Origin of the sequence: Burkholderia cepacia GG4 (assembly GCF_000292915.1) — a bacterium.
GTDB classification, from domain to species: Bacteria; Pseudomonadota; Gammaproteobacteria; order Burkholderiales; family Burkholderiaceae; genus Burkholderia; species Burkholderia cepacia_D.
Genome location: NC_018514.1, coordinates 1,889,868 through 2,346,285, shown reverse-complemented (window position 1 = coordinate 2,346,285; position 456,418 = coordinate 1,889,868). Strand labels below are relative to the sequence as shown.

At 67.1% G+C, this 456,418-nt stretch carries 417 protein-coding genes, 1 tRNA gene, 15 pseudogenes and 2 riboswitches (1 of these 435 running past the window's edge); of the genes and pseudogenes, 245 read left to right on the top strand and 188 right to left on the bottom strand.

Annotated elements, in window-relative coordinates; genetic code table 11:
* Together GEM_RS26155 and GEM_RS26150 are read left to right on the top strand one after the other, a co-directional pair.
* Positions 1–1,331: the 3' portion of a DUF3138 family protein gene (locus tag GEM_RS26155; protein WP_014900433.1), read on the top strand. It extends 253 nt beyond the left edge of the window; only the last 1,331 of its 1,584 coding nucleotides appear in the window; the start codon falls outside the window, past its left edge; the stop codon is at positions 1,329–1,331.
* Positions 1,332–1,418: 87 nt separating this feature from the next.
* Entirely contained in the window at positions 1,419–2,495 is a 1,077-nt protein-coding gene (locus tag GEM_RS26150) for a C45 family autoproteolytic acyltransferase/hydolase (RefSeq protein ID WP_014900432.1), read from the top strand.
* Positions 2,496–2,552: 57 nt separating this feature from the next.
* Here GEM_RS26150 and GEM_RS26145 read toward each other — a convergent pair whose 3' ends face one another.
* From GEM_RS26145 to GEM_RS26130, 4 genes are all read right to left on the bottom strand, one after another.
* Positions 2,553–3,956: an MFS transporter gene (locus tag GEM_RS26145; protein ID WP_014900431.1), complete on the bottom strand. Its 1,404-nt coding sequence runs from the start codon at positions 3,954–3,956 to the stop codon at positions 2,553–2,555.
* A 195-nt stretch (positions 3,957–4,151) separates the two neighbouring features.
* Positions 4,152–5,012: an XAC2610-related protein gene (locus GEM_RS26140; protein ID WP_014900430.1), complete on the bottom strand. Its 861-nt coding sequence runs from the start codon at positions 5,010–5,012 to the stop codon at positions 4,152–4,154.
* Positions 5,013–5,061: 49 nt separating this feature from the next.
* Positions 5,062–5,430 (bottom strand): hypothetical protein, encoded by a 369-nt coding sequence (locus tag GEM_RS26135; RefSeq protein WP_014900429.1) that lies wholly within the window; start codon positions 5,428–5,430, stop codon positions 5,062–5,064.
* 27 nt (positions 5,431–5,457) lie between these two features.
* Positions 5,458–5,814, bottom strand: a complete 357-nt coding sequence (locus tag GEM_RS26130) for a winged helix-turn-helix transcriptional regulator (RefSeq protein ID WP_041490836.1) — start codon at positions 5,812–5,814, stop codon at positions 5,458–5,460.
* A 135-nt stretch (positions 5,815–5,949) separates the two neighbouring features.
* Between GEM_RS26130 and gstA the strand changes: the two genes are divergently transcribed.
* The 6 genes from gstA (at position 5,950) to GEM_RS26100 (ending at position 13,526) form a co-directional block, all read left to right on the top strand.
* Positions 5,950–6,582 (top strand): glutathione transferase GstA, encoded by a 633-nt coding sequence (gene gstA, locus GEM_RS26125; protein ID WP_014900427.1) that lies wholly within the window; start codon positions 5,950–5,952, stop codon positions 6,580–6,582.
* 85 nt (positions 6,583–6,667) lie between these two features.
* Positions 6,668–7,048: a hypothetical protein gene (locus GEM_RS26120; RefSeq protein WP_014900426.1), complete on the top strand. Its 381-nt coding sequence runs from the start codon at positions 6,668–6,670 to the stop codon at positions 7,046–7,048.
* Between the two features lie 91 nt (positions 7,049–7,139).
* Positions 7,140–8,432 carry a TolC family protein gene (locus tag GEM_RS26115; RefSeq protein ID WP_014900425.1) on the top strand — a complete coding sequence of 431 codons (1,293 nt, stop codon included), beginning with the start codon at positions 7,140–7,142 and terminating at the stop codon, positions 8,430–8,432.
* 11 nt (positions 8,433–8,443) lie between these two features.
* Complete coding sequence (locus GEM_RS26110; protein WP_014900424.1) at positions 8,444–9,958, top strand: efflux RND transporter periplasmic adaptor subunit; 1,515 nt, start codon at positions 8,444–8,446, stop codon at positions 9,956–9,958.
* Positions 9,955–13,161, top strand: a complete 3,207-nt coding sequence (locus tag GEM_RS26105; protein ID WP_014900423.1) for an efflux RND transporter permease subunit — start codon at positions 9,955–9,957, stop codon at positions 13,159–13,161. The genes GEM_RS26110 and GEM_RS26105 overlap by 4 nt, the downstream gene beginning before the upstream one ends.
* Positions 13,158–13,526, top strand: coding sequence for a copper-binding protein (locus GEM_RS26100; protein ID WP_014900422.1), 369 nt, complete (start codon positions 13,158–13,160; stop codon positions 13,524–13,526). The genes GEM_RS26105 and GEM_RS26100 overlap by 4 nt, the downstream gene beginning before the upstream one ends.
* Positions 13,527–13,641: 115 nt before the next feature.
* Here the strand turns inward: GEM_RS26100 and GEM_RS26095 are convergent, their stop codons facing one another.
* The 3 genes from GEM_RS26095 to GEM_RS26085 all read right to left on the bottom strand — a co-directional run bounded on the left by GEM_RS26095 (position 13,642) and on the right by GEM_RS26085 (position 17,120).
* The gene (locus tag GEM_RS26095; protein ID WP_014900421.1) at positions 13,642–14,652 is read right to left on the bottom strand and encodes a sodium:calcium antiporter; all 1,011 of its coding nucleotides are present in this window, start codon (positions 14,650–14,652) and stop codon (positions 13,642–13,644) included.
* A gap of 112 nt (positions 14,653–14,764) precedes the next feature.
* Positions 14,765–14,901, bottom strand: a riboswitch (yybP-ykoY riboswitch).
* Positions 14,902–15,036: 135 nt separating this feature from the next.
* Positions 15,037–16,452, bottom strand: a complete 1,416-nt coding sequence (locus tag GEM_RS26090; RefSeq protein WP_014900420.1) for a heavy metal sensor histidine kinase — start codon at positions 16,450–16,452, stop codon at positions 15,037–15,039.
* Complete coding sequence (locus GEM_RS26085; RefSeq protein ID WP_014900419.1) at positions 16,449–17,120, bottom strand: heavy metal response regulator transcription factor; 672 nt, start codon at positions 17,118–17,120, stop codon at positions 16,449–16,451. Before GEM_RS26085 ends, GEM_RS26090 begins: the two co-directional genes overlap by 4 nt.
* A 267-nt stretch (positions 17,121–17,387) precedes the next feature.
* Between GEM_RS26085 and GEM_RS26080 the strand changes: the two genes are divergently transcribed.
* The 8 genes from GEM_RS26080 to GEM_RS26045 all read left to right on the top strand — a co-directional run bounded on the left by GEM_RS26080 (position 17,388) and on the right by GEM_RS26045 (position 24,796).
* Positions 17,388–17,774, top strand: a complete 387-nt coding sequence (locus GEM_RS26080) for a hypothetical protein (RefSeq protein WP_014900418.1) — start codon at positions 17,388–17,390, stop codon at positions 17,772–17,774.
* An 87-nt stretch (positions 17,775–17,861) separates the two neighbouring features.
* Positions 17,862–18,155 carry a hypothetical protein gene (locus GEM_RS26075; protein ID WP_014900417.1) on the top strand — a complete coding sequence of 98 codons (294 nt, stop codon included), beginning with the start codon at positions 17,862–17,864 and terminating at the stop codon, positions 18,153–18,155.
* Entirely contained in the window at positions 18,152–19,738 is a 1,587-nt protein-coding gene (locus GEM_RS26070) for a TolC family protein (RefSeq protein ID WP_014900416.1), read from the top strand. Before GEM_RS26075 ends, GEM_RS26070 begins: the two co-directional genes overlap by 4 nt.
* Position 19,739: 1 nt before the next feature.
* Positions 19,740–21,035: a multicopper oxidase family protein gene (locus GEM_RS26065; RefSeq protein ID WP_014900415.1), complete on the top strand. Its 1,296-nt coding sequence runs from the start codon at positions 19,740–19,742 to the stop codon at positions 21,033–21,035.
* Between the two features lie 72 nt (positions 21,036–21,107).
* A complete protein-coding gene (locus tag GEM_RS26060; RefSeq protein WP_014900414.1) occupies positions 21,108–21,455 on the top strand; it encodes a copper-binding protein in 348 nt (115 codons plus the stop codon).
* A 14-nt stretch (positions 21,456–21,469) separates the two neighbouring features.
* Entirely contained in the window at positions 21,470–21,856 is a 387-nt protein-coding gene (gene copC, locus GEM_RS26055) for a copper homeostasis periplasmic binding protein CopC (protein ID WP_014900413.1), read from the top strand.
* Positions 21,853–22,794, top strand: a complete 942-nt coding sequence (locus tag GEM_RS26050) for a CopD family protein (RefSeq protein ID WP_014900412.1) — start codon at positions 21,853–21,855, stop codon at positions 22,792–22,794. Before copC ends, GEM_RS26050 begins: the two co-directional genes overlap by 4 nt.
* Positions 22,795–22,984: 190 nt before the next feature.
* Complete coding sequence (locus GEM_RS26045) at positions 22,985–24,796, top strand: ExeM/NucH family extracellular endonuclease (RefSeq protein WP_014900411.1); 1,812 nt, start codon at positions 22,985–22,987, stop codon at positions 24,794–24,796.
* A 101-nt stretch (positions 24,797–24,897) separates the two neighbouring features.
* Here GEM_RS26045 and GEM_RS32375 read toward each other — a convergent pair whose 3' ends face one another.
* Entirely contained in the window at positions 24,898–25,023 is a 126-nt protein-coding gene (locus GEM_RS32375; protein ID WP_272148409.1) for a hypothetical protein, read from the bottom strand.
* A gap of 591 nt (positions 25,024–25,614) precedes the next feature.
* Between GEM_RS32375 and GEM_RS26040 the strand changes: the two genes are divergently transcribed.
* Positions 25,615–27,465, top strand: coding sequence for a S10 family serine carboxypeptidase-like protein (locus tag GEM_RS26040; protein WP_014900410.1), 1,851 nt, complete (start codon positions 25,615–25,617; stop codon positions 27,463–27,465).
* Positions 27,466–27,547: 82 nt separating this feature from the next.
* Positions 27,548–27,937: a 2-oxoglutarate dehydrogenase gene (locus GEM_RS26035; RefSeq protein WP_272148408.1), complete on the top strand. Its 390-nt coding sequence runs from the start codon at positions 27,548–27,550 to the stop codon at positions 27,935–27,937.
* 164 nt (positions 27,938–28,101) lie between these two features.
* Here GEM_RS26035 and GEM_RS26030 read toward each other — a convergent pair whose 3' ends face one another.
* On the bottom strand, positions 28,102–29,106 hold the full coding sequence (locus GEM_RS26030) for a helix-turn-helix domain-containing protein (protein ID WP_039320580.1): 1,005 nt from the start codon (positions 29,104–29,106) through the stop codon (positions 28,102–28,104).
* 255 nt (positions 29,107–29,361) lie between these two features.
* Between GEM_RS26030 and GEM_RS26025 the strand changes: the two genes are divergently transcribed.
* The 3 genes from GEM_RS26025 (at position 29,362) to glyA (ending at position 33,004) form a co-directional block, all read left to right on the top strand.
* Entirely contained in the window at positions 29,362–30,609 is a 1,248-nt protein-coding gene (locus tag GEM_RS26025; protein ID WP_014900407.1) for a D-arabinono-1,4-lactone oxidase, read from the top strand.
* A gap of 34 nt (positions 30,610–30,643) precedes the next feature.
* Positions 30,644–31,423: an SDR family NAD(P)-dependent oxidoreductase gene (locus GEM_RS26020; RefSeq protein WP_014900406.1), complete on the top strand. Its 780-nt coding sequence runs from the start codon at positions 30,644–30,646 to the stop codon at positions 31,421–31,423.
* 333 nt (positions 31,424–31,756) lie between these two features.
* The gene (glyA, locus tag GEM_RS26015; protein ID WP_014900405.1) at positions 31,757–33,004 is read left to right on the top strand and encodes a serine hydroxymethyltransferase; all 1,248 of its coding nucleotides are present in this window, start codon (positions 31,757–31,759) and stop codon (positions 33,002–33,004) included.
* Between the two features lie 122 nt (positions 33,005–33,126).
* On the opposite strand, the gene GEM_RS26010 is transcribed toward glyA, so the two are convergent.
* Positions 33,127–34,659, bottom strand: coding sequence for an amino acid permease (locus GEM_RS26010; RefSeq protein ID WP_014900404.1), 1,533 nt, complete (start codon positions 34,657–34,659; stop codon positions 33,127–33,129).
* Positions 34,660–34,965: 306 nt separating this feature from the next.
* Complete coding sequence (locus tag GEM_RS26005) at positions 34,966–35,976, bottom strand: GlxA family transcriptional regulator (RefSeq protein WP_014900403.1); 1,011 nt, start codon at positions 35,974–35,976, stop codon at positions 34,966–34,968.
* Between the two features lie 88 nt (positions 35,977–36,064).
* On the opposite strand from GEM_RS26005, the gene GEM_RS26000 reads away from it, so the two are divergent.
* Together GEM_RS26000 and GEM_RS25995 are read left to right on the top strand one after the other, a co-directional pair.
* Positions 36,065–37,180, top strand: coding sequence for a DJ-1/PfpI family protein (locus GEM_RS26000; protein WP_014900402.1), 1,116 nt, complete (start codon positions 36,065–36,067; stop codon positions 37,178–37,180).
* Between the two features lie 24 nt (positions 37,181–37,204).
* Positions 37,205–37,843: pseudogene (locus GEM_RS25995) on the top strand (substrate binding domain-containing protein); the annotation flags it as partial.
* Between the two features lie 108 nt (positions 37,844–37,951).
* Here the strand turns inward: GEM_RS25995 and GEM_RS25990 are convergent.
* Both GEM_RS25990 and GEM_RS30610 read right to left on the bottom strand, forming a co-directional pair.
* Positions 37,952–39,436, bottom strand: a complete 1,485-nt coding sequence (locus GEM_RS25990) for an aminotransferase class V-fold PLP-dependent enzyme (RefSeq protein WP_014900400.1) — start codon at positions 39,434–39,436, stop codon at positions 37,952–37,954.
* A 172-nt stretch (positions 39,437–39,608) separates the two neighbouring features.
* Positions 39,609–39,914 (bottom strand): PAAR domain-containing protein, encoded by a 306-nt coding sequence (locus GEM_RS30610; RefSeq protein ID WP_014900399.1) that lies wholly within the window; start codon positions 39,912–39,914, stop codon positions 39,609–39,611.
* Between the two features lie 473 nt (positions 39,915–40,387).
* On the opposite strand from GEM_RS30610, the gene GEM_RS25985 reads away from it, so the two are divergent.
* The 10 genes from GEM_RS25985 to GEM_RS25945 all read left to right on the top strand — a co-directional run bounded on the left by GEM_RS25985 (position 40,388) and on the right by GEM_RS25945 (position 49,843).
* Positions 40,388–41,638 carry an MFS transporter gene (locus GEM_RS25985; RefSeq protein WP_014900398.1) on the top strand — a complete coding sequence of 417 codons (1,251 nt, stop codon included), beginning with the start codon at positions 40,388–40,390 and terminating at the stop codon, positions 41,636–41,638.
* A 138-nt stretch (positions 41,639–41,776) separates the two neighbouring features.
* On the top strand, positions 41,777–42,706 hold the full coding sequence (locus GEM_RS25980; protein ID WP_014900397.1) for a LysR family transcriptional regulator: 930 nt from the start codon (positions 41,777–41,779) through the stop codon (positions 42,704–42,706).
* 114 nt (positions 42,707–42,820) lie between these two features.
* Entirely contained in the window at positions 42,821–43,315 is a 495-nt protein-coding gene (locus GEM_RS25975) for a hypothetical protein (RefSeq protein WP_014900396.1), read from the top strand.
* Positions 43,316–43,357: 42 nt separating this feature from the next.
* A complete protein-coding gene (locus tag GEM_RS25970; protein WP_014900395.1) occupies positions 43,358–44,377 on the top strand; it encodes a hypothetical protein in 1,020 nt (339 codons plus the stop codon).
* 32 nt (positions 44,378–44,409) lie between these two features.
* Positions 44,410–45,876 (top strand): aldehyde dehydrogenase family protein, encoded by a 1,467-nt coding sequence (locus GEM_RS25965; protein ID WP_014900394.1) that lies wholly within the window; start codon positions 44,410–44,412, stop codon positions 45,874–45,876.
* Positions 45,877–45,883: 7 nt separating this feature from the next.
* Entirely contained in the window at positions 45,884–46,951 is a 1,068-nt protein-coding gene (locus GEM_RS25960; RefSeq protein ID WP_014900393.1) for a maleylacetate reductase, read from the top strand.
* 28 nt (positions 46,952–46,979) lie between these two features.
* Entirely contained in the window at positions 46,980–47,852 is an 873-nt protein-coding gene (locus tag GEM_RS25955) for an intradiol ring-cleavage dioxygenase (RefSeq protein ID WP_014900392.1), read from the top strand.
* Between the two features lie 5 nt (positions 47,853–47,857).
* Positions 47,858–48,169 (top strand): YciI family protein, encoded by a 312-nt coding sequence (locus tag GEM_RS25950; protein ID WP_014900391.1) that lies wholly within the window; start codon positions 47,858–47,860, stop codon positions 48,167–48,169.
* Positions 48,170–48,172: 3 nt separating this feature from the next.
* Positions 48,173–48,508, top strand: coding sequence for a Rieske (2Fe-2S) protein (locus GEM_RS30605; RefSeq protein WP_014900390.1), 336 nt, complete (start codon positions 48,173–48,175; stop codon positions 48,506–48,508).
* Between the two features lie 246 nt (positions 48,509–48,754).
* The gene (locus GEM_RS25945; protein WP_014900389.1) at positions 48,755–49,843 is read left to right on the top strand and encodes a porin; all 1,089 of its coding nucleotides are present in this window, start codon (positions 48,755–48,757) and stop codon (positions 49,841–49,843) included.
* A gap of 45 nt (positions 49,844–49,888) precedes the next feature.
* On the opposite strand, the gene GEM_RS25940 is transcribed toward GEM_RS25945, so the two are convergent.
* On the bottom strand, positions 49,889–50,548 hold the full coding sequence (locus GEM_RS25940; RefSeq protein WP_014900388.1) for a glutathione S-transferase family protein: 660 nt from the start codon (positions 50,546–50,548) through the stop codon (positions 49,889–49,891).
* A 120-nt stretch (positions 50,549–50,668) separates the two neighbouring features.
* Between GEM_RS25940 and GEM_RS25935 the strand changes: the two genes are divergently transcribed.
* Both GEM_RS25935 and GEM_RS25930 read left to right on the top strand, forming a co-directional pair.
* Positions 50,669–51,484 carry a DUF6597 domain-containing transcriptional factor gene (locus GEM_RS25935; protein WP_014900387.1) on the top strand — a complete coding sequence of 272 codons (816 nt, stop codon included), beginning with the start codon at positions 50,669–50,671 and terminating at the stop codon, positions 51,482–51,484.
* Positions 51,485–51,634: 150 nt separating this feature from the next.
* Complete coding sequence (locus GEM_RS25930; RefSeq protein WP_014900386.1) at positions 51,635–52,447, top strand: hypothetical protein; 813 nt, start codon at positions 51,635–51,637, stop codon at positions 52,445–52,447.
* A 226-nt stretch (positions 52,448–52,673) separates the two neighbouring features.
* On the opposite strand, the gene GEM_RS25925 is transcribed toward GEM_RS25930, so the two are convergent.
* The 4 genes from GEM_RS25925 to GEM_RS32035 all read right to left on the bottom strand — a co-directional run bounded on the left by GEM_RS25925 (position 52,674) and on the right by GEM_RS32035 (position 55,656).
* Positions 52,674–53,798, bottom strand: a complete 1,125-nt coding sequence (locus GEM_RS25925; RefSeq protein ID WP_014900385.1) for a hypothetical protein — start codon at positions 53,796–53,798, stop codon at positions 52,674–52,676.
* A gap of 522 nt (positions 53,799–54,320) precedes the next feature.
* A complete protein-coding gene (locus tag GEM_RS25920; RefSeq protein WP_014900384.1) occupies positions 54,321–54,869 on the bottom strand; it encodes a hypothetical protein in 549 nt (182 codons plus the stop codon).
* A gap of 4 nt (positions 54,870–54,873) precedes the next feature.
* Positions 54,874–55,407, bottom strand: a complete 534-nt coding sequence (locus GEM_RS25915) for a hypothetical protein (RefSeq protein ID WP_014900383.1) — start codon at positions 55,405–55,407, stop codon at positions 54,874–54,876.
* Positions 55,408–55,479: 72 nt separating this feature from the next.
* Positions 55,480–55,656, bottom strand: a complete 177-nt coding sequence (locus GEM_RS32035; RefSeq protein ID WP_014900382.1) for a hypothetical protein — start codon at positions 55,654–55,656, stop codon at positions 55,480–55,482.
* A 535-nt stretch (positions 55,657–56,191) separates the two neighbouring features.
* On the opposite strand from GEM_RS32035, the gene GEM_RS25905 reads away from it, so the two are divergent.
* Genes GEM_RS25905 through GEM_RS30600 form a run of 3 tightly spaced genes read left to right on the top strand, consistent with a single transcriptional unit; the run spans position 56,192 to position 58,655 of the window.
* Complete coding sequence (locus tag GEM_RS25905) at positions 56,192–57,394, top strand: hypothetical protein (protein WP_014900381.1); 1,203 nt, start codon at positions 56,192–56,194, stop codon at positions 57,392–57,394.
* An 11-nt stretch (positions 57,395–57,405) separates the two neighbouring features.
* Positions 57,406–58,374: a DUF6708 domain-containing protein gene (locus tag GEM_RS25900; RefSeq protein WP_014900380.1), complete on the top strand. Its 969-nt coding sequence runs from the start codon at positions 57,406–57,408 to the stop codon at positions 58,372–58,374.
* Positions 58,371–58,655 carry a PAAR domain-containing protein gene (locus GEM_RS30600; RefSeq protein ID WP_014900379.1) on the top strand — a complete coding sequence of 95 codons (285 nt, stop codon included), beginning with the start codon at positions 58,371–58,373 and terminating at the stop codon, positions 58,653–58,655. Before GEM_RS25900 ends, GEM_RS30600 begins: the two co-directional genes overlap by 4 nt.
* A gap of 469 nt (positions 58,656–59,124) precedes the next feature.
* Here the strand turns inward: GEM_RS30600 and GEM_RS31580 are convergent.
* Positions 59,125–59,220: pseudogene (locus GEM_RS31580) on the bottom strand (H-NS family nucleoid-associated regulatory protein); the annotation flags it as partial.
* A 120-nt stretch (positions 59,221–59,340) separates the two neighbouring features.
* Entirely contained in the window at positions 59,341–61,170 is a 1,830-nt protein-coding gene (gene glmS, locus GEM_RS25895) for a glutamine--fructose-6-phosphate transaminase (isomerizing) (RefSeq protein ID WP_014900378.1), read from the bottom strand.
* A 156-nt stretch (positions 61,171–61,326) separates the two neighbouring features.
* Between glmS (GEM_RS25895) and GEM_RS25890 the strand changes: the two genes are divergently transcribed.
* Positions 61,327–61,818 (top strand): Lrp/AsnC family transcriptional regulator, encoded by a 492-nt coding sequence (locus GEM_RS25890; RefSeq protein ID WP_014900377.1) that lies wholly within the window; start codon positions 61,327–61,329, stop codon positions 61,816–61,818.
* Positions 61,819–61,837: 19 nt separating this feature from the next.
* On the opposite strand, the gene panB is transcribed toward GEM_RS25890, so the two are convergent.
* Positions 61,838–62,689: a 3-methyl-2-oxobutanoate hydroxymethyltransferase gene (gene panB, locus GEM_RS25885; protein ID WP_014900376.1), complete on the bottom strand. Its 852-nt coding sequence runs from the start codon at positions 62,687–62,689 to the stop codon at positions 61,838–61,840.
* A 77-nt stretch (positions 62,690–62,766) separates the two neighbouring features.
* Here panB and GEM_RS25880 point away from each other — a divergent pair, with 77 nt between their 5' ends.
* Positions 62,767–63,585, top strand: a complete 819-nt coding sequence (locus GEM_RS25880; protein WP_014900375.1) for an AraC family transcriptional regulator — start codon at positions 62,767–62,769, stop codon at positions 63,583–63,585.
* A 28-nt stretch (positions 63,586–63,613) separates the two neighbouring features.
* On the opposite strand, the gene GEM_RS25875 is transcribed toward GEM_RS25880, so the two are convergent.
* Complete coding sequence (locus GEM_RS25875; RefSeq protein WP_014900374.1) at positions 63,614–64,153, bottom strand: methylated-DNA--[protein]-cysteine S-methyltransferase; 540 nt, start codon at positions 64,151–64,153, stop codon at positions 63,614–63,616.
* Positions 64,150–65,616, bottom strand: coding sequence for a DNA-3-methyladenine glycosylase 2 family protein (locus tag GEM_RS25870; RefSeq protein WP_014900373.1), 1,467 nt, complete (start codon positions 65,614–65,616; stop codon positions 64,150–64,152). The genes GEM_RS25875 and GEM_RS25870 overlap by 4 nt, the downstream gene beginning before the upstream one ends.
* Before the next feature lie 342 nt (positions 65,617–65,958).
* Here GEM_RS25870 and GEM_RS25865 point away from each other — a divergent pair, with 342 nt between their 5' ends.
* Positions 65,959–67,251: an MFS transporter gene (locus tag GEM_RS25865; RefSeq protein ID WP_014900372.1), complete on the top strand. Its 1,293-nt coding sequence runs from the start codon at positions 65,959–65,961 to the stop codon at positions 67,249–67,251.
* A gap of 91 nt (positions 67,252–67,342) precedes the next feature.
* Here GEM_RS25865 and GEM_RS25860 read toward each other — a convergent pair whose 3' ends face one another.
* Complete coding sequence (locus GEM_RS25860) at positions 67,343–68,446, bottom strand: LacI family DNA-binding transcriptional regulator (RefSeq protein WP_014900371.1); 1,104 nt, start codon at positions 68,444–68,446, stop codon at positions 67,343–67,345.
* A 93-nt stretch (positions 68,447–68,539) separates the two neighbouring features.
* Between GEM_RS25860 and GEM_RS25855 the strand changes: the two genes are divergently transcribed.
* Positions 68,540–69,376, top strand: coding sequence for an NAD-dependent epimerase/dehydratase family protein (locus GEM_RS25855; protein ID WP_014900370.1), 837 nt, complete (start codon positions 68,540–68,542; stop codon positions 69,374–69,376).
* 131 nt (positions 69,377–69,507) lie between these two features.
* Here the strand turns inward: GEM_RS25855 and GEM_RS25850 are convergent, their stop codons facing one another.
* Positions 69,508–69,831 (bottom strand): hypothetical protein, encoded by a 324-nt coding sequence (locus GEM_RS25850; RefSeq protein ID WP_014900369.1) that lies wholly within the window; start codon positions 69,829–69,831, stop codon positions 69,508–69,510.
* 602 nt (positions 69,832–70,433) lie between these two features.
* On the opposite strand from GEM_RS25850, the gene GEM_RS25845 reads away from it, so the two are divergent.
* Positions 70,434–71,066 carry a LysE family translocator gene (locus GEM_RS25845; protein ID WP_014900368.1) on the top strand — a complete coding sequence of 211 codons (633 nt, stop codon included), beginning with the start codon at positions 70,434–70,436 and terminating at the stop codon, positions 71,064–71,066.
* 75 nt (positions 71,067–71,141) lie between these two features.
* Here GEM_RS25845 and GEM_RS25840 read toward each other — a convergent pair whose 3' ends face one another.
* Complete coding sequence (locus GEM_RS25840) at positions 71,142–72,770, bottom strand: NADP-dependent glyceraldehyde-3-phosphate dehydrogenase (RefSeq protein ID WP_014900367.1); 1,629 nt, start codon at positions 72,768–72,770, stop codon at positions 71,142–71,144.
* Positions 72,771–73,230: 460 nt separating this feature from the next.
* Complete coding sequence (locus tag GEM_RS25835; RefSeq protein WP_014900366.1) at positions 73,231–74,175, bottom strand: LysR family transcriptional regulator; 945 nt, start codon at positions 74,173–74,175, stop codon at positions 73,231–73,233.
* A 226-nt stretch (positions 74,176–74,401) separates the two neighbouring features.
* Between GEM_RS25835 and GEM_RS25830 the strand changes: the two genes are divergently transcribed.
* From GEM_RS25830 to GEM_RS25810, 5 genes and pseudogenes are all read left to right on the top strand, one after another.
* The gene (locus tag GEM_RS25830; RefSeq protein WP_014900365.1) at positions 74,402–75,430 is read left to right on the top strand and encodes a DUF1338 domain-containing protein; all 1,029 of its coding nucleotides are present in this window, start codon (positions 74,402–74,404) and stop codon (positions 75,428–75,430) included.
* A 163-nt stretch (positions 75,431–75,593) separates the two neighbouring features.
* Positions 75,594–75,932, top strand: a pseudogene (locus GEM_RS25825) (response regulator transcription factor); the annotation flags it as partial.
* A 165-nt stretch (positions 75,933–76,097) separates the two neighbouring features.
* Complete coding sequence (locus GEM_RS25820) at positions 76,098–76,268, top strand: CsbD family protein (RefSeq protein ID WP_014900363.1); 171 nt, start codon at positions 76,098–76,100, stop codon at positions 76,266–76,268.
* A 415-nt stretch (positions 76,269–76,683) separates the two neighbouring features.
* Positions 76,684–77,835, top strand: coding sequence for a branched-chain amino acid ABC transporter substrate-binding protein (locus GEM_RS25815; protein WP_014900362.1), 1,152 nt, complete (start codon positions 76,684–76,686; stop codon positions 77,833–77,835).
* Positions 77,836–78,029: 194 nt separating this feature from the next.
* Positions 78,030–79,202, top strand: a complete 1,173-nt coding sequence (locus tag GEM_RS25810; RefSeq protein WP_014900361.1) for an NAD(P)/FAD-dependent oxidoreductase — start codon at positions 78,030–78,032, stop codon at positions 79,200–79,202.
* A 118-nt stretch (positions 79,203–79,320) separates the two neighbouring features.
* Here the strand turns inward: GEM_RS25810 and GEM_RS25805 are convergent, their stop codons facing one another.
* From GEM_RS25805 to GEM_RS25790, 4 genes are read right to left on the bottom strand one after another with little or no spacing between them, the layout of a single operon-like run.
* Positions 79,321–79,893, bottom strand: coding sequence for a PAS and helix-turn-helix domain-containing protein (locus tag GEM_RS25805; protein ID WP_014900360.1), 573 nt, complete (start codon positions 79,891–79,893; stop codon positions 79,321–79,323).
* 35 nt (positions 79,894–79,928) lie between these two features.
* A complete protein-coding gene (locus GEM_RS25800) occupies positions 79,929–80,501 on the bottom strand; it encodes a DUF5943 domain-containing protein (RefSeq protein ID WP_014900359.1) in 573 nt (190 codons plus the stop codon).
* A 25-nt stretch (positions 80,502–80,526) separates the two neighbouring features.
* Complete coding sequence (locus GEM_RS25795; protein ID WP_014900358.1) at positions 80,527–81,498, bottom strand: dipeptidase; 972 nt, start codon at positions 81,496–81,498, stop codon at positions 80,527–80,529.
* Between the two features lie 55 nt (positions 81,499–81,553).
* Entirely contained in the window at positions 81,554–82,900 is a 1,347-nt protein-coding gene (locus GEM_RS25790; RefSeq protein ID WP_014900357.1) for an MFS transporter, read from the bottom strand.
* Between the two features lie 314 nt (positions 82,901–83,214).
* Between GEM_RS25790 and GEM_RS32030 the strand changes: the two are divergent.
* The 23 genes and pseudogenes from GEM_RS32030 to GEM_RS25680 all read left to right on the top strand — a co-directional run.
* A pseudogene (locus GEM_RS32030) lies at positions 83,215–83,382 on the top strand (IS5/IS1182 family transposase); the annotation flags it as partial.
* A gap of 253 nt (positions 83,383–83,635) precedes the next feature.
* Positions 83,636–83,953, top strand: a complete 318-nt coding sequence (locus tag GEM_RS25785; RefSeq protein WP_014900355.1) for a winged helix-turn-helix transcriptional regulator — start codon at positions 83,636–83,638, stop codon at positions 83,951–83,953.
* A gap of 96 nt (positions 83,954–84,049) precedes the next feature.
* Positions 84,050–84,631, top strand: coding sequence for an ester cyclase (locus GEM_RS25780; protein ID WP_014900354.1), 582 nt, complete (start codon positions 84,050–84,052; stop codon positions 84,629–84,631).
* 521 nt (positions 84,632–85,152) lie between these two features.
* Entirely contained in the window at positions 85,153–86,598 is a 1,446-nt protein-coding gene (locus GEM_RS25775) for a DEAD/DEAH box helicase (protein ID WP_014900353.1), read from the top strand.
* 173 nt (positions 86,599–86,771) lie between these two features.
* Positions 86,772–86,963 (top strand): hypothetical protein, encoded by a 192-nt coding sequence (locus GEM_RS25770; protein WP_014900352.1) that lies wholly within the window; start codon positions 86,772–86,774, stop codon positions 86,961–86,963.
* A gap of 786 nt (positions 86,964–87,749) precedes the next feature.
* Positions 87,750–88,010, top strand: coding sequence for a helix-turn-helix domain-containing protein (locus GEM_RS25765; RefSeq protein WP_014900351.1), 261 nt, complete (start codon positions 87,750–87,752; stop codon positions 88,008–88,010).
* Positions 88,011–88,014: 4 nt separating this feature from the next.
* Positions 88,015–88,601: pseudogene (locus GEM_RS30590) on the top strand (HipA N-terminal domain-containing protein); the annotation flags it as partial.
* A gap of 156 nt (positions 88,602–88,757) precedes the next feature.
* Positions 88,758–89,957, top strand: coding sequence for a PLP-dependent aminotransferase family protein (locus tag GEM_RS25755; protein WP_014900349.1), 1,200 nt, complete (start codon positions 88,758–88,760; stop codon positions 89,955–89,957).
* A gap of 10 nt (positions 89,958–89,967) precedes the next feature.
* Positions 89,968–90,156, top strand: a complete 189-nt coding sequence (locus GEM_RS25750; protein ID WP_014900348.1) for a hypothetical protein — start codon at positions 89,968–89,970, stop codon at positions 90,154–90,156.
* Between the two features lie 106 nt (positions 90,157–90,262).
* Positions 90,263–90,859, top strand: a complete 597-nt coding sequence (locus tag GEM_RS25745) for a pyridoxamine 5'-phosphate oxidase family protein (RefSeq protein WP_014900347.1) — start codon at positions 90,263–90,265, stop codon at positions 90,857–90,859.
* Positions 90,860–91,029: 170 nt separating this feature from the next.
* A pseudogene (locus GEM_RS25740) lies at positions 91,030–91,269 on the top strand (epoxide hydrolase N-terminal domain-containing protein); the annotation flags it as partial.
* A pseudogene (locus tag GEM_RS25735) lies at positions 91,257–91,619 on the top strand (hypothetical protein); the annotation flags it as partial. The pseudogenes GEM_RS25740 and GEM_RS25735, both read left to right, overlap by 13 nt.
* Positions 91,620–91,875: 256 nt before the next feature.
* Positions 91,876–92,919, top strand: coding sequence for an alpha/beta fold hydrolase (locus GEM_RS25730; RefSeq protein ID WP_014900344.1), 1,044 nt, complete (start codon positions 91,876–91,878; stop codon positions 92,917–92,919).
* The gene (locus GEM_RS25725) at positions 92,919–93,455 is read left to right on the top strand and encodes a cytochrome P460 family protein (RefSeq protein ID WP_014900343.1); all 537 of its coding nucleotides are present in this window, start codon (positions 92,919–92,921) and stop codon (positions 93,453–93,455) included. The genes GEM_RS25730 and GEM_RS25725 overlap by 1 nt, the downstream gene beginning before the upstream one ends.
* A gap of 279 nt (positions 93,456–93,734) precedes the next feature.
* Positions 93,735–94,091 carry a DUF4148 domain-containing protein gene (locus GEM_RS25720; protein ID WP_014900342.1) on the top strand — a complete coding sequence of 119 codons (357 nt, stop codon included), beginning with the start codon at positions 93,735–93,737 and terminating at the stop codon, positions 94,089–94,091.
* A gap of 82 nt (positions 94,092–94,173) precedes the next feature.
* Positions 94,174–94,965, top strand: coding sequence for an alpha/beta fold hydrolase (locus GEM_RS25715; RefSeq protein WP_014900341.1), 792 nt, complete (start codon positions 94,174–94,176; stop codon positions 94,963–94,965).
* A gap of 17 nt (positions 94,966–94,982) precedes the next feature.
* Positions 94,983–95,276, top strand: a complete 294-nt coding sequence (locus GEM_RS32550; protein WP_420358935.1) for an amidase family protein — start codon at positions 94,983–94,985, stop codon at positions 95,274–95,276.
* Positions 95,261–95,590, top strand: a pseudogene (locus tag GEM_RS32545) (amidase); the annotation flags it as partial. The gene GEM_RS32550 and the pseudogene GEM_RS32545, both read left to right, overlap by 16 nt.
* Before the next feature lie 418 nt (positions 95,591–96,008).
* On the top strand, positions 96,009–96,479 hold the full coding sequence (locus GEM_RS25700; protein ID WP_014900340.1) for a rhodanese-like domain-containing protein: 471 nt from the start codon (positions 96,009–96,011) through the stop codon (positions 96,477–96,479).
* A 28-nt stretch (positions 96,480–96,507) separates the two neighbouring features.
* The gene (epsC, locus tag GEM_RS25695; protein WP_014900339.1) at positions 96,508–97,467 is read left to right on the top strand and encodes a serine O-acetyltransferase EpsC; all 960 of its coding nucleotides are present in this window, start codon (positions 96,508–96,510) and stop codon (positions 97,465–97,467) included.
* A complete protein-coding gene (locus GEM_RS25690; RefSeq protein WP_014900338.1) occupies positions 97,464–97,685 on the top strand; it encodes a helix-turn-helix domain-containing protein in 222 nt (73 codons plus the stop codon). The genes epsC and GEM_RS25690 overlap by 4 nt, the downstream gene beginning before the upstream one ends.
* 135 nt (positions 97,686–97,820) lie before the next feature.
* A complete protein-coding gene (locus tag GEM_RS25685; protein WP_014900337.1) occupies positions 97,821–98,753 on the top strand; it encodes a family 2A encapsulin nanocompartment shell protein in 933 nt (310 codons plus the stop codon).
* A complete protein-coding gene (locus GEM_RS25680) occupies positions 98,728–100,740 on the top strand; it encodes a family 2A encapsulin nanocompartment cargo protein cysteine desulfurase (protein ID WP_014900336.1) in 2,013 nt (670 codons plus the stop codon). Before GEM_RS25685 ends, GEM_RS25680 begins: the two co-directional genes overlap by 26 nt.
* Positions 100,741–100,896: 156 nt before the next feature.
* Here GEM_RS25680 and GEM_RS25675 read toward each other — a convergent pair whose 3' ends face one another.
* On the bottom strand, positions 100,897–101,781 hold the full coding sequence (locus GEM_RS25675; protein ID WP_014900335.1) for a patatin-like phospholipase family protein: 885 nt from the start codon (positions 101,779–101,781) through the stop codon (positions 100,897–100,899).
* Between the two features lie 191 nt (positions 101,782–101,972).
* Positions 101,973–102,587, bottom strand: a complete 615-nt coding sequence (locus GEM_RS25670; protein ID WP_014900334.1) for a LysE family translocator — start codon at positions 102,585–102,587, stop codon at positions 101,973–101,975.
* A gap of 225 nt (positions 102,588–102,812) precedes the next feature.
* Between GEM_RS25670 and GEM_RS25665 the strand changes: the two genes are divergently transcribed.
* A complete protein-coding gene (locus GEM_RS25665) occupies positions 102,813–103,961 on the top strand; it encodes a porin (RefSeq protein ID WP_014900333.1) in 1,149 nt (382 codons plus the stop codon).
* 111 nt (positions 103,962–104,072) lie between these two features.
* Here the strand turns inward: GEM_RS25665 and groL are convergent, their stop codons facing one another.
* Together groL and GEM_RS25655 are read right to left on the bottom strand one after the other, a co-directional pair.
* Entirely contained in the window at positions 104,073–105,713 is a 1,641-nt protein-coding gene (gene groL, locus GEM_RS25660; protein ID WP_014900332.1) for a chaperonin GroEL, read from the bottom strand.
* A gap of 12 nt (positions 105,714–105,725) precedes the next feature.
* Positions 105,726–106,016 (bottom strand): co-chaperone GroES, encoded by a 291-nt coding sequence (locus tag GEM_RS25655; RefSeq protein WP_011356207.1) that lies wholly within the window; start codon positions 106,014–106,016, stop codon positions 105,726–105,728.
* Between the two features lie 130 nt (positions 106,017–106,146).
* Here GEM_RS25655 and GEM_RS25650 point away from each other — a divergent pair, with 130 nt between their 5' ends.
* From GEM_RS25650 to GEM_RS25635, 4 genes and pseudogenes are all read left to right on the top strand, one after another.
* The gene (locus GEM_RS25650; protein ID WP_014900331.1) at positions 106,147–107,109 is read left to right on the top strand and encodes a DMT family transporter; all 963 of its coding nucleotides are present in this window, start codon (positions 106,147–106,149) and stop codon (positions 107,107–107,109) included.
* Positions 107,110–107,283: 174 nt separating this feature from the next.
* Complete coding sequence (locus GEM_RS25645) at positions 107,284–108,591, top strand: MFS transporter (protein ID WP_014900330.1); 1,308 nt, start codon at positions 107,284–107,286, stop codon at positions 108,589–108,591.
* 10 nt (positions 108,592–108,601) lie between these two features.
* Positions 108,602–108,781: pseudogene (locus GEM_RS32360) on the top strand (flagellin N-methylase); the annotation flags it as partial.
* Positions 108,782–108,846: 65 nt separating this feature from the next.
* On the top strand, positions 108,847–109,173 hold the full coding sequence (locus GEM_RS25635) for an antibiotic biosynthesis monooxygenase family protein (protein ID WP_014900329.1): 327 nt from the start codon (positions 108,847–108,849) through the stop codon (positions 109,171–109,173).
* A 56-nt stretch (positions 109,174–109,229) separates the two neighbouring features.
* On the opposite strand, the gene GEM_RS25630 is transcribed toward GEM_RS25635, so the two are convergent.
* Complete coding sequence (locus tag GEM_RS25630; protein ID WP_014900328.1) at positions 109,230–110,162, bottom strand: LysR family transcriptional regulator; 933 nt, start codon at positions 110,160–110,162, stop codon at positions 109,230–109,232.
* A gap of 205 nt (positions 110,163–110,367) precedes the next feature.
* Between GEM_RS25630 and GEM_RS25625 the strand changes: the two genes are divergently transcribed.
* The 4 genes from GEM_RS25625 (at position 110,368) to pdeR (ending at position 119,055) form a co-directional block, all read left to right on the top strand.
* The gene (locus GEM_RS25625) at positions 110,368–111,141 is read left to right on the top strand and encodes a putative hydro-lyase (protein WP_014900327.1); all 774 of its coding nucleotides are present in this window, start codon (positions 110,368–110,370) and stop codon (positions 111,139–111,141) included.
* Between the two features lie 189 nt (positions 111,142–111,330).
* A complete protein-coding gene (locus GEM_RS25620; RefSeq protein WP_014900326.1) occupies positions 111,331–112,635 on the top strand; it encodes an MFS transporter in 1,305 nt (434 codons plus the stop codon).
* 113 nt (positions 112,636–112,748) lie between these two features.
* A complete protein-coding gene (locus tag GEM_RS25615; RefSeq protein WP_014900325.1) occupies positions 112,749–116,387 on the top strand; it encodes a hydantoinase B/oxoprolinase family protein in 3,639 nt (1,212 codons plus the stop codon).
* Between the two features lie 664 nt (positions 116,388–117,051).
* On the top strand, positions 117,052–119,055 hold the full coding sequence (pdeR, locus tag GEM_RS25610; RefSeq protein WP_014900324.1) for a cyclic di-GMP phosphodiesterase: 2,004 nt from the start codon (positions 117,052–117,054) through the stop codon (positions 119,053–119,055).
* Between the two features lie 51 nt (positions 119,056–119,106).
* Here the strand turns inward: pdeR and GEM_RS25605 are convergent, their stop codons facing one another.
* Complete coding sequence (locus GEM_RS25605; protein ID WP_014900323.1) at positions 119,107–119,970, bottom strand: crotonase/enoyl-CoA hydratase family protein; 864 nt, start codon at positions 119,968–119,970, stop codon at positions 119,107–119,109.
* A gap of 463 nt (positions 119,971–120,433) precedes the next feature.
* Here GEM_RS25605 and GEM_RS25600 point away from each other — a divergent pair, with 463 nt between their 5' ends.
* The 3 genes from GEM_RS25600 to GEM_RS25590 all read left to right on the top strand — a co-directional run bounded on the left by GEM_RS25600 (position 120,434) and on the right by GEM_RS25590 (position 123,430).
* Complete coding sequence (locus GEM_RS25600) at positions 120,434–122,404, top strand: APC family permease (RefSeq protein WP_014900322.1); 1,971 nt, start codon at positions 120,434–120,436, stop codon at positions 122,402–122,404.
* Positions 122,405–122,433: 29 nt separating this feature from the next.
* Entirely contained in the window at positions 122,434–122,826 is a 393-nt protein-coding gene (locus GEM_RS32020; protein ID WP_272148406.1) for a DUF3617 family protein, read from the top strand.
* 283 nt (positions 122,827–123,109) lie between these two features.
* Entirely contained in the window at positions 123,110–123,430 is a 321-nt protein-coding gene (locus tag GEM_RS25590; RefSeq protein ID WP_014900320.1) for a DUF1840 domain-containing protein, read from the top strand.
* A 123-nt stretch (positions 123,431–123,553) separates the two neighbouring features.
* Here GEM_RS25590 and GEM_RS32015 read toward each other — a convergent pair whose 3' ends face one another.
* From GEM_RS32015 to GEM_RS25580, 3 genes are read right to left on the bottom strand one after another with little or no spacing between them, the layout of a single operon-like run.
* Entirely contained in the window at positions 123,554–123,724 is a 171-nt protein-coding gene (locus GEM_RS32015) for a hypothetical protein (RefSeq protein WP_014900319.1), read from the bottom strand.
* A 53-nt stretch (positions 123,725–123,777) separates the two neighbouring features.
* On the bottom strand, positions 123,778–124,053 hold the full coding sequence (locus GEM_RS25585) for a hypothetical protein (RefSeq protein WP_014900318.1): 276 nt from the start codon (positions 124,051–124,053) through the stop codon (positions 123,778–123,780).
* A 46-nt stretch (positions 124,054–124,099) separates the two neighbouring features.
* A complete protein-coding gene (locus tag GEM_RS25580; protein ID WP_014900317.1) occupies positions 124,100–124,285 on the bottom strand; it encodes a hypothetical protein in 186 nt (61 codons plus the stop codon).
* Between the two features lie 351 nt (positions 124,286–124,636).
* On the opposite strand from GEM_RS25580, the gene GEM_RS25575 reads away from it, so the two are divergent.
* Both GEM_RS25575 and GEM_RS32010 read left to right on the top strand, forming a co-directional pair.
* Positions 124,637–126,529, top strand: a complete 1,893-nt coding sequence (locus GEM_RS25575; protein ID WP_014900316.1) for a DUF3857 domain-containing transglutaminase family protein — start codon at positions 124,637–124,639, stop codon at positions 126,527–126,529.
* A gap of 56 nt (positions 126,530–126,585) precedes the next feature.
* The gene (locus GEM_RS32010; protein ID WP_014900315.1) at positions 126,586–126,753 is read left to right on the top strand and encodes a hypothetical protein; all 168 of its coding nucleotides are present in this window, start codon (positions 126,586–126,588) and stop codon (positions 126,751–126,753) included.
* 58 nt (positions 126,754–126,811) lie between these two features.
* Here the strand turns inward: GEM_RS32010 and GEM_RS25570 are convergent, their stop codons facing one another.
* The gene (locus GEM_RS25570; RefSeq protein ID WP_014900314.1) at positions 126,812–127,846 is read right to left on the bottom strand and encodes an AraC family transcriptional regulator; all 1,035 of its coding nucleotides are present in this window, start codon (positions 127,844–127,846) and stop codon (positions 126,812–126,814) included.
* Between the two features lie 70 nt (positions 127,847–127,916).
* Here GEM_RS25570 and GEM_RS25565 point away from each other — a divergent pair, with 70 nt between their 5' ends.
* Complete coding sequence (locus GEM_RS25565) at positions 127,917–129,128, top strand: MFS transporter (protein ID WP_014900313.1); 1,212 nt, start codon at positions 127,917–127,919, stop codon at positions 129,126–129,128.
* A gap of 76 nt (positions 129,129–129,204) precedes the next feature.
* Here GEM_RS25565 and GEM_RS25560 read toward each other — a convergent pair whose 3' ends face one another.
* The gene (locus tag GEM_RS25560) at positions 129,205–129,672 is read right to left on the bottom strand and encodes a MarR family winged helix-turn-helix transcriptional regulator (RefSeq protein ID WP_014900312.1); all 468 of its coding nucleotides are present in this window, start codon (positions 129,670–129,672) and stop codon (positions 129,205–129,207) included.
* Positions 129,673–129,754: 82 nt separating this feature from the next.
* Here GEM_RS25560 and GEM_RS25555 point away from each other — a divergent pair, with 82 nt between their 5' ends.
* Together GEM_RS25555 and GEM_RS25550 are read left to right on the top strand one after the other, a co-directional pair.
* Complete coding sequence (locus GEM_RS25555) at positions 129,755–130,123, top strand: hypothetical protein (protein WP_014900311.1); 369 nt, start codon at positions 129,755–129,757, stop codon at positions 130,121–130,123.
* 93 nt (positions 130,124–130,216) lie between these two features.
* A complete protein-coding gene (locus GEM_RS25550) occupies positions 130,217–130,834 on the top strand; it encodes a glutathione S-transferase family protein (RefSeq protein WP_014900310.1) in 618 nt (205 codons plus the stop codon).
* 58 nt (positions 130,835–130,892) lie between these two features.
* Here the strand turns inward: GEM_RS25550 and GEM_RS25545 are convergent, their stop codons facing one another.
* The 5 genes from GEM_RS25545 to GEM_RS25525 all read right to left on the bottom strand — a co-directional run bounded on the left by GEM_RS25545 (position 130,893) and on the right by GEM_RS25525 (position 135,502).
* Positions 130,893–131,615 carry an HAD-IA family hydrolase gene (locus GEM_RS25545; protein WP_041490828.1) on the bottom strand — a complete coding sequence of 241 codons (723 nt, stop codon included), beginning with the start codon at positions 131,613–131,615 and terminating at the stop codon, positions 130,893–130,895.
* A gap of 29 nt (positions 131,616–131,644) precedes the next feature.
* The gene (locus GEM_RS25540) at positions 131,645–132,616 is read right to left on the bottom strand and encodes an ornithine cyclodeaminase family protein (RefSeq protein WP_014900308.1); all 972 of its coding nucleotides are present in this window, start codon (positions 132,614–132,616) and stop codon (positions 131,645–131,647) included.
* Positions 132,617–132,775: 159 nt separating this feature from the next.
* Entirely contained in the window at positions 132,776–133,906 is a 1,131-nt protein-coding gene (locus GEM_RS25535; protein ID WP_014900307.1) for a DSD1 family PLP-dependent enzyme, read from the bottom strand.
* A 111-nt stretch (positions 133,907–134,017) separates the two neighbouring features.
* Entirely contained in the window at positions 134,018–134,944 is a 927-nt protein-coding gene (locus tag GEM_RS25530) for a LysR family transcriptional regulator (RefSeq protein ID WP_085963802.1), read from the bottom strand.
* A 210-nt stretch (positions 134,945–135,154) separates the two neighbouring features.
* Complete coding sequence (locus GEM_RS25525; protein WP_014900305.1) at positions 135,155–135,502, bottom strand: FAD-dependent oxidoreductase; 348 nt, start codon at positions 135,500–135,502, stop codon at positions 135,155–135,157.
* Between GEM_RS25525 and GEM_RS25520 the strand changes: the two are divergent.
* From GEM_RS25520 to GEM_RS25505, 4 genes and pseudogenes are all read left to right on the top strand, one after another.
* Positions 135,422–135,622, top strand: a pseudogene (locus tag GEM_RS25520) (transcriptional regulator); the annotation flags it as partial. The gene GEM_RS25525 and the pseudogene GEM_RS25520 sit on opposite strands and share 81 nt — an antisense overlap.
* A gap of 259 nt (positions 135,623–135,881) precedes the next feature.
* Positions 135,882–136,484 carry a DUF2760 domain-containing protein gene (locus GEM_RS25515; protein ID WP_014900304.1) on the top strand — a complete coding sequence of 201 codons (603 nt, stop codon included), beginning with the start codon at positions 135,882–135,884 and terminating at the stop codon, positions 136,482–136,484.
* The gene (locus GEM_RS25510) at positions 136,481–138,322 is read left to right on the top strand and encodes an Hsp70 family protein (RefSeq protein WP_014900303.1); all 1,842 of its coding nucleotides are present in this window, start codon (positions 136,481–136,483) and stop codon (positions 138,320–138,322) included. The genes GEM_RS25515 and GEM_RS25510 overlap by 4 nt, the downstream gene beginning before the upstream one ends.
* 5 nt (positions 138,323–138,327) lie before the next feature.
* Positions 138,328–141,081 (top strand): Hsp70 family protein, encoded by a 2,754-nt coding sequence (locus GEM_RS25505; RefSeq protein ID WP_014900302.1) that lies wholly within the window; start codon positions 138,328–138,330, stop codon positions 141,079–141,081.
* Between the two features lie 131 nt (positions 141,082–141,212).
* Here the strand turns inward: GEM_RS25505 and ctlX are convergent, their stop codons facing one another.
* Both ctlX and GEM_RS25495 read right to left on the bottom strand, forming a co-directional pair.
* Entirely contained in the window at positions 141,213–142,157 is a 945-nt protein-coding gene (ctlX, locus tag GEM_RS25500) for a citrulline utilization hydrolase CtlX (protein WP_014900301.1), read from the bottom strand.
* Positions 142,158–142,215: 58 nt separating this feature from the next.
* Positions 142,216–143,295, bottom strand: coding sequence for an ornithine cyclodeaminase (locus GEM_RS25495; RefSeq protein WP_014900300.1), 1,080 nt, complete (start codon positions 143,293–143,295; stop codon positions 142,216–142,218).
* A gap of 296 nt (positions 143,296–143,591) precedes the next feature.
* Here GEM_RS25495 and GEM_RS25490 point away from each other — a divergent pair, with 296 nt between their 5' ends.
* Together GEM_RS25490 and GEM_RS25485 are read left to right on the top strand one after the other, a co-directional pair.
* Positions 143,592–144,023: an Lrp/AsnC family transcriptional regulator gene (locus tag GEM_RS25490; protein ID WP_006479718.1), complete on the top strand. Its 432-nt coding sequence runs from the start codon at positions 143,592–143,594 to the stop codon at positions 144,021–144,023.
* Positions 144,024–144,100: 77 nt separating this feature from the next.
* Complete coding sequence (locus GEM_RS25485; RefSeq protein ID WP_014900299.1) at positions 144,101–144,556, top strand: hypothetical protein; 456 nt, start codon at positions 144,101–144,103, stop codon at positions 144,554–144,556.
* A 53-nt stretch (positions 144,557–144,609) separates the two neighbouring features.
* On the opposite strand, the gene GEM_RS25480 is transcribed toward GEM_RS25485, so the two are convergent.
* Both GEM_RS25480 and GEM_RS25475 read right to left on the bottom strand, forming a co-directional pair.
* Positions 144,610–146,031 carry a sensor histidine kinase gene (locus GEM_RS25480; RefSeq protein WP_014900298.1) on the bottom strand — a complete coding sequence of 474 codons (1,422 nt, stop codon included), beginning with the start codon at positions 146,029–146,031 and terminating at the stop codon, positions 144,610–144,612.
* Entirely contained in the window at positions 146,018–146,683 is a 666-nt protein-coding gene (locus GEM_RS25475) for a response regulator transcription factor (protein ID WP_014900297.1), read from the bottom strand. The genes GEM_RS25480 and GEM_RS25475 overlap by 14 nt, the downstream gene beginning before the upstream one ends.
* A gap of 237 nt (positions 146,684–146,920) precedes the next feature.
* Here GEM_RS25475 and GEM_RS25470 point away from each other — a divergent pair, with 237 nt between their 5' ends.
* From GEM_RS25470 to GEM_RS25455, 4 genes are all read left to right on the top strand, one after another.
* On the top strand, positions 146,921–147,946 hold the full coding sequence (locus tag GEM_RS25470) for an ABC transporter substrate-binding protein (RefSeq protein ID WP_014900295.1): 1,026 nt from the start codon (positions 146,921–146,923) through the stop codon (positions 147,944–147,946).
* A 113-nt stretch (positions 147,947–148,059) separates the two neighbouring features.
* On the top strand, positions 148,060–149,370 hold the full coding sequence (locus GEM_RS25465; RefSeq protein WP_014900294.1) for an MFS transporter: 1,311 nt from the start codon (positions 148,060–148,062) through the stop codon (positions 149,368–149,370).
* A 96-nt stretch (positions 149,371–149,466) separates the two neighbouring features.
* Positions 149,467–149,742, top strand: a complete 276-nt coding sequence (locus GEM_RS25460) for a YlcI/YnfO family protein (RefSeq protein WP_014900293.1) — start codon at positions 149,467–149,469, stop codon at positions 149,740–149,742.
* Complete coding sequence (locus GEM_RS25455) at positions 149,739–150,038, top strand: type II toxin-antitoxin system RelE/ParE family toxin (RefSeq protein WP_041490826.1); 300 nt, start codon at positions 149,739–149,741, stop codon at positions 150,036–150,038. The genes GEM_RS25460 and GEM_RS25455 overlap by 4 nt, the downstream gene beginning before the upstream one ends.
* 39 nt (positions 150,039–150,077) lie before the next feature.
* Here the strand turns inward: GEM_RS25455 and GEM_RS25450 are convergent, their stop codons facing one another.
* Complete coding sequence (locus tag GEM_RS25450; RefSeq protein WP_014900291.1) at positions 150,078–151,883, bottom strand: sensor histidine kinase; 1,806 nt, start codon at positions 151,881–151,883, stop codon at positions 150,078–150,080.
* Positions 151,880–152,527, bottom strand: coding sequence for a response regulator transcription factor (locus GEM_RS25445; protein WP_014900290.1), 648 nt, complete (start codon positions 152,525–152,527; stop codon positions 151,880–151,882). The genes GEM_RS25450 and GEM_RS25445 overlap by 4 nt, the downstream gene beginning before the upstream one ends.
* A gap of 306 nt (positions 152,528–152,833) precedes the next feature.
* Here GEM_RS25445 and GEM_RS25440 point away from each other — a divergent pair, with 306 nt between their 5' ends.
* Both GEM_RS25440 and GEM_RS25435 read left to right on the top strand, forming a co-directional pair.
* The gene (locus tag GEM_RS25440) at positions 152,834–153,286 is read left to right on the top strand and encodes a hypothetical protein (RefSeq protein ID WP_014900289.1); all 453 of its coding nucleotides are present in this window, start codon (positions 152,834–152,836) and stop codon (positions 153,284–153,286) included.
* Between the two features lie 102 nt (positions 153,287–153,388).
* Positions 153,389–155,407 carry an LssY C-terminal domain-containing protein gene (locus tag GEM_RS25435; protein WP_014900288.1) on the top strand — a complete coding sequence of 673 codons (2,019 nt, stop codon included), beginning with the start codon at positions 153,389–153,391 and terminating at the stop codon, positions 155,405–155,407.
* Between the two features lie 121 nt (positions 155,408–155,528).
* Here GEM_RS25435 and GEM_RS25430 read toward each other — a convergent pair whose 3' ends face one another.
* From GEM_RS25430 to GEM_RS25415, 4 genes are all read right to left on the bottom strand, one after another.
* A complete protein-coding gene (locus tag GEM_RS25430) occupies positions 155,529–156,083 on the bottom strand; it encodes a protein-tyrosine-phosphatase (protein WP_014900287.1) in 555 nt (184 codons plus the stop codon).
* A 217-nt stretch (positions 156,084–156,300) separates the two neighbouring features.
* On the bottom strand, positions 156,301–158,769 hold the full coding sequence (locus tag GEM_RS25425; protein ID WP_014900286.1) for an alpha/beta hydrolase fold domain-containing protein: 2,469 nt from the start codon (positions 158,767–158,769) through the stop codon (positions 156,301–156,303).
* Positions 158,756–160,483, bottom strand: a complete 1,728-nt coding sequence (locus tag GEM_RS25420; protein ID WP_014900285.1) for a GMC family oxidoreductase — start codon at positions 160,481–160,483, stop codon at positions 158,756–158,758. The genes GEM_RS25425 and GEM_RS25420 overlap by 14 nt, the downstream gene beginning before the upstream one ends.
* 26 nt (positions 160,484–160,509) lie before the next feature.
* Positions 160,510–161,931: a coniferyl aldehyde dehydrogenase gene (locus tag GEM_RS25415; protein WP_014900284.1), complete on the bottom strand. Its 1,422-nt coding sequence runs from the start codon at positions 161,929–161,931 to the stop codon at positions 160,510–160,512.
* Between the two features lie 144 nt (positions 161,932–162,075).
* Here GEM_RS25415 and GEM_RS25410 point away from each other — a divergent pair, with 144 nt between their 5' ends.
* Both GEM_RS25410 and GEM_RS25405 read left to right on the top strand, forming a co-directional pair.
* Positions 162,076–163,122 carry an AraC family transcriptional regulator gene (locus tag GEM_RS25410; protein WP_014900283.1) on the top strand — a complete coding sequence of 349 codons (1,047 nt, stop codon included), beginning with the start codon at positions 162,076–162,078 and terminating at the stop codon, positions 163,120–163,122.
* A gap of 58 nt (positions 163,123–163,180) precedes the next feature.
* Positions 163,181–163,690, top strand: a complete 510-nt coding sequence (locus GEM_RS25405) for a GNAT family N-acetyltransferase (RefSeq protein ID WP_014900282.1) — start codon at positions 163,181–163,183, stop codon at positions 163,688–163,690.
* A 93-nt stretch (positions 163,691–163,783) separates the two neighbouring features.
* Here GEM_RS25405 and GEM_RS25400 read toward each other — a convergent pair whose 3' ends face one another.
* Positions 163,784–164,239, bottom strand: a complete 456-nt coding sequence (locus GEM_RS25400) for an Lrp/AsnC family transcriptional regulator (protein WP_014900281.1) — start codon at positions 164,237–164,239, stop codon at positions 163,784–163,786.
* A gap of 117 nt (positions 164,240–164,356) precedes the next feature.
* On the opposite strand from GEM_RS25400, the gene GEM_RS25395 reads away from it, so the two are divergent.
* Both GEM_RS25395 and GEM_RS30570 read left to right on the top strand, forming a co-directional pair.
* Positions 164,357–164,902, top strand: a complete 546-nt coding sequence (locus GEM_RS25395; protein ID WP_014900280.1) for an RBBP9/YdeN family alpha/beta hydrolase — start codon at positions 164,357–164,359, stop codon at positions 164,900–164,902.
* A 246-nt stretch (positions 164,903–165,148) separates the two neighbouring features.
* A pseudogene (locus GEM_RS30570) lies at positions 165,149–165,433 on the top strand (YbfB/YjiJ family MFS transporter); the annotation flags it as partial.
* 25 nt (positions 165,434–165,458) lie between these two features.
* Here GEM_RS30570 and GEM_RS25385 read toward each other — a convergent pair.
* The 8 genes from GEM_RS25385 to GEM_RS30565 form a co-directional block, all read right to left on the bottom strand.
* The gene (locus tag GEM_RS25385) at positions 165,459–166,505 is read right to left on the bottom strand and encodes an ABC transporter substrate-binding protein (protein WP_014900278.1); all 1,047 of its coding nucleotides are present in this window, start codon (positions 166,503–166,505) and stop codon (positions 165,459–165,461) included.
* A complete protein-coding gene (locus GEM_RS25380; protein WP_014900277.1) occupies positions 166,502–167,653 on the bottom strand; it encodes an NAD(P)/FAD-dependent oxidoreductase in 1,152 nt (383 codons plus the stop codon). Before GEM_RS25380 ends, GEM_RS25385 begins: the two co-directional genes overlap by 4 nt.
* A complete protein-coding gene (locus GEM_RS25375; RefSeq protein WP_014900276.1) occupies positions 167,646–169,091 on the bottom strand; it encodes an NAD(P)/FAD-dependent oxidoreductase in 1,446 nt (481 codons plus the stop codon). Before GEM_RS25375 ends, GEM_RS25380 begins: the two co-directional genes overlap by 8 nt.
* Positions 169,088–169,435: a (2Fe-2S)-binding protein gene (locus tag GEM_RS25370; protein WP_014900275.1), complete on the bottom strand. Its 348-nt coding sequence runs from the start codon at positions 169,433–169,435 to the stop codon at positions 169,088–169,090. Before GEM_RS25370 ends, GEM_RS25375 begins: the two co-directional genes overlap by 4 nt.
* Positions 169,435–170,229, bottom strand: a complete 795-nt coding sequence (locus GEM_RS25365) for an ABC transporter permease (protein ID WP_014900274.1) — start codon at positions 170,227–170,229, stop codon at positions 169,435–169,437. Before GEM_RS25365 ends, GEM_RS25370 begins: the two co-directional genes overlap by 1 nt.
* Positions 170,226–171,209, bottom strand: a complete 984-nt coding sequence (locus GEM_RS25360) for an ABC transporter permease (protein ID WP_014900273.1) — start codon at positions 171,207–171,209, stop codon at positions 170,226–170,228. The genes GEM_RS25365 and GEM_RS25360 overlap by 4 nt, the downstream gene beginning before the upstream one ends.
* Positions 171,210–172,292 carry an ABC transporter ATP-binding protein gene (locus GEM_RS25355; protein WP_014900272.1) on the bottom strand — a complete coding sequence of 361 codons (1,083 nt, stop codon included), beginning with the start codon at positions 172,290–172,292 and terminating at the stop codon, positions 171,210–171,212.
* A gap of 92 nt (positions 172,293–172,384) precedes the next feature.
* The gene (locus GEM_RS30565; protein WP_187293259.1) at positions 172,385–172,588 is read right to left on the bottom strand and encodes a hypothetical protein; all 204 of its coding nucleotides are present in this window, start codon (positions 172,586–172,588) and stop codon (positions 172,385–172,387) included.
* On the opposite strand from GEM_RS30565, the gene GEM_RS25350 reads away from it, so the two are divergent.
* The 5 genes from GEM_RS25350 to GEM_RS25330 all read left to right on the top strand — a co-directional run bounded on the left by GEM_RS25350 (position 172,587) and on the right by GEM_RS25330 (position 178,209).
* Positions 172,587–173,486 (top strand): IclR family transcriptional regulator, encoded by a 900-nt coding sequence (locus GEM_RS25350; protein WP_014900271.1) that lies wholly within the window; start codon positions 172,587–172,589, stop codon positions 173,484–173,486. The two genes, GEM_RS30565 and GEM_RS25350, sit on opposite strands and share 2 nt — an antisense overlap.
* Positions 173,487–173,778: 292 nt before the next feature.
* The gene (locus GEM_RS25345; RefSeq protein ID WP_014900270.1) at positions 173,779–174,906 is read left to right on the top strand and encodes a porin; all 1,128 of its coding nucleotides are present in this window, start codon (positions 173,779–173,781) and stop codon (positions 174,904–174,906) included.
* Positions 174,907–174,945: 39 nt separating this feature from the next.
* A complete protein-coding gene (locus GEM_RS25340; RefSeq protein WP_014900269.1) occupies positions 174,946–175,158 on the top strand; it encodes a DUF3311 domain-containing protein in 213 nt (70 codons plus the stop codon).
* On the top strand, positions 175,155–176,633 hold the full coding sequence (locus GEM_RS25335) for a sodium:solute symporter family protein (RefSeq protein WP_014900268.1): 1,479 nt from the start codon (positions 175,155–175,157) through the stop codon (positions 176,631–176,633). Before GEM_RS25340 ends, GEM_RS25335 begins: the two co-directional genes overlap by 4 nt.
* A 103-nt stretch (positions 176,634–176,736) precedes the next feature.
* On the top strand, positions 176,737–178,209 hold the full coding sequence (locus tag GEM_RS25330) for an amidohydrolase family protein (protein ID WP_014900267.1): 1,473 nt from the start codon (positions 176,737–176,739) through the stop codon (positions 178,207–178,209).
* A 50-nt stretch (positions 178,210–178,259) separates the two neighbouring features.
* Here the strand turns inward: GEM_RS25330 and GEM_RS25325 are convergent, their stop codons facing one another.
* Both GEM_RS25325 and GEM_RS25320 read right to left on the bottom strand, forming a co-directional pair.
* Entirely contained in the window at positions 178,260–178,592 is a 333-nt protein-coding gene (locus GEM_RS25325) for a putative quinol monooxygenase (protein ID WP_014900266.1), read from the bottom strand.
* Between the two features lie 250 nt (positions 178,593–178,842).
* Positions 178,843–179,478, bottom strand: coding sequence for a GNAT family N-acetyltransferase (locus GEM_RS25320; RefSeq protein ID WP_272148405.1), 636 nt, complete (start codon positions 179,476–179,478; stop codon positions 178,843–178,845).
* 35 nt (positions 179,479–179,513) lie between these two features.
* On the opposite strand from GEM_RS25320, the gene GEM_RS25315 reads away from it, so the two are divergent.
* Positions 179,514–179,897, top strand: coding sequence for a hypothetical protein (locus GEM_RS25315; RefSeq protein WP_014900264.1), 384 nt, complete (start codon positions 179,514–179,516; stop codon positions 179,895–179,897).
* A gap of 109 nt (positions 179,898–180,006) precedes the next feature.
* Here the strand turns inward: GEM_RS25315 and GEM_RS25310 are convergent, their stop codons facing one another.
* The 6 genes from GEM_RS25310 to GEM_RS25285 form a co-directional block, all read right to left on the bottom strand.
* Positions 180,007–181,566 carry a methyl-accepting chemotaxis protein gene (locus GEM_RS25310; RefSeq protein WP_014900263.1) on the bottom strand — a complete coding sequence of 520 codons (1,560 nt, stop codon included), beginning with the start codon at positions 181,564–181,566 and terminating at the stop codon, positions 180,007–180,009.
* 267 nt (positions 181,567–181,833) lie between these two features.
* Positions 181,834–182,244: a VOC family protein gene (locus GEM_RS25305; protein WP_014900262.1), complete on the bottom strand. Its 411-nt coding sequence runs from the start codon at positions 182,242–182,244 to the stop codon at positions 181,834–181,836.
* Between the two features lie 22 nt (positions 182,245–182,266).
* Positions 182,267–182,824, bottom strand: a complete 558-nt coding sequence (locus tag GEM_RS25300; protein ID WP_014900261.1) for a hypothetical protein — start codon at positions 182,822–182,824, stop codon at positions 182,267–182,269.
* 125 nt (positions 182,825–182,949) lie between these two features.
* Positions 182,950–183,720: an ABC transporter substrate-binding protein gene (locus GEM_RS25295; protein ID WP_014900260.1), complete on the bottom strand. Its 771-nt coding sequence runs from the start codon at positions 183,718–183,720 to the stop codon at positions 182,950–182,952.
* A 142-nt stretch (positions 183,721–183,862) separates the two neighbouring features.
* Positions 183,863–185,092 carry a cyanate transporter gene (locus tag GEM_RS25290; protein ID WP_014900259.1) on the bottom strand — a complete coding sequence of 410 codons (1,230 nt, stop codon included), beginning with the start codon at positions 185,090–185,092 and terminating at the stop codon, positions 183,863–183,865.
* A 334-nt stretch (positions 185,093–185,426) separates the two neighbouring features.
* Positions 185,427–186,416: a zinc-dependent alcohol dehydrogenase family protein gene (locus GEM_RS25285; RefSeq protein WP_014900258.1), complete on the bottom strand. Its 990-nt coding sequence runs from the start codon at positions 186,414–186,416 to the stop codon at positions 185,427–185,429.
* Here GEM_RS25285 and GEM_RS32005 point away from each other — a divergent pair.
* The gene (locus GEM_RS32005; RefSeq protein WP_187293258.1) at positions 186,415–186,558 is read left to right on the top strand and encodes a hypothetical protein; all 144 of its coding nucleotides are present in this window, start codon (positions 186,415–186,417) and stop codon (positions 186,556–186,558) included. The two genes, GEM_RS25285 and GEM_RS32005, sit on opposite strands and share 2 nt — an antisense overlap.
* Here GEM_RS32005 and GEM_RS25280 read toward each other — a convergent pair.
* The 3 genes from GEM_RS25280 to GEM_RS25270 all read right to left on the bottom strand — a co-directional run bounded on the left by GEM_RS25280 (position 186,546) and on the right by GEM_RS25270 (position 190,162).
* Positions 186,546–187,448, bottom strand: coding sequence for a LysR family transcriptional regulator (locus GEM_RS25280; protein WP_014900257.1), 903 nt, complete (start codon positions 187,446–187,448; stop codon positions 186,546–186,548). The two genes, GEM_RS32005 and GEM_RS25280, sit on opposite strands and share 13 nt — an antisense overlap.
* Before the next feature lie 115 nt (positions 187,449–187,563).
* Positions 187,564–188,940 (bottom strand): FAD-containing oxidoreductase, encoded by a 1,377-nt coding sequence (locus GEM_RS25275; protein WP_014900256.1) that lies wholly within the window; start codon positions 188,938–188,940, stop codon positions 187,564–187,566.
* Positions 188,941–189,202: 262 nt separating this feature from the next.
* Positions 189,203–190,162 carry a LysR family transcriptional regulator gene (locus GEM_RS25270; protein ID WP_014900255.1) on the bottom strand — a complete coding sequence of 320 codons (960 nt, stop codon included), beginning with the start codon at positions 190,160–190,162 and terminating at the stop codon, positions 189,203–189,205.
* A 129-nt stretch (positions 190,163–190,291) separates the two neighbouring features.
* On the opposite strand from GEM_RS25270, the gene GEM_RS25265 reads away from it, so the two are divergent.
* Both GEM_RS25265 and dctA read left to right on the top strand, forming a co-directional pair.
* Positions 190,292–191,458, top strand: coding sequence for a mandelate racemase/muconate lactonizing enzyme family protein (locus tag GEM_RS25265; protein WP_014900254.1), 1,167 nt, complete (start codon positions 190,292–190,294; stop codon positions 191,456–191,458).
* 163 nt (positions 191,459–191,621) lie between these two features.
* Positions 191,622–192,989, top strand: coding sequence for a C4-dicarboxylate transporter DctA (gene dctA / locus GEM_RS25260; RefSeq protein ID WP_014900253.1), 1,368 nt, complete (start codon positions 191,622–191,624; stop codon positions 192,987–192,989).
* Between the two features lie 66 nt (positions 192,990–193,055).
* On the opposite strand, the gene GEM_RS25255 is transcribed toward dctA, so the two are convergent.
* On the bottom strand, positions 193,056–193,574 hold the full coding sequence (locus GEM_RS25255) for a hypothetical protein (RefSeq protein WP_051138020.1): 519 nt from the start codon (positions 193,572–193,574) through the stop codon (positions 193,056–193,058).
* 193 nt (positions 193,575–193,767) lie between these two features.
* Between GEM_RS25255 and GEM_RS25250 the strand changes: the two genes are divergently transcribed.
* On the top strand, positions 193,768–194,406 hold the full coding sequence (locus tag GEM_RS25250) for a LysE family translocator (protein WP_014900251.1): 639 nt from the start codon (positions 193,768–193,770) through the stop codon (positions 194,404–194,406).
* Between the two features lie 116 nt (positions 194,407–194,522).
* Here GEM_RS25250 and GEM_RS25245 read toward each other — a convergent pair whose 3' ends face one another.
* Positions 194,523–195,734 (bottom strand): hypothetical protein, encoded by a 1,212-nt coding sequence (locus GEM_RS25245; RefSeq protein WP_014900250.1) that lies wholly within the window; start codon positions 195,732–195,734, stop codon positions 194,523–194,525.
* A 438-nt stretch (positions 195,735–196,172) separates the two neighbouring features.
* Here GEM_RS25245 and GEM_RS25240 point away from each other — a divergent pair, with 438 nt between their 5' ends.
* From GEM_RS25240 to GEM_RS25225, 4 genes are read left to right on the top strand one after another with little or no spacing between them, the layout of a single operon-like run.
* A complete protein-coding gene (locus GEM_RS25240; RefSeq protein WP_014900249.1) occupies positions 196,173–196,916 on the top strand; it encodes a DUF3348 domain-containing protein in 744 nt (247 codons plus the stop codon).
* A gap of 10 nt (positions 196,917–196,926) precedes the next feature.
* Positions 196,927–199,734, top strand: coding sequence for a DUF802 domain-containing protein (locus GEM_RS25235; protein WP_014900248.1), 2,808 nt, complete (start codon positions 196,927–196,929; stop codon positions 199,732–199,734).
* A gap of 3 nt (positions 199,735–199,737) precedes the next feature.
* The gene (locus tag GEM_RS25230) at positions 199,738–200,382 is read left to right on the top strand and encodes an OmpA family protein (protein WP_014900247.1); all 645 of its coding nucleotides are present in this window, start codon (positions 199,738–199,740) and stop codon (positions 200,380–200,382) included.
* The gene (locus GEM_RS25225) at positions 200,379–201,014 is read left to right on the top strand and encodes a DUF2894 domain-containing protein (protein WP_014900246.1); all 636 of its coding nucleotides are present in this window, start codon (positions 200,379–200,381) and stop codon (positions 201,012–201,014) included. The genes GEM_RS25230 and GEM_RS25225 overlap by 4 nt, the downstream gene beginning before the upstream one ends.
* Before the next feature lie 29 nt (positions 201,015–201,043).
* On the opposite strand, the gene GEM_RS25220 is transcribed toward GEM_RS25225, so the two are convergent.
* The 4 genes and pseudogenes from GEM_RS25220 to GEM_RS30560 all read right to left on the bottom strand — a co-directional run bounded on the left by GEM_RS25220 (position 201,044) and on the right by GEM_RS30560 (position 205,913).
* Positions 201,044–201,616: an NADPH-dependent FMN reductase gene (locus tag GEM_RS25220; protein ID WP_014900245.1), complete on the bottom strand. Its 573-nt coding sequence runs from the start codon at positions 201,614–201,616 to the stop codon at positions 201,044–201,046.
* Between the two features lie 54 nt (positions 201,617–201,670).
* A pseudogene (locus GEM_RS32355) lies at positions 201,671–202,033 on the bottom strand (histone acetyltransferase); the annotation flags it as partial.
* Positions 202,034–202,586: 553 nt separating this feature from the next.
* The gene (locus tag GEM_RS25205; RefSeq protein WP_014900243.1) at positions 202,587–203,870 is read right to left on the bottom strand and encodes an isoprenylcysteine carboxylmethyltransferase family protein; all 1,284 of its coding nucleotides are present in this window, start codon (positions 203,868–203,870) and stop codon (positions 202,587–202,589) included.
* Between the two features lie 120 nt (positions 203,871–203,990).
* Positions 203,991–205,913, bottom strand: a complete 1,923-nt coding sequence (locus tag GEM_RS30560) for a collagen-like triple helix repeat-containing protein (RefSeq protein ID WP_014900242.1) — start codon at positions 205,911–205,913, stop codon at positions 203,991–203,993.
* A gap of 391 nt (positions 205,914–206,304) precedes the next feature.
* On the opposite strand from GEM_RS30560, the gene GEM_RS25195 reads away from it, so the two are divergent.
* Positions 206,305–206,703, top strand: a complete 399-nt coding sequence (locus tag GEM_RS25195) for a carboxymuconolactone decarboxylase family protein (protein ID WP_014900241.1) — start codon at positions 206,305–206,307, stop codon at positions 206,701–206,703.
* A gap of 234 nt (positions 206,704–206,937) precedes the next feature.
* On the opposite strand, the gene GEM_RS25190 is transcribed toward GEM_RS25195, so the two are convergent.
* From GEM_RS25190 to GEM_RS25180, 3 genes are read right to left on the bottom strand one after another with little or no spacing between them, the layout of a single operon-like run.
* Positions 206,938–207,924, bottom strand: a complete 987-nt coding sequence (locus GEM_RS25190) for an alpha/beta fold hydrolase (RefSeq protein WP_014900240.1) — start codon at positions 207,922–207,924, stop codon at positions 206,938–206,940.
* Between the two features lie 7 nt (positions 207,925–207,931).
* Positions 207,932–209,530 carry a flavin-containing monooxygenase gene (locus GEM_RS25185; RefSeq protein ID WP_014900239.1) on the bottom strand — a complete coding sequence of 533 codons (1,599 nt, stop codon included), beginning with the start codon at positions 209,528–209,530 and terminating at the stop codon, positions 207,932–207,934.
* Positions 209,527–210,453 carry an SDR family NAD(P)-dependent oxidoreductase gene (locus tag GEM_RS25180; protein ID WP_014900238.1) on the bottom strand — a complete coding sequence of 309 codons (927 nt, stop codon included), beginning with the start codon at positions 210,451–210,453 and terminating at the stop codon, positions 209,527–209,529. Before GEM_RS25180 ends, GEM_RS25185 begins: the two co-directional genes overlap by 4 nt.
* Before the next feature lie 89 nt (positions 210,454–210,542).
* On the opposite strand from GEM_RS25180, the gene GEM_RS25175 reads away from it, so the two are divergent.
* Complete coding sequence (locus GEM_RS25175) at positions 210,543–211,199, top strand: TetR/AcrR family transcriptional regulator (RefSeq protein ID WP_014900237.1); 657 nt, start codon at positions 210,543–210,545, stop codon at positions 211,197–211,199.
* 91 nt (positions 211,200–211,290) lie between these two features.
* Here the strand turns inward: GEM_RS25175 and GEM_RS25170 are convergent, their stop codons facing one another.
* The gene (locus GEM_RS25170) at positions 211,291–212,244 is read right to left on the bottom strand and encodes a LysR family transcriptional regulator (RefSeq protein ID WP_014900236.1); all 954 of its coding nucleotides are present in this window, start codon (positions 212,242–212,244) and stop codon (positions 211,291–211,293) included.
* A gap of 126 nt (positions 212,245–212,370) precedes the next feature.
* Here GEM_RS25170 and GEM_RS25165 point away from each other — a divergent pair, with 126 nt between their 5' ends.
* The 3 genes from GEM_RS25165 (at position 212,371) to GEM_RS25155 (ending at position 215,649) form a co-directional block, all read left to right on the top strand.
* Positions 212,371–213,015: a glutathione S-transferase family protein gene (locus GEM_RS25165; RefSeq protein ID WP_014900235.1), complete on the top strand. Its 645-nt coding sequence runs from the start codon at positions 212,371–212,373 to the stop codon at positions 213,013–213,015.
* A 39-nt stretch (positions 213,016–213,054) separates the two neighbouring features.
* The gene (locus GEM_RS25160; protein WP_014900234.1) at positions 213,055–215,313 is read left to right on the top strand and encodes a pyridoxamine 5'-phosphate oxidase family protein; all 2,259 of its coding nucleotides are present in this window, start codon (positions 213,055–213,057) and stop codon (positions 215,311–215,313) included.
* Between the two features lie 132 nt (positions 215,314–215,445).
* Complete coding sequence (locus tag GEM_RS25155) at positions 215,446–215,649, top strand: DUF2970 domain-containing protein (RefSeq protein ID WP_014900233.1); 204 nt, start codon at positions 215,446–215,448, stop codon at positions 215,647–215,649.
* A gap of 49 nt (positions 215,650–215,698) precedes the next feature.
* Here the strand turns inward: GEM_RS25155 and GEM_RS25150 are convergent, their stop codons facing one another.
* From GEM_RS25150 to GEM_RS25120, 7 genes are all read right to left on the bottom strand, one after another.
* The gene (locus GEM_RS25150; RefSeq protein WP_014900232.1) at positions 215,699–216,838 is read right to left on the bottom strand and encodes a porin; all 1,140 of its coding nucleotides are present in this window, start codon (positions 216,836–216,838) and stop codon (positions 215,699–215,701) included.
* Between the two features lie 329 nt (positions 216,839–217,167).
* Positions 217,168–218,484, bottom strand: coding sequence for an NAD(P)/FAD-dependent oxidoreductase (locus GEM_RS25145; RefSeq protein WP_014900231.1), 1,317 nt, complete (start codon positions 218,482–218,484; stop codon positions 217,168–217,170).
* Positions 218,481–219,173 carry a S8 family serine peptidase gene (locus tag GEM_RS25140; RefSeq protein WP_014900230.1) on the bottom strand — a complete coding sequence of 231 codons (693 nt, stop codon included), beginning with the start codon at positions 219,171–219,173 and terminating at the stop codon, positions 218,481–218,483. The genes GEM_RS25145 and GEM_RS25140 overlap by 4 nt, the downstream gene beginning before the upstream one ends.
* Positions 219,166–220,893: an ABC transporter ATP-binding protein gene (locus tag GEM_RS25135; protein WP_014900229.1), complete on the bottom strand. Its 1,728-nt coding sequence runs from the start codon at positions 220,891–220,893 to the stop codon at positions 219,166–219,168. Before GEM_RS25135 ends, GEM_RS25140 begins: the two co-directional genes overlap by 8 nt.
* A gap of 49 nt (positions 220,894–220,942) precedes the next feature.
* Positions 220,943–222,862, bottom strand: coding sequence for a sigma-54-dependent Fis family transcriptional regulator (locus tag GEM_RS25130; protein ID WP_014900228.1), 1,920 nt, complete (start codon positions 222,860–222,862; stop codon positions 220,943–220,945).
* A 245-nt stretch (positions 222,863–223,107) separates the two neighbouring features.
* A complete protein-coding gene (locus GEM_RS25125; RefSeq protein ID WP_014900227.1) occupies positions 223,108–223,428 on the bottom strand; it encodes a high-potential iron-sulfur protein in 321 nt (106 codons plus the stop codon).
* Positions 223,429–223,547: 119 nt separating this feature from the next.
* Positions 223,548–225,041, bottom strand: a complete 1,494-nt coding sequence (locus tag GEM_RS25120; protein WP_014900226.1) for an aldehyde dehydrogenase family protein — start codon at positions 225,039–225,041, stop codon at positions 223,548–223,550.
* Positions 225,042–225,484: 443 nt separating this feature from the next.
* On the opposite strand from GEM_RS25120, the gene peaA reads away from it, so the two are divergent.
* From peaA to GEM_RS32000, 9 genes are all read left to right on the top strand, one after another.
* The gene (gene peaA, locus GEM_RS25115; RefSeq protein ID WP_014900225.1) at positions 225,485–227,092 is read left to right on the top strand and encodes a quinohemoprotein amine dehydrogenase subunit alpha; all 1,608 of its coding nucleotides are present in this window, start codon (positions 225,485–225,487) and stop codon (positions 227,090–227,092) included.
* Positions 227,093–227,163: 71 nt separating this feature from the next.
* Complete coding sequence (peaB, locus tag GEM_RS25110; RefSeq protein ID WP_014900224.1) at positions 227,164–228,594, top strand: quinohemoprotein amine dehydrogenase maturation protein; 1,431 nt, start codon at positions 227,164–227,166, stop codon at positions 228,592–228,594.
* 1 nt (position 228,595) lies between these two features.
* Positions 228,596–228,919, top strand: a complete 324-nt coding sequence (gene qhpC, locus GEM_RS25105; protein WP_014900223.1) for a quinohemoprotein amine dehydrogenase subunit gamma — start codon at positions 228,596–228,598, stop codon at positions 228,917–228,919.
* Positions 228,920–228,947: 28 nt separating this feature from the next.
* A complete protein-coding gene (peaD, locus tag GEM_RS25100) occupies positions 228,948–230,066 on the top strand; it encodes a quinohemoprotein amine dehydrogenase subunit beta (RefSeq protein WP_014900222.1) in 1,119 nt (372 codons plus the stop codon).
* Between the two features lie 45 nt (positions 230,067–230,111).
* Entirely contained in the window at positions 230,112–231,830 is a 1,719-nt protein-coding gene (locus GEM_RS25095; RefSeq protein ID WP_014900221.1) for an AMP-binding protein, read from the top strand.
* A 492-nt stretch (positions 231,831–232,322) separates the two neighbouring features.
* On the top strand, positions 232,323–234,557 hold the full coding sequence (locus GEM_RS25090; protein WP_014900219.1) for a TonB-dependent siderophore receptor: 2,235 nt from the start codon (positions 232,323–232,325) through the stop codon (positions 234,555–234,557).
* 59 nt (positions 234,558–234,616) lie between these two features.
* Positions 234,617–235,228 (top strand): nicotinamide riboside transporter PnuC, encoded by a 612-nt coding sequence (gene pnuC / locus GEM_RS25085; RefSeq protein ID WP_014900218.1) that lies wholly within the window; start codon positions 234,617–234,619, stop codon positions 235,226–235,228.
* 35 nt (positions 235,229–235,263) lie between these two features.
* Positions 235,264–236,454, top strand: a complete 1,191-nt coding sequence (locus GEM_RS25080; protein WP_014900217.1) for a phosphotransferase enzyme family protein — start codon at positions 235,264–235,266, stop codon at positions 236,452–236,454.
* 45 nt (positions 236,455–236,499) lie between these two features.
* Positions 236,500–236,754 (top strand): hypothetical protein, encoded by a 255-nt coding sequence (locus GEM_RS32000; protein WP_187293257.1) that lies wholly within the window; start codon positions 236,500–236,502, stop codon positions 236,752–236,754.
* A gap of 36 nt (positions 236,755–236,790) precedes the next feature.
* Here GEM_RS32000 and GEM_RS25075 read toward each other — a convergent pair whose 3' ends face one another.
* The gene (locus GEM_RS25075) at positions 236,791–238,086 is read right to left on the bottom strand and encodes an O-acetylhomoserine aminocarboxypropyltransferase/cysteine synthase family protein (RefSeq protein ID WP_014900216.1); all 1,296 of its coding nucleotides are present in this window, start codon (positions 238,084–238,086) and stop codon (positions 236,791–236,793) included.
* A 132-nt stretch (positions 238,087–238,218) separates the two neighbouring features.
* On the opposite strand from GEM_RS25075, the gene GEM_RS25070 reads away from it, so the two are divergent.
* Entirely contained in the window at positions 238,219–238,887 is a 669-nt protein-coding gene (locus GEM_RS25070; protein ID WP_014900215.1) for an O-methyltransferase, read from the top strand.
* A gap of 15 nt (positions 238,888–238,902) precedes the next feature.
* Here the strand turns inward: GEM_RS25070 and GEM_RS25065 are convergent, their stop codons facing one another.
* The 4 genes from GEM_RS25065 to GEM_RS31560 form a co-directional block, all read right to left on the bottom strand.
* Positions 238,903–240,057, bottom strand: coding sequence for a DUF1176 domain-containing protein (locus GEM_RS25065; RefSeq protein ID WP_014900214.1), 1,155 nt, complete (start codon positions 240,055–240,057; stop codon positions 238,903–238,905).
* Positions 240,058–240,276: 219 nt separating this feature from the next.
* Positions 240,277–241,500, bottom strand: coding sequence for an RtcB family protein (locus tag GEM_RS25060; protein WP_041490822.1), 1,224 nt, complete (start codon positions 241,498–241,500; stop codon positions 240,277–240,279).
* Positions 241,501–241,560: 60 nt separating this feature from the next.
* A complete protein-coding gene (locus GEM_RS25055) occupies positions 241,561–242,700 on the bottom strand; it encodes a slipin family protein (RefSeq protein ID WP_014900212.1) in 1,140 nt (379 codons plus the stop codon).
* A gap of 257 nt (positions 242,701–242,957) precedes the next feature.
* Positions 242,958–243,030, bottom strand: a tRNA-Cys gene (locus GEM_RS31560).
* A gap of 338 nt (positions 243,031–243,368) precedes the next feature.
* Between GEM_RS31560 and rtcR the strand changes: the two genes are divergently transcribed.
* Positions 243,369–244,985: an RNA repair transcriptional activator RtcR gene (gene rtcR / locus GEM_RS25050; RefSeq protein ID WP_014900211.1), complete on the top strand. Its 1,617-nt coding sequence runs from the start codon at positions 243,369–243,371 to the stop codon at positions 244,983–244,985.
* A 34-nt stretch (positions 244,986–245,019) separates the two neighbouring features.
* Here rtcR and GEM_RS25045 read toward each other — a convergent pair whose 3' ends face one another.
* Positions 245,020–245,646 carry a LysE family translocator gene (locus GEM_RS25045; protein WP_014900210.1) on the bottom strand — a complete coding sequence of 209 codons (627 nt, stop codon included), beginning with the start codon at positions 245,644–245,646 and terminating at the stop codon, positions 245,020–245,022.
* 130 nt (positions 245,647–245,776) lie between these two features.
* Positions 245,777–246,685 carry a LysR substrate-binding domain-containing protein gene (locus GEM_RS25040; RefSeq protein WP_014900209.1) on the bottom strand — a complete coding sequence of 303 codons (909 nt, stop codon included), beginning with the start codon at positions 246,683–246,685 and terminating at the stop codon, positions 245,777–245,779.
* Positions 246,686–246,793: 108 nt separating this feature from the next.
* Between GEM_RS25040 and GEM_RS25035 the strand changes: the two genes are divergently transcribed.
* The gene (locus GEM_RS25035; protein ID WP_014900208.1) at positions 246,794–247,876 is read left to right on the top strand and encodes a tartrate dehydrogenase; all 1,083 of its coding nucleotides are present in this window, start codon (positions 246,794–246,796) and stop codon (positions 247,874–247,876) included.
* 195 nt (positions 247,877–248,071) lie between these two features.
* Positions 248,072–249,382: an MFS transporter gene (locus GEM_RS25030; protein ID WP_014900207.1), complete on the top strand. Its 1,311-nt coding sequence runs from the start codon at positions 248,072–248,074 to the stop codon at positions 249,380–249,382.
* Between the two features lie 69 nt (positions 249,383–249,451).
* On the opposite strand, the gene GEM_RS25025 is transcribed toward GEM_RS25030, so the two are convergent.
* From GEM_RS25025 to GEM_RS25005, 5 genes are all read right to left on the bottom strand, one after another.
* Positions 249,452–249,769 carry a hypothetical protein gene (locus GEM_RS25025; RefSeq protein ID WP_041490821.1) on the bottom strand — a complete coding sequence of 106 codons (318 nt, stop codon included), beginning with the start codon at positions 249,767–249,769 and terminating at the stop codon, positions 249,452–249,454.
* A gap of 76 nt (positions 249,770–249,845) precedes the next feature.
* On the bottom strand, positions 249,846–250,343 hold the full coding sequence (locus GEM_RS25020) for a shikimate kinase (protein ID WP_014900205.1): 498 nt from the start codon (positions 250,341–250,343) through the stop codon (positions 249,846–249,848).
* A gap of 230 nt (positions 250,344–250,573) precedes the next feature.
* On the bottom strand, positions 250,574–251,911 hold the full coding sequence (gene argG / locus GEM_RS25015) for an argininosuccinate synthase (protein ID WP_014900204.1): 1,338 nt from the start codon (positions 251,909–251,911) through the stop codon (positions 250,574–250,576).
* 329 nt (positions 251,912–252,240) lie between these two features.
* The gene (locus tag GEM_RS25010) at positions 252,241–253,311 is read right to left on the bottom strand and encodes an FUSC family protein (RefSeq protein WP_014900203.1); all 1,071 of its coding nucleotides are present in this window, start codon (positions 253,309–253,311) and stop codon (positions 252,241–252,243) included.
* 138 nt (positions 253,312–253,449) lie between these two features.
* A complete protein-coding gene (locus GEM_RS25005) occupies positions 253,450–254,982 on the bottom strand; it encodes a sensor domain-containing diguanylate cyclase (RefSeq protein ID WP_014900202.1) in 1,533 nt (510 codons plus the stop codon).
* A 575-nt stretch (positions 254,983–255,557) separates the two neighbouring features.
* Here GEM_RS25005 and GEM_RS25000 point away from each other — a divergent pair.
* The 4 genes from GEM_RS25000 (at position 255,558) to GEM_RS24985 (ending at position 259,990) form a co-directional block, all read left to right on the top strand.
* On the top strand, positions 255,558–257,093 hold the full coding sequence (locus tag GEM_RS25000) for an amino acid permease (RefSeq protein WP_014900201.1): 1,536 nt from the start codon (positions 255,558–255,560) through the stop codon (positions 257,091–257,093).
* A gap of 499 nt (positions 257,094–257,592) precedes the next feature.
* Positions 257,593–257,838 (top strand): DUF3717 domain-containing protein, encoded by a 246-nt coding sequence (locus GEM_RS24995; protein WP_014900200.1) that lies wholly within the window; start codon positions 257,593–257,595, stop codon positions 257,836–257,838.
* A 235-nt stretch (positions 257,839–258,073) separates the two neighbouring features.
* Entirely contained in the window at positions 258,074–258,991 is a 918-nt protein-coding gene (locus GEM_RS24990; protein ID WP_014900199.1) for a LysR family transcriptional regulator, read from the top strand.
* 111 nt (positions 258,992–259,102) lie between these two features.
* Positions 259,103–259,990: an alpha/beta fold hydrolase gene (locus tag GEM_RS24985; protein WP_014900198.1), complete on the top strand. Its 888-nt coding sequence runs from the start codon at positions 259,103–259,105 to the stop codon at positions 259,988–259,990.
* 43 nt (positions 259,991–260,033) lie between these two features.
* On the opposite strand, the gene GEM_RS24980 is transcribed toward GEM_RS24985, so the two are convergent.
* On the bottom strand, positions 260,034–260,387 hold the full coding sequence (locus tag GEM_RS24980; RefSeq protein WP_014900197.1) for a hypothetical protein: 354 nt from the start codon (positions 260,385–260,387) through the stop codon (positions 260,034–260,036).
* Between the two features lie 179 nt (positions 260,388–260,566).
* Positions 260,567–261,022 carry a hypothetical protein gene (locus GEM_RS24975; RefSeq protein ID WP_014900196.1) on the bottom strand — a complete coding sequence of 152 codons (456 nt, stop codon included), beginning with the start codon at positions 261,020–261,022 and terminating at the stop codon, positions 260,567–260,569.
* A gap of 100 nt (positions 261,023–261,122) precedes the next feature.
* On the opposite strand from GEM_RS24975, the gene GEM_RS31995 reads away from it, so the two are divergent.
* On the top strand, positions 261,123–261,272 hold the full coding sequence (locus GEM_RS31995; protein ID WP_014900195.1) for a hypothetical protein: 150 nt from the start codon (positions 261,123–261,125) through the stop codon (positions 261,270–261,272).
* A 26-nt stretch (positions 261,273–261,298) separates the two neighbouring features.
* Here the strand turns inward: GEM_RS31995 and GEM_RS24970 are convergent, their stop codons facing one another.
* A complete protein-coding gene (locus tag GEM_RS24970; RefSeq protein ID WP_041490820.1) occupies positions 261,299–261,919 on the bottom strand; it encodes a TetR/AcrR family transcriptional regulator in 621 nt (206 codons plus the stop codon).
* 95 nt (positions 261,920–262,014) lie between these two features.
* Here GEM_RS24970 and GEM_RS24965 point away from each other — a divergent pair, with 95 nt between their 5' ends.
* The gene (locus GEM_RS24965; protein WP_014900193.1) at positions 262,015–263,256 is read left to right on the top strand and encodes a glycosyltransferase; all 1,242 of its coding nucleotides are present in this window, start codon (positions 262,015–262,017) and stop codon (positions 263,254–263,256) included.
* A gap of 15 nt (positions 263,257–263,271) precedes the next feature.
* On the opposite strand, the gene hutC is transcribed toward GEM_RS24965, so the two are convergent.
* The 3 genes from hutC to GEM_RS24950 all read right to left on the bottom strand — a co-directional run bounded on the left by hutC (position 263,272) and on the right by GEM_RS24950 (position 265,726).
* Positions 263,272–263,967, bottom strand: coding sequence for a histidine utilization repressor (gene hutC, locus GEM_RS24960; protein ID WP_014900192.1), 696 nt, complete (start codon positions 263,965–263,967; stop codon positions 263,272–263,274).
* Between the two features lie 182 nt (positions 263,968–264,149).
* A complete protein-coding gene (locus tag GEM_RS24955; protein WP_014900191.1) occupies positions 264,150–265,277 on the bottom strand; it encodes a porin in 1,128 nt (375 codons plus the stop codon).
* 134 nt (positions 265,278–265,411) lie between these two features.
* Entirely contained in the window at positions 265,412–265,726 is a 315-nt protein-coding gene (locus GEM_RS24950) for a hypothetical protein (protein WP_014900190.1), read from the bottom strand.
* Positions 265,727–266,063: 337 nt separating this feature from the next.
* Here GEM_RS24950 and kdpF point away from each other — a divergent pair, with 337 nt between their 5' ends.
* Positions 266,064–266,144, top strand: a complete 81-nt coding sequence (gene kdpF / locus GEM_RS32540; RefSeq protein WP_063623159.1) for a K(+)-transporting ATPase subunit F — start codon at positions 266,064–266,066, stop codon at positions 266,142–266,144.
* On the opposite strand, the gene GEM_RS31990 is transcribed toward kdpF, so the two are convergent.
* Positions 266,114–266,284, bottom strand: a complete 171-nt coding sequence (locus tag GEM_RS31990; protein ID WP_175845364.1) for a hypothetical protein — start codon at positions 266,282–266,284, stop codon at positions 266,114–266,116. The genes kdpF and GEM_RS31990 overlap by 31 nt on opposite strands.
* Here GEM_RS31990 and kdpA point away from each other — a divergent pair.
* The 12 genes from kdpA (at position 266,283) to GEM_RS24895 (ending at position 278,183) form a co-directional block, all read left to right on the top strand.
* Positions 266,283–267,986: a potassium-transporting ATPase subunit KdpA gene (gene kdpA, locus GEM_RS24945; RefSeq protein WP_014900188.1), complete on the top strand. Its 1,704-nt coding sequence runs from the start codon at positions 266,283–266,285 to the stop codon at positions 267,984–267,986. The two genes, GEM_RS31990 and kdpA, sit on opposite strands and share 2 nt — an antisense overlap.
* A 10-nt stretch (positions 267,987–267,996) precedes the next feature.
* Positions 267,997–268,695 (top strand): potassium-transporting ATPase subunit KdpC, encoded by a 699-nt coding sequence (gene kdpC / locus GEM_RS24940; RefSeq protein WP_014900187.1) that lies wholly within the window; start codon positions 267,997–267,999, stop codon positions 268,693–268,695.
* 59 nt (positions 268,696–268,754) lie between these two features.
* On the top strand, positions 268,755–270,803 hold the full coding sequence (kdpB, locus tag GEM_RS24935; RefSeq protein ID WP_051138018.1) for a potassium-transporting ATPase subunit KdpB: 2,049 nt from the start codon (positions 268,755–268,757) through the stop codon (positions 270,801–270,803).
* An 80-nt stretch (positions 270,804–270,883) separates the two neighbouring features.
* Positions 270,884–272,569, top strand: a complete 1,686-nt coding sequence (locus GEM_RS24930) for a DUF4118 domain-containing protein (protein ID WP_014900185.1) — start codon at positions 270,884–270,886, stop codon at positions 272,567–272,569.
* The gene (locus GEM_RS24925; RefSeq protein ID WP_014900184.1) at positions 272,566–273,288 is read left to right on the top strand and encodes a response regulator; all 723 of its coding nucleotides are present in this window, start codon (positions 272,566–272,568) and stop codon (positions 273,286–273,288) included. The genes GEM_RS24930 and GEM_RS24925 overlap by 4 nt, the downstream gene beginning before the upstream one ends.
* Positions 273,289–273,569: 281 nt before the next feature.
* A complete protein-coding gene (locus tag GEM_RS24920; RefSeq protein ID WP_014900183.1) occupies positions 273,570–274,343 on the top strand; it encodes an ABC transporter substrate-binding protein in 774 nt (257 codons plus the stop codon).
* Between the two features lie 175 nt (positions 274,344–274,518).
* Positions 274,519–275,208, top strand: a complete 690-nt coding sequence (locus tag GEM_RS24915; RefSeq protein WP_014900182.1) for an ABC transporter permease — start codon at positions 274,519–274,521, stop codon at positions 275,206–275,208.
* Positions 275,205–275,918 (top strand): ABC transporter permease, encoded by a 714-nt coding sequence (locus tag GEM_RS24910; protein ID WP_014900181.1) that lies wholly within the window; start codon positions 275,205–275,207, stop codon positions 275,916–275,918. The genes GEM_RS24915 and GEM_RS24910 overlap by 4 nt, the downstream gene beginning before the upstream one ends.
* Positions 275,919–275,951: 33 nt before the next feature.
* Positions 275,952–276,719 (top strand): ABC transporter ATP-binding protein, encoded by a 768-nt coding sequence (locus GEM_RS24905; RefSeq protein ID WP_014900180.1) that lies wholly within the window; start codon positions 275,952–275,954, stop codon positions 276,717–276,719.
* Positions 276,720–276,789: 70 nt separating this feature from the next.
* Positions 276,790–277,224, top strand: a complete 435-nt coding sequence (locus GEM_RS24900) for a cupin domain-containing protein (protein ID WP_014900179.1) — start codon at positions 276,790–276,792, stop codon at positions 277,222–277,224.
* A 285-nt stretch (positions 277,225–277,509) separates the two neighbouring features.
* On the top strand, positions 277,510–277,647 hold the full coding sequence (locus GEM_RS31985) for an HHHH-motif protein (RefSeq protein ID WP_014900178.1): 138 nt from the start codon (positions 277,510–277,512) through the stop codon (positions 277,645–277,647).
* 68 nt (positions 277,648–277,715) lie between these two features.
* Complete coding sequence (locus GEM_RS24895) at positions 277,716–278,183, top strand: DUF3761 domain-containing protein (protein WP_014900177.1); 468 nt, start codon at positions 277,716–277,718, stop codon at positions 278,181–278,183.
* A 123-nt stretch (positions 278,184–278,306) separates the two neighbouring features.
* Here GEM_RS24895 and GEM_RS24890 read toward each other — a convergent pair whose 3' ends face one another.
* Positions 278,307–279,665, bottom strand: coding sequence for a polyhydroxyalkanoate depolymerase (locus tag GEM_RS24890; RefSeq protein ID WP_014900176.1), 1,359 nt, complete (start codon positions 279,663–279,665; stop codon positions 278,307–278,309).
* A 300-nt stretch (positions 279,666–279,965) separates the two neighbouring features.
* Here GEM_RS24890 and GEM_RS24880 point away from each other — a divergent pair, with 300 nt between their 5' ends.
* Positions 279,966–280,628, top strand: a complete 663-nt coding sequence (locus GEM_RS24880) for a glutathione S-transferase family protein (RefSeq protein WP_014900175.1) — start codon at positions 279,966–279,968, stop codon at positions 280,626–280,628.
* Positions 280,629–280,664: 36 nt separating this feature from the next.
* Here the strand turns inward: GEM_RS24880 and GEM_RS24875 are convergent, their stop codons facing one another.
* The 3 genes from GEM_RS24875 to GEM_RS24865 all read right to left on the bottom strand — a co-directional run bounded on the left by GEM_RS24875 (position 280,665) and on the right by GEM_RS24865 (position 283,673).
* The gene (locus GEM_RS24875; protein WP_014900174.1) at positions 280,665–281,606 is read right to left on the bottom strand and encodes a hypothetical protein; all 942 of its coding nucleotides are present in this window, start codon (positions 281,604–281,606) and stop codon (positions 280,665–280,667) included.
* 105 nt (positions 281,607–281,711) lie between these two features.
* Positions 281,712–283,355 (bottom strand): DUF2334 domain-containing protein, encoded by a 1,644-nt coding sequence (locus GEM_RS24870; protein WP_014900173.1) that lies wholly within the window; start codon positions 283,353–283,355, stop codon positions 281,712–281,714.
* A 12-nt stretch (positions 283,356–283,367) separates the two neighbouring features.
* Positions 283,368–283,673: a hypothetical protein gene (locus GEM_RS24865; RefSeq protein WP_272148402.1), complete on the bottom strand. Its 306-nt coding sequence runs from the start codon at positions 283,671–283,673 to the stop codon at positions 283,368–283,370.
* Between the two features lie 954 nt (positions 283,674–284,627).
* Here GEM_RS24865 and GEM_RS24855 point away from each other — a divergent pair.
* Positions 284,628–286,586, top strand: a complete 1,959-nt coding sequence (locus GEM_RS24855; protein WP_014900171.1) for a glycosyl transferase family protein — start codon at positions 284,628–284,630, stop codon at positions 286,584–286,586.
* Positions 286,583–288,277: an NfrA family protein gene (locus tag GEM_RS24850; RefSeq protein ID WP_014900170.1), complete on the top strand. Its 1,695-nt coding sequence runs from the start codon at positions 286,583–286,585 to the stop codon at positions 288,275–288,277. The genes GEM_RS24855 and GEM_RS24850 overlap by 4 nt, the downstream gene beginning before the upstream one ends.
* A gap of 40 nt (positions 288,278–288,317) precedes the next feature.
* On the opposite strand, the gene GEM_RS24845 is transcribed toward GEM_RS24850, so the two are convergent.
* Positions 288,318–289,220, bottom strand: coding sequence for a hypothetical protein (locus GEM_RS24845; RefSeq protein ID WP_187293256.1), 903 nt, complete (start codon positions 289,218–289,220; stop codon positions 288,318–288,320).
* A 738-nt stretch (positions 289,221–289,958) separates the two neighbouring features.
* Between GEM_RS24845 and GEM_RS24840 the strand changes: the two genes are divergently transcribed.
* The 5 genes from GEM_RS24840 (at position 289,959) to GEM_RS24820 (ending at position 295,590) form a co-directional block, all read left to right on the top strand.
* The gene (locus GEM_RS24840; RefSeq protein ID WP_041491011.1) at positions 289,959–291,200 is read left to right on the top strand and encodes a Crp/Fnr family transcriptional regulator; all 1,242 of its coding nucleotides are present in this window, start codon (positions 289,959–289,961) and stop codon (positions 291,198–291,200) included.
* Positions 291,201–291,223: 23 nt separating this feature from the next.
* The gene (locus tag GEM_RS24835; RefSeq protein ID WP_014900167.1) at positions 291,224–291,988 is read left to right on the top strand and encodes a flagellar motor protein; all 765 of its coding nucleotides are present in this window, start codon (positions 291,224–291,226) and stop codon (positions 291,986–291,988) included.
* An 18-nt stretch (positions 291,989–292,006) separates the two neighbouring features.
* The gene (locus GEM_RS24830; RefSeq protein ID WP_014900166.1) at positions 292,007–292,687 is read left to right on the top strand and encodes an OmpA/MotB family protein; all 681 of its coding nucleotides are present in this window, start codon (positions 292,007–292,009) and stop codon (positions 292,685–292,687) included.
* Between the two features lie 149 nt (positions 292,688–292,836).
* Positions 292,837–294,699, top strand: a complete 1,863-nt coding sequence (locus tag GEM_RS24825) for a methyl-accepting chemotaxis protein (protein WP_014900165.1) — start codon at positions 292,837–292,839, stop codon at positions 294,697–294,699.
* Positions 294,700–294,801: 102 nt separating this feature from the next.
* Complete coding sequence (locus GEM_RS24820; RefSeq protein ID WP_014900164.1) at positions 294,802–295,590, top strand: hypothetical protein; 789 nt, start codon at positions 294,802–294,804, stop codon at positions 295,588–295,590.
* Positions 295,591–295,711: 121 nt separating this feature from the next.
* On the opposite strand, the gene wecB is transcribed toward GEM_RS24820, so the two are convergent.
* Positions 295,712–296,929: a non-hydrolyzing UDP-N-acetylglucosamine 2-epimerase gene (gene wecB / locus GEM_RS24815; RefSeq protein WP_014900163.1), complete on the bottom strand. Its 1,218-nt coding sequence runs from the start codon at positions 296,927–296,929 to the stop codon at positions 295,712–295,714.
* A 1,276-nt stretch (positions 296,930–298,205) separates the two neighbouring features.
* Between wecB and GEM_RS31980 the strand changes: the two genes are divergently transcribed.
* Genes GEM_RS31980 through glmS (GEM_RS24805) form a run of 3 tightly spaced genes read left to right on the top strand, consistent with a single transcriptional unit; the run spans position 298,206 to position 301,332 of the window.
* Complete coding sequence (locus GEM_RS31980) at positions 298,206–298,379, top strand: hypothetical protein (protein WP_014900162.1); 174 nt, start codon at positions 298,206–298,208, stop codon at positions 298,377–298,379.
* Positions 298,379–299,467, top strand: a complete 1,089-nt coding sequence (locus GEM_RS24810) for a hypothetical protein (protein WP_041491010.1) — start codon at positions 298,379–298,381, stop codon at positions 299,465–299,467. Before GEM_RS31980 ends, GEM_RS24810 begins: the two co-directional genes overlap by 1 nt.
* 47 nt (positions 299,468–299,514) lie before the next feature.
* Complete coding sequence (gene glmS / locus GEM_RS24805; RefSeq protein WP_014900160.1) at positions 299,515–301,332, top strand: glutamine--fructose-6-phosphate transaminase (isomerizing); 1,818 nt, start codon at positions 299,515–299,517, stop codon at positions 301,330–301,332.
* A 64-nt stretch (positions 301,333–301,396) separates the two neighbouring features.
* Here the strand turns inward: glmS (GEM_RS24805) and GEM_RS24800 are convergent, their stop codons facing one another.
* The 3 genes from GEM_RS24800 to GEM_RS24790 all read right to left on the bottom strand — a co-directional run bounded on the left by GEM_RS24800 (position 301,397) and on the right by GEM_RS24790 (position 305,003).
* Positions 301,397–302,638, bottom strand: coding sequence for a metal-dependent hydrolase family protein (locus GEM_RS24800; RefSeq protein ID WP_014900159.1), 1,242 nt, complete (start codon positions 302,636–302,638; stop codon positions 301,397–301,399).
* A 13-nt stretch (positions 302,639–302,651) separates the two neighbouring features.
* Entirely contained in the window at positions 302,652–303,968 is a 1,317-nt protein-coding gene (locus GEM_RS24795) for an MFS transporter (RefSeq protein WP_014900158.1), read from the bottom strand.
* 123 nt (positions 303,969–304,091) lie between these two features.
* Positions 304,092–305,003: a LysR substrate-binding domain-containing protein gene (locus tag GEM_RS24790; protein WP_041491009.1), complete on the bottom strand. Its 912-nt coding sequence runs from the start codon at positions 305,001–305,003 to the stop codon at positions 304,092–304,094.
* A gap of 191 nt (positions 305,004–305,194) precedes the next feature.
* Here GEM_RS24790 and GEM_RS24785 point away from each other — a divergent pair, with 191 nt between their 5' ends.
* Both GEM_RS24785 and yfcF read left to right on the top strand, forming a co-directional pair.
* Positions 305,195–305,605 carry a TIGR02594 family protein gene (locus GEM_RS24785; RefSeq protein ID WP_041491008.1) on the top strand — a complete coding sequence of 137 codons (411 nt, stop codon included), beginning with the start codon at positions 305,195–305,197 and terminating at the stop codon, positions 305,603–305,605.
* A 113-nt stretch (positions 305,606–305,718) separates the two neighbouring features.
* Positions 305,719–306,351, top strand: a complete 633-nt coding sequence (gene yfcF / locus GEM_RS24780) for a glutathione transferase (protein WP_014900155.1) — start codon at positions 305,719–305,721, stop codon at positions 306,349–306,351.
* A gap of 108 nt (positions 306,352–306,459) precedes the next feature.
* Here yfcF and GEM_RS24775 read toward each other — a convergent pair whose 3' ends face one another.
* The 5 genes from GEM_RS24775 to GEM_RS24755 all read right to left on the bottom strand — a co-directional run bounded on the left by GEM_RS24775 (position 306,460) and on the right by GEM_RS24755 (position 312,138).
* The gene (locus tag GEM_RS24775; RefSeq protein WP_014900154.1) at positions 306,460–307,914 is read right to left on the bottom strand and encodes an efflux transporter outer membrane subunit; all 1,455 of its coding nucleotides are present in this window, start codon (positions 307,912–307,914) and stop codon (positions 306,460–306,462) included.
* A 16-nt stretch (positions 307,915–307,930) separates the two neighbouring features.
* Entirely contained in the window at positions 307,931–309,505 is a 1,575-nt protein-coding gene (locus tag GEM_RS24770) for a DHA2 family efflux MFS transporter permease subunit (protein ID WP_014900153.1), read from the bottom strand.
* 13 nt (positions 309,506–309,518) lie between these two features.
* Positions 309,519–310,610 carry an HlyD family secretion protein gene (locus GEM_RS24765; protein WP_014900152.1) on the bottom strand — a complete coding sequence of 364 codons (1,092 nt, stop codon included), beginning with the start codon at positions 310,608–310,610 and terminating at the stop codon, positions 309,519–309,521.
* Between the two features lie 68 nt (positions 310,611–310,678).
* Entirely contained in the window at positions 310,679–311,110 is a 432-nt protein-coding gene (locus GEM_RS24760; protein ID WP_014900151.1) for a MarR family winged helix-turn-helix transcriptional regulator, read from the bottom strand.
* A 107-nt stretch (positions 311,111–311,217) separates the two neighbouring features.
* On the bottom strand, positions 311,218–312,138 hold the full coding sequence (locus GEM_RS24755; RefSeq protein ID WP_014900150.1) for a LysR family transcriptional regulator: 921 nt from the start codon (positions 312,136–312,138) through the stop codon (positions 311,218–311,220).
* A gap of 111 nt (positions 312,139–312,249) precedes the next feature.
* Between GEM_RS24755 and GEM_RS24750 the strand changes: the two genes are divergently transcribed.
* The 3 genes from GEM_RS24750 to GEM_RS24740 all read left to right on the top strand — a co-directional run bounded on the left by GEM_RS24750 (position 312,250) and on the right by GEM_RS24740 (position 314,435).
* Positions 312,250–312,678: a MarR family winged helix-turn-helix transcriptional regulator gene (locus GEM_RS24750; RefSeq protein ID WP_014900149.1), complete on the top strand. Its 429-nt coding sequence runs from the start codon at positions 312,250–312,252 to the stop codon at positions 312,676–312,678.
* Between the two features lie 67 nt (positions 312,679–312,745).
* Complete coding sequence (locus tag GEM_RS24745) at positions 312,746–313,993, top strand: aconitase X (protein WP_014900148.1); 1,248 nt, start codon at positions 312,746–312,748, stop codon at positions 313,991–313,993.
* Positions 313,986–314,435, top strand: coding sequence for an aconitase X swivel domain-containing protein (locus GEM_RS24740; RefSeq protein ID WP_014900147.1), 450 nt, complete (start codon positions 313,986–313,988; stop codon positions 314,433–314,435). Before GEM_RS24745 ends, GEM_RS24740 begins: the two co-directional genes overlap by 8 nt.
* Before the next feature lie 20 nt (positions 314,436–314,455).
* On the opposite strand, the gene GEM_RS32350 is transcribed toward GEM_RS24740, so the two are convergent.
* The 3 genes and pseudogenes from GEM_RS32350 to GEM_RS24725 all read right to left on the bottom strand — a co-directional run bounded on the left by GEM_RS32350 (position 314,456) and on the right by GEM_RS24725 (position 316,792).
* Entirely contained in the window at positions 314,456–315,058 is a 603-nt protein-coding gene (locus tag GEM_RS32350; protein ID WP_014900146.1) for a hypothetical protein, read from the bottom strand.
* Positions 315,055–315,600: a hypothetical protein gene (locus GEM_RS24730; RefSeq protein ID WP_014900145.1), complete on the bottom strand. Its 546-nt coding sequence runs from the start codon at positions 315,598–315,600 to the stop codon at positions 315,055–315,057. The genes GEM_RS32350 and GEM_RS24730 overlap by 4 nt, the downstream gene beginning before the upstream one ends.
* Positions 315,601–315,710: 110 nt before the next feature.
* A pseudogene (locus tag GEM_RS24725) lies at positions 315,711–316,792 on the bottom strand (AraC family transcriptional regulator ligand-binding domain-containing protein).
* Between the two features lie 76 nt (positions 316,793–316,868).
* Between GEM_RS24725 and GEM_RS24720 the strand changes: the two are divergent.
* A complete protein-coding gene (locus GEM_RS24720; protein WP_014900143.1) occupies positions 316,869–318,902 on the top strand; it encodes an NADPH-dependent 2,4-dienoyl-CoA reductase in 2,034 nt (677 codons plus the stop codon).
* A gap of 191 nt (positions 318,903–319,093) precedes the next feature.
* On the opposite strand, the gene GEM_RS24715 is transcribed toward GEM_RS24720, so the two are convergent.
* Both GEM_RS24715 and GEM_RS24710 read right to left on the bottom strand, forming a co-directional pair.
* On the bottom strand, positions 319,094–319,498 hold the full coding sequence (locus tag GEM_RS24715; protein ID WP_014900142.1) for a DUF2471 family protein: 405 nt from the start codon (positions 319,496–319,498) through the stop codon (positions 319,094–319,096).
* A gap of 188 nt (positions 319,499–319,686) precedes the next feature.
* The gene (locus GEM_RS24710) at positions 319,687–320,580 is read right to left on the bottom strand and encodes a LysR family transcriptional regulator (protein WP_014900141.1); all 894 of its coding nucleotides are present in this window, start codon (positions 320,578–320,580) and stop codon (positions 319,687–319,689) included.
* A gap of 86 nt (positions 320,581–320,666) precedes the next feature.
* Between GEM_RS24710 and GEM_RS24705 the strand changes: the two genes are divergently transcribed.
* Positions 320,667–321,452: an NAD(P)H-dependent oxidoreductase gene (locus GEM_RS24705; RefSeq protein WP_014900140.1), complete on the top strand. Its 786-nt coding sequence runs from the start codon at positions 320,667–320,669 to the stop codon at positions 321,450–321,452.
* A 139-nt stretch (positions 321,453–321,591) separates the two neighbouring features.
* Here the strand turns inward: GEM_RS24705 and catC are convergent, their stop codons facing one another.
* Genes catC through GEM_RS24690 form a run of 3 tightly spaced genes read right to left on the bottom strand, consistent with a single transcriptional unit; the run spans position 321,592 to position 323,993 of the window.
* On the bottom strand, positions 321,592–321,882 hold the full coding sequence (catC, locus tag GEM_RS24700; RefSeq protein ID WP_014900139.1) for a muconolactone Delta-isomerase: 291 nt from the start codon (positions 321,880–321,882) through the stop codon (positions 321,592–321,594).
* 43 nt (positions 321,883–321,925) lie between these two features.
* Positions 321,926–322,828, bottom strand: a complete 903-nt coding sequence (gene catA, locus GEM_RS24695; RefSeq protein ID WP_014900138.1) for a catechol 1,2-dioxygenase — start codon at positions 322,826–322,828, stop codon at positions 321,926–321,928.
* A gap of 31 nt (positions 322,829–322,859) precedes the next feature.
* The gene (locus GEM_RS24690; RefSeq protein ID WP_014900137.1) at positions 322,860–323,993 is read right to left on the bottom strand and encodes a muconate/chloromuconate family cycloisomerase; all 1,134 of its coding nucleotides are present in this window, start codon (positions 323,991–323,993) and stop codon (positions 322,860–322,862) included.
* 91 nt (positions 323,994–324,084) lie between these two features.
* Between GEM_RS24690 and GEM_RS24685 the strand changes: the two genes are divergently transcribed.
* Entirely contained in the window at positions 324,085–324,975 is an 891-nt protein-coding gene (locus GEM_RS24685; protein ID WP_014900136.1) for a LysR family transcriptional regulator, read from the top strand.
* A 152-nt stretch (positions 324,976–325,127) separates the two neighbouring features.
* On the opposite strand, the gene andR is transcribed toward GEM_RS24685, so the two are convergent.
* Positions 325,128–326,087: an anthranilate 1,2-dioxygenase regulatory protein AndR gene (gene andR / locus GEM_RS24680; RefSeq protein WP_014900135.1), complete on the bottom strand. Its 960-nt coding sequence runs from the start codon at positions 326,085–326,087 to the stop codon at positions 325,128–325,130.
* A 212-nt stretch (positions 326,088–326,299) separates the two neighbouring features.
* On the opposite strand from andR, the gene andAc reads away from it, so the two are divergent.
* The 5 genes from andAc (at position 326,300) to GEM_RS24655 (ending at position 331,065) form a co-directional block, all read left to right on the top strand.
* Positions 326,300–327,571, top strand: coding sequence for an anthranilate 1,2-dioxygenase large subunit AndAc (andAc, locus tag GEM_RS24675; RefSeq protein ID WP_014900134.1), 1,272 nt, complete (start codon positions 326,300–326,302; stop codon positions 327,569–327,571).
* 14 nt (positions 327,572–327,585) lie between these two features.
* Entirely contained in the window at positions 327,586–328,062 is a 477-nt protein-coding gene (andAd, locus tag GEM_RS24670) for an anthranilate 1,2-dioxygenase small subunit AndAd (protein WP_014900133.1), read from the top strand.
* A gap of 16 nt (positions 328,063–328,078) precedes the next feature.
* Entirely contained in the window at positions 328,079–328,405 is a 327-nt protein-coding gene (gene andAb, locus GEM_RS24665; protein ID WP_014900132.1) for an anthranilate 1,2-dioxygenase ferredoxin subunit AndAb, read from the top strand.
* Positions 328,395–329,615 carry an anthranilate 1,2-dioxygenase system ferredoxin--NAD(+) reductase gene (gene andAa / locus GEM_RS24660; protein WP_014900131.1) on the top strand — a complete coding sequence of 407 codons (1,221 nt, stop codon included), beginning with the start codon at positions 328,395–328,397 and terminating at the stop codon, positions 329,613–329,615. Before andAb ends, andAa begins: the two co-directional genes overlap by 11 nt.
* A gap of 163 nt (positions 329,616–329,778) precedes the next feature.
* Positions 329,779–331,065 carry a DUF445 domain-containing protein gene (locus GEM_RS24655; RefSeq protein ID WP_014900130.1) on the top strand — a complete coding sequence of 429 codons (1,287 nt, stop codon included), beginning with the start codon at positions 329,779–329,781 and terminating at the stop codon, positions 331,063–331,065.
* 48 nt (positions 331,066–331,113) lie between these two features.
* Here the strand turns inward: GEM_RS24655 and GEM_RS24650 are convergent, their stop codons facing one another.
* Both GEM_RS24650 and GEM_RS24645 read right to left on the bottom strand, forming a co-directional pair.
* Complete coding sequence (locus GEM_RS24650) at positions 331,114–331,413, bottom strand: addiction module antidote protein (RefSeq protein WP_006750245.1); 300 nt, start codon at positions 331,411–331,413, stop codon at positions 331,114–331,116.
* A gap of 3 nt (positions 331,414–331,416) precedes the next feature.
* Positions 331,417–331,734, bottom strand: coding sequence for a type II toxin-antitoxin system RelE/ParE family toxin (locus tag GEM_RS24645; RefSeq protein ID WP_272148401.1), 318 nt, complete (start codon positions 331,732–331,734; stop codon positions 331,417–331,419).
* A gap of 376 nt (positions 331,735–332,110) precedes the next feature.
* Between GEM_RS24645 and GEM_RS24640 the strand changes: the two genes are divergently transcribed.
* The 11 genes from GEM_RS24640 (at position 332,111) to GEM_RS24590 (ending at position 347,968) form a co-directional block, all read left to right on the top strand.
* On the top strand, positions 332,111–333,751 hold the full coding sequence (locus GEM_RS24640; RefSeq protein WP_014900128.1) for an acetolactate synthase large subunit: 1,641 nt from the start codon (positions 332,111–332,113) through the stop codon (positions 333,749–333,751).
* A gap of 28 nt (positions 333,752–333,779) precedes the next feature.
* The gene (locus GEM_RS24635; RefSeq protein ID WP_014900127.1) at positions 333,780–335,213 is read left to right on the top strand and encodes an aldehyde dehydrogenase family protein; all 1,434 of its coding nucleotides are present in this window, start codon (positions 333,780–333,782) and stop codon (positions 335,211–335,213) included.
* A 241-nt stretch (positions 335,214–335,454) separates the two neighbouring features.
* Positions 335,455–337,038, top strand: a complete 1,584-nt coding sequence (locus GEM_RS24630; RefSeq protein WP_014900126.1) for a Na+/H+ antiporter — start codon at positions 335,455–335,457, stop codon at positions 337,036–337,038.
* A 507-nt stretch (positions 337,039–337,545) separates the two neighbouring features.
* Positions 337,546–338,679, top strand: coding sequence for a hybrid sensor histidine kinase/response regulator (locus GEM_RS24625; RefSeq protein WP_014900125.1), 1,134 nt, complete (start codon positions 337,546–337,548; stop codon positions 338,677–338,679).
* Between the two features lie 123 nt (positions 338,680–338,802).
* Positions 338,803–340,479 (top strand): methyl-accepting chemotaxis protein, encoded by a 1,677-nt coding sequence (locus GEM_RS24620; protein ID WP_014900124.1) that lies wholly within the window; start codon positions 338,803–338,805, stop codon positions 340,477–340,479.
* Complete coding sequence (locus GEM_RS24615) at positions 340,476–340,988, top strand: chemotaxis protein CheW (RefSeq protein ID WP_014900123.1); 513 nt, start codon at positions 340,476–340,478, stop codon at positions 340,986–340,988. Before GEM_RS24620 ends, GEM_RS24615 begins: the two co-directional genes overlap by 4 nt.
* Positions 340,985–342,400: a CheR family methyltransferase gene (locus GEM_RS24610; RefSeq protein ID WP_014900122.1), complete on the top strand. Its 1,416-nt coding sequence runs from the start codon at positions 340,985–340,987 to the stop codon at positions 342,398–342,400. Before GEM_RS24615 ends, GEM_RS24610 begins: the two co-directional genes overlap by 4 nt.
* A 45-nt stretch (positions 342,401–342,445) precedes the next feature.
* Complete coding sequence (locus tag GEM_RS24605; protein WP_014900121.1) at positions 342,446–343,159, top strand: chemotaxis protein CheW; 714 nt, start codon at positions 342,446–342,448, stop codon at positions 343,157–343,159.
* Positions 343,156–345,465, top strand: coding sequence for a hybrid sensor histidine kinase/response regulator (locus GEM_RS24600; RefSeq protein WP_014900120.1), 2,310 nt, complete (start codon positions 343,156–343,158; stop codon positions 345,463–345,465). Before GEM_RS24605 ends, GEM_RS24600 begins: the two co-directional genes overlap by 4 nt.
* The gene (locus GEM_RS24595) at positions 345,462–346,481 is read left to right on the top strand and encodes a chemotaxis response regulator protein-glutamate methylesterase (RefSeq protein ID WP_014900119.1); all 1,020 of its coding nucleotides are present in this window, start codon (positions 345,462–345,464) and stop codon (positions 346,479–346,481) included. The genes GEM_RS24600 and GEM_RS24595 overlap by 4 nt, the downstream gene beginning before the upstream one ends.
* Positions 346,482–346,540: 59 nt before the next feature.
* Positions 346,541–346,646, top strand: a riboswitch (Fluoride riboswitch).
* Positions 346,647–346,726: 80 nt separating this feature from the next.
* A complete protein-coding gene (locus tag GEM_RS24590) occupies positions 346,727–347,968 on the top strand; it encodes a voltage-gated chloride channel family protein (RefSeq protein ID WP_014900118.1) in 1,242 nt (413 codons plus the stop codon).
* A gap of 94 nt (positions 347,969–348,062) precedes the next feature.
* Here GEM_RS24590 and GEM_RS24585 read toward each other — a convergent pair whose 3' ends face one another.
* The 3 genes from GEM_RS24585 to GEM_RS24575 form a co-directional block, all read right to left on the bottom strand.
* Positions 348,063–348,776, bottom strand: a complete 714-nt coding sequence (locus GEM_RS24585) for a riboflavin synthase (protein ID WP_014900117.1) — start codon at positions 348,774–348,776, stop codon at positions 348,063–348,065.
* Between the two features lie 124 nt (positions 348,777–348,900).
* Entirely contained in the window at positions 348,901–349,704 is an 804-nt protein-coding gene (locus tag GEM_RS24580; protein ID WP_014900116.1) for an SDR family NAD(P)-dependent oxidoreductase, read from the bottom strand.
* Between the two features lie 284 nt (positions 349,705–349,988).
* On the bottom strand, positions 349,989–350,762 hold the full coding sequence (locus GEM_RS24575) for a GntR family transcriptional regulator (protein WP_014900115.1): 774 nt from the start codon (positions 350,760–350,762) through the stop codon (positions 349,989–349,991).
* 228 nt (positions 350,763–350,990) lie between these two features.
* On the opposite strand from GEM_RS24575, the gene GEM_RS24570 reads away from it, so the two are divergent.
* From GEM_RS24570 to GEM_RS24530, 9 genes are all read left to right on the top strand, one after another.
* Positions 350,991–352,487 carry a class I adenylate-forming enzyme family protein gene (locus GEM_RS24570; protein ID WP_014900114.1) on the top strand — a complete coding sequence of 499 codons (1,497 nt, stop codon included), beginning with the start codon at positions 350,991–350,993 and terminating at the stop codon, positions 352,485–352,487.
* The gene (locus GEM_RS24565; protein WP_014900113.1) at positions 352,487–353,245 is read left to right on the top strand and encodes a citryl-CoA lyase; all 759 of its coding nucleotides are present in this window, start codon (positions 352,487–352,489) and stop codon (positions 353,243–353,245) included. The genes GEM_RS24570 and GEM_RS24565 overlap by 1 nt, the downstream gene beginning before the upstream one ends.
* Positions 353,246–353,309: 64 nt before the next feature.
* Positions 353,310–354,269 (top strand): VOC family protein, encoded by a 960-nt coding sequence (locus tag GEM_RS24560; protein ID WP_014900112.1) that lies wholly within the window; start codon positions 353,310–353,312, stop codon positions 354,267–354,269.
* 62 nt (positions 354,270–354,331) lie between these two features.
* The gene (locus GEM_RS24555) at positions 354,332–354,967 is read left to right on the top strand and encodes an alpha/beta hydrolase (protein ID WP_014900111.1); all 636 of its coding nucleotides are present in this window, start codon (positions 354,332–354,334) and stop codon (positions 354,965–354,967) included.
* A gap of 42 nt (positions 354,968–355,009) precedes the next feature.
* Positions 355,010–356,068: a maleylacetate reductase gene (locus GEM_RS24550; protein WP_014900110.1), complete on the top strand. Its 1,059-nt coding sequence runs from the start codon at positions 355,010–355,012 to the stop codon at positions 356,066–356,068.
* 39 nt (positions 356,069–356,107) lie between these two features.
* Positions 356,108–356,818, top strand: coding sequence for an NIPSNAP family protein (locus tag GEM_RS24545; protein WP_014900109.1), 711 nt, complete (start codon positions 356,108–356,110; stop codon positions 356,816–356,818).
* 258 nt (positions 356,819–357,076) lie between these two features.
* Positions 357,077–357,526: a nuclear transport factor 2 family protein gene (locus tag GEM_RS24540; RefSeq protein WP_014900108.1), complete on the top strand. Its 450-nt coding sequence runs from the start codon at positions 357,077–357,079 to the stop codon at positions 357,524–357,526.
* Between the two features lie 164 nt (positions 357,527–357,690).
* Complete coding sequence (locus GEM_RS24535) at positions 357,691–358,770, top strand: porin (RefSeq protein WP_014900107.1); 1,080 nt, start codon at positions 357,691–357,693, stop codon at positions 358,768–358,770.
* A gap of 65 nt (positions 358,771–358,835) precedes the next feature.
* Positions 358,836–359,189 carry a BON domain-containing protein gene (locus GEM_RS24530; RefSeq protein ID WP_014900106.1) on the top strand — a complete coding sequence of 118 codons (354 nt, stop codon included), beginning with the start codon at positions 358,836–358,838 and terminating at the stop codon, positions 359,187–359,189.
* Between the two features lie 95 nt (positions 359,190–359,284).
* Here GEM_RS24530 and GEM_RS24525 read toward each other — a convergent pair whose 3' ends face one another.
* The 6 genes from GEM_RS24525 to GEM_RS24505 form a co-directional block, all read right to left on the bottom strand.
* On the bottom strand, positions 359,285–359,965 hold the full coding sequence (locus GEM_RS24525; protein ID WP_014900105.1) for a hydrolase: 681 nt from the start codon (positions 359,963–359,965) through the stop codon (positions 359,285–359,287).
* Positions 359,966–360,069: 104 nt separating this feature from the next.
* Entirely contained in the window at positions 360,070–360,273 is a 204-nt protein-coding gene (locus GEM_RS24520; protein ID WP_014900104.1) for a hypothetical protein, read from the bottom strand.
* Between the two features lie 3 nt (positions 360,274–360,276).
* The gene (locus GEM_RS24515; RefSeq protein WP_014900103.1) at positions 360,277–361,269 is read right to left on the bottom strand and encodes a cytochrome d ubiquinol oxidase subunit II; all 993 of its coding nucleotides are present in this window, start codon (positions 361,267–361,269) and stop codon (positions 360,277–360,279) included.
* Complete coding sequence (locus GEM_RS24510; protein WP_014900102.1) at positions 361,266–362,669, bottom strand: cytochrome ubiquinol oxidase subunit I; 1,404 nt, start codon at positions 362,667–362,669, stop codon at positions 361,266–361,268. The genes GEM_RS24515 and GEM_RS24510 overlap by 4 nt, the downstream gene beginning before the upstream one ends.
* Before the next feature lie 44 nt (positions 362,670–362,713).
* The gene (locus GEM_RS31975) at positions 362,714–362,887 is read right to left on the bottom strand and encodes a hypothetical protein (protein ID WP_187293255.1); all 174 of its coding nucleotides are present in this window, start codon (positions 362,885–362,887) and stop codon (positions 362,714–362,716) included.
* 143 nt (positions 362,888–363,030) lie between these two features.
* A complete protein-coding gene (locus tag GEM_RS24505; protein WP_014900100.1) occupies positions 363,031–363,993 on the bottom strand; it encodes a LysR family transcriptional regulator in 963 nt (320 codons plus the stop codon).
* 228 nt (positions 363,994–364,221) lie between these two features.
* Here GEM_RS24505 and GEM_RS24500 point away from each other — a divergent pair, with 228 nt between their 5' ends.
* Positions 364,222–365,124, top strand: coding sequence for a LysR family transcriptional regulator (locus tag GEM_RS24500; RefSeq protein ID WP_014900099.1), 903 nt, complete (start codon positions 364,222–364,224; stop codon positions 365,122–365,124).
* Positions 365,125–365,159: 35 nt separating this feature from the next.
* Here the strand turns inward: GEM_RS24500 and GEM_RS24495 are convergent, their stop codons facing one another.
* A complete protein-coding gene (locus tag GEM_RS24495; protein WP_014900098.1) occupies positions 365,160–366,131 on the bottom strand; it encodes a LysR substrate-binding domain-containing protein in 972 nt (323 codons plus the stop codon).
* 384 nt (positions 366,132–366,515) lie between these two features.
* Entirely contained in the window at positions 366,516–368,393 is a 1,878-nt protein-coding gene (locus tag GEM_RS24490; protein ID WP_014900097.1) for an ABC transporter ATP-binding protein, read from the bottom strand.
* 488 nt (positions 368,394–368,881) lie between these two features.
* On the opposite strand from GEM_RS24490, the gene GEM_RS24485 reads away from it, so the two are divergent.
* Complete coding sequence (locus GEM_RS24485; RefSeq protein WP_014900096.1) at positions 368,882–369,763, top strand: Dyp-type peroxidase; 882 nt, start codon at positions 368,882–368,884, stop codon at positions 369,761–369,763.
* 126 nt (positions 369,764–369,889) lie between these two features.
* Here the strand turns inward: GEM_RS24485 and GEM_RS24480 are convergent, their stop codons facing one another.
* Complete coding sequence (locus tag GEM_RS24480) at positions 369,890–370,291, bottom strand: OsmC family protein (RefSeq protein WP_014900095.1); 402 nt, start codon at positions 370,289–370,291, stop codon at positions 369,890–369,892.
* A gap of 118 nt (positions 370,292–370,409) precedes the next feature.
* Positions 370,410–371,330: a LysR family transcriptional regulator gene (locus GEM_RS24475; RefSeq protein ID WP_014900094.1), complete on the bottom strand. Its 921-nt coding sequence runs from the start codon at positions 371,328–371,330 to the stop codon at positions 370,410–370,412.
* 497 nt (positions 371,331–371,827) lie between these two features.
* Between GEM_RS24475 and GEM_RS24470 the strand changes: the two genes are divergently transcribed.
* The 6 genes from GEM_RS24470 to GEM_RS24445 all read left to right on the top strand — a co-directional run bounded on the left by GEM_RS24470 (position 371,828) and on the right by GEM_RS24445 (position 377,766).
* Positions 371,828–372,889 carry a helix-turn-helix domain-containing protein gene (locus GEM_RS24470; protein ID WP_014900093.1) on the top strand — a complete coding sequence of 354 codons (1,062 nt, stop codon included), beginning with the start codon at positions 371,828–371,830 and terminating at the stop codon, positions 372,887–372,889.
* Positions 372,838–374,154, top strand: coding sequence for an Nramp family divalent metal transporter (locus GEM_RS24465; protein ID WP_014900092.1), 1,317 nt, complete (start codon positions 372,838–372,840; stop codon positions 374,152–374,154). The genes GEM_RS24470 and GEM_RS24465 overlap by 52 nt, the downstream gene beginning before the upstream one ends.
* Before the next feature lie 81 nt (positions 374,155–374,235).
* Entirely contained in the window at positions 374,236–374,823 is a 588-nt protein-coding gene (locus GEM_RS24460) for a phosphatase PAP2 family protein (RefSeq protein ID WP_014900091.1), read from the top strand.
* A gap of 434 nt (positions 374,824–375,257) precedes the next feature.
* The gene (locus tag GEM_RS24455; RefSeq protein ID WP_014900090.1) at positions 375,258–376,046 is read left to right on the top strand and encodes an SDR family oxidoreductase; all 789 of its coding nucleotides are present in this window, start codon (positions 375,258–375,260) and stop codon (positions 376,044–376,046) included.
* A 34-nt stretch (positions 376,047–376,080) separates the two neighbouring features.
* Positions 376,081–377,097, top strand: a complete 1,017-nt coding sequence (locus GEM_RS24450; protein ID WP_014900089.1) for an NADP-dependent oxidoreductase — start codon at positions 376,081–376,083, stop codon at positions 377,095–377,097.
* Positions 377,098–377,262: 165 nt separating this feature from the next.
* Positions 377,263–377,766, top strand: a complete 504-nt coding sequence (locus GEM_RS24445) for a thioesterase (protein ID WP_187293282.1) — start codon at positions 377,263–377,265, stop codon at positions 377,764–377,766.
* A gap of 9 nt (positions 377,767–377,775) precedes the next feature.
* Here GEM_RS24445 and GEM_RS24440 read toward each other — a convergent pair whose 3' ends face one another.
* From GEM_RS24440 to GEM_RS24425, 4 genes are all read right to left on the bottom strand, one after another.
* Complete coding sequence (locus GEM_RS24440) at positions 377,776–378,828, bottom strand: AI-2E family transporter (protein ID WP_014900087.1); 1,053 nt, start codon at positions 378,826–378,828, stop codon at positions 377,776–377,778.
* A gap of 230 nt (positions 378,829–379,058) precedes the next feature.
* Entirely contained in the window at positions 379,059–379,643 is a 585-nt protein-coding gene (locus GEM_RS24435; protein WP_014900086.1) for a YSC84-related protein, read from the bottom strand.
* Between the two features lie 64 nt (positions 379,644–379,707).
* Positions 379,708–380,094, bottom strand: a complete 387-nt coding sequence (locus GEM_RS24430) for a DUF883 family protein (protein WP_014900085.1) — start codon at positions 380,092–380,094, stop codon at positions 379,708–379,710.
* A gap of 326 nt (positions 380,095–380,420) precedes the next feature.
* Positions 380,421–382,223 carry an ExeM/NucH family extracellular endonuclease gene (locus GEM_RS24425; protein WP_014900084.1) on the bottom strand — a complete coding sequence of 601 codons (1,803 nt, stop codon included), beginning with the start codon at positions 382,221–382,223 and terminating at the stop codon, positions 380,421–380,423.
* A gap of 207 nt (positions 382,224–382,430) precedes the next feature.
* Here GEM_RS24425 and GEM_RS24420 point away from each other — a divergent pair, with 207 nt between their 5' ends.
* The 8 genes from GEM_RS24420 to GEM_RS24385 all read left to right on the top strand — a co-directional run bounded on the left by GEM_RS24420 (position 382,431) and on the right by GEM_RS24385 (position 389,538).
* Positions 382,431–382,784 carry a YciI family protein gene (locus GEM_RS24420; protein ID WP_014900083.1) on the top strand — a complete coding sequence of 118 codons (354 nt, stop codon included), beginning with the start codon at positions 382,431–382,433 and terminating at the stop codon, positions 382,782–382,784.
* Between the two features lie 125 nt (positions 382,785–382,909).
* Entirely contained in the window at positions 382,910–383,332 is a 423-nt protein-coding gene (locus GEM_RS24415; protein ID WP_014900082.1) for a YciI family protein, read from the top strand.
* Positions 383,333–383,357: 25 nt separating this feature from the next.
* Entirely contained in the window at positions 383,358–383,774 is a 417-nt protein-coding gene (locus GEM_RS24410) for a VOC family protein (protein ID WP_014900081.1), read from the top strand.
* Positions 383,771–385,039 carry an RNA polymerase sigma factor gene (locus GEM_RS24405; RefSeq protein ID WP_041490815.1) on the top strand — a complete coding sequence of 423 codons (1,269 nt, stop codon included), beginning with the start codon at positions 383,771–383,773 and terminating at the stop codon, positions 385,037–385,039. Before GEM_RS24410 ends, GEM_RS24405 begins: the two co-directional genes overlap by 4 nt.
* A 285-nt stretch (positions 385,040–385,324) precedes the next feature.
* On the top strand, positions 385,325–385,747 hold the full coding sequence (locus GEM_RS24400; RefSeq protein ID WP_014900079.1) for a rubrerythrin family protein: 423 nt from the start codon (positions 385,325–385,327) through the stop codon (positions 385,745–385,747).
* A 122-nt stretch (positions 385,748–385,869) separates the two neighbouring features.
* Positions 385,870–387,207 carry a heterodisulfide reductase-related iron-sulfur binding cluster gene (locus tag GEM_RS24395; protein WP_014900078.1) on the top strand — a complete coding sequence of 446 codons (1,338 nt, stop codon included), beginning with the start codon at positions 385,870–385,872 and terminating at the stop codon, positions 387,205–387,207.
* A 44-nt stretch (positions 387,208–387,251) separates the two neighbouring features.
* Entirely contained in the window at positions 387,252–387,833 is a 582-nt protein-coding gene (locus tag GEM_RS24390; RefSeq protein ID WP_014900077.1) for a DUF3501 family protein, read from the top strand.
* A 757-nt stretch (positions 387,834–388,590) separates the two neighbouring features.
* Positions 388,591–389,538: a transposase gene (locus GEM_RS24385; RefSeq protein WP_014900076.1), complete on the top strand. Its 948-nt coding sequence runs from the start codon at positions 388,591–388,593 to the stop codon at positions 389,536–389,538.
* Between the two features lie 120 nt (positions 389,539–389,658).
* Here GEM_RS24385 and GEM_RS24380 read toward each other — a convergent pair whose 3' ends face one another.
* The gene (locus GEM_RS24380) at positions 389,659–391,185 is read right to left on the bottom strand and encodes a mannose-1-phosphate guanylyltransferase/mannose-6-phosphate isomerase (protein WP_014900075.1); all 1,527 of its coding nucleotides are present in this window, start codon (positions 391,183–391,185) and stop codon (positions 389,659–389,661) included.
* A 439-nt stretch (positions 391,186–391,624) separates the two neighbouring features.
* Between GEM_RS24380 and GEM_RS24375 the strand changes: the two genes are divergently transcribed.
* The 10 genes from GEM_RS24375 to GEM_RS24330 all read left to right on the top strand — a co-directional run bounded on the left by GEM_RS24375 (position 391,625) and on the right by GEM_RS24330 (position 404,529).
* Complete coding sequence (locus tag GEM_RS24375; RefSeq protein ID WP_014900074.1) at positions 391,625–392,998, top strand: undecaprenyl-phosphate glucose phosphotransferase; 1,374 nt, start codon at positions 391,625–391,627, stop codon at positions 392,996–392,998.
* Positions 392,999–393,158: 160 nt separating this feature from the next.
* Positions 393,159–394,571 carry a UDP-glucose dehydrogenase family protein gene (locus tag GEM_RS24370; RefSeq protein WP_014900073.1) on the top strand — a complete coding sequence of 471 codons (1,413 nt, stop codon included), beginning with the start codon at positions 393,159–393,161 and terminating at the stop codon, positions 394,569–394,571.
* Positions 394,572–394,611: 40 nt separating this feature from the next.
* A complete protein-coding gene (locus GEM_RS24365) occupies positions 394,612–395,055 on the top strand; it encodes a low molecular weight protein-tyrosine-phosphatase (RefSeq protein WP_014900072.1) in 444 nt (147 codons plus the stop codon).
* Entirely contained in the window at positions 395,049–396,227 is a 1,179-nt protein-coding gene (locus tag GEM_RS24360) for a polysaccharide biosynthesis/export family protein (RefSeq protein ID WP_041490814.1), read from the top strand. The genes GEM_RS24365 and GEM_RS24360 overlap by 7 nt, the downstream gene beginning before the upstream one ends.
* A 50-nt stretch (positions 396,228–396,277) precedes the next feature.
* Complete coding sequence (locus GEM_RS24355; RefSeq protein ID WP_014900070.1) at positions 396,278–398,503, top strand: polysaccharide biosynthesis tyrosine autokinase; 2,226 nt, start codon at positions 396,278–396,280, stop codon at positions 398,501–398,503.
* 62 nt (positions 398,504–398,565) lie between these two features.
* Positions 398,566–399,525 carry a glycosyltransferase family 2 protein gene (locus GEM_RS24350; protein WP_014900069.1) on the top strand — a complete coding sequence of 320 codons (960 nt, stop codon included), beginning with the start codon at positions 398,566–398,568 and terminating at the stop codon, positions 399,523–399,525.
* A gap of 43 nt (positions 399,526–399,568) precedes the next feature.
* The gene (locus GEM_RS24345; protein ID WP_014900068.1) at positions 399,569–400,705 is read left to right on the top strand and encodes a glycosyltransferase family 4 protein; all 1,137 of its coding nucleotides are present in this window, start codon (positions 399,569–399,571) and stop codon (positions 400,703–400,705) included.
* Between the two features lie 10 nt (positions 400,706–400,715).
* On the top strand, positions 400,716–402,182 hold the full coding sequence (locus GEM_RS24340) for an O-antigen ligase family protein (protein WP_014900067.1): 1,467 nt from the start codon (positions 400,716–400,718) through the stop codon (positions 402,180–402,182).
* On the top strand, positions 402,179–403,363 hold the full coding sequence (locus tag GEM_RS24335; protein ID WP_014900066.1) for a glycosyltransferase family 4 protein: 1,185 nt from the start codon (positions 402,179–402,181) through the stop codon (positions 403,361–403,363). Before GEM_RS24340 ends, GEM_RS24335 begins: the two co-directional genes overlap by 4 nt.
* The gene (locus tag GEM_RS24330) at positions 403,363–404,529 is read left to right on the top strand and encodes a glycosyltransferase family 4 protein (protein ID WP_014900065.1); all 1,167 of its coding nucleotides are present in this window, start codon (positions 403,363–403,365) and stop codon (positions 404,527–404,529) included. Before GEM_RS24335 ends, GEM_RS24330 begins: the two co-directional genes overlap by 1 nt.
* Before the next feature lie 164 nt (positions 404,530–404,693).
* Here GEM_RS24330 and GEM_RS24325 read toward each other — a convergent pair whose 3' ends face one another.
* Positions 404,694–405,929 carry an MFS transporter gene (locus GEM_RS24325; RefSeq protein WP_014900064.1) on the bottom strand — a complete coding sequence of 412 codons (1,236 nt, stop codon included), beginning with the start codon at positions 405,927–405,929 and terminating at the stop codon, positions 404,694–404,696.
* A 150-nt stretch (positions 405,930–406,079) separates the two neighbouring features.
* Between GEM_RS24325 and GEM_RS24320 the strand changes: the two genes are divergently transcribed.
* Entirely contained in the window at positions 406,080–406,550 is a 471-nt protein-coding gene (locus GEM_RS24320) for a winged helix-turn-helix transcriptional regulator (protein ID WP_014900063.1), read from the top strand.
* 70 nt (positions 406,551–406,620) lie between these two features.
* Here GEM_RS24320 and GEM_RS24315 read toward each other — a convergent pair whose 3' ends face one another.
* From GEM_RS24315 to GEM_RS24305, 3 genes are all read right to left on the bottom strand, one after another.
* Positions 406,621–408,075, bottom strand: a complete 1,455-nt coding sequence (locus GEM_RS24315) for an MFS transporter (protein WP_014900062.1) — start codon at positions 408,073–408,075, stop codon at positions 406,621–406,623.
* Between the two features lie 178 nt (positions 408,076–408,253).
* Entirely contained in the window at positions 408,254–409,021 is a 768-nt protein-coding gene (locus GEM_RS24310) for an AraC family transcriptional regulator (RefSeq protein WP_014900061.1), read from the bottom strand.
* A gap of 26 nt (positions 409,022–409,047) precedes the next feature.
* Positions 409,048–409,389 (bottom strand): FKBP-type peptidyl-prolyl cis-trans isomerase, encoded by a 342-nt coding sequence (locus GEM_RS24305; RefSeq protein ID WP_014900060.1) that lies wholly within the window; start codon positions 409,387–409,389, stop codon positions 409,048–409,050.
* A gap of 580 nt (positions 409,390–409,969) precedes the next feature.
* On the opposite strand from GEM_RS24305, the gene GEM_RS24300 reads away from it, so the two are divergent.
* On the top strand, positions 409,970–410,887 hold the full coding sequence (locus tag GEM_RS24300) for a metal-dependent hydrolase (RefSeq protein ID WP_014900059.1): 918 nt from the start codon (positions 409,970–409,972) through the stop codon (positions 410,885–410,887).
* A gap of 438 nt (positions 410,888–411,325) precedes the next feature.
* Positions 411,326–412,798 (top strand): sigma-54 dependent transcriptional regulator, encoded by a 1,473-nt coding sequence (locus GEM_RS24295; RefSeq protein WP_014900058.1) that lies wholly within the window; start codon positions 411,326–411,328, stop codon positions 412,796–412,798.
* Between the two features lie 970 nt (positions 412,799–413,768).
* Here GEM_RS24295 and GEM_RS24290 read toward each other — a convergent pair.
* Positions 413,769–414,551 (bottom strand): ABC transporter substrate-binding protein, encoded by a 783-nt coding sequence (locus GEM_RS24290; protein WP_014900056.1) that lies wholly within the window; start codon positions 414,549–414,551, stop codon positions 413,769–413,771.
* Between the two features lie 234 nt (positions 414,552–414,785).
* Here GEM_RS24290 and GEM_RS24285 point away from each other — a divergent pair, with 234 nt between their 5' ends.
* Together GEM_RS24285 and GEM_RS24280 are read left to right on the top strand one after the other, a co-directional pair.
* Entirely contained in the window at positions 414,786–415,205 is a 420-nt protein-coding gene (locus GEM_RS24285) for an MbcA/ParS/Xre antitoxin family protein (RefSeq protein WP_014900055.1), read from the top strand.
* 2 nt (positions 415,206–415,207) lie between these two features.
* Positions 415,208–415,903, top strand: a complete 696-nt coding sequence (locus GEM_RS24280) for an RES family NAD+ phosphorylase (protein WP_014900054.1) — start codon at positions 415,208–415,210, stop codon at positions 415,901–415,903.
* Between the two features lie 52 nt (positions 415,904–415,955).
* Here the strand turns inward: GEM_RS24280 and GEM_RS24275 are convergent, their stop codons facing one another.
* Entirely contained in the window at positions 415,956–416,681 is a 726-nt protein-coding gene (locus GEM_RS24275; RefSeq protein ID WP_014900053.1) for a metallophosphoesterase, read from the bottom strand.
* 136 nt (positions 416,682–416,817) lie between these two features.
* Here GEM_RS24275 and GEM_RS24270 point away from each other — a divergent pair, with 136 nt between their 5' ends.
* Positions 416,818–417,471, top strand: coding sequence for a DUF1345 domain-containing protein (locus GEM_RS24270; RefSeq protein WP_014900052.1), 654 nt, complete (start codon positions 416,818–416,820; stop codon positions 417,469–417,471).
* A 6-nt stretch (positions 417,472–417,477) separates the two neighbouring features.
* Here GEM_RS24270 and GEM_RS24265 read toward each other — a convergent pair whose 3' ends face one another.
* Both GEM_RS24265 and GEM_RS24260 read right to left on the bottom strand, forming a co-directional pair.
* Positions 417,478–418,146: a glutathione S-transferase gene (locus tag GEM_RS24265; RefSeq protein ID WP_014900051.1), complete on the bottom strand. Its 669-nt coding sequence runs from the start codon at positions 418,144–418,146 to the stop codon at positions 417,478–417,480.
* A gap of 253 nt (positions 418,147–418,399) precedes the next feature.
* Positions 418,400–419,113 carry a class I SAM-dependent methyltransferase gene (locus GEM_RS24260; RefSeq protein ID WP_014900050.1) on the bottom strand — a complete coding sequence of 238 codons (714 nt, stop codon included), beginning with the start codon at positions 419,111–419,113 and terminating at the stop codon, positions 418,400–418,402.
* Between the two features lie 306 nt (positions 419,114–419,419).
* Here GEM_RS24260 and GEM_RS24255 point away from each other — a divergent pair, with 306 nt between their 5' ends.
* The gene (locus GEM_RS24255; protein WP_014900049.1) at positions 419,420–421,066 is read left to right on the top strand and encodes a DUF3459 domain-containing protein; all 1,647 of its coding nucleotides are present in this window, start codon (positions 419,420–419,422) and stop codon (positions 421,064–421,066) included.
* Positions 421,067–421,111: 45 nt separating this feature from the next.
* Here the strand turns inward: GEM_RS24255 and GEM_RS24250 are convergent, their stop codons facing one another.
* From GEM_RS24250 to GEM_RS30515, 7 genes and pseudogenes are all read right to left on the bottom strand, one after another.
* A complete protein-coding gene (locus GEM_RS24250; protein ID WP_014900048.1) occupies positions 421,112–421,696 on the bottom strand; it encodes a thiamine phosphate synthase in 585 nt (194 codons plus the stop codon).
* Between the two features lie 22 nt (positions 421,697–421,718).
* Positions 421,719–423,062 (bottom strand): hemolysin family protein, encoded by a 1,344-nt coding sequence (locus GEM_RS24245; protein ID WP_014900047.1) that lies wholly within the window; start codon positions 423,060–423,062, stop codon positions 421,719–421,721.
* A 76-nt stretch (positions 423,063–423,138) separates the two neighbouring features.
* A complete protein-coding gene (locus tag GEM_RS24240) occupies positions 423,139–423,918 on the bottom strand; it encodes a sensor histidine kinase (RefSeq protein WP_014900046.1) in 780 nt (259 codons plus the stop codon).
* Between the two features lie 67 nt (positions 423,919–423,985).
* Positions 423,986–424,909 (bottom strand): DMT family transporter, encoded by a 924-nt coding sequence (locus GEM_RS24235; RefSeq protein WP_014900045.1) that lies wholly within the window; start codon positions 424,907–424,909, stop codon positions 423,986–423,988.
* A 41-nt stretch (positions 424,910–424,950) separates the two neighbouring features.
* Positions 424,951–425,445 carry a F0F1 ATP synthase subunit gamma gene (locus GEM_RS24230; RefSeq protein ID WP_014900044.1) on the bottom strand — a complete coding sequence of 165 codons (495 nt, stop codon included), beginning with the start codon at positions 425,443–425,445 and terminating at the stop codon, positions 424,951–424,953.
* A 69-nt stretch (positions 425,446–425,514) separates the two neighbouring features.
* Positions 425,515–425,813 (bottom strand): annotated as a pseudogene (locus GEM_RS24225) (F0F1 ATP synthase subunit alpha); the annotation flags it as partial.
* A 16-nt stretch (positions 425,814–425,829) separates the two neighbouring features.
* Positions 425,830–425,931, bottom strand: a pseudogene (locus GEM_RS30515) (LysR family transcriptional regulator); the annotation flags it as partial.
* Between the two features lie 109 nt (positions 425,932–426,040).
* On the opposite strand from GEM_RS30515, the gene GEM_RS24220 reads away from it, so the two are divergent.
* The 3 genes from GEM_RS24220 to GEM_RS24210 all read left to right on the top strand — a co-directional run bounded on the left by GEM_RS24220 (position 426,041) and on the right by GEM_RS24210 (position 429,073).
* Entirely contained in the window at positions 426,041–426,424 is a 384-nt protein-coding gene (locus GEM_RS24220; protein WP_014900042.1) for a tautomerase family protein, read from the top strand.
* Positions 426,425–426,550: 126 nt separating this feature from the next.
* Positions 426,551–428,179 (top strand): CHAD domain-containing protein, encoded by a 1,629-nt coding sequence (locus tag GEM_RS24215; protein ID WP_014900041.1) that lies wholly within the window; start codon positions 426,551–426,553, stop codon positions 428,177–428,179.
* Positions 428,180–428,227: 48 nt separating this feature from the next.
* A complete protein-coding gene (locus GEM_RS24210; RefSeq protein WP_014900040.1) occupies positions 428,228–429,073 on the top strand; it encodes a TOBE domain-containing protein in 846 nt (281 codons plus the stop codon).
* A gap of 159 nt (positions 429,074–429,232) precedes the next feature.
* Here the strand turns inward: GEM_RS24210 and GEM_RS24205 are convergent, their stop codons facing one another.
* The 4 genes from GEM_RS24205 to GEM_RS24190 form a co-directional block, all read right to left on the bottom strand.
* Entirely contained in the window at positions 429,233–429,934 is a 702-nt protein-coding gene (locus GEM_RS24205) for a sulfate/molybdate ABC transporter ATP-binding protein (RefSeq protein WP_014900039.1), read from the bottom strand.
* Between the two features lie 106 nt (positions 429,935–430,040).
* A complete protein-coding gene (modB, locus tag GEM_RS24200) occupies positions 430,041–430,718 on the bottom strand; it encodes a molybdate ABC transporter permease subunit (protein WP_014900038.1) in 678 nt (225 codons plus the stop codon).
* A 10-nt stretch (positions 430,719–430,728) separates the two neighbouring features.
* Entirely contained in the window at positions 430,729–431,526 is a 798-nt protein-coding gene (modA, locus tag GEM_RS24195) for a molybdate ABC transporter substrate-binding protein (RefSeq protein ID WP_014900037.1), read from the bottom strand.
* Between the two features lie 136 nt (positions 431,527–431,662).
* Positions 431,663–432,361, bottom strand: coding sequence for a phosphatase PAP2 family protein (locus GEM_RS24190; protein WP_014900036.1), 699 nt, complete (start codon positions 432,359–432,361; stop codon positions 431,663–431,665).
* A gap of 247 nt (positions 432,362–432,608) precedes the next feature.
* Here GEM_RS24190 and GEM_RS24185 point away from each other — a divergent pair, with 247 nt between their 5' ends.
* A complete protein-coding gene (locus GEM_RS24185) occupies positions 432,609–433,718 on the top strand; it encodes a PHB depolymerase family esterase (RefSeq protein ID WP_014900035.1) in 1,110 nt (369 codons plus the stop codon).
* 81 nt (positions 433,719–433,799) lie between these two features.
* Positions 433,800–433,976 carry a DUF3563 family protein gene (locus GEM_RS30510; protein WP_014900034.1) on the top strand — a complete coding sequence of 59 codons (177 nt, stop codon included), beginning with the start codon at positions 433,800–433,802 and terminating at the stop codon, positions 433,974–433,976.
* A gap of 108 nt (positions 433,977–434,084) precedes the next feature.
* Here GEM_RS30510 and GEM_RS24180 read toward each other — a convergent pair whose 3' ends face one another.
* From GEM_RS24180 to GEM_RS24160, 5 genes are all read right to left on the bottom strand, one after another.
* Positions 434,085–434,504 (bottom strand): organic hydroperoxide resistance protein, encoded by a 420-nt coding sequence (locus GEM_RS24180; protein WP_014900033.1) that lies wholly within the window; start codon positions 434,502–434,504, stop codon positions 434,085–434,087.
* Between the two features lie 157 nt (positions 434,505–434,661).
* Positions 434,662–435,114 (bottom strand): MarR family winged helix-turn-helix transcriptional regulator, encoded by a 453-nt coding sequence (locus tag GEM_RS24175; protein ID WP_014900032.1) that lies wholly within the window; start codon positions 435,112–435,114, stop codon positions 434,662–434,664.
* Between the two features lie 223 nt (positions 435,115–435,337).
* Entirely contained in the window at positions 435,338–436,147 is an 810-nt protein-coding gene (locus GEM_RS24170) for a BPSS1780 family membrane protein (protein WP_014900031.1), read from the bottom strand.
* Entirely contained in the window at positions 436,138–437,136 is a 999-nt protein-coding gene (locus tag GEM_RS24165) for a homoserine kinase (protein WP_014900030.1), read from the bottom strand. The genes GEM_RS24170 and GEM_RS24165 overlap by 10 nt, the downstream gene beginning before the upstream one ends.
* A 107-nt stretch (positions 437,137–437,243) precedes the next feature.
* A complete protein-coding gene (locus tag GEM_RS24160) occupies positions 437,244–437,639 on the bottom strand; it encodes a hypothetical protein (protein ID WP_014900029.1) in 396 nt (131 codons plus the stop codon).
* 129 nt (positions 437,640–437,768) lie between these two features.
* Here GEM_RS24160 and GEM_RS24155 point away from each other — a divergent pair, with 129 nt between their 5' ends.
* Complete coding sequence (locus tag GEM_RS24155; protein ID WP_014900028.1) at positions 437,769–439,295, top strand: AMP nucleosidase; 1,527 nt, start codon at positions 437,769–437,771, stop codon at positions 439,293–439,295.
* Between the two features lie 120 nt (positions 439,296–439,415).
* Here GEM_RS24155 and GEM_RS24150 read toward each other — a convergent pair whose 3' ends face one another.
* The 5 genes from GEM_RS24150 to GEM_RS24135 form a co-directional block, all read right to left on the bottom strand.
* On the bottom strand, positions 439,416–439,979 hold the full coding sequence (locus GEM_RS24150) for a tautomerase family protein (RefSeq protein ID WP_014900027.1): 564 nt from the start codon (positions 439,977–439,979) through the stop codon (positions 439,416–439,418).
* 148 nt (positions 439,980–440,127) lie between these two features.
* Complete coding sequence (locus GEM_RS24145; RefSeq protein WP_014900026.1) at positions 440,128–441,120, bottom strand: GlxA family transcriptional regulator; 993 nt, start codon at positions 441,118–441,120, stop codon at positions 440,128–440,130.
* Positions 441,121–441,295: 175 nt separating this feature from the next.
* Positions 441,296–441,685 carry a hypothetical protein gene (locus tag GEM_RS31970; protein ID WP_187293254.1) on the bottom strand — a complete coding sequence of 130 codons (390 nt, stop codon included), beginning with the start codon at positions 441,683–441,685 and terminating at the stop codon, positions 441,296–441,298.
* The gene (locus GEM_RS24140) at positions 441,621–441,899 is read right to left on the bottom strand and encodes a hypothetical protein (protein ID WP_014900025.1); all 279 of its coding nucleotides are present in this window, start codon (positions 441,897–441,899) and stop codon (positions 441,621–441,623) included. The genes GEM_RS31970 and GEM_RS24140 overlap by 65 nt, the downstream gene beginning before the upstream one ends.
* A 394-nt stretch (positions 441,900–442,293) precedes the next feature.
* Entirely contained in the window at positions 442,294–443,052 is a 759-nt protein-coding gene (locus GEM_RS24135) for a TIGR00730 family Rossman fold protein (protein WP_014900024.1), read from the bottom strand.
* A gap of 1 nt (position 443,053) precedes the next feature.
* Here GEM_RS24135 and polA point away from each other — a divergent pair, with 1 nt between their 5' ends.
* The 3 genes from polA (at position 443,054) to GEM_RS24120 (ending at position 448,675) form a co-directional block, all read left to right on the top strand.
* Positions 443,054–445,807: a DNA polymerase I gene (gene polA / locus GEM_RS24130; protein ID WP_014900023.1), complete on the top strand. Its 2,754-nt coding sequence runs from the start codon at positions 443,054–443,056 to the stop codon at positions 445,805–445,807.
* Positions 445,808–446,086: 279 nt separating this feature from the next.
* Complete coding sequence (locus tag GEM_RS24125) at positions 446,087–447,421, top strand: NAD(P)/FAD-dependent oxidoreductase (protein ID WP_014900022.1); 1,335 nt, start codon at positions 446,087–446,089, stop codon at positions 447,419–447,421.
* Positions 447,422–447,799: 378 nt separating this feature from the next.
* Positions 447,800–448,675: a dienelactone hydrolase family protein gene (locus GEM_RS24120; protein WP_014900021.1), complete on the top strand. Its 876-nt coding sequence runs from the start codon at positions 447,800–447,802 to the stop codon at positions 448,673–448,675.
* 51 nt (positions 448,676–448,726) lie between these two features.
* Here the strand turns inward: GEM_RS24120 and GEM_RS24115 are convergent, their stop codons facing one another.
* Both GEM_RS24115 and GEM_RS24110 read right to left on the bottom strand, forming a co-directional pair.
* Positions 448,727–449,596 (bottom strand): sulfurtransferase, encoded by an 870-nt coding sequence (locus GEM_RS24115; protein ID WP_014900020.1) that lies wholly within the window; start codon positions 449,594–449,596, stop codon positions 448,727–448,729.
* A gap of 118 nt (positions 449,597–449,714) precedes the next feature.
* The gene (locus GEM_RS24110) at positions 449,715–450,821 is read right to left on the bottom strand and encodes an aromatic ring-hydroxylating oxygenase subunit alpha (RefSeq protein WP_014900019.1); all 1,107 of its coding nucleotides are present in this window, start codon (positions 450,819–450,821) and stop codon (positions 449,715–449,717) included.
* A 270-nt stretch (positions 450,822–451,091) separates the two neighbouring features.
* Here GEM_RS24110 and GEM_RS24105 point away from each other — a divergent pair, with 270 nt between their 5' ends.
* The 4 genes from GEM_RS24105 (at position 451,092) to folE2 (ending at position 455,215) form a co-directional block, all read left to right on the top strand.
* The gene (locus GEM_RS24105; protein ID WP_014900018.1) at positions 451,092–451,385 is read left to right on the top strand and encodes an exodeoxyribonuclease VII small subunit; all 294 of its coding nucleotides are present in this window, start codon (positions 451,092–451,094) and stop codon (positions 451,383–451,385) included.
* Complete coding sequence (locus tag GEM_RS24100; protein WP_014900017.1) at positions 451,382–452,266, top strand: polyprenyl synthetase family protein; 885 nt, start codon at positions 451,382–451,384, stop codon at positions 452,264–452,266. Before GEM_RS24105 ends, GEM_RS24100 begins: the two co-directional genes overlap by 4 nt.
* An 80-nt stretch (positions 452,267–452,346) precedes the next feature.
* Positions 452,347–454,251: a 1-deoxy-D-xylulose-5-phosphate synthase gene (gene dxs, locus GEM_RS24095; RefSeq protein WP_014900016.1), complete on the top strand. Its 1,905-nt coding sequence runs from the start codon at positions 452,347–452,349 to the stop codon at positions 454,249–454,251.
* A gap of 154 nt (positions 454,252–454,405) precedes the next feature.
* Positions 454,406–455,215, top strand: a complete 810-nt coding sequence (folE2, locus tag GEM_RS24090) for a GTP cyclohydrolase FolE2 (RefSeq protein ID WP_014900015.1) — start codon at positions 454,406–454,408, stop codon at positions 455,213–455,215.
* A 100-nt stretch (positions 455,216–455,315) separates the two neighbouring features.
* On the opposite strand, the gene tsaD is transcribed toward folE2, so the two are convergent.
* Entirely contained in the window at positions 455,316–456,356 is a 1,041-nt protein-coding gene (tsaD, locus tag GEM_RS24085; RefSeq protein ID WP_014900014.1) for a tRNA (adenosine(37)-N6)-threonylcarbamoyltransferase complex transferase subunit TsaD, read from the bottom strand.
* Between the last annotated feature and the right edge of the window lie 62 nt (positions 456,357–456,418).

Sequence of the window (456,418 nt, the reverse complement as noted above, 5' to 3'; positions counted from 1 at the left end):
CGCCGGCAGCCGATTCCGCACCGGCATTCACGAACGACGACCTGCAGCAGATGCGCGAACAGATCGCAAACGCGTCGCTGAAGGTCGACTCGCTGCAGGAAGCCGCGACGACCGGCCCGCTCGCGGGCCTGAGCATCACCGGCTACGTCGATCCCGTGTACCTGTTCAATCGCGCGCAGCGCACGTCGGGTTTCCAGTTCCTGAATCACGACCCGGGCGCGTACGACTACTACAACAGCACGATCGGCGACGTCTACCTCGACATCAAGAAGACCTTCGGTGTCGGTCCGATGGCGCCGTCGGCGGAGGTCGTGATCCAGCCGAACCGCGGCTTCGGCAATGTGTTCAGCAATTCGCACGGCGGCGTCGGCAACAACATCGTCACGCAGGCCGTGGTGACGGTGCCGCTCAGCACGACGCGCACCTTCGAGATCGGGATGATGCCGAGCCTCGCGGGCTACGAGGTGCAGCCGTCGAACCAGATGCTCACGCTCACGCACGGGATGCTGTACGACTTCAGCGAACCGGGCAACCTGATCGGCATCGGGCTGAAGGGTTCCAACGCGGCGATGACGCGTTTCTGGCAGGTCGTGATCGGCAACGAGGTGCTGCGCACCGCCGGCGCGATCGCGAACGCGGCGAACAACACGACGAAGACCAACTGGACGCCGACGATCACCGCGCGCTTCGACAACGCGACGTCGACCGCCTTCGACTTCGGCATCTCCGGGATGCTCGGCCGGCAGTCGCTGTTCTCGCCGTGCGCGGTGGCGGGCGGCTACGGCTACCAGTGCAACGGCTCGTCGCCCACTGGCCTCTACAAGTACGTGGAAGCCGACATGACCTATACGCACGACAAGACGCAGGTCAACGCGCAGGTCGACTACGGCGAGCTGCAGAAGGGCGCATGGAACGGCGGCACCGCGCGCTGGTACGGGATGTCGTTGCTGGGCCATACGAAGTGGACGCAGGCGTGGGTCGGCCGCATGGGCGCGACGCTGCGCTTCGACTACCTGAACAACACGTCGAACGGCGGCGGCGGCACGAACATCCAGTACGGGCTCGCGGGCGGCAACCCGTCGGTGAACGGCACGAGCGGCTTCGGCATCGATCCGTCGTGCTTCCAGGGTTCGGCGACGAACGGTACCGAATGCAAGGGCGCGCAGCGCTACGCGATCACGGCCGACCTGTTGTTCTATCCGACGCAGCAAATCACCGTGAAGCTCGAATACCGCCACGACGCGGCGAACCATCCGGTGTTCCTGAAGAGCAACGGCACCTACGCGCGCAGCAACGACCTCGCCGGGATGCAGTTCATCTATTCGTTCTGACCGCTGGCGCGTGCCGGTTTTTTCGTACAACGCAACATGTTCCGGGCCGCGCGGGCCCGGAGCCGATTCAACACAGGAGGTTTGATCTTGAAGCTGCACACATTCGCGACCGACATCACCGATCCGCGCGAGCGGGGCCGCCTGATCGGCGCGCGCTTCGCGCCGGCGATCCGCGAGACGGTCGCGCTTTATCTCGCGTTCTTCCCGAAGCTCGGCATCGATCCTCAGCGCGCGCGGGAGATCGGCGAAGCGAGCCTGGCCGCGCTCGACGCATGGTGCCCGCGCCTGGCCGCAGAAGTCGAGGCGATCGCCGACGGCGCCGACCTGCCACGCTGGCAGCTCGCGTGCCTGAACGCGCGCACCGAGATTCTCGCGACCGCGCCGGCGTCGGCCGAGGGAGAATGCTCGACAACCGTCTACGCGCCGGCCGGCCCGCATGCGCCACGCACGCTGCAAACGTGGGACTGGCACGACAGCCTCGCGCCGCAGGGGCTGCTGATGCAGTTCGCGACGTCGCAGGGTCGCACCGTCAAGCTGTTCACCGAATTCGGGATGCTCGCGAAGCTTGGTGTGAACAGCGCGGGGCTCGGGCTGCATTTCAACATCCTGCATCACGCGAGCGACAACGACAGCGCGGGCGTGCCCGTGCATGTGATCGCGCGGCGCCTGCTCGAGGATGCGACGACGGTGCAGGAGGCGATCGAACTCGCACGCACCGCGCGCGTGAGCGCATCGACGGTGCTGACCGTGTTCACGCGGCACGATGCGAACCCGCGCGCGGCGAGTATCGAATTGAGCCCGTCGGGTGTCGGTGTGGTCGTGCCGCGCCCGGACGGCTGGCTGCTGCATACGAACCACTTCCTCGATCGCGCGTTGAGCAGCGGCGAATGCATGCCCGACAGCTCGACCACGCGCGAACGCTTTGCGCACCTGAACGAGGTTGTGAACGGGATGACGAGCGCCGATGTGCGCGAACGTGCGGCGGCAATGTGCGGTGCGGCCGGCGACGCGGCCGTCGTGTGTTTCCACCCGGACCTGTCGATGCCCGACACCGAGCGCTGGGAAACGCTGCTGACCGTCGGCATCGATACCGACGCGTGTGCGCTCGACTACGTGGCCGGCAATCCGCACGATCTCGCGCGTGACGGGTTCATGCGGTTCTGACGCGGCACGCGGGCAGCGGTAAGGCAGGGCGGCACGCGTGTGCCGCCCGCGTGACGTTCATGCGTCGATGCGCTCGACCTTGCCGACGAGCAACCCGTACGACAGGCTGCCAGCGAGCGCCATTGCGGCGATGTAGGTGATTGCGCGCGAGAAATCCGCGCCGTCGACCAGCAGCCCGATCACGATCGGCGTCGCGATTGCGGACAGGTTGCCGATCAGGTTGAACACGCCGCCCGTGAGGCCGAGCAGCCGCGCCGGCGCGAGCCCCGACACGAGCGACCACGTGATCGACGCGAAGCCGTTGCCGAAGAACGCGATCGTCATGAACGCGATCACCCAGCCCGTGGACGTCACGTAGTTCGCGCCGATGATGCAGGTCGAGATCAGCAGCCCCGAGATGATCGGCAGCTTGCGCGCGAAGCCTTGCGACGCGCCGCGGCGCATCAGCCAGTCCGACAGCACGCCCGAGCACAGCACGCCGACGAACGCGGCGAGGAATGGCAGCGACGCAAGGAAGCCCGACTTGATGAAGTCCATCCCGCGATACTTGACGAGGTAGGTCGGGAACCACGTCAGGAAAAACCACAGCGTCGAGTTTAGCGCGAACTGGCCGAGGTAGATGCCCCACAGCTTGCGCCGGCCCAGCACGACGCCCAGGTCGCGCCACGTCGAAGGCGCGCGTTCGCTGCGCGCTGCGATGCGATCTTCGAGATCGACGAGACCGCCGCCGTCGCGAATCAGTGCGATCTCGCCGGCGTTGACGCCGTGAAACGTGCGCGGCTCGCGATACACCGCATACCAGACCGCAGCCCACGCGATGCCGGCGAGGCCCGTTGCAACGAACACCATGTGCCAGCCGAGATGCACCTGCAGCCACGCGAGCACGGGCGTGAGGAACGCGAGGCCGACGAACTGCCCCGACGTATAGCCGCCGATCGCGCTGGCGCGCTCGCGGGTCGGGAACCACGTCGTGACCACGCGGTTGTTGATCGGATAGGCCGGCGCTTCGAGCGCACCCACCGCGAGACGCAGCACGACCAGCCCGACGAACGAACCGGCGAACCCGAGCAGCAGTGTCGCGGCCGACCACAGCGCGAGCGCGCCCGCATACAGCACGCGCGGCGACACCTTGTCGACGAGCCAGCCGCCCGGAATCTGCATCAGCGCGTAGGTCCAGCCGAACGCGGAGAACACGAGGCCTGCGCGCACGGGATCGATGTTCAGTTCCTTGAACAGCGCGGGCGCGGCGATCGACAGGTTGCTGCGGTCGAGGTAGTTGATCACGACCGTGACGAACAGCAGGATCAGGATCAGCAGGCGCTTGCGGCTCGGCGGCGCGGTGGACGGGACGGCCGCGGCTGGGCGGGCGGCGGTATCGGCTGCGGTGGCGGCTGCGGTGGCGGCGCGCGCGAGCGGCTGCTCCGGCGGGTTGGCGTGCGTGCGTGACGCGGAATGGGCCACGGTTGTCTCCTGTGTTCTGTGCCGGCCGGCACCCGCATGGCGGGGCGGCCGTATCCAATGGCATTGGGCGAACGTTAGGGCCGTGGAGCAACGCGCGTCAACATTTGAACAGGTATCCCTATTAATGGGACGTTGCGCGCTCAGTATGTGGGAAAGCGCGGCGATAGCGTGATGACGCACACGCCGCAGCGTGGATCAGCCGCCGCTCGCTTCCTTCGCACTGACCCAGCCCTGCGCGGTACCGCCGCGCGGATTGCGATACAGCACCTTCAGCCACAGGAAGTCGGCGCTGGCATCGAGCAGTTCAAGCGTATCGCCCGCGACGACATAGCGTCGCGTCGGCGCATCGTTCATCGTGTCGTGCAGCGGCAGACGCGCCGGGCGCACCTTGAACTCAACCTTGCCGCCGCCGTACGCGTCTGGGCGGCGCGACAAGCGCTTGCCGTGCTCGTCATAGGTCAGCAGCATCGACGACGGGCCCGAATCGCCGTCGAACAGGTCGCGCAGATCGTCGGGAATCGCTTCGCTCGACTGATAGAGATACATACGGCCATTGCCGTCGAAGCGGTATGCGTCGGTGTACCAGATCGGCCCGCCCCGGCACGAACTGTACAGCGTGCGTTCCTTTGGCTTCGCCTGGACGTTGACCAGGTCGTCGCAGTTGCCGTGCGGCAAGTTGGCCGCCGGTATTTTCAGCGGCTCGAACCGTTGATGCGCAGCGTCGTACAGGAAGATGCCATAGCGCTCGTTGACCATCCCGAGCAGTGCGTATGCGGCGAGGTCGCGGTGGCCGTCGAAGTTGTAGTCGTCGGAAGCGAGCCGGTAGTGACCTTCCTCGTCGGACACACCGACGTCGAGCGTCTGCGTTGTTCCGCTCGGCAGGAAACGGATCGTGATGCGCGAGCCATCGGCGTGTTCGACGCGGGCCGTGACGGTGTCGTCGACCTTGAACGTGAGCAGCGGCTTGGCCGCATGCGCGGCCGCAATCGATGTGCAGCACGCGATCAGCAGCGCGCCGCGGCGGAGAAGCGGTTGGAGTCGCGAGGCGCGTGTCATGAGCGGCGTTCGAGCGCGTGGGGTGGGATGGCGTGTCGGGATGGCCGGCTTACGCGCTGGCGCTGTCGTCGCGATACCCGCTCTTGCCGTCGAAGATTTCCTTCAGCGCGGTGCGCAACGCGACCGGATCGTGTTCGCCGGGCGCGAGATGGATCACGTAATGCGTATTGCCGTCGAGACGCGCGGCGGTGCGCGCATCGAGTTCGACGTCGATCGTGTCGCCCGTCAGGCGCACCGACAGGTCGTTCACATGCGCGGTGAGCTGGTCGAGCACCATCACCTCGATCGTCGTTTCCTCCGGATAGCGCAGCAACGAGAAGCAGTAGTTCTGCTCCGCGTCGTGGCAATAGATGTTCGCGCAGCTTTCATCGTCGTCGATGTCGGACGTGGCCGCGCCGACGGTGGCATGTAGTTCCATGGTGTTTCTCTCGATGTGGGTGTGGGGTTATCGGGGCAGGGCGGGTTCCATTTCGACTTCGCATTGCGCATCGCGTGCCTTCAGCCACAGCCCGAATTCGCGCATGACTTCGACGACGGGCCGCAGCCGGTCGCCGTCCGCGGTCAGATCGTACTCGACGCGCACCGGGACTTCCGGATACACGGTGCGCCTTACGAAGCCGGCGTCCTCGAGTGCACGCAAGTCGAGCGTCAGCATTCGCTGCGAGATGCCCGGCATGTCGCGACGCAGGTCGCTGAAGCGCTTCGGCCCGTCGAGCAGATACGACACCAGCAGCAGCCGCCAGCGGCCGCCGAGCAGGCGCATCGCTTCTTCCACGGAACATCCTGTCGCACTCGTTTTCATGCTGCTGACCCTGGTCGGTAACTTTTTTGTGACTACGGCACAAACGACTGCCTTCTTCTCAGCGCCGCGCCGATGCGAGATATTAGCGCCCGCGTCGCGGCGAATCGATATCGGAACATCCAACCCAGGAAACGCATGAAGCTCTACCACGCTCCCGGCAGCTGTTCGCAGGCGATCCACATCGTGCTGCGCGAGGCGGACCTCGACGCGCAGATCGTCACGGTCGACGCGCGCAAGCATCGGATCGACGACGGCCGCGACTACTACGACGTCAACGAACTCGGCTACGTGCCGCTGCTCGAACTCGACGACGGCACGACGCTGCGCGAAGGGCCGGTGATCGCGCAGTATCTCGCGGACCAGCGCCCGGAAGCGCGGCTCGCGCCCGCGCACGGCACGCTCGCCCGCTACCGGCTGATGGAATGGCTGAACTTCCTCGGCACGGAAATCCACAAGGGCTTCATTCCGCTGCTGTATGCGGTGCAGGCGGGGAAATACGTCGACCCGGTGCGGCAGAAGCTCGACCGCCGCTTCGCGTGGATCGACCGGCAGCTCGACGGCAACCCGTACGTGACGGGCAACACGTTCACGATCGCCGACGCGTACCTGTTCGCGCTGACGGGCTGGGGCAAGGCCGACTGGATGCGCTCGGTGTACCACGCGGACATCGACCTGAGCCAGTACACGAACCTGCGCGCGTGGTACGAGCGAGTGCGGGCCCGGCAGGCCGTGCAGCAGGTGCTGGCTGCGGACGGCCTGGCGCGCTAGCGCGTTGGGGGGGCGGTCCCGGAGACGGTACGAAGCCGTACATGTCGCCCGCCATACCGCAAACCGCCGCGCTATAATCGCCGCCATGAAACTGTTTCGGACCTTCATCCTGCTGCTGCTTTGCGCGGTGCTGCCCATCAGCGGGCTGGCAGCCAGCGGCCTGACCGGTGAATGTCCGATGCAGCATACGATGTCGATGGGGGCGGATACGGGCATGAGCATGTCCGCCGACATGAGCGGCTGCGATGCGATGAAAGCGTCGCCCACCGGCACCACGAAGGCCAAAGCCAGCGGCATGGCCTGCAAGGTAACGGCCCAGTGTCAGTTCGGCAGTCTCTATCACCCGGCCGCCCGCGCCGACGTCAGCCGTCCCGCTGCATTCGCCAGCACGATCGTCTTCCACTACACGCAGTCCGTCCCGGCCCGCGACCCGAGCGGGTTGTGGCGCCCTCCACGCATCAGCTAATCCCGATCTGACCGGTTCACCGCCCACGCGGTGAGGTTCGTCCTGTGCGCAGGACGTGGAATCCCTTTGGGTTCCGACTTGGGGTTACACCATGTCATTCGATTTCAGCACGCCGCGAACGCGGCGTGCGTGTCGGCGCGCGCCCGTGCTGTGGGCCGCGCTGCTGGCGGCGGGCGCCGTCCACGCGCAGCAGTCGCCCGTCACGCTGGACACCGCGCTGCAGTCCGCCACCGATCGTTCCGCGTCGATGCAGGCCGTGCAGGCGTCGGTACGGGCGCGTTCCGAAGCGGCCGTCAGGGCCGGCCAGTTGCCGGACCCGATGCTCAAGGCCGGCATCGACAACCTGCCGGTCAACGGCGGGCAGCGCTTCACCGTCGGCCAGGACTTCATGACGATGCGCCGCATCGGCATCGAGCAGGAATGGGTGTCCGCCGGCAAGCGGCGGCTGCGCTCGGCGCTGGCCGACGAGCAGGTCGGCCGCGAGCGCGCGGACTATCTCGTGCAGCTTGCCGCGGTGCGCCTGCGGACCGCGACGGCCTGGCTCGACGCCGTCTACGCGAAGCAGGCGCTTGCGCTTCGACAGGCGCTGCTCGATCACATGAAACATGAGCTCGACGCGACGCAGGCGTCGTATCGCGGCGCGAAGGCGAGCGCGGGCGAGGTCGTCCAGGCGCGCGCGATGCTGGCACAAACGCAGGATCAGGTGCTCGACGCGCAGCAGGCGTATCGCACCGCGCTCATCGCGCTCGGCCGCTGGACGGCCGCACCGGTTGCGGACGTGACGGGTACGCCGCCTGCGCCCGAATCCTTCGTCGCGTCGCTGCCGCCGGACGAACTGCGCGTGTCGCAACCGGCGCTCGTTGCCGCCGCGGACGACATCGCGGTCGCGGAAGCCGACACCGCGGTGGCGAACAGCGAACGCAGCCCGAACTGGACGTGGGAAATCGCGTACCAGCAGCGCGGCGGCGCGTATTCGAACATGGTGTCCGTCGGCGTCACGATCCCGTTGCCGCTGAACCGCAAGAACCTGCAGAACCGCGACGTCGCCGAGAAAGCCGCGCTCGCGACGAAAGCGCGCCTGATGTACGAGGACACGCTGCGTCAGGTGCAGGCCGATATCCGCACGCAGTCCGAGACGCTGGCCAGCGGGCGCGAACGCATCGCGAGCCTGCGCGCATCGCTGCTGCCCGCCGCGGATCAGCGCGTGCAGCTCGCCACGGCCGCCTACCGGGCCGGCACCGGTTCGCTCGCCGACACCTTTGCCGCCCGGCGCGCGCAACTGGACGCGCAGTTGCAGGTGCTCGATCTCAGCCGCGACGTATCGCGGACCTGGGCACAGCTCGAATATCAGGTCGTGCCGTCGACGCTGGCCGCCGCGCAGTAAAGGAGAACTTCATGACGAAGCAATCATTGGCACGTGCGGCGCTGCTGGCGTTCGCCGGTGCGGCGCTGCTCGGCGCGGGCTATGTCGCGGGCATGCACCATGCCGCGGGCGGCGCGGGAACGGCTGCCGTCGCGTCGGCGGTCACGCGCGATCCGCAGGCAGGACGCAAGGTGCTGTACTGGCACGACCCGATGGTACCGAACCAGCACTTCGACCAACTGGGGAAATCGCCGTTCATGGACATGCAGCTGCAGCCCGTCTATGCGGACGAAGGCGGCGACGCACCCGGCATCCGGATCGATCCGGGCCTGCAGCAAAGCCTCGGCATACGCTATGCGACCGTGCGCCGGCAGCAGACGGCGGACGGATTCGATGCGGTGGGCACCACGCAGTTCGACGAATCGCGCGCGGACGTCGTGCAGTCGCGCGTCACCGGCTACATCGACCGGCTTTACGCACGCGCGCCGCTGCAGCGCATCCAGAAGGGCGCGCCGATCGCATCGCTGTTCGTGCCGGAGTGGCTCGCGCCGCAGGAGGAATATCTCGCGCTCAAGCGCGGCGGGATGGATGGCAGCCTGCTCGATGCGTCGCGCGCGAGGATGCGCGCGCTGTCGATTCCCGACGGGATCATCGCAACGCTCGATCGCACCGGCCGCGCCCAGACGCACGTCGTGCTGAGCGCGCCGGAAAGCGGCGTCGTCAGCGAGTTGAACGTGCGGGATGGCGCGATGGTCGCGCCGGGGCAGACGCTCGCGAAGATCGCAGGGCTGGCGACGCTCTGGCTCATCGTCGAGGTGCCGGAAGCGCTCGCGCTGAACGTGCAGCCGGGGATGTCGGTCGATGCGACGTTCGCAGGCGATCCGGCGCGGCACTTCACCGGGCGCATCCGTGAAGTACTGCCCGGCATCAGCACGGGCAGCCGCACGTTGCAGGCACGCGTGGAGATCGACAATGCGGCGCTCAAGCTCACGCCCGGCATGCTGATGCGCGTGCACGTCGCCGCGCAGAAGACCGTGTCGCGCCTGCTGGTGCCGGCCGAAGCGGTGATCGCGACCGGCAAGCGCTCGATCGTCGTCGTGAAGACCCGCGACGGCCGGCTCCAGCCGGTGTCGGTGACGGTGGGCAACGACGTCGGCAGCGATACGGAAGTGCTCGACGGGTTGAACGAAGGCGATACGGTCGTCGCATCGGGGCAGTTCCTGATCGATTCGGAAGCGAGCCTGAAAAGCGTGCTGCCGCGGCTGGAACGCGCGGCCGGCGCAAGCGCGGCGCAAGCGCCAGCCGCTGCGGCCGCGCCGGTGTATGAAACCACCGGCAAGGTCGAGAAGGTGACCGACGACGACATCACGTTCTCGCATCAACCGGTGCCGGCGCTCGGCTGGGGCGCGATGACAATGGCGTTCGGCAAGCCGTCGGCGCATGCGTTCCCGAACGTGAAGGCCGGCCAGACCGTGCGTTTCGCATTCGTGCAGGGCGACGACGGCTACCGGCTGACGAAGGTCGAGCCGCAGGGAGGCGCACGATGATCGCGCACGTGATTCGCTGGTCCGTCCGCAACCGCTTCCTGGTGCTGCTCGCCACCGTGCTGATCGCGGCGTGGGGCGTCCATTCGCTGCGACAGACGCCGCTCGACGCGTTGCCCGATCTGTCGGACACGCAGGTGATCGTGAAGGCGTCGTATCCGGGCAAGGCGCCGCAGGTCGTCGAGGACCAGGTCACCTATCCGTTGACGACGACGCTGCTCGGCGTACCGGGCGCGAAAACCGTGCGCGCGTATTCGTCGTTCGGCGACGCGTTCGTCTACGTGCTGTTCGACGACCATACCGATCCGTACTGGGCGCGTTCGCGCGTGCTCGAATACCTGAGCCAGGTGCAGAGCCGGCTGCCGGCCGGCGCGACCGTGTCGCTCGGGCCCGATGCGACCGGCGTCGGCTGGGTGTACGAGTATGCGCTCGTCGATCGCACCGGCCGTCACGATCTCGGGCAACTGCGCGCGCTCAACGACTGGTTCCTGAAGTTCGAACTGAAGGCCGTGCCGGACGTGTCGGAAGTCGCGAGCATCGGCGGGATGGTGCGCCAGTACCAGGTCGTGCTCGATCCGGACAAGCTGCGCGCCTACGGCATCACTCAGGCGGCGGTCGCGGATGCGCTGCGTCAGGCCAACCAGGCATCCGGCGGCTCGGTCGTCGAGCTGGCCGAGTCGGAGTACATGGTGCGTTCATCCGGCTACCTGCGCACGCTCGACGACTTCCGCCATGTCGTGCTGCGCACCGATGACGCAGGCACGCCGGTGCTGCTCGGCGACGTCGCGCGCATCCAGGTCGGCCCGGCGATGCGGCGCGGGATCGCGGAGCTGAACGGGCAGGGTGAAGTGACGGGCGGTGTCGTCGTGATGCGATCGGGCAAGAACGCGCTGACGACGATCGACGCGGTGAAGGCGAAGCTCGCCGACCTGACGCGTTCGCTGCCACCCGGCGTCGACATCGTCACGACCTACGACCGCTCGCAATTGATCGAGCGCGCGGTGGACAACCTCCGGGACAAGCTGATCGAGGAGTTCGTGATCGTCGGGATCGTCTGCGCGGTGTTCCTGTTCCATCTGCGCAGCGCGTTCGTCGCGATCCTGTCGCTGCCGCTCGGCGTGCTGGCCGCCTTCATCGTGATGCGCTACCAGGGCGTGAACGCGAACCTGATGTCGCTGGGTGGCATCGCGATCGCGATCGGCGCGATGATCGACGCGGCGATCGTGATGATCGAAAACGCGCACAAGCATTTGGAGGCATATGGCCACGCGCATCCCGGCGAGCCGATCACGGCCGCGCGCCGCTGGGAGCTGGTGGCGACCTCTGCCGCGGAAGTGGGCCCGGCACTGTTCTTCTCGCTGCTGATCATCACGCTGTCGTTCATTCCGGTGTTTTCGCTGGAAGGGCAGGAGGGCAAGCTGTTCGCGCCACTGGCGTTCACGAAGACCTACACGATCGCCGCGGCCGCCGGGTTGTCGGTGACGCTGGTGCCGGTGCTGATGGGCTATCTCGTGCGCGGGCGCATTCCGCACGAGCACGCGAACCCGATCAACCGCGTGCTGATCCGCCTGTACCGGCCGCTGCTCGAAGCGACGCTGCGGCGCCCGTGGGTCGCGATCGGTGTTGCCGTCGCCGCGCTCGTGCTGACCGCCGTGCCGGTGTCGCGCCTCGGTGGCGAATTCATGCCGCCGCTCGACGAAGGCGACCTGTTGTACATGCCGACTGCGCTACCAGGCATTTCGGCCGACAAGGCGAGCGAGCTGCTGCAGCAGACCGACCGGCTGATCAAGTCCGTGCCCGAGGTCGACACGGTGTTCGGCAAGTCGGGGCGCGCGGATACGGCGACCGATCCCGCGCCGCTCGAGATGTTCGAAACGACGATCCGCTTCAAGCCGCGCAGCGCATGGCGGCCCGGCATGACGCCCGAGAAGCTCGTCGACGAACTCGATCGCACGGTGCAGGTGCCGGGCCTGTCGAACGTGTGGGTGCCGCCGATCCGCAACCGGCTCGACATGCTGTCCACCGGCATCAAGACACCGGTCGGCGTGAAGATTTCCGGGCCGGACCTGGCAGGCATCGATGCGATCGCAACGCAGGTCGAGGCAGCCGTGAAGCATGTGCCGGGCGTGACGTCCGCGCTCGCGGAACGGCTGAACGGCGGACGCTACATCGACGTTGACATCGACCGGCTCGCGGCCGCGCGCTACGGCCTGTCGGTGGCCGATATCCAGTCGATCGTATCGTCGGCGGTCGGCGGCGAGGACGTCGGCGAGGTGATCGCGGGGCGCGAGCGGTTCCCGATCAACATCCGCTATCCGCGCGAGATCCGCGATTCGCTCGAGAACTTGCGGCAACTGCCGGTCGTTACCGCGCGCAGCGCGCAGATCCGCCTCGGTGACGTCGCGCGCATCGCGATCGCCGACGGGCCGCCGATGATCCGTAGCGAGAACGCGCGGCTGTCCGGCTATGTGTACGTCGACCTGCGCGGCACCGATCTGCGCACGGCGGTCCGTGCAATGCAGCAGGCCGTCGCGCAACAGGTCGCGTTGCCGCCCGGCTATTCGATCGCGTGGTCGGGGCAGTTCGAGTATCTCGAACGCGCGGCGGCGCAGTTGCGCACCGTCGTGCCGGTGACGCTCGTCGTGATCTTCGTGCTGCTGTTCCTCACGTTCGGCTCGGCGGCCGATGCGCTGCTGCTGATGTCGACGGTGCCGTTCGCGCTGGTCGGCGGCTTCTGGCTCGTCTGGGCGCTCGGCCACGCGGTGTCGGTCGCGACGTCGGTGGGCTTCATCGCGCTGGCGGGCGTGGCGGCCGAGTTCGGCGTCGTGATGCTCCTGTACCTGACGGGCGCGCTGCAGCGCCACCTCGACGCCGGCGACGTGCTGACCGATGCGGTGCTGCTCGACGCGATTCGCGAAGGCGCGGTGCTGCGCGTGCGGCCGAAGGCGATGACCGTCGCCGTCGTGCTGGCCGGCCTCGTGCCGATCATGGTCGGACACGGCGCCGGCTCCGAAGTGATGCAGCGTATCGCCGCGCCGATGGTCGGCGGCATGGTCACCGCGCCGCTGCTGTCGATGTTCGTCATTCCCGCCGCATGGCTTCTGCTTCAGCGCCGTCGTGCGCGCAGCGCGAGCCGTCAGCGGCATTCCGATGCAGTTCCTCACGGCATCAACGTGCCGTCCACCCCAACTGGAGAATCCCAATGAAGATGAATCAACTGATTGCCACCGCCGCCGCCGTTTTCGCGACCGGCGCGTTTGCCGTGCCCGCGCTTGCCGCGGGCGAGATGTCGGGCATGGACATGTCCGGCATGAAGATGTCGTCGGGCGGCGCGGCCGAGTCGAACACGGCGCTGACCGATGCCGAAGTGAAGAAGGTCGATGCCGCGAGCGGCAAGATCACGATCAAGCACGGCGCGCTCGGGAACGTCGGGATGCCGCCGATGACGATGGCGTTCAAGGCGAAGGACGCGGCCATGCTCGCCGAGGTTCATACGGGCGACAAGGTGAAGGTCCAGGTCGAGAACGTCAACGGCACGCTGACGATCGTCAAGCTTGTGAAGGCGTCGTAAGCGCGGGGATGCGGGCGGCGTGGCCGCCCGCGTCGAGCGCAGTGAAGCGCGCCGCGGCTGCCGCAGCCGCGTTCGGGCGCGTGCGCCTGTCAGACGACGCGCCCGATTGGCACACTCAGCGTGTCAGCGTCACGAGCAGATAGCCGACGTAACAGGCTCCGTTTGCCAGCAATGCCCAGATCGCGAGCCCGTGCGCGCGGGCATTGACGCGCAGCCAAGCCGCCGCCGCGAGCGTGATGATCACGCCGGTCAGCACCTCGGGGCGCGGCTCCCACGGCGTCAGCATGATGCCGATCGCCGGCAGCAGCGTGCCCTGGAACACCATCGCGCCGGTGATGTTACCGAACGCGAGCGTGTCCTTCTGGCGGCGGATCCACAGCACGCTGTTGACCTTCTCCGGCAATTCGGTCGCGATCGGCACGATGATCAGCGACAGCAGCAGCGCGGAGATGCCGAGCAGGTGCGACACGCCTTCGACGCCATGAATGAAGCCCTTCGCCCCGCCGACGAGCAGCGCGACGCCGAGCGCGAGTTGCAGTGCGATGGTCGCCAGGTTGGTCGGCAGCCCGACGCGCGACAGGAACATCGCATGCGGCGCCTCGGTGCCGTGCCCGGCATCGACGAGCTGCGTCGACGCGCGGAACGTCATCACGACATACATCACGTAGATGCCGACCAGCATCGCGGCAAGCAGCGCACGGACCGCCCACACATGATGCGGAACGAACATCGCGATGGTGGCGAGCGCGAATGCGGCGAGGAAGTAGTTCAGGTCGCGCACGAAGCCGGTCCGCTCGGGCGTGATGGTGCCGCCCAGTCCGCGCGAGCGGATCACGGCGAGCGTCATCAGGAAGGTGGTCAGCGTCGCGAGCATCAGCGGCGCGCCGAGAATCGCGCCGACGCCGATTTCCTCGTTCACGGCTGCATTCGACGTGCCGCCCGCGAGTGCGAGCAGCGGCACCATCGTCTCGGGCAGTGCGGTGCCGACGGCCGCGAACAGCGAGCCCGTGACGCCTTCGGAAATCTTCAGACGTTCGCCGAGATGTTCGAGCGCATTGGTGAAAAGTTCGGCGGCGACCAGGATGACGATCAGCATGAACGCCAGTTCGACGAGCATCAACGTCATGCGGCACCTCCGCAGGCAGGCATGCGGACAGTGGCGAAACGCGAGGGGGAAGCTGGGAGGAACATGGGGACTCCGTGGTCGGACGTTGACGAACCATGACGCATCTGCCGACGTCCGACCAGGAACGACGCGATGCGTCGATGGTCTCGCCAGACCGATTCGGCCGAACGCGCCACGGCCGCAGGCCGAGTGTGTTGACGCGTTCGCTTTCCGGGGATGGAAAGCAGGCTACTCCCCAAAGACGAAGGGCAGTCTAGCCGAGCCGGCAGCTTTCGGCAAGCTTGTGCGGTGATACCCGTTCATTCGGGAAAGTAAGCCGCCGTACTACGGATGCAGGTGCAGCACCGGGAAGCAATCGGTGTGCACGGGCGTGTCATTCGCGTGTCACGAAGCGCGGACGGGGAAGTACAGCGCGAACGTCGTGCGTCCGTCGCGGCTCACGACCTCGACCTTGCCGCGGTGCAGTTCGACGATCGACTTGACGATCGCGAGCCCGAGCCCCGCGTTGCGCGCCGCGCCGTGCCGCGACGAATCGATCCGGTAGAAGCGCTCGAAGATCCGGTCGATCTGTTCGGGCGGAATCGCAACGCCGCGATTCGTGACCTCGACGACCGCGTAGCCTGCCTGGATCGATATGGCCAGCTCGATCGTCGATCCGGCTTCCGCGTGTTCGAGCGCGTTCGACGCGAGGTTGCTGACGGCGCGCCGGAACAGCGTCGCGTCCGCGACGACCGGCGCTTCGCCGTGCACGTCGAGGCGCACGCCGGCCTCGTCGGCCAGCGCCTGGAAATACGACGCGAGCCGGCGCAGTTCGTTGCCGGCGTCGAGTTCGGCCGTCTTCAGGTGCTGCCGCGCATTGTCCGTGCGCGCGAGAAACAGCATGTTCTCGATCATCCGCTGCAGCCGTTCGCATTCCTCGATGTTCGAATCGATCAGCGCTTCGTATTCTTCGGTGGTGCGGGCGCGCGACAGCGTGACCTGCGACGAGCTGATCACGTTCGCGAGCGGCGTGCGCATGTCGTGCGCCAGATCGGACGAGAACTGCGACAGCCGCACGAACGCGCGCTCGAGCCGGTCGAGCATCCGGTTGACCGACGTGACGAGCTCGCGCAGCTCGACCGGACCGCCGCGCGCGTCGAGCCGCGCGTTCAGGTTGTGCGCCTCGATGCGCGACGTCTGCCGGCCGAGGCTTTCGACCGGACGCAGGCCGCGCGACGCGACCGCGTAGCCGAGCGCGCCGACCAGCAGTGCGCCGAGCGCGGCCGCGAGCCAGATGTCGACGCGATAGCTCTCCAGCAGCGACTCGCGATCGGTCGCCGTGCGGGCCAGTGCGACCTGGATGCTTTCGCCCGACGGCAGCGTGGCGCGCGCACGGACGCAGCGCGACGTGCCGATGCCCGGCGGCGCGCAGGTGAACGGGCTGGCGGCCGCACCCGATGCGCCGGCCGGCTGCGGCCGCGCGATCACCGACGCGAGCGTGTTGCCGGCTTCGTCGGTGTGTTCGACGAGCGGGCGGTTCGCGCCGTCGTAGATGCCGAGATAGACGCCGGGATGCGACAGCAGCACTTCATGGAACACGGCCGGATCGGCGCGCAATGCAGCCGTCGAGCCGCTCGCCTGCGCGAGCTGCAGGAACTGGTTGAGCTTGCCTGCGATCTCGATGTCGTCGCGCCGGGTCAGCTCGGCGGACAGCGAGCGATACAGGTACGCGCCGGTCAGCGCGAACACCAGCGCGGCGACGACGGCGAACGCGAGCGTCAGGCGCCGGAGCAGCGAATACGGCGCGGGGCCGCCGCTCACGAGCGATCCTCGAGCACGTAGCCCATCCCGCGAATCGTGTGGATCAGCTTCTTCTCATAGGCGTTGTCGATCTTCGCGCGCAGGCGCTTGATCGCCGCATCGACGACGTTCGTGTCGCTGTCGAAATTCATGTCCCAGATCTGCGACGTGATGAAGGTGCGCGTGAGCACCTCGCCCTCGCGTTCCGCGAGCAGTTGCAGCAGCGCGAACTCCTGCGCGGTCAGGTCGATGCGGTTGTCGGCACGCCGCACGCGGCGCTTGATCAGGTCGACTTCGAGATCGGCGACATGCAGGATCTCGCGCGCATTGCGCGGCGCGCGCCGCAACAGCGAGCGGATGCGGGCGAGGAATTCCGCATACGCGAACGGCTTGAGCAGGTAGTCGTCGGCGCCCAGTTCGAGCCCCGTGACCTTGTCTTCGATCGCCTCGCGGGCCGTGAGCAGCAGCACCGGCGTCTGCTTCTGCGCGCGCAGCCGCCGCAGCACCTCGAAGCCGTCCAGTTCCGGCAGCATCACGTCGAGCACGACGAGATCGAAATCCTCGTGCAGTGCGAGGAACAGCCCGTCCCGGCCGTTCTCGGCCACGTCGACCGTGTAGCTCGCCTCCGTCAGCCCCTTGCGGAGGTACGACGCCATCTTGGGTTCGTCTTCGACTATCAGTATCCGCATGGTGGAGCAGGCCGTTCGTGATTCCAGCCGGTCAGTGTAACGCGTGAGCTTACGGCGTCGCGCGTGCGCGCAAGATGACCGGCGGATGACGGAATTGTCATGAAGCCGGCTTGCGATGCAGCGCCCGCGTTTGATGAAAATCCGGTCATGTTTCGGCCATCTCGTCGTCACGGCGGCGGCGATAAGCTGCAGCCGTCTTGTATCCGGAGCGCGCCGTCGCGGTGATGCTCCCGTTCATCCGCTCGTTGCCTGCCTGATTCCGCATCCATGTCGTACTGGCGCAAATTCATCCTCGTCGTGCTGCTGGCGCTGTGCCTGCCGATCCAGTCGTTCGCGACCGTGTCGATGCAGTGCGCGGGCGCGGTTGCTGCCGTGCCGCATGCGGCGGATGGGGCGAGCGCCGATGACTCGGCTGCGTCGCATGCGAAGCAGCGCGCGCACGGCGAACAGCATGAGCACGACAACCACGCACGGCATGCGACGTCTTGTTCCGTTTGCGGCTCCTGCTGTTTCGGCACGGGCATGGCGGAGGTGCCCGCGGTGTCCGTTGCTTCGGACATCGGCATCGCGATCGTCTCTTTCGCGCCGTCGTCCGTCGTCGTGTCGTTCCTGACCGGCGGCATCGACCGGCCGCCGCGCCGGATTCCCGTCTAGTCCCTGCCCGCGGCCGACCGGCCGCGCTCCGCAAACCGTGCTGGCGACGCTCGATGTCCGCCGCACGACTCACGACGAGAAACATCCATGCGATTGATTACTGCGGCGCTGCTTGGCGCGGCGGCCCTCATGCCGTCGCTCGCGCCCGCGCAAACCGCCTTTCCCGATCCGGCCGATGCCGCCGCGCCGGTGCCGGACGTCACCGTGACGTCCGCGTTCGACGGCTACGCGCCGTATCGCGACGACGCAGGACCGGGCTGGAAACAACTGAACCGGGACGTGCTGGAGCGACCCGCGAAGGGGCGCACGACCGGGCACCCGAAGCCGGTGAACCCGGCGGGCGGCGCAGCCCATTCGATGCACGGAGGGGCTGCGCAATGACGAGCCTGGCGATATCACCGCGCTTCGGCGCGACCGTACTCGTGCTGGCATTCCTCGCCGGCTGCACGACGTTCTCGAAGGACGGCGGTTTCGATGCCGTGTCGTCCGTCGCATCGGAACGGATCGGGAAAGACGCCGTCATCGTCAGGACCGGTGCCGATCGCGAAGCCGTCGACAAGCGGACGAAGGAATTGCTCGCGAAGCCGCTGTCGATGGACGACGCGGTGCAGCTCGCGCTGCTGAACAACCGCGGGCTGCAGGCGTCGTACGCAGAACTCGGCCTGTCGGAAGCGGACCTCGTGCAGGCCGGCCGGCTGCCGAATCCGCGCTTCTCGTTCAGCCGCACGCGGGCCGGCGACGGCGAGCTGAGCCTCGGCCGCACGTTTTCGGCCAACGTGTTCGCGCTGCTGACGCTGCCGCTCGCGACGAACATCGAACGGCGTCGCTTCGAGCAGACCAGGCTCGAAACGGCCGACGCGATGCTGAAGGTCGCGGCCGACGCGCGCCGTGCGTATGTCGAAGCCGTCGCCGCCGAGCAGGCCGCGAATTATGCGCAACAGGTGCGTGACGCCGCGAGCGCGGCGGCCGAACTCGCGCAGCGCATGCGGCAGGCCGGCAACTTCAGCCGGCTCGATTACGCCCGCGAACAGGCGTTTCATGCGGACGCGGTCGCGCAGCAGGCGAAGGCGCAGCAGCAGGCCGTGGCGGCGCGCGAAAAGCTCACGCGGGCGATGGGACTGTGGGGCGCACGCGCGCAGTACGCGCTGCCCGAGCGCTTGCCCGACCTGCCGAAGGCACGCCCCGATCTGCCCGATCTCGAACGCTATGCGATGAGCCACCGCCTCGACATCCAGGCCGCGAAGCTGCAGACGCAGGGCGTCGCAGCGTCGCTCGGGCTCAGCAAGGCCACGCGCTTCGTCAACGCGGTCGATCTCGGCTACGTGAACAACTATGAGACCGACAAGGGTCACGAGCACGGCTACGAGATCAGCGTCGAGATTCCGCTGTTCGACTGGGGCGGCGCGAAGGTCGCGCGGGCCGAGGCCGTCTACATGCAGTCGGCGAACCGGCTCGCGCAGACGGCCATCGACGCGCGCTCGGAAGTGCGCGAATCGTACGCGGCATACACGACGAGCTACGACGTCGCGAAGCACTATCGCGACGAAGTCGTGCCGCTGCGCAAGACGATCTCGGACGAGCTGCTGTTGCGCTACAACGGGATGCTCGCGAGCGTGTTCGAGCTGCTGGCCGATGCGCGCGAACAGGTCGGCGCGGTCAACGGCTACATCGATGCGCTGAAGGATTACTGGCTCGCGGAAACCGACTTGCAGATGGCGGTCGGCGGCCGGCTGCCGAGCTCGCAGGCAGCGCAGCCAGCGCAGCCGACGCAGCCGACGCAGCCGACGCAGCCGACGCAGCCGACGCAGCCGACGCAGCCAACGCAGCCAACGCAGCCAACGCAGCCAACGCAGCCGACGCCGCGTGCGGCCGCTCCCGCCGCCTCCACGCCCGCCGCTGCGCCGCAGCCGGCTTCCTCTCCCGTGGCGCAAGCGGCGCCCGCAACGCATCCTGAAGGTCATTGACATGGTGTCCCGTCGACAATTTCTCAGCGGCTCGGGCGCCGCGCTGCTCGGTGCGGCGATGGTCAGCAAGGCCGGTGCCGCGTCGCTGCCCGAAGCGCCCACGATGGCGAAAGCCGGCACGCAGCCGCCGATCGTGCCGCCCAACGGCCGCCCGTACACGCCCGTCGCGACGCTGAACGGCTGGACGCTGCCGTGGCGGATGAAGAACGGCTGGAAGGAGTTCCACCTGACGGCCGAGCCCGTCGTGCGCGAGATGGCGCCAGGCATGAACGCGAACCTGTGGGGCTACAACGGCCAGTCGCCGGGCCCGACGATCGAGGCCGTCGAAGGCGACAAGGTCCGCATCTTCGTGACCAACCGGCTGCCCGAGCACACGACGATCCACTGGCACGGGCTGCGGCTGCCCAACGGGATGGACGGCGTCGGCGGCCTCACCCAGCCGCATATCCCGCCCGGCAAGACCTTCGTCTACGAGTTCCAGCTGGAGGCGCACGGCACGTTCATGTATCACCCGCACGGCGACGAGATGGTGCAGATGGCGATGGGGATGATGGGCATGTTCATCGTGCACCCGAAGGATCGCGCGACGATGCCGGTCGATCGCGACTTCGTGTTCCTGCTCGCCGCCTACGACATCGATCCGGGCAGCTACACGCCGCGCGTGAACGAGATGACGGACTTCAACATGTGGACGTTCAACTCGCGCGTGTTCCCGGGCATCGATCCGCTGCCGGTGCGCGCGGGCGATCGCGTGCGGATTCGTTTCGGCAACCTGACGATGACGAACCATCCGATCCACCTGCACGGCTACAGCTTCGAGGTCGCTGGCACCGACGGCGGCTGGATTCCGCCGGCGGCGCGCTGGCCCGAGGTGACGGCCGACGTGGCGGTCGGCCAGATGCGCGCGATCGAGTTCACTGCCGATCGCCCCGGCGACTGGGCGTTCCATTGCCACAAGTCGCATCACACGATGAATGCGATGGGCCACCAGGTGCCGAACCTGATCGGTGTGCCGCAGAAGGATCTCGCGAAGCGCATCGGCAAGCTCGTGCCCGACTACATGGCGATGGGCAGCACCGGCGGTGCGATGGGCGGCATGGAGATGCCGCTGCCCGACAACACGCTGCCGATGATGACGGGCACCGGCCCGTTCGGGCCGCTGGAAATGGGCGGCATGTTCACGGTGCTGAAGGTCCGGCAGGGGCTCGGTCGCAACGACTATCGCGATCCGGGCTGGTTCAGGCATCCGAAGGGCACCGTCGCGTACGAATACACCGGCGAATTGCCGGACGGCTGAGCAGCAGCACGCGGCGGCCGTGCCGATGCGGCCGCCGGTTTCATTTCACTCACTCTGGATGGAGCAGGCACGATGAAGAAGGGACTGGTTTCGATTGCAACGGGTTGCGCGCTGGTGTTTTCCGGCGCGTCGTACGCGGCCGGCGACATGGCCGGCATGGACATGGGCGGCAACGCGAAGCAGGGCGCCGACGCGACGCGCGGGATGTCGCACGGCGAGATCCGCAAGGTCGACACGGCCGCGGGCAAGCTGACGATCAAGCATGGCCCGCTGGACAACCTCGGGATGGATGCGATGACGATGGTGTTCAAGGTGAAGGATCCGGCGATGCTGTCGCAGGTCAAGGCGGGCGACAAGATCGATTTCGTCGCCGAGGACGTCGGCGGCGCGTTGACCGTCGTCGCGCTGCGCAAGCCGTGATGCGGGACATGAACATGCACACGACGATCGCGAAGATCACGCGGCTCGCCGGCTGCGTCGCGGCCGGCGCGCTGATCGCCGCCGCGCCGGTGGCGGCATCGGCGCACGGCAAGCTGGAAAGCGCGACGCCCGCGACCGGCAGCACGGTCGACACCGCGCCCGACACGTTGCGGCTCGCCTTCAACGAAGATCTCGAACCGACGTTCAGTTCGGTGAAGGTATCGGACGCGAGCGGCAAGCCCGTCGCGCACGACAAGGCGAAAGTCGATCCGTCCGCGCCGCGCGTGATGACCGTCGCGCTGCCAAAGCTCGTGCCGGGCGCGTACACCGTGCAGTGGGCGGCGATGACGGCCGACGCGCATCGCACCAAGGGCACCTACACGTTCAAGGTGAAAGAGTGAACGAAGGCATCGTCGGCCTGCTGCGGCTGGTGGCGGTGGCGATCCAGAACGCCGGGTTCGCGGTGATCGTCGGCACGCTGCTCGGCAGCCACTGGCTCGCGCGCGGCGCGTCGGCGTGGCAGCGCGACACCGCACGGCGGCTCGTCGCGACGCTGCGCGCTGCGTCCGTCGTGTCGCTGCTCGCGAGCATCACGGCGTTCTGGGCGCACTGCGCGCTGATGAGTGAAGTATCGCTGCTCGAAGCGGGGCCGGCCGTCCGCGCGATGCTCGCGGGCACCGGGTTCGGTCATGCGTGGCTGGCCGGCGCGGTGTTCACGGTCGTCATCGTGCTGCTGTCGTTCCTGCGGCGCGCGAGCGATGCGCGTGTTCCGTTCGCGATGTGGGGCGCGCTCGCGTGCGTCGCGCTGGCACGCAGCAACGGCGGACATCCGGTCGATGCGGGGCTGTTCAGCATGCCGGTGTGGGTCGACTGGCTGCATCTGCTCGCGATCAGCGCGTGGGTCGGCCTCGTATTCGTGACGGCGTTCGGCGTGATGCCGCGCCTCGCCGGCCTGCCCGCGAGCGAACGCACGACCGGCGCGTCGTTCGTGCAGTCGCTTTCCGATGCGTCGACGGTTGCGCTGGTCGTGCTGTTCGCAACCGGCACCTACAACGGGTGGCGCGGCGTCGCGACACCGGCCAACCTGCTCGCGTCGACCTACGGGCAGCTTCTGCTGCTCAAGCTCGCGCTCGTGCTGATCGCGGCGGCACTCGGCGGACACAACCGCTTCTTCGGGATGCCGACGCTGCTGGCCGCGCTGAAGGATCCGGGCGCCGCGATGCCGGTGAGCGCGTTGCGCGGGTTCGGCGCGGTGCTGCGAATCGAGGCGGTCGTGCTGGCCGGCGTGCTGATGGTGGCGGCGGTGCTCGTGTCGAGCGCGTTGCCGGGGACGGTTTAGCGTCACCGGTTGCCGGCCACGGCCGTAGCGGGAAATCGTCGCGAACAGCGTGGGTGTTCGTCAGACGATTTCCCGGTTTCGGACGCCGCAGCGTGATAACGAAAATTACAACATGCTGTCCGCGCATTACCAAAAACTGTCACCAAGCGCCGCTAAGCTTTCGCCACCCTCACAACCGGGATTCCCCGTCATGCGCTCGACAATCCGCCTGTTTGCCCCGCTATTGCTGCTGCCCACGCTTGCTGCACCGGTCTTCGCCGCCACCGCCGCCCCCGTCAGCCCGAACTGCGGCGGCAGCACGACGCCGATCGCCGACATCCAGGGGCCGGGCGCGCCGTCGCCGCTGGCCGGCCAGAACGTGTCGATCGAAGCGGTCGTCACCGCTGATTTCGGCGGCACGGACGGCTTCGGCGGCTTCTTCGTCCAGCAGGCCGACGCGCAGCGCCGCAACCAGCCGGGTGTGTCGGAAGGGCTGTTCGTCTATGCACCGAAAGCGCGTGCGAAGGCCGGCGATCTCGTGCACGTGACGGGCAAGGTCGAGGAGAAATACGGCCAGACCCAGCTCACGCTGTCGGGCGCGATCGCGGTGTGCGCGAACGGCCAGACGGTCACGCCGGCGACGCTCACGCTGCCGGTCGACAACCCGGGCACGTTCGCCGCGTATGAAGGGATGCTGGTGCGCCTGCCGCAGACGCTGAACGTCACCGACAACTACGAGCTCGGCCGCTACGGCAGCGTGATGCTCAGCAACGGCCGCCTGCGCACGCCGACGAGCGTGGTGCCGCCGTCGCAGGCGCAGACGCAGATCGATGCGAACGCACGTAACCGGCTGGTCCTCGACGACGGCTCGAACAAGCAGAACCCGGCGACGGTGCCGTATCCGGCGCCGCAACTCTCCGCCGCGAACACGCTGCGCGCGGGCTACACCGTGCGCGACGTCGAAGGCGTGCTCGAGGTGCGTTACGGCGCATGGCGCGTGCAGCCGCTGCCCGGCGCGGCCGCGCCGGCGTTCGATACGCGTTCGAACCCGCGCACCAACGCACCGGCACGCGATCCGAAATCGAACCTGCGCGTCGCGTCGTTCAACGTCCTCAACTACTTCAACGGCAACGGTCTCGGCGGCGGCTTCGACGACCCGAACAACCGCGGCGCGAAGACCTACCCGGAATTCCAGCGTCAGGAAGCGAAGATCGTCAGCGCGCTGAAGGCGCTGAACGCCGACGTGATCGGCCTGATGGAAATCCAGAACAACGGCTACGGCGAACTGAGCGCGGTGCGCCAGCTCGCGGCGAAGCTCGGCAGCAACTGGCGCGTCGTCGATCCGGGCACGTCGCGCCTGGGCGGCGACGCGATCACGGTCGCGATGATCTACGACAGCCGCGCGGTCGAACCCGTCGGCCGCGCGTCGACGCTCGCGATCGACGACAAGAACCGCCAGCCGCTCGCGCAATCGTTCCGTCGGATCGGCGGCAACCAGGCGCTGACGATCGCGGTCAACCATCTGAAGTCGAAGAACTGCCCTGATGCGGCGAATGACGATCTCGACCAGGGCGACGGCCAGGGCTGCTGGAACCCGACGCGCACGCGCGCGGCGGCGAAGCTGGCCGACTGGCTGGCCGGCACGCCGACGGGCGTCGCGGGGCAGGGCGTGCTGCTGATCGGCGATTTCAACAGCTACACGTATGAAGATCCGATCCGCCTGCTCGAATCGCGCGGCTACCGCAACCTCGTGTCGCGCTGGATCGGCGCCAACGCGTACAGCTACGTGTACAACGGCGAAGCCGGCTATCTCGATCACGCGCTCGCGTCGCTGCCGCTCGCGTCGCACGTGAAGGCCGTGCACGAATGGCACATCAACGCGGACGAGCCGCTCGCGCTGCAGTACACGCTCGCGTACAAGTCGGCCGAGCAGCAGAAGACCTTCTACGCGCCGGATGCGTATCGTTCATCGGACCACGATCCGGTGCTGATCGATATCGCGCTGCCGGGCGGCGGGCACTGATCGCCGGTCGACCGTCTGAAGCAACGCGTGCGGCGATGCCGCACGTCGTCGCGTGAGCAGTGGCGCTGCCGCTCGCTCACGCGGCGTCTCTCCCCTCGGCATCACGTGCCCGATCCGCGATCGATTGCAGCGATGCGATCCGGAATGCGCGGCGCGAATGATCGCTTCTTCATTGCGAATGCCCGCGTATTGCGCATCAATGCCGTCCGAATGTCGGGCGGATTCATTTCGATATCGGGTAAATAATTCCGTCGCGCGCTCGATGAATTAATGAAATCGGTATTTTGTGGGTGGCGCCGGCGGTTATTCAATGATTCGCGCCAATCGATGCGGCATAATTAAAATGAAAGAAAAATCATGTCGATTGGAAGGGCTTCCGTACGCGGCATCCAATGCCCGGCGAGCGTTGCGGGACATGCGAAAAAGGCGCGGCATTCCAGGAAAAAGTGATTCGTACGGCGCGCTCAATTCGAACAATCGTTTTTCTTTCAAATTCCAGACACTGACCCCCGTTCGCATCATAAGAGATTTTTTAATATCAGAATGATCTTTGACAACGCGCCGCAGCACCGCCTATTTTTGTGATGTCGTAAATTTTGGTCATACAAAAGTCGTCACAACTGCAAGGGGGCGGCGTTCCCGCATCATTCTCCGCCAGCAGTTTGCTGTGTCTGTATCAAGTTCAGTCTCTCGAAGAAGTCCAATCCCGAAGCGCCGTCTGCCAACCGTGCAATGCGAGTGGCGGGTCCGCCTGCGCGTTTTTCGCCGGTGGTGGCGGCCTGTGTGAAGCGGTATCCGACCCAACACAAAGGACCGAGATGAAACCAGACAGGAGCAGTACCGGCAGCCGCCGCGACCGTCGCGGCCGGCTGGCCGGGCTTGGCGTATTGACCGTCGTGACGCTGGCGCTGGCTGGCTGCGGCGGCGACGATTCGTCGTCGGTCGGCGCGTCGAGCCTCGCGCAGGCCACCGCCAGCCAGCAGGCCAGCGCACAACAGGCGGCCGGCAATCAGACGCCGGCGGCGAACCAGCCTTACGTCGACTCCGTTGCCTATTCGATGAACGCAACCGACGGCCTCGCGGCGACGCAAGTCTCGGAGAAGGCGGCGGTGATGCATTACCAGTGGAAGTCCGGCGGCACGACGGTCAACTACACGACGACCACCGGCCACCTGACCGCGCAGGACGCGAACGGCAATGCGGAAGCGTCGATGTCGTATGTCGCGTATACCGCGCCGAGCACGAACGGCAAGCCGCGCCCCGTCACGTTCGTCTATAACGGCGGCCCCGGCTCGTCGTCGATCTGGCTGCGGCTCGGCTCGTTCGCGCCGACGCGCGTCGCTACTCCCGACCCGCTGTTCGGCACCAACTGGCCGAACTATCCGCTCGTCGACAATGCCGAAAGCCTGATCGACACGACCGACCTCGTGTTCATCGACCCGCCGGGCACCGGGCTGTCGGAAGCCGTCTTGCCGAACACCAACCAGAAGTACTGGGGTTCCGATGCGGACGTGAACATCATGCGCGACTTCATCCAGCGCTACCTGAACGTGAACAGCCGCGGCACGTCGCCGATCTACCTGTACGGCGAATCGTACGGCACGCCGCGTACCGACATGCTCGCGCTGGCGCTCGAATCGGCCGGCGTGCACCTGACGGGGATCGTGCTGCAGTCGGCGATCCTGAACTACTTCGCGGATGCAGTGGAAGCGGTGGCGATCACGCAGTCGACCGAAGGGCTGCTGCTCGAAACCGATACCGTGGCCGGCTATCTGCCCGGCTATGCGGCGGTCGCGGCGTACTTCAACCAGGTGTCGCCGGCGCCAGTCAATCCCGATCTGTATGCACTGCAGACCGAGTTGTTCACGACGCTGATCTACAAGCAGCTGCAGCAGTACTCGCAGTCGTGGGTGCTGAGCCAGCTTGGCATTCCGGATGCGCTGGGCACGCCGGTGTTCCCGAGCGATGCGACGCTGAAGCTGTGGTCGCTGCCGTCGAGCCTGACGACGCAGGCGCTGCGCGGGTATTTCAACGCGAATCCGTTCGGCACGAGCCTGCTGCCGGGAACGACGATCGGCCGCTACGACGGACGCGTATCGCTGCCGAACGCCGATCCGCGCCTGCAGGCGGACGGCGACCCGTCGGACATCCTGATCTCGCAGCCGTTCACGAACGCGCTCGCGACGCAGATGCCCGACTACCTCGGCTATACCGCGCCGAACGCGACCTACCTGCCGCTGAACGACAACATCATCCAGGTGTGGGACTTCTCGCACGACGGCCAGCCGATGCCCGACACGATCCCCGATCTGCTCGGCGCACTGCAGCTCAATCCGAAGCTCCACGTGCTCGCGGAAAACGGCCTGCACGACCTGGCGACGCCGTTCTTCAACACCGAAAAGCAGCTCGCGCGCCTGCAGACGGTGAAGGGCCTGAATCCGAAGCTGCAGGTGAACTTCTTCCAGGGCGGGCACATGACGTATCTGGATGACGTGGCCCGTCCGCAGATGAAGCGCGACCTGAAGATCTTCTACCAGGGCAAGCGGATTCCGACCGCGCTGACGCTGCGCACGCTGCCGCCGCCTTGGCCGGACGAAAACCCGGCCGGCACGCCGACCGGCAGCGTGCCGGGCGCGACGGCCGCGACGACGCTGGCGGCGGCACCGTAAACGACGGACTCCTTGTCAAAGGAACCCTCTGTTCATCCATTGAATGCGAGTGATCATGTCCCTAATCAATTCGATGCGACGCATGTCTCCGTTGATCGTCCTCGGCGCCGTGATGAGCAGCGCCTACGCACTGCCGCCGCAGGCGGTGGCGCCGGTGAAGCTGCCGCATGGCGGGCACGGCGTCGACGGTCCGTTCTTTCCTTCGACCCGCGTGGCGCCGGTGCTGCCGTCGACCGGCGCGACGCTGCAGCAGCAGGCGCAGAAGCGCGTCGACGCGAGGCTCGGCGGCAATACGGTGCTGAGCGACGGCGCGGCCGTGACGAAGGCGCAGGCGCAGAGCAGCGGGCTCGGTTTTGTCGCGAAGCACTTCGACGAGATCGATGCGAAGCACGCCGGTCGCGTGACGATGAGCGATGTGCGGCAGTTCATCCAGCAGCGGCAGGTGCAGGCGCAGCAGGAACAGCAGGAGTGATGGCGTAGCGCGGTCGTGTCCAGGCGGGCGGCCGGTGCCGGTTGGGTGCCGGCCGTCCGGCCTCGGCGACCTGCTTTCGATATGCCGCGGCGCGTGTTCTGCCGCGGCTTTCTTCATGGAAGCTCAGCACGCATGCGGGCAACACGTACGCATGCGAACCACGCTCAGTTTCCCCGGTGCGCGTAGCGCCTCGCCGTCGCCGACGGCAACTCGCCGAACATCGTGCGGTAGTCCTGCGCAAAACTGCTCAGGTGCCAGAAGCCCCATTGCGTTGCGGCCGAGGTCACGGATTCGCCGAGCCGAAGCGCGCGGCGAACGTGATTCAGTCGAACGGCGCGCAGGTAGGCAATTGGATTCAGATTGAGCGTGTCGTTGAACGCGTATTGCGCGGTCCGCCGGCTGATGCCGAGCTGCACGCACAGTTCGGCGATCGACAGCGGACAGGTCGACGCATCCTGCAGCCGCTCCTGCACCGCGTTGACCAGCGACCAGTACTTCGTCGGGCGCGTCGCGAGCGCGTCCGCGTCGGGCGCAGGCACCGTCATCGCTTCGGAAATCGCATACAGGACGGTCCGCTCCAGCAGTTCGATCCGGTCCTGCGTCGTCACATCCTCGATCGGCGCGCATTTCGCGGCCGCGGCCATGGTGTTGCGCAACAGGACGCGAAGACGGTCCGCGACATGGGTTTCCATCGGGATCAGCGGCGCGAAGGTGCGGGCCCGAAGCGACGCGGCCAGCGTGCGCATCGCCTCCGTCGACAGCTTGTCCGGCTCGATCTCGACGTTCACGAGCACGTGCCGGTCGGGCGAGTAGAACTCGAATACGGGCTGGCTCGAAAACACGTGCAGGCTGTCGCGCCCGCTCTTGCCGCCGCACATGCGTGCCAGGCCTTCCAGCTCCAGCGGCACGGCCACCGCGATGCGATCCGCCGGCACCGCGCCTTGCTGCAGGATCACCTTGTCGAGATCTTCGACCAGCAGCCGGATGCCGCCCAGCGACACGATGGATGACGAGCCGTGAAACAGGCCGCCCGAGATCTGCGTGTAGTTCAGGTCCCAGCCGTCGAAGATCCGCGCCTGCTCTTCCACATCGGTGAACGCGCAGAACGCCACCGTTCGCGCAAACAACGGGGTGCCAGAGAAATCGCTCGGATCGGCAGACGGCGTCATCGGGTCGGGAGGGGGCGGGCGGATCGATTCATTGTAGCCGCTGCACCAGGCGGTCAAAAAGCCCCGGCAGGCTTTTTCCCGGTGGAAACCCTCGCTTGCCGAAATCCGATAGTGAAACGCCGGCAGGCGCAATACCTTTGGCATGAATGCATCGCAACGCATCGCGCCGGCGCCGGGAGCCTCCCGCTTCGTTGCCGGCCGAACCGAACACGGCTGCCGGCGCAGGGCCGCAGGCGCACCTCTGGAGAGACATCGATGGAGCTTCCACGTGGCGGATTCTGGCGGAACTGGGTCGGGAATCAGTCGTGCGTCGCCGCGCACATGGCATCGCCGACCAGCGAGGCGGAGATTGCCGAACTCGTGCATGCGGCGACGAGCCAGGGCAAGAACGTCCGATGCTCGGGATCGGGACATTCGTTCACGTCGGTCGTCGCGACGAGTGGCCTGCTGCTGTCGCTGAAGGATTACCAGGGCATCGTCGCGGTCGACGAGCGGCAGCAGCGCGTGACGGTGAAGGCCGGCACCCGGATCAATGCGGTGACCCGTCATCTCAAGGAAATCGGCTTCTCGCTCGTCAACCAGGGCGACATCGATTCGCAGGCCATTGCCGGTGCACTGGCGACCGGCACGCATGGCACGGGGACGACGCTGAGCAACCTGTCGTCGCAGGTCGTCGGGATGCGGATCGTCCGCCCGGACGGCTCGATCATGGACGTGAGCGACCAGCGGGACCTCGACCTGCTGCACGCGACGCAGGTGAATATCGGCATGTTCGGCGTGGTCTCGGAGCTGACGCTGCAGGTAACCGACGCGTTCTGGCTGCACGACCGCGTGTGGCGCGAGGACTTCGAAGCGCTGATGGAAAAGTACGACGACCTCGCGGCGAAGCACCGGCATTTCGGTTTCTTCTGGTGCCCGACGTCGGAAAGCCGCGACCTGTACTGCCTGCCCGACACCACCAGGGTGTCGAACTCGAAGAAGGACTACGACGTGTGCGAGATCAAGGTGATGGACCTCACCGACGAGCGCACGTTCTACGAAGGCGAGCACGAGAAGATCGCGTACAGCTCCGAGGTCTACGCGATCCACTACGTCGCGAACTTCCACGAACTCGAGTATGCGGTGCCCGCGGAACACGGCAAGGAAGCGCTGCGCCGCGTGCGCGACCTGATCCTCACGAAGCATCGCGACTGCATCTTCCCGGTCGAATACCGGTTCACGAAGGGCGATCCGGCGTGGATCAGCCCGTTCAACCAGCAGGACAGCGTGACCATCTCGTGTTCGGGCGGTCCGAACGGCGTCGACTACTGGCCGTTCCTGAAGGATGTCGACGACATCCTGCGCGACTACGGCTCGCGTCCGCACTGGGGCAAGCTGCATTTCACGAACCGCGACGACGTGGATCGCTGGTTCCCGAAGGCCGAAGCGTTCCGCGAACTACGCCGCAGCGTGGACCCCGAAGGCTATTTCCTCAACGATCATCTTCGGACGCTGTTCAGCTGAGTGGTCCGAACGAACCAGACTGGAGAACGACGTTATGAATGCCAAGATTGACGGACGACTGGCCGGCAAGGTCGCCATCGTGAGCGGCGGCGCCGGCGGATGCGGTGGCGCCGCGTCCGAACTGTTCGCCGCGCAAGGCGCGAAGGTCGCGATCATCGACCGCGACGGCGATGCGGCCGAAACGCTCGCGGCGCGGCTGCGCGATGCCGGCTTGCAGGCGATCGGCCTCGGCGCCGACGTGTCGAAGCAGGCGGACGTGCAGAACGCGGTCGATGCGGCCCGCAAGCAGTACGGCAATGCGGACATCCTGTTCAATCATGCGGGCACGCTGATCGTCAAACCGTTCCTCGACATCGAGGAGGCGGAATGGGACTGGCTGATGGGCGTGAACGTGAAGAGCATGTTCCTGATGACGAAGGCGGTGCTGCCGCAGATGCTGGAGAAAGGGCGCGGCAGCATCGTCTGCACGTCGTCGATCTCGGCCGTCTGCGCGACGCCGGGCGAAGTGCTGTATGACGCGACCAAGGGTGCGTGCCACATGTTCGCGCGCGCGATCGCCGTCGAGTACCGCGACCGCGGCATCCGCTGCAACGCGCTGGCGCCCGGGTTCATCCGCACGCCGCACGGGATGCGCGAGCTGAAGGATCTGCAGGCGATGGGCGTGGACGCGACCGAAGCAGCCATCGCGGTGCAGCAAGGCCGGCTGTGCGAGCCTTCGGAGGTGGCCGCCGCCGCGCTGTTCCTCGCGTCCGACGAATCGAGCTTCGTCAACGGCACCCACCTGTTCGTCGACAACTGTTTTTCCGCTGTTTAGGCCCCGATATCCCGCCGATATCCGCAAGAAGCCGAAGGGCAGGCACGACCTCTCCAGGAACGGCAGTTCTGTCGAAGGTTCCGCAGCGATGCGGGCCTTCGATTTTTTTTGGCCGGTTCGCTGCGCGATGCGTCCTAGCGGATTGTCGTAATCCTTCTATCTGAACCCATTTGCGTCTGCTGGAATGGCGATGCCGAATAACCGTTCAGCCGGCATCGCGGGGCGGCGTGGTTGTCGACGTCATCGAGCGCCGGTCCGGCGCTCGACTTCGCGCGGGTCCGGGCCATTCCGGCATACCGGGGTCATTCCATCACTCTCTTTTGATCAATCATCATGTTCAATCGCACCACCAGCACCGTCGCCAACGTCGATCCGGAACTCTGGACTGCCATTCAGGACGAGAACCGCCGCCAGGAAGACCACATCGAGCTGATCGCGTCGGAAAACTACACGAGCCCGGCCGTGATGGCCGCGCAAGGCTCGCAGCTCACGAACAAGTATGCGGAAGGTTATCCGGGCAAGCGCTACTACGGCGGCTGTGAATATGTCGACGTGGTCGAGCAACTGGCGATCGACCGTGTGAAGCAGCTGTTCGGCGCGGAAGCCGCGAACGTGCAGCCGAACTCGGGTTCGCAGGCGAACCAGGGCGTGTTCTTCGCAATGCTCAAGCCGGGCGACACGATCATGGGGCTGAGCCTCGCGCACGGCGGTCACCTGACGCACGGCTCGCCGGTCAACATGTCGGGCAAGTGGTTCAACGTCGTCAGCTACGGCCTGAACGAGCAGGAAGACATCGATTACGAAGCAGCCGAGAAGCTGGCGCACGAGCACAAGCCGAAGCTGATCGTCGCAGGCGCGTCGGCGTTCGCGCTGAAGATCGACTTCGAGCGTCTGGCGAAGATCGCGAAGTCGGTCGGCGCATACCTGATGGTCGACATGGCGCACTACGCGGGCCTGATCGCAGCGGGCGTGTATCCGAACCCGGTGCCGCACGCGGACTTCGTGACGACGACCACGCACAAGAGCCTGCGCGGCCCGCGCGGCGGCGTGATCCTGATGAAGTCGGAGTACGAGAAGCCGATCAACTCGGCGATCTTCCCGGGCATCCAGGGCGGCCCGCTGATGCATGTGATCGCGGCGAAGGCCGTGGCGTTCAAGGAAGCGCTGTCGCCGGAGTTCAAGGCGTATCAGGAGAAGGTGGTCGAGAACGCGCGCGTGCTGGCTGAAACGCTGGTCAAGCGCGGCCTGCGGATCGTGTCGGGCCGTACGGAAAGCCACGTGATGCTGGTCGACCTGCGCGCGAAGAAGATCACAGGCAAGGCAGCGGAAGCGGCACTGGGCGCGGCGCACATCACCGTGAACAAGAACGCGATCCCGAACGATCCGGAGAAGCCGTTCGTGACGAGCGGCATCCGTCTGGGTTCGCCGGCGATGACGACGCGCGGTTTCGGTCCGGCGGAAGCGGAGAAGGTCGGCAACCTGATCGCCGACGTGCTGGAAGCACCGGAAGATGCGGCGACGATCGAGCGCGTGCGCGGGCTGGTCGCGGAGTTGACCAAGCGTTTCCCGGTTTACGGCTAAGACACTGCATTCGGGTTCAACTGCCGACGCGGTTGAACCTCGTCTGGTTCGAAGCGATGAAAAAAATCCGGCTCGCAAACCGCGAGCCGGATTTTTTGCGCTGTGTGCGAGCAGGTGTCGCTTCACACCGTCGGATCGACGTTCGCCTCGAGTTCGCGAATCCGCTCGTCGTTGCGCGTGTCCTTGAGCACCGGCGGCCCGGCGAAGGAGTGGCGCACGCCGAAGCCGTACCAGATCACCATCAGCACGGCCACGAACGCGACGAGCACGTAGAGCACCTTCTCGTTCGGCGGCTGGATGCCGACGTACGCGAGCACGCAGGCGCCGATCAGCGCGAGCAACGCGCACGGTTTCGACCAGATGCCCAGCTGGAACGGGCCCTTTTCGGTCCACGTGCGTCCTTCGGCGAACATCCCCGAGCCGATCGGCATCGCATACGAGATGAACAGGAACACGGCGCTGCCCGCGCTCAGTACCGAGAACGCGTCGCCGTACAACGTGACGACGATCGCGAGCACCGCACACGTCCAGATCGCGGGGCCGGGCGTCCGGTGATGCTGATTCACGCTGCGCAACAGCTTCGACGCCGGCAGCCCGCCGTCGCGCGCAAACGCATACATCATGCGCGACGTCGACATGATCGCGGCGAGGCCGCACACGTAGTTGATGAAGAACATCGCGAGCTCGAGGCAGACGCGCAAGGTCTTCGGGATCGGTGCGAGGATGGCTTCGAAGAAGCCGGTGCCCTGTTTCATCGCGGCGGTCAGGTCCGGCATGACCAGCACGAACGCGCACACCATCACGTAGCCGAACACCGCGGACCAGAACACCGACCCGATGATGCCGCGCGGTACGTTCTTCGCCGCGTCGTGCGTCTCTTCCGACGTGTGGGCGGATGCGTCGAAGCCCGTGATCGTGTAGGTCACCAGCAGCAGGCCGGACAGGAACGCGAGCGGTGTGCTCTGTTTCGGCCATGCGCCGCCGTCGACGCCCGTGAAGTTGGTGACGGTGACCAGCCGATGCAGGTCGAACGCGACCGGCGAGTAGACCAGCAGCGACACGACCAGCGCGATCGTCACGACGAAGATCAGATAGCCCGACAGGTCGGTGATCTTGCTGGCGATCTTGATGCCGCGTGCGTTCAGGATCGCCTGCGAGAGGGTGATGATCGTGATGAACGCCGTCTGATGCCACCAGGTCAGGCTGTCGGGACTGACGCCGAACATCGGTGCGATCAGGGTTTTGAAGAACGGATCGTAGGTACCGAAATTGATCGCGGCGATCACGAAGATCAGGCCGATCAGATTGAGCCACGCCGTCATCCACCCCCATTTCTTTCCGCCGAGGATCGCGCCCCAGTGGTAGAGGCCGCCCGCCGTCGGAAACGCGGACGCGATTTGCGACATCGACACCGCGACGATCAGCGCGAACAGCGAGCCGAGCGGCCAGCCCAGGCCGATCGATGCGCCGCCGGCGGCGGAAAACGCCAGTTGAAACGCCGTGATGCCGCCCGACAGAATGCAGATCACCGAAAACGACACGGCGAAGTTCGAGAAACCGCTCATGCGTCTCGACAGTTCCTGCGCGTAGCCCATCTTGTGGAGGAGGCTTACGTCACTGTCGGTGCCTGAATCAGGCTGGATTTTTGCATCCATATTCGCTCCGTCACGTATGTCCTGCATGGCAGGACCGTCATCGCTGCCCGGGCCATGTGATGCGGCCCGCTCCTGGAAGTCGTCGGTGGCACGCGATGACATGCGTCGATGGCAGTCGCGTTCCGGTCCGATACGAGAACGGTATGAAGCCAAATCTCGCGGCGATATCGGATTTCGGCAATCCAGTGAAACTCCGGAGGCGTGCACCGTTCGGGGGCATCGCATGCCGGCTTGTATTTTTGTAAGAAATCCCGATGAGTCAGGGATGACTCGTGCTTGCCGAAATGCGATAGCCGGCGAAAGGGCCTACTCCGGCTGCTGCTTGCCGTGCCTCTGCCCGAAGCGCGCCCGATAGTCGCGCGGCGATATCCCGACCCGCTTCGCGAACGCACGCTGCAACGCATCCACGCTGCCGAATCCCGACCGTTCCGCGACCCGTTCGAGCGTCCAGTCGGCCCGCTCCAGCAGCGCCTTCGCGCGCTCGACGCGTGCTGCCAGCACGAACTGCGCAGGTGAGAGCCCGGTCTCCTTGACGAAGTTGCGCGCGAACGTCCGCTCGCTCATGTGCAGGCGTGCGGCCAGCGCGGCGACGCCGAGTTCGCCGGTCGGATCGCCGGCGATCTCGGTGAGCAGCGCGCGCATGCGCGGCGTCGCGCTTGCCTGGATGCCGAGTCCGACGCTGAACTGCGTTTGTCCGCCGGGACGGTGCATGAAGAGCACGAGTTCGCGTGCGACCGCGAGCGCGGTCGGCGCGCCGCAGTCTGCCTCGACGAGTGCGAGACACAGGTCGATGCCCGCCGTCACGCCGGCCGACGTATGGAACGGCGGGTCGCTCACGTAGATCGCATCCGGCTCGACGTGCACGTCAGGGCACAGCGCTTGCAGCATCGCGCACTGGTTCCAGTGCGTGGTCGCGCGTTTGCCGTTCAACCATCCGCCCGCGGCGAGGACGAACGCGCCCGTGCAGATGCTGGCGATGCGCCGCGTGTCGGCGATTCGCGTGTGCAGCCATGGCAGCACGCCGGCCTCGGATGCCGCGTGGCGCAGCGCCGCTTCGCTGCCGCCGGCGACAATGATCGTGTCGATGGACTCGGGCAACGCGGCGAGTGCGGTCGGACCGGCGAGGCGCAGGCCCGCATGCGTGACGATGTCGTGTCCGTGTTGCGACGCGAGCGTGAGCCGATAGGGAACGACGTGCTCGGGCAGGTGGCGGTTCGCGACCGCGAACACCTCCATCGGGCCCGTGATGTCGAGTGACTGGACGCCTTCGAAGCCGACGACGACGATGTCGCGTGCCGAACCGGTTGACTGGGACATGGCAGAAAGTGCGGTGGAGTTGTCCTTGTGACCGCGAGCATGATCCTTGTAATTTTCCGGACGTGCAATTGATTGACGCGGGTGAGCGATGCGGGAATGGAACAGAAACGGCGTGACGCGCGCGATGGTGGCGCTGGTCGTGTGCGCGGTGTTGGGCGTGTGCGGATCGGGGTGGTCGGGGCCGGCGGTCGCGGACGATACACGAACGGTCACGCAAACGCTGACCGTGAACGCCCCGAAGGCGGGCCGCACGCGGCCGCTCGTCGCGATCGTCGCGGACAACGCGGGAACGGAGACGACCGATTTCATCGTCCCGTATGCGATCCTGAAGACATCCGGCGTGGTCGACGTCGTGGCCGTATCGGCCGTCGCCGGCGCGGTCGAACTGATGCCCGCGCTGCGGATGCTGGCCGATGCCACGTTCGACCGGTTCGACGCAACCGAGCCGTCGGGAGCCGACGTCGTGATCGTGCCCGCGCTGCATCGTGCCGACCGGCCGGCGGTGCTGGCGTGGTTGCGCAAGCAGGCCGCGGCCGGCGCAACGATGGTGGCGATCTGCGATGGCGCGGAGGTGCTCGCGAACGCCGGGTTGTTGCGGCATCGCACCGCGACCGCGCACTGGTATTCGCGCGACGGGTTGCGTCGCCGGTTTACCGATACGGCGTGGGTCGACGATCGCCGCTACGTGATGGACGGCAACGTGATGACGACGACCGGCGTGTCGGCGTCGATTCCCGCGTCGCTTGCCTTGGTGAATGCGCTTGCCGGGCCGGCGGCGGCGCGCGAAACGGCGCGGGACATCGGTGCGGATGGATGGAGCGATGTTCACGACGGTAGCCGGTTCGCGTTGAGCGCACGTGCCGTGGCGACCGCGCTGGCGAATCGCGTTGCGTTCTGGCGGCATCGGACCTTCGATCTGCCGGTGGCGAGCGGGTTCGACGAACTCCCGGTTGCACTCACCGCCGATGCGTGGGCGCGGACGTGGCGCAGCGATGTTGTCGCAACGGCGGATGCGCACGTGATCGAATCGAAGCACGGGCTGCGGTTGTTGACGCAGCCGGCCGATGCGCGGCATGCGCGCGTGACGATTCCCGACGGGCGGCGTGGCGAAGCGGTGCTTCCCGGTGTGCTTGGAGACGTCGCGGCACGCTACGGCGACGCGACGTCAGGCTGGGTGGCGCTGCAACTGGAGTATGCGAAGTAGCGGCTGCAGGGCTTACGCGTCGCGCGACGCCGATTGCAACCGGTGCTGCCCGGATTGCTGGCCCGGTATCCGGGATTGTCCGTGGAGGCCGATTTCGACGACCGGATCGTCGACCTCGTGCGCGATGGCTACGATATCGTCATCCGCGGCGGCAACATTCACGACTCGGCGCTGGTGTCGCGCCCGATCTTCCGCATGAATACCGTGCTGGTTGCATCGCCGGGCTATCTGGCCGCACACGGCGTGCCGCGCACGCCTGACGCACTCGGCGCGCATCGGCTGATCGCGCGCCGGTTTCTCGGCGGAGAGATCGCAACGTGGGGATTCAGGGCACGCGGCGACAGTATCGTCACGCTCGATCCAGGCGAGGCGGCGCCGCTGACGTTCTCGGCACCGGAGGCGGTGCTTCAGGCTGCATGCGACGGTCTGGGCATCGCGCAAGTCGGCGTGCATCTCGCGTGGACGCATCTGCGTGCCGGCGCGTTGAAGGTGGTGCTGCGTCGCCAGCATTTGCCGGGCGACTACGAGATGGCGATGCAGTATCCGCATCGTGCGTTGAAGGCGCCGCGCGTCCAGGCGACGGTCGACTATCTGCTCGACGCGTTTGCCGCGAACGAGAGCCTGCATGTGCCGCTGAAGGCGCTGGATGCGTACGGCGCGTGATGACCGCGGAGGGGGGCGCTTGAGGGTGTCGCCACCCGCGCGGCTTCGTGTCGAGACGTCGACTTCAGGAGCGAACGCGGGTGGTACGTTGTGACGTGCGGCTTGCGCTCAGACCGTCGCGGTGCGCCGCGCCGTCAGCCGATTCCACAGCATGCCGGCACGGCTCCCGCTTCGACAATACGCGAGCACCGGCTTCGGCAGCGCATCGACCAGCGCGCCGAACGCATCGACTTCCGCATCGCCGATCCGATCGCGTTCGACCGGCAGATAGTGCGCGTCGAGGCCGAGTTCGCGCGCAGCGGCAGCAATGGCCTCGAACGCCGGTTGATCGGCGCTTTCGCCGTCCGGCCGGTTGCAGATCACCGCGCGAAAGCCTGCGTTGCGGATCGCCTTCAGGTCCGCCGGCGTGATTTGGCGCGACGCGGTGAACCCCGTCGCCACCGCGGCCCGGCATTGCTCGAGCGCGCGCGCAAAACACGCGATCGCGAAATCGACGTCCTGCTCCGTCGTGTAGCGGCCGAAGCTGATGCGCACCGTGCGGCCCGCGGCTTCCGCATCGAGGCCGATCGCGGTCAGCACGTGCGACGGCGCGCCGCTGGTCGAGTTGCACGCGGAGGTCGACGACACGGCGAGCGCATCGCCGAGCATGAACGGGAAGAAGCCCGGCGCGTTCACCGTGAGGCTCAGCGTATGCGGGATGCGGCGTGCCGCTGCCGCGTTGTGCGTGATGTCGCCGAGCGCGAGCAGCGCGTCCTTCAGGCGTGCGCTGAGTGCCGCGATCCGCACGGCTTCGCGCTCGAGTTTTTCGGCGGCGAGTTCGCAGGCGGTGCCCATCCCGACGATCTGATGCGTCGCGAGCGTGCCCGAGCGCAGGCCGCGTTCGTGTCCGCCGCCGTGAATCTGCGGCGCGATGCGGTCGGCGATGTCGCGGCGGACGAACAGTGCGCCGATGCCTTTCGGACCATAGACCTTGTGTGCGGACATCGACAGCAGGTCGATGCCGAGCGCGCGCACGTCGATCGGCGTCTTGCCGAGCGCCTGCGCGGCGTCGACGTGCAGCAGCGCGCCAGCCGCGTGCACGATGCGCGAGATCGCGCCGATGTCGGTCAGCGTGCCGAGTTCGTTGTTGACGAGCATCAGCGACACGAGGCCCGTATCGGGGCCGATCGCCGCTGCAACCGCGTCGACGGTGATTTCGCCGTCGGCGGTGGGTGACAGGTAGGTCGCCGTCATCCCGCGCTTCGACAGGTTCGCCATCGTGTCGAGGATGGCCTTGTGTTCGAGGCGGCTCGTGATCAGGTGGCGCTTGTCGGTCGCGGTCTCCGCATAGCCCTTCAGCGCGAGGTTGTTCGATTCGGTGGCGCCCGACGTCCAGACGATCTCGTCAGCGTCCGCGCCGATCAGCGCGGCGACCTGCTCGCGTGCGTGCTCGACTTTTTCCCTCGCCAGCCGGCCGGCGGCGTGCGAGCTCGACGCGGGATTGCCGAAGATGCCGTCGGCACCGAGGCAGGCCGTCATCGCTTCGATCACGCGGGGGTCCGCCGGGGTGGTGGCTGCGTAGTCGAGGTAGTGCAGCGGAGTGGTATCGCTCATGTCCGTCTCTGGCTCTTTCGCTTCGGAATGGGAGAAATGATACGTGGGCGGGAGGGGAAAAAGGATCCAAAGTTGGCTGGGAATGTAGCTTGATGTGGAATAACGTTTTATTTATTTCTGCTATGAGGGAAATTACTTCCACATGGTCTGGCCCGGCATGGCGGTGGATTGGTCATACGGATGCCCGCATGGCCGCGGGCACGCACGCCAGCGCAACATTCAGCGCAGCGCGGTGGGTCGGAATTGAAGACATCAGCGTCGCGCCGCATGACGTCTCGTGACCGTCGAACGCGGCGGCTTCCCCTTCAACGATGAATGCAGCGTCACCTGCGGCAATCGTGCAGGCGCCGTGGATCGGACACGAACAAGCGTTGCCGAAGCGGGCGGCCGCGCGCCCCATGACCGTGCTGATTTCGGCTCCGGACTCGACCCGGCCGCCGTGGGTATGTCTGTCGCCTACCCGGATAATTCCTCGCATAGGACTCGTCCTCTGAATGATTCGCGCGGAGGTCGCGTCTTGCACGCAACATGCCGCAGCGCCGGTTTGCATCACCACGAATACCGCTGACGTTGCCGAGTCATCTGCATGAAGCGCGCAAATGGCGCCCTGCACCGGCGCCCATGATGTCTATGAGGGATTCCCCCGTAACCCGCGAATGAGTGCCACTTCGACGCTGCACCCGTTCGCGCAGCGCTTCTCCATCGACACTTCCCGCCTTTCACGCCCGATTATTTGCGTTTCGCGAATGGCGCGTTCGCCGGTTGTTCCATACCCGATCCGCAGCCGCGCACCTATCTTTCGGGCGTCGGCTGATTGAATTCGACGCCTGCAACCGCAAAGGCGGCCGCCACTTCCTCGCGACTCAGGTCGCGTCGCACACAAAGACATCGGATCTGGCGCATGCACGGACGCTCCGGCGCGTGCAGGCGGACCAATCCACGGAGACGGAAATGAAAGCAAACGAGTGGGATACCTCCTATGAGTGGAAGGCGGTGACGCTGCTGGCGCTCGGCTTCGGGCTGGTCGGCCTCGACCGCTGGCTCATCGCACCGCTGTTCCCTTCGATCATGAAGGACTTGCACCTGACCGCGCAGGATGTCGGCAACTGCATCGGCGTGCTCGGCCTGTCGTGGGGCATCTTCGCGGCGCTGATGGGCGGCATCTCCGACAAGGTCGGCCGCCGCAAGGTGCTGATCCCGGCCATCGTCGCGTTTTCGCTGCTGTCGGGCTTCTCGGGGCTCGCGGGCGGCCTGCTCGGCCTGATCGCGATCCGCGGGCTGATGGGCGTCGCGGAGGGCTCGTTCTGCCCGACGAGCTTCGCAGCGACCGCCGACGCGTCGCATCCGCGGCGGCGCGGCCTGAACCTCGGGCTGCAGCAAAGCGGCTTCGCGCTGTTCGGGCTGGCGCTGTCGCCGATCATCGCGACCCAGCTGCTCAGCTTCGTGTCGTGGCGCTGGGTGTTTGCGCTCGTGGCGATTCCCGGGCTGATCCTCGGCGCGATCATGTTCTTCGTGATTCGCGAACCGAAGCGCACGCAGGAGGTCGTGTCGGAACACGCGCCGGCTTCGCTCGGCCATGTGCTCAAGAGCCGCAACATCCTCGTCGCGATGGCCGCGCTGTGCTGCGCGATGACCGGCGTATTCGTGCTCGGCGCGCTGCTGCCGCTGTACCTGACGGATTACCTGGCGCTCGGTACGCAGAAGATGGGCCTGGTGGTGTCGGCAATCGGCTTCGGCGGCTTTCTCGGGCAGTTCGGCTTGCCGGGCCTGTCCGACCTGGTGGGACGCCGCCTCGCGAGTATCGTGGGCTTCGTCGGCACGGCGGTGATGCTCTACATTTTCCGCGGCCTCGGCCCGCAGCCGATCGCACTGTTCGTTGTCCTGTTCGTCGCGTCGTTCTTCACGCTCGGCCTGGTGTCGCTTCTGTCGGGCCCGGTGGCGACCGAAGCCGCACCCGTCGGCCTCGTGTCGACCTCGATCGGCGTGGTGGTCGGCGTCGGCGAGATCTTCGGCGGCGGCATCGCACCGGCGATGGGCGGCTATGTCGCCGCGCACTTCGGGATCCAGAACATCCTGTGGCTGCCGATGTGTGCGGTCATGCTGGGCATCGTGGTCAGCATGCTGCTGCGGGAAACCGCGCCGGCCGTGCTGCAGCGCCGGGTGGGCATGCAGCCGGAGCTCACGGCGGGCAAGCAGCCGTAACGTGCCGCCCGGTCGTACCCGCGCCCGGCGGCCGGTGAGATTGACACCTATCAGGTGACAGTGTGACGCGTTCTGCGTGACCCAACCGGCCGGCAGGTGCGGTTAGACTGCCAGTTTCGCATTCAGGATGGGCGCGGTATGGACCGGTTTCTGAGCATCGAGGCATTCGTCAGAGTCGCCGAGGCGAGCAGTTTCGCGGAAGCCGCTCGGCAACTTGGCGTGACCAGTTCGGTCGTGACGAACCGCATCCAGCAACTGGAGAAGTTCGTCAACGCGCCCTTGTTCCATCGCAGCACGCGCCACGTGCGCTTGTCGGAAGTCGGCGAGACGTTCTACCGCGAGTGCGCCGAGGTGGTAGGGCGCGTCAACGAGCTGACCGACCAGATGCGCGAGCTGCGCGCGACACCGACCGGGCGGCTGCGGATCCAGATGCTGCCCGGCTTCGCGCTCGATCACTTCGGCGTGCCGCTCGCCGAATTCAATCGCCGCTATCCGGGCATCCAGCTCGACATCATCGTCAATGACCGTGTCGTGGACCCTGTCGAAGAAGGGTTCGACATCGCGTTCCAGATCTTCCCGCCGATTTCCGAGTCGCTGATCGAGCGGCGGCTGTTCGTGGTGCGGCGCCTCTTCTGCGCGTCGCCCGCGTACCTCGAGGCGCATGGTGCGCCACAACATCCACGCGAATTGCTGCAGCACACCACGGCCTTGTATTCGGGCTATCCGTCGCGTAACCGCTGGACCATGACGCGCGGCGATGAAGTCGTCGAAATGGAGCTGCCGGGCATGATCCGCTCGAACTCCGTGCACCTGCTGCGCGAGTACGCGCTGACCGGCGGCGGCGTCGTGTGCCTGCCCACGCTGGTCGCGAGCGAAGCGCTCGTCGCGGGCCGGCTGGTGCCGATCCTGACCGAGTTCCAGCTTGCGCCGCTGAGCTTCGCGGCGGTGTATCCCGCAACGCAGCGACAGGCGTTGAAAGTAAAGGCCCTGGTCGAATTCCTCGTCGAATACATCGGCGAAGAGTCGCCGTGGGACCTTCCGCTGCTGGAGCGCGGCTGGGTCCGTTGAGCGGGGCGATTATTCGCGAAACGCAAATGCCGTAGTCGCGGTCCGTTGCCTTGTTGAGGGGCCCCCGTGCCCCTAAAGTTGAATCCAACAAGCGGTTCAACTCAGGAGACAGCAATGACCGACACGGCATTCCACACCGTCTTTGGCTCGCTCGACGGCTACACGAAGGGCGAGATCGAAATCACCAGCGGCAGCGCGCAGCACTACGCCTTCTCGAACGTCTTCGAGGTGGCAGCGAAGTCGGCCCCCTACGAAAAAGTCGTCGCCGGCAAGAACCTCGAATACGTGATCGAAGTGCTGCGGACCGACGGCCAGTCGCCGTGGTTCGCATGCGCCCACGACGAGTTCGCGATCCAGATGGACGGCGAAGTCCGCATCGAATTCATCAAGCTCGACAACCCGCCGACCACCGGTCGCGGCACCGTGAGCGCTGGCCTGGAGCCGGTGGGCCGCGAGATGGGTTACGTCGTCCTGCGCAAGGGGCACCAGGCGCTGTTGCCGGCCGGCTGCGCGTATCGCTTCGCCGCCAGCAAGCCGGGCGTCGCGCTCGTGCAGACCGTGCTCGGCGAACTGTCCGTCGAGAAGTGGGCCGACATCTGCCTGCACTGATCCATCCGACCGCCCCCATTCGAATATTCCAGGAGACACGTTATGGCCACCCTCGAGACCCTCGATCTTTCCGCAGGCTTTGCCGCCGATCTGGTGCAAGCCACGGAAGCCGATGCCGTCACCGGTTACCGCCGCTTCCAGCTCGGCGAGTTCGCGTTCCAGCGCGACGAGTACTTCGTGAAAATCAGCTGGCCGGCAAAAGGCCAGACGCGCACGCATGCGATGCCCGCGGACGCCTTCCTGCGCGCGATGATGCGCGACGTGGCGTGGGGCTTCTTCTACGGCTGGGTGAATTTCGATCACGTGTTCGGCACGCGCAATCACTACGGCAAGGTCGACATGTATGCGGGCACCTTCAACGGCATCCTGAAGGAAGCCGGCGTCGACTACACCGAGACCTTCGAAACGCCGCTCATCATGGCGACCTTCAAGGCGATGCTGCATGACTGGACCAACGAAGGATTCGATCCGTTCGCGGCGCCCGAGGAAACCGGCACGGCGTTCGGCCGCAAGCACGGCGAGAACGGCTCGGCGATCGAACGCACGCGCATCGCGACGCGCCGCATGCCGGGCCTCGAAGGCGACTCGCCGCTGCGCGACGAGCTGCCGGTCAACCGCGCGTTCCTCGACGTCGGCCAGGACGAGCCGGAAGTGCATGTGAAGCCGGGCTTCGAAGGCGAACTGCACGCGTTCAACCTGTTCAAGTACCTGTCCCGCTCGGACGTCACGTGGAATCCGTCCGTCACCTCCGTGTGCGGGCGCAGCCTGTTCTGCCCGACCACCGAGGAATTCATCCTGCCGGTGTTCCATGGCAACGACCGCGTCGAATGGTTCCTGCAGCTGTCGGACGAAATCGTGTGGGACATCGGCGACAAGAACACCGGTGCGCCGCGCGCGCGCATCACGATGCGGGCCGGCGACATTTGCGCGATGCCCGCCGACATCCGGCATCAGGGCTACTCGACGAAGCGCTCGATGCTGCTGGTCTGGGAAAACGCGACGCCGAACCTTCCGCAACGATACGAGAGCGGCGAGCTTGCGCCGTATCCGATCGCGTTCTAAGCAGCGCTTCCGCAAAAATTCGAGGACGATTCATGCAAACCCAACTCTTCATCGACGGGCGCTTCGTTGACGCCGTCGACCGCGGCACGATCGACGTGCTCAATCCGCACGACGGCTCGCTGATCACCAAAATTGCCGCCGCCACCGCGGCGGATGTGGATCTCGCCGTCGAAGCCGCCGCCCGCGCGTTCCCGACATGGTCGGCCATGCCGGCGGCCGAGCGCGGCCGGCTGCTGCTGCGCCTCGCCGATGCCATCGAGGCCAACGCGGAGGAACTCGCGCAGCTCGAATCGCTGGACACCGGTCACCCGATCCGCGATTCGCGTGCGCTCGACGTGCCGCGCACGGCAGGCTGCTTCCGCTACTTCGGCGGCATGGCCGACAAGCTGCAGGGCTCGGTGATTCCCGTCGAAACCGGCTTCCTGAACTATGTGCAGCGCGCGCCGATCGGCGTCGTCGGCCAGATCGTGCCGTGGAATTTCCCGCTGATGTTCACGAGCTGGAAGATGGGCCCGGCGCTGGCCGCGGGCAACACGGTCGTGCTCAAGCCGTCGGAAATCACGCCGCTGTCGACGTTGCGCATCGTCGAGCTGATGGCCGAGGTCGGGTTCCCGGCGGGTGTCGTCAATATCGTCCCCGGTTACGGGCATACGGCCGGCCAGCGGCTCGCCGAACACCCCGGCGTCGGCAAGATCGCGTTCACGGGTTCGACGGCGACGGGCCGCCGGATCGTCGAGGCCTCGCAGGGCAACCTGAAGCGCGTGCAGCTGGAACTGGGCGGCAAGGGCGCGAACATCGTCTTCGACGATGCGAACCTCGATGCGGCCATCAACGGTGCCGCATGGGCGATCTTTCACAACCAGGGGCAGGCGTGCATCGCGGGTTCGCGTCTCGTGCTGCACGAACGCATCGCGGATGAGTTCCTCGAGCGCTTCGTGTCGCTGGCTTCGTCGATTCGCGTCGGCAATCCGCTGGACCCGGACACCGAGATGGGCCCGCTGACGTCGAAGCAGCACCTCGATCGCGTGCTGTCGTTCGTCGACGTCGCGCGCGAGCAGGGTGGCCGCGTGCTCGCGGGCGGCAGCGCGCCGCAGGAGCCGGCGCTGGCCAACGGCTACTACGTGCGCCCGACCATCATCGAGGCGAAGAGCGCGGCCGACCGGGTTGCGCAGGAGGAAGTGTTCGGGCCGTTCGTCACCGTGCTGCGCTTCAGCAGCGACGAGGAAGCGCTGGCGATCGCCAACGCGACCGAATACGGGCTCGGCAGCGGCCTTTGGACCAACGACCTGTCCCGCGCGCACAGGATGGCGTCCAAAATCGACGCAGGCATGTGCTGGATCAACTGCTACAAGCGCGTCAATCCGGGCAGCCCGTTCGGCGGCATCGGGAAGTCGGGCTACGGCCGCGAGATGGGTTTCGAGGCGATGCACGACTACACGGAAGCGCGCTCGGTGTGGGTCAACGTCGACGGCAAGGTGCCGCCGCATTTCAAGCGCTGAGGCCGCAATGGAGCGCTTCGTCTATCAGGGAACCCCTTCCCGCGTGGTGTTCGAATGGGGGGCGCTCGAACGCTTGCCGGACGAGCTGTCCACGCTCGGCGTGCAGCGGGCGCTGATTCTGTCGACACCCGAGCAGCAGCCGCTCGCCGAACGTGTCAGAAGCGTGCTCGGCGAGCGTGCGGCCGGCGTGTGTGCGCAGGCCGTGATGCACGTGCCGGTCGAAGTTGCACGTGGCGCGCGCGAGATGGCCGCCGAGCTGGGCGCGGACTGCTGTATCGCGATCGGCGGCGGCTCGACGATCGGGCTCGGCAAGGCGATCGCGCTCGAGTCGTCGCTGCCGATTCTCGCCGTGCCGACCACTTACGCAGGCTCGGAGATGACGCCGATTTTCGGCCTCACGGAAGGCCGGCTGAAGCGCACCGGGCGCGATGCCCGCGTGCTGCCGCGCACGGTGCTCTATGACCCGTCCCTGACGCTTTCGCTGCCGCCGGGGATTTCGGCGGCTTCCGGTGTCAATGCGATGGCGCATGCGGTCGAAGCGCTTTATGCGGAAGATGCGAACCCGGTGATCAGCCTGATGGCGGAAGAATCGATTCGTGCGCTCGGCGAGGCGCTGCCCGCCATCGTCCGCACGCCCGACGATCGCGAGATGCGCAGCCGCGCGCTGTATGGCGCATGGCTCGCCGGCACTTGTCTGGGCGCGGTCGGCATGGCGTTGCACCACAAGCTCTGTCATACCCTGGGCGGCACCTTCAATCTGCCGCACGCGCAGACGCACGCCGCGATGTTGCCGCATACCGCACACTACAACCATGCCGCGGCGCCCGACGCGCTGCGACGGGTTGCGCGGGCGCTGGGCGGTACCGACGCGGCCGATGCCGGCCCGCTGTTGTTCCGGTTGAATCAGCAGCTCGGCTTGTCGGTGGCGCTCGCCGACATCGGGATGCCGGAAGCGGGCCTCGACGAGGCCGCCGACCTCGCCTGCCGGAACCCTTACGCGAATCCGCGCCCGATCGAGCGCACGGCCATTCGTGAACTGTTGCAGCATGCGTGGGAAGGGCGCGAGCCGCATTGAGCGGCCGAATGCATCAAAGGAGACGAACGTGACGAATGGTCATCATGACGGTGACACCCGGCTGACCGAGCAGGTCGTTGCCAGCTTCGACGGTACGCCGGATCCGCGCTTGCGCGTGCTGATGCAGAGCCTCGTGCGGCATCTGCATGCGTTTGTCCGCGAAACGGAGTTGACCGAGGCCGAGTGGATGGCGGCGATTCGCTTCCTGACCGAAACCGGGCAGATGTGCGACAACGTGGTGCGGCAGGAATTCATCCTGTTGTCGGACACGCTGGGCGTGTCGATGCTGGTCGATGCGATCAATCATCGCTTCGCCACCGGCGCGACGGAAACGACCGTATTCGGCCCGTTCTACATCGAGGGCATGCCCGACCGCGCGTATGGCGAGAACATGGCGTTCACGCCCGGCACGCCGGTCATCGTGCATGGTCGCGTGCTCACCACCGACGGCGCGCCGGTGCAGGGCGCCGTGCTCGACGTGTGGCAGACCGCGGACAACGGCATGTATTCCGGGCAGGACCAGGAACAGCCGCATGGCAATCTGCGCGGCCGCTACCGGACCGATGCCGAAGGCCGCTATGCGATCACGACGATTCTGCCGGTCAGCTATCCGATTCCGACCGACGGCCCGGTCGGGACGATGCTCGATGCCACCGGCCGCCATCCGTGGCGGCCCGCGCATCTGCACTTCATGATCGACGCGCCGGGCTACCGCAAGCTCGTCACGCATCTGTTCGACGAGGAGGGCGCGTATCTGAAATCGGATGCCGTCTTCGGCGTGAAGCCGTCGCTGATGGTCGCCTATCGCCCGCGCGCGGCAGATGACGAACTCGCGCGTCGGGTCGGACTGAGCGGCCCGTATCGCGAAGCGACATATGACTTCGTGCTCGACCGGAGTTGATCGACATGGCTCAATTTTTCGCGGTGTTTGCTACGGACCAGCCCGGGATGCGCGACGTGCGCGACCGCGTGCGGTCGACTCATCGGAACTACCTGCGTTCCGCCGCGCAGCACGGCGTGTATGTGCGGCTCGGCGGGCCGACACTCGACCCGCAGGGCGATGCGATGAACGGCACCCTGCTCGTCATCGAGGCCGACGATATCGATGCCGTGATGCAGTTCGTCGGCAACGATCCGTATGTGAAGGAAGGGTTGTTCTCGCGGGTGGAAGTTCGTCCGTGGGACTGGAGCCTCGGCAACCCCGAGCGGAGAGTGTGAGTCATGGGTGCCACGCAACTCTGTCGCTTCTCGGATGTGCCCGACGGCGGGGCATGGGTCGTCGATGAAGCGTGTATCGGACGGCCCGTCATCGTCGTGCGGCGCGGCGAGCAGGTGTGGGCGTATGTCAATCGTTGCCCGCATTTCTCGGTTCCGCTCGATTTCGAGCCGGGCAATGTGTCTTGCTATCGGTCCCAGGTGCTGATGTGTGCGCATCACAGCGCGCTGTTCCGGTTCGATGATGGTGTGTGTATCGACGGGCCGTGTTCGGGTGCCGGGCTGGAAGCCGTCGCGGTCGAGGTGGATTCGACGGCTTGGGTGATTTGTCGAGGTGCCTGATCCGGACGGTGCGGTCGACCAAGGGTATTCGGGTCATGCGGTAATCGTTTCAGGTTGGATGCAATCGAGAATGAGCGGAGTTCGATCCGCTCCATTAAATCAGTAAAACTAATTAAGGCGTCGTTTTTGCGACCCGGATGAAAGCGAAGCCGGGCTGGGGAAGTCGTTGTTTCACGAAGCATCGGGCGAGTACCCGCGAGACAGTGGGCGCCCGGTTCGCATTGACAGAAAAAAGACGGAGACACAATGAAACTCAGGTTTGGAGTTGTCGCGATGCTTGCCATCGCGCAGGGTGCGTACGCACAGAGCAGCGTGACCATGTTCGGTCTGATCGACAGCGGTATCTCGTATGTCAGCAACGAGGGCGGAGGGAAGAACGTCAAGTTCGACGACGGCATCTTCACCCCGAACCTGTTCGGCTTCCGCGGCACGGAAGACCTCGGCGGCGGATATCACGCGACGTTCGCGCTCGTGAACCAGTTCTCGATGGCGAACGGCGCCATCATCGGGACCGGAATCTTCGGGCGCAATGCATACGTGGGCATCGAGAGCGACCGGTTCGGCAGCGTCAGGCTGGGGAATCAATACGACTTCATGGTGGATTCCCTGTTTGCGAAGGGGAATGCGATTTCGATGGATCTCTCGGGGCTGTACGGATTCCGGAATGGTCCGTTTCAGCGGCTTGCGCTTCCGGGTAACCCGACCGGCGCGTTCGACTGGGACCGCACGGCAGGCAGCAAGCCGGTTGCGAATTCGGTCAAATACAGTTCGCCGACGATCGCGGGGTTTTCCGGTGGTGTGATGTATGCGTTCGGCGGCGTGGCCGGTTCCGTCGGCGCGGACAATACCGTGAGTGCCGGGTTGAACTATGAAGTCGGCGCGTTCGGGATCGGCGCGGCCTATACGAACGAGAAGTACGGTCCGGCGCCCGGTACGCCGTCGACCAGTGTGCGCAACTGGGGCGTCGGGATGCACTATGACTTCGGTGCGGTGACTGCGAAGGCGTTGCTGACTACCGTGCGCAATTCGTTCAACGACGCCGCCGTGTGGATGGCCGAAGCCGGTGGCGTGTGGCGGATCAGGCCGGACGTCTTTCTCGGCGCGAAGTACATGTACATGAAGGGCAACGAGGCCGTGAACGACAACCATGCGCATCAGGTCAGCGTCGCGCTGCAATACCTGTTGACGAAGCGGACGATGGTTTATGTGTCCGCGGATTATCAACGCGCGAACAGCGGCGCGAACGCGCAGATCAACGGTGTGCTCGATCCGAATGGGGCGTCGAGTTCAGCGAGTCAGGCGGTGGCGCGGGTCGGGGTGCATACGATGTTTTGACCGGGAGGCGGGCTGAACTTGCGTCAAGGTCCGCCCTGCACCGGACTACTTGGCAACTGCGGCTGCCGCTTTGGCCTTGTCCTGTTCCGCCGCCAGCGCCGCATCTGCCGCCTGCGCGCGCTGGATGGCCGGGCGAGCAAGCACGCGGTCGATATAGGCGCGAATGCGCGGCGTCTCGGGTACCAGCTTGAACATCGTGGTCCAGTTCAGCGCCGAGCCCCACAGCACATCGACCGCCGTAAAGCGCTCGCCCAGCAGGTAGGGCCCCTTCGCCAGTTGTGCATCGATCGCGTTGATGACGGCATCGAAGTCGCCGTAGGGCGACGTGGAATAGGCCGCGGGCGGGCGATTCATCGAGCGGTCGACGATGGCCGGCTCCAGGCACGAACCATAGAACGTCATCCAGCGCAGATACGGTCCACGCAGCGAATCGCCCGGCGCCGGCGACAGGCCGGCCTCCGGATACAGTTCCGCCGCGTACATGTAGACGGCAGCCTGCTCGGTGACGATCACGTCGCCGTGGCGCAGTGCGGGAACCTTGCCCATCGGGTTGATGGCGAGGTAGTCGGGTTCATGGTGTTTCCCGGCGGAGAGCTCGAACGCGTGCAGTTCATAGTCGGCGCTCAGTTCCTCGAGCAGCATCCGCGCGCCGGCCGATCGGCTGCGCGGAGAGTGGTACAGGGTCAGGTGACGGTCTTGCGGCATCGCGGGCTCCGGAGTGCGTTCGGGACAGGTATTCCAATGTAGGACGGTCGCGGGGCGCCGTCTTGGAAAAATCCGCTGCGGCGGTGCATCATTGCGCAGTCACCTCAACGGTTTGTCACCATGGCCGACTTGCGTAACGTGACCGACACGCCCAAAGGCGTCGTCGGCCCGAAAGCCATCAATCAGCGCTTCCGCCTGAATCGTTATCACCCGTGTGCCGAACTGGCCGGGGTGCTGGATCACCACTGGATCGTCGAATGGGATCTGCGCGACCAGTCGCCGTATGTGCAGCGCACGCTGCCGTATCCGTGCGTGAATCTGGTGTTCGATCGGCGGCAGACGGGGATCTTCGGTGTGGTGTCGGGCGCGTTCGAGACGACGTTGGCTGGGGCGGGGCGGGTGATCGGTTTGCGGTTCCGGCCGGGGGCGTTTCGCGCGTTCTTCGGCAAGCCGGTGCATTTGTCGACGGACAAGGTGCTGCCGGTGTCGACGCTGCTCGACTGCGGCGATGCTGAAGCCGAAGACGCGGTGCTCGGTGCCGCGGATGACGCCGGGATGGTGGCGGCGGCGGAGACGCTGCTGTTGCGGGTGCGGCCGCCGGCCGATCCGCAGGTCGAGCGCATTCATGCCATTTTGCAAATGCTCCAGGAGGACATCGGTCTCACGCAGGTGCGTGATCTGGCCGAACGTGCGGGGTTGAGCGAGCGCACGCTGCAGCAGCTCTTTTCCGACTATGTGGGGGTGACGCCGAAGTGGGTGATTTGTCGCTACCGCCTGCATGAGGCTGCCGACAAGCTCGCTGGCGGCGAGCCGGTCGATCTCGCGGAACTGGCTCAGGCGCTCGGGTATTTCGATCAGGCGCATTTCACGCGCGATTTCCGCAAGCTGGTGGGGAAGGCGCCGGCGGAGTATCGGCGGGCGGATCGGCAGGGCTGAGGTTGCGGATTCCTGATGGGCGTCGGCTCTATATGGGGTGTCGCATGGCGTGCCGGCCATCGGTGAATTTCAAACAGCGGGTGCGTTGCCGATCATTCCGCCCTATAGTGCTTGTCGTTGACCGATCTGCAAGCAAATCAGGAGTTCGTCGTGTTTCACCGGAAATCCAAGTTGGCTCGTTCGAACTTCGTGTGCGTCGTCGCCCTGACGATGATGCTGGCGCCAGTCGCGACGCATGCAGAGGCGGAGGCTGTCGACGGCACGACGCGCATCGCGTCCGCTGTCACTCACGACACGTCACCCGCACGACCGATTGTCGGCGACGACCCGGTTGCCATTCGGGATGTCCTGAAGAAGCAGCACATCAGCACCGTCTCGCCTTCCTTGAGCGACCGGGTTCGCGGCCTGGTCTCCAGCGCGGCCGACCGGCATGTGCCGAATCCCGACCTGGCGGCCGTCGATCTGGATCGTGATGTGACGTTCGTGGTGCCGGTGCGGTACGGGCTGAGGTACCGATCACAGCGGCACCTGTTGACGCTGGACGTCGACCTGTTCGACGCAGAGCGCGACGACCGGACGGGCATCCTGCTCAGAAAGGTCATCACGGGGCCACGAGGGCGCGGGCTCGTGATTGCACCCGAAGCGAAGGCGAAGGGGTACATCCAGCAGGTCGACATCATCGAACTCGAACCCGGGCAAGGCAAAAAGACCACGGTTCGTAGCCGCATGCGGGTTTCGCCCGCCGTGTACGCCCAAACGCATGGCGACTTCGCACTCGTTTTTTCCGGGCGCCTGGTTCGGCCTTACCTGACCGAACAAAACGAGCATGTCGATCCGAGCATTGATGAGCCGACGGACATTACGACCAGAATCTCTACTTTGCACATGGATATTCATGCCATCTCGCTGGTAAGTCCGTCGAGTGGTGTCGTGCTGTCGAAGAAGCTGCGGTTGTCGAAGTAGGATTTTTCTTGTACGAGGCGATGGTCGGACTTTCTCGTCGAAAACGGGCGATCTTAAGTCGCAGGATTAGATGCATTTAAGTGCAAATGCTCCTGATAGAAACGCTAAGACATTCGCCTCGCGTTCGGACAGCGTTGCGTGCAGCACCTCAAGCTTTTGCCAAGCGCTGGAAAATCTCGGCCGTTACCTTGATATCCGGTTGCCACGCGCAACGCACCAGGAAAATTCAGTCTTCGTTGTATTTAAGGGTTGCAGGGTCACTGTTTCTGAAGATTGGATACCACGGCTGCAGCAGCGGGCCGCCGGCGGAGTTGGACTTGACGATGATGTCGCACGGCACAGGTGTTGTCGTTGCCGTCGTACTGCAACGCCACACCTGACCAGTCGTCGTAGAGTCGCCGCCAGTGATGGGGATATACAGCGTGTTGTGCGGCCCGAGAACAATTGCCTGTGCAAAGGCTCTGGCTCCGGGAGGCGTCGATAACGGAATTTCCGTGATGCGGGTTCCAGTCTTGCCGTCGAGTTCGAGGATTCTATCGCTATCGTTCGGGTTTGCACGGAAGCTCGTGACCCACAAGTGGCCTGCGTTGTCGAAGACCAGACCCTCAGGACGATGGAGGTTCGGAACGGTGGCATTGGAGGCGAACACGTCAACGAATTTGCCATTGGCGGCATTGAAACGCAGGATGTATCCGGTCACCGGGTTGAAGAGCGGGTCGGTCGGGGTGTCGAGGCAACCCGATGCCGAGACGTACAAGAGACCGTCGGGGCCAAATACAACGCCGCGCGGATGGAACACATCGGTGAACACCTGAGGGTTCGGCGTGAGACTGCCTACAAACGCGCCATTATTGTTATATTCCTTTACATTGCCGGCCGCGCACCCGTTCCCCCCGACGATATCCGCCACGTAATATTGATTACCTGGCCCTCCGCGCACGATGCCGCGCGGCGCAAACGGTGCGTGTCGGTCGCTCGAGGCGACAAGCTTGCCAACAAATGTGCCTCTGTCGTCAAAGCGCAGAATCTCGCCGGATGCGGTGGCGTTCAAATTCTGGTTGACGACCACGAGTTGCCCATCCGTAAAAATCATCCCCCTGGGCCCGTCCAGCCCGGCAGCCGCAGGGGCAACAAATGAGTCAAGATAGGCTCCGCTTGCATTGAACTGCTTGACGGAATTGTCCCCCGCGTCGCCGATGAACAGTGACTGCGCTCGCGCCGAGGGGCCTACCGAAAACGCACTGAGTACCACCGCTGACAGCAAGATGGCGCGCGATACCGAACGATACGTTGAACGAAATGTTGTTCGAAAGGAACCACTGCGCGAAGAAACACCAGAGCATGCAAACATTTGATACCTCCATTTGGTGTTAACCACTTCGGGTGGACAACAAGGCAATACAAGACCAAGTTCGCTACGTAAAGTGTCCTATCCTCCGTTTGCAGGCGTAGACGAAGCCGAATTGTTGACAGCTGCCCCGTCGGTACCTGCGTTGACACCGCCGCGTGCAGTCAATATCGTTGCGACCCATATGACGAATGCTGTTGCTTGAGATGCTCTCTTAAAAAATGAGACTCAATCCTTCATGGCGTGCTCCCAATGAGCAGAAGGGAAACATTGATGAGTTATTCCGCGCCCGAAGAAAGCGCATGGTTGCCCGCGAGGAGTCGGCTGCTTGCAAGAAACGCGCGGGGGGCGTGGCAAGGTCGTCGCGCGTCGAGAAAAGAGATTTCATGATGGCCTCCTCAGAGGCAGTGCGTGTTGCGCATCGGGCAAGTGGCTTTCACGAGGCCTTCAGGATCCGGGATCCCAATGCCTTGTCGACTATGAGCATCTTCTGCGCGGCCTGTTGGTTGTCGTCGACTGTTCTGCCTATTCCAGCCAGTACACACCCTCGAACTTGCTCTCGTTGTAGCCTTTTGAAGGTTCAGCGACCGAGGACTGCTGCAACGTACCCCGAATGCCTTGGAACTTCCCGGTGCCGCCAGTCAGCACGATATTGACCATCGCGGTGCGCCGCCCGCCCGACTGTCCCACCGACGCGCGAGTCGTCCCTTCCAACCGGCCAAATACGTTGTCGCCATTGGCAAGGATAAACACCACGTAGCCTGACACCCGGCCGTCATTGTCAACCAGGTCGGTTGCCGCACGCGTGACGAAGTCCCTGATCCGGACGCCGGCAAATGCAGGCGGGTCGTTGGGGAAGGTTCGATGGTTTTCGAAGATTCGAATCTGGTGGCCGGGCATGTCGCCAATGTCGAGGGCGTGTTGTTGCGTGTATTTGGTATTGGCGGCCGGCACCGAAAAGGAAATCGTGTTCTTCTGCGGGGCCTGCGCCCATCCGCCGGTCGCACCCACCATCCCGGCGGTGGCTACAACCGCCACAACAGCCCTTGCACGAGTCAAAGTTAAGCGCTTCATCGCGTCACTCCTGCATCCAGTACGTGCCTTCGGCTTTCGTCTCGTTGATGTCCTTCGAGGGCTGCACGATGGTCGAGTTGTGCAACAGACCGCGAAGTGTTTTGAATTTTCCGGTGCCGCCGGTAAGGATGGTATTTCCCACGACGGTCAGTCGGTCACCCGCGTATTGTCCAGTCCCCTCGTACCGCCCAAAAATCTTGTCTCCATTGGCGAGCGTGTACACCACGTATGCGACGACGGGACCATCCGGCAGTTCCGCTTCGCCGGTTGTCGTCTGCTCCTTGACCGGCACCCCGGAAAACGCTGCCGTGTCTTTGGGAAAGGTTCGATGCAGCTGGAATACCCGCATGCGGTGGCCCGGCACATCGCCGACATCAATTTCGTGCTTGTCCGTGTACTTGCTATTCCCGGCGGAAACCTGATAGGAAATCGGGCTCTTCTGCTGGGCTTGGGCTGGATGCGCGCCAAGCATCATCGCGCCGACGACCGTCGCTACAAGCAGGGGCGCACGCGAGTGGGCCACGAGGGTTGTTTTCATGGCTAACCTCCGTATGAATAAGCTGCCAACGAGTAGTAGTCGTTGACGGCCTTTGCGAGAAAGTCGGCTCCGCTACTGAAGCTGGAACGGGTCGGTTGGAACAACCGGGTCCACTGGATACGCGACCGACGTCGTGGTGCCGCCAGTCGGGTCAGTCGGGTAGCTGACCCGCGTGACGCCGGTCGTTGCGTTGAGCACGTCGTGGCTCGCCGCGAGGAAACTGAACAGAAGATGCCTTTTCTTGTTCATGAACCACTCCTTCAAGGAGGCTCCAAGGTCAATCGTCGGGACCGGCGCCCGATGTGGGCTGAATGTTTTCAAAACGAAAGCGGCGTCACGCGTGATTCGTTTGCGTGACCTCTAAACTGCCGTCATCGCTCCACCTGGGGCTTAACGCAGGCGAGCGTCGACACACGTAAGCTCCCCCGCGCATTAGAAATGCGAAGAGATAAACGCGTGCGGGCACCGCATGGGTGCGCCTGGGAGCTACTGACGGATGAGGGGATATGCGTGTCGTAAGCAAGTGTCCATTGTCGCGGGTTCGTCTTGGTTCACTACTGCACTTTCCCCGGACACCACTAACGCTCACGGTGAGGTGAGTAACAAGCTACATCTTGTTGGCAAAGAAAGCGTAGAACAGAGATTGGCGAATTGCAACCCGTAACCAATTTGAAATAAACTTATCATTGTCTAATCCGGCTACTGGCGGGCGACCTTCGTACGAAGATAGTGTTCTTTTAAAGAAATCGTTGGCCAAAAAATCGGTCAGCAGCTCCACTAAAGCATGGAAGTTTTTAATTCAGCCGCCGCTCCCCTTGCTGGGTCCAAGACACCTGGCTGTTTGAAGCGCGGATATCCGTACATCGAACTGAGAGAGTTCGTTGCGAAGCTCATTGAGTCGTACAGCAAGATAGAGCTGGTAGAAGAGTCGAAGGATATGGGCATCAAGGTTGCCGTTGCGAAGGCGCTGGCGTGGCTGCTACATGAGACAGGTGGGCCCATGGCTGAGGCAGTCAGCGCGGGCGTAGATACGGCCGCGGCGAAAGTGCTATATGCGACTCTGTGCATGCGGACGAAACAGTTGTTCGAGTTTAAGGCAGTATATGGCTCGGTGAATCAGTGGGTGAACTACATCGCGCGTCAGATGCAGGAGATGATGCCGGGCCGACAGAAAATCAGCGTGCAGGATCTGAAAAAGCAACTTCAGGACAAGGCCACCGTAGGCGGAGGCGCGGACCCGGAAATTAAGGCGAAGCAGTTCGTGCCAGTCGAAAGCCCGGTGACAGAGGCCGCTGCCTCGGCAAGCGTCAAGGCCAAACCCGGCTTCGAGAAGTTGGCCAGCGCGACGCTGACGCCCGACGTGGTCGAGACGATTTACATGCCAAAATTCCGGCTCATGGCGAAGGGAGAACCTGGGTTTGCGGGCATCGGGGCAATATTCAGCGCAATCAATCTTCGTTTTGCTCGGGAAGAATTGAAGAAGTCGAACCGGTTCAATCAAACGGAAGCCGGCGTCAAGTTCGACAACGCAATTGGTGGGCTCGTGGCGGGCGTTGCGCAATATGGTTCGTCTGCGCTGGAGCAGTTGCAGAAGGCGGGCGTAAAACTATCCGAAGGCATGGCCAAGGTCGGGCGATTCCTGGGAATCGTTGCTCGGTTCGGCGGGGCTGTTGTCGGGTTGGTATCGGCGGCTATCGACGCATACCACGCCTACGATGAACTCGAGCACGGAAATATCCTTATGTTTGCGCTCTACACTACGTCGGCACTTATCGGAGGGGCCTTGGTCGTTGCTGCATTTTTAGGAAGTGTTTTGACCTTGCCGTTGCTCCTTCTCGCTGCTCTTATCGGCGTGTTGATTAACTATTTCAAGAGTCGAGAAGTGGACGATTGGCTAGAGCAATGCTATTTCGGTATCAAGGCGACTAGCGAAAGATTTGAACGCCTGGAAGAGGACCGCAAGGCGTTCACAGCAATTTTTTCTTGAATGGAGCCAGTATGGCTTTCGACGGACACTCCCGGTACAAGCTCAATCGACCGGTAACGGATACGGAGTCATCGGCACAGCTGCACATCAACAAACCGTGCACTGACAGGGCGAAGAGCGCGGGTACGGTCTTCAAAGTAACCGATACCTACCTGGAGGTATGTGATGGCCTTTATCGTGAAAAGGGCTGGGGGTTACTGGCGTTTTCTACCGCTGGGCTCCTCTTCTTCTGCCTTGTCGCGATGTTTATGTGGATAGCGACACACATGCCAATCGCTGTTCGGGAAAAAGGACAGGGGGGTATTGTTTACTTCCTGCTGGCCATTTTCACATTAGCTGGCATTGGCGGGCTCGCAGTAACAGTGCGAGCGCTTCTCGTCGATTGCTTTAATTACACTCGCAAGCCGATACGGTTTAACCGCTTGGACCGCACGATATACGCTTTTCGTCACAACGGGCCAGGTGGCGTCTTCTCCGTTCCATGGGATAGCGCGTTTTTGTACATTGAGCGCAAGCCCAAAGCTGGTCTCGCGGCAACAGCACCTCGTATGGTCCGTTGCCTTGTGCTTAACGACAAGGGGTTGGTTATCGGCACGTTCTCCATCGGAAAGTACGTAGAGCTGGCATTTGACGAAAACAGCCCGACTGGACAGCAGGCGCTGGAAGAGCTTTACCAAGACTTTGAATACTATCGGCGTTTTATGGAGGGGGGGCCATCTGCGGTACCTCCGGTAACCGAATTCCTCACTACAGAAGTCTCGCTCCGAAATTCTCTAAAGTTGCAGTTTGATGGTGCATCAGACCTGTTGAGGCCGGGGAATCCGGTTATGTTTTTGGTGACGGTTATTGCTGCACTGCCGACATTCATCCTTGCGGTTGCCTACTACATCGCACAACGGACCTGTCGCGAACCAGTGTGGCCCGAGGAAGTTGAGCGGGCGTGCAACGCTGCGATGCCTTCGAACGGGATTACAGCATGAGCCGACAGTTCATTCGTCAGAGCGATAAGACCGACCGCGACGGGGTTGTGGTTGATGGTATCGCTGGGACGTCGTTGCAAGGCCAACCTTTCGCTTATCTTGGCGCCCCCGTTCAGTGCCCCGCCTGTGGCACGACGGGTGTCATCATAAGCGACGGCTCACCACGCACGATGACGATGATGGGTAAGCAGGTCGCATTGGAGAACGATTTGTGCCAATGCAAATGTGAGCCACTGCCGAAGCTGGTGGCGTCGCAGACTCTTGGCTCAATAAAGACATGACACTCCGACGTTTCGGATGAACGCGGAACTATTTTCGGCTACTGGGCTACTGGGCTACTGGGCTACTGGGCTACTGGGCTACTGGGCTACTGGGCTATTGAGGCCGTTGCCCTTATTGACCGCCTAGAGCTGAATGACTCTTCGTTGGGCGAGCACATTGTCGACCGGAAGGACTCGGTAGATTTCGCGGGGACGATTGCGGAACCTGCCACTGCATCGCCCATAGTCATCGCCCCGCAGACGGCGCACACGGGTCAGGTCTGCCCGGAACGGCATCTGGAAAGCCACGTTCCTGGCGTGCTGGTTCAACAGAGTGAGCGCGCGCCGGAAGTTTTCGCACCAGGCAGCAGCGGCACTCATCGTCTATAGTCAGCGTTCTGGGAGTTTGCGTGCGAGGCCTGATTCATGGTGAATTCTCGAAGCCGCGCGCATAAATTGTGACGCGCACGGCGTTGCCCAGCTTGTTGCCTTACTGCGCAATGAGAAAGCGGTCGCGATTCTTTGCGTCGCGAATCCAGAGCGGAGCGCGGCCACGCCCCGACCACGTCTCGCCAGTCTTCGGGTTCTCGCTACAGGCTGTAAGAAATTCATCGCAATAACGACGTGTGCGTTTTTGCCCAATGTAGGCATACGCGCGGCACAACAGGCCACGCGCGTTCAGAGTCAATTTCGGGCACTGGTGTCATCACTCCACCGTAACCGACTTAGCCAGATTCCTCGGCTTATCAATATCCGTCCCCCTTGCCAACGCCGCGTGATAAGCCAGCAACTGCATCGGCACCGTATGCAAGATCGGCGAAAGCGGCCCGTAGTACTCGTTAAGTCGAATCACCTCGATCCCTTCACTCGGCACCAACCCACAGTCCACATCCGCGAACACGAAAAGCCTGCCATTCCGCGCACTGACCTCGTGCATGTTCGACCGGAGCTTTTCCAAAAGCGCATCATTCGGCGCCACCGCAATCACTGGCATTTCATGACTAACCAACGCCAGCGGCCCATGCTTCAACTCCCCGGCGGGATAAGCCTCCGCATGGATATAAGAAATCTCCTTCATCTTCAGCGCTCCTTCGAGCGCGATCGGATAATGCATTCCGCGTCCGAGAAACAGCATGTTGTCGCGTCGCGCGAGCAGTTCCGACCAGCCCATGATCTGTGGCTCCAGCGCGAGCACCTTCGACATCGCATCGGGCAGATGCCGCAGCGCGCGCAGATGCTCTTTCTCCTCGTCGTCACTCAACCGTCCGCGCACCTGCGCCAGTGACAACGTCAGCAAGAACAACGCCACGAGCTGCGTCGTAAAAGCCTTCGTCGAAGCCACCCCGATCTCGATCCCTGCACGCGTGACGAACTGCAGCGCGCATTCGTGCATCAGCGCACTCGTCGCGACGTTGCAGATCGCGAGCGTATGCATCATCCCGCGCTGCTTCGCGACATGCACCGCTCCGAGCACGTCAGCCGTCTCTCCGCTCTGCGACACCGCAACGACCAGCGTACGCGGATTCGCCACGCTGTCGCGATAGCGATACTCGCTCGCAATTTCCACGCTCGCCGGCAGCTTCGCGATGCTCTCGATCCAGTACTTCGCGGTCAGCGCCGCGTGATAACTGCCGCCGCACGCGAGCAACAACACCGAATCGACCTCGTTGAACACGCGCCACGCACCGTCGCCGAACAGCTCCGGCATGATCGACTCGACATCGAGCAGCGTATCGGCCACCGCCTGCGGCTGCTCGAAGATTTCCTTCTGCATGTAGTAGCGATACGAGCCGAGATCAGCCGCACCGCTATGCGCGGCGACCCGCTGCACCGCACGCTCGACGCGCTGGCCGGCCGCATCGACGATCCAGTAGCGATGCAGCTGGATATCAGCGACATCACCGTTCTCGAGGTAAGCGATGCGATCGGTGATGCCCGACAACGCGATCGCATCCGACGCGAGAAAATTCTCTCCCTCGCCGACACCGACGACGAGCGGCATCCCGTCGCGCGCACCGACGATCCGGTGCGGCTCGTCGCGGCACATCACCGCGATCGCGTAGCTGCCGCGCAATCGCGCGACCGCGCGGCGCACCGCGTCGAACAGGTCGCCGTCGTACAGATGGTCGATCAGATGCGCGATTGCCTCGCTGTCGGTCTGGCTCGCGAACACGTAGCCATGCGCCTGCAGCTCCGCGCGCAGTTGATCGCAGTTCTCGATGATGCCGTTGTGCGACAGCGCGACACGCGCGTTGTCGTCACTGGGCGAGAAGTGCGGATGCGCGTTGAGCGTGACGGGCGCGCCGTGAGTCGCCCAGCGCGTATGCGCGATGCCGGTGTAGCCCGACAGCGCCTGCGCGGCGATCTCGCGCTGCAGGTTGGCGACGCGGTCGACGCTGCGCGCGCGTGCCAGCGCGCGGTCGCGATAGACCACGACGCCGCACGAGTCGTAGCCGCGGTATTCGAGCCGCTTCAGCCCGTCGACGAGGTTCGGCAGGATGTCCCGCTGGGCGACCGCCCCGACAATTCCACACATATCGCGCTCCGTAAATGTCCTGTCTGGACCCGTGACAGCGATGGTAGAGGTGCACGAATGGAATTAAATTTCAAAATACGTCGACAAATGAAACGAACAGGCGATCTGGTACCATGTTGAAATTAAATTGCACGCCCTGACCGGAAGGAGCCGCCAATGGCCGGCATCACGCTCGACGATCTCGACCTGCGCATCCTCGCGATCCTGCAGGAGGACGCGTCGGTGTCGAACCTGCAACTGGCCGAGCGCGCGCTGTCGTCGCCGCCGACCTGCATGCGTCGCGTGCGGCGGCTGACGGAGGCGGGCGTGATCCGCCGCCAGGTCGCGGTGCTCGATCCGGCAGCGATCGGCACGGCCGTCACGGCGCTGATCGAGATCAGCCTCGACAGGCAGACGGCCGAAGACTACGACGCGTTCGAAGCCTACGTGTGTGCGGAGCCGGCGGTCACGCAGTGCTACCGCGTGTCGCCGGGGCCGGATTTCGTGGTGGTGGCCGACCTGGCCGACGTCGCCGAATACGACGAGTTCGCGCGGCGGCTGTTCACCGGTGCATCGAACGTCCGCAACGTGCGGACGTTCTTCTCGACGCATCGCGCGAAGTTCGAGGCGAACGCGCGGGTCGCGCATGCGATGCGCAAGCGCGCGTGATCGCGTCGTCAACCCGACTTCAAGCCGCGGCCGCGTCCGTCAGTTGCAGCGGCTTGCCATACCCGAAGCAATGCGCGGGCTCGGGAAACGCGCACTGACGCACGTCGTGCGCGTATTGGCGGATCGCGTCGCGCATCACGGCATTCGCATCGGCGTAACGCTTCACGAAACGCGGCGTGTACGAGTCGAATGCGCCGATCATGTCCTCGGTCACGAGCACCTGCCCGTCGCAGGCCGGCGATGCGCCGATGCCGATCGTCGGGATCGCCAGCGTTGCTGTTACATGTCGCGCGAGCGCTTCGGCGGTGCCCTCGATGACGACACTGAACGCGCCGGCCTGCTCGGCGGCGCAGGAGGCGTCGAACACCTGCCCGGCCGAGCGCGGGTCCATTCCTTGCGCGCGGAAGCCGCCGGTCGCGTTCGCCTGTTGCGGCATGAGGCCGACATGCGCCATCACCGGAATGCCGCGATCGGTCAGGAAGCGGATCGTATCGGCCATCTCGCTGCCGCCTTCGAGCTTCACGCCTTGCGCGCCGGTTTCGGCGAGCAGGCGCGCGGCGGAGCGATAGGCTTGCGCGGGCGATTCCTGGTACGTCGAGAACGGCAGGTCGACGACGACGCAGGCTTGCGCGGCACCGCGCACCACGGCCGCGCCGTGTGCAATCATCATGTCGAGCGTGACGCGCAGCGTATCGGGCATCCCGTACAGCACCATGCCGACGGAGTCGCCGACGATGATCACGTCGGCCACCTCGTCGACCAGCTTCGCCATCGGCGCGGAATACGCGGTCAGCGACACGAGGCTGCCGATGCCCTTCGTCGAACGGATTGCGGTGACGGTCTTGCGGGTGCTGCGGGTATGAGCGCTCATGAACGGAAGCCGTGTGAAAGAAGAGCCGTCACGGTAGCATCGCGCTCGTTCGTGCAATGACCTTCGGAGGACGTCTTATGTTGCTGGCGGGACAACCGGCCGACCCTTACGCGGTGCCGCCGATGGCGCGCCTGCCGAGGCCGCTGTTCGTGCGCGCGTTCGAGATTCCCGGCAACGTGAGCGTCGATGCGCACCGTCATCCGTGGGCCCAGCTGATGTATGCGACGAGCGGCGTGCTCGAGGTATCGACGCCGTTCGGCCAGCATCTGCTGCCGCCGCACTATGCGATGTGGATTCCGCCGAACGTGCCGCATGCCGTGACGACCCGCGATTGCGTCGCGTTCCACAGCCTCTATCTCGACGAAGCGATCGCGCGCGACGACGCGCACGACGATTGCACGATCCTCTGCATGACGCCGCTGCTGCGCGAGCTGGTGATTGCCACCGGCGAGCTGCCGGTGAACTACGACGAGACCGGGCCGGACGGTGCGCTCGTCTGCCTGATCGCCGACCGGATCGCGCGCATGCGGCCGGCACCGCTGACGGTGCCGCTGCCGCGCGATGCGCGCCTGCTGAAGATCGCACGTGGGTTGCACGCGTCGCCGGGCGATACGCGGAGTCTCGACGAATGGGGCCATCAGGTCGGCGCGACGCGGCGCACGCTGTCGCGGCTGTTTCGGCAGGATACCGGGCTGTCGTTCACCGAATGGCGGCAGGCCGTGCGGCTGCTGGCGTCGTTGCCGTTGCTCGACGCGGGCGAGCCGATCGGCATGGTCGCCGCGCAACTCGGCTATGACTCGACGTCGTCCTTCATCGCGCTGTTCCAGGCGAAATTCCGCATGACGCCCGGTGCGTATGCGAAGCGTGAGGCGCGCCGGCCGGTGCTGGCCGATTGAAGCGGCCGCGCGCGCCGCTCACTAAGATTCAGAACGCGAGCGACTGTTGCATCGGATCACGCTCGCCGCGCGCGAACCCGGCACCTTCGAGCGACAACAGCGCGCGTTTCCGTTCAATGCCGCCCGCATAACCGGTCAGGCTGCCCGACGCGCCGATCACGCGATGGCACGGCACCATGATCGACACCGGGTTGCGGCCGACCGCGCCGCCGACGGCACGCGCGGCGCTCATCGGCAACCCGACGCGCTCGGTGATGTCGCCATACGACACGAGCTTGCCGAACGGAATCGCGAGCAGTTCCTTCCACACGCTGCGTTGAAACGCGGTGCCGCGCAGATGAATCGGCACGGAAAAAGTCTCACGCGTGCCGGTGAAATATTCGGCGACTTCTTCCGCGACCTTGCGCGCGAGCGGCGACGCGCTGCTTGCGCCTCCATTCGCGTCGGGTGCGATCGCAAGCGACGGATAGTATTTCTGCCCGACGAAGAACAGGCCCGTCAGCGCATCGTCCTCGATACGGATGGCGATGTCGCCCAGCGGGCTCGGAATCAGATGAGCGGGAGTCATCGCGAAGCTTCTCCATGAAGGCGCCACACATGCAGTGCGGCATACGCGCGCCACGGCGCCCAGTGCGCCGCTTTCGGCGCGGATGATGCGATGCGCGGACGCTCGGCGGCGGCGCGCGGCGCAAGCCACGCGTCGTCGGCGGGGAACGCGTTCGGCCAGGCCATCGCACGCATCGCGACGTACTGCACCGCGCGCTCGTCGAAGCCGGGCAGCGCACGCAACGCGGTGAGCGTCGCATCGAGCGGCGCCATCGGTTCGAGCGCAAGCGTGCCGCCGGCGACTGCGCGGGCCAGCGACACGATCGCCCGCGCCGCAGCACGCGCGACACCGATTGCTTCGAGGGCCGCCGGCGGCGCACCAGCCAGCGTCGCTGCTGAAGGTAGGGCATGCGTGAGGCCCGGCGGCGCGTTGTCCAGCGGCGTGCCGAAGCGTTCGGCCACGCGCGCCAGCACCGCGCCTGCCGGCGTCGCCGCGAGGTGTTCACCCGCGATCGCACGGATCGCGATCTCGAGCCCGTCTAACGCGCCGGGCACGCGCAGGCCGGGCGAGCCGTCCGCGAGTTCGCCGAGATGCGCGTCGATCACGTCGGGCCGGCTGTCGAGATCGAACAGCCGCCGTACGCGCGCGAGCACGGCCGGCACGACGGGCGTCAGTGCGGGCGACACGGTGAGCGCGAGCGCGAACCGCTGCGGCACGTGCGCGACGGACAGCCAGCCCGTCACATGACCGTTGCCGTTTGGCAGCGCGACGACGCGCGCATAGCCGTGCGCGTCGATCTGCTCGATGCCGTCGATCTGCCGCTGCGCGAGAAATTGCATCAGCTCGGGCCACGCGAACGGCGGCCGGTAAGGCAGCGGGAACGTCATGTCGCCGCCGGCGGATGTGCCCGCACCCTTGCGCAAGCGCAGCGGATTGAGGCCGTAGCGTTGCCGGAACAAATCGTTGAAGCGCCGCACGCTGCCGAACCCGGCGGTCGACGCGACGACGGCCACCGGCAGCGCGGTATCGGTCAGGAGCCGCTTGGCCATCAGCAGCCGGTGCGTCTGCGCGAACTCGACCGGCGACACGCCGAACTGCGCGGCGAAGATCCGGCGCAGATGGCGCTCGGTCACGCCGACCCGCTGCGCGAGCGCATCAACGGAGCGCTCGTTCAGGAACCCGTCCTCGATCAGCGTGGCGGCCGCGTCGGCGAGATTGCCGGACAAATCGAGCAGCCCGTGGCCGGGCGCGAGTTCGGGGCGGCAGCGCATGCACGGACGAAAGCCGGCTTTCTCGGCGGCCGCGGCGGTCGGGTAATAACTGCAGTTCTGCGCTTTCGGCGGCTTCACCGGGCAGACGGGGCGGCAATACACGCCCGTCGTCGACACGCCGACGAAGAACCAGCCGTCGAAGCGGCGGTTCCGCGAAAGCAGGGCGTCGTAGCAGGTGTCGGGATCGAGGCGCATGCGACGACTGTAAACCATCCGCGCCGCCGGTTCTGGCTGGAATCGGACCTGTGTATCGGCGCGCGGGCCTGCGTCCCGGCCCCGTTTCGCGTGCACGAAAATCCCGGAAAAACGGTTAATGCCATGCCGCGAAACAGTCGTCTCTTTTTGCGTGGCCAAATTTGAGATGACTCATCGAAATCCCCGACTGACACGGCACCGCACCACCGCCTATCCTTTGAAAAACGTTTTCCAGAACTCGGCGGGAAAGCGGCAGCGCCACGAAAGGGGCGGGCCGCGACCCGCTCCGGCGCCCGTCGCCGGTCACGGACACGCAATATCCAGCGGCGCGACGGGCGCGACCGCGAATCGGAGACACTCATGCAATCTGCCGTCGTCGGCGCGGTGCGCGCCGCCGCCAGCCGCTACCGCTGGACCGTCTGTGCGCTGCTGTTCTTTGCGACCGTGATCAACTACATGGATCGGCAGATCCTCGGGCTGCTCGCGCCGATGCTCCAGCACGACATCGGCTGGACCCAGGTGCAGTACGGCCGCATCGTGATGGCGTTTTCCGCGTTCTACGCGATCGGCCTGCTCGGCTTCGGGCGCATCGTCGACTGGCTCGGCACGCGCATCTCGTATGCCGTCGCGATGCTGGTGTGGAGCATCGCGGCAATGCTGCACGCGGTGGTCGGTTCGGTGATGGGCTTCGCGGCCGTGCGCGCGCTGCTCGGGATCGGCGAGGGCGGCAACTTCCCGGCCGCGATCAAGACGACGGCCGAATGGTTTCCGCGCCGTGAACGCGCGCTCGCCACCGGCATCTTCAATTCGGGCGCGAACATCGGCGCGGTGTTCGCACCGGCGATCATCCCGGCGATCGCGGTGGCCTACGGGTGGCGCGCGGCGTTCGTGATCATCGGCGCGATCGGCATCGTGTGGCTCGCAGTGTGGCTGGTGATGTATCGCACGGCCGACACACGCGCGCTCGCCGCGGAATACGACGAGCCGCGCGACGAAGCCGAAGCGCTCGACGCGGCGAACGCGGATGCCGGCGCGCCGCGCTGGGGCGAACTGATCCGCAAGCGCGAGACGTGGGCATTCCTGGTCGGCAAGTTCCTGACCGACCCGGTGTGGTGGTTCTACCTGTTCTGGCTGCCGAAGTGGCTCAACGAGTCGCGCGGGATGGACATGCAGCATATCGGCATGCCGCTCGTGTGTATCTACGCGCTGACGACGGTCGGCAGCATCGGCGGCGGCTGGCTGTCGTCGACGTTGCTGCGCGCGGGCTGGAGCGTGAACGGCGCGCGCAAGACGGCGATGCTGATCTGCGCATGCTGCGTGCTGCCGATCGCGTTCGTGTCGCAGGTGCAGAGCCTGTGGGTCGCGGTGCTGATCGTCGGCCTCGCCGCCGCCGCGCACCAGGGCTGGTCGGCGAACCTGTTCACGACGGCGTCGGATCTGTTCCCGCGTCGCGCGGTCGCGTCGGTGGTCGGCATCGGCGGGATGGCCGGCTCGATCGGCGGCGTGCTGTTCTCGGAAGTGATCGGCCAGGTGCTGCAACGCACCGGCCACTACTGGGTGCTGTTCGCGATCGGCGCGCTGGCCTACCTGCTCGCGCTGGCGGTCATGCACATGCTCACGCCGAAGATGAAGCCCGCGAAGCTCGACGCGTGATCGCGTGTCGGCAAGCGAACGCGCCGCCCGGAGGCGGCGCGTTTTTATGGGTGATGCGGACAAGCGGTGCCGGTGGGACTTGGCGCGTGCTTCAACCAACCGCGGCCGTCGACGCGCGCATGATCAGCCGCGGCTCGAACGTCGAATAGCTCGCATCGGTGCGCCCGGCGAGTGCGTCGATCAGCTTCTGCATCGCGAGCTCGCCCATGTTCTCGCTCTGGATGTCGATGGTGGTCAGCGCGGGCGCCGCGTATGCGCCGTACGGCACGTTGTCGACGCCGGCGACAGACACGTCCTGCGGCAGCCGGAACCCGAGCGACGCGGCTTCCTTCATGAAGCCGAGCGCGATCAGGTCGTTGTAGCAGATCACGGCCTGCGGGCGCTGCGGCCCGAGCATCACGCGTGAGCACGCGCGCTCGCCGGCTGCTGCGGTCGGCGCATGCGCGTCGTGCACGTCGAGCGTGAGCCCCGCTTCGGCGAGACAGTCGCGCGCGCCCTGGATCCGTTCGTCGTTCACGCGCGCGGGCCCGAAGCCGAGGTACGCGATGCGCGTATGGCCGAGATTGATCAGATGGCGCGCGAGCATGTAGGTGGCGAGCCGGTTGTCGATGCCGACGCTCGGAATCGGCAGGCCGGGGCTGCGTCGCAGCAGCACCAGCGGCTTGTGCAGGTCGAGCATCCAGCCGGCTTCCTCGTCGGGCATCCGCGTGCTGACGATCAGCCCGTCGACGCGCTGCGCGAGCGCCTCGATCAGCGAGCGTTCGCGCGCTTGATTCTCTTCAGTATCGACGAGCAGCAGCGTGTAGTCGTGCTGGAGCGCGATGCGGTTCGCGCCTTTGACGACGTTCGTGAAATACGGGTTGCTGATGTCGAGGATCACCACGCCGATGGTGCGGGTGCGCCCGGTGATCATCGAGCGCGCGAGCGGATTCGAACGGTAGCCGAGCCGCTCGATCGCTTCCTTGAGCCGTGCCTCGACGGTCGGCGAAAAGCGCTGCGTGCCGTTCACGTACTTGGACACCGTCGCGACCGACACGCCGGCTTCCGCGGCCACGTCGCGGATCGTCGGGGAAACTTTTTTCATCGGGAGGGTAACGTTTTCGTTCGATTGTGCCGGATTGTGGCAGAAAAAGCCGGCGTCCGGCCACCGACCGATATCGGGAAAGTGCGGATGGCTGCGCACGGGTTCGGCCATTGACGTTTTGCGTGGGTCCCGCGTATAGTTGGAAAACGTTTTCCGGCCCGGACCCGTTCCGGGCACATTCCAGGACAGATTCAAGGAGACTCGATGAACGCCTCATCCACCGGCGCACGCAAGCCGTTCGGGCGCCTGCTGCTGACCGGCGCGGCCGGCAACCTCGGCCGCCAGGTGCGCGGCGCGCTGGCGAACTGGGCCGACGTCGTGCGCGTCAGCGACATCGCGGCGCTGGACGATGCCGAAGCGCATGAAGAAACCCGTGTCGTCGACCTGGCCGACCGGCCGGCGGTGATGGACCTCGTCGACGGCGTAGACGCGATCGTCCACCTCGGCGGCATTTCGGTCGACGCGCCGTTCGACGATCTCGTCGATGCGAACATCACCGGCACGTACAACCTGTACGAAGCCGCGCGCAAGCACGGCGTGAAGCGCATCGTGTTCGCGAGCTCGAACCATGCGATCGGTTTCCATCCGGTCACGGAAGTGCTCGACGCCGATTCGCCGATGCGTCCGGACAGCCTGTACGGCGTGACGAAATGCTTCGGCGAGTCGCTTTCGCGGTATTACTTCGACCGCTTCGGGATCGAGACGGTGTGCTTGCGGATCGGCTCGTCGTTCGAGGTGCCGAAGAACCCGCGCATGCTCGTGACGTTCCTCAGCTACCGCGACTTCATCGAGCTCGTGCGCTGCTCGCTGCTGACGAACCGCGTCGGTCACGCGATCGTCTATGGCGTGTCGGACAACCCGGTGAAGTGGTGGGACAACACGAAGGCCGGCTTCCTCGGCTTCCGGCCGCGCGACAGCTCCGAGCAGTTCGCGGAGCTGTTCCCGGTGACGGCGCCGACCGCCGAGTACGACGATCCCGCGCAGCGGTATCAGGGCGGCGGATTCGTCGTTGGCGAGCCGATGGAGCGCAAGGCGACGTAAGGGCGCAAGTGCCGGGGGCGTCGCGGATCAGCGCAGGATGTCGGTCGCCTTGTGCCGGTCATGCGACGCCGTTATCGAACCTTCCCCGCACCGGCGGCCGCCCGTCGCCGAAGCCGGTACGTCGCACCGGCTCACACCGGATACGCATCGTCGACTTTCAGGTTCGCGAGCCGGAACAGCGTGCGCAGCGTTTGCGGATGAATGTCGCGGCGCGCGGCGAGCGACGTCAGCATGAAATCGAGCACCTTCGCGTAGCGGAGCAGCACGAGGCAGCGCGCGAGATCCGCGCTGCCGTTGCGCATGTCCTCGGCGAGATGGACCATCTGCGTGGACAGCGCGCGCGCCATCTCGAGTTCCATCTGCTGTTTTTCAGTCCAGTCGGGCAGCGGTTGTTCGAGCACTTTCGCGAGAAAGAGCTGGAACGCCGTGTCGGACGAGTTGGGCAGCGCATCCATGAATGGCCTCGTTGCTTCGCGAATCGTTCGGACGGATCCGGCGGATGCGTCCGAGCAGGGTTCAGGACCACGTCGATCGGCGGCGCGGTTTTCACGTCTAACGGAATGCAGGTTCCGTACCAGTGCCGCGATCCGATTGTTGAGGAATGTTGACGCGTGCCGCGGCGCAGGCCATCGCGTCCCGCCGGTACTGGTTTGCACGGAAAGTCGAAGCGGGCGTCCATACGTGTCCGTCGGTGACGGTCGCGTGCGCGACAGGGGCCGGACCGATGAAATGCTTCAGCGATGTAACGTAACGCCGGGCTAAAGCCGGCTTCGTGTTGCCGTCGAGGAGCCGCGTGAAGGGCTGCGCGTGCGTGCTTCGTCGGCGTCCGTCCCGCGCCGGACGCCGGCTCGCGGTGATCTCCGCTGCGCGGCGGAGCGCTGCAATGGATGCGCCGGATGTTTCAGATTCGAAACGTTTTTGCGCGCGGCGATCCGGGTGAGGGCGCGACGTACGTCACCGCGTTACCCAACTGGCCCAGTGAGTACGCCGCCAACTGTCCATGGGCAGATGTCGGGCATTTGCCAACAATCTGCGCATCATCCCCGCGAGGTTCGACATGAGCGTCCACGCCTTCTTCTCGGCCAACCTGCTGCTGGCCTATACAGCCTATTTTGTCGGTACGGCCAGCCCCGGCCCGAGCAATCTCGCGATCATGTCGGTCGCCGCGAACCATGGCCGCAAGGCGGCGCTCGTGTTTGCGCTCGGCGTGATTTCGGGGTCGATGTTCTGGGCGACGGTGGCCGCGCTCGGCGTGTCGGCGGCGTTGCTCGCGTGGTCGAAGCTGCTGGTCGCGATCAAGCTGTTCGGCGGCGTGTACCTGCTGTGGCTTGCGTACAAGTCGGGCCGCACCGCGTGGTCGGCCAGGCCGGCCGCTGCGCTGCAGGCGGCACCCGATCAGAAGCTGTCGCGCTTCTACGCGCGTGGCGCGATGCTGCACCTGACGAATCCGAAAGCCATCCTGGTGTGGGTGTCGATCGTCGCGCTGTCGTCGAACGGCGCGGGCGCGTCGCACGGCGCCGTGGTGCCGGGCTGCATCGTGATTGGTTGCCTGGTGTTCGGCGGCTATGCGCTGGTGTTCTCGACGGACGGCGCACGGCGGCTGTACGTGCGCGGCCGGCGCGCAATGGAAGCGTGTCTCGCGGTGGTGCTCGGCGTGGCGGGGATCCGCTTGCTCGCGTCGAACGTATGAACGTGCCACGCGTGCTCGTTCAGACCAACCGCCGCACGCACGCGCGGCGGTTGGTTCGTCGCATCGCCATCCGCTTCAGAAAATGAAGCCCGTGTTGATGAACTTCGAGTAGTGATCCGACACGATCGAGTCGAGCAGCTGCTTGCTGCCGTCGGTCTGCTTCGCCGCGACCATCGAGCGGATCGAGAACGCGCGCAGCGCGTCGGTCACCGACAGCGTGCCTTCCGCCGAGTCCTTGCGTCCCGCGAACGGGAACACGTCCGGCCCGCGCTGGCACTGGCAGTTGATGTTCACGCGGCACACCTGGTTCACGAGCGGATCGACGAGCGCGCCGATCTGCGCCGGATCGGAGCCGAAGATGCTGACCTGCTGGCCGTGCTCGGACGTCGTCACGTAATCGAGCGCGGTTTCGACATCGTCGAACGGCGCGACCGGAATGATCGGCCCGAACTGCTCCTCGCGATACAGCTTCATCCCTTCGGACACCGGATACACGACGGCCGGGTAGAACAGCGTCTTGCTGAACTCGCCGCCCGACTGGTTGACGACCTGCGCGCCCTTGGCCTTCGCGTCGTCGATCGCGTCGGTCATGTACGCGGTGCGATGCATGCCCGGCAGCGGCGTGATGCTGACGCCCTTCTCCCACGGCATGCCGATCTTCAACTGTTCGAGCGCGGCGGTGAAGCGCTTCAGGAATTCGTCGACGATCGAGCGATGCACGAGCAGCATCTTCAGCGCGGTGCAGCGCTGGCCGTTGAACGACAGCGCGCCGAGCAGGCACTCCTTCACGGTGAGATCGAGATCGGCGTCGGGCAGCACGATCGCCGCGTTCTTCGCGTCGAGGCCGAGGATCGCGCGCAGCCGGTGCGACTTCGGGTGCTGCTTCTTCAGGTGATCGGCGACCTTGCTCGAGCCGATCAGCGCGAGCACGTTGATCTTGCCCGACGCGAGCATGTGCGGCACGACCACCGCGCCCGGCGCGTAGATGGTGTTGATCACGCCCTTCGGGAACGCGTCGCGGAACGCCTCGAGCAGCGGTTCGAACAGCAGCGTGCCGTACTGCGGCGGCTTGAACACCACGGTGTTGCCCATCAGCAGCGCGGGGATCAGCGTCGCGAAGGTCTCGTTCAGCGGATAATTGTACGGCCCCATGCACAGCACGACGCCGAGCGGCGTGCGGCGGATCTGGCCGATCGTGCCTTCCGCGATCACGAAGCGCGAGTTCGCGTTGTCGAGCTCCTTCAGCGCGTCGATCGTCTGCGTCATGTACGTGACGGTGCGGTCGAACTCCTTCTGCGAATCGGCGAGGCTCTTGCCGATCTCCCACATGATCAGGTTCACGACCAGCTCGCGCTGCGCGACCATCCGCTTGATGAAGTCCTGCATGCACGCGATGCGCTGCTCGACCTTCATCGTCGGCCACTCGCCGCGGCCCGAGTCGTACGCGCGCACCGCGGCGTCGAGCGCCGCGTCGCTTTCCGTCTCGCCCATCACCGGATAGCTGCCGATCTCCATCTGTGCGACGCTGCCGTCCGGCTGGCGCACGCACACGGGCGACAGCACGGTCTTGGTCGCGCCGTCCCACGGGCGCAATGCGCCGTCGACGAGCGACACGCGCTGGTGGATCGGCGCCGCGAGGCGGAACTCGGCGGGGATGTCTTGATAGGCGGGAAACAGCTGCTGCAGGGAAGCGGAATCAGGCATGACGGTCTCGTTTGACAGGTGTCCGGGAAGGACGGGCGATGCGGAATCCTGAGCTGAATGATCCTCGATCCTGAATCGGCATCATGACGCGCGGACGACGAAGCGTCACGCGAAAGGCTGGCCGAAACGCGGAATGGAACCAGTTCCATTTAAAAGGAACACCGCGCCGATTGCAAGATTTGCCGAACGCTGTTGTGTAATGCGTAAGGATTTTGAAGGATTGTTTCCGAATGCCGGGAATCAGCCGGTCAGGCTATGCGCAAACGTTTCACTTTGGCCGGTTTGGGCGGATAATGGTCTCGCGCGGCGAAGAAAAAATTGCCCCGGAACCTGAGAGAAAACACACGCAGTGAAGAAATGTGAGAAGGTCCGCCGCGCTGCCGAAGCGAGGTCGGCTGCCCGGAGCGCCGGGTCGGGGTTGCCCGCCCGGCGCGCACCGGCCTGCCGCGCTACGCCGCACTCACTCGACGTCTTCGTCATCCTCGTCGTCAAACTCTTCGTCCCGCCCCGGCGCCGCATAGGCGCTTGCCTGCTCCAGCAACCACGCACGAAACGATTCAAGCGGCTTGCTGTGGCTGAACTCCGTCGGATACACGAGGTAGTACGCTGAATCGCCGACCGTCGCCGCGTCGCACGGCACGATCAGGCCGAGCTGGTGCAACTGTTCCTCGACGAAGAACTTCGGCACCAGCGCGATCCCGAGCCCGGCCGTGGCCGCGCTGATCAGCATCGTATGCAACTCGTAACGCACGCCCTGCATCGTGCGGATGTCCTCGACGCCGTGCGTCTCGAACCATTGCGCCCAGGCGCCAGGGCGCGTGGTGGAGTGCAGCAGCGGATACGCGAGCAGATCCTCCACGCGTTCGACCGGCCCGTCGAGCAGCGCGGGCGAGCAGATCGGCACGACTTCCTCGCCGAACAGGTAGTCGGACGACGTGCCGGGCCAGGTCGGCTTGCCGTAGTGGATCGCGGCCTCGAAGTGGGTGTCCTCGAACGAGAACAGGTCGGTACGGCTGCCCATGTTCACGCGCACGTCCGGCGTGCGGTCGTAGAAGCTCTTGATGCGCGGGATCAGCCAGTGCGACGCGAAGGTCGGCAGCACCGCGAGCTCCAGGTAGCCGCCGCCGCTGCCGTGCGCGATGATCGACAGCGTGTCGCGGTCGAGCGCCTCCAGCGCGCGCCGCACCTGCGTGCCGTACAGCTTGCCGGCGCGCGTCAGCACGACGCGTTGCTTCACGCGCGCGAACAGCCGCACGCCGAGGCTCGCCTCCAGCGTCGCGATCTGCCGCGATACCGCGCTTTCGGTCAGGAACAGCTCCTTCGCCGCGTGCGTGAAGCTCTCGTGGCGCGCCGCGGCTTCGAAAGCCACGAGCGCACCCATGTTGGGGATCTTGAATTTGCGCATGATGCTCGTTTTGTCTGACGAACGGACCCGCCCGAGGCGGGCCGGCGGACGAGTGCGGGGACTGCGAATAATTCCAAAAACTCATCACATATCAATTTAATCTCGCTTTACGCCCCACCGCAACCCTTTGAATAATGCATCCCACGCAAGGCCAGGCGCCCGTTGGGCGGCCGGCCACCTGAGTTGCCGGCACGTTTGCCGGCGGTCCCCCGAGACGAGAATCCTGATGCGCAATCCGAATATCGAGAGCTTGCTGACGAAGCTGCTGGGACAGGCGAAGACCGACGCCCTGTTCGCGACCCTGAACATGCCGGCCATCCTCGACGAGTGGGAAGCCGACGTCGTCACGCGTGCCGAAATCGCGCAGGCGATGAACATGGCGCTGTTCGAAGGGCTGCTTGAACGTTCGGCGAACGGCCGCGCGTACACGGCCGACGCGATCGAAAACGGCGGCTCGGTCTACTTCGACCACGGCGCGCTGCGCACCGTGCGCTGGCCGCACACGGGCGCGCTGCCGCCGGGCGAAGCCGCGTTCACGCGCATCCTGCGTCCGCTCGGCTTCCGCCTGAACGGCCGTTATCCGCTCGACAAGCTCGGCATGACCGGCCGCGCGTATGCGCATGAAGATGCACCGGACGAAATCGCGCAGTTCTTCGTCAGCGAACTGCATCCGGAGCGTTTCTCGAAGGAATTCCAGCAGGCCGTGACGAACGTCGTCAGCTCGTCGCGCGATCCGCTGTCGCCGGCGGCCGTCGCGCTGCTGTGGGAGATCGAGCGTGAAGGCTGGCTGTCGCTCGACGCCGCGCACGCGCTGCTGCCCGAGATTGTCGGCGCATTCGCGCGCCAGCACGACCTGCCGAACGAACTCGACTACGAGACGCTGCTGCTCGAATCGGCCGAGATGGCGTGGATCGCGACCGAAGGCAACGCGTTCAACCATGCGACCGATCGCGTGATCGACGTGTTCAAGCTGTCCGACGACGAGAAGGCGAAGGGCCGGCCGATGAAGCCGGAAGTCGAGCGTTCGCGCTCGGGCCGCGTGTTCCAGACCGCGTATCGCGCGGACATCGTCGAGCGCGAGTTCCGCACGCGCGACGGCGGCACGGTGAAGCGCAACGTGCCGGGCTCGTTCTATGAGTTCATCACGCGTCGTCGCACGTTCGACCAGGCGGCGCGCCGCTGGGTGACGGACCTGCGTTTCGACGCGGGCAACGCGCAGGGCATCTTCAAGATGACGGCGAACGCAGCGAAGTAAGCGCAACGCACGATGACGGACGGGCCGGCGGCTGATCACAGCCGCCGGCCCGTTTTCGCTGGATGGGCGCCGCGCTCGTCAGAGCAGGTGCGTGACCAGATAGAACAGCACCAGCGCGCCGACCGGTGCGCCGAGCAGCCGGGCGATCAGATATTTGCCCATGTCGTGGTTCAGCCGCACGCTGATCGAGAAGCTCGCGAACGTGCGGCGCGCGAATGTGCCGGATGCGGCCGCGCAGTTGTCGGACCTCACCGCGCGCGAGCGCGACGTGCTCGATCTGCAGTGTCACGGCCTCGCCGACAAGGAGATCGCCGGCCGACTCGGGCTCGCGCCGAACACAGTGCGCAATCACGGCGCGTCGATCTACGCGAAGCTCGACGTGCACAGCCGCGGCGAGGCGATCGTATGAGCCCGCGAGCGCGGGATCGTCGGCGCGGCCGAAGCCAACGGCGCGCGCGGCGACAAAGGGGCCGGGACGGGCGGTGCGAACGGCAAGGATTGACGCCGGGCGTCGGGCCAGCGGTGCGAATGCACCATTCAGGCTGGCGCATCCGTATCCGCATCCGCATCTGCCGCGCGCGGTGTGCGGCTGCGATCCTGTCCACTCGGCGGTGCGGCCCATGCTGCCGTGCCGTCGACTCTCCCCAACTCATCGCAGGAGACGACCATGAAGAGGAATCGCATCGAAGGCAAGCTCAAGCAAGTGAAGGGTTCGGTCAAGGAAGCGCTCGGCAAGTTGACGGGCGACCGCGAGACGGAAGCGGAAGGCCTGGCGGAACAGCAGGCCGGCGAGGCCGCTGATGCGGTGCGCAAGCAGAAGGAAACCGATCGGCACTGACCGAATCGCGCGATGCGCCATGCATCGTCGTCCGTTGACCAAGTGATGATGCGCCATCGGCATTACCCGGCGCGGCCTTGGTGCAAAGGCACTGGCGCGCATCCCGCGTGACGTTTCCGTTCCCGGCCCGCCGTCGCGCGGGCCACGCACTGTCCGCAGCGTCGGAACTTGATGATAAATCCTCACAACATAGTTCCGATAATTCGTTTGCTGCACGGGTATTGGCTACCCACAATCGGTTCACCTCTTTCGCGCTGGCAGGTTCTCCGGAGACGGAACCGCGGCGATCGACCGACCGGCTGGCGACGCGCGTTGCGCGACGTCCCGGCGGCAGACGGATCCACCGGCACGCGGGAGGTCGCCGACGCGCGATAGTCGCGCGTCGCATCCCGACCCACAGATGAAGGATTGGCCGATGACGTTCCGCATTCGTTCGCTTTCCGGCGTTGCACTGACTGCTGCGCTCTTCGCGTTCCAGACGGGCGCGGCCCATGCGCAGGAGACGATCATCAAGGTCGGCGTGGCCGTGCCGCTGACCGGCAGCGGTGCCGCGTACGGCAAGGACATCGAGAACGGCGTGCGCATGGCCGTCGACGAGGCGAACGCCGCGCACACGACGATCGGCGGCAAGCCGGTCAAGTTCGTCGTCGCGTCGCAGGACGACCAGAGCGATCCGCGCGTGGGCGTGCAGGCCGCGCAGCAACTGACCGATGCGCAGGTGGCCGTCGTGATCGGCCATTTCAATTCGGGCACGACGTTGCCCGCATCGAAGATCTATGCGAAGGCCGGCATTCCGATGATCACGCCGTCGGCCACCAATCCCGACATCACGCGCGCCGGCCTCGGCACCGTGTATCGCGTGATCGCCACCGACACGCAGAACGCCGGCAATGCCGGTGCGTACGCGGCGAGCGTGACGAAGGCGAAGCGCATCGCGATCATCGACGACCGCACCGCGTTCGGCCAGGGCGAAGCCGACGAATTCGAGAAGGCCGCGAAGGCGAACGGCGGCACGATCGTCGCGCGCGAATTCACGAACGACAAGGCAGTCGACTTCAGCGCGCAGCTCACGAAGATCAAGAGCACCAACGCCGACCTGGTGTTCTTCGGCGGCCTCGACGCGCAGTCCGCGATGCTGGTCAAGCGCATGCGCCAGCTCGGCATCCGCGCGCAGTTTCTGGCCGGCGGCGGCGTGATGAACGCGAACTTCATCAAGCTCGCGGGCAATGCGGCCGAAGGCGCGGCCGTGTGGGAATACGGGCAGCCGCTGTCGCGGCTCGCGAAGGGCAAGCAGTTCGAAACGAAATTCAAGCAGAAGTACGGCGTCGACATGCTCGCGTATGCGCCGTTCGCGTACGACGCGACCTGGATCGCGATCAATGCGATGCAGAAGGCGAACTCGACGAAGCCGGCCGATTTCAACGGCGCGCTGAAGGGCACGCGCTACGACGGCATCACGGGCACGATCGCGTTCACTAGCACCGGCGACCTGAAGAACCCGAGCTCGACGCTGTATGAAGTGAAGAACGCCGCGTGGCAGCCCGTCACCACGCAATCGACGGACTGAACACCTGCACGCGCGCGGACTTTCGCGGCGACGCCGGACGTGCTGAAATACCCGCAACGATCGGATGCGATCGCGGCGCATGTCGGGGCGATTCACCGGGTGGTCCGCACGCACGGCGCCGCGCTCGACGCGGCACGAACAACCTTCGGGCGCGGCCGGCTGGCAGCGCCCATTACGAGTAACCGGAGTCAGTCGTGAGTTCTCAAGTCGTCATCGTCGGCGGTGGTGTGATCGGCAGCTCGATCGCCTATTTCCTGCGCGCTACCGATCCGACGGTGTCCGTGACCGTCATCGAACGCGATCCCACCTATGCGAAGTCGTCGTCGGCGCTGTCGGCCGCGTCGATTCGCCAGCAGTTCTCGACGCCGCTGTCGATCGAGATGTCGCTGTTCGGTATCGAGTTCCTGCGCAATATCGGCGAGCGGCTCGAGGTCGACGGCAACCGGCCGTCGATCGACCTGCATGAAGGCGGCTACCTGTTTCTCGCGACGCCGGCAGGCGACGCGACGCTGCGGGAGAACCATGCGCTGCAGACGAAGCTCGGTGCCGATATCCGCTTGATGGATCGCGATGCACTGCGCGCGAAGTTTCCCTGGCTGAATGTCGACGATCTCGTGTCGGGCGCTTACGGTGTGAGCGGAGAAGGGTGGTTCGACGGCTACGGGCTCGTGCAGGCGTTGCGCAAGAAGGCGCAGGCGCTGGGGGCGCGGTATGTGCCGGCCGACGTGACCGGCGTGGTTCGCGACGGTCGCAAGATCACGCATGTCGTGACGGGCGACGGCGAGCGTCATGCATGCGACACGCTCGTCAATGCGGCCGGCGCGTGGGCGCGCACGCTGTCGTCGATGATGGGCATCGACATTCCCGTGTATGCGCGGCGTCGCAGCATCTTCAACGTGTCGTCGCCGGCGAAGCTCACCGATTGCCCGCTGCTGATCGATCCGACGGGCGTGTATTTTCGGCCGGAAGGGCGCACGTATATCTGCGGGACGTCGCCGAGCCCCGATCGCGATCCCGACGATCTGCCGCTCGACGAGGTCGATCACGACCTGTTCGATGAAGTGATCTGGCCGACGCTCGCGAATCGCGTGCCGGAGTTCGAGGCGCTGCGCGTGGAGAACTGCTGGTCCGGGTACTACGAGTACAACGTGTTCGACCATAACGCGATCATCGGGCATCACCCGGAACTCGATAACGTCGTGTTCGCGAACGGGTATAGCGGGCACGGGCTGCAGCAAGGACCCGCGACGGGGCGCGGGGTGAGTGAACTGATTTTGGGTGGGCGGTATGAATCGCTCGACCTGTCGTCGCTCGGCTGGGAGCGTGTGCTGGAAAACCGGCCGATCGTCGAAAAGAACGTCGTGTAGCGCGGCGTGTCCGCCCGGTGTGGGGTGGGCGGGATTCTCCTAGTGTCTCAATCTGATTGGCCCGGCTTTGCCGGGCTTTTTTTGTCCGGAGCGGGGACGCCGCTCTTGCGCGCGCGGCTCAGGCCAGCAGGCAGGCGATGAGATCGTGTGTCGTTCGGACTTCGTACTTTCTCAACAAGCTCGCGCGATGGATGTCGACCGTGCGCGGACTGATGCTCAGCTCCTTGCCGATCTCCTTGCTGGTCAGGCCGTGAACCAGAAACGCCGCGACGTCGCGCTCGCGTTCGGTCAACGTGCTGGTGACGTCCGGATGCTTTGCGTCTCCCGACAGGTCGGTGAAGGTCCAGATAGCCAGCTCGAAGGGCCGCTTCGGGTTGTATCCGAAGCCGCAGACGGTGACCCAGAAATGGCTGCCGTCGATGCGCCGCATGATGCGGTCGTCGCTGAACCCCGCATGTTTCGCGAGCAGCGGCGCGAGGCGACGGCCGGTCGTCGCGAAGTCCTTCTGCTGTGGATAGAGCTTCGCGAACGACTGGTCGATGATGTCGTCGCGTGTCGCCCTGAACAGTTGCAGGGCTTTGTCGTTGCAGTCGATCATGACGCGCTCCCTGGCCACGATGGCCGCGACCGGCAGATGCCTGAAGAGATCTTCGTAGTCGAGACTGGACATCGTGTCGGTCATGTTCGGCATCTTGTCGACAGGTCCGAACCGGGTTCGGACCAGGGCTATCGGGCAGGTTCACTCCTGTCTGATTGTAGCGCCTGCAGAAATTGTCCCCCGACATGAAAGACGCAGCAATCGTGTCCCTCGCCTGCACACCGGGCTTCCGCCGAATGCGCACGCGGGCCTTTGCTAGCTGCGTCGGCCGCGGTGTCGTTGACCCAGTCCATCGCACCGGCGAACCAGCCCGCGAACATGTAGCAAAGCTTTCCATGCTTGCCGGGCTGTGCCAGTACGAACGACGAGTGATGCAGGTGGATGCGCGCATGCGACGTCGACGGATCGGCTTCGGCGATGCTGAACCTGCCCCAGCCACGCTGCGACAGGCGCTTCAGATAATGCTCGAACACGGCCATGCCGCTGATACCGTGTTTCTCGGCTTCCTTGTCGCACCAGTGATAGGCCGACTTGTAGCCTGCGCGGTAAAGAATCGACGCGTAGGCTTCGCGGCCGAGCGCTGCTTCGACAGCCACATGGTTGTTCGTGAAGAAGTGACGCGGAACGTACAGCATCGGCAGTGCGTCGGTGATCCAGACACCGGTGTCCGGATCGACGTCGATGGGCAATTGGGGCTGCATGGCGGGTACGGGTTCGATGAACGACTCAACCGTTCCAGACTTCGCCGAATACCCGCAGCCAGTTCTCGCCCATCACCTTCTTGATGCGCGACTCGCTCCAGCCGGCGCGTTGCATCGCGGCCGTGAGGTTCGGGAATTCGCCGATCGTGCGAATGCCTTCAGGATTGACGACCTTGCCGAAGTCCGTCAGGCGACGATAGCGGCCCTTGTCATGCGTGATCCAGTCGAAGAACTCGGTGCTGTAGCCCTGCGTGAAGTCCGTGCCGATCCCGACCTTGTCTTCGCCGATCACGTCGATCACGTATTCGATCGCTTCGAGATAATCGTCGATGGTCGCGTCGGCGCCGCGTCGAAGGAACGGCATGAACATCGTGACGCCTACGAAGCCGTTTGCTTCCGCGATCTCGCGCAATTGATCGTCCGTCTTGTTGCGCGGATGCTCTTTCAAGCCGGACGGGCAGCAGTGCGAGTAAGTGACCGGCTTCTTCGAACAGGCGATGGCATCGGACGAAGTCTTCGCGCCGACGTGCGACAGGTCCACCATGATGCCGACCCGGTTCATCTCCTGAATCACTTCGCGGCCATATCCGGACAACCCGCCGTCCGGTTCGTAGGAACCCGTGCCGACCAGGTTCTGCGTGTTGTAGCAGAGCTGCACGACATTGACGCCGAGCTCCTTGAACACTTCGATATAGCCGAGGTTGTCCTCGAACGCATAGGCATTCTGAAAGCCGAAGATGATGCCGGTCTTGTTTTCCTTCTTTGCGCGCAGGATGTCGTCCGTCGTGCGCACCAGCGTGAGAATTTCACTGTACTCGCGGATTTGCTGCTTCATTTCCGCGATGTTGTCGATCGTCTTCTGGAAGTCCTCCCACACGGAGACAGTGCAGTTGACGGCCGTGACGCCGCCTTTGCGCATGTCTTCGAACACCGATCGCTCGAATTTCGAAATGTTCAGGCCATCGATGATGATGCTGGAATCGTGAAGGCTGGTCATGGCGTCTCTCTACGCGTTGATTTTTGTGGGCAGGATGCAGAAGGCGGACAGGTGCTCAAATGGCACGTTCGACGCCGCGCTTGGCGGACTGCGTGGTTTTCCCGGTCGCCGGACCTGCGTCTTCGAGCGCCGTCTTCGACGTTTCCGGCAGCGACAGGCCGCCGATCATCGCGAAGATCGACACGGCGATCAGGTAGTACGCAGGCGACAGGTTGGTGCCGGTCGCGGAGATCAGCCACGTGGCGACGAGCGGTGCGGTACCGCCGAAGATCGTGTACGCGAGGTTGTACGTGATCGCCGACGCGGTATAGCGGGTTTTCGTCGCGAACACTTCCGACATGAGCGGTGCCGTCACCACGCCCGAGAGCACCGCGCCGATCGCCAGAAGCGCGACGCCGATCAGCGATTGCGACAACACGCCCGAGCCGCCCAGCGAGAAGGCCGGATAAACCGACAGGATGATGAAGACGCCGGTGGTGGCGATCGTTGCGCGGCGGCCGACGAGGTCGGAGAAGAAGCCGGCGAGCGGACACAACGCCGCCGCGAAGAGGAGGGCGAGGACCGTCACGAGGAGCGACGTGCCGCGCGACAGGTGCCCGGCGACTTGAAGGTACGTCGCGAAATAGGTTGTGAACGTGTAGAAGGACAGCGCCGTCACGGACACGAAGGCACCGAGCTTCAGGATATTCCACGACTGCGAGTGCAGGGTTTCCATCAGCGGGGCATGCGCAACGTCGTGCTTGCCTTCGAGTGCCTGGAACGCGGGCGTTTCGTTCAGGTTGACACGCAAGTAGACACCGATGAGGCCGACCGGCGCCGCGATCAGGAACGGCACGCGCCAGCCCCATTCGATCATCGCCTGCGACGACAGCGACGACTCGAGCAGGTAGGCCACTACCGCCGCGCAAGCGAACGACGAGAAGGTCGACACCGGCACGAAGCTGCCGAAGAATGCGCGGCGGCGGCGCGGTGCATGTTCCATCACGTAAGCGCATGCGCCCGCGTATTCACCGCCCGCGGAAAAGCCCTGGACGCAGCGAATGACCGTGAGAAGCAACGGTGCCCAGTATCCGATGCTCGCGTAGGTCGGGAGCAGGCCGATCAACGTGGTCGAGCCGGCCATCATCAGGATCGTGAGTGCGAGCGTTCGCTTGCGTCCGATGCGGTCGCCGATCACGCCGAAGATGAGGCCGCCCAGCGGGCGGAAGGCGAAGGCCACCGCGAAGACTGCGAATGTCTTCAGGAGTCCGACGGTAGGGTCGCCGCTGGGGAAGAATTCTCGCGTCAGGATGGTGGCGAGAAAGCCGTATGCGGCGAAATCGAACCATTCGACGAAATTGCCGATTGACGCTGCGGCGATCACGCGGCGTAGCGTTTGGGTGTCGACGTCCTGGGTGGTCATGGTCGTGTCCTCTTTATGCTTGCGTTTCGTTGCGTAGCAAAACCATGGTAGGGACGCCAATTACCTAGGTCCATACGTGTCAATTACCTAGGTAATCGGGGGCGGGGTGGCGTGTGAGACGGTCGAATGCACCGAGTGCGAAGGGCGGTGCATGTCGGCGGGGCGTTGCCGTTTGCGCGCGGTGGCGCGGGGCGTTCAAGCGGCGGCCGGCGGGTGAATCGGTCAAACAGGCGTTTATAACCGTTGGGCTGGAGGATTCTCTGTGGCGTTGATGGCGTGTCCCTGGGGCCAGCAATGACAGCACAGTCCGCTGTCATCGGCGTTCGCTTTCGGCGCATGCGATGTATCGCCTGAACATGCTCACGGGTAACCGCCTCCGGGAGCGTCGCGTCTACGCGCCGGCGACCGAGGCCGCGGTTCGCGTGGGCGTGCTCAACCGCATGGCCGACCTCGGTCGTCCGCAATTCGTTCGAATCGCCTGAAATCATGACCATGGTGATATTTCGTTTTCACGTTCGATTCATGCAACCACGCCGAATCGAGGCAGGATCATCGCGATGGCCCGGCGGACCGAAGCGGGACTGGCGGTTTTTGGGCCTCTTGTCGACGCCAGGAAAAATCACTCCGCCGGCTCAAAGTGAAGCCAACGCCGTCGGCTGAAAGCCGGTGCGATGAGGTGAGTTACCACCAGGTAACTCCTTTGCTACGTTGCCCGAATCACTCATACTGACATCCATGCCTGAGAACACACCCACCATATGCGCTGCCGAAGTGATTCTCCGTATGCTGCGCGGGCGTTGGGCGCCGTCGCTGCTGATGGTGATCGCAGATCAGGGCCCCATTCACTTTCTTGCAATTTTCCGGGCACTCCCCGGCATTTCCAGAAAGGTACTGACGGATCAACTCCGGTTTCTCGTGCGAGCCGGCGTCATCGCCAGATCGACTTCCGAAACGCAACCGCAAGTCATTTATGCGCTGACGGAACGGGGTCGGGAATTGAAGCGTGCGGTCGATCAGTTCAACGAACTTGCAATTCGTTGGGACAGTCTCTGAGCGGCACGCTTTTGTACGTAGCAGATGAATGACGTTGTTGTATTAAACGCTTCGCGCCGAGGTATGCGCTTCCCATATATGAATAAGAGAAACGTCATGACGAATAAGCTCAAATTCGCTGTTGCCGCCACACTGATGGTGACCGGGCTGATGAACGCCCCGGCGAATGCCGCAGAAGAGAACGCCTGGCCTCCGACGCGAGCCGATCAGATCGCACCGTTCATCAAGAGCATGCCGCAGACGTTGTCCCGGAACCTGAAAACGTTCGATGATCTGGACTTCCGTGTCTACACGAACCAGCAGTGGCAGGATCTTCACAAGAGCCATGCCGCGGACATCGTCGTTCACTATCCGGATGGCCACACCACCAAGGGAATTCCGGATCACATCAAGGAACTGGAGTTCATGTGGACGTTCGCGCCCGATAATCGCATCACCGAACATCCGATTCGGTTCGGGACGGCCGATGCCACATGGACCGCCGTCGCAGGATTTCTGGACGGCACGTTCACCAAACCCATGGCGCTGCCGGATGGAACCGTGATCCCGCCGACGGGAAAGACTTACCACCTGCCGATGGCAACGCTTGGTCACTGGAACAAGCAGGGCACCATGGACGAAGAGTATCTGTATTGGGATAACGCGACGCTGATGAAACAACTGGGCGTCACGAAGTAGTTCCGCGCACACGCCTCGCCTGGCAAAGCGAGGCGTGCCGCGCTGCAGATGGAGCGCGCCATCAATGCCATCGAGGACGAACTGGCTCGCGTCCCCAAGGGCCGCATCGATCCAGTGTGTTCAGCGCCAGTGGCAACGTCTGCGTGACGCAGATAACCCTGTCCGCCGGACTGAACGAGCAAGCCGACGTTCCGGGGCGCGATGAGGTTGAGCGGCTGTTCTCACATCAAGCCGCCATCGCGACGACCCGACCAGCAACGTCCGGAGCGCCGCGCTGTGGCACTGCTCTTTCTCGCCCGTGGTGATCGTTTCGGATACGCCATCCTTATCAATCCAACACGGTGAAGCAAGACCATCGAGCGATCAACCGTATCGTACGACCCATGCCAGGATTCAGGCGCTGTCGTTGCGCCTGCATCATTTCAGGCGGTATCGAACGCATGCGCACGGTGACGGCAGGGCAGATCGGCGCAACCAGGCGGTAACCGCTAGAATTGCGGTTTTTAGCCCGGAACGCGTCAATGTCTTTTGCCTCGCTTGGCCTGATCGAACCCTTGCTGCGCAATCTGCAGGACCTCAATTACCAGGTGCCTACGCCGGTGCAGGCGAAGGCGATTCCCGCCGTGCTCGGCGGCAAGGACGTGATGGCTGCGGCACAAACCGGCACGGGCAAAACGGCGGGTTTTGCGCTGCCGCTGTTGCAACGGCTGGTGCAACACGGCCCGGCGGTGTCCAGCAACCGCGCGCGCGTGCTGGTGCTGGTGCCCACGCGTGAACTGGCTGAACAAGTGCTGCAAAGCTTTATCGAATACGGCAAAGGCCTCGACCTGCGATTCCTGGCCGCCTACGGCGGTGTGAGTATCAACCCGCAGATGATGAAGTTGCGCAAAGGCGTGGATGTGCTCGTTGCCACGCCCGGCCGTTTGCTGGATCTCAACCGCCAGAACGCAGTGCAGTTTGACCAAGTGCAGACGCTGGTGCTGGATGAAGCCGACCGGATGCTCGATCTGGGCTTTGCGCGCGAACTCGACGCCGTCTTTGCCGCCTTGCCCGTCCAGCGCCAGACCCTGCTGTTCTCTGCCACGTTTACCGACGATATCCGCGCCATGGCGGCGGGCATTCTGCGCGGCCCGGTCAATATCAGCGTCAGCCCGCCCAATGCCACGGCCAGCAAGATCAAGCAGTGGGTGGTGCCGGTGGACAAGCGGAACAAGCCTGACCTCTTCATGCACCTGGTGGCCGAGAACAACTGGGAGCACGCGCTGGTGTTCGTCAAAACCCGCAATGGCGTGGATTACCTGGCGGCGATGTTGAATGACGCGGGCTATGCGGTCGACACCATCCACGGCGACAAACCGCAACCCGCGCGCCTGCGTGCGCTGGAGCGCTTCAAGACGGGCGAAGTCAATATGCTGGTCGCCACCGATGTGGCTGCGCGCGGGCTGGATATCGACGACCTGCCGCTGGTGATCAACGTTGATCTGCCGATCGTGGCGCAAGACTATGTGCACCGTATTGGCCGTACTGGCCGCGCAGGCGCCAGCGGTGTGGCGGTGTCGCTGGTGTGTGCCGATGAAGCACCGCAACTGGCCGCGATCGAAGCGCTGATCCGGCAAACGCTGCGCCGTGAAGAAGAGCCGGGTTTTGAAGCTGAACACCGCGTGCCGGAAACCAGCGCGACGGGGCAGATCATCAAGAAGCCCAAGAAGCCGAAGAAGCCCAAAGTGCCGCAAGCCGGGGCGGGCGCCATGCCCGTGTCCGGCAAAAAAACGCGGCCGCAAGGTGGCGACAGCAAACGAAAGCCTGTGGCGCCGCGCGCTGGGGCTGCGGGTAAGGGGGCGGGCGTGTCCAGCGGCAGCCCGTTCAGCGTGCAAAAGCCGCGTAGCAAACCCGCCAGCAAGGCGGCGGCGGGTTCAGGCAAGCCGGCCGGCAAACCTGCTGGTGGCCGCGGCAAACGCCAACCCTGATCCGTGGGGACGACTCACGCCAGCCATCGAACCGGCTGGCGGTTCGGGGTTCGCCGGGCGGCAACGGCGTGGCTTCGACGTGCATCAGGTCAGCGGGTAACCGGCTGCCGGGGTTGCATACGGAATCGTGGAAGCTAGACTGAAAGTTCCCCTTGCAAACCACGGAGGGAGACATGACGACGACCATCTATGTCGTGAAGACCGGCCAGCAGTTCCTCTGCACCGGCGAGGACGGCGACATCGGCATGGCACCGGAGATTCAGGAGGCCATGTCCTTTCTGTCGTATGAAGAAGCGAAAAAGGCGGCGAACGAGAACGCCGACCCCGGATTCGAAATCCTGGCCGTCGAAATTACCACCCGCTGACGTGGCGTCCGCTGCCGGGCGCCCGGTGCGCCGTTGTCGCACCGCCCGGCAAACGGCCGTTCGACCCGTGTGATGAAAGTCGCAAGATCGGCCGTTTGCAGCACAGTCGACGTCGGGATCGACCGCGTTGCGTTCGTCCGGAATTTCCGTGCACGTCCATTCTCTTCATACTCGCGCAATCCGACGGAGCCGTATGTGTTTCTGTTCCTATAATAAGATGGTTTATTAAAAACTGTAATCAAAACGACATGTCTTCAATTATAAGGATTTCAGTGTCTTTTAATTGCTAAAAGAACTTGGCGTCGCCTGGTAATCCCGCAAGCGCACGTCTATGTTCGATCAATAACAAAAATGCCTGCTCGCTAGGGTGTGGCTGCGTTGTGTCCCGGGGACAGTCGGTAGTTAACGAAGGAAGGCGGCCACCATGGACACTTGCTTCACGCGCACGGTCTAGACACCCTACGTCTCCATCATCAAGCATCCGCTTAACTGTACGGCCATATCGAGCGCCGGGTGACGTCACGTTGATCGCAATACCCGGTGCCTCCGAACGCTCCTCCACCGTTGCATCAGGCTTCTTCGCTGCGGCGACGTGGACGGCAAAGCAGCGATCGCAGTGCGTGGTCTGCGTTGCCGCTGCAGCAGAGTTGGTAGCCCTAGGGCTACAGAATGTCCCATTTCTCCGAAATTTGTGTCCCTGGGGCTACATGTGTGTGCGTGGTAATTTGTATCCCTTGGGCTACAATAATCCCGGGCTCCCCCATTTTTGATGCCTCGAGGCTACAAATGACCACACTGTCCGATGTCGGAGAGATGCTGAAAGAGGCGCGCAGCACGGCCGGGCTTTCCCAGAGAGAGCTTGCGGAGCGCGCCGGCATCGCGCGCACGACGCTTGCCCGCATGGAAACGCTCGCGCGAGGCGACATGAGCGTATCTGCGCTCGTGCGTCTGCTCGAGGCGGCCGGCTACGATCTGCGACTGGTTCAGCGCGGACATCAGCGCACGTTGGACGACGTTCTGGCCGAACAGCGCCAGACGGGGGGCTAACGACATGCGCCTGCACGTCCATGTCAAAGGCAAGCTCGTCGCTCATCTCGATCGTCAGGCGGATGATTACGCGTTGCGCTATACCGAAAACGCGACCGCCGCCGATTTTGCCAGCCTGACGATGCCCGTTCGCGAAGACGCTTGGGTGTGGCCTCGCGATTTGCATCCCTTCTTCCGCCAGAACTTGCCGGAGGGTTTTCTCCTTCAGGTGATTCGTGAGGAGTTCGGTCCTTATCTCGACGGAACGGGCCTTTCGCTTCTGGCTGTTATCCGAGGCTCGGGCATCGGCGCGTGACCGTCTCATCCGAAGGTGGCGCGCCAGGCGGTGAGCTCGAACCGCTCGATCTCAAGCGCCTGCTACACGAAGACATCACGACCGCTCACTTCGCGGAACTGGTGCGGTACTACGCTCGCGCGGCGATTTCCGGGGCCGTGCCCAAGTTTCTGGCGCCTGAATCCTCATCGTTTCAGACGCCGGTGGGCAAGCAGACGCTGCGCACGAGCCGGCACATCATCAAGGCTCCGACGAGCAAACGAATGCACTCGACCCGCGCAATCGAAAAGCCATCCGCCACCACCCCAATTAATGACCAAACCGCAAGACCTAGTGCATAGATATCGTTTGCCGCAGCGTTAATGACTATCGACAATCGTGGCTCGAATTCCCCGCCGTCGCGCCAGAAGCACCGCGGCGGGGCGGCACCTGTCGGCTATCCCGGCCGTCCGTGCCATCCAGCTCACGACGACATGTACGCGTTCACGCCCTCATTCCAAAACCCTGCCGGATCGCCGATCCGCGAGCTGTTCAAATACCTCTCCGAACCGGGGATGATTTCCTTCGCGGGCGGCTACCCGGCCAGCGAGCTGTTCGACGTCGACGGCCTGAACACCGCCGCCGAACGCGCGTACGCGCAGCCGGTCCGCTGCCTGCAATACGGCCCGACCGACGGCCTCGCCGAACTGAAGCAGCAACTGATCGCATTGATGGCGCGCCGCAGCGTGACGTGCACGCCGGCCGAACTGCTCGTCACGACCGGCTCGCAGCAGGGCCTCGACCTGCTGCTGCGCGTGATGGTTGCCCCGGGCGACGTCGTGCTGACCGAACAACCGGCTTACCCGGCAACGCTGTCGGCGATGCGACTGCAACAGGCGCGTATCGTCACGATCCCCGTCGACGGCGCAGGCCTCGACGTCGACCGCTTGGCATCGCAGCTCGCATCCGGCGCGATCGCGCAGCCGAAGCTGCTGTACACGGTCCCGACCTTCGCGAACCCGACCGGCGCGACGCTCACGCGTGAACGCCGCTTGAAACTGTTGCGTCTCGCGGTGCAATACCGTTTCCTGATCGTCGAGGACGATCCCTACGGTGACCTGCGTTTCGCGGGCGAACCGGTGCCGTCGATGCTCGCACTCGCCCGTGAAGTCGAAGGCGCACGCGACTGGATCGTGCACTTTGCGAGCCTGTCGAAAATCGTCGCGCCGGGGCTGCGCGTGGGCTGGACGATCGCGCCGGCCGAGATCGCGCGGCGCTGCGTAATCGCGAAGCAGACGGTCGATCTGTGCAGCACGCCGTGGACGCAAGCCGCCGCCGCCGAATATCTCGCCGACGGCGCACTCGAACGCCATCTGCCGCGCATCACGGCCGCTTACAAGGGCAAATGCGACGCGATGTGCGACGCGCTGCGCGACGGATTCGGCGATGCGATCACGTTCCATCGTCCCGAAGGCGGGATGTTCGTGTGGGCGCGGATCGGCGCGGTGTCGTCGGACGCGCTGCTGCAGCAGGCGATCGCGAACAAGGTCGTGTTCGTGCCGGGCAAGGCATTCTTCGCGGACAACGTCGACGCCGCATCGCTGCGCCTGTCGTTCGCCGCGCCCGACGTCGATGCGATCCGGGAAGGCGTGGCGCGCCTCGTGCGCGCGTATGGTGCGGCGCTGGCCGCGTGAGGAGACACCTATGAACATCATCATCAACGACACCGCATGGATGGACGAAGCGCCGGGCATGGCCGATATCCGTCCGGTCGAGCACAAGTCGTCGCAGATCAGCGCGGGGCCGCAGTACGTCGCCGACGTGCTCGGCCGCTTCGGCGCGGATTCGACCGACACGAGCGACGCCGCACCGGTCGTACTCGGCTACAACTGAACCACGTGGCGGCGGACTCGCAACGAAAGCCGCGAAAGCACCGCGAGCACCGCCGCCGAAACAGTTAAGCTAGCGCGATCGAATCCCGCACGCTCGCCGCGCCATCATGTCCGATCCCGCCTCCGAATCGCTCGAGCAAACATACGATCATCTCTGGTCCTGCCTCGAGTCCGGCGTCAGCACCCAGCGCTCGCCGTTCACGATGCTTCAGGCCGCGACGCTCGGCGTCGACGGCGCGCCGAAGGTGCGCACGATCGTGTTGCGGCAAGTGAGCCGCGCCGATCGTCAGCTGTCGTTCCATACCGACGTGCGTTCGGAGAAAGTCGCGGAGCTGCGCCGCGATCCGCGCATCGCGATCGTCGCGAACGATCTCGATGCGCTCGTGCAGATTCGTGCGGAAGGCGTCGCATCGATCTGCGACGATGAAGCGCAGCGTCGCGCGATCTGGCAATCGAGCCGTCCGCATACGCTGCTGCTGTATCGCGCACCGTTGCGTCCGGGCACGCCGATCGAGTCGCCTGAAGACGCGAACGTCGCGACGAGCCAAAGCGCCGCCGCCACCGACGACGGTTATCAAAATTTCTGCCTGCTCCACGTCACGGTGACGCGCATCGACTGGCTCGAGCTCGCGCGCAGCGGCCATCGCCGTGCGGTGTTCGACCTGAACGACGACGGCTACGAAGGCCGCTGGATCGCGCCCTGACGGCGACGGCCGCAGCACGGCGACAAACGCATACAAACGAGACACATCCGGGATAAATCACACCTTTCAAATGGGCAACGCCGCATAACCTGCGCGCGCCCGAATGAAAGAACGCGCGACAGGGCGCGCGGCATGTTCACTTTCCACCTCACGAAAGGAGATGCCGAACGATGTCTTCCACACCGTTTTCCCCGATGCGTCGCCACCTGCTGGCCACTTCCGTCGTCGCCGGTGTTACCGCGATGCTGTCCACCGCGCTTCACGCGGCAACCGGCGACAACGGCATACGGCCGTTCACCGCACACATTCCCGATGAAGCGCTGGTCGACCTGCGCCGCCGAATCGCCGCGACGCGCTGGCCGGGCCGCGAGACCGTCGCCGACGAATCGCAGGGTGTGCGGCTTGCGCGCAGATCCACAACCTGCATACGCTGATGAGCTGGCTCGAGTTTCTCGGCTACGGGCTGCTGTCGATCCTGCTGGCCGGGCTGATCGCGTATCTGCTCGCGATGCACCACGCGCACCGCGCGGTGTCGTTCGTCGCGCGCAAGCTGAGCCACGAGGCGATCATCGCGACCTTCGCGGGGCTGATCGTCGTGATCGGCGTGTGGGAAGGGCAGCTGCTGGGGCTCGCGGTGATCGTCACGGTCGGCCTGTTCGGCGGCATGCTGTCGCGGCTGTTCGCGTTCAACACGGGCGTGCAGTTCATGGGGTATTACGTCGCGGTGCTCAGCGTGCCCGCGATCGTCAAGCTGCTCTGACGCATCGGCACACGGGGCCGCGTGTGCCGCACGGCTCCCGAGACGCATCGTTTCGCGTGCGATTTTGAATCGCCGTGTGTCGCGATCGAACCCAGATACGTTGCGATACAAAGCATCCGGATGGTTCGGATATAAAACCGGTGAAGCAATTCACGCGGTGGCGCAGTGCCATGCACCGCCGGCGTGAACGGCGATACCGAAGTGTCCGCACGTGCCGCGGGCCCCTTCCTTAGCGATCGACAATGGAGAACGAGTCATGCCTGATACCGTGAACACCCGCCGCCGCCTGATCCTGGGTACGACGCTCGCCAGCCTGACCCTGGCCGACCTCGGGTTCGGCGCGTTGGCGCACGCGCAGTCGGCGCCTGCCGCAGCGACGGCGAAAGGCGCGGCTGGCGTCGCGTCGCTGGGCAAGATCCACCAGATCGACGCCGGCGTGCTCAACGTCGGGTATGCGGACCTCGGGCCGAAGAACGGCCCCGTCGTGTTCCTGCTGCACGGCTGGCCGTACGACATCTACAGCTACGCGGAAGTTGCGCCGCTGCTGACGGCGGCCGGCTACCGCGTGATCGTGCCGTACCTGCGCGGCTACGGGTCGACCACGTTCCGCTCGGCCGACACGGTGCGCAATGGCCAGCAGGCGGTGACGGCCGTCGACATCGTCGCGCTGATGGATGCGCTGAAGATCGACCGAGCGGTGTTCGGCGGCTACGACTGGGGCGCGCGCACGGCCGACATCATCGCGGCGCTGTGGCCGCAGCGCGTGAAGGCGCTGGTGTCGGTGAGCGGCTACCTGATCGGCAGCCAGGAGGCGAACCGCAAGCCGCTGCCGCCGCAGGCCGAATTCCAGTGGTGGTATCAGTTCTACTTCACGACCGAGCGCGGCGCGCTCGGCTACGCGGAGAATCGCGATGCGTTCAACAAGCTGATCTGGCAGCTTGCGTCGCCGAAGTGGCAGTTCTCCGACGAGACCTACGCGCGCAGTGCCGCGTCGTTCCAGAACCCCGATCACGTGGCCGTCGTGATCCACAACTATCGCTGGCGCCTCGGGCTCGCGAAGGGCGAAGCGCAGTACGACGACATCGAGCGGCGTCTCGCGGCCGGTCCGGCGATCACCGTGCCGACGATCACGATGGAAGGCGACGCGAACGGCGCGCCGCATCCGCAGCCGGCCGCATACGCGAAGAAGTTCACGGGCAAGTACCAGCACCGGACGATCACCGGCGGCATCGGCCACAACCTGCCGCAGGAAGCGCCGCAGGCGTTCGCCGATGCGATCCTGCAAGTGGAGCATCTGTGATGCGGGCACCCGCTGGCGTGTTGCATCTCGGCGCGCGCCGTGCGCTCGGCGCGGGCGTGCTGCTGGCCGGCGTGCTGTCGGCGAGCGGCCCGGCCGCGTTTGCCGAGCAGCCGAAGCCGGCCGCGTCGCCGATCTACGGGGTCACGATTCCGCCCGGCTACCGGAAGTGGGAAATGGTCGCGCCGGCCGAGGAAGCGGCGCCGCTCGACGAACTGCGCGTGGTGCTCGGCAACCCCGTCGCGATCCGAGCGCTCGAACAGTCGACGCTGCCGTTTCCGGACGGCACGATCCTCGTGAAACTCGCGTACAAGCGCAAGCAGTCCGACGAGTTCGCACCGGCGACGGTGCCCGGCCAGGCGACAACCGTGCAGGTGATGGTGAAGGATTCGCGTCGCTATGCGTCGACGGGCGGCTGGGGTTTCGGGCGCTTCATCAGCGGCGTGCCGGCCGATATCGGTCAGCATCAGACGTGCTTTGCGTGTCACCAGGCGCGCGTGAAGAATCACGACTATGTGTTCACGCGGTTGGCGCCTTGATGTGACTTGACGCGATCGGTTTGACGAAGAGGCGTGCCACGTGAGGCACGCCTTTTTTGTGCGGCGGGAGGCAGGGCGAGCGGTACGTTGTTGTGCGGGTTTGTATTGCACTGTATCTGGAGCCGTTGCGGAAACATCGGATTGCACAACACCCCTGTTTCGGAAACATGCCGGATACGTGGGCGGGTTCTACTGTCGACATGCAGCAAACGTTCGGTGCCAGACGTTCGCATCGGATACCAAGTGATCGATACCCAACTTCCTCTCAGGAGAACGCTCATGAAAGCCGCTCGAATCCTCGCAGTTGCAGTGCTCGCTTCCCTCCCCGCATTGTCGTTTGCCGATACCGGCCACGGCCTCACGCGTGCCGACGTGCGCGCCGAGCTCGTCCGCCTCGAGAAGGCCGGCTACAACCCGGCCGGCAGCGAAGCACATTACCCGGACGATATCGCCGCCGCACAGAGCGCCGTCGCCGCCGCGGAGCAGGTCGCGCGTTCGGACCAGAACGGCCCGTCGAAGTCGCAGGACGACAACGTGGCCAAAGCGTCGACGCCGGCCGGCCGCTACGCCGCAGCCGACCCGCGTGCCGCACGGAATTCACGCACGGCTGCCGACGATCTGTACGCGCATTCGTGATCGGTTGCCGCGCCTGCCGGACGCAGGCGCAGTCGCATCAGCAACACTTGATATGAACAACACGACAGAAAGGAGCATGACGATGGTCGGTTTGACGAAACGGGTTCTGGTGTCCGCGGCGGTGATCGGCGGGCTGTTCGGTGCGGTCGCGGCGCAGGCAGCGCCGAAGGACGACCTGAAGGGCACGAACGTCGTGCTCGTGCATGGCGCGTTCGCCGACGGGTCGAGCTGGAATCGCGTGATTCCGCTGCTCGAAGCGCGCGGTCTGCATGTCGTATCGGTGCAGAACCCGCTGAGCTCGCTCGCCGACGACGCGGCAGCGACGAAGCGCGCGATCGACGAGCAGAAGGGGCCCGTCGTGCTGGTCGGCCACTCGTGGGCCGGTGTCGTGATCAGCGACGCGGGCAACAACGACAAGGTCAAGTCGCTCGTCTACGTCGCCGCGTTCGCGCCCGACAACGGCCAGTCGATTGCCGACGTCACGCAGGGGCTGCCGGCACCGGCGTGGGCCGGCGAACTACGCAAGGACGCCGGTGGCTTCGCGACGCTGTCGGACAAGGCGATCGCGCAGGATTTCGCGCCGGACCTGCCGCCCGTGCAGCAGCGCGTCGTCGCGGCGACGCAAGGGCCGTGGTACGGTGGCTGCATTTCGGAGAAGGTCACGCAGGCCGCCTGGCATGCGAAGCCGTCGTCGTTCGTCGTCGCGACGCAGGACCGGATGATCGATCCGAATCTGCAGGAGGCGATGGCGAAGCGGATCGGCGCGACGGTCACGCGCGTGAACGGCAGCCATGTCGCGATGCTGAGCCAGCCGGAGGCCGTGGCCGACGCGATCATCGCGGCTGCAGAACGTGCGAAGCAGGATGCGCAGTGAGTGAACGCGGTGCCGCGATGTGGATAATGCGCGGCGCCGTCGGCGATTGTGATGCCCTTTCACGAGGACGAATCGTGACGCAACAGCTCTGGCAACTGTCCGCTATCGAAATCGCGAAGCGGGTGCGGCACCGCGAAGTCTCCGCGCGGGAAGTGGCCGATGCCACGCTCGCCCGTCTCGACGCGGTGAATCCGGCGATCAACGCGGTGGTCGAGCATCGTCCCGACGACGTGCGGCGGCAAGCCGACGAAGTCGATCGCGCGATCGCGCGCGGCGACGATCCGGGCCCGCTCGCCGGCGTACCACGCTGACGCGGCAGTGGCGGCTGTTTCTCGACGAATACGCGGTGTTGCTGCTGCCGGTGTCGTCGGAACTGCCGTTCCCCGACGATCTCGATCGGAAGGGGCCGGACGGGTTCGAGCGCGTATGGGAAGCGCAGCTCACGCTGCGTGCGCTGCCGGCGATGGGGCTGCCAGGGCTCGCGGTGACGACGGGGCTCGTGAACCGCGTGCCGGTCGGTGTGCAGGTGGTCGCCGCGCATCATCGCGAGGATCTGTGCCTGCTTGCCGGGCGCGATATCGAGGCGCGCGGCGCGCCGGTTGTGCCGGGCGATCCGGTGCCCTGATGCGGTGACGGGTGTGGCGCGTCGGCGCTGCACCGCGTCCATCGGTCGTGCTTCATCGATGCGTCGATGCGTGCGCCACTCAAACCGGTGCACGATGCCATTTCGGATTCCATGACAACGTGCGGCGCGCGGCGCGCGCCGCATCGTTCGCTATCTCGCGCTCCTTTCACCTTTCAATAACCTTCGGTGCACGACATCGAATGGCCATCGCCTCCTATCCCCCGCACGAACCCGCCGCGATAGCGCGCGTCTGCTATTGCATTTCGCACGCGGCTGATTAGGAAATGAATTTTTATTGGTTCAGCTTCCTGGACCGCGCTCGCATAGTGGCGCTGACGGCTATAGACAGCAAGCAAGCTGCACCGGCCGCATTCCCGGCGTGGTGGGTCATACGAATCTGCGAGAACAAGGAAGCTTGATGATGGTTGCACTGGAACAACGAACCGCCGCCCAGCAGGCGCTCGAAGACGCCCGCGCGGCGGCCGCATCGGCGGGCACGCCCTACGCGGGCGGCGTGGCGCCGGAAGCCGCGTGGGCCCTGTGTTCCGCCGGCGACGCGCTGCTGGTCGACGTGCGCACCGCGGAGGAACGGAAATTCGTCGGCCACGTGCCGGAATCGCTGCATGTGCCGTGGGCGACCGGCACGAGCCTTACGCGCAACCCGCGCTTCGTGCGCGAACTGGAAGCGAAGACCGGCAAGGACGCGGTGGTGCTGCTGCTCTGCCGCAGCGGCAACCGCTCCGCGCAGGCGGCCGAAGCCGCGACCAAAGGCGGGTTCACGCAAGTATTCAACGTGCTCGAAGGGTTCGAGGGCGACCTCGACGAACGGCTGCATCGCGGCGACCGCAACGGCTGGCGCCATCGCGGCCTGCCGTGGGCGCAGGACTGAGTCACGGCCGTTACGGGGAGAAGTCAGCATGGCCGCATTCGATATCGACGACATCGTTCAGTCGCTCCAGACCGTGCGCCGCGCGTGGCGCGAGAAGCAGCGGCGCTCGCTCGAACCGGGCGGGCGCGACCTGCCGGCGCGCGAGGCGCTCGCCCAGATCATCGGCGCGCTGAAGGGCGTGCTGTTCCCGATGCGGCTCGGGCCGCCCGACCTGCGGCAGGAGAGCGAGAACTTCCATGTGGCGCACGCGCTCGACGCGGCACTGAACGCGCTGCTCGCGCAGGTGACGCTCGAGCTGCGCTACGCGGCGCGGCAACGTAACGCCGACGCGCGGATCGACGAAGCGGCTGCCACCGCCGTGCAGGCGTTCGCCGCACGTTTGCCCGACATCCGCCGGCTGCTCGACAGCGACGTGCTGGCTGCGTTCCATGGCGATCCGGCCGCTGGCAGCGTCGACGAAGTGCTGCTCTGCTATCCGGGCATCCTCGCGATGATCCACCACCGGCTCGCGCACGAGCTGTACCGGCTCGGGCTGCCGCTGCTCGCGCGGATCATCGCCGAGCAGGCACACGCGGAAACCGGCATCGACATTCATCCGGGCGCGCGCATCGGCGGCGGCTTTTTCATCGACCACGGCACGGGCGTCGTGATCGGCGAGACCGCGATCATCGGCGAGCGCGTGCGCGTGTACCAGGCCGTCACGCTGGGTGCCAAGCGTTTCCCGCGCGATGCGGCCGGCCATCTGGAGAAAGGGCTGGCACGTCATCCGATCGTCGAGGACGACGTCGTGATCTATGCGGGCGCAACGATCCTCGGCCGCGTGACGATCGGCCGCGGCGCGGTGATCGGCGGCAACGTGTGGCTCACGCAGGACGTAGCGGCCGGCGCCAACGTCACGCAGGCCGTGCTGCGCAGCGAAGCGAACGCCGCGCCGCGTGCGCGGGTCGAGCCGGCCGAGCCGGTGCCCGACGCGCAGGTGGCGACATGACCGACCTGATCCAGCACTTCGGCGCCAACGTGCGCAAGCTGCGCGAGGCGCGCACGTGGTCGCAGGAGCAGCTCGCCGAACACGCGGGGCTGAACCGCTCGTATGTCGGCGAGATCGAGCGCGGCGAGGCGATCGCGTCGATCGTCACGGCCGACAAGATCGCGCGCGCGTTCGACGTGTCGATCTCCACGCTGCTGCCCGGCGTGTACGTCACCTGACGCATCCCGCTTCTTTTCCCCTTCGGTTGTGCCGTGTGACGGCTATAGCATGTTGAGCCGGCAGGTGCGTGCTTCCGATAATCACCGAGCGTCATAAGCAATCCCGTTTTTCATCTTAAGAACCCGGAGCCACACATGTCGACCGTTGCAAGCGGCACGGCCGCGCTGAGCGATCACGCCGCCCGCCAACTAGCAAACGCTACCAAGACCGTCCCGCAGCTTTCCACGATTACGCCGCGCTGGTTGACCCATCTGCTGCAATGGGTGCCGGTCGAGGCCGGCATTTATCGCCTGAACCAGGTGAAGAACCCGGAAGCCGTACGCGCCGCGTGCACGCAGCTCGAGGACGAAATCGTGCTGCCGCGGACCTTCGTGCCGTACGAGGAACAGCCGCGCGAGTATTTCCTGAATGCGGTGAGCACGGTGCTCGACGTGCATACGCGGATCTCCGATCTCTACAGCAGTCCTCATGACCAGATCAAGGAACAGCTGCGCCTGACGATCGAGACGATCAAGGAGCTGCAGGAAAGCCAGCTGATCAACAACCCGGACTACGGGCTGCTCGCGAACGTGACCGACGAACAGCGGATCTTCCCGCTGACCGGCGCGCCGACGCCGGACGACCTCGACGAGCTGCTGACCAAGGTGTGGAAGGAACCCGCGTTCTTCCTCACCCATCCGCTCGCGGTCGCCGCATTCGGCCGCGAATGCACGCGGCGCGGCGTGCCGCCGCCGACGGTCAGCCTGTTCGGCTCGCAGTTCCTCACGTGGCGCGGCATTCCGCTGATCCCGTCGGACAAGGTGCCCGTCGCCGACGGCAAGACCAAGATCCTGCTGCTGCGCGTCGGCGACAAGCGTCAGGGCGTCGTCGGCCTGTATCAGCCGGGCGTCGCGGGTGAGCAGGGGCCGGGCCTGTCGGTGCGCTTCATGGGGATCAACAACCAGGCGATCGCGTCGTACCTGATCTCGCTGTATTGCTCGCTCGCGGTCCATTCGCCGGATGCGCTGGCTGTCCTCGATGACGTCGAAATCGCCAAGTTCCATGACTATCCCGACACCTACCGTTAATCCCGGCCTGGCCGGCGGCGACGCGCTCGCATTGCCGCACGCGCCGCTGCCGGCCGGCCTGCCCGACCCGGCGGCGCTCGCGCGGCTCGCGTCCGAGTTCTTCGCGACGCCGCCCGGGCAGGCCACCGCGCCCGGGCTGGCGGCGGGCAGCGGGGCCGTTGGCGGCGTGCCGTCGGCGTTGCCGGCTGCCGCGCCGATCCTCGCGTCGGTGAGTAATCCGGCGCCGGCCGGCTCGCCGCTCGCGGGGCCGGGCGGCACGGGCACCGGCGTGCCGGGCCTCGCGTTGCCGCAAGGCAAGGCGCCCGGCGCGAACCTCGCGCCGTCCGCGCCGACGCACGTGCTGTCGCTCGGCAATCGCGTGCCCGCGCTCGCACCGCATGCAGCCGCGCAGAACGGGCTGCCCGACAACGCGGTGTCGATCGCGCCCGCGTTCGAACCGCGCGTCGGCGGCGCGACGCTTGGCGTGCCGCAGGCGAATGCGGCGGTGTCGGAGGGCGCGGTGAAGGCTGCGCCGGCTGCGTCGCCGTACTACTTCACCGACGGTTCGCTGCAGGGCTGGCAGGCGACGCCGCAGGACATCGTCGTGCCGTCGAACGGCCTCGCGTCGCCGGAAGCGTTCGGGCTGCCGGGTGACGACGCGTTGCGCGACCTGCTCGCCGTGCATCGCGACGTGCCGGTGTCGCGCGCAGCGGGCGCGGACGTGCCGCGTTATTTCATCGACGATGCGCATGCCGCCGAGCCGCAGGGCAACCTGTATCGCGGCGCGCACCCGCCGTTCGACGTGAATGCGATCCGCCGCGATTTCCCGATCCTGCAGGAACGCGTGAACGGCAAGCAGCTCGTCTGGTTCGACAACGCGGCGACGACGCACAAGCCGCAGGCCGTGATCGATCGTCTCGCGTATTTCTATGCGCACGAGAACTCGAACATCCACCGCGCCGCGCATGCACTGGCGGGCCGCGCGACGGATGCGTACGAACATGCGCGCGACACCGTGCGGCGCTTCATCGGCGCGGCGTCGTCCGACGAAATCGTATTCGTGCGCGGCACGACCGAGGCGATCAACCTGATCGCGAAGACGTGGGGCGTGCAGAATGTCAGCGAAGGCGACGAGATCGTCGTGTCCCATCTCGAGCATCACGCGAACATCGTGCCGTGGCAGCAGCTCGCGGCGCTCAAGGGGGCGAAGCTGCGTGTGATTCCGGTCGACGATTCGGGGCAGGTGCTGCTCGACGAATACCGGAAGCTGCTCAACGATCGCACGAAGATCGTGTCGGTCACGCAGGTGTCGAATGCGCTCGGCACGGTCGTGCCGGTGCAGGAGATCGTCGAGCTCGCGCATCGTGCGGGCGCGAAGGCGCTGGTCGACGGCGCGCAGTCGATCTCGCACCTGCGCGTCGACGTGCAGGCACTCGATGCGGATTTCTTCGTGTTCTCCGGGCACAAGATCTACGGGCCGACCGGGATCGGCGTCGTGTACGGCAAGCGCGCGATCCTCGACGACATGCCGCCATGGCAGGGCGGCGGCAACATGATCGCGGACGTGACGTTCGAGCGCACGGTGTTCCAGCCGCCGCCGAACCGCTTCGAGGCCGGCACCGGCAATATCGCGGATGCGGTGGGGCTGGGTGCGGCGCTCGACTACGTGGGCCGCGTCGGCATCGAGAACATCGCGCGCTACGAGCACGACCTGCTCGCCTATGCGACGAGCGTGCTCGCGCCGGTGCCGGGCGTGCGGCTCGTCGGTACCGCGCGCGACAAGGCGAGCGTGTTGTCGTTCGTGCTCAAGGGCTATGAGACCGAGGAAGTCGGGCAGGCGTTGAACGAAGAGGGCATCGCGGTGCGCTCCGGGCATCACTGCGCGCAGCCGATCCTGCGGCGCTTCGGGCTGGAGGCGACGGTGCGGCCGTCGCTGGCGTTCTACAACACGTGCGATGAAGTCGATGCGCTGGTGAGTGTCGTGAGGAAGCTGGCGACGCGGCGCTGAGACGCGCGGCACGCGAGCGGGCCGCTTGTGGCTCCCGGCAACGGGACGTCACAAGCGGCCTTTTTTCGGGTTCTTCGCATATTTCCGGGGAGATACCCCGGCAGCCCGGCAATCGGCGTTCGTCGTTCTTGCGTGTGCACGGCGCGTAGGCAACCCTCAATGCGACAGCGCCGCGGCGTGATCGTGCTCGCGCAGTTGGCCGGGAATCGCGCACTGCGCGAGCCCGCCCGCATCGATCCACGCACGCGTGCGTTCCGCGGCCTTGTCGATCAGTTGCGCGCACTGCGAGTAATCGTATGACGACACCTCGAGCGGACAGAGCGGCGGCACGACATGGATTTGCGCGTGTGCCGCGTACAGCTCCAGATCGCGCACCAGTTGCCGCGCGATCACGAGCGTCAGCGCGTGCGTCGCATGCGCGATCGCGCTGCGCGGCGGCACGCGCAACGCACAGGCGAACCCGGCCGGCAGCACGACGATCCGCTTGACGCCGAGCGCGAGCGCAACCGAGATCGGCGTATTGTTCGCGACGCCACCGTCGACGAGCTCCACGCCGCCGATGCTGACCGACGGAAACACGCCGGGAATCGCCGCGCTGGCCTGCACGGCATCCACGACCGGGCCGGCGGACAGCACGACTTCGCGGCCGCTCAGCACGTCGGTCGCGACGATGTGGAGCGGCAACGCGGCCTGCTCGATCCGCCGGTACGGCAGGTTCCGTTCCAGCAGCAGGCGCAGCGCATCGGCCTCGACCAGGTGCGGCCGGTTGCGCAGCAGCATCGCGACGAGGCTGCGCATCGAGAACGGCATGACGTCCTGACGGCGGATCCGGCACCACAGCGCGGCGAGCATCGCGACGCCATCCGCATCCGGCCGGCCGGCGAAATAGGCCGCATTGATCGCGCCCGCCGACGCGCCGACGACGCAATCGGGCCGTTCGCCGCTGGCGACCAGCTCGCGGAGCATGCCGACCTCGATCGCGCCAAGACTGCCGCCGCCGGCGAACACGAAGGCGGTCGAGGGAGTGGGATCGGAAGTCACGGTGCGCCCTCCTGCGGTTGGCTGCGACAGTGCTTTCTCCATAATGGATCGTGCGGCGTCCCGGAGGTCCTGATGAAAACCCTGCCGGCACGCGGACCCAGCCGGTCGGCCGACGATGCGCGTTGCGCGCCGCGTTCCCCGGAATCCCGCGATGAACCCTTTTGGGGGGTAATGCGGAAACGTGACGCCGATCAACGCCCGGCCAGCATCCGCCCGCCGAGCCCCATCAGCAGCAGGCCAGCCGTCGTATCGAGCACGGCCTTGCGTCGAATCAGGAGCCGGCGCACGGACGGATGCGACGCGAGCAGCGCCATCGTGCAATACCACGCGGCCGAAATCCCGATCGACAGCGCGACGACCGCAAGATCGAGCCATGCCGGCGCGTGGGCCGGCACCATCAGCGCGAAGATGCTGCCGTAGAACGCGACGGATTTCGGGTTGGTCATGCTGACCACATAGCCCTTCTTCGCGGCGTGCCAGTCGGAGGATGAGGCCGGTGCGGCAACGGGCAGCGGCTGGCGCGCGGTCAGCACCATTTTCAGGCCGAGCCAGATCAGATAGGCGGCGCCCGCCAGCCGCAGCGCGGTATGCACCCATGCGACGTGGGTCACGAGCAGGCTCAGGCCGGCAATCGCGATCGCGGCCCAAGTGCCCGATGCGGCGGCGAGGCCGAGCCCCGTCATCACGCCGGCGCGGCGCTGCGCGACCGCGGTCGACGTGACGATCACGAAGTTCGGGCCCGGGCTGGCGACGCTCAGCAGCAGGACGCCGGCGAGCGGCAGCAACGTGTTGATGGTGGTCGACATGGCTTTCGGGTGCGAAGCGGCGGGGGGCTTTCATCTTACCCGAGCCTGGTGCACCGGACGCCCCACGGCGGCAACCGCGATTGTTGACGGCGTTGGAAAGGTCCAATCCAGAAGCGGCAATAGGTGACGCGATTTTGACCGATTATTCTCCCGATCGCAGTACCGGCCTCCAGACGCGAGTGCTATCGGACTGCTTACAAAATCAATTGCTCAGGGAGGCCATTCATGAGACGCATCGTCGTTCCCGGTGGTATCGGCGCGGTTTTCGCCATTGCAGCATCGTCCGCGTTTGCACAGAGTTCCGTCACGTTGTACGGCCTCGTCGATACGGCGATTCGTTATCAGACGAATGCCGCCCCCGACGGCCGGGACCTGATCGGGATGACCGTCGGCCCGGAAACGCACAGCCGCTGGGGCTTGCGCGGCAGCGAGGATCTCGGCGGCGGGCTGTCGGCGATCTTCCGGCTCGAGAACGGGTTCGAGCTCGGCGACGGCAAGCTGCACGTCGCGAACACGCTGTTCAGCCGGCAGGCCTACGTCGGCCTGTCGAGCGACCGGTACGGCTCGCTGACGTTCGGCAACCAGTACGCGCCGCTGTACGACACGATGGGCGATGTATTCGATCCGATGACCGTCGGCGACTACTGGCAGGACAGTTGGGCGTACAACGGCATCGGCAACTACCTGACGGTGGCGAACTCTGTGAAGTATCAGTTCTCGTACAACGGGTTGAGCCTCGATGCGATCTACGGGTTCGGCAATCATGCCGGCGCAATGGGCCTCGACAGCACGTACGGCGTGGAGTTGACCTACGCGCGAGGGCCAGCGTCGATCAACGCAGGCTTCCAGCAAACCTCGGTGTCGTCCGTAAACGGCAGTACGGTCAACGGTGCGAAGGTGAACTTCCTGCACGTGAGCGGCGCGTATCAGGTCACGCGGTCCGTCCGCCTGCTGGCAGGCTGGCTGCACGGCCAGGACAAGACGGGCACGACGGACTTCAACATGCAGCAGGCCGGCGCGCCCATGCTGGGCGGCGGCAGCCCGAATCGTATCGACGATACGTTTTACGTCGGCGCGAACTGGCAGGCCACCGCGCCACTGCTGATCACGGTGGCCGGCTATTACGGCCATGCGCGCAACGCGGAACGGCTCGACGGCACGCTCGGCTCCGGGATCAACTATTCTGCGACCGTGTTGGCCGAATATGCGCTGTCGAAGCACACGGAGGTATACGGCACGGTAGATTTCGCACGCGGCAACGGTGCGTTCGCGGCCGACTATCCGGGTGCCACCAACCCGCTGACGGGCAAGGTCGACCAGATTGGCAGGACCAACAACGTCGGGGCCGCGATCGGCCTGCGCCAGATGTTCTGACGACGGTTCGCCCGGCGTCCGCGGATAAAAAACGCGTGGCGACCGGTGCCGCCACGCGTCGTGGGTGGAGACGTGCGGTCGCCAGGTTCGGGCGATCGCACGTACCGGCGATCAGAAATCGAACCCCGGCCCGCCCGCACCCGGGCCGCCCGGCACCGCGGCCGGCGCCACATCCTTCGGCGCTTCGAACACGGTCGCATCGGTCGTCAGCAGCAGCCCGGCGACCGACGCCGCGTTCTGTAGTGCGGTGCGCGTGACCTTGGTCGGATCGAGCACGCCCGATTCGACGAGATCGCCGTATTCACCCGTCTGCGTGTTGTAGCCGAAGTTGCCCGTGCCTTCGGCGACCTTCGCGACGACCACGCTCGCTTCCTCGCCCGCATTCGTGACGATCTGGCGCAGCGGTTCCTCCAGCGCGCGCAGCACGATCTTGATGCCCGCGTTCTGGTCGGCGTTCGCGCCCTTCAGTTCGCGGATCGCCTGCCGCACGCGGATCAGCGCGACCCCGCCGCCCGGGACGATGCCTTCCTCGACGGCCGCGCGCGTTGCGTGCAGCGCGTCGTCGACGCGGTCCTTCTTCTCCTTCACCTCGATCTCGGTCGCGCCGCCGACCTTGATCACGGCCACGCCGCCGGCCAGCTTCGCCACGCGTTCCTGCAGCTTTTCACGGTCGTAGTCCGACGTCGCTTCCTCGATCTGCACGCGGATCTGCTTCACGCGCGCCTCGATGTTCTGTGCGTCGCCCGCGCCGTCGATCACGGTCGTGTTCTCCTTGCCGACCTCGATGCGCTTCGCCTGGCCGAGTTCGGTGAGGGTTGCCTTCTCGAGCGTGAGGCCCGTTTCCTCGGCGACGACCTGCCCGCCGGTCAGGATCGCGATGTCCTCGAGCAGCGCCTTGCGGCGATCGCCGAAGCCCGGCGCCTTGACCGCAACGGTCTTCAGGATGCCGCGGATGTTGTTGACGACCAGCGTCGCGAGTGCTTCGCCCTCGACGTCCTCAGCGATGATCAGCAGCGGCCGGCCCGACTTCGCGACCTGTTCGAGCACCGGCAGCAGTTCGCGGATGTTCGAGATCTTCTTGTCGTGCAGCAGGATGTACGGGTTCTCGATCTCGGCGATCTGCTTGTCGGGATTGTTGATGAAGTACGGCGACAGGTAGCCGCGATCGAACTGCAGCCCTTCGACCACGTCGAGCTCGTCGGCGAGCGACTTGCCGTCCTCGACGGTGATCACGCCTTCCTTGCCGACGCGGTCGATCGCCTCGGCGATGCGCTGGCCGATCGATTCCTCGCCGTTCGCGGAGATCGTCGCGACCTGCGCGATTTCCTTGCTCGTGGTGGTCGGCTTGCTGATCTTCTTCAGCTCGTCGACGGCTGCTGCCACGGCCTTGTCGATCCCGCGCTTCAGGTCGAGCGGGTTGAGCCCGGCCGCGACGTATTTCTGGCCTTCACGCACGATCGCCTGCGCGAGCACGGTGGCCGTCGTCGTGCCGTCGCCGGCCGCATCGCTGGTGCGCGACGCGACTTCCTTCACGAGCTGCGCGCCGATGTTCTGCAGCTTGTCCGCGAGTTCGATTTCCTTCGCGACCGACACGCCGTCCTTCGTGACGACAGGCGCGCCGAAGCTGCGTTCGAGCACGACGTTGCGGCCCTTCGGCCCGAGCGTGACCTTCACCGCGTTCGCGAGAAGGTTGACGCCTTCGGTCAACTTCGCACGGGCGACGTCGCTGAAAATGATTTCCTTCGCTGCCATGATTGCACTCCGTTATTGATTGACGACCGCGACGATGTCTTCCTCGCGCAGTACGAGGAATTCGTTGCCGTCCACCTTGACGGCCTGGCCTGCGTACTTGCCGAACAGCACGCGTTCGCCGACCTGCAGGTCGGGCACGATGCGCTGGCCGTCCGCGTCCTTGCGGCCGGGGCCGACGGCGATCACTTCGCCCTGGTCGGGCTTTTCCGCGGCGCTGTCGGGGATCACGATGCCCGAGGCGGTGGTGGTTTCCTGGTCGAGTCGCTTCACGATGACCCGGTCGTGCAAGGGGCGTAGGCTCATCTGTCTGTCCTGTTCTGTTGCGTCGAAATTGGCTGGCACTCTTCATCAGAGCGTGCTGACGAGTATAAAAACGCGCGGCGGCGCGATCCAATAACGGATTCGGAAAAGCATTTGCGCGGATGCGCTATGGATGGAGAGCGAAGGGCGCCGCGCAGCCGAAGCGTATGATCCCGACATCGCACACTCGCCCGGGGAGCGCACGAGCGTGGCAAGGACACTGGAAGCCGGACGACAACCCGTGTGGCTGCGCATTGCGCCCGCGCTGTTCCTGCTGCTGTGGGCGAGCGGCTTCGTGTTCCTGAAGCTCGGGCTGCGCGATGCCGATCCGCTGACGTTCCTCGCACTGCGCTACGCATGCGTCGTCGCGCTGCTCGCCGGGCCGTTCCTGTGGCTGCGTCCCGCGTTGCCGCGCACGCGCGGCGAATGGCGCAATCTCGTCGTCGTTGGCTTGCTGCTGCAGGCCGGCTATTTCTCGTTCACGTATCTGAGCCTGAAGCTCGGGATGTCGGCCGGGGCCGTCGCGCTCGTCACGTCGCAGCAACCGATTCTCGTCGGCCTGCTCGCGCCGCTGATCGCCGGCGAGCGTGTCGGCGCGCTGCGCTGGATCGGGCTCGCGCTCGGCGCCGCCGGCGCGGTGCTCGTCATCCTCGCGCGTTCGTCGGTCGCGGTGTCGTCGGTGTGGGCGCTGGCGTTCGCGCTGCTCGCACTCGCGTGCATCACCGGCGGCACGCTGTGGGAAAAGCGCTTCGGCACCAACGTCCATCCCGTCACCGCGAACCTCGTGCAATACACGGTCGGCCTCGCGGTGACCGCGCCGCTCGCGTTCGCGCTCGAACCGATGCACGTGCACTGGACCGCCGGCCTCGCCGGTTCGCTCGCGTACCTGGTGATCTGCAATTCGCTGATCGCGATCTCGCTGCTGCTGGCGATGGTGCGCTACGGCGAGGCGTCGCGTGTGTCGGCGTTGTTTTTCCTGATTCCGCCGGCCACCGCGCTGATCGCGCTCGTCGTGCTCGGCGAGACGATCGGCGCGCTCGCGTGGCCGGGGATGGCGCTTGCGGCGGCCGGCCTGTATCTGGTGATGCGTTACTGAATCAACGACGTGCGCCGCGTTTCTCACATAGCGAGACTGCGTCCCGATAATTGACGTGCATTTCGCGTGACTCCTAGACTGCTTCGCATGACGCCGCGCATCACGCGGCGCGACGATGCCGCCATTGCTTGCGGCATCGGCCCCGTCCCGCGAGACGATCCAGGAGACAAGCCGATGAATGCTGCCGCTCCGCAGTTGCACGCCGCGACGATGCGGCGTCTGAACCTGCGCCTGATTCCGTTCCTGATGCTGCTGTACCTGATCGCGTACATCGACCGCTCGAACATCTCGGTGGCGGCGCTGCAGATGAACGCCGACCTCGGTCTCAGCGCGCAGATGTACGGCCTCGGCGCGGGGCTGTTCTACGTGACGTACATTCTGTTCGAAGTGCCAAGCAATCTGTTCCTCGCAAGGGTCGGCGCGCGCCGCTGGATCGCGCGCATCATGATCACGTGGGGCCTCGTCGCAGCGGGGATGAGCGCCGTGCACACGCCGGGCCAGCTCTACGCGATGCGCCTGTTGCTGGGTGCGGCCGAGGCGGGTTTCACGCCGGGCATCATCTATTACCTGTCGGGGTGGTATCCGCAGAGCGATCGTGCGCGGGCGATGTCGTTCTTCTATATCGGCGCGACGCTCGCGTCGGTGATCGGATTGCCGTTGTCCGGCGCGCTGCTGAACCTGAACGGCGTGCTCGGCGTCGAGGGCTGGCGCTGGCTGTTCCTGCTCGAAGGCGTGCCAGCGCTGCTGCTCGGGTTCGTCGTGCTGCGGCGGCTGCCCGATACGCCCGCGCATGCGCGCTGGCTGCCAGCCGACGAGCGCGCATGGCTCGAAGCGACGCTGCGCGAGAGCGCGCCGCGCGAGCACCTGTCGCACGGCGCCGCGCTGCGGCGCGCGTTCGGCGACGGCAAGGTGTGGGCGCTGGCCGCATTCTGGCTGCTGCAGGCGTTCGGCACGATCGGCCTCACGCTGTTCCTGCCGCTGCTGGTAAAGAGCCTGTCGGGGCAATCGAGCTTCGCGGTCGGCAGCCTGTCCGCGCTGCCGTTCCTGTTCGCGTGCATCGCGATGTATGTGAACGGCCGGCATTCGGATCTCGGCGGCGAACGCGCGCTGCATCTCGGCGTGCCGATGCTGCTGGCCGGCGCGCTGCTGATCGCGGCGATCCATACGCCGGCATTGCCGGTCGCATATGCGCTGCTGGTGTTCGCGGTCGGCTTCAACTGGGCCGCGACGCCGGTGTTCTGGGCGGTGACGACCGAATATGTGTCGGGCCTCACGGCCGCCGCGTCGATCGCACTGATCAACGCGGTCGCGAATATTGCGGGCCTCGCGTTGCCGCCGGTGATGGGGCGCATCAAGGACGTCACGCATTCGTACGATCTCGCGCTGTTGCTGGTCGCGGGTGCGTTGCTCGTCGGTGGTGTGCTCGGGTTGCGGATCGCGTCGCGGCGTGCGCTGCCGATGGCCGCGCGCCGCGCCGGTTGAGCGATGCGGGCGCCGGCGTCTCGACGACCGGCCGGCGACCCGCGAGTTGCGCGGCTTCGCGCACGCACTCGAACGTGCACAGCATGCGCTCGCGGCGATGCGGGACGCCATGACGGGAACGCGCGCCGATGCCTCGCACATCGATGCATGGCTCGACGGTCGGCACGACGTCGAAGCGCGCATCGCGTAACGGCAGCGGCACGCCGCGCGTGCCTTAAACTTGGCGCTCTTTCAATCGTCTCCGATGGAGCGCGCATGTACGCATCGACCTTCATTTTCCGCGCCGGACAATACGACGACGAATTCCACCGGCTCGACCAGCAGATCGCCGACATGGCGCGCGCGACGCCCGGCTATCTCGGCGAGGAGGCGTGGGAGAACACCGGGGCCGGGCTGATCCAGAACGTCTACTACTGGGAATCGGAGGCGGCACTGCAGCAACTGATGCAGCACCCCGCGCATCTCGAAGCGAAGGCGAAGCAGGCGCGCTGGCTGGACGGTTATCGCGTGGTGATCTCGAAGGTGCTGCACGAGTACGGTGACGGCAAGCTCACAAAGCCGCACGCGGGGCATCCTGCCTGAGCTGACCGCCGGCGCCCCGCGTCAGGCATGCCGCGCGAACGCACCGTCGCGCGGCGTCAAAGCGCTTCGACCAGCAACCGGTTGCTCTTCCCGCAATACTCATGGCACGCGGCGCGTGCGGCGATCGACGCGCCGTGCACGAATTTCGGCGCATCGGCGCGGCGCGACATCGACACGACGATCGATGGCGGCGACGGCTGCAGCGGCAGCTCGACGACCTCGCCGCTGGCGATCAGCGCATCGACGAACAGCACCGGAATCGCGGCGACGCCGTAGCCGTCGCGCACCAGCTGCACGATCACCGAGATCGACGGCGAGCCGGTGATGCGGGTCTCCGACAGCGGCACGCCATGCGCGTGCGCGAGCGTGCGCACGATGTCCTCGAGCGCGCGGTGCGGCGCGGTCCCGCGCCCGTAGGTCAGGATCGGCTGGCGCAGCACCTGCCGCGCGAGGCCGGTGCGCGTGTTCGGCAGCAGCCCCGCGCGCGCGATCCAGCGCACCGGATAGTTCGCGAGCGCGTCGCACACGACCGACGCCTCGTCGCTGCCCTCCACCCGAATGATCAGATCGAGCTCGCCGGCCATCAGCCGGCGCTGCAGCACGACGCTGACGTCGACGGTCAGGTCGATTTCCAGTTGCGGATAGTCTGCCGCGAGGCGACGCAGGTAGTGCGGCAGCCAGCTGTGCACGACCGTCTCGATCACGCCGAGCCGCAGCTTGCCGCGCAGCGCGCTTTCGCCGGCCGCGGCGGCCTGCAGCTCCTGGGTTGCCTCGACGACGGCCTTCGCATAGCCGAGCAGGTACTCGCCGTTCGGCGTGAGCCGGAATGCGCGGCTGTCGCGATCGACGAGCACCGTCTGCAATTCGTCCTCGAGCGCCTTCAGGCGTTGCGAGATCGCGGCCGGCGTCGCGTGCAGCGTGGCGGCCGTGGTGCGGAAGTTGCGCAGCTTCGCGAGCGTGACGAAGGTTTCGAGAAAACGCGTGTTCATGGCGGTCGGACGGACGGTGGACGCGCAGCTTGCCGGTGAAGAAAAGTGAACGGGACCGGGGAAAACCCCGAGATGCGTTAAGAAATTCTATACACGGGGCGCAAAAAAACTCGTTGGCGACAAAATTTTTTCTTTTCTATTCTTCGCCGTATCTGCTGACGCAACACCGTCATCCCGACGACATCCCGATCTGTCACCCAACATCATGACGCCTTCCGAATTTCGCCAGTCCGTGCGCAACGGCACCTTCCGCAGCCCGACCGCCGGCCAGTGCGGCCCGTTCGCGCAAGCGAATCTCGCGATCCTGCCGAACGCGTACGCGCACGATTTCCTGCGCTTTTGCCAGGCCAACCCGAAGGCGTGCCCGCTGTTGGGCGTTGGCGAACCGGGCGCGTTCCGGGTCGACGTGCTCGGCGAGGATCTCGACATCCGCACCGACGTACCGAGCTACAACGTATACCGCGATGGTCGCCTGACCGAGCGCGTCGAATCGCTCGAAGCGCTGTGGCGCGACGATTTCGTGGTGTTCGCGATCGGCTGCTCGTTCTCGTTCGAGGACATGCTGGCGCGCGAAGGGATCGGGCTGCGCCACATCGAGGAGGGTCGCAACGTGCCGATGTACCGCACGTCGATCCCGAACCGTCGCGCGGGCATCTTCGGCGGCCAGCTGGTCGTATCGATGCGGCCGCTACGCGGCGCCGACGCGATCCGCGCGGTGCAGATCACGAGCCGGTTCCCCGGCGTGCACGGCGCGCCGGTCCATATCGGCCATCCGCAGGAACTGGGCATCGCCGATCTCGGCGCACCCGATTTCGGCGACGCGGTGACGGTGCGCGACGGCGAGCTGCCGGTGTTCTGGGCGTGCGGCGTGACGCCGCAAACCGCGCTGATGGAAGCGAAGCTGCCGCTCGCGATCGCGCATACGCCGGGCTACATGCTGATGACCGACATCACGAACGCGTCGCTGGCCGTGTTCTGAACCGACTGACGCCGGCGGCCCGCGCGGCCGCCGGTCCGCCCCGTCGCGGCGGCATGCCGCGACCGCAGACGATCCGCCCGGCCGGAGGGCGGCGCGCATCCGCAGCCAGCCGGCCGCGAGTGCGACGCAGGCACCCACGCAAGACACGACACGACGATTTTGACCGCGCATTTCGACAGGAGCCTCACCATGGAAAGCAAGACCCTCCCGGCGCCCGCCACTGACCCCGCGGGCCCCGCGCGCAACGGCCTGTTCGGGTGGTACGCGGACGCGCAGCCGCGCGAACGCCGTGCGTTCTGGAGCTGCAAGGTCGGCTACATGCTCGACGGGATGGACACGCAGATGCTGTCGTTCGTGATCCCGACGCTGGTCGCGACCTGGGGTATCTCGCTCGCGGATGCCGGCTTCATCGGCACGATGACGCTGCTCGCGTCGGCGCTCGGCGGCTGGATCGCGGGCATCCTGTCCGACCGGATCGGCCGCGTGCGCACGCTGCAGTTGACCGTGCTGTGGTTCGCGGTATTCACCGCGCTGTGCGGGCTCGCGCAGAGCTACCACCAGCTGCTCGCCGCGCGCGCACTGATGGGCTTCGGCTTCGGCGGCGAATGGACGGCCGGCGCGGTGCTGATCGGCGAGGTGATCCGCGCGCGCGATCGCGGCAAGGCGGTCGGCCTCGTGCAGTCGGGGTGGGCGATTGGCTGGGGGCTGTCGGCGCTGCTGTATGCGCTGCTGTTCTCGGTGCTGCCGGCCGAACAGGCATGGCGCGCGCTGTTTCTCGTCGGCCTCGCACCGGCGCTGCTGGTGGTCGTGATCCGCCGCTACGTGAAGGAACCGGACGTCTACGAGAAGGAGAAGGCCACGCAGGCGAAGGTGGCCGACGCGCCGCGCCTCACCGAAATCTTCGCGCCGAAGCTGCTGTCGACGACGCTGCGCGCGGCGCTGCTGACCACCGGCGCGCAGGGCGGCTACTACGCGATCACGACCTGGCTGCCGACGTTCCTGAAGACCGAGCGGCACCTGACCGTGATGGGCACCGGCGGCTATCTCGCGACGATCATCGTCGGCTCGTGGGTTGGCTACCTGACGAGCGCGTACCTGACCGACCGTCTCGGCCGCAAGCCGAACTTCATCCTGTTCGCGCTCGGCTCGATGGTGATCGCGTTCGCCTATACGTCGCCGGCGCTGCACCTCACGAACACGTCGATGCTGTGGCTCGGCTTCCCGCTCGGGTTCTTCGCGTCGGGCATCTTCTCCGGGATGGGCGCGTTCCTCACCGAGCTGTTCCCGACCCGCGTGCGCGGCTCCGGCCAAGGCTTCTGCTACAACGTGGGCCGCGCGATCGGCGCACTGTTCCCGTTCCTGATCGGCGCGCTGTCGAAGCACTATGGGCTCGGCGCGAGCATCGGGATCTTCGCGGTCGCCGCCTACGGCGTGATGATCGTCGCCGCGCTGACGCTGCCCGAGACGCGCGGCCGCGAACTCGACGCCGCGTAAGCGGGCGCCCGCCGCTTCACTTTCCTTTTTCATCGAAGCCATCTCGCGGCGCGCGACGCGCGCCGTGCGGCGGCGCTCGTCCATCGATTCAACGACGCATCGAGTTCATCGCCATGACTGACCGACACGCTTTCCCCGTTTCCTCCGACGCCGCACGCTGGCAATTCTGGATCGACCGCGGCGGCACGTTCACCGACATCGTCGCGCGCCGGCCCGACGGCACGCTCGTCACGCACAAGCTGCTGTCGGAGAACCCCGAGCAATACCGCGACGCGGCCGTTGCCGGCATCCGCCACCTGCTCGGCCTTGCCGACGGCGAGCCGATCACGCCCGCACGCGTCGACATGGTGAAGATGGGCACGACCGTCGCGACCAACGCGCTGCTCGAGCGCAAGGGCGAACGCACCGCGCTCGCGACCACGCGCGGCTTTCGCGACGTGCTGCGCATCGCGTACCAGAACCGGCCGCGCCTGTTCGATCTCGACATCGTGCTGCCCGATGCGCTGTACGAGACCGTCGTCGAGGTGGACGAGCGGGTCGGCGCGCACGGCGATGTCGTGGTGCCGCTGGATCTGCAGCGCGCGGAAGCGGCGCTGCGCCGCGTGTTCGACTCGGGCGTGCAGGCGTTGGCCATCGTGCTGATCCACGGCTATCGCTACACCGCGCACGAACGCGCACTGGCGGACCTCGCGCGCCGCATCGGCTTCACGCAGGTGTCGGTGTCGCACGAGGTGTCGCCGCTGATGAAGATGGTGTCGCGCGGCGACACGACGGTGGTCGACGCGTACCTGTCGCCGATCCTGCGCCGCTACGTCGAGCAGGTCGCGCACGAGATGCCGGGCGTGAACCTGCAGTTCATGCAGAGCAGCGGCGGGCTGACGCGCGCCGACGCGTTCCAGGGCAAGGACGCGATCCTGTCCGGCCCGGCCGGCGGCATCGTCGGGATGGTGCGCGCCGCGCGCGCGGCCGGCTTCGACCAGGTGATCGGCTTCGACATGGGCGGCACGTCGACCGACGTATCGCACTACAACGGCGAATTCGAGCGCGTGTTCGAGACGCAGGTGGCCGGCGTGCGGATGCGCGCGCCGATGATGAGCATCCATACGGTCGCCGCCGGCGGCGGCTCGGTGCTCGGCTTCGACGGCGCGCGGCTGCGCGTCGGGCCCGAATCGGCCGGCGCGAATCCGGGGCCGGCCGCGTACCGGCGCGGTGGCCCGCTGACGGTGACCGACTGCAACGTGATGCTCGGCAAGATCCAGCCGGACCATTTCCCGCGCGTGTTCGGCCCGCACGCGGACGAACCGCTCGACCGCGCCGGCGTGGTCGCGAAGTTCGCGGCGCTCGCCGACGCGATCCACGCGGCGACCGGGCGGCGCGACACCCCCGAGGCACTGGCCGAAGGTTTCCTGGACATCGCGATCGGCAGCATGGCGAACGCGATCAAGAAGATCTCGGTGCAGCGCGGCCACGACGTGTCGCGCTACGTGCTGACGACCTTCGGCGGCGCGGGTGGCCAGCACGCCTGCGGCGTGGCCGACGCGCTCGGGATGACGCAGGTGTTCGCGCATCCGCTCGCCGGCGTGCTGTCCGCATACGGGATGGGCCTCGCCGACCAGACCGCGATGCGCGAGCGCGCGGTGGAGGCCGTGCTGTCCGATGCGTCGCTGCCGGCGCTGAACGCGACGCTCGACCGGCTGACCGACGACGCGGTCGGCGCGCTGCTCGAACAGGGCGTGCCGCCGGAGCGCATCGCGACCGAGCACCGCGTGCACCTGCGTTACCAGGGCACCGATTCCGCGCTCGACGTGCCGGCCGGCAGCGTCGACGCGATGCAGCAGGCGTTCGAGGCCGCCTACCGGCAGCGCTACGCGTTCCTGATGCCCGGCGTGCCGCTGGTGGCCGAACTGGCATCGGTCGAGGCGATCGGCCGGTCGGATGCGCCGGTCGAGGTCGCGCCGCTCGCGCCGCGCGACGATGACGCGACGCCGCATGCGCACAGCGCCGTGCGCTTCTATTCCGGCGGCCAATGGCATGACGCGGCGCTGTACGTGCGCGACACGCTGCTGGCCGGCGATGCGATCGACGGGCCGGCGATCGTCGCGGAGAAGAACGGCACGACCGTCGTCGAGCCCGGCTGGCGCGCGCGGATGACCGCGCAGGGCAACCTCGTGCTGACGCGCACGACGCCGCTGCCGACGCGCCGTTCGCTCGGCACCGACGCCGATCCGGTGCGGCTCGAGATCTTCAACAACCTGTTCATGTCGATCGCCGAGCAGATGGGGCTGCGGCTGCAGAACACCGCATACTCGGTGAACATCAAGGAACGGCTCGACTTCTCATGCGCGATCTTCGACGGCGACGGCAACCTGATCGCGAACGCGCCGCACATGCCCGTACACCTGGGCTCGATGGGCGAGAGCATCCGCACGGTGATCGAGCGCAATCGCGGCCGCATGCGCGACGGCGACGTGTTCATGCTGAACGATCCGTATCACGGTGGCACGCACCTGCCGGACGTCACCGTCATCACGCCGGTGTTCGCGGACGGTTCGGACGCGCCGCTGTTCTACGTCGGCTCGCGCGGTCACCACGCGGACATCGGCGGCACGACGCCGGGCTCGATGCCGCCCGATTCGACGCACATCGACGAGGAGGGCGTGCTGATCGACAACTGGCAGCTCGTGTCGGCGGGCGTGCTGCGCGATGCCGACACACGCGCGCTGCTGGCCTCCGGCCGCTACCCGGCACGCAACGTCGAGCAGAACATGGCCGACCTGCGCGCGCAGGTCGCCGCGAACCAGAAGGGCGTGGACGAGTTGCGGCGGATGGTGGCGCAGTTCGGCCGCGACGTCGTGCTCGCGTTCATGGGGCACGTGCAGGACAACGCGGAAGAAGCGGTGCGGCGCGTGATCGGCGCGCTGCAGGACGGCGCGTACCGCTATCCGCTCGACAACGGCGCCGAGATTCGCGTCGCAATTCGCGTCGATCGCGCGGCGCGCCGGGCGGAGATCGATTTCACCGGCACGTCCGCGCAGCTCGACAACAACTTCAACGCGCCGAAGGCCGTCTGCATGGCCGCCGTGCTGTACGTGTTCCGCACGCTGGTCGGCGACGACATCCCGCTGAACGCCGGCTGCCTGAAGCCGCTGACGGTGATCGTGCCCGCCCGCTCGATGCTGAACCCCGAGTATCCGGCCGCGGTCGTGTCGGGCAACGTCGAGACGTCATCGGCGATCACCAACGCGCTGTACGGCGCACTCGGCTGCGTCGCGTCGAGCCAGGGAACGATGAACAACTTCACGTTCGGCAACGACCGATACCAGTACTACGAGACCATCGCCGGCGGCAGCGGCGCGGGCGACGGCTTTGCGGGCGTCGGCGCGGTGCAGACGCACATGACGAACTCGCGGCTGACCGACCCGGAAGTGCTCGAATGGCGCTACCCGGTGCGGCTCGACTCGCACCGGTTGCGCGCGGGTTCCGGCGGCGGCGGGCGCTGGCGTGGCGGCGACGGCGCAGTGCGGCGGATCCGGTTCCTCGAGCCGATGACCGCGTCGATCCTGTCGAACAACCGGATCCATGCGCCGTTCGGCGCGGCGGGCGGCGAAGCGGGCGCGCTCGGCCGCAACACGATCGAGCGCGCGGACGGCACGGTCGAGACGCTCGAGCATATCGGCCGCGCGCAGATGGCGGCGGGTGACGTGTTCGTGGTCGAGACGCCGGGCGGCGGCGGATACGGCACGGCAGTCTGAACGACGCAGCGCGGCGGGGGCAGTGGCGCCCGCCCGCCGCGCTGCGTTCGCGCGTGCCGGGCGGCCGATCGTACCGGTTCCATGAGCGAGGTCGCACGCAAGCCGCGCGTTCCGTCAAACACGCCCTTCCCGGAAATCGGCGCGAAATTGCAACGGGTACGGGAATAATTCCGCGCATTGGAGACGCGAACGGCAATGCAAATGGTGCAATGCCGGTTCGACGCAATGCGATCGGACCCTCTCATTTCGCCCCGCCGCGAGCCGCTTCCGGCGGGCCGCGATGTTCCCGCAAACGCCCGTCCGGCGGGGCGCTCGGCCGGTTCCGCGGGCCCCGTTCAAGCCGCCGCGGCCGGTCGTGCGCACGGCGCTAAACACGAAAAGTCCGCCGTGCCAATCGAATTCCGATTCCTTGACACCCCGTTCCAAATGTGGGTGCCAATCCTGATCGTCATTTGATAAGATGGGTCCCATCATTCGTTGGGAAAACCTGCGCGCATCTGCGCGAACGCCGGGTCGCATTAGTTGGAAACAAGTACGGAACGAGGGTCGCTGTTACGGCTATCACGACTGCCCTTCCGGGTACGCGCGTCGCGCGCGCCGGGATCGGGGGCGGTCCGTTCGTGTCCGTCTACACTGTGCGTTTTTTCTGCATCGGGGCGTGTCCATGGATGACGAAAACGATAGCGCGGTGCTTGAGGCGCATCTCGGTACGCGCAGCCCATGCTGGAGCCTCGGCACCGACAGCAATGCACTCGAACTGGCCGCCGTGCGCGGCCTGACCAATGTCGCGATTGCGCTGACGACCGGGCAGGCCGCGCAGATTCGCGCGCTGACCGGCGTCACGTCGCACCTCGTGCTTGAACTCGCGCTGTTCGGCGATCGGGTCAGCCTGCATCTGGTCGGCAGGAAGGTCGACACGACCCTGTGGGCCGGCACGGCCTCTGCCTATTCCGATACCGCGTCCGTCGCGGGCGATCTCGCGCACGGGCTCGCGTTCGCCGAGCAGGTCGTGTCCGAAGTGAATTCGCTCGTCGTGATCCTCGACCGCAACGGGAGGGTGCAGCGCTTCAACCGTCTGTGCGAGGAGGTGACGGGCAAGCGCGAGGTCGACGTGATCGGCCGTAGCGCGTTCGAACTGTTCATGAGCCCCGAGCAGGGTGCGCAGTCGCGCAGCAACATCAGCGGTTTTTTCGCGAGCAACAGCTCGTACGCGGTCGAGCGCTACATCAACACGGTCAACGGCCCGCGCCTGTTCCAGTTCCGCAACAAGTTCGTGCAGAGCGGCAGCGGTGCCGACGAGCAGTTCCTGATCTGTTCGGGCATCGACATCACCGAGGAACGCAACGCGCAGCGGCGGCTCACCGAACTCGCGAATTCCGACGTGCTGACCGGCTTGCCGAACCGTCATGCAATCAGCGAGCGCATCCATGTCGCGCTGACAGCCGACCGCACCGACATGCGCGGCCAGGTCGGCATCCTGTTCCTCGATCTCGACAACTTCAAGCGCGTCAACGACCACTACGGACACATCACCGGCGACCGCCTGCTGCAGGACGTGTCCGCGGTCATCAGCGGCTGCCTGCCGTCAGGCGCGACGCTCGCGCGGCTCGGCGGCGACGAATTCCTCGTGCTGTTCGAGCACGGCACGCGGCCGCTGCTCGAGGCGACCGCGCAGATCATCCTCGAGCGACTGCGTACGCCGATCCATCTCGGGCTGGTGGAGGTCTACACGAGCTGCTCGATCGGCATCGCGATGTATCCGCAGCACGGCGATTCGCTCGAAACGCTGATCCGCAGCGCCGACACCGCGATGTACGTCGCGAAGGAAGAGGGCAAGCACACGTACCGCGTGTTCTCGCTGGAGATGAACCAGAAGGTCGCGAAGTACATGTGGCTCGACACGAACCTGCGCAAGGCGCTCGAGGAAGAGCAGTTCGTGTTGCATTACCAGCCGGTCGTCGACATCGCCACCGGCGACGTGCACGGCGTCGAGGCGCTGATTCGCTGGCAGTCGCCCGATCGCGGGCTCGTCGCGCCGATCGAGTTCATCCGCTTCGCGGAGGAGTCGGGGTTGATCGCGCCGCTCGGCCGCTGGGTGATGCGCACCGCGGCCGCGCAGGCCGCCGCGTGGAAGGCGAAGGGGCTCGACGTTCGGATCGCGGTGAACGTATCCGCGCGGCAGTTGCAGGACATGAACATCGTCGATCAGTTCGCGTCGATTCTCGACGGCGCGGGGCAGAAGTCGAGCCTGGTCGACATCGAACTCACCGAAAGCAGCTTCATCGAGGATGAAGAAGCGGCGCACGAGCTGATGAATCAGTTCCGCCAGCTGGGCGCGGAGATTCACCTCGACGATTTCGGCACCGGCTATTCGTCGCTGTCGCAACTGTCGCGCCTGCCGCTCGATTCGATCAAGCTCGATCGCAGCTTTATCACGGGCATCGACCGCAACCCGCGCTCGCAGGCGCTGGTGCGCTCGGTCGTGTCGCTCGCGAAGGCGCTGAGTTTCTCGGTGATCGCCGAAGGCGTCGAAACGCACGCGGAAGCCGAGTTCCTGAAGCAGATCAATGTCGACCACGCGCAGGGCTTCTACTTTGCGCGGCCGATGCCGGCCCAGGCCTTCGAGGCCTGGCTCGCGGAAACGAGAAAGCTCAGGCTGATCGCCTGAGCCTGCCATTGCGGCGCGCCGCCGCGCGGGCGGCGGCGCGGTCCGGTCACGTTACACCGTGCGCAGCTTCGACACGCGCCGGTTCTGCAGCATCACGAGGCGTTCCATGTACGCGAGGTCCTTCGGCTCGATCGTGAACGCCGCGTGAACCCATTCCTCGGTGATGTCCATCAGCTCCGAACGCGTGAGCTGGAACACGCGATCGCGCGCACGCAGCATCGCGCGGATGCCGTTGAGCTTCGGCTTCATCACGTCGATGAAGGTGCGCGTCGCAAGATACGCGTCGCCCGCATCGAACGTCTGGTCGATCAGCCCGCGATCCTCGTACCACTCGGCCGCATGCGCTTCGCCGGACGAGATCAGCGATTCCGCGAGCCCGCGGTCCGCCTTGCGCGCGACCAGCGAATAGCCGCCCATGCCCGGGAACAGGTTGAACGCGATCTCGGGAAAACCGAGCTTCACGCCCTTCTGCGCGAGCATGTAGTGGTGCGCGAGCGCGGCCTCGAAGCCGCCGCCCAGCGCGCTGCCCTCGACCATCGCGATCGAGATCGCACCGGTGCCGAAGCCCGTGTAGATCTCGTAGACGCCGTCGATGCACGAGCGCGCATAGGCCATCAGCTGGTCGCGCCGGCCGCTGCGGATCGCGTCGACGAAGAAGCTCAGGTCGCCGCCGACGTTGAACAGCTCGGGAACGAGCGAGCCCGTCACCCAGAAGTCGAACTGCAGGCCCGAGTCGCGCGCGACGCGCGCGAGATGGATGATGTCGGTGACGAGTTGCTGGTTGAAGCACGGCCGCGGCTCCGATCGCAGCATCATCCACATGACGTTGCGGCCTTCTTCGTAGAACGCGGTCAGTTGGGTGAGTTCGCCTGCTTCATAAAACGGGCGGCACGCCGGATGGGATTGGAGTTGCATGGTATGTCCTCGAGTTGTGGTTTTTGAAAACCGCCGCGACCGGCGCTGCGCGGGGAAACCGGCTTTCCGCATGACGCCGGTCGCGAGGCACCGCCATTGTTGCGCGCACACAAAAGTGGAATTGCGGGGAACAACGCACGAGCGGGGGGCGGGCGTGAATCGCGTCCGTGCGAACCTTGCAAGGCGTGCGAACGTCGGTCGTGGCGTGATCGCGTGATGGGCCAAGGGACGCGGCCGGCCTCGCGCACACGGTGGCCGCGGCGAGGCGCGCCGATGCGGGGGGGGCCGGTGCGCGGCGCGGGATGGCTGCGTGGAGCGGGGGCGGCGTGCCGTTCGCTTACGCATCGAAAGCGACGCCAGGCCGCCGGCCGGCTCTCATGGAATGTGCGGACTGGCGCGGCGGCCGGGCGTCGACTAGCTTTTAAGGATGACGCCGCCGGGTCCGGCGTTCCGGGAGGGGACCATGACCGGATTCCAGAAGGTGTGGCAGATGCTCGTCGGCAAGCCGCTGGACCCGCTCGATCCGCGCACGCGGCACGCGATCGCCGTGACGCCGTTGCTGGCCTGGGTCGGGCTCGGTGCCGACGGTCTGTCGTCGTCGTGCTACGGCCCGGAGGAGGCGTACCTCGCGCTCGCGCACCACACGCCGCTCGCGCTGTTCCTGGCGCTCGCCACCGCGGCCACCGTGTTCGTCATCGCGCTCGGCTACAACCAGGTCATCGAACTGTTCCCGACCGGCGGCGGCGGCTATCGCGTCGCGACGTCGCTGCTCGGGGCGAAGCCCGGCCTCGTGTCGGGCGCGGCGCTGCTGGTCGACTACGTGCTGACCGTCGCGACGTCGCTCGCGAGCGGCGTCGACGCGTTCTTCAGCCTGCTGCCGGTGAGCGCACAGGCATTCAAGCTCACGACCGAGATCGTGCTGATCCTGCTGATGACGGGGCTCAACTTCCGCGGGATGCGCGAATCGATCATGGTGATGCTGCCGATCTTCATCGGCTTCGTCGTGCTGCATTTCGGGCTGATCGTGTACGGCGTCGCGGCGCACGGCAGCAACCTCGCGCTGATCGTGCCCGACGCGGTGCACGAGGCGCACGGGATGTCGCAATCGCTCGGCACGTTCGTGATGCTCGCGTTGCTGATGCGCGCGTTCTCGCTGGGCGGCGGCACCTATACGGGCCTCGAGGCCGTGTCGAACAACGTGAACATGCTCGCCGATCCACGCGTGCCCAACGGCAAGGTGACGATGTGGTACATGTCGACGTCGCTCGCGTTCACGGCCGGCGGCATCATCCTGCTGTACATGCTGTGGCATGCGCGACCGGTCGAAGGCGAGACGCTCAACGCGGTCGTGTTCGGCAGCGTGATCGATCATCTCGGGCTCGGGTCCGCGTTCGCGCGGCACGCGCTGCTCGCGGCCGTGCTCGCGTTCGAGGCCGGGCTGCTGATGGTCGGCGCGCAGACGGGTTTTCTCGACGGGCCGGCCGTGCTGTCGAACATGGCGTCGGATTCGTGGGTGCCGCGCCATTTCCGCGACCTGTCGACGCGCCTCGTGCGGCAGAACGGCATCATCGTCGTCGGCCTGTCGAGCCTCCTGATCCTGTTGTGGACGCACGGCAGCGTCGACGTGCTGGTCGTGCTGTACAGCATCAACGTGTTCCTCACGTTCAGCATGTCGCTGCTCGGGCTGTGCACGTACTGGTGGCGCCATCGCAGCGAGCAGGGCTGGTTCAAGCACTTCTGCCTGTCGGCGCTCGGGCTGAGCGTGACGGCGACCGTGCTCGTCATCACGCTGATCGAGAAGTTCACGGCCGGCGGCTGGCTCACCGTGCTCGTGACGAGCGCGGTGATCGCGCTGTGCTTCATGATCAACCGCCACTACGCGTACACGCGCATGCAGCTCGCGAAGGAAGACGCGCTGTTCTCGGGGCCGCCGCCGGACGTCGACGAGACCGCCGCACCGGGCCGGCCCGATCCGTCGCAGCCGACGGCCGTGCTGCTGGTCGGCAAGCATCGCGGCGCGAGCATGCACGCGCTGCTGTGGGTCAATCGCCTGTTTCCGGGGCACTTCCGCAACGTGATCTTCCTCGCGGTGGGTGAAGTCGACGCGAAGGCATACGACGGGCACGAGCATCTCGAACGGCTGCGTCACACGATCACCGAATCGCTCGACTACTATGTCGCGCATTGCCGCCGCAACGGCATTGCGGCCGACTACCGGATCGCGTTCGGCACGAACCCGGTCGTCGAATTCATGAACCTCGCGTCGGCGACGCTCGACGCGTATCCGAATGCCGTGTGCTTCGCCAGCAAGCTGATCTTCCGGCGCGTGAACTTCCTGACGGCGTGGCTGCACAACCAGACGCCCGTCGAACTGCAGGCGCGACTGCACGTCGAGGGCCGGCAGATGGTGCTGCTGCCGATGAACGTCGGCTAGCGGTGCGGGCGGCCGGGTGCCGAGGACGCGTGAAAACGATCTCATCGCGCCGGCTCGAGGGAAGGCGCTCGGCAGTCGAATGGGCCGGAACGATTTGCCAAGATGCGCGGCGCTTTGCCGCAATCAATCGGACTGCAAATCTTTCAGGAGAGACTTTGTCAAGCACGCAGTCACATCGTTCACCCGTTCTGAAGCGTGACAACATCAACTGCACGATCACGAACCGGAACAACGCCGGCGCTACGCTGAAGGGCGCGCTAGCGGGCGCGAACGAACAGGGACGCGGCAAGCGCACCGTGACCGGTGCTGTCACGCCGATGCGCTACGACCGGAAGGGAAAGCTGCGCGGACAGCATGCGCAGGCCGGCGCATACACGCGCGCGTGGACGTGGCGCGGCAAGCGCGTCGGCGATTGCCGCTGACGCATCGACTTGCGGCGCGTCGGGTGCGTCGGGCGCAAGGCATTCCGGGGCCGGGCACTTGAATGCATCACAACGTGACATAAAATGAAAGCAGGCCGTCGCGTCATCCGGCCGCTACGCCGCAAACGAACCCGGCCACGCCATGCGCGCATCGTGCCGGGCGAACGTCCGGTTCAGAAGAACGGGGCGGCGACCGGGCGTAGCAGGATGACCGGCCGGCCTCGCCGCGGCCGGCGGCGGCTAGCGCCGTACGGTCTCGCGGCGACGACCACGGGAAACGACGATGATGGTTACGTTTCGGTCATCCGCCGCACCGGATATCGTGATGTTGCGCGATCTGGCCCAGTATCTGCTGGGACTCGTCGGCAAGGGGCTCGACGTTCGCGGCGTGATTTCATCGGACGAATTGCCCGACGCGATCGCGCGGCTTGAACAGGCGATCAGGGATGACGCGACGCGGGAAAGCGCGCACGAGCGTTCGACGCCCGCGCAGCGCACCGAGTTGTCGCCGCATGCGGGCGGGCTCGCGCAGCGCGCGTGGCCGTTGCTGGACATGATGCGTGCGGCCCAGGAACAGGGGCGGCACGTGATGTGGGGCGTGTAGGGATGTGGGGCGTGCCGGCGCGTAACGCGCGCCGGCCGCCCCGGAGCCGGACCTCCGCTGCAAGGCCGATGGTGTGGCGTCGAACGACGCCGTGCCGTCGGCCGATTTTTATGCGCGGCGCGATTACGGACGATGATGCGTATGCGTATGCGTATGCGAGCGCGTCGAGCGTCGCGCGGACCGGTGCAGCAGCTTGTCGCGCGTGCGGTCGCGGCCGCGTCGGGCCGCGAAGAACAGCACCGCGAGCACGAGAATCGCGAGCAGCACGAGGGTCTGGACGATACCGTTTTCCATGTCGCCTCCGGCAGGATGAGGGACGAGGTGCGCCGTGGGCCGGCGTCAGCGCGTCAGCTTGCCGGCGTGAAAGTGCCGGCCGGCTTCGTATCGATGAAGCGCTTGGCCAGCGCGATCGAGACCCTGACCGCGTCCGTATCGTCGCGGAACACGTGGTGCTTCGGGGCCAGCAGGTGCGCCTCGTGGCGACCGCCGGCATCGCGCCAGTACACGACGGCGAGCGGCGGGTACAGCGCGCCGAGCTCGAAGCCTTCGCCGGCCACCGCGTCGACCAGCGCGCCCGCGCGGATCCCGCATTGGCGATAGGTCAGGCAGAGCGGTGATTCCATGGCGATTCCCTGCGCGGGCGCCGGTCGTTCCGACCCCGCGCCGTGTTCACGTCAGCATCGGCATCGCTTCGATCAGCGCGATGCCGAGCAGCGCGCCGATCGCGGCGCCGACCAGCTTCGGGTGCCAACGCTCGAGATGCAGCGCCGTCAGCAGCGCACCGAACAGGATCACGCCCAGCAGCGCGAACGCGATCACGAGGTAGCCGATTTCGAAATCGTTGTTGATCAGCATGATGTCTCCTTCCCCATGTCGGCGTGCCGGTTTCACCGAACCTTCATGCGTTTCGGCGCCGCCGCACGCACGCTTGACCTGCCTCGATTATATATCACAACATGATATAAAAATCGATCGCACGGGGAGCCTGACGTGAAACGGAGCTATCCGCACGTGTGCCTCGCGGCGGTCCCGCGCCGGCCGGAATGTCGTGCGGCGCGGCCTGCCGCCGTGCGGCTTGACGCTCGCCGGCACGTCTCCCACACTGGACTCAGCGACCGGCGCACATCACGCGGGACGGAGCCTTGTCCGTGCCGATGGGTGTCGGTCGCGCCCCGACCTGAACACGAACGTGCGGAGAGCTTCGACGTGGTGCGTTTTCCGTTCCGCCTGACCGGCCGGCGCTGCGCGGTTGCGCTCGCCGTCGCTGCCGTTGCGCTTGCGCGGCCCGCGCTTGCCGATCCGCGCGACGAAGCGCCCGTGACGCTGGTCAGCGATGTCCACCTGTTCGTGCTTCAGCACGATGGCTCGCTCGACGAGGAAGACGATTCGACGCTGCGTGCGAACGATGCGAACGGGATCGACGCGATCGCGCAGCGCTACGTGTGGTTCGACAAGAACCTGGAGAAGGTCGACCTGGTCGCGGCCGAGACGATCGATCGCGACGGTGTCGCGCATCCGGTCGGCGCCGACGGCATCCGCGACGTACAGGAGCCGCGTTCGGCCGGTGCGCCGACCTTTCAGGACGGGTTGTTGCGCACCGTCGTGTTTCCCGGCGTCGAGGCCGGGTCGAGCACGCGCATCGTGTTCCGCAAGACGCGCACGAAGCCGGTCAACGCCGGCTACTTCGGCTACTACGTCGAACCGTCGCGCGAGCCGGTGGACAACCAGCGGCTGATCTTCGACGTGCCGGCCGACCTGCCGCTGCATGCGGACGCGCGCGGCTACGTCGCGTTGCCGCCCGTCACGGCGAACGGCCGTACGCGCTACGCGTTCGAGTATCGGCACGGCCCGTACGATCGGATCGAGAACGGCTCGGTCGGCTATCCGACCTACGGCGACCGGCTCGTGGTGTCCACGCTGCCCGATTACGCGGCGTTCGCCGCGCGCTATCGCGATGCGGCCGTCGACCCGAGCGTGGCCGATCCGGCCGTCGTGCAACTTGCGCGCGCGCTGACCGCCGACGCCGCCGATCCGCATGACAAGGCGCGCATCCTGTACGACTGGGTGCAGGCGAACGTGCGCTACGTCGCGCTCTTTCTCGGCGAGACGGCCGCCGCGCCGCATCGCGTGACGGACATCCTGCGCAACCGCTACGGCGACTGCAAGGACCACGTCGCGCTGTTCGGCGCGTTGCTGGCGGCGGTCGGCATCCGCAGCGAAGCGGTGCTGATCAATCTCGGCTCCGTGTACACGCTGCCGTCCGTGCCTGGTTATGGCGGCGGCGCGATCAACCACGCGATCACGTGGCTGCCCGATCTCGGGCTATACGCGGATACCACGACGGCCGGCATCGCGTTCGGCTACCTGCCGCCGATCGTGATGGATCGGCCGGCGCTGCTCGTCGATACCGGTGTGCTGTCGCGCACGCCGGCCGCGCAGCCGCGGCGCCGCACCGCGCGGGTGGAGATCGATGCCGCCCAGCCGGGTGTCGCACGGTTTCATGCGCTCGTCGAGGATGACGGCTGGACGGCGGAACTCGAACGCAACCTGTTTCGCCGCGCGCCGCCCGACCGCATCCGGCAGCTCGCGAACGAACGCGTGCGGCAAAGCGGACTGCGCGGCCGCGCGCAGATCGCGACGAGCGATCGCCGCGTGACGGACGGGCCGTTCGACGTGACCTTCACCGGCACGCTCGACCACGTCGTGTGGCCGGACGGCACGACTGCGGTGCCCGCGCTGTCGAGCCTCACGGGCGGCATCGCGACGCAGGTCGAGGGCTGGCTGGCCGAACCGGTACGCACGCAGCCGTGGGCGTGCATCGGCGGCACGTTCGACGAGACCGGCCAGATCGCGCTGCCGGCCGACGTCGCGGTGACCGACCTGCCGGCCGATACGGCCGTGCACGACCGCTTCGTCGAGTTCACGTCGCATTACGTATTCGATGCGGCCGCGCGCGTCGTGCAGGTCACGCGGCGGATGAAGGCCGAGTTCGGCCGGCAGGTCTGCACGCCCGATGAGTTCGCGGCGCTGCGCGCGGTGCTCGAACGCATCGAACGCGATACGCAGGCGCAGATCGTCGTGCGGGCGCAGGGGCGTTGAATGGGTGAAGGCAGTGAGCGCGTCGCCGTCATCGGCCGACGCGCAGGAGGGACATCATGACGGAACGAGACCAGGAGATCGCCGATCTCTCGAGGGAGTTGCTGGGCCGGATCGTGCAGGGCATGGTCACGAACGGCGCGACCGTGGATGCGGAGCAGTGCGCGGCGCTGGCGGTGCAGTGTGCGACGGCGCTGGTCGACAAGCTTGACGCGCGCAGCGGCTGAGCGGAATCGTGACGGCGGGCGCCGGGTTTCGTGATGCCGGGGCGCGCTGCGTTGTGCGTCACGCGTCGGCGTGCGCCTCGCCTTCCGCCCGCATCGCGCCCGGCGGCTTGCCGATCACGCGCTTGAACGCGCGGCTGAACGCCGCGAGCGACCCATAGCCGAGCCGGTATGCGACCGCCTCGATCGTCTCGCGGTCGCGTGCGATCCACTGCGCGGCGAGCCGCATCCGCAGTTCGGTCAGGTAACGCACCGGCGTCATCCCGGTGGCCGCGAGAAAGCGCTCGGCGAACACCGAGCGCGACACGCCCGCTTCGGCGGCCAGTTCCGCGACGCTCCAGTTGCGCCCGGGGTCGCGATGCAGCGCGACGATCGCGCGGCCGAGCTTCGGTTCGCGCAGCGCCTGCACCCAGCCCGTCGCGTCGCCGCACCCGCACTCGACCCAGCCGCGCACGATGAACGCCGCGACCACGTCTGCGAGCCGCGCGAGGATGCCCGCGAAGCCCGCGCGCTCGGCGCACGATTCGCGCTCCATCGCATCGAGCATCGGGCGGATTTCCGGGTAGCGCGCGAGCAGCGTGCCGACGTGCATGAACTCCGGCATCGTCCCGACGAGCGGCTGCATGCCGCCGAGATCGAGTTCCATGCACGCGCTGAAGATCAGCGCATCGCCGGCGGCCGGCTCCAGCGCGGCGCACGACGTCGCGCCCACCGACGCGACCGTGTCGCAGATCTTCGCGACCTCGAAGCCGCCGATCTCGCGGCAGGTGGCGTCCGGATCGGACACCAGCGCATGCGTGCGGCCGTGCGGCAGCAGGATCGCGTCGCCGGCCTCGAGCCGCACCGTCGTGCCGGCCGCGTCGCGCAGCAGCACGGGCCCGCGCCCGACGAAATGGAACTGCGCACGGCCCGGCGCGTGGCCGAAGTTCAGCCCGAACGGCCGCGGCACCTGGATGCGGCGGTACTGCACGCCGCTCAGGCGCATCCCCAGCAGCAGTTCGCTGACGAGGTCGTGTACGTCGGGCACGGGGGGAAGCAGGGGCTCGGACATCGCAAGATTCGGACGATTGATCAACAAGAACGGATTGTATGTCATAGACCGTCCTGCCGTCGTTCCTTACGATACGCCGTCATCAGTATTTTCCCTATCCCACTCGGAACGACCCATGAATCCCGGAATCTCCTCTGCCGCCACCACGGCGGCCCCCCGCGAGCCGGCCTGGGGCGCCGTCTTCGCGATGACGCTCGGCGTGTTCGGTCTCGTCACGGCCGAATTCCTGCCCGCGAGCCTGCTCACCCCGATGGCCGACAGCCTCGGCGTGAGCGAAGGCGTGGCCGGCCAGGCCGTCACGGCCACCGCGACAGTCGCGCTCGTCACGAGCCTGCTGATCTCGGCGCTGACCCGCACGATCGACCGGCGGCGCGTGCTGCTCGCGTTCTCGGTGCTGCTGGTCGTGTCGAATCTCGCGGTCGCGTTCGCGCCCGACCTGACGACGCTGCTGATCGGCCGCGTCGTGCTCGGCGTCGCGCTCGGCGGGTTCTGGACGATGGCGACGGCTACCGCGATGCGGCTCGTGCCGACCGCGATGGTGCCGCGCGCGCTGTCGATCATCTTCAGCGGCGTGGCGGTCGCGACGATCGCCTCTGCGCCGATGGGCAGCTACTTCGGGCACCTGATCGGCTGGCGCAACGTGTTCCTGATCGCGGCTGGGCTCGGCGGCATCGCGTTCGTGTCGCAGGTCATGACGCTGCCGTCGATGCCGCCGAGCGGCACGACGCGGCTGCGCACGCTCGTCGACGTGCTGCGCCGGCCGACCGTCGGCCTCGGGATGTTCGCAACGATCCTCGTGTTCACCGGGCATTTCGCGTTCTTCACGTATCTGCGGCCATTCCTCGAACAGGTTGCCGGCGTCGGCGTGAACGGGTTGTCGGCGATCCTCCTCGGCTACGGCATTGCGAACTTCGTCGGCACGTCGCTCGCGGGCCGCGTGCTCGAGCACCGGCTGCGGCCGATGCTGATCGGGATGCCGGCGCTGATGGTCGTGCTCGGTATCGCGCTCGTCGCGCTCGGCCGTGCGCCGGTCATCGACGCGGTGCTCGTCGCGTTGTGGGGGATGGCGTTCGGCGGCGTACCGGTCGCGTGGTCGACGTGGGTCACGCGCACCGTGCCCGACGAGGCCGAGAGCGCGGGCGGGCTGATCGTCGCGGCGATCCAGCTCGCGATCGCGACGGGCGCAGCGGCCGGTGGCGTCGTGTTCGACGCGAACGGCGCGGGCGGCGTGTTCCTGGGGGCGGCTGCGGTGCTGGCCGTGGCGGTCGCGACGATCGTGACCGGCGTGCCGAAGCGGGTCGGCGTGGCGCCTGCGCTGGCTGAATGACGCAGGTGCAGGCCGATCGATTCGAGTATGGGTCGGCCTGTTGTCCGGTACGTCGAGAAACCGGCGGGCGGGCGCTTCAGCCGCGCGTGGCGGGATCCTCCGACAGCGCGCGCAACTGGCCGCGCAACACATCGACTTCTCCTGCCGCAAACGGCCGTTCGATGTCGGCGTGCGTTTGCTGCCACAGCGGGAACGCTTCGGCGAGCAGCTGATGGCCGGCCGGGCTGAGTTCGAGCAGGCGGCTGCGCTTGTCGTCCGGGTCCTGCGTGATGGTCACCAGGCCGCGCCGCTCGAGCGGCTTGAGCGCGGCCGTCAGCGTGGTGCGGTCCATCGCGAGCAGCGACGCGACCGATTTCATTGCGGCCGGTTGCGGCCGGTTCAACGACATCAATAACGAAAACTGGCCGTTGGTGAGATCCAGCGGACGCAGCGCGTCGTCGAAGATGCGCGCGAGATTGCGCGCCGCGCGCTGCATGTGCAGGCACAGACAGCAATCGCGCACCATTAGCGTCGTTTCGAAAGGGAGCTTTTCTTTGCGTGCCATGTTGCAATTGTGTTGATATCAACCTATCGTGTCAAGGGCGAGGAGCGGCGCCCCGTCGCTCCCGCCATCGGACGGAGGAAGCATGAGTGCTCAACAGCAGTTGTATCTCGCGGTATTCCTCGGCAGCAAGGAGAGCGCGGCCATGAAGGCGTGGCAGGCGCTACCGGAGGACGAGCGTCGCACGCGGGAGCGTGAGGGGATCGCCGCGTGGCATGCGTGGGTCGACCGGCATCGCGACGCGATCGTCGAGCTCGGCGGGCCGCTCGGCAAGACCAAGACGATCGGCAAGGGCGGCGTCACGGACACCGCCAATGCGATGAGCGGGTTTACCGTCGTGCGTGCCGCGTCGCACGAGGCGGCGGCCGCGCTGTTCGAAGGCCATCCGCATTTCACGCTGTTCCCGGGCGAGGCGATCGACGTGATGCCGGTGCTCGCGGTGCCCGGCATGTGAACGGCGCAGGCGCCGTGCGCGCGGTCGTCGCGGCCGATGGGCCGTGACCTGCGGGCGCGGATGTTCCCCGACATTTTCGATGGAGACATTGCGATGAAGCTTTACGGATTCGCCGGCACGCGCTCGCAACGCGCGCTCTGGGGGCTCAAGGAACTGGATGCGGATTTCGAGTTCGTGTCGGTCAACCTGCTGGCGGGCGAGCACAAGCGGCCCGAATTCCTGCGCATCAACCCGGCCGGCAAAGTGCCCGTGCTGGTGGACGGCGATCTCGTGATTCCCGAGTCGGCCGCGATCGTGCTGTACCTCGCAGACAAGTATCCGGAGAAGGCGCTGCTGCCGGTCGATCCGGCACTGCGTGCGCAGGCGTATCGGTGGGTCATGTTCGCGGTGACGGAGCTCGAGCAGCCGCTGTGGCGCATCACGCGGCATTCGTTCATCTATCCGCCGGAGAAGCGCTCGCCGGCCGATATCGAGTTGGCACGCGAGGATTTCGCGACGATGGCCGCGATCCTCGACAAGCATCTCGAAGGGCGCGAATTCATCGTCGGCGACGCGTTGACGGTGGCCGATTGCGTGACGGTTTATCTGATCGACTGGGCGAGCGAATGCCACCTGATCGAACCGTTCCCGCAATTGCGCGCATATCTCGAACGGCTTTACGCGCGGCCGAAGGCGCCGCAACGGATCGCGGAGGCCCGCAAGGCGGCGTGAAGCGGTGGTCGGTCAGGTCGACGGGCGTGATCGACTGCGTTATCCCGCCGGCTCGCGGTCACGACACCTCGACCGGCCCACCGAGCACGCGACACAGCGTCGACAGGTCGCGAATGGTCAGATGAGGAGACGGGGCACGATGCGCAGCGTGCTCCGCTTCCTGGCCAGCGTGGCGCACCACCCAGGCCGCCTGAAGCCCCGCGTTCAACGCGCCGACGACATCGAGGTGAAAGTCGTCGCCGACGTGAAGCAGTTCCGCCGCATGCACGCCGAGCGCCGCGGCGGCCGCATGGAAGATCTCCGGCTCGGGTTTCGCGAACCCGAACGCACGCGCGCTGAGCGTCTCGCGAAAGTACTCGCCGCCGCCGGTCAGCCGAAGGTCCGCGTTGCCGTTGGTCACCGCGATCAATGGAAACCGCGCGCTCAACCACGCGAGCGTCGGCAACGCATCGTCGAAGAACTCGACCTGGTTTCGCGCGGTATAGAACACGTCGTATGCGCGGTCGGTCAGCGTGACGTCTTCGTTCGCCCGCTCCAGCGCAAGGCGGATCGATCCGATTCTCAACGCACGATAGTCGCTGACGAGGTCGGGCCGCGCGCGCTCGTACTCGTCGCGCAATTGGCTCAATGCCTGCGACGTGGGCAGTACGCTCGCGGTATTGGGCGCATGTTCGATCAGCCAGGCGTGAAGCGACGCTTCGGCCCGTTCGACGGAGGGCCAGAACGGCCACAGCGTGTCGTCGAGGTCGAACGAGATGGCGGAGACTTTGGAGGGATGCATGGCGATGGAAGATACCACGCGCTCGCCGTTCACCACGGCCACGGGACGGAGCGTCCCGCGCCATTCTCGACGGCCTGCCGATACAGGAAGCGCGCGACGGTCAGGTCCTGAAGCGCGAGCCCTGTCATGTCGAACACGGTGATCTCGCCCGGCGCGCGATCGACCGACACGGTCCCGGCGAGCACCTCGCCGATTTCAGTGCGTGGCAGATCGGGCGCCCATTGGCACTCGCCGATGCTGCGCGCCTGCTCGTGATCGTCCGCGAAAATGCGCGCGCGCTCCAGCACGCCTTCGGGCAGTTCGCGCTTGCCGGCGGTGTCCGCGCCGACGCAGGTCAGGTGAGTGCCCGGCTGAACTGCGTCCGCGTCGAACAGCGGGCCGCCGCCCGGCGTTGCCGTGATGACCACATCGCTGTCGGCCACCGCATCGTTGCGGTCCCGTGCGACGCGGATGTCGCAGCGTTCGCGGAATGCCGATTCGAACACCGGGTCCGATTCGCCGCTGACGTTCACGTACAGCACCGAGCACCGTTGCGGCAGCAACCTGATCGCATAGTCGAGCTGGACGCGCGCCTGCACGCCGGTGCCGAACACGCAGATTCGCGCGCTGTCGCGGCGGGCCAGCGCCTGCAGGCCCAAGCCCCCGGCCGCACCGGTCCGGGCGGTGGTGATCGCGTTGCCGTCCATGATGCAAAGCGGGCGGCCCGTGGCCGGATCGAACAGCGCGATCGTCGCCTGGTGCGGCTCACCGCCCCGGCTTCGATTACCGGGCCAGAACCCGGCCGCCTTGAAGCCGAGCAGATCCTGGCTTGCGACGTCACCCGACTTGATGCCAAACACGCCGCCGGTATGCAACTTCTCGCGCACGACCGGGAACACGCGTCCGGCGCGTTGGCTGTGCAACACGAAGGCTTCGCGGACCGCCGCCATCACTTGTTCGGCTTGAAGGGCCGGTTCGACGACATCGCGGTCGAGAAGAAGGAGTTGGGCGTCTGACGGCATGGTGGGCGAGCCTCTTGAGGTGCAAAGCGAATCGCGGATTATATAGTTTGTACAGATTTAGACGAATCGTAAATGTCGCTCTGACGAGCGTGCGGTGGCTGGTTTCGTCGTCGGAAATCGGCGCATCACGTCACTGCACCGACCGCGCCCGAGTGATCCCTACCACCCGTAGAAGCGCGGCCAGGTCTGAATGGTGTCGTCGCCGCTCAGCGCGCGGTATTCCGGATGCTGCGCACCGGTCGCGCACGCGTGGTTCGGCAGGATCCGCAAACGGGTGCCGATCGGAAACCGCTTCGCGATGCCCGTGTCGGGCGTACCGTTGCGGGACACGATACCGTGCTCCTGATTGGCCGCGCTCATGACGTACTCGCCGAGCACTTCGCCGTCTTCGGTACACACCTGCCCGTAGCCGAAATCCCGCGCCTGCCGCTGCGTGCCGCGATCGCGGCTCATCGCCATCCAGCCCGCGTCGACGATCGCCCAGCCTTTTTCTTCCTGGTGTCCGATGACGGTGGTCAGCACCGACAGCGCGATGTCGGACAGCGCGCACACGCCGATGTTGTGCATCACGAGGTCGAACAGCACGTACACGCCCGCGCGGACTTCCGTCACGCCGTCGAGGCGCTCCGCGGACAGCGCGGTCGGCGTCGATCCGATGCTCACGACCGGGCAGGGCAACCCGGCTGCCCTGAGACGCTCCGCGGCGCGCACGGTCCGGCTGCGCTCCTGCTCGGCGATAGCGACCAGCGCTTCGCGGGTGTCGTATTCGTAGCTGGAGCCGGCATGCGCGAGCACGCCGCCAAGCGTCATGCCGCCGTCGTTCAGCGCACGGCCGACGTCGATCAGCAGGTCGTCGTCGGGCGGAATCCCCGAGCGATGGCCGTCGACGTCGATCTCGATCCAGACTTCGAAGCGCTCGCCGTGCTCGCGACCGAATGCTGCGATCGCGTTCGCGGTCTGCAGGCTGTCCGCGACGATCTTCAGGTCGCAGCCCTGCCGGCGCAGCGCAAGCGCCTGGCCGAGCCTGGCGGGAATCATCCCGACTGCGTAGACGATGTCGCGCACGCCGGCCGCGAAAAACTGTTCGGCCTCCTTCAGCGTCGACACCGTGATGCCTTGCGCGCCCGCCGCGAGCTGCGCGTCGACGACGTGCCGGCACTTGGTCGTCTTTACGTGCGGCCGGAACCTGACGCCGAGCGCGTCCAGATGCGCCTGCATGCGTGCGATGTTGTCACGCATGCGATCGACGTCGATCAATGCGGCGGGGGTATTGAGGGGAGGGATGCCCATGATGCGTTGCTTCGAGGATTACCGATGCAAACATCGTAGGGCGTTTGGCATGCCGTATGTTTAACGCATGCCAAATCGATCATTAAGCAATATTTAATCGCGGGACGGCGCTCATGCCTTGCCGCGCCACGGTGGCGGATCGAGAAACTGCGTCGCGGCTTCGAGGAAAACCCGTTGCCGCGCGGAGCGGCCGGTGCGCGACGGCAGCAGCGCGGTCACGGGCGCGGGCGGCAGCTGCCAGTCGGGCAGCAGCCTGACCAGCTTGCCGTTCGCCAGCAGCGGCGCGACGTCCCACTCGGAGCGTTCCACGATGCCGAGCCCGGCCAGTGCCCAGTCGGTGATGACGGTGCCGTCGTTCGACGACAGCGCGCCCGTGACGCGGATCACCGCCGATCGTCGGGATTCGCCCTTGCCGTCGCCGGCTTGCGAAAAGCGCCAGCGCGGAACGTCCTCGTCGTTTTCACGCAGGCACAGACAGTCGTAGCGGGCCAGGTCGGACGGATGATTCAGTGCGTTGATGCGACGCGCGTAGCCGGGGCTCGCGCACAGGAAGCGCTCGTTGGGCGCGAGCGGATAGCCGATCCACGACGACGATTTCAGGCTGCCGACATGGATCACCACGTCGGCTCCCGACGCACTGGTCAACGGGCTTTCCGACAGGTGCAGCGAGATCTCGAGCTTCGGATGCGCGCGCTGCACGTCGCGCACGATCCGCGCGACGTACTTGCGCCCGAAGCCGAACGGCGCGACGACGCGCAGCGTGCCTTGCACGTCGCCGCGGTCGCCGGAGAGGTTGACCGGCAGTGCCTCGACACGCTCGAGAATGTCGACGGCTTCCTGGTACAGCCGCTGACCTTCTTCGGTCAACGCGATGCCTTTCGACTGCCGCACGGCGAGCCTGACGTTCAAGCGCGCCTCCATCCGCTGCAGGCGCATGGTGACCGCGGGCGGAGTGAGGTCGAGCAAGCGCGCGGCGGATGCCAAGGAACGCGACGCGCCGATCGCGCGCACGAGTCGAAGGTCGTCGAGGTCGAGCATTTCGTTTCTCTTAATGCTGGCGTTGCCGAGCATTAAACATCACATCACATCACGTCGTGAATCCATCGACGGAGGTTCGGATCTCGACAAGCGTGTGTGCGGATCGACGCACGGGAGTGCATGCCCGGCGAATGGAGTTGGCCTTGATCGTGCGATCGCGTACAGCAAGCGGGATGACGCTGCGTCACGCCGCACGCGGCCTCGTCCACTTCACGCATCGAGCCCGAAGATCAGCGACCGGTGTGCGCCCACGCCGGCCGCCACGCCCGATGCCGATGCGAACGTCGCGTTGGTCATCAGGCTCGATGCGTCGCCGGCCGCGTACACGCCGGCGACGCTCGTCTGCTTCCACGTATCGACGCGAATCGCCGAGCCGAGCGGCCCTTCGTCGAACGCGCAGCCGAGCTGTTGCGCGAGATCGCTGGCCATCTCCGTCCGCGCGCCGACGAACAACGCATCGATCGGCACGACCTGCCCGTCGGCGAGCCGCCGGTGTTTTCCGATCTGGTGGCCGAGGATGCGCCCGAATGCCTGGTCGAACAGGCGGTCAACGCGCATCTGTCGGCCACGCTGAAGGAGGTCGAAGCGGCGCTGCTCGCGCGCTTCGGCGAAGTCGCGCTCGGCATGCTGTCGCGCGAATTCGAAGCGAAGGCGGCACGTCGCCGCAAGCCGCGCTGACGCGCCGCAACATCGCGGCCGACGGCAACTAGCCGGCAGTCCGACGCAATCCGGCGCGGCGCAAAATCCGCGCGCCGTTGTGTTCTGTCCCCCAACTTCTGCCCGGTTCGCCCGTCACAGGGCAAAATACGGGTTTTCCGCACCCGAGAGGGTGCGTCCGAATCACGCGCCGGGCGGCGGCAGTGCGCAATCGCACGCCGCCGCCCGGCGCCCAGGCAAGATGCTCGCCGTGTCGCGAGCCCACAGGAGTCCAGACCCCATGCCCGAATCCAACCTGTCCTTCTTCGGCCGGCTATCGCTGGCCGTCGGCACGTTCTTTTCCGTGATCGGCAATCGCGAGTTCGCGGCCGGCGTGCTGCGCGTGCGCGACGGCGCCCCGGTACCGGCGCCGGTCGCACCCGCTCCGGCCCCGGTTGCGCCGGCCCCCGCCGCGGCCCCGGCGCCCGCGCCCGTGAAGGCGCCGGCCCCCGAGCTGCGCGAAGCGAGCCCGCAAGCCGCGCTGCAACTGCTCGGCCTGCTGCAGCGCGATGCGCGCTTCATCGATTTCGTCGAGGAAGACATCGCCGGCTACGCGGACGCCGACATCGGCGCCGCCGCACGCCTTGTGCACGACGGTTGCCGCACCGCGCTGCGCGAGCACTTCACGATCGTGCCGGTGCGCGATGAAGCCGAAGGCAGCCGCGTGACGCTGCCGGCCGGCTTCGACGCGACGGCCGTGCGCGTGACGGGCAATGTGGTCGGCGCCGCGCCGTTCACGGGCACGGTCAGCCATCGCGGCTGGCGCGTGGCCGACGTGCGCCTGCCGAAGCTGACGGGCAGCCACGACGCATCGGTGGTCGCACCGGCGGAGGTGGAACTGTGAGCGATCCGCGCTATTCGATCGGTATCGACCTCGGTACGACCCACTGCGCGCTGTCGTACGTCGACAGCGCCGCGAGCGACGGCGAAACCATCACGCAGCAGGTGCTGCCGATCGCGCAGCTGACCGCGCCCGGCGCGCTGGAGTCGCGCGACCTGCTGCCGTCGTTCCTCTACCTGCCGCATGAAAGCGAGCTGACGCAGGGCGACCTGACGTTGCCGTGGACCGCCTCGCGCGGCTTCGCGGTCGGTGAAATGGCCCGCACCCGCGGCGCGGGCACGCCGATCCGCCTCGTGTCGAGCGCGAAGAGCTGGCTGTGCCACCCGGGCGTCGATCGCCGTGCGGCGATCCTGCCGAGCGACGCGCCGCCCGAAGTGTCGCGCGTGTCGCCGCTGGAAAGCTCGATCCGCTACCTGACCCACCTGCGCGAAGCGTGGGACCACACGCACCCCGACGCGCCGTTCGCCGACCAGGACGTGACGGTCACGATCCCCGCATCGTTCGACCCGGCCGCGCGCGAACTGACGGCAGAAGCCGCCCGTGCCGCCGGCTACTCGCGGATGACGCTGCTCGAGGAGCCGCAGGCCGCGCTCTACAGCTGGATCCAGAAGAGCGAAGGCGGCTGGCGCAAGCAGGTGCAGGTCGGCGACCTGATCCTGTGCGTGGACGTCGGCGGCGGCACGACCGACCTGTCGCTGATCGCGGTGGTCGAGCGCGACGGCAATCTCGAACTGCATCGCGTGGCGGTCGGCGAGCACATCCTGCTCGGCGGCGACAACATGGACCTCGCGCTCGCGCACGTGGTCGCGCGCAAGCTCGCGCAGCAGGGTACGCAGGCCGATCCGTGGCAACTGCGTGCGCTGACCTACGCGTGCCGCGCGGCGAAGGAAACGCTGCTGTCCGACCCGACGACCGACGCGGTGCCGCTCGTCGTGCCGAGCCGCGGCTCGAAGCTGATCGGCGGCTCGATCCGCACGGAGCTCACGCGCGCGGAACTCACGCAGATCATCCTCGAAGGCTTCTTCCCGCAAGTCGACGCGGCCGCGCGGCCGGTGAGCCGCGCGCGCGTCGGCCTGACGCAGCTCGGCCTGCCTTATGCGCAGGACGCGGGCATCACGCGCCATCTCGCGGCGTTCCTCGGCCGCCAGGTCGCGGCGCTCGACGCGCTCGAAGGCGTGCAGCGCACGTTGCCGCAGGGTGCGACGTTCCTGCATCCGACCGCGGTGCTGTTCAACGGCGGCGTGTTCAAGTCGACGCTGCTCACGCAGCGCGTGCTCGATACGCTCAACGGCTGGCTCGCAGCGGAAGGCGCGCCGGCCGCGCGCCTGCTCGAAGGCGCGGATCTCGATCTCGCGGTCGCGCGCGGCGCGGCGTACTACGGCTACGTGAAGCGCGGCCGTGGCGTGCGCATTCGCGGCGGCACGGCGCGTGCGTACTACGTCGCGATCGAATCGGCGATGCCCGCGGTGCCGGGGCTGGAGCCGCCGGTGCAGGCGCTGTGCGTCGCGCCGTTCGGGATGGAGGAAGGCTCGGATGCGGCGCTGCCGCCGCAGGAGTTCGGCCTCGTCGTCGGTGAACCGGTGCAGTTCCGCTTCTTCGGGTCGTCGGTGCGCCGCCAGGACCAGGTCGGCACGCTGCTCGACTACTGGTCGCCGGAAGAGCTGCAGGAGCTCGAGGAAATCCAGGCCACGCTGCCCGCCGAAGGGCGCACGGTCGGCGAGATCGTGCCGGTGAAGCTGCATGCGCGCGTGACCGAGGCCGGCACGCTCGAACTCGAGGCGATCCCGAGCGGCACCGACGAGCGCTGGAAGGTCGAGTTCGACGTGCGCGGCGCCGCCTGAGCGCGATGAAGCGCTATACGGTCGGCATCGACCTCGGCACCAGCAACACGGTCGTCGCATACGTCGAGGCCGGCTCCGACGCGATCCGCGTGTTCGACGTCGAGCAGCTGGTCGGCCCCGGCGCGGTGGCCGCGCAGCCGCTGCTGCCGTCGGTGCGCTATCACCCCGCGGCGGGCGAACTGCCGCCGGACGCGCTGCGCCTGCCGTGGGCGGCCGCTCCGAAGGCAAACGCGAACGCGGCCGCCGCCGCTGCGCCGCCGGCCGTGATCGGCCGCTATGCGCGCACGCTCGGTGCGCAGGTACCGGGCCGGCTCGTCACCAGCGCCAAGAGCTGGCTGTCCCACGCATCGGTCGACCGCCTCGCGGCGATCCTGCCGTGGGGCGCGGCCGACGGCGTCGACAAGGTGTCGCCGGTCGACGCGAGCGCGAGCTATCTCGCGCACGTGCGCGCCGCGTGGGATGCACGCTTTCCCGATGCGCCGCTCGCGAAGCAGGACGTGATCCTCACGGTGCCCGCGTCGTTCGATGACGGCGCGCGCGCGTTGACGGTCGAGGCAGCCAAGCGCGCGAAGCTGCCGGCGCTGCGGCTGCTGGAAGAGCCGCAGGCCGCGTTCTACGACTGGTTGTACGGCCAGCGCGCAACGCTGCGCGACACCTTCGCCGCGGCGCGTCGCGTGCTGATCTGCGACGTCGGCGGCGGAACGACCGATCTCACGCTCGTCGACGTCGCGCCGGGCGACGACGGCGAACCGACCTTCACGCGCGTCGGCGTCGGCAATCACCTGATGCTCGGCGGCGACAACATGGACCTCGCGCTTGCGCGCCTGGTCGAGACGCGGCTGACCGAGCCCGGCACGCGGCTGTCGGCCGCGAGCCTGTCGCAGCTCGTCGAACGCTGCCGCGCGGCGAAGGAGCGGCTGCTCGGCGACGACGCGCCGGCCTCCGTCACCGTGACGCTGCTCGGCGCGGGCAGCAAGCTCGTCGGCGGCGCGCGCTCGGCCGAGCTGACGCGGCAGGAAGTCGAGCAGATCGTCGTCGACGGGTTCTTTCCGCAGGTCGCGGCCGGCGAGCTGCCGCGCCGTGCGCGGGCCGCGATCGTCGAATTCGGCTTGCCGTATGCGAGTGACCCGGCCGTCACGCGGCACGTCGCCGCGTTCCTGAACCGTCACGCGGAAGGCCCGCTGCCCGACACGCTGCTGCTCAACGGCGGCGTGTTCCGTGCGGACGCGCTCGCCGGCCGTCTCGCGCAGACGCTCGGCGCGTGGCGCGGCGCGCCGCTCGACGTGCTGCACAACGCGCATCCGGACGTCGCGGTCGCGCGCGGCGCGGTGGCCTACGGCCTTGCGCGGGCAGGGCATGCGCCGCGCATCGGCGGCGGCTCCGCGCGCAGTTATTTCCTCGTGCTCGACGATGGCGGCGATGCAGCGGCACGCGGTGTCTGCCTGCTGCCGCGCGGTTCGGAAGAAGGCCGCGAGATCCGGCTCGAGGAACGCACGTTCGCGCTGCAGCTCGGCCAGCCGGTGCGTTTCCACCTCGTGTCGACGGTGGCCGAAACCGCATACCAGCCCGGCGATCTGGTCGAACTGGACGGTGGCGACTTCGTGCGGCTGCCGCCGATCGCGACGGTCGTCGATCGGCAGGCCGGCGGCGACGCGCGCGAAACGCCGGTGAAACTCACCGCGTCGCTGACCGAGGTCGGCACGCTCGAAATGCACTGCATCGCAACCGACGATGCAGCGCGGCGCTGGCGGCTCGAATTCCAGTTGCGCGGCGATGCGCCCGCGCAGGGCGACGATGCCACGCTCGCGCGCCATCCGCGTCTCGATCACGCGATCGAGTTGATCGACCGCTCGTTCGGCAGCAAGGCCGCGGACGTCACGCCGAAGGCCACGCGACGGTTGCGCGCGCAACTTGAGCAGGTGCTCGGTCCGCGCGACGAGTGGGACGTTGCACTCGCGCGCGAACTGTTCGACGCGTTGCTCGCGCGGGCGCGTCGCCGGCGGCGTTCGGCCGATCACGAACGCGCATGGCTGAACCTCGCGGGCTACTGCCTGCGCCCGGGCTTCGGCCATCCGCTCGATGCCTGGCGCATCGAGCAGCTGTGGCCGCTGTTCGACGACGGGATCCAGTACGTGAACGACGCGCAGGTATGGTCCGAGTGGTGGACGCTGTGGCGGCGCGTGGCCGGCGGCCTCGACGACGACGCGCAGACGCAGGTGCGCGACGCGATCGCGTTCCTCGAGCCCTCCGACGACAAGCGTCGCAAGCTGCCGTTCGACCCGGCCAAGGTCGGCCCTGCCGACATGACACGCTTGTCCGCGTCGCTTGAACGACTGCCTGTCGGGCGCAAGGTGGAACTGGCCGAGCGGTTGATCGTGCAATTGCAGAAGCCGGCAGAGCGCACGCTGTGCGCGTGGGCGCTCGGGCGGATCGGTGCGCGCCGGCCGTTCTACGGCAGCGCGCACAGTGTCGTGCCGGCCGACGTCGCGAATCGCTGGCTCGATGCGCTGTTCGCGCTCGACTGGAAGCATGTCGAACCCGCCGCCTTCGCCGTCGCGCAAATCGCGCGAATGACCGGCGACCGCGAGCGCGATCTGCCGGACGAGACGCGTGAGGCGGTGATCAAGCGCCTGTCGGCCGCGAATGCGTCGGCAGCGTGGATCGACATGGTGCGCGAAGCGATTGCGTTCGACGAAGCCGACACGGCGCGCGTGTTCGGCGAGACGCTGCCGGCCGGGTTGAAGCTGCTGGCAGGTTGATTGAAAGGCGGGATGCTTCGATCTGGTGTGCAGATCGAAGCATTGTCCGGTTGCGTCGGAGCTTCCGCCGCGGTAGGTCTCTCAGGCGTGCGACAGCGGTTCGCGGCGCCGTTCCGCCGATTCGATTTCCTTCACGTCATGTGCCGCCGCGCGAGGTGAATGCCCGCGAGCATGCAGCGCACCGATCCGCCGGCCAGTTCGATCGTCGGCACGTCGAGCGGCAGCAGCCGCGCGGAGCGCTCGATCGTCCCGCGCTGGTCGTCGGTGAGACAGTCGAAGGCGTGCCGCGACAGTGCGAGCACGCGCCCGTCCTGGCCCGACAGTTCCAGCGTATTGCCCGCGAAGTTCGCGATCTGCGCGTGATCGAGCGCGATCACGGTGCGCCCGGTCTCGGCCAGGCGTTGCGCGATCTCGTCGCGGCGCCGGCGGTCGGCGATCAGGTCGAGGCCGACCATCGCGAACTCGGTGGCGACGCTCATCATCACGTTCGTGTGATAGATCGGGTTCCCGTTGGCGTCGGCCGTGTCGAAGCAGATCGGCTCGAAGTTGAAGTTCGTGCAGAAGCGCTCGAGCGCGACCGGATCGGCGCGGCGCGAACGCGCGGTGTACGCGATCCGCGCGACATGGTCGAGCACCATCGCGCCGGTGCCTTCCAGGAACACGTCGTCGTATTCGAGCCCCGAGTAGTCGATCACGTCCTGCACGCGGTATTCGGCCTTCAGCATCTCGACGATGTCCGCGCGCCGCTCGCGGCGTCGGTTCGGGCTATACATCGGATACAGCGCGATGTGTCCGCCCGGATGCGTCGAGAACCAGTTGTTCGGGAACACCGAGTCGGGCGTGTCGCGCTCGCCGTGATCGTCGAACACATGCACGCGCACGCCTGCGTCCGCGAGCGTCTGCGCGGCGGCGGTGACTTCGTCGCGCGCGGCGGCCGACACCGACGGCGTGTCGTTCGCGCCGCCGGCGGCCGTGCGCTGGAAGGCGTTGTCGGCCGCGGTCTGCGGGTTCGGCAGGAAGTGGTGCGGCCGGATCATCACGACGGCGGCCGGCGCCTGGATCGATACGAGATTCATGGATGGTAAAGGCGAGAGGCGGGGAACCGGGCGGCGCGCACGCCGCCCGCGATGACGATCAGCGCGCGAATGCGGCGACGGCTTCGGTCACGAACGCCGCGTGACCCTGCGCGATCGCAGACGGATCGTCGATCAGCGCGAACAGGTTCTTCGGATCGACGGCCGGCGGAATCAGCGCGATCTCGACGCCCGCGTTGTGCTGCTGAGCGAGCGCGTACAGGTAGCGCAGCGCCGAGTAGTCCTCGAGCGCGAAACCGACCGAATCGAACACCGTGACTTCGTCCGCGCGTTCGCGGCCGGTCGTCTCGCCCTGCAGCACGCGCCACAGCTCGGTCACCGGGAAATCGGCCGGCATTTGCTGGATCTCGCCCTCGATGCGCGACTGCGGCTCGAATTCGACAAACACGCGGCCCGCGTGCAGCACGCCCGCTTCGAGCTCGGTCTTGCCGGGGCAATCGCCGCCGACCGCGTTCAGGTGCATGCCGGGCTCGATCATGTCGGCCGTGACGATCGTCGCGTACGCCTTGTCGGCGGTGACGGTCGTCACGATGTCGGCGCCGCGCACGGCGTCGGCGGTCGATGCGGCGCGCACGACGCGCAGTGCCGGATAGGCGGCGAGGTTCTGCACGAGCTTGTCGGTCGCGTGCGGATCGACGTCGAACACGCGGATCTCCTCGATACCGAGCAGCGTGTGGAACGCGATCGCCTGGAATTCGCTCTGCGCGCCGTTGCCGATCAGCGCCATCGTGCGCGAGTCGGGGCGCGCGAGCGCCTGTGCGGCCAGCACCGACGTCGCGGCCGTGCGCAGCGCGGTGGTCAGCGTGAGTTCGGCGAGCAGCAGCGGGTAGCCGGTGTCGACTTCGGCGAGTGCGCCGAAGGCCATCACCGTGTGCATCCCGCGTGCGGCGTTGACTGGGTGGCCGTTCACGTACTTGAACGCGAACAGCGATGCGTTCGCGACGGGCATCAGCTCGATCACGCCGTCGCGCGAGTGGCAGGCGATGCGCGGCGACTTGTCGAAGTCGGCCCAGTGCAGGTAATCGGCGCGCAGCGTGTCGACGAGCTCACGCAGGAACGGCGTGACGCCGGTCTTGGCGATCAGTCGGGCGGTAGCGGGTACGTCGAGGAAGCGAGTCATCGGTCTGTCTCCATTTTTTTGCCGGGACGGGTGTCCTGGCGTTCTGGTCGACCGGGGCGGGCGCTTCGGCCCGGGCCCCGGCTCCATGAAAAGCGGTGTCGCGGCGGATGCGGCCGGTCGATGGAGTCATTATTTCCGGGAGTCGAGCCAACAAAAAGACGGCAAAAGTGGCAGATTTATCGATAGACTTGTCAAATTGCTGGCCGATTCCGGCAGTTTGTACGATACGTACTAGTCGGAATGCATGCGGTCCGGCACGCTGGCGGCCGGCTCACGTTCAACAGGAAGGTCCGTTCATGATTACGCTCGACGACGTCGACCGGCAGCTCATCGCGCTGCTGCGCGACAACGCACGGCTGCCCGTCGTCGCCCTCGCGAAGGAGTTGCGCGTCGCGCGCGCGACGGTGCAGAACCGGCTGACGCGGCTGGAGAAGAACGGCGTGATCGTCGGCTATACGGTGCGGCTCAAGCCGGCGGCCGAGCGGCACCGGATCCGCGCGCTGATGTCGATCGCGGTGCAGGGCAATCGCGGCGCGGAAGTGGTGAAGGTGCTGCGCGGGCATCCGAACGTCGCGTCGATCCACAGCACGAACGGGCGCTGGGATCTGGTCGCCGAGCTGCATGCCGATTCGCTCGAGCACTTCGATCGCGTGCTCGGCGCGATCCGGTTGATCGACGGCATCGCGAATACGGAGACGAGTATTTTGTTGTCGACGCACAAGGCGTGACGAAAAGTACTTGGCGTGCCGAAACTCAGGGCAGGTTGACGTTCTCCAGACATCGAACGCCACGAGGGCGCCGCGCCATGTTGACCGATTCCATTCAGAAAGTCGGCTACGACTTCGAACAGCGGGACCCACAAGGCGCGACGGATTACCCGTCGCTTACGCAGGCATTCGATGCATTCCCGTGGATCGCGCAGCATGCCGAGGGGAACGAATTGCAGGACGGCCCGTTGCCTGCGCTTGTGCTGCAGCATGCCGGCGATCGGCGCGAATGGTGGATCAGTGCGCTGAGCGATGCGCATTCGGACGGGTTTCAGTTGAATGCCGTTTCCATGCGGACGAAGAAGGGACGGTTCGGCATCGGCAAGGGAAAGCTGGAGCAGCACGTCGCGACGATCGACGTCAGGACACGCGTCGACGTCGACGTGTTGTGCCGGTTGTTTTGCGACCGCCAGTATGACGAACTGGCCCGGCTGGTGGCGCGACATGCTGCGCGCAATGCCGACGACGATCGTGACAGCGGCAGCGACGACTGAGCATCGGTCGCCCGTTGGCGTTCGAACGGCCGTATGTCAAATACTCCGGTAGCCTAAGCTTTGTCCGCGTGCGTCGTCGCCGCCCGCGGAAACGTCAACACCACCGCAAACCCGCCCGCATCGGGAAACGCGAACCCGACGCGCCCGCCGTGCGCCTTCATCACTTCCTGCACGATCGCGAGCCCGAGCCCCGACCCCGTGCGGCGCTCGCTGCCATCCGGCGCGATCCGCACGAACGGCTGCAACGCCGCATCCCAATGCTCGCGTGGAATCCCGCGCCCGTTGTCGGTGACGGTCAGCGTCACCGCATCATCCGCATGGCCCGCCGTAGCGACCGATACGACGATATCGTCCGCATGACCATGCAGCAGCGCGTTGTGCAGCACGTTCGACAGCGCCTCCTGCAGGCTGATCGCATCGCCGTCGATCCACGCATGCGGCGCGTCGCTCGCGAACGCGACGGCCACGTCGCGCTCGTCCGCGAGCGGAATCGCGCGGCCGAGCACGTTCTTCGCGAGCGCGACGAGCTCGACCGGTTGCAGCGGCACGGCCTCGGTGCGATGGATCACCATCGCATGATTGAGCAACTGCCCCGTGAGCCGCCCGACATCCGAGCAGGTCGCGCGCAATGCATCGAGGCGTGCCGCATGACGCGCGGGATCGGCTTCGCCGTCGAGCAGTTCGATCTGCGCGTCGAGCCGCGCGAGCGGCGTGCGCATCTGGTGCGCGGCGTCGGCGATGAAGCGCTGCATCGCGTTGATGCGCTCGGCCAGGCGATGCATCAGCCCGTTGATCGATCCGATGATCGCATCGATCTCGCTCGGCGTATCGACGGCCACCGGCCGCAGGTCGGCCGGGTCGCGCGCCGCGATGATCGCGCCGATCTGCGCGAGCGGGCGTAGCCCGCGCCGGATCGCGAGGCCGCTCGCACCGATCGCGAGCACGCTCATCAGCAGGATCAGTGTCCACACCTTGATGCTCATGTCGTTGGTCAGCTGCTGCCGCGCATTGGTTGTCTGCGCAACCGTGACGAGCGCCCAGCCCGGCGTGCTTTCCTCGGGCATGTAGCGCGCGATGGTCGCGGTTCGGATCCGGTGCCCCTGGTAGACGGCGTTCGCGAACGCGGGGCCCTGTTTCGCGGCGGCGAGCGTCGCGGGGCTCGCGAGATCGTTGTAGCCGGCCACCACCACGCCGCGCGAATCGACGACCTTGTAGTAGACGAGGTCGTAGCGCGACAGCGTCGACAGCGCGGCCACCGGCGGGTTCAGCGCGAGCACGCCGCCCTGCACGTACAGGTTCTCCGCGACCTGGATCGACGCGCCGGCGAGCAGCTGGTCATAGGCGCGTTCGGCCGCGACGCCCGCGTAGTAGCGCGCGATGATCGCCAGCGCGAGCGCGCCGGTCGCGACGACGAGCGCGATGAACAGCAGCGTGCGCCCGAACAGCGTCTTCGGGAACCAGTCAATGCGCGGCAATCTGATACCCCATCCCGCGCGCGGTGCGGATCTCGACCGAGCTGCCCTGCAGCTTCTTGCGCACGCGCGTCACGTATTGCTCGACGGCGTTCGCGGTCGGCTCGTTGCCGAAGCTGAACAGCTGGTTCAGCAGCTCGTCCTTCGAGAAGATCCGCTGCGGGCGGCTGGCGAGAATCTCGAGCAGCGCGAACTCCTGGCGCGACAGCGACAGCGGCTGGCCGTCGAGTTCCGCGAGACGGCTGCTGCGGTCGATCACGAGGCCGCCGAGCGTCAGCACGTCGTTCGCATGGCCGCTGTTGCGGCGCAGCAGCGCCTGCACGCGCGCGTCAAGCTCGCGATAGTCGAACGGCTTCACCAGATAGTCGTCGGCGCCGAGGCCGAGGCCGCTCACGCGGTCGTCGATCGCCGAGCGCGCAGTGACGAGCAGTACCGGCGTCGTGCTGCCCGACGCGCGCAGGTGGCGCAATACCGTGAAGCCGTCGAGCCCGGGCAGGTTCGCATCGAGCACGACCAGATCGAAGCGCTCGACGCGCAGCAGGCTGTTCGCGGTCGAGCCGTCGGTTTCGAGATCGACGGCGTGGCCGAGCCGCGCGAGGCGGCTACGGATCGCCGCGCCGATTTCGGCATCGTCCTCAACCACGAGAATGCGCATGGTGCCGTTTGCAGGTAGATGGGTTTAGGGGTTTTCCCGAGGCCGGGATGTCAGCATTTTCTCAGACTCGCTCGATAACCTGTGTCCAGCCGGAACAAGCGACGACGGCATTAATACCAGAGGAGACGACAACATGCAGCATGTCACGGGCACGACGCAGGCGCGGCCGACGGTGCGCAGACGCGCGCCGCCGGCTGCCGCGTTGCCGCCCGCCGCCTGCTGCGCGGAGGCGCGCGCATGACGACGTCGTCGCGCCGCCGCGCGTTGCTCGCCGCCGGCCTCGGTGCACTGGGCGTGCTCGGGGCGCGGTCGCTGGTGCGCGCGAAGCCGCGCACCGTGCGGATCTCGAAAGGCTATGGCGTGCTGTACCTGCCGCTGCTCGTGATGGAGAAGCAGCGCCTGTTCGAGCGGCACGCGGCGCGGCACGGCCTGCGCGACGTCGCGGTCGACTGGGTGCTGCTCGACGGCGGCAATTCCGTCAACGACGCGATGATGGCCGGCACGCTCGACTTCGCGGGCGCCGGCGCGCCGGGTTTCATCGAGCTGTGGGCGCGGGCGCGCGGGATTCCGAACGTCGAGGTGATCGGCATCAGCGGGCTGTCGACCACGTCGCTGTCGCTCAATGCGAACCGTCCGGGCCTCATATCGCTGCGCGACTTCACGCCGTCCGACCGGATCGCGGTGCCGGGCATCCGCACATCGCTGTCGGCGGTCGTGTTGCAGATGGTCGCGAGCCGGCAGCTCGGCGCGAAGCATTTCGCGCAGCTCGACTCGATCACCGTGAACCTGCCGCATCCGCAGGCGATGCAGGCGCTGATCCGCCGCGAGAACGGCGTCACCGCACACTTCACGTCGCCGCCGTTCTCGACGCTCGAATTGCGGCAGCCGGGCATTCATCGCGTCGTGAATTCGGTGGACGTGCTCGGCCCGATGACGCTCGACGTGGTGTTCGCGCCGAAGCGGCTCGTCGACGCGGAGCCTGCGCTGGCCACGGCGTTTCTCGGCGCGCTCGACGAAGCGAACCGCCTGATCGCGCAGGACCCGCGCGCGGCGGCCGCGCTGTATGCGTCGTCGTCGGGGGTCGGCGTGTCGCACGACGACGTGATGCAGATGCTCGCCGCGCCGGACACGCGGTTCTCGGTGCGGCCGAACCAGCTGATGGACTACGTCGAATTCCTGTACCTCGCCGGCACGATCAAGGCGAAGCCGCGCGCGTGGCACGAGATGTTCGCGCCGATGCTCGACGACTACCGGACGGGCTGAGCGCCGCCGTCCGTCGCCGGACCCCGATTTCATCGAACCCCACCGCGCCCGCGCATTCGTTGCGCGTGGCGCCGATTCAACCGACAAGCAACCGATTCACGGAGGAGCCCGTAGTGAACGCTACCGAAACCCTGGACCCCGCGTCCGCCGAAGAGCAGCGCATCATGTCGAAGATGGCGCGGCGCCTGCTGCCCATCCTCGTCGTGATGTTCCTGATCGCATTCATCGACCGGCAGAACGTCGGTTTCGCGAAACTGCAGATGGTGCACAGCCTCGGGATGACCGAGGCCGCGTTCGGTCTCGCGTCGTCGCTGTTCTTCATCGGCTACCTGCTGTTCGAGGTGCCGAGCACGCTCGCGCTGCATCGCTACGGCGCACGCGTGTGGCTCGCGCGGATCATGCTGACGTGGGGTCTCATCACCGTGCTGATGGGCTTCACGACGTCGATGCCCGCGTTCTGCTCGCTGCGCTTCCTGCTCGGGATCGCCGAGGCCGGCTTCTATCCGGGCGTGATCTATTACTTGACGCTGTGGTTCCCGCAGAGCTACCGCGCGAAGGTGCTCGGCATCTTCACGCTCGGCAGCGCGCTCGCGAACATGCTCGGCTCGCTGGTCGGCGGCGTGCTGCTGAGCCTGAACGGCGTGTGGGGGCTCGCGGGCTGGCAGTGGGTGTTCGTGGCGACGGGCATTCCGGCCGTGATCGTCGCGATCGTCGTGTTCCGCGTGCTGCCGGCATCGTTCCGCGATGCACCCTTCCTCGACGAACGCGAGAAGCAGATCGTCGCGGCCGCGCTCGAACGCGAGAAGCCCGCGCAGGCCGAGCACGGGCAGCCGTGGAAGGCGCTGCTCGATCCGCGCGTGATGCTGTTCGCGGCGACCTACATGCTGATGTCGACGTCGCTGTACGGCGTCACGTACTGGCTGCCGACGCTCGTGAAATCGTTCGGTGTGTCGAGCAGCATGAACGGACTCCTGAGCATGCTGCCGTGGGCGCTCGCGGTGCTGCTGCTGGTGTGGCTGCCGTCGAAGCTGCGCCGCGCGAAGAGCATCCTGCGCACGATCGCGATCGTCGCGGCGCTCGGCGCGCTCGGCTTCCTGCTGAGCCTCGTGCTGCCGTCGACGCCGCTGCGCTTCATTGCGCTCGTGCTCGGCGGCGCGTGCATCCCGCTGCTGTATCCGTGCTTCTGGTCGATGCCGCCGCGCTACTTCACCGGCGCGCGGGCGGCAGCGAGCGTCGCGGCGATCAATTCGATCGGCAACCTCGGCGGCTTCTTCAGCCAGAACCTGATGCCGTTCGCGGGCAAGGTGACGGGCACCGCGTTCGGGCCGATGATCGTGCCGATCGTGTGCCTCGCGTTGCTCGGGATCGGCGCGCTGGTCGCGTGGACGCGCTCGGAGCGGGGGATGGTCGCGGCGCGGGCGTGAGCGCTCTTGACGGCCCGGCTATAACGAACGGCCGCCTGCTGTCGATGTGGGCGATGCACCCTCCATGCATTACATATGTAATGCATGGAGGGTGCAATGAAAACGGCCACGATGCCCGCGCTGCGCGTCGATCCGCAGTTGCGTGAGGAAGCGGAATCGGTCCTGGCGGAAAACGAGACGCTGTCTGCGTTCATGGAGGCGGCGTTGCGCGATGGCATTGCTCGGCGACGCCTGCAGCGCGAATTCGTCGCGCGAGGTTTGGCGTCGCGTGACGAGGCGCGGCGAACGGGCGCATACGTCGATGCCGCGGATGTTCAGCGCGAGCTCGAGCGCATGCTGAAAGCGGCTCGTTCGAAGAAGGCGGCCGATTGAGCTATCAGGTCCGATATACGCGCGCGGCGCGCGAAGACTTGGTGCGACTGTATCGATATCTGCTCGACCGTGATGAGGAAGCGGCAGCGAGGGCGTTGGAAGCAATCGAACGAGGCGTGGCCATGTTGCGATGGTTTCCGTTTTCCTGCCGCAAGATCGATGAGGGCAATCCGTTCCTGCGCGAACTGATCGTTTCCTTCGGTACGTCAGGCTACGTCTCGTTGTTCGAGATCGAAAGTGCAGAACAAGTCACGATCCTCGCCGTTCGGGATCAGCGGGGAGACGACTTCCTCTGATTCCCGCAGCGGCATTCCGCCGCTGCTGCTTGAACCGCTTTACCTGTCAGCCCCCGACGCCCCCCGTCCGTCATGCGCAATCGCGACATGCGCGGACGACAACGGAATCTCCACCTCCACCGTGGTCCCTTCGCCGAGCGTCGTATCGATCCGTAGCGTGCCGCCGACCAGGTACGCGCGCTCGCGCAGGCCCACCAGCCCGAACGATCCCGACTTGCGCGGCGCACCGGGATCGAAGCCCGCGCCGTCGTCATGGATCCTCAGCGCGATCGCTTCGTCCCGGTACGACAGATCCACGGTCGCGCTCGACGCGGCCGCATGCCGCGCGACGTTCGCGAGCGCTTCCTGCGCGATGCGGAACACGGCCGTCGCATACGGTTCGTCGAGCTGCAGCTCGGCCGGCTCGACGCGCAGCGCGCACGCCATGCCGTGACGGTGCCGGAAATCGTCCACGAGCCATTGCATCGCGGCCGCGAACCCGAGATCGTCGAGCATCAGCGGACGCAGGTCGGACGCGATGCGTCGCGTGGCCGTCACCGCGCCGCGCGCGAGCGCATGCATCGCCGCGATCTTGCGCGCAAGCGGCGCGTCGTCCTGCGGCACGTGGTCGAGCAGCCATTCGAGATCGTTCTTCAGCGCCGCGAGCATCTGCGCGAGCTCGTCGTGCAGTTCGCGCGCGATGCGGCGCTGTTCGGCCTCGCGCGCGGTCGCGCTGATCGCCGCGATCTCGCGCAGCTCCTCGCGCGACTTCTGCAGCGCCCGCTCCGCGCGCACGCGCTCCTCGACTTCGCGCCGCAGGTCGCGGTTCGACGCGCTCAACTGGGCGGTGCGGGCCGCGACACGCTGCTCGAGCCGTTCGTTTGCCTCGTTGAGCTGCGCGCTCTTCTGCACGACGAGCAGATGCTGATAACGCGCACCGGCCAGCGCGCGCACCGTCTGCGCATGCAGCCGGCCGTTCTCGAACAGCAGCGCGAACAGCACGACGCCCGACGCGACGAGGCCGTACGTGCGTCCCGCGTAGAAGCCCAGGTCGAAGCGGCCGTGATTCAGCATCGCCGACAGCGCGATGTCGAACAGCCAGGCGACGAGCACGATCATCACCCACAGGTCGAGCACGGAATGGCGCCGCCGCAGCCGCCACATCAGCACGAGCGCGGCGAGGTTCAGCGTCCAGACGGTCGTGATCGCGTTCGTCATCGTCGACGCCATCCGGTTGCCGTTCATGATGCGTGGCAGCAGGTCGTGGCCGGTGGTCGCGAGCAGCGCGAGCGCGACGGTCGCGCCGGCGGCCACGACGATGCACAGCAGGATCGGAATCGCCGCGCGGCGCTGCGCAAGCGCCGGCGGCCGGGCGCGCGGCGTCACGCGCAGCAGCACGTATGCGGCGACCGCCAGCGGAAAGCCGCCGTGCCAGAACAGATAGAGCCATGCGGTGGTCTGTTCGCCCGCGCCGAGCAGACCGGTCGGCGTGAACAGCCCGGGAAAGGTCAGCATGTGGGTGCCGGCCATGAAGCCCGTGAACAGGTAGCCGCCCGCGAGCGCGAGCAGCGATTTCTCGCGCAGGATCGCGTACTGGCCGAGCAGCAGGCCGGCCGTCACCATGTCGTTGACGACGATCGCCGACTGGTACACGGGGATGAATGCCTGCGCCTGGGCCAGCTGCACGCCCGCGAACGGCGCGAGCGCGGCGAAGATCAGCGCCGACACGATCACCGTCGCGATCGCGAGCCGCCGCTCGGGCCGGCCCGGCGGCAGCGACGACATGAACAGGCGTGACGGGTCCTGCGGGTCCTGCGCGTTGTGCGCGTCGTCGGCAGCGGGGCGGAAGCGGGATGCGGTCGTCATGCGTCGTCGCCACCGAGGTCGAGATCGTGCCGCACCGCATAGCGAACCAGCGCGGCTTCGTGCGGCAACGCCATCTTCTCTAGGATCCGCGTCTTGTAGGTGCTGACCGTCTTCGCGCTGAGCGTGAGTTCCGACGCGATCCGCGTGACCGTCTGGCCGGCGACGATGCGGCGCATCACGTCGAGCTCACGCGCGGACAGCCGTTCGTGCGGCAGCAGGTCGGCGGGGGCGCGCAGCGTGCGCGCCAGGCTCTCGGCCGCCGACGGGCTCACGTAGACGCCACCCGCCGCGACCTTGCCGACCGCCTCGACGAGTTCGGCGGTCGCGCTGTCCTTGGTCAGATAGCCGGTCGCGCCGGCCTTGAACGCGCGCGCCGCGTACTGCGTTTCCGCGTGCATCGTCAGCACGAGCGTGCGCAGCGACGGCGCATGCGTCTTGACGAGCCGGATCAGCTCGATGCCGGTCGGCGCGGGCATCGACAGGTCGAGCAGCAGCACGTCGGCGGTGCCGCGTTCCGCCAGCGCGAGCGTGGCCGCGCCGTCGCTCGCCTCGCCGACGATTTCGAAGCCGCCGGCCGTTTCCAGGATGTGACGCAGTCCGTCCCGCATGACTGCGTGATCGTCAGCCAGAATTACCCTGATCATCTAGCGTCCTCTTCGGGATGACGCCGCGGACTGCGCTGCCGGTTGTCGCCGCGGCTGTTCTTCTGAGCAATATATTCCGCCGAAGCCGGAAATGGTGCACCTGCGGGAAATTTTTGAGACATCCGGGAATGGAATGTGTCTTGCATCGAAATGATCAGCATGAAATGGTACAGGCGACAGGGTCAGATGGGGTGGGTGTTCCCCGGGACGTTGCCGCCGGCGGGAGGGGGCGACGCCTCACGAACGGGCCTGATTCAGAGATAAACTGGTGCCCGATTGACCCGTGCCATCCGAGGAGTCTCCACGATGATCGATCTCGCCGAGATACTGCCGTCCGCGCTGCCCGACGCCGTCGCCTGGGCCGACACGCAGGCGGCGAACGGGCTTGCGAACGGCGTGCCGCTGACGCCGGCGCAGGCCGACGATGCACGTGCCGTGGGCGTCGCGCAGCCGGAGCGGATCCGTCTCGTGATTGCCGACCGGCTGCCGTTCCCCGACACGCCTGCGTTGGGCGCGATCGCGCGCGACACGGGGCTGCTGTCGCCCGGGACGATCGGCCTCACGCTCGGCCATGCGGTGTTCGTGCTGCGCGGCCACGACACGCGGCGTCTGCTCACGCACGAGTTCCGCCATGTGCACCAGTATGAAGCGGCCGGATCGATCGGCGAGTTTCTCGCGCGCTATCTCCTCGAGATCGCGACGGTGGGCTACCACGATGCGCCGCTCGAGGCCGATGCGCGGCAGTTCGAGTTCGACTGACGTCGCCGGCCGGCGCGAACGCGCGCACACTCCGATGAACCTTCCACACGCCTTCGCGGGCCCGGCGCATGCAGGCCGCACCGCGACACCGCGCGGCCCGCGATGAGCGACACGATCCACGCGTGGCTCGGCGCGATCGGCGCGCATCCGGTGCTGGTGCTGGCGATCGTGTTCGTCACCGCCTGCGCCGAGGCCATCGCGCTGGTCGGCACGATCGTGCCGGCCGGCGCCGTGATGTTCGCGGCCGGCACGCTGATCGGCGCGGGCGCGCTCGATGCGTGGACGACGATCGGCGTCGCGGCCGCCGGCGCGATCGTCGGCGACGGGGTCAGCTACGAGCTCGGACGGTACTACCGCGGTGCGATCCGGAACGGCTGGGTCCGGTTGGGCTACGCGGATGCGTATGCGCGCGGCGAGCAGTTCGTGCTGCGGCACGGCATGAAGAGCATCGTGCTCGCGCGCTTCCTGGCGCCGGTGCGCGCGGTCGTGCCGGTCGTGGTCGGCTGCGCGACGCTGCCGCGCCGGTCGTTCTATCCGGTCAACGTCGTGTCGGCGCTGATCTGGGCGCCCGCGCACGTCGCGCCGGGCATCCTGTTCGGCGCGTCGGCGGCGCTGGCCGCGGCGATCAGCGTGCGGGTCGCCGCGATCCTGCTGGTGGTTGCCGCGCTGGTCGCGCTCGTATGGATCGGCGTGCGCCTCGCGCTGCGGCGTGGCTGGCCGTTGCTGGGCCGCGCGGCCGGCGCGGCCTTGCATGCGTGCGTGCGGCGCTGGCCGCGCTTCGGCGCACGGCTGCACGGCGCGATCGACCGGATGCGCCGCCTGCCGGGCGCCGTGCCAGGGTTCGCGCTGCTGTTCGTCGGCTGCGTGTGGCTGTTCGCCGGGATCGTGCAGGACGTCGTCGCGAACGATCCGCTGATGCACGCCGACATCGCGCTGTACGCGTTCCTGCAGGACCTGCGCACGCCGCCCGCGGACGCCACGATGCGCGCGCTCGCAGTGTTGCATGGACGCGATACGGGGCTGATCGTCGCGGCCGCGTTTCTCGTCTGGCTGTTGATTCATCGCTGCTGGATCACGTCCGCCTGGTGGCTCGCGACGGTCGGCATCGCGGTCGTGCTCGTGCCGGCGTTCGGCGCCGGCACGCCCGGTGCGACGCCCGCGAGCCTGCCGCCCGGCGCGCTGCATGTGCCGTTGCCCGATGCCGACGCGGCGTTCGCGATGCTCGCGAGCAGCGGCATCGGCTGGGTGCTGGCGCGCGACCGGCCCGCACTGTGGCGCATTCCGGTCGTGACGGCGGTCGTGCTGTGGATCGTGCTCGGCGGCTTCGCGCGGCTGTACGTCGGCGATACCTGGCTGTCCGGCTTGCTTGGCGGCTGGAGCCTCGGGCTCGCGTGGTTCGCGGTGCTGGCCGGCGCGCATGCGTACTGGCAGGTGGGCGAGCACGTGCAGCCGAGGGGGGCGCTCGTCGCGGTGCTCGTCGTGCTCGCGACGGCCGGCGTCTGGACGGTGCCCGCGCAATGGCAGCTCGATCGTGCGGCGCGTCCGCATGTGGGCGACGTCGTCGCGATGACCGTCGACCAGTGGCTGCGCGGCGGATGGCAGCGCGTGCCGACGCGCCGCACCGAGATCGGCGGCGATCGCGAGGAATATCTGCTGCTGCAATGGTGCGCGACTTCGGATACGCTCGATCGCCATCTTTCGCTGGCCGGCTGGCAACGGGCGACGCCGTGGTCGCCCGCGACCGCGCTGCGCTGGCTGTCGCCGCAGGCGCCGGCCGACGCGCTGCCCGTGCTGCCGCGCTACACGCATGGCGAGAGCACGCGCCGCGTGTTCGTCCGCGTCGATCCGGCCCGGCCTGACAGCCGCCTCGTGCTGCGGCTGTGGCGTTATCCGTATGTGCTGCAGGATGCGCTCGGCATGCGGCCGCTGTGGTACGGCGCGCTGTATCGCGAGACGCTGCACCGGCCGGCGCGGCTGATGACGACCGTACGCACGACGACGATCGACGATACGGCGACGGTCGCGCAGGCGCTGCAGGTCGAGCCGACGATCGAGCGGCCGCCGGCGGGGATGAGCGCGGCGCCGGCCGCGATGCTGCTCGTGTGGATGGTGCAGCCCTGACGGCCGTGTGCGGTATTACGCGTGCGCCGGCTGCGCGGGGACGACGGACAGGCGCAGGCAGACGGTCAACCCGCCGGCGCCGCCGCACGACGCGACGGGCGACCCGGCGGGCCCACGCGCGTTACGGTTTCGCGGGCGCGGCCGTCGCGACCTTGTCGAGTGCGACCGGGAGGAACGCGTCGAGCTGCGCGGTCACCGATTCGTAGAAGGCGATCGGCTTGCCCCACGCGTCGGGCACGTCCTTGTGCTCGCCGGTCGCATATTCGGCGAGCGTGAACACCTTGCCCGCGGCCGCGGGATAGAGCGCGAGCACCTTGTCCTTGTGCTTGTCGGTCATCGTCAGGATCACGTCGGAGTGCTTCACGTCGTTCGCGTTCAGTTGCACCGCACGATGCGCGGACGTGTCGAGCCCGCGCCGCTTCATCAGGATCACGCCGTTTTCCTCGGGCCTGTCGTCGTACGGATCCTCGTCGACCGCGCGCGAGATCACCGCGATGTGCGCGTGCCGTTGCGCGATCAGTTGTCCGGCGATCGCTTCGGCCATCACGCTGCGTCCGGTATTGCCCGTGTCGACGAATGCGACCTTCTTCGGTTCGTCCGCGAATGCCGACGTCGCGCACTGGACGCCCAGGCAACAAAGCAGGGCAAGCGTCTTGAGGGTGTGGCTTTTTTTCATTGGTGTCTCCGCAAGTGTTGGGGGAGCCGCCGCGCCATGGCGGCGCGGCGGCTTGCGGAGATCATGCCGGCCGCGCGTGTCGGAAAAAAATAAACGGCAGGTTTTGGCAAGCGGGCGTCGCATTGTTGCAAGCGGGCACGGCGACGGCGCATGCGCCGTCCGTCCGGCCGACCGGGGCAGCCGGGCAACGCCGCCTCGCTCGCCGTGCATCACCGGTTCATCGCGACGCCGCTGCCGTTGCGTTCCCCGTCACCCGCTGCGCAGCAAACCCCGCTAGCGTCCGCAACGCATCCCGTGCCGAGCGCAGATAGAACGCCTGCAGATGAAACACATGCCAGCGCGCGGCATGAATCTCCAGCCGGCACGGCACGCCGCAGGCGAGCGCATGATCCGCGAGCCGCTGCGCATCCGACAGCAGCACCTCCTGGTCCCCGGCCTGCACCAGCATCGGCGGCAAGCCGCGCAAGTCGGTGTCGAGCGGGCCGCGCGCCGCAACCGAGCCGGCGCCGTGGTACCAGCGCAAGCCCTGCTCGAGCCAGCCGCGCCGGATCATCGGGTCGTCGTGGCGGCGCGATGCCAGCGTTGCGCCACCCAGCGCCGGATCGGTCACGGGCGAGATCAGCAGCAGCGCGGCCGCGGCGGGCTCGCCACGCTCGCGCAGCGCAATGGCGAGCGCCAGTGCGAGCGCGCCGCCGGCCGAATCGCCGGCGATGACGATCCGCTGCGGCGCGTAGCCCTGCGCGCGCAACGCGGCGTAGGCGGCCAGCGCGTCGTCGAGTGCCGCGGGGCTCGGATGCTCGGGGGCGAGCCGGTAGTCGGGCACCCACACCGGCAGGCCGGCTTCGGTCGCGAGCCGCGTGGTCACGCCGCGATGCGTATGCGGGCCGCCGAGACAGAACGCGCCGCCGTGCAGATAGAGGATCGCGCCGCCCGCGTCGCCGCGCTTCGGCGCGATCACTTCGACCGGCACGCCAGCCGCGGCAGTCCGGTAGCGCAGCGTGCCGCCCGCGCCCGGCATCAGCGGCGACAGCAGCGCGACGACGCGACGTTGCATGCGCGCGCCGAACGGCGGCCCGATCAGCGGCCGGAACGCGACGCGCAGGAAGCCGCGCAGCGACGCGGCGGCGAGCGCCTCCACGCGGCCGGCAGGCGGCGCGACGACGACCCCGTGCGTCGGCGTGGCGGGGCCGGGCAGCGGCTGCGTGAAGCGGTACGCGGACAGCCCGGTGAAGCGCGTGATCCATCGATAGGTCAGCGTGAAGCCAGGCCAGTTGGTGCTGTTGTGGCCCGACGCATCGACGTACCAGCTCTTGCAGCCGCTCCACACCGAGCCTTCGAGCCGCTGCTGCACGTGTGCGTTGAAGCGTCGGTAGCGGCGCGGGTCGACGTCGATCGCGCTCGCGCCGTCGCGCCGCATCGCGCGCACGCAGCGCATCACGTGTGCGATCTGGCTTTCGAGCATGTAGACGATCGAGTTGTGGCCGAGGTTGGTGTTCGGGCCGTACAGCATGAAGAAGTTCGGAAAGCCCGGTACGGTGAGCCCGAGATACGCCTGCGCGCCGCGTCGCCAAGCGTCGTTCAGGTCGAGCCCGTTGCGGCCCGTGATGCGCATCGGCGACAGGAACGACGTGGCCGCAAAACCGGTGCCGTAGACGATCGCGTCGACCGGGTGGTGCACGCCGTCGTCGGTCTCGATGCCGTCCTCGGTCACGCGCCGGATGCGCTGTGTGACGAGCTCGACGTTGTCGCGGGCGATCGCGGCGAGGTAGTCGCTCGACAGCAGGATCCGCTTGCAGCCGACCGGATAGTCGGGCGTGAGCCGTTCGCGCAGCGCGGGGTCGCGCACGTCGCGCGCAAGCAGCTTGCGGAACGGCCGGCCGACCGCGACATCCATCAGCCCGCGCAGCCGCGTGAACGCGATCGCACGCGATTCGTAGCGCACGTAGATCGACGCGCGATGCAGCTTCATCGCCCACGGCAGCCGGCGGAACAGCGCCCGCTCCCATGGGCGATACGCTCGGTCCGGGCGCGGCATCACGTAGGCCGGCGAACGCTGGAACACGACGAGGCGCTCGACGTCGCCGGCGATCGCGGGCACGAACTGGATCGCCGATGCGCCGGTGCCGACCACGGCCACGCGCTTGCCCGCGAGCGGATAGTCCTGATCCCAGTGCGCGGAGTGGAATGCGCGGCCGCGGAACGTGTCGATGCCGCGCAGGTCGGGCAGCGCGGGCCGGCTCAACTGGCCGGTGCCGCTCACGAGCACGGCGGCGCTGAGCACGGTGCCGTCGGCGAGCGTGACCTCCCACAGCGCGCGGGCCTCGTCATAGCGCGCGCGCTCGACCTCCGCGCCGAAACGCAGGTAGCGCGCGAGGCCGTACTTGCGCGCGCAATGCTGCAGGTACGCATGGATTTCGGGCTGCGGCGCGAACACGCGCGACCAGTTCGGGTTGGGCTCGAACGAGAACGAGTACAGGTGCGAGGGCACGTCGCACGCGGCGCCCGGGTAGCGGTTGTCGCGCCACACGCCGCCGACGTCGTGCGAGCGTTCGACGATCATGAAGTCGTGAATGCCGGCGCGTTGCAGCGCGACTGCCATGCCGATGCCGGCGAAGCCGGCGCCGATGATGAGCACCGCCAGCGGCGCGGCCGATGTGGCGGGACGGGGGGCTTCAGGCGATGACATGGCGGGTTTCCTCGAGCTGGGTCGCATCGTGCGACGCGCACGACGCAGGAACGGTGTCGCGGTGTGCCGGCGCGGCGGCCGGTTCGCATTCGGTGTCGGCAGGTGCGCGTGCCGGCGTACGCTGCACGCCGCGCATCAGGTCGACGGCCTTCTCGGCGATCATGATCGTCGGTGCGTTGGTGTTGCCGCCGATCAGCGTCGGCATGATCGACGCATCGACGATGCGCAGCCCCTGCAGGCCGTGTACGCGCAATTGCGGATCGACGACCGCGAGCGCGTCGCGTCCCATCCGGCACGTGCCGACCGGGTGATACACGGTGTCGGTGCGCCGGCGCAGCACGTCGCGAATCTCGTCGTCGGTCGTCACGTTCGCGGTGAACATGTCGCGCGTGATCCATTCGGCGAGTGCCGGCGCTTCCATCAGCCGGCGCGTGAGCCGGAAGCCGGCGACCATGTCGTCGACGTCGCGCGGATCGTCGAAGAACGCGGGGTCGATGCGCGGCGCGGCGAGCGGATCGGCGCTGTGCAGCGTGACCGAGCCGCGGCTGCGCGGCCGCAGCAGGCACACATGGCACGACAGCCCGTGGCCGGTGTGCAGCCGGCGCGCATGATCGTCGACGAGCGCGACCACGAAGTGCAGCTGGATGTCGGGCGCATCGAGGTCTGCACGCGTCTTGAGGAAGCCGCCGCCTTCCGCGAAATTCGACGTCAGCATCCCGCGCCGTTCGCGACGAAAGCGTGCGAATTCGCGCAGCATGCGCAGCCCGCCGCGTGCGGACACGCCCATCGTGTCGACGCTGCGCGCGCGGTAACCGAGGATGAAATCCGGATGGTCCTGCAGGTTGAGGCCGACGCCGGGCAGCGCGGCGCGCACCGGAATGCCGAGCCGCTGTAGTTCGCGGCCCGGGCCGATCCCCGACAGCATCAGCAGCTGAGGCGTCTGCAGCGCGCCGGCCGCGAGCACGACTTCGCGCCGTGCGCGCAGCGTGCGGACTTCGCCGTGCTGCCGCACCTCGACGCCCGTCGCACGCGTGCCGTCGAACAGGATGCGCAGCACCTGCGCGTGCGTTTCCACCGTCAGGTTGTCGCGGCGGCCGACGTGCGGCAGCAGGTACGCGCGCGCCGCGCTCCACCGTTCGCCGTGTTTCTGCGTGACCTGGTAGAGGCCGACGCCTTCCTGCTGGGCGCCGTTGAAGTCGTCGGTGAGCGGCAGGCCGGCCTGCCGCGCCGCTTCCAGGTAGCGCGCATGGAACGGGTTGCCGGTGCGCAGGTCGCTGACCCACAGCGGGCCGTCGCGGCCGTGCCAGGCGTCGTCGAAGCGCTCGTTGTGCTCGCTCAGGCGGAAGTACGGCAGGACGTCGTCGTAGGCCCAGCCCTCGTTGCCGAGCGCGGCCCAGCCGTCGTAATCGACGCGATGGCCGCGAATGTAGACCATCGCGTTGATCGCGGATGATCCGCCCAGCGCCTTGCCGCGCGGCTGATAGCCGATGCGTCCGCCGAGCCCCGGCTGCGGCACCGTGTCGAACGCCCAGTTGTTCACACGGGTCGGCAGCATCGCGACCGCGCCCGTCGGCACGTTGACGATCGCGTTGTCGCCGCGGCCGCCGGCCTCGAGCACGCAGACGGTCACGGCCGGGTCCTCGGTGAGGCGCCCCGCGACGACGCAGCCGCCCGAACCGCCGCCGACGACGATGTAGTCGAAAGTCTTGCTCATGAAATCGTCTCCCGATGGTCGATGGGTCACGCGATGCGCGTGAGCGCGCGCAGCAGCAGGTCGAAGGTCCTGCCGTACGGCGGGTGGAACAGCGCGGTGCCGCTGCGGCGCGCCTGGTGGAACACCGGCTTGTGATGGCTGAACGTGTCGAAGCCCCATTTGCCGTGATACGCGCCGATGCCGCTCGGGCCGACGCCGCCGAACGGCTGGTGTTCCTGTGCGAGATGCCACAGGCAGTCGTTTACCGTGACGCCGCCCGACACCGTTTCGCGCAACACGCGATCGCGGCGCGCGGCGTCGCGGCCGAACCAGTACAGCGCGAGCGGGCGCGGCCCGCGGTTTACGCGCTCGATCGCGTCGTCGAGATCCGCGTATTCGACGATCGGCAGCACGGGGCCGAAGATTTCCTCGCGCATCACGCGCATCGTGTCGCGCGCGCCGAGCACGAGCGTCGGCGCGAACTTGCGCGAGCCGGCGGGGAAGCGTTCGCCGGCCGGATTGACTTCGAGCACGCGTGCGCCGCCGTCGCGCGCATCGTCGACCAGGGCCGCGAGGCGGTCGCGGTGGCGCGCGCCGATGATCGCCGTGTAGTCGGGGTTGGCGATGAGTGTCGGGTAGCGGCGCGCGATCGCGTCCGACACGCGCGCGGCAACGGTCGGCGCGGTGCCGGCCGGCACCAGCAGATAGTCGGGCGCGATGCAGGTCTGGCCGGCATTGAGCAGCTTGCCGAACGCGATGCGCCCGGCCGCGTGCACGACGTCGCACGACGGATCGAGGATCGCCGGCGACTTGCCGCCGAGCTCGAGCGTGACGGGCGTGAGGTTCGCGGCCGCGGCTTGCGCGACGTCGCGGCCGACCGCGGTCGAGCCCGTGAAGAACAGATGATCGAACGGCAGCCGCGCGAATGCCTTCGCGGTGTCGACGTCGCCGGTGACGACGCTCAGTTCGTCGGCGTCGAACGCGCCGGCGACGAGCGTGTCGAGCAGCGCCGACAGTCGCGGCGTCAGTTCCGACGGCTTGACCAGCACACGGTTGCCGGCAGCGAGCGCCGCGACCGCCGGGCCGATCGCAAGCTGCAGCGGATAGTTCCACGGGGCCATCACGCCGACGACGCCGCGCGGTTGCGGCGCGAGCCGGTTGTAGCCGGGCCGGAAGTGCGCGGCGGTCGGCACGCGGCGTTCGCGCATCCAGTGCCGCAGATGCGCGCGTGCATGACGCAGGCCGCTTCGAACCACGAACAGTTCGGCGAGCTGCGTTTCGTGCGCGGAGCGTCCACCGAAATCGGCGTCGATCGCGCGCACGAGCGCGGCTTCATGCGTCTCGAGCAGCGCGCTCAGGCGCTCGAGCCGCGACAGGCGGATCGCGAGCGGCGGGGCGGGATCGCGGGCGAATGCCTCGCGCTGGCGTTCGAAGCGGGCGGCGAGGTCGGGTGGGCGACTCGGTCGCATGGTGTCTCCTCCGGGGGGCGTTGGCGTCGTTCGGGCGACGACTGATGACGCCGATGGTGCGGGCCGCATGGGAAAACACCAATGCTGCTTGGGGACAATTGTTTTAGTATTTGGGCCAAATCGGCGCTTCGAGGGTTTCTCCGCATGAGCTTCTGGGATTTCACCCGGAGTCCGGCCAGCGCCCGGCTGCTGGTCGATTTCGGCGACGAGCGCGGCGTGCCGCGCACGAAGTTGCTGGCCGGCACGGGCCTCGCGGACGCGCAGCTCGACGACCCCAACGTCGAGGTGACGGCCGCGCAGGAGCTGCGGCTGACCGGCAACCTGCTGCGCGCGCTCGGGCGCGCGCCGGGCCTCGGGTTCGAGGTCGGGCAGCGCTATCACTTCTCCGCATACGGCGTGTGGGGCTACGGGCTGATCGCGAGCGCCACCGCGCGCGACGCGCTGGCGCTGGCGATGCGCTTCCTGCCGCTCACGTATGCGTTCACCGTGATCACGTACCGCGAGGAAGCCGGGACGGGCATGCTCAATTTCGGCGCGCCGGAGCTCGACGCCGACCTGAGCCGGTTCCTCGTCGAGCGCGACATGACCGCCGCGGCCGTGCTGCTGCGGGAAATCGGCGGCGGCGATTTCGCGTTGTCGCGCTTCACGGTGCAGGCTGCGAGCGCGCCGAGCGCCGCCGCGGTTGCGTCGCGCCTCGCCGGCATCGAACCCGCGTTCGGCGCGCGCGCGAACAGCCTCGCATTCGATCGCGCGTTTCTCGACCGGCCGCTGCCGCATGCGAACCCGCTGACGGTCTCGATGTGCGAGCAGATGTGCGGCCAGCTGGTCGAAGCGCGGCGCGCGCGGGTCGGCACGGCGGAGATGGTGCGGCAATATCTGACGGCGACGCCCGGCAACGTGCCGTTCTCGCTCGAGGACATGGCACGGCTGATGAACACGAGCCCGCGCACGTTGAAGCGCCGGCTGCAGGAGGAAGGTACGACGTTCCGCGTGCTGCTCGCGCAGGCGCGCGGCGCGATGGCCGAGACGCTGCTCGGTGATGCGCACCTGTCGCTGACGGAGGTGGCCGAGCGGCTCGGCTTCAGCGACCTGTCGAGTTTCTCGCAGGCCTTCAAGCGCTGGTATGGGGTGCCGCCGGGCACCTATCGCAGCGGCCTGCTGCGCGACGACACCCGCACCGGCGCGGCATAGCGCCATGCGTGTCGGCTGGCACGCGCGCATCCCCCCAACCCTTCACGAGAGAACCCGCATGATCACGCTACGCCTGATGAACGAAGACGATTTCCCCCGCTTCTGGCCCACGTACCACGCGATCGTCGCCGCGCAGGAGACCTATGCATTCGATCCCGCGTCGACGCGGGAAGCCGCTCGCGCGCTGTGGTTCGACGCGCCGCTTTGCACGTGGGTCGCCGAGGAGGACGGCGTGCTGCTCGGCTCGTACTACCTGAAGGCGAACGCGGCCGGGCCCGGCAATCACGTGTGCAATTGCGGCTACATGGTCAGCGAGGCGGCGCGCGGCAAGGGCGTCGCGCGCTTGATGTGCGAGCACTCGCAGCAGGTGGCGCGTGAGCGCGGCTTTCTCGCGATGCAGTTCAACTCGGTGGTCGCGACGAACGAAGTGGCGGTCGCGCTGTGGCAGAAGCTCGGCTTCGACATCGTCGGCCGGTTGCCGCGCGCATATCGTCACGCGCGGCTCGGCTTCGTCGACTGTCTCGTGATGTTCAAGTGGCTCGGCGACGCGGCGGACGCCGAAGCCTGATTCCGGCGTCAGCCGGCGAATTCGGTTCATCCGCCACCGGTGAGCAATCGCGTTCGATGAGCGGCAACGCGCAACGCCGGGCCGGCGCCGACTTCAACCCAGCAGCGCTTTCCCGAGCGGCTTGACCGGCTCGGACCGGAGCACCAGCGAAGTCGTGACCGGGCCGAAGCGCGCAATCGCGTCGATGATCGTTTCCAGCTGGCCGGGTGTCGGCACGAGCACCTTTAGCAGGAAGCAGTCTTCGCCGGTCATCCGGTGGATCTCGATGACGTGCGGCATCTCGGCGAACGCACTCAGCGCCGGCTTGATGTGTTCGTGCGTCGTTTTCAGCCGGATGATGGCCATCATCCCCAACCCGAGCGCCGCCGGATCGATCCGCGCGCCATAGCCGGCGATGATGCCGCGCTCTTCCAGGCGCTTGACGCGCTCCGAGGTCGCGGGCTGTGACAAGCCGATGCGCCGGCCGACTTCGGACAACGGCGTGCGCGCATTGTCCTGCAGCGCTTCGATGATCGCGATATCCAGGCGATCGAGCTCTCCGTCCGGCATGGCGGCCTTCCTGTTCCGTTAATTCATCGGGATTCTGTCTCAATATCCGATGACTTGCCATTCCCCGCAGAGATCCGGCGGGCCAGACTGCGAACTCTCATGTTCATGGAGGCAGGAATGGATCGAAGCATCGTCATCGTGCCGGGGATCGGCAACTCGGGACCGGATCACTGGCAGAGTCACTGGGAGGCGGCGTTTCCGCGCGCCACACGCATTGCGCCGGCGTCGTGGGATGCGCCCGACCTGAGCGACTGGATCGCGGCGCTGGATGCAGCCGTCGCGGAGGCCCGGACGCCGCCGGTCGTGGTTTGCCATTCCCTCGGGTGCCTGCTGTTTGCGCACTGGCACGCCGCTGCAACACGCCCGCTGCACGGGGCGTTTCTCGTGGCGGTGCCCGATCCGGACGGGCCGAATTTTCCGGTCGCCGCACAGGCGTTCGCGCGTTTGCCGGCCGGCGATTTCGGCAGCCGGCCGGTGGTGGCGATCGCCAGTTCGGATGATCCGTACGACCCGTCGGGGCGAGCGATTGCATGGGCCGCGGAGCGCGGCGCGAAACCGCTCGTGCTCGGCGCGCGCGGCCATCTGAACGGGGCTTCCGGGTTGGCAGGATGGGATGAGGGGCGCGCGCTGTTCGCGGCCTTTACGGCCGGACTGGGTGCGTAGCGCATGCCGGGCGCCGGCACTCGGTTGCGCGTTTCCGGGCGACTCGCACGGGGTCGCCGCAGCCGGAGCACGCCGATGTCGCGGCGGGTCAAGGATCATCGGCCGATCGGCGCGCACGCTTCGGCAGTCGAGATCGACGCACGCCGCAAGACGGATTCCGCATCGACGACGGCCGGGCCGTCACGCCGCGTCGGCGGTGCAGGCGCCAGGCCCGTACCCGCCTCGAACCACGACGGAGACACACCCATGCGCGCAGTGCCGCAACCGGAGCATGCCGGCCAGACGCAGACGCGGCCGGACGCCGGCGCCACCGAACCCGACCGCATGGCCGCATGGCGGCTCGCGATCTGCCTGTCGCTCGGCAGCGCGATCGCGCTCGGCCTCGCGCGCTTTTCCTATGCGCTGTTGCTGCCGCCGATGAAGGCCGATCTCGGCTGGACCTTCGCGCAGGCCGGCGCGCTGAACACGGCCAACGCGGCCGGCTACCTGCTCGGCGCGTTCCCGTTCCCGTCCCTGTCGCGGCGCGCGCGGCCGTGCCCGCGTGCGCCGGGGTCCGTCACCGCTCGATCTGCCGGTTCCAGCGCGTATCCCACTGCGCACGGCGCGCATTGATTGCCGTCCAGTCGACCACCGTCACCTTGCGCACCAGATCGTCGACGTTGCCGAGGCTTTGCTGCATTGCGGCGGGCATCTTTGCGAGGCGGTTGGTCGGGATCTGCTTGCCGGCCTCGGCCGCCTTCGTCTGCGCGGGCGCGGACAGCAGGAACTGCGCGAGCTTCTGGGCCAGTTGCGGGTCCGGATTGTTCGCGACCACGCACAGGTCGACGAGCAGCAGCACCGGTCCTTCCTTCGGATTCGCATACGCGACCGGAATGCCCTTGTCCTGCAGGTCGCCGACGCCAGTCGGCGTCAGCGGGAACAGGCCGGCTTCGCCCGTCTGCACCATCTCGGAGATCTTCGCCGAGTTCGGGATGTACTCGACGACGTTCGGGCCGACCGTGCTCGCCCACTTGCTGAAGCCGGGCTCGACGTTCTGTTCGTTGCCGCCGAGCAGCCGGTTGATCGCGAGGAAGCCATGCAGCCCGAACGTGCTGCTCGACGCGGACTGGAACACGACCTTGCCCTTGTATTTCGGGTCGGCGAAATCCATCCACGACGTCGGCGGCGCCCAGCCTTTCTCCGCGAACAATTTCTTGTTGTACGCGATGCCGGTCATCCCGAGCTGCACGCCCGCGCCGACGTCGTCCTTCATCCGCGCGAACGGATACAGCTCCTTGAGCACAGGCGAATCGTCGAGCTTCTGGCATACGCCGAGGCTGACCGCGCGCGCCATCACGCCGTCGTCGAGGAACGCGACGTGGATCTGCGGCTTGTTGCGGTTCGCGAGCAGCTTTGCGAGCACGTCCGACGACGTGCCGGGCACGACGACGACCTTCACGTTGTTCGCCTTCTCGAAGTCGGGCAGCACCTGGCTCGTATAGGCCTTCTCCATCGGCCCGCCGTTCATGCCGACGTAGATCGTCTTCGTTTGCGCGAACGCGGGCGCGCCGGCGCCTGCGATGCAGAGGGCGGCAGCCGCCGCGATCGTTCCGAGCAGTTTCACTTGTGGGTCTCCTCTTGACGGAAAGGGGCGGTCGGCGCAGTTTGCGGTGCAAAGCGGCCGATCGAGAATGCATCGAGTGGCGTGGCGGATTCGCCGGTCGTGACGAGATCGGCGAGCACCTCGCCGACGCCGGGCGCGAGCAGGAAGCCGCCGCCGGAAAAACCGAATGCATGCAGCAGGTTCGGCGTGGTACGGCTCGCGCCGATGATCGGGTTGTGGTCGGGCGTGCAGCCTTCGACACCGCTCCACGTGCGGATCAGCAGCGCGTCGCGCAGCGCGGGCAGCAGCGCGCATGCATCGCGCATCGCCGCGCGCGTCGCGTCGACCGACGGCTGGCCGAATTCACCGTCGCCGCGGCCGCGCCCGCCGCCGATCACGCAGTTGCCGCGCGCGACCTGCCGCGCGTACACGCCGCCGCCGTACACGCCGAGGTTGTGCGTGATGAATGGCGGCAGCGGTTCGGTCACCCACATGTTCGGGTAGATCGGCTCCATCGGCACGGCTTCGCCGAAGCGTTCGGCGATCGTGTTCGCCCATGCGCCTGCCGAGTTGATCAGCCACGTCGCGGTGCATGCACGGCCGCCCGCATGGACGTGAAAGCGCGTGCCGTCGTGCCGGACGTCGTCGACCGGTGTGTGCTCGAATACCTCGGCGCCCGCCACGCGGGCCGCGCGCGCGAACGCGGGCGACACGATGCGCGGGTTCGCGTGCCCGTCGGTCGTGCACAGCGAGCCGCCGACCGCCGCGCGGCCGAGCCACGGATAGCGGCGGTGGAACGCGTCGCCGCGCATCACCTGCAGCGACAGGCCGTGCTCGCCGGCGAGCGCCGCGTAGGCATCCAGCGCATCGAGATCGGCGTCGCTGCGCGCGAGTCGCAAGTGGCCCGACACGACGAATTCGCCGTCGATGCCGATCAGCTCGGGCAGGCGATCCCAGATGCGCCGCGCGCGCAGCGCGAGCGGCAGCTGTTCGGCGGGACGACCCTGGCAGCGCACGCCGCCGTAGTTCACGCCGCTCGCCTGCGCACCGCAGTCGCGACGCTCCAACAGCGCGACGCGCAGCCCGCGTCGGGTGAGCGCCAGTGCAGCCGACGCGCCGACGAGCCCGCCGCCGACGATCGCGACGTCGTAGTGACGGAGTTCATTCATCGCGTGCCTCGTCGGGAATCGCCGCGACCTCGTCGCCCGCGAGTGCGGCGGAGATCGGAAACGGCTTCACCGGCGGTTGCGCACGCAACCGCCCGACCTCCGGGAGCGGGCGGCCGGTTTCGGCGGCCAGCACGAGCGCGGTCGCGTCGCCGCACATGCGGCCCTGGCAGCGGCCCATCCCGGCGCGTGTCAGCGCTTTCAACCGATTCAGTTCGGTCGCTTCGCCGCCGCGGATGCAGCGCCGCAGCGTGCCCGCGTCGATCTCCTCGCAGCGGCACACGATCGTGTCGTCGGGGCAGCGCGCGGCGAGCGCGGCCGGCGGTGCGAACGCCGCTTCGAGGCCCGCGCGGAACGCGCCGAGCCGGGCAAGCGTGCGATCGAGCGTCGCCACATCGGGCTTGCCGGCCAGCGACGGCGGCGACGATGGCGTCACGATGCCCGCATCGTCGAGCAGCGCGAGCGCCGCGCGTCGTCCGGACGCCTCGGCCGCGTCGGCGCCCGCGATGCCGGCGCCATCGCCCGCGACGTAGATGCCGCGCACCGACGTGCGGCCGGCCGCGTCGCGTTCCGGCAGCCATGCGCTGTTGAGCAGATCGAATCGGAACCGGCAGCCGGCGAGATCCGCGAGCTGCGTTTCCGAACGCAGCCCGAAGCCGAGGCCGAGCGCATCGCAGTCGATCATCCGCGGCGGCGCATCGCCGCCGGCCGCGTGCCATGCGAGGCCCGTCACGTGCCGCTCGCCGAGCACGCGCTCGAGCGTGACGCCGGTTTCGATCGCGACGCCGTGCGCGCGCAGCCAGCCGATGTAGTACAGCCCCTTCGCGAAGGTCGACGGCATGCGCAGCAGCGCAGGGACGGCGGCCGCCTGCTGGCGCAGCGGGCTCGTGTCGAGCACGGCCGCGACCTGCGCGCCGGCCTTCGCATACTGATACGCGACGAGATACAGCAACGGCCCCGTGCCCGCGAACACGATGCGGCTGCCGATCGCGCAGCCCTGCGACTTCAGCGCGACCTGCGCACCGCCGAGCGTATAGACGCCCGCGAGCGTCCATCCCGGCACCGGCAGCATGCGATCGGTCGCACCGCTCGCGACGATCAGGTGCGAGAACGGCACGGTCGTTTCGCGGCCGTCCTGCAGCGTGTCGACACGGCCCGCGCCACACGCCCATGCGAGCGTGTTCGGCCGATAGTCGACGTGCGGCAGCAGCGCGGCCATCGTCTGGTGCACGGCATCGGCCTTCGCGGCCTCGAAGCCGTACAGCACGCGCTTGCCGCGCGCGAACGTACCGTCCGCCGGCGGCTGGCGGTAGATCTGTCCGCCCCAGCGCGCGTTCTCGTCGATCACGACGGGGCGCAGCCCCGCGTCGACCAGCGCCTCGGCGGCACGCACGCCGGCCGGCCCCGCGCCGACGATCACCGGTCGCAGTGCGTCGCTCATGATGCGTCTCCGGCCACGGCGGGCTGCGCGCCGGTGAGAATCCGCATGCCTTCGGCGATCGGCGTCGAGCATGCGCGCACGCGTGCGCCGGCCTCGGTGCGCACCCAGCAGTCCTGGCATGCGCCGATCAGGCAGAAGCCCGCGCGCGGTTTGCCGCTGAATTCGCTCACGCGCACGCGGCGCTGCGCGACAAGGATCGCGGTGAGCACGGTGTCGCCGGCGAGCGCCTGCGCGTGGCGGCCGTCGAGGGTGAACGCGATGGCGGCGCGCTCGCGTTCGGCGACGCGCACGAACTGCGCGCCTTCGTCCGGGGTTTCGGTTGAACGGGAAGTGGCAGTCGACATCAGTGTTGGCCGATCAGGATGCGGTTCAGGCCGTACACGCGATCGAGCAGCAGCATCGCGCCGGCGGTGATGAAGATGACCAGCGCCGATACCGACGCCATCATCGGATCGATCGATTCGGTCGCGTACATGTACATGCGCACCGGCAGCGTGACCGTCTGCGGCGACGTGACGAAGATCGACATGGTCAGCTCGTCGAAGCTGTTGATGAACGCGAGCAGCCAGCCGCCGGTGATGCCCGGCACGATCATCGGCAGCGTGATGCGGCGGAACGTCGTCCACGGATCGGCGCCGAGCGAGCACGCAGCCTGCTCGACGCTGCGGTCGAGGCCGGCGACGGACGCGAGCACGAGCCGCATCACGAACGGCGTGATGACGATCATGTGCGCGACCACCAGCCACGCGAACGAACCGGTTGCGCCGATCAGTGCGAAGAAGCGCAGCAGCGCGATGCCGAGCACGAGGCCGGGGATCACGAGCGGCGACAGCAACAGGCCGTTCAGGAACGCGCGGCCGGGAAACGCCGCGCGGCCGATCGCGAGTCCGGCGGGCAACGCGATTGTGAGCGACAGCGTCGCCGACGCGAACGCGAGCTTCACGCTGTTGGCGAATGCGGTGACGAAGTCCGGATAGTCGAGGATCGCGCGGAACCAGCGTAGCGACAGGCCATGCGTCGGCAGCGTCAGCGTTTCGCCGGGCGTAAACGCGACGAGCACGACGATCACGAGCGGCGCGAGCACGAACAGGATCACGAGCGTGTGGAACGCCAGGGCGAAGGGGCCGTTTTTTCTCATCGGGAAGCGCCTCCGAGGCTGCGCGCATAGCGGCGTTCGAGCACGCGGTAGTAGGTGAGCATCACGACGAGGTTCGCGACCAGCAACAGCACCGCGATCGTCGCGCCGAGCGGCCAGTTCAGCGAACCGAGGAATTCGTCGTAGACGGCGGTCGCCGCGACCTTCAACCGGCGTCCGCCGAGCAGGCCGGGAATTGCGAACGCGCTCGCCGACAACCCGAACACCATCAGGCTGCCCGACAGCACGCCCGGCATCAGTTGCGGCACCACGATGCGGCGCAGCGTCGTGAACGGCGATGCGCCGAGCGACAGTGCCGCGTACTCGGTCTGCGGATCGAGCCGCTGCAGCGCAGTCCATACGGGAATCACCATGAACGGCAACATCACGTGCACCAGCGCGATCACGATCGCGAACGTCGTGTATTCGAGCTTGTACGGCCCGAGGCCGACGAGCCCGAACGCCTGGTTCACGAGTCCGCTCGTGTTCAGCAGCATGCTCCAGCCGAACGCTCGCACGACGACCGACACGAGCAGCGGAGCGAGGATGACGAGCAGGAACAGCGAGCGCCACGGATCGCGCATCTTCGACAGCACGTACGCTTCGGGCGTGCCGATTGCGACGCAGATCGCGGTGGTCAGCGCGGCGATGCCGAACGTGCGTGCGAAGATCGTATGGAAATACGATGAGCCGAGCACCTCCGCGTAGTTACCGAACTGGAACGCAGCGATCGGGCCGGTGGCCGGGTCGTAACGGTAGAACGTGAGCGCGAAGGTCATCGCGAGCGGCACGAGCACGAGTGCGGCGAACAGCGCGGATGCGGGCGTGCACATCAGCCACAGCGGCGCGTGCGCGCGCCACGTCGCGCGCAGCGTGGGGCCGCCGCAGGCACGGGGCGGCACGGCATCCGCGGAAGCCGCGGCCGATTGCGCGAGCCCGGCCGGCGCGCCGTCGGTCGAGAGCGGGCGGGTAGGCTGTCCCATTCAGGCCTCCCGGCGCATCACGCGCACCGCGTCGCTGTGCCAGTCGACGCCGACCGGCGCGCCTTCCGCGAGCGGCTCCGCGCCTTCGTTCTGGCAGCACACGAGCACTTCGCCGAGCGCGCTGTCGACGCGGTACAGCCACTGGCTGCCGAGGAAGAAACGGCTCGTGACGGTCGCGGCGAAGCGGCCCGCGCCCGGCGCGCACAGCCGCAGCTTCTCGGGACGGATGCATACCGACACGGCGTCGCCGATGCGCATGTCGCGTTCGCGCGCCGGCAGGTGCGCGGCGCGGCCCGTCTCCGCGAGATCGTGGCCGAGGTCGATGCGGATCGCGTCGTCGTCCTGCGCGACGATCGTGCCGGGCAGCAGGTTCGCCTTGCCGATGAACTGCGACACGAAGTGGTTCTCCGGGCGTTCGTACGCGCGGTACGGCGTGTCAGTCTGAGTGATGCGGCCGGCTTCCATCACGACCACGCGATCGCTGATCGACAGCGCTTCCGATTGATCGTGCGTGACCATGATCGTCGTCGTGCCGATCTTGCGCTGGATCGCGCGCAGTTCGAACTGCATCTCTTCGCGCAGCTTCGCGTCGAGGTTCGACATCGGCTCGTCGAGCAGCAGCACCGGCGGTTCGATCACGACCGCACGTGCGATCGCGACGCGCTGCCGCTGCCCGCCGGACAATTCACGCGGAAAGCGGTGCGCGAGCGCATCGAGGCGCACGAGCGCGAGCGCTGCGCGGATGCGCTCGGCGCGCTCGGCCTTGTCGACGCCGCGCATGTCGAGACCGAAGCCGACGTTCTCCGCGACGCTCATGTGCGGAAACAGCGCATAGCTCTGGAACACGATGCCGAGCCCGCGCCGGTTCGGCTTCATGTGCGTGATGTCCTGTCCGTCGAGCGCGATGCGGCCGCGCGTGACGTCGACGAAGCCGGCGATCATCTGCAGCGTCGTGGTCTTGCCGCAGCCCGACGGCCCGAGCAGCGACACGAATTCGCCTTGTTCGACCGACAGGTTGACGTCGGCGACGGCGGTGAGCTCGCCGAACGATTTCGTCAGATCCGTAAGCGTGAGAAACGACATGGGGAGCTCCGGGTTCGCACACCGGATGGCCGGTGCGTCATTGACGCGGACTCTAGCCAACCATATTTCGGAGCGTCAATTTAGAATTCTGCTCACCGGGATAAATTTCTGAAAAATTCCATTGAACGGAATGATTTGAAGAAGCGCCTGAAAATCGTTCCGTTCAATGGAGGACGGCCAAGCGGTGAAAAGCGCGCGTCAATCCCGTGCACACCCGGATGCCCGCGGCATTCCGGCGAGACGACAATGGCGGCTCGCATATTCCGTTCATTGAAATCATCGAGGAGAGCCGGCATGCAGGAATCCCATTCGCCCGGAACGTCGCCGGCCGCGCGCATGTCGGACCCGGACGAGGACACCGCCGCCGAGGTGGCCGATGCGGCCGGCGCGGCGGGCACCGGCATGCTGCAGCGTGCATTCGCGATCCTGCGCGCACTGGCCGGCATGCAGCAGGACGGCGTGCGCGTCACGCACCTCGCGAAGGCCGTCGGCCTCACGCAGGGCACCGCGCACCGGATCCTGCAGTCGCTGATCGCCGAAGGGATGGTCGAGCAGGACGAACAGTCGAAGCTGTACCGGCTGAGCGTCGATTTCTTCGCGCTCGCCGCGCTGGCCGGCAACCCGAGCAGCATGCGCACGCTGTGCCGGCCCGCGCTGCTGCGGCTATGCGCGAGTCTCGGCGAGACGATCTTCCTGCTCGTGAAGAGCGGTTTCGACGCGGTGTGTCTCGATCTGTGCGAAGGGCCATTCCCGATCCGGTCGTTCACCGGCGACATCGGCGGGCGCGTCGCGCTCGGCGTCGGACAGGGCAGCCTCGCAATCCTCGCGTTCCTGCCGGAAGCCGAGCGCGAGGAAGTGATCCGCTTCAACGTGCCGCGCGTTCGAGGCTACGGTGTGCTCGACGAGGTCTACCTGCGCACCGAGATCGAACGCGTGCGCCAGCTCGGCTACGCGGGCCGCAACAGCGGCGTGCTCGACGGGATGGCCGGCGTCGCGGTGCCGATCCTCGACCGTACCGGTTATCCGGTCGGCGCGCTGAGCGTCGGTACGCTGGCGTCGCGCCTCGGCGACGACCGGATGCCGATGGTCGTCGAACTGCTCAGGCGCCAGGCCGCCGCGATCGGCCCGCGCACGAACCCGTTCGATGCCGCATTACGGCGGCCGATGCACGGGCTATCAGGGAAAACCGTATAGGCGCCTCGCGCGTCGCCGTTTCGTCAGCTTGCTTACGCGAGCCATTCACGTCTGAGCAAAACACGCCCCGTCCAGCGGGCCTGCTTGCTTTCTATTTGCTTTCATGGTCGCGCCTACCCCTCCATTCGTCCCCTATTCGATTTTCAACTGCCGGCCAGTTGAACATTTCATTTCTTGATGCGATTGCGGCTGGATACCATCCAGCCACTGTCCATGCAAGCCGACCGGCGCGTATGGCCAGCATCAACAAAACACAACATCGACAAGACGGTTTGGAGAGGAGATGACGGAGATGGTGCGAATGATGGGTACGAAGACGGGCGCCGCGTGCATGAGCGCGGCCATCGCGATGTTGTTCGCCGGCGCCGCGCACGCGCAGTCGACGGTGACGCTGTACGGGATCGTCGACGCCGGCGTGACCTACACGAACAACGCGAAGGGTCATTCGCTGTGGCAATTCACGGGCGGCAACGAATCGGGCCCGCGCTGGGGCTTGATCGGTTCTGAAGATCTCGGCGGCGGCCTGAAGGCGAACTTCCGGCTCGAGAACGGCTTCAACGTCGCGAACGGCGCGCTCGGGCAGGGCGGCCGGATGTTCGGCCGCTCCGCATGGGTCGGCCTGAGCGGCGCGAACTGGGGCGCGGTGACGCTCGGCCGCCAGTACAACTCGACCCAGGACATCCTCGGCTCGCTGCAGATGAGCAGCTTCCTCGCGCAGTACTCGACGCACCCGTTCGACAACGACGACATCAACAACACGTTCCGCACCAACAACGCGGTCAAGTACGTGTCGCCGACGATCGCCGGCCTGCAGGCGAACCTGATGTACGGGTTCTCGAACGCGACGGGCTTCGCGAACGACAACAGCTGGAGCGCGGGCGTCACGTATGCGCACGGGCCGCTGAACGCGGGCGCCGCCTATACGCGCGTGAACCATCCGGCGGCCAGCGCGACCGGCGCGGTCGCATCCGACAACTACTACCCGGGATCGGCGTCGGTGTTCGGCGCCGGCCTGTCGAGCGCGGTGCGCCAGCAGATCTGGGGCGCGGGCGCGAGCTACGCGATCGGGCAGGCGACGCTCGGGCTGCTGTACACGGGCTCGAACTTCGGCCAGGCGACGGGCGGCGCGCTGCGCTTCAGCAACTACGAAGGCAGCGTGCGCTACCTGATCACGCCCGCGCTGATGGCCGCGGCCGGCTACACGTATACGAAGGTCTCGCGCGGCGGCGACGACGGTCACTATCAGCAGGTGTCCGCCGGCATGCAGTACCTGCTGTCCAAGCGCACCGACGTGTACGTGAACGGCTTCTACCAGAAGGCGTCGTCGGGCGTCGGCCATGCGTGGATCGACGGTACCGATGGTCCGTCGACGACGACGTCGCAAGTGGCGGTGGTGGTCGGCATCCGCCAGAAGTTCTGATGTTCTGACGCGTTCGCGTGTCTTCCGGAGGAGACTCAAATGAAATTCAAATTGTTGCTGGCGGCGCTGCCGTTCGTCGGGATGTACACCGGCGGCTCGATCGCGGAGGTGCGGCCGCTGCTGTTCGGGCTGCCGTTCCTGCTCGTGTGGAACCTGATCTGGATGGCGGCGACTGCCGCGATCCTCGCGATCCTGTTCCATCTCGACGAGCGCGACGCGGCCCGCGACGGCCGCACGGGAGACGCGCGATGAACGCATCGATCATCATCATCGCGGCGTTCGCCGTGTTCGCGCTCGCGATCGGCGTGAATGCGCGGCGCGGCCGCAAGCTCACGCTCGAACAGTGGGCGGTCGGCGGGCGCGGCTTCGGCTCGCTGCTCACGTTCCTGCTGATGGCCGGCGAGGCGTTCTCGACGTTCTCGTTCCTCGGCGCGAGCGGCTGGACCTACAGCAAGGGCGTGCCCGCGTTCTACATCCTGTCGTACGGCTGCCTCGCGTTCGTGATCGGCTACTGGATGCTGCCCGCGGTGTGGCGCTATGCGAAGGAGCGCGGACTCGTGTCGTTCGCCGATTACTTCGCGTCGAAGTACGACAGCCGCGCGATCGGCGTGCTGGTGTCGGTCGTCGCCGTGTTCGCGATGGTGTCGCTGCTGATGATCCAGTTGCGCGGCCTCGGCGTGATCGTGTCGGAGATGTCGTACGGGCTGATTCCGCAATCGGCCGCGATCTGGATCGCCGCGACGCTGATGGCGGTCTACATGGTCGTATCGGGCATCCACGGCTCGGCGAGCATCGCAATCTTCAAGGACGTGCTGATCCTCGCGATCGCGATCTTCCTCGGCCTGTACCTGCCGATGCACTACTACGGCGGCCTCGGCGAGATGTTCGCGAAGATCGACGCCGCGCATCCGGAGCTGCTGCGCATGCCCGAGCACGGCTTCAACCTGAGCTGGTACAACTCGACGATCCTGCTCACGTCGCTCGGCTACTACCTGTACCCGCACGGCTTCACCGCGATCTACGTCGCGAAGGACGAACGCGCGCTGCGCCGCAACGTGATCCTGATGCCGCTGTACCAGGTGCTGATCGCGTTCCTGTTCCTCGTCGGCTTCGCGGCCGTGATGACGGTGCACGGGCTCGAAGGTGCACAGACCGACCTCGCACTGCTGCGCCTCGTGAAGCAGACGTTCCCCGCGTGGTTCGTCGGCATCGTCGGCGGCACGGGTCTGTTGACCGCGCTGGTGCCGGGCTCGCTGATCATGCTGAACGCGTCGACGACGATCGCGCGCAACATCTACCGCGAAGGCTTCGCACCGAATGCGACCGACCGCGAGGTGACGCGCGTCGCGCGGATCGCGCTGCCGATCTTCACGCTGGTGGTCGTCTACTTCGTGCTGCGCGGCGGTGCAACCTTCGTCACGCTCGCGATCTTCTCGTCGAGCCTGCTCACGCAGCTCGTGCCGATGCTCGCGTCGAGCTTCCTGAAGCGGCCGTTCGGCACGCGGGAAGGCGCATTCGCGGGGATCGTCGCCGGTGCGATCGTGATCGCGATGACGAACTACTACGGCGTGACGCTCGCAGCGCTGTTCCCCGGCGCATCGAGCACGCTGACGTCGATCAACCCCGGGCTCGTCGCGCTCGCCGCGAACGCGGTGGTGTTCATCGCGATCAGCGCGGTACAGCGCAAGCTGAAGGCACGGGTGGCAGCGCCGGTCGGCTCCGCGTGACCACGCAGGCGGGATGTCGCCGTCGAGCCGCCGGGCAGCCGCCCGGCGGTTTTTCCGTTCGACGGCATCCCGATCATTCAGAACCACAACAGGACACTCATCGATGACTACCGAGGACCAAGCCGCCGGCACGCGCGAAGCGATCGACACCCTGATCGCGAACGGCTGCGTGATCACGATGGACCCGCAGCGGCGCGTGATCGAGAACGGCGCGGTCGCCGTGAAGGGCGACCGGATCGTCGCCGTCGGCGACACCGCCGAATTGCAGGCGCGCTACCGCGCCGCGCGCACGATCGACGCGCGCCGCAAGGCCGTGTTGCCGGGCCTGATCGATTCGCATGCGCACGCGGGCCACGCGATGCTGCGCACGATCGGCGGCGCGGACGGCGACGCCTGGTCGGCCGCGGCCGAGACGATCTACACGCGCGCGTCGGACGAGGCGTTCTGGGAAACCGAATCGCATCTCGCGGCGCTCGAACGGCTGAAGGCCGGCGTGACGACGGGCGTGTCGCTGCTCGGCGGCGGCAACTCGATCATGCGCGTCGACGATCCTGTCTACGCGCGGCGCCATTGCGACGCGGTCGTGCGCACCGGCACGCGCTCGATCGTCGCGGTCGGCCCGTCGCGCCCGCCCGCGCCGCGTGCGTACACGCGCCACACGCCGGACGGCAGCGACACGCGCGACATCGACTTCGACACGATGTACGACGTATGCGAAGACATCATCGACTCGTGCCACGGCGATGCCGACGGCCGAATCAAGATCGCGGTGACACTGCCGGTCTACGGGCCGGAGCATGACCCGGAGCTCGCGCAGTACGAGCGCGAATTCCGCGACCAGGCTGCGCGCTACGGCGCACTCGCGCGCGCGCGCGGGCTGACGTTCACGCAGGACGGGCACCGCGCGGGCACGCTCGCGTTCGCGCATCGCGAGCTCGGGCTGCTCGGCCCGACGTCGTTCATGTCGCACAGCATCGACCTGACCGATGACGACATCGCCGCGTGCGTGGAAACCGGCACCGCGATCATCCACAACCCGAGCGCGATCATGTCGATCATCGGCCGCTGCCCGGTGCCCGAACTGATCGATGCGGGCGTGACGGTCGCGATCGCGTCGGACGGCGCGGCGCCTGATCGCGGCTACGACATGTTCCGTCACATGTGGCAGTGCATGCACTACCATCGTCGCCATTTCCGCGACCCGGACGTGCTGCCGCACGGCAAGGTGCTGGAGATGGTGACGATCGACGCGGCGAAGGCGCTGTCGCTCGATCACGAGATCGGCTCGCTGGAAGCCGGCAAGCTTGCCGACGTCATCCTCGTCGACCTGTTCCGTCCGCACATGATGCCGATGAACATGCCCGTGTATCGCGTGACGTGTTTTGCGAACGCGGCCGACGTGTGCATGACGATGGTCGGCGGCCAAGTGTTGATGGAGGATCGTCGCGTGCTGTCGGTCGACGAGAACGAGATTCTCGAACGCGTGATGGAGGTCGCGGCGACCATGATCGAACGTAGCGGGTTGCGGCGCCTGCTCGACGAGCCGAAGACGCTGTGGGGGCGCAGTCACTACTGAGCGATCGCATGCGGACGACGCCGGACCGGTTCGGGCCGGCGTCGTTCCATCTACGCGACACTGTCGGGCGCCAGCCGCAGCACCTTCGCGGGTGCGGCCCTGAACGCCGCGGTCCGTGCGTCGTTGGCGATCATGTGAGGCGTCACGTCGTGAGCGGCCAGCGCTTGTGCCGATGCCCAGCGTTCGATCAGCACGAAGCCGTTCTCGTCGCCGACGACGGGATGCAGGTTGTACTGGCGACACCCGGGTTCGGCCCGCACAATGGGCGCCAGGCGTTCAAATGCGGCAATCTGCTCGTGACGCTTTCCGGGAAGGGTTTGAATCGAGACGACGAGCAGCACCTCGTGCTCGCTGCTCCGGCTTCGACGATCGACTTCGTTCATGGCGACTCCTGGCTAATGTGATGCCGGAGCAAGCATGGAGCCGTCAACGCGAAGCGCCCCGTCGCTTGCCGGCGGGCGCTGGTGACATGCAGCTGCGAAGGTTACCGCGTGCGTATCCCGGACGACCCACCGTTGCCGATGGGCGTCGTCGTGATGACCGTTGCGAGGGAAATCGGATCGAGCTGCATGGATTCAAGATGACCCGATGGGTCAGGACGCGTCAATCGCGCAGGGTTCGCCAGCCCTGGCGTCAGCGACGGTAGATGAACTCCAGGTCGGCCGATTCGCCGACCTTGAAATCGTACGTGCCGACCCGCTTGAAGCCCGCCTTCTCGTAGAAAGCGATCGCCTTCGTGTTGCCGGACCACACGCCTAGCCATATCGGGCCGGGGCGCTCCGCCGCCAGATAATCCAGCGCGGAGTCGAACAATGCGCGTCCGGCGCCGGTTCCCTGGGTACTGCGCCGAAGATAGATTTGATGGATCTCCCCCGAACCGTCCGCGACTTCCGGGTGCGGGAGCTTGCACGGTCCTGCGTGCGCATAGCCGACGAGCCGGCCGTCATCGCTTTCGGCGACCCACGTCCGGCACTGCGGATCGTTGAGCTGGCGCGTGACCGTTTCCACCGAGTAGCTGTCGGCCTCGTATGCGGCAAGATCGTTCGGCGGGTAGTCGATGCCGTATCCGTCATGCAGAAAGGTTTCGCGAAACGTGTCGCGTTTCAACTCGGCAAGCGGGGCGGCATCGGACGGGGTCGCAACGCGGATCAGCATGGGGAATGTCTCGGTTCGGTGATCGGACGGACAGTGTATCCCCGGGTGGTAGTGGGCGCGCGAGCCGACGCATCGGCACGGCAACAAAGCCGATGGTTGGCCGCCGATGGACATGCTAGGATTTCCGTCAAACAACTTCGGAGACTGCTATGCCGTTCATCTGCGAAAACGTTGAATGTCGTGCCGTGCTGGCGCGCGGGCAGGTCAGGTCCCAGCAGGATGACGCGGGATGGTGCTTCTATTGTCCGGACTGCAAGGCCAGGAACGAGTTGATGACTGTCGGCACGGCCGGTGGCTCCGTCGAGCTGGTTCAGCCGGAGCGAGCGAGCCCGCCGCACAAGGTCGTCGCGACGGCCCGGCCACTGGACGACGGCAGCTACGCGGCGCAGTTGCGTGTTCAGCGGGCGCTGGCGGTGAGGGGAACCTACGCGGCCGAAGAGCACTGGGAGCAGCTCGGTGTATTCCCCGATGCGCAGGAGGCCGTCGCGCATGCGCAGTCTTTCGCGACGGACCTGCTGGAACGGGCAGTCTAGACGCGAGCCGTACACCGGACGATCCCCATTTTGCCGGCAACGACACCGGGCTGCGGCCCGGTGTCGTGAGGTGTCGGTCACCCCGCAATCCGGAGCCGCGCCGCTTACATTACGCCGCCGCTTCGCGAAGACGGAATTGCGCGACGGCATCGCTCAGCCGCGCGCCCTGATCCTCGAGCGACAGCGCCGCGGCGGCCGCTTCCTCGACCAGCGCGGCGTTGCGCTGCATCGTCTGCTCCATCTGGATCACGGCGGCATTCACCTGCTCGATACCGGCCGACTGCTCGTCGAACGCGATGCTCGTTTCGCCCATGATCGCGTTCACACGCTCGACCGCGGCGACGAGCTCGGTCATTGCCGAACCTGCGAGCGCAACGAGACCGCTGCCGTCTTCGACGCGTTGCGTCGAATTGCCGATGAGTTCGCGGATTTCCTTCGCCGCCGCCGCGCAGCGCTGCGCGAGCCCGCGCACCTCGGTTGCGACTACCGCGAAGCCGCGCCCCTGTTCGCCCGCGCGTGCCGCCTCGACGGCGGCGTTCAATGCGAGGATGTTCGTCTGGAACGCGATGCTCTCGATCACGCCGACGATGCCGGAGATTCGCGCGGCGCTGTGTGATATCGCCGACATCGTTTCGACGACGCGCTGCATCGCGTCTCCGCCCCTCGTTGCGATGCCGGCCGCGCCCGCTGCATAAGTGCGTGCATCGCGCGCGTTGTCCGCGTTCTGGCGTACGGTTGCGGTCAGCTGCTCCACGCTCGCCGCGGCCTGCTGCAGCGATACCGCCTGCTGCTCGGTGCGCGCGGAAAGATCGACGTTGCCGCTCGCGATCGTGCGGACGTCGCCGACGATCGTCTCCGTGCTCGTGCGCACCTGGTTCACGGTGTCGACGAGACCGTCCTGCATCCGCTTCAGCGCATGCAACAGGTACGCCATTTCGTTTTCACCGGGAATGACGACCGTGCCGGTCAGGTCGCCTTTCGAGATCCGGTCGAAATGCGCGACGGCGAGATGGATCGGCGCGATGATCGCCTTCGTGAGCACGCGCTGCGCAACGAAGCCGACGACCAGCGCGAGCGCGGCCACCGCCGCCATGGTCCACACGATCCGCTGAAAGCGCTCGCCGGCCGCATCGTAGCGGGCCTTCTGGCGAGCGACCTGGAACGTTTCGAGCGCGTCGATCGCTTCCTGGTAGGCGGCGAACAGCGCCGGCGGTGCAGTGCGGTGCGTGTCGAGGAAGTCGAATGCGTTGTCGTGGTCGAGTTGCGACAGCGCCTTCAGGAACACTTGGTCGAGCAGCGTGCGGCGGCGATTGCGAAGCGTGTCGAACAGGGTCTGCTCGCCGGCGTCGCGTACATGCAGGCGCGCGTACGCGTCCAGTTCGTCGTCGCTCTGCTGGAGGAGCGTATGGAGCTGCGCGATTTCCGCCTTGGCAGGCTGGCCGGCGCTGATGATCTGCGCGACGTCGCTCACGCGTTCGCGTAGCACGAGCATGCGTTCCGAGCTGGTTTTCAGGTGCAGCAGCGACGCGGTGTCGTCGCGGTACATCGCCTCGAGCGAGCCGTTGCCGGCGTAGAGCGCGGCGATGCAGGCGCCGACGACCAGCACGAGCAGCACGGTATAGCCGGTGACGGTGGCGACGAGGCCACCGCGGATAGTGAGTTTTCGCATGACGTTCCCTTGCCGCAGGCCCGCAGGGCGGCCGACGGCGGAGATGGATTCCGGATCACGAACGACGACGGGCGCCGCGTCGCAATGCGGGGCGCCTGGACTGCGAACGGGTTAACGGCGGCGGGGAACGGAAGTTTTTATCTGCACGCGACGCGAATCTGGACGGCTGCGACAGAAGGGTGAGGCGGAGGGCGGAGGCGGTGTCGTGGAGAACGGCGTGCCGATTGTCGGGGCCGCAACCCGAATCGTACCGCGGCCCCGGCTCCGCTACCCGCCGTCGGGCAGCCGCGACCGGATCTCGGCAGTCGACAGGTCGCGCCGGTGCGTGGCGATCTGCCAGGTGTTTCCCCACGGATCCCTGACCATCGCTCGTCTGTCGCCGTATGGCATGTCGGCCGGCGCTTCGAGCGAAATTGCATTCGCGCCAAGCGCTCGCCGATAGGTCGAATCGGCGTTCTCGACGTAGACGTACAGGAACGCCGGCATCGCATCGCGAACGCCGTCTCCGCCGCTCACCATCACGACGGAATCGCCGATCCGGAGTTCGGCAGGCAGTCCGGGGCGGAATTCGCCTTGCGCGTGAAACACCGACCTGATGAAGGCGACCAGGTGCTCGGGATCGGGCACGACGATCCGAGGCGTGACGGTATGCCACCCGTCGGGCTGGAACTTGACCATGTTGCGCAACCTCGCGAGAGGGTCACGCAGGTATTGTCCTCCGGGCGCGCGGTGTCCGCAAAAGGCGGGGAGCGCTCGCTTGCCGGCACCAAGGTAGCGGGCAATGCGGCGATTCGCCGAGGTGGGCGGTAATGGCACGAAACGCCAGGATGTCCTGCTCGGACAAGCGTCGTTCCAAGGGCAGCACGGGTTTGGCTCCCGGGGTGCGATCGTAGATGTAGCGATAGACGACGCCGCCACCACTGTGTACGTCTTGCCAGATCTCGAACGAACCGTAACGGCCGTCCGTGTAGGTGATGGTGATGCCGATGGACGGCACGGGTGGCGTTTCCATGAGGCCGCGCCAGCCGCTACGACGCGCGTCGATCCACTGCGCCAGAACGAGGAGCTGTTGCCGGTTCAACGGTACCGGTTGCCCATGCCGGTATCCGTTGGCCGATGCGATCGGCAGCGTATCGATCGTTTTGTCGCAGCCGGCAACGCCGAGCATCAATGACGCGACGATCAGCCAGCCGAGCAATGAACGGACAAGAGGTGGCATGTTCTTCGAACCCGGAAGTCGGCCGGCTTCGGTCAACATAATCGAACGCGCTCACGTTGTGGATGCGCATATATACCGACATACCGACGACGCCCGTTTCGGTGCACGCATTTTCCACCCGCCACCCGCCACCCGCCACCCGCCGCGGCCGCCGCGTCCGTCCGTCAGTTATAGATATCGAACGAGAAATACTTCTTTGCGATCCGCTGATACGTCCCGTCCTGAATCAGGCTCGCGAGCGCCTGGTTGATCTGCGTACGGAGCGCGTCGTCGTCCTTGCGCATGCCGATCGCCGAGCCGACGCCAAGCGTCTTCGGATCATGCAGCGCCGGCCCCGCGAATTCGAAGTTCGCGCCCTTCGCGGTCTTCAGGAACCCGAGATCGGCCTGCACCGACGACTGCAGCGATGCGTCGAGGCGACCGGAAATCAAATCCTGATAGACGAGATCCTGGGTCTGGTACGTGCGCACGATCACACCTTTCGGTTCCCAGTACGTGCGCGCATAGGTTTCCTGCGTCGACCCCTGCTCGACGCCGACGCTCTTGCCGGCGAGCGACTCGGCCGTCGGCTGCAGGTTCGAGCCGCGCCGCGCGACGAGGCGCGGCGGCACGTTGTTGATCTTGTCCGTGAACGCGATCTGCGTGAGGCGCTTCTCGGTCACGCTCATCGACGACAGCACGCCGTCGAACTTGCGCGCCTTCAGCGCCGGGATCATCCCGTCGAATGCGTTCTCGACCCACACGCAGCGCACCTTCATGCGTTCGCAGATCGCGTTGCCGAGATCGATGTCGAAGCCGACGAGCTTGCCGTCCGGCGCGAGCGATTCGAACGGCGCGTAGCTGGGATCGACGCCGAGGCGCAGGACCGCCGGATCTTTCGCGGCAGCGGCGCCTGCCGTCAGCGCGAGCGCGACGGCGATGACGAGTTTTTTCATGATTGTCTCCATTACCGATTGATGTTGTTTGTGGTGAAGCGAACGTGCGGCCGGTGGGCGTGACGGCCCGCGCCCGGCCATGCGCGGGCGGCTGGACGGTCGCCGGACGATGCCGGCGGCCGTCCTGATCAGGGAATCCGGTTCAGTGCGCGGCGCCGGTGAGGCGCGCCATGCTGCGCCGATAGCTGGCGGGGGAGAACGCGGCGTTCAACGCGGCCATCGACGCGATCACGCCGATATGCATCCACCACGCGATCGCGAAGCCGCCGCCCGCGTCGCGCAGCCAGCCGATCAGCCAGGGGCTTGCCGCGACGGTCAGGAAGCCGACGCCTTGCACGAACGCGGCGAGCGCGCCCGCGAGCCGCGCATCGGGCAGGTGGTCGAGCGTGACGATCAGGCTCATCGAGAAGAAGCCGCCGAGCCCGAGGCCGACGCTCGCGACCCACATCCACGGTGCGAGCGCGGGCATCGTCGCGAAGCCGACGAAGCCGGCCGCCTGCAGCGCGAGCGTGAGCCACAGCACCGGGCGGCGATCGTGCGAACGCTTCGCGAGCAACGGCATCGCGAGCGCGCCTACCGCCTGGAACAACGCCATCCACGCGAGCAGGTTGCCGCTTGCCTGCGGGCTCATGCCGACGCTGCGATAGAACGCGGCCAGCCACGCGACGAGGCTCGCGTAGCCGCTGTTGCTGAGGCCGAAGAACAGCGCGAGCTGCCATGCGCGCGGAATCCGCACGAACGCGCTGACGGGCGCCGCTGCTGCTGCCGCCTGCACGGTGTCGCGCGGCGCCTTCGCCCGCCACAGAGCGAGCGTGACGAGCGCGGGCAGGGCCCACACCGACAGCGACAGACGCCAGCCGCCATGCGCGGCGAGCCACGGGCTCGCGACCGCGCCGAACGCGCCGCCGCCGACCAGCGCGGCCGAATAGAGGCCCATCGCGAGCGGCAGCCGGCCGACGAACCAGCGTTTCGCGAGGCCGGGCGCGAGCGACTGGACCACCGCGACGCCCGCGCCCGCGACGATCGCCGTGACGACCAGGCCGGTGCTGCTGCCGGTCCACAGGCGCGCGGTGCAACCCGCGGCAATCAGCGCCAGCGCGGTGCTCAGCGCGCGCTGCTCGCCGATGCGCCGCGCGAGTCCGACGCCGATGCCGGCGACGACGCCCATCAGCACGAACGGCAGCGTGGTCAGCAGCGCGGCCGCCCGAAAGCCGAGGCCCGTGTCGGCGCGCACGAGGTCGAGCACGGGGCCGAACGCGGTCAGGAACGGGCGCAGGTTGAGGCCGGCCAGCACGAGCAGCGCGAGCGCGCCATAGGCCACGGAAGCCGCGTGCGGGCGGGGAACGGCTTGCGCGGTGCCGGGGTCGGTCATCGGAGTGCTCCAGGGGAGGGCCGGTGGCCCGGTGATGCGATGCCGAAAGGGTAAAGGCGTGCTTGTCCAGTTGAAAATTAAATATTCGACTGGGTATCAGTGCGGAATGCGATGGGGCGGCGCGGCGTGATGGGGCCGGATGGGCGCGGCTGCCGGGGCGGGCGGTGCGGCGCCGGCGGGCGCGTCGGCCGGTGCGCGATGTTGCGCGGAGGAGGGGCGCGCCGGCAACGAGCGAACGCATGCGTGCGTCGCCCGACCGGTTGCGGTATCTCGAATGCGCCGGAGTCGGCGCGGCTTGTCGCCGTTTTCATCCGGCACGCCGCGCCCGTGCCGCTCAGACGGTCACGACGATCTTGCCGACCTGCGCGCCGGCTTCCATGTACCGATGGGCTTCCGCGATGTCGTCGAACGCGAAGGTGCGATCGATCGACGGCTTCAGCGCGCCGGCCGCGAGCCCGTCGACGATGAAGCGCTTCGCGCGTTCGAGGCGCTGCGCGTCGCCCGTGATCTCGAACAGTTCATAGCCGCGCAGCGTCAGGTGGCGCGCGAGCAGGTCCATCACCGGGACCGGGATGTCGCGCGGGTCGAGCGCGCCGTACTGGAAGAACGTGCCGTTCGTGCGCAGCGCGCGCAGCAGGTTCGCCGCGTCGGGGCCGCCGACCGGATCGAACGCGATGCGCGCGCCGATGCCGCCGGTCAGCTCGGCCACCTGCTGCGGCAGATCCGCGGGGCTGCCGGCGATCACGTGCGCGGCACCGGCGTCGAGCAGCGCCTGGCGCTTCGATTCGCTGCGCGTCAGCGCGATCGGCACCGCGCCGACCCGGTTCGCGACCTGGATCGCCGCGAGCCCGACGCTGCTCGATGCTGCGCCGATCAGCACCGCGTCGCCGCGCTCGAGCCCGCCGAGTTCGATCAGCGCGCCCCAGGCCGTGACGAACATCATCCACGTCGCGGCGGCTTCCTCGAACGACAGGTTCCCCGGGTGGCGGACGAGCGCATGCACGGGCACGTTGACCACGTCGCCGTACATCCCGTAGTCGGCGAACGAGAACGCCGGCACGACGCTCACCGCGTCGCCCGCGGCGAAGGCGGTCACGTCCGGCCCGACCGAGGCGACGACGCCCGACGCCTCGTAGCCGAGCGACGCGGGAAAGCGCGGCTGGATCGTGTATTCGCCGCTGCGGTACATGACTTCCGCGCGATTGATGCCGATCGCCTTCACGCGCAGCTGTACTTCGCCGGGTCCGGGCGCGGGCACGTCGACGGTGTCGATCTGCAGCACGTCGGGGCCGCCGATACGATGGAAACGAACGATACGGGACATGGATGACTCCTTCGATGAACGGGTGTTGATGAAGGAGAACTGTAGGCGGCGGCCCGTGCCGGATAAACGCGCGACGGCGTCACTGATTGTTATTCGTCGAATAACAATCGCCGCGGATGTGAACGTGCGCTACGCCGGATAACGGCGCGCGAACAAGTCGGTGAGCCAGTCGCTGAACACGCGCACCTTGTCGGGCAGGTGCGTGCGGTTCGGGTACATCACCGAGACCGGTTTCGGCACGGCCGGAATGCCGGGCATCAGCTCGACCAGCTGGCCCGAGTCGATGTACGGCTGCAGCGCGGGCCGCAACGCGTGCACGATGCCGAGGCCGGCGAGGCCGCACGACAGCAGCGCTTCCGAGTTGTTCGTGAGGAGGCTGCTCGGGAGCTTCATCGCGACGATTTCGCCGTTCGGCCGGAAGGTCCATTCGAGCACCCTGCGATTGGCGCCCGTGAAGAAGTTGACCGCGCGATGCGCGCGCAGATCGTCGAGCGTGCGCGGCAGCCCGTGGCGGACGACATACGCAGGCGACGCGCACGTGACCATCGGCACCGCGCCGACCGTGCGCGCGATCATGCTCGAATCCTTCAGCGTGCCGACCCGCACCACGCAGTCGATGCCTTCGCCGATCAGGTCGGCCGGCTGGTCGCTCGCGCCGAGCACGAGCTCGATCTGCGGATAGCGTTGCTGGAATTCGGGCAGTGCGGGAATGACGACCGTCTTCGCGAGCGCGAGGGCGACATCGAGCCGCAACCGGCCCTTCGGCACCGTGCGCTGCTTCGGGAACGACGCGAATGCGTCGTCGATGCTGCCGAGCAGCTGCACGCAGCGCGCATGGAACGCCTCGCCCTCGGCGGTCACGCTGACGCGGCGCGTGCTGCGGTTCAGCAGCCGCACGCCGAGTTCCTGTTCGAGCTGCTGCACGGCCTTGGTCACGGCGGGCCGATGCAGCTGCAACGCATCGGCGGCCTGCGTGAAGTTGCCGCGTTCGACGATCTGTACATAGATCTGCATCGTTTGCAGACGGTCCATGGCGCTTCCGGGTGTCGTGGCGAGCAGCCATCTTCGCACACGGTCCGAAGCCGGTGCGAGGCGGGCGGCGCACGCACGGAACGGACGCGCGGGATGCGCGCCCGCCCGCCGTCCTTCATTCGACCGGATGCAGGTCCTGCAGCAGCGTCGGCACCAGCTCCGACACGGTCGGGTGGATGTGCATCGCGCGGCTGATCGTCGTGTAGGGCGCGCCTGCGGCCATCACGTCGAGCATCCCGTGCACGACCTCGTCGCCCGTCACGCCGAGGATCGACGCGCCGAGAATCGCGTGGCTGTCCGCGTCGACGATCACCTTCATGAAACCCAGGCTCTCGCCTTTTTCGACCGCGCGGCCGACGCGCGTCATCGGGCGCGTGCCGACCAGCAGCCGGCGGCCGGTCTGCTTCGCTTCCGCGAGCGTCATGCCGACCCGCCCGAGCGGCGGATCGATGTACATCGCGTAGGCGGTGATGCGATCGGACACCTTGCGCGGATCGTTGTCGAGCAGGTTGGCCGCGACGATCTCGTAGTCGTTGTACGCGGTGTGCGTGAACGCGCCGCGCCCGTTGCAGTCGCCCAGCGCCCAGATGCCGGGCACGCTGGTGTGCAACTGGTCGTCGACCGTGATGTAGCCGCGCGCGTCGGTCGCGACGCCGGCCCGCTCGAGCCCGAGGTCGTCGGTGTTCGGCACGCGGCCGACCGCCATCAGCAGGTGCGAGCCCGCGACTTCGCGGCCGCCGCCGGTGGCGTCGAGCCCGACCACGACGCCGTCGCCGTCGCGCCGCGCGCTCAGGCAGTTCGCGTCGAGCTGCACGTCGATGCCTTCGTTCACGAGAATTTCGCGCACGGCCTGCGACACGTCCTCGTCCTCGCGACGGATCAGGCGCGAGCCTTTCTCGACGATCGTGACCTTCGAGCCGAAGCGGCGGTACATCTGGCCGAATTCGAGCCCGACGTAGCTGCCGCCGACGATCACCAGATGCTCGGGCAGGAAGTCGACGTCCATCATCGTCGAGTTGGTCAGGTACGGCACCGAGTCGAGTCCCGGCATCGGTGGAATCTGCGCGCGCCCGCCGACGTTGATGAAGATGCGCCCGGCCTCGAGTAGCTCGTCGCCGACGCGCACCGCGTCGGCGCGCTCGAAGCGGGCATGGCCCTGAAACACGGTCGTGTTGGCGAGCCCGCGTACCCATTGCTCGACGCCGTGGTTCGAGCGGCCGGAAATCTGGTCTTTGCGCGCCTTCACGGCTTTCATGTCGACGCTGACGGGGCCGACCGCCACGCCGTATTCGGCGGCGCGCCGCGCGAGCTGCGCGGCGTACGCGCTCGCGATCAGCGTCTTGGTCGGAATGCAGCCGGTGTTCACGCAGGTGCCGCCGAAGCGCCCGCGCTCGACGATCGCGACTTTCATGCCGGCGCCCGCGAGGCGCGCGGCGAGCGGCGGCCCGGCTTGCCCGGTGCCGATGACGATCGCGTCGAAGTGTTGCGTCATGACGTCCTCCTGCGCTGGTTCAACGAGGGAAGGGGCAGGCGCACGCGGCATGCCGCGCCGGCGCACGCCCGAACGGCGACGAGCGCTTATGGTAGACCGGTTGGCGGGTGCATGCGAGTCGTACGGGGCGCGCGACGCGGAACACCGTTCATGCCCGGTTGGGGGAGCGGCTTCCCGCCCCGCCCGAGACATGGCGGCCCGCGTGATGATGTGTCCCTGCATCGACTGCCCGCGGCCGGAAGAGCCGCGGGACGACGGGGCGTCAGTTCTTCGCGCGACCGGGCCGTTTTCGCTCGGGCGCGGACTTGCCGACGTCGACCGGAACAAACGGTGCTTCGAAGTGCTTGACCAGAAAATCGATGAATGCGCGCGCGCGCGTCGATTCGTTGCGTTGCCCGGGGTAGTAGACGAACAGGTCGGCGGACGGCAGCACCACGTCGGGCAGCACGAGGCGCAGCCTCCCGCTCTGGATGTATTTGGCGAGATCCCACTCCGAGCGGATCAGGATGCCGTGACCGTCCAGCGCCCAGCGCAGCACGATGTCGCCGTCGTTGCTGGACAGCGAGCCGCTGACCTTCAGCGCTTCCAGGTGATCCTCCTGCATGAAGCGCCACACGCCGAACGCATCGTCGTTCTGCGTATGGATGATGCAGCGGTGATGCGCCAGGTCCTCCTTGCACTGCGGCACACCGTGGCGCTCGAGATATTTCGGCGATGCACACAGGAACCGTCGATTGCTCATCAGGCGGCGCGCCCGCAAGCGCTGGTCCGGCAACTCGCCGAACCGGATGGCCATGTCGAAGGCGCCTTCGACGAGGTCGACCGGGCGATCGGTGACCACGAACTGGACATCGACGTTCGGATAGCGCTTCGCGAATTCCGATACCAGCGGTGCGATGGTCGTACGCCCGAAACCGAGCGTCGCATTGATGCGTAGCCGCCCGTGCGGATCCGCGGGCGTGCCCGCGATCGCGTCCTCCATCTCTCGCACCTGATCGAGGATCTGTGTGGCGTATCGCGCATACATCTCGCCTTCCGGCGTCAGGCTGACGCTGCGGGTCGTCCGGTTGACCAGCCGCTTGCCGAACCGGTCCTCGAGAATGCCGAGCCGCTTGGTTGCCGCGGGAGGCGTGATCCCGAGCGAGCGGGCCGCGCCGGACAGGCTCTTCAGCTTGGCGAGCTGAACGAAGAACTCGAAGTCGGAGGTTGAATCAGTTCTCACTTTTAGTAAAAAATGAAATGAATCAAGGTGAATTATAGGGCGTGCTCCGCGGACTATGCTCCATCTCGTTGCAGCAGCGTGCATGCAATCGAGATAGCCCGAAAACGTGTCAGTCCAGGAGACGCCAGCATGAGAATCGTCGAGATTCGCGAACAAACCGTTCCGATCAGTTCCCCGATCCGCAACGCCTACATCGACTTCAGCAAGATGACGCTGAGCCTCGTCGCCGTGATCACCGACGTGATCCGCGACGGCAAGCCGGTCGTCGGTTACGGCTTCAATTCGAACGGGCGCTACGGCCAGGGCAAGCTCATGCGCGAGCGCTTCATCCCGCGCATTCTCGAGGCCGACCCCGGTTCGCTCGTCAACGATGCGGGCGACAACCTCGACCCGCACCGGATCTGGGCGACGATGTTCACCAACGAGAAACCGGGCGGCCACGGCGAGCGTTCGGTCGCGATCGGCACGATCGACATGGCGGTATGGGACGCGGTCGCCAAGATCGAAGGCAAGCCGCTGTTCCAGTTGCTGGCGGACCGCTACGGCGACGGCCGGCCGAACCGCCGGATCTTCGTCTATGCGGCGGGCGGCTACTACTATCCGGGCCAGGATCACGAGAAGCTCAAGGACGAGATGCGCAGCTACATCGACCGCGGCTACACGGTCGTGAAGAAGAAAATCGGCGGCGCGTCGCTCGACGAAGACCTGCGCCGCATCGACGCGATCCTCAGCGTGCTCGGCGACGGCCAGAAACTCGCCGTCGACGCCAACGGCCGCTTCGATCTCGATACCGCGATCCGATATGCGAAGGCGCTGTCGCAATACGACCTGTTCTGGTACGAGGAACCGGGCGATCCACTTGATTTCGAGCTGCAGGCGACGCTGCGCAACTACTACGACAAGCCGATGGCGACGGGCGAGGACCTGTTCTCGATGCAGGATGCGCGCAACCTGATCCGCTACGGGGGCATGCGTGCCGACCGTGACTGGCTGCAGTTCGATTGCGCGTTGAGCTACGGTCTCGTCGAGTATCTGCGCACGCTGGACATGCTGCGCCAGCACGGCTGGTCGCCGAGCCGCTGCATCCCGCACGGCGGTCACCAGATGTCGCTCAACATCGCGGCCGGCCTCGGCCTCGGCGGCAACGAGTCGTACCCGGACCTGTTCCAGCCGTACGGCGGCTTCCCCGACGGCGTGAAGGTCGACAACGGCTTCATCACGATGCCGGACCTGCCGGGCATCGGCTTCGAAGGCAAGGCCGACCTGTACGCGGAAATGCAGAAGCTGTCCGCGTAAGCGGTGCAGGCATGGTGCGCCGGACGCTCGACGGTGCGCCGCATCAGATCACATAGAAGAATGATTCGGGCGGGCGGAATCGGCGTGTGCGTTCACGGCGATCGGCTACCTCGCCGGCACGCACGCGCTTGCCGAAACCGGACGCCATGCACAGGAGACAGTCATGCAGGCATCACGCATTCGCAGAACGCTTTCCAAACTCTACGTCCAGGTGCTGATCGGTATCGCCGCCGGCATCCTCGTCGGGCACTTCTATCCCGATATCGGTGCCCAGCTCAAGCCGCTCGGCGACCTGTTCATCAAGCTGATCCGCATGCTGCTCGCGCCGATCATCTTCGCGTCGGTCGTGGTCGGCATCGCGCGCATGACCGATCTTCACGAAGCCGGGCGGGTGGGCGTCAAGGCCGTACTGTATTTCGAAGCCGCGTCTACCGTCGCGCTCGTGGTCGGGATGGGGGTCGTCAACGTGATCCGGCCAGGCAGCGGGATGAACGCCGATCCGGCGAAGATCGACAGTTCAGCGATCGCCAGCTACACGCACGCGGCGCAGCATCACGGCACGCTCGATTTCCTGATGAGCATCGTGCCGGGCAGCGTCGTCGGCGCCTTTGCGAACGGCGAGATCCTGCCAATCATCTTCTTCTCGGTGATCTTTGCGATCGCGCTCGCGAAGCTCGGCCCGAGGACCGCGCCGCTCGTCGACATGCTCGACATGTTCCTGCAAGGGATGTTCGGGGTCGTGCGCATCGTCATGTACGTGGCGCCTGCAGGCGCATTTGGCGGGATGGCGTTCACCATCGCCAAATACGGCATCGGCACGCTCGCGCAGTTCGGTCAACTGATGCTGTGCCTGTACCTCACGTCGATCCTGTTCGTCGCGGTGGCGCTCGGCCTCGTGATGCGCGTGTGCGGGTTGTCGCTGTGGAAATACCTGCGTTATATCCGCGACGAGATTCTGATCACGCTCGGCACGGCATCGACGGAAGCCGTGCTGCCGCAGATGCTGCTCAAGATGGAGCGTATGGGCTGCTCGCGTCCGGTCGTCGGCATGGTGTTGCCCACCGGCTATACGTTCAATGCCGACGGCACCGCGATCTACCTGACGATGGCGGCGTTGTTCATCGCGCAGGCATTCAATATCCACCTGTCGATCGGGGATCAGCTTCTGCTGCTCGGCGTGCTGCTGCTGACGTCGAAGGGCTCGGCGGGCGTTGCAGGCGCGGGTTTCGTCGCGCTGGCGGCAACCTTGTCGACCATGCATCAGGTGCCCGTATCGGGCCTGGTCCTGCTGCTCGGCGTCGACCGCTTCCTGAATGAAGCGCGCGCGGTGACGAACCTGATCGGCAACGGCGTGGCGACGGTGGTGGTGGCCCGCTGGGAGGGCGCGCTGGATATGGACAGGGCACGCGCCGTGCTCGATCGTCGCGCCGGCGTCGAGTCGATCGGCGCGGACGAGCACGACGCCGGCCTGCCTGCGCCGGAGCGGCACGCGCAGACAAGCGCTCCAGGCATGCAGTCGAGTTTCCGCTAGGCTCGACGAGTCGGGAACACGAACACGCTCGTGACGCAACCTGCGCATGCATGCGGCGCGCGGTGGCTATTCCTTGCGCGTCCACTCGCTGAACGACACCGGTTTGCGTGCATCGGCACGCACCGCGCTGACGACATCGGGCTTGTCCGGATCGAGCGGGAACGACTCGGTGTAGATATCGCTGGAAAACACCCACGTCTGCGTGCGCGGGTCGTAGCGGAACGTCACGTAGTCGCTCCAGTGCTGCCCGCATGCGACGTCGTTCTGCACCGTGAAATAGTGCCCCGTCACGGCAATGCCGCCGTCTGCAGCCGCTTCCGGATCGAACGGATCGCACTGCAGCGCGTCATTCGCGCGCATCACGACGCCGTCGTTGCGTGCGGTGAGCCGATAGCTGTGGTCGGCCTGTTCCTCGAAGATAAGCAGCGGGCGCGGCGACGGCTGCTCGCGCGTGTCGGTGGTCGCGCGATGCACGACGACGAGCAGGCTGTGCCGCCCGTTGCCAAGTGCCGGCCCTTGCTGCGCGAGGAACCGCTGGTAGCCGGCCGGCAGCTGCGCGGCGACCGACGGCGGCAACGCCGGGATAGCGGGCGGCGCGGATCTCGATCATGGTTGGCGGGGCGCGATGGCGGGAACGGCAGCCGGCATAGCAGCGCGCGGGCGCTTTCGGCGGGCGGCGAAGCGTGCCAGAATCATCGGCTTCAGCGTCGGGGATCGATACGATTCGATACGACCCGCAGGCGCCGGCGCTTCGGCGTCGCTCACCAAGGAGACTTCGATGACTGCATCGGCTGCCGTACTCGCCATTCTGGCCGCGCTGTGGCTTGGCGCGATGATTCCGGGCCCGAGTTTCGTGCTGGTCGCCCGCAACTCGATCGGGCTGTCGCGCCGCGACGGGCTCGCCACCGCGCTCGGCATGGGCATCGGCGGAATCGTGTTCGGTGGCGTCGCGCTGGCCGGCCTCTACACGCTGCTGCAGGCGGTCGAATGGCTGTATGTCGGGCTCAAGCTGGCGGGCGGCGCGTACCTGATCTACATGGCGTCGAAGATCTGGCGCGGCGCCGACCGGCCGATTGCGATGGACGACCCGCAGGGGATCGCCGCCGGCAGCGCGCGCAAGTCGTTCTGGACCGGCCTCACGACCCAGCTGAGCAACCCGAAGACGGCGATCTGGTACGGCAGCATCTTCGCGGCGCTGCTGCCGCAGCATCCGCCGCTGTGGTGCTACCTGGCGCTGCCGCCGCTGGTGTTCGGCGTCGAATTCGGCTGGTACACGATCGTCGCGCTGTGCTTCTCGACCCGCCGTCCGCGCGAACTCTACCTGCGCGCGAAGAAGTGGGTCGACCGCGTCGCGGCCGGCGCGATCACGCTGCTCGGGCTGCGGCTGATCCTGAATGCGCCGAAAGCGGGGATCTGACAGCAGGCGGTGTCATCCCGGGGGCATGCCCCCGTTCATTCCTGATATTCCTGATCGGCATGCCGCCACGGCCGGCCATTCCGGCGCGTGGCGGGCCCGGCCCACGCAACCGCCTGTCAGGTCGCCGGATACCGTTCGATCAGCGCCGTGAACCGCGCATCGTCCGGGAATGCCGTCACTTCATACCGCACCGGCCGATGCGCGGTCGCCGTCATCAGGTCGCCGCACGCCTGCCGCAGTACTGCCATCGGCACATGGGCCGCCTGCCGCGTCGCTTCCCGGTACAGCACGACGATGTCGGTATCGGGCAGCAGCGTCGGCACGCCGTCGCTCCACACGCCGACGCTGAACAGCTCGCCGTTCTGCCGCCGGTACACGGTGTAGGTCGCCACGAAGATGTCGGTGCCGTCCCGCGCGTGCAGGTCGGTGAGCAGCGCCCGCTGATCCTGGTAGTCGCCGGCGAGCTCGTCCACGCGCAGCGCGTGCAGCTTCGCGGCCAGCCCGTCCGGGATGAAATTCCGCCACGCGGCGCCGTCCCAGCGCAGCATCAACGGCGGCAGCGGGCGCGGCTGCGCGCGCGCCTGTTCGGCGAGTTCGACCATCGTCGCGAGCCCGGCCGCGTTGCGGTCGCCGGTGAGCAGCAGCACGGCCCGGTTCGGCGCCATTACGACCGGCGCGCCGGAGATCGGCTGGCGGTGCAGCAGGTCGGTCAGCAGCAGCCGCGCCGCGTCGTAGAAGTCACCGAACTGTGACAGGAACACGCCGTCGCGCAACGCGGCCCACGGCGCGGACGACGCTCCGCGCAGGTTGTCGATCGCGATGTCGCATGCGTGGTCGAAGCTGACGCCCCATTCCGCGAGCCGCGCAGTCGTCAGCCGCGCGACGCTGAATTCGCCGTCGTACGCGATGCCGATCTCGAGGTTCTCGCACAGCGGCCGGAACGCGACTTCCGACGCGCCGGGCTGTCCGGTCAGTTGCAACGCGACCGCGCCGCGCTCGGTCGCGCTGCGGATCACGGGGCGCAGCCGCGCGCGGACTTCGGCGAAGTCCGACGGAATCTCGTGCTGCATCATCGCGTTCGCCTGGCGCGTCAGTGTCGCCTCGCGCTCGGCCGGCTTCGCGTCCGCGTAGTCGCGGAACAGGTTGTGCAGGTTGATGATGTTCGACGGGACATCCGCTTGCACGAGACGGCCCTTGTCGTTCTCGTGAAGCCACTCGCGCGTGTCGCCGGTCGCGCGCAGCGCGGCGATCAGGCGTTCGGCGAAGTCCTGCCGGGTGGGCGGTTTGCTGAAGTGCTCGCGCAGGCGCGCGACGAAGTCGGAAAGCATCGTGTGCGGTCGGGCGAGCCCGTCTGTTATTGATCTGTCGTTGTCATGGGCGGCAGCACCCGTCTCCGGGGCGCCGCCTGCGACCCGCCGATATCGGCCGGATATCCGTGACCCGCCCGGCAGCCTGCGCGCCGCTTGCGTGGCGGCGCGGGCCCGCATGGGGCGCGATCGCGTGGCGGGTGTCGCGATGGTACCGCACGTCCGTGACGGAATCGACCGCCGGCGCGCCTCGCGGCCGGCGCCGCTTGGTCGGCTTCGGAAGGGGCCGCCGCCGGGGGCGCGTCGGCGCGGTCCGCCACCCCGATGATCGGCGCGCGAGCCTTGTACGGCGGGCGTTCGCGCCGGTTGCGCGGGATGCCGGCGCGGGCCGCTGCCCCGATTCTGGCGGTCGACCTGCCGACGACGTGTAAACTGCTGCCTTTTTTGACGGTTTGCAGCATGGTGCAAGCTCCCCCGCGCCCGGCACTGAGCGGCCCGACGCTCGTCCGGCTGCTCGCGCGCCTGACCGATGCCGATGTCGCGGAATCCCCGCAGACGCTGTCGGACCGCCTGAGCCAGTGGCTCGGCTGGACCGACGCGATCACGCTGTCGTCCGCGCTGACTGCGAGCCCGCCCGGCGTCGCGGCCGGCGTGCGTGGTTACGACGCGGAGCGCGACTGCGCGCGCGTGCGCCACGACCTCGCGCAGGCGATCACGGCCGCCCACCGTCCGCGCACGCGGAGGCGTCCCGGCGAGTTGCCGCCGCCGCCCGCCGACACGGCCAACTTCGCGGACTTCCGCCAGAGCTGCCTGTCCCTGCAGCAGGAGATGGAGACCGCGATCGGCCAGTTGCGCGGCCGCCTGCGGGTCGCGCTCGCCGCGCGCGCGTCCGGGATGGCGCGGCTCGCGACGCTCGACGCGATCATGGAGCGCGTGCTCGGCGCGCGCGAGCGCAGCCTGCTGTCCGCCGTGCCCGCGCTGCTCGGCACGCGCTTCGAGCGGCTGCGCGACGCGGAGCGGCAGGCGCTGGCCGACGCGCAAGCGGCGGCCGCCGCCGATGCCGACGCACCGTCCACCGCGGCGATTGCGCCCGGCACGTGGCTCGATACGTTTCGCGACGAGATGCAAAGCATCCTGCTCGCCGAACTCGAAGTCCGGTTTCAAACGGTAGACGGGCTGCTCGCGGCCCTTCGTACCTGCTAATCGATACGCTATGTCCAGAATTCGTCTTGATCTCGTTGTCTTCGTCGCCGGTCTGCTCGCAGTGTGCTGGATCGGCGTCGGCTATGTCGCGTCGAACCCGCTCGCGAGCGCCGTTACGCTGCTGATCGGCGCGTGCTACGTCGCGGGTGCGTGGGAACTGCTGCGCTACCGGCAGGCGACCGCCACGCTGTCGCACGCGGTGGCCGGCCTGACCGAACCGCCCGCGAAACTCGATAGCTGGCTCGATACGCTGCCCCCGGGCCTGCGCAGCGCCGTGCGCGCGCGTGTCGAAGGCGCGCGCGTCGCGCTGCCGGGCCCGTCGCTCACGCCGTATCTCGTCGGCCTGCTGGTGCTGCTCGGCATGCTCGGCACGCTGCTCGGGATGGTCGTGACGCTGAAGGGCACGGGCGCCGCGCTCGAAAGCGCGACCGACCTCGACGCGATCCGCGCGTCGCTGATCGCGCCGGTGAAGGGTCTCGGCTTCGCATTCGGCACGTCGATCGCCGGCGTCGCGACGTCCGCGATGCTCGGGCTCCTGTCCGCGCTCGTGCGCCGCGAGCGGATCGACGCCGGCCAGCAGCTCGACGCGAAGATCGCGACGACGCTGCGCGTGCATTCGTCCGCGCACCAGCGCGACGAGTCGTTCGGGCTGCTGCAGCGCCAGGCCGACGTGATGCCGGCGCTGGTCGACCGGCTGCAGACGATGATCACGACGCTCGAGGCGCGCAGCGTCGCGCTGCACGATCGCCAGATCGAAAGCCAGCAGGCGTTTTTCGACCGCACCGAGCGCGCGTATGCGGGCCTTGCGTCGAATGTCGGCGACGCGCTGAAGGAAAGCGCCGCCGAGAGTGCACGCGTGGCCGGTGCCGCGTTGCAGCCGGTCGTCGCGGCGACGATGACGGGGCTCGCGCAGGAGATGGCCGCGCTGCGCGACACCGTGACGGGCGCCGTACAGCGTCAGCTCGACGGGCTGACGGACGGCTTCGAGAAGACCACCGGGAACGTGACGGCCGTCTGGAACCGCGCGCTCGACGAGCAGCGCCGCGCGGGCGACGCCGTCGCGCAGCAGCTGCAGACCACGCTCGGCCAGTTCACCGACACCTTCGCGCAGCGTTCGACCGACCTGCTCGACGGTGTGGCGACGCGCCTCGAATCGACCGAGAGCCGCCTGTCGGACGCGTGGCGCGATGCGCTCGCGCGCCAGGAGCAGGTCGGCGCGACGCTGGCCGGCCAGCATGCGCAGGCGCTGGGCGAAGCCGCCGCGACGTTCGAGCGGCATTCGGGTGCGACGCTCGCCGCGATGCGCGAGTCGCATGAGGGGCTGCAGACGCAACTCGCTACGCGCGACGAGCAACGCCTGTCGGCGTGGCATGCTTCGCTGGCGGAGATGGCCACGAAGCTCGGCGACGAATGGCAGCGCGCGGGCGCGCACAGCGCGGGCCGTCAGCAGGAAATCTGCGACGCGCTCGCCCACACCACGCGCGACCTGACCGCTCAAGCCGCTACGTTCGAGCAACGCTCGAACGACCTGCTGTCGACGATCCGCGATTCGCACACGGGCTTGCAGACGCAGCTGGCCGCACGCGACGAGGAACGTCTGTCGGCATGGAACGATTCGCTGGCCGCGATGGCGGCGAAGCTCGGCGACGAATGGCAGCGTGCGGGCGTGCACAGCGCGGGCCGTCAGCAGGAAATCTGCGACGCGCTCGCACAGACCACGCACGATCTCACCACGCAAGCATCTACTTTCGAACAACGCTCGAACGACCTGCTGTCGACGATCCGCGATTCGCATACGGGTTTGCAGACGCAACTGGCCGCACGCGATGAAGCACGCCTGTCGGCATGGAACGATTCGCTGGCCGCGATGGCGACGAAGCTCGGCGACGAGTGGCAGCGCGCGGGCGTGCACAGCGCAGGCCGTCAGCAGGAAATCTGCGACGCACTCGCGCAAACCACGCGCGATCTCACCACGCAAGCATCCACTTTCGAACAACGCTCGAACGACTTGCTGTCGACGATCCGCGATTCGCACACGGGCTTGCAGACGCAACTGGCCGCGCGCGACGAGGAACGTCTGTCGGCATGGAACGATTCGCTCGCCGCGATGGCCGCTGCGCTGCGCGACGAATGGGCGCAGACGAGCGCACAGGCCGCGACGCGCCAGCAGGACATCTGCGACACGCTGACCCGCACCGCGAACGACATCACCGCGCAGGCGCAGGTGCACGCAAGCGACACCATCAACGAAATCTCGCGCCTCGTGCAGGCTGCGTCGGAAGCGCCGAAGGCCGCGGCCGACGTCGTCGCCGAGCTGCGTCAGCGGCTGTCCGACAGCATGGTGCGCGACACCGCGATGCTCGAGGAGCGCAGCCGCCTGCTCGCGACGCTCGAGACGCTGCTCGGCGCGGTCAACCACGCGTCGACCGAACAGCGCACCGCGATCGACGCGCTCGTCAGCACGTCGGCCGACCTGCTCGACCGCGTCGGCGCGCGCTTCAACGACACCGTCGATGCCGAAACGCGCAAGCTCGATTCGGTGGCCGCGCAGGTCACGGCGGGCGCCGTCGAGGTCGCGAGCCTCGGCGATGCGTTCGGCACGGCCGTGCAGGTATTCGGCGAGTCGAACGACAAGCTGCTGAACCATCTGCAACGCATCGAGGCCGCGCTCGAGAAATCGCTCGCGCGCAGCGACGAGCAACTCGAGTACTACGTCGCGCAGGCGCGCGAGGTGATCGACCTGAGCATGATGTCGCAGAAGCAGATCGTCGAGGACCTGCAGCAGATCGCCGGTCGGCGGGCATCGGTCGGAGCGTAAAGCATGCACGACGAAATCGACGACGGCGCGCCTGCCGCGCCGGTGTGGCCCGCGTTCGCCGACCTGATGTCGGTGCTGCTCGGCGCGTTCGTGCTGATCCTCGTCGGCGTGATCGGCATGCAGTTGCAGCTCACGTCGAAGCTCGAGGAAGCCGTACGTGCGCGCCAGCAGGAAGCGCAGCAGCGCAAGTCGCTCGAAGAGGCGCTCGCCGGGCCGCTCGCGGCCGGCCGCGTGACGCTCGTGAACGGCCGCATCGGCATCAGCGGCAACGTGCTGTTCGCGCTGAACTCCGACCAGTTGCAGCCCGAGGGCCGCGATCTGCTGAAGACGCTGGCCGGGCCGCTGGCCGCGTACCTGAAGACGCGCGACGAGATCCTGATGATCAGCGGTTTCGCCGACGACCAGCAGGTGCGCGCCGGCAACCGCCAGTTCGCGGACAACTGGGAACTGTCGGCCAAGCGCGCGCTGACGGTCACGCGTGCGCTGATCGACGCCGGCGTGCCGGCGCCGTCGGTGTTCGCGGCCGCGTTCGGCTCCGAACAGCCGGTCAGCTCGAACGCGGACGATGAAGGCCGCGCGAAGAACCGCCGCGTGGAGATCGCGCCGGTGCCGCGCAAGACCGCATCGAGCGGAGGGAAGGCGAAGTGACGGACGACGCGACGCACGTGCGCGCGACGCTCGACGCGTGGCGCGAGCAGGGCGCCGACCGGCTCGATCCGGTGCGCTTCCATCGGCTCGACGCGCTCGAGAAGCGCGCGGCCGCGCTCGACGGCGACGTGCGCGCGTTGCTCGACGCACGGCTCGCGACGCTGCTGGAAGGTTTTGCGGAGATCGTCGCGAGAGCCGGCGAAGCGGCAGCCGCCAGCGAGACCGTGCAGGCAACCGTGCCGGCGCCGGTGCGCAGCCTGCTCGGCGGCCTCGTCGATCAGCTCGCGCGCGATGCGCAGGCCGACCGGCGCGGAGTCGATCCCGAACTGATCGACTACTTCCGCACGATGTGGTCGAAGGTCCGCACCGAACAGCAGTATCGCCAGTCGCTCGACCAGGTGCCGCGCAACGCGGGGCCGCTCAATTCGAACAGCCTCGTGCACCGGTCGCTCGCGACCATGCGCGAACTGTCGCCGGAATACCTGCAGCAATTCCTGTCGTACATCGATGCGCTCGCGTCGCTCGAGGATCTGGCGGGCGGCGGCGCGCAGCCCGAGAAGGAAGCGCCGCGCGCGAAGGCCGCGAAAGCGGTGAAACCGGCGAAGAAGACCACGCGCACCAAGGCGCGATAACGCCTGTTTTCACCGGTGCCGCCGCCGGTCTATCGGCCCGGTGCCTGCGCGTCGATCGCCGCGCACAGCGCGTGCAACGCGTCGGTCAGCGCCGCGGCGAACGGCGGATGCGCGGCGATGCCCGCTGCATCGAGCTGGCTGCCGAGGATCGGCAGCGTGATCGACGCGCGCTCGACGATGCACGCCGACATCACCGACAGCGTCTCCCGTAGCGCCGCGTCCGCATGCGTCGCGCGCGGCGACGCGTTCAGTACCGCGACCGGCTTGTACACGACGGCTTCGCACCCCACGACCCAGTCCAGCGCGTTTTTCATCACGCCCGTCACGCCGTGCGCGTATTCCGGGCTCGCGATCAGCACGCCGTCCGCGGCGTTCAGGCGCGCGATCAGGTCGCGCACCGCGGCCGGCGGCGGAGATTCCGCATCGGGGTTGAAGAGCGGAAATTCACCGAGGCGATCGAAGCGCGTGATGCGCATCCCGCGCGGCGCGATGCGTGCTGCCGCATCCAGCAGCGCCGCGTTGTACGACTGCGCACGCAGGCTGCCGCACAGCGCGACGATGTCGATGCGGCGTTCGGAATCGGTTCGGGGTTCGGTGGCCATCGAGGAGCGTATCGGTTGGCGGGTTACGCGGAAGCGTCGCGCGGAGCGCACGGATTATCGCATCGGTGCGCGGGCGCTGTGCGGCGTGCTGCCGATGCGGCGAACGTGACGCAGTTCGTGTCGTTCCGCCGAAAATTTCAGCGCATCGCCGCGTACCCGGCCTGCGGCCGTCATTCCGGTTGCCCGTGCCAGTTCACTTAGTGTCCACCCGCTGCCGAGCAGCAGCCGGCGCGTATGCAGCGCACCGTGCACGTGATCCGCAACGGTTTCGCCGAGATAGCGCAGCGCGCGGCCTTCGACGTCGACGAAGCCGTGCCGGTAGTCGTGCGCGAGCGCGGTCCACAACTGCGCCGCGCCAACCGGCTGTCGCGCGCCGCTGATCAGGCACCGACCCGCGTCGAGTCCCCATCGATCCAGCTCTCCAAGAGTGCAGTGGCGAATGCAACGATAACGCTGGTCACCGACGACGGCATCGCAACGTTGACGTTCAAGACGCCGTCGGAAGGCGTGGTCCGCGACGGGACGATTTGCGTCGGGAAACCCGATCCGGTACCGGCGGGCGTGCAGGCGGACTATATCTACGAGGTCAAGTCCTACGGGGCGTTCGACAGCATGTCCGACCGTAGGCTGACCCTGAACTTCACCACCGACATCATTCCCGATCCGAATCCGCCGGTCGTCGAAATGGCCGACGTCTCGGGCGGGACCGTCACCTACAAGCCGACCATTGCTCGCTCGATCGTGCCGGTCCGGCCGAACTATAGTTTGGCCGTGGCTGCAAACTTCACCGGCCTGTACGTTGTGCGTCTGAGGCAAAAAGGATCGGCGACGCGCGATTCGTGCGCGTCACCGATCCGGTTTCAGGCAATTTTGGCGTCGAGCGTGTGCGAAATCTCCTCTTGTTCGCACGCGATTCGGCCGGGACCTTGATCGTCGCGGCAAGCGGGGAATTCGTGGCCGCAAGACCGCCTCACCCCGCCTGCCGCCCCCCGAACGCCTGCTTGATCCGCGCAAACAACCCGTGCTGCGCGATCCACTCGGCGTACGCGCGATAGTCCGGGTCGCGCATCAAATGACGCTCCTCCGTCTTCGCCCGCGTGTAGTAAATCAGATTGACCGCGACGAGCCCCGCGCAGTGCATGAGCCCGACCTGCCAGCCGAGCGGCTCGACGAACGGCACCGACACCATCCAGTACGACAGATTCTTCGTGATGTATGCCGGATGCTTCGTGAAGCGATACGGGCCCGACGTGATGATCCCGCGGTTCGTGAGGTTCGAGAAACGCAGCCCGAACGAGATCGTCGACAGCGCGTAGGTCAGCAACAGCAGGATGATCACCGCGCCCCAGATCACGCGCAGCGTCGGCGCGGACAGCAGCCAGTTGTCCCAGAACAGCGAACCTTCGTAGCGGATGTAGCTGTTCGAGAACAGCGACCAGAACGGTTGGTAGCACATCAGCGCGGCGACCCAGCCGAGCGTGGTCGGCTCGACGGTGCGCACGTGGCTGTCGAGGATGCGGAACGTGCACAGGTAGCCGACGGTGCCGAACATCAGGTCCATCGTGAACGACAGGTCGTACAGGAATACGAAGGCCGCGAGCGTCATCGGCGCGTGCAGCGCGTTCGCGAGCGACGCGCTCAGGTGATCGGCGTCCTTCGACAGGTAGACGGTCATCAGCGGCAGGAAGAACGCCTTCACGCCCCAGCCGGCCAGCATTTCGCGCACGGGCTGCCAGCTCGCGGGCTGCTCGCGGCGGAACAGCAGGCGGCCCCACAGCAGGTACGCGTCGTCGGTCTCGCGCTGGTGGCGGTCCATCCACGCGAAGTAGAACGGCGCGGCGACGATCACGTACGGCGCGAGCGAGCGCAGCAGCGACCAGAACGGCAGGTAGAACGCGCCGTGATATTCGGGCAGCAGCCAGTAGATCATGCCGATGCCGGCGTAGATCGACGTCAGCGCGCCGAGCCGCGTCGCGACGCGAGCCAGGCCGAGCGGGCGCACGGCCTGCCGCGACAGCCCCGCGCTCGGGCGCAGATAGACACGCGAGATGCAGATTTCGTGCAGCGCGATCGTGCCGATGATCGCGAGGCTGGCGATGACCGCGCGGGTGGCCGCGTCGAGCGTCGGCTGGTCGCGCGTGATCCACAGCGCGAAGAGCCCGGCCGCGATGCCGAGCAGGCCGGCGCGGAACGGCGTGGCGGAACGGGGCGGGCGGTCCGGGACCGCGGCGATGCCGTCGAGCGTGGAATTCATGATCGGATCCTCGTCGGGATGAGGGCCGGCGCCCCCGCTTGGCGGGTGGCGCCGGCCGTCGGCCGGGCATTGGATTGGTATGTGCCCGGCCATTGGCCTGTCGTTCTGATGGGTGAAGCGTTACTTCTTGGTGGTGGTGCCGCCCAGCAGACCGCCGAGCAGGTTCGTCACCGGTGCGAGCAGGTTGTTGGTGCCGCTCGCGGCGCCGGTCGAACTGCCGGTCAGGCCGGCCGTGACGGTGCCGCTGCCGGCCGGCGTCGTCACCGTGCCGGCCGCGCCGCTCGGGCTGGCCGTGCCGACCGCGCCCAGGGCACCGGCCGGCGACGTCAGCGAACCCGTCAGCGTGCCGACCGGACCGCTCGTCAGTGCACCGCCGAGGTTGCCGGTCAGGTTGCCGCCCGGCGTCGTGACCGTGCCGGTGAGGCTTGCGCCGATCGGCGCCAGCGAGTTGACGAGGCCGGTGACCGGCGCAAGCAGGCCGCCGACACCCGAGCCGCTGGTGCCGCTGGTCCCGCTCGAACCCAGGTTGCCGAGCGCACCCGTCACCGTGCCGAGCAGGCCCGTGACCGGCGCGAGCGGGCCGCCGCTGGTGCCGCTCGTCCCGCTGGTGCCGCCCGAACCGCTCGAGCTGCTGCCGCCACCGAGCCCGCCCGTCAGCGTACCGAGCAAGCCGGTAATCGGTGCGAGCGGGTTGGTACCGCTGCTGGAACTGCCGCTGGACAGCAGGCCGCCGCTCGACGTCACCGTGTTGCCGAGCTGGGACACGCTGCCGCCGGCGCTCGTGCCGACCGGGTTGCCGGTCGCGCTGCCGACCTGCGAACCGGCGAGGCCCAGGCCGCTGCCGAGCGTGCTCAGCAGGCCGCTGAGCGGGGCGCCGAGCATGGTCGCGCCGCCGAGCGTCTGCGTGGCGCCAGGCGTCGTGACGCCGCCGGTCAGCGTGTTCGTGATCGGATTGATCACGCTGCCAAGCTGCGTCTCGAGTTGCTGGACCGGCGCGCTGTTCAGCGCCGTGTTCAGCGCCGATGCGGTCGAGTTGACCGCAGTGCCGACCGTGTTGACGAGATTGCCGACCAGGGTCGTCGCCGGAGCAAGCGGCGACAGCGGACCGGTGCCGAGGCTCGTCACTGCGTTGCCGAGGTTGTTGACCGCCCCGCCGGCGCCGGTCAGCAGGCCGGTGGTCGACGTGAGCGTCGAGCCGAGCGGGTTCGGCGACACGCCGATCGACCCGAGGCCGGCCGCGACGCCGTTGCCGAGCGACTGCACGCCATTGCCGAGACTCGTGACCGCGTTGCCGACGCTGGTGGCCGTCGTCGGGTTCGTGCCGGGGACCTGCACACCGCCAGCCTGCGCACCGCCGTTCGCGATCGTCGTGCCGAGGCCCGTGACGAGCGAGCCGGATTGCTGGAGGACGTTGCCGAGCGGGGTGACGTTGGTGCCGGAGGTGCCCGAGGTGCCCGAGGTGCCCGAGGTACCGGAAGTGCCCGACGTACCGGAAGTGCCCGACGTACCGGAAGTGCCCGACGTACCGGAAGTGCCCGACGTACCGGAAGTGCCCGACGTACCGGAGGTGCCCGACGTACCGGAAGTGCCCGACGTACCGGAGGTGCCCGACGTGCCGGAAGTACCCGACGTACCGGAAGTGCCCGACGTGCCGGAGGTGCCCGACGTGCCGGAAGTACCCGACGTGCCGGAGGTGCCCGACGTGCCGGAAGTACCCGACGTACCGGAAGTACCCGACGTGCCGGAGGTACCCGACGTGCCGGAAGTACCGGACGTGCCGGAGGTACCCGACGTGCCGGAAGTACCCGACGTACCCGAGGTGCCGGAAGTACCCGTGTGATCCGACGAACCCGAAGTCCCCGAACTACCGCCGCCGGACGTACCCGACGAGCCGCCGCCCGACGTCCCGGAAGTCCCCGACGTCCCGGACGTGCTCGGCTTGACCGACGGCGTGACCGGTCCGTCGACCGAGCCGCAGCCGTACAGTGTGAGCAGCGACAAGACGGCCAGCGATACCGTCGTTTTCTTCAAGTAATGATGCATGGTGCCCTCGACATTGAATTGGAAGTGTGTCCGGGTCACAACTGCAAATTCCGCGCCACGACATCGTCCGCACAACGGGCGCGCGCTTTGTTGCGGGAATCGGGAAGATCGGTGCGAAATAAACGGAGGAATGGCGGATTCGCGAGACGGGCGCGCCAGGTGCACCGGTGCGGTCGCCGCGATGTTCCCGTAAGGTGCCGTAACGCCGGGCCTGATGTTACGTAGCGCTCGCCCCGACTTTCCGCGCTTGACGCAGGCGATCGTGGCCCGAGGGCCGCGTCTTTGACGAAACGCTCGCGCGCCGCGAACATGATCCGAACCCACCCGGCCGCCGGCGACGCGGACGCGGACGCGGCCACGACCACGACCACGACTTCACACAGGAACCGACATGAGCGAACAGGACAGGGAACGGGGCAAGGCGCGACGCACCGACGTGATGGGCGAGGCGTTCGTCGAGCGCGCGATGCGCGACCTCGACGGCTTTTCGCGGCCGCTGCAGGACTGGCTGAACGAACACGCGTGGGGCAGCACATGGCAGCGCGGCGGGATCGACCTGAAGACCCGCAGCCTCTGCACGTGCGCGATGCTGGCCGCGCTCGGCCGCAGCACGGAGCTGAAGGGCCACGTGCGCGGCGCGCTCAACAACGGCGCGAGCCTGGTCGAGATCCGGGAAGTGCTGTTGCACAGCGCGTTGTACGCGGGCGCACCGGCCGCGGTCGAGGCGTTCCGCAGCGCGCGCGAGGTGATCGCTGAGCTCGGGCTGTCGCTGCCCGACGACGAAGCCTGACCGGCGCGCGGCGCGGCGTGTCGCGGCCGGCCGTGGCCCGGCGCGCTGCTGCACGACCGCCGCACCGCGCGCAAAAAATCGGCCGAGCCGGCATACCGCACGACCGGCCGCCACCCGATCCGTATTACGGCATGCGTATCAATGCCGAAGCAACACCGACGCCCCGGCGCCCGCCCTGCAGCGCCCGGGGGCATCGCCATCATCCACGCAACCGCGCGGCAGACCCGATGACGATCAATGCGCGACGCGCGTGGCCTGCTCGGTCGCCTCGACCGGCGTGGCGGCGACTTCGAGCAGCCAGTCCGCGGTCGCTTCCGGAAGCGTGACCGGCAGCATGTGCCCGCCCTCGACGACCTTCAGCCGCACGCGCGCCGACTTCTGCGCCAGCGCCTCGCCGTGCGTGCGCCAGTTCAGGATCGGATCGGCGCGGCCGTACAGCACGTCGACCGGCAGCGTGAGGTCGGCATAACGCCGCTCCATCGCAGGCAGGTCGACCGGCGCCGCCAGCAGGTCCGTCGCCGTCGCATAGAACACGTGCGGGCGCAGCCCGAGCAGCCCGCCGCCCTTGACCGGGAAGTCGCGCGGCACGTCTTCCGGCGCGAACACCTGTCGCACGGCCTTGCGGCCGGTCAGGATCGTCATCGGGATCGCGAAGGTCCAAGACACGAAGCGGCGCACCAGCGGCGACGGCAGCATCAGCGGCTTGAACGGTGCCGGCGGCTCGGTCTGCTCGTGCGACAGCGGCGCGATCAGCGCGAGGCGGCTCACGCGCTCCGGATGGTTGAGGCCGACCGCGAGCCCGATCGCGCCGCCGAGCGAGTGGCCGACGAGCACGGGCCGGTCGAGCTTCAGTGCGTCGATGAATGCGGCGACCGTGCGGGCCTGGGCGAACACGTTCGCCTGCGAGCGTGCGCCGCGCAGCGAGCGGCCGGCACCGGGCCGGTCCAGCAGGATCACGCGATGCTGCTGCGCGAGCCGCGCGAGCGGCAGGTACGCGAAGTTGCGCCACTGCCCGGCGAGCCCGTGCACGAACACCAGCGGCGGGCCGCTGCCGTACTCGACGTAGTGGATGCGATCGCCGCCGACGTCGACGAAGCGACCTTCGGGCGGGAACGAACGCGTCACGCGGCGCGCGATGTAGCCGGAAAACAGCGCGAGCGCGGCGAGCACCGCGACGACGCCGAGCAGCACGTTCTGGATCAGATGAAGCATATGGCTCATGTCGGCCTCAGCGGGTTTCGAGTACGGGTTCGGCAACCGGCGCGGCGGCCGGGCCGGCTTTCGCGCGGCGTTCGAACTGCATTGCCGAATCGGCGAGCCCGCTGAACTTCAGCGACGCGAGATCGAGCACGTAGTTCTGGTGGAATTTCCATGGCTTGCGGTGGCCCTGCTTCGGCAGGATGCCGGCTGCGCGCTGGATGTAGCCCGAACTCAGGTTCACCGCCGGCACGTCGCCGAGATCGCCGGCCGCGAGCCGCGGCACGCAGGTGTCGTAGCCGTTCGCGCGCATGTGGTTCAGCAGCCGGCATACGTAGCGCGCGATCAGCTCGGCCTTCAGCGTCCACGACGCGTTCGTGTAGCCGAACGACGACGCGAGGTTCGGCACGTCGCTGTACATCATTCCTTTATAGGACACGGTGTCCGGCAAGTCGACCGCGCGGCCGTCCACCGTGACGCGCGCGCCGCCGAGCATCTTTACCTTCAGCCCGGTCGCGGTGACGATCATGTCCGCGTCGAGCTGCTGGCCGCTCTTCAGCTTCAGGCCGGTCGGCGTGAAGCGCTCGATCTCGTCGGTGACGATCGATGCGCGGCCCGCGCGGATCGACTTGAACAGGTCGCCGTTCGGCACGAGGCACACGCGCTGGTCCCACGGCATGTAGCGCGGCGTCAGGTGCTTCGCGACGTCGAAGTCGGGGCCGAGCTGCTTGCCGGCCGCGCGGATGATGAATCGCTTCGTCCGCTCGGGCTTGCGGCGCGATACGTTGTACAGGTACATCGTCAGCAGCACGTTCTTCACGCGCACGAGCCGGTGCGCAAGCCGCGACGGCAGCACGCGGCGCAACGCGTTCGCGATCTTGTCGCGCGCGGGCAGCGACACGATGTAGGTCGGCGAGCGCTGCAGCATCGTCACGTGTTCTGCATCGGTCGCCATCGACGGCACCAGCGTGACGGCCGTCGCGCCGCTGCCGATCACGACGACGCGCCGGTTCGCGTACGACAGGTCCTTCGGCCACTGCTGCGGATGCACGATTTGGCCTTCGAACGATTCCATGCCGGCCCAGTCGGGCCGGTAGCCGCCGTCGTAATCGTAATAGCCGCTGCACATATAGAGGAAGCGGCACGTATAGACCAGCGTGTCGACCGCGCCGTCGCGCGTGCGCTCGATGCGCACCGTCCAGCGCGCGCGATTTGAATCCCAGTCGGCCGCAACCACTTTCTGGCCGTAGCGGATCGTCTTGTCGATGCCGTACGCGCGCGCGGTGTCGCGGATGTAGTCGAGGATCGTCTGGCCGTCCGAGATCGCCTTGTCGCTGTGCCACGGGCGGAAGCTGTAGCCGAGCGTGAACATGTCGGAATCCGAACGAATGCCCGGGTAGCGGAATAGGTCCCAGGTGCCGCCGATCGCGTCGCGTGCCTCGACGATCGCGACGCTCGCGTACGGGCAGCGCTTTTTCAGGTGATAGGCGGCACCGATGCCGGACAGGCCGGCGCCGACGATCAGCACGTCGAGGTCGCGGTTGTCGCCACGGTCGCCACGGTCGCCACGGTCGCGGCGGTCGGCGGGGGCGGGCGGCGCATCGCGCCGGTCGGTCGTCGTCGAGGTCATGCGAGATCCTTGGTCGGCGTGGTCGGGAGCGTAGCGGGGGCATGCGCACGTTCTCCCACGGGGACTTCCTTCGGGCGGAGGTTGCGTGCGCGTGCGCGGCGCACGTGACGCAGCATCAGCCGCTGGTAGCCGGCGCCGAGCAGGCGCGCGAGCTTGTCGAGGCGGCGCGCATCGGCGCCGACCAGCACGCGGCGCGCATTGCGCTCGACGCCGGCGAGAATCTGCCGCGCGGCATCGTCGGCCGTCGTCGCGTTGATCAGGCGGTTCGCCTGGCGGCGATGGGTCGCTTCGTCCTGGCCCGTGAGCGCATGGATGCTGGCGTCGACGCGGCTCGCGTCGACGATGCTGGTCGCGACGCCGCCCGGATGCACGCAGGTCGCGCTCACCGGCGCGCCGTCGAGTTCGAGCTCCATCCGCAGCGCTTCGGTGAAGCCGCGCACCGCGAACTTGGTCGCGTTGTACGCACTCTGCGTCGGCATCGCGACGATCCCGAACAGGCTCGACGTGTTGACCACGTGACCGTCGCCCGACGCGCGCAGATGCGGCAGGAACGCCTGGGTGCCGTGCACGACGCCCCAGAAGTTGATGCCGACGATCCATTCGAGATCGGCGATGCGCGCGGTCTCGGCGCTCGCGGCCAGCGACACGCCCGCGTTGTTGAAGATCAGGTTGACCTTGCCGTGTTCGGCGCGCACGAAATCGGCCCACGCGAACACCGCGTCGCGGTCGGCGACGTCGAGCCTTCGCGTGCTCGTGCGCACGCCGTGCTTCGCGCACGCGGCCGCCGTGCCCGCGAGCCCGACATCGTTGACGTCGGCGAGCGCGACCTCGCAGCCGCGCCGCGCCAGCTCGACCGCGAGGCTGCGGCCCATGCCCGAACCGGCGCCCGTGATCGCGGCGACCTTGCCGGAAAAACCCTTCATTTCGTCGTTCCTCCCGTTCCGCTTGCGCTGCGCCGGCGGCGCGCCTATTGTGGTGTTGTTCGTCACCACTTTAGTTTTCGGGTGTCCTGATGTCAAATAGCGAAATGGAGAAAGCACTCGAAACGGAAAAACGGGGCCGGGCGTACGGCGGCGTGGCGCCCGAGGTGCGGGCCGCCGAGCGGCGCGATGCACTGATCCGCGCGGCGACGCGCGTGTTCGGCACGGTCGGCTTCCGCAAGGCGACCGTACGGTCGATCTGCCAGGAGGCGAAACTGAACGACCGCTATTTCTACGCGGCGTTCGACAGTACCGAGGATCTGCTGCGCTGCACCTACCTGCATCACGCGCAGCAACTGCACGACGCGGTCGCGCGGGCGGTGGCCGAGCGCGGCGGCGATCTGCGCGAAAGCGTCGACGCGGGGCTCGCGGCATTCTTCGGGTTCCTGCGCGACCCGTGCGCGGCCCGCGTGCTGCTGCTCGAGGTGATGGGCGTGAGCGCGGATACCGACATGACGTACCAGCGGATGCTGATCGACTTCGGCAAGCTGATCATGGCGATCGGCACGGGGCGCGAGGCCGTGACGCCCGCCGAGCGCACCGAGCAGCGGCTGATCGGGCTCGCGCTGGTCGGCGCGATGACGAACGTCGGCGCTGCGTGGCTGCTCACCGGGTATCGCGATCCGGAGGCGCAGATGGTCGCGAGCTGCAGGAGGGTGTTGCTGGGCACGTTGCGGGAAGCGGGGTAGGCGGTCCGGACCGGGCGTCGGCCGAGCCTGCAAGAACGCCAGGCAAGGACCCAATCCGATCTTGAAGTTGATGTGATGGGCGGTTGACCCGTCAATCGCTGGCGCGTCGCGCCCGCGTCGCGCGCGCGGGCGGCGCGGCGCGCGTCTCCCCGATCCTCGCCTTCATCGCGTCGATGAACGCGCGCACCTTCGGCGACGGCAGCCGCGTCGACGGAAACACCGCGTGAATCCCGGCCGGCGCCGAGCGCCAGGCGGGCAGCAGCCGCACGAGCCGGCCGGCCGCGAGGTCCTCCGCGATCGAGAAATCCGTCAAGAGCCCGAAGCCGCCGCCCGCGAGTGCGATCGCGCGGCATGCCGTCGCGGTGTTCGACACGACCGGCGCGACGCAGCGCACCGACGCATGGTCGCCGCTCGTGTGGTCGAGTTCGACCGTATGCGGGCGCGACAGCGTCGACAGCATCACGAACGGCAGCGCGGCGAGCGCGTCCGGATCGCGCGGCAGGCCATGCCGCGCGACGAACGCGGGGCTCGCGACCAGCCATTTCTCGTACTCGCCGAGCTGCACCGCGCGATAGTTCGAATCCGCGAGCCGGCCGATGCGGATCGCGACGTCGAGGTTGTCCGCGACCAGATCGACGATGCGGTCGTTCGCGATCAGTTCGACATCGAGCCCCGGATGCGCGTCGCGCAGCGCGACGACGGCCGGCGCGACGACCAGCGCGCCGTAGTCGATCGGCACGCTCACGCGCAGCGTGCCGCGCAGCGGCCCCGCGTCGGACGACACGGCGTCGAGCGCGCTTTCGGTCGCGCGCACGATGTCGCGGCACGCGTCGTAGAACGCGCGCCCCGCGTCGGTCACGCTCAGGCGCCGCGTGGTGCGCACCAGCAGGTTCGCGCCGACCTCGGATTCGAGGCGCTGCATGTGGGTGCTGACGACCGTCTTCGCGAGGCCGAGCCGTTCGGCGGCGGCCGTCAGCGAGCCGGCATCGACCACCGCGACGAAGATCGCCAGCCGGTTCAGGTTCACGTCGCGCAGGTCGGCCATCGTCGATTGTCCTATGAGAAAGGATAATGTTTCAGCGATTATCCGTCTTCTGCGTGCGTACGGCGAGCGCTACGCTGGGGCCGTTCGTCGCCGATTCCCGGCGGCGCAAGATCCAGGAGCCTTTCCATGTCCGCCGCCAGCAAACCCGCCCGTCCGATTCGTGTCTATTCGTTCCCGCTGTCGGGGCACGCGCATCGGGTCCGGCTGTTCCTGTCGCTGCTCGGGCTGCCGTTCGAGACCGTCGACGTCGACCTCGCGGCCGGCGCGCAGCGCGAACCGGCATTCCTCGCGCTCAATCCGCTCGGCCAGGTGCCGGTGATCGACGACGGCGGCACCGTGCTCGCCGATTCGAACGCGATCCTCGTCTATCTCGCGAAGCGCTACGGCGACGCGCACTGGCTGCCCGACGATCCGGTTGGCGCGGCGGTCGTGCAGCGCTGGCTGTCGTACGCGGCCGGGCCGATCGCAGCGGGTCCCGCCGCGGCGCGGCTCGTGACCGTGTTCGGCGCGCCGCTCGACCCGGAGGCGGCCAAGCGCACGGCCGCGAAGGTGCTCGACGTGATCGACCGCGAACTGGCCGGCAAGCCGTTCGCCGCGGGCGCGCAGCCGACGGTCGCCGATATCGCCGCGTACACGTACATTGCGCATGCGCCGGAAGGCGGCGTGTCGCTCGACCCGTATCCGCACCTGCGGGCGTGGCTCGCGCGCGTCGCGGCGTTGCCGGGCTTCGTCGGCATGCCGCCGACCCGCGCCGGCCTGCTCGCCGCCTGACGCGTTGCCGCCACGACACGCCTTTACCGGGAGAACACGATGACCGCGCCGACCGCCGCCGTGCCGGGCTGGGAACTCGAGGTTGCGCCGTTTCATGCGGGCGAGCTCGCCGTGCAACAGCGCGCGGGCGTGACGGAGGCCGCGGGCGCGGCCGGCCGGCGCGGGATCCGGCGCTTCATGCCGGACCAGCACCGGACGTTTTTCGCGCAGCTGCCGTTCTTCGTGCTGGGTGGCGTCGACGCGCACGGCCAGCCGTGGGCGACGCTGCGGGTCGGGATGCCCGGCTTCGTGTCGACGCCGGACGAGCGCACGCTGCGCATCGGCGGCGACGCGCTGCCGGGCGATCCGCTGGCCGGCGCGTGGCAGCCCGGGGCGTCGCTCGGCGGGCTCGGGATCGAGTTCGATACGCGCCGGCGCAATCGGGTGAACGGCGTCGTGCGCGCGGTCGACGGTGGCGCGATGACGATCGCGGTCGAGCAGAGCTTCGGCAACTGCGCGAAGTACATCCAGGGCCGCAGGCCGACGTTCGTGCCGCCCGAAGGCGGGGCGTCGGCAGGGGCCGCTGCGTCCGGCGTGTCGGACCGGCTGAGCGACGCGGATCGGGCGCTGCTCGCGCAGGCCGATACGTTCTTCGTCGCGAGCGCGAACACGTCGGCCGGTGCGGGCGCCGCGCGCGGCGCTGACGTGTCGCATCGCGGCGGCATGCCGGGCTTCGTGCGGGTCGACGATGCGTACACGCTGACGACGCCGGACTTCAGCGGCAACCGCTTCTTCAACACGCTCGGCAACCTGCAGCACGATTCGCGCGCGGGGCTGCTGTTCGTCGATTTCGACAGCGGCGACCTGCTGTATGTCGCCGCGCACGCGGAGATCGTGTGGGACGGGCCGCTCGTCGCGTCGTTCGACGGCGCGCAGCGGGTCGTGCGGTTTCATGTGCATGAAGTGCGGCGCACGCGCGCCGTGCTGCCGTTCCGGTGGTCGGCGGTCGAGCCGGCACCGCAGTTTGCGGGGATGGCGGGGGCGGCGAGCGTGGGTGGGGCGGCGGCATCTGTCTCGGCATCGGCATCGGCATCGGCACCGGCACCGGCACCGGCACCGGCACCGGCATCGACAGCGGTATCGACAGCGGCATCGACAGCGGCACCGGCATCGGCATCGGCACCGGCACCGGCACCGGCACCGGCACCGGCATCGACAGCGGCATCGACATCGACATCGACATCGACATCGACATCGACATCGACATCGACATCGACATCGACAGCGCCCTCGATCTGGTGCCCGGTACGCATCGCGAAGATCGTCGACGAAGCGCGCGATATCCGCTCGTTCCATTTCGAACCGGCGGACGGCCGCGCGTTGCCGGCATACGAAGCCGGGCAGCATCTGACGCTGCGCGTCGTGCTGCCGGACAGCGATGCACCGACGATCCGCAGCTACACGCTGTCCGATGCGCCCGGCGCTGCGCATTACCGGATCACCGTGAAGCGCGAAGGGCGCGTGTCGGCATGGCTGCACGACCACGCGCGTGCCGGTATGACGCTCGATGCGCAGATGCCGCGCGGCCGCTTCACGTTCGACGTCGCGAGCCCGCGCCCGGCCGTGCTGGTGTCGGCCGGTATCGGCATCACGCCGATGATCGCGATACTGCGTCGCGCGCTGGCCGACGACGTACCGTCACGCCGCGTCGTGTTCGTGCACGGGGCGCGCGATACGGCCGACCGGCCGTTCGCGACGGAGCTGACGCGCATCGCGGACGCCGACGCACGCGTCGCGCTGCACTGGTTCGACAGCCAGCCGCAGCGCGACGGCGCGGCGCGGCCGGGCCGCATCGACATCGCGCAACTGAAGCGTCTACTGTCGTTCGACGACTACGACTTCTACCTGTGCGGGCCGTCCGCGTTCATGCGCGATTTGTACGACGGATTGCGCGCGCTGAACGTGCCGGACGAACGCATCCGCTTCGAGGCATTCGGGCCGTCGAGCGTCGCGCGCAGCGCGGACCGCACGGTGGCAGCGCCGGCGGTGGCTAGCGTGCCCGTCGTGTTCCGCCGCACCGGGCGTGACGCCGCATGGACGCCCGCCGACGGCACGCTGCTCGAATTCGCCGAAGGCCAGGGCGTGGCGGTGCCGTCCGATTGCCGGTCCGGTTCGTGCGGCACGTGCGCGACGCGCGTGCTGTCCGGCGCGATCGATTACGTGCAGTCACCCGATGCGGCGATCGAGCCTGGCTGCGCGCTGCTGTGCGTCGCCCGGCCCGCCGAAGTGGCCGCGGAGCCGCTGGTGCTCGACCGCTGACGCGCATGCGACCTGCCTGCGACACGCGGTCGCACAACGCGTGCTGCGCAAAAGCAGCGCGCAACTGCTTCTTTTTCCGGAGACCTGTCGGATCGACGATAGCGTCAACCGATAAAGGAAAGGAGCAACGTCATGAAACTGTTCAGCATGATTCGCCTGGTTCTGTGGAGTTTCTTCGGCGTGCGCAACAGCAAGGCGCACGCGTCCGATCTCGCGAACGTCAACTTCACGCTGCTGCCGTTCGTCGCGCTCGTGCTCGCGGCGCTGGTCGGCGCGGTGATCTACGGCGTCGTCCATCTGGTCGTCGATCCGACGGTGACGATGCAGGGGTTCTGAGCGTTTCGCGTGCCGCGCACGTTGCCGGCGCGGCACGCGGTGCGCCCGGTCAGAACGTGTGATTGATCCCGACGCGCGCGACGAGCTGGTGTCCGTTCGACGATGCGCCGGGCGAGCCGGGCACGAGCCCGCCGTCGAGCGGCGTGCCGGTCGCGCTGCCGCCCACCAGTTGATACGCCACCTGCGTATAGACCGACGTGCGCTTCGACAGCACGTACTGCGCCATCGCGCCGAACTGGTTCCAGTGCAGCGACGACTTCGCGCCGGCCTGATCGAGGCCGCCGCGCGTGTACGTGTACATGCCGCCGACGAGAACGGCCGGCGTGATGTTGTACTTCGCGCTGACTTCGAAATTGTCGAACGTGAGCCGCGCGTTCGCGAGGCCGAGGCTGCCCGCATAAAGCGACGCATCGGGCTGGCCGACGTTCACGTGCGAATAGACCGCGCCGATCGTCGCGGGGCCGATCCCGTAGTTCACGCCGATCCCGTAGATCTTCTGGTTGCCCGCGACGAAATCCGTGTCGTCCGGCGTCAGTGCGCCGCCCGCCGTGGTGCCGGGGTGCGACAGATTTTCATAGACGGCGGCGACCGACAGCGTCTGGTACGTGTAGTTCAGGCCGACGCCGAGCATCCGGTTCTGTGTGAAGCCGCCCGCCAGGTTGCTCAGCCCGTACATCACCGTGCCCGAGAAGCCGCCGAACGCAGGGCTCGTGTATTTCACCGCATTGTTCGCGTGGAACGACGCATCGGTGTTGTCGTTGTCGAGCGGATGCGAGAACAGGAAGCCGGCCCAGCTGCCGTTCGCGGTCAGCGGCCCGATCGTGTCGGACACGGTGTCGAACTGGCGGCCGAGCGTCAGCGTGCCGAGTCGGTCCGACTGCAGACCGACATACGACTGGAAGCCGAACAGGCGGCCGCCGTAGCCGAGCTGGCCGCTTTCGATCGCGAAGCCGCTCTCCAGATCGAAGATCGCGTGCAGTCCGCCGCCGAGATCCTCGTTGCCCTTGATTCCCCAGCGGCTCGTCGAGAGATCGCCGCTCGCCATCTGCCATGACGACTTCCCGCCGACATTGCTCGTGTAGTTGATGCCTTCGTCGAGGACGCCGAACAGCAGGACGGAACTTTGTGCGTGCGCGTTCGCGCAACCGATCAGGAATCCTGCCGACAGGATAATGGATGCTTTTTTCATGTGGGATGCGGGCTCGAAAGATGAAACGGTCGATGGTCCTGCGCGCGGCCTGGGCTACGCGTGACCTTCGATAAGCAGATGGCATGCCATCACCCGTTTCAAGACCGCCCTATGCCGGCGGCGTTCCATTTCATCCGGGTGTCGCCATCGATTCACGCTTGATCGCGCGTCAACCGCGTAGCAATTCGCATCGCGTGTCGCATGTCGCGTCTCAAGTTGAGACGAAACGCGCTACAGGCACGTGCGAGCGCAAAGGCGCGTGCGGCGACGCACGCGTCGACGCGTGAAGGACCGGGACAGCGGAGGATGCGGAAAGCGGGAGGCGCGCGTTACGCGCGTACGAACGGATAGCCCTGCGTTTCGAGCCAGCGCCGCACGAGCGCGGCCTGCGGTGGTGCGAACGCCGCCAGCACCTGTGCGGCGGGCTGCTCGCGCAGCGCCGCGACGATCGGCGCGAGCGGGATGCCTTGCAGATGCCAGATGCCGAGCGGCTGGTCGGGGCTCGTGACGACGTCGGCTTCGGCGATCGTGTCGCCGTCGATCACGGGCGCCCGCTCGATCGCGAGCGCGTCGAAATCGGGCGCGCGATGCGATGGCGCGTCGTCGGGCCACGCGCGGCGCGCCTGCCAGAACGGCCGGTCCGCCCACTGCGTGTCGAGCGCGTAGAAGTCGCGGCCGATCCGCGCGAAACGCATGAACAGTGCGGTAATCCGCCGTTCGTGAAAGCGCAGCGCGAGCGCTGCGCGCTCGGGGTGCGCGAGCAGCGTGTGGATGACGGCGGGCGCCTGCAGCGCGGACGACAGTGACTGGAAGATGCCGTTGCCGGACAGCGGATCGACGGCCATCGCCGCGTCGCCGACGCGCAGCCAGTTCGTGCCGCCGGTGTCGCCGCACAGCGTCGCGCTGCTGGTTCGCGCGAACACGCGCGCCTCGGCGCCGGCATCCAGGTCGAAGAAGTCACGTGCGAACGGCGTTTGCCGCAGCGTCGCGCACCACGCGGGCAGGGCGTCGCGCGGCGGCAGCGTCGTGGTCGCGACGTCGAGCGTCGCCTGCCAGTAGCAGCGGCCATCGGGCAGCCGCGCCATCCACGCCCAGCCGTCCGGCATACTCTCGATCGCGGATGCCGCGTCGCCCGGCGTGCCTTGCCACACGTTCAGCAGGCTCAGCGTTTGCGGCCCGCGGCTCGCGTCGCGCGCGAGCGGCGCGAGCCGGCCGCGCGCCTCGACGACGAACGCCGCGTGCAGCGTGTCGGGGCCGGCCGGTGTGTCGATGCGGATCGCATGCCCGTCGCCGTCGGCGTGCACCGCCCGTACCGTCGCTTCGCGCACTGCAACGCCCGCGTCGGCGAGATCGCGACGCAGCGCCGCGTCGAAACGGCGTCGGTCGATCAGGTGTTCGTGATTGAGCGTGCGCGTGTCGCCGTTCCAGTGCGTCGTGCGTGCACACGGCGGCAATGCGCAGGCGGCGGCGTGCACGAGCCCGGCTTGGCGCAACCCTTGCAACACGCGATCGGACACGCCTTCGACCGCATCGAAGCGTCGCCATTCGCTGACGACCCGGACCGGATAGCCGAGCCGCGCGAGGCCGAGCGCGGCAGCGGCGCCCGCCGGCCCCGCGCCGAGCACGACGATCGCCGGGCGGCTCATGATGCGTGGGTGCGTCGTTCGACGCCGAGGTAGGCGGCGTTCGCGCGCAAATGGTCGAGCAGTGCCGCCGTATCGGCATCGGGATGACGTGCGAACCAGCGCGCCGCGTAGCCGCTGAGCGCCGCGCACGCGATGCTCGCGCCGGCCGGTGCGAGCGGTGCGCCGCTCGACACGACCGCACCGAAATCGGCCTGCGGGCTGTCGAGCCACGACCATTGGTCCGGCGCGCAGCGTGCATCGCCCGTGATGCGCACGACGCCCGGATAGCTCGCCGGAAACACCGGCGTGCCTTGCGCGGGGCTCGACGCGAACACGGTCACGCGTTGCGCGACGGCTGCCGCGCACGCGTCGCGCAGCGTGTCGCGATCGGCGCGCACGCCGAGGCTGAGGTTGATTACGCGGATTCGTTGCGACAGCAACCAGTCGATCGCATGCGCGATCTGCGCGGCACTCGTGACGCCGCGTGCCTCGAACACCTGCGCGACGACCAGCGCCGCCTCGGGCGCGGCAGCCGCGATCGTCGTGCAGATCGCGCTGCCGTGGCCGATCCGGTCCGGCTCGACGGCGCTGGCCTGTACCACCGACGCAGCGTCGAACGCGAAGCGCCGCGCGTCGGTGACGCGTGCGCTCAGCGACGGCGGATAGCCGCTGTCGACGACGCCCACGCGCACGGCGCGATCGTCACGCATGCGCGACATCCCGGTGCACGCGTCGCGCGAGTTGGCCGTCCGCGAGTTCGAAATGCAGGTCGACGCCGGCGAGCGTCGACGCGCGGTGGCTGACGAGGATGCGCGTGCAATCGCCGAACAGCGTGTCGATCTGCGCGATGACCTGCCGCTCGGTCGCTTCGTCGACGGCCGACGTCGCCTCGTCGAGCACCAGGATCGCCGGCGCCTGCAGCAGCGCACGCGCGATCGCGATGCGCTGCTTCTGGCCGCCGGACAGTTGCTGCCCGCGTTCGCCGACCGGCCCGTCGAGCCCGCCCGGCAGTGTCGCGATCAGTTCGTCGAGCTGCGCGGCGCGTGCGGCATGCACGATGTCGTCGTGTGTCGCGAGCGGCGCCGCGTAGCGGAGATTGTCGGCGAGGCTGCCGCGAAACAACACGATGTCCTGGCTGACGACCGCGACGTGGCGGCGCAGCGCGTCGAGATCGACGTCGCGCAGGTCGATGCCGTCGATCCGCACGCTGCCGCGCTGCGGGTCGTAGAAGCGCTGCATCAGATCGATCAGCGTCGATTTCCCGCTGCCCGACCGTCCCGACAGCGCGACCTTGCTGCCGGCCGGCACGCGCGCGCCGGCACCGCGCAACACGGGCTGCGCGCGCTCGTCGTGCGCGAACCACACGTCGACGAATTCGAGATCGCCGCGCGGGGGCAGCTCGCGCGCATCGGCCGGCGGTTGCACGGCCACCGGGGCGCGCTGCAGTTCCATCACGCGGCCGAGGCTCACCGTCATCCGCTGCAGCGCGACGTAGAGCCCGAGCAGGCTCTTCACGGGGCCGATCGCCATCCCGAGATAGCTGGAGAACGCGATCAGCGAACCGAGCGGCCAGTCGCCGCGAATCACCCAGTAGCCGCCGACGATGAACGCACCCGCGCGCGACAGCGAGGTCAGCGTGCCGGGCACCGATTGCGTGATGAATTCGGTCACCTGCAGCTTCAGCAGGCGCTCCATGTAGCGGTCGCCGAGACCGTCGAGCCGCGCCTGTTCCGCGCGTTGCCGGCCGGCGGCCTGGATGAACTTCATTGCGGGCAGCGTTTCGACGAGGAACGACGACACGTCGGCCGCGCCTTCGCGTACCGAGCGCGCATCGCGCTCGACCTTGCGGCGCATCGTGCGCAGCCACAGGATCTCGAACGGAACCAGCAGCAGCGCGAGCAGCGACAGTTTCCACGACAGCGTGACGAGCAGTGCGAGCGTGCCGACCAGCCCGATCACGTTCGACACGGCGGAGAACAACGCGTCGAGCGCGAAGCGCTGGATCTCGGCGACGTCGCCGTCGAGGCGCGACAGCAGGTCGCCGAGACGGCGCTGCCCGTAGAACGACGGCGACAGCCGCTGCAGGTGTGCATAGACGGCGCTGCGCAGCGAGAACAGCACGCGGCCGGACAGCCGTGTGTGCAGGTAACGGTTGATGCCGCCGAGCAGCGTGCCGACGAAGCCCGCGAACACCATCGCAAACGCGACCGCGACGAGCATCCGGAAGTCCTTGCCGACCAGCCCGCGGTCGATCAGCTCCTTCGTGAGCCACGGCTGCGCGAGCGCCAGCAGCGACGCGCAGGCCGACAGCGCGAGCAGGCCGGCGATCGCGAGCCGGTGCGGCCGCACGAAACCGTATAGCCAGCCGAGCGCGCGCGCGAGCTGCGCGCGGTCGTCGGTCTTCACGAAGCGCAGGACGAGTTTCAGCATCGGTGCGACCGGCCCGTAACGAATGCAGCGGACGAATGCGCGCGCGCCATCATGACTGCAGCCGCTTGAGCCGGCGGTACAGCGTTGCGCGGCTGATGCCGAGCGTCTGCGCGGCGGCCGCGACGTTGCCGTCGTGGCGCGCGAGCGATTCGCGGATCAGGTCGTCCTCGTGACGGCGGATCAATCCGAACGACGCGTCCGGTGCCGGGCACACGCCGTCGATGAAGCCGTCGCACAGATGGTCGAGGCCCAGCACGTCGTCGTGGTCGGCGCGCACCGCGAGCGCGGTGCGCAGCACCATCTCGAGCTGGCGGATGTTGCCCGGCCAGCGATGCTGGCGAAACACGTCGGCGAGTTCGGCGTTCACGCTCACGTGCGGCGCGCCGAGCCGCGCGAGCAGCGCGGTGACGATCAGGTCGACGTCGTCGCGTTCGCGCAGCGCGGGCAGCAGCACGTTCACGCCGTGAATCCGGTAGTAGAGGTCTTCGCGGAAGGACTTGTCGCGCACCATCGTCTGCAGGTCGCGGTGCGTCGCACAGATCACCGCGATGTCGATGGCCTGCTCGTCGCCCGCGCCGAGGGGCGCGACCTTGCGTTCCTGCAGAACGCGCAGCAAGCGCGCCTGCAGGTGCAGCGGCATGTCGCCGATCTCGTCGAGAAACAGCGTGCCGCCGTGCGCCTGCATCAGCCGGCCGGTCATCCCGCCCTTGCGTGCGCCCGTGAAGGCGCCGTCGCGATAGCCGAACAGCTCCGACTCGATCAGCCCTTCCGGAATCGACGCGCAGTTCACCGCGACGAACGGCTTGCCGGCGCGTGCGCTCGCCTCGTGCAGCGCGCGTGCGACGACTTCCTTGCCGGTCCCCGTCTCGCCCTGCACGAGCACGGGCAGCCCGTTGTTGAGCCCTTGCCGCGCCATCGTCAGCGCGCGCAGCAGGCGCGGCTGGCGGCCGGCGAGGGCGGCCAGCGCCTGGGTGCCGGCATCGCCGGCCGGTGCCGGCACGCGGTCGCGCAAGGCCGGCACGACCGTCGCGCGCGGCGGGCGCAGCGCTTTGCAATGGAACGCCGCGTCGACGCCTTCGACGCGCAGCATCCCGCCTTGCTCGGCGAACGCGACGAACGACGGCGTGCGCCCGTGTGATGCGCTTTCGCAGCGGCGGCCGACGAGTGCGTCGCGTGCCGCGCCGAGCAGCTCGCACGCATGTGCATTTGCGGCGACGATGCGGCCGTCTTCGGCAACCGCGAGCACGCCGCTCCAGCTCGAACCGAGATACGTGCGGCGCGGATGAAACACGAGCACGACATGCTCGGGGAAATACGCGTCGAACAGACGCGTCTCGATGTGCGTGGCCGCCGCGCTCATCAGCATCGACATGCCGTCGAGCGTGAGCGGCAGTTCGCCTTCGCGCGTGAGGTCGAGCACGCCGATCGGCTTGCCGTGCGGATCGCACAGCGGCAGCGAGCGGCATGAGAAGCGGCTCAAGCGGCCGAGGAAATGTTCGCCGCTGTCGATCGCGACCGCACAGCCTTCGACGAGCGCGGTGCCGAGCGCGTTCGTGCCGCGCAGCGATTCGCACCAGCTCGCGCCGGCGCGGATGTCGCCGATGCCGAGCGCGGCAAGCTGGGTCGCGTCGCCGTCCACCGACAGGATCGTTGCGCGCGCATCGGCCAGCAGGATCATCCCGTCGCGTCCACAGCGCTCCGCGAGGAATTCGAGTTCGGGCGCGGCCGCATCGAGCAGCAGGCGGTTCGCGTCGCGCAGCTCGTCGAGATTGCAGAATTCATGCAGGTTCAGCCGCGCGTCGTCGTCCCAGCGCACGCCGTGATCGAGGCTGCGCCGCCACGACTGGTCGATTTCGATGCGCAGGCAGCCTTGCGGCAGCACGCCGTCGGAACTGAGCCGTTCGCGAATCAGGCGGGTTGCTTGCAGTCGGTCCGGAAGCCGTTGGCCGGAAGGGAAGTAGTCTTGCACGTCGCCCCTCCTCAGGAGAAAGTCGGGCCGTCCGATCCGGCGCGGCCGCACGCAAAAAGGCCCGCCGAGTCTGGCATAAGCCCGGGCATAAATCCATCCGGTCAAAAACCTAAGACCCAGGCGGGGCGCGGCGGCGCGGGCGATTTGCGTGCGCGCGCAGACCGTCTTCGGCGGGCGAGACAACGCGACGTGCAGGGCGACATGCATGGCGGGGTGTGCGTGCGAACTTCGCGCGACGGCGGCGCTCAGGCGCGCAGGTTGTACGCGTTGCACCAGCCGCCGTTCGCGACCCGTTTTCCGGCGAACAGCGGGCACGGTGCGTTCGGGTCGGCAGCCTTGCCCTGGTACAGGCTGCAGCGGCCGCAGTCCTGGCCCGGCGCATAGCGCGCGAACGCGGCGCGGTCGACGCGCGAGGCGTCGGTGCGATAGCCGAGCGCTTTCGCGGCCGGGTCGGCTTCGTCGAGCAGCGCCGGCGCGGCGCACGCGGCGCGCGGCAGCGCGGCGGCCGACAGCAGGCCGGCGGCGGCGATCATGAAGGTGCGGCGGGAAGCGGGGAGGCGGGGCATCGGGTGTCTCGTGGTCGTTGTCGGTCAGGAACAGCGCAGAAAAATACGAGCGCCGAAGAAACAAGCGCGCCGCGCGACATCGCCGCGCGGCGCGTGGGTCGCTCACATCGGCGACGCGATCACACGTTCATCAGCACCGATTTCAGTTCCGTGTAGTGCTCGATCGCGGCCGCGCCCATCTCGCGGCCGAAGCCCGACATCCGGTAGCCGCCGAACGGCAGCGCGGGATCGAGCGCGCTGTGGCAATTGACCCAGACCGAACCCGAGCGGATCTTCGGGATCATCCGGTGCGCGGCCGACAGGTTGTTGGTCCAGATGCTCGCGCCGAGCCCGTAGCGCGTATCGTTCGCGAGGCGGATCGCGTCGTCGATCGTGTCGAACGGCATCGCGACCAGCACCGGCCCGAAGATCTCCTCCTGCACGAGCGGGCCCTTCTGGTCGACGTCGACGAGCACGGTCGGCTTCACGAAGTAGCCGGGGCCGTACGCTTCGCCGCCGCACGCGAGCTGCGCGCCCAGTTCGCGGCCGCGCTCGATGTAGCCGGCCACGCGCTTTTGCTGCTTCGCCGAGATCAGCGGCCCCATGTCGACCGACGGGTCGAGCGCGTTGCCGAGCTTCATGTTGCTCGCGATGCCGGCGATGTCGCCCACCACGCGATCGAAGTGCTTGCGCTGCACGTACAGGCGCGAGCCGGCGCAGCACACCTGGCCGTGATTGAAGAAGATCGCGGTGGCCGCGCCGGACGCCGCAACGGCGGGGTCCGCATCGTCGAACACGATCGTCGGCGACTTGCCGCCGAGTTCGAGCGTCACGCGCGTCATCGATTCCATCGCGGCCTTGCCGATCAGCTTGCCGACTTCGGTCGAGCCCGTGAAGGTCAGCTTGTCGACGTCCGGGTGGTGTGCGAGCGCGGCGCCCGCTTCCGCGCCGGTGCCGGTGACGACGTTGAACACGCCGGTCGGATAGCCGGCTTCCTGCACGAGTTCCGCGAGCCGCAGCGCGGTGAGCGGCGTTTCGTCGGCGGGCTTCAGCACCATCGTGCAGCCCGTCGCAAGCGCGGGGCCGAGCTTCCAGCACGCGAGCAGCAGCGGGAAGTTCCACGCGACGATCGCGCCGACCACGCCGACGGCCTCGCGCCGGATGAAGCCGTGGAACTGGCTGTCGGGCATCAGCGGCATCGACACGTCGACGGTCGCGCCTTCGATCTTGGTCGCCCAGCCGGCCATGTAGCGCAGGAAGTCGATCGACAGCTGCACGTCCATCACGCGCGCGATCTGTGCGCTCTTGCCGTTGTTCACGCATTCGAGCTCGGCGAGCTGCTGCGCGTCGCGTTCGAGCAGATCCGCAAGACGCCACAGCAGGTTCTGCCGTTCGCGCGGCCGCATGCGGCTCCACGCGGAATCGTCGAACGCCTGCCGGGCCGCGCGTACCGCGTGGTCGACGTCGGCCGCGCCGGACGCCGGCACGCGGCACAGTTCGTCGCCGGTCGCGGGATTGTGGACTGCCAGGGTGGCGCCGCTTTCGGCGCTGCGCCACGCATCGCCGATCAGCATCGACGGCGTGCGCGCGATGAACGACTGGGTTTGCGGAAGTAACGACAACGTTGCCTGCATGGAAGCTCCTCGCTCATCGGGGTTCGGGTGTCGAGGCGAAAAGCAGCTTCCATACCAATGACGCCACGGCGGCCTGCGTGCGCCGCGCGCGCCTTGCGGCGCGGGGCGTGCGGCGAGATGGCCCGCGCTGTCGCGCACGCTGGGCAGCGCCGCGTGCGCCGTGCGATGTCTCAATTTGAGAATCCGGATGCAACGTGAGACGCGACATGCGGCACGCGCGCTGCCGGCCGGCATCGTATCGCCGCCGCCATGGCGCGCGAATGCCGGTTTGGCGCGCCGGTTTGAATCGGGATTTTCCCGAGCGTTCGGCGGGAAAAGCGCGTGTTTTCCTTGTGGCAACCCCGACGCCGGCGACTGGCACGGCCTGTGCTTGAAGAGCGTGAGACAAGCGCCGCAGCGCTGCATGCCGGACGATTCGAGACCCCACGTAAAGGAGCAGAGCCTTGTTCAAGACTTTCATTCGACGCAGCAGGCCGCCCCGCGCGGCCGCGGCCGTCGCCGCCGCCGGTGCGCTCGCGCTGGCCTCGGGCGCCGTGCAGGCCCAGGCCCAGGCGCCGCGCGACGCTCACGCGATCCTGAGCCAGACATGCGCGGCCTGTCACGCGGCCGAGTCGAAGGATTCGTGGAGCCGCATCAGCCATCAGCGCAAGACGCCGGAAGGCTGGCTGATGACGATCGCGCGGATGCAGACGATGCACGGCCTCACGATCAGCGACGACGAACGGCGCATTCTCGTGAAGTACCTGTCGGATACGCAGGGCCTCGCGCCGTCGGAGACGAAGGATTTCCGCTACGCGCCGGAGCGTCGCCTGAACACGCAGGAGACGATCGGCAACGAGGAATTCAAGCAGATGTGCGCGCGCTGCCACTCGGCCGCGCGTCCGCTGCTGCAGCGCCGTCCGGTCGCCGAATGGGACAAGCTCGTGAACTTCCACCTCGGGCAGTGGCCGTCGATCGAGTATTCGGCGATGGGCCGCGACCGCGACTGGCTGAAGGTCGCGCTCACCGACATGGCGCCGCTGCTTGCCAAGGACTACCCGTACGACAGCAAGGCGTGGACCGCATGGAAGCAGCACCATCCGCCCGCGACCGCGCTTGCGGGCACCTGGAGCTTCGGCGGCCATATGCCGGGCAAGGGCGACGCGTACGGCACGATGACCGTGAAGGGCGGCTCGGGCGACCGCTTCGACGTCGAGCTGAAGGGGCGGTTCGCGGACGGCAGCCCGCTCTCGGGCACCGGCACGGCGACGCTCTACACGGGCTACGAATGGCGCGCGAGCGTGAAGGTCGGTGACACGACGATGCGCCAGGTGCTGATGGCCAGCAACGGTGCGCTGCGTGGCCGGATGTTCGACGACGCGCATGACGAGCGCGGCCTCGACTTCAGCGCGGCGAAGCTCGGCAACGCCCAGATCGTTGCAGTGCAGCCGGCTTATGTGAGGGCGGGCGGGGAGGCCGACGTGACGATCGTCGGCGCGAACCTGCAGGGCACGCCCGCGTTCGGCGCCGGCGTGACGGTCGCATCGGTGCTCGAGCGTACGCCGGAGTATGTGCGGGTGCGCGTGAAAGCCGCCGACGGCAGCGCGGCCGGCCCGCGCAGCGTGAGTGTCGGCGCCGCGCATGCGGACGGGTTTGCCGTCTATCGCGAGATCCACGACGTGAAGGTAGAACCCGACTTCTCGGTCGCGCGCATCGGCGGCAACGGCGGTTCGACGCCGAAGGTGGAAGGGCGTTTCGACGCGGTCGCATGGGGCGTCGACGGTGCAGGCAAGCCGTTCCGCATCGGCGTCGTGCCGGCGCAATGGTCGGTCGCGCCGTTCGACGATCAGTCGAAGGGCGACCGCGACACGCAGTTCGCCGGCACGATGCAGGCATCGACGGGCATCTTCACGCCCGGCAACGCGGGCCCGAACCCCGCGCGCCGGATGGGCACCAACAACACGGGCAACCTGAACGTCGTCGCGACGGTGACGGACGGCTCGCGCACGGTGACGGGCACCGGGCACATGATCGTCGCGGTGCAGCGCTGGAACAACCCGCCGCTGCCCTGACCGGTCCGCATGTCCCCGCGCCGGGCCGCCACGCGGCCCGGTCCGAATCCGACGAACGCAAGGAGAATCCGATGAGCGCCCTGTTGAACGTGGTCGAACGCAACGTGCATGAAGTGCGCGTCGACGACGAGCGCCTGATGTTCCATGTGCCGAGCAGCTCGCTGTTCGCGGCCGATCGCGTGACGGCCGACATCATCGACGCGCTGCGCGCGAGCAGCTGCACGGCCGACGAGCTGTTCGCGCGGCTGGCCGGTCGCTCGCCGCACGGCGAACTCGCCGAAACGCTCGGCGAGCTGATGGCCCTCGAGGTCGTCAGCGACGGCTCGCCGCTCACGCCCGAGATCGCGGTGAAGCGCGTCGAGCGCACCGCGATCGACACGGTCGTGCTGAACGTGAACACCGGCTGCAACCTGAGTTGCACGTATTGCTACAAGGAAGACCTCGACACGCCGTCCGCGGGGCGGCGGATGGACATCGAGACCGCCAAGGCGTCGGTCGAGATGCTGCTGAAGGAATCGCCCGACCTGCCGCGCTACACGGTCGTGTTCTTCGGCGGCGAACCGCTCAGCAACCGCAAGCTGATCGAGTGCATGGTCGAGTATTGCGAGCTGCGCTTCGGCGCGCTCGGCAAGCAGGTCGAGTTCGTGATGACGACCAACGCGACGCTCTTGACCGAGGAGATCGTCGACTGGCTCGACGCGCACCGCTTCGGGCTGTCGGTCAGCATCGACGGGCCGCGCTCGATCCACGACCTGAACCGCCGCACGGTCGGCGGCGCGGGCACCTACGACGTCGTGCGCCGCAAGGTCGAGATGCTGCTCAAGCGCTACCGCAGCCGCCCGGTCGGCGCACGCGTGACGCTCACGAGCGGTGTGACCGACATCGAAGGGATCTGGGACCACCTGTTCAACGAACTCGGTTTCGCCGAAGTCGGCTTCGCGCCGGTCACGTCGGGGCAGCTCGACACGTTCAACCTGCAGCCCGACGAACTCGTGCAGGTGTTCGCGAACATGAAGGCGCTTGGCCGGCGTTATCTTGCCGCCGCGCTCGAGAACCGCAACATCGGCTTCTCGAACCTGCACCAGCTGATCACCGACCTGCACGAAGGGCACAAGAAGTCGCTGCCGTGCGGCGCGGGGCTCAAGATGCTCGCGGTCGACCACAAGGGCGACCTGAACCTGTGCCACCGCTTCACCGGCTCGGCGCTGCCGACCTTCGGCAACGTGCATGAAGGCGTGGCGCAGGCGCAGCTCAACGACTTCCTGTCGCAACGCCTCGAGCGCAGCGGCACCGGCTGCGAAACCTGCCGCATCCGCAACCTGTGCTCGGGCGGCTGCTATCACGAGAGCTACGCGCGCTACGGCGACCCCGCGCATCCGACCTACCACTACTGCGAGCTGATGCGCGACTGGATCGATTTCGGCATCGAGGTCTACAGCCGGATCATCGCCGGCAACCCGGCGTTCATCGGCAACCACATCACTCCGCGCAAGGCGAACTGACATGAAACATCTGAAGCCGCTCAACAACAAGGCGAAAAAGCTCGAGGAGGCCGTGCAGCAGGATCGCCTCGAGGAAGTCGTCGCGATGACGTCGGTCGCGGGCTGCACGTCGACGACCGATCCCGGCTGGGAGACGGACGTGTTCGGCGGGGTCGCGTCGCTGTGCCAGCCGATGGAGGCCGACCTGTACGGCTGCTCCGACCCGTGCTGGTGGCCCGCGCAGGTGCCCGACATGATGAGCACCTATCCGGACTGGAACAAGCACGCGACCGATTCCGGCGCGGACTGGCGCCAGCTCGGCAGCGTGTTCCCCAAAGACAAGTGATCCACCCGGCACCGATCAAGGATTCTCCATGCGATTCACGACTCCCCTGAGCCGCGCGCTCCTCGCGGCCGCGCTCGCCTCGGCCGCGTCGCTGTCGGCCGCGGCCGACGGTCCGCTGCAGGCCGGCCACGAGTACCTCGCCGTCACGAACTACCCGAACAACCTGACCGTGATCGACACGGGCACCGACAGCGTCGTCAAGACCTGCACGCTGCCCGACGCATTCGGCCCCGGCACGATCCAGATCAGCCCGGACCGCAGCCGCGCGTACGTGTTGAACAACCACTACGGCGACCTGTACGGCGTCGATCTCGATTCGTGCAAGACCGTGTTCCATGCGGAGCTCGCCGAAGCGGGCAACGAGCGGGCGCGCGCGATGTTCTCGATCGGCCTGAGCCCGGACGGCAAGGAGATCTACAGCGTCGTCAACCCGACCAGGCTGAACCGCGACAGCTACGAAGTGCAGTCGCCGCGCCTGCAGGTGTATCGCACCGACGGCGGGCTCGACGCGAAGCCGGTGCGCACGTTCGCGGCGCCGCGCCAGACGACGATGCTGCAGGCCGCCGACGACGGGTCGCTGTTCATCGTCGGCGCGGACATCTACCGGATGAACGCGCAGACGGGCAAGTACGACGTCGCCGTGCCGCTGCGCAACTGGAAGCAGCCGCTGCACGGCCAGCCGGATGTGCTGTACGTGTGGCCGCAGCAGCGTCCGCAGCACACGCTCAACCTGCTCTATACGGCCGACCGCTTCAAGGACGAGAAGAAGGACCCGGCATCCGCGCAGACGATGTACGGCTACGTCGACATCGACCTGAAGACGGGCAACGCGACGGTCAGGGATTTCGCACCGGTCACCGAGGTGTACTTCACGGGCGGGCTGTCGCCGAAGGATCCGAACGCGATGTACGGCGTGCTGAACCGTCTCGCGAAGTACGACGTGAAGAACGAGAAGCTGGTCGAGGCCGCGCCGCTCGATCACTCGTACTACTGCCTGTCGTTCAACCGCGCGGGCAGCAAGCTCTATCTTGCGGGCACCTTCAACACCGTCGCCGTGTACGACGCCGACTCGCTGAAGAAGCTGAAGGACATCCGCGTGCCGGGCGGCGACATGGCGATCACGACCGCGCAGATGTTTACACGATGATGCATGCGCCGGCCCGCGGGCCGGCGCCGTAGATCAGGAGACTACATGACCACTGCCATCGCCACCGGCATGCCGCGCGACGGCCTGTCGATCGTGCAGGGCCGTACCGACGTGCCGCTGTCGGACGCGACCGTCGCCGCGCTGCTGCGCGACACCGCATCGCGCTTTCCGGCGCGGCCGGCCGTCGTGTTCCGCGAGCAGGGCATCCGCTGGGACTGGCGCACGTTCGCGCACGAGATCGACGTACTCGCGGCCGGGCTCGTCGCGCTCGGGATCGAGCCGGGCGACCGCGTCGGCATCTGGTCGCCGAACCGCGTCGAATGGCTGCTCGCGCAGTTCGCGACCGCGCGCATCGGCGCGATCCTCGTCAACATCAATCCGGCCTACCGGCTCGCGGAACTCGAGTACGCGCTGAACAAGGTCGGCTGCCGTGCGCTGATCGCGGCCGAGCAGTTCAAGTCGTCGAAGTACCTGGAGATGCTGCAGGCGCTCGCGCCGGAACTCGCGCACTGCGCGCCGGGCGAACTGCATGCCGCGCGGCTGCCGAGCTTGCGCACGGTCGTGTCGATGGGCGAGGTAGTGCCGGCCGGCATGTTCCGCTTCGCGGACGTGATGGCGCGCGGCCGGGACACGCTCGATGTCGCGCGGCTCGACGCGATCGGCGCGACGCTCGCGGCCACCGACCCGATCAACATCCAGTTCACGAGCGGCACGACCGGCAGCCCGAAGGGCGCGACGCTCACGCACCGCAACGTCGTCAACAACGCGCGCTTCATCGCGATGGCGATGTGCTTCACCGAGCAGGATTCGCTCTGCATTCCGGTGCCGCTGTATCACTGCTTCGGCATGGTGCTGGCGGTGCTCGCGTGCGTGTCGACGGGGGCCGCGATGGTGTTCCCCGGCGAGGCGTTCGATCCGGTTGCCACGCTCGCGGCCGTCGCCGACGAACGCTGCACCGCGTTGCATGGCGTGCCGACGATGTTCATCGCGGAGCTCGACCATCCAGAGTTTGCGACGTTCGACCTGTCGACGCTGCGCACCGGGATCATGGCCGGGTCGCCGTGTCCGATCGAGACGATGAAGCGCGTCGTGTCGCAGATGCACCTGTCGGAGATCACGATCGCGTACGGGATGACGGAGACGAGCCCGGTGTCGTTCCAGAGTTCGACCGACGATCCGCTCGAGAAGCGCACGACCACGGTCGGGCGCGTGCAACCGCATCTCGAAGTGAAGATCGTCGATCCGAATGGTGACGTCGTGCCGGTCGGCGCGACGGGCGAGCTGTGCACGAAAGGCTATTCGGTGATGCCCGGCTACTGGGACGACGACGCGAAGACGCAGGAGACGATCGTCGACGGCTGGATGCATACGGGCGACCTCGCGACGCTCGATGCCGACGGCTATTGCAACATCGTCGGCCGGCTGAAGGACATGGTGATTCGCGGCGGCGAGAACATCTACCCGCGCGAGATCGAGGAATTCCTGTTCCGCCATCCGAAGATCCAGAGCGTGCAGGTGTTCGGCGTGCCCGATGCGAAATACGGCGAGGAGCTGTGCGCGTGGATCGTGTTGCGCACGGACGAGCAGATGTCGGAGGACGACGTGCGGGCGTTCTGCCACGGCCAGATCGCGCACTACAAGATCCCGAAGTACGTGTGCTTCGTCGACGAACTGCCGATGACGGTGACGGGCAAGGTGCAGAAGTTCGTGATGCGCCAGCAGATGATCGACGCCTGGGGGCTGAAAGCCGCCGATACCGCGTAGTGCCGCGCAGGCGGCCGTCGTGCCGCCCGCTGCGTCTGCCATGACCGCCCGCCGGGCGGTTTTCCCTGCCGCCCCGTCCGCCCGGGGTAGAATGCGCGCCACGCCGCGATGTCGCGCGCGACGGGCATCGCGCCGTTCCGACCAACGGCGCACGCAAATGCCCGGCGCCCGCACCGGGGCGTTCGAAGCGTCCCCCGCATGACCAGACCGCGCGATGCAGCCGGCTGCCGCCGCGCACCCGGCCCACGGATCGGCGGCGGCGTCGGTGCCCCGGCGCGTCACCTGAATCCGACGTCCCATCCTGCGTTTTCCGATCGATCGGCCCGCGTGCGGCCGGATCGTCTGATTCGTGCGATGCATGTCGTGTCGACGGTCGTACCCGGCGGCTCCCCGGGCCCGTCGCGCAATCGTGCGCGGGCGCGCGCTTCGCAGCTTCGTAACGTGTTTCGAGTGTTTCGACAGGGTCGAGTGGCGAGTTTTCCATCCAGAATAATGACGGTGAATAGAACAACAGCGTCGCCCGCACGGCGGCGGCGCGCGAAGGTCGGGCTTGGCGTCGGTCTCGGCCTGACGCTGATCGCGGCGCAGGCCGCCGCGGCACAGGGCGACGCGCCGGCAGCATCGGACGCCGATGCTGCCGGCAGCACGATCCTGCCGGCGATCTCGGTCAGCGGTGAGCGCGGCAACGCGTTGCGCGTGCGCGCAGCGTCGGTCGCGGGGCTCGACGACGCGCCGCTGCGCGACACGCCGGCCTCCGTCAGCGTCGTCACGCGCGCGCAGATCGACGACCAGCAGGCGAAGCGCCTGAGCGACGTGGTGCGCAACGACGCGTCGGTCGTCAACGACTATGCGCCGGTCGGTTACTACGAAGGCTTTGCGATCCGCGGCTTCCCGGTCGATCTCGCGAGCGCGATCCGGATCGACGGGTTGACGGTGTCCGGCGAGCAGAACGTGCCGCTCGAGAACAAGGAGCGCGTCGAGATCCTGAAGGGGCTCGCCGGCATCGACAGCGGCGTGGTCGCGCCGGGCGGCGTGATCAACTTCGTGACGAAGCGCTCCGCGAACGTCGCAAGCGTGACGGCCGGCGTCGACAGCCGCGGCTCGACGTCCGCGGCCGTCGATCTCGGCCGCCGCTTCGGTCCCGACCATCAGTTCGGGTTCCGGATCAATGCCGCGAAGGAGAACATGCACTCGTATATCGACGGCACGAACGGACGGCGCACGTTCGGTTCGATCGCCGCCGACTGGGACATCAGCCCGCGCGCGAGCCTGCAGCTCAACGCGGAATTCCAGCAGTGGATCCAGCGTTCCGCGCCCGGCTACCAGCTGCTCGGCGGCACGGTCGTGCCGTCCGTGAAGACGACGTCGAAGGCGCTCGGCACGCAACCGTGGGCGAAGCCGGTGACGACCGACGCGCTGAACCTGAACGCGCGCTTCGACTACCAGTTCAACGACGACTGGAAGGCCTACATCGCTGCCGGCCGCAGCCGCACGATGATCGACGACAACAGCGCGTTCGCGTATGGCTGTTCGTATGCGCCGAGCTGCGCGGCCGGCACGACGTCGCCGTTCTTCTTCGGTGCGAACGGCGACTACGACGTGTACGACTTCCGCAGCCCCGGCGAATACCGTCGCAACGACGACCTGCGCGCGGTGACGACGGGCCGGTTCGCGACGGGCCCGCTGCATCACGAGCTGACGCTCGGCGTGAGCGTGCAGCGTCGCGTCGTGCACATGGCCAATGCCGTGTACGACTACGTGGGCAGCGAGAACATCTATGGGCCCGACGTCACGTTTGCGCCGTCGCCGAATACGGCCGGGCCGTCGTATCCGCAACTCGACGCGTGGCAGTACGGTGTGTTCGGGCTCGACCGCATCAGCATCGGCGAGCACTGGCAGGTGCTCGCGGGCGGCAAGGAAGTGCTGCTGCGCCAGCGCAGCTGGGACAGCCTCGACGGCGCCGCGACGCACACCGACCGCTCGGTGTTCCTGCCGCAGGTCGCGCTCGTCTACAAGCCGGTGAACGTGCTGTCGCTGTACGCGTCGTACAGCAAGGCGCTGTCGCTCGGCGACCAGGCGCCGGTGCGTGCGACCAATGCGTATGCGTTCCTGCCGCCGGTCGAATCGCACCAGTTCGAACTCGGCGCGAAATACGACTGGCTCGACCGGCTGAGCCTCACGGCCGCCGTGTTCTCGATCAGCAAGCCGTTCCAGTTCGCCGACCCCGATGCGTCCGGCACGAGCTACACGTTCGTGCAGCGCGGCACGCAGCGGCACCAGGGGATCGAGCTCGGCGCGGCCGGGCGGCTCACCGAGCGGCTGTCGCTGACGGCCAGCGTCGCGGCGATTCGCGCACGCGCGTACGATTCGGGTTCGCCGGCGTACGAAGGGCACCAGATCATCAACGTGCCGGCGCTGCGCGCGTCGCTGTATGCGGATTACGCGGTGCCGGGCGTCGCGGGGCTGAACATGCTGGGCGGCGTCGAGTACAGCGCCGGGCGCAACGCGAACGAAGAGGGCACCGCGCGCGTGCCGTCGTGGTTCGTGTTCAACCTCGGCGCACGCTATACGACGAAGATCGGCGGCCACCGCGCGGTGCTGCGCGTGTCGGTGGACAACCTGTTCAACAAGTTCTACTGGCGCGACGCGGGCGAGCAGCAGGGCGACGCGTACCTGTTCCCGGGCGCGCCGCGCACCGCGCGCGTATCGTTGACCTATGATTTCTGATCGACCGGATCCGGCCGCGTGACGCGCGGCTCCGGCAGCTACCCAGGAGAGCACAGACGATGTCCCCACTCGAAATCGCCGGCGTGATCGTCAGCGCGCTCGCGATCTGGCTGACCGCGAAGCGGCGCATGCTGTGCTGGCCGGTCGGGCTCGCGTCGGTCGCGTTGTATGGCTGGATCTTCTTCGACGCGAAGCTGTATTCCGACATGCTGCTGCAGGGCGCGTTCGCGGTGCTGCAGGTGTACGGCTGGCGCCGCTGGATCGCGCAGCGTACGCTGGAGGCGAGCGGCGGCGCGGCGCCGCAAGGCGACGTCGCGCCCGTCACCGGCGTGCGGCCGCGGCAGATGCTGCCCGACCTGATCGCGGCCGTCGTCGGCAGTGCGCTGCTCGGCGGGATGATGGCGCGCTGGACCGATGCGGCGCTGCCGTTCGTCGATGCATCGCTGACCGCGTTCAGCCTCGTCGCGCAATACTGGACCGCGCGACGCTACATCGCGTCGTGGGGGCTGTGGATCGTCGTGAACGTCGTGTATGTCGGGATGTTCGTGTTCAAGGAACTGTATCTGACGGCCGGACTCTATGCGCTGTTCATCGCGCTCGCCGTCATCGGCTGGCGTGACTGGAGCCGGACGGCCGACGCGCTGCGCGCGACCGCAAGCCCGGCGGGCTGATTCACGGGTCGTTCAACCACGGAGCAACGTCGTTCATGTCATTTCCACTCGAGCCGGACGGGCCGCTATCGCGGGACGTCGCACCGCCGCAGTTCGGTGTCGACGGCGAGCAGGCCGAACGCGACTGGCCGCTGATGACGCACGACGAGGTGGCTGCGTTGCTCGCAAGGATCGATGGCGCCGGCGAGCCGGCGCGGTTGACGTGGCACAGCCCGCGGCAGTTCGCGGCGGCCGCGCTGGTGCGGATGACAGACGGCCGCGCGCTGTTCGTCAAGCGGCATCACGTGAGCCTGCGCGACGTCGCGGGGCTCGAGGAAGAGCATCGTTTCATCGCGCATCTGCGCGCACGCGGCATGCCGGTGGTGGACGTGCTGGCCGATCGCGACGGCGCGACGGCCTTTGCGTCCGGCGACTGGACGTACGAGGTGCATGTGGTCGCGCCCGGCGTCGACCCGTATCGGGGCGTGATGTCGTGGCAGCCGTTCACGCATCCTTCGCATGCTTACGCGGCCGGCCGCGCGCTGGCCGAACTGCATCGCGCGTCGGCCGGTTACGATGCGCCGGCGCGGCCCGTGCGCACGCTGTTGTCGAGTTTCCGCGTGCTGTCGTCCGCCGACCTGGCGGGGGCGCTCGAACGCTGGGTCGATGCCCAGCCGCTGCTGGGGTGCGCACTCGGCACGCGCGACTGGCGCGGCGATGTGGCGGATGCGATCGGCCCGTATCACGCGCGGCTCGTGCCGCTGCTGCCGGCGCTGCCGCCGCTCTGGACGCACGGTGACTGGCATGCGTCGAACCTGCTGTGGACCGACGCCGGACCCGGCGCGCAGGTGCGCACCGTGCTCGATTTCGGGCTGTCGGATCGCACCTGCGCGGTGATGGATGTCGCGCTCGCGATCGAGCGCAATACGGTCGACTGGATGGCGCCGGCCGATGCGCGCCGCGTCGAATACGCGCACATCGATGCGCTGCTCGACGGCTACGAATCGCTCGAACCGTTGAGCGACGATGCGTATGCGGCGCTGGTCGCGATGCTGCCGATCGTGCATACGGAGTTCGCGCTGTCGGAAGTGGCGTATTTCGGGTGCATCATCGACGCCCCGGCGATCGTCGATATCGCGTACGACGGCTACCTGATCGGGCATGCGCGCTGGTTCGGCGAACGCGACGGCCGGCAACTGCTCGACTGGCTGGTGCAACGCCGGCGCGCGAAGCAGGGGCGTGCCTGACGCGGGATCGTAGCGACACGACCGCTTCGCGAGCCTGATCGGGACATGAAATTTTCGTCATGCATCGTCGACACGTATCCGGCTGGCGCGACGACGTGGATGACGCTCGACGTTGTCGGGCCCGGCGCGCGCCATGCGGCGGCGAAGGTGCCGAAGCAGGCCGCCAGCGGCGACGGTAACGTGAGCAGCGCAAGCTTCACGGTTGGTGTCATGGGGCCTCGGCGGTTGCGTGCCGGGCGTTGCCCCGGCATCAACCGGCGATTGAACACCTTGAAGCGGCCTCAAGGTCAACGCATTTGACGCGGGCGCACCGGCGAGCCGGCGCGCCCGTTCCGGTCACAGTTGCGCGAGCGCCTGGTCGAGATCGGCGAGCAGGTCGTCGATATGCTCGATGCCGATCGACAGCCGCACCGTTTCCTCCTTCACGCCGGCCTTCGCGAGTTCGGCTGGCGACAGCTGGCGGTGCGTCGTCGACGCCGGGTGCGTCGCGAGCGATTTGGTATCGCCGATGTTGACGAGCCGCGTGAACAGCTTCAGCGCGTCCTGGAACCTTGCCCCGCCGTCGCGGCCGCCCTTCACGCCGAACGTCAGGATGCCGGGCGCGCGGCCCGACAGGTAGCGTGCGACGAGCGGGTGGTCCGGGTGATCGGGCAGCCCCGCGTAGTTCACCCACTCGACGTGTTCGTGGCGCGCGAGATGCTGCGCGATCTTCAGCGCGTTGTCGCTGATGCGTTCGATACGCAGCGCGAGCGTCTCGATACCCTGCAGGATCTGGAACGCGTTGAACGGCGAGATCGCCGCGCCCATGTTGCGCAGCGGCACGACGCGCGCGCGGCCGATATAGGCGGCCGGCCCGAACGCTTCCGTATAGACGACGCCGTGATAGCTGACGTCGGGCTCGTTGAGCCGCTTGAAGCGGTCCGCGTGCTGCGTCCACGGGAACTTGCCCGAGTCGACGATCGCACCGCCGAGGCTCGTGCCGTGGCCGCCGAGGTATTTCGTCAGCGAGTGCACGACGATGTCCGCGCCGTGTTCGAACGGGCGCAGCAGGTACGGCGACGGCACCGTGTTGTCGACGATCAGCGGGATGCCGTGGCGGTGCGCGATCTCGGCGAGCGCGGCGATGTCGGTCACGTTGCCGAGCGGGTTGCCGACCGACTCCGCGAAGATCGCCTTCGTGCGCGCGTCGATCAGCGGCTCGAACGATGCCGGGTCGCGCGGATCGGCGAAGCGCGTCGTGATCCCGTATTGCGGCAGCGTATGCGCGAACAGGTTGTAGGTGCCGCCATACAGCGAACTGGCGGACACGATGTTGTCGCCGGCTTCCGCGATCGTCTGGATCGCATACGTGACGGCCGCCTGGCCCGATGCCAGCGCGAGCGCGCCGATGCCGCCCTCGAGCGCGGCGATCCGCTGCTCGAGCACGTCCGTCGTCGGGTTCATGATCCGCGTGTAGATGTTGCCCTGGACCTTCAGGTCGAACAGGTCCGCGCCGTGCTGCGTGTCGTCGAATGCGTACGCAACGGTCTGGTAGATCGGCACCGCGACCGCGCGTGTGGTCGGGTCGGGGCGATAGCCGCCGTGCACGGCGATGGTTTCGAGGCGCCAGTTCGAAGAGGCCTGATCGGTCATGGGTGCTCCGTGTGTTGTTGTGATGGTCGACCGATTATAGGAGCACGTGCGCCGCTACCTTTAGAACGAATGGTTGGTTGCTTATGGAGGCGCGACGCATAGAATGCCTGCTCCACAGACGATAGGTGCGCGATGGATCAGGATCAGTGGAACAAGGTGGATGCGTATTTCTCCGCGACGCTCGTGCCGTCCGATGACGTGCTCGACGCCGCGCTCGCGGCAAGCGACGCGGCCGGGCTGCCCGCGATCAACGTCGCGCCGAACCAGGGCAAGCTGCTCCAGCTGCTCGCGACGATTCGCGGCGCACGGCGCATCCTCGAAGTCGGCACGCTCGGCGGTTACAGCACGATCTGGCTTGCGCGCGCGTTGCCGCCGGGCGGCCGGCTCGTGACGCTCGAATTGAACCCCGACCATGCGCAGGTCGCGACGCAGAACATCGCGCGCGCCGGGTTCGCGGAGGTCGTGTCGGTCGTCGTCGGCAGCGCGACGGACAGCCTCGCGCGGCTCGTCGACGCGGGCGAGGCACCGTTCGACTTCATCTTCATCGACGCGGACAAGGACAACAACGCCGTCTATCTGGATGCCGCGCTGAAGCTGTCGCGGCCGGGCACGGTGATCGTCGTCGACAACGTCGTGCGGCGCGGGCGGGTGGCCGATCCGGACAATCACGAGCCGGACGTCGTCGGCGTGCGCAACGGATTCGCCCGGATCGTCGCCGAGCCGAATCTCGTGACGACCGCTGTGCAGACGGTGGGGCTAAAGGGCTGGGACGGGTTCTCGATCTCAATCGTCGGCGCGTGATGTGACGGTCTCACGTCAGCGCGGGTTTTCGGTCGAGCCTGCGGTGCGATAGAGCCGCGGCCACTGAGCCAGGAACAGCCCGTTGCAGGCGCCGTGCATCGCGACATCGTTCAGGACGAAGCGCCGGCCGTCGAACACCCACGATGCGCTCGATCCGCAATCGCCGGCACTCCGCACGCGGTCGAGGCTCGACAGCGTCGCGTGCGCGGGATCGTAGCTTGCTTCCGTCAACTGGTTCGCGAACGACGCCGGGTCGAGGCCCGCGCTCGCGTGCTCGCCGAAGTCCAGCGGCGCCGGTGCGTAAGGCGCGGTGCGATGCACGCGATACCAGAGGTCGGTATGGTTGTACGCGCTGCTCGTCTGGCACGGGATCGACACGATCGCATCGGCGGCCGAGATCGCGATGGCCGTCGCCGTCTTGCGGCGATCGCGCGTCGACATTTCGTCGCCGGCATCGGCTGCGCAACGCTTCACGTTGCCGCCGAACTTGTCGAACACCGCGTCGACGAGCGGCCGTTGTTCGGCCGGCGTGAGGTCGGCCACGCGCGGTGCCGGAACCGGCGCGGGCGGTAGCGCCGGCGCGGCGGGCACCGACGACGCGGGCCGCGTGCCCTTGTGCAGCAGCGCCGTGACCGTGCCGATGCGGCCCTGCGTGTCGTCGATCAGCAGCAGCGCGGCACTCAGTCCCGACAACGACACGCGCGGCGCCTGCGCGGCCGCCGGGTCGCCGAAACTCAGCATCTGCGCGTTGTGCGACACGGTCAGCCATGCGTCGACCGTCGTCGGATCGCTGGTGTGGGTACGGAACGGATAGACGTCGTCATCCCCGCTGCCCGTCCGGGTGGCGGCGTGCCATTCGGCCGGCACTGCGTCGAACGGCTGGCCGTCCGCACGCGCGGTGCGCAGGTCGACGGGTGTCGATGCGAAGATTTCCAGCAGCGGGCGTGCATCGGGGCCGGCGTCGCGCGTGAGCCGCACGATCATGCTGGTGCGCGCGTCGTCGATGTCGTCGTTGCCGGCCTCGGCGACGCAGCGGTTCGCGTTGTCGCACACGACCGACCAGTTCTTGAAGTCGCGCGCGACCGAATGTTGCGCGCGATCGCGAGCGGCGGCGGAGAGCGACGCGGTGAGCACGGCGACGGCGACAGCAAGCGGGAGATGACGAAACATGACGGTTCGTATCGGCGGTGACGGGGCGAAGGGCGGATGTCCGGTTGCAAGCGCATCGTAAGCGCGCAGGGCGAGTCGAGCGCGCCGGGCAGCATCGAGTATACCGCCGCCAGGGTGACGATTCGTGCGACCGCGGCCGAACGCGGGCAGATGCGGAAACGGCGCGATGCCTGCGGGCATCGCGCCGTTCGTCTGTCGGCGGGCGTTCACTGCGTCGCGCTATCCCTTTACGCACACCACCTGACGCAGCGTATGCACCACCTCGACGAGGCTGCGCTGCGCCGCCATCACCGCGTCGATGTCCTTGTAGGCCATCGGGATCTCGTCGACGACGCCTGCGTCCTTTCGGCATTCGACCCCGCGCGTCGCGTTCACCTGGTCGTCGACCGTGAAGCGGCGCTTCGCCTCGGTCCGGCTCATCGCGCGGCCGGCGCCGTGGCTGCACGAGCAAAAGCTTTCCGGGTTGCCGAGCCCGCGCACGATGAAGCTCTTCGCGCCCATCGAACCCGGAATGATCCCGAGCTGCCCCTTCTGCGCGGACACCGCGCCCTTGCGGGTCACGAGCACGTCCTCGCCGAAGTGGCGTTCGCGCTGCACGTAGTTGTGGTGGCAGTTCACCGCGTGCTCGTCGACCGCGAACGGCTTGCCGATCACGCTGCGCGCCGCGCCGATCACTGCGTCCATCATCGCCTGCCGGTTGCGGCGCGCGTAGTCCTGCGCCCAGCCGACCGCTGCGACGTAATCGTCGAAGTGCCGGCTGCCCTCGGTGAAATACGCGAGGTTGCGATCCGGCAGGTTCGCGATGTGCTGCCGCATGTCGGCCTGCGCGAGTTCGATGAACAGGCTGCCGATCGCGTTGCCGACACCGCGCGAGCCGCTGTGCAGCATGAACCACACGTGGTCGGTTTCGTCGATGCACACCTCGATGAAGTGGTTGCCGGTGCCGAGCGTGCCCAGATGCGCGTAGTGGTTCGTCTTTTCCAGCTTCGGATACTTGGCGACGATCCGCTGGAAACCCGGCAGCAGCGACTTCCACGACTCGGTCACGGCGGCCGGCGTGCGATCGCCCCACGCACCCGGGTCGCGGCGGCCCGGCGCGCGCCCATGCGGCACCGCGCGTTCGATCGCGCTGCGCAGCCCGCCGAGCGCGTCCGGCAGGTCGGATGCCGCAAGCGTCGTGCGCGCGGCCATCATCCCGCAGCCGATGTCGACGCCGACCGCGGCCGGGATGATCGCGCCCTTCGTCGGGATCACGCTGCCGATCGTCGAGCCCTTGCCGAGGTGGACGTCCGGCATCACCGCGACGTGCCTGAAGATGAATGGCATCTGCGCGGTGTTGCGCAATTGCGTGCGCGCGTCGTCCTCGACGGCGACGCCTTGCGTCCACATCTTCACCGGCTTGCCGTTCGCCAGTTCCATCACCTGATAATCGTTGTCACTCATTGGCTTCACCATTCGTTCATGCGTCCGGCGCGGCACCCATGCGCCGCGCCGTTTCCTGCATCAAGCGCCCTTGATGCTGACGAGCCCGTTCAGCACCTGGTCGAGACCGCCGAACACCGAGATGCGGTCGATCCGTTCCGCGACGCGCTCGAGCGTTTCCAGCTCCTTGAGCCGCAGCGCGGTCGGGTTCTCTTCCATCACCTTCGCGGTGTTCAGCAGCGAGCGCGTCGCCGCCGTTTCCTCGCGGCGGCGGATCACGTTCGCCTGCGCGGCTTTTTCCGCTTCGACTACCTGCGCGAGGATCGTCTTCATGTCGCCCGGCAGCACGATATCCTTCACGCCGACGCTGCGCACGTCCACGCCCGACTGCGCGAGGCGCGTGCGCACCTGTGCGATCACGACCTCGTCGATCGCCTGCTTGTCCTCCAGCAGTTCGTCGAGCGAGCGCGTGCCGACGGCCGCGCGCAGCGCGAACTGCAGCTCGCGATACAGGTGCTCGACCGGCTTCTGCAGCTGGCCGAACGCATGCAGCACGTCCGCATAGCACCACGTCGCCGACAGGTTCAGCCGCAGCGCGACCTTGTCGCGCGTCAGGATTTCCTGGCCGGCGACTTCGAGCGCCTGCAGGCGCAGGTCGACGAGCTCGACCGACACGTCGCGATTGAAGCGCCAGAATGCCGCAACGCCCGCATCCAGCAGCCGCTCGATCTTGCCGTCGATCTTCAGCACCCCGACGTGATACGCCGGCACCTGCGCCAGCAGCACGCCGATCAGGCCCGCCATGCCGCGCGCACGCAGCGCCGGTTGCGCGATGCGCTTCACGAGCGTGGCCGGCAGCATGCTGTCCCGCGCGAGATCGACGCGCTCCAGCCGATGCGCGATCAGGCCGCGCCAGTACAGCCGGCGCGTGCCGGGCGGCAGGATCTCGACGAGCACGTCGTCCTCGTAGCGCAGGCCCGCTTCGTCGTCGGTCAGGTCCATCGCGACGAAGTATTGCGCGAGCACGTGCTGCGCGTCGTGACGCAGGTAGTCGGCCAGCGCCTGGTCGGCGAGCGGCGCGTCGAGACGCGCGGTCTGCACCGACAGCCGCCTGAACGGATCGAATGCCTTGAACACGCCCGGTTCCAGCACCTTCACGAAATCGCCCTCATTCATCAGCAGCGCGCGTTCGTTCTTTTTCACCACATGACGCTTCCACATATTCTTGTCCTTTTCTTCAATGGCCGCCGGGCGACGCGCATCGCACGGATCGGGGTGCGACGCGATCGGGCGGGCGGCGCGCTGGCCCGGCGCTGCAGCACGCGGCGACGCCTCCTGCATCGCGTCGTCGTGCGCATTCGCGCGGGCCGTCCGGCCGCCCGGCCGATCGCGCGGAACCGCAACCGGTCCGACGCGCGGCGGGCCTGTCGGCCCGCACCGGCGGTACTGCTTCGATCAACCGACCGTCCTTGCGGACGGCGTTCGGACGGGATTCGAACCCGCCACACACCGGCTTGCACCGGTTGCTCCACCAGAATGAGCTTCCGAACAATGGGCGCCCCGGGATTCGAACCCGGACGTGGCATGCCTGAGCGCGCCCCTTTGCCTTCGTCCGTCCATGGCGGCATACGCGACCGCGACGAACGAGGTTCGGCGGCGGCGCACCAGCAGGGCTTTGTGAACCCTGGCTCGCGGGCCAGCGGGACATCCGGCGCCTTCTATTGAGCGAGGAGCGTGCCAGTGGGCGCGTTTGTGCTCGAGATATTTCTGATGTGTTTGAAAATAAAAGGGAATTGTTTGTTTTTTGGCATTGAGCGCCCATGCGCTCCGCATTGGAGAAGCATGGAATTTCGATACAATTGGATCGTCTCTTATCCCACGAGATAAACATGCGCAAGACCGTCGCCATCGGCTTTCTCGGCATCGTGCTCGACCAGGGCGACCGCACGGCGCGTCGCTACCCCAAATGGCGGCCGACGATTTCGCTGTGCGAACACCCCGACCTGAAGATCGACCGGCTCGAACTGCTGTATCCGCAGGAATACGTGCGTCTCGCGAATCACGTGCGGGACGAGCTCGCGCAGCTGTCGCCGCATACCGACGTGCGGCTCACGCCGGTCACGATCCGCGACCCGTGGGATTTCGAGGAGGTCTACGCGACGCTGCACGACTACGCGCGCGCCTACCCGTTCGACCTCGAGCACGAGGATTACCTGATCCACATCACGCCCGGCACGCACGTCGCGCAGATCTGCTGGTTCCTGCTCGCGGAAGCGCGTTACCTGCCCGCGCGTCTCGTGCAGACGGGGCCGCCGAAGCAGACCGACGAAGGGCCGAGCGGGCCGGGCACGGTATCGGTGATCGATCTCGACCTGTCGCGCTACAACCGGATCGCCCAGCGCTTCACGCGCGAGCGCGACGAAACGGTGTCGTTCCTGAAGGCCGGCATCGCGACGCGCAACGCGCGCTTCAACGCGCTGATCGAGCAACTGGAGCGCGTGGCGGTGCGCTCGCGTGCGCCGATGCTGCTCGTCGGTCCGACCGGCGCTGGCAAGTCGTTTCTCGCGAAACGCGTGTACGAACTGAAGCGCGGCCGTCATCGGCTCGCGGGGCCGTTCATCGAGATCAACTGCGCGACGCTGCGTGGCGATGCGGCGATGTCGACGCTGTTCGGCCATGTGAAAGGCGCGTTCACCGGCGCGCAGTCCGCACGCGCGGGCTTGCTGCGCGCGGCGGACGGTGGCCTGCTGTTTCTCGACGAGATCGGCGAACTCGGGCTCGACGAGCAGGCGATGCTGCTGAAGGCGATCGAGGAGAAGCGCTTCCTGCCGGTCGGTGCGGACGTCGAGGCGACCAGCGACTTCGAGCTGATCGCGGGCACGCATCGCGACCTGCGGCAGATGGTGGCGGCCGGCACGTTCCGCGAGGACCTGTATGCGCGGATCAACCTGTGGACGTACGAATTGCCCGGGCTGGCCGAGCGTCGCGAGGACATCGAGCCGAACCTCGAATTCGAACTCGATCGCTTCGGGCGAGAGCAGGGCGAACAGGTGCGGTTCAACGTGGAGGCGAAGCGGCGCTATCTCGCGTTCGCGGCGTCGCCGCGCGCGGCATGGGCCGGCAACTTCCGCGAGCTGTCCGCATCGGTCACGCGGATGGCGACGCTGGCCGATTCGGGGCGGATTACCGAAGCGATTGCGGAGCACGAGGTCGATCGGCTGATCCGCACCTGGTCATCGCCGGGCGGTGCTCGGGCCGCGGACGCGTGCGTCGACGCGGTGTTCGGTGCGCGCGCGGCGGAACTCGACCTGTTCGACCGCGTGCAGCTTGAACGCGTGCTCGATGTGTGCCGAGTGTCGGCGAGTTTGTCGGAGGCCGGCCGCACGCTGTTCGCCGTGTCGCGGCAGAGCAAGAGGCAGCCGAACGATGCGGACCGGTTGCGCAAGTATCTTGCGCGGTTCGGGCTCGATTGGGACGGGGTGCGGGACGCGCTGGGGGCGTTGTAGTCGGGCAGGCGCGGCAATCAGCCGCTCACGCGCGTCAGCGCTGCTGCACCGCGACGCGCAACCCGAGCGCGATGAAGATCGAGCCGATGATCTTCCCCTGCCAGCGCGTGAGCCACGCGAGCCGCTTCACGAGGCGGCCGAGCGGGCGGATCGAGCAGGCGATCAGCGTCGTGTAGAGCGAGCTGAGCACGACGAAGATCAGCCCGAGCACCGCGAACTGCACGAACGTCGAGCCGCGTTCGGGATGCACGAACTGCGGCATGAACGCGAGGAAGAACAGCGCGGTCTTCGGGTTCAGCACTTCGGCCGGGATCGCCTGCAGGTACGCCTTCAGCGGCGTGACGGGCGACACCTTCGGCAGCGACGGATCGGACGGCCGGTCGAGCAGCGCGCGCACGCCGAGGTAGATCAGGTATGCCGCGCCGACCAGCTTCACGACGTTGAACGCGAGCGCCGACGTCATCAGCAGCGCCGACAGCCCGGCGGCTGCGAACAGCGTGTGCACGAAGTCGCCGCTCGCGACGCCGAGCCCGGTCAGGATGCCGGTCTTGCGGCCGCCCTGCACGGTGCGGCTCAGCACGAGCAGCACGGCGGGGCCGGGGATCAGGAATAGACCCAGTACGACGGCGGTGAAGGTGGTCAGGGTAGTCAGGTCGAACATGGCGGCTCCGGCAGGTTGGCGCAGCAGCGGGGGATCGGGGCATTGTATTCGGTGCGGCGCGCGGCTGCCGGCGCCGGCCACGACCACGCTGCGATCTTGATACGGCAGAGTGTATTGGCGCCTGCCCCCGTCACCCGCCCAGCTCTCCCGCCAGAAAATCCACGAACGCACGGATCCGCGCGGACATCTGATGCCGCTGCGCATACACCGCATAGATATCCGCGCTCGGCGTCTCATAGTCGGGCAGCACGACGACGAGGCGCCCGTCGGCCAGATAGTCGCGGATATCCCATTCGGCGCGCATCAGGATCCCGTGCCCGTCGAGCGCCCACTTCACCGCGATCTCGCCGTCGTTGGTCGTCAGGTTGCCGTTGATCCGCACGGCTTCCGTGTTGCGCGCCGCGCCGCGCCCGTTCGTCAGGCGCCAGATCCCGTAACCCTCGTCACCCTGCCGGATGCCGATGCAGTTGTGCCGCGCCAGTTCGTGCGGCGTGCCCGGCGTCCCGTGCCGCGCGAGATATGCGGGCGCCGCGCACAGCAGCCGGCGGTTCGGCGCGAGCCGCCGCGCGACGACGCGAGTGTCGGGCGGCTCGCCGAAGCGGATGCACACGTCGAACGCGTCGTCCGTGAGCGGCGGCGGCATCACCGACAACTGCAGCTGCACCGACACCTCCGGATAGCGCGCAACGAAGCGCGAGATCGCCGGGCCGACGTGGCTGCGCCCGAAACCGAGCGTCGCGTTCACGCGCAGCAGCCCCTTCGGGCGCTGCTTCGCGCTGCCGAGCAGTTCGCCCAGCTCGTCCATCTGGTCGAGGATCCGGCGCGCGTAGTCGAGATAAACGTCGCCCTCGGGCGTCAGCATCATGCGCCGCGTGGTGCGGTTGACGAGCGTCACGCCCGCGCGCCGCTCCATTTGCGTGAGCCGCTTGCTGACGGCCGCCGCGGTCAGCCCGAGCTCACGCGCTGCCGCGCTCAGGCTGCCCGACGCGGCCAGCGTCGAGAAGAAGCCGAGATCGGCCGGCTGGACGGTATCCGCCATGACGGGATTTGTGAATTGAAGTTAAAGATGCTTTGAGTATAGCCCCGGTTTCTGCACTCCCGGTTCGGTAAAGTGCATTCACGCTCACGCGCAATCGAGGATGTCAGCATGAAGACCTACCGTATCGCGACCATTCCCGGCGACGGCATCGGCAAGGAGGTGGTGCCGGCCGGCAAGCAGGTGCTGGAAGCACTGGCTCGCGGCAGCGACCGCTTTGCGTTCGAGTTCGAGGATTTCGACTGGGGCGCCGATTACTACCGCCAGCACGGCGCGATGATGCCGGCCGATGGCCTCGACGCGCTGCGCGGCAAGGACGCGATCCTGTTCGGCTCGGCAGGTGACCCCGACGTGCCCGACCACGTGACGCTGTGGGGCCTGCGCCTGAGGATCTGCCAGGGCTTCGACCAGTACGCGAACGTGCGCCCGACGCGCATCCTGCCCGGCATCGACGCGCCGCTGAAGCGCTGCGGGCCGGAAGACCTGAACTGGGTAATCGTGCGCGAGAACTCGGAAGGCGAATATGCGGGCGTCGGCGGCCGCGTGCACCAGGGTCATCCGATCGAGGCCGCGACCGACGTGTCGATCCTCACGCGGGCCGGCGTCGAACGCATCATGCGTTTCGCGTTCCGGCTCGCGCAGTCGCGCCCGCGCAAGCTGCTGACCGTGATCACGAAGAGCAACGCGCAGCGTCACGCGATGGTGATGTGGGACGAGATCGCGAAGCAGATCGCGCAGGAATTCCCCGACGTCACGTGGGACAAGGAACTCGTCGACGCCGCGACCGCGCGCATGGTGAACCGCCCGGCGTCGCTCGACACGATCGTCGCGACCAACCTGCACGCGGACATCCTCAGCGATCTCGCCGCTGCGCTCGCCGGCAGCCTCGGCATCGCGCCGACCGGCAACATCGATCCGGAGCGCCGCTATCCGTCGATGTTCGAGCCGATCCACGGCTCTGCGTTCGACATCATGGGCAAGGGGCTCGCGAATCCGGTCGGCACGTTCTGGTCGGTCGTGATGCTGCTCGAGCATCTCGGCGAGACCGACGCGGCCGCGCGCGTGATGCAGGCGATCGAGGCCGTGACGGCCGACCCGTCGCTGCATACGCGCGACCTCGGCGGCAGCGCGACGACCGCGCAGGTGACGGCCGCCGTCTGCGAGCGCGTCGCGAACGCGGCGGTCGCAGCCTGACGGCGGCGAGCATGGCGACGGCGGCGCATGCGCGCGGCCGTTCACCGGCGCTTCGCCCCGCCCCGGCATTTGCTGCCCGCGACTCGCGGGTTCGACGCGAGCCGGGTGCCGGTGCACACGCTTCGTCGTGACACCGGCCAGTACGCACCGAGCACGCGAGGACAGAGCACGGCTCGACCTCGCAGGAGGAGACACATGCAGGCGGATCTGGAAACTCGCGTCGCGCGGAAACTGATGTGGCGCATCATTCCGTTCGTGATGCTGCTTTACTTCGTCAGCTTTCTCGATCGCGTCAACGTCGGCTTCGCGGCGATGACGATGAACCAGGCGATCGGCCTGTCGCCGACCGCGTTCGGGCTCGGCGGCGGCCTGTTCTTCATCGGCTACTTCCTGTTTGAAGTGCCGAGCAACCTGATCCTCCACCGCGTCGGCGCACGCATCTGGATCGCGCGCGTGATGATCACGTGGGGCATCGTGTCGGCGGTGTCCGCGTTCGCGGCCGGGCCGACGAGCTTCTACGCATTGCGTTTCCTGCTCGGCGTGGCCGAAGCCGGGTTCTTCCCCGGCATCATCCTGTACCTGAGCCTGTGGTTTCCGGCGAAGCAGCGCGCGGTGGCCGCCGCATGGTTCATGGCGGCGGCGCCGATCTCCACCGCGATCGGTTCGCCGCTGTCGGGCGCGATCATGCAGATGCCGCCGATGTTCGGGCTCGCCGACTGGCAGATGCTGTACATCGTCGAAGCGCTGCCCGCGGTCGTGCTCGGCTTCGTCGTGCTGAAGTGCCTGACCGATGCGCCGTCGAAGGCCGCGTGGCTGCAGCCGGACGAGCGCGACTGGCTGATCGCGAAGCTGAAGTCCGAAGCCGACGCGCGGCACACGCATGCCGGGCATACGGCCGGCGCGTGGCAGGCGCTGCGCGACCCGCGCGTGCTGGCGCTCGCGCTGATCTATTTCGGCACGTCGGCGGGCCTCTATACGCTCGGTCTGTGGGCGCCGCTGATGGTCAGGCAGTTCGGCTTCACCGCTTTGCAGACGGGCCTGCTGACCGGCATCCCGAGCATCGCCGCGGTCGTCGCGATGATCGGGTGGGCGCGGCATTCGGATCGCACCGGCGAGCGCACGTGGCACGTCGTGATTCCGTGCGTGCTGGCCTGCATCGGCTTCGTGTGCGCGGGGCACGCGAGCACCGCGCTCTTGACGGTGCTCGCGCTGGTCGTCGTCAACATCGGGATCAGCGCCGCGAAGGCGCCACTGTGGGCGATGCCGAGCGCGTTCCTGTCAGGTGCCGGCGCGGCCGCGGGGATCGCGATGATCAACTCGATCGGCAACCTCGGCGGGTTCGTCGGGCCGTTCGCGATCGGCTGGCTCAAGCATGTGACGGGCGGGTACGCGGCCGGGTTGTACGTGGTCGCGGGCACGCTCGCGGTGTCGGCGGTCGTCACGCTGGTGCTGAGCCGCAAGGGCGCGCGCGAGCCGGTCGTGTCGCGGGTGCAGCATCATCATTGAAGGCGAGGCGCGTCCGCAATCATGCATCCGGACGCGCACGCGGCGCGGACTCACCGGCCGGGACGTCGCTCACGCATGGAGCCAGAACCACGCGCCCGGGATGCAGAGCAGAAGGTGCGGCGGTCGCGCGACACGGAACGAGGTCCGTGGCGCTTGGTCCGGTTTCGGCGTGTCGGCCGCGAGGCAGCCGATGCCGACGGCAAGCGCCAGGACGGAGATCGCAGCCATGACCCGGAGACCGGGGCTGAGCACGCCTACGCCGGCATACGGATCCGCCATCGAGCTCGCATCGCCGTAGCACATCACCATCGCGCCGATTTCAATGACCGCGATCCACGCGAGGATGGCGCCGCATCGTGTCGTCAGGTCGTATCGGGTGTCGTTCACGGGTGGTGAAAAGTCCCGAGGATACACGGGACGGCGGCGAGGATCTCCGTGACGGTGCGCGACCGAAACGGCAGCGTCAACGTGCGGGAAGCGCCGCGCGGCGTGCGATATCCGCCGCACACTCATCGGCCGATGCCTTCGACGTATCGACAAGGCAATCGCTGAACGCGCGCGCCGCATACCCTTCCCGATACATCTCGGCGATCCGTTGCCGTTCCCGGTCCGTCAGTGTGCGCACGCCGCGATCCGACGCCGCGACCGCTTCCGGCGGCGCCAGGGTCACGACATACAGCCGCGCATCGCGTGCCGCGCAGGCGGCGTGCAGCCGTTCGAACTCCGCTTCGCCGATGGGATAGGCGATCACCAGATGACGTTCGCGCGCGTCCGCGATGTGCATGACGAGGCGTTCCAGCGCGATGGCCCACTGCACGTCGAACGGTACGTCTTCGGGCGCATCGTGATCGTCGCCGTCGATGAAGCGCGCGTCGGGCAGCACGCGTGCGAGTGCGCGACCGATCGTCGTCTTGCCGCTGTTGATCGGGCCGTTCAGGTGAATGACGGTGAGGGAAGTCATGAGCACGGACAGGAATCGAACGACTCGCAGCTTGCCATGCTCGGCAAGGCGTTGCAGCGTCGCTTGCGCATGATGCGGCGTGCTGCGATCGCGGGCAAACGGGAAGGGGAAACGGAGGAGAGGCGGGGAAGAGGCGGAGGAAACGGCAGGCCGCGTATGCACCGACGCACACACGGCCTGCCCGGCCGGGCCGCGTATCGGCTACGCGCCCCGGCTTCGAGCGAAACGGCTTACTTGTCGCCGTCGCCCTTGATTTGCGGCAGCGCCGACGATTCGCCCGGCGTCAGCAGACCGACTTGCGAATACACGCGCAGCTTGTCGCGCGTATCGGTGATGTCGAGGTTGCGCATCGTCAGCTGGCCGATCCGGTCGCGCGGCGAGAACGTCGACGCTACCTTCTCCATCGACAGGCGTTCCGGCTGGTACGTGAGGTTCGGCGACTTCGTGCTCAGGATCGAGTAGTCGTTGCCGCGGCGCAGTTCGATCTTCACTTCGCCGGTGATCGCGCGCGCGACCCAGCGTTGCGCCGTTTCGCGCAGCATGATCGCCTGCGGGTCGAACCAGCGGCCCTGGTACAGCAGGCGGCCGAGGCGGCGACCGTTCTCGCGGTACTGCTCGATCGTGTCTTCGTTGTGGATGCCGGTGACGAGACGCTCGTACGCGATGTACAGCAGCGCGAGGCCCGGGGCTTCATAGATGCCGCGGCTCTTCGCCTCGATGATGCGGTTCTCGATCTGGTCGCTCATGCCGAGGCCGTGGCGGCCGCCGATGCGGTTCGCTTCCAGCAGCAGCTCGACCGGGTCCGTGAACTCGACGCCGTTCAGCGCGACCGGCTGGCCGGCTTCGAAGCGCACCGTCACCTCTTCGGCGGCGATCTTCACGTCGTCGCGCCAGAACGCGACGCCCATGATCGGGTTCACGATCTTGATGCCGCTTTCGAGGCTTTCCAGATCCTTCGCCTCGTGCGTCGCGCCGAGCAGGTTCGAGTCGGTCGAATACGCCTTCTCGGCCGACATCTTGTAGGCGAAGCCGGCCTGGTTCATGAATTCGGACATTTCGGCGCGGCCGCCGAGTTCGTCGATGAACGTCTGGTCGAGCCACGGCTTGTAGATCTTCAGATCCGGGTTCACGAGCAGGCCGTAGCGGTAGAAACGCTCGATGTCGTTGCCCTTGTACGTGCTGCCGTCGCCCCAGATGTTGACGCCGTCTTCCTTCATCGCGGCGACGAGCATCGTGCCCGTCACGGCGCGGCCGATCGGCGTCGTGTTGAAGTACGTGACGCCGGCGGTCGTGATGTGGAACGCACCGCTTTGCAGCGCCGCGATGCCTTCGGCGACGAGCTGCGCGCGGCAGTCGATCAGGCGGGCGCCGGCTGCGCCGTATTCGATCGCGCGTTTCGGGATCGCGTCGTAATCGTCTTCGTCGGGCTGGCCGAGGTTCGCCGTGTATGCGTACGGGACGGCGCCCTTCAGTTTCATCCAGTGCAGCGCGGCGCTGGTGTCCAGGCCGCCGGAGAAGGCGATACCGACCTTCTGGCCGGTCGGGAGGCTTTCGAGAATCGTGCTCATAGGAATTACCGTGGATTGAAGCCGGTGGGATCGTATTTCGCGGAATACGCGAGTATCGGCTGTCCGGGGAGTTGGGGCAAGACCTGATTTACGCGCAAATGCGTTGGCGGGCCCGGTGCGGCGGGCCCGGCAGGCGGCTAACCGCCCGGAGAACCCGGTGCGAACCGACCCGGAACGACGGTCGAAACGCCCGCCGGCGAGCCCGGGCGCGGCGGATGTTTCCGGGGCCGGATCGGAAGAGGCGCGTGGCCGCCGTCGTCAGGATGCCGGTCTGTCTTGATGAAAGGCAGATGAAAGACTGGCCGGCTTCACCCGGATTCCGGCGACCTTCAGATATTCCACGCCGATGCGGTTTCGAGCAGCTTCTCGCGCAGTTGTTCCACTTCGCCGGCCAGCTTGGCCGTGATCGATACATGGCCGGACAGCTCCGGCGGCGGTGCGTCGTGCGGCGGATCGACCGGCCGGCGGCGCGGCGCGAGCCGGCTCGGCGTGCCGAACTTGAGCGCGCGGCTTGCGCCGACGAGCGTGTCGCGGATGCGCCGGTTCACGGCCTTCATCGCGGTGCGCATGTATTCGCGGGCGGCCAGGTCGTCGCGGGCCGGCACCGTGCTCGACAGGATCTCCAGGTAACCGATGCACAGGCGCAGGCCGCGCTGGATCGCCTCGAGCTGCGTGACCGGGATATCGCATTCCTTCGATACCGACGGCATCAGCGAACGCAGCTGCACCAGCAGCGCGCTCAGCGCGGCCATTTCCTTCAGGTGCGCGTCGTCGCTCACGTGGCGGTCGCCCGCGAGCCGCGCATGCACGGCCGCGCACGCGCGCAGCGCGTCGGCGAGCTTGTAGCGCCACGAGTAGGTCGCATAGAGCGGCAGCGCGAACGAGAACGCCAGCGCGATCGCGATGCCGGTCAGCACGTTCACCGCGCGCCACAGGCCGTCGACGAGCTCGTTGTCGCCGTGCCCGGCGACGATCACCATCGTGATCGCCGACAGCAGCGCGATATAGCCGGCCTTGCCGATCGCGTGATATGCGCAGAAGCCGCACGCGATCGCCATCAGCAGGTAGATCGCGAGCGGCGCGTGCAGGACGGAATAGAGCACGATCAGCCCGAGCCCCGCGAGCGCGCCGATCGACGTGCCGAGCGCGCGCTCGGCCGCCTTCTTGCGGATGTTGCCGTGGTGCTGCAGCCCGCCGACAACGATCAGCACGGTGATCGTCGACCATTCGCCGTGCGGTACGCGCAGGCCGGTGGACAAGGCGATCGACACGAGAATCGCGAGCGCGACGCGCGCCGCATGGATCAGCTTCGCGTGCCGGTAGCGGCGGTAAGGGTCCAGCAACGGACGGAGCGCGTGGCGCAGGAGCGGTGGCAGGCGGGCGGGGAGCTGGGCGGTCATGACGGAGCTGGGGTGGCCGGGACACGCGCAGGCGGCCTGCGCGGGCCGGCGCCGCGCCGCCTGCGCAGCAGACGTAACGCTAGCCGAACGCGCGCGGGCTGTCCACGGCGGGGCGGCGCGGCGCGGCCGGCTGGCGCGTCACGCGTCGGCCGCGCTCGTCTCGGCGTCCGACACGCGATTGCGGCCGCCGGACTTCGCGCGGTACAGCGCCTCGTCGGCCAGCCGCAGCAGCGTCGCGGCGTTGACGCGCGCGCCGGCGGCGGTCGCCGTGCCGATGCTGGCCGTCACGTGCCCGTACGGGCTGCGGCCATGCTTGATGTCAAGCCCGGCGATCGCGCGCCGGATCCCTTCGGCGACGGTCGCCGCGCCTTGCGCGTCGGTGTCGGGCAGCGTGACGACGAATTCCTCGCCGCCGTAGCGCGCGACGTGGTCGCTGTCGCGGCGCAGGCAGTGCGATGCGGATTGCGCGACGCGGCGCAGCACGTCGTCGCCGGCGAGGTGGCCGTAGTAGTCGTTGAATGCCTTGAAATGATCGACGTCGACGAACAGCACGGACAGCGGGCGGCCGCTGCGGGACGCGCGCTGCGCTTCCTTCGCGAGCACCGCGTCGAACGTGCCGCGGTTGTCGAGGCCGGTCAGCGAATCGGTGCGCGCGAGCCGGTACAGCTTCGCTTCGGCGATCTGCCTGCGCCTCAGTTCGCGCGACAGCGCGAGCGAGCCCCACGCGATGAACGCGGTGAACAGCCCCATCAGCACGGCGGTCCAGATCGCGCGATGGCGCCACGACGCGTAGATGTCGATCTCGGCGGGCGCGACGTCGACGACCAGCGGCAGATGCGCGAGATGCTTGTAAACATAGATGCGCCGCACGCCGTCGATCGCGCCGACGCCCGTCAGCGCGCCTTCGCTGCTGCGCAGCGCCTCGGCGAAGAGCGGGGCGTCGTGAATGTCGAGGCCGACCACGCGCGCATCGTACGGCAGGCGGGACACGAGCGCGCCGTTGTCCTCGACGATCGCCGCGCTGCCGTGTAGGCCGACCGCGAGACCGTCGAGCAGCGCGCGGAAGTAGTCGATGCTGAGCGTGCCGACGACGATCCCGCCGAACGAGCCGTCGGGCAGCGTGATCCGGCGGCTGAGCGCGATCGTCAGTGCGCCGCCGCGCAGCCGGGACGCATAGGGCCGGCTGATGTAGAGGCCCTGCGCGAGCCGGTCGCGATGCGCGGTGAAATACTCGCGATCGGCGAAATTGCCCTGCCGCGGCGGCGACGCGCTCGAATCAATCACGATATTGCCGTGCGCATCCATCACGAAAATGGCGCCGAGATAGGCGCCGGTCGCCGCGCGGTCGAACAGCAGCCGGTGACGCTGGTGCGGCGGCAGTGTCATCAGTTCCGGATCGGCGAGACCGTCGACGACGTTTTGCAGCGACAAATCGTAAAGCTCGATATTGCGCGAGATATCGCGCTCGATCAGCAGCATCAGGTTGCGCGCATTTTCGACCGCATGGTCATACGCGTCGTGCCGCGCCTCGATTATCAGCGACGCGGAAAGCCCCCAGCTGAATGCCAGCAGCACGATGCCCGCGACGAGTACGCCGCGGGGCGACAGAATGCGTGCCACGATCGACGCGGTATGGCGGCGCAGCGTAGCGAGCGGCGGGTATGACTTCATCCTCGGGGTCGGCGGGGCGTCGGATATTGGTGTCGTCGACGGTTCCGCGCGCTGATTATTTCGAATTAACGCGCATTATCTCGCGAATTCCCGAATTTGGCCGCGAGATGCAAAACATGCATGCGCACACGGCGATTCGAAACGGTTACGCATCATTACCGCGGTCCGTGTGTTCGATTTGATTTGAATCAATTATCAGTACCGGCGGTTTTGTCTGATTATTGGGGTGAATCTCGATCGAGTGGCCGCTTTAATGCGGCATCGGGCATGTGTGCCGGAACGATCGCGCGTTGCGCTCGCGGCATGGCGGATAGCCGCGCGTTGTTCATGGCTTTTGGCGCGCCGCCGCCCATGCCGCATCCAACTCGTTGATTCTGCTGCGTCTGCCTGCGGCGGCGGGGCGTTCGAACCCGAGCTGTCCCCATGACGAATCAGGTAGAATCCGCGCTTCGCCGCAGGCGCCCGGCGCGCAACGCGTATCGGGGCCGCATCGAATGCATCGCAGGTGGCGCGCCGCGCCCCGATTCCGCATGCGCCGGCTCCGGATGCCGGCCCGCTCAACGTTCGTCTCGTTTATGTCCGCAATCCCCAATTCCGACCAACCCGGTTCGTCCGCGAACCCACCCAAGCTTCATCGCGCGCTGAAGGCGCGCCACCTGACGATGATCGCCATCGGCGGCTCGATCGGCACGGGCCTGTTCGTCGCGTCCGGCGCGTCGATCTCGCAGGCCGGCCCCGGCGGCGCGATGGTCGCGTACATGCTGATCGGCCTGATGGTCTACTTCCTGATGACGAGCCTCGGCGAAATGGCCGCGTTCATGCCGGTGTCGGGCTCGTTCGCGACCTACGGCGCGAAATACGTCGACGAAGGCTTCGGCTTCGCGCTCGGCTGGAACTACTGGTACAACTGGGCCGTGACGATCGCGGTGGAACTCGTCGCCGCGCAGCTCGTGATGCACTACTGGTTCCCGGACGTGCCGGGCGTGTGGTGGAGCGCCGCGTTCCTCGCCGTGATGTTCCTGCTCAACGCGCTGACCGTACGCGGCTTCGGTGAAGCCGAATACTGGTTCGCGCTGATCAAGGTCGTCACCGTGGTCGCATTCATCGGCGTCGGCCTGCTGATGATCTTCGGCATTCTGAAGGGCGCGCCGGGCAACGGCTGGGGCAACCTGACGATCGGCGACGCGCCGTTCGCAGGCGGCCTGCCGGCGATGATGGGCGTCGCGATGATCGCGGGCTTCTCGTTCCAGGGCACCGAGCTGATCGGTGTCGCGGCCGGCGAATCGGAGAATCCGCGCACGACGATCCCGCGCGCGGTGCGTCAGGTGTTCTGGCGGATCCTGCTGTTCTACGTGCTGGCGATCTTCGTGATCGGCGTGCTGATTCCGTACACCGACCCGAGCCTGCTGAAGAGTGACGTGACCGATATCGGCGTCAGCCCGTTTACGCTCGTATTCCGCCACGCGGGCCTCGCGTTCGCGGCCGGCGTGATGAACGCGGTAATCCTGACGGCCGTGCTGTCGGCCGGCAACTCCGGCATGTACGCGTCGACGCGGATGCTCTACAACCTCGCGACGGAAGGCCGCGCGCCGAAGATCTTCGCGAAGCTGTCGTCGGGCGGCGTGCCGCGCAATGCGCTGTATGCGACCACCGCCGTCGGCGCGCTGTGCTTCTTCACGTCGCTGTACGGGGACAAGACGGTGTACCTGTGGCTGCTGAACACGTCGGGGATGACGGGTTTTATCGCGTGGCTCGGCATCGCGGTCAGCCACTACCGGTTCCGCAAGGGCTACGTGAAGCAGGGCTACACGCTCGATCAACTGCCGTACCAGTCGAAGTGGTTCCCGTTCGGCCCGCTGTTCGCGTTCGTGCTGTGCCTCGTGATCGCGCTGGGGCAGGACTATCAGGCGTTCCTCGCGAACCGGATCGACTGGGCTGGCGTCGCTGCGACCTACGTCGGCATTCCGCTGTTCCTCGTCGTGTGGCTCGGCTATCGGCTCATGAACAAGAGCCGCTTCGTGCGCTACGAAGACATGGAAATCGCGCCGTGGGTGGCCGCGAGCCGCGGCGCGCAGATGCAGCGCGTGGAGAACCGCGAAACCGTGGGCTGATGCGGGCGCGGCACGCGGCCGCGCGATCGCGCCACGAAACGGGAAGCCCTTGGGCTTCCCGTTGTCTTTTGTGCGTCCGTCGCGACGCATCTTGCGGCCTGCGACAGCGGGGAAACGCAACCCGTCGGCGACGGACGGGTGCAAGTCAGGTTAAGCGCCGCAGGCGAACCGGAACATGCTCCGTTCGTCATGGGACGTTCTGCCCGGGGCGTGATGTAGCGTGACGGGGGCGCGGGCGCAGTGCAGGCGACGTGAGACCGGGGGTGCCCGATGTCGCGCCGGACCGCGCCGACCGTGCTTTTTTTGTCGGCTTTCCCCTGCACGGGGTCAAAGCCGGTTATATTTCCCGACCCTACCGGGCCACGGCCGGGCCGGCGCGACGCGCGCGGCGCGGATCGGCATCCGGCACGCGCCTCGTGCGGCGGCCGGCGGCGCCCGGCGTTTTCATCGTTCCGCCGCGGCCGGTACGGCCCGCGGAGCGCGCAACCCAGAGGAATCCATGAGCGCATCACCCGCCGAGCGGAAGGCCGCACCCGTTTCCATCGTGCGAATCGAAGCCGCGATCAACGCGTGGCGCGAGGTGTATCCGCCGGCCCCGGACGGCGAAGACGGCTACGCGCTCGACGCCGGCAGCAACTGCCTGGCCGAGCTGTACGGCACGATGATCTGCTATCGGCTGCCCGATGTGCCGCTCGATTCGCTGAGCGACGCGCAGCGCGATGCGCTGTACGCGACCGAGGCATGACGCGTGGTTGTGACGATGCCGCGACGCGGCGTCGATGAAGAAACGGGAAACCAGGCGGTTTCCCGTTTTGCTTTGCGCGGTGCCGGATGCGGGCGGTGGGGCGGCTCGGGGCGGTTTCCACGCGGGCTGAGGTATCGTCATGGTATCGGCAGCAGGCGATCACGGGACGATGGGTGCGGGCGCTGCACGCGCGGGGCCGAATGAACGTCCGTTGCCTGTCCGGGAGGGATGGAACATGGAGTTGAGACACCTCCGCTACTTCGTCGCGGTTGCCGAGGAGCGGAATTTCACGCGCGCCGCCGAGCGCCTGCACATCGCGCAGCCGCCGCTGAGCCGCCAGATCCAGCAGCTCGAGGAGGCGCTCGGCGTGCCGCTGTTCGAGCGCAACGCGCGGCCGCTGAAGTTGACCGACGCGGGGCGGTTCTTCTATTCGCACGCGGTGCAGCTGCTCGCGCAGACGGCCGAACTCGAATCGATGACGAAGCGCGTCGGCAAGATCGAACGCAGCATGTCGGTCGGCTTCGTCGGCTCGACGCTGTACGGGATGCTGCCGAAGATCATCCGGCGCTTTCGCAGCGAGTATCCGGCCGTCGAGCTGAGCCTGCACGAGATGTCGACGATGGACCAGATCAAGGCGCTGAAGGAAGGGCACATCGACGTCGGGTTCGGGCGCATCCGTCATGAGGATCCGAGCGTGCGGCGCGTCGTGCTGCGCGAGGAGCGGATGATCGTCGCGCTGCCGGTCGGCCATGTGCTCGACGGCGCGAAGCCCGTGCTGTCGCTGCACGATCTCGTGAACGACACGCTGATCATCTTCCCGAAGGCGCCGCGGCCGAGCTATGCGGACCAGGTGCTCGCGGCGTTTCACGATCGCGCGCTGCAGCCGCGGCGCATCTACGAGACGCGCGAGCTGCAGATCGCGCTCGGCCTCGTCGCGATGGGCGAGGGCGTGTCGGTCGTGCCGCACAGCGTGTACGGCCTGAAGCGCGACGACATCAGCTACAAGCCGCTCGACGATCCGAACCTGGTGTCGCCGATCATCATGAGCATGCGGATGCTCGACGAATCGGAGGACATCCGCGCGATGCAGGCGCTGATCTATCGGCTGTACGACGAGTCGCAGATGGAGTATCTGCCGCCGCAGCCCGAATGAACGTGCGGGCGGTGGGGGCTTGCTTGACGCCGCGCGCGTCGCCGGGCCACCATCACCGGCATTCGATGCGGCACGCCTGTCCGCGGCCGCCTTCATGCAGACGACAGACACATGACCGAAATCGTGACCGAGGAGACCTGGGTCGAGACGCCGCAAGGGCGTCTCTTCGCGAAGCGCTGGCGCGGTGTGCCCGCGCCGGCACCCACCGCATCCGGGCCGGCAGCGCCTGAGCTGGCCGCACCTGAGCCGGCCGCGCCTGAGCCGGCCGCACCTGAGCCGGCCGCACCTGAGCCGGCCGCGCCGATCGTGCTGCTGCACGATTCGCTCGGTTGCGTCGAACTATGGCGCGACTTCCCCGAGCAACTCGCGCGTGCCACCCGACGTGACGTGATCGCGTACGACCGGCTGGGTTTCGGCCGCTCGGATCGTCATCCCGGAACGCCCGGCACGACGTTCGTGCGCGACGAGGCCCATCACGGATTCCACGCGGTGCTCGAACATTTCGGCATCGATGCGTTCGTGGTGTTCGGGCACAGCGTCGGCGGCGGCATGGCGGTCGGGTGCGCGGCCGCGCATCCGGCACGGTGCCGCGCGCTGGTGACGGTCGCCGCGCAGGCGTTCGTCGAGGATCGCACGCGCAACGGCATTCGCGACGCGGGGCAGCAGTTCGATGCGCCCGGCCAGCTCGAGCGGCTCGCGCGCTATCACGGCGACAAGGCCGAATGGGTGCTGCGCGCGTGGGTCGACACGTGGCTGTCGCCGGCGTTTCGCGGCTGGAGTCTCGACGACGAACTGCCACGCGTGCGCTGCGCGACGCTCGCGATTCACGGCGAACAGGACGAGTACGGCTCGGACGTGCATCCGAAGCGGATCGCCGCGCGCGTCGCGGGACCGTCGTCGTTCCTGCTGCTCGACCGATGCGGACACCTGCCGCATCGCGAGCGGACCGACGACGTACTCGCGGCGGTCGCGACGTTGCTGCGCGACGCGCGCGCCTGAGCGCGCGAGCGCGATGCGACTGGCGGGCCGAACCCGCCGGCGCTCAGAACGACAGCTGGATCGCGAGATCGATCGCGAGCAGCGCGATCGAGCAGCCGATGCCCAGGATCACGTTCGGCAGGCGGTGCTCGAAATCGCGATGATCGCGACGCATCGCGGCGCCGAGCAGGAAGATCGCTTCGACGACGATCTGCAGCCCGACGAACAGCAGCATCAGCAGATACTCGTAACCCATCTGCTTGAACGCGGCGAATTGCATCCCGTGATCGCGGATCCACTGGCCGACGCGCAGCAGTTCGTATACGAACAGCAAGGCGGGAAACAGGTAGCTGATGAAATAGGTCGGCGCGGTAGCGTGCCGTAGTTCGAGGTGGAAGTGCTGATGCGTGGTAGTCATCACGAAGCCCTCCTTGCAGCGCATGATTGCGGTCGTGACGACGGCGCGGCAATGCGGGGACTAGGGGATTGCCCGATGCATCGTGCGCGGCCGTACAACACCAGCATACTGCTGCGCGGGAGATTTGGCACCCCGTCCGTGCGTTCGTTGTGAAAATGCCGGTGCAGCGCGCGACGCATTCAGCGTCCGTCGCTCGCGCGCCGCGCCGCGTCGACCGGCTGCGCATCGCCCGCAGCGCCGGGCAGCAGCCATTCCGGATGGTGTTCCAGATCGTCGGCCAGCGCGCGCAGCGCACTCGACGTGCGCGTGAACTGCGTCAACGCCCGCTGGACGTTCGATGCGGACGCACCTTCCTGCCCGAGCGTCGCCTGCGCGGCCGCGAACGTCTGTCGCGCGGCACCCAGTGCGTCGCGCGCATGCGGCGCGAGTTCGGTATCGAGCTGCGCGAACAGCGCACGGGTGCTCGCGAGCGCCGTGTTCAGGTGGATGCCCATGCGATCGAGCGGCAGGCGGGACAGTGTGCCGGCGAGCTCGGCATGGCGTACCCGAAGCACATCGAGCGTGCCGGGCACGGTCGGCAGCGCGATCGGCAGCCGCTCCGTGTCGACCGACGCGGGCGGCACGTTCGGGAACATGTCGAGCGCGACATACGAGCGGTTCGCGATCAGGTTGTCGACGCGTAACTGGCCGCGCAGTCCGCGCGCGCCTGTTCGACCGGCTGCTCGACGAGACGCAATGGCCGGCCGGCGGTGCGGATACGGCAAAGCGCCGTGCGCCGGCGGCCGACACATCGAGGAAGAAGTGACGCGCACCTTCGTCGCGTGCGGCGTGGCGGTCGCCCGCTTCGGGCGCACGCTGCTCGCGGTCGTGCTCGGGCGGCTCTGAGCGCCTGGCCGGCATTCGGCCGTTGCTCAGGTCCGTGCTTGCGCCCCCTCGACAAACAGTCTCGCAACCGACTGGAATTCCCGCTTCAGCGACAACCCCGGCACGGTCAGCCAGCGCAGCATCGCCGCGAGGTACAGGTGATGGAACCACGTCGCGAGCTGATCGGCCGCCAATGCCGGATTCAGTTCGCCTGCTTGCTGGCCGGCCACGATCAGTTGCTGCCACACCAGCGCGACGTCGCTGCCGTTCTCCTTGCCGCCTTCCGCTTGCGTCGCGCCGATGCTCAGGAAACGATGCCGCAGGTAGGCGAGCAGGTATGCCGGGTGCTGCTCGCACCACGCGGCCGACGCATCGAGCACGCAGCCGATCCGCGCTGCGAAGCTTTTCCGTCGCGCGACGTCGCGCTGCAGATGCGCGAGATCGCGTGCGAGTTCGCCTTCGAGCCAATGCGCGAGCACGGCTTCCTTCGTCGGAAAGTGGTTGTACAGCGTACGTTTCGCGACGTCGGCCTGCGCGGCGATCTGCTCCATCGTGACGGCATCGTAGCCGTGGGCATCGAACAGGCGTGCGCCGGTGGTGGCGAGATGCGCCAGCATCTGGATGCGCTTGCGTGCGCGGCGGCCCGGATCGTCGGTCGTCATCGGCATGGCTCGGGTGTTGACGGAAAGTGCACGAATTGCATTAGTATACGACGTGCACTTTTATGGATCCACTCGTTGTCGTCGTGCACGAGGAGTCATGCATGAAGCTCGTCATCGCCACCTACGGCACCGAAGGCGACACGCGCCCGCTCGCGGCACTGGGGCGCGCGCTGCTGGATGCCGGTCATGAAGTCCGGTTGCTGGCCGATGCCGCGACGCTCGGCTCGGCCGCCGCGCTCGGCGTGCCGTCGGTGCCGTTGTCCGGCGATATCCGCGCGGCGATCGCGCCGGATGGCGCGTTGTCCGATGCGGTGCGCGAGCGCGGCGGTTTCAACGACACGTCGAAGGCGCTCGCGGCGATCGCGAATGCGAACACCGCTGCATGGATGCGCGAAGTCGCGGATGCGTCGGCCGGCTGCGACGCGATCCTCGTATCCGGGCTGGCGTCGTTCGTCGGGTTGTCGGTCGCCGAGTATCGCGGCGTGCCGGCGATCGGCACGGGGATGATTCCGATCACGCCGACCGCGGCATTCGCCTCGCCGTTCCTGCCGCCCGGCAAGGTGCCGCGCTGGCTGAATCGCGTCAGCCACCGGTTCGTGAACGCGCTGCTGTGGCACGCGTTCCGGCAGGCGACCAACGCGGCGCGCGCAAGCGTGTGCGGGTTGCCGCCGCGCAAGCGCGTGTGGACCGATCATCCGATGCTGTACGGCGTGTCGCCGGCGCTGCTGTCCGGTCCGCTCGACTGGCCGTCGAATGCGCTGGCCTGCGGCCAGTGGCGCATCGATGCACCGGCGTGGACGCCGCCGCCCGCGCTGTCGACCTTTCTCGAGTCAGGCGAGCCGCCCGTCTATGTGGGGTTCGGCAGCATGGCCGGGTTCGACCGGGCGGCGCTGGCCGATGCGCTGGTGCAGGCGCTCGACGGCCGGCGCGCGCTGTTCTATCCGGGCTGGAGCGGCATCGACGCGGCGCAGCTGCCGGCGCACGTGTGCGTGATCGGCGAGACGCCGCACGACGGGTTGTTTGCGCACGTATCGATGGCGATCCATCACGGCGGATCCGGCACCACGCATTCGGTCGCGCGGGCGGGGATTCCGTCGGTCGTCGTGCCGTTCGCGGGCGATCAGTTCTTCTGGGCGGACCGGCTGCGGTGGCTCGGCGTCGCGGCTGCGCCGGTCGCGGGGCGCCGTATCGATGGCGCCGCGCTCGCACGCGCGATCGTATTTGCCACGCGTGCCGACACGCGAGCGCGTGCCGGCGAACTCGGTGCGCGAATCGCGCGGGAGGATGGATTGCGGCTGGCGGTCGACGCGATCGAGCGCCTGGGGCGGCCCGACGCGCGCTGACGTGCCCGCCGCGCGTCAGAAATGCCCGGTGAACCGGTAACGGCTGCCCGGGTGCCACAGATTGGCGACCGACGCGACCATCCCCTGCGACCACGTGCGCCGATGCAGCAACAGGCATGGCTCGCGGTCGTCCATCGTCAGGTGGCGGCGCGTTTCGGCGTCGGGCATCGCGGCCTCGATCCGGTATTCGACGCGCTGCAGCGGCGCGACGCGCGTCAGGTACTGGTTCGGCGTCGTCGTCGTGAAGTCCTGCAACGCATATTCCGGCGCACAGGCCGGATTGACCCAGCGTTCCTCGAGTTGCACGGGCGTGTCGTTCTCGAAATGCAGCACGCGCGAATGGAAGATCGGGTTGCCCGTATCGAGCTGCAGTTCGTCGGCGAGCTTCGCATCGGCGACGGCCGCGCCGACCTGCAGCACCTGCGCGCGATAAGCGTGGCCGCGCGCGGCGACTTCGTCCGAGATGCTGCGGATCGCGACGAGCGTCGATTCGTACTTCGGCGAGGCGACATACGTGCCGGAGCCGCGCGTGCGCGTGAGTACCTGTTCGGCCGTCAGTTCGCGCAGCGCGCGGTTGACGGTCATCCGCGCGACGTTGAATTCGCGCGCGAGTTCGTTCTCCGACGGCACCTGGTCGCCTTCCGCCCACTCGCCGGCATGAATGCGGGCGAGGATGAAGTCCTTGATTTCCTGATAGATCGGTGTGGTCATGGGATCGCGATTCCAGAGTCGGCGGCGGCCCGCTGCCGAATGCCGATCCGGCGCGCGCCCGGCGCCGAGTGTACCGGTTTCGCGGGCGAGCGGGCCCGGATTCCCCGAATGATCCCTGTTCGGCCGGCGCGCGTCCATGCGGGATTGCACAGAGCGGCCGGCCTGCGACGGCCGGCGCGCGGTCAGAACCGATGCCGGATGCCGACCGTCGCGACGACCTGCGTATTGGTCGACGAAGCCGCGAGCCCCGTCACGTTCGCGAACCCGAGCGTCGCGCCGGACGGCACGCCGAACTGGTGCTGGTACACGGTTTCCGCATACACGTCGGTGCGCTTGCTCAGCGCGTAATCGGCCATCAGCGTCACCTGATGCCATTTCGGCCGGTGGCTGCCGGTTGCGTCGTCGTAGCGGCCGTCGGTGAACGTATAGGCGCCGGCGAGCGAGACGGCCGGCGTCAGCGCATAGCGCGCGTTGACCTCGTAGTTGTCGAAGCGCAGCGCATTCAGCGCGCCGGGCAGCGACGACGCAGCCGTTTCGTCGAACATCGAATGCGTCCACAGCGCGCCGACCGTCAGCCGGTCGAACGCATAGCTGCCGCCGGCGCCCATCACGCGCTGGCGCACGGCCGGGAAATTCGCGCCGTCGTTCGTCGACAGCGCGCCACCGGCCGTCAGCCCGCCGCGATTGAGCTGCAGGTACGCGGCGCCGAGGCTGACGGGCCCGTTCGCATACGACACGCCCGCGCTGTACGCGCGGTTGTTCGCGAAGCCGCCCGCCGCGTTGCTGAACCCGTACAGGCCGCCGAACTGCCAGCCGGCGAGCGTCGGGCTCGTGTATTTCACCGCGTTGTCGATGTAGAACGAATCGTCGATGTTGTCGTTGTCGAACGGATGCGACGCGAGGTTGTTGCCGTCGCCGTTGTTCGCCATCGCGAGCGGGCCGAGATAGTCGACCACCGCGTCGTACTGACGGCCGAGCGTCAGCGCGCCGTACCGGTCGCTCTGCAGGCCGACGTACGCGCGGCGGCCGAACATCGTGTTCCGGTAGGACTGCGTGCCGTTGTTCAGGTTGAAGCCGTTTTCGAGGCGGAACAGCGCGTGCAGGCCGCCGCCGAGATCCTCGTTGCCGCTCAGGCCGAAGACCGTATTCGACAGCAGGCCGCTGCCTTGCTGCCACGCGTTTTTGCCCGACTGGTTGTTCGTATAGGCGATACCGGCATCCAGCATCCCGTAGAGCGTGACGCTGCTTTGCGCATGCGCGGCGGCGCCGAAGAACGCGAGGGAGAGGGTACCGACGACTGCTTTTTTCATTGCGTGTGCTTCCTGGAAAGGCCCGTCGCGACGGGAACGACGATTCGTCGCGCGTATCCGGGCGGACATGCGCGTTCGAATCGATGAAAAGGATGGCGCGCGTGACGCGGGTCACGCGCGGCGGCGAATGCCGGCTAGTGCTGCAACAGGCGGATCGTGCCGAACTCGGCGGCCGGCAGCAGGCGGAGGATCGACAGGATCGCGGGCGATGCCTGCGACCGTGCGACTTCGAGCTCGATGCACGCGCGCCCGGTGCGCCTGTCGATCGCGGCCGTGTAGACATTGAGCGCGGCGCCGACGGCCTGATGCAGCCGGCGTCGCACGGCCGCGAGGTTGTCCGATTCGACGCGGATCGACAGCAGCACGAGGTCGTCCGCGGGGGCGCGACGCCGCGAACGCACGGGCGGCAGAGCGTGTGAAGCAGCGGATTCGGTTCTGGTCGGTTTCATGCTTTTTTCCCCTGGTCGCGTCGTGCTCCGCACCGCGAAAAGCTCGTCGTGGACATGGCGCCCATTCTAAGAATTGCGGTGGCGATACGGTGTATAGACTCGCCATGACCCTGAAAAGAACGCATAAAAACGCAGCGCGCGCCGGCTTTCGTCTTTACGGCTTTTTTATTCCCTGCAAGTAAATTGAACACCGCTTTGATACGCGGATTTCTACACTGTCGCATCCCATTCGCCAGATGAGCATTGGGGGCGTCACCGGGGTTTGTGCCGACACGGCACGGCCCACTGCGCCGACGGTCGCGCGGCGTTGCCGCGCATACGAACAAAGGGGAAAGTCATGTTGTGGATCACCGGCGCGCTATCGCTCGCGCTCTTTATCTATCTGTTTCATGCATTGATCAAGCCCGAGCGGTATTGATCGGCGCGATTCAACAGGAATTCGAAAATATCGGTGAATGTCATGAGCGATCTGCTTTTCATTTTTTTCACGCTCGCGTTCTTTGCATTGACGGCCGGTTTCATCACCGGCCTCGACCGGATCTGAGCGAGCGTCGACATGTTCAACAATCTCATTCAATTCGCGATCGTTCTCGCGATCATGCTGGCGCTGGTGCCCGTCGTCGGGAAATGGCTCGCGCACGCCTTCACGAGCCCGCGCCATGCGTGGGTCGAACGCCGCACCTATGCGCTGCTCGGCGTGAACCCCGACGAAGCGATGTCGTGGCAGCGCTACGGGATGGTGCTGCTGCTCAGTAACGCCGGGATGATGCTGCTCGGCTACCTGCTGCTGCGTATCCAGGACGCGCTGCCGTTCGATGCGCTGCAGCGCGCGTCGCAAAGCCCCGACCTCGCGTTCAACACGGCCGCGTCGTTCATCACGAACACGAACTGGCAGGCGTATGCGGGCGAAAGCAGCCTGTCGAACTTCTCGCAGATGGCCGTCATCACGTTCCTGATGGTCGTCAGTGCGGCGACCGGCGTCGCGGCCGCGGGCGGCTTCATCCGCGGGCTGAGCCGCAAGAGCGCGGCCGACATCGGCAACTACTGGGTCGACTTCACGCGCGTGACCTATCGCGTGCTGCTGCCGCTCAGTTTCGTGATGGCGCTCGTGTACGTGTGGCAGGGCATGCCGCAGACGCTCGCCGCCGACGCGTGGGCGACCACGCTCGAAGGTGCGCGCCAGCAGATCGTGATGGGGCCCGTCGCGAGCCTCGAATCGATCAAGCACGTCGGCACGAACGGCGGCGGTTTCTTCAGCATGAACGCCGCGCATCCGTTCGAAAACCCGACGCCGCTCACCAACACGCTGCACATGCTGTCGATGCTGCTGATCCCGTCCGCGCTGACCTTTACGCTCGGCACGATGATCGGCCGGCGCCGCCAGGGCTGGGTGATCCTCGGCGCGTTCGTCGTGATGTTCGTCGGTTTCCTCGCCGTGATCTATTCGGCCGAGCAGCACGGCAATCCGTTGTTGACCGGGCTTGGCGTCGACCAGCAGATGAGCGCCGCGCAGCCGGGCGGCAACATGGAAGGCAAGGAAATGCGCTTCGGCATCGCGCAGACGAGCCTGTTCGCGACCGTCACGACGGCCGCGACCACCGGTTCGGTCGATGCGATGCACGACTCGCTGACGCCGCTCGGCGGGCTCGTGCCGATCGCGCAGATGATGCTGAACAACGTGTTCGGCGGCGACGGCGTCGGGCTGATCAACCTGTTCACGTTCGCGATCCTCACGGTGTTCCTGGTCGGGATGATGATCGGCCGCACGCCGGAGTTCCTCGGCAAGAAGATCGAGGCGCGCGAGATGAAGCTCGTGATGCTCGCGGTGCTCGCGCATCCGTTCAGCATCCTCGGCTTCACCGCGCTGGCCGCGCTGCTGCATTCGACGATGGACAGCCTCGCGAACCTCGGCCCGCACGGCTTCAGCGAAGTGCTGTACGCGTACACGTCGGGCACGGCCAACAACGGTTCCGCGTTCGCCGGGCTGAACGCGAACACGCCGTTCTTCAACACGACGATCGGCTTCGCGATGCTGATCGGCCGCTACCTGACGCTGCTGCCGATGCTCGCGGTCGCGGGCAGCCTCGCCTCGAAGAAAAGCGTGCCGGAAAGCGCGGGCACGCTGTCGACGTCGACGGGCCTGTTCGCCGGCCTGCTGGTCTTCGTGATCCTGGTGGTCGGCGGTCTCACGTTCCTGCCCGCGCTCGCGCTCGGCCCGGTCGTCGAGCACCTGCTGATGTCGGGCGGCCAACTGTTCTGAGGGAAACATCATGATGCAAGGCAATCGCCAGGCAGCGGCCGCCGCCGCGCCGGCACCCGGTTCTTCGTTCGGCGCGGCGACGCGCGGCCTCGTGCGGCCCGTGATCGCATCGTCGGTGCTGTTCATGCTCGTCACCGGCCTCGCGTATCCGCTGCTCACCACCGGCGTCGCGAACGTGCTGTTTCCGTCGCAGGCGCGCGGCAGTCTCGTGCAGCGCGGCGGCACGACGGTCGGCTCGGCGGTGATCGGGCAGAACTTCACGCGCGCCGGCTACTTCCATGCGCGGCCGAGCGCGACGGTCGGCACCGATCCGGCCGATCCGTCGAAGACGGTCGACCAGCCGTACAACGCGGCCGGCAGCGGCGCCAGCAACCAGGGCGCGACCAGCAAGAAGCTGCTCGCCGACGTCGCGCAGCGGGTGCGCGCATACCGGCAGGAGAACGCGCTCGCCGACGGCACGCCGGTGCCGGCGGACGCCGTGACCGCGTCGGCGTCCGGGCTCGATCCCGAAATCTCGGTCGCGAACGCGCGGCTGCAGGCGGCACGCGTCGCGCATGCGCGCGGCGTCGATGCCGCGCAGGTGGCAACGCTCGTCGATCGCATCGTTTCGCCGCGACAACTCGGCGTGCTCGGCGAACCGCGCGTGCGCGTGCTCGACCTGAACCTCGCGCTCGACCGCACGTTCGGCCACGCGGCCGGCGTGAAGTAATGGCAGGAACCACGGAGTCACTCATGTCTCATATCGAAACCCCGATCCATCCGGCGGCGATGCCGGCCGGCACCGTGCCGCCGATGCGCTGGACGGCCGTGCTGCGCGAGGCGTTCCGCAAGCTCGCACCGCAGGTGCAGTTGAAGAACCCGGTGATGTTCGTCGTCTATCTCGGCAGCATCGTCACGACCGTGCTGTGGCTGCAGGCGCTGACCGGCAGCGCCGACGCACCGGCCGGCTTCATCTTCGCGGTCGCGTGCTGGCTGTGGTTCACCGTGCTGTTCGCGAACGCGGCCGAGGCGCTGGCCGAAGGGCGCGGCAAGGCGCAGGCCGACGCGTTGCGCGCGGCGCGCAAGCGCGTGTACGCAAAGGTGCTCGACGAGCCGAAGCAAGCCGGCAGCACGAGCCATCGCGTACCGAGCGACGAACTCGCGGCCGGCAGCATCGTGCTCGTCGAGGCTGGCGACACGATTCCGGCCGACGGCGAGGTGATCGACGGCGTCGCGTCGGTCGACGAGTCGGCGATCACCGGCGAATCCGCGCCGGTGATCCGCGAGTCGGGCGGCGATTTCTCGTCGGTGACGGGCGGCACGCGCGTGCTGTCCGACTGGATCATCGTGAAGATCACCGCGCAACCGGGCGAAGCGTTCCTCGACCGGATGATCGCGATGGTCGAAGGCGCGAAGCGCGGCAAGACGCCGAACGAAGTCGCACTGACGATCCTGCTCGTCGCGCTGACGATCATCTTCCTGCTCGTCTGCGTGACGTTGCTGCCGTTCTCGCAGTTCAGCGTGCTGCTGAACGCGTCGGGCACCGCTGTGAGCCTGACCGTGCTGATCGCGCTGCTCGTGTGCCTGATCCCGACGACGATTGGCGCGCTGCTGTCGGCGATCGGCATCGCGGGGATGAGCCGCATGATGCGCGCGAACGTGCTCGCGACGTCGGGCCGCGCGATCGAGGCGGCCGGCGACGTCGACGTGCTGCTGCTCGACAAGACCGGCACGATCACGCTCGGCAACCGCGAGGCCGTGCAGTTCCGGCCGGCGCCCGGCGTGGACGAGCGCGCGCTGGCCGAGGCCGCGCAACTGTCGTCGCTGGCCGACGAAACGCCCGAAGGGCGCTCGATCGTCGCGCTCGCGAAGCAGCGTTTCTCGCTGGACGTGGCGGCGGCCGACGGCAGCATCGCGGTGCCGTTCAGCGCACGCACGCGGATGAGCGGCCTCGATATCGGCGAACGCCAGGTGCGCAAGGGCGCGGCGTCCGCGATCCGCGCGCATGTCGATGCGCTCGGCGGCGTGTTTCCGCGGGCGGTCGAGACGGCCGTCAACGACATCGCGCGGCGCGGCGGTACGCCGCTCGTCGTCGCCGATGGCTCGACGGTGCTCGGGGCGATCGAGCTGAAGGACATCGTCAAGCACGGGATCGCCGCGCGTTTCGCCGAGTTGCGCAAGGTCGGCGTGAAGACGGTGATGATCACCGGCGACAACCGGCTCACCGCGGCCGCGATCGCGGCGGAAGCCGGTGTCGACGACTACCTCGCCGAAGCGACGCCCGAGGACAAGCTGCGGCTGATCCGCGAGCACCAGGCGAAGGGCCATCTCGTCGCGATGACGGGCGACGGCACCAACGACGCGCCGGCGCTCGCGCAGGCCGACGTGGCCGTCGCGATGCACAGCGGCACGCAGGCGGCGAAGGAGGCGGCCAACATGGTCGACCTCGACAGCAACCCGACGAAGCTGATGCAGGTGGTCGAGGTCGGCAAGCAGATGATCATGACGCGCGGCGCGCTGACCACCTTCAGCGTCGCGAACGATCTCGCGAAGTATTTCGCGATCATCCCGGCCGCGTTCGTCGCGACCTATCCGGCGCTCGGCGCGCTGAACGTGATGGGGCTGCACAGCCCGGTGTCGGCGATCCTGTCGGCGGTGATCTTCAACGCGCTGATCATCGTCGCGCTGATTCCGCTCGCGCTGAAGGGTGTGAAGTATCGCGCGGAGCCGGCCGAAAAGCTGCTGGGGCGCAACCTGCTGATCTACGGGGTGGGCGGGATCGTCGCACCGTTCATCGGCATCAAGCTGATCGACATGCTGTTGACGCCGTTTATCTGACCGAACGCGCCGTCGCGGCCCCGCTCACGCCTTCGCGGCGTGCGCGGGGCCGTTCGGCGTTTCAATTGCCGGAAGCGATCATGGATGTGAATGTGAACGTGAACGAAGCGAATCGGCGGACGAGGATGCCGCCGGAACCCGGTGCGGGCGGCGACCGCTGGCGCGGCATGCTGCGCGCCTGCGCGGCGATGGCCGACCGCATCGCGGGCGCCGGGCCCGACACGCAGCCCGCGCTGGCCGTGCGCGAAGCGCGCCCGCGCACGCACCTGTGGGTGTCGCAGTACGCGGTGCCGCTGCTGCTGGCCACGCTCGTCTGCGCGCTGGCGACGCTCGCGGCGAGCGCGCTGCTGCGCGTGTTCGACCTGTCGAACGTCGTGATGCTGTTTCTGATGACCGTCGTGCTGATCGCGCTGCGGCTCGGCCGGCTGGCCGGCGCGTGGGCCGCGTTCGTCTGCGTCGGCTGCTTCGACTTCTTTTTCGTCGAGCCGAGGCTGTCGTTCGCGGTGTCCGATACGCAGTACGTGTTCACGTTCGCGCTGATGCTCGCCGTCGCGCTCGCGATCGGCCAGCTCGCGGCCCGCCTGCGTGCGGAGGCACGCGCCGCGCGGGCGAACGAGAAACGCTCGGCCGCACTCGCGCGCGTGGCGCACGATCTGTCGGCCGCGATCGAGACCGACCAGATCGCATCGATCTGCACCGGCACGATCGCGCCGCTGCTCGGCGTGCGCGTCGCGCTCGTGCTGCCCGATGCGGACGATCGCCTGATGGCGGCGCGGCACGCACGGTTCGTCGATGTGCCGACGGCACGCTGGGTCTACGAGCATGCCCGCGCTGCCGGTTGCGGGATGCCGCCGTTCGAGCGCGCGGCCGCGCAGTATCTGCCGCTGAAGGCGCCGATGCGCGTGCGCGGCGTGCTCGTGCTGTTCGGCGACGCGCAGCCGGTGCCGACCGATCCCGACGATCGCCGCCTGATCGATGCGCTGTGCTCGTCGATCGCGATGGCGCTCGAACGCGTGCACTACGTCGGCGTCGCGCAGCACACGCTGGTCCGGATCGAAGGCGAGCGGTTGCGCAATGCGCTGCTGGCCGCCGTGTCGCACGACCTGAAAACACCACTGACCGCGATCCGCGGGCTCGCCGAGACGCTGGAGCGACCCGAGCGGCTCGCGCACGGGCAGCCGGCCGCGCTTGCGCACGGCATCCGCAACCAGGCCGAGGCGCTGCACGGGCTCGTCGTGAACCTGCTCGATCTCGCGCGGATGCAGAGCGAAGGCGTGCGGCTCAATCGCGAGTGGCACATGCTCGACGAGATCGTCGGCAGCGCGCTCGCGCATTCGGCCGGCGTGCTGGCCGGCCGCGACGTGAGCGCCGATCTGCCGGCCGACCTGCCGCTGATCGACGTCGACGCGCTGCTGATCGAACGCGTGCTGATGAACCTGCTCGACAACGCCGCGAAATACGCGGGCGCGGAGGCGGCCGTGTCGGTGCGCGCGCGCGTGTTCGGCGAAACGCTGTACGTGTTCGTCGAGGACGACGGGCCCGGTTTCATCGCGCGCAACACCGAGCCGCTGTTCGAGCCGTTCGAGCGCGAACGCAAGGAATCGTCGATCAGCGGCGTCGGGCTCGGGCTCGCGCTGTGTCGCAGCATCGTCAATGCGCACGGCGGCTCGATCCGCGCGGTGCCGCTCGATCCGCACGGCGCGCGGTTCGAGATCCGTCTGCCACTGGGCGCGCCGCCCGACATCGAACACGAGAGCCGGACATGATCAGATCGCGCGTACTCATCGTCGAGGACGAAGCGGATATCCGCCGCTTCGTGCGGATGGCGCTGGAACAGGAAGGGCTCGACACCTGCGAGGCGTCGACGGCCCGCGAGGCACGGATGTATGCATCGAGCAGCAAGCCCGATCTCGTGATCGTCGATCTCGGACTGCCGGACGACGACGGCAAGACCTTCATCCGCGAACTGCGCGAATGGTCGACGGTGCCGGTGATCGTGCTGTCGGCGCGACAGCAGGAGGTGGAGAAGGTCGCGGCGCTCGACGCGGGCGCCGACGATTACCTGCCCAAGCCGTTCGGCGTGCCCGAACTGCTCGCGCGGGCGCGGGCGCAGTTGCGGCGCGCGGCGTTCGTGACGGCCGACGGGCAGTCGTCGTCGATCGTGCGGTTCGGCGACGTGACCGTCGATCTCGGCCGGCACGAAGTGGCCCGCGGCGGCGAGCCCGTCCATCTGACGCGCCTCGAATTCCGGCTGCTCGCCGCGCTGATCCGCGCGCGCGGCGGCGTGGTTGCCGCGCGGCAACTGCTGGCCGAGGTGTGGGGCATTCATGACGCCGATCGCGCGCACTACGTGCGCGTGTACATGACGAACCTGAGGCAGAAGCTCGAACCGGTGCCCGCGCGGCCGCGGCACCTGCTGACGGAACTGCAGTTCGGCTACCGTCTGGTCGGTCTTGAAACGGTCGGCTTGCCACGCGAGGTATAGACAGGCTACGCATCCCTTCCGGCTGCCGCCTTACACTGTGTGAAAGCCGGAATTCAGCATCATGTAATCGATAATTAATTGAAAATTAAGGAAAATCGCAGCTCACGACCGAAATCCGCCGACAATTAGAGATAAACACGGATTGCTGGCGCACGTCCTGAAAAGGCAAAGTTGTATGTACAACTTGGAACGTCGCCGGAAAGGGCGATTCCCGGGTTGGAAGGGTTCACGGCGGGCAGTCCGACCGGAACCCGGCCCAGTTCGCCTCTGACAGGAACGCCATGAAGAAACTCGCGCTCAGTATTGCCCTTGCCTGCATCGCGGTCGGTGCCCACGCCAAGGATTGGTCGACGATCCGGTTCGGCGTCGACGCCAGCTATCCGCCGTTCGAATCGAAGGACGCAAGCGGCAAGGTCGTCGGCTTCGACGTCGATCTCGGCAACGAGATCTGCGCCCGCCTGAAGGCGAAATGCGTGTGGATCGAGAACGACTTCGACGGGATGATCCCGGCGCTGAAGGCGAAGAAGTTCGACGGCGTGCTGTCGTCGATGTCGATGACGCCGGCGCGCGCCGAGCAGATCGCGTTCTCCGACAAGCTGTTCAATACGCCGACGCGCCTCGTCGCGAAGAAGGGCGCCAACCTGCAGCCGACGGCCGAATCGCTGAAGGGCAAGACGGTCGGCGTCGAGCAGGGCACGATCCAGGAAACCTACGCGAAGGCCTACTGGGCGCCGAAGGGCGTGCAGGTCGTGCCTTATCAGAACCAGGACGGCGTGTACCAGGATCTGATGTCCGGCCGCCTCGACGCCGCGCTGCAGGACGCGGTGCAGGCCGATATCGGCTTCCTGAAGACGCCGCGCGGCGCGAACTTCGACTTCGCCGGCAAAGACATCGACGATCCGAAGACGCTCGGCAACGGCGCCGGCATCGGCCTGCGCAAGGACGACGCCGACCTGAAGGCGAAGATCGACCACGCGATCGCCGACATCATCAAGGACGGCACGTACAAGAAGCTCGAGAAGAAGTACTTCGCATTCGACGTCTACGGCGGCTGACCGGCCATGCGGCGCGCACCGGCTGTGGCGCGCGCCGCGTCTGTTGCCGGGTACAACCCGCTGCGCGTGATGCGCCTGGCTTGATGAGCAGGCGGCATCACGTAGTGCGCAGATATCGTTTGATGCGCGGTTAATGGCTATTGACAATCCAGCCACCTCGTTCTGGATCCCTTATATGATCTTCCAAGGATTTGGCCCGCTGCTGTGGGCCGGCACGGTCGAGACCGTGAAGCTCGCGGTGCTGTCGCTCGCCGCGTCGCTCATTCTGGGCCTCGTCGGTGCGAGCGCGAAGCTGTCGACGAACCGCGTGCTCAAATCGATCGGCACCTTCTATACGACGCTGATCCGCGCGGTACCGGATCTCGTGCTGATGCTGCTGCTGTTCTACGGGATCCAGATCCTGCTGAACAACTTCACCGACATGCTCGGCTGGGACCAGATCGACATCGACCCGTTCGTGGCTGGCGTCATCACGCTCGGCTTCATCTACGGCGCGTACTTCACCGAGACCTTCCGCGGCGCGTTCCTCTCGGTGCCGCGCGGCCAGCTTGAAGCGGGCTTCGCGTACGGGATGAGCGGCTGGCGCGTGTTCCGCCGCATCCTGTTCCCGCAGATGATGCGCTTCGCGCTGCCCGGCATCGGCAACAACTGGCAGGTGCTCGTCAAGGCGACTGCGCTGGTGTCGATCATCGGCCTCGCCGACGTCGTGAAGGCGTCGCAGGACGCGGGCAAGAGCACGCTCGATTTCTTTTTCTTCACGCTGGCTGCAGGCGCGATCTACCTCGCGATCACGACGGTGTCCAACCTCGTGCTGCATCACCTCGAGAAGCGTTATTCCGTCGGTGTCCGGAGGCTCGCACTGTGATCGAACTCGTCAGCCAGTACTGGCAAAGCTATCTCTACACCGACGGCTACCGCTTCAGCGGCCTCGCGATCACGCTGTGGCTGCTGGTCGTGTCGATCGCGCTGGGCTTCGCGCTCGCCGTGCCGCTCGCGATTGCGCGCGCGTCGTCGAACCGCTGGATCTCCGGTCCGGTGTGGCTCTATACGTACGTGTTTCGCGGCACGCCGCTCTACGTGCAGCTGCTGATGTGCTACACGGGCATCTACAGCCTGCAGGTCGTGCACAACCACGTGTTGCTCGACACGTTCTTCCGCAACGCGATGAACTGCACGCTGCTCGCGTTCGTGCTGAACGAATGCGCGTATGCGACGGAGATCTTCGCGGGCGCGATCAAGTCGACGTCGGCCGGCGAGATCGAGGCCGGCATGGCCTACGGGATGTCGCGCTTCAAGCTCTATACGCGCATCATCCTGCCGTCGGCGCTGCGCCGCTCGCTGCCGAGCTACAGCAACGAAGTGATCCTGATGCTGCACGCAACCACGCTCGCGTTCACCGCGACCGTGCCCGACATCCTGAAGGTCACGCGCGACGTCAATTCGGCGACGTACATGTCGTTCCAGGCCTACGGCATCGCCGCCGTGCTGTACGCCGTCGTCGTGTTCACGCTCATCTGGGCGTTCCGCAAGCTCGAGACGCGCTGGCTCGCGTACCTCTCGCCGCGCGGCCATTAACGCATTCGCAAGATTCGCAAGGAAGGACCAAGCATGTACAAGCTCACCGTTGACAACCTGCACAAGAAGTTCGGCGACAACGAGGTGTTGAAGGGCGTGTCGATGAAGGCGAAGGCCGGCGACGTGATCAGCATCATCGGCTCGAGCGGCTCCGGCAAGAGCACGTTCCTGCGCTGCATCAACTTCCTCGAGCAGCCGTGCTCGGGGCAGATCACGATCGGCAGCGAGCCGATCCAGACCACGCGCGACCGCAACGGCTCGCTGCGCGTGGCCGACCAGAAGCAGCTGCAGCGGATGCGCACGAAGCTGTCGATGGTGTTCCAGCACTTCAACCTGTGGGCGCACATGACGGTGCTCGAGAACGTGATCGAGGCGCCGATGGCGGTGCTCGGGGTCAGCCGGGACGAAGCCGTCGCACGGGCGCGCAAGTACCTGGAGAAGGTCGGGCTCGCGCCGCGCGTCGAGGGCATGTATCCGTCGCATTTGTCGGGCGGCCAGCAGCAGCGCGTCGCGATTGCGCGCGCGCTCGCGATGGAACCCGAGGTGATGCTGTTCGACGAGCCGACGTCGGCACTCGACCCCGAGCTGGTGGGCGAAGTGCTGAAGGTGATGCAGAAGCTCGCCGAGGAAGGTCGCACGATGGTCGTCGTCACGCACGAGATGGGCTTCGCGCGCAACGTGTCGAATCACGTGATCTTCCTGCACCAGGGGAAGATCGAAGAGGAAGGCGATCCGCAGCAGATTCTCGTGAACCCGAAGAGCGAGCGGCTCGGGCAGTTCCTGTCGGGGCGGCTCAAGTAAGCGGGCGCCGCTGCAACCTGGAACGCTACATGCTTGTCTCGGACGACTCATTCGTTCGAGGAGCGCCGAGATGAGCACGTCGACCACTACCGCGTTTTCCCATGTGAAGCCGCAGGACACCGCGTATCACGGCGATGGCCTGCGCGACTTCTTCCTGTATCGCGATCTTGGCATCGCGGCCGCGACGAACGGCAAGGTCGTCGCGCAACTCGTCAGGGCGAATCATGCACCGACGGCGGGCACCGGCTGGCACCGTCACGAGGCCGAGTTCCACATCGTGATCATGCTGAAGGGCTGGGCGCGCTTCATGTACGGCGAGCGCGAGACGCTGGTGAACGCCGGCGACTGCGTGCACCAGGCGCCGGGAATCGTGCATTACCTGTTCGACTACTCGCCCGACATGGAGTATCTGGAGATCGTCGGACCGGCCGATTTCAAGTCGATCGACGTCGAAGGGCCCTGCGACGTGCCTGCGCCGACGCCGTGGGGCGACGCGGGCGCGTAGCCCCACATTGTTTTGGACGCGACGCATCCGCGTGCTTGCGACAGACCGCCTTCGGGCGGTTTTTTCTTTTGCGGGCTGCTTGTCATGCTTCGGTCATTCGACATCCGAAGCGTTTGTCGTGAAAGGAAATCGAAAAGACAGGCGGCAATTTGTCAGCCTCGCGTGACGTTTCGTTACACGGTGTCAAAGATCGTCAATTCGAGCAGGTGCGGTGCACGGCGTGTCGGCGACCCGCGTTAAGGAGGTAACAGCCGGACCTCCGGCTGGCCTACCCAGGAGAATGTCATGACCCGCATCGCGAAGATCCTGACCGCGACGGCCATCACCTGCGCCGTCTTCGTACCGGCGCTGGCCGAAGCCCATTCGCACCGCGTGTGCCATGTCGATCACCACCATCACCGCGTGTGCCGCTCGGTCCGTTGACCCGCGGCGCGGTATTCCCGGCCTGTCGTCGGGACGCTTTTACCCTTCAGGCAAATCAGGAGAGGACTATGAAAAAGACGATGTTGATCGCCGCGCTCGTCGCGGGCATGGGCGTGTCGATCGGTGCGTTCGCACAGGTTCCGGCCAGCGCGCCGGCCGGCACGACCGGGCTGTGCAAGGACGGCTCGTTCTATTCGGGCGCGTCGAAGAAGGGCGCATGCGCCGGTCATAAGGGCGTGAAGACGTGGTACGGCGCAGCGTCGGCAGCCGCGGCCAGCGCACCGGCCGCGGCCCCCGCGACCGCGGCTTCCGCTACCGCCGCATCCGGCGCCGCAGCCGCGAAGAGCGCACCCGCGACGACTGCCGCAGCGGCGCCCGGCGGCGGTGCGGGCAAGGTGTGGGCCAACGACAGCACGAAGGTCTACCACTGCTCGACCGACAAGTACTACGGCAAGACGAAGCACGGCAGCTACATGTCGGAAGCCGATGCGAAGGCGAAGGGCTACCACGCGTCGCACGGCAAGGCCTGTTCGTAATACCGGCGGAACGCGCGGGCCTTGCCGCTCGCGCACTGCCCGGCAGTGCGCCCCGCCATCCAGGCGGGGCGATTCATTTGCAACGCCGAGGTGCGGCGCCGAGCGTTGCCGTGCCGCGCGGGTTCAGTTCATGTGACCGGATGGCGCAGCGGTCGTCGCCGCATCGTGACCGGCCGCGCGCGCGTCGAGCAATGCCCGCAGCGTCACGTAGTGCGCGTCGCGCGCGCCGCCGTCCGTATCGGCGGTGCGATCGTACGGCTCGTTGTCATGAATCGTCGCACGCACGATCGGGTAGATCTGCGTTTCCCAGCGGCTGCCGTTGAACACGCCGTAGTGGCCTGCACCCGTCTGCACGTGGTGCGTCTTCAGGTACGGTGGCAATCCCGAACACAGCTCCTGCGCGGCCACCGTCTGGCCCACGGCGCAGATGTCGTCCTTCTCGCCCTCGATCGTGAGCAGCGCGGTGCGGTGGATCGCTGCCGGTTCCACCAGCCGGTCGCCGACCATCAGTTCGCCGCGCGCGAGCGCGTATTGCTGGAACACTTTCTCGACCGTTTCAAGATAGAACTCCGCGGTGAGGTCGGCCGTCGCGAAGTACTCGTCGTAGAAGTGGCGCAGCGTGTCGGCTTTTGCGGGGTCGCCTTTCGCGCGCTCGTAGTACAGGTCGGCAAACGAAGCCGCATGGCGGTCGGGATTCATCGACATGAACGCGCCGACCTGCACGAAGCCCGGATACACGCAACGCTGCGCACCGACGAAGCCGGCCGGCACCACGCTGATCAGGTTGCGCGCGAACCATTCGATCGGCTGGCTCGTCGCGAGCGCGTTGACCTTCGTCGGATTCACGCGGCAGTCGATCGGCCCTGCCATCAGCGTCAGGCTCGCGGGTTGGGCCGGATCGCGGGCGGCGGCCATCAGCGCGACCGCCGAAAGCGCGGCGACGGTCGGCTGGCAGATCGCGAGCACATGCGCGTCCGGCCCGATCTGCCGAATGAAATCGATCACGTGCTCGACGTATTCGTCGAAGCCGAAGCGCCCGGCCGAGAGCGGGATGTCACGCGGGTTGTGCCAGTCGGTGATGTACACGTCGTGATCGGCCAGCATCGTGCCGACCGTGCCGCGCAGCAGCGTCGCGAAATGCCCGGACATCGGCGCGACGATCAGCACGCGCGGCTGGCGCGCCACCGGCCGCGCCTTGCGGAAATGCAGCAGCGTGCCGAACGGCGTGACCGCCGCGGCTTCCTCGACGATCGGCACCGATTCGCCGTCGATGACGATCGACGCGATACCGAACGGCGGACGCCGGTGCGAGAACGCGCAGCACTCGAGCAGTTCGCACAGCGCGTCGACCATGCGGCCCGTTGGCGTCGATGTGGCGGGCGGCCACAGCGACATCGTCGCGCGTGTGGCGGCCGCCCATGCGCGCGCCGGGCGCAGGCATTCGGCAGACCATTGATAGAACGGATAGGCAAGCAGGTTCATGGCCGTCGCTCGTTGCGTCACGTTGCGTTGAGCGAGGCAAGCCGTGTGCCAGCCTGCGGCTGGCACGCGCGTTGCACGTGGTTCGAGGACGCGGCGCACCACACGGCGATTCGTGTGGTGCGTGCGGCCGGGCGACCGAGCGCCATGCGCTGTCGGCGCGGTTCGGCGTATCGGTCGTGCCGCAGCACCGTGCGACGCTGCGCCAGTTCGGCGAATTCGTCGCACCGGCGTGGTGCGATTCGCATGCGCGGCGTGCGCTTTCGGTGCAGGGGCACGAACGACAATCAGCAGGGGAGCGACATGGAATCTACCGGACCGACCACGTTGACCATCAGCAGCCGCAATTACTCGTCGTGGTCGATGCGCGGCTGGCTGCTCGCGAAGCTGAGCGGCCTCGCGTTCGAGACGGTCAGCGTGCCGATCGATGCGGCATCGCGCGCGGAGCTGCTGCTGCTGTCGCCGTCGATTCTCGTGCCGTGCCTGACGCACGAAGGCAGCACGGTGTGGGACACGCTCGCGATCGCCGAATACCTGAACGAAGTCCAGCCGCAGGCGCGGCTGCTGCCCGACGACCGGCATGCGCGCGCGCATTGCCGGTCGATCTGCGGCGAGATGCATTCGGGTTTCAGCGCGCTGCGCTCCGCGCTGCCGATGAACCTCCGTGCGCATTTTCCCGGCTTCCGGATCTGGTCTCGTGCGCAGCACGACATCGAACGCATCGTGACGATCTGGCGCGAGTGTCTGGCCGCGTACGGCGGCCCCTGGCTGTTCGGCGAGCAGATCGGCATCGCCGATGCGATGTACGCGCCGGTCGTCACGCGATTCCTGACCTACGACGTGAAACTCGAGCCCGATATCGCCGAGTACTGCATGCGCATGCTCGCGCATCCGTTCGTTGCGGAGTGGATCGATGCCGCGAAAGCGGAGCACGAAGACATCGACGAACTCGACATGGAGTTCTGACGCTCGCTACCCGCATTGCCGCCCGGTGCAGCAGGATCAGTGACTCGTTCCGGCGGGCTCGGTGGCGGGCGGCTTGGCCGGTCGGGTGAGCAGTTCACGTGTGAGTTTGTCCGACACATAATGCGGGCCATCGAACAAATAGACTTGATAGCCCCGATAAGCCGCCAGCTGCTTGCTCAATTCGTCGGCGTTGGCCGCCCGGAATCCCCCATGCTCGGCGGGCCGGAAGGCCTCCGCGATCATCCGCACACGTTGTTTTCCCAGGCGCGAAGCCAGCTCGTCGACGTAGGTGCGCGCGACGTAGGGTTCGCGCGCGTAGACGCCGCAGCCGTCCTGGAAGAACACCCCGACATCCGCAGGCAGCCACGCCGCGAGCCAGTCTGTCAGCGCCTTCCCGCCGATATTGGTCTGGTCGTAGACGCTCACCCACAGCGGACGTGGCAGGCGCTTCAGGATCTCGGCGAGCTTCGGCGCGTCCTGCCAGGTCGGATCGATTTCGACCGGGAAGTAGTAGCCGGTGACATGAAGCGGAACCGGTACGCGCGTGACCTCCGCGGACTGGTCCGCCAGTGTCGACAGATGGGTGCGCGCACGTTTTTCGTCCTGGTAGCCGGCCAGGCCCAGGATGACGTTTCCGGCCCATGGCTCGCGACCGATGCGTTCCCAGTCGGGAAGCTGCGCCGCGGGACGGATGCTGGTGTTGGCCACGTACGCGGTATCGTCGACGACGGCCCACTGGATCAACAGATCGTGTATGCCGAGCATCTGCCAGTTCCCGACGGGATTCGTCGTCGTGTTGTCCACCTGCCAGACGATTCCGTCGGCATGCACGTCGTGCGGCGTCCAGCTACACGCGGCCATGACGAGTGACGTGCCGATGGCCGCGAGCGTCGCCGCCCGCGACGAACGCGGTGCGCGCCGAGATCGGCCGATACGCTGTTGAAGCTTGCGCAAGGCCGGGATGGCGTACGTGGTCATCGCTGCCTCCCGGGAAACAGTCCCGCGCGTCATCGTAGCCGATCAAACGCAAACGTGCGACCCGCGTTGCCAATGCGGGTCGCACGAGGCTGCTGCCAGCCCGCGTCACTTGGCCGTCGTGCCGTCCACCCATGTATAGCCGAGATTCGTAATGCCGGTCACGAGGCTCTGGAAGTCCTGCAAAGCCGGCAGGCCGAGATCGGGTTCAAGCCAGTACGGATGGAAGAAGAACGAAGCGAAGCCGTCCCGCACCGCCAGACCGTACTGCGCATTCGTAACGAGTTGCTGCCACGTGTACGTGATGCACGAGAACGGGTCGATATTGCAGATGTTGTACTGGACGCTGCCCAGGTTCTCCGGAATGATTCGCTCACCGTAGTAGTCGGAGTTGATGATGTACGGGAAGAACTGCCCGGCTGAAAAGTCCTGGTTGGCTGCCCCGGTTCCGATTTGAGGATTGGTCGACGTGTAGTAGACGGCGCGCTGGAACGTCGTCGGGAACGTCTGCGCCGTGGCTGCCGCTGCGTTCGGCGACATCTGGTACTGCGGCGCGGCCCAGCCGACGATCTTGTAGCCGTTGGTCGTGAACTCGAGCAGGCCATCGGCCATTCTGCCTTTTGCCCATTGCACGGAGTCCTCATCGACGGGGCGGTTCTGGACCGCATACCAGAATTCGTAATCGCTGCCGCTGACCGCGGTCAGCAGATTCGGTGTCGAATCGTACTGGTGCGTGTAGCCGTGCATCACGATCGAGCCGCCGCGCAGGATCGCGTAGTTCAATGCATTCTTGAGGCCCGTTGCCTGCGCGAGGTGAATCGTCTCGGGGACGCCGCCGTTGTAATACCCGTTCGGATCGGTATACAGCGGGATGGTCGCCATCGTGAACTTGATCTTCTTCGAATACAGGTAGTCTGTCAGCTGTTTCATCGAACTCGTCGTCGTGTACGCGTCAAGATCCTCGAGACGGACGAGTGCGCGATGATTCACCGGTGCATTGGTCTGCAGGATGTCGTGCAGGATGTCGCATATCACCAGGTAGCGATCCGTCGGGCCGATGTATGAGAACGGCATATCCGCGAAGTACCAGAGCTTGCCCGAGCGCATGACGTATGGAGTGGTTGCGCCGCTCTTGCTGTTCTTGATGGTGACGAGCACTTGCGCCTTGGTGGCGTCGAGCACCTGGGTCAGGCCGACATCCGGGTCCGCATCGACGGCGCCGGTCGACGCGTTATACGCGTAGTACTTGGCCATCGCCAGGTTCTTGTACGTGACCGTGTCGTAGAAGCCCGGATTCGGATTGCTCGACGAAGGTGTCGCGTTCAATCCGGCAAGGCCCAGAAAGCTGAACCCGAAGGTCTGGTTGAACGTATAGGCCGTGTTCCATGCGAGCTGCCACAGGTTGTACTTGAACCAGACCACGGTCTTCGTGGCGGTCATCACGTCGCTCATGAATGCCGTCGGAATCGGATTGTTGTAGTAGTCGCCGATGTAGAACGTGGCATCGTGGCTTCCGATCATGCCGGACGTATAGTTCTGTATCGGCACGAGGTCGACCGTCGTATTGAAATGGCCGAGCAGGTTCCTCAACATGATGCTGTATATCAGGCCAAGCTTCGAATACGGGTCGTTGGCCGGGTTGTCGTACAGCACGAGTGTGTGTGCGGTAGTGGCCTGCGCGTGCGCCGTACCCGGCAAGGTCATTTGCGCGAATCCGGCAAGCAGGGCTATGACGATCAAGATCTTTTTCATGGCCGTTTCTCCCTAGTCACGTTCCACGTTGCCGCCGTTTTTCTTGACGGAGTTCTTGCTGAACTTGGGGCGCCCGGTCTCCTTGTATGCCTTGTCCCAATCTTCTTCGGACATGCCTGGCTTCACGTTGACGTGGGCCGAGCCGTTCGGTAGTGGCGGGGGCTTGATCTTGCCGGACGACGACTGGTTCGTCTGCTGTGCATTCGTGTCATGAGCCGTACCGATCACGACGAGTGCAGGAACCAGTGCGACGAGTAGTCCAACGGTGCTCAACCCGTTTCGAAAAGATCGATTGCGATGCGCAGGCATGATTTTCATCCTTTGATATGCAAATTAAGTTCATCTCGTTAACGAAACGAGCGCGGCGAAGTGCCGATTCAGAATCGGGGCGTTATGTCGTGATTTTTTTGCGCGCTTGATACCGGTTAAAAAATCGAAACCGGCTGGTTTGGCTTTCAAGCTAGATCCATACCATCGGCCTCAAACAGGCACCGGGCCAAGACGCCAAAATGGGTGCGTCACGGCAGTCAAAAATTGTTTCGATAAACGTTTCATGCATGCAACGGCAGGTGTCGAGAATCGAGTCCGACTACCGTGTAACGCCGGGTCTGCCGATTCAGGGGAAGCCGGTTGCGCGCTGAGCTCCGCACGCGCCAACGCCGGAAAACCGAGCCGGTTGGCGCGCACGCGCAATCACGACCGGCACACCCGATTTTCGGGTTCGACGTCGATGCTGTCGGCCATTGATCGCCGGAATCGCGTGACGCGCTCCGATCGCGGCGACCGGAGCGCGGCAGTGGACCTGCCAAACGCCTTTCACCGGGCGCTCGACCGCGCGTTTCAACACTGAAACATTTGGCCCGGTTTCGATTCGCCAATCGCGTGGGGAAGACTCCCCGCACCCGGAAGGCTCAAGGGTGGCGCGGCGATGGCGCACGACTTGCTTGAAGCGCTGTGCGTCGAAAGGACTGTGTATGGGGCGCACTGCGAGGCACCGGGGCGGCTGCAAGCGCCGGCGCACGCAGGGACGGATGCAAGCAAGCGGGAAACCGGCTGTCAAAAGTCATCCACTGAACACGTTGCATTTTTGATGATGTTACGTGGTCGCATCAATAGTGCTCGAGGCGTGATCGAGTCTTTTGAGCGCGACGAGAACGGGTGTGGCGCGAGCCACGGAGTGGACATGACGGGGTCGACGAGGACGGGGAGCGTTTCGTCTTACGTTGGTACGAGGGGGCAGAAATACAGGCAAGCGAAAATAGCGGATATGTAATGGATAATATGATATGGAGTGCATATTTATACGCACTCAACATTGTCGCCATTGTGACCGCCCTCGTCATCCTGGTCAGCACGCTGGATGACCTAACGCTGGACACCTGTTACTGGTCGTTCGAAATCCGGCGCATCCTGCGTCGAGAAAAATCGCAGGCCATCGATATCGGCATGCTGCGTGCGCTGGAAGAGCGCCATCTGGCACTCATGGTACCGGCGTGGAAAGAGTATGACGTGATCGCCAAAATGATCGAAAACACCTTGGCGACCATCGAGTACGAACGCTATGTCATCTTCGTCGGAACCTATCACAACGATGCCGAAACCACGGCGGAAGTCGAACGGATGGTCCGCCGGTATCCGGGCAGGGTGACGCGCGCAACGGTCATGAACGACGGGCCGACATGCAAGGCAGACTGCCTGAACTGGATCGTTGAAGCCATCCTGCGCTACGAAGAAGTCCATCATATTCAGTTCGCAGGTGTCGTCATGCACGACTGCGAAGATGTCATTCATCCGGTTGAACTCAAGTACCTCAACCATGCGGTCGCGGACAGCGATCTGGTCCAGCTTCCTGTTCTGTCATTGCCGCGGAAATGGAACGAGTTCGTCGCCGGCTGCTATCTCGACGATTTCAGCGAAACCCACCAGAAGGATGTGCCGGTGCGAGCACGTCTGACGGGTGTCGTTCCGGGCGCGGGTGTTGCGTCGTGCTACAGCCGGCGTTCGATCGAGGCGGCGATGAAGGAGCGAAACGGTTGCCCGTTCAACACGAGTTCGTTGACCGAGGACTACGACTTCAGCTTCCGGTTGAGAGACCTCGGCATGAAGGAAACTTTCGCCTGCTTGCCGCTTTCGGACGTCGCGCGCGATGCCGCCTGCCAGCACGCAAAGGATGGCGCCGCGAATCGAAACCTGCTGGCCACGCGCGAGTATTTTCCGAAGACATTCCGCACCGCCTACCGGCAGCGCGCGCGCTGGATTCTCGGCATTGCGTTTCAAGGCTGGGAGCAACTCGGCTGGAAGGGCAATCTCCTCACCCGCTACATGTTCTTCCACGATCGCAAGGGCATCGTGACGTCGCTGTTTTCGGTGATTGCCTATGGCGTGCTGCTCAACTTCGTGCTGCTTGCCGCCCTTCAGAAAGCCGGGCACGTGATCCCCGCCGGCACTCACCTCGTCGCGGTCAGTGCATGGATCACACCGCTACTGTGGGTGAACACCGTCATGCTGTTTGTCCGCGCCGGGCAGCGTTTCCACTTCGTCAGCAAGTTGAACGGTCCGCTCCAGGGGCTGCTTTCGATCCCGCGGATGTTCGTCAACAACCTGATCAATTTCTGCGCGGTGAGTCGCGCGTGGCGCATCTATGTCGGCCACCTGGTGAGCGGCAAGTCCATCGCATGGGACAAGACGAGCCACACCTACCTGTCCAACGAAGAGCTCGGGAAAGCGCGCCGCAAGATCGGCGAGATCCTGGTCGGCTGGGGCGTGGTTTCGCTGGAGCAGCTGGAGGCCGGCCTCGACAGGCAACTGACATGCGGCAAGCGGCTGGGCGAACTGTTGCTCGAAGCCAGCGCGGTGTCCACCGAATCGCTGGCCGACGCGATCGCCGAGCAGGCTGACCTGCCGCGGGTGAGCCTGGGTAACGTCGCGGTGGGCCACTTCGCGGACTCGCTGGCATTCGAACTGCAGTACGCGTATCACGCCGTGCCGTTTTCGACGGCTGACGACGGGACGCTGAACGTCGCGGTCGGGCGACCACTCACGCAGGACGAACAGGAAGTCGTGCGGCGCGGCGCCCGATCGAACGTTGCCTATTTCATTGCCTGCGATACGGAGATTGCCGCCGAACTGGCCCGGCACTCACGCTTCGTCGAAGTCGCCCGGCTACGCGACGGCGATGACGCGAAGCTGCAGGCATCTGCGGTGAAAAAGCCGTCGGGAGAACAGGCATGAAGCGCTCGACAGGCCCGATTGCGGCTGGCCTCAAGCGCTGCGTACGGTTGAGCGCCCTGGCAATCGCCATGTCGCTGGCCTGGCAGGCTCCGGCATCCGCCGCCAAGCAGCTTACCCCCAAGGCCTATCGGCTTGCCGATGGCGCATACAAGGCGATCAATGCCGGCGACCTGCCCCGCGCGGAAGACTATACGTTGCGCGCCCTCAAGGTCCAGCCAGGAAGCGAACAGCTCGGGCTGCTGCTCGTGGATGTATACCGGCGGGAAGGCAAGGTTGACGAAGCCGATGCGATGGTGGAATCGCTGCGCCTGCGGTTTCCGAAAAGCGCGGCGGTACTGGCGCAGCATGGCTATCTGGCGCAGCGGCAGATGCACTACGACGTCGCGTGCAGCGATTTCTCGGCGGCCGTCGCGACCGGAAGCTGGAGCAAGGAGCAGCAGCGCAACCTGCGCCTCGCGTGGTCGGACAGTGCGCTCGCGGCGAATCGTCCGCACGAGGCCGGCGTCGCGCTGGCGCCGCTGGCTGATGAAAAATCGGCCGTGATCCAGTTGCGTATCGCGCAGATGAGCTTGCAGGCGGGCGACCACGACAGCGCCATCCGCGTGGCCGAGCTGGCGGCCGGCGCCGCCTCGACCGACGCCGAGCGGAACATGGCCGCATCGATCGTGGCACAGGCGCGGCAAGCCGATCAGCCGCCCCAGGTGCCGGTGGACGACACCGCGCAACGGAAGTTGCAGCAGGCCTATGACCTCCTGCGCGAACACAAGGATCGCGATGCGCTCGACGCATTCCAGGAAGGTTTCGCCGGTGGCGCCGGCAACGCGATGAACTACGCGGACGCGGGCTATGCCGCCAAGCGAATCGGATTGAACGAGGAGTCCGTCCAGATGTTCGAACACAGTCTCGACGCAGACGAAAACGAACATGCGTTCGACGCGCAGCGCAAGTTCGGCTATCGGCGGGAGGTCGAACAACTGGAGCGAACCTGGGGTTTCGTGCTGAGCGCGCCATACCAGTCGGCCGCATTCGGTCCGCAAGGCACCATCAGCGTGCTCCAGCCGGGTATCGAGGCGTACTGGCAGCCGCCGAAGATCGGCTATCGGAACGGTCGCATCCTTCAGTTCTTCGTGCGCGGATACGGCACCGCCTACGACGGCACGAACAACGTGACCGGCATGCCGACCGTGCAAGGATCGGTGGGCGTGCGGTACAAGCCGATACCCGACCAGAACGTGGTGATGACGGCCGAGCGGCTGTTCCACATCGGCAGTCTGTCGATGACGGACTGGCTGATGCGCCTGGGTTACTCGTCGGAAGCAGGCACGGACCTGCAGGTCACGCAACCGAGCTGGCGTAGCTGGCAGGCTTATGTAGAAGGTGCGTACTTCATCAACGCCGGCAGATACATCATTTATTCGGAGTTGCGTTACGGGCACACGTGGCGTTTGCCGATGATCAGCAATCGGCTGACCGTCTACCCGCACGCGGCGGTGGCCGGCGATCACGACAACCGTCAGCAGGACAAGACGGCAATCGGTGCGGGGCCAGGGGTCCAGTTCAGGTACTGGTTTCGCGAAGGCAGGTATACCGCGCCGGCAAGCTATCTCGACGTGACGGTGCAATACCGGTTCCCGTTGACGTCAGCGGTCCGCGCACGTGGTCTCGTGGTGCGCGCGACATTGTGGTTCTGAGCGACTGCGCTGACGCTGGGGCTGCCGGCGGATGGGGCGATCAGTTGGGCGACTTGAGCGGGAGGATCGTCTGACGCAACAACTGGAAGTAGGAGCTCGTCGAATACGGGACCATCTGCTCGACGTAGTTCCACCAGAAGAATCCGCCGATGAAACGCGGATCGGTCATGCTGTTGACCATCGGGTAATAGGTTTTGATCAGGTTCTGCTGCACCGACGCCGGCGCGGCGGTATCCGACGTACCGATTTCGCCGAAGCCGACCTTCGCGTTCGGGAAGATGCTTTCCAGCGCCGCGAAGTCGTTTTTCCACGACGGATTCAGCCCCGGGCAATCCTGATACGGGTAGTAGCTGAATAGCGCATAGTCGGCCTGCTGGCGAACCGTCGACGACAGGAAGGTCGTCGGCCAGGTCTTCCAGTAATCCTGCGGCTTCTCCCAGCAGTTGGTGCCCTTGCTGTCGTCGTTGTAGTACAGCGTGATCGCCGTCTTGCCGCCGTTCGATTTGACGATCGTGTTGGCCGCGGCGACCATCTGGCCGATCTGCTGCTCTTCCGAATTGACCACGGTGTTCGTGCCGCTCGGGTCGGTGCGCAGCCATTCGCCGTTGATTTCGTTGGCGATCTCCCACACGTCGACGGTGTTCTTCAACTGCGACACCAGTTCCTGCGTTCGCGCCTTGTACGTCGCGAGATCCGTCGGGAAATAGTAAGAATCGTAAACTTCGCCCATCACGTACGCGACTGCGTGCAGGCGCAGCAACGGTGCGTAGTAGTCGGTGGCCGGCGTACCCGGATCGAACACGACGCGCACGGTCGGCCGGTACGGCAGGTTCTGCAGCGACGCGATGATCGCATCGAGTTTCGTCAGGTCGTCGAGCGTGACGCCGTAGACCGGATTCTTCAGGGGTTCGACCTGGGCTTGGGCGGACTGGGATAAAGGCATGAGCCCAGCATAAGCAACGCATGCGGCGATGGCCGTGCGCGAGATAGTTTTCTTCAGTTCAATCAAAACGTCATTCCATCTTAAAGTAAGAAGAAGCGGGATTTTAAACGAAAATAAAAGGTAATTATCGGACGATATGAGAAGTAACGGGGGCGGATGGTGCGTCGGGCATTTGTTTCGGGATGCTGCCGCGAGATAAACGCAGCATCCCGAAACAAATGCCCGACGGCATCGGTCGGGCTGGTGGGACGGTCGAACGGCGGTCCCCGTCATTGCCCGGCTTCCGGCTTCCGGCGGGCGATCGGGCAGGCGAGTTGCGATCGGGCTAAGGCACGGCAACCCTGCCATGTTCACGATCGGCCGCACCGTTCGCGACAGCCGTTCGTTGATCCGATGTTTCGGCTCATTCTCATCCCACCGGCATCGAGACCAGCGTGTCGGCGAACCGTCTCGGTTTCGTCCCGGGATGCCAGGGAAGGGGGGCGGCGGCGATTGCGCGGTCCGGACAGACCCGTGCTTTCGCTCGGGTCGCACTCGGCTGTGACCGTATCGAATCGAATCTCTCGACGATGCGCGGCGATCCGCAAACGTTTCACCTTGATTTTCGCTGGAAACGAGTACGAATCCCCTAAAGGATGCCGGTGCCGATGACGTTAAACGGGCACGGGGATGACCGTCGATCGCATGCCTGCGACATGCGACGCGGTCTGCAACAACCAGCGCAGCAGGGGAACCAACTTGAATCGTCAGCAATCGTGGACGCGTACGGCCGCGCCCGGCGAGATCATCTACTCGGAGGGCTTCGCCGGCGAGCCCGTCATCTTTCTGATCGCCGACGGCAAGGTCGAGCTGTCGACGCGCTGCGACGACAAGCGCGTCGTCGTCGCGACGCTCGGGCGCGGCGAATTCTTCGGCGAATCCGCGCTGCTCGCGTCCGAGCCGCGCGCGCATACCGCGAAGGCGCTGTCGTTCTGTCAGCTCACGGTCGTGCCGGCCGCGCTGCTCGACGAGGAAATCGAGCACGTGTCCGCGCTGCTGCGCCATATCGTGCGCACGATGATCCGGCGCGTGAAGCGCAAGGACGATCAGCTCGCGACCTACACGCACGCGGACTTCATGCCGGGCGTGCTGTCGTATGCGCATGTGCTGTCGCTGATGGCGGGCGCCGAGACGCGCGGATCGGACGATGCGTGGTCGCGGCGGCCGATGCAGGCGCAGGCAGCGGAGACGTCGGTGCCGCTCGCCGACGTGATCCGCCGCTGTCGCGCGATTGCCGGCCATTCGCGCCCGCACGTGCTCGCGATGCTGCGTCGCATGGAGAAGCTCAATCTCGTCACGATCGAAGCGGCACAGGCCGACCATGCCGGCGGTGCGGCCGATTATGCGGGTTCGTCGGATGCGCGCCAGGTCGTCACGTTCGACGCCGCGCGCGTGATCGATCGCGCGCAGCAGGTCGCCGATCACGATCTCGACCTGTCGATCAACAGCGAGCTCGAGCTGATCGAGCTGGCCGATCTTGAAGCGTTGATCGGCGTCGACCGGAAGCTGCTGCTCAACAAGCTGTCCAACGGCGAGATCGCGGAAGAGGTGTTTGCGTTCCGCAAGTCGAAGGTGCTCGGTTACGTCGAGCAGCAGGGCGTCGCGTATTTCTCGCGGCGCAACCCGCGCGCTGGCGGCGACGTGCGCGCGCTCGAGGATCTCGTGTTGATCGACCAGCGCACGCTGTTCGACGTAATCAGCGCGTTCGATACGTACGATCTCGCGAAGCTGGTCGCGAGCCTCGACGATCGCGCGGTGGCGGACAAGCTGTTCTCCGTGATGACGGAAGCGCGGCGCAACGAGGTGTCGTGGGTGATGCGCCGCGAGTTGAAGCTCGATCCGATCGAGCTCGAGGAGATCGAGCGGCGCGTGCTGGATGCAGTTCGCGCGGCCAAGGTGCCGGCGGCTGCCGCGCCGTTGGCATCATCTGACGACGCATAACGCGCGATTCGACGGAGACGCATATGGACCTGTTGACACTGGCCGGCGTGTTGCTCGGCGGCGCGGCCATCGTGTTCGGCTTCGCGCTGGAAGGCGGACATTTTTCGACGCTGTTCCAGTTCGAGGCGTTCGTCATCGTGCTCGGCGGTACGCTCGGCGCGGTGATGATCCAGAACACGTGGGCGCGCTTCTTCGATGCGGTGAAGCAACTGCGGCTCGCGTTCGTGCGCGCGCAGGAAGTCGATCGCAAGCACCTGACCGACCTGCTCGACTGGGGCGATCGCGCGAAGCTCGACGGGCTGCTCGCGTTCGAATCGATGGATGTCAGCGGTATTCATCCGTTCGCGCGACGCGGGCTCGAACTGCTCGCGAACGGGGTGTCGACCGCGGTGCTCGAGGATGCGCTGCAGCGCGATCTCGACGCGTACGAGCGCAGCCGGCTGGCAGCCGCGCGCGTGTGGCAGCAGGCGGGCGGTTATGCGCCGACGTTCGGCATCCTCGGCTCGGTGCTCGGGCTGGTGCAGGTAACGAGCCACATTCTCGAGCCGGCGCAGCTCGGGCCGGGCATCGCGGTCGCGTTCATCGCGACGCTCTACGGCCTCGCGTTCGCGAACCTCGTGTTCCTGCCGCTCTACGGCAAATTGCGCGCGCAGATCGACAGCGAGCTGCGGTTTCGCAAGCTGTACCTCGACGGCCTGCTCGCGATCTCGCGCAAGGAATCGCCGCATACGATCGAAACGCGTCTGACCGGCGACGTGCGCGGCCGCGCGGCCGAGTCGCTCGCATGACGCAACGGGAGCTTCGACATGACGGCTCGAACTGACGCGGCGCGTGCCGGCTCGGCCGCCAGCGATCGCGATGACGATGAAGCCGAAGGCACGCAGTCCGGACGCTGGCTGATTTCCTACGCGGACCTCATCACGACGCTGATGGTGCTGTTTCTCGCGCTGTACGTGCTTCAGCTCGCGAAATACAACGCGCTCGATGCGCGCTATCAGACGCTCGCCCGGCACGACAGCGGCGCGGCAGGCGCAGCGGATTCCGCCGTGCCTGACCGCGCGCCCGCCTGGCTCGCGTCGCTCGATGCGCTGAAGACGAACGGCCGCATCTCGCTCGTGCGGGCGCCGCACGGCATCGAGATCGGCATTGACGCGAAGATCCTGTTCAACGTCGGCGATGCACGGCTGCTGCCCGACGCGGCGCCCGTGCTGAGCCAGATCGCGCAGGTGCTGAGCGCGCATGCAACCGGCGACATCCTCGTCGAAGGGCATACCGACAGCGTGCCGATCGCGAACGCGAAATACGAATCGAACTGGGAGCTTTCGTCCGCGCGCGCGGGCAGCGTCGTGCGCTACCTGGCCGATCGCGGCGTCGCGCCGCACCGGCTCGCGGCGATCGGCCGGGCCGATACGCAGCCGCTCGTCGCGGGCGACGATGCGGCCGCCCGGGCGCGCAACCGGCGGGTGACGATCTTCGTCGCGTATTGATCGCGCGCCCCTCGACGGGCTGGCGACGCCCGCCCGTCAGCGATATATCCGATCCGACATGAGGGACATGTGAAACCCGCGATGCGATTCCGCGCGGGCATGCCGATAACCCAAACTGGCTCAGACCGAGCGGTTATCGAGGGTTCCCCATGCATTTCTGGCGCAAGCTTTCCATTCAGAACAAGCTGATTCTCAGCATGACGAGTTGCCTGCTCGTGTTCGTCGCGATTTCAAGCGGGTTGAGCGTCCGTCTGATCGGTACGGCGGTACGCGATCGCGTCGTCGGCGAGGAGTTGCCGACGGCCGTCAACGGCATCCGCGCCGACGTGCAGCGGCAGCTGGCCGGACCGATCGCCGCGTCGCGCATCCTCGCGCGCGATGCGTTCCTGCTGCAGTGGGAAGCCGACGGCGAACCCGATGCCGGCACGCGCAACTGGATCCAGCTCGCGAAGAACGTGAAGGACGAGCAGAAGGCGGCGTCGGTGCAGTGGGTGTCGGTGAAGAGCGGCAACTACTACAACGAAGCCGGCCTGCAGCGGAAGGTCAGCGACCGGGATCAGTGGCTGACGCGCTTCCTCGCGTCGGGCAAGACGTACGACGTGAACATGGATCGCGAGGTCACGCTCGGCGGCTACATGATGTTCATCAACAGCCGTGTGGAACTCGACGGCGCGCCGATCGGTGCGGCCGGCATGAGCCTGTCCGTCGATGCGCTCGCGAAGGGCATTGCCGCGTACCGGATCGGCGCTAGCGGGTTCGCGTATCTCGTGCGGCCGGACGGCGTGATCATGATGCATCGCGAGACGTCACTGATCGACGGCAAGCATTTCCTGAAGGACGAGCCGGGCCTGCCTGACGATGCGTCGTCGACGCTGCTCGCCGGCAAGCCGTATGCGTACCTGGGCTACGCTGGCGACGGCGGCGCGCGTTTCATCGCGACGTCGTTCATTCCGGAGCTGAATGCCTATGTCGTGGTCGAGGTGCCGCAGGCGGAACTGCTCGGCCCGGTGACGCGCGCGATTCGCAGTGCGGCGTTGGTTGCCGCGGTGGTGGGCCTCGGTGTCGCGTTGATCGTGATCTGGCTGGTCGGGCGCGCGATCGCCGCGCCGATCCGGCGCGCGGCGACACTGCTGGCGGAGATTGCGAGCGGCCAGGGCGACCTGACGCGCCGGATGACGGTCGAGAGCCAGGACGAGATCGGGCAATTGTCGGACGCATTCAACCGCTTCGTGTCGTCGTTGTCGACGCTAGTGCACCGGATTCGCGCGGCTTCCGCTTCGATCGCGACCGGGTCGGCGCAGATCGCGTCGGGCAACGCGGATCTCAGCGAACGGACCGAAGGGCAGTCGAGCAACCTCGAGCGCACGGCTTCGTCGATGGAGGAAATCACGGCGGTCGTCAGGAACAACACCGAGACCGCGACCACGGCCGCGAAGCTGATCACCGGCGCGTCGGATACGGCGGCACGCGGCGGGCGGGTCGTCGGCGAGGTGGTGAGCACGATGCAGCAGATCAGCGACGCATCGCAGCGGATCTCCGAGATCATCGTGATGATCGACAGCATCTCGTTCCAGACGAACATTCTCGCGCTGAATGCGGCAGTTGAAGCCGCCCGGGCCGGGGAGCAGGGGCGCGGATTCGCGGTCGTCGCGTCGGAAGTGCGCAATCTCGCGCAGCGCAGCGCGCAGGCGGCGAAGGAGATCAAGGCGCTGATCGAGCATAGCGCGGGGACGGTGAGTACCGGATCGCGGCTCGTCAGCGAGGCCGGGAAGGTGATGCGCGATGTCGTGTCGCAGGTGCAGGGCGTGAGCGCGATGATGAGCGAGATCGCCGAGGCGAGCCTGGAGCAGAGCGCCGGCATCGACCAGATCGGCGACGCGGTGCAGTCGCTCGATCAGATGACGCAACAGAATGCGGCGCTGGTCGAGGAAAGCGCGGCAGCGGCGGAGAGCCTGAAGCAGCAGGCGGCGGACCTGACGCGACTGGTATCGGCATTCAAGGTGGACGAATGAGGTACGCGCGACGTTAGAATGACGCGTATCGGAGGGGACGGCTGGCGTGGGCTTGCGGCAGCCGTTTTACTTGTCGGCGCGGGATTCGGTGACGTCATAAAAATGAAGCGCAATTCAAGATTGAAGATCGGGGTGGGGGCGGTGGTGCTCGCGGCGGTGATCGCCGCAGTCGGAGCGAAGGTGATCGCATCGCCGGCGGATTCGTATCTTGCCTACCGCAAGAAGGCGACGGACGCAGTGGCCGCGGCCCGGATGGAGGATCGGGCGGATCTCGACAAGCAGTACACGGCCGACGTGAATGCGCGGCTGGCAAAGCTGATCGGCACGGTCAGGGCGAAAGGGTTTGCCGCGAAGGCGGAGAGCACCGTGCAAAGCGTCGTCGCCGACGACGGGATGCCGCCGGGGCCGGACGGCTTGTCGTTCAGGTCGGCCGACGGGAAGATGAATCTGTTCGTGACGACCGTTCCGCTGTTGAAGGCCTGGGCGCGTTCGGTCGATGCGGGCATCAAGCCGACGGACGACGTCGCCGCCATTCTCGACAATGAAACGCTCTATACGGACGTATTCGGCGACGACGCCGCGGCGTTTCGCTTCGCCGAGTTGCCCGTCAAGCGGCAGCCGGCCGATGGGGTCGTGAAGGCGCTGCTGCTGGGTGAAAGCCAGGATGGAGTGCCGGACGGGCCGGGCACGTTGGCCGTGTCGGTCAGGCAAGGCGAGCGGGTTTATATCCTGTGGAAGGACCTGACGCTTCGGCCAATCGCCGCATGCAGTCCGGCGCGGGTTCCCGAGGCGGCGCGGCAGGCGTGTTTCGCGAAACAGGTGGTTGCCCAGCGGAGTTACCCGCGGCTCACCGCGCAGGCGCAGTCGATGGCCGATGCCGTGGTCCGGTAGCCGGCTGCAGCGGTCGGCGATCGTGTAGTGCGGCCCAACGGCGCGCGTCGACGGTTGCGTCGGACGGCGACAGCATGCGTCGCCGTCCGCCGGCGTTTGGCCCGGCACCCGATGCGGGTCTTCAGGGCGTGCGCAGCGCCTGCAACCCGAGCGTGAGCGCGTTGAACGGCATCTCCGCGGCGCCCATCGAGAAGCTCGTCGTTCTCGCTCCCGCCCCTGGCGTATGCATCAGCGCATGAACGATCCGCTCGCTGGCATGACCGTCGCCATACGGATTGCTCGCGTGCGACATTTCCGCATAAGCGCTCTCGCTGTCGAACAGGCGCGACGCCTCCCAGACGATGCGCTCCTGATCCGTACCGACGAGCCGGGCGGTGCCTGCCTGGATCGCCTCGGGTCGCTCGGTCGTGTCGCGCGTGACGAGCACCGGCTTGCCGAGCGCCGGCCCTTCTTCCTGGATACCGCCCGAATCGGTGATGATGAAATGCGCGCGCGACATCAGGAACACGAACGAAAGATATTCCTGCGGTTCGATCAGGTAGATGTTCGGCACGTTGCCGAGCAGCGCGCGCGCCGGCTCGCGCACGTTCGGATTCATGTGCAGCGGATAGACGAACTGCGCGTCGCGATAGCGGTTCGCGAGCGTGCAAAGCGCCTCGCAGAAGTGCTGGAACGGCTCGCCGAAGCTCTCGCGGCGATGGCCCGTGATCAGCACGACGCGTCGCGACGGGGCGAGGAACGGGAAATGGGCGGCGACCTTGTCGTTGAGCGCGGTATCGTGGTCAAGCATGCGCTTGACGTCGTGCAGCGCATCGATCACGGTATTGCCGGTCATCACGACCGCTCCCACCGGCACGCCTTCGCTGAACAGGTTCCTTCGCGCCCGGTCGGTCGGCGCGAAATGCCATGACGAAACCGCGTCGGTCACACGGCGATTCAATTCCTCCGGCCACGGCGACCAGATGTCGCCGCTGCGCAAACCCGCTTCCACGTGCCCGACCGGCAGATAGCGATAGAACGCCGCGAGGCTGACCGCGAGCGTCGTGGTCGTGTCGCCGTGCACCAGTACGACATCCGGATGCAAGTCTTCGAAGACCACGCCGATCGCGTGAAGAATGCTGGTCGTCACGTCGGTCAGCGTCTGGCTCTGGCGCATCAGGTTGAGATCGTAGTCGGGCTTGATGTCGAATAGCGTCAGCACCTGATCCAGCATTTCGCGATGCTGGGCGGTGACGCATACCCTGGCGTCGACATCCTTGCGTGCTTGCAACGCGCGGACCAGCGGTGCCATCTTGATGGCTTCCGGCCGAGTCCCGAACACAAGCAAGATCTTTTTCATCGTGATCCTCGTTGAGCTTCTTTGCGCCGGAAGGTCCGGCTCCTGGCACCAAGCATGTATGCAGACAGCGCGTCTTGTCCCCGCAAGCGGTCACGCCGGTCCCGCGACATGCAGCGGTTTTGCAGGGCGAGCGCACAGTGCTTGTCCGCGCGATCTCCGCCACGCAATCGCCGGACTACGGTCGCCCCCTTGCACCTCGTCAATCACGTCATGAGCGTTCCTCGCTGTGTCGTCGGCCTCGCCGGTCGGTCAAGCTGCGTACGTCGCCGCATCGCGGCGCACCCGCACGTGTTCCAGTTCCAGATAGAGCAATATTCAAACCAGTGGCGCTGCGCCCGGGCCCGGTTCGCTCCGCACATGCGGATCGCTACGGAACGTTTCACAATTGCGACGAGCGCGATAGCGGCGGGCTGCCGCGATGCAGATATACGTCTGACCACTCGCACCGTCGATTCGGTCACGTCATTCGAAGAACGTCGACGCGTGTCGCGCGCTCGCTGCCGATTGAGTGGCACGAGCCGTATCAGTCGCCTTGAATCGATTCGATGTACGAATTTTGTCTGGGCAATGAACGGGACATCGTCGATTCTCCGGTTACGATCCCGCGGGGAGGATTTACCTCATGCACAGCGTTGCGCACATCGTCGGGTTCGGCGGGCATGAAACGTTACGCATCTGTAACGTAAGGCCGGAACGGGCCGGTCAAATCCGCACGGCGGCCAGTCGATGTGCGCCGAGATCGGCATGCGTCCGTGCCGAACCGAGGCCATGCAATGCAACGGCTGCCCGCAGCGGATGGCTTCCAGAAGGGGTGTTGCGCAGGATGTCCGCGCTCTGCGGGCACAAGATCCACCGCTTGGGGGGGAACCATGATTCGCGGGTGAATCAAATTCCCGCGCTCCGTGCCCGGAGCGAGTCGATCTTGCATACGCAGGCTCTTGCCGCACGGGGCAGGGCGATCCATGGCTCATCACTTGCTTGTTTCAGGAGGACGGGCGTGTCCCCACGCGTTTGAGCGACGACGGAACGACGGGGACGCCAGGACAACGAGTCCGGAAGGCGCGGCGACACGCGCCGGGTTGGCCAGCGTGCAGGCTGTGCGTGACCGGACATCGCGGCTGGTTGCCGACGCGGTGGAGCGTGCCGGCCACTAGGCCGATGTCGATGCGCTCGCGCCCGCCAAACGAGGGTTCACGACGGCGGAGTTAACGGTGACGCGATCGCGCAGACACGACCGCGCACGGTTCGTGAACGGACAAAGGGTAGGAGACGTGTCATGTGTGGCATCGTCGGCGCGGTCGCGCAACGGGACATTGTTCCCATTCTGATTCAGGTTCACTCGTACCGCCGTGAACTGAGCCACACGGTCGACACGTTCGCCGGGCGCGACGCGGCCAACGCCGCGCCCGGCGATGATTTCACAGGACTGCCGCGCAGGAGCCCCCGATGATGAACCGGCCCGCGCTTTTCTCGGTCGCACGCGCGTGCGTGGCTGCCACCGTCAGGCTGTGCCGTTTGGGGCGCGTCGCGTGTTGCGTCGCCGCGTGCTGCCCCGTGCTGCACGCGGGCGCCACCGAACTCCAGCTCGACGGGCTGTATCAACGCCCGGACGGCGCGATCACCGTGCGCCTGAACGGCGCCGGCATCGATCCTTATTTTGCGGCGAAGGCCCTGCTTGCCGCTGCCGACACCCAGATGGACGCCCGTCACGCGGCACTTGCGTGGATCGCATGGGTGTTGCCGCGTCAGCGTCCGGACGGCGGTTTCGATCGCTACTGCGTGAAGGACGGCCAGACCAACCCGTGTGCGGAAGCCGACGCGGACGACGCGATGATGGCGACCTGGATCGAACTGCTGTCGCGATTTGCGCCGCCCGACGGGATGCCCGCCGCGTGGGAGCTCAGCCTGACTCGCGCGAGTGCGCACCTGGACGCGTTGCTCGACAAGACGAGCGGCGTCTACGAGATCTCGTCGTCGCTGCACGTCGCGCTGCTGATGGACAACGTGGAGGTACACAGCGCGTTCCAGGCGCTCGCCGCGTATTACGTGCGCCGCGCCGGGTACGCGCGCGCGGGCCCATGGAGCCAGCGCGCCGACCGGCTCGCGGCGTCGATCCTCAAGGTGTTCTGGCGCGGCACGCAATCGGGCTTTCGCGCAAGCACGGAAAGGATCAGCGACACGAGCTTCTATCCGGCGAAAGTCGCGCAGATCTTCCCGATCCTGTCCGGCATTCAGGTTCCCGACCGGTCGAGCGAGACGATCTATGCGCAGTGGATGCAGAAGTACGGCAAGACCTGGATGCAGCTCGCCGGCTCCGATTTTCCGTGGGGGCTGATCGCGCTGGTCGCGTACAAGATGAATGACTGGAGCACCGTCGCCTGCTGGTATGCGCGCTCGGCTCCGTATCGACACGGCACGCACTGGAACGTGCTGGAGGAGTCGCTTTACCTGGCATTTGAAAGCCGGATGACCGATCCGCTCGCACCCGCTCAATGCGGCTTCACGACGGCGTCGGCAGCGGTGACCGGATCGCGCTGACGCAACGGCGCACGGTTCATGACTGAACAAACGGATGGAGGCGTGTCATGTGTGGCATTGTCGGCGCGGTCGCGCAACGGAACATCGTTCCGATTCTGATTGAAGGTTTGCGCCGCCTCGAATATCGCGGCTACGATTCGTGCGGGGTCGCGACGGTCGTCGACGGCCAGGCGCGCCGGGAGCGCAGCGTGTCGCGCGTCGCCGATCTGGACGCGCACGTGCGCAGCGCCGGCCTGGCCGGCAGCACCGGTATCGCGCACACCCGCTGGGCGACGCATGGCGCGCCCGCGACCTGCAACGCGCATCCGATTTTCTCGCGCGACGAAATCGCGCTCGTGCACAACGGCATCATCGAGAATCACGAAACGTTGCGCAGGCAACTTGCTGACGAGAATTACCAGTTCGATGGCCAGACCGATACCGAGGTCGTCGCCCACCTGATCCACAGCAAGTATCGCGGCGACCTGCTCGCCGCCGTGCGCGATGCGACGTCGCAGCTGCACGGCGCCTATGCGATCGCGGTGTTCAGCAAACACGAGCCGCAGCGGTTGATCGGCGCGCGAGCCGGCTCGCCGCTCGTCGTCGGCCTGAAGGACGGCGAATGCTTTCTCGCGTCCGACGCGCTCGCGCTCGCCGGCGTCACCGATCGCTTCATCTTTCTCGAGGAAGGCGACATCGTCGAGCTGACGACGGGCGGCGTGCGGGTCCTCGATCGCGGCGGCAAGCCGGTCGATCGTCCGATCCAGACCGTTGCCTCGACGCAGGGCGTGGTCGAGCTCGGCCCGTACCGGCATTTCATGCAGAAGGAAATTTTCGAGCAACCCCAGGCCGTGGCCGCGACGATCCCTGATGCGGGGCTGTTCGATCCGGCGGCGTTCGGCCCGGACGCCGCGCGGGCGTTCGAGCAGATCGACAACGTGCTGATCCTCGCGTGCGGCACGAGTCACTATTCCGGCCTGACCGCCCGCCGCTGGCTCGAAACGATCGCGCGCGTGCCCGCGCAGGTCGAGATCGCGAGCGAATACCGCTACAGCGATGCGCTCGCGCTGCCGAATACGCTGGTGGTCAGCGTGTCGCAATCGGGCGAGACCGCCGACACGCTCGCCGCGCTCAAGTATGCGCAGGCGCTCGGTCATATCGATACGCTGGCGATCTGCAACGTGCCGACCAGCGCGATGATGCGTCAGACCGGCCTGCGGTTCCTGACGCGGGCCGGCCCGGAAATCGGCGTTGCGTCGACCAAGGCGTTCACGACGCAGCTCGTCGCGCTGTTCATCCTCGCCGTGACGCTCGGGCGCCTGCGCGGCTACGTCGACGACGCGCAGCTCGCGCGCTATACGACGCAGCTGCGGCGGCTGCCGGCCGCGCTCGAGGACGTGCTCGCGCTGGAGCCGCAGATCGAGCGCTGGGCGGCGGAATTCTCGCGGCACGAGAATGCACTGTTTCTCGGGCGCGGGCTGCATTACCCGATCGCGCTCGAAGGGGCGCTGAAGCTGAAGGAGATTTCGTATATCCACGCGGAAGCGTATCCGGCGGGCGAGCTGAAGCACGGGCCGCTCGCGCTCGTGACCGACGCGATGCCGGTCGCGACGATCGCGCCCAACGATGCGCTGCTCGAAAAGCTGAAATCGAACATGCAGGAAGTGCGCGCGCGGGGCGGGCAGCTGTATGTATTCGCCGATGCCGACACGCGGATCGACAACGGCGAAGGCGTGTCGGTGCTGCGGATGCCGGATTACTACGGGCTGTTGTCGCCGATCCTGCACGTCGTGCCGCTGCAGCTGCTCGCGTATCACGCCGCGTGCCTGCGCGGCGCGGATATCGACAAGCCGCGGAACCTCGCGAAATCGGTGACGGTGGAGTGACGGGAAGGGCGCCGGCCGCCTCGGGGCGGCCGGTCCCGGGTTGCCGGCCGGCCCGCGCAAGCGGTCAACGCAAAGCCGGCCGGGCCTTCGCGATTTTGCCTCGCTGCAACACGTACGCGACGCTCTCGCCATCCCCCGCGACGATGCCGATATCGTCGAGTGGATTCCCGTCGAGCACGACGACGTCCGCGATCGCGCCTGCGGCGATCACACCCAATTGCCCCGACATGTTGACGATCTCGGCCGCCACCGTCGTCGCCGACCGGAGCGCCTCGAGATTGCCCAGCACTTCGGCCCGGATCCGGAACTCCCCGCACTGAAACGCGTGCATTTCGCCGAGCAGGTCGGAGCCGAAGCCCATCTTCACGCCGGCGTTCGCATAGATTTCCAGCGACTCGCGTCCTTTCTGCTGCACGGAGGCCACCTTGGCCACCGACTCCGCCGGCATCCCGAACTGCGCACCGTGTCTGGCGAGCGCGTCATACGTGACGAGCGTAGGCACGACGAACGCGCCGCGCTCGTGCATGAGCTTCGCGGCCGCCTCGTCGACGAGATTGCCGTGCTCGATCGTCCGCACGCCGCACCGCACCGCTCGCGCGATCGCTCGACCCGTGTACGCATGGGCCATCACGTAGGTATTCGCGGCGTCGGCTTCATCGACGATCGCGCGGATCTCGTCTTCCGAGTACTGCGTGTTCGCGATCGGGTCGGTCGGCGAAGCAACCCCGCCCGAGGCCATGATCTTGATCTGCGTCGCGCCTTTCTGAATCTCTTCGCGCACCGCGAGCCGCACGCCGTCGACGCCGTCGACGACCCGGGCAATCGCCCCGGTGCGAAAGCAGCACGAACAAGGTTCCAGCAGATCCCCGCGTGGCCGGAAATCGCCGTGCCCGCCGGTTTGCGACAATGCCTTGCCGGACGGAAAGATGCGTGGCCCCGACACCAGCCCCGTCTCGACTGCCTGCATCAGGCTCCAGTCCGCGCCGCCCGCGTCCCGCACGCTGGTGAACCCGCGCGCCAGCATCGCATCGAGAATCGGCAGCGACCGAATCGCCGCGAGAATGTTCGGCTGCGTCGCATTGGCGCCCAGGTTCGCATTTGACGCGAGCACGTGCACGTGGCAATCGATGAACCCCGGCATCACGGTCTTGCCGCGCACGTCGATCACCTGCGCATTCGGCAAATCGACGGGTCGATCGGTGACTTCGACGATGCGCTCGCCGTCGATCACGACGTGATGATGTTCGAGCAACACGCCACGTTCGAGGTCGAGCACGTTGCCGCCCTGAAGCACGGTAATGGTCATGGGGGAAAGATCCTTATCGAGTCGTTGACGCGTTGCGCCGCGTGTCCTTCACGAAGCGCGTGCCGACGAGGCTGACCGCGGCCGCGACGGTCACGTAGAGCGCGGGCGCCATGTTGCTGCCCGTGCGGGCGATCAGCCACGTCATGAGGAACGGTGCGAACCCGCCGAAGATCGTCACCGCGAAGTTGTACGCGACCGACAACCCGGTCGACAGCACCTTGGTCGGAAACAGCTCGGCGAACGCCGCGAGAATCGGCCCCGTATAGGTGGCGATCAGCACGCCGAACACCGCCTGGAACACGATCAGCGACCCGAAGCCGGGCGCATGGTTGATCCACGCGAACATCGGCCACGCGAGCGCCAGGATCGCGAGCGCCGAGCCGGACAGGAACACGCGCCGGCCCCACGCGTCGGCGAGCTTGCCGACGATCGGCGAGCAGCACATGATCATCAGCCCGCCGACCATGCCGGCCGCGAAGCCGGTCGACTGCGGCAGGTGCAGCGTGCGTACCGAATAGGTCGGCATGTAGAACAGCAGCACGTACGTGCAGACCGTCCACAGGATCACCATCGAGAAGCTTGCGAACGTCTCGCGCGGGTAGGTGGACAGCACGTCCTTCAGCGGCGAGCTTTCCTTCGCCTGTGCTTCGACGGCACTGAACGCGGGCGTTTCGTCGAGATGGCTGCGGATGAAATAGCCGACCGGCCCGACCACGATCCCGAGCAGGAACGGCACCCGCCAGCCCCAGCTATGCAGCGCCTGCGCATCGAGCGACGTCGTGACGAACGTACCGGTCGCGGCGCCGAGCAGCACCGCGAAGCCGATGCTCGACTGGATCCAGCTCGAGTAGTACGCGCGCTTCTCCGGCGGCGCGTATTCGGTGAGGAACGCGGTGGCGCCGCCCATCTCGCCGCCGGCGGAGAAGCCTTGCAGCAGGCGCGCGACGACGATCAGCAGCGGCGCGGCGATGCCGGCCTGCTCGTAGGTCGGCGCGAGCCCGATCAGCGCGGTGCCGAGCGCCATCATCAGGATCGTCAGCGACAGCGCGGCCTTGCGCCCGACCTTGTCCGCGTAGACGCCGAGCACGATGCCGCCCACCGGCCGCATGAAGAAGCCCACACCGAACGTCGCGACGGTGAGCAGCACCGAGGTCAGTTCGTTGCCGGTCGGGAAGAACAGCTTCGCGATGATCACCGCGAAGAAGCTGTAGACGGTGAAATCGAACCATTCGAGGCCGTTGCCGATCACGGTCGCGACGATGGCGCGGCGGCGTTGCTGGGTGGCCGCATCGACGGAACGCGCGGCGCGCGGGGAAAGCGTTCCTTGCATGGTCTCTTCCTTTGTCAGAAGACGGGACGGGTGTCCCGCGTGAACCCCATGCTAAGGACAGCCGGATTATTTTCTGAAACGAAAGATTTGCATGCACGCATGCGCGCAGCGCATGCATCGCGGTCACGGCGCGGTCTGCTGGTCCGCCTGTTCGAACAGCCAGCGTGAAAACAGCCGCGCCGCCTGGTTCTGTGCGCGGTCGTTCGGCGAGATCACGTAGTAGCCGCCGCCGTGGCTCGCGGACGCCTCCGTCACGCGCACGAGCAGGCCGGCCTCGATGCACGCGTCGATCATGTAGCGCCAGCCGAGCGAGACGCCCTGGCCGAGGATAGTCATCTGTACGATCTGCGGATACGAGTTGATCGTGATGTCCTGCGGCTGCGCCTTCTGCCGGTCGACGTCGTTCATGTCGAACCATTCGGACCACGACATCCATTGGCGTTGCCCGTCCTCGAGGCGCAGCAGCGTCTCGCTCGCGAGGTCGGCCGCGGTCAGCGTGCGGCCGGCCAGGTAGCCGGGCGCGCAGACGGGGAAGACTTCCTCGTCGAACAGGCGGCGCGCGGTGTACTCGGCCGGCGCCTGCTGGCGCACGTAGTAGACGCCGACGTCGAATTCCGCGGGCGACATCGACGCCAGGCCGTCGCGCACGATCACGCGCAGCTTGATGTTCGGATACGCGGCGCGGAATTCGGGCAGGCGCGGCGTGAGCCACAGCAGCGCGACGCCGGACGAGCATGCGATCGTCAGTTCGAGATCGCCGTACGGCTTCATCACGTCGTGCGTGGCGTCCGCGCATTGCGTGAGCAGATGATGAACCTGCGTCGCGTATTGCTCGCCGGCGATCGTCAGCCGCAGCGAGCGGTGTTCGCGGACGAACAGCGAGCGGCCGAGGAATTCCTCGAGCTGCTGGATCTGGCGGCTGATCGCGCTTTGCGTCAGGTGCAGTTCGACCGCGGCCTTCGTGAAGCTCGCGTGCCGCACGGCGGCTTCGAACGCGACGAGGCACTGAAGGGGCGGCAGGGGCGTGATGCGCATGGCGGGCGTGAGGGTCGAGGTCGCTGCCGACATGATACGGGCGTACGGGCTGGAAATCGCGTGCGGGAAAAGGCGCTGCCGGCTGACCGTATTCGTGCGAAGATTGAGCGACATTCCACCCGCATTCCATCGAGACCGTCGTGACCCGATCGAACCCCGAGGGCAACCCGCAAGCCGGCCATCCGCCGTGGATGCCGGTCGCGCTGGCCGAGCTGGGCATCCGCCGCTTCCCGCCCGGCAGCATCAATCCGCGCATCGTCGAATACAACAACCACACGAACCTCGTCGGCTACGACGACAAGATTTCGTGGTGCTCGTCGTTCGTCAACTGGTGCATGACGCATGCCGGCATCCGCGGCACGGGTTCCGCGCTCGCGCGTTCGTGGCTCGAATGGGGGCGGCCGCTGGAGCGTCCGGCATACGGCTGCATCGCGATCCTGACGCGCGACGATCCCGCGGGCTGGAAGGGCCACGTCGGGTTCTACCTGCGTCACGACGACGAGCGCGTGTATCTGTTCGGCGGCAACCAGCTCGAGGAAGTGCGGGAACTCGCGTACCCGGTGAGCGAGGTGATCGGATACCGGTGGCCCGTCGCCGGCTGACCGTGCCGGCTTGTCCCGCAGCGAGGCGGTCGCACACGCCGCATTGACCCACCCGGAGTTCGCCGGCGCGCCAACCCGCGCTGCCCGAGCTTCGAACCCACAAGGAGCCTGCAGTGCAAAACGGTAATCTCCGCCTGTACGCGGATGCGCAATACACCAGCCCGTACGCGATGTCCGTGTTCGTCGCGCTCGAGGAAAAATCGCTGCCGTACGAACTCGTGACCGTCGATCTCGGCAACCGCGCGCATTTCGCGCCCGACTATGCGGCGACGTCGCTGACGCAACGCGTGCCGACGCTGGTGCACGACGACTTCGCGCTGTCGGAATCGTCGGCGATTGCCGAGTATCTCGACGAGACCTTCCCGGGCGCGCGGCTCTATCCGGCCGAGCCGCGCCCGCGCGCACGGGCGCGCCAGGTGCAGGCGTGGCTGCGCAGCGACCTGATGCCGATCCGCTCGGAACGGTCGACCGAAGTGCTGTTCTACGGCCCGTCGAGCGAGCCGCTGTCGAGTCTCGCGCAGGCCGCCGCGCAGAAGCTGTTCGCGGCGGCTGACAAGCTGCTCGCGCCGGGCGCCGCGCACCTGTTCGGCGACTGGAGCATCGCCGATGTCGACCTCGCGGTGATGCTGAATCGTCTGGTGCTGAATGACGATGCGGTGCCGCAGCGCCTCGCCGACTATGCGCGCGCGCAGTGGGAACGGCCGTCGGTGCAGCGCTGGGTGAAGCTGAAGCGGCCGCCGTTGTAATGCCGGGTGGCGGCCGGACGTTGCGGCGGCCGCGTGCCTCGGCCGACGGCCCGCCCGCACCGAAGCCGGCTTGGAGGGGGCGAGGCCGGCGTCGGATGGCGGTCGCGGTCAGTTCTTCGCGACAGCGGCAGTCACGGCCACGGCCGCCGTCTCCGGCCCACCCGCCGCATCATTCCTGCTCCATCCACCGCCGAGCGACCGATACAGCGCGACCGCCGCCAGCGCATGCTCGCGCTTGACCTGATTGAGCGCATCCGAGTCCCGCAGGTACACCTCCTGCGCGGACAGCACATCCAGAAAATCCGTCGCGCCGCCCTTGTAGAGCTGGTTCGCCAGGCCGAGCGCCTTGTCCGAAGCCGCCAGCGCGCTGTCGAGCCGCTGCGTCGCCTGATCGTTGCTGACGAGGTTCGCGCGCGCATCCTCGACTTCCCTCAGCGCCTGCAGCATCGTCTGCCGCAACCCGAGTTCCGACTCGCGCATCCGGCTTTCGCTTTGCGTGATGTCGGCCGTGATGCGCCCCGCGTTGAAGATCGGGCTCGTCGCGCTCAGTGCCGCGCTGAACAGGTTGTCGGTCAGCGTCGGCAAGCCGAGATACGACGCCGCGAGAATCCCGTCCGTCAGGTTCAGCGAGAACTTCGGATACCGCTCGGCCTTCGCGACGCCCACTTGCGCCGCGCGCCGTTCGACCTGCGCGTAAGCGGCGAGCACGTCCGGCCGGCGCAGCAGCGCCTGCGAGGGCAACGTACCGGGCGACCCGGCCGGCGGCGCGGGAATCTCGCCGCCCTGTGCGAGCACGAGCCGATCGACCGATTCGGGCGTGCGCCCCGAATACACGGCGATCAGGTTGAGCTGGTGCGCGATCTGCGCCTGCGTCGGCGGAATCCGCGCTTCGAGCGCATCGAGCTGGTTCTGCGCGCGCGTGACGTCGAGTTCCGTCGATAGCCCGAACGCCTGCCGCTTGCGGGTGAGTTCGAGCGCATGCTGACGGATCTTCGCGTTGTCCTGCAGGATCTTCAGCTCCTGCTGCGCCCAGCGCAGGTCGACATACGCGGCGGCCGCATCGGCCGCGAGCGCGAGCCGCATTGCGTCTTCCGCATGCTTTTGCCCGACCAGCTCCGCCTGCGCGGCCAGCAGGTCGAGCCGTTCGCCGCCGAACACGTCCGGCGACCAGCTCAGCGCGAGCCCCGCGCCGGCCTGCCGCACATAGCCGAGCGGTGGCGGGGTGTTCTGGCGCGCGTCGGCCGCATGTGCGGTCGCGTCAAGTTCGGGCAGCAGCACCGCACGCTTCTGCACGGTCAGCGCCTGCGCCTGCTTCACGCGTTCGGCGGCGGCCTGCAGATCGAGGTTGCCGTCGAGCACGGTCGCGATCAGCCGGTCGAGCACCGGGTCGTGGAATTGCGCCCACCACGCGGCGGCATCGGCGTCCGTGCGCGGCACGTCGGTATCCCACGCGGCGGGTGCGAGCGATTGAACGGAATCGTGCAGCGCGGGATGCTGCGCGGGCTGCACCGCGCAGCCGGCGGCGAACGCGCTGACGGCGAGGGCGACGAGTAGTTTTTTCATGATGATGACCTCGGCTTCAGTGCGCGTCCGGCGGCGGCGCGTTCAGGGTGATGGGACGCGAAAACGCGACGGCAATCAGCGCGACAACGAAGCACAGCGACAGCGCGTAATACGCATCCGCGTAGGTGAGCGTCAGCGCTTCGCGATAGATCAGGCGATGCAGGTTCGCGAGGCCCGCCTGTGCGGTATTCAGCGTATTGCCGGCCACCGAGGTCCAGTACGCGGCCTGGCGATCGAGCAGCGACGCGACCTGCGGCTCGCCGGCGCTCACGTGCTCGTTCAGGCGCAGGTAGTGGAAGTTCAACCGGTCGTTGAGCATCGTCGCGCTCACCGCGATGCCGATCGCACCGCCGAGATTGCGCATCAGGTTGAACAGGCCGCTCGCCGATTTGAGCCGCGACTGCGGCAGCGAGCCGAGCGCCATCGTCACGATCGGCGGCACGCTGAACTGCTGGCCGATGCCGCGCAGCGCCTGCGGCAGCAGCAGCTCCCGCCAGCCCCAGTCGTGCGTGATCGGCGTATAGAGGTAGCAGCCGAGGCCGAAGCACACGAGCCCGAATACGAGCAGCGCGCGCATGCTGAAGTAGCGTGCAGCGAACGCATACACGCAGAGCGCGAGCAACTGGAACGCACCGACCGACAGCAGCGCGATGCCGATCTGCAGCGAACTGAACGCGCGCACCTGCGCCAGGAACAGCGGCGTGAGGAACACGGTCACGAAGATGCCGATGCCCGTCACGAACGACAGCAGGCTGCCGATCCCGAAGTTGCGTACGGCGAGCGCGCGCAGGTCGACGATCGGATCGTCGGCGGTCAGCGCGTGCACGATGAACAGGAAGCCGCAGATACCGGAGATCCACGCGCAGATGACGATCGCATCGTCGCTGAACCAGTTCTTGCGCGGGCCTTCCTCCAGCACGTATTCGAGGCAGCCGAGGAAGCCCGACATCAGCACGATGCCGAGATAGTCGCCGCGCTTGATGAGGCTCAGGTCGGGTTCGTCGATATGCACGTAGCGCGGCACCAGCGCGGCCACGGCGATGCCCGGCACGAGGTTCAGGTAGAACAGCCAGTGCCACGACCATTGATCGGTGATCCAGCCGCCGATCACCGGCCCGATCGCCGGTGCGAGCGACGCGAGCGCGCCGATCGTCGTCGATGCGATCAGCCGTTGCTTGCCCGGGAACAGCACGAACGCGGTCGTGAACACGGTCGGGATCATCGCGGCGCCGAGCGCGCCCTGCAGCCCGCGAAACAGGATCATCGAGTTGATGTCCCACGCGAGCCCGCACAGCATGCTCGTGATCGTGAAGCCGATGGCCGAGGCGACGAACAGCCAGCGCGTCGACATCACCTTCGACAGCCAGCCCGACATCGGGATCACGATGATCTCGGCGATCAGGTAGGCCGTCTGCACCCACGACAGCTCGTCCTGGCTGGCCGACAGGCCGCCGCCGATGTCGCGCAGCGACGACGCGACGATCTGGATGTCGAGCGTCGCCATGAAGAAGCCGACGCACATCAGCGCGAACGCGAAGACGCGCTGCTTCGTCGGTTGCGACGCGGGGTCGCCGGAGAATGCGGTGGTCATCGTCGGCTCCCGTTCAGTTCGCGTGGTCGGTGTGCACGGTCACGACCGCGGACAGGCCGGCGCGCAGCACCTGTTCGATGCCCGGCTGCGAGTCGAGATGCACGCGCACGGGTACGCGCTGGACGATCTTCGTGAAGTTGCCGGTCGCGTTCTCAGGCGGCAGCACGCTGAAGGTCGCGCCGGTCGCCGGCGCCAGGCTGTCGACGCGGCCGTGCAGGCGCGTGCTCGACGCATCGAGCACCACGTCGACGCGATCGCCCGCGCGCATCTTGCGCAGCTGGTCCTCCTTGAAGTTCGCATCGATCCACAGTCCCGCCGCGGGCACGACCGTCAGCAGCGGCACGCCGACGTTCGCGAGCATCCCGACGCGGCCCGTGCGGTTGCCGACGGCGCCGTCGACCGGCGAGCGGATCGTCGTGTATTCGACGTTGAGCGCCGCGACGCGCTGCGCGGCCAGCGCGGTGTTCACGCGGGCCCGCGCATCGGCGAGCTGCGCGCCGAGCACGTCAAGCTGCCGCTTCGACTCGAGCAGCGCGGCGTCGCTGCGTTCGACGGCTGCGCCCGCCTTCGAATAGTCGGCGTCCGCGCGTTCGACGATCTGGTTCGACACCGCATCGGATTTCACGAGTTCGCGGTAGCGCACGCGATCGGATGCGGCGCGGGTGAGCTCGGCCGACGACGCGTTCTTGTCCGCCGCGTGCTGGCCGATCACCGCGTATTGCAGTTGCTGCTTCGCTTCGAGCTCGGTCACCGCGGAGCGCGCGCTGTCGACTTCTGCGGTGGCCTGCGCGAGTTTCGCATCGTAGTCGCGCGCATCGAGCTGCACGAGCACGTCGCCGGCCTTCACGCTCTGGTTGTCGGTCACGAGAATCCGGTCGACGAAGCCGCTCACCTTCGGCGCGAGCACCGTGACGTCGCCGCCGACATACGCATCGTCGGTGCTTTCCTGGAAGCGCAACACGAACAGCCAGTCGAGCGCCGCGGCCGTGACCGCGACGACGACGGCGGCCACCGCGATCCGCATCCACGGCACGCGGCGGCGCTGCTTCGCGGGCCGGTCGATTGTGGCTGCCTCGCGGGAGGCAGCGGCTTGGGTCGTTTCCATCGATTCACCTATGTATATGCACTGATTGAGGCGATCGACGACGCAGCGTCGATCGGGGAAGTCGTTGGTCAGCGTTCCGGCAGGTTGTGCGTGATCCGGAACAATTCGTCTCTGAGGCGGGCCGCCTGGGTCGGCCCGAACCGCTGCTCGAACGCTTCCTGCGCGGCGAGCCAGTGCACATGCGCGTCGGCGACCTTCGTCTCGCCGTGCGCGGTCAACGCGAACGTCTGACGGCGGCAACGCGGTTCGATCAGGCCCGCTACCAGCGCCGCACCGATCAGCGGCTTGAGCGCGCGCAAGAGCGCGGTGCGCTCGATCACCAGCACGGTCGACAGCGTCGCCATCGTCAGGCCCGGACGCTCCCGCAGCAGCGCGAGAATGCTGTACTGCGACGGCGTGACGCCCGCCCGCGACAAGTAGCGCTCGTAGAACTGCGAGATTCGCCGGGCGGCTTGCCGGACCGCGAAGCAATCGTCATCGGTGAGCGTAGTCTTGTGCATGTGCACATATTAGGTGGCGCGATGGCCGGAAGCGAGGGGCGGCGCAGGATCAGATTGGTGTCGTGGCTGTACCAATCGGCGGCAGGCACGCGCGGCCGCGCGCCGGATCAGGCCGCCGCCGGAACGATCCAGCCTTCGCGATCGCAGTACGCGGCCGTGTAGTCGATGAACGCCTTGACCTTCGCGGGCAGCAGCGCACGGTTCGCGTAAGCGAGCTTGATTTCCACGAACGCATCGACGAGATCGGCGCCTTCCAGCAACTGCACGAGCGCGCCGGACGCGAGTTGGGCTTCGACGAGCGTTTTCGGCACGACGCCGATACCGAAGTCGTGCATCACCATCTCGCGGTTGAAGACGGGGCTGTTCGACGAGATGTCGAAGCGGAACGGCACGGTCAGCGTGTCGCCGTCGACGCGGAACGACAGCGCCGGCCGGCGCAGCGACGGCGACAGCGGCACGAACGGATGATTGGCGAGCTCGGCCGGCGTTTCCGGGCGCGGATGCGTGCGCAGATACGCGGGGGTCGCGACGATCACCACCGGAATGCGCTCGACCAGCCGCACGACGGTCGTCTCGCTCGTCAGCATGTACGGCACGACGATGCCGATGTCATAGCCTTCGCCGACCAGGTCGACGGGGCGTTCGGTCAGCGTGACGTCGAGGCGCACCTTAGGATGCGCGGCCTTGAAGCCGGCGATCAGCGGCACGAGCCGGTTCAGCGCGGCCGTCGTATGCGCGACGAGACGCAGCAGGCCCTCGGGCTCGCGGGTGTGCGACTGCGCCTGCGCTTCCAGCGAATCGAGTTCGTCGAGCACGGCCGCGCAGCGCTCGTAGATGCGCTCGGCGGTTTCGGTCAGCGAGACCTGGCGCGTGGTCCGGTGCAGCAGGCGGCTGCCGAAGCGAGCCTCCAGATCAGCGACCGCCCGCGAGACGACCGGCCGCGCGAGGCCATGTATGTCGGCGGCGCGCGTGAAGCTGCGCATCTCGACCACCGACCGGAAGATCCGCAGCTTGTCGATGTAGTCCATGTCCGTCTCCTCGAGGCGATGGCGGGGCGCCCGATCCACGCGGCCGGCCCCGGCCCTGTTACGGCGGAGTGTACATTGACTTTATGCATATGCACATATAAATTGCCGATCATGAACGATATCCAGATGGCCCAGGCCTGCAATTGCCTCGCGCTGCGTCAGGCGGCGCGCTTCGTCACGCAACTTTACGAGCGTCATCTGGCCCCGGTCGGTGTGACGCCCGCGCAGTTCTCGATCATGGCGAACCTGTCGCACCGGCCCGGCCTGGTGATGAGCGAACTCGCCGACCGGCTGGTGATGGATCGTACGACGCTGTTGCGCGCGCTGAAGCCGCTGCAGCGTGACGGATTCGTCGCCGCGGCCGCATCCGAGCATGACGCGCGCGCGCATGCGCTCAGCCTGACGAAGCACGGCGAGCGTACCTACGCGCAGGCAAAGGTCGCGTGGCAGGCCGCGCAGGACGAGTTCGAGACGCAGTTCGGCCGCAGCCGGGCCAAGGCGCTGCGCGACGAGTTGTTCAGCCTGACGGCGCTCCGATAGGTGCACCGCGCGCGGTAGTATTACAAAAGCGATCCGGATCCACCGGACGAGACACGAGGAGCCCCCCATGCTGCAGTTGAGCGAGCGCGACGACGCGATGTTGCGCGGCGCATTCGGCGCCGGCGTCGCGCGCGCGATGCGGATCGTTGCACGCACGGCCGAAGTGATGTCGGCGCCGCATCTGATCGACATTACGTCCGCGCATATCGACGGCTGTCTTTACCACGGCCAGACCAGCCTAGACTTCGTCGAGTATTTCGTCGACGCGGGCGCGCAAGTTGCTGTGCCGACCACGCTGAACGTCGGGTCGCTCGACCTGATCCATCCCGAGCTCTATCACGGCGACCGCACGATCCAGCGCGATGCGCAGCGCCTGATGGATGCGCACCTGCAGCTCGGTTGCGAATCGAGCTTCACGTGCGCGCCGTATCAGCTGAAGAATCGGCCGCGCCTCGGCGAGCAGATCGCATGGGCGGAATCCAATGCGATCGTGTTCGCCAATTCGGTGCTCGGCGCGCGCACCAGCCGCTATGGCGACTTTCTCGATCTCGCCGCCGCGATCACCGGGCGTGCGCCATACGCGGGGCTGCATGTCGAATCGAATCGTGCCGCACGGATCGTGTTCAATGCACCGGATTTCGGCAACCGGCCGTCGCGCGACATCTATTTCGCGGCGCTCGGGCTGCTGATCGGCAAGATCGCGGGCGCGATCGTGCCGGCGATCGTCGGGCTGCCCGCGGACACCACCGAAGACGAACTCAAGGCGCTCGGCGCGGCCGCCGCATCGAGCGGGGCCGTCGCGCTGTTCCATGCGGTGGGCGTGACGCCCGAGGCGCCAACGCTCGACGCTGCGTTGCACGGACGGGCGGCGCAGCGGACGATCGAGGTCGCGATGGCCGATCTCGACGAAATCCGCCGCACGCTGAACCATGGCGCGGCTGGCGATGCGCTCGTCGCCGTCGCGCTCGGCACGCCGCATTTCTCGCTGGCCGAATTCCGCACGCTCGACGCGCTGCTCGATCAGTTCGACGGCAAGCCGAAGTGCGATTTCTACGTGAACACGAGCCGCTTCATCCTGTGGGAGCTGGGCGAGCTCGGACTCGCTTCGAAATTCGATGCGCGTGGCGTCCAGATCGTCGTCGATACCTGCACGTACATCACGCCGGTGATGAAGCAGCTGTCGGGTCTGGTGATGACCAACTCGGGGAAGTGGGCGTCGTATGCGCCCGCGAACATCGGCGTCACGGTGGCATACGGCAGCATGCGCGAGTGCGTGCGTTCCGCGTTCGAAGGAAAGGTGCGATTCGATGACTGACGCAACGATCGGGAAACTGACGGGCGACACGCTCGTGCCGGGCAGCACATGCGCAAAGACGATCGTGCTCGACAAGCCGCTCAGCTTCTGGGGCGGCTACGACTCGGGCGCGGGGCGGATCGTCGATCGCGGGCATCCGCAGGCGGGCGCGAGCCTGGCCGGCCGGATCATGGTGATGCCGCATGCGAAGGGCTCGAGTTCGAGCAGCAGCGTGCTCGCGGAAGCGGTGCGCAACGGCACCGGGCCGGTCGGGATCGTGCTGAAGGAGCGCGACCTGATCATCTCGATCGGCGCGATCGTCGCAGCCGAACTGTATGCGATCGCGGTGCCGGTGGTGTGCGTGACCGATGACGTGTACGACGCGATTGTCGCCGCGAACGGTGAAGTGCGGATCGATGCGGGTGATGGAGACGGCGGCGCGCGGATCGACGTCGGCGGCTGACGCATCGCGCGCCTGTCGGCTCAGAGGAAGCGGATGTGCGGCGCATCTGCCGCCGTGAGCGACAGCGCGTTTTTTGCCGCATTCATCTCGCGTCTGCCGCCGGGCTGATTGAGCCGTCGGATTTCGGGCCAGGCAATCACGCCGAACACCGAACGCAGGATCGTGCTCAGCGCGAGGAAGCCGAGCGCGGTTCCGCCAAACCACGCAAAGATGTCGAGCATGCCGTCCGTGCTGCCTTGCAGCGCGGACATGATACCGATGACGAACGCGACGGCGATCAGAACGCCGATCGTCACGATGACATCGGTTCGGGCGCTGGCGACGCGTGCGAGACGAACGAGATAGATCGAACCGTCAGTCACGTTGCGGATGCCGAAGATTGCGAGATTATCGCGCCCCTCGGCATACGCGACATCCAGCCGGTCGCCCGCAACGACGAACAGGTTGCGTGTCCCGCCGGTCCGGAGCGTGAGCGGCGCATCGAAAGCATCGAGTCGAAGCTCGATCTCCTCGATGCTTTGCGTGGTCCAGCCGAGGTTGTTGCTCCAGACCTTCGTACTGATCGTCTTCTGACTGACGGACGTCACGCAGCCGGACGCGATTCGCATGGAACGATCGGTCATACGTTGCTCCGTTCGTACGTGAGCCGGGGCGGCTGGCATTGCCACTTTTCCTGGGCTTCGCGCCGTTGCGGCCGGAACACCAGTTCGGACAAGCCGGCGATCGAGAGCAGCGTGCCCAGCATGCTGATGATGCTGACGAACACGGTCAGGGCGAGGGCGAGCGCCCAGCCGGATTTGAACGCGGCGCTACCGATCAGCAGGCTCAGCACGAACACGCACGACGCCCATGTGAGCAGCGACAGATTACGTTCCTTCTGCGCGAGCGCGTCGTAGGGCTGAATCGTCACATCGTTGCTGGCGATCCACGCGATTCGGCGACGACCATGATCGTCGAACACGCACGCGCGCACCGCCATCCCGGGTTTCAACAGATCGACCTGCTTGAACGCGTCGGCGTCGATATCGTCGGCGCAAAGGAAGTAGCAGGCGTCCTGCATCGTCACGCGATAAATCGGCACCTTCTTGTTGTCGACCGCGATACGGACCAGGTTCGTATCGATACGGTCGATCGTCGACTCGATCACGGTGGTGTGACTGGACATGGCTGGAAGCGGGCGTCGGCCCGTATCGCGTTGGCGTGCCATTCATCATACCGATGAAAATGAAATGCGGGCCACGCGTATGGCGGTATGGCGCCGCCCGCGTTTTCCCGTTATTCGTGCGCGGTTCCTGCCGCGGCCTCCCGATACGCGCTCGGCGTCTGCCCGGCCCACCTTCGGAACGCCCGCGTGAAATTCGCCGGGTCGGTGAATTGCAGTCGCTCGGCGATCGTCTTCAGGTCGAGGTCCGATGCCGACAGCAGTTGCTTCGCGTCGCGAAACCGCGCTTCGTCGAGCAGTTGGCGATAGCTTGCCCCGGCTCCTTCCAGCCGGCGCCGCAACGTGCGCGTTGAAACGAGTAGCGCGTCCGCGAGCGCCTCCGGGCCTGGATAGTCGCCGGCCTTTCTCGCCAGTTCCGCGCGCACGCGCTCGACGAGATCGCCTTCCTCCTGGCGCACCTGCGCGTACTCGCGCTCGACCTGCACGAGCGCCTGCCGGTGCGCGACTTCGTCGGCGAGCGGCAGCGGCCAGTCGAGCACGTCGCGCGCGATCCACAGCGCATTTGCCGCGCAGCCGAATTCGACCGGCGGCAGCTGATCGCGATAACGCACGAAGTAACCGGGTTCCGGCCACGTGAAGCGCAGCGCGATCGGCGGCGACGCGCGCCCGGACCACTGCGAGATGTTTTGTGCGAGCCCCGTCAGCACGAACTCGAACATCACGTGATGCTGCAGCACGGGACTCGCCTGCACGCCGTGCAACTCGAGCGTCGCGCCGTGTTCGTCCTCCGCATAGGTCAGCCGATATTGACGGTTGCGCATCCGGAAGTAGCGCTGCGTGACGACCAATGCGTCGCGGATGTCCAGGGCGGTCAGCGTTGCATAGCCGAGGAAGCCGTGCACGGTCGGCTTCAGCAGCAACCCGAACGCGAGCCCGATGCCCGGATCGCCGCCGATCTCGATCGCGTTGAGCACGAGCCGGCCCCATTGCGTCGGCGCGATGCGCGCGTCCGGTTCGGCCAACACCGCGTCGCGCAGCCCGGTGCCCGCGCGCACCGCGGCCAGATCGACGCCGCGCGCGGCCAGCGCCTGCAGCAGCAGGCGCGTATAGGCGACCGGAATCGTCGGCCGGCGCAGCCCGAGGTGGTCCTTGCGTGGCATGGGGGTATGTCTTTTTGGCCGGAAATGACAAGCATTATGGCTGTTTGCCCCCTCACGTTCAAGGCGGCGCGCGGCCTACGATGACAACCATCGCCTACCGGCAGGATCATCATGACGACCCCCTTTCCCCATCTGCTCGCGCCGCTCGATCTCGGCTTCACGACGCTGAAGAACCGCGTGCTGATGGGCTCGATGCACACGGGCCTCGAGGACAGCCGCAAGACGCTGCCCAGGCTCGCCGACTATTTCGCCGAACGCGCGCGCGGCGGCGTCGGGCTGATCGTGACCGGCGGCTTCGCGCCGAACGTGGCCGGCTGGACCAAGCCGTTCGGCGGCACGCTGATGACGTCGGCCGGCGCGCGGCGGCATCGGGTGATCACCGACGCCGTGCATGCGGACGACGGCAAGATCGCGCTGCAGATCCTGCATACCGGCCGCTACGGCTACCACCCGTTCGCGGTCGCGCCGTCGAAGATCAAGTCGCCGATCTCGCCGTTCGCGCCGCATGAACTCAGTGCGCGCGGCGTCGAGCGGCAAATCCGCGCGTTCATCCGCTGCGCGCAGCTTGCGCGCGAGGGCGGCTACGACGGCGTCGAGATCATGGGCTCCGAGGGTTACCTGATCAACCAGTTCATCTCGATGCATACCAACAAGCGCACCGACCAGTGGGGCGGTTCGTACGAGAACCGTATCCGCCTGCCGATCGAGATCATCGAGCGCACGCGCGAAGCGGTCGGGCGCGACTTCATCCTGATCTACCGGCTGTCGATGCTCGACCTGATCCCGGACGGCAGCGACTGGAGCGAGACCGTGCAGCTCGCGAAGGCTGTCGAGCGCGCGGGCGCGACCATCATCAACACGGGGATCGGCTGGCACGAGGCGCGCGTGCCGACGATCGCGACGTCGGTGCCGCGCGGTGCGTTCGCATGGGTGACGAAGAAGATGAAGGGCGAGGTCGGCATTCCGCTCGTGACGACCAACCGGATCAACCGGCCCGAAGTGGCCGAGCAGATTCTCGCGGACGGTTGCGCGGACATGGTATCGATGGCGCGTCCGCTGCTCGCGGATGCCGAGTTCGTCGTCAAGGCCGCGCAGGGCCGCGCCGACGAGATCAACACCTGCATCGGCTGCAACCAGGCGTGCCTCGACCACGCGTTCAAGAACAAGATTGCGTCATGCCTGCTGAATCCGCGCGCGTGTCACGAGACGGAGCTGATCTACGCGCGTGCGCAGCAGCCGAAACGCATCGCGGTGGTCGGCGCGGGGCCGGCCGGGCTGGCGTGCTCGACCGTGCTCGCGCAGCGCGGCCATCAGGTCGACCTGTTCGATGCGGCGGCGGAGATCGGCGGCCAGTTCAACATGGCGAAGCGGATTCCGGGCAAGGAGGAGTTCGATGAAGCGCTGCGCTATTTCGGCAGGCAGGTCGAGCTGACCGGCGTGAACCTGCACCTGAACCGCCGCGTCGACGCGAGCGACCTGATCGCGGGCGGCTACGACGAGATCGTGCTCGCGACCGGCGTGGCACCGCGCGACCCGAAGATTCCCGGCCAGGACGGGCCGAACGTGCTCAGCTACATCGACGTGCTCGCGGGCAGGCAACCGGTCGGCCGGCGTGTCGTGGTGGTCGGCGCGGGCGGCATCGGCTTCGATGTCGCCGAATATCTGGTGCACGACGGCGCGTCGCCGACGCTCGACCTGGCCGAGTGGAAAGCCGAATGGGGCGTGACCGATCCGGCCGAGACGCGCGGCGGCGTGACGCGTGCACAGGTCACGGCGCCCGCTCGCGAAGTGACGCTGCTGCAGCGCAAGGCCGCGCCGCTCGGCAAGGGGCTCGGCAAGACGACCGGCTGGATTCACCGCGCGACGCTGAAGATGAAGCAGGTGAAGATGATCGGCGGCGTGAACTACGAACTGATCGATGCACGCGGGCTGCACGTGTCGTACGGCGAGCAGCGCACTGATCACGAACTGATCGAGGCCGATACGATCGTGTTGTGCACGGGGCAGGAGCCGCAGCGCGCGTTGCTTGCGCCGCTGCAGGCGGCCGGACGCTCGGTGCACCTGATCGGCGGCGCGGAACTGGCCGCCGAGCTCGACGCGAAGCGTGCGATCGATCAGGGCTCGCGGCTCGCCGCACGGTTGTAACAGGCCGCCATGCGGACTTCGGTGCGGCGTTCGTCGCGCGGCGGTGGCTTGCCTGCGCGACGGCTCGCGACGTTTCGTCCGATGGCCCGGTTCGCTGGCACGGGATACCAGCGGAGCGCACGTACCGCGTCGCCACGCGATGGGGCGACGCGCATCCCGGCAGACCGCGATCCGCAACCGGCCGGCGCGCGTCAGGCCGCTTCGGCCCGTTCTTCCTCTTCCGCTTCGAGCATGGCCTTGACGATCAGGTAGACGGCCGGCAGGTCGTCGTCGTCGCGACGCCAGTCGACCGGCTCTTCGACGTCAGCGGCGACCAGCCGGCTGTCGCGCAGGCGGATGAACGCGTCGACGACCGTCGGATCGTTGCGGCTCAGGAAACCGGAGTTCGAGAATGCGAGCTCCTCGACGTTCAGCAGCGCCTGCCAGCTCATCGTGCGGACGGCGGCCGGATGGGTGCGGCGTCGCAGGCCGAGCGCGCGCTGCGCGGGGCCGCCGACGACACGCTGCAGATCGACGACCGCCCGCTGCGCGGCACGCTCGAAGTGGGCGGGGTTGAAGCCGGGTTGCTCGGTATCGAATGCGGATGACTGGAACATGGTCGCCTCACAAAAGTCCGTCCGTCATGGGTGACGGAATTCGGGTCAAATGGTGCAAAAAGCACTGTAAATATATACAGTGTTCGAGGCGGTTTCAAGTCCTGAGTGAACGCGCGTGCGTCGAGACCGGTCCGGAATGGACGGAGGCGAGGGGCGCAGCGTGCAGCCGTACCCGTGCGGCACGCGTTCTACACCGACGCCGCGATCGTCTCGCGCAACCATCGATGCGCCGGATCGCGATGCACGCGTTCGTGCCAAAGCATCGACATCTCGTAGCCCGGCACGTCGACCGGCGCTTCCACGACGCGCAACGCGGGCGTGCCGCGCACCAGACGCTCGGGCAGCATCGCGACGAGGTCGGTACTGGCGACGGCCGACATCACGAACAGGAAATGTGGCACGGACAGCACGACACGTCGTGCGGCGCCCGCTTTTGCGAGCGCTTCGTCCGTCACGCCGAAGAAGCCGCCGCCGTCGGGCGACACGATCACGTGTTCCAGCGCGCCGAACTGCGCGAGCGTGGGGCGCCGCTTCAGCTTCGGATGACCGGCGCGACCGACCAGCACGTAGCGCTCGACGAACAGCGGCAGGCGCCGCATGCCTTCCGGCGAACCTTCGGTCGTATGGAACGCCAGGTCGATGCCGCTTCGCTCCGCGTCCTGCTCGATGCGGGGCGGCACGAGTTCGACGACGGCGAGCCGCGTAGCGGGGGCGGCCGAGCGCAGCGCGTTCAGCGCGGGCAGGACGATCGTCGATTCGCCATAGTCGGTCGCGGCCACGCGCCACGTATTCGTCGCGGTCGCCGGATCGAACGGCGTGGCCGTCAGCACCGCGCGTTCGACCGCTTCGAGTGCGTCCCGCAGCGGCTCGCGCAGCGTTTCCGCGCGCGCGGTCGGCCGCATCCCGCGCGGCCCGGGCAGCAGCAGCGGATCGCCGAACAGGTCGCGCAGTTTCTGCAACTGCACGCTGACCGACGGTTGCGACAGGTTCAGCTTTTCCGCTGCCCGCGTGACGTTGTGCTCGGCGAGCAGCACGTCGAGCGTGACCAGCAGGTTCAGATCCAGTCGCCTGAGATTGTTCATCGCTATACCTGGAATATCTGGAATTCATTTCCAATATACCTTCGGCGACGGCATCCTGCAGTCATTCAATCACCGGAGCAATGAACATGAATGTGCTGATCGTCTATGCCCATCCCGAGCCGCGCTCGCTGAACGGTGCGTTGCGGGACTTCGCGGTCGAGCATCTCGAAGCGGCGGGTCATGCCGTGCAGGTGACCGATCTGTATGCGATGAACTGGAAGGCCGCGTTCGATGCGAGTGATGTAACCGGTCGCGCCCCCGATGCGCGCTTCGATCCCGCGCTCGATTCGAAGCATGCGTTCGAGACGGGCACGCAGCGCGACGACATCGCGCGCGAACAGGAAAAGCTGAAGTGGGCCGATGCGGTGATCCTGCAGTTTCCGCTGTGGTGGTTCTCGATGCCGGCGATCATGAAGGGCTGGGTCGAGCGTGTGTATGCGTATGGTTTTGCGTACGGCGTCGGCGAGCATTCCGACCAGCACTGGGGCGACCGTTACGGCGAAGGCTCGTTCGCGGGCAAGCGCGCGATGGTGATCGTCACAACCGGCGGCTGGGAGTCGCACTACAGCGCGCGCGGCATCAACGGACCGATCGACGACGTGCTGTTCCCGATCCAGCACGGGATTCTGTATTACCCGGGGTTCGATGTGCTGCCGCCGTTCGTGATCTACCGGACGCACCGGATGGACGACGCGCGTTTCGATGAAACGCGTGCGGCGCTCGGCAAGCGTCTGGACGAACTGTCGACCGCGCAGCCGATTCCGTTCCGCCGGCAGAACGCGGGCGACTACGACATTCCGGCGCTGACGCTGAAGGCGGAGATCGCACCGGAGCAGGTGGGGTTTGCGGCGCATCTGGCGCGCGAGCGGTGATCGCCGCGACATCATCATGATGCGTGGCGATACCTGAAGCCAGGAGCTGCAAAGCAACACGGGCGACCGGCGAGAACATCGCCGGCCGCCCGTGTCGGGCTTCGCGCGGCCGTTCGGTAACGGCGCGCTTCACACCCACTTACCGATCATCCTCCCGCACCGAAGAAGGATGCCGGCACAGCGCCCGCACTTCCATCTCCATATACGGAAACAACGGCAGCTGACTCAACAGGTCATGCAGCTGCTGCACGCTCTCGACGTCGAAGATGCTGACGTTCGCATACTGCCCCGCGATCCGCCACAGGTGCCGCCAGATCCCTTCGTTCATCAGGCGCTGGCACATCGCCTTCTCTTCGGCCTTCAGCGTCGCCGCCTTGACCGGATCCATGTCCGCCGGCAGACGGACGGTCATTTCCACATGAAACAGCATCCTGTGCTCCTTGCGTTATCGATTCGTCGAACGGGAGGGCCGCTCAGGCCTGCGCACGCGCCCGCTCGACTTCGCTCGCCGGCACGTCCTGTTTCTCCTTGAGCAGCGAGAAATCGAAGTCGATCAGCGCGAACTGCCCGTCGATGCCATACGGCTTGCCTTGCGCGCCCTCGGCCTGCTTGACCTGCGGGATCAGCCCTTCGCGGGTCGCGAATGCGAAGTCGTCCCAGATGTGCGGATCGCCTTCGATGTTGATCTGCGTCGTCAGCTTACGATATCCGTCCGCGGAAACGAAGAAGTGGATGTGCGCCGGACGGTGGCCATGGCGGCCGAGCTGGTCGAGCAGCTGCTCGGTCTTGCTGCCCGGCGGCACGCTGTAGCCCACCGGCAGCACGCTGCGGAAGCTGTAGCGGCCGTCGGCATCGGTGCGGATCGAGCGGCGCAGGTTGAACGCCGGCTGCGATTGATCGAAGTACGAGTAGTTGCCCAGATGGTTCGCGTGCCACACCTCGACGAGCGCATTCGCGATCGGCGCGCCGTCCTGCCCGAGCACCTGGCCGCGCATGATCAGCGTCTGGCCCGGATCGGTGCCGTCGTCGAGACGCGCATGGCCGACCGATTCCGGCGCGCCCGCGACATACAGCGGCCCTTCGATCGTGCGCGGCGTGCCGCCCTGGAAGCCGGCCTTCTCCTCGGCCTCGTCCATCCGCACGTCGAGGAAGCGCTCGAGGCCGAGGCCCGCGGCGATCAGCCCGAATTCCCGGCCGGCTTCGTTCAGGTAGTTGAGCGCGGTCCAGAACTCGCTGGGCTGCACGTCGAAGTCCTCGATCGTGTAGCAGATGTCCTTCACGATCCGGTTGACGATCGCGCGCACGCGCGGGTTGCCGGGCTGTTCCGCGGCATCGTCGAAGGTCTTCAGCAGTGCGTCGATGGCTGGCTTGTTCATCTGTGTCTCCGGTTTCGGTTGTCGTGTGGGGTCAGCGGGCGTCGCGTCGCATCCGTTCGATGCGGGCCCAGTCGAAGGTGATGCCGAGGCCGGGCGTCGCCGGCAGGTGCAGCTTGAAATCCTGGTAGCGCAGCGGCTCGACGAGGATTTCCTCGGTGAGCAGCAGCGGGCCGAACAGCTCGGTGCCCCATTTCAGCGAGCCGAACGTGCTGAACAGTTGCGCGGACGCCATCGTGCCGGCCGCGCCTTCGAGCATCGTGCCGCCGTACAGGTCGATGCCGGCTGCCGACGCGATCGATGCGACGCTCGCCGCGCCGAGCAGGCCGCCCGACTGCGCGATCTTCACCGCGAACACGTCGGCCGCGCGGTCCTGCGCGAGCGCGAACGCATCGACGGGGCCGTGCAGCGCTTCGTCGGCCATGATCGGAATCTGCGCGAGCTGTGTGAGACGTTTGAGCCCCGCGCGGTTGGTCGCGGCGATCGGCTGCTCGACGAGGCTCACGCCGGCATCGGCGAGTCGGGCGCCGGCCCGGATCGCATCGGTTTCGGTCCATGCCTGGTTCACGTCGACGCGCACGTCGCCGCGCTCGCCGAGCGCGCGCTTGATCGCGATCACGTGTGCGACGTCGTCGTCGACCGCGTTCGATCCGATCTTCAGCTTGAATGCGCGATGGCGGCGTGCTTCGAGCATCGCCTCGGCCTCCGCGATGTCGCGCTGCGTGTCGCCGCTCGCGAGCGTCCATGCGACGTCGACCGCGTCGGTCGTGCGACCGCCGAATAGTTCGGACAGCGGCACGCCGAGGCGGCGCGCCTGCGCGTCGAACAGTGCGGTCTCGAGCGCGCACTTCGCGAACCGGTTGCCCTGGAACAGCTTGCGCGCACGGGCCATCGCGGCACCGGGGCGGGTTGCGTCCATGCCTTGCAGCAGCGGCGCGAAATAGGTGTCGATGTTGACCTTGATGCTCTCGGGGCTCTCCTCGCCGTACGCGAGACCGCCGATCGTGGTCGCTTCGCCGACGCCTTCGATACCGTCCGTGCATCGAACGCGGACTAGCACGAGGGTCTGGCAATTCATCGTCGCGACCGACAGTTTGTGGGGCCGGATCGTCGGCACGTCGACGAGCAGCGTCTCGATGCGTTCGATGGTGGCGGTAGTTGCTATCATGCGATTCCTCCTGTTGGTGCACATGGTAGGAATTCCCGCCCGGCGTCGTCCAACACTCTTTCCGACTACTTCCATACCTTTGAGGCATGAAATGGAATTGCGCCAGCTCCGGTACTTCATCGCCGTCGCGGAGGAAATGAACATCACGCGGGCCGCGGAGCGGCTGCACATGACGCAGCCGCCGCTGAGCCGCCAGCTCCAGGCGATCGAGGACGAGGTCGGGTTGCCGTTGTTCGAGCGCGGCGCACGGCCGCTGAAACTGACCGACGCGGGCCGCGTGTTCTATGCGCAGGCGACGCGCGTCGTCGAACAGGCCGACGAGCTCGGCCCGCTGACGCGGCGGCTCGCGCAGTTGTCGAAACGGATCGTGATCGGCTTCGTGCCGTCGACGCTCTATGGCGCGCTGCCGGACGTGATTCGCGCGTTTCGCGAGGCGCAGCCGGACGTCGAGCTGTCGCTGATCGAAATGTTCACGCTCGAACAGCTCGGCGCACTGAAGGGTGGGCGGATCGACGTCGGGTTCGGCCGCCTGCGCTTCGACGACGACCAGCTCGTGCGCGAGGCGCTGATCGAGGAAAAGCTGATCGCGGCGCTGCCGGTCGGGCATCCGCTCGCCGCTCCGGACCGGCCGCTGACGCTTGCGGACATCGCGAACGAGACGCTGATCGTCTATCCGAGCACGCCGCGGCCGAGCTTCGCGGATCAGCAGCTGTCGGCGCTGCGCGACGGCGCGCTCGTGCCGGCGGCCGTGCACGAGGTGCGCGAACTGCAGACGGCGCTCGGGCTCGTCGCCGCGCAGGTGGGTGTGTCGCTGGTGCCGGAAAGCGTGGAGGGCGTGCGCGTGAAGGGCGTCGTCTATCGACGGCTCCCGGAACCCATGGCGACGTCGCCGATCATCATGAGCCGCCGGCTGCACGGCGAAAGCGCCGCGACGGTCGCATTCTGCGCGATTGCGCGGGAGATGATCGGGGCGGCGGCCTGATGGGTGTCGTTGCTCTCGAGCATCGCAACTAACGGTCTGTTTTGGCGTGCGCCGGTGAATGCGGAGAAGGCGTCGCAATGTCACGTCCGGCGATGCAGGCCCGCGCCGGTCGTACAGGTCGCAGGCTTCAGGTCGCGCCAGCGAATGCGTCGCTATCGCTTCGCGTCGAGCGTTTCCGACGGCGATTCGCCGAACTTCTCCCGATACGCGATCGCGAACCGTCCGAGGTGGGTAAACCCGCAATCGAGCGCGATATCGGCGATCCGTCGCTCGGACACCGACCCGCGCAGCAACTCCCGCGCATGGTCGAGCCGCGTCGCGCGCAGGTATTGCATCGGGCTCAGACCGCGGAACTGCAGGAAGGCGTCGCGCAGCGTCCGTTCCGGCACGTTGGCGGCCTGGACGATATCGGCGAGTTGCAGCGGCTGCGCGTAGTGCGCGTTCACGAACTCCTGCGCGCGCCGCACGAAGCCCGGCGCTGGATCGCGATGTGACGCGTGCAGTACCGACGGCGGGTGGCCCTCGATCAGCAGGTCGATCAGCAGGTGCTCGAGCTGCGACGCGACACGCGGGTTCGCGTTCGCGCGCTCGAGCAGTTCGGGCGAGCGTGCGACGAGCATCAGTTGCTGGCGCCACGCGGCGAGCGCGGCGTCGCTGACGTGCAGCACGGGATCGAGCGTCGCGCGCGGGTCGCCCGTCAGCGCGCCGACCGTGGCCGCGTCGATGCGCAGCACGAACTGCTCGCAATCGGCCGACAGCACGGCGTCGAAGGGTTCCCCGGGCGCGCACAGCACGCCGGTCTGGCCGTCGACACCGAGCTGCCGCCCCATCGCGCGTACCTCGGCCTGGCCGGACAGGCAGAACATCAGCAGGTAGTAGCCGTCGACCGCGTCGACCCGTACGCGCATCGCGTCGCCGAATGCGATCGTGCCGATCCCGAGCCCGCCGAGCCTGACGAAATCCATGTGCGACGCACCGTGCGTGCGGCCGTTCGGCAACAGCGCATGCGGCTGCATCACGCGCGAGATCCGCTCGCGCGTCTCGTCGAGATCGCGGGATTCGAACAGCCGGTGCGCGCGCAGCGCGAGCGGCTCGAACGACGTTGGGGACATGGGCCTCAGCCTTTGTATGAGCGACGCGCGCTTCGATCCGATGAATGGGTCGCGATCGTGCGCAGGTCGTGTGTGCCGCCATGCTAGCGCAGAAATCCGCCGAAAGTGGATATTGCGCCGCCGCAATCGCACTTTCCGGATAGACGGCGAATATTAGCCTTTCAAAAATGGACTCCATCTTGTTAATGAAACGGAACCACAAGGAGTCCGACATGGAGCAGACAGAATCGCCCGTCGTGTTCGCCTCGCGCGACGACGCGTCCGCCGTGCGTTTTCCGCACGACGACGGCTCGCGCGTGCCATACAAGGTGTTCAGCTCGCAGGCCGTCTACGAACGCGAGCAGGAACGCATCTTTCGCGGCCCGACGTGGAACTTCGTTGCGCTGGAAGCGGAAATCCCGAACGCCGGTGACTTCAAGAGCACGTTCGTCGGCGATACGCCGGTGGTCGTCACGCGCACCGAAGACGGCGCGCTTTCCGCCTGGGTGAACCGCTGCGCGCACCGCGGCGCGCAGGTGTGCCGCAAGTCGCGCGGCAACGCGAGCTCGCACACGTGCGTGTATCACCAGTGGAGCTTCGACAACTCGGGCAACCTGCTCGGCGTGCCCTTCCGGCGCGGCCAGAAGGGGATGTCCGGGATGCCGGCCGACTTCGACCCGAAGCAGCACGGGCTGCGCAAGCTGCGCGTCGACAGCTATCGCGGGCTCGTGTTCGCGAGCTTCAGCGACGAAGTGGCGCCGCTGCCCGACTATCTCGGCGAGCAGATGCGTCCGTGGATCGACCGGATCTTCCACAAGCCGATCGAGTATCTCGGCTGCACGCGCCAGTATTCGAAGTCGAACTGGAAGCTGTACATGGAGAACGTGAAGGACCCGTATCACGCGAGCATGCTGCACCTGTTCCATACGACCTTCAACATCTTCCGCGTCGGGATGAAGGCGCGCTCGATTCCGGATGCGAACCACGGGCTGCACAGCATCATCACGGTGACGAAGACGGGCGACGATACGTCGGCCGCGTACAAGCAGCAGAACATCCGGTCGTTCGACGAGGGTTTCCATCTGGAAGACGAGTCGATCCTCGATCTCGTGTCGGAATACGACGAGGACTGCACCAACCATATCCAGCCGATCTTCCCGCAGCTCGTGATCCAGCAGATCCACAACACGCTGGTCGCGCGGCAGATCCTGCCGAAGGGGCCGGACAACTTCGAGCTGATCTTCCACTTCTTCGGCTACGCGGACGACACGCCCGAGCTGCGCGCGCTGCGCATCAAGCAGGCGAACCTGGTCGGGCCGGCCGGCTATATCTCGATGGAAGACACGGAGGCGACCGAGCTGGTGCAGCGCGGCACGGTGCGCGACGCCGACGCGACGTCGGTGATCGAGATGTCGCGCGGCAATCCTGACCAGCAGGACACGGTGATCACCGAAAGCCTGATCCGCAAGTTCTGGGTCGGCTACCAGAAGCTGATGGGCTATTGATGCGGGAGCGCGAAATGACGGAAGACATGAAGACGTGGTTCGAGATTTACATGCTTCAGAACCGCTACATCGGCCACCTCGACAACGACCGGCTCGAACACTGGCCGGAAATGTTCACCGAGGACTGCACGTACGAGATCGTGCCGAAGGAGAACGCCGATCTCGGGCTGCCGGTCGGGATCGTCCACTGCACGAACCAGCGGATGCTGCGCGACCGCGTGGTGTCGCTGCGGCACGCGAACATCTTTGAAGAGCACACGTACCGGCACATGACGTCGGGCCTGACGATCGTCGCGGAGCGTGACGGCGAGATCGACACCGAGAGCAACTACGTGGTCGTGCAGACCCGCAGCAACGGCGAATCGAACGTGTACCAGGCCGGCAAGTACTACGACACGGTCGTGCGTACGCCCGACGGGCTGCGCTACAAGACCAAGCGCGTGATCTACGACACGTCGCGCGTGCAGACGCTGCTTGCGACCCCGATCTGACAGCCAAGGAAACGACATGACCGAAGCAACGCTCGCCGAATGGCACCCGCTGGGTGCATTCGACGAATTCTCCGAAGACGAACCGGCGGCACGCGTCGCCGGCCAGAAGCCGATCGCAGTGTTTCGGATCGGCGAAGAACTGTTCGCGATGCACGACCTTTGTTCGCATGGCCATGCGCGCTTGTCCGAAGGCTATGTGGAAGACGGTTGTGTCGAGTGCCCGCTGCACCAGGGGCTGATCGACATTCGCACGGGGGCGCCGAAATGCGCGCCGATCACCGAGCCGGTGCGGACCTATCCGGTCCGGATCGTCGACGGGCAGGTAGAAGTCAATGTCGGCTGACCCGTTCGTGATCGTCGGCGCCGGCCACGCGGCGCGGCGTACGGCCGAAGCGCTGCGTGCGCGCGACACCGATGCGCGCATCGTGATGATCGGCGCCGAACCCGAGCTGCCGTACGACCGGCCCGCGCTGTCGAAGGATGCGCTGCTGAACGACGGCGGCGAGCAGCGCGCGTTCGTGCGCGATGCCGCGTGGTACGACGCGCAACGCATCGAGCTGCGGCTCGGCACGCGCGTCGAGGCGATCGAGCGCGATGCGCAGCGTGTGCGGCTCGATCACGGCGCGACGTTGCCGTACGCGCGGCTCGTGCTTGCGACGGGTTCGCGCGTGCGTGCGTTCGGCGGACCGGTCGACGCAGGCGTCGTTCCGCATTACGTGCGCACCGTTGCCGACGCGCGGGCGTTGCGCGCGCAGCTCGCGCCGGGCCGTCGCGTGGCGGTGCTCGGCGGCGGCTTCATCGGCCTCGAAGTGGCCGCTGCGGCGCGGCAGCTCGGTTGCGACGTGACGGTGATCGACCCGGCCGCGCGCTTGCTGCAGCGCGCGTTGCCGGAAGTCGTCGGCGCGTATGCGCGTCAGTTGCATGACGCGCGCGGCGTGAGCTTTCAGATGGCGACGCTGCCGCGCGCGATTCGTCATGCACCGGGCGGCGGTGCGATCGTCGAGACCGATCGGGGCGACGTGCATGCCGACATCGTCGTGGTCGGCATCGGCGTCGTACCCAATGTCGAACTCGCGCAGGCGGCCGGGCTCGACGTCGACAACGGGATCCGTGTCGATGCAGGGTGCCGCACCAGCGATCGGGCGATCTTCGCGACGGGCGAGGTGACGATGCACTTCAATCCGCTGCTCGGGCGTCACGTGCGAATCGAGTCGTGGCAGGTCGCGGAAAACCAGCCGGCTGTCGCGGCTGCGAACCTGCTCGGCGCGGACGAAACCTATGCCGAGCTGCCGTGGCTGTGGTCCGATCAGTACGACTGCAACCTGCAGATGCTCGGGCTGTTCGGCAGCGAGCAGGCCACGGTCGTGCGCGGCGATCCGGCGAGCGGGCCGTTCACGGTGTTCGGGCTGGACGACGACGGGAAGATCGCGGCGGTCGCCGCGGCGAACCTGGGGCGCGACATCGGTGCAGCGCGCCGGTTGATCGCGGCAGGCGCGGTGCCCGATCCGGTGAAACTCGCCGATCCGGCGGTGAACCTGAAGACGTTGCTCTGAGGCAGCGCGCGAACGCGGATCGGGTGGCCGCGTTCGCGGCGGTACCCGGCGGGGGGATGGAAGCCCGCTGCGGGCAGCATGTCCGGCCCGCGCATCGCATGCGGGTTTGTCGCGAGGCGGCGATCGGTGCATATTAGCGGCATTGCCGTTTCACCGGTCGCCCATGACGCCAGACAAAGCCCTCGAACTGAAACAAAGCAAGCGCCGCGCGTTATGGCTGCTGCTGGCCGCCGTCGCGGTGTTCGTCACGATGATCATGCTGCCGCGCGGCCCGTGGGTCGACGGTTTCAAGGCGGTGGCCGAGGCCGCGATGGTCGGCGCGCTCGCCGACTGGTTTGCGGTGGTCGCGCTGTTCCGTCGCGTGCCGATCCCGTTCGTGTCGCGCCACACCGAAATCATTCCGAAGAACAAGGACAAGATCGCCGACAACCTCGCGGTGTTCGTGCGCGAGAAATTCCTCGGTCCCGACGCGCTCGCCGCGCAGATTCGCCAGCACGATCCCGCGCAGAAGCTCGCCGCGTGGCTCGGCGAGCCGGCGAACACCGACGCGCTCGGCAGCTACGTGACGAAGCTGATGAGCTTCGCGCTCGACATGACCGACGACGCGAGGATCCAGTCGTTCGTCCACGATGCGTTCCGCGCGGTGATCGACCGGGTCGACCTGTCGCAGTCGGCCGGCGCGATTCTCGACACGCTGACGAAGGATGGCCGCCACCAGGCGCTGCTCGACTACGCGATCGAACAGGTGGTCGACGTGCTCGACAAGGAGGAGAACCGCGAGGTGATCGCGGACTTCATCGTCGAATGGCTGAAGACGCAATACCCGAAGGTCGAGAAGCTGATGCCGACGCAGTGGTTCGGCGAGAACGGCGCGCGGATGCTGGCGAGCGCGGTGAGCCGCGTGCTCGAAGGCGTGGCTGCGGATCCCGAGCACGAGTTGCGGCAGCGCTTCAACCGCACGGTCGTGCGCCTGACCGAGCGGCTGAAGCATGATCCGGCGTTCATCGCGAAGGGTGACGAGATCAAGCGCTACATCCGCGACGGCGACGCGTTCAACGAGTACGCGCGCGATCTGTGGGATCAGTTGCGTGCATGGCTGAAGGCTGATCTCGCGCGCGCCGATTCGGCGCTGCACCGGCAGGCCGCGACGCTCGGCGGCTGGCTCGGCGCGCGGCTCGCAGAGAGCCCGGCGCTGCGCGCATCGCTGAACGAGCACGTCGAGAAAGCCGTGCACGAGATGGCGCCGGATTTCGCGGATTTCCTGATGCGTCACATTCGCGACACGGTGCGCAACTGGGATGCGCGGGAGATGTCGCGGCAGATCGAGCTGAACATCGGCAAGGACCTGCAGTACATCCGCATCAACGGCACGCTGGTCGGCGGGCTGATCGGGTTCGGGCTGTATCTGGTCTCGCTGCTGCCGCGCTGGGTGGGCGGCTGGCTGCATTGACGCGGCCGCCGCCGTCGCGCACGTGGCACGCCGCCGCGCGCCGCTGCATCATGCGTGCGCCTTCGCGCCGTGCAGTTGCAGGCCGAGCGCCTTGATGACCTTCAGGATCGTGCCGAAGCTCGGATTGCCGTCGTGCGACAGTGCCTTGTACAGCCCTTCGCGCGACAGGCCCGCGTCGCGCGCGACCTGCGACATGCCGCGCGCGCGGGCGATCACGCCGAGCGCATGCGCGATGAAGGCCGGGTCGTCGCCGGCTTCCTGCAGACAGGCCTCGAAGTAGTCGGCCATGTCGTCGTCGGTTTTCAGGTGTTCGGCCGAATCCCACGGCCGGGTCTTGATCTTGTCCATCGATCACTCCAGGTCGAGCCGCGCGAGCATCGCGTGCGCGGCGCGGATGTCCGCCTGTTGCGTCGACTTGTCGCCGCCGCAGAGCAGGATCACCCATATCGTTCCGCGCCTGACGTAATAGACGCGATAGCCGGGGCCGTGGTCGATCCGCATTTCGACGACGGGGGAGCCGGCGGATTTCCAGTCGCCCGGATTGCCCATCGACAGGCGATCGATGCGCGCCTGGATGCGTCGCCGGGCGACGCGATCCGGCAGGCCGGCAAACCACGCGTCGAAGACGTCGGTGGTCCGGATGCTGAATGTAGGCGCACTGTAGGGCATGGATTGCAATATGTCAACCATGGTTCACATGTTCGATGAGTGGAATTCGGTTGCCCCAACAGTAGGACGGCGCGCGCCGTTTGGGGCCGAATTGGCCATCAGGCCGATCCTGTCGAGGCCGGATCGGTCATCCGGTCGAAGCCGGAATTCCGCGAATCCGTCTACAATCAAAAACGTCTTTGCCGTCCGTGCGCGCATGCCGCGCACGGGCGGATCCGTTTGTCCTCCTCATCGGGAGGCGCCGCCGTGCTGCGCGCGGCGGGCAGTGCCGTGGTCTGTGTCCAGTAGGTAAAGCGTCCGCGCGCCGTAGGCCGGCGCGCGTTCTGAACGCCGCGCGTCCGTAGGCCGGGCAGGCGGCATCAACCGAGAGTCCCCCATGAAAGCATCGGATCTGTTCGTGAAGGCGCTGGAAGCCGAAGGCGTCGAGTATGTGTTCGGCATTCCCGGCGAGGAAAACCTCGATCTGCTCGAATCGCTGCGGCGATCGAAGATCAAGCTCGTGCTGACCCGGCACGAACAGGCGGCCGGGTTCATGGCCGCCACCTACGGCCGCCTGACGGGCCGTACCGGTGTGTGTCTCGCGACGCTCGGGCCGGGCGCGACCAACTTCGTGACGGCCGCCGCGTATGCGCAGCTCGGCGGCATGCCGATGCTGATGATCACCGGGCAGAAGCCGATCAAGTCGAGCAAGCAGGGCCACTTCCAGATCGTCGACGTGGTCGACATGATGCAGCCGCTCACGAAGTTCACGCGGCAGATCGTGTCGATCGGCAACATCCCGTCGGCCGTGCGCGAGGCGTTCCGCCGCGCGGAGGAGGAGCGTCCGGGCGCCGCGCATCTCGAACTGCCGGAAGACATCGCGCACGAGGAAGGCGACGGCAAGCCGATCCCGCGCAGCTACAGCCGGCGGCCGGTGGCCGAGGAGAAGGCGGTCGCGCATGCGGTCGACGCGATCCAGGCCGCGCGCCATCCGCTGTTGATGATCGGCGCGGGCGGCAACCGCAAGACGACCTGCAAGATGCTGCTCGAATTCGTCGACAAGACGGGCATCCCGTTCTTCACGACGCAGATGGGCAAGGGCGTGATCGACGAGACGCATCCGCTGTGGCTCGGCAACGCGACGCTGTCCGACGGCGACTTCGTGCACCGCGCGATCGAGCATGCGGACTGCATCATCAACGTCGGGCACGACGTGATCGAGAAGCCGCCGTTTTTCATGCGCGCGGACGAAAAGACCGTCATCCACGTGAACTTCCTCGGCGCGCAGGTCGATCCCGTCTACTTCCCGCAGATCGAGGTGGTCGGCGACATCGCGAACGCGGTGTGGCAGATGAAGGAAGCGGTGACGCCGCAGCCGCACTGGGATTTCGCGCGCTTCGCAATGATCAAGGGGCATTTCGACGCGCACCTGCAGAAGGGCCAGCACGACCCGCGCTTCCCGATGTATCCGGTGCGGATCGTCAACGACCTGTACACCGCGCTGCCGCTCGACGGGATCGTCTGCCTCGACAACGGGATGTACAAGATCTGGTTCGCGCGCTACTGGCGTGCGCACGAGCCGAACTCGCTGCTGCTCGACAACGCGCTCGCGTCGATGGGCGCGGGCCTGCCGTCGGCGATCGCGACGAAGATCGTGCATCCGCAGCGCAAGGTGATCGCCGTGTGCGGCGACGGCGGTTTCATGATGAATTCGCAGGAACTCGAAACGGCCGTGCGGCTGAAGCTCGACATCGTCGTGATGATCCTGCGCGATGATGCTTTCGGGATGATCCGCTGGAAGCAGGAAAACATGAACTTCCCCGATTTCGCGATGACGCTGAAGAACCCCGATTTCGTGTCGTATGCGCGGAGCTACGGCGCGCACGGGCATCGCGTCGAAGCGGCCGACGATCTCGAGCCGCTGCTGCGCGACTGCTTCGCCACGCCGGGCGTGCATGTGATCGACGTGCCGATCGACTATTCGGACAACGAGCGCGTGCTCAATCGCGAAATCAAGCGCCTGTCGGCGCAACTCTGAATCCGCCGTTCACCGGAAGGAGCACCCCATGCTGAAGGATACCTATCCGTATTACCTCGCCAACGAAGCCGTTTACGCGAACACCGATCTCGACGTGACCGACAAGTTCAGCGGCAAGGTCGCGACGCGCGTCGCGCTGGCCGACGCGAAGGCGATCGATGCGGCCATCGGCGCGGCGGTCGACGCCGCGAAGCCGATGCGCGAACTGCCGGCCTACCGGCGGCAGGCGGTACTCGACCACTGCGTCGCCCGCTTTCGCGAGCGTTTCGACGAACTGGCCGAGGCGCTGTGCATCGAGGCCGGCAAGCCGATCAACGATTCGAAGGGCGAAGTGACGCGGCTGATCGACACGTTCCGCGTCGCGTCCGAGGAATCGGTGCGCATCGACGGCGAAGTGATCAACCTCGAGATCTCCGCGCGTGCACAAGGCTATACCGGCTATACGAGGCGCGTGCCGATCGGCCCGTGCTCGTTCATCTCGCCGTTCAACTTCCCGCTGAACCTCGCCGCGCACAAGGTCGCGCCCGCGCTGGCCGCCGGCTGTCCGTTCGTGCTGAAGCCCGCGAGCCGCACGCCGATCGGCGCGCTGATCATCGGCGAGGTGCTCGCGGAAACCGATCTGCCGAAGGGGGCGTTCTCGGTGCTGCCCGCGCATCGCGACGGTGCGGACCTGTTCACGACCGACGAGCGTTTCAAGCTGCTGTCGTTCACGGGCTCGCCGGCCGTGGGCTGGGCGCTGAAGGAGAAGGCCGGCAAGAAGAAGGTCGTGCTGGAACTCGGCGGCAACGCGGCGGCGATCGTCGACGCCGACCAGCGCGCGCAGCTCGACTACGTGGTCGACCGTCTCGCGTTCGGCGCGTACTACCAGTCGGGGCAGAGCTGTATCGGCGTGCAGCGGATCCTCGTGCATGCGGACCTGTACGACGTGCTGCGCGACAAGCTGGTCGCGAAGACGCGTGCGCTGAAGATGGGCGATCCGAAGGATCCGTCGACGTTTGTCGGCCCGATGATCTCCGAATCCGAATCGCACCGGCTGTCGGGCTGGATGGACGCGGCCGTCGCGGCGGGCGCGAAGATCGTCGCGGGCGGCAAGGTCGACGGCGCGATGTTCGAGGCGACGCTGCTGGAGAACGTCGGCCGTGAACAGGACCTGTACCGCAAGGAGGCGTTCGGCCCCGTCGCGATCCTCGAGAAATTCGACCGCTTCGACGACGCGCTGGCACGCGTGAACGACAGCGACTTCGGGCTGCAGGCCGGCGTGTTCACCGATTCGCTTGCGCATGCGCAGCGCGCGTGGGACGAACTGGAGGTGGGCGGCGTCGTGATCAACGACGTGCCGTCGTTCCGTGTCGACAACATGCCGTATGGCGGCGTGAAGGATTCGGGGCTCGGCCGCGAAGGGATCCGCTACGCGATCGAGGACATGACCGAGCCGCGCCTGATGGTCGTGCGGCGCCGCTAGCGCGAGGGGCGGCGGCATGACGGCACGCGGGCGGGCGATCGCGCCGGTCCGCGTGCCGTTTTCGTTTCGGCGCACACCGACGGGCGCGCGACTCCCGCCTCCGCCATCGTGGCAGCACCGCGTGCCGTGCATGCCGAACGCGCTCGACTGCAAGCGTCGCATCGTGATGTAATCGCGCGCAATGGCCAACCGGGGTACGACACCGGCTGGCGTGCGCATTCATTCCTCACGAGGTCGATTCATGTCCCCCGTCTCCGCATTCAAGCTGGTTCTGTTGTCATTCCTCGCGATCGTCGCGCTCGAATGCATCGCCAAGCGGTTGCGGTTGCCGCCTGCGGCCGCGCTGCTGATCGGCGGCATCGGCATCGCGTTCATTCCCGGTCTGCCGCCGATCAATCTCGATCCGGAACTCGTGCTGCTCGTGTTCCTGCCGCCGCTGCTGATGGACGGCGCGTATTTCTCCGTGTGGGAGGAGTTCAAGCACAACGTCGGTGGCATCCTGCTGCTCGCGATCGGCGCGGTGGTGTTCACGACGTTCGCGGTCGGCTTCGCCGTGCACTGGGTCGTGCCGTCGCTGCCGTGGGCCGCGTGCTTCGCGCTCGGCGCGATCGTGTCGCCGCCCGACGCGGTGGCCGCGAAGGCGGTGCTCGAGCGCGTCGCGCTGCCGCGCCGGCTGATGGTGCTGCTCGAAGGGGAAAGCCTGTTGAACGACGCGGCGGGCCTGGTGCTGTTCCGCTTCGCGGTCGCCGCCGCGCTGACGGGCGCGTTCAGCCTCGAGCACGCGGTCGTGCGCTTCGCCGAACTCGGGTTCGGCGGTGTCGTGGTCGGCTTCCTGGTCGGCAAGCTCGTCGTGTGGTTCCTGAAGCTGCTCGATGACGACTATCTGGTGGTCACCGTCGCCGTGATCGCCGGCTGGATCGCGTACATCGCGGGCGAGATGGTCGAGGTGTCGGGCGTGATCGCGACGGTCACGGCCGGCATGATCGTCGGCTGGCATCAGCACGAGGTGTTCTCGGCAGCCGTGCGCACGCGCGGCACCGCGTTCTGGCAGGTCATCGTGTTCCTGCTCGAAGCGCTGGTGTTCGTGCTGATCGGGCTGTCGCTGCGCGGCGCGATACACCGGCTCGGCGGCTTCGAGCAGGTGCTCGCCACGATGGTGCCGCCGGTGCTCGCGGTGCTGGCGGCGGTGGTGCTGTCACGCTTCGTGTGGATCTACGCGGTCGAGGCGCTGAAGGTGCCGGTGCGCGGGATCGTTCGGCATGGTGTCGCGCCCGACTGGAAGGCCGCGACGATCATGAGCTGGGCCGGGATGCGCGGCGTCGTGACGCTGGCGATCGCGTTGTCGTTGCCGGAAGCGATGCCGGGCCGCGACGTGATCCTGGTCGCGTCGTTCGCGGTGATCCTCGTCACCGTGCTGCTGCAGGGCACGACCATCGGGCCGCTGATCCGGCTGCTGCGTCTGCGTCAGCGCGAAGAGCGCGCCGCGCATCACCTGACCGAGCCGCAGGCGTGGGCGCATGTCGAGGCCGCGCAGCTTGCGGCGATCCAGCCGCTGGTGCGCGATGCGAGCGGCAAGGTGATTCACCCGCGCCTGCTCGAGCAATACACGTATCGCGCGGAGCTGACCGAGCGAGCGAAGAATGAGCCCGAGTATCCGGCTGAGGTACGCACCGCGCACTACGACGTCGTGCTGGCCGCCATCAAGGCCGGGCGTGCGGAACTGTTGCGCCTGCATCGTTCGGGCCGCATCCACGACGAGATGCTGCACATGCTCGAGCGCGATCTCGACCTGCAGGAGGTGTCCGCGCAGCACGCGCGCGGCTGACCGGCCGCAACCGCGGCGACGGTTCGCGCATCGCCGCCGCCGCTCCTGCCGCCGCCACGTGTTGGCCGTGTCGTGCCTGCGCGTCGCGGCCGATTCGGTGGCGGCGTGACATTTTTCCCCGGCCATTTCGCCGATTCACGTGCATCCGAATCGGGCCCCGGCACGATCGGCGCCCGGGCCTTGCAGCGCATGCAAACCTTGCGGCAACGGTTCGGCAAACGTTCTCGTCTTTCGATTCCGGAAATGATCTGATTTATCTGCATCCCTCTCTTTCACCATATTTGGCAAAACTAAACCGGAAGGAGATAGATGCTGTGTTCTAATTTCATTTAGAATCAGCCGGTTATCTTTAATGAGAGAAAGCACGCGGAGGTAATGCGGCCGTCGACGGGGAAAACTCGGCGTCCGGATCCCCGTGCGGCAATGCCGACAGGCCAGATCGGCAACAATAGGCGGGTTTCTCAGCCGCCAAATTAAGATGGCGCCCAAGTCGGATAAACAACTCCTATGAAAGAATCAATTGGAGATTTGGCGTTTGAAACGGTATTTATGAAAGAATCGAGCGGTGAAAATGCGCCGGATTGTCTTGAATCGGGGCTATCGGTCCTGCTCGTCGACGATCAGCCGTTCGTCGGCGAGGTAATTCGCCGCGCGCTGCGCAGCGAGCACGACATCGACCTGCATGTGTGCACGGATGCGCACCGGGCGATGGCGGTCGCGCGCGACGTGAAGCCGACGGTCATCCTGCAGGATCTCGTGATGCCGGAAATCGACGGCCTCGAACTCGTTCGCGCGTGGCGCGCGCACGCCGATACCGCACGCGTGCCGATCATCGTGCTGTCGGCGAAAGAGGAGCCGATCGTCAAGCGCGAGGCGTTCATCGCAGGCGCGAACGACTATCTCGTGAAGCTCCCGGACGCGATGGAGCTGACCGCGCGCATCCGCTATCACTCGAATTCGTACCTGATGTCGCGGCAGCGCGACGAGGCGCTGGACTTCCTGTCGCACGACATGCGCTCGCCGCAGACGTCGATCCTGGCGCTGCTCGATGTCTACCGGACCGAACATGGCGACATGCCGGCGATCATGGAGCGCATTGCCGGTCATGCGCGGCGCGCGCTCGCGCTCGCCGACGGCTTCATCCACCTGACCCGCGCGCAGTCCGAGCGGCGCGCGCACGAGGTCGTGAGTCTCAACGAGATCGTGCTCGACGCCGTCGACCAGCTGTGGGAGAAGGCGGCCGGGTTCGGCAGCCGGGTCGTCGCGCACGTGCCCGACACCGAGTGCGTGACGATGGGTGACCGTATGATGCTCACGCGCGCGGTTGCGAACCTGATCGACAATGCGCTGAAATACGGTCCGACCGGCACGGAGGTGCATTGCACGCTGAGCGGCGACGACGGCGCATGGCTGATCGGCGTCGAGGACGCCGGCGCCGGCATCGCGCCCGAGCAGCGCGCGGCCGCGACCGAGTCGTTCGTGCGGCTCGAATCCGTGCATGGCGCGGCGCGCGGCGGCTTCGGCCTCGGGCTCGCGTTCGTCCGCGCGACGGCGGCGCGGCATCGCGGCCAGATCCTGATGCGCAATACGGCGCGCGGTTTCATGGTCGCGCTTCGGCTGCCGGCGCAAGCGGAACGGTGATTTCGCGGCGCGGCCTGCCGGTGCCGCGCTGTCCGCAGACCCCGATGCGCTCGTGGCGCGCCGTCCGGCGCGCAGGCGGGCGCGGTTTTTTTCAACGCTGATTTTAGAAGGCCCATAACCAACATGGCCACCGTGACGCCCCGCACGACCAATGAAAGCCTGCATCCGACGCTCGGCGCCGCCCGGCTGACGCTCGGCAACCGCATCCTGCTCAGCTTCGGCGTGCTGTTCGTGCTGATGCTGGTGACAGCCGGCGTGTCCTACGAGCGCTTGCGCGCGATCAACACCGAAGCCGTCAGCATCGAGCGCGACTCGCTGCCCGGCGTCTATCTCGCGGCGTCGTTGCGCGGGGCGGTCAACGAATCGTTCGCGATGTTGCAGCAGGCGACCTTCGTCGATACCGATCCCGAATTCGTGCAGCGCGATCTCGCGCGGATCGCCGAGGCGCTCAAGGAGGTCGAGTCGCTGTCGGCCGACTACCAGAACACGATGTTCCGCGATGACGACCGCCAGCGTTTCGCGACGTTTCGCGGTTCCTTCGACCGTTACCTGCCGCTGCTGAACGACGCGGTGCACAAGAGCCGCGCGTCGCACGAAGAGGCCGTCGCCGGGTATACGAAGGTGCAGCCGTCGTGGGCCGAGGTCGTGCGCAACGCGAATACGCTGGTGCAGGAGAACCGCAAGTTCGCCGACGAGTCCGCGAAGCTGATCCGTGAATCCGTGCAGGACACCGAGATCGTCCTCGCGACCGCACTGGCGATCGTGCTGCTGTCCGCGCTCGGGTTGGGCTACGGGCTGTACCGTTCGGTCACCTTGCCGATGGCGCGGCTCGTCGAGGTGCACGACGTGATGCGTACCGGCAACCTGACGCGCCGTCTCGACCTGCGTCGCCGCGACGAGTTCGGCACGCTCGAGACCGGCTTCAACCGGATGGCCGACGAACTGACCGAACTCGTCGCACGCGCGCAGCAGTCGTCGCTGCAGGTGACGACGTCGGTCGCCGAAATCGCGGCGACATCGCGCGAGCAGCAGGCGACCGCCAATGAAACCGCGGCGACGACGACCGAGATCGGCGCGACGTCGCGCGAGATCTTCGCGACGTCACGCGATTTGCTGCGCACGATGAACGAGGTGAGCGGCGTGGCCGAACAGTCGGCGACGCTCGCGGGCGTGAGCCAGAGCGGCCTCACGCGGATGGGCGAGACGATGCGCAGCGTGATGGACGCGGCCGGCTCGGTGAACGCGAAGCTCGCGATCCTCAACGAAAAGGCGCTGAACATCAACCAGGTCGTCGCGACGATCACCAAGGTGGCCGACCAGACCAACCTGCTGTCGCTGAACGCGGCGATCGAGGCCGAAAAGGCGGGCGAGTACGGCCGCGGCTTCGCGGTCGTCGCGACCGAGATCCGCCGCCTCGCCGACCAGACGGCCGTGGCGACCTACGACATCGAGCAGACGGTGAAGGAGATCCAGTCGGCCGTGTCGGCGGGGGTGATGGGGATGGACAAGTTCTCCGAGGAAGTGCGCCGCGGGATGCTCGACGTGCAGCAGGTCGGCGGGCAGCTGTCGCAGATCATCGCCGAGGTGCAGACGCTCGCACCGCGTTTCCAGATGGTCAACGAAGGGATGCAGACGCAGGCGAACGGTGCCGAGCAGATCACGCAGGCGCTGTCGCAGCTGTCGGAAGCCGCGCAGCAGACGGCCGAATCGCTGCGCCAGTCGTCGCAGGCGATCGACGACCTGACGCTGGTCGCGAACCAGTTGCGCACCAGCGTGTCGCGCTTCAAGGTCGACGCGTGACGCGCGCCGAGTCGCAGGGCGGCGTGCACGCGCTGTTCCTGATGTTCGAGCTCGATGGCGAGCGCTATGCGCTCGACGCGGCCGACATCGACGAGGTGTTGCCGCTCGCGGCCACCAAGGTCGTGCCCGGCGCGCCCGACTGGATCGCCGGGCTGCTGATGCGTGGCGGTCAGCCGCTGCCCGTGATCGACGTGCCGATGCTGGCGCTCGGACGGCGCGCGCATGCGCTGCGCTCGACGCGGCTGGTGATGGTCCGCTACCGCTTCGGGCAGGCCGACCGCGAGCGCGTGATCGGCCTGATCGTCGAGCGCGCGACGCAGACGCTGCGGATCGACCGCACGGCGTTCCGCGCCAGCGGCATATCGACCACGCGCACGCGCTGGCTCGGGCGCGTCGCGAACACGCCCGACGGGATCGTGCAGCAGGTCTCGGTGTCCGACCTGATCGACGACGTTGCGCGCCTGTATCTGTTCGACGGCCTGCCAGGCGACGAAGGGGAGTCCGCATGAAAGAGTCCGATTCGCGATTTCGCGGCTGGCTGCTGCGCGAGACCGGCATCGACCCCGATTCGCTCGGCAACGAGTTCCTGAGCCGCGCACTGACCGAGCGCATCCAGGCGCTGCAGGGCGACGGCGAGCGGCTGCCGTCGGCGGCGCGGCCGCCCGTGACGCCGGAGGCGCTCGACGCATACTGGCAACAGCTCAACGCGTCGGCCGACGAGCGGCGTGCGCTGATCGAACTGTTCATCGTGCCGGAGACGTGGTTCTTCCGCGACCGCGAGGCGTTCGCGATGCTCGCGCGGCTCGCGGCCGAGCGGCTTGCGGGGATGCCCGGGCGCGTGATCCGCGTGCTGAGCGCACCGTGCTCGACCGGCGAGGAGCCGTATTCGGCGGCGATGGCGCTGCTCGATGCCGGCCTCGAGCCGGCGAGTTTCACGATCGACGCGATCGACCTGAGCGGGCGCGCGATCGAACAGGCGCGGCTCGGCTGCTACGGGCGCAATGCGTTTCGCGGCACGGCGACCGAGTTTCGCGCCCGCCACTTCACGCCGGTTGCCGACGGCTGGCTGCTCGACGAGCGCGTGCGCGCGTGCGTGCAGTTTCGCCAGGCGAACCTGGTCGAGCCGGGCGTCGACCCGGGCATCCGCTACGATTTCGTGTTCTGCCGCAACGTGCTGATCTATTTCGACCGCGACGCGCAGGACCGCGTGATCGGTTCGCTCGAAAGCTGGCTCGCCGACGACGGGGTGCTGTTCGTCGGTCCGGCCGAAACGGGCGTCGCGATGCGCCATGGGATGTGCTCGGCGCGCGTGCCGCTGGCGTTCGCGTTTCATCGCGTGCGCGGCGGCGCGGCGGCGGACGGGTATCCGGCCCCGCATGCGGCGCCGATGCCCGCGATCGCGCCATACCGGCGCGCGGAGCGCTTAACGGTAGCGCCGCCGGCTGCGACGCGCCCGCTGCTGGCCGTCGTGCCGCCGACGTGGGGCGGTGCCGCGCCGTCGCTCGCCGCGCTCGCGCCGGCCGAGCGCCTGCGGGCGTACCAGTCGCGGGCCGCCGTGCAGGCCGACCTGCGCGCCGACACACCGGCGGCCGTGCCGGTGACGCCGGCTGCCGCCAGCGCCGCGCCGACGCTCGAGGAGGCGCAGGCGCTTGCCAACGCGGGCGCGTTCGACGAGGCCGAGCGCGTGCTCGCGCAGTTCTCGGCGCACGCCGGGCCGCACGCGGACGCGTTCTACCTGAACGGGCTGATCGCGGATGCGCGCGGGCGTGTCGCGGAAGCGGGCGACTTCTACCGCAAGGCGCTGTATCTGCGGCCCACGCACCACGAGGCGCTGACGCATCTCGCGACCTTGCTCGACGTCGGCGGCGATGGCGCCGGCGCGCAATGGTTGCTCGAGCGTGCGCGGCGCGCGGCCGGATAATGAGAGTAAGGGTTGGGAGCCGACACGGGGATGATCGAGGAAAGAATGAACCGCGACGCCGTTGACACTGACGATACGACGATCGGCGTCGATGATTGCTGGAACCGGATCGGCACGCGCGGCGACCGCTCGTGCGAGCGGCTGGCCGACTGCCTGCGCTGCCTGAACTGCCCGGTCTACGCGTGTCACGCGGCGAAACTGCTCGAGCGCCCGCTCGACGTCGCCGAGCTGGCCGACACCACGCACCGGCTGAGCGCGTTCGACGCGAACCGCGCGCATGGCGACGACGATACGCGTCAGGCGGCGCTGGCATTTCGCGTCGCCGACGAGTGGCTCGCGCTGCCGATCCACGTGCTGCGCGAGATTGCCGGCACGCGTCCGATCCATTCGCTGCCGCATCGCCGCCATTCGGCCGTGCGCGGCGTGGTCAACATTCGCGGCACGCTGCGCATCGCGATCTCGATCGGCGCGCTGCTCGGCCTCGACGCGGGCAAGGGCGGCAACGACGGCAACGGCCGCGCGGACGGCCGCTTCACGCGACTGCTCGTGGCCGCGCACCAGGGCGAGCCGGTGGTGTTCCCGGTCGACGAAGTCGAGGGCGTGCTGCGCTTCGGCGCATCCGAATGGGTGCCCGTGCCGGCGACGGTCGGTCGTGCGAGCGCCGGCCTGTCGCGCGGCGTGCTGTCGTGGCGCGGGAAGTCGGTGGGGTTGCTCGACGACGATCGGCTGTTCGACGCCGTCACACGGAGCATGCGATGAGCGGCGATGACGATCTGAGCCACCTGTCGCTGCTCGAGCTGTACCGCGAGGAGACGCGCACGCAGACCCAGGCGCTGTCCGAGCGCCTGCTCGCGCTCGAATCCGGTGAGCCCGATTCCGCCGCGCTCGAGGCGTGCATGCGCGCCGCGCATTCGCTGAAGGGCGCCGCGCGCATCGTCGGCGTGCCGCTCGGCGTCGACATCGCGGGCCGGATGGAGGAATGCTTCGTCGCCGCGCAGGCCGGCACGATCGCGCTGACGGCCACGCATGTCGACGTGCTGCTTGCCGGCGTCGACCTGCTGGTGCGGGTCGCCGATCCGCAGGCGCAGCCCGTGTCGTCGGCGGAGATCGAGGCGTTCGCGCTGGCGCTGACGGGTGCCGACGGCGCGCACGCGCTGCCGGCACCGACGGATGCGCCGTCGTCGATGCCGCCGTCCGTCGTGCCGTTTCGCGAGCACGACGGCGCCGCGAACGAGCCGGTAGGCGCCGGCGCCGCGGTGCCGCCGCTCGCGGTGTCGGCGGCCGTGCCCGATCCGGTCCAGGCCGGCCGTGCGGCCGGCGCGGGCGCGATGCGCCGCGTGCGCGCCGATACGCTGAACCGGCTACTGAGCCTGTCCGGCGAGTCGCTCGTCGAATCGCGCTGGCTCAAGCCGTTCGCGGAATCGATGCTGCGCGTGAAGCGTGCGCAGCGCGACGCGGCCCGTTCGCTCGATCTGGTGTATGAGCAGTTCGCCGACGATCTCGACGCGGGCGTGCTCGCGTCGATGAACGAAGTGCGGCACATGCTCAACGACCTGCAGCGGTCGCTCGCCGAGCGCATGGACGAATTCGACCGCTTCGAACGGCGCAGCACGCATATCGCCGAGCAACTGTACGATGAAGCGCTGCAGTGCCGGATGCGGCCGTTCGGCGACGCGACGCGCGCGTATCCGCGCATCGTCCGCGATCTCGCGCGCTCGCTCGGCAAGCAGGTGCGCTTCTCGATCGTCGGCGAAGGCACGCAGGTCGACCGCGACATCCTCGACCTGCTCGACGCGCCGCTCGGGCATTTGCTGCGCAACGCGATCGACCACGGCGTCGAGTCGCCCGACGCCCGTCGCGCGCGCGGCAAGTCGGCCGAGGCGAGCGTGACGCTCGAGGCACGTCACAGCGCCGGATCGTTGCTCGTCAGCGTGATCGACGACGGGCCTGGCGTCGACATGGACGCGCTGCGTGCGGCCGTCGTGCGCCAGCGGCTCACCGACGACGAGACGGCCGCGCGGCTGTCCGATCCCGAGCTGCTCGAATTCCTGCTGCTGCCGGGCTTCTCGATGCGCGACGCGGTGACCGACGTGTCGGGGCGCGGCGTCGGCCTCGACGCGGTGCAGGAGATGGTACGCGGCGTGCGCGGCGCGGTACGCATCTTCAACGAGCCGGGCGCGGGCATGCGCTTCGTGCTGCAGTTGCCGCTCACGCTGTCGGTGATCCGCAGCCTGCTCGTCGAGGTCGGCGGCGAGCCGTACGCGTTCCCGCTCGCACACGTGCGCCGCACGCTCGAGCTCGCGCACGACGACATCGACGTGCTCGAAGGGCAGCCGCATTTTCCGTTCGACGGCCGGCGTGCGGGCCTCGTCGCCGCGCATCAGCTGCTCGACGCGGGCGAGCCCGACGCCGCGCGTGCGAGCACGGCGGTCGTGGTCGTCGGCGGCGAGCCCGAGCTGTACGGTGTCGCCGTCGACCGTTTCCTCGGCGAACGCATGCTCGTCGTACAGCCGCTCGACAGTCGCCTGCACAAGATCCAGAACATTGCGGCCGGCGCGTTGCTCGAGAACGGCGACCCGGTGCTGATCGTCGATGTCGAGGACCTGATCCGCTCGGTCGACAAGCTCGTGCGCGGCGGGCAGCTCGCAAAGCTCACGCGCGATCCGCAGCTCGCGCTCGCCGACCGGCGCCGCCGCGTGCTGGTCGTCGACGATTCGCTGACGGTGCGCGAGCTCGAACGCAAGCTGCTGGAAAAGCGCGGCTACGACGTGACCGTCGCGGTCGACGGGATGGACGGCTGGAACGCGGTGCGCAGCGACGCGTTCGACCTGGTCGTCACCGATGTCGACATGCCGCGCATGGACGGGATCGAACTCGTCACGCTGATCAAGAACGATCCGATGCTCAAGCGCGTGCCGGTGATGATCGTGTCGTACAAGGATCGCGACGAGGATCGCCGGCGCGGGCTCGATGCCGGCGCCGACTACTACCTCGCGAAGAGCAGTTTCCACGACGAGGCGCTGCTCGACGCGGTGCACGACCTGATCGGGGACGCGCGCGGATGAACATCGGCATCGTCAACGATCTGCCGCTTGCCGTCGAAGCGCTGCGCCGCGTGATCGCGCTGCGCACCGATCACCGCGTGCTGTGGGTGGCGACCGACGGCGACGAGGCGGTGGATTTCTGCGTCGCGCATCCGCCCGACCTCGTGCTGATGGATCTCGTGATGCCGAGGCTCGACGGCGTGGCCGCGACGCGCCGGATCATGGCGCGTGCACCCTGCGCGATCCTGATCGTGACCGCGAGCGTCAGCGCGAACACGTCGTCGGTGTACGAGGCGATGGGCGCCGGTGCGCTCGATGCGGTCGACACGCCGACGCTCGCACTCGGCCTGCCGTCGGATGCGGCGCGGCAGCCGTTGCTCGCGAAGATCGACCAGATCGGCCGGCTGCTCGAAAGCCGGACCGCGACGCTCGTGCCGCCCGGGCCGGCGCTCACGCGCGGCCAGCCGACGCTCATCGCGATCGGCGCGTCGGCGGGCGGGCCGACCGCGCTCACCGCGCTGCTGCGCGCGCTGCCGGCCGATTTCCCGGCCGCGCTCGTGATCGTGCAGCACGTCGACCAGGCGTTCGCGCTCGGCATGGCGGAGTGGCTCGACGGCTATACGCGGCTGCCCGTGCGTGTCGCCCTGCCAGGCAGCGTGCCGCAGGCGGGCGAGGTGCTGCTCGCGGCGACCAACGACCACCTGTGCCTGTCGCCGCGCGGCGTGCTCGGCTATACGAGGCATCCGGCCGAGACGCCGTACCGGCCGTCGATCGACGTGTTCTTCAACAGCGTCGCCGACGGCTGGCAGGGCGATGCGCTCGGCGTGCTGCTCACGGGGATGGGGCGTGACGGCGCGCTCGGGCTGAAGGCGATGCGTGCGAAGGGGTGCTATACGATTGCGCAGGACGAGGCGACCAGCGCCGTCTACGGGATGCCGAAAGCGGCCGCGGCGATCGGCGCGGCGTCGGCGATCCTGCCGCTCGACCGGATCGCGCCCCAACTGATCTCGCGCGTGACGCGCATGCCGCTCGACTGACGGCGGTCAGCGGCTCCGCCGGGTGGCATTGCGCGCGACGCGGCGCGGCACGTACAATGGCGCCCTGCGGAGATGGCATGCCTCCCTGCGGTCGATCCCGGCGCGTTGCGCGTGCGGTGCGGCCCTCAACCGCCGGGTTGCCCGGCTGATGATGCCTGCGTGTTTCCTGGGTTGTCAGGAGGTCGCAGGCCGTCCATGCGGTGTTCTGCCGCCCAGGTTTTGATGTCCTGTCGAACCTGGAAATCATGTTTTTCTCGACTTCTGCCGATTTTTTCGCGACCGTGCGCTACGTGTGCCGCTGGCTCGCGCTCTCGGCCCTGCTCGGTGCGCTGGCCGGCACGGCTTCCGCGTTGTTCCTGATCGCGCTCGACTGGGCGACCGGCACGCGCGTCGCGCATCCGTGGCTGCTGTGGGGGCTGCCGGCCGCCGGCTTCGCGACGGGCTGGGTCTACCATCGGTTCGGCCAGTCGGTCGCGCGCGGCAACAACCTGCTGATCGACGAGATTCACGACCCGAAGGCGCTCGTGCCGAAGCGGATGGCGCCGCTCGTGCTCGTCGCGACCGTCGTCACGCACCTGTTCGGCGGCTCGGCCGGCCGCGAGGGCACGGCCGTGCAGATGGGCGGCGCGCTCGCCGATCGCGTCACGCACCTGTTCCGCCTCGATCGCGAGCATCGGCGCGTGCTGCTGATGGGCGGCATCGCGGCCGGCTTCTCGTCGGTGTTCGGTACGCCGCTCGCGGGAGCCGTGTTCGGGCTCGAGGTGCTCGCGATCGGCCGCGTGCGGTACGACGCGCTGCTGACCTGCGTCGCCTCGGCGATCGTCGCGGATGTCGTGTGCCGCGCGTGGGGCGTGCATCACACTGTGTATGCGATTCCGTTCGTGCCGGCCGCGTCGGCGACGGGGCTGGCCGCGACGGTCGTCGCGGGTATCGCGTTCGGCGTCGTCGGCCGGTTGTTCGCCTTCGCGACGCACGCGCTGACCGCATGGTTCCGGCGTGTCGTCCGCTATGCGCCGCTGCAGCCGGTGCTGGGCGGCGTGATGGTGGCCGTGGCCGCCACCGTGCTGAACGTGCCGCAGTATCTCGGTCTCGGGATTCCGACGATCGAGGCCGCGTTTCACGGGCCGCTGCCCGTGTACGATTTCGCGGGCAAGTTCGCGTTGACCGTCGTCACGCTCGCGTCGGGATTCAAGGGCGGCGAAGTGACGCCGCTGTTCTACATTGGCGCGACGCTCGGCAACGCGCTCGGCCAGGTGCTCGCGCTGCCGGTGCCGGTGCTCGCGGGCCTCGGCTTCGTCGCGGTGTTCGCGGGCGCGGCCAACACGCCGATCGCGTCGACGATCATGGCGATCGAACTGTTCGGCGCGGATATCGGCGTGTATGCGATCGTGGCGTGCGTGGTCGCCTATCTGTTTTCAGGCCACGCGGGGATTTATCGGTCGCAGCGGGTGGCCGTGGGGAAGGGCGCGCAGGCGGAGCCGGAGTGAAGCCGGCACGCGGGGCGGCCAACCGGACGCATGGGGACGGAAACCGACACCCGGTGACCCCGGGCATCACCGGGAAAGGCGGTGCCCGTTGCCGTTACTGCTTCGGCAGCTTCGCGACGTTCCGCGCGAGCAATTCCTCGATATCGATGCCCTTGTCGGCCAACAACGTCGTGACGACGCCGGTCAACTCACCGAGCGTTTCCTTGACCGACTCGCGGATCGTATCCACGACGACCTGGGTGCTGCGCTCGATCTCGATGTTGACCTTGTCATCGCCACCCTTTGCGTCGAAGGTGGTGGCGCGTCGCGTTTCGGGAATCAGCCAGACTTCGAACCAGCCTTCGTCGCGATTGACGTCCGAAACGGTGAGGCTGCAGCCGTTGATCGCGATATAGCCCTTCGCGAAGACATATCGCTTGAAATCGGCCGGCACGCCGATGCGGATCATCCGGTTGTGCTCGGACGACGCGATGTGCAGGATGGTCCCCATGAAATCGACGTGACCGGACAGCGGATGCCCGCCGATCTCCGCGCCGTCCTTCGCGGCCCGTTCCACGTTGATCCGGGCGCCGGTCGCCAGGTCGGCCAGCGTGGTGATTCTCAGGCTTGGCAACATCACGTCGAAGTCGACCAGCACCGGGGAATGGATGGTCGTTACCGTCAGGCACACGCCGTCGACCGAGACGCTCGCGCCGATCTCGATGTCGGTGGTGAACCGCTCGGGGAATTCGATGCTGAACGTTCTCAGTTCGCCGTGATCCTTGATGGCCTTGATGACGCCAACACCCTGAACAATGCCTGTAAACATGGTCTGCCTTTCGTCGCGAATTGCCTGGCCGGTATGATAAGTGATCCCGGGCGAAGGTGTCGGGGCCGGATGCCTTGGGTCCGGCCCGTTGCCGGCGGCGTCGACGATGCGGCGTATCGACCGCCTATCGCGCATTCACCGTGAGGCCGCCGTCGACCGCGATGCGTGCCCCGTTGATATAGCGCGCGTGGTCGGAAGCCAGATAGGCAACCATGCTGCCGATTTCTTCCACGTGCGCCCAGCGTCCGGACAGGATGCCCTTCCCGAGGCAGAATTCGCGCAACCATGCGTCGACCGGCTTGCCCGCCTTGGCGGCCATCGACTGCGCCCATTCCTCTCGCCATTCGGTGCCGACCAGTCCGGGCACCACCGCATTGACGTTGATCCGCTGGCTGGCGAGATCGGCCGCGAGATAGCCGGTCATGTGAATCAGCGCGGCATTGTTCATCCCGTACGTCAGGGCCGGGTTCCACGTCATGGCTCCGGATGCGCCCGTGATGTTGATGATTCGTCCGGTGCCGTCGGTCGGCACGAGCGGCAGAAACTCCCGGATCACCCGCAACGCACCGAGGTTCTTGATCTCGATCTGACTGAGCCAGTCGCTGTCGTCCCACAGGATCTCGCGGTCGCTTCGCTGGATCGCAGCGCCGGCGTTGTTGACCACGATATGGACGTTCCCGCAGTGCGCGCGGGCTTCCGAACTGGCATGACGAACTTCGTCCGCCTTCCTGATATCGGTGGCCACGGGCAGCGTCCGCACGCCGAACTCGTCCGCGATGTCGCGGGCCGTGCGGGTCAGTTCGTCCGTGCCGCGGGCCAGCAGCACCAGGTTCACGCCCTCGGCAGCCAGTGCCCGAGCAATGCCTTTGCCCACGCCCTTGCTTGCTCCGGATACGAGTGCCGTACGTCCGCTGAGATTGAGGTCCATCGTCGTCTCCTTTCATGATTTCGCTGCATGATCGATCGCGTGGCAGGCCTGCGCGGCATCGCGAATTCGACATGAACATACGCACTACTTATCATTGTGCGATGGCGCGTTGCGCCGGACGGGCCGCAAAGCGGAAGCATGTGTCGCGCAGCAGCCGGCGGATTGCAGACGCTACGTTAAGCGAATCGCGGCGAGCGCGGTAGACACGATTGGTCGAACAGAGCGTTTTTGTCGAACGAACGCGACGCCTGCGTTCGCCGTGGCAGGCCGCCGGACGTCGCGTATCAGTTCGACGTATGGGTCAGCTGAAACGTCATCGAATAACTGAAGCGGCTGGCCGGATGAATGCCCGACGTGACTTCGATCACCGTGTCCTGAGCGTAGTAGGTTCTCACGATGCGCAGCCCGGCCGATTGGTCCGGCACCCGCAACGCGACGGCTTGGTCACCGGCGAGCAGCAGCCCCTGGATCTCCTGTTCGACGCGCGTCGCCTTGATGCCGAACTGTTGCTCGAGCATCGTGTGGATCGGTTTGTCGAGTGTCTCCGTGACGCCTTTCAGGCGGCTGTAGCGTTCGGCGACATAGAGATCGACGAGCGCGATCGGCTCGTCTCCCCCCGACACATCGTGGCGGATGCCCGCGATATGCAGCCACTTCGTCCCCGGTGCACAGTGCAGGAGCCCGGATTCGGCGTCGCTCGCGGGCCGGACGCTGCGCGATATGACGTCGAGCCGCGTGCCTTGCGCGTAGCGGGCGAGATCCGATAACGAATCCATCGACTGCACATAGCGCGTGTGCGGATGACTCGCGATCACGCGCGTGCCGATCCCTGCCTGGCGGCTGATCAGGCCGAGCTCGCAAAGCTTCAGAATGGCCTGGCGCACGGCATAGCGGCTGAGGTTCCACTGGGCGCACAGCTCGGCTTCCGTCGGCAGCATGTCGCCGACGCGGTAGCGGCCGCTGCCGATGTCCTGCATCAGCGTGCGTGCCAGATCGACGTGACGGGGCTGGGGTGATTCGAGCGAGACGGTGTCGGACGCTTGGACAGGGGCGTTCATTGGGGGCGACGCATGATTGAGCGGCTTTCAGTATAGCGGGCGGCTCCGTCGCTTTGTTCGAATGTTCGTCGCGGCCGCCCGGCACGCGTGCCGACCGCCAGGCCAAGAGGGGCACATCACCGGGGCTTCGGGTATATCCGAATGTTCGAACATTTGAACAATTCATAAAGTTCAGCCACGTACTGATGGCGCTCGCATCGAGCGCACCCTGAATCCGGAGTCCGTCCCATGTATCCAATCGACTATTTGTGGCGTGCCGTGCAGCGGCATCCCGACCGCCTCGCGGTGATCAGCCCCGAGCGCAACCTGACGTTTTCGGCGCTCGCGGACCTCGTGCTCGATCGTGCCGCCGCGCTCGATCGCATCGATCCGCAGCCGCGCAGCCGCGTTTGCGTGGGGGCCGCGAACTCGGTCGACCATCTCGTGGCGATTCTCGCGATTCTCGCGGCCGGCAAGATCTGGGTGCCGCTCAATCCGCGCAACGGCGATCCCGAACTGCGCCGCATCGTCGAGTTCGTCAAACCGTCGCTGGTGCTCGCCGATACGGCGATGCTGGAACGTCTCGCGCCGCTCGATGCGCCGTTGCAGCCGCTCGAGGTGCTGGCGGGTCAAACCGGGGACCGCGGCGCGCTTGCGATGGGGCCGCTGTCGCGCGCAGGAATTTCCGCGGATGAAACCCAGGCGATCAAGTTCACCGGCGGTACGACGGGATTCCCGAAAGGGGTCCTCCAGCCGCTGCGTGCATGGACGGCGAACATCGCTACGCAGATTCACGAGCTCGGGCTGCAGCCGCACGATCGGTATCTCGTCGCGGCGCCGATCACGCACGGCACGTCGACGTACATGCTGCCGATCCTCGGCGCCGGCGGTGCGCTGGTGTTTCCCGACCATGCGAAGCCGGGCGCATTGCTCGATGCCGCGAGCGCACACGACGTAACGCTCTTCTTTGCACCGCCCACGCTGATCCAGGCGCTCGCGGAGGAGCAGCGTCGCGCACCGCGCGCGCTGGGTGCGCTGCGCTACCTCGTCTATGGCGGCGCGCCGATGCGGCCCGAGCAGATTCGCGATGCGCAGGCCGTGTTCGGTCCGATCGTCTGTACGTCGTTCGGGCAGACCGAAGCACCGCAAATCATCACGTTCCTGCCACCGTCGGAAATGACCGGCGAAAACCTGGCGTCGGTCGGCCGGCCGACGCTGCTGACGCAAGTGGCGATCGTCGGCAAGGACGGGACGCCGTTGCCACCGGGCGAGGAGGGCGAAATCGCCGTGCGCGGCGGCCTCGTCATGAGCGGATACCTGAACGCGGACGAAGAAACCCGCAAGACCCTGATCGACGGCTGGCTGCGTACCGGCGATGCGGGCGTGTTCGACGAACGCGGCTATCTGTTCCTGCGCGACCGGATTCGCGACGTGATCATCACCGGCGGATTCAATGTCTATCCCGGCGACGTCGAAGTGGTCCTGTCGGGACACCCGGCCGTCGCGGACTGCTCGGTGGTCGGCGTGCCGGACGACAAGTGGGGCGAAGCGGTACATGCCGCGGTGCAACTGCGCGCGGGCGCAAGCGTGGACACGGACGAACTGATCGCCTTCGTCAAGCGCGATCTGGGTTCGGTGAAGACGCCGAAGGTCGTGCATTTCTTCGACGAATTGCCGCGTAGTGCGGTCGGCAAGGTGCTCAAGCCGGCGGTGCGCGATGCAATCCTCGGGACCAGGGGGCAGTGATGGCGGGCAATAACGATGTGCCGGATAGCCGGCTCTGTCGCTACACCACCGATGCCGTGTACTACGGCGACAGCAACCTCGTCGACGACCTGATCGGCAAAGCGGGTTTTATCGACGTGTTCATGCAGCAGACCTTCGGTATCGCGCTCGGGCAGAACCAGCGACGCGTCGTCGATGCGATTCTCGTGACGCTGATGGAGCACGGCATGACGCCCAGTGCGATCGCGACCCGGATGGTCTACTCGAGCTCGCCCGAGAATCTGCAGGCCGGCGTGGCGGCAGGCCTGCTCGCCGTGGCCAGCCGCTTCGTCGGCACGATGGAGCCGGCCGCGGAGCTGCTCGCGAGAATCGTCGCGGCGCAGCCGGAGGGGCAGCGCGAAGCGGCCGCGGTTGCACGCGAGTACCGTGCGCGGCGCGAGCCCGTGCCGGGATTTGGCCACCATCTGCACCGGCCCGACGATCCGCGTGCCGTCGCATTGCTGGCGCTCGCACGCGATGCCGGCACGTATGGCCGGCATTGCGAGGCGCTCGCCTGGCTGGCGGCGGAAGTCGATGCGGCGGCCGGCAAGCACATCACGATCAATGCGACCGGCGCGATCGCGGCACTGCTGGGCGATCTCGGCATTCCACCGTCGTTGATGCGCGGCTTCGCCGTGCTCAGTCGCGCGGCCGGCTTGATCGCGCATATCGCGGAAGAGCAGAAGCGTCCGTCGGGGCGTTTCATCTGGCAACTCGTCGACGACGCGATGACCGGTTAGTGCGTCGGCAGGTGCCGGTCCGCTGTGTATTCGTATCGCATTCGATTCCATGAAGGAGACAAACATGACCCAGATCAACCAGGCGATCATGCGCCACCATCACATCACGCTGTGCGTCGGTACCGCTCAGCAGGACTATGACTTCCATACGAAGGTGCTGTCGCTGAAAAGCGTGAAGAAGACGCTCATCTACGACGGTATGGCGCCGTTCTATCACCTCTACTACGGCAACGATCTCGGCGAGGAAAGCACGCTGATCACCTGTTTTCCGGTGGCGCACTTCGGGCGCAAGGGCCATCGCGGTGCCGGGCAGATCGGCGGCCTGGCGCTGTCGGTTCCCGAATCGGCGATCCCGTTCTGGGAACGACGGCTTGCCGCGCACGGGTTCGACGTTCGCCGGTCGGAACGTTTCGGCGAGCAGGTCCTGTCGTTTTCCCATCCGTGCGGCATCCCGTACGAGCTGATCGGCATTGCCGACGACGCGCGCAAGCCCTATTCGAACGGCGAAGTGCCGGCCGAGCTGGCGATCCGCGGTCTGCACACGATTGGCGTGAACGTGCGCGACATGGAGGCTTCCCAGGAATTCATGCAGCAGGGCTGGTCGGCGCACGAGGTCGAGAAGGACGGCAAGTTCTCGCGCTATGCGTTCGGCGACGGCGGCTCCGGCAAGTTCGTCGATTACGCGCTGGAGCCGGACATGCCGCAGGCGAGCTGGACCTACGGCGAGGGGATCGTGCATCACTGCGCGTTCCAGGTTGCCGACCGCTCGGTGCAGGATCGGGTCAAGGCCAACCTCGAAGGCCTGGGCTTTACCGACACGTCGGAGCGCAAGGACCGCGGTTACTTCGAATCGATCTACGTTCGCACCCCGAGCGGCGCGATGTTCGAGGCGACCGTTTCGAAGCCGGATGCGTTCCTGATCGACGAATCGTACGAACAGATGGGGCAGACGGTGCAGCTTGCGCCGCAGTTCGAAAGCCAGCGCGCGGTGATCCTCGAATCGCTCGAAGCCCTCAATTATTGAAACGCGAGCAGGTCGGGTGGCGTACGCGGCACCCGCTGCGATTGTCTGGAAGTGTCGATCTCATGACGAATGCGCATCTCGAACAGCCGGTGGCCGACTATGGCGAGTCGGTCGATCGTGCCGCGACCGCGGTGATTCTCGTGCACGGGCGCGGCCAGTCGCCGGGCTGGATGCACGACCACGTCGTGCGCCGTTTCGGCCGGCCGGATCTTGCGTGGCGGGCGCCGATGGCAGACGGGGCCTCGTGGTATCCGGAGCGCTTTCTCGCTCCCGTCGAACTGAACGAACCGCGTCTGTCCGACGCGCTCGCGTGTCTGGAAGCGCTGTCGGAGCGGCTGCGGCTGCAGGGCATCCCGTACGCATCGCAGGTGCTGATGGGGTTTTCGCAAGGTGCCTGCCTGTGCAGCGAGTTCGTGTGGCGCAGCCGGCGGCGGTACCGCGCGCTGGTGTCCTTCACCGGCGCGTTGATCGGGCCGCCCGACCTGCAGCGCGCGCCGGACGCACGCGATTTTTCCGGCATGCCGGTGCTGTTTTCCACCTGGGAGCACGATCCCCACGTCCCGGCGGAGGACGTCCGCCGGTCGGCGGCATGGTTCGATGCGGCCGGCGCTGCCGTCGTACTGCACGTCGATCCGGCGACCGAGCACGGCATACGCGATGCGGAAATCGAATACGCGAGACGCGCGCTCGGCACATGATCCGGCAGCGCGTCGTACCCACCTCTGAGCAGGAATCACATCATGCAGTCGTTCAATCATGAAAGCCACGGCGGACGGGTCGTGTTCGGCAGCGGCAGCCTGGAAACCCTTCCCGCGATTCTCGATTCGCTGGGTGTCGCGCGCGCACTCCTGATCACGACGCCCGAACAGGCGGAACTGGGGCGCCGAATCGATCGTGTACTCGGAACGCGCAGCGCGGGCGTGCTGGCCAAGGCGGTCATGCACGTCCCCGTGGAAGTGGCGCGCGACGCCGTGCGGGCGATGCGGGAGTCCGGTGCCGATGCGTGCATCGCGGCGGGCGGCGGGTCGACCATCGGCCTCGCCAAGGCCATTGCGCTGGAAGCCGATCTGCCGATCATCGCGTTGCCGACGACCTATGCCGGCTCCGAGATGACGCCGCTTTACGGCCTGACCGAGGCAGGGGTGAAGAAAACCGGCAAGGACTGGCGCGTGCTGCCGCGGTGCGTCGTGTACGACCCGGCACTGACGCTCACGCTGCCGGTGAAGCTGAGCGTGACGAGCGGCATGAATGCCATCGCGCACGCCGTCGAGGGGCTGTATGCGCACGATGGCAGCCCGGTTTACAGCCTGATGGCGGAAGAGGGCATCCGTGCGCTCGCGAGTGCGCTGCCGCGCCTGTACGCATCGCCTGCCGATGTCGAGGCGCGCGGCGACGCACTCTACGGCGCGTGGCTTTGCGGGACGGTGCTCGGCAATGTGCAGATGGGCGTTCATCACAAGATTTGCCACACGCTCGGCGGGACCTTCAATCTTCCTCATGCCGAGGTCCACACCGTCATCCTGCCGTATGCGCTGGGCTATAACGCGGCCCACGCCCCGCACGCGCTCGCGCGTGTGGGGCGTGCGATCGGTGCCGCGGACGCGATCGCGGGGCTGCGCGGCCTGATCGATTCGCTCGACGCGCCGCGCTCGCTGCGCGAGATCGGGATGCCGCGGGACGGCATCGATCGTGCGGCCGACCTGATTGTCGAAAAAGCCTATCCGAATCCACGCCCGATCGAGCGGCACGCGATTCGCGCGCTGCTGGAGCGCGCTTATGAAGGTGCCGATACCCTGTAACGCGATAGCGGCCGTCATCGCCGCGAAGTGGAGAAACCGATGCTGATCGAGCGCCGCACCTATACGCTGCAGCCGGGCATGCTGAATGACTTCTGGGACGCGCAGCAGTTGCGTGCCGACGGGTTGCGCCCGATCCTGCAGCGCCTGATCGGCGCGTTCGCGCCGGTGGCGGGCATGCCCGAGTCGATCGTTTGCCTCTATCGCTACGACGACTTCGCGGACTGGCAAGCGCGGCTGGGCGGTCTGTCCGGCGATACGAACCTGTCGGCCTACTTCGGGCGAGTACGCTCGATGATCCTGCGCCAGGAAAACGAATTTCTTCTGCCGGCCGGCGTGGATCGGGCGACGCCGATGTGGGGCAACGGCAACGACTGGCTGCCGGCGCACGGCGCGCCGATACCGGTGTCCGCGCAACGCGCGGTCGTCGCGGAAACGACGCTGACCTTCCGCGCGGGCGGCGTGCCGCGCTTCTGGCAGGCCTTCGCGCAACAGGGTGTGGCCGACGACGCGTGGTTCGTCGACGGTTTGCTGGGCGCGTTCAACGTGATGGTCGGCCCGCTGAACCGGGTGCGCGTCTACACGCATCTGGCGAGCGTGGACGACTGGGTCGTCAAGCAGGCGGTGCGGTCCTGGCCCGGCGTATGGAAGACGCTGCTGAATGAACTCGCACCGGTGCTGCTGGACGTCACGCATGTGCTGCTCCGGCCGTCGCCGGTGGCCGACATGTCGCCCATCTTCGTCGAGCCCTGATCGATCGCGGCAGCGCCGGATTGTCGGCACGCAATCCGCCGGTACGGTCGCCCCTTTCCTGACGTGCGCTGTTCCCACCCAGGCCCGGGGTGCGCGGTGAAGCCGTCAATCCGTTCCGTCGATGCGCCGCCGTTCCCGCATGCAATGAACGCGTGACGTTCCGAGTGAGTTGTGCCGGGAAGAAGGTTCATTCATATCTTTAAGGAATCCATAGTTATTGCCGGAAAGCACGGAATTTTTCAACGAAGGGAGAAGGGGATGGAGATCAAGACGATGAACGACGAGCAACGCAAGGCGATCGCACTGGAGTACTTCAGGCGGCTGGATCATGGCGGAAATCTGCTCGAGTTGTTCGACGACCACGCGCAGATGTATTTCCCGAAATGGGGCGTGGCACGCGGCAAGGAGGAAATCGGTCAGTTGTTCCGCGATCTGATGACGATACTGGCCGGTGTCTCGCACGAGACTTCCTGTCTGAACGTCATTCAGCATGGCGATCTCGTGTGTGTCGAGGGGCTGTCGAGCGGCACGTTGAAAAACGGTGCGGCCTGGCAGGCAGGTGTCACGCACGCAGGTCGCTGGTGCGACGTGTTCGAGATTCGCGACTTCAGGATCCAGCGGTGTCACGTCTATCTGGATCCGGATTATGCGGGGGGCGATACGGAGCGCTACCCGTGGCTCGCGACGAATCCGCTGCGCCGTTACTGATTCGGATCGCACGACACCGGATGACGTTGCCGAACCGTCCAGGTTGATCCGGACGGTACGAATGCCTGCATCAAGCATGTCGTTCGATCGGGCCATCGGCCATTCGATAAATTCAGGATAACAAATCATTGCCGTCTATATCGCGGCAAGGCATGGAGATGATGATGTCAGCGAGAAAGCATGTTTCGCTGGGACTTGCCGGCTGTCTGATGGCGACCGCCGTGTGTGCGCCCGCGCACGCCCAGAGCAGTGTCACGCTATTCGGCGTGGTGGACGTGGCGATGCTCTATACGAACAAGACGCGCAATCCCGTCACGGGTCTCAACGATGGAAGCCAGGTGTCGATGATCGATGGCGGCCGCTATTATTCGCAGTTCGGCCTGCAGGGAATCGAAGATCTCGGCGGCGGATTGAAGGCGAAGTTTCGTCTGCAGAGCGGCATCAGCGCGACGAACGGCAGCCTGTTCCACTGCAATGGCAACCTGTTCGGCTGCGAATCGTGGATTGCGCTGTCGGGAAGCGCCGGCGAGCTGAAAATGGGGTTGCAGTTTTCCCCGTTCTTTCAGGCGGTCTACGATTCCGATCCGCGCGATCTCTCGCTGTTCGGCAGCGCGGCGACCATTTACGTCGGGACCGTGCTGGGCACCAGCATTTTCAATCCGAATGCGGTGAGCTATACGAGCCCGACGTTCGCCGGCTTGACCGTCAGTACCATGTTCGCGTTCGGCGGTAAGCCCGGCGATTTCAGCGCGGGCAAGCAATATGCCGCGCGCGTCCGTTACCAGCGCGGCGGATTGACGGTCAATGCCGCGCTCTACAGCGGCAACGCGGGCGCTGCGCAGAGCACGCCGGTGCCGACCAATGTCGAGTTCGACGGTCGAATGATCGGGGTGGGCTATCAGTTCGGCTCGCTCACCGCAAAGGCATCGTTCGTCAACTTCAAGGTCGCCGGTTCGTTCGACAGCGCCGTGTTCGGCGGCGGCATCAACTGGTTCGCATCGCCGACGCTCGGGATCAACGGCGGCGTGTGGCTGACGAGCGATCGCAACCATACGACCAATCATTCCGTCATGGCGGCCGTCGGCGCCGATTATTTCCTGTCGAAGAGCACGACGCTCTATGCGCAATGCGGCGTGGTCAACAATCACGGCGCAATGAATACCGGGCTGTCGATGATCGGGGCGCTGTATGGCCCCGCGGGCACGACGTTCGGCGGTACGGTCGGCATCCGGAAGTTTTTCTAATCATCTCGATCGCGGTCCGGCACCGGGCTCGACCGGAACCGGACCGCACAACCGGAACATCACACATGAAAACCAGTCACGCCCTGTTGTCGCTCTACGTGGCGACCGCGTTGTCCATTGCGGGGAATGTCAACGCTCAGGCGGATCCGGCCGGGTCCGATCTCGCGCCGCAGGCGGTTACGCCCAGCAAGAAGGAGGTCAAGACCGCGAATCGCCGGCTCCAGAAAGCTGTCGTTCGCGCGCTCGGCAGTGCCAGGGGGCTCAATGCGGCCAATATCGGCGTCATCGCGCGCGACGGTGCCGTCGTGTTACGCGGCTCAGTGACGGATAGCGCCCAGTCTCAAATCGCAACCGCGGTCGCGAGCTCGGTGAGCGGCGTCACGGCAGTCAGGAACGACCTGTTGATTCGGCCGGAGTGAGTCTCGGGCGAGGCCGCCGCATGCGGGGCGGCCGATGAATCGGGATGCGTCGAAAGGAGCCGGCCCGCTGGCGCGGACCGGCTCGCCCGAACGGATTATGCGCGTTCCGAGTCGAGCTGCTCGTTGTTCTTCACGACTTCCTGGGCCTTCAGGTAGCTCTCGATCAGCAGGCGGTACGGAGGGAAGATCATCCCGTAGACCTCGGCCCATTGCTGCGCGTCGGGGCGATGCCAGGTCTGCTGCAGTTCGGAGGCCACCGCGGCGGTGTCGATCGGAACCACGCCGGCCTGCACCACGCGAGCGAGCGTGATTTCCTGCGCCATTTTCGAGTAGGTGCCCGACGCGTCGACCACGGCAAACACCTTGTAGCCTTCGTGGACGGCCGAGATCGCCGGGAACGCCATGCAGACGCTGGTGATCGTGCCGGCGATGATCAGCGTCTTGCGCCCGGTCGCCTTGATCGCATCGACGAAGTCGGGATTGTCCCAGGCGTTGATCTGCCCCTTGCGCGCGACGTAGGTGGCATGCGGCGCGCTTTCGTGGATCTCGGGGATCAACGGGCCGTTCGGGCCTTGCGGAACCGACGCCGTGGTGATCACCGGCATCTTGCAGAGCGTGGCCATCTTGGCCAGTGCAATCGCGTGATTGCGCAGGACGGTCATTTCCATGTCCTTCACGGTCTGGAACAGGCCGCTCTGATGGTCGATCAACAGCATCGCCGTATCGTTCGGATCGATGACGGGGCGTTGACCGTTGAAGTTGGCAGGTGCGCTCATGGCAATACTCCTGGTTGGGCGGGTCCGGTGTACCGTTCCCGGACGGGCAGCGGATAGACCCGGGGTTGGCGCGGTTGCGCGAATGGCTGTGTTGCGTGCAGGCACTACAGTTGAAAAATCACGGCGAAAAGCAGGTGGAGCAGGCAGCAGAACAAGGCGAACAGCAGCAGCGATGCGGCATACAGGCCACACGCGAACGTTGCGCGCTGCCGCGCGAGTTTTCCCGGGGCGGCCGGATCGTGCGGAGGCGCTGCCCATGCGATCCAGCGTCGCGTCAGTTCGGTGGCGAGCTGCTTCAGGCTGCCCATGGCTCACTCTCCTCCGGGCGCGTCGACCTTGCCGCGGAATACCCAGTAGGCGAATGCGTTGTAGCCGAGGATCACGGGCAGGATGACCAGCGCGCCGGCGGCCACCATGAGCTGGCTTCCGGGTTCCGCCGCGGCAGCGCCGAATGCGAGACTGAACGGCACCACGTAAGGCCAGAGGATCGCGATCAAGCCGATCAGCAGCATGGCGACGGCCGCCAGGTTGCAAAGCAGGGGGCGCAGGTCCGACGCCGTGTACGACGCACGGAAGGCAGCGATCCACAGTCCGGCGCCGAGCGTACCGAGCATGCCCATGAGGGCGGGACGGGCATGCCACATGGCGGCCACGGCCGGCAGCGTTCCGGCCGCGCAGCAGGAGGCGATGGCGAGCAGCAGGAACGCGAGCATCGCAATGCGCAACGTGGGCAGCCGGGCGTGCTGCAGCGCCGCGCGGGTCTTCCAGCGGAGCCATGCGGCGCCCAGGCTGGCATACGCCGCAATGGCGGTCAGGCCGGTCAGCACGTTGAAGCCGGTGAACACGTCCAGCGTGCTGCCGGAAAATCGCCCGTCTGCCACGGCGATGTCCCCGGACAGCAGCGCACCCGCAACCAGACCCTGCGCGAATGCGGCGAGCGTCGACCCGATACTGAACGCGCCGTCCCAGAAGCGCGGAAACGGCGTATGCACCCGGAACTCGATCGCCACACCGCGAAACGCGAGCGACACCAGAATCACCATGAACGGCAGATAGAACGCCGGTACGAGGATCGAATAGGCGAGTGGAAATGCGCCGAACAATACGATCGCGGCCAGAATCAGCCACGTTTCGTTACCGTCCCAGACGGGCGCGATGCTGTCGACCAGCGCGTCGCGTTCCGGTCCGTGTCGCGAGGACAGCAGCAGGATGCCGACACCCAGGTCGAAGCCGTCCAGCAGTACGTACATCACGATCGCAAAGATCGCGATGAGGATGCATACGTGGCTGAGGGCGGTATTCACGATTTTTCTCCGGCCCGGGTGTCGGCGGCAGCGGCGGCGTCGGGCATCAGGACGGGCTTGAGCGAAGCGGCGTACGGCGACGCGTGAGCGGCCGCGTCCGGGCCGCGCCGTATCACGCGTGCGGTGATGCCAACGAACGCGGCCAGGAACAGCGCATAGGTGACGGCAAACAGCACGGTCGAGAACAGGATATGCGGGGCCGGGACGCGCGACACGGCGTCCGCGGTACGCAAATAGCCGTACACGACCCACGGCTGACGGCCGATTTCCGATGTGTACCAGCCTGCGATCGTCGCGATGAAGCCGACCGGCATCATCGTCCGGACGACCTGCAGGAACCATCGGGTCGAGAACAGCGTGCCCCTGAAGCGAAGCCACAGGCTGATCGACGCAATGGCGAACATCAGCAGGCCGAGCAGGAACATGACCCGGAACGCATAGAACACCGGCGCCATCGGTGGCCGGTTCGCGGCCGGCGTCGCGCTCAGCCCGGGAACCGTGCCGTGGATCGAGCGCGTGACGATCAGGCTGCCGAGATAGGGGATGCCGACCTGTGTTCCGTTTCGTGTCTGCTGCTGATGCGGCGTAATGAACAGAAGATAGGGTGCGCTTTTCGTCGGTTGCCAGTAGCCCTCCATGGCCTGGAACTTCGCGGGCTGGTAGTCGAACATGCGAAAGCCGACCGAATCACCCAGCGGCAGCTGCAGCGCGATCGCGATGCTGGCGAAGCCGAGCCCCATCGACAGCGTGCGTTTCGCGAATGCGACATGCGTGCGTCGGAGCAAATAGCACGCGCCCACGCCTGCGATGAAGAACGAAGCCGACAGGTAGGCGGCGAGCAGCATGTGCGGCAGCCGGACCAGGTACGACGGGTTGAAGATGACGCGCCAGCGGTCGACGACGTGGAATGCGTGGGCGGTGGCATCGAAGGTCACGCCGTCGGGCGTATGCATCCACGAATTGGCGGCGAGAATCCATGACGCGGAGATCGTCGTGCCGACGGCGACCATGGTGGTCGCGAAGAAGTGCAGCTTCGGGCCGACACGCGTCATGCCGAACAGCATGATGCCGAGGAATCCGGCTTCGAGAAAGAACGCGGTGAGCACCTCGAGCGCGATCAGCGGGCCGATCACGGGGCCGGCCAGCCGTGCGAATCCGGAAAAATTGGTGCCGAATTCAAACGACAGCACGATGCCGCTGACGACGCCGACGCCGAATCCGAGCGAGAAAATGATCAGCCAGAATCGGTAGATCTTCAGATAGAGCGGGTCGCGTGTCTTGAGCCACAATCCTTCGACGATGGCGAGGAAGGTCGCGAGGCCGATCGACATGGTCGGAAAGATGATGTGAAAGGTGACGGTCAATCCGAACTGGATGCGAGCCAGCATCACGGTATCCATCTACGACCTCGTTTGATGTGAATCAGCATGGCGATTGGCGGTGCTCAGTCGGTTTCCGTACGGCGCCAGGCGACGATCGCGAGTGCGATGAACGCGACCAGCACGAGATAGCCGACCTCGTCCGAGAAGATCTTGATCAGGGCCATTTCGGTTGCGGCGATGGCAGCCGCGAACGCGAGTACGCCGGTGGCCTTCGCCGCGAATGAAAGAACGTTCATGATGGACATGGTCGGGTGCGGATTCCGGTTGGGATGACGCCATCGAGTCGATAGGGATAACTGATCGATTGGGCATGCATCGATTGCCAATCGTTTCGACTCGCTCAATCGACGCCGTGCCGGGTCGGCTGACGTGGCGGAGGTCACAGCACATCTTCGGTGAGCGCATCGACAGGCTGGTCCTGGCCGTCGATACCCGGCCACAGCGGATCGAGCAAAGCGATACGGACATGCTCGATGAACAGTCTGAGCTTGCGATTCGCGAACGGGCTGCGCGGGTAAACGGCATGGATGATCTCGTCCTGGGGCGTTTCCGCCCCGAGCACGCGCACGAGCCGGCCGTCGCGCAGGCTTTCGTCCGCGATGTAGCGCGGCAGCATCGCGATGCCGATACCTTGTGTCGCCGCGTCGCGCAGCGTCTCGACGTTGTTGGACAGGAAAGCGCTTGCGGGGCTGATCGTCCGCGGCTTGCCGATGCCGGCCGGCGGGACGAAGGACCAGGTGGCGGACGGCACAGCATGGCTGTAGTTCAGGCACTTGTGTTCGAGCAGCCGGTCGATCGACTCCGGTGCGCCGTGCGTGGCGAGATAGTCCGGGCTGCATACGACCACACGTTCGCAGGCGGCGATGCGGCGGGCGACCAGCGTGCTGTCGGAAAGCCGCGCGGAGCGGATCGCGACATCGAACCGCTCGGCACCGAGGTTGACGATGCGATCGTCGGTCTCGAGCGTGACGCGCAATTGCGGATGGGCGGCGGCGAATTGCGTGATCGCGGCCCCGAGCCAGAGCCGTGTCAGGCTCACCGGCGACGTGATGCGCAATTCGCCGCACAATCCGTGCGATTGCTCGGCCATCGCTTCGGCGACGTCGACGAGCTGGCGGATCGCTTCCGATGCGGTGCGGTAGAACGTCAGTCCGGATTCGGTCGGCGTGACGTTGCGCGTGGAGCGCGTCAACAACTGGACGCCGAGCGTGCGCTCCAGGTCGCTGATACGTTTGCTGACGACGGATTTCGACAACCCCAGCCGGCGTGCGGACTCGGAAATGCTGTGCCGCTCGACGGCGAGCAGGAAAGCTTGGATGTCGTCATGGTTCAGCGATTTCATGAGGCGATCTGGGTGGTCATCGGACGTGGAACAGATGCGGTCTTTCACCGCGATTCGGCCTGGCGCGAGCCTGGCCGGACCGGGCGACATCGGGGCGCGCGGCCGGGGCGGTTCAACCGGTCGATTGCGTGGTGACCGCATGACCGAAGCGTAGAGGAAGCGGTTTTGCGTCGGTAGACTGCGCGAGTTATCCTCAGCGTCTCATTTATGGAACGATCGAGCGCGCCGATGCAGGACCTCAACGATCTCTATTTTTTCGCGCAGGTGGTTGACCACAAGGGTTTCGCGCCGGCCAGCCGGGTGCTCGGCGTGCCGAAATCCACCTTGAGCCGACGGATCGCGACACTCGAGCAGCATCTCGGCGTGCGGCTCGTGCAGCGCTCCACTCGCCAGTTTTCGGTCACCGAGATCGGCCAGCATTACTACAACCACTGCAAGGCGATGCTCGTCGAGGCGGAGGCGGCGCAGGAGGCGATCGAGCAGATGCGCGCGGAACCGCAGGGCGTGGTTCGGCTGACCTGCCCGGTCGCGATGCTGCACGCCCGGATCGGCGCGATGCTGGGGGAATTCATGGCGCGCAACCCGCGCGTCACCGTGCATCTCGAGGCGACCAACCGGGTCGTCGACGTGATCGGTGAAGGGATCGACATCGCCATTCGCGTGCGTCCGCCGCCGCTGAAGGACAGCGATCTCGTGATGCGTGTGCTTGGCGCGCGCACCTGGTGCCTGGTCGCGAGTCCGACCCTCGTGCAGCAGCATGCGATCGCGGCGCCGGCCGAACTGTCCGAGTGGCCCAGCCTCGATTTCGGGCCGCCGCAACCGCAGCATGTCTGGCACCTCGACGGCCCCGATGACGCTCGGGCGACGGTGCGTCACACGCCGCGGTTCGTGACGGACGACATGATTGCGTTGCGTGAGGCTGCCGTGGCGGGGGCAGGCGTCGTTCAGCTGCCGGTGATGATGGTGAGCGACGAACTGCACCGCGGCGCGTTGATCCGGGTATTGCCCGACTGGTTGCCGAAAGGCGGGATCGTCCACGCGGTATTCCCGTCCCGCCGAGGCCTGCTGCCGTCGGTGCGCGCACTGCTGGATTTCCTGGCCGACGAGTTTGCGCGCATTGAGGAATCCTGACCGGTTATCGACCGCCGCGTGGCGGTCGCTTGCGGTCAGGTATCCTGCAGCGCCTCGAAGCGTTGCGCGATGAAATCGATCAGCAGTCGGACCGCGGGCGGGATGCCCTTTCTCGTCGAGAACACGGCGTGAATCACGTCGCGACGCGGCGACCAGCGCGGCAGGATCCGCTTGAGCGTGCCGTCGTCCAGCTGGTCACGCACCATCGCGGCCGGTAGCTGGGCGACGCCGAGACCGGCGACGGCCGCCTTGCGCAGGGTCAGCAAATCGGTCGTGACGAAGCGCGGCGCATGGCGCACCGCCACCAGCGTGCCGTCGGGCGCAGTGAGCGACCACACGTGATCGGGCGCCGGCAGGCCAAAGGCGAGGCTCGGCCACGACCGGAGTTCGCACGGATTGCGCGGCTGGCCCAGCCGTTCGCACAGCGTGGCCGCCGCGACCAGGCACTGCGGGGAATGCCCCAGCGTGCGGGCCACGAGGTCCTGGGCAATCCACGGCTCCGGATCGGAGTGGAGCGCGAGGTCCAGCCGTTCCCTGATGACGTTGGTACGGCGGTTCATCGCGACCAGTTCGATGTTGATGTCGGGATAGCGGGCCGCGAAGGCGGTCAGGATCGTGCCCACGTGAGCATGGAGCAGGGCGACGGGGCACGACAGTCGAACGGTTCCGCACGGTTGCGTATGGGCGGATTCGATCACCGCTTGCGCAGCGTCGACTCTCGCGAGCATGGTCTTGCAGCGCGCATAGTACGCACGGCCGTATTCCGTCATCGCGAACGAGCGGGTGGAGCGGTGGATGAGCTTGACGCCCAGCTGCTGTTCCAGCATGGCGATGCGCCGGCTCAGCCGCGATTTCGGCAGGCGCAGTTCGCGCCCGGCCGGTGCGAATCCGCCGTAATCGACGACTTGCACGAAATAGTAGAGGTCGTTGAGATCGTAGCCGAGCGTCGGGGAGACGGTGCGTGAAAGCCGGGCAGCGACCAGCGGCGGGTGAGTGCTATCGGGCATGTGCGGCATCCGGTTGCGATCGCGATTGAATTCACCTGGCCGGCGGGAGGCGCGGCAGTGCCGGAGTCGACGGTTGCGGACACGGTGCCTGCGACGCGCAAGCATGCGTGTACCGGGATGCGGATGCTGCGACGTCGGGAGCGGGCTCGGGTAGCTTAGGCCAGCCACGTTGACGTGGGTAGCACAGGCACGTCGAACAGTGTGTTCGGGTTCATCGAACGGAGCGGGAGCGGGGCGCGGCGCGATGCGGTTCGATGCTGGTTCATTCGGCCCCGGGCGGGAGCGGCCGAGACGAACCAAAAAAAGGCCGTGCATCAGCACGGCCTCGACCCGATCCCGATCGCCGACCTGGCCCGGCGATCGAAACCGCCTCACCGGGCCACCTCACGACCTGCCTGCATCAGACTCCGCCGGTTCCTCCAGCGGCCCGGCATCATCGTCCGCCATGGGCCGCGGCGAATCGATCAAGCCCTTTGCCAGCTCCAGCGCCTGCCGCTCGAACAAGCGGCGATAGATCCCGCCGTCGACGCGAATCAGCGCGTCGTGACTGCCTTGCTCGATCACCTTGCCGCGATCGAGCACGAGCAGACGGTCGAGCGCACGCACCGTCGACAGCCGGTGCGCGACCACGAGCGTCGTGCGGCCGATCATCAGCCGTTCCATCGCCTGCTGGATCAGCACCTCGCTTTCGCTGTCGAGGCTCGACGTCGCTTCGTCGAGGATCAGGATCGGCGCATCGGCGAGGAACGCGCGCGCGATCGCGACGCGCTGGCGTTCGCCGCCCGACAGCTTGATCCCGCGTTCGCCGACGAGCGTGTCATAGCCGTCCGGCAGCGCGACGATGAAGTCGTGTGCGCTGGCGAGACGCGCGGCGCGCTCGATGTCGGCGCGGCTCGCGTCCGGACGCGCATACGCGATGTTCTCCGCAAGCGTGCGGTGGAACAGCACGGGCTCCTGCTGGACGATCGCGATCTGGCTGCGCAGCGAATCCTGCTGCACCTGCGCGATGTCCTGGCCGTCGATCGTGATGCGGCCGCCCGAGACGTCGTACAGGCGCTGGATCAGCTTGATGAACGTCGTCTTGCCCGACCCGGAATGGCCGACGAGGCCCACGCGTTCGCCGGGCGCGATGCGCATCGAGAAGTCGTCGTACAACGGTACCGGATGGTTGCCGTAGCGGAACGTCACGTGCTCGAAACGGATCTCGCCTTGGCCGATCCGGATCGCCGGCGCGTCGGGGCGATCGTCGATGCCGAGCGGCTGGCGCTCGAGCGCGACGAGTTCTTCCATGTCGTTGACCGAACGCTGCAGGTTGCGGATGTGCATGCCGACGTCGCGCAGGTAGCCCTGCAGCATGAAGAACATCGTCAGCGAGAACGCAATGTCGCCGACGCTCGCTTCATTGTTCACCCACAGCCGCAACGCGACGCCGATCATCGCCGCCTGCATCGCGACGAGCATCGCGCCCTGCAACCCGCCGTTGAATGTGCCGCGCACCCACGTGCGGCGCGTGCGCTGACGCCACTTGCCGATCACGCGCGCGAGCCGCGCTTCCTCGCGCGTTTCCGCGCCGAACGCCTTGACGACCGCGTTGCAGCTCACCGCGTCCGCGAGCGCGCCGCCCATCCGCGTGTCCCACAGGTTGCCGAGCCGCGCGGCCGGCGCGACGATGCCGAGCGACACGGCGACCGTCACCGAGATGTACAGCAGCGAGCCCGCGCCGACGACGAGCCCCATCACCGGCCAGTGCGTGCCGAGCAGCACGGTCGCGCCGACCAGCATCGTGACCGACGGCAGCAGGGCGATCAGCACCGTGTCGTTCAGCAGGTCGAGCGCCCAGATCCCGCGCGTGATCTTGCGCACGGTCGAACCCGCGAAGCTGTTCGCGTGCCAGTCGGTCGAGAAGCGCTGCACGCGATGGAACGACGCGGCGGCGATCTCGCTCATCATCTTCAGCGTGAGCGTGATGATGTTCAGATAGACGCCTTGCCGCAGCAGCGTCGCGCCGATGCCGAGCACGGCCAGCGTGCCGAATGCGGTGACGGCCGAATGCCACGCGGCGGCGCGGTCGGTCAGGCCGGTCGACAGCGCATCGACGAGGCGCCCGGCGAACAGCGGCGTGAGCACGTCGGCAAGCGCGGCGAGCAGCGCCAGCCCCGCGATCGTCGCGATGCGCACCGGCTGCTTGCGCCAGTAGCGGAAAGTGAAGCCGAAGACGGCCTGGAATGCCTGGCCGCCCAGATGGGTGGTTTTTCTGGTCATGTATCGTTGCCCGGCGCATCGCGCGACGGGACTTTCCGGTTCGGAGAACGTCGAAAACGCAACAGCCGGGCCGCACGGACGATGCGCGGCGAAACGAAACGGGCTGTCGGGAAATACGCGCGGACTGGCGGGTTATCGGAGAACCCGGGAGCCGGCGCGGACGACGGGCTGGATCAGCCGCGTCGTGGGACCACGTTCGGGAAGGTTGCTGGCATTCGGAACATCTGCACCTCCCTGAAGTGAACGGTTGAAAGGACGCCGAAAAGACGTGTAGGGATTTTATCAGCAGAGCCGGACGCGCCGCAACGTCTGACGAATACGGCGTTGCTGCGTCGATACGGTTAGTATTAAGGGTTTCGGCCCTTCTTTCGTGCGCGTTCCGCGGTGCGGTGCCGCACGGGGTGACGGGCCGCATCGATTACACTGCGGCGTTGCGCGCCGGCCGCTGCGGCCCCGCCGATACACCACGATACATTCCTGAGGAAACGATGAGCGACGTTCAGCAAGGCATCCTGGCTCCGATCGACACGGCGGCCCGATACCTCACTTTCAAGATGTCGAGCGACGGCAATGTCGCGGCGGCGCTGACGGCATTGCGCGAGCTCGTCGACGGCCACGACACGGTCGCCGGTTTTGGCCAGGCGCTGGCCGCGCACCTCGGGCGCCCGGTTCCGGGCCTCACCGAATACCCGGCGTTCGCGGTGAACGACCGCGCGCTGCCGGTGACGCCGGCCGACGTGTGGATCTGGCTGCGCGGCGACGATCGCGGCGAAATCGTGCTGCGCGCGCGGGCGATCGAGCGCGCGTTGGCACCGGCGTTCGCGCTGCAGGATGCGGTCGACGGGTTCCGCTATTCGACCGATCGCGACCTGTCCGGTTACGAGGACGGCACCGAAAACCCGACCGGCGACGACGCGGCGGCCGCGGCGATCGTCACGGGGCAGGGCGCGGGGCTCGACGGCTCGAGCTTCGTCGCGGTTCAGCAATGGCTGCACGACTTCGACCAGATGGAGCGCATCGCGTCGGGCGACATGGATCACATCATCGGCCGTCGCCGCTCGGACAACGAGGAGCTCGACGACGCACCGGAGTTCGCGCACGTGAAGCGCACCGCGCAGGAAAGCTTCGAGCCGGAGGCATTCATGCTGCGCCGTTCGTCGCCGTGGTCCGATGCACGCCGCGCGGGGCTCTACTTCGTCGCGTTCGGCTGCTCGTTCCGTGCGTTCGACGTGCAGATGCGCCGGATGAGCGGGGCGGACGACGGCATCGTCGATGGCCTGTTCCGCTTCACGCGGCCGCTGACGGGCGCGTATTTCTGGTGCCCGCCGGTGAAGGACGGCAAGCTGGATCTCTCCGCGCTCGGGCTGTAAGCGCCGGACGATAGCGGCGAACGGGCGGGCCGCGCATGACGCGCGGCCCGCCCGTTTTGCTTTTCAGGCGGTCGATCGCACGCGGCGCGGTGCGCGTCCCGCCCCGCGTGCGCCGCACGCCATCCGTCAGTTCAACGTCGTTTCGATGCGCGTGCCGCGCTTGATGAACTGCGTGACTGGCGTCTTTTCGCAGATTTCCGCGAGACGCTGGCGCTGCGCGTCGTCGAGCGGGCCGTCGAGCGTCACGACGCGACGCACGTATTGCTGCCCTTCGCGATCGGCATGCAGCTCGGTGCGCACGTCGATGCGCACGGCCGGCCACGTCTTGCGCTGCATGTACATGCGCAGCGTCGCGGCCGTGCATTGCGCGAGGCCGGCGAGCACGAAGTCGAACGGGGCCGGGCCGAGGCCCTGTCCGCCTTCGCGCGGTGCTTCGTCGCCGGTCAGCGCGTGCGTGCCGGCCTGCAGCTGGACGACGTAGTTCGGCGCGTCGGCGGCGAGGGTGGCGGCAGCGTGGATGAGCGACATGGCGAGTCTCCGGTAAGCGGGAAAGAGGGGGCCGCGACGATGCGCGGCGTTCGAGCCGTCAGCATACCGTCTCGACGGAAATCGCGGGCCCAATGAGCGTCGACGACGCTCGACCGGATCAGACGGCGACGCCGGCACTGCGCCGCACGAGCGCGGCGACGCGTTCGCGCACCCACTGGTGCGCCCGATCGGTCTCGCGCGATTCGTGCCAGTACGCGAGCAGCGGAAACGGCTTGAGCCGCAGCGGCAGCGGCTGCACCGCGATCGGCAGCAGCGCGGCCATTCGCAGCGCATACGTGCGCGGCAGCGTGAGCAGCAGGTCGCCCGCCGCGGCGATCTCGCACGCGGCGAAGTAATGCTGGCAGACGAGCTGGATGTGCCGGAAGCGCCCGTCGTTGCCGAGCAGGACATCGAGCGACTGTGGTTCGCCGAGCGCCGACACGGCGATATGCCGCGCGGCGAAATAGTCACTGCGTCGAAGCGGACTGCCCGCCAGCGGATGATCGAGCCGCATCGCGACGACGAGCGAATCGTCGAGCAGGTGTTCGGTCGCGATGCGCGGGCCGGTTTGTACGCGTCGATCGACGGCCAGATCGAGATTGCCCGACGCGAGTTCGCGCTCGATGTCGTGCACCGCGACGCGCCGGCTCACGAAGCGCAGGCCCGGCGCTTCGTCGGCGAACGCGGCGACGACCTGCGGCAGCGCGATCGATTCGAGCACGTCGCGAATGCCGACCGCGATGCTCAGGTCGAGCGTGGCGGGATCGAACGCCGACGGGTCGCGGGCGGTGCGTTGCAGGCCGGCGAGGTGAAGCTGCACGTCCGCGATGATCGCGCGCGTGCGTTCGGTCGGCACGACGCGGTTGCCCTGGCGCACGAACAGCGGATCGTCGAAATGCGCGCGCAAGCGGTTCAGCGCGTGCGTGACGGCAGGCTGCGTCAGGTGCAGCGCGCGGGCGGCCGCGCCGATGCCGCCGTGCACGTAGACGGCGTCGAGCACGCGGAACAGATTCAGGTCGAGACGATGATCGGCGGGCACGGACGAAGTCGGCGGGGTGGGCGTGGTGCGATTCTAAAGGATGCGCAGACAACGGAACGCGCGTGCATGCGTTCGCTTGCGCCGGCGTTGCCGCGCGTGCCGACCATGCCGTGAGGGCCGCGTACGTGCGGGACGATCGATGCCATTCGATGCACGTCGACGACGTTCGTCCCGATACGCGGAAGCGCCTGCATGTGAGGCGAGCCGGCCACATCGGCATGCGGATTTCCGCGAGACCCCCGCCATCGGGCGGCGACAGCCTGTAGAAATCCGCCATCATGCTGTCACTGTCGGCCATTTCGCCCAAAGGCGTTACCCGTTCGGCTAAGATGCCGTCGCTTCATATTTCGAGATAGCCGTCCTGTCGCACGTGTTCAAACCAAATATAAGCCTGACAGTTCGACGGTATTAAAAGAATTCGAAACAGTCCGGGGGCTTGGCTAGTGGAAGCAGCAGATCAAAGGTGGGTCGTTATCTATTTGAGTACGGGGTTTTCTTTGGCCCAGGCCGCGCGTCTCGGCGAGGCCTTCAACCTGGCGAATCGCCTGCACGCGTTCAGTGCCGATTACCAGCTGAAGTACGTATCCGAAAGTGGGGGATTGCTGCAGTCGTCGTCCGGTGTCCAGATCGCCGCCGATCCGCTCGGCGACGAGCACAGCCATCGTGCACTCGCGTTCTTTCATCTTCACGGTGAGCGCGCATCGATCAACTGGAACGATGCGTTGCGGCGCCGCTTGGGCGACATCCGCCGGCATGCGCGCTGGATCGTCGATGCGATGGACCTGTCGGCGCTCGCGGCATCGCAGCGGCCATCGGACGCGAATCACGCGCGCCCGGATCGCGCACGCCGCGCGGCGGTAACGGTCGAATTGCAGGCCGCCGAAGCGGACGTGTTCGCTGCCGTGCTCGACATGTTCCGCGCCGATCTCGGCGACAGCGCCGCGCAGGAGATCGCCAGCAACCTGCTGCGGCCGGTCGAGCAACGCTATGCACAGTCGATGTGGGCGTTCCGCGAACTGAGCGCGAGCCCGTCGATCCGGATGTCGGCGCAGCGGTTGCGCGCGCAGAGCGCGAACCGGATCTCGATCGCCGAGGCCGCGCAGACGGCCGCGATGAGCGAGCGCAATTTCCTGCGGCGCTTCAAGAAGGAAATCGGCGTGACGCCGACCGAGTTCGTGCAGCACGTGCGGCTCGAGCGCGCCTGCCACATGCTGATCCACACGACGCTGCCGGCCGACAAGGTCGCGCGGCGCACGGGCTTCGGCAGCGGCGAGCGTCTGGCGAAGCTGTTTCGGCAGCGCCTGCTGATGTCGCCGACCGAATTTCGCGTCGCCGAGCGCGAGCGGATCCTGACGAACGGCGCGGGGTCGCCCGATCCGCAGGCCGCGCCGCGGCCGGCGAAAGCCGACGGCGAGCGGGCCAGCCGGGGCGTGCGCACCGAGGCACGGGAGAAAATGGGACGGATGACCGTAAAATCACCGTGTCGCGATCACGATCCCCGGTTTCCATGCCCCTGCTCCCCACCACCGCCACCGCCCCCTTCTGCCCGTCGGAAGTAAAGGGCAGCATCAGGATCGACGCCGGCGCGTCGCGCTGGCTGAAGCTCAAGCGCTTCTTCGGCCCGGGCCTGCTGGTCGCGATCGGCTATATGGATCCCGGCAACTGGGCCACCGACATCCAGGCGGGCTCGCAATTCGGCTATTCGCTGCTGTGGGTCGTCGCGTTCTCGAGCCTCGCCGCGATCTTCCTGCAAATGCTCGCCGCGCGGCTCGGCCTCGTCGCGGGCAAGGATCTCGCGCAGGCCAGCTACGACCGTTATGGCCGCTTCGGCCGCGTCGTGCAGTGGGTCACCGCCGAGGTGTCGATCATCGCGTGCGACATCGCCGAAGTGCTCGGCTGCGCGCTCGCGTTCAAGCTGCTGCTCGGCGTGCCGCTCGCGTGGGGGATCGTGCTGACCGCGCTCGACACGGTGATCGTCCTCGGGCTGCAGGGCAAGGGCGTCCGGCAGATCGAGGCGATCGTGCTCGGGCTGATCGCGACGATGGCGTTCTGCTTCGTCGCGCAGGTCGCGATCACGCCGCCCGACTGGCACGCGGTCGCGAAGGGGCTCATGCCGGGCGATCCGGGCCATGACCGCAAGGACGCGATCGTGCTCGCGCTCGGCATCGTCGGCGCGACGATCATGCCGCACAACCTGTATCTGCATTCGTCGGTCGTGCAGACGCGGCAGGTCGTCGGCGGCGCGCGCGGCATGGTCCGCGACACGCTCGCGCTGGTGCGCATCGATACCTGCGTGTCGCTGTTCGTCGCGATGCTCGTCAATGCGGCGATCCTGGTCGTCGCGGGGGCCGCGTTCCATGCGACCGGCCAGCACAACGTCACCGACATCGAACAGGCGTACCGGCTGATCACGCCGATCGCCGGCGGCGCGGCCGCGCTGCTGTTCGGGATCGCGCTGCTCGCGTCGGGGCAAAGCTCGACGCTGACCGGCACGATCGCCGGCCAGGTGATCATGGACGGCTTCCTGCACACGAAGATCCCGTGCTACCAGCGCCGGCTGATCACGCGCGGGCTGGCGCTGGTGCCGGCGCTGATCGGCGTGCTGTGGCTCGGCGAAGGCTCGGTCGGGCAACTGCTCGTCTGGAGCCAGGTGCTGCTGAGCCTGCAGCTGCCGTTCGCGATGTGGCCGCTGATCCGGTCGGTCAGCGATCGCAACATGATGGGCGAGCACGCGATCGGCCGCAGGATGCAGCTGGCCGCGTGGACGCTGTTCGCCGCCATCACCGGCACGAACCTGCTGCTGATCACGGGTGTCGCGGGCTGATACAGCCTGTCACAGGCTGAAACGGGCCCGTGGCGCGCTTGCGTTAAACTGCGGCCTTTCGCTAGCCGTTCGAAGTCCGTTATGTGGAGTGAAATCAGCAACATCGGCGATGCCGCGCTGACCCTGCCGGTCGCACTGACGTGCGCGGTCTGGCTCGCGCTGTCCAACTGGCGGCTCGCGGTGCGCTGGATCGTGCTGCTCGCGGCCGGCATGAGCCTGGTCGGGGCCACCAAGATCCTCTACGCGGGCTGCGGCGTCGAGATCCCGCAGTTCGATTTTCGCGTGATCAGCGGCCATACGATGCTGTCGACGTCCGTGTGGACGGTCACGCTGTCGATGCTGTGGCAGGCATTCCGCCCGGGGAAGGCGCCGGGCGTGGCGGCCGGTCTCGCCGTCGGCGCGGTGACGGCCGTCGCGCGGGTGTTCGACCATTCGCACACGACTCCGGAAGTCGTCGTCGGCTGGCTGCTCGGCGCGCTGGTCGCGCTGGTGTTCCTGCACGCGTACGACCGCGCCCGCAAGCGCGCGTTCTCGCCGCGCATCGCGGCCGTCTGCCTGCTTCTCGTGTCCGGCATCGCATACGGGCATCGCGCGCCGTTCCAGCAGATGATCGACACGCATTCCCCGCAGTTCTGCGCGTTCGTGCGCGGGTCCGGCGACGGATTCTGACGATTGCGCGCCCGGGGCGTCGGCGCCCCGGCGCCCCGCTTGAGCATGCGGTCGTCGCACGGCGGCCATGGCGTGCGTCAGTCCGGTTGTTTCCCGTCCCCGGCATGCGCCGGCGCCCGGCCTTGGTCGAATCGATACGCAGCAGGCTTGATCCACGGGATCGGCCGTGCCGTGCCGCGTCGCTTCGTCAACCGCGGATGCGAAGGTCATCAGCTGAGTCTATGACCGGGCATTACGAATATTCATTTCATCGATTGGCGGCATTCGCGTACGCTGGCGCTCGTTCGATCGGGTCCGGCAGCAGTCGCCGGCCCGATTGGTCCGGCGCGGTGCGCCGGCTCGCTATACTCGCGCAAACTCCGCGGCGGCCGGCATGCGGCAACCGCCATCGCGGCACCGGTCCGCAACGACGATTCACGATAGGAGCAGGTTCCATGACAGTCGTTTCCCCGCGCCTCGCAGGCAAGTGCGCATATATCACGGGCGCCGCCGGCGGCCTCGGCCGCGCGATCGCGCGCCGGATGGTCGAGCAGGGCGCGCGCGTGTTCCTGACCGACATCGCCGACGCGGCCGTGCTCGACGCGTTCGCGCACGAACTCAATGCCGGACAGGCGGCACCGGTCGCGTTCGCGGCCACGCAGGACGTGCGCGACGAAGCGCGCTGGCAGGCGCTGCTCGCGCAGGCGAACGAAGCGATGGGTGCGCTGTCGGTGCTCGTCAACAACGCGGGTGTCGGGTCGATCGGCGCGCCCGCGCAGATCGAGATCGACGAGTGGCGCCGCGTGATGGCGATCAACGTCGAGAGCATCGTGCTCGGCTGCAAGCATGCGCTGCCGTACCTGGGCGCGAGCCGCCCGGCGTCGATCATCAATATCTCGTCGGTGGCCGCGTTCAAGGTCGAGCCGGATTTCACCGCGTACAACGCGTCGAAGGCCGCGGTCGCGTCGCTGACGAAGTCGGTCGCGATCGACTGCGCGCGCCGCGAACTCGACGTGCGCTGCAACTCGATTCACCCGGCGTTCATCCGCACGGGAATCGTCGAGCCGCTGTTCCAGTCGCTCGGCGAACGCGATGCGACGCGCAAGCTCGCGCGCGGCATTCCGCTGCGCCGGCTCGGCGACCCGGACGACGTCGCGCATGCGGCCGTTTATCTGGCATCCGACGAAAGCCGCTTCGTGACCGCCGCCGAACTCGTGATCGACGGCGGCATGTGCGCGGTCTGACGCGCATCGACAACTACAACCGGAGGAGAACATCGTGTCGACACCCGTGAACCGCCAGCTGCTGCTGAAGACCCGCCCGGAAGGGCGGGTCGGTCGTGAACACTTTTCGCTCGTCGAAACGCCCGTGCCGGCGCTCGCCGACGGCGAAGTGCTCGTGCGCGTGCTGTATCTGTCGATGGACCCGACCAACCGCGTGTGGATGAGCGACGTGCCGCAATACCTGCCGCCCGTCGCGATCGGTGAGGTGATGCGCGCGCTCGGCATCGGGCGCGTGATCGCGTCGCGTCATGCGGGGTTCGCGCCGGGCGATCTCGTGCAGGGGCTCGTCGGCTGGCAGGATTACGCGGTCGTACCGGCCGACCAGGCTGCGCAGCTCGTGAAGTTGCCTGCGCAGTCGGGCCTGCCGCTGCCGACGCTGCTCGGCGCGTGCGGGATGAGCGGCCTGACCGCGTACTACGGGCTGACCGACATCGCGCCGGTGCAGCCCGGCGAGACGCTCGTCGTGTCGGCGGCGGCCGGGTCGGTCGGCTCGATCGCCGGCCAGATCGGCAAGATCCACGGCGCGCGGGTGGTGGGCATCGCGGGCGGCGCGGACAAGTGCCGCTACCTGACCGAGACGCTCGGCTTCGACGCGGCGGTCGACTACAAGGCCGACGATTTCCGTCAGCAGCTGAAGGCGGCGACGCCGGACGGCGTGCACGTGAACTTCGAGAACGTCGGCGGCGAAGTGATGCGCGCGGTGCTGTCGCGCATGGTGATCGGCGGGCGCGTCGCGCTGTGCGGCGTGATCTCGAACTACAACAGCGGGCGCGCGGCGGACGACGTCGGCGTGCTGATCTCGAAGCGGATCACGATGCGCGGCTTCCTCATCCTCGACTATCGCAAGAGCCGCGAAGCGGTGCAGACGCTTGCCGGATGGCTGCGCGACGGCCGGCTCAAAGCCGAGGAAACGGTCGCCGACGGGCTTGAAAACGCCCCCGACGTGCTGAATCGCCTGTTCGACGGCGACCATCGCGGCAAGCTCGTGCTGCGCGTCGATCCGGATGCGTGAGCGGCAGCGTTCGCGCGCCTTGAGTTCGAACAGGCGGACATCGATTTAGGACTTGTCCCATATATTGTTCCGGCCGCTCTCCTTAAAGTAATCGCCAGCAAACGGCGGCGTGACATGTGCGTCACGCCGCCGTTTTTATTTGCGCGGCGAGAAGGGAGGCGAAACATGCGAATGAAAGCTGGGCAGGAAGCATCGGCGGTGGTGTGCGATCGAACGATGCGACGCGTTGGCAACCGGCTGAGGATCGTCGCAATGGGGATCGGCATCGCGTGCGCGATGTCGGGCGCCGGCGTGGCTGGGCAGGCGAATGCAGGTGGCGTCATGCGATTCACCGGCGCACTCGTCGATCTGTACGACGTGACATTCGATGCGCCGTCGATCGACGCGTCAGCCAGCGCGACGGCGGCGACGCTCCGGTTCGATGCGCATGGCCGGCACTTGGCCGGCGCGCATGTGGCGCTCGTGGGGCTGGACGGCCAGCCGCTTGCGCGGACCGCGGAGGCGGAGGTTCGTGCGACATGGCGCGATGCGCGCGACGATCGCAGCGTGCCGCTGGACCCGGATCGTGCGCATCGTGTCGGCCCGTATGGCGGCGTGATGACGGTGGCAGTGCCGGAAATGACGACGGGCGCCGTGGCGCCCGTCGTGATCAGAATTCGTCATCCGTGACGCGCCGCGTCATTCGCCCTGTTCGGAGCGAGCGTAGATGTCCCAGCTCGCCATGAACAGCGCGGCGACGAGCGGCCCGATCACGAAGCCGTTGATGCCGAACAGCGCCATCCCGCCGAGTGTCGAGATCAGCACGACCCAGTCGGGCATCTTCGTGTCCTTGCCGACGAGGATCGGGCGCAGCAGGTTGTCGACGAGGCCGATCACGCCGACGCAGAACGCGACGAGGATCACGCATTTCCAGACCGCGCCGATCGCGAGGAAGTAGAGCGCGGCGGGTATCCACACGAGGCTTGCACCGATCGCCGGCAGCAGCGACAGGAACGCCATCAGCGCGCCCCACAGCACGACGCCCTCGATCCCGAGGATCCAGAAGATCAGGCCGCCGAGCGCGCCCTGCACGAGCGCGACCGCGATGTTGCCCTTCACGGTCGCACGCACGACCGTCGTGAACTTCGCCAGCAGCAGGTTCTTGTGCTCTTCGTCGAGCGGCATCGCGCGGCGCACGCGGCGGCCGATCTCGCCGCCGTCGCGCAGCAGGAAGAACACCATGTACAGCATCACGCCGAAGCTGACGACGAACTGGAACGTGTTCTGGCCGATGCTGAGCGCCTGCGCCGCGGCGAACTGGCTGATCTGCGCGGCGCCGTCGGTCAGTTTCTTCTGGATGCCCGGGATGTTGGTCAGCCCGTATTTCTGCAGCAGGTTCTGGATCGACGTCGGCAGCGCGTGAATGATGTCGTGGAAGTACTGCGAATAATTCGGCTGCGCGCTCTTCAGTTCCTGGTACACGTATGCGATTTCCTGCACGAGCGTCGCCATGACGAACACGAGCGGCAGGATCACGATCAGGATGATGAGCGACATCGTCACGAGCGCGGCCAGATTGCGCCGCTTGCCGAAGCGTGCGGCGAGCCAGCGCTGCACGGGCTGGAACAGGATGGCGAGAATGGTGCCCCAGAAGACGGCACCGGAGAATGGCGCGAGAATCCAGCACAGTCCGACGGTGACCGCGAACAGCAGGAAATAGAAGAATTTTTGGTGATCGTGTCCGCTATCCATGGATGATTCGCGCAGATTGATGCCTGGTTTGATTGAATCTCGTTGCCTCGGGCGCGATCGGCTCGCGAACGTCACGGGTTCGCGGCGCCGCGCGCCGCAGGGGCGGCCCGATGGGCAGTATGCCCGCAAAGGTGCCGCCATCATAGCCGCTGCACGCGGCGCACGCGAAAACGCCGCGGCGGGGCCGCGGCGTTGCCGGGGGGCGGACGCGACGATGCCGCGCAGGATCGTCAGATGTTGAGCTTGGAGACCTTGGTGCCGTTCACCGACAGGTCGCCCATCAGGCCCGCGTTGGTCAGGATCAGCACCTCGACCGGCGCGGTGGCCGTCGTGGTGTCGAGCGCGCCGTTCGCGCCGACCTTCACGACCGCGACCGACGCGTCTGCGCCGGCCGCCCAGCCGTCGGACTTGCGGAACGAGTCGAGCGCATCCTGCGTCATGAACAGGAACACGATCGCTTTCGATTGCGCGCCGGCCTGCAGGCCGACCGACAGCGACGACGTGTTGTAGTAGCCGACGGTGCTGCCGCCGACGCGCAGCGCGCCGTTGCCGGACTGGCCGCCGACGATGAAGCCGGCCTGCAGCACGGTCGGGAATACCAGCACGCCGCGCGATTTCGCGACGAGTTCGCGCGAACCCGGGACCGTCGAATAGAGGCGCGACAGCGTCGCATTCACGCTCGCGTCGATCGACTGTCGCTTCGACGCGCTGGCCGCTGCATTGTCCGGTTTGTCGGGCGTGGTGGTGCAGCCGGCGAGCGCGAGGCTGCCGAGCATGACGGCGGCGGCTGCTTTCAGTGCGAGGGACTTTTGCATGGCGATTCTCCTTCGTTGTCGGATTGAGGACGGGCGGGGCGGGCGGTGGTGCGGGCAGCCCCGGTCAACGGCGGGCAAGGAGCAGGCCCACGGCGAACGCGAGGCCCGCTACGACGCCGGCGGTCTGCCACGGGTTGTCGTGCACGGCTTGCGATACGCGTTCGGCCGAATCGCGCAGCCGGGCGGTCGCAGTGCCCGACGCGTGGTCGAGCGTGCTGCGGGCTTCGTCGAGCCGCGACTGCACGCGCTTGCGCAGCGCGGCGATATCGCCGTCGCCATCGTTCTTCAGCAGATCTTCGAGTTCGTCGACCAGCCCGCGCAGATCGTCGGTGACGTCCGCATGCAGATCGCGGACCGCGGAGCGCGTCGTGCGTCCCACGCGCCGGCCGGTGCGACGGATGTCGGACAGGCCGCGATCCAGCTTGTGTTCGATCGAGTCGGTGAGCGCCATGGTGTTTATCCTCCTTCGATTTGATTTACAGGCCAATTTGAAGATAAGACGAATCCCAGCATCCAGTGTGATTCACATCATCCAATTGAGTTTCGAGACAAATTTTCAATTCGTCGGCAGGCTTCCCGGGAAGCCCCGCCGCACGGGGCCACACGGCCATTGAAAAAAATTCGCGATGAAGCGGGGCGGGCAATTGCATGAAGCGAATGTCCGGTAAATATGGCGTCGCCCGGGCCGTCAGGTAAATAGTGCCGTTGCACGCGGGGTGTTGATGCAATTGCACCAATCGCAGTGCTTCGTGGAGCAGGGTTTGTGCCCGCAGCGGCTCATGAGCCGTCTTCCGCCAGCGCAAGGTCGATGACGAGCGGATCGTGATCCGACGAACGATATGCGTCGGGTGCGTAATACGCTGCCCGTTGCGCCGCGGTTTTGTAATCGGGCACGGATTGCAGGGCAACCGGCTCGTCGGCGTTGATGTGCCACACATGCACCGCCTTCACGCGCGCGGCGAGCGGCGACGTCGCGAGTGCGTGGTCGAGGTTGCCCGCTTCGCCGCGAAACACGTAGCTGTACCCGGCATGGCCGAGGAAGCGGGCGATGAGGTTCGCGTAGCCGCGCGACGCGAGCGCGCGCAGCGGATCCTCGTTCGCGTAGCTGTTCAGGTCGCCGATCAGCAGCACGCCATCGGCCGCGGCGCCGGTCGGCGACGTGGCGAGCCACGCGGCGACGCGTTCGGCCGCGCGCGTGCGCGTCGCGTTCCAGCAGCCCTGGCCATCCGACTGGTCGAGATCCGGGCCGGTCGCGCGCGGGCAGTTCTTCGATTTCAGATGGTTGACCGCGACCGTGAACGCGCGGGTGCCGCCGATGCGACGAAACGTCTGCGCGAGCGGCGGGCGGTTCGGACCCTCGAGCGCGACGGTCGCCGCGCGCCCGACGGGCTCGATCGTCCGGCTGTCATACAGCAGCGCGACCGCGATCGCGTCGCGGCCGAGCCGCGCGGTGCCGGGGTCGACCGCGCGCCAGCCGCCGCCGAGCCGGGCCGCGAGCCGTTGCACGGCGCTGGTTGGGCCATGGCCGTTGTTCGCGATCTCCATCAGGCCGATCACGTCGGCGCGCAGCGCACGCAGCGCGGCGACGATCTTCGTTTCCTGCCGCGCGAATGCGGCGGGTGTCTTCGCGCCGCGGTTGGCCGGATCGTCGAAGCCGCCGCCGCTGCCGTCGCCGTTGAAATAGTTGAATACGTTGAACGATACGACCCGCACGTCGGCCCGCGCATGGCGTGCCGGCGCATCGGCGCGGGGATTCGACGCGGCCTCAAAGACCGGCGCCGCGGTCGCCACGGGCTGCACTCGCCACGAGCCGTAGCGCTGCTCGAGCACGCCGTCGACGCCGCGTACCGTGTAGCCCGCGCGTAGCGTGTTGGCGGCGCCGAGCGCGGGTGGCGGATAGCGGACGATCGCGGGGTTCACGCGACTCGAACCGTCGTCGAGCACGATGCGGTTGCGCGCATTGGCCGCCGCCTGCGCAGCGGCCTCGGCCGGGGGGACCACATGAGTCGGCACGTACGACCGGCCGTGGCTGAGCGCGACGCTGCCGTAGTGGCCGAGTGCGGAGGTATCGCTGACCGTCAGCGTTTGCGGAAACCGCACGCGCATGCCTTCATGCGCGGCGAACACGGACTCGCTGGCGACCGGCAGTACGAGCTCTGCCGGCGTGACCGTCTGGCCGCGCGCGCAGACGGCCACGTGCCCCGACAGCGCGAGCTGCGTCCGGCCGTACTTCTGCTCGATCCTGCCCGTGATGTGCACGAGATCACCGGCGCTCGCGTGTGCGTGCGGGGCGTAGACGAACAGGCCTTCCGGGACGCCCGGCCGCTGCCGCCGCTGCGCGTCCGCCTGCTGGACGAAGAAGCCGCCGAAGCCGTCGGGGCCGCCGAATGCCGCGGTGACGACCGCTTCGATCGACGTGGTCTGCCCGGCCAGCGGCGACGTGCCGCCCGGGTGCCGGATGTCGGCGATCGGCAGGGTTGCGCCGCCGCAGTGCACACTGACCGGCAGTGCGGCGGCGACAGGCGTGACGGGAAAGGCAAGCGATGCGGCGAAGGCCAGGTGCGGCAGCAGGCGTGACATGGAACGGTCCACAGGAAGAAAATCCGAAGGTTCGGGAAAGCATCTTGACGGCAAAATCGCGCGCTGCGATCGAAATGGCCGTTCGGCCAGTGCCGGATGGCCAACGATGACGGCACGACCGGCCGGGGCTGTTACGCTTCGCACCTGACGCGTCATTCCGGCCGACGCTTGCGACGCTGCCGCGCACGGCCCTCACCGGAGAGTTCCATGTCCTACATGCTGTTGATTGTCGAACCGACCGGCCAGCGCGCCGAACGCACGCTCGAAGGCGGGCAGGCGCTTTACGCGCGGATGGTCGATTTCGCCGAGACGCTGAAAGCGCGCGGCGTGCTGCGCGGCGTCGAGTCGCTGGAGCGCTCCGAACGCGCGACGCGCGTGCAGGTGCGCGACGGCGAGACGCGCCTCGTAGACGGCCCGTTCGCCGAGGCGAAGGAGATGGTCGGCGGCTTCTTCATCGTCGACGTCGACACGCGCGACGAAGCGATCGAGATCGCGCGCCAGTGCCCGGCCGCGCAATGGTGCACGGTCGAGGTACGCGCGCTCGGCCCGTGCTTCCTGTGAATGCGGATTATAGGTATTTACCCTGATTCTCTGCGCCGCGCGTCGATCCGGTAGTCTGCCGCCCGTCGTCCGGATAAGGCGCCGATGAACGGATGCCCCTTTCCACCGACGACAAGGAGTGAGCAATGCGATTCATGATCATGATCCGTGCGAACGCCGTCAGCGAATCCGATGCATTGCCGGACAACCGGCTGGTCGAGGCGATGACGGTCTATCACGAGGAACTGGCCAAGGCCGGCGTGCTGCTCGACGCGAACGGCCTGCGGCCGAGCGCGCGCGGCTGGCGCGTGCGGTACACGGGCGGCAAGGGCACGGTGGTCGATGGCCCGTTCGCGGAAACCAAGGAACTGATTGCCGGCTACACGCTGATCCAGGTGCGCTCGCGCGACGAGGCACTCGAATGGACGCGGCGGTTCCCCGCACCGTTCGGCGCGGAGATGGACTGCGAGATCGAGGTGCGTCCGCTGTTCGAGCTGGACGACCTGACGCCCAGCGACGCGGTCGAACGGTTTCGCGAACTCAACGTCGGGCGCGGCCACGCCGGCTGAGCCCGCCGTCACCGGGGGCGACCTCATGCACCAGATGATCTTCGTCAACCTGCCCGTGGCCGACCTGCCGCGCGCGAAGGCGTTCTACGTCGGGCTCGGCTACGAGGTCGTGCCGGCCTACACGACGGGGCAGCGCGCCTGCATCCGGATCAGCGACGCCATTTTCGCGATGCTGCTCGAACGGCCGTTCTTCCAGACCTTCACCGGCAAGACCGTGGTCGAACCGGCGACGCACGTGCAGGTGCTGCCGTGCCTGTCGTGCGACAGCCGTGCCGAGGTCGACTCGGTCGTCGCGAAAGCGCGCGCGGCCGGCGGCACCGTGCCGCGTCAGCCACAGGTGTATCCGGGCATGTACAGCCATGATTTTGCCGACCCGGACGGCCACGAATGGGGGCTGATATGCGTGGAGCAGCAAGCCGCCACGCAGGGGCCGGCGTCGTGACGCGCGAGGCGACTCATCGTGCGATCGAGGCCGTCTGGCGCATCGAGGCACCGAAGATCATCGCGCGCGCCGCGCGCGTGGTGCGCGACGTCGGCGTGGCCGAGGAGCTTGCGCAGGACACGCTCGTCGCCGCGCTCGAGCACTGGCCCGTCGACGGCGTGCCGGACAACCCGGCCGCGTGGCTGATGACTGCCGTGAAGCGTCGCGCGCTCGACCGGGTCCGGCAGGAGTCGCTGCATGCGGCCAAGCGCGACCAGCTCGGTCATGAAATGGACGCGCTCGAAGCGCATGTCGTTCCCGACATCGTGGATGCGCTCGCCGAGGCACGCGACGACGACATCGGCGACGACCTGCTGCGGCTGATCTTCACGTCGTGCCATCCGGTGCTGTCGACCGATGCGCGCGTCGCGCTGACCCTGCGGCTGCTCGGCGGGCTGACCACGGGCGAGATCGCGCGGGCGTTCCTCGCGCCGGAGCCGACCATCGCGCAGCGCATCGTGCGCGCGAAGCGCACGCTCACGGCGGCGCGCGTGCCGTTCGAGGTGCCGGCCATCGATGCGCGGCCCGCGCGGCTCGCGTCGGTGCTCGAAGTGATCTACCTGATCTTCAACGAAGGCCATGCGGCGACCGCGGGCGACGACTGGACGCGCCCGGCGCTGTGCGACGAGGCGCTGCGCCTCGGCCGTGTGCTGGCCGGGCTCGCGCCGGACGAAAGCGAAGTGCTCGGGCTCGTCGCGTTGATGGAGTTGCAGGCGTCGCGCATGCATGCGCGTACCGATGCGCAGGGGCGCCCCGTGCTGCTGCTCGACCAGGACCGCAGCCGCTGGGATCCGCTGCTGATCCGGCGCGGCCTCGCGGCGCTCGAGCGGGCGACGCAGCTCGGCGGCGTGCGCGGGCCGTATGCGCTGCAGGCCGCGCTGGCGGCCTGCCATGCGCGTGCGCGGCACGCGTCGGACACCGACTGGGCGCAGATCGTCGCGCTGTATGACGCGCTCGCCGAAGTCGCGCCGTCGCCGGTCGTCGAACTGAACCGCGCGGTGGCGGTGGGCATGGCGTTTGGGCCGGCCGCCGCGCTCGAGCTCGTCGATGAGCTGCGCGATGATCCCGCGCTGGCGCGCTATCACTGGCTGCCGAGCGTACGCGGCGACCTGCTCGCGAAGCTCGGCCGTGCTGACGAGGCGAAGGCCGAATTCCGGCGCGCGGCGGAATTGACCCGTAACGAACGCGAAAGGGAATTGCTGCTCAAGCGGGCGACGGATGCGTGACGCCGGCGCGGGCGTGCGGCGCGAGCCAGCCGCGCGTGGCGCCGAACGGTGAGCGCTGAACGTTCCGCGCAACGCAGCCATGCCACCGTTCGTCCAGCCCGCGAACCCGCGAACCCGTTCCCGCCCGCCGCTATCGCGCGGATTGAAAAAGCCTATTGGGGGATGCGAACGCCAGCGCCTAGATTAAAGAGCACGATGCGTGCGCGTCCGGCAAACGCATCGTTCCCCACATATATCCTCGGCCCGGCTTCACACGCGGCCGCGCCGACTCGAACGGAGGCGCAAATGGCTCAACTCAAGGGCAGCAAGACCGAAGAGAATCTGAAGTTCGCATTCGCGGGCGAATCGCAAGCGAACCGGCGCTATCTGTATTTCGCTTCGAAGGCTGACGTCGAAGGCCAGAACGACGTCGCCGCGCTGTTCCGCTCGACTGCCGAAGGCGAAACGGGCCATGCGCACGGTCACCTCGAATACCTCGAAGCCGTCGGCGATCCGGCGACGGGCTTGCCGTTCGGGTCGTCGCGGCTGAACCTCGAATCGGCGATTGCCGGCGAAACGCACGAATACACCGACATGTATCCGGGCATGGCGAAGACGGCGCGCGACGAAGGCTTCGACGAAATCGCGAACTGGTTCGAGACGCTCGCGAAGGCCGAGCGCAGCCACGCGAACCGCTATACGAAGGCGCTGGACGCACTGGTCGACTGACGCGGCCCCCGCAAGGCCGCACGGCCCGGCCGGGCGTTTCGCGCGGCAGGCCGTTCGCTGATCGCTGCCCGCATCGCGCGGGCGGCGTGCCCGCGCGCATGCGCGCCACGCTGGAGCGCCCCATGCCCCACAAGGAAGGCAGTCTCGAAGCCCCGACCCGGCATCCGCTCGACTGGCAGTCCGATACGTTCTACGACCAGGCGGCGATCGACGCGGAAATGACGCGCGTGTTCGACATCTGCGCCGGGTGCCGGCGGTGCGTGTCGCTGTGCGGCGCGTTTCCCGCGCTGTTCGATCTCGTCGACGACACGCCGATGGGCGACATCGAGGAAGTGCCGAAGGATGCGTTCGGCAAGGTCGTCGACCAGTGCTACCTGTGCGACCTCTGCTACATGACGAAGTGTCCGTACGTGCCGCCGCATGCCTGGAACGTCGACTTCCCGCACCTGATGCTGCGCGCGAAGGCCGCGCGCTATCAGCGCGGCGAAGCGCCGCTGCGCGACAAGGTGCTGTCGAATACCGATGCGCTCGGCCATTTCGCGGGCATCCCGATCGTCACGCAGACGGTGAACGCGGTGAACCGCACGCCGCCCGCGCGTCACGCGCTCGAAGCGGTACTGGGTGTCGATCGCAACGCATGGCTGCCGGAGTTCGCGCCGCGCAAGTTCCGGCGCGCGGCGAAGCGCTCGGACGGCCCGCCGGTACGCGACGGCGAACGCACGCCCGGCAAGGTCGCGATCTATGCGACCTGCTACGTGAATTTCAACGAGCCGGGCATCGGCCACGACCTGCTTGCGATCCTCGCGCACAATGAGATCCCGTACGAGCTCGTCACGCGCGAAGCGTGCTGCGGGATGCCGCTGCTCGAGCAGGGCAACCTCGCGGGCGTCGCCGCGAAGAAGGCCGTCAACATGCCGGTGCTGGAGCGCTATGCGCGCGAAGGCTATGCGCTGATCGGCGCGATCCCGAGCTGCGTGCTGATGTACAAGAGCGAGCTGCCGCTGATGTTCCCCGGCGACGACGCCGTGCGCGCGGTGGCCGATGCCTTCTGGGATCCGTTCGAATACGTGATCGCGCGGCATCGCGATGGCTTGTTGAAGACCGATTTCAAGAACGGCCTCGGCACGGTGTCGTATCACGTGCCGTGCCACGCGCGCGTGCAGAACATCGGCCGCAAGACGGCCGACGCGCTGTCGCTCGTGCCCGATACGCGCGTGAACGTCGTCGAGCGCTGTTCGGGGCACGCGGGCACGTTTGGCGTGAAGAAGGGGTTCCATGCGGACGCGATGCGGATCGGCGCGCCCGTGTTCAAGGCGATGGCGGAGCCGAAGCCGGATTTCGTGTCGTCGGACTGCGCGCTCGCCGGCCATCACATCGTGCAGGGCATCGACGAGAAGGGGTTGCCCGCCGCGCCGCTTGCGCATCCGCTGACGCTGCTGCGTCGCGCGTACGGCATCTGAACCGGCCGCGCCCCGAACACATCGACGACATCCGAGGACATCCCATGACGCTGACCCGCGACTCGCTGCTGACCCTCGAAGCGTACGCCAAGATCCGCACGACCGAACATACACGGCTCGTCGCGTACAAGCGCCGCCGCGCGGTGGCGCTCGGCAACCATCTGCGCTTCCTGTTCGAGGACGAGACCACGATCCGCTACCAGATCCAGGAGATGCTCCACATCGAGAAGATCTTCGACGAGGCGGGCATCGAGGGCGAGCTGGAGGCCTATCTGCCACTCGTGCCCGACGGCACCAACCTGAAGGCGACGCTGCAGATCGAGTACGAGCACGAGGCCGAACGGCGGGCCGCGCTCGCGCGATTGATCGGCGTGGAGGATCGCGTGTACCTGCGGGTCGACGGGCATCCGGACGTCTATGCGATCGCCGACGAGGATCTCGACCGCGACAACGCGGAGAAGACCTCGGCCGTGCACTTCGTGCGCTTCGAATTGAGCGGGCCGATGCGCGCGGCGCTCAAGGATGGCGCGGCGCTGTCGATCGGCTGCGACCATCCGGCCTATGCGCTGCCGCCGCAGCGCGTGGCGGCGGACGTAGCCGCGTCGCTGGCCGGCGATCTGCGCTGAGGCGGGCCGCACGTCGCCCATGCCGCGGTTCGCATCGCACGCCGGGTGCACGCGGCACGCCTGAGGTGCGGGTCCGACCCGAAACCAGGCCGTCCGGGCGGCGCGGGCGCGCCGTGCCGGCCGCGCACCGCGAGGATGTAACAAACCCATCAGCGCTTGCATGCCGGGAAACAATGTGCACTGCACGTCAGTTTGCTTTCATCACCCGCAGAGGAACAATAAAAAGATTGTGCATGGAGATAATTCGGTTGTGCCGAATTTGAATGATTTACCGATCCGTGAATATCTTGTTACCAAATTTCCCCTGATTTACCGATTTTAGGAAGCCATTCTCGGGATTGTTGCCGGGGAGGGTCGGAATGCCTTCAGAAGCCCTTCAGTCGGATATGCGGTGCACTCCGGGAAGCCCCGCCAGGCGGGCCTTCCCAGCGCCGGGCATCACGATCGCGTAAAAAAATTCAAGCGTAAATACATTGCGCATCCATGGCAGGATGTTTCAGTGCGTAACATTAAGTCATTGTCATATTGAGATAAACCCTGAGGATGGTATGCTTCGTGCACAAAAATTCCCACATTGGAGTGAGACCGTGATTTGTGCGCCATTGCCGGGAATGGCGGCACCGTGAAAGTGCGGTGCTGCATCGGCATGCACAACAAGCGGATAACCATAATGTGCAACCGGGCCGCCCCGTGACGCGATGCGTGACGGCGGCGCCGACAATCGCAGCCCCGGCCTGGCTGTGTGGAGAGATCTACTATGTTCTTCGATGAGCTTAACGATGAAGAGTGGTTTCGTCTTTCAACGCTGATCGCCGATGAACCGATCCGGCTGAACCGTCGAGGCCGTCCGCGAGCCGAACCGCGCGTTGTTGCCAATGCGGTTCTCTGGATCCTGACGACCGGTGAAGCGTGGTCCAAACTGCCCGGACGCTATCCGTCCGGGCCAACGTGCCGTCGCCGCTACGAAGAGTGGCTGGCGAACGGCACGCTGCTGCAGATGATCGACGTGCTGACCCAGTTCAGCGGGCGCACGTTCGCGTACGTTCCGCCGCCGCCCGTGCCGGTGGCGCCGGTGTGCCGTGCCGAGTCCGTGCCCGACAATGACCGTCTGCGCGGCGTGTTCTGGCAGAACCCCGAATCGTGGCAATTGCCGGTCGCCCAGGCAAACGTTTGGCATGGCGGGGGCGAGGGCGCGACGCTGGCGCCGATGTCGAGCGTCGACACGGACGAGTCGTCCGGTGCGTCGTTCGCCGTGCCCGGCGCGCAGCCAGCGGGGCTGCGCCATGGGCGTCCGTCTGCCGCGAGCTTCGGATCGGCCGAACCGCAAGTCGACGAATATCGCGGCTATACGGTCTACGGCAGCGCGCAGCCGGTGCAGAACCTGATGTTTCGCGCGTGGGCCGAGATCATGCAGGACGACCGGCGCGTCGAGCGCTCGGGCCTGATCGGTCCGCGCTTCACCGACGCGGAAGAAGCGGAGCAGTACGCGCTCGACTGGGCACGTCAGTGGATCGACCGCCATGGCGCGAGCGACGAGCCGGTGCGTGCGCCGCAAAGCGAGGTGCTGGCCGGCTTGTCCGCGCTGGCGCGTGCGGAGTCGGACATCAAGCGTTTCATCGCGGAGCGTCGCGCCGGCGTGCTGACCGAGAGCCGCAATGACCCGGTTCAGTCGGATCGCCGCGAGTACGCGTACCGCGTAGGTTGATCGTCGTCCCAACGAAAACGCGCGGGCCGTCGTGTGTCACGGCGCCCGCGCGTTTTTTTGCCTCCGCATGCCCGTGATGCCGGGCGCACCGTCGAGACGGCGCGCCTGGCAGGCATTGCGTCATTCGCGTCCGTAGGTATCGTCGAAGCGGACGATGTCGTCCTCGCCGAGATACGCACCCGACTGCACTTCGATCAGTTCGAGCGGCATCTTGCCCGGGTTCTCGAGACGGTGCGATACGCCGAGCGGGATGTACGTCGATTCGTTTTCGGACAGCAGGAACGTTTCATCGCCGCGCGTGATGCGCGCGGTGCCGCGCACGACGATCCAGTGTTCGGCGCGGTGATGATGCATCTGCAGCGACAGTCGCGCGCCTGGCTTCACGACGATGCGTTTCACCTGGAAGCGCTCACCCATGTCGACCGAGTCGTAATGGCCCCACGGACGATGGACCTTGCGGTGATCGGTCGCTTCCGCGCCGCGCTGGGCCTTGATGCGGCCGACGATTTTCTTCACGTCCTGCACGCGGGATTTGTCGGCGACGAGCACGGCGTCAGGCGTTTCGACCACGACGAGATTCTGCGTGCCGACGCACGCGACGAGCCGGCTTTCCGAATGCGCGAAAGTCGATTCGGCGTTTTCGAACAGCACGTGGCCGCGGCCGACGTTCTCGGCATCGTCCTTCGGCAGGATCTGCCAGATCGCGTCCCACGAGCCGACGTCCGACCAACCGGCGTCGAGCGGCACGACGACGCTTTCGCACAGCTGCGGCAGGCTCGCGAGCGGTTCCATCACCGCGTAGTCGATCGAGTTCGACGGCGAAGCGGCGAATGCGTCGCGATCGACGCGGAAGAAGTCGCCATCTTCCTTGCCCTGTGCGACAGCCTGCGCGCAGGCGGTGTAGATCTCGGGTTCGAGCTGGCGGATCGCGTTCAGCCACACCGATGCGCGCACGATGAAGATGCCGCTGTTCCACCAGTATTCGCCGGATGCGACGTACTGCTGCGCGAGTTCGAGATGCGGCTTCTCGACGAAGCGGTCGAGGCGGCGCACGTCGAGGTTGCCGGTCGCGGCATCGCCGAGCGGCGCGCCGACGCGGATGTAGCCGTAGCCCGTTTCGGCACGGCCCGGCACGATGCCCATCGTCGCGATCTTGCCCTGGGCCGCGCACTGCACGCCGGCCGCGACGGCCGCGTGAAAGCGCGGCAGGTCGGCTACCGCGTGGTCGGCCGGCATCACGGTCATCACGGCATCGCCGCCGCCGGCGACGATCCGCAGCGCGGCCAGCGTCAGCGCGGGCGCGGTGTCGCGGCCGAGCGGCTCGAGCATGATCGCTGCGCGCTTGCCCGTCAGGCGCAATTGTTCCGCGGTCGTGAAGCGGTGATCCTCACCGCACACGATCAGCACGTCGTCGTTCAGCGGATGGCCGGTCGCAAGACCGTCGAGCCGCAGCGCGGTGGATTGCAGCAGCGAAAGATCGCCGAGCAGGCCGATCAGCTGTTTCGGATAGTGTTCGCGCGACATCGGCCACAGACGTGTGCCTGAACCGCCGGCAAGGATCACCGGCTGCACCGCGACGCGCGTGCCGGCGTCGGTTGCGGCGGAAGAAGAAGGGCGGGTATCGGCTACCACGGCCGGAGCATTCATGGTGACACTCTCCTCGATTGAAGTCAGTGCCTGTTTGTAGCATGAAGTAAATCGACAATAAAACCGGGCTCATTGGCCGATATTTGTTGGGCACGTTTGTTGAATTCGTATCCGGGAAAATTTTCCGCGATAGCAGCGGATGCAAATAAAAAAATAAAAAATAATTCGGCGGATCGCCATGGAGCTCCATCCCGTAAAGGGTTGGCGGAATCCGTAAAGTTTCCGAAAACTTCCCGATTCACGGTCGATTCGGGAAAACGTGCCGATTTAATTCTGGAATATCGCGGCAAGAATTTCCGATTATTTTTCGAAATACTTGTGCACTTGAGGGCGGATTTTCTTACCGCTTCAATAGCGTCATGCAACGTTTGAATCGAATGTGCGGCACGGGCTGCGCAAGGAGCTGTTCGGCAAACGCCTGTTCAAAGAGGAAGCAGACATGTTGAGCGTGCTGGCGAGAGTCATCGATATCGCGATGGTCGTGATGGGGGCGCTGATCGCCGCCGCGCTGCACGGCGGCAGCATCTGGCTCAACGACCTGCAGCGCACGACGGTGTTGTTCGACTGCCTGCTCGTCGTCGTGTTCTTTCCGGCCATCGGCATTTACCAGTCGTGGCGCGGCAAGCGTCTCGTCGGGCTGGTGGGCCGCGTCGCGTTCGCGTGGCTCGTGGTCGAGCTCGCGGGCATCCTGATGAGCTTCAGCTTTCACCAGTCGGGCGACCTGTCGCGGCTGTGGCTGGGTTACTGGGCGCTCGTGACGATGGTGCTGCTCGTCGGCTCGAAGGCCTGCGTGCACGTCGTGCTGCGACAACTGCGTCGTGGCGGCTACAACCTGAAGGCAGTGGCGATCGTCGGCGGTACGCCGGCGGCGCGGCGGCTGATCGCGCAGATGCGGGCGCGCCCGGAAGCGGGCTTCAAGCCGGTATGCGTGTACGACGAAAGCGACGTGCCGGGCGAAGTCGCGCTCGACGACGTGCGCATCGAGCGGCAGTTCGAATCGCTGGTGTGGCTGGTGCGCAGCCGGGCAATCAGTGAACTGTGGCTCACGCTGCCGATCACGGAAGAGCGCCGGATTCACCAGATCGTGACGGTGTTCCGCCACGACTTCGTGAATATCCGCTTCATTCCGGACGTGCGCACGCTGTCGTTCTTCAACCAGGAAGTGGTCGAGCTGCTCGGCGTGCCGGCGATCAACCTCGCAGCGTCGCCGATCACCGATGTGCGGATCCTGCCGAAGTTCGTGTTCGACCGGCTGTTCGCGCTCGCAGCGCTCACGATGCTTGCGCCGCTGATGCTGCTGATCGCATGCCTGATCAAGTTCACGTCGCGCGGGCCGGTGTTCTTCCGCCAGAAGCGCAAGGGCATCGACGGGCACGAGTTCGAGATCTACAAGTTCCGCTCGATGAAGGTGCATCAGGAAGCGGCCGGGCACGTCACGCAGGCGACCAAGAACGACACGCGCGTGACGCCGGTCGGCCGCTTTCTGCGCCGCACGAGCCTCGATGAACTGCCGCAGTTCATCAACGTGCTGAAGGGCGAGATGTCGGTCGTCGGCCCGCGGCCTCATGCGCTCGCGCACGACGACATCTACAAGGATCTGGTGAAGGGCTACATGTTCCGCTACCGGATCAAGCCGGGCATCACCGGGTGGGCGCAGATCAACGGCTTTCGCGGCGAGACCGACCAGATCGAGAAGATGATGGGACGCGTGAAGCTCGATCTGTACTACATGCAGAACTGGTCGTTCTGGCTCGACATCAAGATCGTCGTGCTGACTCTCTGGAAAGGCTTCGCCGGCAGCAACGCTTACTAGCCTGTCGCGGTGCGCCAGGCCCCCGACGGGGCATCCCCCAAGGGGACTTCATGCGGGGCGGGGAACGTGGGGTGGCCCGCTGTTTTCTTGAGACGCCGCGCCGCGCAGTCACTCCGGTTTTTACGAATTTCGAATCACTAGTCAAGAGGTCCGACACATCATGAATCTGACTATCATCGGCAGCGGTTACGTAGGTCTTGTCACCGGCGCTTGTCTCGCCGACATCGGGCACGACGTGTTCTGTCTCGACGTCGACCAGGCAAAGATCGACGTCCTGAACAACGGCGGCGTGCCGATCCACGAGCCGGGCCTCAAGGAAGTGATCGCGCGCAACCGCGCGGCGGGCCGTCTGCGCTTCTCGACCGACATCGAGGCCGCGGTCGCGCACGGCGACGTGCAGTTCATCGCGGTCGGCACGCCGCCCGACGAGGACGGCTCCGCCGACCTGCAATACGTGCTCGCGGCGGCCCGCAACATCGGCCGCTACATGAAGGGCTTCAAGGTGATCGTCGACAAGTCGACGGTGCCGGTCGGCACGGCCGAGCGCGTGCGCGCGGCGGTGGCCGAGGAACTCGCGAAGCGCGGCGCCGACCAGATGTTCTCGGTCGTGTCGAATCCGGAATTCCTGAAGGAAGGCGCGGCGGTCGACGATTTCACGCGGCCGGACCGCATCGTGATCGGCTGCGACGACGACGTCCCCGGCGAGCGCGCGCGCGAACTGATGAAGAAGCTCTACGCGCCGTTCAACCGCAATCACGAACGCACGCTGTACATGGACGTGCGCTCGGCCGAATTCACGAAGTATGCGGCGAACGCGATGCTCGCGACGCGCATCTCGTTCATGAACGAGCTCGCGAACCTGGCCGATCGCTTCGGCGCGGATATCGAGGCCGTGCGCCGCGGGATCGGCTCCGATCCGCGCATCGGCTATCACTTCCTGTATGCCGGCTGCGGCTACGGCGGTTCGTGCTTCCCGAAGGACGTCGAGGCGCTGATCCGCACCGCCGACGAGCACGGCCAGGCGCTGCAGATCCTGCAGGCCGTGTCGGCAGTCAACGCGAACCAGAAGCGCGTGCTGGCCGACAAGATCATCGCGCGCTTCGGCGAGGACCTGACGGGCCGCACGTTCGGCATCTGGGGTCTCGCGTTCAAGCCGAATACCGACGACATGCGTGAAGCGCCGAGCCGCGAGCTGATCGCCGAACTGCTGTCGCGCGGCGCGCGCATCGCGGCGTACGACCCGGTCGCGCAGCAGGAAGCGCGCCGCGTGCTCGCGCTCGATCTCGCGAATCACCCGAGCTGGCTCGAGCGCCTCAGCTTCGTCGACGACGAGGCGCAGGCCGCGCGCGATGCCGACGCGCTGGTGATCGTCACCGAATGGAAGGCATTCAAGAGCCCCGATTTCGTCGCGCTCGGCCGGCAGTGGAAGTCGCCGGTGATCTTCGACGGCCGCAACCTGTACGAGCCGGAGACGATGAGCGAGCAGGGCATCGAATACCACCCGATCGGTCGCCCTGGCTCGCGCCAGGCCGTCGCCGCCCGCGTGCCGGGCGCCGTGCGCGCCAACGCGTAACCCGCGCGTCACCGTTACCCGTAACCCGATTCGAGAAGCCATGTTCCGGAACATCCTGATCGTCTGTCACGCGAACGTCTGCCGCAGCCCGGCGGCGGAAATGCTGTTCAAGTCGCACGCGGCGTCGCGCGGCGGCCCGCGCGTGACGTTCCACTCCGCCGGCGTTCGTGCGAACGACGGCGACGGCATCGATCCGGTGATGCGGCAACTGCTCGCCGAGCGCGGCGTCGATGCGACGCCCCACCGCTCGCGGCGGCTGTCGCGCCGGATCGTGCGCGACGCCGACCTGATTCTCGTCAGCGAGCGCGAACAGATCAAGGCCGTCGAATCGGTCGATCCGTTCGCGCGCGGCAAGGTCCACCTGCTGGGCAAGTGGGAGGACGCCGAGATCGCTGATCCGCATGGCGGCCCCGTGGCCGACTATCGCGAGAGCTACTCACTGATCGAACGTCTGGTTCAAGGATGGCTGCAAAAACTATGCTGAAACGTCCCATGCGCCCGCTGGCGCTCGCCGTCGCGTTGACGACATTCCTGTCGGCCTGCGCGACCGCGCCCGGCAACTATCTCGACTCGTCGAACCTGAAGGACGAAGGCCGGCAAGGTCAGCCCGAAACCTATCCGGTTCATTACATCGACGCCAAGCTTGTGATGGATCAGTTGCAGAAGCAGCAGGTCGAGCACCCGCTGCCGCCCGGCCGCTACACCGATCCGTCGCAGTACGTCTACCGCGTCGGCCCGCAGGACATCCTCGGTGTCACGGTGTGGGACCACCCCGAGCTGACGACGCCGCAGGGCCAGTCGTTCTCGAGCGGCGGCAACACGACGCAGTCGGTCGCCGGCGCGCTGCAGCAACCGTATACGACCGCGCTGCCGGGCCAGGCCGATCCGTACGGCCAGACCGTGGCCGCCGACGGCACGATCTTCTTCCCGTTCGTCGGCCGCATCCGTGTGGCGGGCAAGACGGTTGCACAGATCCGTGAACAGATGGCGTCCACCCTGTCGCGCTACGTGAAGAATCCGCAGCTCGACGTGCGCGTGCTGTCATTCCGCAGCCAGAAGGTGCAGGTGACGGGCGAGGTGAAGCAGCCGGGCCCGCTCGCGGTGAGCGACGTGCCGCTGACGCTCGTCGACGCGATCTCGCGCTCGGGCGGCTCGACCAACGAGGCCGACCTGCAGCGCGTGCGCCTGACGCGCGAAGGCAAGCTCTACACGCTCGACGCGAACGGCGTGCTCGATCGCGGCGAAGTGAAGCAGAACGTGATGCTGCAGCCGGGCGACATCATCAACGTGCCGGACCGCAGCGACAGCCGCGTGTTCATCATGGGCGAGGTCAAGACGCCGGTCACCGTGCCGATGCTCAAGGGCAAGCTGACCCTCGCCGATGCGCTGACGTCCGGCGGCGGCATCCTCGACACCGATGCGAACCCGCGCAAGATCTACGTGATGCGCGGGATGCATGACAACCCGACGAAGCCGGAAGTGTTCCGTCTCGACATGACGCAGCCGGATGCGCTGATGCTGTCGAGCCGCTTCCCGCTTCAGCCGCTCGACGTCGTCTACGTCAGCACGGCCAGCTCGGTGCAGTTCAACCGTGTGCTGCAGCAGGTGTTGCCGACGATCCAGACGATCTTCTTCATGCGTCAAATCACGCGCTGATAGCCCGCCGGGGCGGCGCGTCCGCCCCGGCACCACTCAAGCGGGAACGAATGGTGAACACGCAAGCGAAACACTCCTACGCGGATCTGACCGCGAAAACCGAGGAAGAGGACGTCGTCCTCGGCCAGCTGCTCCAGGTGATCATGGACGACATCTGGCTGTTGCTCGGCATCGCGGTGACCGTCATCGCACTCGCCGGCCTCTACTGCTTCATCGCGAAGCCGGTCTACCAGGCCGACGTGCACGTGCGGGTCGAGGGCAACGACAACACGTCGCAGGCGCTCACGCAGACGCAGACGGGCGCGATGATCAACAGCGGTCCGCAGCAGGCGCCGACCGATGCGGAAATCGAGATCATCAAGAGCCGCGGTGTCGTCGCGCCGGTCGTCGAGCAGTTCAAGCTGAACTTCTCGGTCGTGCCGAAGACGATGCCGCTGCTCGGCAGCCTGGCCGCACGCGTCGCGACGCCCGGCGAGCCGTCGCGCGCCTGGCTCGGCCTGAAGTCGTACGCATGGGGCGGTGAAATCGCCGACATCGACACGATCAACGTCGTGCCCGCGCTCGAGGGCAAGAAGATGACGCTGACGGCCGGCCCGAACGACACCTACACGCTCGTCGACCAGAACGGCAGCCGCCTGCTGTCGGGCCACGTCGGCGAATCGGAGCAGAGCGGCGGCGTGACGATGCTCGTGAAGAAGCTCGTCGCGCGTCCGGGCACGCAGTTTACGGTGGTCCGCTACAACGATCTCGATGCGATCGCCGGCTTCCAGGCGGGCATCCAGGTGACGGAGCAGGGCAAGCAGACGGGCGTCGTCCAGATCTCGCTCGAAGGCAAGGACCCGGACCAGACCGCCGCGATCGCGAACGCGCTCGCACAGTCGTACCTGAACCAGCACGTGATCGCGAAGCAGGCCGAAGCGACCAAGATGCTCGACTTCCTGAAGGGCGAGGAGCCGCGCCTGAAGGCCGACCTCGAACGCGCGGAAGCGGCGCTGACGCAGTATCAGCGCACGTCCGGCTCGATCAACGCGAGCGACGAGGCGAAGGTCTACCTCGAGGGCAGCGTGCAGTACGAACAGCAGATCGCCGCGCAGCGCCTGCAGCTCGCGTCGCTCGCGCAGCGCTTCACCGATTCGCACCCGATGGTGATCGCCGCGAAGCAGCAGCTCGCGGAACTGCAGGGCGAGAAGGACAAGTTCAGCAACCGCTTCCGCAGCCTGCCGGCGACCGAAGTGAAGGCCGTGCAGCTCCAGCGTGACGCGAAGGTTGCCGAAGACATCTACGTGCTGCTGCTGAACCGCGTGCAGGAACTGTCGGTGCAGAAGGCCGGCACGGGCGGCAACATCCACCTGGTCGATTCGGCGCTGCGCCCGGGCGACCCGGTCAAGCCGAAGAAGGTGCTGATCCTGTCGGCCGCGGTGTTCCTCGGCATGATCCTCGGCACCGGCGTCGTGTTCCTGCGCCGCAACCTGTTCCAGGGCATCGAGGATCCGGATCGCGTCGAGCGCACGTTCAACCTGCCGCTGTACGGGCTGGTGCCGCAAAGCGCCGAGCAGGTGAAGCTCGACGCCGTGGCCGAGAAGGGCGGCGGCCGCGCGCGGCCGATCCTCGCGAGCCTGCGCCCGAAGGACCTGAGCGTCGAAAGCATGCGCAGCCTGCGCACCGCGATGCAGTTCGCGATGATGGACGCGAAGAACCGCGTGATCGTGCTGACCGGCCCGACCCCGGGCATCGGCAAGAGCTTCCTGACGGTCAACCTCGCCGTGCTGCTCGCCCATTCCGGCAAGCGCGTGCTGCTGATCGACGCCGACATGCGCCGCGGGATGCTCGACCGCTACTTCGGCCTCACCGCGCAGCCCGGCCTGTCCGAGCTGCTGAGCGACCAGTCGCCGCTCGAGGACGCGATCCGCGAGACGCCGGTGCAGGGCCTGTCGTTCATCTCGGCCGGCACGCGCCCGCCGAACCCCTCGGAGCTGCTGATGTCGACGCGCCTGCCGCAATACCTCGAAGGGCTCGGCAAGCGCTACGACGTCGTGCTGATCGATTCGCCGCCGGTGCTGGCGGTGACCGACGCGACCATCGTCGGGCGCATGGCTGGCGCGACCTTCATGGTGCTGCGCTCGGGCATGCATACCGAAGCCGAGATCGCCGACGCGATCAAGCGCCTGCGCACCGCGGGCGTCGACCTGGAAGGTGGAATCTTCAACGGCGTGCCGCCCAAGGCGCGCGGCTACGGCCGCGGCTATGCGGCCGTCCACGAATACCTGAGCGCTTGACCGCATTGCACGAAACCGGGCGGGCGCGAGCCGCGCCCGCCCGGCCGACTGGAGAACCATCGATGAAGATTTCCGTGCTCGTTCCGACCTACCGGCGTCCCGCCGACCTCGCGCGCTGCCTGCTGGCGCTGCAGCGCCAGCAGCGGCTGCCCGACGAGGTGATCGTCGTCGCGCGCCCGGAGGACGATGCCACCCACGAGCGCCTCGCCGATCCGGCGGTCGGCGGCACGCTGCCGCTGCGCATCGTGCCGGTCGACGTACCGGGGCAGGTCGCCGCGTTGAACATGGGGCTCGACTCGGCGAGCGGCGACATCGTCGCGATCACCGACGACGACGCGGCGCCGCATGCCGACTGGCTCGCGCGCGTCGAAGCCGTGTTCCTGGCCGATCCGCGCGTCGGTGCGGTCGGCGGCCGCGACTGGGTGCACGAGAAAGGCCGCGTGCTCGACGAATCGCGCGAGCTCGTCGGCCAGCTCACGCTGTCCGGCAGGATCATCGGCAACCATCATCTCGGCGTCGGCGGCGCGCGCGAAGTCGACATGCTGAAAGGCGCGAACATGAGCTACCGCCGCGCCGCGATCGAACGGCTGCGCTTCGACACGCGGCTGCGTGGCGCCGGCGCGCAGGTACACAACGACATGGGGTTCAGCATGCATGTGCAGCGCGAGGGCTGGAAGCTCGTCTACGACCCGGCGATCGCGGTCGATCATTTTCCGGCCGAGCGCTTCGACGACGACCGGCGCGATGCCGCGTCGCTGAATGCGATCAGCAACGGCGCGTACAACCTGCACCTGATCCTGCGCGAGCATCTGCCGCTGGTGCGGCGCGAGATCGCGTGGTGGTGGTGGACGCTGGTCGGCACGCGCGTCTATCCGGGCTTCGCGCACGTGCTGCTGTCGCTGCGTACCGCGCAGCGCGAGCGCGTGCGCGAGCACTGGCGCGCGGTGCGTCGTGGCGCACGCGATGCGCGCCGCGCGAACCTTGCCCCCCACCGTGCGGCGATGCCGCCGGTGACGTCTTGAACGGGCTGCGCGCACCACGCGCGGCTACCCTCGGAGGGCTCGCATGACTTCAACGAAAGTTCACGTCCATCTGTTTTACGGCGCCGATCCGCGTACCTACCGGAAAGGCGAGAACATCGGCTGCCTGTACGGCTATCACCACGCCGAATCCGACGAATTCCGGCTGACCTATTCGCAGGACCGCCGCGAGAGCCGTGTCGCGAGCCTCGCGCGCCGTGCGCTGAAGGCGGCGCTCGGCTTCGACGTCGTGCACGCCTGGCGCAATCGCGCCGCGCTGCTGGGCACCGACGTGATCTGGACGCACACCGAGCAGGAGCACCTTGCCGCCGCGCTGATCCTGAAGCTCGCCGGCGCACAGGGCAAGCGCCCGCTGCTGCTCGCGCAGAGCGTGTGGTTGTTCGACAAGTGGAATACCTTCGGCGGCCCGCGCCGCTGGCTGTACCGCAAGCTGCTCGCGCGCGCCGATGCACTGACGACGCTCGCCCGCGACAACGCCGAGCTGTGCCGCCGCTACCTCGGACGCGACGCGGAGTTCGTGTACTACGGGCTGAACACGCAGGATTTCCCGCTGGTCGAGCCGCAGCAATGGCAGCCGAACCGGCCGCTGCGGATCGCGGCGATCGGCAACGACCGCGACCGCGACTGGCGCACGTTCCTCGCCGCGTTCGGCGGCGACGAGCGCTACGACGTGCGGCTCGCGACGCGGCGCCGCGTGCCGCGCGAGTGGCATGCGCCGAACGTGAAGATCGGCTCGGCCTCGGGGCTCGCGAAGCAGCACGAGCTGTATGCGTGGGCCGACGTGATCGTCGTGCCGCTGCGGCCGAACTTCCACGCATCGGGCATCACCGTGATGCTCGAGGCGGCGGCGGTCGGCAAGCCGATGATCGTGTCCGACGTGGGCGGGCTCAGCGACTACTTCCCGCACGACACGGCTGCGTATGTGCCGGCGTTCGACGCGCAGGCGATGCGTCAGGCCGCCGATCGTTTCGTGGCCGATCCGGGCGTGGCGCTCGACTGCGCGCGGGCTGCCGCCGCGTGCCTGCGCGACCGCGATCTGACCACGCAGGCGTTCGCCGAGCAGCACGTGCGGATCACGCGCGACATGCTGCGCCGGCGTCGCACGCCGGCGGCCGCGGGCCTGGCAATGCCGCTCGCGGATTCACGCCCGTCGTCACGGTGAGCGCAGATCGATGAGTACGATTGCCGCCGAACGCGCACCGTCGCGCAACCGCAGCTGGTTGCCCGAGCCGAAGCACTGGGTCGGGCAGGCCGGGCTGTGGACGTTTACCGCCGCGCTGATCGCCATTCACCAGGGCAAGGTGCTGACGCTCGCGTTTCCGGTGCTGGCCATCGCGGTCGGCATCTGGCTGTATTTCAAGAGCCCGGCGCGCTACGTCGGCTTCATGTGGTGGGTGTGGTTCCTGAGCCCGGAAGTACGGCGTCTCGCCGACTGGTCGAAGGGCGCATTCACGCCGACGAGCCTGATCCAGGTTGCGCCGCTCGCGGTGACGATGATCGCCGGGTTCGGGCTGCTCAGGCATTACCGCGTGCTCGCCCAGCGGCGCGGGATTCCCGTGCTGCTGATGCTGTTCGGGCTGACGTACGCGTATCTCGTCGGGATCGTGTCGAGCGGCGTGATGGCCGCGACCTACGACCTCGCGAACTGGGTGTACCCGGTGCTGATCGGCTTTCACATCATGGTCAACTCGCGCGACTATCCCGAGTACCGCGACGTACTGCTGTCCACGTTCATGTGGGGCATGCTCGTGATGGGCTTGTACGGGGTCGTGCAGTACTTCGTGATGCCGCAATGGGACGTGCTGTGGATGATCGGTTCGGACATGGGTTCGCAGGGCGAGCCGGTGCCGTACGGCGTTCGGGTATTCAGCACGATGAACTCGTCGGGGCCGTTCGCGTTCGCGATCATGGGCGCGCTGGTGTTCGTGTTCGCGGCGCCGCAGAAGATCCGCTGGTTCGCGGGTGCCGCCGGCTTCGTCTCGTTCGCGCTGTGTCTCGTGCGTTCGACCTGGGGCGGCTGGGTGATCGCGCTCGCGATCCAGCTCGTGCAGTCGAGCAACCGCGTGCGGATGCGGATCCTGATCAGCGGTGTCGTGCTGGTCGGCCTGTGCGTGCCGCTCCTGACCGTCGGGCCGGTGGCCGACCGGCTCGGCCAGCGTCTTCAGTCGATCACGAACCTGAAGGACGACCGCAGCTATGACGACCGCAACAAGTTCTACGCGACCTTCGCGCAAACGGCGTTCACCGACGTCGCCGGCGAAGGGATGGGGGCGACCGGCGCATCCACGAAGCTGTCGAGCGACAGCGGCGAGCTCGGCAAGTACGGCAGCTTCGACAGCGGCGTGATGAACGTGCCGTTCGTGCTCGGCTGGCCCGGCACGCTGCTGTACCTCGCCGGCGTCGTGATGCTGCTCGCCCGCACGCTGCGCGCGGCGTTCAAGTTGCGCAAGGACAAGTTCGTCGGCGCGTGCCTGAGCCTGTGCCTGTCGGTGTTCGCGATGCTCGTGTTCACGAACTCGCTGATCGGCACCGGCGGCCTGCTGCTGTTCACTGCCATTTTTTCAATACTATCCGCGGCGCAATGGCAGAAGGCGCAGCGCCTTCTGGCCGCCGCGCGTTCACGGGGAGGCGACCATTGAGAATCGCGATCGTCACGCATGTCGTGCGTCATAACGACGGGCAGGGCCGCGTCAATTACGAAATCGCACGCGCGGCGCTGGCCGAAAACTATCAAGTCACGCTGGTCGCATCGCATGTCGCGCCCGAGCTGCTGGCCGACCCACGCGTGCGCTGGGTGCCGGTGAAGGTCGGGCGTTTCTGGCCGTCGAATCTTGTCAAGCAGCAGGTGTTCGCGCTGAAGAGCGCGTGGTGGCTGCGCGCGCATCGCAGCGAGTACGACGTGCTGCACGTGAACGGCTTCATCTCGTGGATTCGCGCCGACGTGAATACCGCGCACTTCGTGCACGGCGGCTGGTTCAAGAGCCCGTACTACCCGTTCGGCCTGACGAAGGGGCTGTGGTCGGCCTACCAGTACGTCTATACGCGCGTGAACACCGCGCTGGAACGCTGGGCCTACCGGCGCTCGCGCGCGATCACGGGCGTGTCGCAGAAGGTGGCCGACGAGATCGCCGGGCTCGGCATCGACAGCCGCAAGATCAGCGTGATCTACAACGGTGTCGACGGCAGCGCATTCGCGGGCGCGCAGGCCGATCGCGCGGCGTTCAAGCTGCCGGACGACGCGTTCCTGCTGCTGTTCGTCGGCGATCTGCGCACGCCGCGCAAGAACCTCGGCACCGTGCTGAAGGCGCTGACCAAGCTGCCGGCGAACGTCCACCTCGCGGTGGCCGGCTATCTGCCCGGCAGTCCGTATCCGGACGAGGCGCGCGCGCTCGGCATCGCGTCGCGCGTGCATTTCCTCGGGCTCGTGAAAAACATGCCGACGCTGATGCGCTCGGTCGACGCGTACGTGTTTCCGTCGCGCTACGAAGCGATGAGCCTGTCGCTGCTGGAAGCGATGGCGGCCGGGCTGCCGGTCGTCACCGCCCGCACCGCCGGCGGCGCGGAAATCATCACGCGCGACTGCGGGATCGTGCTGGAGGATCCGGACGATCCGGCCGCGCTCGCGCAGGCGATCGGCTCGCTCGCGGCATCGCGCGACACCTGCCGCGCGATGGGCGACGCGGCCCGCGAACTGATGACCCGTTTCGGCTGGGCCCACATGGGTGCCCAGTACGTCGCGCTCTACCGGCGCATCGGCCAACCCACGCAGCCGTCCGCCTTCGAGCGGGTCGAGCATGCAGTCACGCAGGAGCAGTCGTGATGTCCCAATCTTCCCGGCCGATCAAATCGTTGCAAATCGGCATGCACTGGTTCCCCGAACGCGCGGGCGGCCTCGACCGGATGTACTACTCGCTCGTCGGCGCGCTGCCGGGGGCGGGTGTCGAGGTGCGCGGGCTGGTCGCCGGCTCGCCGAAGGTCGCTGACGACACGGGCGGTGCGATCCAGGGCTTCGGTCCCGCCTCGCAGCCGCTCGCGCGCCGCATGCTCGCCGCGCGTCGCGCGCTGCGCGACGAGATCCGCAGCGAGCGGCCGGACGTGATTTCGTCGCACTTCGCGCTGTACACGTTCCCGGGCCTCGACGTCACGCGCGGGATTCCGCAGGTGTCGCACTTCCAGGGGCCGTGGGCCGACGAAAGCCAGGTCGAGGGCGCCGCGTCGCTCGGGCAGCGCGCGAAGCGCTATCTCGAGCAGGCCGTCTATACGCGCTCGTCGCGCCTGATCGTGCTGTCGCAGGCGTTCGGCCAGATCCTGACGAACCGCTACGGGATCGATCCGTCGCGCGTGCGCGTGATTCCCGGCTGCGTCGATACCGCGCAGTTCGACACGCCGCTCACGCCGGGCGAGGCCCGGCACAAGCTGCAGTTGCCGCAGGACCGGCCGATCGTGCTGGCCGTGCGCCGGCTCGTTCGGCGCATGGGGCTGGAGGACCTGATCGACGCGATCGGTCTCGTCAAGCACCGTCACCCGGACGTGCTGCTGCTGATCGCCGGCAAGGGCAAGATCGGCGAGGAACTGCAGCAGCGCATCGACGAGGCCGGGCTGCAGGACAACGTGAAGCTGCTCGGCTTCGTGCCCGACAACCATCTCGCGGCGCTGTACCGCGCGGCGACGGTCAGCGTCGTGCCGACGGTCGCGCTCGAAGGCTTCGGGCTGATCACGGTCGAATCGCTCGCGTCCGGCACGCCCGTTCTGGTTACGCCGGTCGGTGGGCTGCCGGAGGCGGTCGCCGGGCTGTCCAACGATCTCGTGCTGCCGTCGACAGGCGCGGATGCGATTGCGGAAGGGCTCGGCGGTGCGCTGTCGGGGGCGATCGCATTGCCGGACGAAGCCGCATGCAAGCGCTATGCACGCGATCATTTCGACAACGCGGTGATCGCGCGACGCGTTGCCGGCGTGTACGAAGAGGCGATCCAGGCGGCAGGGTAAGCGAGCGGACCCACCGCCCAGACAATCGGGCCGGCGCACGCGTATGTGTCCGGTTCGCACGCCGGCCGCCCGTTTCGGGCGAGCCGGCTGTTTGCCGTCCGGCGTGCGGCACCGGGCACGCCGTCATGCACGCGCCGTTTTCAACACGCAACACGCAACACACATCACGCACGCCCGAGCGTGCCGATCCATGCGGCGAACGCGGCCGCGCTGACCGCCGCGCCGAGCCCGCAGACGCCTATCCATCCGGCATGCGCATACATCATCGTCGACGCAATCGCGCCGAGCCCGCTGCCGACCGAATAGAACAGCATGTAGCAGCCGACGAGGCGCGCGTGTGCATCGGGCCGCGCGCCGAGGATCATGCTCTGGTTCACGACATGGACGGCCTGCCCGCCGACGTCGAGCAGCACGATACCCACCACCAGCAGCGCGATCGAGCTGCCGCCGAACGCCAGCGGCAGCCATGAGAACGCGAGCAAGGCGAGCGCAGCGCCGGTCGTCGCCTCGCCGAGCCCGCGATCCGCGAGCCGTCCCGCGCGCGCGGCGGCGGCCGCGCCCAATGCGCCGACGAGCCCGAATGCGCCGATCTGCGTATGCGACATCGCATGCGGCGGCGCGCTCAGCGGCAGCACGAGCGCGCTCCAGAAGATGCTGAACGCCGCGAACATCAGCAGCGCGATCGCACCGCGCACGCGCAGCACGCGCTCGTTGCGCAGCAGCGTCACCATCGAACCCAGCAGCGCCGCGTAGCCGATGCGTTCGCGCGGTGCATCTGCAGCGGGCAGCAGCCGCGACAGCGCGACGAGCATCGCGAGCGCGAGCGCGCCCGACACCAGATAGACCGCACGCCAGCCGGCGACATCCGTGACCACACCGGCGAGCGAACGCGCGGCGAGCAGGCCGATCACCACGCCGCCCTGTGCCGCGCCGACCACGCGGCCGCGCTCGCCGGCACCCGCAAGCGCGGCCGAGCACGCGATCAGCCCTTGCGTCATCGCGGTGCCGAGCAGCCCGACCGCGACCATCCCCGCCAGCAGCGCGATTCGCGTCGACGCGGCGGCCACGCCGATGCAGGCCGCCGTCAGCAGCAGAAGCTGAACGGTGATCAGGCGCTTGCGGTTCAGCAGGTCGCCGAGCGGCACGACGAACAGCAGCGCGAGCGCGCAGCCGAGCTGCGTCGCGGTGATGACGCCGCCAACGGCTGCCTGCGACACCCCGAAGTCGCGTGCGATCGAATCCAGCAGCGGCTGCGCGTAGTACACATTCGCGACGCTCGCCGCACAGCAGACGGCCAATAGCGCGACCAGCGCCGTGGACACGCGCGCGCCGTCGGCCGGGCGCGCGGCACGCGATGTCGCGTTCGACGCGACGGTGCCTGAACGACAAGAAGATTCCATGGGTTTCCTTACGCATGTAGTTGCAATTTGAAACCAGTGTGAGTGTAGGAAAAGTAGTTTTAAAATGCAACCTGTGAGGCGCGGGCGGCGGGCCCGCGCACGGATGGCCGGCGGCCCGCGAAGGCGGTCGGCGCGACAGTGGAGAGGAACATGGCCAGGCAGAAAAGTCTTGCGGATTCGCCGTGCCCGGTGGCGCGGGCAACCGATATCGTCGGCGATCGCTGGGCGTTGCTGATCGTGCGCGATGCATTCGACGGCGTGCGGCGGTTCGGCGATTTCCGCGCGAGCCTCGGCGTCGCGAGCAACATCCTGTCGGACCGGCTCCGGATGCTGGTGGACGCCGGCGTGTTCGACGTGGTGCCCGCGTCGGACGGCAGCGCGTATCAGGAGTACGCGTTGACGAAGAAGGGCGAGGGGCTGTTCCCGGTCATCGTGATGCTGCGTCAGTGGGGCGAGGCGAACCTGTTCGGGCGCGGCGAGCCGCATTCGGTGCTGGTCGACCGCAAGACCGGCCGCGCGATCCGCAAGCTCGCGCTGCGGCACGACGACGGCAGGCCGCTGAAGGCGGGGGAGACGGTCGTGCGGAAGGTCGGCGACGAGGCGGGCGCGCCGCGGCGGTGAGCGTTCGGTCGTCGCGCGCGGCCAGGACCTGCGTGACCGCGCGCGCCCGGCGATGGCCGACCGCACACGTTCAATCGGCTGCCGAGGCCGCCTGCCGCGCGGGTGACGCGCCACGATGCGCATCCGGCCGGACCAGCGTCGCGAGCAACGCGGCCGCGATCAGCAGCCCGACCGACACGCCGGTTTCGATGTGCAGGCCCTCGACTGTCTGCCACGCGCCGCCCCCGCCCGCGAGCGCACCGAACGCAGCGACGCCCATCGCGCCGCCGGCCTGACGTGCGGTGTTCAGCACGGCCGATGCGATGCCCGCGCGGTCATGCTCGACCGACGCGAGCACGGCCGTCGTCATCGCCGGCACCGCGAAGCCCATGCCGGCCGGAATCAGCAGGAACGGCACGAGCAGCAGCGCCAGTGGCGTCGACGCTTCGATGAAATGCAGCGATCCGTAACCGAGCGCGGCGACCAGTGCGCCGGCGAGCATCGGCGGGCGCGGGCCGTGGCGCGCGACCGCGCGTCCGCTCGCGAGATTCGCCAGCAGGAAGCCGCCCGTCAGCGGCAGGAACGCAAGCCCCGCCTGCCATGCCGATTCGCCGCGCACCCGCTGCAGGTACAGCGCGAGCACGAACACGGTGCCGTAGTAGGTGAGGTTCACGCAGATCCCGAACGCCACGGCCGCGCTGAACGTGCGGTGGCGGAACAGCGACAGCGGCAGCATCGGCGTCGCCGTGCGCGATTCGACCGCGACAAACGCGAGCGCGGCCAGCGCTGCAAGCGCGAGGCCGCCGGCGACGAGCGGATGCATGAAGCCAAGCGGACGCCACTCGATCACGGCGCCGGTCACCGCGGTCAGCATTCCGATTGCGATGAACTGGCCGCGCAGGTCGAGCGCGCGCATCGAACGCGCCGGCGGTTCCGGTGCGTGCGGTGCAAGCGCGGCGCGACGCGCGGGCACCCAGGCGAATGCGGCCGCCAGCCCCGCGGCACACAGCGGCAGGTTCACGAGAAAGATGCCGCGCCAGCCCCATGCGGCGATGAGCAGGCCGCCCACGACGGGGCCGGCCGCGATTGAGATCGCGCCCGCGGCCGTCCACCAGCCGACCGCGCGTGCACGCAGGTGCGGATCGTGCCGGCAGGCGTCGTTGAGCAGCGCGAGCGAATTGGGCAGCATCGCCGCGGCGCCGACGCCTTGCAGCGCGCGGGCCGCAATCAGCATTGCGGGCGTGATGGCGGCACCGCACGTGAGCGATGCGAGTGCGAACAGCGCGAGGCCGGCGACGTACATGCGGCGCGCGCCGAAGCGGTCGCCGAGCGCGCCGCCCGACAGCATCAGCACCGCGAACGCGAGCGTATAGGCATCGACGACCCACTGCAGGCCGGCGACCGGCAACTGCAGGTGGCGGGCCAGCTGCGCGAGCGCGATGTTGACGATGGTCACGTCGAGTTGCGTGACGACGAAGCCGACGCTGACGGTCGCGACGATGCGGACGAGCGCGGGCGGGAAGGCGGGGGAGCGGGGCGTGTCCATGTACGCATCGTAGGGGGCGTCGGACTGGCGATGGTTCAGGGCGGCGTGAAGTATCGATACCGTCGCCGGATGCCGCGCAATGCGGCGGGATCGTGAGCGGAAACGGCACGCGAGAACGGGCAGCCTGTCGAGCCGTGTCGCTGCTTTCCGGCAGGCGAGTATCGTGCGGCGGGATCGCTCAGTGCCGTTCGCCGCGCCAACGCCCCGGCGCGACGCCGAAGCGCTTCGTGAACGCGTGCGTGAAGGTGCTCTGGTCGGCGAAGCCGACCATGCCGGCGATGTCGACGAGCGGATGGCGGCCGTCGGCGAGCAGTACCACGGCGGCATCGAGCCGCAGCCGCTGCAGGTAGCGATGCGGGGTTTCGCCGAACGCGTCGACGAACAGCTGGTGGAACCGGCGCATCCCGTAGCCGCAGTGCGCGGCGAGATCGGCGATGCGCAGCGGCTCCGCGAGCCGTGCGCGCAGCCAGCGGTCGATGCGTGCGAAATCGAGGCCCGCCGCGGACGCGGCGAGGCCGGCGTCGCCGAGCAGCGCGTCGCACAGACGCGCGGCGGCTTGCCACTGGAAACGGTGCGCGTGCCGTGCGTCGCCGGCCGGCCCGTCGAATTGCGCGGCAGCGGCCGCGACCTGCGCGACGAGCGACGTCAGCGCCGGTTCGATCGACACCGCACGCGCGCTGTCGAACAGCCGCTGCGGCACCGCGAGCGATGCCGCGGGCAGGTCGATCACGAGCTGGCGATTGTCGCCGAGGCCGGCGTAATCATGGCGCGCGCCGGCCGGGATCAACCAGGCCGCGTGCCGGTCGATGCGCTGGCCGACGCCGTCCACCGCCATCACCATCGCGCCATCGACACCGAGCACGACCTGGTGGAAGTCGTGCACGTCGGACGCTTCGCACGTGTCGTAACGGCGCAGCGCGATGGCGGGAGACGGGATGGGGTCCATCGGAAGGGCGTCGGCTGGCGGCGTCGTCAGACGGCGAGCAGTTCGACTTCGAACACGAGCGTCGCGTTCGGCGGAATCACGCCGCCTGCACCGCGCGGGCCGTAGCCGAGTTGCGGCGGAATCGTCAGGCGACGCACGCCGCCGACCTTCATGCCTTGCACGCCTTCGTCCCAGCCCTTGATGACCATGCCGCCGCCGAGCACGAACGCGAACGGATCGTTGCGGTCCTTGCTCGAATCGAATTTCTGACCATCGGTCAGCCAGCCCGTGTAGTGCACGCTGACGGTCTTGCCGGCTTGCGCTTCAGCGCCGGTGCCTTCGGTCAGTTCTTCGATTTTGAGGCCCGATGCGGTCGTGGTGACAGTCATGACTTCTCCTGAAAAGGGGTGAGTAAAACCGCTATTGTAGGCGAGCGCGCACGGGGCCGCCGCACGCGGTGAAGGCCCGGCCGCCCGCCTGTCACGCGTCGGTCGCGACGGTGATGACGCGTTTCGCCCGAAACGCAAATGGAACGCGCGTTTGAATGTCTCGCGCACCGGATCAATGAGGTTGCACCGCGTGAACGGCGCGCGCGTATGAATCGGTGCCGTCCGGCCGATTCGCGCCGCGTCGCGCGCCGTCGCGCCTTCCCGTGAAACGCCCGTGACACGGGGCTTTCACACCGATTGCAGGCCGCGCGGGCAGCGCCCGCATGGCGGTCGCGATCCGGCAAGCGCGTTCGAATTGCGGCCCGCCCGGACGCCGTTCGATCGCCGTTTTTTCCGTGCTGCCGAACGCCCCCCGTTTGGAAGCGCGCGTCTACCGCGCGGCTTGCTCGCGGCGCCGGCCGGGGCCTATCTTTACAGCTATCGATGTCAAGGTTTCGGCGGTGCGTGATGCACCCGCCGACCCGAGCCGGCAAGACCGCCACGGCTGGCGGGCCGCCCGAAAACAAGGAGAACGACCACCATGAAGTCAGCCGCTTCCGCCACCGCAGCCGAGGTGATGCCGGTACGCCGCGACCTGCGTTTCGACCTGCCGGTCGAACGCGCGAAGGACTGGCACCGGCTCGGTCCGCACGTGACCCACTTCTTCAACGCGCTGTCGCTGCTGTTTCCGGCCGGCGAACGCTTCTTCATGGATTCGGTGCGCAACTATCGCGACCGCATCGACGATCCGGTGCTCAAGCGGCAGGTGCTGGGCTTCATCGGCCAGGAGGCGATGCATACGCGCGAGCATGTCGAATACAACGAACTGCTGCAGGCGAACCGCCTGCCCGCGCGCAAGCTCGACCAGCGCGTGTGGGCGGTGCTCGGCTTCATGAAGCGCAAGCTGCCGCATTCGGTGCAGCTCGCGCACACGGTCGCGGCCGAACATTACACGGCGATGCTCGCGGACTGGATCCTGCGCGACCCGACGCGTCTCGACGGCTCGGTCGAAGGCTACCGGCAGATGTGGGTCTGGCACGCACTCGAGGAAACCGAACACAAGGCCGTGTCCTACGACGTGTGGAACGCCGTGATGAAGCCGGGCCTGCGTCGCTACCTGATCCGCGTCGGCGTGTACCTGCTGACGTCGCTGACGTTCTGGCCGACCGTGTTCCTGATGCACGTGACGCTGCTGTGGCGCGATCGCGGCGCCGGCCATCACGTGCGTGGCCTGCTGCGCACGCTCGCGTTCCTGTACGGGCCGCGGCGCGGGCTGTTTCCGCGCATCGCGCGTGAATGGCTGAGCTTTTTGCGGCCCGGTTTCCATCCGTGGGACCATGACAACCGCCATTATCTCGCCCGGGTCGACGCGCTCGTCGCCGCGTATGGCGAACACGACGACACGCCGGCCGGTCGCGGCCGCGCCAACGCGCTCGCGCCGCTCGCAGCGGGGCGCTGACACATTCGCCGCGCCGCGCGGCACGTGTTGCGTTCGTGCATCAGGCGGTTTCATCTGACGATTGACTGCCGTCAAGCGGAAACGGTTGCGCGTGCCGCTGCCCGCTCGTGCCGACCGCATGCGCCGCCCTATACCGCCGGGCCGGTTCCGGGTGTGCGGCCTCGCATGCGTCGCCGCGCGCCAGCGCCGGCGCGGCTTCGCGCGTTCGGCGCCCGCGCGGCCGCGCTTCTCGGCCCCCGCGCCACCGGGATAACACCCATCTAGCCGCGCATCGGCGGCATCGATATACCTTTCATGAAACGATCGATCCCGACGAGCGATTATTGTGCTGGGGGATTTTATTCGGACGGAAATACGGCCAATATGTCGGTTCGATCGAGGTCCGTCGTATGCGGCGGCGAGCCGGCGCACGATACCAACGCCAAGCGGGGAACAACGATGGTTGCAAGGTCACCCGACGCACAGGGGACGGCGGCGCCCGAGATGCCGCCCGTATCCGTCACCGCGCCCGAGGCCGGGCGCAAGCTGTTCGTGATCATGCGCTCGCCGGACGAGCCGCTGCTGGCGCAACTGCGTGAGCTCGGCTGGGAGATCGCGGTGGCGAAGACGGCCGGCGCCGCGCAGAACATGACGTCCGGCGTGGGCGTCGCCGCCGGGCTCGTCGATTTCACGGGCTTCACGTCGCGCGACTACCCGGCGCTGAAGGCGTGCCTGAGCCAGCCGGCAATCGGCTGGATTTCCGTCGCGCAGGCCGGCATCACGATCGGCGTCGCCGTGCGCGAGCTGATCCGCAGCTACTGCTTCGACTACGTGACGCTGCCGTTGCCGTATGAATGGATTTCGCACGTGCTCGGCCACGCGCGCGGGATGGCCGCGCTCGACCGCGTCGACGGCGCGGCCTATGCGGCGTCGATCGGCGAGCACGGCATGATCGGCAACTGCGAGGCGATGCAGCAGCTGTTCAGCACGATCCGCAAGGTCGCCAAGACCGACGCGAGCGTGTTCATCTCCGGCGAGTCGGGCACCGGCAAGGAACTGACGGCGCTCGCGATCCACGAGCGCTCGGCGCGCGGCAAGGGGCCGTTCGTCGCGATCAACTGCGGTGCGATTCCGCATCATCTGCTGCAGTCGGAACTGTTCGGCTATGAGCGCGGCGCGTTCACCGGCGCGAACCAGCGGCGCGTGGGCCGGATCGAGTCCGCGAACGGCGGCACGCTGTTTCTCGACGAAATCGGCGACATGCCCGTCGAAAGCCAGGCGAGCCTGCTGCGCTTCCTGCAGGAAGGGAAGATCGAGCGGCTCGGCGGGCAGGAGTCGTTTCCGGTCGACGTGCGGATCATCTCGGCGACCCACGTCGATCTCGACGGCGCGGTCGAAGCCGGACGCTTCCGCGCGGACCTCTATCACCGGCTCTGCGTGCTGCGCATCCACGAGCCGCCGCTGCGCGCGCGCGGCAAGGATATCGACATCCTCGCGCATTACGTGCTGCAGAAATACAAGGCCGACAGCGGCCGCAAGATCAGCGGCTTCACGTCGGCCGCGCTCGACTCGATGCGCCGCTACGAGTGGCCTGGCAATGTGCGCGAGCTGATCAATCGCGTGCGCCGCGCGATCGTGATGGCCGAGAGCCGGCTGCTGACGCCGCATGATCTCGGACTCGAGACACCCGGTGAAACGGAGCCCGTGACGCTCGAACAGGCGCGCTCGCTCGCCGAGCGCATCGCGATCGAGAACGCGCTGTTGCGCAACGATCACCGGATCAACAAGGCCGCCGCCGAACTCGGCATCTCGCGCGTGACGCTCTACCGGATGATGATCGAGCACGGGCTCAACGATCACGACAACAACGGCGACAACGGCGGGAAGGACGGCGCGCCGTCCGGTGACGAGGACCACCAGCGGGTCGGCTGAACCGCGGTCGGGGAGCCGCGTTGCCGGCCCGTGCGTGTGCGTCCGGGCGCATGTAAAGCGCGTGAAACGTTTCGTGCCGGCGGCCGCGCAAACCGGTGCGGCAAACGCGGGCGGCGGCCCGCCGCGCGCGCCGGGAAAATTTTCCGCATCATCGGTGCGCCTTGTCCCGCAAGGCGTTGCCGCGGCAGGGCAGAAGCCTTCCGCGCGCCGCATGTTTCAGTTTCGCAACGTCCTGCATGACCCGCCTGGCCCGGCCGCGGGTTGGTCCGACGAAACCCTTGTGCCGACGGGCCTGCGCGAAGCTGGCCCGCTCCTTGCGAATATCCACGTGCGAAAGTCGACGACGTCGCGTCCGGCCGGTTCGGCAGCGAACCATGCGAGGGCCGACCAGGACGCAGTCCACGGGGATGCACGGCGGGACGGGCTACGCAGCCGTGTTCCGCCCGGCACGGGCCGTCGTCGGATCGTCGGAGCACCGGCGTCGTCCGGTTGCCGAAACAAGCAACAGACCTAGAACGGGGTACAAAAAATGAACGATCGCCACACGCCGCGGCCGGCAGGCCGCGATCGCAGTGATTCGACGCATCGCCGCTCGACCACGCGTCTTGCCGCCGGCCGGCATGCATCGACTGGCCATCTCTCCGCGCCTGGTGCGAGGCGGATCCGGCTGATTCCCGGTCATCCGCGCCGGCTCGGTACCTTCCTGCTTGCCAACCCGATCCGCATGGGCATGTGCACTCGGGCGCCGGTTCCCCGGCGCCCGGTCTTCGCGTATTGACGTCGAACGCCTGCGGTCGCCGGCAGAGGCAACCGTTGGCTATCCGAATGAGCTGCGGCATCGGGCTGCGCGACACGGACGATGAAGCCGGCGCGACGGCCAACGGCGGCGGGACGTCGCCGTCCGGCGCTCAGGGAGGGGCGGTCGGGCCGCGCGCGGCGGGCAGCTTGCCCGTACGCGCGCGACGCCGCTTCAGCCGCCGTAGACGTCGAAGTCGAAATACTTCGACGCGAGCCGCTTGTAGGTGCCGTCCTTGACCATCTCGAGGATCGCGCGGTCGATCTTCGCCTTCAGGTCGGTGTCTTCCTTGCGCAGCCCGATGCCGGCACCGACGCCGAGCACCTTATCGTCGATGAGCTCGGGCCCGACGAACTGGTAGCCTGCGCCGCGCGGTGACTTCAGGAACCCGATCGCGGCCTGCACCTCGTCCTGCAGCGCGGCGTCGAGGCGGCCCGATGTGAGGTCCGCATAAACGCCGTCCTGGTTCTGGTACGACACGACGTTCGCACCTTGCTTCGCCCAGTACGCCTTCGCATACGCTTCCTGCGTCGTGCCCTGCTCGACGCCGATCGACTTGCCCTTCAGCGATTCGGGTGTCGGCAGCAGCGGCGAGCCCTTTTTCACGACGAGCCGGGTCGGCTGGTTGTAGATCTTCGTCGTGAAGCCGATCTGCTCCGCGCGCTGCGGCGTGATCGACATCGACGACAGCACCGCGTCGAACTTCTTCGCCTTCAGCGCCGGGATCATCCCGTCGAAATCGTTCTCGAGCCACACGCACTTCGCCTTCAGCCGCGCACAGATCTCGTTGCCGAGGTCGATGTCGAAGCCGACGAGCTTGCCGTCGGGCGCCTTCGACTCGAACGGCGCGTAGCTGGCGTCGGTGCCGAAGCGCAGCGTGGTCCAGTCCTTCGCGACGGCGGGGCCTGCAGATACCGCGAGCAGGGCGATCGAAACGGCGGCAATCAGTCTCTTCATGGTGGTTCCTTGGCGTGGACTATCCGGTTCTGGGCGACACGGTTGCTGCAGACCCGCACCGCGTTCCGGCGCGCTGTCAGCACGACCATTAACGCAGAAAATAAAATCGCAGTCCAGAATGGACAAAAAAATATCGTTCGGCCGGACGTTACGGGGAGACTGCGGGTGTCGACCCTTGCAAAAATGCGAAAATAGACTAATCTTGTTAGTAAATTCGTTTTGAGACTAACGATCATGTCACAGCCCGCCTTCGATCCGCATTCCGCCCCGCGGCAGGCTTCGGTCGCGCAGATGTCGGCGGCCGGCCTGCGGGCGTTTTTCAACATCGCGCGCGACTGGGAGCTGACGATCGACGAACAGATCGTGCTGCTCGGGTCGCCCGGCCGTTCGACGTTCTTCAAGTGGAAGGCGGCGCCCGAATCGGCGCGCCTGCCGCGCGATACGCTCGAGCGGCTATCGCTGCTGCTCGGCATCTACAAGGCACTGCAGATCCTGCTGCCGCAGCCGGCTGCGGCCGACGCGTGGGTCAAGCGGCCCAACGACGCGGCCCCGTTCGGCGGCAAGCGTGCGCTCGACCGGATGCTGGCCGGCAACGTCGGCGACCTGGTCGCCGTCCGGCAATACCTCGACGCGATGCGGGGTGGCTGGGCGTGAGGATGCCGATCGAAACGCAACCCTGGCCCACGACCGTCGTCGACTGGGCACCTGCCTATCGCGTGATTCCCACCCGTTTTCCGGCCATCAACCTGTTCGACCGCGTCGCATCGGCCGAGGATTTCGATGCGCTCTACGCGCTCGAATCGCTGACCAATGACCGCATCCGCCATGAAGTCGGCACGCTCGAACTCGTGCCGCCGGCCGAGCGCCGCTACGGCCAGGGCTGGGGGCCGATCATGGCCGCGTTCACGCACCTGAATCCGCAGGGCAGCCGCTTTTCCGACGGCAGCTACGGCGTGTTCTACTGCGGGCGCACGCGCGATACGGCGATCGCCGAAACGCGCTATCACAGCGGGCTGTTCCTGGCCGCGACGAAGGAACCGCCGATGCGCCAGCAGATGCGGCTCTACACGGTGGTCGCGCAGGGTGACGTGACCGATGTGCGCACGTGGCCGCAGCGCAGCCCCACGTTGCTCGATTCGCACGATTACAGCGCGGGGCAGGCGCTCGGCCGCGCGGTGCGCAATGCCGGCGGCGCGGGGATCGTCTACCCGTCGGTGCGCGACCTGCGCGGCGAGTGTCTCGCCGCGTTCCGCACGACCCTGCTGCGCGACTGTCATCACGCGGCGTATCTCGAATACAACTGGAACGGCTCCACGGTCGATGCGGTGTTCGAACTGAACCAGGTCGGCTAGCAGGGCGTCCACGCAAACGCGCGCCGGCGCCGGTGATCGACGTTCGATGGCCTCAGGGCAGCGGCAGGTCGCCCGCATGACGGGCGCGTGCGTCGGCCTGCGCAAGCGACCAGGTAGCGCCCGTGCGCGGCTCGACGATCGTCAGGCGTCCCGACGGCGCGAACGCACCCGTATCGATGAACCATTGCGCGCCGATGCGCTGCGGCGCACGCACGGGCGTGTGGCCGGTGCAGGTCAGCGACAGGCCGGTCTGCCGGGCCGGATCGGCCAGCCCCTGGATCAGGTCGCGCCCCCAGATCAGCCGCTCGCGCACGTCGTGCGTATAGCTGCCCGTATCGAGCTCGGCATCCGCACCGAAGAATTCCGCATGCAGCACGTTGAAGCGCGCGGCGCCATCGCCGACCACGCGCACGAGCGGCAGCGCGTCGACGCGCGCCGCATGCGCGTGCAACCGCTCCGGCGGCAGGTCGGCGCCCCAGTCGCCACCGATCCCGCGCCATGCATCGGGCGGCAGCTTGCCGCGCGACACGAGGCTCAGCACCTCTTCGTGATTGCCGCGCACCACATGGCACCACGGGCGGTCGAGCAGTTCGAGCGCGGTTTCGGACGCGGGGCCGCGGTCGACGAGATCGCCGACCGAGAACAGCCGGTCGCGGGCCGGGTCGAAGCCGATGTCGTGCAGCAGCGCGCGCAGCACGTCGACGCAGCCGTGCAGATCGCCGACGACGAAGTCGCGGCCGGCCGTGTTCGCGGGATGGCGGCACAGGGAGGGAGTCATCTCGATATCTTAGGCGCTCGCGCCCATCGCAACGTCATGCAGGAATGGCGATAATCGGGGCGCTACCCGTCGGCGCGGCGCAGCGGGCCGCTCGCGCGCCGGCCGAACCCTTTCCATTCGCTTTCGGAACGACACGATGACGTTTTATCCGCAGGTCTTACGCAACCGGCCGCGCATGGTCGCCGCATTCGTCGCGGGCGTGCTGTGCGCCGTATTGCTGCCGCTTCCGCTGAGGGCGGCTGCGCGGGCGCTGATCGGCTGGGATTGCGCGGTGTGGCTGTATCTCGTGCTGATGTGGGTGCGCATGGTCACCGCGCATCATCACAAGGTGCGCGAGGTCGCGATCCGCGAGGACGAGAATGCAACGACGGTGCTGACCGTCGTGTGCCTCGCGACGGTCGCGAGCGTCGCCGCGATCGCGATCGAGCTCGCCACCGCAAAGAGCGTCGGCTTTCGCGTCGGGCTCGGCCATTATGCGATCACGGGCGCGACGCTGTTCGGTGCATGGTTCCTGATCCCGACGATCTTCACGTTGCACTATGCGCGGCTCTATTACGGCTCGCCGAGCAGCGATCGCGCGCTGCGCTTTCCGGACAGTCACCCCGAGCCCGATTACTGGGATTTCCTGTATTTCGCGTTCACGCTCGCAGTCGCGTCGCAGACCGCCGACGTGTCGCTCGCGAACCGCGCCGCGCGACGCGCGGTGCTTGCTCAGTCGATTCTGTCGTTCTACTTCAACATGGCCGTGCTCGGGCTGTCGATCAACGTCGCGGCAGGGCTGCTGAGCTGACGCGGGTTATTTGAGGAGTTCGTACGGACCGCCGCGCTCGAGCGCGCGACGGTAGGCGGGCCGCGCGTGAATCGCCGGGAGGAAGCGCGCGATCGCCGGATGCGTGCCGCCGTCGCCGCGCGCCATCGCGGCTTCGAGCGGAAAGCTCATCTGGATGTCGGCCGCGCTGAAGCCGTCGCCGACGAACCAGCCGGTGCGCTTCAGCGTGTCGTCGATATAGCCGAGATGCAGCGCGATCTGCGGATCGATGAAGCCCGATTGCAGCGTCGCGGCGATCTTGCGCGCGATCGGTCGCGCGAAGAACGGCATCGGCGCCTGTGCGATCCGCAGCGCGACGAGCTTCAGCAGCAGCGGCGGCATCGCCGATCCTTCCGCGTAGTGCAGCCAGTACGTGTAGTCGTGCCGCTCGGGCGTGCCGGGCTGCGGCGCGAGACGTCCGCTCCCGTAGCGTTCGACCAGGTACTCGATGATCGCGCCCGATTCGGCGATCGTGCGGCCGTCGTCGGTGACGACGGGCGACTTGCCGAGCGGGTGGATCGCGCGCAGCGCGGGCGGCGCGAGCATGGTCTTCGGATCGCGCTCGTAGCGCACGATCTCGTATGGCACATCCAGTTCTTCGAGCAGCCAGAGCACGCGTTGCGAACGCGAGTTGTTCAGGTGGTGGACGGTCAGCATGTCGAGGCCGGAAGAGGGGCGGCAACGACATCATACCGAGCGCGGATGACGTCGCGCAGGTCGGGCGGATACGCGATTTCCGCGCATGGGCCCGGTGTCTCGCGCGTATCGCGTCACCCGCCGATTCACGCCACCACGCCACCACGTCACCACGTCACCACGTCACCACGTCACCACGTCACCACGCCACCACGCCACCACGCCACCACGCCACCACGCCACCACGCCACCACGCCATCACGCCATCACGCCATCACGCGGCGGTGCGTCGCACCGCGATCCACGCGCCCCAGAACAGGCTCGAAAAGAAACGCAGCGGTCCATCGAAGCCCGCATCGTGCAGCAGCGCGAAGACGGCTTCCTCCGAAGCCGGCGGATCTGCACCCTGCAGGATCTTCGCGAGCTGCGCACGCACGGAATCGGGCGTGGCGCCCTTCATGCGCCAGCGCTGCTGCCATGCATCGAGCAGGCGAGGGTGGTCCGCGTAGCGGCGATAGTTGCCCGCGATCACGAGCGGTGCGCCGGGCTTCAGGCGTCGCGCGATCGCGTCCAGCAGTGCGGCCTTCGCTGCGTCGCCGGGGACGTGATGGAGCACGCCGATCAGCGTCGCGCCGTCGAAGGCCGGCGCATCGGGCAGCGTGTCGATACCGGCCTCGATGAATTCCGTGCGTGCGCCGAAACCGGCCGCTTCCACGTTCGCGCGCGCGAGCGCGAGCATCGGCGCCGACGGATCGACGGCCGTGAACCGCCATCCGGGCTCGAGCGCGGCGGCCACGCAGATCTCCTGGCCCGTGCCGCCCGCGCCCGCGACGAGGATCCGCGCAGCGGCCGTGCCGATCGCCGACGTGAGCATGCACGCGGCGAGTTCGTGGCACGCGTCGTAGCCGGCGAGCGCGATGCGGGATTGTTCGGCGTATTCGTGCGCGCGTGCCGGATCGAATTTCGCGGCGCTGGCGGGAAGCGACATGACGGGTTCCTCGGGTTCGGGGCGCGGACGACGTGTCCGCACGCATCGCAGCGAGCGTAAGCGCGGGGTGGCGGCGCAACAAGGCGAGCGGCCATTCCGGTATGCCGACTACCCGACTCGGCGCGCCGCGCGCGCAAACGTTGGCGGGGTCGATTCGCATTTAAAAATGTGAGGATTCGCTTCGTCATGCTTGCCAAACCGGCGCATACTTTTCTTCCTTCCCCCCTGCCTGGCCGTCGCATGCCGGGCCCGATGCGCCGCGCCGATCGCGCGGCCATGCCGCTCGGCACGCACGAGGAGCGCATCATGTCAGATTGTCCGCACGATCCGTATGCGCAGCACTACATTCACTGCCTGCCGTTCGGCGCGCAGCCCTGCGGCGCGCTCTGTACGACGCCGCGCACGCATTTTCGCGTGTGGGCGCCGGGCAGCGTGCAGGTTCAACTCGAACTCGATACCGGCAACGGCTCGACGCTCGTCCCGATGACGGCGGCCGGTCCCAACTGGTTCGAAGTGTTCGTCGAATGCGGTGCCGGCGCGCGTTACCGCTATCGGCTCGACGATGTCGCGTCGATTCCCGATCCTGCCTCGCGTTCGCAACCCGACGGGCTCAACGGCCCGAGCGAGGTCGTCGATCCGCGCGCGTTCACGTGGCGCAACACGTTCTGGCGCGGGCGTCCGTGGGAAGACATCGCGCTTTATGCGATTCGTCCGCACGCGGTGGGCGGCTTCGACGGCGTACGCCGTCGGCTGCCGCAGCTTGCGCGTCTCGGGGTGACCGCGCTGGAGTTGCTCGCGTCGCCGCACGACAGCCTGCCGTTCGCGCCGCTCGCGGCCGAAGGCGGTCCCGACGCGCTGAAGGCACTGATCGACGACGCGCACGGCTTCGGCCTCGCGGTGCTGCTGGAGCTCGATTACGCGCGCTTCGGCAGCGGCTCCGACGCGCTGCGTCATTACGCGGCGCCGTTCTTCCATACGCGCGACGATCCGCTGCAGGCGCCGCCGCTCGCGCTCGATCACCCGGAAGTCTGTGATTTCTTCTGCGACAACGCGCTGTACTGGATCGACGAATACCGCTGCGACGGGCTGCGGCTGCGCGAGGCCGACCGGATCGGCACGTCGTGGCTGCGCGAGATCGCCGATCGCGTGCGCGCGGCCGTGCCGGCCGATCGGTTCATCCACCTCGTGCTCGGCAGCGAACGCCATCCGGTGCATCTGGCCGACACCCACTTCGATGCGCAGTGGAACGGTTGCGGCGAACGTGCGCTGCATCGCCTGACGGGGCGCGACGTGACGGCCCACGAAGGCATTTCGACGCACCAGTCGATCCACACGCTCGCCCGTGCCTTGACGGCTGCCGGCGCGGCGTTCCAGCCGGCCACATCGGGCGAAGGCGGATTCCCCGACGCAGGCGGACTGTCGCTGACGTCGCTGGTGTTGTCCGACGGCGCATGGCACGAGAGCGACCACGGGCCGGAGCCCGGCCTCGCCGCGCTCGCGCTGTCGCTGCTCACGCCGCAGATCCCGCTGATCTTCGACGAAACTGCGCGCGATGCCGATCGTGCGCATTTCGTGCAGTCAGCCCTCGCGGTGCGTGCGAAGCTGATTGCGCCGCGGCTGTCCGATTGCCGGCCGCAGGACGCGCATACGCTGAAGTCGGGCGGCGACGGCGATGCCGACGCGCTGCTTGCGTCGTGGCGGCTCGCCGACGACGAGACGCTGACCATCGCGTTGAACCTGTCGCCGGAAGCGGTGCCGTTCGATGCGCCGAGAGGGCGGATCGTGTTCGAGACGCCGGCCCGCGCACGCGACCGGGTCGATGAAGGGGAGTTGCCCGCGTATTCGCTCGTCGCGTGGCTGACGGGCGACGTCAACCGGTACGCGCTCACGCACGACGTGCGTCGGATCGACGACGGCGCATGGCGCGCCATGCGTCCCGATCTGAACGCGTGACCCGCCGAAGGTCGGGCGCTGGTGCGCCCGGCCGTATCGGCGTACCTACCAGAAGCTGCGAATGCCGGCGACGCCGTGTGCGCCGTGTCGGCGCGCGTCGTCGAGGTGCGCGCGCGTCATCCCGCCGAGTGCATAGACCGGCATCGCGGCCGATGCGGCCAGTTCGGCGAACCGTGCCCAGCCGAGCGTCGGCGCGCCGGGGTGGCTGAGCGTCGGCAACACGGGCGACAGCGTGACGAAATCCGCGCCCGCGCGCGCGGCCAGCAGAAGATCGTCGGCAGCATGGCATGCGGCCGACACGCGGCGCGTGGCCGGTAGCGGCCGTTGTGCGACCGCGCGCAGTGCAGCGCCATCGAGGTGCCAGCCCGCGCCATCGAGCCGCATCACGCCGGCGGCATCGATCGGGCCGTTGAGCATCAGCTGTGCGCCGGCCGCGTCGCAACGCGCGAGCGCATCGGCGGCCAGCCGTGCGAACGCGGCCGTGTCGAACGACTTCACGCGCAACTGCACGAGCGTCTCGCCGCGCGCGAGCACGGCCGACAGCCGTTCGAGAAACACGTGGCAATCGGTGGCCGACGCGGACGCCGGTTCCGGTGTGATCACGCAGCAGCGCGGCAGCGTCGGGTTCATCGCGTGCGGCGAGCCGAGGCCGTCATTCGTCGGCCTCTTTCGCGATTTTCGGATAGACGCGCACCAGCACGATGCGCGGCCCGTTCATCTTCTTCACGACGACGTCGAAGCGGTCGAACGATACGCGCTGCCCTTCGGTCGGCAAATCGTTCAACGCCTGGATCACCAGGCCGCCGACCGATTCCGCACGCCCTTCGTCGATGTCGATGCCGAGCGCCTGCTCGAGCGACACGACGGGCAGGCTGCCCTTGCCCATCAGCGTGCCGTCGTCGAGACGGCTCCAGTCGGCGTCGCCCTGGCGGAACTCGTCGTGGATCTGGCCGACCAGCGCGCCGAGCAGGTTGTCGAGCGTCAGGAAGCCGATCGGCTTCGCGCCCTTGCTGCCGACCAGCGCGAAGTGCGGCGCGCCCTTGCGGAAGCGGCGGAACAACTCCAGCGCCGGCGTGTCGGGCTTCACGTACTGCACCGGACGCACGTAGTCGGACAGGTCCGTGAGCGCCGCGCCGGCGTGCCGCGCGAGCAGCAGGTCCTTCAGGTGGATCAACCCGCTCACCTGTTCGCGCGCCGCATCCTCGAACAGCGGATAGCGGCTGAAGCGGTGCCGCGCGACGATCTCCATGTTGTCGGGCAGCGGCAGGTCGCGCCGCAGGCCGATCATTTCATGCGCCGGCCGCATCAGGTCTGACACCGTCATCGACGAAAAATCGAGCGAATGCGCGAGCGTGTTCCATTCGTCGTTGGTGTACGTGCCGCGCGCCGGCTGGGCCGTGTTGCCGGCCGTGCTGCGGCGGCTGCGCAGGATTAGCTTCAGTTCGTCGGTCGAGTAGTGCGCATCGCCGCCGTGGTCGGCCGACAGCCCCGCCAGTTTCAGCACCGCGTTGGCGCTGCTGTTGAGCACCCAGATCGCCGGATACATCGCCCAGTAGAACGCGTACAGCGGCAGCGCGACCCACAGGCCGACCTTCTCCGACTGGCGGATCGCCATCGATTTCGGCGCCAGTTCGCCGACCACGATGTGCAGGAACGAGATCAGCGAGAACGCGAACACGAGCGAGATCAGGTGCACGATGCGTTCCGACTGCACGCCGATCAGGTCGAGCAGCGGGCCGATCAGTTCCGCGAACGCCGGCTCGCCGACCCAGCCGAGGCCGAGCGACGCGAGCGTGATGCCGAGCTGACAGGCGGACAGATACGCGTCGAGCCGGCCGTGCACGATGGCGAGGATGCGCCCGCGCAGGCCGTGCTTGCGGGCAAGTGTCTTGACGCGCGTCGCGCGCAGTTTGACGAGGCCGAATTCGGCTGCGACGAAAAACCCGTTCAGGGCCACCAGGAACAACGCGCCGATGAGCGCGAAGATCTGTAACAAAGAATCGCTCCAGTCATGACAGGCCCATCAGTATAGGGCCGGAAAGGAAAATGTAATGTGTCGGGCGGCCGATTGCTTACACCGGCGCCTCGCAGGGGACGGAGAGCGTGAGGGCGACGGTGGCACCGTCGGCGAGCGGATCGTGCGTGAAGGTGCCGCCGTGTGCGAGCGCGACGCGCTGGCACAGGGCAAGCGTCCATGCGACCCGCCTTGCGTCGCGCGTGCGCAGCATCTCGCGGCGTGCGAACGATTCGAAGGCGTGCGGCAGCGCCGGATCGACGAGGGCATCGGCGCTCACGGCGCAGCCGACCTGCACGACGCACCGCGCGCCGTCGCGCGTGCACACGAATGTCACGCGGCCGCCGGCGGCACTGGCTTCGACGGCCGTCGTCAGCATCGTCCAGAGCGCCTGTGCGAGGCGCTCGCGATCGGCCGACAGCGATGGCTCACCGTCGGGCAGCGTCGCGTCGATGGTCACCTGCCGCCCGTCGGCGAGCGCGAAGCGCACCAGTGCGAGCGCGTCGTCGAGCAACGGGCGCAGCGCGAACGACTGCGGCGCGAGCGCGAGCGTGCGCGTTTCCGCGCGTGGCGCGTCGAGCACGTCGTCGATCAGCGCCACTTGCTGGTCGATCCCCGTGCGGATGCCCGCGAGGGCGCGCTGCAGGTTCGGGTCGGCGCTGGCGAGCTGGCGCTCGAGCACATACGCCCAGCTGTGCATGGCGTTCAGCGGGCTGCGCAGGTCGTGCGATGCGGTGGAGAGCGCCTGGTCGCGCAGGAACAGCGCCGCCTCGGCGGCATAGTGCGCTGCGCGTTCGCGCAGCAGGTCGGCGGCGGGATCGACGGGAATGGACGTCACGGAGCAGGCCTGTCGAAAGCGGTTGGCATGAAAAACATCTGGACCGCCATTATAGGGACGGCACGTGTCACGCCGGCAGCGCGTCCTCGTCCTTTTTCCGCGCGTCGCTGTTCGGCAGCAACTGGCAGGCGAGCAGGCCGGCGAGCATCAGCGCGCAGCCCACCAGCGCGCGCAGCGTCAGCGTCTCGCCGAGCGCGGCCCAGCCGGCGATTGCCGCGAATACGCCTTCCATGCTGAAGATCACGGCCGCGTGCGCGGGCGCCGCGTCGCGCTGCGCGACGACCTGCAGCGTGTAGCCGACGCCCACCGACAGCAGCCCGCCGTACAGCAGCGTCGGCAGCGCGTTGCGCAGCATCGCGACGCTGAACGGCTCGGCCACGAGGCCCACCGCGAGGCACAGCGCGCCGCATGCGACGAACTGCAGGAACGCGAGCACGAGCGGATCGTGACGTTTCGCCAAATGGCCGACGGCCATCACGTGTGCGGCGATGATCACGGCGCCGGCGAGCTGGAACCAGTCGCCGTAAAGCACCGAGAAATGCTCGTCGATGCTGAGGAAGTACAGGCCGATCGCCGCGAGCAGCGCGCCGAACCACGTGCTGGCGCCGATCCGATGGCGGGCGAACACGCCCATCAGCGGCACGATCACGACGTACAGCGAGCTGATGAAGCCGGCGTTCGCGACTCGCGTGTATTGCAGGCCGAACTGCTGCAGCGAGATCGACACGGCGAGCAGCCCGCCGAGCGCGAGGCCAGGCACCAGCAGCGCCGGCGCGCGGCGCATCGCCGCCAACTGCGCGCGCGACGCCGCGTTGAACGTCAGCAGCGGGATCAGTACCAGTGCGCCGAGCAGGAAGCGCAGCCCGGTGAACAGGAACGGCCCGATCACGTCGAGGCTCAGGCGTTGCGCGACGAACGCCGACCCCCAGATCGCGGCGGCGGCGAGCATTAGCAGGTTGGCGCGGAGGTGCTTGCGGGCATCGGGCTTCATCGGAATTCTTCAGGAGATTGCGGGCGGCGAAACCCGTTAGTTTACGCCGAGATTGCAAGGCTGTCGGCAAACCTGCGGAGTGCGGCGGCCGCGCGGGCGTCGCGCACCCGCGAATACAGCACGACCTGCGACAGCACCTTCGCGCCGAAGCGGTTCAGGAACCCGAGGCCCTTGCTACCGATCGCGGTGGCTTCGACCTTCTGGCCCTTCTCTTCCAGCTCCTTGAACTTCTGCACCGTCGCACGCAGCACGTTGGTGTTCAGACCGCCGCAAAGACCCTTGTCCGTCGTGACGAGGATGATGCCGGCCGTCTGCGCGCCGTCGTTTGCCACCATGAACGGGTGGCGGTACTCCGGGTTCGCACGGCTCATGTGCGCGGCGATGGCACGGACCTTGTCTGCATACGGACGAGCGGCGCGCATGCGTTCCTGCGCGCGACGCATCTTCGATGCAGCCACCATCTCCATCGCCTTCGTGATCTTGCGCGTGTTCTGCACGCTCTTGATCTTGCCGCGAATTTCCTTCATTCCAGCCATAGCTTGCTCCTTGACCGAAGCGGCGCGGGCGCATCAGCACCCGCGCGGCCTCAGTGTGTCACTCGCGGATCAATAGGCACCGGACTTCTTGAAGGATTCGATTGCCGAGCGCAGTGCGCCTTCGTCGTCCTTCGAGAGATCCTTGGTGTCTTCGATGCGCTTGATGAGGTCAGCGTGGCTGGTCTTCAGGTTGTCGCGCAGGCCCTTCTCGAACGACAGCACTTGCTTGACGTCGAGATCGTCGAGGTAGCCGTTGTTCGCGGCGTACAGCGACACGGCCAGTTCCCACACCTGCAGCGGCTGGTACTGCGGCTGCTTCAGCAGTTCCGTCACGCGGCGCCGCGCTCGAGCTGCTTGCGGGTCGCTTCAGTTTCAGGGCTGACGAGCCGATTGCGTGGTGCCGAGTGCATCCGCGGCGCGCGTGAAACTCGCGAGATCGGCGACCAGCACGAACGCACGCACCGCATCGAGGTCGAGTACTTTCATTTCAAATGTAAATGAATGAAATATTTATCGATGACTGTTTATTATAGTTCTGCGCGCCTAACCTGATGTGGTGTTTCCGCTTTTCAACGTCACCAACAGGAGCAGGACCATGCCATTCACCCGTATCGCAGTGCGCGAAGGCAAGCCGGCCGCTTACCGCGCGGCGCTCGTCGCTGGCGTGCATCGCGCGCTGATGCACCGGTTCAACGTGCCGGAGGACGACATCTTCATGGTCGTGACCGAGCATTCGGCCGAGAACTTCGTGTTCGGCCGCCACTACCTCGACATCGAACGCAGCGACGATCTCGTCATGATCCAGATCACCGCGAACAACACGCGCACGCTCGAGCAGAAGCAGGCGCTGTACCGGTCGATCGCCGACAACCTCGCGCGCGAGCCCGGCGTGCGGCCGCAGGACGTGTTCATCAGCCTGGTCGAGGTGCTGAAGGAGGACTGGTCGTTCGGCAACGGCCTCGCGCAATACGTCGTTTGACGCGCAACAGGGCGGCAGGGTCAGATCGTCGCCAGGGTGCTTTTGCGCCGTGTACTATGGAAGCTGCCTCGCGGGCGACGCCGGCACGGAGGATGTGCCGGCGATTCTTCATGTGCAGGAGCTTCCATGTCGCGTGTGCTGGAAATCGTGTTATGCCTGTCGCTGGACGGCTGGCCGGTCAAGGCGGGGAATCGGGCCCGTGGCGAGCAGCGCGACTTCGGCGCCGAACTCGTCCGTGCGTGGCGGATCTGTCCGCAGGTGCGGATGCGTCGGGGCCATGAGCGCGTGACGATCGAGCCGTGTCAGGTCGAGGAGGCCGAGCCGAACCCTGGCGAGTGCTGGTGGACGTGGGTCGAGTCGAACGCGAACGGCCCGCGTGTCGTCGCCTCCCGCACGAAGCAGTTCGCGCCCGGCGTCATGGCGCGCGAACTGTTCGACGCCGAGCATGCGGGAATCGTCGTCGCGATGCCGGAGCCCGGCACGCACGCCGATGCGGCGCCGGTGGACGCTGCCGGCGAGGGCGAGACGTCCGGCGCCGTTGACGGCGCGACTGCCGCCGCATCGTCCGGGCCGGCGCCGCTGCGGCTCGTCAGCGAGCGGCGGCGCGGGCGATGGGCGGACGACAGCGGCGTGGTGGTCGAGATGACGCTCGACGACATCACGGTGCATGGCGGCGCCGAGCCGCCGCGCCGACATGTCGAGCTGCGCCTCGCGGCACCCGACTGGGAAACCGTCGCCGCACGCACGGCCGCACTGCGCGCGCTGTTCGCCGCCGCGCGCGAGCTCAGCGGCGCGTGGCCCGTGTTCGTGCAACTGACCAGCGTGATCGATCGCACGTGTGCGGGCGAGCCTGCCGTCACCGGGCCGGTCAAGGCGCAACTCGTCGACCTGACCGGCATCCGCACGCAGCGGTCGGCGCTGTTCGCGCTGTCCGGCGACATCGCCGCGCAGTGGCTCGGTAACGAGGGTGGGGTGCTCGATCGCGACGATCCCGAATTCGTGCACCAGATGCGCGTCGCGCTGCGCCGGCTGCGCACGCTGATGCGCTTCTTTCCGCGCTTCGCGGACGACCAATGGCAGGAAACCTTCGGCGTCGACCTGCGCTGGCTCGCCGCGCTGCTCGGCACGGTGCGCGACTGGGACGTGTTCTCGACCGAAAGCCTGCCCGCACTGATCGCGGCCGACGGCGGCAGCACCGAGTGGAGCGGCACGCTCGACGCCGCGCGCGCGCAGACGGTGGCCGCGCGGGTCGAACTGCGCCAGGCCCTGCATTCCGCGCGCTATGCGCGACTGGTGCTCGGCTGGCTCGAATGGCTGAGCATGCTCGCGCTGCCCGCGGCCGCCAGCGACGACGACGACGCACCGTCGCTGCGGCGTCATGCGACGAAGCGCGTGCGACGGCTGTTCGGTCACCTGTATGCGTCGCCGTCGCTCACGTCGCTCGATACGGCCGCGCGGCACCAGGTGCGGATCGATGCGAAGCGGCTGCGCTACGCGCTCGAATTCTTCGCGTCGCTGGCGTCGCGCCGCACGCGCACCGAAACGGTCAAGACGCTCGCGCGCGTGCAGAGCGTGCTCGGCGAAGCGAACGACACGATCGTGGCGCTTCATCATCTCGAGCAACTGGCCGCGCCCTCGTACCAGCTCGGTTTCGTGCGCGGCTACGGCGCCGCGCTTGCGCAACGCGCGGCGAGCGACGCCGAGGCGCTGCTCGCGAGCCTGCGCGCGCCGAGGCTCGACGGCAAGGCGCGTTGAGCGGCGCGCGCTCACTATAATGACCGCCCGTTTTCTTCAGACAGACCGATGAGAGACGCGTCGTCGCCTTCTTCCTCTGCCGGACCGCTCGAACTGGGCGGCGAACTGTGGCTGCGCGCGGGCGAGCAGACGCTCGGCGGCGCCACCCGCATCGCGCTGCTCGCGGCGATCGGCGACACCGGTTCGATCACGCGCGCGGCGAAGGCCGTCGGGCTCAGCTACAAGGCCGCGTGGGATGCGATCGACACAATGAACAACCTGGCCGGCGAGCCGCTTGTGACACGCTCGACGGGCGGCAAGGGCGGCGGCGGCACGACGCTCACACCGCGCGCGACGTCGCTGATCGCCGCGTTCCGCACGATCGAGCGCGAGCATCGCCGCTTCATCGAGGCCGCGAGCGCGGCGGTAGCCGGCTTCGACGTCGACTGGGCGCTGATCGGCCGGATCGGGATGAAGACGAGCGCGCGCAACCAGTTGTTCGGCAAGGTCGAGTCGATCGTGCGCGGCACGGTGAACGACGAGGCGACGCTCGTGCTACCTGGCGGGCAGGTGATCGTCGCGGTGCTGACGCACGAGAGCGCCGACGCGCTCGGGCTGCAACCGGGCGCGGCGGCGTGCGCGCTGGTGAAGGCGTCGTGGGTCGTGCTGGCCGTCGACGACGACGGCGACACCGACGCAGCGTTGAAGGTCTCCGCGCGCAACCAGTTGCACGGGACGGTCGAGGCCGTTGCGGCGGGCGCGGTGAACAGCGAGGTGACGCTGGCGCTCGACGGCGGCGGGACGCTGACGGCCGTGGTCACGAACAACAGCGTCGGTGCGTTGCGGCTCGACGCCGGCCGGCGGGCGATCGCGCTGTTCAAGGCATCGAGCGTGATTCTCGCGGTGACAGGCTGAGCGCGCGCGGGCGGCGCAGGCATGCGTCGATGGGCGAGGCGAAACCGGCGCCGCCCATCGTGCACGAGGCGCCGGCTTCGATCCCGTTTTCAGCGTGTGCCGCCAGTGCGGCTTCTCTCAGGCTCCAACGTGGCCGCCAGGGCCACCGCCTTCGCGCGCTCAGGCGACGCGCGTCGGCCACTCGGCGTGCGGCGTCGCCGCCTGCACGCGTCCTTCGCTCAATTGCACGACCTGGTCGCCGAACGCGGCGACGTCGTCGGGGTCGTGCGAGATGAGCACCATCGGGATGTCGAGCCGCGCCTGCAGTTCCGCGAGCTCGTGGCGCATGCGCTGGCGCAGCGCGCCGTCGAGCGCCGCGAACGGCTCGTCGAGCAGCAGGATGCGCGGCTGCGCCACCAGCGCGCGCGCCAGCGCGACGCGCTGCTTCTGTCCGCCCGATAGCTGCGACGGAAACTGCCCGGCGAGCGTGTCGAGTTCGAACGCATGCAGCCAGTATGCAACTTCCGGCGGCACCGTCTTCGCGCGCGGGTTGCGCAGGCCGGACGTGAGCCCGAACGCGATGTTCTGGCGCACGTTCAGGTGCGGAAACAGCGCATAGTCCTGGAACAGGTACGCGACACGGCGCGCGCGGGTCGGCACGTCGATGCCGCGCGCGGCGTCGAACAGCGGTTCGCCGTTCAGCGTGATCGTACCTTCGTCGGGGGCCAGCAAACCGGCGATCGCCTGCAGTGTCATGCTCTTGCCCGCGCCGGACGGCCCGAACAGCACGACGCGCTGCGTGGTGGCCGTAAACGACACGTCCAGCGTGAAGCGGCGCTCGGCGTTCGCGTAGGTCTTGCGGATGTCGACGGCGACGCTCATGCGGCCCTCCGTCGTGCTGCCGCACGCAGGCGGGAAACCGCCCGCGCGGCGGCAACGCGGTTTTCCGCGGCCGGCGCGGCGCAATGATGCGGATGGGGCAGGCGCTTCATGTCAGCTGGCTCCGCCCGGCGCGCGACGGCACGAGCCAGCCGGTCGCGAGCAGCACGAGCACGCAGGTGATCGACGTCACCAGCACGAGGAAGTTGGCCGTGTTGTCGTCGCCGGCCTGCACGGCCGCATAGATCGCGACCGACAGCGTCTGCGTGCGCCCGGGCAGGTTGCCGGCGATCATCAGCGTCGCGCCGAATTCGCCGAGCGCGCGCGCGAACGCGAGCAGCGCGCCGGCCAGGATGCCGCGCGTGGCGAGCGGCAGCGTCACGCGGAAGAACACCGCGGCCTCGCCGAGCCCGAGCGTACGCGCGGCGCGTTCGAGATGCGGATCGACGCTCTCGAACGCGGTGCGCGCCGATTTCAGGATCAGCGGGAACGCGACGACCATCGACGCGATCACCGCGCCCTGCCACGTGAAGACGAGTTCGATGCCGAGCTTGTCGAGCCAGGCGCCGAACGTGCCGCGCCGGCCGAGCAGCACGAGCAGGTAATAACCGAGCACGGTCGGCGGCAGCACGAGCGGCAGTGTCAGCAGCGAATCGACCACATCGCGCATTGGCGAGCGCCAGCGCGCGAGCACGAAGGCGGCCGCGACGCCGAGCACGATGTCGAGCGCGGTCGCCCAGCCGGCGACCTTCAGCGACAACAGCAGCGGTACCCAGGCGTCCTGCATCACGCTACGCTCACTTGCCCGCGGGCTTGAAGCCGAACGTCGACAGCACGGCCTGGCCTTGCGGCGACGCGACGAAGTCGATGAACGACTGCGCCTGCGCGGTATGGCGGCTGTCCTTGACCACGGCGATCGGATAGGTGATGGGCGTCTGCGTCGGCACGGTCAGCACGACCTTCACGCGGCCCGGCATGATCGCGGCGTCGGTGCCGAACACAAAGCCCGCGTCGACTTCGCCGCGCGCGACGTAGTCGAGGCTCTGGCGTACGTTGGCGGCCAGCACGCCCTTCGCGCTGACGGCGTCCCACACGCCTGCCGCGCGCAGCGCGCCTTCGGTGTAGCGGCCGACCGGCACCGACGCCGGGTCGCCGTACGCGATGCGCTTCACGCCGGGCGCCGTCAGGTCGTTCAGCGACGTCGGCGCGGCCGCGTGGCTGTCCGCCGGCACGATCAGCACGAGCGAGTTCGCCGCGAAATCCCGGCGCGTGCCGGGAACGATGACCTTTTCGCTGACCGCGCGATCCATCGCCTTCTGGTCGGCCGACGCGAATACGTCGGCCGGCGCGCCCTTGGCGATCTGCTGCATCAGCACGTCCGACGCGCCGAAGTTGAACAGCACCTTGGTGTCCGGATGCTGCTTCTGGTACGCGTCGCCGACGGCCTTGAACGCGTTCGTCAGGCTCGCTGCCGCCGACACGACCAGTTCGTCGGCGGCGGAAGCCGGCGCGCTGAACGCGACGCCCGCGGCAAGCGCGGCGAGCGGCAGCAGGCGGAGCAGGGTGCGGCGAAGCGGGCGGACGGTTGAGCGCATGGTCTGGTGGTTCGAATGGTTGAAAACCGTAATCGTAATATAGGGCAGGTTATAACGCTCGACATACCGCTCATGCGACGGTGCGCATGAAACCTTCAGACTTGAAAGCCGGCGGGAATGGCGCGCGGGCGACCCGTCACGCGTGCAGCAACGGCGGCGGCGATGCGGTGCGCTGCCGGGACGACGGCTGCGACGCCGGCCGGTAGTTCGGATTGGCTTTCCAGCGCGCGCGGACGAACGGGCGCTCGTGCCCCGACAGTTCCAGCGCGACCTTGGTGACCCAGCGGTGCGACGGCACCGTGATGCCGTGCAGCGCGACGGTGACGAGCGCGAGGCTCGCGACGACAGCCGGCACCGACCAGCGATGCGGCACCGCGTGCCACGAGCCGGCGATGAAGGCCAGGGCGGCGATCGCGCCGACGATACAGCCGGTGATCGATTCGGACGGCGAATGCGCGTCGAGCGCGACGCGCGACACGCCGACCGCAATGCCGGCCGCGAGCCCGAGCGCGATGCCGGCGATCCGCACCGGCGTGCGCGTGCGGATCAGCGCCAGGAAGATCGCGACGGGATAGACCGACGTCGACAGCATCGCGTGGCCGCTGAACCCCGTGAAATCCCATTTGCGGATGCCGATGCCCCAGCCGAGGAACGCGATCTTCGTGAGCGCGACGACGCCGATCGTGGCCGCGAGCACGCCGAGCCACGCGGCCGAGCGCTGCCACGAGTAGCCGAGCGCCAGCCACAGGGCGATCGTGATCGCGAGCGGCAAGGTCAGGCCGGCGCCACCGAATGCGGTGATCGTGATCCACAGGTGAGACGACAGGTCGAACATCGGGAGGGGAACGAGCAGAGGCGGGACGAATGCTTAAATCAACGCGCGAGCCGGAAAGAACGACTACAACGGATACAAGCGGCTAAGCCCCAGTATAGCGCCGCGACTGTTCGAGGCCCGTTTTTTGAGCCGCGGGGAACGATCCGCGTGCAGGAAAAATCCCAGAAACAATGTTATGGTGCATTGCACAAAGTCGAACGATGCATCCTGTGTGGTGTCCCATTTTTCCTGACTGCGAGCCCGATCGATGACCAAAAGTCTGACGAAGGTATGGCTGGGCGGCATGAAGCGCATGCTGTCCCCGTCCGCCAAACGTGCGTCGCGCGATGCGCAGCGAGTCACGCGCGATGCGCTGGAGGCGGCTGCGTCGCCTGCCGTAACTGATCTGTCCCCGCCCCGAGAGTCGCGCGTGCGGCCGCGCGCGGCTGCGTGGGCGACCGGCGAATGGACGCGCGGCGAACATCCGATGGCGCCCGCGCTCGGGCGCCTCGTCCAGCAACTGGCGTACGGACTCTACGTGCCGCGTGGCAGCCGACGCGGCGCGATGCCGCTCGTCGTGATGCTGCATGGCTGCCAGCAGTCCGTCGACGAGTTCGTGCAGGGCACCCGGATGAACCTGCTGGCTGACAAGCACGGCTTCGCGGTGCTGTACCCGGAGCAGTCGTCGCGCGCGCACGCGCACGGCTGCTGGCACTGGTATGAAGATACCGATCGCGCGGGCCGCGGCGAAGCCGATGCGGTCGCGTCGCTCGTCGACGCGCTCGTCGACGAGCACGGCTTCGACGCGTCGCGCGTCTACGTCGCCGGGCTGTCGGCCGGTGCGGGCCTCGCGGCGTTGCTCGCGCTGCACCATCCGGACCGTTTCGCGGCGGTCGCGCTGCACTCCGGCCCGGCGTTCGGCGAGGCGAACTCCGGCATCAGCGCGATGGACGTGATGCGGCGCGGCTTGCGGGAGAATCCGGCCGCAGTTGTCGACGCGCTGATCGACGCCGCTGCGTACCCAGGCATGCCCGCGCTGATCGTGCAGGGCGACGGCGACCATGTCGTCGCGCCGAAGAATGCGGACCAGCTGACGGTGCAGTTCATGCGCCTGAACCGGCTCGCGGACAGCCGCGGCGCATTGCGCGGCGGCGAGCGCGTGGAGACGCGCGAGGCGGGCGCCCAGATCACCGACGTGCGCCGCGACGGCGAGCCGGTCGTGCGGCTCTGTCACGTGAAAGGGCTCGATCATGCATGGGCAGGCGGCGACGAAGCGGTGCCGTTTCACGCGGCCGTCGGCCCCGATGCGAGCGCCATGATCTGGTCCTTTTTCGAACAGAATCGTCGCACTGTGGCGACCGAACGACGCACCGCGTGATCGATGCTGGCCAATAACTAGGGTTTTCCCTATAATTCGGGAAAACCCTAGTCAAAGAACCTTTGGATTGCGAGATCGACCATGTACCTGCTGAGCCACCTCTTCCTGATGCTGACCAAGAACGCTGAAAAGGCCTCGAAAGAGCGCGCCGAGGCGTACCTGTCCGAAGCGACCGACATCTACGATCTCGAATTCCGTATGCGCAAGATCGATCGCGAAGCGGCGATGAACCGTCCGTTCTCGTTCGGCTCGCGTTAAGCAGCGCAGCGCGGGCCGGCTCGTCAGCCGGTCCGGCGAACCACACAAAAGGGCGTGTGCGGCAACCAGCCGCACACGCCCTTTTTGTATTCGTCGCCGGATGTTGCGTCAGACGACCGTCAGGCGCACCGGCACGTTGTTGCGGGTCGCGTTCGAGTACGGGCACACGTGGTGCGCCTTGTCCACCAGCGCCTGTGCGTCGGCCTTGTCGAGCCCCGGCAGCGACACCCGCAGCTCGATGTCGAGCCCGAAGCCGCCTGCGTCGTTCGGGCCGATGCCCACTTCCGCGGTGACTTGCGTGTCAGCCGGCAGCGTCCGCTTGTCCTGGCCGGCGACGAATTTCATCGCGCTCAGGAAACAGGCCGAGTAACCTGCGGCAAACAGCTGCTCCGGGTTCGTGCCTTCCGCGCCCGTGCCGCCGAGCTCGCGCGGCGCGGCCAGCTTCACTTCCAGCTTGTTGTCGGCGGATACCGCGCGGCCGTCGCGGCCGCCCGTGCTCGTGGCGCTGGTCTTGTACAGAATGTTCATCGTGCAGCTCCTGTCGGAAGAATGGGATGAAAGCGGTCCGGTCGGACGGGGTGTCGCCGGCCACGAAGAAAATATAGAACACAAATGATTAGTGTGCAAATGAAATTTAAAAGAAAAAGCCCGGCAGTGCCGGGCCCGTTCGCGACCTATCGGTTCGTCAGCCTTCGTTGGTGGCCGACAGCGCGTCGCGCAGTTGCCGGAGATCCGCGCGCAGCCTGACCAGGAACTCGGGTGTTTGCTGCATCGCGCAAAAGAGATCGGCGGGTACCGAGCGTGCCTTGTCCTTCAGCGCGCGGCCTTCTGCCGTGACGCGCACGTTCACGACGCGCTCGTCGGTCGCGCTGCGCGCGCGCTCGACGTAGCCGAGCGCCTCGAGGCGCTTCAGCAAAGGCGTGACCGTGGCCGGATCGAGGTCGAGCCGGGCGGCGATGTCCTTCACCGCGATGTCGTCGCGTTCCCACAGCACGAGCATCGCCAGGTATTGGGGATAGGTCAGCGACAGCTTGTCGAGCAACGGCTTGTACGCCTTCGTCATCGCATGCGAAGTCGAGTAGAGCGCGAAGCACAGTTGCTCGTCGAGCGTCTGGGGCAGCGGGGGCAGGCGGTCCATGATTCGGGCGGCGCGGCGGACGCGCTAATGATTTGCATGCAAATTATTTTGCGCGCAAAAGATCGGGTTGAACAGGGGCGCCCGGCTAGGGGCGCCCGGCTAGGGGCGCCCGGCCAGGGGCGCCCGGCGCGGGATGGATCGGCCGGGTATGGCGATCGGCGACTGGCGCCGGGCTGGCGGGAAGGGGATCGGCGGCCGGCGGCGCGCGCCGGCCGAGCGGGCCTCAGCGGCCCGACGTGGGCGTCGCGGCGCCCGGCTCCTGCACGCCGAAGCAGCCGCGATAGGTCGCGTAGAACGAGCAGTACATCATCGTGACGATGATGATCGTCACCGGCATCATGATCGTCAGCACATAGGCGCCTGCGCCGAGCGCCTGCAGTAGCAGCGACAGACCGAACGACGTGCCGAGCGCGACGCCGAACCACAGCAGCCCGTACACGACGAACGCGCCGCGATTGCGCCAGCAGCTGACGATGCTGAAAAACAGTGCCTTGGCGGGCGGAATATCGTGCCACGCGGTGAGCACCGGCGCGAACCAGAACAGCATCGAGACCGGCGCGTAGAGCAGCGTCGCGAACAGCAGCGCGCCAAGCGTGCCCTGCGCGGCGAGCGCTTCCGGCGTCGGGCTCGTGTCGCCCGTCACGCCCAGCATCATGTGGAGCAGCCCGCCGCCGTCAATGACCGACGACGCGGCGAACACCAGCACCATCAGCGCGACGTAGACGACGCCGAGCACGAGCAGCCGCTGCGTCGTCGCGGTGCCGTACGAGCGGAACCCGTCGATGAGGATCGTCGGCATCACCGGCTTGCCGGCCACCGTGTCGCGGCATGCGGCCATGAAGCCGACGGCGATGCCGGGGATGAACAGCAGCGGCAGCGCCGCGCCGATCACCGGCACCATCGACACCAGCGTGATCGCCAGCAGGTACGTGAAAAACAGCGTGATGAACGCCAGCGGGTTCCGGCGGAACAGCCAGATGCCTTGACGGAACCAGACATAGCCCGCTTTCGCGGGCACTTCGATCAGTTGCATGCGGTATGGGTCTCGGGAAGCGCGGGCGTATGGGCGATACGCTCACGCAGGATGCGTTCGAAATGACCGGGGTCGTGCGGTTTGAGCATTTCGGCTGCGCGCGGCAGGTAGAAGTCGTACAGGCGCGACACCCAGAAACGGTACGCGCCCGCGCGCAGCATGTCGCTCCAGTGGCGGCGTTCCTCGGCCGTGAACGGCCGCACGGTCTGGTAGGCGCGCAGCAGCGCGTCCGCGCGCGCGACGTCGAGCACGCCCGTCGCGAGGTCGACGCACCAGTCGTTGACGGTCACTGCGACGTCGAACAGCCATTTGTCGCAGCCCGCGAAATAGAAATCGAAGAAGCCGCCGAGCCGGACGTCGTGGCCGGTGCCGGGCGCCGCGTGCGCGAACAGGACGTTGTCGCGGAACAGGTCGCAGTGGCACGGCCCGCTCGGAAGTGCCGCGTAATCGTCAGACGCGAAGAACGCGGCCTGGTGCGCGAGTTCGCCTTCGAGCAGCGTGCGTTGCGCGTCCGAGATGAACGGCACGATTGCCGGGACGTTTTCCTGCCACCACGGCAGGCTGCGCAGGTTCGGCTGGTAGCGCGCGTAGTCGCGCCCCGCGAGGTGCAGGCGCGCGAGCATCTGCCCGACCTCGATGCAGTGTTCGATTCCCGGCGCGAGTTCGGCGGCACCGTCGAGCTTCGTGACGATCGCCGCCGGCTTGCCGTGCAGCTCGCCGAACAGCGCGCCGTCGTCGCGCGGGATCGGGTCCGGCACCGGCACGCCATGGCCGGCCAGATGGCGCATCAGCTCGAGGTAGAACGGCAGCTGTTCCGCCGTCAGCTTTTCGAAGATCGTCAGGACGTACTCGCCGCGCGTCGTCGTCAGGAAGAAATTGCTGTTCTCGATACCGGACGGAATGCCGCGGAACGCCAGCACGTCGCCCAGTTCGTAGTGGCGCATCCATTGCGCGAGATCGGAGTCGGAAACAGCGGTGAAAACGGCCATGCGAGATGCGTCTGGTCAATTGTCGGCCCGCGCGGTGCGTGCGGCGCGACAGGAGGTGAAGGGAGGGCCTGCGTGCCGCGCCGGAACGGCGTGGCGCGGCAGGCGGATCAGTAGCGCAGGTTCAGTGACGGCAGCCGCGTGATCGGGATGCCCGCGTCGTGCGGCTTCGGCGACGTGTCGGGTGTCGAGCTCATCTGGTAGCGCGTGCCGAAGTTCGATTTCACGTCGATCTCGACCGGCTTGCCGCGATCGCGATACTCGGTGACCTCGGTGCCGTTCTTGCTCTTTTCGTGGAAGCTCGGCGTGCGGCGGATGTCGGCGAAGTCGACTTTCGACGTGACTTGGGCACCGGGCCGGTTGATCTTGCGGAGATCGGGCAGGCCGGCGGCTTCGTTGGCCTCGGCCCGGGCCTGCGCGTCGGCGTCAGGCGTGCCGCCGGCGGCATGAGCGACGCTGGCGGCGACAAACGCGGCGGCAGCGGCGACGAAAATGAGCGGCTTCATGATGAGTCTCCAGTGAACTTGTCGATTTTAGCAAATACTGCGCGCGGCCCGGCCCTCGCGTGCAAGCCGGCGGCCATGAGCGTGACCGGGTTCCGTGGTAATGTCGTCCGATCAGACGAGGTGTTGAAAATGAAGAACGATTTGAGCCGCCGCCACCGGGTGCTGACACCCGAAAGCCCGTCCGTCGAAGCATTCGACGATCCGATCGCCGCCGTCGCGCGGTTGTCGGCCATCTACGACACCAATACGGGTTTCCTGCGCGACGCATTCGCGCGCTATCGCCGCCACGAACCGATTACCGAGCACGTGCGTGCGTGCTACCCGTTCGTGCGCATCCGCACCGATGTCAACACGCACGTCGATTCGCGTCGCTCGTACGGCTTCGTCGCGGGCCCCGGCGTGTTCGAAACCACGGTTACGCGCCCCGATCTGTTCGCGAACTACTATCGCGAGCAACTGCGCCTGCTGTCGAAGAACCACCATGTGAAGATCGAGATCGGCGTCTCGTCGCAGCCGATCCCGATTCACTTCGCGTTTCCCGAAGGCATCCATCTCGAAGGCGAGCTCGACCGCGACCGCCTGCTCGCGATGCGCGACATCTTCGATACGCCGGACCTGTCATACCTCGACGATCGCATCGTCAACGGCACGTTCGAGCCCGCGCACGGCGAGCCGCATCCGCTCGCGCTGTTTACCGCCGCGCGGGTCGACTTCTCGCTGCACCGGCTGCGTCACTACACGGCGACGTCGCCCACGCATTTCCAGAACTACGTGCTCTACACGAACTACCAGTTCTACATCGACGAGTTCGTGAAGCTCGGCCGCGCGCTGATGACGGAAAGCACCGATCCCGAAGTGCGCGAGTACCGCAGCCAGTACAGCGCGTTCGTCGAGCCGGGCGATGTCATTACGTACAACGCGAACCTCGGCAGCGAACCGGCCGAGGGCGCCGCGCCGCCGCGCCTGCCGCAGATGCCCGCGTATCACCTGAAGCGCGCGGACGGCAGCGGGATCACGATGGTCAACATCGGCGTCGGCCCGTCGAACGCGAAGACGATCACCGATCACATCGCGGTGCTGCGTCCGCACGCATGGGTGATGCTCGGTCACTGCGCGGGGCTGCGCAACACGCAGCGCCTTGGCGACTACGTGCTGGCGCACGGTTACGTGCGCGAGGATCACGTGCTCGACGCCGACCTGCCGCTGTGGGTGCCGATCCCGGCGCTCGCGGAAGTGCAGCTCGCGCTCGAGCGCGGCGTGGCGGAGGTCACCCGGCTCGAAGGCGCCGAACTGAAGCGGGTGATGCGCACGGGCACCGTCGCGAGCGTCGACAACCGCAACTGGGAACTGCGCGATCATCGCGAGCCCGTGCAGCGGCTGTCGCAGAGCCGCGCGATCGCGCTCGACATGGAAAGCGCGACGATCGCCGCGAACGGCTTCCGCTTCCGGGTGCCGTACGGCACGCTGCTGTGCGTATCGGACAAGCCGCTGCACGGTGAGCTGAAGCTGCCGGGCATGGCCGATACGTTCTACCGCGGGCAGGTCGACCAGCATCTGCAGATTGGCGTGAAGGCGATGGAGATCCTGCGCACGAACGGGCTCGACAAGCTGCATAGCCGCAAGCTGCGGAGCTTTGCGGAAGTGGCGTTTCAGTGATGTGAACGCCGGCCCCGGTTACGGTGCGCGTCGCGATGTGCGGCGTGCCGTCGACCGGGGCAGGTCAGCCTTCCTCCAGCGGATACGCGCGTTCGAGCGCGATTGCGCTGCGAACCTGCGTCAGAGCAATGCCTTTCCGGCCGCTACGTGCGATTCGCTCATGCCTGTTTCGTGCATCGAATCACGCACCGCGTCGACGATCCTGATCGCATCCGCGCGCCGCTTGCTCGCCAGCCGTCGCTCCCCGAGCGCCTGCAGCGGCGCGCCACCGAAATACGCCATGATGTCCGGCAGGCGACGCACCGTGCCGCGGCTGCCCCAGCAGCCGTCATCGATCTCCGTTGGAAATACCCACACGCGTGTCGCGACGGCGTCTACCGTTACGCCTTCCGCGCGTGCGACGGCGGCGGTTACGTCGGCGATCAGCGCGGCGCGCGCGGCATCCGAGTACTGTCCTTCCGGTACGGTCGGCACGATCCGGTAGATCGGCGCAGGCGCGACGGCACCGGCGCGATACACGGCCGCCGGCCGATGAACGAAGATCCACGTCACGTCGCGCACGCGCGGATTGTCGGGATCGAGTCCCTCGTGACGGATCAGCGTTCCGGTCAGTTCGTTCATCAGTTGCGCCTCGGCATGCGGCGCGAGCGCGCCTTCGGGAAGGGTGACGTCGATCATCGGCATGGTGGTGTCCTGGTTCGGTGGAGACGGCGTCGCTCCGGTTCCGGCGACGTCAATCCAGTGTATGAACCGCATGCCCAAGCGCGAAGTGGCGAAACTGCCATTCGGCGATGCCATTTCCGACATCGCGCCCGACCCCTGTCGCACGTAGCTAGCGCGCGAAGCGACGGCGGTATTCGCCGGGGGAGATGCCGGTCTCGCGCTTGAACAGTTGCCGGAAACCGCTGATGTCCGCGTAACCGACGCGCGCGCAAACCGTGTCGATCGCGAGCCGCGTTTCCGCGAGCAGCCGCTTCGCGACTTCGATTCTGAGCGTTTGCAGATACCTGAGCGGCGGGGCGCCCACCGCGTCCCTGAACCGGCGATGGAGCGTGCGTTCGCTCATCGCGACGTGGTCGCTCAGCCGGGCGAGGCTGAAGGGTTCGCGCAGATGCTTTTCCATCCAGCGTTGCGCGCGCGCGATGGCCGGGTCGTCGTGCCGGTCATGGCCCATCCGGTCGAGGTCGATGAATGAATCCTGCGATGCGCGGTTCATGTCGATCAGCATGAGCCGGGCGACGGACGCGGCAAGGCGCGCGTTCGCCAGCTTGTCGACGACCCGCAGCGCGAGATTCTGGTACGAGGTGACGGCGCCACCGCACAGGATGCCGTCCTGCTCGGTCAGGACGTCCGCTGCGCGCAGCGCCACGTCCGGATAGCGTGAGCGGAAGCTCGATGCTTTCGACCAGTGCGTCGTGGCGACGCGTCCGTCGAGCAACCCGGCTTCCGCGAGCAGGAATGCGCCCGTGCAGTACGTGGCGATCAGCGTGCCGCGTGCATGTTGCCGGCGCAGCGCGTCGAACAGCGGAGCGAGCGATGCGGGCTGGTCGAGCAGCCGGTCGAGATCCGCGACGAACGGGGCGGTCAGCCAGATTGCGTCGGCGGTGCTGCCGCCGTGGATCGCGCCGTCGACCGGGATGAGCTGGCCGGAGGCTGCGCGCACCGGCCGTCCGCCGATCGATTCGACGCGCCAGCGGAACGGTGCGGCGGCGCGGCCTTGCGGTAGCGATGACGCGAGATGATTGGCCGCCGTGAGAATGTCGGTCGGCGCGGCGATGCCGGACGCCAGCGCATGGTCGACGGCCCAGATTCGGATGAGCGGCATGAGTGGCGGGATTGGCCTCGGACAAGGGCAATGCTACCACCGGCGTCAAGCGGTCCGGCTGGCCGCCAGATGGCTTGTTCGAGACGAGTGCGATGAACGTCGAAGAACGGCCGTGCGCCCGCAATGGCTGGTTGGGCATCGATACGCTGGCGCGACCCGATTGCCGGCGCCGCGCTCACCATTGCACGGGTTCGATCGCCCGGTCGAATGCCGCCTCGTGCCGTTGCTGACCCGCCACGTCACTTGCTGTTACGGCCTCTACCGGTGCATGCCGCAGCGAACGCATTTGCCGCGAAGGAATCGGCTGCTGATGGATTTCCTGGCCGAGCGGCCCGGCGCTCATCCGGATCTGGCGCCACTTTCGCTGCCGGATGCGCCGGCGTGACGGCGTACTTGCGATTCGGGTTTCGGCAGCGCGGGAGGTATGGTCCGGAAACGACAAGGCCGCCTGGCGCTGTAGCGCGCAGGCGGCCTTGTCGTCGAAGCTCGAGTCGTGTTGCTCAGCACTCGCCTTTCTTCGCGTGTCCCGGCGGGCAGTGATAGCCGCCGCGGCCTTCATGACCATGATGGCGCTCGTGGTCTTCCCATTCGCGGCGCTCCCAGTAGCGTCGGCCGTCCCAGTAGCGGTCGCCGTGCCAGCCGACGATCACCACCGGCGCAGGTGCGACGACGACCGGCGCGGGCGTACCGATGTTGACGTCGACGTTGACGGCGTGGGCGAGGCCGGACAGCGAAAGACCGAGGCCGGCGAAGGCGAGGGCGATCAGCGAGCGTTGCATGTTGTTTTCCGTGATGTCGTTGTCAAATGGCCGGCGCGACGCGGTGGACGCGAGGGGGGATCGTTCCACCGGGGGATCGCCGCACCGACCAGATGCAGTGTGCTGGTGCGGCGCGGAAAAGGCGAGCTGTGTTTGTTACGGCGGATTGGTGTCAGGCCGGCCGGCCAGGTGGACGGCCGGCAGCGTGATTTGACAATGACGGGCCGCGGGCGCGGAACATGGCGACCGCGTTGCGCGGCGCGGGCTGCCCGGATTTGACATTCGGCGGCGCACGGGCGCGAAGCGGGATTAATGCAGCGTTACAAAATGATGCGCGGCAGGTGGCGAAATCGCCACGCCTGCCGAGCGGGAAGCGAGATGCCGGCCGTGCGGCCGGCCATCGACATCGATCGCTTTACAGGTAGAACATGCGGTCTTCTTCGGGGCGCGGCGGATGATCGTCGCCGTCCGTGCCTTCTTCCTCGCCGCTGTCCTCGTAGAACGCGAGCACGGCGTCGAGCACCTGGTCGGGATCGTCGATCACCTGCATCAGGTCCATGTCTTCCGGATTGATGAGGCCCATCGGAATCAGCTGGTCGCGGAACCATTGCAGCAGCCCCTGCCAGAAGGTGCTGCCGACGAGAATGATCGGCACGAGGCGCGACTTCTTCGTCTGGATCAGCGTGAGCACTTCCGACAGTTCGTCGAGCGTGCCGAACCCGCCCGGCATCACGATCACTGCGTCGGAGTTCTTCACGAACGTGACCTTGCGCGTGAAGAAGTGACGGAAGCGCAGCGAGATGTCCTGGTAGTGGTTGCCGGCCTGCTCGTGCGGCAGTTCGATGTTCAGGCCGACCGACGGCGCCTTGCCGGCGTGCGCGCCCTTGTTCGCCGCTTCCATGATGCCGGGGCCGCCGCCGGAGATCACCGCGAAGCCGGCGTCGGACAGCTTGCGCGCGATCTGCGCAGCGAGTTTGTAGTGCGGCGTGTCGGGTTTGAGACGGGCAGAACCGTAGATGCTGACAGCCGGGCGGATCTCCGACAGGTACTCGGTCGCCTCGATAAACTCTGCCATAATCGTGAACATCTGCCACGATGCGCGCGCCTTCTTGGCCGTCGCGCGTTCTTGATCTGCGAGCGAACGCAGACTCGGAATCACTTTTCTCTTGTTCATAATGCCTGAAGAACGAAATCTGGAAGGTAAGACCCTGCTATTGGTTGACGGTTCGAGCTATCTGTATCGGGCTTACCATGCGATGCCTGATTTGCGTGGCCCGGGCGGGGAGCCGACCGGAGCGCTCTACGGAATCATCAACATGCTGCGCCGTATGCGCAAGGAAGTCAGTGCAGAGTATAGCGCTTGCGTGTTCGATGCAAAGGGTAAGACGTTCCGTGACGACCTTTATGCCGACTATAAGGCAAACCGTCCGTCGATGCCGCCCGATCTCGCATTGCAGGTCGAACCGATCCACGGCGCCGTGCGTGCGCTCGGCTGGCCGCTGCTGATGGTCGAGGGCGTCGAAGCCGACGACGTGATCGGCACGCTCGCGCGCGAAGCCGAACGGCACGGGATGAACGTGATCGTGTCGACCGGCGACAAGGATCTCGCGCAGCTCGTCTCCGATCACGTCACGCTCGTCAACACGATGACCAACGAGACGCTCGATCGCGACGGCGTGATCGCGAAGTTCGGCGTGCCGCCCGAGCGGATCATCGATTACCTCGCGTTGATCGGCGACACCGTCGACAACGTGCCGGGCGTCGAGAAGTGCGGGCCGAAGACGGCCGTGAAATGGCTGTCGCAATACGACAGCCTCGACGGCGTGATCGAACACGCGGGCGAGATCAAGGGTGTGGTCGGCGACAACCTGCGCCGCGCGCTCGACTTCCTGCCGCTCGGCCGCACGCTCGTGACCGTCGAGACGGCTTGCGATCTCGCACCGCATCTCGAGTCGATCGAAGCGTCGCTGAAGACCGACGGCGAAGCACGCGACCTGATGCGCGACATCTTTGCGCGCTACGGCTTCAAGACGTGGCTGCGCGAAGTCGACAGCGCGCCCGCAGAGGGCGGCGGCGCCGACGTGCCGGAAGGCGAGCCCGCACAAGTGGTGGCAGCGGACATCGTCCGCGAATACGAAGCGATCCAGACCTGGGCGCAGTTCGATGCGTGGTTCGCGAAGATCGATGCGGCCGCGCTGACCGCGTTCGACACCGAAACCACCTCGCTCGATCCGATGGTCGCACGGCTCGTCGGCCTGTCGTTCTCGGTCGAGCCGGGCAAGGCCGCGTATCTTCCGGTCGCGCACCGCGGCCCGGACCTGCCCGAGCAGCTTCCGCTCGACGACGTGCTCGCGCGCCTGAAGCCGTGGCTCGAAGCGGCCGATCGCAAGAAGGTCGGCCAGCACCTGAAGTACGACGCGCAGGTGCTCGCGAACTACGACATCGCACTGAACGGCATCGAGCACGACACGCTGCTCGAGTCGTACGTGCTCGAATCGCACCGCACGCACGACATGGACAGCCTCGCGCTGCGTCATCTGGGCGTCAAGACGATCAAGTATGAAGACGTGGCCGGCAAGGGCGCGAAGCAGATCGGCTTCGACCAGGTAGCGCTCGAGCAGGCCGCCGAGTATGCGGCCGAAGATGCGGACATCACGCTGCAGCTTCATCAAGCGCTGTATCCGCAGGTCGCACGCGAAGCGGGCCTCGAGCGCGTGTATCGCGACATCGAGATGCCGGTATCGCTCGTGCTGCGCAAGATGGAGCGCACCGGCGTGCTGATCGACGACGCACGCCTGCAGGCGCAAAGCAGCGAGATCGCGGCGCGGCTCATCGAGCTCGAAGGGCAGGCGTACGAACTGGCCGGCGGCGAGTTCAATCTCGGCTCGCCGAAGCAGATCGGCCAGATCTTCTTCGAGAAGCTGCAACTGCCGGTCGTGAAGAAAACGCCGAGCGGTGCGCCGTCGACCGACGAAGAAGTGTTGCAGAAGCTTGCCGAGGATTACCCGCTGCCGAAGCTGCTGCTCGAGCATCGCGGGCTGTCGAAGCTGAAGTCGACCTACACCGACAAGCTGCCGCGCATGGTGAATCCCGCCACGGGCCGCGTGCATACGAACTATGCGCAGGCTGTCGCGGTCACGGGCCGCCTCGCGTCGAACGATCCCAATCTTCAGAACATTCCGGTGCGCACGGCCGAAGGCCGGCGGATCCGCGAAGCGTTCATCGCATCGCCGGGCCACCGGATCGTGTCGGCCGATTATTCGCAGATCGAACTGCGGATCATGGCGCACATTTCCGGCGACGCGTCGCTGCTGCGCGCGTTCTCGCAGGGTGAAGACATTCACCGCGCAACCGCCGCCGAAGTGTTCGGCGTGACGCCGCTGGAGGTCAATTCCGACCAGCGCCGGATCGCGAAGGTGATCAACTTCGGGCTCATCTACGGGATGAGCGCGTTCGGCCTCGCGTCGAACCTCGGCATCACGCGCGATGCGGCGAAGCTCTACATCGACCGCTATTTCGCGCGCTACCCGGGCGTCGCGCAGTACATGGAAGACACGCGCGCCGTGGCGAAGGAGAAGGGCTACGTTGAAACCGTTTTCGGTCGCCGTCTGTGGCTGCCGGAGATCAACGGCGGCAACGGTCCGCGCCGCCAGGCGGCCGAACGCGCGGCCATCAATGCGCCGATGCAGGGCACGGCGGCCGACCTGATCAAGCTGTCGATGATCGCGGTCGACGACTGGCTCACGCGCGACCGGCTGGCGTCGAAGATGATCATGCAGGTACACGATGAACTGGTGCTCGAGGTGCCCGACAGCGAACTGTCGCTCGTGCGCGAGAAGCTGCCGGAAATGATGTGCGGCGTCGCCAAGCTGAAGGTGCCGCTGGTCGCGGAAGTGGGCGCCGGCGCGAACTGGGAAGAGGCACACTGACGCACCCCCGCGCGATTCCCGTTTCCCGCGGCATATTGTTGCAGGGATGCTGAATATCGAGATGGTTTGCTTGTGGTCAACGCGCAAGCTCCCGGACAATGCAGGTCAGTCAGGCCATTGTCGCGGGGGCAGCGCGCCCGCGTTCCGGAATTGGACGCATCGAAGTGTTTCGAACTGCACATCGATGATGTCCGAACCGGTTAATCCACCGGGCGGCGCGAACGCATCGCGTCCGCCTCGTCGGGCGGCAGCAGTTTCGAATCGCAAAGGGGGAATCAGATGCATCGGATCATCATCGTAGGCGGGGGCGCGGGCGGCCTGGAACTGGCGACGCGGCTCGGCGACCGTTACGGCGCGCGCGGCAATCGTCCCGCGCGTGCGCTTGTCACGCTCGTCGACCGCAATCCGACGCACATCTGGAAGCCACTGCTGCACGAGGTCGCGGCCGGCAGCATGGATCCGTTCACGCAGGAGCTCGAATATGCGGCGCAGGCGCGCTGGCATGGCTTCGAGTTCCAGCAGGGCGAGCTGACCGCGCTCGACCGCGCCGCGAAGCGCATCACGCTGTCGCCGGTCAACGACAGCGACGGCGAGGAACTGCTGCCGGCGCGCGATCTGGAATACGACACGCTCGTGATCGCGATCGGCAGTACGACGCACTTCTTCGGCGTGCAGGGCGCGGCGGAAAACGCAATCGCGCTCGATACGGTCGGCGAGGCCGAGCGTTTCCGCAAGCGCTTGATCGCCGCGTGCATGCGCGCCGAGCACCAGGCGCCGGCGCAGCCCGCGCCCGGTGCGGCGGCCGAGCCGCGCATCCAGGTCGTGATCGTCGGCGGTGGCGCGACGGGCGTCGAGCTGTCGGCGGAGCTGCGCAACACCGCGCAGGTGCTGTCCGTCTATGGGCTGCACAAGCTCGACCCGCAACACGATGTCGGCATCGTGCTGATCGAATCGGGGCCGCGGATTCTGCCTGCGCTGCAGGAGCGCGTATCGGCGGCAACGGCCGAGCTGCTTGAAAAACTCGGTGTGCGACTGATGCTCGCGGAGCGCGTGACCGAGGTCGCGCCGGGTTTCGTGCATACCGCGAGCGGCAAGGCGGTGCGTGCGGATCTCACGGTCTGGGCAGCCGGCATCAAGGCGCCGTCCGTGCTGTCGCATCTCGATGGCCTGCAGGTCAACAAGCTCGGCCAACTCGACGTGCGCCGCACGCTGCAGACCTTTACCGACGACAACGTGTTCGCGCTCGGCGATTGCGCGGCTTGTGTGTGGCCCGGCAACGAACGCAACGTGCCGCCGCGCGCGCAGGCGGCGCACCAGCAGGCGAGCTTCCTGCTGAAGGCGATCGGATGCCGGCTCGACGGGCGTACGCTGCCCGAGTTCACGTATCGCGATTTTGGTTCACTCGTGTCGCTCGGTCACTTCAGCGCGGTCGGCAACCTGATGGGCGGCCTGATCGGCGGCAACATGCTGATCGAGGGGCTGTTCGCGCGGTTCATGTACATGTCGCTGTACCGGCTGCACATCGCGGCGCTGCACGGCTATCCGCGCATGATGCTCGATACGTTCGCGCACTGGCTGCGCCGCACGACGCTGCCGCGCGTGAAGCTGCACTGACCACGCGTTCGTGTATCGAACGGGCCGGGAACGCGCATTGCGCGTGTTCCCGGCCCGTTGTCTTTTCGGGCGCCGGATGACTGCCGGCGCGCTTGCCGGGCACCGAGCCCGCGACCCGACTTTCTTTCAATCTGCAAGCATTCGGCTGCCTGGCGGCGACCGCTTCATGCCCGCTGCGCGCGGCTTCCAGGGCGTGTCGACGCAGCCGGGTCGATTCGTCGTAATCGAGTCTTACACATCTGACAGTTGACGCGACAACGGATTATTGGGCATCTTGTCCGGGTTTTCGCTTGCGGCGAGGTGCCACCCGCCGCGACATCCGCGCCGTCAAGTCGAGTCCCTGGCCGTGACGGTGGCGCCCAATCGAGGAGTGCATTCATGTTGAAACCCGAAGTCGACAGCCTGGTTCCCCACGTTCCGTTCTCGCGCCGCAAGTTCATGCAGGCCGCGCTGGGCGGCACTTTCGCGGCGGCTGTGCTGCCCGTGTCTGCGCAGACGGTCACGACCGACAGCGCCGGGCTGGACGTCGACACCATTGAGATCCGCTCGGGCGACGCGAGCATCCCCGCATATCGTGCGCAGCCGGCCGGCAAGACAAACCTGCCGGTCGTCATCGTGATCCACGAGATCTTCGCTGTGCACGAGCATATCGCCGATGTCTGCCGGCGCTTCGCGAAGCTCGGCTATCTCGCGATCGCGCCCGACCTGTTCGCGCGGCAAGGCAATGCTTCGAAGTATCCGACGATCCAGTCGCTCGTCGACCACATCGTCAGCAAGGTGCCGGACCGCCAGGTCACCGAGGATCTCGATGCGACCGTCGCGTGGGCCGGCAAGAACGGTGGCGACCTGTCGCGTCTCGGCGTGACGGGGTTCTGCTGGGGTGGCCGTCAGGCATGGCTGTATGCGGAGCACAATCCGCACGTGCTGGCAGCCGTTGCGTGGTACGGGTTCGTCGAGGGCAAGACCGACGAGATGACGCCGTTCAATCCGGTCGACCATGCGTCGTCGCTGAAGGTGCCGGTGCTCGGGCTGTACGGCGAGAAGGATGCGAACATCTCGCAGACGTCGCTTGCCGACATGCGCAAGGCAGTCCAGGCGAGCGATTCGAAGCTCGCGCGCCAATCGGAGATCGTCGTGTATCCGGATGCCGGCCACGCGTTCTTCGCCGATTACCGGCCGAGCTATGTGAAGTCCGATGCCGAGGACGGCTGGAGGCGCTCGATCGAGTGGTTCCAGAAGTACGGCGTGATGTAAACGGCAAGCGGCGGCAGATGCCGCCGCTTCGTCGTCGCGCCGCGACGGTGTTTACGGCGTCGGGCCGGTCGCGATCGGCCGCGACGGATCGGCGCTCCATTCGCTCCACGAGCCCGGATACAGCGATGCGCCGTGCAGCCCCGCGATTTCGAGTGCGAGGGCGTTGTGGCATGCGGTCACGCCGGACCCGCATTGCAGGATCACGTTGTTCGGTTCGGTGCCGGCCAGCAGCGTGGTGAACGTCTCGCGCAGTTCATGACCGGTCTTGAAGCGGCCGTCGGCGTTCAGGTTGTCCTTGAAGAAGCGGTTGCGTGCGCCGGGAATGTGTCCGCCGACACGATCGATCGTTTCGTTTTCGCCGCGGTAGCGGTCCGGCGCGCGTGCGTCGATCACGACACGCGTGGCCGTGGTCAGGTTCGCGAGCACGGCTGCCGCGTCGACCGTCGATTCGAGCGGGGCCGCTGCGCGGAAGTCGCCGGCGGCCGGGTGCGTTACGTCGGTCGTCAGTGGCTGGCCGGCTGCTTCCCATGCCTGCAGGCCGCCGTCGAGCACCGCGACGGAATCGTGTCCGAGCCAACGCAGCAGCCACCACAGGCGCGCTGCATAGGCGCCGCCTTGCGCGTCATAGGCAACGACCTGCTGGCCCTGCTTGACGCCGCGGCTGGCGATCAGCGTCGCGAGCGCGTCCCGCGTCGGCAGCGGATGGCGACCATTGGTGCCGGTCTTGCGGCCCGACAGGTCGCGATCGAGATGAAGATACTGTGCGCCCGCGATGTGGCCGGCCGCATAGGCGGCTTCGCCGGCAGCCGGATCGACGAGATCGAAGCGGCAATCGAATACGACGACGCTGCCCGGCGCTGCGGCCAGTCGCTCGGCGAGATTCGCTGCGGAGATGAGCGTGGTGTAATGGGTATGTGACATGACGGCTCCCTGGAGTGCAAACGGCCTGATACTCCAAGTCTAAACAAAAAAAGACGGGCCGAAACCCGTCTTTTCATGATGCCGGATGCCGTGCGGCGCCAACGCGCCGCGCGGGCCGTCAGAGATCGCCGAGGTGGCGGCGCAGGAACTCGTGGAAGTGCTGCATGCCGTCTTCCATCGGGCTCTGGTACGGGCCGACCTGCGATTCGCCGCGCGCCATCAGGGCGCGGCGGCCTGCGTCCATCCGCATTGCGATTTCGTCGTCCTCGACGGCCGTTTCCATATAGGCGGCGCGCTCGGCCTCGACGAACTCGCGCTCGAACAGCGCGATTTCCTCGGGGTAATAGAACTCGACAATGTTGGTCGTCTTCTGCGGGCCGCGCGGAATCAGCCACGACACGACCAGCACGTGCGGATACCACTCGATCATCAGGCCCGGGTAGTAGACCATCCAGATCGCGCCGAACTCCGGCGGTACGCCGTTGCGGAACTTGAGCACCTGCTCGTGCCACTTCTGGTAAGTCGCGCTGCCCGGTTTTGCGAGCGCGTTGTGCACGCCGACCGTCTGCACGCTGTACCAGTCGCCGAACTCCCAATTGAGATCGTCGCACGACACGAAGCTGCCGAGGCCCGGGTGGAACGGGACGACGTGGTAATCCTCGAGGTAGACCTCGATGAACGTCTTCCAGTTGTAATCGCACTCGTGCACTTCGATGTGATCGAAGTGGTACTCGGAGAAGTCGAAGTGATGCTTCGTGCCGAGGTTCGCGAGATCGCGCGCGACGTTGCGGCCTTCGGCCTCGAACAGCAGCCCCTGCCAGTTCTGCAGCGGGCTCTTGCCGAGATTCAGGCACGGCTTGTCGGGGAAGTGCGGCGCGCCGAGCAGCTGGCCTTCCAGATCGTACGTCCAGCGGTGCAGCGGGCACACGATGTTCTGCGTGTGGCCGCGCCCGTTCAGCATGATCGCCTGCCGGTGGCGGCACACGTTCGACAGCAGTTCGATCTGGTTCGCCGGGTTGCGGACCAACACGCGGCCTTCCTTCTCGGACGGCAGCGCAAAATAATCCCCCGCCTCGGGCACCATCAACTCGTGCCCGACGTAACGAGGTCCTTTCTTGAAGAGGGTTTCGATCTCGCGCTCAAGCAGCGCCTCATCGAAGTATGCAGTGACTGGAAGCTGGCTGTGAGCCGACTTCAACTGAAGCGCGTCGCTCAGATTGGACATTCCCACTCCCGGTGTTAGCGTGAAAGCAGTGAACAACCCAACCATCGAAAAATCGATTTAGGGAAACGCGGAATTATACCCGGTTCGCCTCGCAAGGCTAGGATTAAGTGCCTGATTTGTGTCAATTTTTTGTCGGCGGTGACCGGCTGGCACACAATCTGTGACGAAGAAGGGGCCCGAATGCATGCCCGGATGCCCAAGTCGGCAGGTCGGAAAATTCTCTTTTGCCGTAGAATGTCCGACTTGTTTTGAAATTTGACACCCTCGTCCATGGCGAAAACCGCATCCCAAGGCGCCACCCCGCCCGGCAATGGCGCCGAACCGTTGCCGGACAACTACGAAACGGCGCTCGCGGAACTCGAGACGCTGGTTGCCCGGATGGAAGGCGGCGCGTTGAGCCTCGAGGATTCGCTCACGGCGTATCGCCGCGGTGCGACCCTCGTTGCGTTTTGCCAACAGCAGCTTGAGAAAGTGGAACAGCAGGTTCGCGTGCTCGACGGCGCGACGCTGAAGCCGCTTTCGTCCGGAGCGGCCGCCACGGACGGCGAAGACGACGATCTATGACATTCGAACAATGGATGCGGTCCGTGCTCGACCGCGTCGAGGACGCACTCGGCCACTATTTGCCGGCTGAAACTGTGGTGCCCACGCAACTCCACGAAGCGATGCGCTACGCGGTCCTCGGCGGCGGCAAACGCGTTCGCCCGCTGCTGTGCCATGCAGCAGGCGAACTGACCGGCGCGACCGAAGCGGCGCGCAACGCGGCGGCGGCGGCGCTGGAGATGATCCACGTCTACTCGCTCGTGCACGACGACATGCCGTGCATGGACGACGACGCGCTGCGGCGCGGCAAGCCGACCGTGCACGTGCAGTACGACGAGCCGACGGCGCTGCTGGTCGGCGATGCGCTGCAGTCGCAGGCATTCGTCGCGCTGACCGACGCCGACGCACTGGCGCCGGCGCAGCAGGCCGCGCTCGTGCGCGAGCTTGCGCTCGCAAGCGGCTCGATCGGCATGGCCGGCGGGCAGGCGATCGACCTGGCGAGCGTCGGCCTGAAGCTGACGCGCGAGCAACTCGAGACGATGCACCGGATGAAGACGGGCGCGCTTCTGCGCGCGGCCGTGCGGATGGGCGCGCTGGCCGGCGAAACGCCGTCCGCGGAAACGATGTCCGCGCTTGACGTTTACGCGGGTGCCGTGGGTCTGGCCTTCCAGGTCGTCGACGACATTCTCGACGTCACGACCGATTCGGCGACGCTCGGCAAGACGGCCGGCAAGGATGCGGCGAACGACAAGCCGACCTACGTATCGATCCTCGGCCTCGACGCGTCGCGCGAGCTCGCAGCCCAGCTGCGCGCCGAAGCGCATGATGCGCTGAAACCGTTCGGCGCACGCGCACAGCGTCTCGCCGAACTTGCCGACCTGGTGGTGAACCGGGTCAGCTGACGCGAAGCCCGCCGCTGCGCACACGCTACGGTGCGTGCAATAGAATGCGGGCGCGTTTGATTTCCTACAATGGAACGACGATGTACGACTTGCTGAAAACCATCGACGACCCGGCGGATTTGCGCCGCCTCGATCGTCGCCAACTCCAACCGCTCGCGGATGAACTGCGCGCGTTCGTGCTCGACAGCGTGTCGAAGACGGGCGGCCATTTGTCGTCCAACCTCGGGACGGTCGAGCTGACGATCGCGTTGCACTACGTGTTCAACACGCCGAACGACCGGATCGTCTGGGACGTGGGTCACCAGACCTACCCGCACAAGATCCTGACGGGCCGCCGCGACCAGATGCATTCGCTGCGCCAGTACGACGGCATCTCGGGTTTCCCGCGCCGCAGCGAATCCGAATACGACACGTTCGGCACCGCGCACTCGAGCACGTCGATTTCGGCGGCGCTCGGCATGGCGATCGGCAGCCAGCTGAACGGCGACGACCGCTTCTCGATCGCGGTGATCGGCGACGGCGCGATGACGGCCGGCATGGCGTTCGAGGCGATGAACAACGCGGGCGTGTCGGAGGATGCGAAGCTGCTCGTGATCCTCAACGACAACGACATGTCGATTTCGCCGCCGGTCGGCGCGCTGAACCGCCATCTCGCACGCCTGATGTCGGGCCGCTTCTACGCGGCCGCGCGCGCGGGTGTCGAGCGCGTGCTGAGCGTTGCACCGCCGGTGCTCGAACTTGCACGCAAGCTCGAGGAGCACGCGAAGGGCATGGTTGTGCCGGCAACGCTGTTCGAAGAGTTCGGCTTCAACTACATCGGCCCGATCGACGGTCACGATCTCGATTCGCTGATCCCGACGCTGCAGAACATCCGCGAACTGCGCGGCCCGCAGTTCCTGCACGTGGTGACGAAGAAAGGCCAGGGCTACAAGCTCGCCGAAGCCGATCCCGTGCTCTACCACGGCCCCGGCAAGTTCAACCCGGCCGAAGGCATCAAGCCGTCGACCACGCCCGCGAAGAAGACGTACACGCAGGTGTTCGGCGAATGGCTGTGTGATGAAGCCGAGCGCGATTCGCGCGTCGTCGGCATCACGCCCGCGATGCGCGAAGGCTCGGGCATGGTCGAGTTCGAGAAGCGCTTCAAGGATCGCTACTACGACGTCGGCATCGCCGAGCAGCACGCTGTGACGTTCGCGGGCGGCATGGCGACCGAGGGGCTGAAGCCCGTCGTCGCGATCTACTCGACGTTCCTGCAGCGTGCGTACGACCAGCTGATCCACGACGTCGCGCTGCAGAACCTGCCGGTCGTGTTCGCGATCGACCGCGCGGGCCTCGTCGGCGCCGACGGCGCGACGCACGCGGGCGCGTACGATCTCGCGTTCATGCGCTGCATCCCGAACATGACGATCATGGCTGCGTCCGACGAGGACGAGTGCCGCCAGATGCTGCACACGGCGCTTCAGCAGCCGAACCCGACCGCGGTGCGTTATCCGCGCGGCGCGGGCACGGGCGTGGCGACGGTGAAGGAATTCACCGAGATCCCGCTCGGCAAGGGTGAAGTGCGTCGCCGCACGTCGCAGCCGGAAGGCAAGCGCGTCGCGATCCTCGCATTCGGCACGATGGTCGCGCCGTCGCTCGCGGCGGCCGAGGAGCTCGACGCAACGGTGGCGAACATGCGCTTCGTGAAGCCGGTCGATGCGGCGCTCGTGCGTGAGCTCGCCGAGACGCACGACTGTCTCGTCACGGTCGAGGAAGGTTGCGTGATGGGCGGTGCGGGTTCGGCCTGCGTCGAAGCCCTGATGGAAAGTGGGGTTATCCGACCCGTAATACAATTGGGCCTCCCTGACCAGTTCATCGATCATGGCGATCCCGCGAAGCTGCTGTCGCAATGCGGCCTCGACGGCGCGGGCATCGCGAAATCGATTCGCGAACGCTTCCTGAGCCCGGCGGCCGATGTCGCCGGTCAGGCGAAGCGGGTCGCGTAAGCTGGCGCCGCCTGCGGGCGGCGTCGGTGCGACTGGCGTAACCGGTCTTCATTGATGCGGAAAACATGGGCCTGCGGGCCCATGTTGCTTTTCCGGCTGCCGCGTGACGCGGCGTGCGCGTCGTCGAACGCGCGGCTTACAAGGATTGAACAAGATGAACCAGATGAATCCCGCCTTCGTGATGCCCGACGTGCAGAGCACGGTGGATACCCGCCAGATTCCGATTCAGCGCGTGGGCGTGAAGGCGGTCCGGCATCCGTTGACGGTGTGCACTGAAAGCGGCGACGTGCAGCCGACCGTCGGCGTCTGGAACCTCGACGTGCGCCTGCCCGCCGATCAGAAAGGCACCCACATGTCGCGCTTCGTCGCGCTGCTCGAGGAGAACCGCGCGCCGCTGACGGTCGAGCGCTTCCGCGCGATGCTCGCGTCGATGCTCGAGAAGCTGGAAGCGGAAGCAGGCCGCATCGAGGTCACGTTCCCGTACTTCGTGAACAAGACGGCGCCGGTGTCGGGCGTGCAAAGCCTGCTCGACTATGAAGTGACGCTCGCGGGCGAAAGCCGCGACGGCGAGACGCGCCTGTTCCTGAAGGTGCTCGTGCCGGTGACGAGCCTGTGCCCGTGCTCGAAGAAGATCTCGCAGTACGGCGCGCACAACCAGCGCTCGCACGTGACGATCGACGCCGAACTCGCGGCCGACCTGCCGGTCGAGGCGCTGATCCGCATCGCGGAAGAAGAGGCGTCGTGCGAACTGTGGGGCTTGCTGAAGCGTCCGGACGAGAAATTCGTCACGGAGCGTGCCTACGAGAACCCGAAGTTCGTCGAGGATCTGGTGCGCGACGTCGCGCAGCGTCTCGATGCGGACGAGCGCGTGGTCGCCTACGTGCTCGAGGCCGAGAACTTCGAGTCGATCCACAATCACAGCGCCTATGCGCTGATCGAGCGCGACAAGCGACACGCCGCGTAACGCTGCGTCGTTTTGCCGCTGCAACGAATAAGGCCGCTCGTCCGAGCGGCCTTTTTGTATTCCGGCGTGTGCCGGTGCGTGCGGTGTCGCGTTGCGCGAATCAGCGTGCGAGCGACGCGAGATCCCAGCGCGGTTTCACCGTGAACGCATAGTCGGCATTCGCCTGCTCGGGCCAGCGGCCGAGCCGCAAGGCACCCGCGAGCGCGATCATCGCGCCGTTGTCGGTGCAAAGTGCGAGATCGGGATAGTGCACGTCGAAGCCGCGCTTCGCGGCAGCGGCCGACAGCGCCGCGCGCAACTGGCGGTTCGCGCCGACGCCGCCCGCGACCACGAGGCGCTTGAGCTTCGTCTTCTTGAGTGCGGCGAGCGACTTCGCGACCAGCACGTCGACGGCCGCGTCGACGAAGCCGCGTGCGAGGTCGGCCTTCGCACGCTCGAGTGCTTCGCCATCCAGCTTCGCCGCCTCGAACTTCTTCATCTGCGTGAGCACGGCGGTCTTCAGGCCGCTGAAGCTGAAGTCGAGATCGCCCGAATGCAGCATCGGGCGCGGCAGCACGATCGCGCCCGGCGTGCCGGTTTCCGCGAGCTTCGACACTTCCGGACCGCCCGGATAGCCGAGGCCGATCAGCTTCGCCGTCTTGTCGAACGCTTCGCCGGCCGCGTCATCGAGCGTCTCGCCGAGCGTCTCGTACACGCCGACGTCGGTCACGCGCATCAGTTGCGTGTGGCCGCCCGACACCAGCAGCGCGATGAACGGGAACGGCGGCGGTTCATCGACGAGCAGTGGCGACAGCAGGTGGCCTTCGAGGTGATGGATGCCGACGGTCGGCTTGTTCCACGCGAGCGCGAGCGCGTTCGCGATGCTTGCGCCGACCAGCAGCGCGCCGGCGAGGCCGGGGCCTTGCGTGAATGCGATCGCGTCGATGTCGTCGCGGCGCGTGCCGCTTTGCGCCATCACTTCCTCGAGCAGCGGCAGCGCGCGGCGGATGTGGTCGCGCGACGCGAGCTCGGGCACGACGCCACCGTATTCGCGGTGCATTGCGATCTGCGAATGGAGCGCGTGCGCGAGCAGGCCGCGCTGCGTGTCGTAGAGCGCGAGGCCGGTTTCGTCGCAGGAGCTTTCGATGCCGAGAACGAGCATGGGTGCGGGCAGGGCGCGCTATATCGAGCACGCCGCAGGAAGATAAACGTAACCGCAAATTA

Bases quoted from the DNA above. Each gene is read 5' to 3' on its own strand.
- GEM_RS26140 (WP_014900430.1), bottom strand. From the start codon at position 5,012: ATGACACGCGCCTCGCGACTCCAACCGCTTCTCCGCCGCGGCGCGCTG.
- GEM_RS26135 (WP_014900429.1), bottom strand. From the start codon at position 5,430: ATGGAACTACATGCCACCGTCGGCGCGGCCACGTCCGACATCGACGAC.
- GEM_RS26130 (WP_041490836.1), bottom strand. From the start codon at position 5,814: ATGAAAACGAGTGCGACAGGATGTTCCGTGGAAGAAGCGATGCGCCTG.
- gstA (WP_014900427.1), top strand. From the start codon at position 5,950: ATGAAGCTCTACCACGCTCCCGGCAGCTGTTCGCAGGCGATCCACATC.
- GEM_RS26120 (WP_014900426.1), top strand. From the start codon at position 6,668: ATGAAACTGTTTCGGACCTTCATCCTGCTGCTGCTTTGCGCGGTGCTG.
- GEM_RS26115 (WP_014900425.1), top strand. From the start codon at position 7,140: ATGTCATTCGATTTCAGCACGCCGCGAACGCGGCGTGCGTGTCGGCGC.
- GEM_RS26110 (WP_014900424.1), top strand. From the start codon at position 8,444: ATGACGAAGCAATCATTGGCACGTGCGGCGCTGCTGGCGTTCGCCGGT.
- GEM_RS26105 (WP_014900423.1), top strand. From the start codon at position 9,955: ATGATCGCGCACGTGATTCGCTGGTCCGTCCGCAACCGCTTCCTGGTG.
- GEM_RS26100 (WP_014900422.1), top strand. From the start codon at position 13,158: ATGAAGATGAATCAACTGATTGCCACCGCCGCCGCCGTTTTCGCGACC.
- GEM_RS26095 (WP_014900421.1), bottom strand. From the start codon at position 14,652: ATGACGTTGATGCTCGTCGAACTGGCGTTCATGCTGATCGTCATCCTG.
- GEM_RS26085 (WP_014900419.1), bottom strand. From the start codon at position 17,120: ATGCGGATACTGATAGTCGAAGACGAACCCAAGATGGCGTCGTACCTC.
- GEM_RS26080 (WP_014900418.1), top strand. From the start codon at position 17,388: ATGTCGTACTGGCGCAAATTCATCCTCGTCGTGCTGCTGGCGCTGTGC.
- GEM_RS26075 (WP_014900417.1), top strand. From the start codon at position 17,862: ATGCGATTGATTACTGCGGCGCTGCTTGGCGCGGCGGCCCTCATGCCG.
- GEM_RS26070 (WP_014900416.1), top strand. From the start codon at position 18,152: ATGACGAGCCTGGCGATATCACCGCGCTTCGGCGCGACCGTACTCGTG.
- GEM_RS26065 (WP_014900415.1), top strand. From the start codon at position 19,740: ATGGTGTCCCGTCGACAATTTCTCAGCGGCTCGGGCGCCGCGCTGCTC.
- GEM_RS26060 (WP_014900414.1), top strand. From the start codon at position 21,108: ATGAAGAAGGGACTGGTTTCGATTGCAACGGGTTGCGCGCTGGTGTTT.
- copC (WP_014900413.1), top strand. From the start codon at position 21,470: ATGCACACGACGATCGCGAAGATCACGCGGCTCGCCGGCTGCGTCGCG.
- GEM_RS26045 (WP_014900411.1), top strand. From the start codon at position 22,985: ATGCGCTCGACAATCCGCCTGTTTGCCCCGCTATTGCTGCTGCCCACG.
- GEM_RS32375 (WP_272148409.1), bottom strand. From the start codon at position 25,023: ATGAATCCGCCCGACATTCGGACGGCATTGATGCGCAATACGCGGGCA.
- GEM_RS26040 (WP_014900410.1), top strand. From the start codon at position 25,615: ATGAAACCAGACAGGAGCAGTACCGGCAGCCGCCGCGACCGTCGCGGC.
- GEM_RS26035 (WP_272148408.1), top strand. From the start codon at position 27,548: ATGTCTCCGTTGATCGTCCTCGGCGCCGTGATGAGCAGCGCCTACGCA.
- GEM_RS26030 (WP_039320580.1), bottom strand. From the start codon at position 29,106: ATGACGCCGTCTGCCGATCCGAGCGATTTCTCTGGCACCCCGTTGTTT.
- GEM_RS26025 (WP_014900407.1), top strand. From the start codon at position 29,362: ATGGAGCTTCCACGTGGCGGATTCTGGCGGAACTGGGTCGGGAATCAG.
- GEM_RS26020 (WP_014900406.1), top strand. From the start codon at position 30,644: ATGAATGCCAAGATTGACGGACGACTGGCCGGCAAGGTCGCCATCGTG.
- glyA (WP_014900405.1), top strand. From the start codon at position 31,757: ATGTTCAATCGCACCACCAGCACCGTCGCCAACGTCGATCCGGAACTC.
- GEM_RS26010 (WP_014900404.1), bottom strand. From the start codon at position 34,659: ATGGATGCAAAAATCCAGCCTGATTCAGGCACCGACAGTGACGTAAGC.
- GEM_RS26005 (WP_014900403.1), bottom strand. From the start codon at position 35,976: ATGTCCCAGTCAACCGGTTCGGCACGCGACATCGTCGTCGTCGGCTTC.
- GEM_RS26000 (WP_014900402.1), top strand. From the start codon at position 36,065: ATGCGGGAATGGAACAGAAACGGCGTGACGCGCGCGATGGTGGCGCTG.
- GEM_RS25990 (WP_014900400.1), bottom strand. From the start codon at position 39,436: ATGAGCGATACCACTCCGCTGCACTACCTCGACTACGCAGCCACCACC.
- GEM_RS30610 (WP_014900399.1), bottom strand. From the start codon at position 39,914: ATGCGAGGAATTATCCGGGTAGGCGACAGACATACCCACGGCGGCCGG.
- GEM_RS25985 (WP_014900398.1), top strand. From the start codon at position 40,388: ATGAAAGCAAACGAGTGGGATACCTCCTATGAGTGGAAGGCGGTGACG.
- GEM_RS25980 (WP_014900397.1), top strand. From the start codon at position 41,777: ATGGACCGGTTTCTGAGCATCGAGGCATTCGTCAGAGTCGCCGAGGCG.
- GEM_RS25975 (WP_014900396.1), top strand. From the start codon at position 42,821: ATGACCGACACGGCATTCCACACCGTCTTTGGCTCGCTCGACGGCTAC.
- GEM_RS25970 (WP_014900395.1), top strand. From the start codon at position 43,358: ATGGCCACCCTCGAGACCCTCGATCTTTCCGCAGGCTTTGCCGCCGAT.
- GEM_RS25965 (WP_014900394.1), top strand. From the start codon at position 44,410: ATGCAAACCCAACTCTTCATCGACGGGCGCTTCGTTGACGCCGTCGAC.
- GEM_RS25960 (WP_014900393.1), top strand. From the start codon at position 45,884: ATGGAGCGCTTCGTCTATCAGGGAACCCCTTCCCGCGTGGTGTTCGAA.
- GEM_RS25950 (WP_014900391.1), top strand. From the start codon at position 47,858: ATGGCTCAATTTTTCGCGGTGTTTGCTACGGACCAGCCCGGGATGCGC.
- GEM_RS30605 (WP_014900390.1), top strand. From the start codon at position 48,173: ATGGGTGCCACGCAACTCTGTCGCTTCTCGGATGTGCCCGACGGCGGG.
- GEM_RS25945 (WP_014900389.1), top strand. From the start codon at position 48,755: ATGAAACTCAGGTTTGGAGTTGTCGCGATGCTTGCCATCGCGCAGGGT.
- GEM_RS25940 (WP_014900388.1), bottom strand. From the start codon at position 50,548: ATGCCGCAAGACCGTCACCTGACCCTGTACCACTCTCCGCGCAGCCGA.
- GEM_RS25935 (WP_014900387.1), top strand. From the start codon at position 50,669: ATGGCCGACTTGCGTAACGTGACCGACACGCCCAAAGGCGTCGTCGGC.
- GEM_RS25925 (WP_014900385.1), bottom strand. From the start codon at position 53,798: ATGTTTGCATGCTCTGGTGTTTCTTCGCGCAGTGGTTCCTTTCGAACA.
- GEM_RS25920 (WP_014900384.1), bottom strand. From the start codon at position 54,869: ATGAAGCGCTTAACTTTGACTCGTGCAAGGGCTGTTGTGGCGGTTGTA.
- GEM_RS25915 (WP_014900383.1), bottom strand. From the start codon at position 55,407: ATGAAAACAACCCTCGTGGCCCACTCGCGTGCGCCCCTGCTTGTAGCG.
- GEM_RS32035 (WP_014900382.1), bottom strand. From the start codon at position 55,656: ATGAACAAGAAAAGGCATCTTCTGTTCAGTTTCCTCGCGGCGAGCCAC.
- GEM_RS25905 (WP_014900381.1), top strand. From the start codon at position 56,192: ATGGAAGTTTTTAATTCAGCCGCCGCTCCCCTTGCTGGGTCCAAGACA.
- GEM_RS25900 (WP_014900380.1), top strand. From the start codon at position 57,406: ATGGCTTTCGACGGACACTCCCGGTACAAGCTCAATCGACCGGTAACG.
- GEM_RS30600 (WP_014900379.1), top strand. From the start codon at position 58,371: ATGAGCCGACAGTTCATTCGTCAGAGCGATAAGACCGACCGCGACGGG.
- glmS (WP_014900378.1), bottom strand. From the start codon at position 61,170: ATGTGTGGAATTGTCGGGGCGGTCGCCCAGCGGGACATCCTGCCGAAC.
- GEM_RS25890 (WP_014900377.1), top strand. From the start codon at position 61,327: ATGGCCGGCATCACGCTCGACGATCTCGACCTGCGCATCCTCGCGATC.
- panB (WP_014900376.1), bottom strand. From the start codon at position 62,689: ATGAGCGCTCATACCCGCAGCACCCGCAAGACCGTCACCGCAATCCGT.
- GEM_RS25880 (WP_014900375.1), top strand. From the start codon at position 62,767: ATGTTGCTGGCGGGACAACCGGCCGACCCTTACGCGGTGCCGCCGATG.
- GEM_RS25875 (WP_014900374.1), bottom strand. From the start codon at position 64,153: ATGACTCCCGCTCATCTGATTCCGAGCCCGCTGGGCGACATCGCCATC.
- GEM_RS25870 (WP_014900373.1), bottom strand. From the start codon at position 65,616: ATGGTTTACAGTCGTCGCATGCGCCTCGATCCCGACACCTGCTACGAC.
- GEM_RS25865 (WP_014900372.1), top strand. From the start codon at position 65,959: ATGCAATCTGCCGTCGTCGGCGCGGTGCGCGCCGCCGCCAGCCGCTAC.
- GEM_RS25860 (WP_014900371.1), bottom strand. From the start codon at position 68,446: ATGGCCGAACCCGTGCGCAGCCATCCGCACTTTCCCGATATCGGTCGG.
- GEM_RS25855 (WP_014900370.1), top strand. From the start codon at position 68,540: ATGAACGCCTCATCCACCGGCGCACGCAAGCCGTTCGGGCGCCTGCTG.
- GEM_RS25850 (WP_014900369.1), bottom strand. From the start codon at position 69,831: ATGGATGCGCTGCCCAACTCGTCCGACACGGCGTTCCAGCTCTTTCTC.
- GEM_RS25845 (WP_014900368.1), top strand. From the start codon at position 70,434: ATGAGCGTCCACGCCTTCTTCTCGGCCAACCTGCTGCTGGCCTATACA.
- GEM_RS25840 (WP_014900367.1), bottom strand. From the start codon at position 72,770: ATGCCTGATTCCGCTTCCCTGCAGCAGCTGTTTCCCGCCTATCAAGAC.
- GEM_RS25835 (WP_014900366.1), bottom strand. From the start codon at position 74,175: ATGCGCAAATTCAAGATCCCCAACATGGGTGCGCTCGTGGCTTTCGAA.
- GEM_RS25830 (WP_014900365.1), top strand. From the start codon at position 74,402: ATGCGCAATCCGAATATCGAGAGCTTGCTGACGAAGCTGCTGGGACAG.
- GEM_RS25820 (WP_014900363.1), top strand. From the start codon at position 76,098: ATGAAGAGGAATCGCATCGAAGGCAAGCTCAAGCAAGTGAAGGGTTCG.
- GEM_RS25815 (WP_014900362.1), top strand. From the start codon at position 76,684: ATGACGTTCCGCATTCGTTCGCTTTCCGGCGTTGCACTGACTGCTGCG.
- GEM_RS25805 (WP_014900360.1), bottom strand. From the start codon at position 79,893: ATGCCGAACATGACCGACACGATGTCCAGTCTCGACTACGAAGATCTC.
- GEM_RS25800 (WP_014900359.1), bottom strand. From the start codon at position 80,501: ATGCAGCCCCAATTGCCCATCGACGTCGATCCGGACACCGGTGTCTGG.
- GEM_RS25795 (WP_014900358.1), bottom strand. From the start codon at position 81,498: ATGACCAGCCTTCACGATTCCAGCATCATCATCGATGGCCTGAACATT.
- GEM_RS25790 (WP_014900357.1), bottom strand. From the start codon at position 82,900: ATGACCACCCAGGACGTCGACACCCAAACGCTACGCCGCGTGATCGCC.
- GEM_RS25785 (WP_014900355.1), top strand. From the start codon at position 83,636: ATGCCTGAGAACACACCCACCATATGCGCTGCCGAAGTGATTCTCCGT.
- GEM_RS25780 (WP_014900354.1), top strand. From the start codon at position 84,050: ATGACGAATAAGCTCAAATTCGCTGTTGCCGCCACACTGATGGTGACC.
- GEM_RS25775 (WP_014900353.1), top strand. From the start codon at position 85,153: ATGTCTTTTGCCTCGCTTGGCCTGATCGAACCCTTGCTGCGCAATCTG.
- GEM_RS25770 (WP_014900352.1), top strand. From the start codon at position 86,772: ATGACGACGACCATCTATGTCGTGAAGACCGGCCAGCAGTTCCTCTGC.
- GEM_RS25765 (WP_014900351.1), top strand. From the start codon at position 87,750: ATGACCACACTGTCCGATGTCGGAGAGATGCTGAAAGAGGCGCGCAGC.
- GEM_RS25755 (WP_014900349.1), top strand. From the start codon at position 88,758: ATGTACGCGTTCACGCCCTCATTCCAAAACCCTGCCGGATCGCCGATC.
- GEM_RS25750 (WP_014900348.1), top strand. From the start codon at position 89,968: ATGAACATCATCATCAACGACACCGCATGGATGGACGAAGCGCCGGGC.
- GEM_RS25745 (WP_014900347.1), top strand. From the start codon at position 90,263: ATGTCCGATCCCGCCTCCGAATCGCTCGAGCAAACATACGATCATCTC.
- GEM_RS25730 (WP_014900344.1), top strand. From the start codon at position 91,876: ATGCCTGATACCGTGAACACCCGCCGCCGCCTGATCCTGGGTACGACG.
- GEM_RS25725 (WP_014900343.1), top strand. From the start codon at position 92,919: ATGCGGGCACCCGCTGGCGTGTTGCATCTCGGCGCGCGCCGTGCGCTC.
- GEM_RS25720 (WP_014900342.1), top strand. From the start codon at position 93,735: ATGAAAGCCGCTCGAATCCTCGCAGTTGCAGTGCTCGCTTCCCTCCCC.
- GEM_RS25715 (WP_014900341.1), top strand. From the start codon at position 94,174: ATGGTCGGTTTGACGAAACGGGTTCTGGTGTCCGCGGCGGTGATCGGC.
- GEM_RS32550 (WP_420358935.1), top strand. From the start codon at position 94,983: ATGTGGATAATGCGCGGCGCCGTCGGCGATTGTGATGCCCTTTCACGA.
- GEM_RS25700 (WP_014900340.1), top strand. From the start codon at position 96,009: ATGATGGTTGCACTGGAACAACGAACCGCCGCCCAGCAGGCGCTCGAA.
- epsC (WP_014900339.1), top strand. From the start codon at position 96,508: ATGGCCGCATTCGATATCGACGACATCGTTCAGTCGCTCCAGACCGTG.
- GEM_RS25690 (WP_014900338.1), top strand. From the start codon at position 97,464: ATGACCGACCTGATCCAGCACTTCGGCGCCAACGTGCGCAAGCTGCGC.
- GEM_RS25685 (WP_014900337.1), top strand. From the start codon at position 97,821: ATGTCGACCGTTGCAAGCGGCACGGCCGCGCTGAGCGATCACGCCGCC.
- GEM_RS25680 (WP_014900336.1), top strand. From the start codon at position 98,728: ATGACTATCCCGACACCTACCGTTAATCCCGGCCTGGCCGGCGGCGAC.
- GEM_RS25670 (WP_014900334.1), bottom strand. From the start codon at position 102,587: ATGTCGACCACCATCAACACGTTGCTGCCGCTCGCCGGCGTCCTGCTG.
- GEM_RS25665 (WP_014900333.1), top strand. From the start codon at position 102,813: ATGAGACGCATCGTCGTTCCCGGTGGTATCGGCGCGGTTTTCGCCATT.
- groL (WP_014900332.1), bottom strand. From the start codon at position 105,713: ATGGCAGCGAAGGAAATCATTTTCAGCGACGTCGCCCGTGCGAAGTTG.
- GEM_RS25655 (WP_011356207.1), bottom strand. From the start codon at position 106,016: ATGAGCCTACGCCCCTTGCACGACCGGGTCATCGTGAAGCGACTCGAC.
- GEM_RS25650 (WP_014900331.1), top strand. From the start codon at position 106,147: ATGGAGAGCGAAGGGCGCCGCGCAGCCGAAGCGTATGATCCCGACATC.
- GEM_RS25645 (WP_014900330.1), top strand. From the start codon at position 107,284: ATGAATGCTGCCGCTCCGCAGTTGCACGCCGCGACGATGCGGCGTCTG.
- GEM_RS25635 (WP_014900329.1), top strand. From the start codon at position 108,847: ATGTACGCATCGACCTTCATTTTCCGCGCCGGACAATACGACGACGAA.
- GEM_RS25630 (WP_014900328.1), bottom strand. From the start codon at position 110,162: ATGAACACGCGTTTTCTCGAAACCTTCGTCACGCTCGCGAAGCTGCGC.
- GEM_RS25625 (WP_014900327.1), top strand. From the start codon at position 110,368: ATGACGCCTTCCGAATTTCGCCAGTCCGTGCGCAACGGCACCTTCCGC.
- GEM_RS25620 (WP_014900326.1), top strand. From the start codon at position 111,331: ATGGAAAGCAAGACCCTCCCGGCGCCCGCCACTGACCCCGCGGGCCCC.
- GEM_RS25615 (WP_014900325.1), top strand. From the start codon at position 112,749: ATGACTGACCGACACGCTTTCCCCGTTTCCTCCGACGCCGCACGCTGG.
- pdeR (WP_014900324.1), top strand. From the start codon at position 117,052: ATGGATGACGAAAACGATAGCGCGGTGCTTGAGGCGCATCTCGGTACG.
- GEM_RS25605 (WP_014900323.1), bottom strand. From the start codon at position 119,970: ATGCAACTCCAATCCCATCCGGCGTGCCGCCCGTTTTATGAAGCAGGC.
- GEM_RS25600 (WP_014900322.1), top strand. From the start codon at position 120,434: ATGACCGGATTCCAGAAGGTGTGGCAGATGCTCGTCGGCAAGCCGCTG.
- GEM_RS25590 (WP_014900320.1), top strand. From the start codon at position 123,110: ATGATGGTTACGTTTCGGTCATCCGCCGCACCGGATATCGTGATGTTG.
- GEM_RS32015 (WP_014900319.1), bottom strand. From the start codon at position 123,724: ATGGAAAACGGTATCGTCCAGACCCTCGTGCTGCTCGCGATTCTCGTG.
- GEM_RS25585 (WP_014900318.1), bottom strand. From the start codon at position 124,053: ATGGAATCACCGCTCTGCCTGACCTATCGCCAATGCGGGATCCGCGCG.
- GEM_RS25580 (WP_014900317.1), bottom strand. From the start codon at position 124,285: ATGCTGATCAACAACGATTTCGAAATCGGCTACCTCGTGATCGCGTTC.
- GEM_RS32010 (WP_014900315.1), top strand. From the start codon at position 126,586: ATGACGGAACGAGACCAGGAGATCGCCGATCTCTCGAGGGAGTTGCTG.
- GEM_RS25570 (WP_014900314.1), bottom strand. From the start codon at position 127,846: ATGACATACAATCCGTTCTTGTTGATCAATCGTCCGAATCTTGCGATG.
- GEM_RS25565 (WP_014900313.1), top strand. From the start codon at position 127,917: ATGAATCCCGGAATCTCCTCTGCCGCCACCACGGCGGCCCCCCGCGAG.
- GEM_RS25560 (WP_014900312.1), bottom strand. From the start codon at position 129,672: ATGGCACGCAAAGAAAAGCTCCCTTTCGAAACGACGCTAATGGTGCGC.
- GEM_RS25555 (WP_014900311.1), top strand. From the start codon at position 129,755: ATGAGTGCTCAACAGCAGTTGTATCTCGCGGTATTCCTCGGCAGCAAG.
- GEM_RS25550 (WP_014900310.1), top strand. From the start codon at position 130,217: ATGAAGCTTTACGGATTCGCCGGCACGCGCTCGCAACGCGCGCTCTGG.
- GEM_RS25545 (WP_041490828.1), bottom strand. From the start codon at position 131,615: ATGCATCCCTCCAAAGTCTCCGCCATCTCGTTCGACCTCGACGACACG.
- GEM_RS25540 (WP_014900308.1), bottom strand. From the start codon at position 132,616: ATGCCGTCAGACGCCCAACTCCTTCTTCTCGACCGCGATGTCGTCGAA.
- GEM_RS25535 (WP_014900307.1), bottom strand. From the start codon at position 133,906: ATGGGCATCCCTCCCCTCAATACCCCCGCCGCATTGATCGACGTCGAT.
- GEM_RS25530 (WP_085963802.1), bottom strand. From the start codon at position 134,944: ATGCTCGACCTCGACGACCTTCGACTCGTGCGCGCGATCGGCGCGTCG.
- GEM_RS25525 (WP_014900305.1), bottom strand. From the start codon at position 135,502: ATGCGCGTTGACCGCCTGTTCGACCAGGCATTCGGGCGCATCCTCGGC.
- GEM_RS25515 (WP_014900304.1), top strand. From the start codon at position 135,882: ATGCCCGAATCCAACCTGTCCTTCTTCGGCCGGCTATCGCTGGCCGTC.
- GEM_RS25505 (WP_014900302.1), top strand. From the start codon at position 138,328: ATGAAGCGCTATACGGTCGGCATCGACCTCGGCACCAGCAACACGGTC.
- ctlX (WP_014900301.1), bottom strand. From the start codon at position 142,157: ATGAATCTCGTATCGATCCAGGCGCCGGCCGCCGTCGTGATGATCCGG.
- GEM_RS25495 (WP_014900300.1), bottom strand. From the start codon at position 143,295: ATGACTCGCTTCCTCGACGTACCCGCTACCGCCCGACTGATCGCCAAG.
- GEM_RS25490 (WP_006479718.1), top strand. From the start codon at position 143,592: ATGATTACGCTCGACGACGTCGACCGGCAGCTCATCGCGCTGCTGCGC.
- GEM_RS25485 (WP_014900299.1), top strand. From the start codon at position 144,101: ATGTTGACCGATTCCATTCAGAAAGTCGGCTACGACTTCGAACAGCGG.
- GEM_RS25475 (WP_014900297.1), bottom strand. From the start codon at position 146,683: ATGCGCATTCTCGTGGTTGAGGACGATGCCGAAATCGGCGCGGCGATC.
- GEM_RS25470 (WP_014900295.1), top strand. From the start codon at position 146,921: ATGACGACGTCGTCGCGCCGCCGCGCGTTGCTCGCCGCCGGCCTCGGT.
- GEM_RS25460 (WP_014900293.1), top strand. From the start codon at position 149,467: ATGAAAACGGCCACGATGCCCGCGCTGCGCGTCGATCCGCAGTTGCGT.
- GEM_RS25450 (WP_014900291.1), bottom strand. From the start codon at position 151,883: ATGACGACCGCATCCCGCTTCCGCCCCGCTGCCGACGACGCGCACAAC.
- GEM_RS25445 (WP_014900290.1), bottom strand. From the start codon at position 152,527: ATGATCAGGGTAATTCTGGCTGACGATCACGCAGTCATGCGGGACGGA.
- GEM_RS25440 (WP_014900289.1), top strand. From the start codon at position 152,834: ATGATCGATCTCGCCGAGATACTGCCGTCCGCGCTGCCCGACGCCGTC.
- GEM_RS25435 (WP_014900288.1), top strand. From the start codon at position 153,389: ATGAGCGACACGATCCACGCGTGGCTCGGCGCGATCGGCGCGCATCCG.
- GEM_RS25430 (WP_014900287.1), bottom strand. From the start codon at position 156,083: ATGAAAAAAAGCCACACCCTCAAGACGCTTGCCCTGCTTTGTTGCCTG.
- GEM_RS25425 (WP_014900286.1), bottom strand. From the start codon at position 158,769: ATGTCATCGCCTGAAGCCCCCCGTCCCGCCACATCGGCCGCGCCGCTG.
- GEM_RS25420 (WP_014900285.1), bottom strand. From the start codon at position 160,483: ATGAGCAAGACTTTCGACTACATCGTCGTCGGCGGCGGTTCGGGCGGC.
- GEM_RS25415 (WP_014900284.1), bottom strand. From the start codon at position 161,931: ATGCGACCGAGTCGCCCACCCGACCTCGCCGCCCGCTTCGAACGCCAG.
- GEM_RS25410 (WP_014900283.1), top strand. From the start codon at position 162,076: ATGAGCTTCTGGGATTTCACCCGGAGTCCGGCCAGCGCCCGGCTGCTG.
- GEM_RS25405 (WP_014900282.1), top strand. From the start codon at position 163,181: ATGATCACGCTACGCCTGATGAACGAAGACGATTTCCCCCGCTTCTGG.
- GEM_RS25400 (WP_014900281.1), bottom strand. From the start codon at position 164,239: ATGCCGGACGGAGAGCTCGATCGCCTGGATATCGCGATCATCGAAGCG.
- GEM_RS25395 (WP_014900280.1), top strand. From the start codon at position 164,357: ATGGATCGAAGCATCGTCATCGTGCCGGGGATCGGCAACTCGGGACCG.
- GEM_RS25380 (WP_014900277.1), bottom strand. From the start codon at position 167,653: ATGAATGAACTCCGTCACTACGACGTCGCGATCGTCGGCGGCGGGCTC.
- GEM_RS25375 (WP_014900276.1), bottom strand. From the start codon at position 169,091: ATGAGCGACGCACTGCGACCGGTGATCGTCGGCGCGGGGCCGGCCGGC.
- GEM_RS25370 (WP_014900275.1), bottom strand. From the start codon at position 169,435: ATGTCGACTGCCACTTCCCGTTCAACCGAAACCCCGGACGAAGGCGCG.
- GEM_RS25365 (WP_014900274.1), bottom strand. From the start codon at position 170,229: ATGAGAAAAAACGGCCCCTTCGCCCTGGCGTTCCACACGCTCGTGATC.
- GEM_RS25360 (WP_014900273.1), bottom strand. From the start codon at position 171,209: ATGGGACAGCCTACCCGCCCGCTCTCGACCGACGGCGCGCCGGCCGGG.
- GEM_RS25355 (WP_014900272.1), bottom strand. From the start codon at position 172,292: ATGTCGTTTCTCACGCTTACGGATCTGACGAAATCGTTCGGCGAGCTC.
- GEM_RS25350 (WP_014900271.1), top strand. From the start codon at position 172,587: ATGCAGGAATCCCATTCGCCCGGAACGTCGCCGGCCGCGCGCATGTCG.
- GEM_RS30565 (WP_187293259.1), bottom strand. From the start codon at position 172,588: ATGCCGGCTCTCCTCGATGATTTCAATGAACGGAATATGCGAGCCGCC.
- GEM_RS25345 (WP_014900270.1), top strand. From the start codon at position 173,779: ATGGTGCGAATGATGGGTACGAAGACGGGCGCCGCGTGCATGAGCGCG.
- GEM_RS25340 (WP_014900269.1), top strand. From the start codon at position 174,946: ATGAAATTCAAATTGTTGCTGGCGGCGCTGCCGTTCGTCGGGATGTAC.
- GEM_RS25335 (WP_014900268.1), top strand. From the start codon at position 175,155: ATGAACGCATCGATCATCATCATCGCGGCGTTCGCCGTGTTCGCGCTC.
- GEM_RS25330 (WP_014900267.1), top strand. From the start codon at position 176,737: ATGACTACCGAGGACCAAGCCGCCGGCACGCGCGAAGCGATCGACACC.
- GEM_RS25325 (WP_014900266.1), bottom strand. From the start codon at position 178,592: ATGAACGAAGTCGATCGTCGAAGCCGGAGCAGCGAGCACGAGGTGCTG.
- GEM_RS25320 (WP_272148405.1), bottom strand. From the start codon at position 179,478: ATGTCCATCGGCGGCCAACCATCGGCTTTGTTGCCGTGCCGATGCGTC.
- GEM_RS25315 (WP_014900264.1), top strand. From the start codon at position 179,514: ATGCCGTTCATCTGCGAAAACGTTGAATGTCGTGCCGTGCTGGCGCGC.
- GEM_RS25310 (WP_014900263.1), bottom strand. From the start codon at position 181,566: ATGCGAAAACTCACTATCCGCGGTGGCCTCGTCGCCACCGTCACCGGC.
- GEM_RS25305 (WP_014900262.1), bottom strand. From the start codon at position 182,244: ATGGTCAAGTTCCAGCCCGACGGGTGGCATACCGTCACGCCTCGGATC.
- GEM_RS25300 (WP_014900261.1), bottom strand. From the start codon at position 182,824: ATGTTGACCGAAGCCGGCCGACTTCCGGGTTCGAAGAACATGCCACCT.
- GEM_RS25295 (WP_014900260.1), bottom strand. From the start codon at position 183,720: ATGAAAAAACTCGTCATCGCCGTCGCGCTCGCGCTGACGGCAGGCGCC.
- GEM_RS25290 (WP_014900259.1), bottom strand. From the start codon at position 185,092: ATGACCGACCCCGGCACCGCGCAAGCCGTTCCCCGCCCGCACGCGGCT.
- GEM_RS32005 (WP_187293258.1), top strand. From the start codon at position 186,415: ATGGATGACTCCTTCGATGAACGGGTGTTGATGAAGGAGAACTGTAGG.
- GEM_RS25285 (WP_014900258.1), bottom strand. From the start codon at position 186,416: ATGTCCCGTATCGTTCGTTTCCATCGTATCGGCGGCCCCGACGTGCTG.
- GEM_RS25280 (WP_014900257.1), bottom strand. From the start codon at position 187,448: ATGGACCGTCTGCAAACGATGCAGATCTATGTACAGATCGTCGAACGC.
- GEM_RS25275 (WP_014900256.1), bottom strand. From the start codon at position 188,940: ATGACGCAACACTTCGACGCGATCGTCATCGGCACCGGGCAAGCCGGG.
- GEM_RS25265 (WP_014900254.1), top strand. From the start codon at position 190,292: ATGAGAATCGTCGAGATTCGCGAACAAACCGTTCCGATCAGTTCCCCG.
- dctA (WP_014900253.1), top strand. From the start codon at position 191,622: ATGCAGGCATCACGCATTCGCAGAACGCTTTCCAAACTCTACGTCCAG.
- GEM_RS25250 (WP_014900251.1), top strand. From the start codon at position 193,768: ATGACTGCATCGGCTGCCGTACTCGCCATTCTGGCCGCGCTGTGGCTT.
- GEM_RS25245 (WP_014900250.1), bottom strand. From the start codon at position 195,734: ATGCTTTCCGACTTCGTCGCGCGCCTGCGCGAGCACTTCAGCAAACCG.
- GEM_RS25240 (WP_014900249.1), top strand. From the start codon at position 196,173: ATGGTGCAAGCTCCCCCGCGCCCGGCACTGAGCGGCCCGACGCTCGTC.
- GEM_RS25235 (WP_014900248.1), top strand. From the start codon at position 196,927: ATGTCCAGAATTCGTCTTGATCTCGTTGTCTTCGTCGCCGGTCTGCTC.
- GEM_RS25230 (WP_014900247.1), top strand. From the start codon at position 199,738: ATGCACGACGAAATCGACGACGGCGCGCCTGCCGCGCCGGTGTGGCCC.
- GEM_RS25220 (WP_014900245.1), bottom strand. From the start codon at position 201,616: ATGGCCACCGAACCCCGAACCGATTCCGAACGCCGCATCGACATCGTC.
- GEM_RS25205 (WP_014900243.1), bottom strand. From the start codon at position 203,870: ATGAATTCCACGCTCGACGGCATCGCCGCGGTCCCGGACCGCCCGCCC.
- GEM_RS30560 (WP_014900242.1), bottom strand. From the start codon at position 205,913: ATGCATCATTACTTGAAGAAAACGACGGTATCGCTGGCCGTCTTGTCG.
- GEM_RS25195 (WP_014900241.1), top strand. From the start codon at position 206,305: ATGAGCGAACAGGACAGGGAACGGGGCAAGGCGCGACGCACCGACGTG.
- GEM_RS25190 (WP_014900240.1), bottom strand. From the start codon at position 207,924: ATGAGCCATATGCTTCATCTGATCCAGAACGTGCTGCTCGGCGTCGTC.
- GEM_RS25185 (WP_014900239.1), bottom strand. From the start codon at position 209,530: ATGACCTCGACGACGACCGACCGGCGCGATGCGCCGCCCGCCCCCGCC.
- GEM_RS25180 (WP_014900238.1), bottom strand. From the start codon at position 210,453: ATGAAGGGTTTTTCCGGCAAGGTCGCCGCGATCACGGGCGCCGGTTCG.
- GEM_RS25175 (WP_014900237.1), top strand. From the start codon at position 210,543: ATGTCAAATAGCGAAATGGAGAAAGCACTCGAAACGGAAAAACGGGGC.
- GEM_RS25170 (WP_014900236.1), bottom strand. From the start codon at position 212,244: ATGGCCGACCTGCGCGACGTGAACCTGAACCGGCTGGCGATCTTCGTC.
- GEM_RS25165 (WP_014900235.1), top strand. From the start codon at position 212,371: ATGTCCGCCGCCAGCAAACCCGCCCGTCCGATTCGTGTCTATTCGTTC.
- GEM_RS25160 (WP_014900234.1), top strand. From the start codon at position 213,055: ATGACCGCGCCGACCGCCGCCGTGCCGGGCTGGGAACTCGAGGTTGCG.
- GEM_RS25155 (WP_014900233.1), top strand. From the start codon at position 215,446: ATGAAACTGTTCAGCATGATTCGCCTGGTTCTGTGGAGTTTCTTCGGC.
- GEM_RS25150 (WP_014900232.1), bottom strand. From the start codon at position 216,838: ATGAAAAAAGCATCCATTATCCTGTCGGCAGGATTCCTGATCGGTTGC.
- GEM_RS25145 (WP_014900231.1), bottom strand. From the start codon at position 218,484: ATGAGCCGCCCGGCGATCGTCGTGCTCGGCGCGGGGCCGGCGGGCGCC.
- GEM_RS25140 (WP_014900230.1), bottom strand. From the start codon at position 219,173: ATGCGTGACGATCGCGCCGTGCGCGTGGGCGTCGTCGACAGCGGCTAT.
- GEM_RS25135 (WP_014900229.1), bottom strand. From the start codon at position 220,893: ATGCTGAAACTCGTCCTGCGCTTCGTGAAGACCGACGACCGCGCGCAG.
- GEM_RS25125 (WP_014900227.1), bottom strand. From the start codon at position 223,428: ATGCCCCGCCTCCCCGCTTCCCGCCGCACCTTCATGATCGCCGCCGCC.
- GEM_RS25120 (WP_014900226.1), bottom strand. From the start codon at position 225,041: ATGCAGGCAACGTTGTCGTTACTTCCGCAAACCCAGTCGTTCATCGCG.
- peaB (WP_014900224.1), top strand. From the start codon at position 227,164: ATGAGCGCCCTGTTGAACGTGGTCGAACGCAACGTGCATGAAGTGCGC.
- qhpC (WP_014900223.1), top strand. From the start codon at position 228,596: ATGAAACATCTGAAGCCGCTCAACAACAAGGCGAAAAAGCTCGAGGAG.
- peaD (WP_014900222.1), top strand. From the start codon at position 228,948: ATGCGATTCACGACTCCCCTGAGCCGCGCGCTCCTCGCGGCCGCGCTC.
- GEM_RS25095 (WP_014900221.1), top strand. From the start codon at position 230,112: ATGACCACTGCCATCGCCACCGGCATGCCGCGCGACGGCCTGTCGATC.
- GEM_RS25090 (WP_014900219.1), top strand. From the start codon at position 232,323: ATGACGGTGAATAGAACAACAGCGTCGCCCGCACGGCGGCGGCGCGCG.
- pnuC (WP_014900218.1), top strand. From the start codon at position 234,617: ATGTCCCCACTCGAAATCGCCGGCGTGATCGTCAGCGCGCTCGCGATC.
- GEM_RS25080 (WP_014900217.1), top strand. From the start codon at position 235,264: ATGTCATTTCCACTCGAGCCGGACGGGCCGCTATCGCGGGACGTCGCA.
- GEM_RS32000 (WP_187293257.1), top strand. From the start codon at position 236,500: ATGAAATTTTCGTCATGCATCGTCGACACGTATCCGGCTGGCGCGACG.
- GEM_RS25075 (WP_014900216.1), bottom strand. From the start codon at position 238,086: ATGACCGATCAGGCCTCTTCGAACTGGCGCCTCGAAACCATCGCCGTG.
- GEM_RS25070 (WP_014900215.1), top strand. From the start codon at position 238,219: ATGGATCAGGATCAGTGGAACAAGGTGGATGCGTATTTCTCCGCGACG.
- GEM_RS25065 (WP_014900214.1), bottom strand. From the start codon at position 240,057: ATGTTTCGTCATCTCCCGCTTGCTGTCGCCGTCGCCGTGCTCACCGCG.
- GEM_RS25060 (WP_041490822.1), bottom strand. From the start codon at position 241,500: ATGAGTGACAACGATTATCAGGTGATGGAACTGGCGAACGGCAAGCCG.
- GEM_RS25055 (WP_014900212.1), bottom strand. From the start codon at position 242,700: ATGTGGAAGCGTCATGTGGTGAAAAAGAACGAACGCGCGCTGCTGATG.
- rtcR (WP_014900211.1), top strand. From the start codon at position 243,369: ATGCGCAAGACCGTCGCCATCGGCTTTCTCGGCATCGTGCTCGACCAG.
- GEM_RS25045 (WP_014900210.1), bottom strand. From the start codon at position 245,646: ATGTTCGACCTGACTACCCTGACCACCTTCACCGCCGTCGTACTGGGT.
- GEM_RS25040 (WP_014900209.1), bottom strand. From the start codon at position 246,685: ATGGCGGATACCGTCCAGCCGGCCGATCTCGGCTTCTTCTCGACGCTG.
- GEM_RS25035 (WP_014900208.1), top strand. From the start codon at position 246,794: ATGAAGACCTACCGTATCGCGACCATTCCCGGCGACGGCATCGGCAAG.
- GEM_RS25030 (WP_014900207.1), top strand. From the start codon at position 248,072: ATGCAGGCGGATCTGGAAACTCGCGTCGCGCGGAAACTGATGTGGCGC.
- GEM_RS25020 (WP_014900205.1), bottom strand. From the start codon at position 250,343: ATGACTTCCCTCACCGTCATTCACCTGAACGGCCCGATCAACAGCGGC.
- argG (WP_014900204.1), bottom strand. From the start codon at position 251,911: ATGAGCACGATTCTCGAAAGCCTCCCGACCGGCCAGAAGGTCGGTATC.
- GEM_RS25010 (WP_014900203.1), bottom strand. From the start codon at position 253,311: ATGACCGCCCAGCTCCCCGCCCGCCTGCCACCGCTCCTGCGCCACGCG.
- GEM_RS25005 (WP_014900202.1), bottom strand. From the start codon at position 254,982: ATGAAGTCATACCCGCCGCTCGCTACGCTGCGCCGCCATACCGCGTCG.
- GEM_RS25000 (WP_014900201.1), top strand. From the start codon at position 255,558: ATGTCCGCAATCCCCAATTCCGACCAACCCGGTTCGTCCGCGAACCCA.
- GEM_RS24995 (WP_014900200.1), top strand. From the start codon at position 257,593: ATGAGCGCATCACCCGCCGAGCGGAAGGCCGCACCCGTTTCCATCGTG.
- GEM_RS24990 (WP_014900199.1), top strand. From the start codon at position 258,074: ATGGAGTTGAGACACCTCCGCTACTTCGTCGCGGTTGCCGAGGAGCGG.
- GEM_RS24985 (WP_014900198.1), top strand. From the start codon at position 259,103: ATGACCGAAATCGTGACCGAGGAGACCTGGGTCGAGACGCCGCAAGGG.
- GEM_RS24980 (WP_014900197.1), bottom strand. From the start codon at position 260,387: ATGACTACCACGCATCAGCACTTCCACCTCGAACTACGGCACGCTACC.
- GEM_RS24975 (WP_014900196.1), bottom strand. From the start codon at position 261,022: ATGTTCCCGAACGTGCCGCCCGCGTCGGTCGACACGGAGCGGCTGCCG.
- GEM_RS31995 (WP_014900195.1), top strand. From the start codon at position 261,123: ATGGCCGGCCGGCGGTGCGGATACGGCAAAGCGCCGTGCGCCGGCGGC.
- GEM_RS24970 (WP_041490820.1), bottom strand. From the start codon at position 261,919: ATGCCGATGACGACCGACGATCCGGGCCGCCGCGCACGCAAGCGCATC.
- GEM_RS24965 (WP_014900193.1), top strand. From the start codon at position 262,015: ATGAAGCTCGTCATCGCCACCTACGGCACCGAAGGCGACACGCGCCCG.
- hutC (WP_014900192.1), bottom strand. From the start codon at position 263,967: ATGACCACACCGATCTATCAGGAAATCAAGGACTTCATCCTCGCCCGC.
- GEM_RS24955 (WP_014900191.1), bottom strand. From the start codon at position 265,277: ATGAAAAAAGCAGTCGTCGGTACCCTCTCCCTCGCGTTCTTCGGCGCC.
- GEM_RS24950 (WP_014900190.1), bottom strand. From the start codon at position 265,726: ATGAAACCGACCAGAACCGAATCCGCTGCTTCACACGCTCTGCCGCCC.
- kdpF (WP_063623159.1), top strand. From the start codon at position 266,064: ATGTTGTGGATCACCGGCGCGCTATCGCTCGCGCTCTTTATCTATCTG.
- kdpA (WP_014900188.1), top strand. From the start codon at position 266,283: ATGTTCAACAATCTCATTCAATTCGCGATCGTTCTCGCGATCATGCTG.
- GEM_RS31990 (WP_175845364.1), bottom strand. From the start codon at position 266,284: ATGTCGACGCTCGCTCAGATCCGGTCGAGGCCGGTGATGAAACCGGCC.
- kdpC (WP_014900187.1), top strand. From the start codon at position 267,997: ATGATGCAAGGCAATCGCCAGGCAGCGGCCGCCGCCGCGCCGGCACCC.
- kdpB (WP_051138018.1), top strand. From the start codon at position 268,755: ATGCCGGCCGGCACCGTGCCGCCGATGCGCTGGACGGCCGTGCTGCGC.
- GEM_RS24930 (WP_014900185.1), top strand. From the start codon at position 270,884: ATGGATGTGAATGTGAACGTGAACGAAGCGAATCGGCGGACGAGGATG.
- GEM_RS24925 (WP_014900184.1), top strand. From the start codon at position 272,566: ATGATCAGATCGCGCGTACTCATCGTCGAGGACGAAGCGGATATCCGC.
- GEM_RS24920 (WP_014900183.1), top strand. From the start codon at position 273,570: ATGAAGAAACTCGCGCTCAGTATTGCCCTTGCCTGCATCGCGGTCGGT.
- GEM_RS24915 (WP_014900182.1), top strand. From the start codon at position 274,519: ATGATCTTCCAAGGATTTGGCCCGCTGCTGTGGGCCGGCACGGTCGAG.
- GEM_RS24905 (WP_014900180.1), top strand. From the start codon at position 275,952: ATGTACAAGCTCACCGTTGACAACCTGCACAAGAAGTTCGGCGACAAC.
- GEM_RS24900 (WP_014900179.1), top strand. From the start codon at position 276,790: ATGAGCACGTCGACCACTACCGCGTTTTCCCATGTGAAGCCGCAGGAC.
- GEM_RS31985 (WP_014900178.1), top strand. From the start codon at position 277,510: ATGACCCGCATCGCGAAGATCCTGACCGCGACGGCCATCACCTGCGCC.
- GEM_RS24895 (WP_014900177.1), top strand. From the start codon at position 277,716: ATGAAAAAGACGATGTTGATCGCCGCGCTCGTCGCGGGCATGGGCGTG.
- GEM_RS24890 (WP_014900176.1), bottom strand. From the start codon at position 279,665: ATGAACCTGCTTGCCTATCCGTTCTATCAATGGTCTGCCGAATGCCTG.
- GEM_RS24880 (WP_014900175.1), top strand. From the start codon at position 279,966: ATGGAATCTACCGGACCGACCACGTTGACCATCAGCAGCCGCAATTAC.
- GEM_RS24875 (WP_014900174.1), bottom strand. From the start codon at position 281,606: ATGACCACGTACGCCATCCCGGCCTTGCGCAAGCTTCAACAGCGTATC.
- GEM_RS24870 (WP_014900173.1), bottom strand. From the start codon at position 283,355: ATGAAAAAGATCTTGATCGTCATAGCCCTGCTTGCCGGATTCGCGCAA.
- GEM_RS24865 (WP_272148402.1), bottom strand. From the start codon at position 283,673: ATGAAAATCATGCCTGCGCATCGCAATCGATCTTTTCGAAACGGGTTG.
- GEM_RS24855 (WP_014900171.1), top strand. From the start codon at position 284,628: ATGGATAATATGATATGGAGTGCATATTTATACGCACTCAACATTGTC.
- GEM_RS24850 (WP_014900170.1), top strand. From the start codon at position 286,583: ATGAAGCGCTCGACAGGCCCGATTGCGGCTGGCCTCAAGCGCTGCGTA.
- GEM_RS24845 (WP_187293256.1), bottom strand. From the start codon at position 289,220: ATGCCTTTATCCCAGTCCGCCCAAGCCCAGGTCGAACCCCTGAAGAAT.
- GEM_RS24835 (WP_014900167.1), top strand. From the start codon at position 291,224: ATGGACCTGTTGACACTGGCCGGCGTGTTGCTCGGCGGCGCGGCCATC.
- GEM_RS24830 (WP_014900166.1), top strand. From the start codon at position 292,007: ATGACGGCTCGAACTGACGCGGCGCGTGCCGGCTCGGCCGCCAGCGAT.
- GEM_RS24825 (WP_014900165.1), top strand. From the start codon at position 292,837: ATGCATTTCTGGCGCAAGCTTTCCATTCAGAACAAGCTGATTCTCAGC.
- GEM_RS24820 (WP_014900164.1), top strand. From the start codon at position 294,802: ATGAAGCGCAATTCAAGATTGAAGATCGGGGTGGGGGCGGTGGTGCTC.
- wecB (WP_014900163.1), bottom strand. From the start codon at position 296,929: ATGAAAAAGATCTTGCTTGTGTTCGGGACTCGGCCGGAAGCCATCAAG.
- GEM_RS31980 (WP_014900162.1), top strand. From the start codon at position 298,206: ATGTGTGGCATCGTCGGCGCGGTCGCGCAACGGGACATTGTTCCCATT.
- GEM_RS24810 (WP_041491010.1), top strand. From the start codon at position 298,379: ATGAACCGGCCCGCGCTTTTCTCGGTCGCACGCGCGTGCGTGGCTGCC.
- glmS (WP_014900160.1), top strand. From the start codon at position 299,515: ATGTGTGGCATTGTCGGCGCGGTCGCGCAACGGAACATCGTTCCGATT.
- GEM_RS24800 (WP_014900159.1), bottom strand. From the start codon at position 302,638: ATGACCATTACCGTGCTTCAGGGCGGCAACGTGCTCGACCTCGAACGT.
- GEM_RS24795 (WP_014900158.1), bottom strand. From the start codon at position 303,968: ATGCAAGGAACGCTTTCCCCGCGCGCCGCGCGTTCCGTCGATGCGGCC.
- GEM_RS24790 (WP_041491009.1), bottom strand. From the start codon at position 305,003: ATGCGCATCACGCCCCTGCCGCCCCTTCAGTGCCTCGTCGCGTTCGAA.
- GEM_RS24785 (WP_041491008.1), top strand. From the start codon at position 305,195: ATGCCGGTCGCGCTGGCCGAGCTGGGCATCCGCCGCTTCCCGCCCGGC.
- GEM_RS24775 (WP_014900154.1), bottom strand. From the start codon at position 307,914: ATGAAAAAACTACTCGTCGCCCTCGCCGTCAGCGCGTTCGCCGCCGGC.
- GEM_RS24770 (WP_014900153.1), bottom strand. From the start codon at position 309,505: ATGACCACCGCATTCTCCGGCGACCCCGCGTCGCAACCGACGAAGCAG.
- GEM_RS24765 (WP_014900152.1), bottom strand. From the start codon at position 310,610: ATGGAAACGACCCAAGCCGCTGCCTCCCGCGAGGCAGCCACAATCGAC.
- GEM_RS24760 (WP_014900151.1), bottom strand. From the start codon at position 311,110: ATGCACAAGACTACGCTCACCGATGACGATTGCTTCGCGGTCCGGCAA.
- GEM_RS24755 (WP_014900150.1), bottom strand. From the start codon at position 312,138: ATGGACTACATCGACAAGCTGCGGATCTTCCGGTCGGTGGTCGAGATG.
- GEM_RS24750 (WP_014900149.1), top strand. From the start codon at position 312,250: ATGAACGATATCCAGATGGCCCAGGCCTGCAATTGCCTCGCGCTGCGT.
- GEM_RS24745 (WP_014900148.1), top strand. From the start codon at position 312,746: ATGCTGCAGTTGAGCGAGCGCGACGACGCGATGTTGCGCGGCGCATTC.
- GEM_RS24740 (WP_014900147.1), top strand. From the start codon at position 313,986: ATGACTGACGCAACGATCGGGAAACTGACGGGCGACACGCTCGTGCCG.
- GEM_RS32350 (WP_014900146.1), bottom strand. From the start codon at position 315,058: ATGACCGATCGTTCCATGCGAATCGCGTCCGGCTGCGTGACGTCCGTC.
- GEM_RS24730 (WP_014900145.1), bottom strand. From the start codon at position 315,600: ATGTCCAGTCACACCACCGTGATCGAGTCGACGATCGACCGTATCGAT.
- GEM_RS24720 (WP_014900143.1), top strand. From the start codon at position 316,869: ATGACGACCCCCTTTCCCCATCTGCTCGCGCCGCTCGATCTCGGCTTC.
- GEM_RS24715 (WP_014900142.1), bottom strand. From the start codon at position 319,498: ATGTTCCAGTCATCCGCATTCGATACCGAGCAACCCGGCTTCAACCCC.
- GEM_RS24710 (WP_014900141.1), bottom strand. From the start codon at position 320,580: ATGAACAATCTCAGGCGACTGGATCTGAACCTGCTGGTCACGCTCGAC.
- GEM_RS24705 (WP_014900140.1), top strand. From the start codon at position 320,667: ATGAATGTGCTGATCGTCTATGCCCATCCCGAGCCGCGCTCGCTGAAC.
- catC (WP_014900139.1), bottom strand. From the start codon at position 321,882: ATGCTGTTTCATGTGGAAATGACCGTCCGTCTGCCGGCGGACATGGAT.
- catA (WP_014900138.1), bottom strand. From the start codon at position 322,828: ATGAACAAGCCAGCCATCGACGCACTGCTGAAGACCTTCGACGATGCC.
- GEM_RS24690 (WP_014900137.1), bottom strand. From the start codon at position 323,993: ATGATAGCAACTACCGCCACCATCGAACGCATCGAGACGCTGCTCGTC.
- GEM_RS24685 (WP_014900136.1), top strand. From the start codon at position 324,085: ATGGAATTGCGCCAGCTCCGGTACTTCATCGCCGTCGCGGAGGAAATG.
- andR (WP_014900135.1), bottom strand. From the start codon at position 326,087: ATGTCCCCAACGTCGTTCGAGCCGCTCGCGCTGCGCGCGCACCGGCTG.
- andAc (WP_014900134.1), top strand. From the start codon at position 326,300: ATGGAGCAGACAGAATCGCCCGTCGTGTTCGCCTCGCGCGACGACGCG.
- andAd (WP_014900133.1), top strand. From the start codon at position 327,586: ATGACGGAAGACATGAAGACGTGGTTCGAGATTTACATGCTTCAGAAC.
- andAb (WP_014900132.1), top strand. From the start codon at position 328,079: ATGACCGAAGCAACGCTCGCCGAATGGCACCCGCTGGGTGCATTCGAC.
- andAa (WP_014900131.1), top strand. From the start codon at position 328,395: ATGTCGGCTGACCCGTTCGTGATCGTCGGCGCCGGCCACGCGGCGCGG.
- GEM_RS24655 (WP_014900130.1), top strand. From the start codon at position 329,779: ATGACGCCAGACAAAGCCCTCGAACTGAAACAAAGCAAGCGCCGCGCG.
- GEM_RS24650 (WP_006750245.1), bottom strand. From the start codon at position 331,413: ATGGACAAGATCAAGACCCGGCCGTGGGATTCGGCCGAACACCTGAAA.
- GEM_RS24645 (WP_272148401.1), bottom strand. From the start codon at position 331,734: ATGCCCTACAGTGCGCCTACATTCAGCATCCGGACCACCGACGTCTTC.
- GEM_RS24640 (WP_014900128.1), top strand. From the start codon at position 332,111: ATGAAAGCATCGGATCTGTTCGTGAAGGCGCTGGAAGCCGAAGGCGTC.
- GEM_RS24635 (WP_014900127.1), top strand. From the start codon at position 333,780: ATGCTGAAGGATACCTATCCGTATTACCTCGCCAACGAAGCCGTTTAC.
- GEM_RS24630 (WP_014900126.1), top strand. From the start codon at position 335,455: ATGTCCCCCGTCTCCGCATTCAAGCTGGTTCTGTTGTCATTCCTCGCG.
- GEM_RS24625 (WP_014900125.1), top strand. From the start codon at position 337,546: ATGAAAGAATCAATTGGAGATTTGGCGTTTGAAACGGTATTTATGAAA.
- GEM_RS24620 (WP_014900124.1), top strand. From the start codon at position 338,803: ATGGCCACCGTGACGCCCCGCACGACCAATGAAAGCCTGCATCCGACG.
- GEM_RS24610 (WP_014900122.1), top strand. From the start codon at position 340,985: ATGAAAGAGTCCGATTCGCGATTTCGCGGCTGGCTGCTGCGCGAGACC.
- GEM_RS24605 (WP_014900121.1), top strand. From the start codon at position 342,446: ATGAACCGCGACGCCGTTGACACTGACGATACGACGATCGGCGTCGAT.
- GEM_RS24600 (WP_014900120.1), top strand. From the start codon at position 343,156: ATGAGCGGCGATGACGATCTGAGCCACCTGTCGCTGCTCGAGCTGTAC.
- GEM_RS24595 (WP_014900119.1), top strand. From the start codon at position 345,462: ATGAACATCGGCATCGTCAACGATCTGCCGCTTGCCGTCGAAGCGCTG.
- GEM_RS24590 (WP_014900118.1), top strand. From the start codon at position 346,727: ATGTTTTTCTCGACTTCTGCCGATTTTTTCGCGACCGTGCGCTACGTG.
- GEM_RS24585 (WP_014900117.1), bottom strand. From the start codon at position 348,776: ATGTTTACAGGCATTGTTCAGGGTGTTGGCGTCATCAAGGCCATCAAG.
- GEM_RS24580 (WP_014900116.1), bottom strand. From the start codon at position 349,704: ATGGACCTCAATCTCAGCGGACGTACGGCACTCGTATCCGGAGCAAGC.
- GEM_RS24575 (WP_014900115.1), bottom strand. From the start codon at position 350,762: ATGAACGCCCCTGTCCAAGCGTCCGACACCGTCTCGCTCGAATCACCC.
- GEM_RS24570 (WP_014900114.1), top strand. From the start codon at position 350,991: ATGTATCCAATCGACTATTTGTGGCGTGCCGTGCAGCGGCATCCCGAC.
- GEM_RS24565 (WP_014900113.1), top strand. From the start codon at position 352,487: ATGGCGGGCAATAACGATGTGCCGGATAGCCGGCTCTGTCGCTACACC.
- GEM_RS24560 (WP_014900112.1), top strand. From the start codon at position 353,310: ATGACCCAGATCAACCAGGCGATCATGCGCCACCATCACATCACGCTG.
- GEM_RS24555 (WP_014900111.1), top strand. From the start codon at position 354,332: ATGACGAATGCGCATCTCGAACAGCCGGTGGCCGACTATGGCGAGTCG.
- GEM_RS24550 (WP_014900110.1), top strand. From the start codon at position 355,010: ATGCAGTCGTTCAATCATGAAAGCCACGGCGGACGGGTCGTGTTCGGC.
- GEM_RS24545 (WP_014900109.1), top strand. From the start codon at position 356,108: ATGCTGATCGAGCGCCGCACCTATACGCTGCAGCCGGGCATGCTGAAT.
- GEM_RS24540 (WP_014900108.1), top strand. From the start codon at position 357,077: ATGGAGATCAAGACGATGAACGACGAGCAACGCAAGGCGATCGCACTG.
- GEM_RS24535 (WP_014900107.1), top strand. From the start codon at position 357,691: ATGTCAGCGAGAAAGCATGTTTCGCTGGGACTTGCCGGCTGTCTGATG.
- GEM_RS24530 (WP_014900106.1), top strand. From the start codon at position 358,836: ATGAAAACCAGTCACGCCCTGTTGTCGCTCTACGTGGCGACCGCGTTG.
- GEM_RS24525 (WP_014900105.1), bottom strand. From the start codon at position 359,965: ATGAGCGCACCTGCCAACTTCAACGGTCAACGCCCCGTCATCGATCCG.
- GEM_RS24520 (WP_014900104.1), bottom strand. From the start codon at position 360,273: ATGGGCAGCCTGAAGCAGCTCGCCACCGAACTGACGCGACGCTGGATC.
- GEM_RS24510 (WP_014900102.1), bottom strand. From the start codon at position 362,669: ATGGATACCGTGATGCTGGCTCGCATCCAGTTCGGATTGACCGTCACC.
- GEM_RS31975 (WP_187293255.1), bottom strand. From the start codon at position 362,887: ATGAACGTTCTTTCATTCGCGGCGAAGGCCACCGGCGTACTCGCGTTC.
- GEM_RS24505 (WP_014900100.1), bottom strand. From the start codon at position 363,993: ATGAAATCGCTGAACCATGACGACATCCAAGCTTTCCTGCTCGCCGTC.
- GEM_RS24500 (WP_014900099.1), top strand. From the start codon at position 364,222: ATGCAGGACCTCAACGATCTCTATTTTTTCGCGCAGGTGGTTGACCAC.
- GEM_RS24495 (WP_014900098.1), bottom strand. From the start codon at position 366,131: ATGCCCGATAGCACTCACCCGCCGCTGGTCGCTGCCCGGCTTTCACGC.
- GEM_RS24490 (WP_014900097.1), bottom strand. From the start codon at position 368,393: ATGACCAGAAAAACCACCCATCTGGGCGGCCAGGCATTCCAGGCCGTC.
- GEM_RS24485 (WP_014900096.1), top strand. From the start codon at position 368,882: ATGAGCGACGTTCAGCAAGGCATCCTGGCTCCGATCGACACGGCGGCC.
- GEM_RS24480 (WP_014900095.1), bottom strand. From the start codon at position 370,291: ATGTCGCTCATCCACGCTGCCGCCACCCTCGCCGCCGACGCGCCGAAC.
- GEM_RS24465 (WP_014900092.1), top strand. From the start codon at position 372,838: ATGCCCCTGCTCCCCACCACCGCCACCGCCCCCTTCTGCCCGTCGGAA.
- GEM_RS24460 (WP_014900091.1), top strand. From the start codon at position 374,236: ATGTGGAGTGAAATCAGCAACATCGGCGATGCCGCGCTGACCCTGCCG.
- GEM_RS24455 (WP_014900090.1), top strand. From the start codon at position 375,258: ATGACAGTCGTTTCCCCGCGCCTCGCAGGCAAGTGCGCATATATCACG.
- GEM_RS24445 (WP_187293282.1), top strand. From the start codon at position 377,263: ATGCGAATGAAAGCTGGGCAGGAAGCATCGGCGGTGGTGTGCGATCGA.
- GEM_RS24440 (WP_014900087.1), bottom strand. From the start codon at position 378,828: ATGGATAGCGGACACGATCACCAAAAATTCTTCTATTTCCTGCTGTTC.
- GEM_RS24435 (WP_014900086.1), bottom strand. From the start codon at position 379,643: ATGCAAAAGTCCCTCGCACTGAAAGCAGCCGCCGCCGTCATGCTCGGC.
- GEM_RS24430 (WP_014900085.1), bottom strand. From the start codon at position 380,094: ATGGCGCTCACCGACTCGATCGAACACAAGCTGGATCGCGGCCTGTCC.
- GEM_RS24425 (WP_014900084.1), bottom strand. From the start codon at position 382,223: ATGTCACGCCTGCTGCCGCACCTGGCCTTCGCCGCATCGCTTGCCTTT.
- GEM_RS24420 (WP_014900083.1), top strand. From the start codon at position 382,431: ATGTCCTACATGCTGTTGATTGTCGAACCGACCGGCCAGCGCGCCGAA.
- GEM_RS24415 (WP_014900082.1), top strand. From the start codon at position 382,910: ATGCGATTCATGATCATGATCCGTGCGAACGCCGTCAGCGAATCCGAT.
- GEM_RS24410 (WP_014900081.1), top strand. From the start codon at position 383,358: ATGCACCAGATGATCTTCGTCAACCTGCCCGTGGCCGACCTGCCGCGC.
- GEM_RS24400 (WP_014900079.1), top strand. From the start codon at position 385,325: ATGGCTCAACTCAAGGGCAGCAAGACCGAAGAGAATCTGAAGTTCGCA.
- GEM_RS24395 (WP_014900078.1), top strand. From the start codon at position 385,870: ATGCCCCACAAGGAAGGCAGTCTCGAAGCCCCGACCCGGCATCCGCTC.
- GEM_RS24390 (WP_014900077.1), top strand. From the start codon at position 387,252: ATGACGCTGACCCGCGACTCGCTGCTGACCCTCGAAGCGTACGCCAAG.
- GEM_RS24385 (WP_014900076.1), top strand. From the start codon at position 388,591: ATGTTCTTCGATGAGCTTAACGATGAAGAGTGGTTTCGTCTTTCAACG.
- GEM_RS24380 (WP_014900075.1), bottom strand. From the start codon at position 391,185: ATGAATGCTCCGGCCGTGGTAGCCGATACCCGCCCTTCTTCTTCCGCC.
- GEM_RS24375 (WP_014900074.1), top strand. From the start codon at position 391,625: ATGTTGAGCGTGCTGGCGAGAGTCATCGATATCGCGATGGTCGTGATG.
- GEM_RS24370 (WP_014900073.1), top strand. From the start codon at position 393,159: ATGAATCTGACTATCATCGGCAGCGGTTACGTAGGTCTTGTCACCGGC.
- GEM_RS24365 (WP_014900072.1), top strand. From the start codon at position 394,612: ATGTTCCGGAACATCCTGATCGTCTGTCACGCGAACGTCTGCCGCAGC.
- GEM_RS24360 (WP_041490814.1), top strand. From the start codon at position 395,049: ATGCTGAAACGTCCCATGCGCCCGCTGGCGCTCGCCGTCGCGTTGACG.
- GEM_RS24355 (WP_014900070.1), top strand. From the start codon at position 396,278: ATGGTGAACACGCAAGCGAAACACTCCTACGCGGATCTGACCGCGAAA.
- GEM_RS24350 (WP_014900069.1), top strand. From the start codon at position 398,566: ATGAAGATTTCCGTGCTCGTTCCGACCTACCGGCGTCCCGCCGACCTC.
- GEM_RS24345 (WP_014900068.1), top strand. From the start codon at position 399,569: ATGACTTCAACGAAAGTTCACGTCCATCTGTTTTACGGCGCCGATCCG.
- GEM_RS24340 (WP_014900067.1), top strand. From the start codon at position 400,716: ATGAGTACGATTGCCGCCGAACGCGCACCGTCGCGCAACCGCAGCTGG.
- GEM_RS24330 (WP_014900065.1), top strand. From the start codon at position 403,363: ATGTCCCAATCTTCCCGGCCGATCAAATCGTTGCAAATCGGCATGCAC.
- GEM_RS24325 (WP_014900064.1), bottom strand. From the start codon at position 405,929: ATGGAATCTTCTTGTCGTTCAGGCACCGTCGCGTCGAACGCGACATCG.
- GEM_RS24320 (WP_014900063.1), top strand. From the start codon at position 406,080: ATGGCCAGGCAGAAAAGTCTTGCGGATTCGCCGTGCCCGGTGGCGCGG.
- GEM_RS24315 (WP_014900062.1), bottom strand. From the start codon at position 408,075: ATGGACACGCCCCGCTCCCCCGCCTTCCCGCCCGCGCTCGTCCGCATC.
- GEM_RS24310 (WP_014900061.1), bottom strand. From the start codon at position 409,021: ATGGACCCCATCCCGTCTCCCGCCATCGCGCTGCGCCGTTACGACACG.
- GEM_RS24305 (WP_014900060.1), bottom strand. From the start codon at position 409,389: ATGACTGTCACCACGACCGCATCGGGCCTCAAAATCGAAGAACTGACC.
- GEM_RS24300 (WP_014900059.1), top strand. From the start codon at position 409,970: ATGAAGTCAGCCGCTTCCGCCACCGCAGCCGAGGTGATGCCGGTACGC.
- GEM_RS24295 (WP_014900058.1), top strand. From the start codon at position 411,326: ATGGTTGCAAGGTCACCCGACGCACAGGGGACGGCGGCGCCCGAGATG.
- GEM_RS24290 (WP_014900056.1), bottom strand. From the start codon at position 414,551: ATGAAGAGACTGATTGCCGCCGTTTCGATCGCCCTGCTCGCGGTATCT.
- GEM_RS24285 (WP_014900055.1), top strand. From the start codon at position 414,786: ATGTCACAGCCCGCCTTCGATCCGCATTCCGCCCCGCGGCAGGCTTCG.
- GEM_RS24280 (WP_014900054.1), top strand. From the start codon at position 415,208: ATGCCGATCGAAACGCAACCCTGGCCCACGACCGTCGTCGACTGGGCA.
- GEM_RS24275 (WP_014900053.1), bottom strand. From the start codon at position 416,681: ATGACTCCCTCCCTGTGCCGCCATCCCGCGAACACGGCCGGCCGCGAC.
- GEM_RS24270 (WP_014900052.1), top strand. From the start codon at position 416,818: ATGACGTTTTATCCGCAGGTCTTACGCAACCGGCCGCGCATGGTCGCC.
- GEM_RS24265 (WP_014900051.1), bottom strand. From the start codon at position 418,146: ATGCTGACCGTCCACCACCTGAACAACTCGCGTTCGCAACGCGTGCTC.
- GEM_RS24260 (WP_014900050.1), bottom strand. From the start codon at position 419,113: ATGTCGCTTCCCGCCAGCGCCGCGAAATTCGATCCGGCACGCGCGCAC.
- GEM_RS24255 (WP_014900049.1), top strand. From the start codon at position 419,420: ATGTCAGATTGTCCGCACGATCCGTATGCGCAGCACTACATTCACTGC.
- GEM_RS24250 (WP_014900048.1), bottom strand. From the start codon at position 421,696: ATGAACCCGACGCTGCCGCGCTGCTGCGTGATCACACCGGAACCGGCG.
- GEM_RS24235 (WP_014900045.1), bottom strand. From the start codon at position 424,909: ATGAAGCCCGATGCCCGCAAGCACCTCCGCGCCAACCTGCTAATGCTC.
- GEM_RS24230 (WP_014900044.1), bottom strand. From the start codon at position 425,445: ATGGCTGGAATGAAGGAAATTCGCGGCAAGATCAAGAGCGTGCAGAAC.
- GEM_RS24220 (WP_014900042.1), top strand. From the start codon at position 426,041: ATGCCATTCACCCGTATCGCAGTGCGCGAAGGCAAGCCGGCCGCTTAC.
- GEM_RS24215 (WP_014900041.1), top strand. From the start codon at position 426,551: ATGTCGCGTGTGCTGGAAATCGTGTTATGCCTGTCGCTGGACGGCTGG.
- GEM_RS24210 (WP_014900040.1), top strand. From the start codon at position 428,228: ATGAGAGACGCGTCGTCGCCTTCTTCCTCTGCCGGACCGCTCGAACTG.
- GEM_RS24205 (WP_014900039.1), bottom strand. From the start codon at position 429,934: ATGAGCGTCGCCGTCGACATCCGCAAGACCTACGCGAACGCCGAGCGC.
- modB (WP_014900038.1), bottom strand. From the start codon at position 430,718: ATGCAGGACGCCTGGGTACCGCTGCTGTTGTCGCTGAAGGTCGCCGGC.
- modA (WP_014900037.1), bottom strand. From the start codon at position 431,526: ATGCGCTCAACCGTCCGCCCGCTTCGCCGCACCCTGCTCCGCCTGCTG.
- GEM_RS24190 (WP_014900036.1), bottom strand. From the start codon at position 432,361: ATGTTCGACCTGTCGTCTCACCTGTGGATCACGATCACCGCATTCGGT.
- GEM_RS24185 (WP_014900035.1), top strand. From the start codon at position 432,609: ATGACCAAAAGTCTGACGAAGGTATGGCTGGGCGGCATGAAGCGCATG.
- GEM_RS30510 (WP_014900034.1), top strand. From the start codon at position 433,800: ATGTACCTGCTGAGCCACCTCTTCCTGATGCTGACCAAGAACGCTGAA.
- GEM_RS24180 (WP_014900033.1), bottom strand. From the start codon at position 434,504: ATGAACATTCTGTACAAGACCAGCGCCACGAGCACGGGCGGCCGCGAC.
- GEM_RS24175 (WP_014900032.1), bottom strand. From the start codon at position 435,114: ATGGACCGCCTGCCCCCGCTGCCCCAGACGCTCGACGAGCAACTGTGC.
- GEM_RS24170 (WP_014900031.1), bottom strand. From the start codon at position 436,147: ATGCAACTGATCGAAGTGCCCGCGAAAGCGGGCTATGTCTGGTTCCGT.
- GEM_RS24165 (WP_014900030.1), bottom strand. From the start codon at position 437,136: ATGGCCGTTTTCACCGCTGTTTCCGACTCCGATCTCGCGCAATGGATG.
- GEM_RS24160 (WP_014900029.1), bottom strand. From the start codon at position 437,639: ATGAAGCCGCTCATTTTCGTCGCCGCTGCCGCCGCGTTTGTCGCCGCC.
- GEM_RS24155 (WP_014900028.1), top strand. From the start codon at position 437,769: ATGAAGAACGATTTGAGCCGCCGCCACCGGGTGCTGACACCCGAAAGC.
- GEM_RS24150 (WP_014900027.1), bottom strand. From the start codon at position 439,979: ATGCCGATGATCGACGTCACCCTTCCCGAAGGCGCGCTCGCGCCGCAT.
- GEM_RS24145 (WP_014900026.1), bottom strand. From the start codon at position 441,120: ATGCCGCTCATCCGAATCTGGGCCGTCGACCATGCGCTGGCGTCCGGC.
- GEM_RS31970 (WP_187293254.1), bottom strand. From the start codon at position 441,685: ATGGTCATGAAGGCCGCGGCGGCTATCACTGCCCGCCGGGACACGCGA.
- GEM_RS24140 (WP_014900025.1), bottom strand. From the start codon at position 441,899: ATGCAACGCTCGCTGATCGCCCTCGCCTTCGCCGGCCTCGGTCTTTCG.
- GEM_RS24135 (WP_014900024.1), bottom strand. From the start codon at position 443,052: ATGAACAAGAGAAAAGTGATTCCGAGTCTGCGTTCGCTCGCAGATCAA.
- polA (WP_014900023.1), top strand. From the start codon at position 443,054: ATGCCTGAAGAACGAAATCTGGAAGGTAAGACCCTGCTATTGGTTGAC.
- GEM_RS24125 (WP_014900022.1), top strand. From the start codon at position 446,087: ATGCATCGGATCATCATCGTAGGCGGGGGCGCGGGCGGCCTGGAACTG.
- GEM_RS24120 (WP_014900021.1), top strand. From the start codon at position 447,800: ATGTTGAAACCCGAAGTCGACAGCCTGGTTCCCCACGTTCCGTTCTCG.
- GEM_RS24115 (WP_014900020.1), bottom strand. From the start codon at position 449,596: ATGTCACATACCCATTACACCACGCTCATCTCCGCAGCGAATCTCGCC.
- GEM_RS24110 (WP_014900019.1), bottom strand. From the start codon at position 450,821: ATGTCCAATCTGAGCGACGCGCTTCAGTTGAAGTCGGCTCACAGCCAG.
- GEM_RS24105 (WP_014900018.1), top strand. From the start codon at position 451,092: ATGGCGAAAACCGCATCCCAAGGCGCCACCCCGCCCGGCAATGGCGCC.
- GEM_RS24100 (WP_014900017.1), top strand. From the start codon at position 451,382: ATGACATTCGAACAATGGATGCGGTCCGTGCTCGACCGCGTCGAGGAC.
- dxs (WP_014900016.1), top strand. From the start codon at position 452,347: ATGTACGACTTGCTGAAAACCATCGACGACCCGGCGGATTTGCGCCGC.
- folE2 (WP_014900015.1), top strand. From the start codon at position 454,406: ATGAACCAGATGAATCCCGCCTTCGTGATGCCCGACGTGCAGAGCACG.
- tsaD (WP_014900014.1), bottom strand. From the start codon at position 456,356: ATGCTCGTTCTCGGCATCGAAAGCTCCTGCGACGAAACCGGCCTCGCG.